The organism is Haloterrigena turkmenica DSM 5511, assembly GCF_000025325.1.
GTDB lineage: Archaea > Halobacteriota > Halobacteria > Halobacteriales > Natrialbaceae > Haloterrigena > Haloterrigena turkmenica.
On the sequence record NC_013743.1, the window covers coordinates 2,865,856 to 3,318,771 of the forward strand.

Here is a 452,916-nt window from a genome sequence, read left to right on the forward strand (position 1 = left end):
TCCCGCTGGCGCTCGAGGTAGTCGGGGAGTTCCGCGTAGGCGGTGTCGAACATGTCGACCGGATCGGCGTTCGCTTTGGTCTCGCGGGCCGCCTCGAGGGTCTCCTCGAGTTCCGTCTCGATCTCGTCCTCGATCGCCGAGACGGCGTCGTCGTCCAGAACGCCCCGATCTCGGAGGTACCGCTCGAACCGCAGGATCGGGTCCAACGGCTCCCACTCCTCTTCTTCCTCAGTGGTACGGTAGACGGAGGGATCGTCCGCGGTGGTGTGCATCTCCCGCCGGTAGGTCGTCGCCTCGATCAGCGTCGGGACACCCCGCAGGGCGCGCTCCCTGGCCTCCTTCGTGACCGCGTAGACGCCAAGCACGTCGTTGCCGTCGACCTGAATCGGTTCGATGCCCGCGGCGATGGCCTTCTGGGCGAGCGTCGCGGCCCGCGTCTGTTTCTCCAGCGGCGTCGAGATGGCGTACTGGTTGTTCTGGCAGACGAAAACCGTCTGCGCCTCGTAGACGCCCGCCAGGTTCATCGCCTCGTAGACCTCGCCTTCGCTGGTCGCGCCGTCGCCGAAGTAGGTCAGCGCGATCCGGTCGCTGTCCTGCAACGCCTGGGCCCAGCCGATTCCCGCGGCGTGGAGCGGCTGGGAGCCGACGGCGATCGCCGGCGGCATGATCGGGACGTCGTCGGGCGGTCCGCCGCCCTCCTCGAGGCCCATCGCGTACTCGAAGATCGCCTGGGGTGAGAGCCCGCGGGCCAGCGCCGATGGCTGCTCGCGAAAGGCCGGCACCGTCCAGTCGTCGTCGGTCAACGCGGCGGTGCTGCCGACCTGTGCGGCCTCCTGGCCCGTCGCCGGCGCGAAGGTCCCCAGTTCGCCCCGGCGCTGGAGGGCGATCGTCCGCTCGTCGAGGCGCCGGGAGAGCTTCATCGTCCGATACCACTCGCGTAACCGCTCGTCCGCGAGGTCCGGCTCCATCGATTCGTCGACGCGGCCGTCCTGATCGAGAATCTCGACGCGGTCGATCGAGAAGTCGGCGACCGTCGATCGTGGCATACCGACGGTACGAGAGACGGCCACTTAGTGCTCGAGTCGGCTATCGCACGCTCCGCGGTGCTCGAGTCGGCCATCGCGCCCCGCGTCGATCGCTGGACGCTTTCGACCATCTGAACCGACACCCTGCTGGTCGACCCTGACGCGGAACACCGTTCGCCGAAACCGACGCCGACGACCCGCTGACGGTGCTCGGTCGCCCCGGACCACGGCCGACGTCCCTCGATTTCCGACCAGCGCGCGGGTCGGACATCACTTGCGGAACAGCGTTCGTGGCGTCCGGAAGGTTGGACTTCCAACAGCTTTTTATTACCTATCGTAGCAATTGGATAATAGATGTTTCAGGCATTCGTGAAAGACAATGACTGATGAAAACTCTACAGAGCGAGCGACGCGGCGAACGGTACTCAGGAGCGTCGGTACCGGTCTCGCCGGTTCGGTCGCGCTCTCCGGAACCGGCGCGGCCTTCGACGGCGAGTCCGTCGGCGAGGCGCTTGAGGGCGTATTCGAGGCCGGCGGCGCCCTCGTCGACGACGCGCTCGATCCCGAGAGCGACGCCCTTCAGGAGGTCATGATCGTCTTCGAGGACACCGAGGCCGTCGTCCGCCTCGAGGAACTCGACGCCGAGTTCGCGATCGGCTTCGATACCCTCCCTGTCGGCTACGCCAAACTGCCGGGGTCGCTGGTCGAGACCGTCGCCGACTGGGAGCCGGTGCGGTACGTCTCTTCGAACTACGAACTGGAGTTCCACAACGACAACGCCCGCGAGGACACGAACGCGGACGCCGTGCAGGCCGGTGCGGGACTCGAGACGCCCTACACCGGCGAGAACGTCCACGTCGCGGTCATCGACTCCGGGATCGGCGGTAGCCACCCCGATCTGCAACCGAACCTCGAGGCGAACTATCAGTACGTGGGGATCCCAGGCATTCAGGACGAACCGCTCTGGTGGCAGGACGTCGACGACATCGATACCGACGCGAACGGCCACGGCACCCACTGTGCGGGAAGCATCGGCGGCACCGGTTCGGAGAGCGGCGGCGAGTACGCGGGAATGGCGCCCGACGTCGATCTGACGATGTACTCGACGAGCGCGGGCCCGGCGATCGCGTTCACCGTCGCCGCGTACGACGATCTGATCCGCCGACAGCGGGAGGGCGATCACGATATCCAGATCGTCTCAAACTCGTACGGCTCGGGACAGATCGGCCGCCCCTTCCTCCCCGAAGATCCCCTCAACGTCGCGACGTGGCACGCTCACGAGGAGGGGATCCTCTCGGTCTTCGCGGCGGGTAACGACGGTCCCGATACGGGAACGCTGAACCAGTACGCGAAGGCACCGCACGTTCTGGGGGTCGGGGCGACCGACGCCGAGGGAGCGGTCGCGGACTTCTCGTCGCGCGGTCGCCCGCAGGACGGCACATACGACACGGACAATTACGACCGCGCGGCGGCCTACGAGAACCTCGCCGCGTTTCACGACGGCGTCCCCGCGGACGAGATCGACGGTCCGCTGGGGATCTACCGCAACGGCGTCGCCGCCAAAGGTGACGCCGTAATGAGTACGCTCGAGCGGTTCGACCTGATAAACGTGCTCCAACCGGACGACGAACGCTACTACGGGCCCGCGTCCGGGACAAGCATGTCCTGTCCCGTCACCGCTGGCTGCGCGGCCTTAGTCTACGACGCCGCCATCGAGCGTAACGGCGACGCGCCCGCTCCGATGGACGTGCTCGCGACGCTCGAGGCGACCGCCGACGAGCGCCGACGCGAGTCGTACACCGCGGAAGCCGTCGGTGCGGGGTACGTGGACGTCCACGCAGCCGTCGAACGGGCCGAAGCAGGCGAATTCGCGGCGGTCGACGAGATCGACGTCGCCCCGAGTGCCGCCGAGCGGTGAGCTGTCGGCTCCGGTAGGCGAAGGGCAGCAACCGCTCGTCGATTCACGGAGCCGTCGCTCTCGAGTCGAGTCGCAGAAAAATCGAGGTTCGGATCGTCGAAACCGACCGGTCGTTACTTCGCGCGACCCTGTCCGCCGTTGTTGGACGGACGGACCTTCTCGGCGCCCTTACCGCGGTTGTTGAGGCCGCGATTGGCCTTACCTGCGTTGGTGAGACCACGGAACGCGCGGTTCGTGTGGTCGTCGTCGCAGATCCAGTTGAGGTCGTCGTCGTTCTCGATCGCCGGGTGGTTCGGATCCACGAGGATCGCTTCGAACCACTTCTGCGAGCCGTCTTCGCCGACCCAGTAGCTGTTGAGCACCCGCAGGTTGGGGTACTTCCGGGAGACGCGCTCCTCACCGATGCGCTGGATGTTCTTGCGCCGCCCGATGCGGTTGACACCCTGGCGCTTGGATCGGCGACCGGCCGTGAAGCGTTCCTTACGGGCGGTCCCCTTGCGGACCGACATGCGGACCACGATAATGCCCTGCTTGGCCTTGTAGCCGAGTTCGCGCGCCTTGTCCAGACGGGTCGGGCGCTCGATGCGCTCGATTGCGCCCTGTTTGCGCCATTCCTGCTTTCGCTGCCACTGCAGTTCCCCGAGCTTCCCGTCGTCGGGGTCCTTCCATGCGTCCTTGATGTGGGAGTAGAAGCTTTCTGCCATGTGTATCACCGCGGGCGTTTCCTGGTTCAATCCCGACCGGGGGCGGTCCCCGCGGATCACATCCCGACCTGTGGCGGCAATGCCGTACAGGTGCCCGCTGGCGCCCGCGACCCAGCGAGTCTACCTTCTCTTCCCAACTCTCGAGTATAAGGGCTTCGAACTGCGGGAACGGCGAGCCGAAAAACGAGGAATGTTCGTGGGTCGATCACCGCTCGAGCGGGACGTACTCGCCGACGCCGCCGGGGACGACGCCGTTGACCGTCGCGAACACGGCACCGAGGACCAGTCCGTAGACCAGGTGGCCGATCGCGAACAGGAGCGCGCTGACCAGTTCCCCCGCGACGCCCGGAACGGGGAGAAACGGCAGCGGCAACGCCGCGACGCCCGCCTGCTGCATCGCCAGTGGGAACAGGAAGCCGCCGGCGAAGAGGCCGAGGAGGGCCCCGAACACCAGTCCGACGACGAGGTAGTCGCTAAACGAGTCCACCAGGTCCTGGACCGCTCGCCGCGAGACGAGGGCGGCGAACGTCAGCCCGAACAGGGCGCTGAGGACCATGTGGACGGTCCAGCCGACGCCGACCGCCGTTCCGGAATCGGCGATCAGCGCGCCGAGCAGTTCGATCTGGCCCGCGCCGAGGTGGAGGACCAGCCCCATGGCGATGCCGCCGACCAGTCCGCCGGTGAAGCCGCCACCCCAGACGCCGACGCCGTCGAGGTCGTGAGTGTTATTCTCACCCATATATGACGGGTACGATCCCGAGTGTAATCAAACCGACCATTGATTCGGTTATACGAGGATTCAGAAAACGGACAGGTTGCCGTCCGTCACCGCAGTACCGGCCGAATTCGGCCGGAGCCGCGACAGCTCTCCGGGACCAATCGTCATCGGACAGCAGTACCCCGACGTGATCGACTCGCTGCCCACGGCGTGGTTCGACTTCGACCTCCGGTGTCTCGCCGACAACGACCTCGTCGCCGACAGCGCCGACCCGCTGGCCGGGATGCGCGTCGCGGCCGACCGTCGGCCGACCTCGCCCTGAATCCCGCCCAGTTGCCGGTCGATATCATCACCGGCCTCGTCGGCGGGCCGTACTTCCGCTATCTGATGCGCAAACAGGAGAACATGGGCGAGATCGAGGTCTCGACCTCGAGACTGGAGTCGATTCACTGGCCTCGAGTCGAGGGCCATATCGCAGTTCAACGCCCCGTCTCTCGAGGCGGACTAACAGGGAAGGATGCAGTCGGCTCGAGCGACGGGCAGTCGACCGAGTACCGAACTGACGGCGAGTAACAAACCGAAGCGAGAGACGACCTAGAGGCGTCGCTCGTCGGGATTGAATGGTGTATGAAGAGCGAGGCAGCGAACCGGGTCTCCCAGAGGCTCGCGCACTCCAGTACTCGCCGGGACGCAGGCGGGCTTAACGTCCGTGTTCGGGATGGGTACGGGTGGTTCCCCGCCGCTGTGGCCGCCTCAACGCCGACCCGCGGAATCGAACCGCGGTAACGCCTGCGCCGGTGTGTTCACTCCGATATCGGGAGTACGACGGTTTAACACTTCTGATCTTTCCGTCGAACGCTGACTCGGTTCGTTCCCGGCTCCTTTGGCGGTGCTCGGTTCCTGCTTGTCCGGCATCGTCCTCTTCAGCCGTCCTCTCGGCGGTCGCTGCTCGAGATCGCTCCGTCGGACGACGGGTCCCGCTTGAGATCGAACCGATAGCGGAGCCCCGACTGGACGGCCGAACCGAAAGACTGTATTAATTGAACAATTAATCAGCAGTGAGGACTACTCATGAACGGATTAGACGGGAAGACGGCCGTGGTAACGGGCGGTGGATCCGGAATCGGGCGCGCGTCGGCGAAACGCTTCGCCGACGAGGGGGCGAACGTCGTCGTCGCGGACATCGACGCGGAGACCGGTCGCGAAACGGTCGATCTGATCGAGGACGCCGGCAATAACGCGACGTTCGTCGACGTCGACGTCTCCGACCTCGAGTCGGTCGAGCGAATGGTCGACGTCGCGGTTGACACCTATGGAAGCCTCGATTTCGCACACAACAACGCGGGTATCCTCACGGGGTTCGCAGACGTCACCGACATCGACGCCGCAGACTGGGACAGACTCCTCGAGGTCAACCTGAAGGGGATCTGGGCGTGTCTGAGGGCCGAACTTCCCGTCATGACGGAAAACGGTGGCGGGGCGATCGTCAACACGGCCTCCGAGTCGGGACTCGTCGGGATGGGCGGCCTCGCCAGCTATGCCGCCAGTAAACACGGCGTTGTCGGCCTCACGAAGACGGTCGCGCTCGAGTACGCGACGCGGGGCGTGCGGGTCAACGCCATCGCACCGGGACCGACGAACACGAACATCCAGTCCGGGATGTCGGGAGACAGCGATCCCTCGACCATGGAGTTCGACACGTCGGCGATGATCGACGTCCCCATGGACCGCATCGCGGAACCGGAAGAGATGGCCGGCGCGGTCGCGTTCCTCTGTTCCGACGACGCCTCGTACATCACCGGCCACACCCTCCCCGTCGACGGCGGGCAGGCCGCGGACTGACTGCCGGCCCTCCCCGTCGGGGAACACTCAACACGCAACTATCCGAGGATTCGGCGGTATCGGTGCCGCGGTCGGATTACGCGTTCTTCCTCACGTCGCAGGGAAGCGACTCGAGACCGTAGAGACCGCTCAGCGGCCGAAGATCCGATAGATCGGCGTCCAATCGGTCGAAGCGCTCGAGCAGTTGCCCCAGGGCGACGTCGGCTTCCATCCGCGCGAGGTGCGCGCCGAGACAGAAGTGAACCCCCGTTCCGAACGCCATGTGACGGTTCGGGTGGCGCTCGGGCCGGAACTCTTCGGGCGCGTCGAAGACGTCCGGATCGCGGTTCGCGGCGCCCAGCCAGAGCGTGACGACGTCGCCGGTCTCGATCCGTCGCCCGTTTAGCTCGACGTCCTCCACGGCGATCCGCTTCAGCGATTGGATCGGCGACCGGTATCGGAGCACCTCCTCGATGGCTCGCTGCCGGTCGACCGCTCCCGTTCGAATCGCGTCCGTCACCCCCGCTTCCTCGACGGACCAGATCGCGTTGGTGAGGAGGTTCGTCGTCGTGATGTTGCCCGCGAGGAGGAGCAGTATACAGAAGCCGACCTGTTCGCCCCTGGTTAGTTCGTCCGCGTTCGCCGCGAGCGTGATCAGATCGTCCCCATTGCCGCCGTCGCGTTCCTCCAGCAGCGTCGCGAAGTAGCCGCCCATCTCTCGCTGGGCCCGTTCCTGTTCCCGTTGCACCCGCTGTAGCTCCGCCTCGCTGTCGTCGTCGGGTCGTGCGACGAGTGCGTCCGACCACGCCTTGAACTCGTCGCGGCGCTCGGCGGGGATCCCCAGTAGCTCGGCGATCACGATGACGGGAAGCGGAATCGCGAACTCGTCGACGAAGTCGAACGCGTCCTCGTCCTCGAGGTCGTCCAACAGTTCCTCCGTCACCGCTTCTACTCGCGGCTGATACTCCCGGATGGCGCCGGGCTGAAATCGTTCATCGACGAACCCGCGGAGTCGGGTCTGTTCCGGCGGGTCGGTCGAGATCATCGTCTGCAGCATCGGAAGGTCCTCGTCACCGTCGCTGTCGCCGTCGTTCGAGGACTTCTCGGGGTCGAACGCGCGGTTCGCTGTGAACGTATCGTGGTCTTTGAGCACGCGCTCGACGTCTTCGTACCGGAACACATCCCACGTCTCTCGCTGTTCGTCGTAGTGAACCGGACTCTCCTGTCGCATCTCGGCGTACCACTCGAACGGCGAGAGCTGTCCCTCGCGGCTTCGGATCGCTTTCGGTGACTGGCCCACGCCGACGACTGAATCGGGGGACTCCATGAATTAATTGACCGATTAATCAATTGTAGCTCTTTCGGTGGCGGGCTCCGGTCGCGGGCCGTAACTGACCCGTGAGAGAACGATCGGCCGTCGCGGAGGCCGGCGAAGCACGGCCCAAGGCGGGAATTCGAGTCGGCGTAGCGACGACAACGCGAACTGCGGTTCGAGCGGCTCTCCTAACTCTCGAGGGAGAGATCGTCGATGATCTCGTCGACGAGCGCCTCTACCCTGTCGACGGCGTCCTCTCGGTTCGTCGTCGTCTGTGTGTGGATTCCCTGTTTGAGGAGAAAGAGGAGGTGGTCAGCCGTGGGCTCGGGGTCGACCGAGCGGAACTGCTCGCGTTCGACTCCCGCGCGGATGATTCGGACGATCGCGTCCCGGAGTCCCGCCTCCACCGCCGTCGTTTTGTTACGGAAATCGTCGTCCCACGTCGCGTGCGCCCACAGTTCGACGAAAACCCGCGCGATCGCCGTCTCGATATCGGACGGCGGAGCGGACATCACCGCTTCGACCTGCATCGGTTTCGGGTGCAGGATTTGACCGACGAACCGCCGAAGTTCCGTCTCCGCGTCGGTGATCGGTTCCTCGGCCTGCTGGCCGAGGAATATATCCACGAAGACGTCGAGCATCGACAGTAACAATTCGTCTTTGCTATCGAAGTAATGGTAGATCAGCGACGGGTTCTGGCCCAGTTCGTCGCCGATATCCTTGATTGAGAGGTCCGCATATCCGTGTTTGACGAGCGCGCGAAACGCGGCCTCTCTGATTCGTTGTTCGGTTTCGGGCTGACCGTTCATACTCGTACGTAGGGAATCCCCTCATAAGCCGATATCTAGTCGACCGTTGCGACGCGCTTTCGAGCGGTACGAACCGAGTTGATCGACCGTCGAAGAGAGAACTTCGGCCGTCCCGGTCGCCGAACGTCGAAGGACCGACGGAGCGATCGACATCAGCGATCGTGAAATACCGAGTTTCGTATACCGATATATGGTTTGTCGTCCGCGAGAACGTCGTATTTGATTCGCGTCGGTTCGTACTATCCGACGTCCAGAACCTGCTCGTCGGCTTCCGAGCTGTCCGGTACGCGACTTTTGAAAACGAGAGGCAACCGCGAGGCGAGAGGCGTGTATCCCGATCCCGAACGACGTCGCGTCTCGAGACCGATCGCTCTCCGCGATCGAACGGGAGTCGAGAACCGGACTCGACAACGCAGGCGGAGTTCGCGCACGGACGCTGCGAGGAGTCGACTGGATTGTCAGGCGACGAACTCGGATATCGTCTCGAACGACTCGTCCTCGATCGAGTCGGCGAGGTCGTCGCTCTCGAGGTCGTCGGGGACGTGCTGGGGGTACTTCCGGCGGAAGTAGCCCACGATGTTCGTCAGATCCCGGCGAAGGAACTCGCCGGCGTTCTCGTGGTCGGTCGGCACGGCCTGGGGCCAGTCGAAGATCTTCACGCCCTCCTCGTTGACGAAGACGTTGTACTCGCTCATGTCCGCGTGGACGTACCCGTTCGCGTGCGCGTTGGCGATCTCGGAGACGAGCAGGTCGAGGACGCCCAGCACCTGATCGGCCTCGAGTCGCGTCCGGGAGAGTTCGACGCCGTCCATCTTCTCCATGACGATGGCGTGGCGGTTCTGATCGATCGGTTGGGGGACCGAGACGTCCGGGTAGAGCTCTTCTAGGATCTCGTGTTCCCGCTCGGCGGCCTTCCGGGCGGTGTACATCCACGAGACGTGGTCGTTCTCCGAGGTGTAGTCGCGTTCCTTGTGGACCTCCCGGAAGTTCGTGTAGCCCTCGCGGTGGTACTTCAGGGCCAGGGGCTTGTACGAGCGCACCTCGTAGACGTCACTCTCCTTCCCGACCCCCAGCGGCGAGCCGAACTCGCCGATGGTATCGCGTTCGACGAGCGCGCGCAGGGCGAGCGTGTCGTACCCCTCGAACTGGAGGGTGTACCCCTCGTACTGGATCGTCTTCTTCTCTATCAACCCGCGTTTCAGACAGCGCTCGAGGCGGTAGTCGACCTCCTCTTCGGTCAGACTGGTGAACTTCGGGAGCTTCTCCCGCTGGACCCACTCCGAGAAGCGCATCCCCTGTTCGACCCCCGAGAGGAGATAGAAGTCTTCGTCCTCGAGCTCCGGGAGTTCCCCGGCGACGTTCCGCACCATAGCCCGGGATAGCCGGTGAGTACGTAAAAACGTCGTGACGTGGGGCGACTATAGGGCGGCAGGCGCCAGCCGTGGTATCTACGACGGAACGCGCAGCCGTGACGACAGCGTACGTCCGCACATCGCACCCAATAAATCAAATATTGCGATATAGAATCCGATGTTCGGGCCTCGAGCGACTGCGGCGGCTCAGTCGAACCAGTCGATAGCTGGGCTAGTCGGGTCCACGTATCGATCGCCGTCCAACGATTTCGCCGCGAATCCGGGACCAGAGATTACCATGAGACCGGCCGTGAGTGGAGAATTCAGACGTAAGAGGGACAGACCCGAGTCCAACAATCGGATCAGATAGCGCGTTCAGCGCGCGATCCGATCGCGAATCCGAGCGACGGTTTCGACGAACGCGGTGCTCGCTCGATCTCGAGGCCGCTCCAGCCGGACGTCGACAACGTCGTCGACGCGGCCCGGCCGGTCGTCCATGACGACGACGCGGTCACCGAGTGCGATCGCCTCCTCGATGTCGTGGGTGACGAATAGCACGGTTTTGTCGGTCTCGCGCCAGATCTCGAGCAGTTCGCCGTGCAGCCGTTCGCGCGTGCCCGAATCGAGGCTCGCGAACGGTTCGTCCAGCAGTAACACCTCGGGATCGACGGCGAGGGCGCGAGCGATCCCGACCCGCTGTTTCATCCCGCCGGAGAGGTCGCGCGGATACGCGTCTCCGAACCCCGACAGTCCGACGAGTTCGAGCAGGTCGCGGACTCGCGCCTCGCAGTCCGGACAGTCGCAGGCGGGGCGATCGAGTCCGAACCGGACGTTCCCGCAGACAGTTCGCCACGGGAAGAGGGCGTCCTCCTGGAAGACCATCCCGCGGTCGACGCCGGGTTCCGTAACGGGATCGCCGTCGACGAGGACCCGGCCCGCCGTCGGCGACTCGAGGCCGGCGATGAGTCGGAGCAGCGTCGTCTTCCCGCAGCCCGACGGGCCGACCACGCAGCAGAACTCGCCGTCGGCCACCTCGAGCGAGACGTCGGCCAGCGCCTCGAGGTGAGCGCTGCGGGTGTCGTACCGTTTCGAGAGGCCGTCGACGACGATCTTCGCCGCGGCGGACTCCCGATTCGGATCGGTATCGGAGTCGATCACTGCCACGCGAGAACCCTCCGTTCGACCGCGCGAAACGCGACGTCCATGCCGACGTAAACGACGCTGATGAGGAACATGTACGCGATACTCGTGTCCAGCGCGAGGTTGTTCGAGGCGTTGATGATCTCGTAGCCGACGCCGGGCGCACCGAACAGTTCCGCGCCGACGACGATCATCCAGCATCGACCGATGCTCGTGCGAACGGCGGTGAGCACGCTCGGCGCGGCGGCCGGCAGGACGACGAGCCGGATCATCTGCCAGTCGGACTCGACGCCGAGCCCGGAAGCGACTTCGATGTACCCCCTCGAGACCCCCTCGACGCCGCTGTAGGCGCCATAAAGGGTGATCCAGAACGCCCCGACGAAGACGATAAACGCCGCGCCGGTGTGGTGGATACCGAACCAGAGGACGGCGAAGACCACCCACGCCAGCGGCGGAATCGGGCGGAGGAGCCGGACGACCGGCCGGAGGTAGTCGTCGACGCGAGTCGACCAGCCCATCGCCACGCCGACCGCGATGCCGGCGGCGTTCCCGACCACCAGACCGGGGACGTAGTGAAACAGGCTCTGGCCGAGTTTGTACAGTCCGACCGGGACTGCCGCGGTCCCCGCGACCGGGAGATCGACGGAGACCCGTCGGACGAAGAGGTCGACGAACGCGCTCGCCGACGCGACCGGGCCCGGGAGGAGATACGACGGCGTCGTCGCCCGCGCGGCGAGCCACCAGAGGGCGAGGAAGGCGGCGATCCCGACCGTCCCGCGGACGAATCGGATCGGATCGTCGCCGACGAGTCGCGCCGTCCGGTCGTCCGCCTCGAGGTCGATATCGACGCTCATTCGCTGACCGCGTCGTACGCGTCGAAGTGAAACAGTTCCTCGTTCGAAACCACGGCGTCGGTGTTGCCGACGTCGGCGGCATACCGTGCGATCCGTTCGGTCGGGTCGGCGATCCGGTACGGATCCGTGTAGAAGTTCGCCGCCTTCGACTCCATCGCCGCCGCGGCGCGTTCGTCGCTCATCCCGGAGCCGATGATCGCACTCGCGTGTTCCGCGGCCGTCTCCGGATGCTCGCGGATGAACTCGGTCGCCTCGAGGTGCGCCGAGACGAGTTCCCGCGCGAGGTCGGTCGCCTCGAGGACCCGTACCTGGGCGAACATGACGGTGACGGGATGGTCGGAAAAGACGTCGCCCGACCACGCGACCGACTGAAAGTCGCTGTCGCCGTCGCCGATCGCGGTCGCGTACGGTTCCTGAATCATCGTCGCGTCGAGGTCGCCCGACGCCATCGCCTGGGGAGTCCTCGCCGGCGGCACCGTCGACTTCGAGACGACCGATTCCCGCTCGCCGAGGTCGAGGTCTCGCTCGATCCAGTAGCGCAACACCACATCGGGAACGCTGCCGTCGGGTGCCGCACCGATCCGAGGTTTTCGGCCTTCTCGAGACTCGAATCGGGAGAACGCGTCGCGCCCGCGCTCGTTGTACAGGTCCGCGAACGCCGACGTTCCCATCACGTGGAATCCTTCAGAGGAGTTCGCGGTCAGAACGCCCGCGGCTTTCTCGCGGTCGACGAGGACCATCGCCGGCGTGACGCCGAAGAAGGCGACGTCGATCTCGTCGCCGGCGAAGGCTTTGACGACGTCCGGTCCCGACGCGAACCGTTCGGGCGTCACGTCCGCGGAGACGTCGTCGTAGAGTCCCTCCACGGTCATCACGTAGTGGTGCATGTTCGGATAGATCGGCACATACGCGACCGATAGCGCCTCGAGGTCACCGCTCCCGGCGAGCGAATTGAGGCAACCGGCCGTCGATAGGCCGAGCGATGCGACTGCCGTACCGCGTTTCAGGACGGTTCGACGGCGCTGATCCAGCATTGATAATAAAATTCTATGCTAAGATAATAGTAGTTACTAATATCTAGTGTAGTGTTGGTATGCCCGCTCTCCGGCTCGCCGGAAACGCGATACGGACCGCACCGACGGGGGGTGGGCCGGCGGTCGGCAGCGAGACGACGCAACCACTAACACGGTCGCCGGCGACCGGTGGCGTATGAACGACCTCGCCGATCGGGAGTGGCGGCTGATCCGAGACGAGCCCCGCGAGGGAGCCGTCCAGATGTCCCTCGAAGAAATCGCGGCGCAAACGGCTCTCGAGGACGACCTGCGGACGGTCCGGGTTTACTCGTGGGAGCCGAGCACGCTGTCGCTGGGGTACCGACAGGACGCCGACACGGTCGACTGGGCGTACTGCGAGCACGAGGGAATCGACGTCACCCGCCGCCAGACCGGCGGCGGCGGGATCTACCACGATCGGTACGCGGACATCTCCTATACGATCGTCGCGCCCGCCGAGGAGGTGCCCGGCGACCTGATGGACTGCTACGAACTGTTCTGCGAGCCGGTCCTCGAGGGGCTCCGCGAGATGGGCGTCGACGCCGACTTCGCCGCGGTCGAGCAGGCGTCGATCTACCAGCCCTCCTGCTACCTGCGGGATATCAACCCGGCTCACGACGTCGTTGCGCCGGCCAGCGCGGACGCGGAGGCGAAGAAGATCAGCGGCAACGCCCAGTACCGCCAGCGCGACGTCGTCATCCAGCACGGCTCGATCAGCTACGACCTCGAGCCCGAGCGCCACGTCGGCGTCTTCGAGACCGATCTTGAGCCCGAGACCTTCACGGATCGCGTGACGAGCGTCCGCGAGCAGGCGGGGATCGGCCGCGAGCAGGCCGTCGAGACGCTGGCAACGGCGCTGGGGGAGTGGTGTGACGCCGACGAATCGACGTGGCGCGAGACGGAACTCGAGGCGGCCCGCAACCTCGCTGATCGGAAGTTCGGCGCGGACGCGTGGGTCCGGAATCGAGAGGTGCTGGAAGCGGACGGCGAGTGACTGCGAGGAACGGATCAGTTGCGAAGCAGCGCGGATCGGTCGCCGCGTCGGCCGTGGCCCTCAGTTGGCGATGGCCTTCCAGCTCCAGCCGGCGAGGATGATCAGGACGAACGCCATGGCGAAGAACACGCCCCACTGCGTGGCTCCGGAGTCGGCGATGGGGGCGAAGATATCGACCAGCCCGGTTGCCTGCATCGCGCCGAGGACGAGCAGCCACAGGCCCAGGATCGAGACGACCGCGATCCCGATCCAGTTGCGGGTCATCCGCTTCGTCTCCGACTCGGCCTCCGCCTTCGAGGTCGTCGGCTTCTCCGTCGGCTCTCGATCCGGTTCGGACATAGTGGCGCCTACCACGGACGCGCGGGAAACGGTTCCACCTGCAGGATCCGGGGTTCGATCGGGGCCGCCGAAATCGACGTCCGGACCGTCTCGAGGTGAATCAAGCGATTACAGCGGGACGAATCATCCGAGAACGTCGTTCTCCCGTCGGCGCAGCGTGCCCCGGACGACCGGCGTCGCCGGAAAGACGCTGACATCGACGCGATCGATCTCCTCGACGGCCAGCGCTTCGTGGCCGACGAAGCGCGCGACCGTGTCGCGGGTGAGGTGACAGCCTCCCGCGACACGCTTCCAGACGGGATCGAGCAGTTTCTGCCCGGTCCCGCGCCAGCCGTCGGCGCCGACGTGCTCGAGAAAACGGAACTCGCCGCCCGGTTTCAGCACGCGGACGACCTCCTCGAGGGCCGCGTCGGGATCTTGGACGGTACAGAAGACGACGCCGGCGAGGACGACGTCGAAGCTGTCGTCGGGGTAGGGCAGCGACTCGGCGCGGGCGTCCCGGAGGTCGACCGCGAGTCCCGAATCGCGAGCGGCCTCGACCGCCCGCTTGCGCATGTGCGGATCGGGTTCGATGGCGTGGTACTCGAGGTCCCCGCTCGCGCCCTCGACGACGTACGGGAACATGTGGCCGGTGCCACAGCCCAGTTCGAGCGCGCGCCCCGAGAGGTCGCGCGCCAGATACGTGCGCTGGGCCTCGAATGCCTCGGGTTCCGGGAGGTGGTCGTAGCACGCGGCGAAGAACGGGTGGTCGACGTCGTGGTCGTGGCGATGCTCCGGCCGCGTCGCGGAGTCGGGGCTCGAGTCGGACATCTCACTCGAGGTGACGACGGACTGAGGTGTAATGGTTTCCCGTGGCAGGAGTGTTCGATCGCGTCTCAGCGAATCGTGTCCGGAATGCGCTCGATCACGTCGGTCGCGACGACGCCCGGCCCGTGGTTGGCGGTCGCCAGTTCGCCGGTCTTGCCGAGGATCCACGCGCCCAGTTCGGCCGCCTCGCGCCGATCCATCCCCTGTCCGAGCAGCGAGGCGACGATGCCGACCATCGTGTCGCCGGTCCCGGCGACGGTCATCGCCGACGTCCCCGTCTCGTTTTCGAGCCGCTCGCCGTCGGCGACGATCTCGTCGACGTCGCCGGTCAGGGTGATGACGGCGCCGGTCTCCTCCGAGAACGCCTCGAGCGAGCCGTACTCGTCGCGGATCGGCCCGACCTCCGCGCCGCTGGGCGTGAGCACGGCGTTCGAGAGGTCGGCATCGAGCGACGGCTCGAGGGCGAGGGCGTCGACGACCATCGGGACGTCGATAGTGTCGATCGCCTCGCAGACGGCCTGGGGATCGGCGTCGACGAGTCCAGGGCCGATCACAAGCGCGTCGGCCCACTCGCTCATCTCGCGGGTGCGCTCGACCGCGCTCTCCTCGAACTGTTCGCCCGCGTAGCGGTCGACCAGCAGGTTCGGATCCTGTCCCGCGACGATCTCGTAGATCGGATCGGCGACGAGCGCCCGGACGTGGTCGGAACCGGTCCGCAGCGCCGCGCGACCGACGAGCGCCGGCTGGTTGGGGTACTCGATCGCCCCGGCGACGATACCGATCCGGCCGTTATCGATCTCTTCTTCGGAGATGTTCGAGAGCGTTCGCTGGAGCCGTCCCATACCGCACCTCCAAAAGCGGGACGGGTAGCCGTTCGGCAGGCGAGTTCCGGTCGTATACGGACACGGCTGTCGGTTCGGAGTCAGCCGCGATTCGGTATCCGACACTACGACCTCGAGCGTTCTGCTACGACTGGCAACGGGAATTACCACGCCCTCCCCAGCCGATTCGTTCGTTCCTTCCAGTCACTCGCTCATCCCTCGCGCGGTATCGACGACGCACTCTCGCAGAGGCTCGAGCGCGTCTTCAGCGCGCGCCACCGCAGGCGGTCTCCTCACCGCCGTCGATCCCGTCGTGTGCCACACCAAGGCATAGTATATGGCCGTCGTAGCGAGTCGTATGTTCGACGACAGAACCGACGCCGGCGAACGGCTCGCGGCCGACCTCGAGTCCCGCGGCCTCGAGGCCGACGTCGTCCTCGGGATTCCCCGCGGCGCCTTGCCCGTCGCGCGACCGGTCGCGGACGCGCTCGAGGCCGACCTCGACGTGGTGGTCGCCCGGAAGTTGGGCGCACCGAACAACCCCGAACTGGCGATCGGCGCAGTGGCAAGCGACGGCAGCGTCTGGTACAACGACGACCTCCTCGAGCGACTCGGCGTCTCTGAGGACTACCGCGAAGAGATCCGCGGGGCGGAGGCCGAAAACGCCGCGGAGAAGGCCGACCGATACCGTCCGTCAGATCGATCTGGACTGCCCGATCTCGAGGGGAAACGCGTGGTCGTCGTCGACGACGGCGTCGCGACCGGCGCGACGGCGACGGCCTGTCTCCGGCAGGTCCGAGCGGCCGGCGCTGAGTACGTCGTGCTGGCGGTCCCGGTCGGGTCGCCCCGCGGCGTCGCCGACTTAGAGAGCGAGGCCGACGAGGTGATCGCCCTCGAGACGCCCGAGTCGTTCCGCGCGGTCGGCCAGTTCTACCGCGAGTTCGGCCAGGTGACCGACGAGGAAGCGATGGCGTACCTCGAACGCTGAGAAGCCGTCAGTCGATCGGGATCCGAGTGACGCTCCGGGAGGGCGAGCGGATCGGCACGGTCGCATTCGCGTCGATTCCCCGGAACTCGGTCTCCGCCGACTCGAGCGAGTCCGCGTCGCGGTCTCGCGCCTCGAGGTCCTCGAGCGTCCGTTTGATACCCAGATGGTGGCCTGCGCCGACGACGGCGACGACGTCGTGGCCCTCGCTGCGGAGCGCGTGGAGCCGCCGGCCCATCGATCGGTCGCGGCGGTCGATCATGATCTCGGTCAGTTCCGGGAGGAGCAGCCGCATCTGTTCGATCGCCGGCTGCACGTCCTCGCCGCTAGTGATGTCCTCGAACGACGTCGTCAACAGCTCGAGCTGTTTTGCCTGTTGGTCCGGCCCCATCCGCTGGGTGCGGGCGAACAGTTTCGGGAGCAGCTCCGGTCCGACCCGGTCGGCGAGCGCGGAGAGCGTCTCCGCGATCGGATCGTCGATCAGCGCGACGTCTATGTCCAGTTCGGCCGCGGTCTCGACGGCCGCCTCCATGTCGGTCTGACCGGGATCGAGCCCGTACAGTCGGACGACCGTCCGCTGGATCGCCTGCAGAACGGTGTAGGCGGCCGCCGTCGCCGGCGGCAACTCCCGAGCCAGTTCGAGGGGACTGCGGCCGCTTCGCTCCTCGAGGCGGTCGTACCGCCGGTCGTCGAGTTCGACGGCGACGACGTCGGGCTCGGTCTCGCGGATCGTCGACCGGACTCGACGCCGATGGGTCGGCGAGAAGTGGACGCTCGGAACGATCGTGATGGTTCCCTGGGCGGACATGCTCGTCGTGGTACGCTCGCCACGGCCTTGAAACGGTGACCCGACCGCGCCGGGCGGTCCGGACTGGGAGAGCAAACCGTCGCTCGGCGGGAACTGCTATGCGAACGACGCGCGGTGGATCCGCCGCTAGGGCCAGAGCCCGCGAACCTCGTGGGCCTCGGCGACCCGCGAGAGCGCCACGACGTAGGCCGCGTCGCGCCACGTGAGGTCCTTCGCCTCGACCTCGTCGCGGACGGCCGACCAGGCGTCGACCATCTCGGTCTCGAGTTCCTCGTGGACGCGCTCGAGGCTCCACGCGCGGCGGTTGATGTCCTGGAGCCACTCGAAGTACGAGACGGTGACGCCGCCCGCGTTGGCGAGGATGTCGGGGACGACGTGGGTCCCACACTCCTCGAGAATAGCGGCGGCGGCGAACGTGGTCGGGCCGTTGGCGCCCTCGACGACGATATCGGCCGCGATCGCGTCGGCGTTGTCGGCGGTGATGACGTTGCCGACGGCCGCCGGGATCAGCACGTCGACGTCGAGTTCCAGCAGTTCCTCGTTCGAGAGTCGGTCGACGTCGGCGTCGGGATCGAGGTCGGCCGCGTAGCTGGTGACCGCCTCGGGCTCCTCGTCGTGGGACGGGATGTCGGCGACATCGATGCCGTCGGGGTCGTAGACGGCGCCGTTGACGTCTGAGACGGCGACTACGGTCGCGCCCCAGTCTTCAAGCAGGCGCGCCGCGTTGGCGCCGACGCTGCCGAATCCCTGCACGGCGACGGTCGTCTCCTCGAGCGGATAGCCGTAGTAGTCGCAGGTCTCGCGGGTGACGATAGCGACGCTGCGGCCCGGGGCCTCCTCGCGGCCGTGGGAGCCGCCGACGACGGGGGGTTTGCCCGTGACGACGCCGGGAATGGTCTCGCCCTCCTGCATGCTGTAGGCGTCCATCAGCCAGGCCATCGTCTCCGGACCGGTCCCCATGTCGGGCGCCGGAATGTCCGTCGTCGGACCGATCACGTCGCGGATCTCCTGTGCGAATCGGCGGGTGAGCCGTTCGGTCTCTTCGTCGGATAGGGACTTGGGGTCGACCACGACGCCGCCCTTCGCGCCGCCGAAGGGGAGGTCCATCACGGCGCACTTCCAGGTCATCCACATCGAGAGGCCGACGCACTCGTCGCGCGTGACCTCAGGATGGTACCGGAGCCCGCCCTTGTACGGCCCGCGCACACTATCGTGCTGGGCGCGGTAGCCGGTGAAAACGTCGACGCTCCCGTCCTCGCGCTCGAGCGGAACGGCCACCTCGTGGACCGCCGCGGGGTGTTTGAGTCGCTCGAGGACGGCGTCGTCGATCTCGAGATGGGTCGCGGCGCGATCGAGTTGTCTGCGCGCGGTCTCGAGGGCGGTTTCGGGTTCGGTCGACTCGACCGGGCGGTGCTCCTCGGCGGGTACCGTCGACTGCTGATTCGAAGCCATGGAGTCGGAACGGGGGTTATTCGATCGGTGTGCCGCGATTACGCATGTCGCTACCGCAGTCGGGACAGGTCGTCCCCGTAGTCGCGTGAACGACGGTTCCGCAGTCGAAGCACTCGTAGGTCGATTCCTCGTCGGGGGTGTATGGAGCGTCTTTCATGGAGAGATCGGTCACAGCACTTAGGAATAATAAGGATATTAGGATAGGCATATTCGTAGGATAGCTAGCGTCGACGATCAATTGGGGTTCACTATTCAACCCCCAGTGCAGCGTTTGCCGGAAGTCCGAGCTCGTCGAACAGGAGGACGAAGAGTTTCCGCTGGACCGCCCGCACGTGGCGATAGAACGCGGCCGAGGAGATGCCGAGCGCGTCGGCCATTTCCTCGCCTGACTGCTCCCGGGGCGACTCGAAGTAGCCCCCGTAGTAGGCCAGTTGGACGACCTCGAGCTGTCGCTCGGTCAGTCGCTCGCGCAGTTCGCTTCGGAGGTCGCGCGCGGTCGTTCTGTCGACGGTCCGCTTGGCGCGGAGTTCGACGTCGTCGAGCGCGTTCGAGACGACGTCGACGCTGTTGCCCGCGTCGACGGTCGGCGGCACGTCGACGACGATGCGCGCACCGTCGGGGGACGCCTCCACGCTGCGGAGCACGACGCCGTGATCCGCGAGGCGCAGCGCCAGAAACGGCGGCGCCAGTTCGAGCAGGACCGTCCCGCCGCGACCGTCCGTGGCCTCGGCCTCGTCGTCGCCGGCGCCGACCGCTCGAGCGTTCTCGACGGCGACGAGATCGGCGGCCGCGTCCGCGACGGCCTCGCCCGACGCGCCCTCGACGGTCGCGAACACCGCGGCGCCGTCCTCGTGGAGGCGGACGCCGCCGTCGAACGAGAGGACGCAGTCGGCTCGCCGGGCCAACCGGGAGAAGACGAAGCTCTCGTCGCCGACGTCGAACTCGAGGCGGGTCCGGGAGTCCGTCAGCAGCGCCCGTTTGCGCTCGACGGCGGCGATGGCGGAGGCGATCGTCTCGCCCAGTTCCGCGAGGACGCTCCGCGTGACCTCGTCGAAGGCGTCGGGGCGGTCCGCGTAGACGGCCAGCACGCCGTAGGTGAACTCGTCGTAGGCCAGCGGCACGCCCGCGACGGACTGGTACTCCCGCGAGAGCGCCGCCGAGCGCCACGACTCCTCGCGGAGTCGGTCGGCGACGTTGGAGACGACCGTCACCTCGCCGTCGGCCGCCGCGCGGGCCGCGGGTTCGGTCGCCTCCGAAAGCGAGAGCGAGACGCCGTCGAGGTAGTCCCGGCCGCGGCCGGTCCCGTCGTGGGTGCTCGGCTCGAGTCGCTCGCCCGGCGCGTCGGTCGTCCCGATCCAGGCGAACGCGAACCGGTCGGCGGCGGTCAGTCGCTCGCAGACGGCGGTCTCGATCTCCTCGCGGGTCTCGGCCCGGACCAGCGCCGCGTCGATCTCGCGGATGATCTCGTTGATCCGATCGAGCCGCGTGAGCCGTCGGTTCTGACGCTTGAGTTCCCGGTCGCGCTCGCGGAGGGACCGCTCTCGTTCGACGCGGTCGAGGGCGGCCTCGGCCGTCGCCGCCAGCAGATCGGTCAGTTCGCGGTCGACGTCGTCGAACGCGTCGCGCTCCGACGAGCCCGCGAGGAAGACGCCGTGATCGCCCAGCGGGACGACCGCTGCGCCCCTGATATCGGTCGCCGGATCCGCCAGCGCCTCGGCGTCGCGGACGTCCGCGAAGAATCGGGACTCGCCGTCAACGAAGGCCCGTCCCGAGACGCTGTCCTCGCCGACCGAATGCCGCGAGAGCGGCCCGTGGAGGCGATCCATCCCGGGCGAGGCGGCGACCGGCTCGAGGACGTTTTCCTCGTCGTCGAAGAGGTAGACGCCACTGGCCTCGAGGCCGAGCACGTCGGCGGCGTCGGCCGCCACGAGGTCGGCGATCTCGCGGTCGCTCTCGGCGTAAAGCAGTTCGCGTGCGGTCCGGTGGAGCGCGGTCAGGGCCTCCTCGCGACGTTTGCGCGTCGTGACGTCGCGACAGCTGTAGAGGGTCGTCCCGCCCTGGATCGATACTTCGCGGGCATTGACCAGCAACGCGTGCTCGCGGCCGGCCCGGTCAGTGGCCGTACACTCGATGTTGGTGAGCACGCCCTCCCGCTCCAGCTCCTCGCGGTCGAAGAGGTCCGACCCCAGGAGCTCGTCGATCGTCCCCATCTCGTAGATCTCCTCGTCGGTGTAGCCGAAGATGAAGTGGACGTTCGGACAGACGTAGGTGAACGCGCCCTCGTCGTCCGTGATGAGGACGGTGTCGGTCATGTTGTTCAGCGTCACCCGGTGGAGCTCCTCCGACTCGCGCAGCTCCCGCTCGAGTCGGGCCCGTTCGGTGACGTCGTTCGCCCGCGCGAGCAGGGAGACGACGGTCCCCGACTCGTCGCGAACGGGTCGGACCGTCACCTCGAGCGTGTGCGGGTCGTCGATCGCACCGTCGCCGGACCCGGTTTCGGTGTCGACGCCGGCGTCCGCACCCGCACCGTTCGTCCGCGCCCGGCGGTCGAGTTCGAGGGTCACCTCGCGGTGGACGACCGTCCCGTTCGCCGCTCGGTCGACTGCGGTCCGGATCGTCGATCGGTCCTCCTCGAGGCGGTTCCACAGCGGGAGATCCGTGAACGACTCCCCGCGAACGTCGGTCCCGGCCGCCTCGAGCGTTCCGCGCGCCTCGAGCGCGCGCTCGTTAGCCCGACGCACTCGCCCGTCGATCTCCAGCACCCACGCGTACGTCTCGGGGTCGTCGAACACCGCGCCGAACTGGCGGGCACGCTCGCGGCGCTCGCGTTGACCCCGGCCCGCCTCGATCGCCCGTTCGACGGCCGTCTCGAGGGTCGAGGCGTCGCGATCGGCCGGGACGTACTCCGTGACGCCCGCGGCGATCGCGTCGCCGGCGAGGCTCTCGCCGCCATTGCCCTCGCGGGGCGCGAGGACGATCGGAACGTCCGGATCGCGGTCGCGGATCCGTTCGACGAGTTCGAGGCCGGTGGCGTCGGCCACCGACTGGGGCGTCAGGACGCAGTCGACCGACTCCGTCTCGAGCGCCTCGAGGGCCGCCGTCGCGCTCGAGACCCTCTCCTCGCTCCGTCGCGAGTCGAACGAGTCGAGGAGCGACGCCGGGTCCGCTCCGGACGGTTCGACGACGAGTACGGTTCCGCCGTCGTCGATTCCTGCGGTAACCATTCGCCGTATGTACGGTCTCGAGGTGATAGAACCCATCGCTTCGTCTCTGTTCGCGGGACGACGGTGCCGGCGAACCGATATCCGTACCCGTCTCGAGACCCTGGTATCGGCCATGCGCGTCGCCGTCACCGTCGACGATCGGGAACCCGCGGGCCTCGTCGAGGCGGTCCGCGACCATCCCGACGTGACGGAGGTCGTCGTCGACCGGCTGTCGACCGGCGACCTCGCGATCGATTCGGTCGGCATCGAACGCAAGACCCTGCGGGACTACGTCAACAGCGCGATGGGCCGATCGGGGTCGGATCTCACCGATCAGGTCGAGCGCATGGCCGCCGCCTACGACCACTCCTACGTCCTGCTCGAGGGCGACTTCGCCGACCTTGCAACCCTTCGAACGGCGGTCTCCCCCGAGTCGGTCCGGGGCTCGATGGCCTCGATCACAGCCCGCCACGAGGTGCCGGTCGTCCCCTGTACGGACCGCGCGCACCTCGTCGACTACGCGATCCGATTGGGGCGAAAGCACGTCGAGGAGCCCTCGAGTCGTCGGCTCCCGGTCGGCTCCGTTCCAAGCCGTCGCGAACCCACGACCAAGCGCATGTACGGCTGTATCGAGGGGATCGGGCCCGAACTCGCCGCGACGCTCTACGAGCGCTACCCCACCGTCGAGTCGCTGCTCGAGGCTTCGCTCGAAGAACTCACCGAGATCGAGGGGATCGGCGAGCGGCGGGCGCGGACGATCGACGCCGCGTTTCGCGAGGACGGACGCCCGGAGTAACGCGCAGCGAGCAGCGGGCAGGAGCGCAAATCGAACGTCGATCGCGTCGGAACCACTGGTGTGTGACGTTCTAACGCGTTGGGTGGACCGTTCAGCGTCAGGCCGGCTCCTTATCCCGGCCGACTGGCTACGGACTGACGCGATGGTGGGTTTTCGAGACCGCTTACTGCTACTGACTGGTGGCGCGACCGTGATCGCAATCGGTGCCGTACTGGCCAGCAGCGGCCTCGTCGACGTCGGAATCGGCGACCGGGTGAGTTCCGGCGTCGTCACAGGTGTCTCGCTACTGGCGCTCTCGCTGATCGTTGCGGGCTGGTACGAAGCACAGGAGCATCGGTCCGACTCGTGACGTCCGTGGGCGACTGGCGACGGTCGTAGCCGACTGACACCATCTGTAGCCGTCTGACTCGAGGGGCATCGAACGACGCGGATCGAATCCGGAGTCTAATCAGTTCGATCGACCGGCCACGCCGTTTCCATCGGGACCCACTTCTCTTCGGGATCGACGTGATCCGCGCGGACGGCGTTGAGAACGGCCCCGAGCAGGAGACAGAGCCCGCCCAGGTACACCCACGTCAGGACCAACAGAATGGCGCCGGCGATTCCGAACAGGGCGACGCTTTCGGACGTCGAAACGCAGAACCGGAAGCCGACGGCCAGGACGGTCCAGGAGACCGCCGCGAAGGCCGTCCCGGGGAGTACCTCGCCGACCGAGACGTTGGGCTGGGGAAAGAGGTAATACATCGGGAAGAAGACCGCGAGCAGCAGCCCGGCCAGCAACAGGGTGCTACCGGCCGCCGTCCAGCCGCCGTCGACGACCACCGAGAGGCTGACGCCGACGACGGTGACCAGCGCGACGCCGACCGCGATCGTCACCGTCACGAGGACGACGTAGAGGGCCGTCACGAGCGTCACCGTTGTCGTGGTCGCCACGTACGACTCGTCCGTCCGGGCGCCGTACACGTCCGTGAACGCGCTGTTTATCGCCTGAAACAGCCGGACGGCGCTCCAGAGCAGCACCGCCACGGCGAGCAGCGCCGCCCGCGTCCGAGCGCTGCCGCCGGTCATCCCCTCGAGGCCGCCGTCGGTCACCGCGCCCTCGATCCCGGCCGCCGCCTCGAGCGTCGACACCAGCGGCTCGAGTCCGTCGACGAGCGAGGCGCCGACCAGCGCCAGGATGACCAGCGGAACGAGCGTGTTGAACGCGTGGTAGGCCAGTCCCGCCGCCGTGACGCTGAGCTGGCGTTCGTGGGCGACCGCGACGACGTCGCGAACGAGCGCAAACCGGCTCGAGTCGGCCATGCGCTGACCTCAACGATCGGTCGGAAATGGATTTGGCCAGCAGACTCCGCTTTCCGACGGAAACGGACAGAGTGCCGGTCACCGTCTTCCGGTGTATGACGGAAGCGTTGCGAGGAAAAGTAACTCGAGCGCTACTCGTCGTGGCGAATCGACTGGACGTGGCCGACGACGCCGCTTTTCAGTTCGACCTCCGGCCCCTGGGGATCGTCGCCGTAGATCGTGCCGACCTCGCCGACGATCGGTTCCGTGTCCGTCGACTCGACGTCCTGATCGCCCTGCACGATCTCGACGGTGACGCCCTGTCGCAGTTCCTCGGCTGTCGGTCGTTCGTTGGACATGGGCGATGGTGGGTCAGTCGCGTCGAAAAGGGTAGTGCCTGCAGTCGTCTGATATCGTGTGCTTGAGTCCGACAATCGACGGACGACACCGGACCGAACATCTGGCGAGCGGTGGCGCGCGCTGTCGATCGGCCTGGGCGATAGCGACGGCCGATCGACGAAGGCGTGCGAGGGATGAGCGAACGAGGGAAACGAGTGAGCGAATCGGCTGGGGAGGGAGTGGCAATTCACTGTTGCCACGATACAGGATCCGAGCGTCTGTTCGGGTTCGTTCGCTGTACTACTTATCGGAATTCGAGCCTGCAGTCGTCCCTCGAGTCGAGACAAACGACGATCGAAGGAGACTGAAAATCGATCGATCGATCGAATTCAGACGACGTCGCCGCGAACCGTCACGCCGTCCTGTCGTTCGCGCCAGGCGTGAAGCTCCTGGGCCGCGGTTTCGGCGTCGGATTCGTCTAACCCGAGCATCTCGAGGGCCTGCGAGAGCGTCGGCAGCGCCAGCTCGCTCTCCCGGAGCTTGCGAAACGCCTCCCCGCTCGTGGTGCCGTCGGCCCAGAGACAGACCCCGCGGGGGTCGAGCAACTGGGTGTAATCCTCGCGCAGTTGCGCCCCGCGCAGCCGCTGGGTGACGTTGTCCTCGAACGGCGAGTTACAGACCTCGAGGTGGATCGGCTCGTCGTCACCCAGCAGGTGGGCCGCGAGGCACTTCTCGGGGGCGGCGTGGCCGTTGGCGTTGGCCCGCAGGTACTCCGGATGCTCGGCGGCCCAGTCGGCGCGGACGGACTTTCCGACCCCCTCGACGCCGTACTCGGCGGCGAGTTCGTCGGCGTCGACCTCGCTATCGCCACTGTCGTCGCGCATCAGGACGTCTTTCGTCACGTAGACATCCAGTCGCTCGACGGGATCGAGCCCGAGCGCGATATCGCCGAAGGCCCACACTTCCCGGACCGGGACCGGCATGCGCTCGCTCTCGACGGTGTCGACGAGGGCTTCGAGGCGGTCGACCGCGTCGTCGCGGTCAAATCCATTCATGACCCGTACGTGGGGACTCGAGTCGCAAAACGGTTTCTTCAGAGCCGGCTGGTGTGACTCCCGTCGGCCGCCGCGCCCTGTCACCGTCCCACGTGTCAAGAGAGCACCTTTTTTATCGGTTCCCGGCGAACGGAATCCCATGCGACACCGGATCTTCAACGAGGACGGCGACGAGGAACTCGTGTTCGTCATGGGCTGGGGCAACCGCTGGACTCACGAGAACGTCAGCTGGCTCATCGGGAAGCTGACCGAGGCCGGCTACCGGGTCCACGCCTTCGAACTCCCCACGAACATCGACGACTTCAAAGCCGACTGGCTCGAGCCGATCGCCGAGTACGTCCGCGATCTCGAGGAGTACCAGCTGCTGGGCCACAGCGCGGGCGCGCTGATCGCCCAGGCCCTAGACGGCGCGGAGAACCACGTCTACCTGAGTCCGTGGTGGGGCTACGGCGAGGCGTTCCCCGACGCGCTGCTCGAGGCCGTCTCGAAGCTGCCGACGACGCTGCCCTGCCTCCCGGTGTCCGGGCTCGACCGCGAGGCGATCGGCGAGGAGGCCACCGACCACCAGCTCGAGACGACGCCGAAGTGGATCTCGCCGGCGTTCGTCCGCGAGACGCGCCGCGCCCAGGAGGAACTGCTGACGATCGACCACGACGCGGTCGTCTTCTGCTCGCTGCGCGACCCGGTTATCAGCCTCCGACCGATCGGCGAGCGCGTCCCCGCCGAACACGTCGTACTTTACGACGGCGGTCATGAGCTGTTCTCCTCCGCGAGCCGCGACCGCTACGTCGAAACGTTGCTTTCCGCCCTCGAGGACGGCGCCGAAGCCGTCGAGGCGGACGACGAGTCCGAGGAGGAAGCGGATCCGGTGCCTGCCTGAAGACCACAGCTTGCCCGCCCTCCGACGGCGAACCGGTGACGGCTCGAGTCCGCTCAGTCCGGCAGCGAGAGCACGACGGTCGTTCCCCGCGACTCCTCGACCAGTTCGACGCTCCCGCCGGCCTGAACGACGATCGTCCGGACGATCCAGAGGCCCAGCCCCTTCGAGTGGATCATCGGCGACTCGATTCCGTTCTCGAGGACGGTTCGCTCGATTTCCGGCAGACCGGGGCCGTCGTCGGCGACGGCGATATCGACGCCCTCGTCCGTTCGCCGAACCGCAATGCGAACCGTGGGAGCCGCCCGCTCGCTGTGTTCGACGGCGTTGTCGAGCAGTTCCCGGAGCGCGCGCTCGATTTTGGGCGTCGTCCGAACGGAGCACGTCTCGGGACGGTCGATCTCGATCGTCGCCTCCGGATAGCGATCGCGGGCGGACGCGACGACGGCGTCGATCGCCGGAGTGAGATCCAGCCGGCGAACCGGCTCGTCTCCCTCGAGGACGGCGTCCCGGAGACACCGCGTCTTGGATCCGAGTTCGACCAGTCGATCCGTCTGGTGTTTGATCTCCTCGAGGTGCGGGTCGACCGCCGCCGGAACCGCGTCGTTCGCCTCGAGGAGTTCGGCGTTACCCCGGATGACGTTGCAGTTGTTCCGCAGATTGTGCCGCAGGAGTCGGTGCAGGACGCTCGTCTGCTGTAAGGCGTGCTCGAGTCGGGCGGTCGTCCGCTCGTGGCGTCGCTGGTTCGAGCGCACCAGCGCGTAGACCAGGCAGGTCGAGCCGCCGACGAAGACCCAGCCCTTGACGGTCTGCAGCCGGGCCGACGTCTGCGGATCGGTAACCAGTTCCAACACGACGTAGTCAGTAACGACGATCCACGCTACCCCGACGAATAGGTACGTGAACGCGATCCCAACGGCGCTCCGGAGTCGACCAGTCATCGGTTCCATTGTGTGTTCGGGCTGAAATCGCCGGCACTCGTCGGCTCCTCCAATGTGTTTGTGACTGTCTGACTAGCATTAAAGGCTTTTCCTGTCGCTGTCCGGGAGCGCGTCGACCAGCGCCCCGAGTTGCGCTCGCCCGTTCGTGAGCAGCGCGCGGGGGGAATCCGGTGCGAGCGGTCGCGAACGCGTCGGCGAGGGCGGCCGTCGCGTCCGCGAAGACGCCAGTGCCGTGCCCGAGGAGGATTCGTTCCGGGGCGATACCCGTAAACGCTCCCGTCGGCGGTGTGAGACGCGCCAGTAGGTAGACGGCGAGTCGTTCGTCGCCGGAGAGGTACGGCGGCGCCGTCCCCAGGAGGTCGGGCACGTACAGCGTTCCGTTCGATCGGCGATACGCGATCGCTTCGTGCCAGCCGGGAAACGGACTCGCCTCGCGGACGGCGAAGCCGGACGCGCCGACCTCGTCGGCGACGTACTCGAGGTCGATATCGACGTCGGCATCGGCCAGTCGGTCGGGAAGCCGCTCGAGCCACGAGGGGACGAAGACGCGCACGCCGTAGCGCTGGGCGAACGCCGCCGCGTCGCGGGCGTGGTAGTTCGAACAGACGACGATGCCGGCGACCTCGCCCCGGCGCTCGAGTTCGTCGTCGATCCCGGGTGCCTCGAGCGGATCGAACAGCCAGAGTCGGTCGTCCGCGCCGACCAGCGCGTGACTCGCCCGCTGGCCGGTCTCGTCGGGGTGAGCGAGCCAGCCGAATCCGCCGTCGAAATCGTCGACGAGCCGAGGGTCGGTCGGCGGCGACCGGTCGTAGGCCGTCATACGTGGCCCGTCTCGAGGGCGCCGGAAAGTCGTTGCCGTCGAAACGATAGCGCGCCGATCTCGCCGGCGGCTATCGCCGGTCTCGAGCGATCGCGTTCCGCTCCCGTAGACGAAACCGTGATGAGCGGCGACCGACAACGGCCCGCTAATGGACTGTAATCGGTGTGACGAGGAGGCGGTGATGCACGCCGCCTACTCCGGGGCACACCTCTGTGCGGATCACTTCCGCGAGTCGGTCGAGAAGCGAGTGCGCCGTCGGGTGCGCCGGGACGATCTGGTTCCGCGAGACGCGACGCCCGAGGCCCCCCAGACGTGGGTGATCGGCCTCTCCGGCGGCAAGGACAGCGTCGTCCTGACGCAGATCCTCCACGACACGTTCGCCGAGGACCCGCGTATCGAGCTCGTCGGCCTGACGATCCACGAGGGGATCGAAGGCTACCGCGACAAGTCCGTCGACGCCTGCGTCGAACTCGCCGACGACCTCGACATTCGCCACGAACTCGTCTCCTACGAGGAGGAGTTCGGTGTCCGGATGGACGACGTCGTCGAGGACGACCCCGAAAACATGGCCGCTTGCGCCTACTGCGGCGTCTTCCGGCGCGATCTGCTCGAGAAGTACGCCGAGAAACTCGAGGCCGACCTCCTGCTGACCGGCCATAATCTCGACGACGAGGCCCAGACGGCGCTGATGAACTTCCTCGAGGGCGACGTCGAGCAGATCGCGAAACACTTCGACGCCAGCCTCGGCGCTCTCTCCGAGCGCGAGGACCAGGCGGAGTTCGTCCCGCGCGCGAAGCCACTGCGGGACGTCCCCGAAAAGGAGGTCGCCCTCTACGCGCACATCAACGACCTCCCCGCCCACATCACGGAGTGTCCCCACGCCAGCGAGGCCTACCGCGGCGAAATTCAGCAGTTGCTCTACGGACTCGAGGAGAACCACCCCGGCACCCGCCACTCGATCCTCGCGGGCTACGAGGAGCTGGCCTCGATCGCCGCCGACGAGTTCAGCGGCGACGACGGCGCCGAGTTGCAGGAATGTACCCAGTGCGGCTCGACCACGACCCGCGAGATCTGTCGGAAGTGCTCCCTGCTCGAGTCGCTGGCCTGAGCCGACTCGAGACTGACCCGCTCGAGTCTCACAGAGGGGCGTCGCAGTAGTCACACGTCGTGCGGTCCGGATCGTTCGGCGCGCCGCAGTCCGGACAGTAGCGGACCGCCCTCTCGCCGTCGTCCGTTTCTTCGCCGATACTGGCGTCCTCGAGGGCCGAGCCACAGTTGGACAGTAGTCGGGCGTCCCGGCGCTCTCGCCGGCTCGCATCCGGTTTCGGTACACCTGTACGATGCCGATTGCGAGCAGCGGCACGAACACCGCCAAGCCGATCGGCCCCATCGCGACGACCGTCACGAAGAGGAGCTAGCCGACGACGAGGGCGACGACGACCCTCAGGGCGAGCCGGAGGGACATGGCATTCGTGTACTGAATCCAACCAATTCCTTCCGGGCGAAAGCGATCCGCCCGTCGCTGTCGCCGACGGCCGACGACGCTGCGCGGATCGGACGTCCACGTGACTGTAAACAGCGGTGGCTGATCACCGTCGTATACGCCGTAAACGGCCGATACAACGGCTGCTACCGTTCTCGGGAGTTGCCACTCGTCACTCAGAGACTCGAGACGAGCGCCGCGAAAAGCGTCGGACCGATCGATCGGTCCGCGATGATGGTGTGTCGTGGACTGCCACTGCGGACGGCGGATGGTGTGTCAATTGCCGTCACGGAAGCGTCGGTTTGTAGCGGTACCTGCGCGTATCGATTACCGGATCACGTCGACGCCGTGCTGTTTCTCGACCTCTTCGCGGCCGCCGTCGCTGTGTGCGTTTCCGGATCGCGTTCGTCGACCCGCCTCCTCGACGTTGTTGCTCGCGTCGAAGTCGGCTTCGTTGAATCCTTCGATACTCTGGCGGGACTTGTCGGCCTGTTTCTGGGTCGTCGGGCCGAGCACCTGCGCGCTCTGGACGCCGGTCATGATCGCCATGACCCGCACCTTGCCCTTGTAGTTGTCCTGAATCCGGGCGCCCCAGATGACGTTCGCCGAGGCCTCGAGGCGCTCGGTGATGTTGTCTGCGATGCCCTCGGCCTCTTTCAGCGTGAGGTCGGGACCGCCGGTGATGTGGACCAGCCCGCCGGAGGCGCCGCGGTAGTCGACGTCCAGCAGCGGGTGGTTCATCGCGTCCTTGACGACCTCGTCGGTCTTGTTCTTGTCCTGGGTCTCGCCGACCAGCATGACGGCGACGCCGCCCTGGTTCATGATCGTCGACATGTCGGCGTAGTCCAGGTTGATCAGCGAGGGCTGGGTGATCGTCTCCGAGATCCCCTTGACGGTCTCGGCGATGATCTGGTCCATCACCGAGAACGCCTTGCCGATCGGGAGGTTCGGAACGTAGTCGAGCAGCCGGTTGTTGTCCAGCACGATGATCGAGTCGGCCTGATCGCGCAGTTTCTCGAGGCCTTCCTCGGCCTTGACCGTCCGCGCGCGTTCGACGTTGAACGGCGTCGAGACCATGCCAACGACGATCGCACCCTGTTCCTTGGCGATCTTGGAGACGACGGGAGCGGCACCGGTACCGGTTCCGCCGCCCATCCCGGCGGTCACGAACACGAGGTCCGCGTCGCCGAGGACCTCCTTGATCGTGCTCTGGGCCATCTCGGTCGCGCGTTCGCCCATCGACGGGTCGCCGCCGGCGCCGAGCCCGTTGGTGAGGGACTTGCCGACCAGGATCTTCGTGTCGGCCTCGATCATCTTGAGGTGCTGCTTGTCCGTGTTGATCGCCACGGTGTCGGCACCGTCGACGCCGATGTTGTACAGCCGGTTGATGGTGTTGTTACCCGCGCCGCCGCAACCGACGATGACGATCCGGGGTTCGCCGAACTCGTCGTCGTCCATGTCTTCCATCTCCCGGGACTCCTGTTCGGCGTTCTCGAGTGCGTCTTGTACGATATCCTGCATCGTTACACCTTGGCCCAGTTGTGTTTGCCGGACTGTTCGCTCGGTCCGTCGCTCTGTTCGTTGATCATTTCACGGACGGCCGACCGGATCGCTTCGCTCCGGTTCGGGAACTCGCCCGAGTCGACCAGTTGTTCGACCTCCTCGATCTGCTGTTTCGGAATTCGCAGTGTCACACGCTCCATTGTTGTATTCCCCTTGGGGTAAGACGGCGCGCGCCCCTGTCAGACGCGGCGTGTCTTACACGGAGCCGCCCGACATCGGGCGTTTTTCGGCGTTTGCCGACCGTTGTAAGACGACCGTCTTACGCGAATAAGTGGAATACTGCCATTCACAATAAAGCTTTCGTCGGACACGACTATCTGTGTCTTACACAGGTCCTTATGACGGAGTGTCACGTTCGAGCACGTCCGCCGCTGGCGTCCGACGACCGCAGCCAGGACAGAACGCCCAGTCCGAACGGACCTCGTCACCGCACTCGCAGAACAGCCGTTGCGAGGCCTTCTCCCCGCAGTTCGGACAGAAGACGTGGTCGTCCGCGACCTCCTCCCCGCACTGTCCACACTGGACGGGCTCATCGTTGTCCTCCGACCGGGTATCGTTGGTCCGGTCGGGGGAAGTGTCCGTAGCCGGATCGTCCGACGAACGGTCGACACCGCGTGCGAGATCATACTCCGTACGGTCCGTCCGTCCGTTGCGGACGTCGTCCGCGAGCGAGACGGTAACGGAGACTTCGTTCGGACCACGGTGATCTCGCGTGCGGGCGCCCCGATCCAGTTCCCGAAGGCGTTCGTCGAGGCGTTCGTCGACTCGCTGGCGAATCAGATCGTCGATCGCGCCTGTGCCGGCCTCGTTCGCCGCGCTGCCACGTTCCGTCCGCTCCTCGGCTCCGAGATACGAGCGCAGCGCTTCCCGCATCGCTTCGCTCTTGGAGATCTCGAGCGCCTCGAGTTCGTCGACGAGGTCGTCGTCGGCGCGGAACGTGATCTTGCTCATTCGAAGTTACACGAGTATTGATACTCCAGCTATATCAATCATGTTGCTCGCGCTGTAAGACACGACGGTCTCGCCGCCGCGAATAATAACCCTTATGTGACCGACGGCGACTATGTTGAGGTACGCCCGCCCTTAGCTCAGACTGGTAGAGCAGTCGACTGTAGATCGACTTGCCCCCCGTTCAAATCGGGGAGGGCGGACTTTTCGAAATTCCAAGCGATGAGCGAAGCGAGTGAGATCGTCTCTCACCTGTTCATTGGGGAGGGCGGCTTTTACCGCGACCAACGCTGCGAGCGAAGCGAGCGAACGCAGATAGGTAGTGGCTGTCAGACACTGAGAGGAGAGTCTTCCCCGACAACTCCAAAAGTCGACTGAGAGGGAATTCGTCTACACTCCACCAGCCGTACGGAGAAATTGGCGGATCAATCGAAGGCTCGAACGTCGCCAGTCAGGTTGTCCTCGATATAGTCCCAGTTATAGTCGACGCCGAGTCCGGGGCCGTCGGGGACTTCGACGCGACCGTTCTCGTCGATGGCGTCGAGTTGGTCGGAGTAACCGCCCTCGTAGATGGGCGGTGTGGTGTTGTCGCAGTCGGGATGGACCAGTGCGAGTTCGTAGTAATTCGTATTCCGGGTGGCGGCGATACAATGGCGGTGGGCCGGCCCGGGCGCGTGGAACTCGACGTCCAGACCGAACGCCTCGGCCATGTGAACGACCTTCATCGCGCCGGTGATACCAGCGTCGTACTCGGGATCGGTCCGGGCGAAGTCGGTCGCGTCGTTGGCGATGAAGTCCGCGTGGGGTTCCAGCCCGCGGACGTGTTCGGTCTGGAGAACCGGCGTCTCGATCATCTCGCCGAGTTTCCGGTGGCCGTGTTGGGAGATGCCGCCGTCGCGGTAGGGGTCTTCGTACCAGAAGAAGTCGTGGTCGTCGCAGGCTCGGCCGACTTTGAGAGCGTCCGCGAAGGTCTCGTACTCGCAGGCCGGATCGAACATGAGATCCATCTCGTCGCCGACGCGCTCGCCGACGGCGTGGACAGTCTCGATTTCCCGCTGTATGTCGCGAGACGCGTCGCTACCGCCCCAGCCGTGGATCTTGAAACCTTGGTAGCCCATCTCGAGACACTCCTCAGCGAAGTCCGCAAACGCTTCCGGCGAGTCGAGGCCACCGTTCTCGTCGCCGTGGTAGGTGGAGGCGTAGGCCGGAACCTCGGTCCGGTAGGTTCCGAGCAGCTCGTGGACTGGCGCGTCGTAGTACTTGCCGGCGAAATCCCACAACGCGATATCGAGCGGCCCGATCCCCATTCGATCGTACTTGCGGAGCGCGCGCTTGATCTCGCTCCAGTGGCGCTCGCGCTTCAAGGGGTTCTTCCCGACGAGGTACTTCGCGTACGTCTCAATCTGGTCAGGCGAGGTCGACGTGACGAGAACGTACTCGCCGGTGACGTCGACATCGGTGTGAACCTTGAGAGCGAGTTGGGTCGCCTCGAGCGTGGATCCCGGTTCGTACACCAGGTTGAAGCCATTGCCATCCGTTCCCAGGTCCTCGAGAGGATACTCGAACTCCATCATCTCGATGCGTGTGATCTCCGGAGCCATGCTCCCACCAATCCGAGCAAAGTCGCTTAAGCGCTCCGTCTGCGCCCCATATTTACCGCTTGTTAGATAGTTTCAGAAAACGTGTGAGAACGGGTCTCACGACCCGGAGGCATCGCTCGGTCGGCAGGGAGGGCGGTGTCTGCCTCGTCCCGGCGAGCGAACCCCGAGCGAATGTGAGTTACTTGCTAGCAGTAGGCAGAACTATTATTGATATGTCGATTGAATGTTAGAACGGGCTGGAGTGGTAGGTGGCGGTGGTGGTTCGCTCCAGCCCGCGTTCCTATTGGGAACCGTTGCTCTTTAAACCTATGTTACTGGTTAACATATGCAACAAATACGGCCAATTAGTTCAGAATATCGACTAGACAACGATCTCGGCCTGCTCGGTCCCGCGGTGATCGTCGCCACCGTGCCAGCGGAGCAGCGGGTAATTCGCCGCCTCGACCAGTCGGTCCGCGACGATTGTGAAGCCCGACCGCCCCGCCCATGGGGCGCTAACCGACGGAACAGTACCAGCCGTCCCGCGCGGCACGAGCGGCCGTTCCCGCTCGCGAAGCCGGTCAATCAGTTCGAGAACGTCGCTTCCTGTTAGTCGGCTGCGATCTGCGCCCGTCGACAGTGATCTCCACTCTCGATCCCGTCGGACGGATGTCGACGCCGGTGGAAACGGGACACAGTGGCCGGCCGAAAGCGTCGTCCGACGACGGCCCGGCGTGGGTCGCAACCGACCTACAGTAGTTACGCCACGTCGTCGGCCGCCGGCAGCGTGAACGAAAACGTCGCTCCCTCGCCGGGCTCCGACTCGACCCAGATCTCGCCGCCGTGTCGCTCCACGATTCGCTGACAGAGCGCCAGCCCGATCCCCGTCCCCTCGTGTTCCTCGCGGGTGTGCAACCGCTCGAACACCTCGAAGATGCGGTCGGTGTCCTCCGGATCGATCCCGATCCCCTCGTCTGCGACCGAAATCACCCACTCGTCGTCGCTCTCCGCGGCGATCCCGTCCGCTCGCGGGTTCGGATCGGCCGGCCCGTCCGCGGCCGCGCGGGAGACCTCGCGTCGCTCGGCGGTGATCTCGATCTGCGGTGGTTCGTCGCCGCTGTACTCGATGGCGTTGTCCACGAGGTTCTGGAACACCTGCCGGAGCTGGTCGATATCGCCTTCGACGCGGGGGAGCGACTCGATCGATATCTCGGCGTTTTCGTCCTCGATCCGAAACTGTAGGTCCGCGAGGACCTCGTCGACGACCCGCTCGAGATCGACCGGCTCGAGGGGGTCGCCGCGGGTGGTGACCCGGGAGTACTCGAGGAGGCCCTCGATCATCTCGCGCATGCGCTCGGCCCCGTCGACCGCGAACTCGATGAACTCCGCGGCGTCCTCGTCCAGTTCGTCCGCGTACCGGGACTCGAGCAACTGGAGGTAGCTCGTGATCATCCGCAGGGGCTCCTGCAGGTCGTGGGAGACGGCGTAGGCGAACTGCTCTAAGCGCTCGTTCGAGGCCTCGAGCTTGCGCCGGTACTCCCGGCGGTCGGTGATGTCGGTCGCGATGCCGACGATCCGGACGATCTCGCCGTCGTTGCAGACCGGGACGGCCTGGGCGTGGACCCACCGGACGGCGCCATCCGGCCGGACGACGCGAAACTCCTCGTCGTAGGCGGTCTCGGGCAGGGCCGCGTAGGCCTCCCGAACCCGCGCTCGGTCGTCCGGGTGGATCGCCTCGAGGAACGCGTTCAGATCGTCGTAGAGCGACTCGCGACTCCGGCCCCAGACGTCCTCGTAGACCGGGTTGATGTACAGCATCTCCTCGCCGTCGGGCGTCGACATCCAGACGATCTCGTCGAGATTCTCCGCGAGGGTTCGGAACTTCGCTTCGCTCTCCCGGAGCTCCTGCTCGCGCTCCTTGCGCTCGGTAACGTCGCGGAAGTAGACTGAGACGCCGCTCTCGGAGGGGTAGATAGTCGCCTCGAGCCAGAACCCGAGCAGCTCGGAGTAGTGTTCTAAGCCGACCGATTCCTGCGTCTCCATCGCTTCGTCGAAGCGGTTTCGAATCTGCTCAACCTCGTCCGTCTCCGGATAGACGTCTCCGAGACGCCGGCCGAGCAGGTCGTCCTCGTCGACCCCGAGGAGCACCGCCGCCCGCTCGTTGACGTGCGTGAAACGGTACTCCTCGTCGACCGCGTAGAACGCGTCCGAGACCCGTCCGAACACCTCGCGCAGCTCGCTCTCGAGTTCGCGTTCGCGCTCCTTGAGGTCGGTGACGTCCTCCACGGCGGTGACGACGCGATCGATCGTGCCGTCGTCGTCGGCGATCGGGGCGGCGCTGACTGACAGCCAGTGTCGCTCCCCGTCCCCGTCTTCGCCCCCCTCCGGGCGTTCGATCCGCAGCACGCGATCGTAGATCGGTTCTCCCGTCGCGAACGCCCGGGACGACGGGTACTCCTCGGCCGACAGCCGTCGGCCGTCCTCGTCGTAGAGTAGCCTGTCCTCCCGGGAGAACGTCTCCGGCTTCTCGACACCGAGGAGTTCGATGGCGCGGTCGTTGATCCGCGTGATCTCCCCGTCGGCGTCGAGCACGAGGCCGCCCGCGGGAATGGTATCGAGGATCCGGTCGGTCAGATCTCGCTCGCGCTCGAGGCGGCGCTCGTGGCGGAGCCGGTCGAAGGTCGCCTCGAGGCTCGAGGCGACGACCCGGGCGAGCATCCGGTCGCCCTCGTCGAAGGCGTCGCGCTCGGCGGAACTGATGAAGGCGACGCCGTGGTCCCCGATCGGCAGAATCATCTCGCTGCCGATCGGCGTGTCCGGATCGTACGCGTCCGGAGCAGTACTCACGTCCGCGTGGAACGCCGGCTCGCCCGACTCGAAGACGCGCCAGGCGATCCCCTCGTTGGGTCCGAACGTCGGCAGGTCGCCCAGCAGGCGCTCGGTCGCCTCCGTCCAGCTCGCGGGTCTGAGCGCCGGCGCGTCGGCGTCGTAGAGGTAGATTCCGTTGAGCGTCATCCCGAGGATGTCCCGGAGGTGGTCCGTGGCCCGCTCGGCGACCGCCTCGCGCGAGGACTCCTCGAGCCACTCGCTGACGGCTTCGTTCAGTCGCCGCAGCTGGGTTGCCCGGCGATGGCGGTTGGTGACGTCGTAGTAGAGTTCGATCCGCCCGCCGGCGTACCGGCCAGACTCGATCGGTCGGCTCCGGTGCTCGAGCCAGCGTTCCTCCCCGTCGGAACCGGCCGTGACGTGACAGTCGAAGCGCTCGTCGTAGCTGTTGTCCTCGTAGGTCGCGAGGACGGTGTCGGCGAACGCGTCGCCGTCGGCGACGCGGTGACGGATCGTCTCCTCGATCAGTTCGCGCTTGTCGCGACCGATGACCGCGTCCCGGTCGAACCCGAAGTACTCGCCCGCGGTCTCGTCGGCCCAGGCGACGTCGAAGGAGTCGTCGAGGACGAAGACGCCCACGTCGGCCTCGTCAAGGACGGTGGTGATCGTCTCGTATGACTCGATCGCCGTCTCCGCGCGCTCCTGGCTGCGTCTTCGATCGGTGACGTCGCGGGCGACGCCGACCGTGCCGCGGAAGTCGCCGTCCTCGAGCAGCGGGTTCACCCGGAGCTCGGTCGGGACGCGGTCGCCGTCAGCCGTCTCGAGCGCGACCTCGAAGACGCTGGCGACGTCTCGATCGGCCGACAGCCCCTCGCGGATCCCGCGTTCGACCCGGGCGACGTCGTCCGCGTCGAGGATGCGGGAGACGTGGGCGCCGATCAACTCGTCGCGCGCGTAGCCCGTTCGGTCGACGATCACGTCGTTGACCGCGACGACGGTGCCGTCGGCGTCGAGCTGGTAGAGGCCGTCGTCGATCGTGTTCACTAACGTCCGGTAGCGCCGGAGCGCGGTGGTCTCGTCCGCGTCGTCCCAGAAGTCCCTGCCGCGTTCCCCCGCTCGGTCACTCATACACCCAGTAGAGAGGGCCGGTCGGAAAAGTTCCACGTACGCTCGAGGGGCGCTCGGAAGTTAGAAGAGGTATTCGATCGCTTCGGCTCGCACCTCCCTCAGTCGAGCGAGAGCCCCGAGTCGTCGTCGACTGGGGTGAACTCCGTACAGCCGCACTGGCAGCCGTCCCGTTGCCCGATCGGCCGAAACTCGCCGGCGGTTATCTCGAACGCCGCGTAGAGGGCACCACACTCCTCGCACATCGCGATGGTCCGTCGGTTCTCCTCAGACATGCGTCGCTCTCTCGAGAGCCACTGCAAGTATCCTCTGCGAGGACGGTCGTAACGACAGCACTGTTGTTACTGCTGTGACAACGTCTCGGGCACGATCGGCGACGAACACAGGCGATCGCTGGCCGGCCGTTTTTCACTCGGCCGGCGATAGCACGGCGTATGAGCGAGGACGGTCCCAGCCGCGACCGGGCACAGGACAGCGCCGAACAGCGGAAGTCCGAGCGGGCCGAGACGACCGAGTCGATCCTCGAGGAGGTCGGCCGCGACCTCGGCAAGATCGAGTACCCTGTCACGAGCGAGGAGCTCGCCTCGGAGTACGCCAACGAGGCGATCGATATGCCGAACGAGACGGAGTCGCTGGGTAGCGTCTTCGATCGGCTGGCCGGCGAGCAGTTCGACACCCCCGAGGAGGTCCGCGAGGCGGTCTACGGCGAGGTCACCGGTGAGGCCGGCAGTCCCAACGAGGCCAACCCCGAGCGCGACCTCTCGAGTCTCGACGAGGAGAAGCAGGGCTCGCTCGGCGAGAGCGGCAGCGACTCGCTGTGAGCCCTCACCGGCCGTGAGGGCGGATCGGCCTCCCGTCTCTCGATTGTGATAGCAGAACGGATTTACGTCCCGACCCCCTGTTCTCTCGTATGGATTACGAAGCGAGTCTCGACCGAGCGATGGACGACGTACCGGACATCGGCGGCGACGAGGAGCGACTGCAGATTCCCGACGCCGTCCCCCAGAAGGACGGCGCCTTCACGCGATTTACGAACCTCGGCGAAATCGCCGACGTGCTCTCGCGCGACGACGAACACCTCCACCGGTTCATCCAGCGCGAGCTCGGTACCAGCGGCAAACTCGAGGACGGCCGCGGTCGGTACAACGGTACCTTCTCCGAGCAGGACTTCAACGCGGCCATCGACGCCTACGTCGACGAGTACGTCCTCTGTTCGGAGTGTGGCCTGCCGGACACCCGCCTCGTCCGCGAGGACCGCACGCCCATGCTGCGCTGTGACGCCTGCGGTGCGTTCCGCCCCGTCACCAAGCGTTCGACGAGCAGCCAGCAGCAACAACAGCAGGACGCCGTCGAGGAGGGCAAGACCTACACCGTCGAGATCACCGGCACCGGCCGCAAGGGCGACGGTGTCGCCGAGAAGGGCGAGTACACGATCTTCGTCCCCGGCGCCGAGGAGGGCGACGTCGTCGACATCTACATCAAGAACATCTCCGGCAACCTCGCGTTCGCCCGCCTCGACTGAGGGGGAGTCGTCCGTTCGGTTACCGACCGGTATTTTCGCGACTGTTCCCCGCCAGCGGGGCCAGTTGCCGCTCCTCGTCGGGGAGCCGAATCACTTTCTCTCGGCCGATCCGATAGCGCTCGATCACGCCGTCGTCCTCGAGCGACGAGAGGAGTTCACTGATCGTCGACGGCGACCAGCCGTAGTCGTCGACGAAGCGCCGCTGTTTGAGTCGGCCGCCGTGTTCGGTCAGGACGGCTCGGACGTACTGGGCCGGCATGCAGCCGTGCTCGAGGATTTCGCTCTGACTCGTCGGGCCGGTGGCGGGATCGAGCAGGGCGGCTTTCGACCCCGGAGGCGATTCCGGACCCGGACCCAGACCGGACTCGAGTCGCGTGTCGGTGCCGAGATCGCGATCGGATCGGCCGTGCCGATCGGGCCCGCCGTGGTGATCGGATCGGTTCCAGTCCGTCGAATCATGTCGGTCGTGAGGGCTGTGGTGCGGATCGTCTCTGAGCGTCGAATCGCTGTCGGCGGTATCGGATCGGGAGCCGACGCGAACCAGCGATGTGACCGTTTCGAGACTCGCTCGGACGGTGCGCCGAACGCGGCGGACGAATCGGGCGGTGGAGGGGGAACGTCTGGACATCGGGGAAACCTCGATCACTATCCTGGCCGTAGGCGTTACAAATCTTTTCCACGATCGTCCGTTCTCCCGATCGCGAAATTAAAGTCAATTTGTGCTAGTTACACATTCGTGGGAGTATCGTTCGACCTCTTCGGAACGCTCGTGACCGCCGAGAGACCGTCCGACCCGGCCGCAGCCGTGGCCGAGGAACTCGCGGACCGCGACGTCGCGGTCCCCGACGACTGGAGCGAGGCCTACGCCGAGGCCCACGTCGACGCCCCCGAGGGCGCCGAGGTACCGCTGCCGGCTCACGTCTCGCGCGCGCTCGCGAGCCGCGACGTCAGCTACGAGCGCAACGCGGCCCGGCGAGCGGTCGTCGCGGCGTTCGACCCGACGGTCGAGACCAGACCGGGCGCCGTCGAAGCCGTCGCGGCCGCCCGAGAACGGGGACCCGTCGCGATCTGTTCGAACTGCAGCGTCCCCGAACTGGTCGGTCGCACCCTCGTCCGCTCGGCCTTCGAGCGCGACGACTTCGACGCGATCGTGACCAGCGTCGGCTGTGGCTGGCGCAAGCCCGCGCCCCAGATCTTCGAACTGACCGCCGATCGGCTCGGCGTCGATCCCGTCGACCTCGTCCACGTCGGCGACGATTCCCGGGCCGACGGCGGCGTCGAGGCCGTCGGCGGAACGGCGCTGTTACTCGAGGACTGTCCGCTCGAGTCGATCCCGGATCGTCTGTCGACCCTCGAGGAGTCGCGGGAATCCCGCGGAGAGTCACGGGAATCATGACCTCGCGGCGGGACGACGCGAGTGCGAACGGAACACAGGCTCGCACTTGCGATCGAGGCCCGGAGGGACGACCGTGCTACTGACGACGATCGCGCTGTTCGGGCTGGCCTTCAGCCTCGACCTGCTGGTCGGCGAGCCGCCGAACGCGCTCCACCCGGTGGCGTGGTTCGGCCGACTGGTCGGCGCGCTCGACCGAGAGTGGGCCGCCACCGAGCGCGGCCAGCGACTGGCCGGCGTCGGGATCGCGGTGCTCGCGCCGCTGTGTCCCACGGTCGCCGCGGGCGGCGCCGTTGCGCTGGCCGGCGCCCTGTCACCGCTCGCCGGGGCCGTCGTCGCCGGCGTCGTCCTCTTTCTGACGACCAGCCTGCGCTCGCTGCTCGAGTTGACCCGGGCGGTCGTCGACGCCACTGCGGCCGCTGCAACTGCGACGGCGACCGCCGGAACGGACGGTACAGATGCCCGTGCCGAGGCCGGAGCCGACGACGGCCTCGAGGCGGCCCGCGAGCGGGTTCGGGGGCTCGTCGGTCGCGACACGTCGACGCTCTCGGCGGCCGAGATCCGCAGCGCGGCGGTCGAGAGCGTCGGCGAGAATCTCGCGGACGGACTGGTCGCGACGCTCCTCCCCTTCGCCCTCCTCGCGCCGCTGTCGCTGCCGGCCGCCGCGGCCGCCGCGGCGTGGGTCAAGGGTGTCAACACGCTCGACTCGATGCTCGGCTACCCCGCGAAGCCACACGGCACCGCGAGCGCGCGACTCGACGACCTCGTGATGTGGCTCCCCGCGCGGCTGGCCGCGGTCACCATCGCCGTCGCCGGGGCCGATCCGCTCGCGCTCGGGCGTGCGAGGAAGTGGGCTCGAGACCCGCCGTCGCCAAACTCCGGGTGGCCGATGGCTACCCTCGCCTGCGTCCTCTCGGTCCGACTCCGGAAGATGGGCGTCTACGACCTGAATCCCGGGGCCGACCTGCCGACGGTCGCGGACGGCGAGCGAGCCGTCACCGTCGTCGGCCGGGCGGCCGTCGTCGCCCTCGTCGTCGCCGTGCTGCTCGCGGCGGGCGTGACGGCGGTCGCGCCGTCCGGAGGCGGACAACCGGTCCCGACGGATCCGACGGTCGGCGTCGGCGTCGCGCTCGGCGCGGAAGCAGGGGCCCTAACCAACGCGCTCGCCGCGTCGATGGCGACGCTGCCGGGACTCGAGGTGATACCCACGTGATCGGGGGCGGAATCGCTGCCGTCCGCGGTGCGCTGGGGTTCCTGACGCGGCTGCCGGTCGGCTACCGCGACGGCGACTGGGCGGCGTTTCGCTCGAGTCCGGCGACGTTCCCGGTCGTCGGTTACATCGCGGGCGCGCTGGCCGCCGTTCCCCTGCTCGCGACCGAGACACTCCCGGCGCCGACCATCGCGCTGGGCTACCTGCTGGCCGTCTACGCCGTGCTCGGGATCCACCACCTCGACGGGGTCGCGGATCTGGGCGACGCGCTCGTTGTCCACGGCGACCGCGAGCGCCGCCGGGAGGTCCTGAAGGACACGACGACCGGCGTCGGCGCGCTGCTTGCGGTTGCCCTCGTCGTCGCCGCGCTGGCGATGGGAGGGCTTGCCCTCGCAGGACTCTCTCCCCGCCGCGCGATCGGCGTCGCGGTCGCCGCCGAAGTCGGGACGAAGCTGGGCATGGCCGCGATGGCCTGTTTCGGGACGGCGAGCGACGAGGGGATGGGACGACAGTTCACGACGGCGTCCGGTCCTCGCTCGTTCGTCGCACCCGCCCTGATCGCCCTGCCGGCCGCCGCGCTGACGTGGCCGTACCCGGCCGCGGCGGTCGCCCTCGGCGGCGCCCTCGCGGGGATCGGGCTCCCCTGGTACTGGGCGACGCGCCACCTCGGGGGCATCAACGGCGACATCTTCGGCGCGGCCAACGAGATCGGTCGCGTCGCCGGCGTCCATCTGGGGGTGATCGCGTGGACGCTGTCGTGATGTGTGGCGGGAAGGGGACTCGGCTCGAGAGCCCCCGCGAGAAACCGCTGCACCCGATTGACGGGGTCGCGATGGTCGACCGCGTGCTCGACGGGCTCGAGGAGAGTCGCGTCGACGCCGTGTACGCCGCCGTCTCGCCGAACGCTCCCGAGACGCGAACCCACCTCGAGGCGATCGACGGCGTCACGACGATCGAGACGGCCGGCGACGGCTACGTGGCCGACCTGATGGCTCTACTCGAGCGATCCGATATCGAGCCGCCGATCCTCACCGTCGCGGCCGACGTTCCGCTGCTTGCGGGCGCTGCGGTCGATCGGGTACTCGCGGCCCACGGCGACGCCACCGACGGCGACGGAAGCGCCGCTCCGTCGCTTACCGTCGCCGTCCCCGTCGCGCTCAAGCGCCGGCTCGGCGTCAGCGTCGACGCGACGCTCGAGTCGGACGACCACCTCGCGCCGACCGGGGTCAACGTAGTCGGCGATTCCGACGAATCCATGTCCATGACCCACGTGAGCTACGATCCACGACTCGCGATCAACGTGAACCGACGCGAAGACGCCCGTATCGCTGCCGCACGACTGTCCGCGGCGTCCACGGAGGACCGCTGAGATGCGCGTGATCCTCCCCGCCGGGACGACCGAGACGGCACTGATCGACGGCATCAGCGCCGCCGGGGCCGCCCCGGAGCTGATGGAACACACCCCATCCGCGGACGTCGAAATCCTCGAGTACGGGAGGCCGACGACGACCCCCGTCACGCCGGTGAGCCCGAACGGCTGTCCGACGCCGGCCGCGGTGACCCGGGCCGTCCGAGAGGTCGTCGGCTTCGATACGACCGTGGTCGACGCCGGCCTCGCCCAGCCGACGGGCGCGCCGACGGTCGACCTCGGGATCGAACCCGGCGCCGACGTCCGCGCAGCCGAGGCCGTTCCCGGCGCGGACGCGATCTTCGACCGCGCCCGCTCGTTCGGTTCGAGCCTCCCCGACGACCTCCTGATCGGCGAGACCGTGCCGGGCGGCACGACGACCGCGCTGGGCGTGCTCACCGCGCTGGGCGAACCGACCGGCGTCTCGTCCTCGCTCCCGCAGAACCCGATCGAGCGCAAACGGCGGGTCGTCGACGAGGCCCTCGCTGCGAGCGACCTCGTGGCCGGCGACTGCGAGGACGATCCGCTCGCGGCCATCCGCGCCGTCGGCGACCCGGTTCAGGCGACGGTGGCCGGTATCGCGGCCGGCGCGCTCGAGTCGGGCACCGACGTGACGCTGGCCGGCGGCACCCAGATGGTGGCCGTCGCGACGGCCCTGCGCCACGCCGACGTCGACGAGCCGCTGTCGATCGCGACGACCTCGTTCGTCGAAGACGAGCAGGGCGACCGGCTCGGCGAGGCCTGCTACCGGCTGAACTGCGAACTGACCGTCACGGATCCCGGCTTCGACGCGCGCGATCACGTCGCTATGGACCGCTACTGCGCCGGCGAGGCCAAGGAGGGCGTCGCGATGGGCGGTGCGCTCTCGCTGGTCCCCGACGGCCGGATGGACGACGTGCTCGATCGACTCGAGGCGATCTGCGACCGGCTCGGTATCGACGCCGACGGGGGACCGGGCTCGGATCCGGAGGCGGAGACGAACCCGGAGACGGAGGGTGACAGTGGACCCTGACGCGGTACGCACCGGAGCGCGCGTGCCCCACGGCGGTGAGACCGACCGGAACGTCCTCGATTTCTCGGCGAATACCAACCCGTACGCGCCTGACGGCGTCGGGGAGGTCTACGCGGACGCCCTCGAGGACTCCCGTCGCTATCCGGACGATGAGTATCCCGAGTTCCGGGCCGCCGCGGGAGAGTTCGTCGACTGTGCTCCCGATCGGGTGATTCCGACGCCCGGCGGACTGGCCGCGATTCGGCTGGCGCTGGAGATAACCCTCGAGCCCGGCGACGAGGCGCTGGTCCCGTTCCCGAGTTTCGGCGAGTACGCGCGCGAAGTCCGCCTGCAGGGGGCCTCGCCGCGGTTCGTTCCGCACGACGAGATCCTGGCGGCAGACGATGACGCGCTCGAGGACTGCGCGCTGGCGATCGTCTGCACCCCGAACAATCCGACGGGCGACGCGGCCGATCCCGACGCGCTGGCCGACTTCGCGGCTCGCTGCGAGGCCGCCGGAACGACGCTGCTAGTCGACGAGGCCTTTCTGGGGTTTACCGACCTGCCGTCGGCCGCCCGCCTCGAGTCCGCGGACGTGATCGTCGCCCGCTCGCTGACCAAACTGTTCGGTTTGCCGGGGCTGCGGGCCGGGTTCGCGGTCGCGACGGGCGAACGGCGCGAGGCCCTCGAGACGGCCCGGCGCGCCTGGTCGCTGGGCACGCCGGCGGCTCGAGTGGGCGCGTACTGCCTTCGACAGGACGCGTTCGTGCGTGAGACGCGAGAGCGGGTCGCCAGCGAGCGCGAGCGAATGCGCGAGGCGCTCGCCTCGCGGTTCAACGTCCGGTCGTCGGACGCGCCCTACCTGCTGTGTGACGTCGGCGAGCGAGACGTCGACAGCGTGATCGCCGCGGCCCGCGCGGACGGCGTCGCGATCCGCGACGCGCGGACCTTCCGCGACCTCGACTCGCACGTCCGCGTCGCCGTCAAGGACCGCGAGGCGAACGATCGGCTGCTCGCGGCCCTCGGCGTCGCCGACGGACCGGGATCCGACAACTCGAGTGGCGAGCGCGAGACCACCGACGCCGAGGATGACCGCCGCCGGAGATGACCGCGACTGATCCCGCGTACGAGGCCGTGCGTCGAGACGGCGTCCTCCGGGTGGCTCGCCCGGGGACGGTGTGGCTCTCGACCGGATGGAACGGCGGCCGCCGAACCGCCGACTGCGCCTACAACGTCTCCGTCCCTGACGGCTGGGAACGGACTGATCTCGCAGCGTACGTCGACGAGCGCCTCGAGCGCGCGGGATTCGACGCCGACGGGCCGACCCTGCTGACCGGCGTCGAGCAGGTCGACGCTCGCGGCGCGCGATGGGGCTCCGTGACCGCCTACGCGACCGCCGGGGTCTCGAACCCGGCCGCGCTGCCGATGGATCCGGAGAGCGACTCGGACTCGAGTACCGTCGAGCCCGACTCGACGACCGGGGATGGCGACACGACACCGGGCCGGGGCACCGTCAATATCGTCGTCGGCACGACGCGGGCGCTCGCCCCCGGCGCGCTGGCGAACTTGATCGCCGTCGCCGCGGAGGCCAAAGCCGCGACGCTGCTCGCCGAGACCGGCGTTCCGGGCACCACGACGGACGCCGTCGTCGTCGGCCACGATCCGTCCGGCGAGCGGGCCGAATTCTCCGGCAGCGGCACCGACATCGGAGGGGCGACTCGAGCCTGCGTTCGCGAGGCCGTCCGTGCGTCGCTGCGGTCCCACTACGCGGACCGCGACGAGGACCCGCCCGAATCGGTCGCGGACGCAACCTACGGCGTCTCGACGGATGTCCGGGCCGAGGTGGTTCGGCCGTCGCTCGAGGACCGATAGCCGATTCTCGAGCGATACCGTCTCTCGCACTCCTTCGGACGTGGTCCGTCCCAGTGGACCGTTGCTCGAGACGATCCCCCCTTCTACTACAGACCGACGAACCGATAGACCGACGAACCGCTCGCTCTGGTGCGCGCCGGACCGTGGCGAACGACGCGTGAGCCACGCTCCGAAGCGCGCGAGACCGAAGGTCTCGCCTCCCATGCGGACGGGCCGTACGAGAGGGGTTCACCGCCTCGAATTCACGACGCGCAGCGGTCGAGAATCGCTTCGCGATTCTCGAGCCCATCAGAAGTGCATCGCCCTTCTGAGGACGCCGCGCACGGCTCGTGAGCAGACGCAGCGAGTGACGTCTGGAAGACGCAAAGCGTCTCCTCGAATACGGTGTATCCGATCTTTCGACTCTCAGCAGTCCCTCAGTGTAGCATGTCGAGGAGGAAGATGAGGAGAAATCCGACGAAGAACAACGTCGTCGACGTCGGCGTTTCCGGTACCTTCTGAGCTTTGACGAGGAGTTCCTCGGTCACCAGATAGAGGAGGGCGGCAGACCCGAACGCGAGCACGAGCGCGATCGGAGCGCCCGTAACGCCGTCGAACAGGAGGACGCCAGCGGTCACTCCGCTCAACAGTAGAATCCCGAACCCAGCGGGGACGGCCAGTTTCTTCGGCGTGCTCGTCTCCTCCGGGAGCGCGATGACGCCGGTCACGCCGAGAAAGAGGACCTCGATCGCGAGCGCCACTGCGATGAGAACTCCCGTGGCCGCCTCCGCCAAGAACGCCACGCCGATCAGAACGCCGTCGATCAGCATGTCGATACTCACGGTGATCAGCAGACCAGCGGCACCCGCCATCTTTCCGCCGATGCCCCGCTTTTCGACGTACTTGCTGAGTCGATGGATGCCGAGCATGGTGGCGACACCGATCGCGAATCCAACGACGACCACGGTCGGAGCCCGCGTATGGACGTCCGGGAGGAGTTCGGCGGCGACAGCGGCGAACACGACGCCGGCCGCGAAGTGCTGGACGTTACTCTCCATTTGCGGTCCCGGCGTACGGTAGACAGCCGCGAGTCCTCCGACGAGCGCGGCGACGACCGCCAACATCGTGTACGAAAGCGCCTGAACCAGGGTACCAGCCATCTGACTACCACTTGCGTCTCGATACAGTTGAATGCTATTTCCACGACACCTGGAGATACCGTATCCGATACCAGAAACGGAACTCAGCACCGTAGAGCGATTCTGATACGTCGTCGGTCTTCTCGTCGGCGGAATCGAAATCAGACGCCTACGTAATTCGAGGCGATAGCGTGGCGCTCGGTTCGCGTTGAGTGAGCGAGTCAGCTGAGACGTACCAGACGACCCTCGAGCCCGTTTCGAAACCACTGAGTCCGGCCCAATATACACCTTTTACCCGTCTCGAGTCCAACGAACGGCCAATGGTGGGGGACAATGAGGACGATCCGACAGCGATCCAGTCGATCGCGCTGTCAGCCGAAGACGTGGCCAACGCCTACGCGTACACGCAGGAGAACCCTGGTGCAGCCGTGCTCCGGGTGACACCGCCGTTCCACGGCCGGATGCGGGCGCGAATCCACGTCTACCGGCGCGACGACACCGAACTGACCGGAGCCGTCCACGTCCCGCCCGAGGACGTCATCGCGGACGACGTCGTCGCCGACTACCCCGACCTCGAGGCCCGACTCGAGGACGCGCCGTCGGACGAAACCGACGAAATCCGCAAGCGTCACGCCGACGCCGTCGAGGAGTGGCAGGCGCGGGTCCGCGAGGCGATCGTCGACGCGGTCGCGATCGACACCGACGCGGGACCGCACCGCGTCGACGTCAAGCGACTCGGCTAAGTCGGCGAACTGCGCCATTACGTCGTCTCGAGGGACGATTTCCGAATTTCGACGTTACACCGCCGCTGTCCTGTACTTTCACTTTCACTCCGGGTGGATCGGTTTAACGTACACTCCGTCTCATCGATACGTATGGTGCTGATCGTCGACCGAACCGATGACCGACCCGAGCCGATCAACAAACAGGAGGGTACCACGCTGGACGCCGATCCCCAGCGGCGTCGCATCGACGTCACCGATCTCCACGCCGCCGGCATCGAGGAGTTCGTCGAATCGAGTGTCGACACCGACGACGTCTCGCTCGAGCACCGCCTCGATCGAACGTACCTCGTCATCGAGGAGTAACGTCGGTAGCTGAATTCGCACACGCACACGCTCCGTCGGCGTCCCTGTCAGACGCCGACGGTTCCCCTGTCACGCGCTCCGCCGGAACGCCTGTCACGTTTCGGCGGAACCCGTCACACGCTACGAGAACTCGAGATTGGGATTGCGATCGGGATTGGGGCCGATAGACTAACGGGGCCGGATTCGGGACCCACGCGGCGAGGGTCTCGGGACGCGCGTCCGGCTCGCCGACGAACAGTTCCATATCCGGTCGGTTTTTCGCCGCATCAATACCGGCATCAATCGCGTCCGTCTCGGCCGCCTCGAGACGAACTGCCGCCGCGACCGGTCGGCCGGCTGATCGGTCCCCCGTACCGTTTTTGTCCGGATCGTGGGAGAAGGTCGCATGACTCGAGCGCGAGCGAGCGGACAGGAGCGATCGACGACGAGCGCGTCCCGGCGGTGCGTGCTCTCGAGGGCGGGCGCCGGACTCCTCGGCGCCGCCGGCGCGGGGACGAGTGCGACGGCCGGGACGGAGCCGAGCGTGCAATCGAGCCAGGAGGGAGCCGTCACCGACCAGCCGCTGTTCGACGCGCACACCCACCTGATCCCCGCGGAGACCCTCGACAGGGAGCCCCTGCACGCGGACGACCTGGTGTCGTGGATGGACGCGGTCGGGATCGACCGCGCGGTCGTGCTGGCGCTCGATTCGCCCGAGAGCTATCCGGTTCAGGCGCCGAGCTGGTGGATCCTCGAGCAGGTCGCCGCCTACCCCGACCGGCTCGTCCCCTTCTGTACGGTCGATCCGCGGACGCTGGTCTACGAGGAGGACTTCTCGGCCGTCACGAACCTGCTCGAGCGCTACGTCGAGCGGGGCGCGCGGGGCTTCGGCGAACTGAAGGCCGGGTTGCCGGTCGACGACGCCCGACACGAGCGGCTGTACGAACTGTGTGCCGACCACGGACTTCCGGTGGTCCTCCACCTCGACGACAAGGCGATGCTCGACGCGGTCGGCCTGCCGCGCTTCGAGGACGTGCTGGCGTCGTTCCCCGACGTCGATTTCGTCGGCCACGCCCACGGTTGGTGGGCCCACATCTCCGCGGACGTCGTGGAGTCGGACATGGGTCGGTATCCGGACCGGCCGGTCGAACCCGGCGGCCGAGTCCCGGAGCTCCTCGCCAGGTACGACAACGTTTACGGCGATATTTCGGGCCTCTCCGGCTGGACCGGGCTGACTCGGGATCCCGAATACGGGCAGGCGTTCCTCGAGACCCATCACGACCAGCTCCTCTTCGGGACGGACTACCTCTACCCGGGCCACGAGACCGCGCAGCTCGGACTGTTCGATCGGTTCGATCTCCCGGCCGAGGCGTGGGCGAACGTTCGCTACCGGAACCTCGAGGGACTGCTGGACGAGGGATGAACGCTCGAGCGCCCGGCGATCGTCCGGAAGTCGCTCACTTAGAACCGCTGGAGCCGAACTTCGTTACCGGTAATATCGTCGATGTGGTCCTCGTCGAGTCGGAACCGCTCCATGCCGTCGGCGACGTCCCGGTCGCGGTGGAGGCGTGACTTGATCGAGTCGCTCATCTCCGCCCCGGGTTCGACGTACGCGACCCCCGCACCGACCTCGTCGATGACGCCGATCTCCTTGCCGTTCGTGTTGACGACTCGTTTCCCTTCCTCGTCGACGGTGAGGTTAGCGCACATATCCATCCGTTTCCGAGGGATCGGGGTATACGTCGGCCCTCCATGTGCCTGTGTCCGGGCCTCGAGCGTCGTAGGGTGGTACCACCCCTCGAGTCAGTCCGTGAATCGCTCGTACGGTTCCGAACGGCGGACGACGGAATCGACACCACTACCCTTCCGGAACCGCGACGAGCGGTAATGAAACTCGCGCGGATCGCGACCGACGACGGACCGGTCGCCGGACGGTACGAAGACGGCGTTCTCCACGCCGACGACGGCGCTTACGACGTCGGCGTCGATCCCGATTTCCTGTCGCCCTGTGACCCCTCGGCGCTGTACCGCATCGACGGCGACCTCGCGGCCACCGACGACCAGTCGACCCGGGAACGCGTAGACGCATTCGACTTCGTCGCCGAGCCCCCGGCACCGCTGGTCGGCCACCGGACGCCCGTTCCGGCTCCCGACGTCGCCGACGAACTCGTCGCCGGCAAACTCGTGGCCGTCGGCGAACTCGCGGCCGTCATCGACGAGCGCTGTCGGAACGTCTCCGAAGACGAGGTTCCGGACGTCGTCCGCGGATACACGATCCGAAACGACCTCGTCGCGGTCGACTCGAACGGTCACACCGCCCGGGACGCGTTCGACGGCTCTGGCTCGCTTGGCCCGTGGATCGAAACCGCGGTCGACCCGATCGGCGTCGGCATGCGGTTCGACGTCTCCGGCGAGCGTCGCCGGGAGGCGACCGTCGAATCGCTGCCGTTCGCCCCCGCCGAGATCGTCTCGTCGCTCTCCCGCCGGGTCACCCTCCGTTCCGGCGACGTCGTCTCGCTCGGCAGCCCCGCGGCTCCCGGATCGGTCGAAGCCGGCGGCGCCGTCGAGACCACCTACGAGGGCGTCGGGACGCTCCGAAACGCGGTCGTCGACGCGGACGGCGAGCGCGGACGCGAGCGAGCGAACGAGGGGAAGCGACGCGGCGTCGGGCTCCACTGAGGCGTTGGCTCGACGGCGGGGCCGACCGCGTTCGATAACGGAGGTGTCGGAAGCGTCGAAAGGGACCGGCATCGAGTGACTGCCGCCGCGACCGCCGACCGTTTCGGTTGTCGGTCGTGTAACGACGGCGTCAGACCGGCATTCCCTTTTTTGCTCCCCGAGCCCGTCTCTCCGGTAGCGAAGCGACGGTTCGAACCGGCGGAGACTCGCCGCTCGTTCGAGCCCCTTCAGTACATCAGTATGGATTCGCCTGAAGACTCACTGACGCCGGACGGCGGCCGCCCGCGCTCGAGTCCTCCGAACCAGCGAGATCCGTTCGCCGAGGGGATCGACCGCCGACGGCTCATGCGGTCGTCGGCCGCCGCCGGTGCCGGTGCGACCGCCGCACTGGCCGGCTGTGTCGGCGGGAGCGACGGCGATGACCAGCGCGCCCCCACGGTCTACGCGTTCAACAACGGCGACCGAACGGTCACCGTCATCGACGCCGAGACCGACGAGGCGCTCGAGACCGCACACGTCGACACCACCGCGTCGTTCCCGGCCAACCAGTACGGGACCGGCGCGGATTCGACGTACGATACCCTCTGGCTCAATGTCAACGGCGGTGTGAAAGCCCTCGACGCCCACACGCTCGAGGCGGTCGCCCGCGTCGAGACCGGGTTCGAGCCGAGCTATCCGAATCTGACGCCGAACGAGGAGCACCTGCTGGTGGCCGCGGGCGGAACGACGACGCTCGATCCCGATCCCGACGACCCCGATGACCACGTGATCGTTCGGATCGACGCCGACCGCGACAGCGATACCTTCGGCGAGGTGACCGGCGAGATCCGGACCGGCCACACCGGCCCGTGTGACGTGACGCTCGAGCCGTCGGGCGAGTACGCGTACGTCCCCGAGATCGCCGACGAGACGCTCAGGGTCGTCGGCGTCGAGCCGTTCGAGACCGCGGCCGAGATCGACGTCGGCGATCCCGTCGGTGACGGGAACGTCCTGTCGTTCATGGCCACGGCCTCGTTCGCCGGCGACCTGCTGCTGGTCGAAAACGGCGAGGGGACGCTCGGCCCCGACCCGGCGGTGCCGCGAGAGGGATCCGAGAGCATTTGGGACATCTCGACGCCGGACGATCCCGCGGAACTCGAGCGGATCACGCGGGACGACGGCCTCCCGGCGGCGCCGATCACCAGCGAGATCGATCCGGACGGCGAGGCGGGCTATCTCTTTACACCCGAAGCGGACAGCGTGACCGTCCTCGCCCTCGAGGACGGGACGATCGACGGGGAGCTCGACGTCGGCGGGAGCGCAATCTCGGGCGCCTGGGGTCCGCGCCGAGAGAAGCTGTACGTTCCCGTTCAGACGGCCAACCACGTCGCCGTCATCGACCGCGCCGAGCGTGACGTCGTCGCGACGGTCGACACCGGCGAATCACCGACCGGAGCCGTCGGCGGCACGGTTCGGCCGGAGACGAGTACGAGCCGTCGACTGCGGGGCTCGCTCGCCGCGCTCGGCCTCGAGTTCGGCGAGCGGGAGGCGACGTACTGCCCGGACGATAACTGTTACTGCGGCTGACGTCCGACCGCCGAGGAGAAAGGCACTTCTGCCGGCGTCCCCTGCGCTCGGACGTGAGTGCCGACGTCACGCGACGCGTCGAGGTCTACCCCGACCGCGAGGTCGTCGTCGAGTTCGATCCGGAGCTTACCTTCGAGTGCGTCGAGGACTGCACCTGGTGTTGTCACCACGGCGTGCTCCTCTACGACAAGGATCTCCTCGAGTTGGCCCAGCGGGCCAACCTCGCCGAGACGACGACGGACTTCCGCGGCGAGAAGTTCGTCACTCGCGAGGAGAAGGGTCGGGACGACCACGTCGACGACGACGGCTGCGCCTGCGCCTTCCTCCGGGACGACGGCCTCTGTACCCTCCACTTGGAGGAGGACTGGAAACCAACTCGGTGTTCGGTCTTCCCGCTGGCCGTCTTCCTCGAGGACGGCGACCTCCACGTCGACATCCGCGACTCGGCCCACGAGCACTGCGAGGGGCTGAACGTCAGCGAGCGGAAGGTCATCGAGAACCTCGAGGCGTTCCTTCCGGAACTGCTGTGGGAACTCGAGAACCCGGATTCGGATCGAGAACTGTAGCCCGCCGGTCGCCGAGCACGACTGTCGAACAGAGCGTATGTCGACTGCGCGTACTGTCAGTATCGAGCCAGGTGTTACCACGGCTCTCCAATCCTTTAAATGTCTCCCGCACGTAGTAGGGTTGTGACAGAAGAATCCGGGCGCCGGAACCTCCGTATGCCCAACAACGATGAAGTATTCGCCGTCGTGACTGAACATCTCGGTGGCAACCACGTGCAACTGCGCTGTGCCGACGGCGAGGAGCGCCTCGGCCGCATCCCCGGTCGGATGAAGTACCGCACGTGGATCGAACAAGACGACATCGTCGTCGCCGAACCCTGGGACTGGCAGGACGAGAAGGCGACGATCGAATGGCGCTACACCAGCCAAGACGCAGATCAACTGCGTCGCGAAGGCCACATCGATTGAACCTCGGTAACTCGAACTGACCGCATTTCTCGCCGACTGACATCGTCCTCGAGCGACGGCGTTCGCGTCGAGTACCTGTTACGGATAATAGTGAACAACTCCTCCTCTCCATTTGATAGATTCGTGACCACTATATGAGATGCCATTGTCGCTGTTGAGTCGGTACTACTGACGGTGCGACTCACGCCGTGAACCTATGAGTGTGGCTCTCGGAGAAGCAGGTATGGTGGAACTGGATAACGTGGATAGAGGTATCCTGCATGAACTCCAGCTCGATGCGCGGAATCGGACGGCTCAAGAGATCGCCGATAAAGTCGATGTGTCTGCCAGTACTGTACGGAATCGAATCGCGGAACTCGAAGCAGACGGGATTATCGAAGGCTATCACCCGAAACTCGACTACGAGAGGGCGAGTCTCCCACTCCAGGTCCTATTCGTCTGTTCAGCACCGCCGACGGAACGGTCAGAGATAGTCGAACAAATACTCGACATCCGTGGGGTTGTGGACGTTCGGGAAACATTGACCGGCCGTCGTAACCTGTACGTCGAGGCCGTCGGGACCGGTACCGCTGATACCGTCCGTATTACCGACGCAATGCACAACCTCGGCCTCTCGATCGAGAGTTCAGAAATCCTGCGCCAACGCCGGGTGCAGCCGTTCAACCATTTCTTCTTTACCGATCCGTACAGTGGGAAGGATAACGATCAGGATGAGTGACCACTTATCGTGGTCGCCCAGGGGGTGTGAAATCCACAATTACACTGGCTGTAGTTGGGGGAGCCACACCGGACGCTGTGGCAACCGCAAATGACAGGGCGAGAATCACGGGATATCGCATAGATTATATATTTGTCAGGCAACACTTATCCCTGCCACTGCACTCTAGGTAGACATGGCAAATCGAGTCTCGGAAACAGACGTGTCGGAGTTCGACGCGGGCGGCGATCAGCAAGACAAGCTCTTTGACGTACTGTCCAATCAACGCCGCCGAGTTCTGCTCTACTCACTACAGGCCAGTCAAATGCCAGTTTCCGTTGGGGAATTGGCAACGAAACTCGCAACGTGGGAAGCCCAACAACCACTCTCTGACCGCTCAGGTGACGATCGAACTACTATCGAAATATCTCTTGTTCACAATCACCTTCCGAAGATGGCCGAAGCAGCACTCATCAAATACGACGATACGGAACGAAGCGTTGCACTTGCGAATCAGACTGACGAGTTGTGGGCACATCTTCAGACGATGAGGAGCAGCTAACGCTGGATGCGATCAACTATGAACTCCATCGCCAAGTGGGCAGTGTCTGTTCGGAGGAAGTTCCAGCGACTCGAGGACGAAGGGGAACCGATAGACGATCCAGTGACAACGCAGCAATACGTTTCACGGTCGTCGTTGTTTCACTGCCCAGACTGTGAAACGGTCTACATCGCTATTGACAAAGGCAGTTGTTCGACCTGCGAGACAACCGTCAATCGAGTTCCAGCGCTGGCCGAGGCAGAATAGCGCTGTCCTGAACGGTACATCCACTCCCTCTACTGAACGCGGATTTTGAACCCTAACTGGGGTAATAAACCGTATCACCGACTACTGAGAGGAACCCACTCTCAGCTCTACTGATATGGATCTCGAGTCGGCGCTGGCCGATTCCGTATCGGTCGCGCTACCGAACGCACGGAGCGACGGCTCAGCACGTAACTCACGAAAAATCACAGCAACAGTCAGCGTCGCCCGCTGGCGACGAAGCCGTCGCGATCAGTTGTTGCGGACGACGTTCGTCGCGCGGGGGCCCTTGGGGGCCTGTTCGATGTCGAATTCGATCTCCTCGCCTTCCTCCAGGTCCGGGCCGCCGACGTCTTCCATGTGGAAGAAAACGTCCTCGTCCGCGTCCTCAGTCGAGATGAAACCGTAGCCGCCTGTGTCGTTGAAGAAATCAACGTTACCGTTTGCCATTACAAACAAATGTAGGGCCGATCCCCGGATAAGGGTTCCGAGAGTCGTGATACCACGACCGCCGTGACACTCATGGCACGCCGCTCTCGATCAGTTGATCGTGACCTCGAGTTCCAGGATTCCGAGGTGGGGCGGCGCGCCGCCGCCGGTCTGGCGCAACTCGGTGGCGCTCGAGCCGATGTAGTCGTAGAACTCCGAGGGGTTCTGGGGGATCACCGGCGTGCCGTCGTCGCGTTTGAGGTAGGCGGGGGCGTCCGTGCCCTCGATCCGGGCGACGCGTTCGTCCCAGTCGCTGCCCGAGTAACAGAAGACGCCGAAGGAGAACCGCCCCGCGGCCAGCGCGTCGTGTTTCGTCTGAAAGTGCGTCGCCTCCTCGGTCTTGTACTCCTCGTCGCTGACCCAAGCCAGGGCCGACACGCCCTCGGTCCGGAGCAGGTAGAGGTCCCAGCCGAGTTGGGCGTCGAAGACGGCCCACGCGTTTCGCGGCCCGACCGTGTCCACCTCGAGGCTAAAGGCCGGCCGGCCTCGCGAGGGCTCGTGGACGAACGTCGCGTCGTAGCCGGGGACGCGGATCCCCCGGTCGTGGTAGACGATCCCGTCGACGGGGATCTCTACGTCCAGATTGGCGATGATCTCCCGGACCGAGAACGCCCCCTCGTTCTCGAGGTGGTCGACGAACGTGGGGAACCGAGAGACGTCGTCCCACGGCCGGTCGTCGGGGTCGGGGCTCGAGTCGGGGCCCGGCTGACTCATCGGCGACCTCCGGCGGCGGGCCGGCACCCGCCTGGTGTTCCGGGTCGGTCGTCGCTGCGGTGCCGAACGGCTGCGGCGGTCGGGCGTCGGCCCCGACGGCTCGTGTCGACGCTGTCGGACATACGCGTACGGTGGGCCTCGGCGCGGATTAGCGTTGTGTTAAGGGTGCCAAGCCCCCGTCCTCAAGGATCAAACGGAGCGTAGCGGAGTGAGCGAGTAGGGCGGGGATACGGCACCCGCACGAATTATAAGCATCCTGACCACCAAAATTTAACATACCTCATAGAAAAACCAGCAGACACGCGTATGGACTACGGCGCACGGTTCCGGCTCTTACCCACCACCAGACAGCGAGAGTTACTGGGCTGGCAACGTAACACCGTGCGCCAAGTCTACAACCATGCACTCTACCGACTCGACCAACTCCCCTAACAAGACGACTAAACTGTCCGGCAACGCGTCTGGCAAGTCCGCGACGAACTCCCCGACTGGAAGCAGAAATGGTCGGAGTGGAGCAAGGTGTATTCCACCGTGCTGCAAGCCGCTGTGGAACGGATCTATCACAGCATCACCGGCCTCGCCCAACTCCGCAACAACGGACACAAAATCGGGGGGTTGAACTGGAAGAAACCACGAGAATTTCAGAGTTTCACGTCCGCCAACGCGGCTTCGAACTCGACGAAAAGAGTGGTCGCGATGGCCGTGGACGACTGATTCTCAAGAAGGTGCGTGGTGAAACAATCGACATTCCGATCCGATTGCACCGCGATCTTCCAGACGACGCCGAGGTCAAGCACGTCTCCGTCAAACAGGAATCCACCGGTACGTGGTACGCCTCGTTCGATGTCGAACAAGAGGAACCCGAGAAACCGGACATTGAGGACATCGATCCTGCGGACACAGTAGGCATTGATCTTGGTGTCCTAAACTTCATCTATGACTCGGACGGGCGGTCAGTTGACCGCCTCAACCTGACCGATGACCGTGAACAACTCGAACGCGAGCAACGGTCATTGTCGCGCAAGGAGTACGAGTCGAACAACTGGGAGAAGCAACGCCAGCGCGTTGCAGAAGTCCATATGGACATGCGGAACAAGAAGCGCGACTTCAAACACAAGCTTGCGCGTTTCTACACCTCGGAGTACGACGCCGTCTTCGTTGAAGACCTCAACATCAAAGGGATGCTCGAGGCTGATGGGAACGCACGGAACAAGGCAGATGTTGGGTGGCGCGACTTCATCCGTGTTCTCAAGCACCACGGTCGGAAGCACGGGTGTCACGTGGTGGAGGTTGAACCAGCGGGAACGACGAAGGAGTGCAGTCGGTGTGGTGTAGAGACAGAGAAGCCGCTGTGGGTCAGGGAGCATTCGTGCCCGTCGTGTGGTTTGGAGTTGGATCGGGATTGGAACGCGGCGTTGAACATCTTTTCTCGCGGTCTGGAGGAGCTAGGAGTGGTTCACTCCGAAGAAATGCCTGTGGAGACTGCGACCGCTGTGGACACTGTTTCTGTGTCTGCAAGTCGCGTCGTTGAAGCAGGAAGCCCCTGCCTCAAGGAAGCCGCGTCAGCGGCTGAGTAGGCAGGGGTAGGTCACGCTTTCCGACCGTCCTCGAGGGACGCCGGCGACCGGCGATCGTCCGCTCGCGTCGCGGAGTAGTCCCGACCCAGCGAGGGCGCGAGCCGACCGCGCCGGAGCGACACGCCTTTTTGACAGCGCCGGGCAGTTTGGAGTATGGATCCAAAGCGGGAGCTTACTAGCGTCGACCTCGCCGCCCTCGTTGGGGAACTCGGTGCCTACGAGGGAGCGAAGGTCGACAAGGCCTACCTCTACGGCGACGATCTCGTCCGGCTCAAGATGCGGGACTTCGATCGGGGCCGCGTCGAACTCCTCCTCGAGGTCGGCGAGACCAAGCGGGCCCACACGGTCGCCCCCGAGCGGGTGCCCGACGCGCCCGGCCGACCGCCGCAGTTCGCGATGATGCTCCGCAATCGACTCTCCGGGGCCGATTTCGCCGGCGTCGAACAGTACGAGTTCGACCGCATCCTCGAGTTCGTCTTCGAGCGCGAGGACGGCACCACGCGGATCATCGTCGAACTGTTCGGTCAGGGGAACGTCGCCGTCACCGACGGCGAGTACGAGGTGATCGACTGCCTCGAGACCGTCCGCCTCAAGTCCCGAACCGTCGTGCCGGGCTCGCGCTACGAGTTCCCCGACAGTCGGACGAACCCGCTGACGGTCTCCCGGGAGGCGTTCGACCGCGAGATGGAAGACTCCGACACGGACGTCGTCCGGACGCTGGCGACCCAGCTCAACTTCGGCGGCCTCTACGCCGAGGAGATCTGTACCCGCGCCGGCGTCGAGAAGGCGATGGACATCGCCGAGGCCGACGAGGACGTCTACGATCGGATCTACGGCGCCATCGAACGACTCGCGCTGGACCTGCGCAACGGGAACTTCGATCCGCGGCTGTACGTCGCGGACGACGACGGCGACGAAGACGAGAGCGAATCGGGCGACGAAAACGGCGACGACTCGAGTTCCGACCGGGTCGTCGACGCGACGCCGTTCCCGCTCGAAGAGCACGTCGAACTGGCCTCGGAGCCGTACGACTCCTTCCTCGCGGCGCTGGACGACTACTTCTACCGGCTCGAACTCGCCGACGACGAGGAGGAAACCGATCCGACCACGCAACGACCCGACTTCGAGGAGGAGATCGCCAAGTACGAGCGGATCATCGAGCAACAGCGGGGCGCGATCGAGGGGTTCGAGCAGGAGGCCGACGCCCTCCGCGAGCAGGCCGAACTGCTGTACGCCGAGTACGGGCTGGTCGACGACATCCTCTCGACGGTTCAGGAGGCCCGCGCCCAGGATCGACCCTGGGACGAGATCGAGGAGCGCTTCGCCGAAGGAGCAGACCGCGGCATCGCGGCCGCCGAAGCCGTCGTCAACGTCGACGGCAGCGAGGGGACCGTCACCGTCGAACTCGACGGCGAGCGCATCGACCTCGTGGCCAAGCAGGGCGTCGAACAGAACGCCGACCGCCTCTACACCGAGGCCAAGCGCGTCGGGGAGAAAAAGGAGGGCGCGCTGGCGGCCATCGAGGACACCCGCGAGGACCTCGGGGAAGCCAAGGCCCGCCGAGACCGGTGGGAGGAAGCGGACGCCGCCGACGAGGGCGAGGACGATGAGGACGACGAGGGCGAGGAGCGCGACTGGCTGTCGGAACCCTCCGTTCCGATCCGCGAGAACGAGCCGTGGTTCGACCGCTTCCGCTGGTTCCACACCAGCGACGGCTACCTCGTGATCGGGGGGCGCAACGCCGACCAGAACGAGGAGTTAGTGAAAAAGTACCTCGAGCCCGGCGACAAGGTCCTCCACACGCAGGCCCACGGCGGCCCCGTCACCGTGCTCAAGGCGACTGACCCCAGCGAGGCCTCCTCGTCGGACATCGAGTTACCCGACTCGAGCATCGAGGAGGCCGCGCAGTTCGCGGTCTCCTACTCGTCGGTCTGGAAGGACGGCCGCTACGCCGGCGACGTCTACGCCGTCGACTCCGATCAGGTCACCAAGACCCCCGAGAGCGGCGAGTACCTCGAGAAGGGCGGGTTCGCGATCCGCGGCGACCGCACCTACTACCGGGACACGCCGGTCGACGTCGCGGTCGGCATCCAGTGTGCGCCCTACACGCGCGTGATCGGCGGTCCGCCGTCGGCCATCGAGGGGCAGGCGGTGACGACGATCGAAATCGAGCCGGGACGGTACGCACAGGCCGACGCGGCCAAACGGCTCTACCGCCGGTTCCGCGAGCGCTTCGAGGACGAGTCGTTCGTCCGGAAGATCGCCAGTCCGGACCGCATCCAACACTTCATGCCGCCGGGCGGGAGTCGAATCAGCGAGGAGTGACTGTTCGCTATTCGTTGCTCGCGTCCTCGACGCGATCCGCGTGTTTCTCGAGGTCGGCTGCGAGCGTCCGCGCCTGATCGGGCGTCAACTCGAGCTCTTCCATATGCGCGGGGAGGTGCTCTTCGGTCATGTTGTCGAGTTCGAACTGCAACCGGACGCAGTCTGGGTTCTCCGTGTCGGTGGTCGCGTTCGCGACGGCGAACGCCTCGTTCTCGAAGTCCTGACCCTTTGCGACGGCGTCGACGAGGTCGAGCGTCGTGTAGGCGTTGACTTTCATCAGTCGATCGGTCATGTCTCCGGAGAGCCGTCGAGCGTACTTAGGCGACTCGACAGTCGAATAGGCAGTGTCCGTCGTCTTCCAGTGAGCGACTCGAGAACACCATCTCCGGTGGCTCACGTTATCGCGGGTTGGCATCAGACGAAAAAACCGCGGAACAGAAGAACGGTTTCGAAATCGAGGATCCGGATCGCGCAGTTAGTCGTCCGAGGTGATCGGCGTGCCGTCGGCCCGCGCGGGAGCGGGACTCGAGTCGAGGTCGTCGTCCTCGGCGTAGGGGTACCAGGTGCGCTTCGTGTTGTGCATGTACGGGTCGTCGTAGCTGGTCTCCTCGGGCTCGACGAGTTCGGCGAGCTCCTCGTCGTCGCGGTCGGCGACGAACTCCCGGAAGCTCTGTGCCTCGCTCTCGCGGGCCTCGGCGAAGTTCTCGAGCAGGTTCGCGATCGCGCCGGGGACCTCGTCGGCGGGGACGCGCTCGGTGACCCACGAGGCGAACTGGGGCTCCTCGCCGAGACCGCCCCCGAGGCCGATGTCGAGCGCCTCGACGGGTTCGCCGTTCTTGCGCGTCTTCATCCCGCGCAGGGAGACGTCGGCGATCTGGGGCTGGGCGCACGACGCGGTACAGCCGGAGAGGTGGATGTGGAAGTCCTCGACGCCCTCCGGAAGCTCGACGTTCGCTTTGAGCCAGCGGGCGAAGCGAACCTGCCGGTTCTTCGTCTCGACGATCGAGAGCGAACAGAACTCGGTGCCGGTACAGGCGATCGAACCGCGCTGGAACGGGTGGGGATTGGGACTGTACTCCTCGAGGACGGGCTCGGCGCGCAGGTCGTCCACGTTTGCCTCGTCCACGTCGGTGAGGATGATGTTCTGACGCTGGGTGAGTCGTACCTCGCCCGAGCCGTGTTCCTCTGCCGCGTCGGCGATCGCGTAGCCGTCGTCGACGCCGATTCGACCGACGAGGACGTTCAGTCCGACGTAGTAGTCGCCGCCAACCTGCTCGTGAACGCCGACGTGGTCGTGTTTGCCGTCGGCCTCGCCCGCGTTGTACGAGTACGACTCGCGGAGGTCCTCGCCCGCGGTCTCGAGCTCGAAGTCGACGTACTCCTCCTGCAGCGTTTCGCGGACCTTGTCGGGGCCCCACTCGTCGACGAGGAACTTGATGCGCGCGTTGTAGCGGTCCTCGCGGTCGCCGTGGTCGCGGAACAGCGCGGAGAGCCCGCCGGCGACCTCGACGGCCTGCTCGGGCGTTGCGAAGACGTCGATGTTGCGCGCGAAGCGCGGCTCGTTGCGCGAGAGACCGCCGCCGACGCGAACGTTGTAGCCCGTCACGCTCTCCCCGTCGATCTCCTTCTCGGCGGGCTCGAACGCGAGGTCGTTGATGTCGCCCTGTCCGCAGCCCTCGTCACAGCCGGTCACCGAGACCTTCCACTTCCGCGGCAGGTTCGAGTGCGCCTCGTTCTCTTTGAACGTGTCGTGAAGCTCGGTTGCGAGCCAGTCGGCGTCGACGTGCTCGTGTTTGTCCTTGCCGGCGACCGGACAGCCGACGATGTTTCGCCAGGAGTCACCACAGGCCTGGACCGTCGAGAGACCGACGTCCTCGAGTTGCTCGAAGATCTCGGGCACGTCCTCGAGGCGGATCCAGTGGAGCTGGATCGCTTGACGAGTCGTTACGTCGAGCCAGCCGTTGCCGAACTCGGGATTTTCGACGGGACCGCGGGAGAACTCGTCCGCGATTTCGACGATGCGTCGAAACTGGCCCGGTTCGAGGACGCCCCCCGGTGGACCGATTCGCATCATGAAATACGATTCCTGGCCGGCTCGCTGGTGGTACAGGCCGTACCACTTGAACCGCTCGAACCAGGCGTCGTGTTCGTCGTCGGGGATGGACTCCCATCCCTCCTCGGCGAAGAATTCGATCTGGTCGCGAATATCGGTTCCGTAGAGTTCGTCCTTCCACTGCTCGACATCACTTGCCATTGAATCCGTTATATACCGGGAACGTATAAGCCCCTCCGTCTGTCGTCAGTTCTCACCGGCGCTTATCGATCCCGGACATCTTTGTCGCTAGCGTCCGCTCCCGTCTCAGCGTCGGGCTCTACGAGCGACTGGACGCTCTCGGGATCGTACGGTTCGAACTCGCCGTCGATGACACGACCGATGGATAACCGATCGATCGAGTCTCGGGTGCCGCATTCGAGACACTGTCCGACGGCATCCGCGGTCACGATCGATCCGTCGACGCCGACGTCGGTGAACCCTTCTAAGAGGACGTATGCGGGTTCACAGTCACAAAATACGCCTCGAGAGAGGGTCCAGACGTCACTGACGCTCACCTGGCGGCTATCGTTGACGCTGATCCACGCGCCGTCGTCGAGCGTTCGCAGTGCGATCGTCATACAATCGATCGGGTCGCAACGGGTCTTCATCCGTCGGCTAGGGCAATGCTTACCGATTCGACGACGCTGGGCTGGGCGAAAATCACACGACAGCGGCCGATCCGACGGCGATTGTGCGGTCCGAGATAGGAGCGATTCTTTCTGTTATGCGGGAGACGGGTAGCGAGACGAGGCGAACGGGTGGTTCCCGACGGTTAGGCTGCACCTGCCGGGTACAGGCCTACACGGTCGACGATGGACGCCACGCCCATGGCCGATATCGATACCGATACCGAGTCCGACCTCGAGTTAGGGAAAGCATCGATCGTCTACGAGACCGCGACCGGCGACCTCGAGCGGGCGACCGTCGACAACGACCGCATCGCCTACTTTCAGGACCACTGGCTGTTCGCGTACGGCACCGACGAGGACGGCAACAACGTCGTTCGCCGCGTCCCGAAAGAGCGCGTCCGCTACGTCGAACGCTCTGTCGAAGAGATCGAGGAGACCTTCGAGTCCGGCATCGAGAAGGCGAAAGGGAAACTCGAGGAGATTCGGGACTGACGGCGGACGATCGCGGGCGTGACGGCGACGCCTGGAACGGCCCGTTAGTGACGACAGTGCGCAAGAGACATGGGGGACGTTATCGTATGTGGTCACATGTCACCTACAAATGGTACCCGCGTCGACGACGTGATGTCGACGCCGCTCGAGACGATTTCGAAGAACGCGACGATTCAGGAGGCCGCGACGACGATGCGCGACGAGGAGATCACCGCGTTAGTTGTCACGACCGATCCCCCGTCGATCATCACCAGCACCGATCTCGTCAACGCCGCCGCCGAGGGCCGCGATCCGACCGAGCTGCGGGTCAAAGACGTGATGACGGAGTCCGTCGAGACCGTGCCGCCGGACCTCTACCTCGAGGAGGTCGCCGCGATGATGACCGGACTCGGCATCGGTCACCTGCCGGTCGTGAAAAAAGACGATTACCTCGGCATGGTCTCCTCGACCGACGTCACCGCACAACTCTCCTGAGATCGGCGTTCGGCTCCGCCGGTGTCAGCCGTCGATCTCGCTGCCGTCCGCCGCTTCGTTCCGGTCGATTCGTTCGATCGTCTGCCGTTGACTCTCGTCGTAGGACGCCCCGAGGGCGACCAGGAACCCGATGATCGCGGTCACGACGGCGATACTGCCGACGGCGACGATCGCGATCGGGACGATGTCTCCCGGGAGGACCTGCGCCGAGGTCAACAGCGCGACGGCCGTCACGGCCGCGACTAGCGCGAGCAGTCGACCGAACCGACCCGTGTTCAGTCCGCGATCGGATTCGTCGGTACCGCCGTCGAACAGTTCGTTGAGGACGCCCGCGTACTCGCCGTCGCCCACCGCGTTTCCGAGCGAGTGGATCGAGTGAGCGACCCACAGTCCGGCCGTGAAGTTGAGCAGCGCGACGAACGAGACGAGTCCGACCTGACCGGCGAGGAACAGCCCCGCCAGTACCGCGTTGGCGAACGCGAGTACCATGAGCGCGTGGACCGCGACCGAGCGCGTACCGAAGTCTTCGAGGAGCGTGACGTGTGCGAGCTTCATGGTACTTATTAGCACCCTATGGGGATACCGCTGCGCCCTAACAGTGAAACACTGATCGCACCGATAGACGGACGATCGCCATTGCCGTTTTCGCGGCCGCTACGCCCGCCGTAGGCGGTTCTCAGTCGTCAGTTCTCGATCGACCGTCGTCGGCACCCGAGTCGCGTCGGCCGTTCAGAAGCGGCTGGCGTTCCCCGTAGGTGAGCGCTCGCCAGAGCCACTCGAGCGGCCCGAACCGGAAGTACCGCAGCCAGAGGACCGACAGCGGAATCTGGATCGCCCAGATGGCCAGGACGACACCGAGGGCCTCGACTCGAGTCACCCGGCCGAACAGCCCGAGGCCGTGGCCGTAGAAGATCGACGTGGCGAGGACGGTCTGCAGGATGTAGTTGGTGAAGGCGGTCCGGCCGACGGCGGCCAGCGCCCGGGTCGCGAGTCCGGCGGGACGCCACCGGCAGAACAGCATCACGATCCCGATGTACGCGCCGGCGAGGGGGAGACTCCCCCAGTAGTTGAACTGCCGCCAGAACAGGGCCGCACCGGCCGCCCAGTCGTTGGCTTCGATGTACCAGACGCCAACGAGGATCGCGGGGAGTCCGCTCGCGGCCCCGACGAGGATCAGCCGGCGGTAGAACTGCGACGAGCGATCGTTCGTCAGAACGCCCCACTCGAACAGCGCCATTCCGAGCAGCATGGAGCCGGCGACCCGCCAGGCGCTGTAGCCGAAGAAGCCCGACGTCTGGCGCTGGAACGCGGTCGGAGCCCGGTGGTCGAACTGGGCGATCCAGCCGCTGCGGTAGGCCTCGATTTCGGACTGCAGAACCGATTCGGCCGGCCGCCACGAGTCCGCGATCGCGGCCGGATCCATGGTGAGCGCCGAGGCCACTTCGATGAACGACGGGATCGCCAGCAGGACGACGCCGAAGGTCGCTAGATCCCGCGGCGCGTGGTCCCGGAAGATGACGACGGCGATCGCACAGATCCCGTAGGCGACGAGGATGTCACCGTACCAGAGCAGGTAGGCGTGTGCGAGGCCGGCGACGACGAGCAACGCGGAGCGGCGGACGTGTAAGCCGACCGCGGATCGCCCGCGCCGCTCGGCGCTGCGGGTGAACAACACGACACCGCCACCGAACAGGAGCGTGAAGATCGTGAGGAACTTCTGCTGGGCGAAGACGTGGCCGGCGAGCCAGACCCAGTAGTTGGCCCCGGTCAGGTCGCCGTACGTCGTCGGATTCGTCAGCACCACCGACGGCATCGAGAACACCCGAACGTTGACCAGCAAGATCCCGAGGAGCGCGACTCCCCGCAGGACGTCGAGGCCGACGATACGATCCGACGGCGGCGTCGGCCCGGTCTCGGAGCTCATCGCTTACTCGTTCCGAGGCGTGGCGGATACAAAAGAGGTGGTACAGCGGTCCGAGACGACCTGCGCTACAGACGCCGTCCGAGGATCCGCGCCGGACTCGAGTCCCCGTTCGACGGAGCGACCCGGTCGGAGACGGCGTTTCGAGGATCGCAGCCCACTTACCCACACCCCGCGAAGCCACGCCCATGCAGATCAAAGACCGGGAGCAGGTCGAGGGCGGGCGCGAACGGGTGACGGTCGTCCCCGAGAGCGTCGACGACCTCTGGCATTTGCAGTACGTCCTCGAGCCCGGCGACCGCGTCGCGGGCGATACGACCCGACGGATCCAACGCAACGACGACCAGATGCGCGATACCGGCGGCGAGCGCGAACACATGTGGGTCGCCATCGCCGTCGAGGACGTCGAGTTCCACAAGTTCGCCAACCGACTGCGGGTCGGCGGCGAGATCGTCGCCTGCTCGCGCGAGGACCAACTCGGCTTTCACCACACGCTGAACGTCGAGGAACGCGACGAACTCTCGATCGAGAAGCGGTTCAAACCGGATCAGGAGGCCCGCCTCGAGGAGGCCGAAGAGGCCACCGAGAACCCGGACGTCGCCATCGCCACCGTCGAGGAGGGGCAGGCCCACGTCCACACGGTCGCCCAGTACGGCACCGAGGAGCGGGCGACGATCACCGGCACGACGGGGAAAGGCGAGTACGCCCGCGGGCGCTCGGAGCTGTTCGACGAGCTCGCGACGGTCCTGAAGCGACAGGACGCGGACGCGATCATCCTCGCCGGGCCGGGCTTTACGAAACAGGACGCCTACAAGCACATCGAGCAGAACGAATCCGAACTCACCGAGAAGATCACGATGGTCGACACGGCCAGCGTCGGTGACCGGGGCGTACACGAAGTGCTCAAACGCGGCGCCGTCGCCGACGTCCAGCAGGAGACCCGCATCGAGAGCGAGGCCGAGTACATCGACGAACTCACTCGCCGCATGGCCGAGGGGGCGAAGGCGGCGTACGGTCCCGAACAGGTGAAAAAGGCCGCCGAGTTTGGCGCGATCGAGCGCCTGCTCGTCCTCGACGACCGATTACAGAAAGAACGCGGTCCCGACGGCGAGTGGGCCATAAGCGTTGACGAGATCGTCCGTACGACCGAACAGAAAGGGGGCGACGTGACGGTCTTCTCGAGCGAGTTCCCGCCCGGTCAACAGCTATCGAATCTCGGCGGGATCGCGGCGTTGTTGCGGTATCGACTCGAGTAAGGCTCGGCGATACACGAGTTCGAAACCGTCCTCTCAGTCCTCGAGCAGCCACACCTCGCGCACCGAGCCGGCGAAACGATCGCGTCGGTTACGGGACGCCACCGGTGGCCAGCGCAGTCAACTCCAGCTTTCGGATCCGACACCAGTACCGCGCCGTGGTGGTGGTGGATTCTCGTCCGAAACGGTCGCTCGTGCCCGTGTTCTCCTCGGGTTTCTCACAATCGAGTTGCATGATTCGGATCATCGATCGGGTAGTCCGTCGACGTTCGAAGCAACGGGCCGCGCGCCAATAAATATAATCTGAATTATATTTCAGTTAGCGGCGTTACTGAAATCCGTTTCACACGGAACGAAGCCGCCGCCCGGCCGATGGTAGTGGTCCCACGGGTCGTCGGTCGTTGCGGAACGGATAGCCGGCGTCACGTTTCGACCGCGTCTATCGACTCGACCGTTCCCGGATCGGCAAGCGTCAGGCGAATCGTGCTGTCGTCTGCGGTAATGGTAACCTGAATTCGCCACGGATCTATCGACCGGCGCTCGACGCGTCCCCCATCGACAACGAACGGGAGGGTCCAAACGGGTGCGTCACGGAGCGAGCGCCCGCGTTCGAAGAAGAAACTGACGACCGCGGGCTGGTCGAGGACCGCGCCGCCGACTGGGACGTAGCTAAAGAAACTACACCGTCGACAGTCGAGGTGGACGGTGACGGGATGATCCGCTGCGTAGTGGTCCTCCCGTGGCACGTCGGCCAGGAATCGACTTCGCACGTCACCCGCACAGACGGGACAGACCCCGGCCCCGGCGAGACGCCAGACGAAGCGAGTCCGCCGGTCGAACGCCGTTGCGACCTCCTCGACCGACCGCTCGACGACGCCACCGGGGTCGAACGGGTACTCGAGCCAGACCCGCTCGCAGTCCGAACAGGAGACTCGAGCGACGTGGTCGCGGTAGACGAACGTGAGCGCGGTCCCACACTCGATGCAGTCCGTCTCGAGTTCGGCCGGGTCGATATCGAGACGTTCGTGGAAGACGCCGCTCTGAATCGCGTCGATCACTCGATGCCCAGCGTACAGCAATTCGTACGTGTCGTCGGCGTGGCGGACGAATCGACCCTCGAGTTTCGAGAGGTGATAGGTGAACTGACCGCTGTCGTCGACGTCGACGGCGTTGTACAGTTCCGCGAACCCGAGGGTATGATCGGATGCCCGCCAGAGCGCGAGCAGGATCTGTACCCTGATCTCGTGACCGAGGAGTTGGAACGCCTCCTCCGGACCGATCGCCGTCCGTTCGCGGGATGGTTCGGTCTCACCCATGGGTGCCGTACACCGGCAGCTACCAATAAGGCGGGGTCTCACCGGACGTCCTAGCGGTTCGATCTCGACTCGTACAGGACAACGGTCACTCCGTCGTTCAGTCGGCCGCGCCCGACTCACTCCAGTCCCGAACCGGGGCGCAGTTCGTCGCTCGCTTCGATCAGCTGGATCAGCACGGAGGCGAACAGCGAGCCCGAACTCCAGATCGCCGTCTCGCTGCCGTCGTCGTCGATGACGCTCAACAGGATGCCGTCGTCGTCGACGATGACGATCCGTCCCGATCGCTGGTCCCCCTCGCGATAGGCGGGCGGCGTCTCGATCTCGACGCCGTCGATGGCGTCGATCCGCTCCCAGATTTCGTCGTTCCGGCTGATCGCGAGCACGGAGACGCCGGCCGCGGCCCGTTCCTCGAGCGTTCGTTCGATCGAGTCCGTGAGCAGTTCCGGGAGCCGCGTCCCGATGACGATCTTGTCCGTCGCCTGCGAGAGGAGATCGACGACGCGGTCGTCGACGCGCTCGCGGCTTCGGACGGTCCAGATGTCCTCTTGGGTCTCCTCGGTCGTCGCCTCCTTTCTGACCGAGTCCACGTAGTCGAACGCCCGTTCCCGTTCGCGGTCGAACCGTTCCTCGAGGGTCTGCTGAGCCTCCTCGATGCTCACCGGCCGATAGCGGATTGGGTTCGACTGCTGGACCTCGAGCAGCCCCCGGTTCTCCAGGCTCTCCGCGACGCTGTAGACCTGCGAGCGAGGAACGTCGGTCACGTCGGCGACGTCGCGCGCCGCGCCGGATCCCAGCCGATGTAAGGCGATGAAGACCTTGGCCTCGTAGCTGGTGAGTCCAAGGCGTTCGAACGCGTCGACAGCCTCACTCTCGTCGGTTGTCACTCCTCATCCTCCGAATCGTCTCCGTCTCTCGCGTCGGTCGACATGGCCGTTTCGGTCTCGCGGCCGCCGTCGCTCGCTGTCGCCGTTCCGGCGGGCGATCCCGGCGCGTCGAAGGAGACGTCGGGACCGAAGTACCGCGTCCACAGCACCAGCAGCGACGGGAGGACGATCACGCTGGCGAGGAACGCGTAGGTGATCGTCAGCCCGGTGATGATCCCGAACTGGCGCAGCGCAGGGAGGATGGCGAAGGCGAGCGTCCCGAAGCCGCCGACGGTCGTCGCCGCGCTGCCCAGCAGCGCGCCGCCGGTGCCGGTGACGGTCGTCCGCAGCGCCGACCAGACGTTGCCCTGACGCTCGAGCTCGAGCGTGTAGCGGTCGCTGACGTGGATGCTGTAGGCGACGCCAAGCCCGATCGTGAGGCTCGTGATCATCCCCGTGAGCACGTTGAAGGGCATGCCGATGAGGTACATCGTCCCCAGGATCCAGCTGACGGTGAACGCGACCGGCAGCAGGGTCACGGCACCCAGCGCCGCGCTGTCGCCGGTCAGGTAGTAGGCGAGCGACAGGAAGACGAACACCGCCACGAGCGTGATCAGCAGGCTCTCGAGGACGGTGTTCAGCAAGTCCTGCTCGACGATGTGGCTGACGATCGGATCGCCGGTCGCGATGGCGGTCCAGCGACCGTCGCTGCCGTCTTCGATGTCGTCGGCGAACGTACGCATCTCGCTGGTCGTGTCGGCGGCGCTGGCGCCGCCCTTGATCCCGATGACCATCCGTGCAGCGTCGTACTCGTCGTCGTCGGTCCGGTGGAGGACCTGGCTCGCGGCCTCCTCGTTGACCTCGAACAGCTGGTCGTACAGCGCCGAGACGTTCTCGTCGGGGACGCCGTCGCCGTCGGTGTCGGCCGCGCGGAACGACTCGTTGAACGACTCGTTTTGCGCGGCGACGGACTCCATCGTCGACAGCGGATCCCGCACGTCGGCGTCGCCGTTCGCCAACGGGTAGACGACGTCGCTCTGCGCGGCGTCGTCACGCGTCTCGTTGAGCTCCGCGAGCAGTTCGGGGTCGGCGACGCCGCCGCCGTCGGCTTCGACAAGGATCTGGGCCTGGCTGTCCTCGCGCTGGAAGTGCTGATTGACGAACTCCAGATCGTCCTTGGCCTGGTACTCGCCGGGGCTCATTCCGCCCGGCAGGTTGTCGGTCCACGCCGGCGGGCTCTCCGCGAGGAAGTCCTCCTCCTGGAAGCTGGTGTCGACTTGCGTCGCGCCGTAGACCCCGCCCACCGAGAGCAGGACGACGAGGACGAGAACGACTAGCGGCGCCTTCCGAGCGGCCGTCGAGCCGACCGTCAGCACCTCGCTGAAGCGGCCGCCGCCGGTCCCGAACGCCCGCTTGCGCCGGTCGAAGCCGCGCGACTCGAGGAACTCGTCGAGTTCGACCTTCATCGCGGGGATCAGCGCGCCGAAGATGATCAGCGCGGCGACGATCCCGACGGAGCTGACGATCCCGAACTCCCGAATGGGGCCGATCGGACTGACGAGGTTCGAGAGGAAGCCGATGACGGTCGTCGCCGTTACCCAGAGGAGTGCGGCACCGACGCCGGCCAGCGCGACCTTCATCGAGCCGCGGACGGACCCGGTCCGTCCGTCTTCCTCGCGTTGCTCTCGGTGGCGCATGAAGACGTGGATCGCGTAGTCGATCGAGAGCCCGATCAACAGGACCGGCACCGCGACGAACATCTGGTTGAACGCGATATCGGCCCAGCCCATGAAGCCGAACGTCCAGACGAGCACCGCGATGATGCCGACGACGCCCAGCACGATGTCGATCAGGTCCCGGTAGGCGATCAACAGGGCGACGACGACGAACAGCAGGGCGAATGGACCGACGATGGCGAGACTGTCGCCCATCGACCGGTCGATCTCGTCGGTGATGATTCCGCCGCCGAAGACGATGTAGTCCTCTTCTTGGGCGTTCGCGAGGTCACGGATCTCGAGTTGGCTGTCGACGATCCGGTCGCTGATAGCGCCGCCGCCCATGCCGCCGCCCGCCGCGTCGCTTTCGGTCTTCTGCGTTACCGACGTCATCCGCGTCTCGGCTTCGGTGCTGCCCGGTTCGTAGGACGAGGGCATCAGCGCGAGCGCGAAGTTCTCCCCATCGCTTCCGTCGGAGAGCGTCTGCTGGACGGTCCGTTCGTACGCCTCATCGTCGAGGCTCTCGAGAGCCTCGATCTGGTCCGCGAGCGGAACCGTCCCCTCCTGAAGCTGGGTGTACTCGGCTTCGAAGATACCAGTCGTCGCGCCGAGGCGAACCTGCTCGAGGGTCGCGGTCAGGTTCTGGTATTCCTCGTTCGCCTCGTAGGTATCGGTCTCCTGTTCGATTTCCCAGCGGCCGGACTCGATCTCTCGAGCCTGTTGGACCAGCTCTTCGTACTCGGCGGTCTGGTCGTCGTCGAGTTCCGCCGTCTCGGCCGTCTGCTCGATCGTGGCGTTGATCTCGGCTTCGGTCTCGGCCGCGGCCTCCTGCTCGCCGGCGGCGGTCTGGTTCAGGTACTCGCGTTGCAGTTCCAGCGTGTCGTTGAGTCCGGTCTCGAGCACCGCCTCGCGTTCGGCGAGATCGCCGCTGATCGCGGTGAACGCGACGAGGTTCTCGACGCCGGTGACCGACTGATTCTCCGCCAGCGTCTCGTTGATCGAGTCGTCGTTTCGGATCTCCTGTTGGAACTCGAGCGAGGAGACCAGCGACTCCCGCGTGAGGACGTTGTCGCCGTCGCCGCGAACGATCACCTGGACGCTGGTGGTGTTTTCATCACCCTCGGTCGCGAAGTAGGGGTCGGTTCCCCCCTCGGAGTTGCCCTGGATGCGCTCGAGGGCCTTCGCCTCCTGGGACTCGCTCTCGAACTGATCGAGCGACGAGGATTGTTCGACCATCGGCATCCCGGCGCCGACGGCCGCCGTCAGGAGCAAGAGCACGACGATGACGATTCGAGAGCGATTCGTCACCACGTCCGCGATACGGTCCGGCGCGCTCATCCGTTCTTCCCCCCGAGATCATTCGACGAGCGTCTGGAAGACATTCTGTTGTTATGATCCTACAAACTCGGGGTATAAACGTATTCGGATACGCACATCTGCGTGTTGATAACACGCAATCAAGGTCCCACACAAACAGGAAACGAGGTTCGCCGGGTGTGCTGTACGACCTCTTCTGGACACTATTGAAAAACATTCGTCCAGATCAGGCAGTGTAGATCGGACTGCTCGGTGGCCGATACCTGTCGGGAACGGAGCCCGACTACTCGATAGTGATCGTCTTCAGGTCCTCGGCGAACCGGACGTCGCCGTCGTAGTGAGCGCCGATCGACTCGAGCATCTCGTCGTGGCGACCGTCCGTGTGCGGGTAGAGGTGGGTCAGATAGACGCGGCCGATCTCGGTGCCGGCCAGCGCCTCGCCGAGCGTCTTCGGAGTGGGGTGGTTCGAGACGTCGACGTCGTCGGGAAACGAGCAGTCGTGGGCCAGGATGGCCGACCCGTCGGCGAAGTTCGCCAGCCCCGCGAAGGCCTCGCTGTCGCCGCTGTAGGTGAACAGGTCGCCGAACCGGTAGGCGAGACAGGGCAACGAGTGGCGGGTCTCGTAGGCCGAGACGTCGAACCCCGCGACGGAGAACTCGCCGGCGACGACCTCGCGGACCCGCAGGTCGAGTTTGTCCTGCATGTACTCGTGGACGTCGAGGAGGTCGTCGAGCAGCGACTTCGTGCCCTGCGGCCCGACGACCTCGAGGTGGTCCTCGCCGGCGAGCCAGCGGGCCTTCATGAGTGGAAGCAGGTCGGCGACGTGGTCGAGGTGGTGGTGGGTCAGCAGGACCGTCGAGACGTTCTCGTAGCCGACGCCGGACTGCTGGAGCCGGTGGAGCACCCCCGACCCGCAGTCGACCAGCAGGGTTCGGCCGTCCTCCTGGACCAGAATACCGGTCTGGAACCGCTCGCCGGTCGGCATCGCGCTGCCGCTTCCGAGAAAGGTGACGCGCATACGACCCTCTCGCACGGCCTGTCCGATAAGACTAGCCTCTTTGGGCCGCTATCGCGGCCGAACGATGGCCCGGTGCGCCGTCGACTCGAGCGCCGTCGGCCATCGGTTATCGGCCGTCGAAGGCGTGTCGGAGGTGTTACTTCACCGGCACTCGTCGCCGTCGATATGCGCGCTGCTGTACTCGAGGCCTACGGCGAACCGCTGTCGATCGAGTCGGTCGAACCGCCCGAACTCGCGCCTCACGGCGTCATCGTCGACGTCGAGGCCTGCGGTATCTGCCGAAGCGACTGGCACGCCTGGCAGGGCCACGGCGAGTGGGCCGACGATCAGGTACCGCTCGGACAGATCCTCGGCCACGAACCCGCGGGCCGAGTCGCGCGGGTCGGCGACGACGTCGAGACGCTCGCGGTCGGCGACCGCGTCGCCGTCCCGTTCAACCTCGGCGAGGGGTCGTGCTATCAGTGTCGCAACGGCCACGGCAACGTCTGCGAGGACGGCTACGCGCTCGGCTTCGAATCGAGCGTTCCCGGCGCGTTCGCCGAGCAGGTTCACGTGCCCCACGCCGAGTTCAACGTCACGACGCTGCCCGACGGCGTCTCCCCGGAAGCGGTCGCCGCGCTCGGCTGTCGGTACGTCACGGCGTTTCACGCGCTCGCACACCGGGCCGATATCGACGCGGGCGACTGGGTCGCCGTTCACGGCTGTGGCGGCCTCGGTCTCGCGGCCGTCCAGATCGCGACCGCGCTGGGAGGACGGGTGATCGCGGTCGACGTCCGCGAGGAGCCCCTCGAGATGGCCGCCGATCTGGGCGCCGAGGAGACGATCGACGCCTCAGCGCTCGAGGACGGCGAGAACGTCCCGGACGCTATCGACGCGATCACCGACAGGGGAGCCCACGTCTCCGTCGACGCGCTCGGGCGCGCCGAAACCTGCCGCAACAGCGTCGACTGCCTCCGCATCCGCGGCACGCACGTCCAGATCGGGCTGACGACCAGCGCCGAGAAGGGAGAAGTCGCACTGCCCATCGACGAGATGACCCGCTGGGACGTCACCGTCGTCGGCTCCCGCGGGATGCCGCCCTCCCGGTACGACGAACTGCTCAGGATGATCGAGGGCGGCCGACTCGAGCCGGAGCAACTGGTCACGCGACGCGTCGGACTCGAGGACGTCTCGGATCGACTCGCGGCGATGAGCGACTACGAGACCAGTGGCGTCGAGGTCGTCACGGCGTTTTCGTCCTCGAGCGAGTGACCGACCGGCATCGGACTCCGGGTCGCGAATCGACGGTTCGACGGGCGGTCAGTCGAGATAGCCGAGTTCGGTCAGCGCATCCTGCAGCGTGACGATGCGAAGGTCGTGATCGAGTGCGGTCTCGATGGTAAATTCGATCCGCTCGGCGGGGAGCGTATCGTACTCACTGTGGCCGCCGACGATTCCGAGGACGTCCTCGGACGCGACGGTCGCCATGAACTCCTCGATCTCTTCGGGCGTCGATCGATCCGTTTCGATGTACCGACGGTGCAATCGCGTCGGCTCGAGATCGTCGATAGGATTGAGCCCACCGACGCCGGTCCGGTAGTTCGGGACGGCGTCGTAGTACTCCGGGACGAGGGATTCGGCGAGTCCGTCGGTACGCCCGTACGGGTAGACGAACCCGGTCACGTCGACCCCCCAGTCCTCGATTCGGCGCTTCGAATCGGCGAGGATCGTCCGCAGGAACGATTCGGTGTAGCGGACGTACGCGGAGTTGGTCGCATCGAGCGGTTGATCGATCGGCTCCTCGAGGCGGATGTACTGGCCTTCGTCGTCGGAGCCCTTACCGGCGACCGTCGCCTCGACCGTACGTTCGCCGTCGAACAGTACGAGCGGATCGCCCACGTGATCGCCGTGGCGATTCGCCTGAACGTAGATTCGGTCGTGGCCGACCTCCGCGTCGGACTCGAGGAGAATCCGTCCGACCGATCGATGTCTATTCGTGTGCGACATCACTTCCCACCCGGCGTCGTGCAGTTCTCCGACGTGGTTCGGATCCAAAAAGTCTTCTGACGACTGCACGAGATCGGGACAGGCGGCGATACACGCGGGGACGTCGTATCGCTCGTGAACGGGGTACGTCGTCGTGTAGTCTTCGATCGTCGCATCGTCGTATGCGAAGACAACCATCCCCGCGTCGTCGGTCCGTTCGAGAGCGTTTCGTTCGTCTCTCGGTTCCCGTTCAGGGCCGTCATCATCGTTGCTGGACCCTGACGGGCGGAAGCATCCCGCCATCCCCAGTATCGCCGCCGTTCCCGCGGCGAGAGCGCTTCGTCGATTCACAGAGTGAATGTCAGACCCGTATCATATAAATGATTGCTTTCTCACAATTAGAATGCGGAATATCTCCCTCATACGTGCATAATTGATAATGTTTGTTAGACGTGCAACTACTCTAATCGAGGTACTAAATCGGGCGCTCGAGGTCCCTTGAGCTCGAAACGAGAGACGCGGGCTGGTAACGTAACTCACGAAACGTCGTCTCTCCGATCGACCCGCCGCGATGAGCGACTACGAGACCCACGGCGTGGAAGTCGTGACGGAGCTGTAAGCGACGGAGTCCCGAACGCGATCCGATCGGCGCTATCGACTCCGTTCCGATCTGTCCGCTCTGGCCTGCTCGTTCGTGACTCGGTCCTCGCGAGTGAACAGGAACCGATCGTACTCCTCCGCGAACGAGCCTAGCAGCGGCTCGCCGGCGGTCGTGTTAATCCCGATGGCCCGCGACGTCGCGGCCGCCGCGTACTCGTCCGCGGCGATGTTCGGATCGTAGGCGGCGAACGTCACGTCGGTATCGCCCTCGTCGTACTCGTAGAGGAGCACGTAGTGGCCCTCGACGACGTTTTCACCGGTGATGGTCACCCCCGCTGATCCGTACTCGTCGATCGCGGCGCGGAGCTCGCGCGCCTGCGACCGGTAGTCGATCCGTTCCGGACGGAGGAGCGGCCACCGCTGCACCCACGAGTCGACGTCGGTGAACTGGCTTCGGTGAAACCGTTCGATATCGTTCCGCACGGGCGTCGCGGATCGGTCGGCCGGCACGTCGATCCGAGTTATCTCGCTGGTCGAATCCCGGTCGACCGGAACGGCGGTCGGTACTTCGGCGTACCACTGCGCGACCGCGGCCATGCCGTAGCAGTACCCCTTCGTCCCGAACAACCAGTCGGCGTTCGAGAGGAGCCGATCGACGATCGCGCCGATCCCCGACCGCAGCGCTCCGTCCGGCGAGAGCCCGCCCAAGTCGAGAAGCGACGGGCTCATGACCGACGTCAGGCGGTCCCGGAGATCGCTCCGGGAGACGAACTCGGTCGGCGACGGCGACTCGGGGGGCGTCGCGTAGTTATCGAACCCGAACCCGTCGACAGCCGGATCGAACGCGACCGCGTCGGCGTCCGAATCGGACTCGGAATCCGACGCGAACGGACCGAACTCTCGCGTTGCGATCGACAGCGCGCCCGCGCCGGTCGAAAGCGAGAGCGCACCGAGCAGTCGACGACGGGTCAGTCGAGGCATGGATATGGGTTGAGTACGGGATGTCCGCAGTGGCGACTACACGGCTCGAGCGGCGGGATCCGGCGGCTAATCGACGCGTCCAACTCCGCAGTTCCGTAAGGACGGTCGCACTTCCTCCGGTTCGGTCTGTCGCCGATCGACGATATATTCACAGGGCTTGCAACTGCCACGCCGTCGCCGGCTTCGCCCCGTTCGAACGCGTTCACTTTCACCCCGCTGTCCAAACCCTCTTACATACCGGCCCCGGAGACGACGGTAATGAGCGGGAACGACGGCCTCAAGTTGCCGGTCGACGACGACGCCCTCCCCTTCGATCCCGACGCCGTCGCGATCGAGGACCGCGACGTCTTCGACCTCCTCGAGCCGGCGGTCCAGGAGTGGTGGCTCGAGGAGTTCGGCGAGTACGTTCCCGAGAACGAGGGCTTCTTCACGCCGCCACAGCAGGGGGCGATCCCGAAGATTCACGAGGGGACGAATACGCTGGTCTGTGCGCCGACGGGGTCAGGCAAGACGTTAAGTTCTTTTTGTGCGATTATCGACGAACTCTACCGGCGTGATCGGGACGCCGACGACGGCCTCGAGAACTCCGTCTACTGTCTCTACGTCTCGCCGCTGAAATCCCTGGCCAACGACATCCACCGCAATCTCGAGGTGCCCCTCGAGGGGATCGAATCCGTCGTCGCGGAACGGGACGACGGGGCGGAGATGGGCGAGATCCGCCACGCGATCCGCCACGGCGACACCTCCTCGAGCGACCGCCAGAAGATGCTCGAGGAAACACCCCACATCCTCAACACGACCCCCGAGACGCTCGCGATACTGCTCAACTCGCCCAAATTCCGCGAGAAACTGCGGACCGTCGAGTACGTCATCGTCGACGAGATTCACTCGCTGGCCGCGGGCAAGCGCGGGACCCACCTGTCGGTGAGCCTCGAGCGACTCGAGGCGATGGTTGATCACGAGATCACCAGGATCGGCTGCTCGGCGACGATCGAGCCGCTCGAGGGGGTCGCGGAGTTTCTGGTCGGCCGAGACGAGCCCGGCGGCGACTCCCGTCCGTACGAGATCGTCGACGCCCGCTTCGCCCGCGAGTTCGACATCGAACTCGAGTGCCCGACCGACGACCTGATCCACACGCCCCGCGAGGTCGTCCAGGAGCGGTTCTACCGGATGCTCCACGAGCACATTCAGGAGCACACGAACACGCTCGTCTTCACCAACACCCGATCCGGCGCCGAACGGGTGTTGCACAACCTGCGCGAGGAGTTCGACGCTTACGACGAGGAGAACTCGGGCTGTCACCACGGCAGCCTCTCGAAGGACGTCCGCCACGATATCGAGGCGCGGCTGAAGGAGGGGAGCCTCGACGTGGTGACCTCCTCGACCTCACTGGAGCTGGGGATCGACATGCCCCACGTCGATCTCGTCGTACAGGTCGGCTCGCCCAAGTCCGTCGCCGCCCTGCTCCAGCGGGTCGGCCGCGCGGGCCACCGCGTCGGCCAGACGGTGACGGGACGGGTCATCGCTCTGGACCGAGACGAACTCCTCGAGTGCGCCGTGATGCTCAAGAAGGCCGATGACGGGTTCGTCGACTCCGTCTCGATCCCCGAGAACGCCCAGGACGTCGCCGCCCAGCACATCTACGGGATGGCCATTGCGGAGATCCGTCCCGAGAGCGAGGTGGTCGGCATTCTCCGGCGAGCCTACCCATACCGCAACTACAGCGACGTGGAGTGGGAATCGCTCGCGCGATACCTCACCGCGGACTACGCGGGGCTCGAGGACAAGAACGTCTACGCGAAGATCTGGCGCGACGAGAACGATCCGCCGAGCGGCGAGCACCACCACGAGGAGTACCCCGTCGGCCAGCCGCTGATCGGCAAGCGCGGCCGGCTGGCTCGTGTCATCTACATGACCAACATCGGGACGATCCCCGACTCCTTCACCTGCGACGTCAAGACCCGCGCCGGCGACGAGTGGGTCGGACAGTTAGACGAGAACTACCTCGACACGCTCGAGAAGGGGGACGTCTTCGTCCTCGGCGGCGACCACTTCGAGTACCGGTACCGACGAGGCTCGAAGGTTTACGTCGACCGCACGAGCGCGCGGCCGACCGTCCCCTCGTGGTACTCCGAGCGGCTGCCGCTCTCCTCCGACCTCGGGCGAGAGATCCTCGCGTTCCAGGGGGAACTCCTCGAGCGCTACGACGCGGGCGGTCCGCCACGGGTCCGCGCGTGGCTTCGGGAGTTCCCGCTGGACGACGACAGCGTGCGCGCGATCGCGCGCCTGTTCGAACACCAGCTCCGCTATGCGGGGAGCGAGAGCGTCAGCACGACCGACCGCCTCGCGATCGAGGTGGTCCGGGACCGCGACGAGTACGAGCGCCACTACTACGTCCACTCCGCCTACGGCCGGAAGGTAAACGACGGCTTCTCCCGGCTGCTGGCCTACCGGTGCGCCCAGGAGGCCACCGCCAACGTTCGCGTCGCCGTCGCCGACAACGGGTTCGTCCTCTCGATGCCGCTGAATCGGAAGGTCGACGTCGAAGGGATCCTCGAGGACCTCGAGGCCGACGACGTGCGCGAGGATCTCCGGAGCGCGCTCTCGGGCACCGACCTCCTCCAGCGATACTTCCGGATCAACGCGACCCGGTCGCTGATGATCTTGAAGCGCTACAAGGGCTACGAGAAGTCCGCCAGCGAACAGCAGGTCTCGAGCGAGATGCTGCTGGGCTTCGCCGAGGACCTCGAGGACTTTGCGGTCATCGAAGAGACCTACCGCGAAATCCTCGAAGACAAGCTCAACGTCGCGGAACTCGAGGAAATCGTCGGCGACATCGCGGCCTGCGAGATCGCGGTCGAGCGCACGCTGCTCGACTCGCCGACGCCGCGAGCGTTCGGGCTGGCGACGCTGTCGGCCAGCGACGTCGTTCTCGCCGAAGACGAAAGCGCCGCCCTGCAGGCGTTTCACGAGCACGTCCTCGAGGAGATCGGCGAGGAGGCGCTTCGCGGACTCTCCACGGACTAGACGCTCGAGCGCGTCAGTTGTTTCGCACTCTATCGGAATCGTCGACTCTCGTCACGTATCCGGAGCGATATGCTCGGTCGAACTGATCGTCTATCGGTCGTCTCCCTTTGATATGAGTGTCCATCAACACACACCCTATGACAACCATCAAATACTCATCTATAGCTTAATACAAACATGTAATAATAGTTCCACTTTGGACATATATAGTGAATCCCACAATAGAGAGCACGTAAGCTCCGATAATTCCAGATTAGGAGGTTTATCCAACGTCGTCTTCCCCAGAAGTGGTCGGAGGGAATAAGTGCCCTAAAACAGCCCAAATGCCACTCTAGCGCCGCTATGAGAATTGAGGGAAAATATGCCCAGAAATACCAGGAATGTGATCGTAGCGACCTATCATAATATCTTCGATAATTATATCTGGCGAGTAGATCGTCGATAGCCGGTACCGGTGTTCGATCGAATTCGTCTTTCGTGGGAAAATACATATGTTGTCCTCACGTCGCTTGTGGTATGGGTTCTCCCACCGTACTCGAGGAGTCGCTTGCGATCGACACGCACGCTCACCAGCCGACCAGCGAGTTCCTCCACGACGCGGGGGGACAGATGATGCGGGACGCAGCCGATCGGTTCGGCGCCGACCTCGAGCCGGACACGTACGAAAACATGATCGAGGAGTATCGAGAGGCCGGGGTCGGCCGGGCCGTGTTGCTCGGCTGGGACGCGGAAACGAACACGGGCAATCCGCCCGTGCCGAACGACTACGTCGCCGAGGTCCGCGACGAGTATTCCGACTTCTTCATCGGATTCGGCTCCGTCGATCCGCTCAAAGACGATTGCGTCGAGGAGGCGATCCGCTGCGTCGAGGATCTGGATCTCTCCGGGTTCAAGTTTCAGCAGATCGCCCAGGGGTTCGACCCGTCCGACCCCGAGCACGAGGAGCTGTGGGCGACCATCGAGGATCTCGGGGTTCCCGTCGTCTTTCACGGGGGGAACTCCACCCTCGGCGCGTGTTCTCCGGGCGGTCGCGGCCTGAAGATCAAGTACGGCAACCCGATGTTGATCGACGACGTGGCGGCCGACCACCCGGATCTCCAGATTCTCATCGCGCATCCCGCCTACCCGTGGGAGAAAGAACAGCTCGCGATCTGCCAGCAGAAGGGCAACGTCTACATGGATCTCTCGGGGTGGATGCCGAGATACATCGACGAGCAGGTGCTGCAGTACGCCGAGTCCCTCCTCGCGGACAAGGTCATGTTCGGGACCGACTACCCGATGCTCGAGCCGGGACCGTGGCTCGAGCAGTTCGCCGCCCTCGACTTCGACGAGGAAATCCAGCGGAAAATCCTCTGGGAGAACGCCGAGGAGTTCCTCGACCTGTAGTCCGTCGGCCGTCCGCGGGCCGTCAGTCCGCGCCGTCCGATCGCCTTGCCTCGGATTGCTACCTATCGACTAGTGTCTACCGAGCGAGTCGCTCGGGTCTCGTGGAACCGACTTCTCCGCTCCCGTTCGAATTACGGAAACAACCGTCGTCGCGAACGCGGCCAATTGGATTACAGCAGTACTTCTGTAATTCGACGGCCCTCACAGCAATATATTACACCGGTGCTGCTGTAAGTACAGATCAATCGAATCGTGGGACCAACAGTGGAATCCCGAAACTAGCACTCGAGACGCCGAATATGAGAAGTGTCTGACATCTAAGATCGGTGCACGCTGAATGCCGTTCGAAAGGTTCGAACGCGATAGCGGTGAGTCGGCGTCGAACCGGCGGGAGAGAGCGCGAGTTCGGCGGAGACGAGTCGGTGAGTTCAGTGACGGGAGATCGGACCGAGTTCGGTGACGAGACGATCGGGTGAGGGTGAGCGCTGCAACGAGCGAGCGACGACGGGGCCGCTACGAGTGGGCGAGGTTGATCTCCACTTCGTTGGTCGCACCGAGCAGGAGGGATGGAAGTTCCTCGGTCATCAGGTCGTCGCGGAGTCGGTTCGCGGGGCCGGCGACGCTGATCGCGCCGATGGCCGTCCCCGACTCGTTTCTGATCGGGGCGCCGACGGCGTGGACGCCGATGACCGATTCCTCGCGGTTGAACGCGTATCCTCTGTCGCGGATCGTCGCGAGCTGGTCGTAGAGCGTGTCGCGCTCGGTGATCGTCTGGTCGGTCTGTGCGGCGAGGCCGTAGTCCTCGAGGATCGACTCGATGCGGTCGTCGGGCAGGTGCGCGAGGATGGCTTTGCCGGCGGCGAACTGGTGGAGATACGTCCGCTGTCCGATCCGCGCGTGGGTCTTGACGGAGTGTCGTCCTTCGGCGCCGTAGATGTGGACGCCCATTCCGTGCTCTTCGATCACGCACCAGACCTTCTCGTTGGTTTCCGCGGCGAGTTCGTCGACTTTGGGTCTGGCGACGTCGTACAACCGGTGGCGGTTGCGCACGTGAATGCCGTAGTCGAGGAACCACGTACTGATGCGGTAGACGTCGCCCTCCCGGACGAGTAGCCCCCGCGACTCGAGCGTTTTCACGTGCCGGTGAACCGTACTCTTCGCGAGGCCGAGTTCGTCGGCGATGTCGGTGATCCCGGCACCGTCGTCGCGTTTGAGCACGTCGACGATGTCGAAGGCCGTCTCGACGGTTTCGACCGGCCTGTGTTGGGATTCGCTTGCCATGCGTTGGCAATCGTGACGAATCGGCAAAAAGCTGTTCCCACTATTCGAACGTCTCCCGGTTTCGTTCGTGGAGTTCGAACGTGGGTTCCCCGGTCTCCCGGTTCGACTCCGACGAAATCGTGTCGGGACGTTCGAACGACTACGAGGTCTGGGAGTACTCCTCGACCCACTCCTGGAGCGTGATCCCCATCGTCGCCTGCGTGATGGCGTTCGACGACGCGGAGTTCGCGCTCTTGACGAGTTCGGCCTCGAGCGTGCGCGTGGGGACCTCGCCGAGGAAGTGCGGGATCGCGCGTTGCACGGCGAGCGGACAGCCGACCTCGTGGGCGAGGGCGTACCCCGAGATGGAGTGGGGAATCTCCTCGCTGACGTATCGCGGATCGGGGTCAGCGAGCAGTTCGTCGTCCACAAAGTCGGGATACTCGTAGCACTTGCCGACGTCGTGGAGGAGACACGCGGCGACGATCACGTCGACGTCGGGATCGGCGCCGTGGAACTCCCGCTGTTCGCGGGCGGTCTCGAGCGCGATGCGCGCGACGCCGCGAACGTGTTCGACGTTCGTGATCTCGTGGATGTTCCAGGCGTAGGGGATGTCCTCGACGTCTCGCCAGCCGCCCCGCTCTAACCCGAGCGCCCACGCTTCGACGACCCGTTCGCGCAGGTCGTCGTCGTCGATCCGCTCGAGTTCAGGAAACGCGTCGCGGACCTGACTCTCGAAGTCGCGGTCGGTGTTAGACATGCGATCACTCCTCGGCCTTGACGAGGCGCTCGCGGCCGATGAACCGAGGCCGCTCGTCGATTGCGAGGAAGTTGTCCACGTCATCACGGGCTTCCTTCGCCTTCCCTTTCTCGGGGTCGTAGTCGCGCGAGCCCTCGCTTCCCAGCGCGTCGTACAGTTTCTCGAGGTCCTCGAAGTAGAGTTCGGCGACGCCGTCGAACTCGGCGTTCTCGGGATCGGTCGGAATCACCGTGTTGTACTTCACGACGCCCTCAATCTCGCGGGCGATCGGCGTGTGGTTGTTCTGCCAGTAGTCGACGAACTCCTCGTGGCTCATTCCCTCTTGTCGGACGAGAAACGCGGAGTGCTTGTAGAGTCCGTCGGTGTCGCTGGACTTCGTCCGGTTGCTCGTGGAGCTACGCTCCACGCTGTCGCCGTCAACCTCGTCCTTCTGGACGATTTCCTCGCCGATGAACCTGGGTCGCTCCTCGACCGCGAGGAAGTTGTCGACGTCCTCGCGAGCCTCCTTCGCTTTCCCCTTCTCGGGGTCGTAGTCGCGCGACCCCTCGCTGCCCAGTGCGTCGTGGAGCGCCTCGAGGTCCTCGAAGTACAGTTCCGCCAGGCCGTCGAACTCGGCGTGGTCCGGTTTCGTCGGCAACACCTGCTGATAGCGCACGACGCCCTCGATCTCGCGGGCGATCGGCGTGTGGTTGTTCTGCCAGTAGTCGGCGAACTCCTCGTGGGACATCCCGTCCTTACGGACCAGTAACGCGACGTGTTTGTACATCACGACTGTGTTTTCCGCACAGTACAATAAATGGTGAGGCCTGTGACCGCGCCGCACGCCGTCGCGTTCCGACACCCCCGACGTAGACCGTCCGAAGCGGCGGTGTCAGAGCGACTCGCCACGGACGAACAGCTGCCGTCCCGCCTCGCGGGTCTCCGCGTACCCGTCGTAGTACTCCATGAGCTGGAGCAACGCACCGGTCGGGTTCGACGGCGCCACGAACGCTTCGCCCCAGTGTTCGAATTCGGCGTAATCGGCGACCGGGACGTCGTGTGCGTCGAGGACGTCGACCGCTCGCTCCAAGTCGGCGACCTCGAGCGTGACGTGGTGGAGGCCGGGGCCGCGTCGCTCGAGGAACTCGGTCAGGAACGATTCCGAGCCGTCCTCGGGAGCGATGAGCTCGAGCCGGGAAGCGTCGCCGAGGACGTACGTCGCCCAGGTGAACGCACCGTACTCGCTCGCCTCCTCGTGGATCTTCTCGCAGCCGAGGACGAATAGCAGTTCTTCGGCGTCGTCGATCGATTCGACGGCGATCCCGACGTGATCGACGCGCATCGCTGGCATCTCGGGCATACGGTGGAAACGACGGCCGACGCACATAGTTGTTTGGTGCATGTGAACAGTCACCGCGACCAACGGAATCACATCGCACCGATAGAACAAAGTCGGCGGACGGCAACCGTATAGATGCATGATAACATTGGTCGAGTTTCTCGTCCGGGACGACGAGTACAGCCACGAGGAATTCGTCGAACGGTGGCAGGGTGACCACGCCGAGCTGGCTCGCGAACTCCCCGGTCTGAAACGGTACAGCACGTCCGTTCCGACGGACCCCGACGACGCGGAGTACGACGGCATCCTCGAGCTCGCGTTCGAGGACGGACGGGCCATGAACGAGGCGTTCGAGTCGGACGTCGGTCAGGAGGTCATGGACGACGCCGCGGAGTTCACCGTTCCCGGCGCGGGACCGCGAATGGTCGTCGAAGAGACCGTACACGTGGACGCCGACGAATGACGACGACCGCGTCCGCACTCGTCGAGACGCTCGAAGAACTCGGCGTCGAGTACGTCTTCGGCTATCCGGGCGGCCGAGTCATCGAACTGCTCGACCACCTCCCCGAATCTGACGTGGACCTCGTCAGACCGCGCGACGAGCGCGAGGCGAGCGTCATGGCGGAGACCTACGGCCGTCTCACGGGGCGGCCGGGCGTTCTCGCCGGGCAGGGGCCGTGGATCGGCAGCCTCGGGATGATCGGTCAGATGGAGGCGCGGCTGTCCTCGTCGCCGATGGTCGTGCTCACCGAGGCCTCCGAGCGCGGCGAGTACTCGACGCTGGCACCGTACCAGCAAGCCCGCGGGGATTACGGCGGGTTCAGCCTCCCCTCGATCCTCGACGGGGTATCCAAGGAGTGGTGGTTTCCACGCACGCCGGTCGAAACCCTGCGCTCGACGCAGCTAGCGTTCAAACACGCCGTCGCCGCCCGTCCCGGTCCGACCGCGATCATCCTGGACGGCGACGCGATCACCGACGACGTCCCCGACGATCCCACGCCGACCGCGTGGGACGCCGTTTCCCAGACCCGGACATGGGACGCCGCGCCGTCCGCGTCGGACGTCGCCGACGCCGTCGACGCGCTCGAGGGAGCGGAGCGGCCGGTGATCGTCGCGGGCAACGGCGTCCACGCCGCGCAGGCCTACGACGAACTCGCGGCGGTCGCCGAGGCGTACGACTGCGTCGTCGTCACCTCGTATCTCGGCAAATCGACCTATCCCGAGACCGACGACCGCGCCGCCGGCGTCATGGGGTCGTTCGGGCACGAAGGTGCGAATCAGGTCGTCAGCGAGGCCGATACGTTGCTCGTCGCCGGCTGTCGGCTGAACCCGATGGACACGAACTGGCAGGCGCCTGAGTTCATCCGGCCGGACGAACAGATGATCGTCCACGCGGACGTCGACGCGCGCAACGCGGGCTGGGTTTACCCCGCCGACGTCGGCCTCATCGGCGACGCGAAGGAGAGCCTCGCCGCGCTCGCCGACGCCGGCGACGCGTCGAACGACTGGGCGATGGAACGCGCGGCGGCGGCCGAAGAGTGGTTTACCGCGCCCGAGTGCGAGGACGACTCGACGCCGATCAAACCCCAGCGCGCCGTCAAGGAGATCGAAGCGGTCGTCGACGAGGAGACAATCGTCACCGCCGACTCCGGCAACAACCGGTTCTGGCTGTTGTACTACCTGCAGACCCCGGCCGTCCGCACCTACTTCGGGAGCGGCGGCGTCGGGGGGATGGGATGGGCGAATCCGGCCGCGGTGTCGGCGGCGCTGACGACGGACAAGGACGTCGTCGCGGTCGCCGGAGACGGCGGCTTCTCGATGACGATGAACAGCGTCGAGACCGCCGTCGAATACGGCGTCGCGCCCACGTTCGTCGTCCTCAACGATACCAGCCTCGGGATGGTCCGACAGATGCAGGGCGAGGACGGCGACATCGCCGGCGTCGAGTTTCACGATACGGACTTCGCGAAAGCCGCCGAAGCCTTCGGCGCCGTCGGGACGCGCGCGACCGACCCCGAGGCGTTCGCCGCGGCGCTCGAGGACGGCAAGGCGGCCGACGTTCCCCACGTCATCGACGTGCGAATCGACCGCGAGGAAGACATGGCCGACACGCTGGCCTCCTCGTTCTACGAGTCGGTCGGGGGGCTGCACGAGTGACGATGCCTGACGGCCGACCCGAACGATCACCAACCTATACGTGAACCATCGACATATTACGGACACATGAACGACACCGACGCTACCGTACTGGTAACCGGCGGAACCGGCTTCATCGGTTCCTACGTGGTACAGGACCTGCTCGAACACGGCCACGACGTCGTCGCGTACGACCTCTCGACGGACACGGAGATCCTCGAGAAACTCGGCGTCGCCGACGACGTGGACGTTCGACGCGGCGACGTCTCCGAGCCGACCGACGTGATCCGCGCGGTCAAGGAGACGGGAACGACCCACATCGTCCACCTCGCAGCGCTGCTGACGACGACGGCGCGCGAGAACCCCCGAAGCGCGGCCGACGTGAACGTCATGGGGACGAACAACGTCTTCGAGGCGGCGCGCACGCTCGACGATCAGATCGAGCGCGTCGCGTGGGCGTCCTCGGCGGCGGTCTACGCCCCGCCGCACAACTACGACGCGGAGTGGATCGACGAGGACGAACTCGTCTATCCGGACACGCTCTACGGCGCGACCAAGGAGTACAACGAACACCAGGCCCGGGTCTACCACGAGGACTACGGCCTCGACCACGTCGCGCTCCGGCCGACGGTCGCCTACGGCCCCTACCGCGAGACCGGCGGCTCGGCGTTTCTCGCAAACATCATCGAGAAACCCGCCCTCGGAGAGTCCTACAGCGTCGAGTACGGCGATCAGGCGATCGACTGGCAGCACGTCGAGGACATCGCCCAGGCGTTTCGGAAGGCGGCGTTTACGCCCGAAGACGAGCTGTCGCAGCGAGTCTACAACGTCCGCGGCGTGCTCGCGACGGTCCGCGAAGCCGCCGAGACCGTCGAGTCGATCCTGCCCGACGCCGACGTCGACGTCTCGGACGACGGCGAACTCCCCTGGACGCAGAACCTCGACATGACGAAGGCCCAAGAGGATCTCGGGTACGAGGTCCAGTACGACCTCGAGTCGGGCTTCCGGAAGTACGTCGACGTCTTGCGCGACGAAGCGGGTCTTGATCCGATCTGACCCGCCGTAGTCGGCGGTTTCGACTCAGTTCGAGCCGTCTCCACGCTCGCGGACTCGCTCGATTTCCTCCTCGTCGAGGAGGTCCATCAGGTTCTCGTCGCCGGCTCGGTAGCGCTCGAGTTCCGATTCGGTCAGCTTGCGCTCGATCTCGTCGTCTCCGAGGCGCGACTCGAGCATCTCGTCGATGTCTTCCGGATCGTAGCCGGGTATTGGCATGTACGGACATAGCACGCCGACGACCTTATAGGCGGGTGTCCCTCGCCGATCGCCGCCAGCGGTACGGTTTAGTGGATTCCCGTGATACGCCGCGACATGACGTTCTACGAGCGGGACTTCATGGAAGGAACGCGCGGCACGCAGGCCGTCGACTGGGAGCAGCGAATCGACACGCAGCGGCTTCGCGAGGAACGCAAGGAGAAAGCGCTCGAGCGCCTCCGGGAGACGGATCTCGGCGCGATGCTGCTCGTTTCGGACCCCAACATCCGGTACGTCACCGGACTGGCGATGACCGGCGGCAGCGGCGCGGACCACTACACGCTCCTGACCGAGAACGGCGACATCGTCCACTGGGACACCGCCGACCACGCGAGCAATCAGCGGTTCAACTGCCCCTGGCTGCACGACATCCGCTACGCCTGTCCGGGACTCGGGAACGTTCCGCGGGCCTCGGGCAGCCCGTCGGCTCGGCAGTTCCTGCGCTCGACGATGGCCGAGACGGTCCACGAGGCCATGGAGGAGTACGGCGTCGCCGACGAGAAACTCGGCGTCGACGTCGGCAACCGAGGACTGCTCGAGGCCCTCGAGGATCGCGGCCTCGAAACCGATCCGGGAACGGCGCAGTCGGTGATGGAGGACGCCCGAAAGGTCAAGACCGAAGACGAGATCGAGTGCCTGCGTCAGGTCGCGGCGATCTGCGAGGCCGGCTTCCAGCGGATCGCGGACACGGCGAAGCCGGGCAAGCGCGAGAACGAGGTCTGGGGAGAGGCGGTCGAGGAACTGTGGCGTCACGGCGCGTTCGTCGGCGGCGGCTACCTCACCTCCGGGCCGAACACGTGGCCGAAACACCAGGCGAACACGACCGACCGGGCGATCCGCCCCGGCGATCTCGTCTACGCCGACTTCTATAACATCGGCTACCTCGGCTACCGATCGTGTTATTACCGCACCTTCTCGATGGGCGAGCCGACCGACGAGCAGCGAGAGGCCTACGAAACGGCTCGAGACAACCTCTACGACGTCCTCGAGCGAATCGAACCCGGCGCGACGACCGACGAGATCGCCGAGGGGTTCCCGAACATGGAGGGCGAGCACGCCGACTACTACGACGCCGACGAGCACTGGCAGCTGACCACGAACCACTGGGCCCACGGGCTCGGACTCCAGCTGTACGAGGTGCCGCTGATCTGGCGCGGCCTCTCGCCCGACCATCCCATCGAGATCGAGGAGGGGATGGCGATGGCCGTCGAGACCCAGGAGCCGGCCGGCCGGCAGGGCGTTCGCGTCGAGGAGATGGTCGTCGTCCGCGAGAGCGGCGTCGAAATCCTGAGCCAGTGGCCGGTCGAGGAGATCACCGTCATCGATTACTAGTCGCACCGAAACGGGTGTTTTCGTCGAGGTTTCGTGAGCGTGGTGTGAGCTGTTTCGACGACGAACCGCTCGAGAACACCACGAAAGCCCCACCCACGGTGGTCTGTCCGGCCAGCCGATAGGAGTGGGACTGAAAGGGGCTGGTGCGGTCGATCCCACCCAGACGCGGTAAGGACCGAAGCGACGGTCGAATCCAAACCGGTACACAACCAGGAGCCGGCTCACCAACAATTAAGCCAATTCCGCGTGATATCGGGCATATGAAACTCGGGACGGGCCTGTTCACCGCCCAGCAGCGGCCGGACGACGACCGCGAGGCGAGCGACCTGTACGACGAGATACGCACGCTGACCCGCGAAATCGAGGCCGCGGGCCTCGACAGCGCCTGGGTATCGGAACACCACTTCGCCGACGACGGCTACCTCTCGGCGACGATGCCGACCCTGGGTGCGATGGCCGCCGAGACGGACGACCTCGAGATCGGGAGCTGCGTCGCGCTCGGACCGCTGTACGACCCGATCAGGCTCGCGGAGGACGCCGCCACCGTCGATCTGCTCGCCGACGGCCGACTGACGCTGGGGCTCGCGATCGGCTCGAACCCGCGGGAGTTCGACGTCTTCGGCGTCCCGCGGGACGAGCGGGCAGAGCGGCTCGTCGACCTCGTGCCGTTCCTCCGGAGCGCCTGGAGCGGGGGCGACCTCGAGTACGATTCCGCGTTCCACGACGTGCCGACGGACGTTTCGATCACGCCGAAACCAACCGACGAATCGGTCCCGATCATGCTCGGCGGCGGCGCGAAGCCGGCCGTCCGTCGGGCGGCTCGGATCGGCGACGCGTGGTGTGCCCCCTCAGCGCTCTCGGTCGAGGGCGTTCGCAAGCGCGTCGAGGACATCCGCCGCGTCCGGGAGGAGGGCCTCGAGGACGACTTCACGATCTACGTCCTCCAGCATGGCTGGGTCGGCGACTCCCGCGAAGACGCCTGGGAGACGATGCGGGACGGCTACTTCTACCTCCAGCGGCGGTACGCGGAGATCTTCTCCGGCGAGTCCGTCGACGAACTCGAGGCCGAGCGCAAGCGAGAACTGAAAGAGCAGGCCGTCTTCGGCACGCCGGAGCAAGTAGTCGACGAACTCGAGCGGTATCGCGAGGCGCTCGGCGACGACGTCCACTTCATCCTCCGGACGTACTACCCGGGCACCGGCACGGAAGAGATGATCGACTGCGTCCATCGGCTCGGAAGCGAGGTAGCGCCGGAACTCGAGTAGAGCGGACGGCCGGCCGGGTCGATAGCCGGACGTAACGAAACGGAACACGTAGGAAATGAGTCTCGATCAGCCAGTCTTGTAGACCCCGCGCGCGTCGGCGATGTGCGTCCCGACGGCGTCGGCGTCTTCGGGAGACTCCCCGCCGTTTTCGGCGTAGACGTCCACGTCGACGACGCCGACGTCGCTCCCGCAGCGCACGACGTCGGCTTCCGCGTAGAGGTCGCCGGTGCCGGCGTTGAGGTAGTCGATCCGCATGTCGATCGTCGGGACGGGTTGCTCGACCAGCGAGACCAGCGCCGCGCCGCCGACGGTGTCCGCGAGGGTGAACGTGACGCCGCCGTGGGCCATCAGCCGGTCCTCGTTCCACGAGAGGTCCTCGCTCATCTCGAGGCGGCCCTCGGCGTGCCCGTCCTCGCAGTCGGTGACGTCGATCCCGAGCAGGGAGGCGAACGGCATGCCCTCGAAGAAGGCTTCGATGTCCATGCAAGATACTGTCTCGCGGACCGTATTAAAAGTGGGAGTCGGCGCCGTCCGACGGGACGCGTCCGACGCCACTCGAGGGACCACGATCTGGTTCAGCGATGGTCGTAGACACGTTTGACCTTCCCGACCTCCGTTCGCTCGAGCGTCCCGGACTCGACCAACTCGAGTTCGTCGGGCGTGAACGACAGCGCGTTCTGTAGTCGCTCGAGGATCTCGCTCCGGAGTCGGTCGCGGTCGCCGTCGAACGCCTCCTGCAGTTCGATCGTGAGTTCGAGGGTGTCGAGGTTGTCCTCGCGCTCGAGGTCGATGCGGTAGTAGGGCGCGACCGCCTCGAACTCGAGGACGACGGCCTCGATCTCGCTGGGATAGAGGTTGACGCCGCGCACGATGATGAGATCATCGGCGCGGCCGGTGACGCCGTCCATTCGGACCATCGTGCGGCCGCACGCACACTCGTCGGTCGTGAGCGTGGTGAGGTCGCCGGTGCGGTAGCGGAGCACTGGTAACGCCTCCTTCGTAAGCGACGTGAGCACGAGTTCGCCCTCCTCGCCCTCCGGGAGGACCTCGCCGGTTCGGGGATCGACGACCTCGGGGTAGAAGTGATCCTCCCAGATGTGCATCCCGTCCTGGGCCTCGTGACACTCGACGGCGACGCCCGGACCGATCAGTTCGGAGAGCCCGTAGTTCTCGATACCGGTCGCGTCGAGGCGCTCTTCGATCTCCTCGCGCATCGGTTCCGTACAGGGTTCGGCGCCGTAGAGCACCGTCGAGAGCGGCAGTTCGCGCGGATCGACGTCCATCTCCTCGGCCGTCTCGGCGAAGTACAGCGCGTACGACGGCGTACAGCCGATCGCGTCGCTCTCGAGGTCGCGTGCGAGTTCGACCTGGCGCTGGGTGTTCCCGCCGCTCGCGGGGATCACCGTCGCCCCGAACGCTTCGGCGCCGCCGTGGAAGCCGAGCCCGCCGGTAAAGAGCCCGTAGCCGTAGGCGTTCTGAAACGTCTCGCCCGGATCGAGGCCCGCGGCGTCCATCGATCGCGCCATCACCTCGTCCCACAGCTCGAGGTCGTCCTCGGTGTAGGCGACGATCTTGGGTTTGCCCGTCGTACCCGAGGAGGCGTGGATCCGCCGGATGTCGGCGTCGTCGACGGCGAAGAGGCCGTCGGGATACTCGTCGCGGAAGTCCTCTTTCGTCGTGAACGGAAGCGTTCGGACGTCGTCGATCTGCTCGATGTCCGACGGCGCGACGCCGGCCTCGTCCAGGGCCTCCCGGTAAAAGGGGACGTTCTCGTAGGCGTACGCGACGGTTTCGCGGAGTCGTTCGGATTGCAGTTCCCGCAGCTCCTCCCGACGAGTGTGCTGGATAGTCTCTGACATGGGGTCTTGCAGTAGATCACGGTATCGAATACCAAAATTCTTCGCTCGCCAACGCTCTCGAGGACCGATTACTCGAACTTCTCGAACGGTTGCTCGCAACTGTTACAGTAGTGCATCGACCGGCAGAGCGACGGTCCTTTCGGGTGTTCGCGGACGGTATCCGTCGACTCGCAGTAGGGACACTCGGCGCCCTCCGCCGCTCCGCTGGTCGTCACGCTCGGATCGAGATCCCGTCTCATATGCTGAGTCCGAACTCCCTGAGGTCGTCTTTGCCCTGGTCGGTCACCATCTCGACGGTCCACTCCGGACTCCAGACGAGCCGCAACTCGACGTCCTCGACGCCGTCGACGGCGGCGACCGCGGCTTCGACCTCCTCCGTGAGCATGTCTCGAGCGGGACAGCCCGAGTACGTCAGCGTCATGTCGACGGTCGCGACCCCGTCGGCGACGTCGACGCCGTAGATCAGTCCGAGATCGACGATGCTGATCGGCATCTCGGGGTCTTCGATCCCGTAGAGGACGTCCCACACGTCGGCCGCGAGGCCGGTCGCGTCGTCGCCGGTCGCGGGGAGGTCGGCCGTCGACTCCCCTTCGCGGTAGTCGGTGTAGGCACAGGGCGTGGCGTCGGTGTCGTCCGGAATATTGCTACTCATCACTCTGGTTTGTCCATGATTCTGGTCGTCTCGGTGCGCCCGAGTTCGCGGTAGGTGTGGGTGAATTCATCGTAGAGGTCGAACCACGCGTCGGTGTGGGTTCCGTCGCGACCGCGCTCCTCGGGGAGCATGTCCCCGGTCACTTCGAACTCGAACTCGTCGGTATCGCCGCCCGTGCGCCCGTCCACCGGCAGCTCGAGGTCGAGCGACTCGAGGTACGGGACGACGATCGACAGCCACTCCTCGCCGAGTTCCTCGAGGGTCGCGTCGCGAAGCCCGAGGTCGACGATATCGTCTTCGACGTCGGGGTCGACGGGTTCGAAGAGCGTGAACGCGTACGGGAACAGCCGATCGAGCGCGTCCTGCAGGCGTTCGCGACCCTCGCCGTCGTCGGCGAGCCGCTCCAGCCAGTTCTGGGCGTGCTCGAGGTGGTACTCCTCCTCGCTTCGGATCTTGCCGACGCGGTCGGCGATCTTCGGGTGCGCGGAGTCGACGAGCGCCTCGAGCCGGAGGTCCTCGGCGACGTCGTAGAGGTACGATCGGAGGACGGCGTCGGCCCAGTCGCCCTCCTCGAAGGGGAGTTCGACCAGCGTGCTGTGCCGGAAGTCGCCGGGATCGCGCTCGTAGACGAGGTCTCGCTCCTCGAGGCCGACGTCGCCGAGGACGTCGTACCACAGGCGGGCGTGGCCGAGTTCGTCCTGGGCGTTGTTCGCCAGCGCGAGGTCCGACTCGAGGCTGGGCGCGCGGACCTGCCACTCGGTGTAGCGCTCGGCCAGCACGAACTCGTCGTCGGCCAGCCGCTTCAGGAGCGTCTCGAGGGCCGTCCGCTCGCGCTCGTCGAGTTCGTCGGGGTTCTCGAGGTTCGCCGCCATCAGTCGTCACCCCGCTGTCGTTCGGCGGTCGCCTGTTCGTCTTCGGACTCGACGACCTCGCTCGCGTCCGTGCCGGTCGTGTTGTACGCGGTCGCCCACCGGTAGCTCTTGTCGGTCGTCCCGCCGAACGCGACGTCTTCGGAGTCGATCTCGCCGATCTCCTCCCGCGGAACGACCCAGAGGCTGTTGGTCGGCTTGCGCCGACCGTGCTGGATGGCCGCGAACTGCCTGGCCATCTCGCGGTCCGACGCGTGGACGTTACCGCAGTGCGTGTGATACTGGCCGGTTTTCTCCTGGCGGAATACTTCCCAGATCATGGTCAGTCGGCCGCCTGCGGCGCGTGGCCGCCGGCGGCGGAAGCGTCTCCTTCGATCGTGTCACGGACCCACTGAACGGCCTCCTGTGCGGCCTTGCGGCCGTTGATCTGATCCAGACCGGGTTCGTAGTCGTTCTTCGCGATTGTGAAGAACTCGTCCCAGTCGAGGTCGTCCTCCTCGACCTCGTAGGTGCCGTCGTCCCGCTCGCGAATCCGGGGCTCGTCGGGGATCTCGAGGCCGTACTTTCGGGCCTTGGGGATGTACTGATCGAGGAACGCGTTGCGCAGTTGGTCGTTGGACTGCTGTTTGAGCCCCACCGAGGTCGCGAAGTCGTGGTGGGTGCTCTTGTCGTCGGTCGGACCGAAGAACTGGATGATGCGGGGCCACCACCCCTCGAAGGCCTCCTGAGTCATCCGCTGTTCCTTCTTCGACCCCGACATGAGTTCCGCGAGGATGTCCTCGCCGTGTTTGACGTGGAACCCCTCCTCGAAACACACCTTGTCCATCGCGTGGGCGTACGGCTCCCAGCTGGTCCGTCGGAGCGTCGCCTGACGACGCATCGCCGCGCCATCGACGAAGAAGGCGATCATCGGCGTCTCGACCCAGCTCTCCATCGGATAGTGGAAGCAGTTTAAGAACTTCCCGTCGCCGTTGGCGAGGTCGTCCAGCATCTCCTCGCGCGTCTTGACTCCCAGCGACTCGGCGGCGCGGTAGAGCAGCTGTCCGTGACCGATCTCGTCTTGCACCTTCGCGGAGAACGCCAGCTTGCGGTCGATGCTCGGCGCCTGGCGGATGAACGGGCGCTCGAGGTACGCGCCCATGATCTCGCTGTTCGCGTGGAACTCGATCATCCGCGTGGCCGCTTTCCGGTACTCCTCGGGGAGGTCGTCGGCGGGGCTGAACTCCCGCGGCCCCGCGCGTTCTTTCGCTGTTTCCAGGTCCATCGTTTCATCCGAATGAACGCTGGATAGACCCTTATGGGTTGACCGCCGTATAACGCGGTTTTAAATACTGGTGGGTGGTAACGGGGGACATATCTCGTTATGATCGACGAATGTCTCGCGGTCGAATTCCGCGTTCAGAACGACGATTGTCCGCTTTCGGAGGCGACGCGGGAAGTCGACGTCGAGATCGGTGCGCAGCCGCCACAGCACCGCAGCGACGGCTACGATCTCCTCAAGTTCAGTTCGCCCAAGAGCGACCGGCTCACTCGATTACTCGACGACGACGACCGGATCTCGTACCTGCACGTCTCGCGGACAGACGGGCGCTATCGGTACCGCTGCCTGTCGAAAGAGCCCTGTGTCGTCCACCGACTGATCGACGGCGGACTCATCGTCGAGACGCTGCGATACCGCGACGGCGCGGCGATGATCTTCGGCGCGGTCGTCGGCCGCGACGTCCTCAAGGGCGTCATGGAGGCCGCCGGCGAGACCGTCGGGGTCACGCTCGAGCGCGTCTATCCCCTGCAGGCCGAAGCGAAGGAATCCCCCGGCCACCGATGGGACCTCACGCCGGCCCAGGAGGAGTGCCTTCGGACGGCCCTCGAGATGGGGTACTTCACCATCCCCCGGAACGCCTCGTCGGAGGCGGTCGCCGACGAGCTCGGGATCAGTAAATCGGCGTTTCTCGAGCGGCTCCGACGTGGCGAGGCGGCGCTGTTTCGCCAGATCTTCAGCTGAGATTCCGCCGCTAGATACTTTTACCTCCGTATCGGTGTGATACCGTATGGCAGACATCGAAACGGTTCGTCGGCGCATCGAGAGCGACGCCTACTGCGAGACCCTCGGAATCGAACTCGTCCACCTCGAGCCGGGGACCGCGAGCACCCGCCTCGAAGTGAGCGAGGAGCTGACGAACTTCCACGGCACGCCCCACGGCGGGGCGATCTACTCGCTGGCCGACGCGGCCTTCGCCGCGGCGTCGAACTCCTACGGGGAGACCGCGGTCGCACTGGAGACGAACGTCTCGTACCTCGAAGCCGTCGAGGTCGGCGCCGTCCTCACCGCGACCGCGGCGGAGACCCACGGCGGCGGTCGGACGGCCGAGTACGAGGTCGTCGTCACGGACGAGGCCGACGATCGAATCGCGACGTTTCGAGGACGCGTCTACAAACCGTGACCGGCCGTCGATTCGAGGCCGACGAGACGAAATCGCTGTGAACGTATCGCTCCGCCGAAAGCGCGTCCGAGCGTCGATTACGCGGTGACGCCCAGATACCGATCGAGGATCTCGTCGTTCGCCTCGAGATCCTCGGCGGTCCCCTCGTAGACGATCTCGCCCTGGTTGATGACGTAGTTCCGGTCCGCGAGCTCGAGGCAGACGTGGACGTTCTGCTCGACGAGCAAGACGGTGATGCCCCGGTCGTTGAGTTCGCGAACGATGTCCATCACGTCCTGAACGATGTACGGCGCGAGCCCCTCGGTCGGCTCGTCGAGCAGGATGAGATCGGCGCCGCCGACGAGCGCGCGGGCGATCGCTAACATCTGCTGTTCGCCGCCAGACAGGGACGAGCCGGCGTTCTCCGTCCGCGCGTTCAGGTTCTCGAACATCTCGAGGGCTTCCTCGATCGACAGCGAATCGACGTCCGACGCGCCGCCGTGGTCGGCGATCTGCAGGTTCTCCCGAACGGTCAGTTCGGGGAAGATCTGGCGCTCCTCGGGGACGAGCGCGAGCCCGCGCGTGACCGTCTCCGTCGCGTCGAGCATCGAAATATCCTCGCCTCGATAGCGGACGGTGCCGCTCGTCGGATTGAGAATGCCCATGATCGTCCGCAGCGTCGTCGTCTTGCCGGCGCCGTTGCGGCCCACCAGCGAGACGATCTCGCCTTCGTCGATCGAGAGCGATAGCTCGCGAAGCACCTGCGTGTCCCCGTATCCCGAATCGACCGCGTCGACCGAGAGCAGCGGTTCGGCGCTCATTCCATCATCCCCCCGAGATAGGCGTCCTGGACGTCCCGATTCGCGGCGATTTCGTCGGGCGTCCCCTCCGCGAGGATCTGCCCGCGATTCAACACGGTGATGCGGTCAGAGAGTTCCATGACGAGTTCGATGTCGTGTTCGATGAGCAGCAACGTCTGGTCGACCAGCACGTCTTCGATCAGTTCGATCGTCTCCTGGGTCTCCTCGACGCTCATGCCGGCGGTCGGCTCGTCGAACAGCACCAGGTCGGGCTCGGTCGCGAGGACGACGCCGATCTCGAGGCGTCGCTTGTCGCCGTACGCGAGCGCGTTCGCCTCCTCGTCGGCGACGTCGCTCAGTCCGATGCGCTCGAGGATCCGGTCGGTCCGGTCGTTCATCCCCTTGTACCGGTCGGTCGGTTTGAACAGCGATTCGACGAACCCGTACCGATCGCGGTCGATCGACTGGGCCGCCAACCTGACGTTCTCGCGGACGCTGAGTCCGCCGAAGATATTCGAGATCTGGAACGAGCGGCCGATGCCGCGGCGGACGCGTTCCGCTGGCGAGAGCGTCGTGATGTCCTCGCCGTCGAAGTAGATCCGCCCGTCGGTGACTGGCAGTGCGCCGGTGACGAGGTTGAACAGCGTGGTCTTTCCCGCGCCGTTCGGGCCGATGATACTGCGGAACTCGCCGCGTTCGACCGTCAGATCGACGCGATCGGTCGCGGTGAACTGCCCGAATTTCTTGACCAACTCGTCCGTTCGGAGGATCGTCTCGTCCGTGACTCGCTCGTCCGTTTCGATCGGTTCCGTAGCCATCAGTCGTCACCTCTCATGTGCGAATCGTCCGGCGTCGGTTCCGCACCCGGACCGGAGTCCCTCGTCACGAGGGGTTTGAGCCGCGCCGGAAGCGAGACCAGTCCGCGCGGGAGGAAGATCACGAACAGGAGGAAAAGCGTCCCGAGCACCAGTCGCCACCGCGGCGTGAAGTCGGTGAGGATCTCCTCGAGGCCGAAGAACACGGTCGATCCGACGATCGGTCCGTAGAGCGTCCCCATCCCGCCGAGGATGACCATCACGATCACCTCGCCGGAGTGGAGCCAGTAGGCGAACGAGGGCGCCGCGTACCCCGAGTTGAGCGTGAAGAGCCCGCCGGCCAGACCGGCCAGCGCCCCGCTGACAACGAACGCGCGGCGTTTGTACCGCGTCGTCTCGTAGCCGAGGAACGTCGCTCGCTGTTCGTTCTCGCGGATCGACTTGAGGACCGACCCGAACGGCGAGTTGAGCATTCGTCGGGTGAGGAGGAACGACCCGATCAGGGCCGCCAGCGCGATGTAGTAGAACAGCGACTGCCCGGTCAGGGCGACCGGACCGAGGAAGAGTCCGATCTCGTCGAGCGCGATTCCCACCCCGGCGATCCCGTAGTACGTCGAGATGCCGAACAGCCCCTCGGAGCCGCCGGTGATCTCGAGTCGATACAGCATGTTGTAGAACAGTTCGGCGAAGCCGAGGGTGATCATCGCGAAGTAGACGCCGGAGACGCGGATCGAGAGGTAGCCGACGACCCACGCGATGGCTGCGGAAATGACGATCGCGAGGCCGATCGCGACGAACGCCGACTGACTCACGTGTAGTAACACGATCGCGACGGCGTACGCGCCGAGCCCGTAGAACAGCGCGTGACCGAGCGAGACCAGTCCGGTGTACCCCATCACGAAGTCCAGACTGAGCGCGAACAGCGCCCAGACGAGGATCTCGATCGCGAGCGTGACCGTATACGTCGAATAGAACGTCCCCGCCCCGAGCGGGAGCAGGGCGAGTAGCCCGACCGCCGCGAGTCCGACCCACTTGCGGGTCCGATCGTCGAGGACGCCGCCGGACCCGGTCAGCAGTTCGCCGCCCTCTTCTTCCATCTCGACGCCGAACAGTCCGCGGGGCCGGACGAGGAGAATACTGATCATCAGCAGGAAGATCACCATTCCCTCGAGGATCGGCGCGTACGTCCGCAGGAGCGTCTGAATGATGCCGACGAGGAGCCCGCCGGCGACGGCCCCTTTGAAGCTGCCCAGGCCGCCGAGGACGACGATGACGAACGCCGGAATGATGACCGACATCCCCATCTCGGGGCTGACCGTTTGGTAGCCGCCGAGGATGATCCCGGCGACCGCGGCGAGCGCCGCCCCCATTCCGAAAACCAGCGAGTAGTACCGGTCGATATCGATGCCGAGGTTCCGGACCATCTGCCGGTCCTGGGAACCCGCACGAATGATCAGACCGTACTTCGTGTACTCGAGCATCGCCCAGACGGAGAGCGCCATCGCGGCGCCGAAGACGATGACGAACACGTTGTACACGCTGGCGTTGAGTCCGATGACGTCGATCGTTCCCGAGAGGATCGCCGGGGTCGGGAGGTTGACGTTGCCGGGCTCCCAGATCAGGTAAATCAGGTCGTTGATGACCAGTACCAGCCCGAACGTCAACAGAATGTGGTACAGCGGGTTCCGTCCGTACAACGGTCGCACCGTGAACCGTTCGATCGCGACGCCGAGGATACCGACGAGCAGCGGTGCGACGAACAACGCGGCGAAAAACGCCGTTCCGCCGAACGGCGTGATCAGCGCCAGGGCGAAGTACGCTCCCAGCGCGAACAGCTCGCCGTGAGCGAAGTTGATGACGTGCATGACGCCGAAGATGACCGACAGGCCGGCGGCTAAGAGGACGTACACCACGCCGATCGTCAACCCGTCTACCAGTTGTTGTAAGATTCCACCAATCATTGGTTATCGAACGGCGTTTTCCATGAGCGTGTTACAGTTCACAGCCGGTTTCCTCGCAGTCGGGTGCGGCCTCTTCGCCGGAGAGTTGGGTCAGGAGTTCGACGTCGGCGAGCTCCCCGGAGTCCGGTTCGACGCACTCGCCCATCCAGACCGGATTCATCGCCTGCTGGTCGCACTTCCGGAACCGGTTGGGACCGAAGATCGTGTCGTGTTCCATGCCCGAGAGCGACTCCCTGACCGTCGTGGGATCGCGCGACCCCGCCTCGCGGATGCCGTTGGCGACCATGCGGATCGATTCGTAGCCGACGCGCGAGAAGTTGTCCGGCGGGGCGTCGTACTCGCTTTCGTAGGCCTGGACGAACTCCTGGTTGTCTCCGGTTTCGATCTCCGGAACGTATCGAACACCGCTGTAGGTGTTGTACACACCCTCTCCGCCGCCCGCCCGTACGGCTCGGAACGAACCGGTCGTCGTCACGATGGGGATCTCGTCCGGCAGGCCGCGCGAACTGGCCTGCGAGAGGAAAATCGCGAGGTCGGCACCGGTCATCCCCACGACGAGCGCGTCGGCCTCGTCACTGACGTCCGAAATCTGACTGATGAACGCCTCGAAGTTCGTCGAGCCCTGATCCGACCTGGTTACGTTGACCCGCTCGTAGGAGTCGCTAGTGGACTCCATTCGCGTCTCGACCTCGTTCAGTACCGACTCGCCGTACGCGTAGTCCGCGATGTGATAGACGATCTGATCGCCGAGTTCGTCGGCGGTCCACTGGGCCATCACCTCCGCGATCTGTGCGGTGCTCGTCTCGAACCGAAACACGTACTCGTTGCAGTTCTCGCCGGTGATCGAGATATCCGCCGCTCCCGGCGTGTAGACGACTTCGTTATCGGCGACGAAACTGTTGATCGCGAGCGCGGCCGAACTCGAGATACAGCCGCTGATGAACTGTGCGCCGTCGGATTGGACCGCCTGCTGGGCCTGCTGGGTCGCCGTCGCCGGGTCGAGTTGCGTATCGTACTCCTCGTGTTCGATCGTGAAGTCGTACTCATCGCTGTCGTTGATCTGCTGGATCGCCAGTTCGGTTCCCTGATAGTGTTCCTTCGCGAGAGCGCTAAACTCGCCTGTCCTCGGCTCGAGAACGCCGAACTGGACCGTGTCGAAGTTCTCGTCGTCTCCGCCACCCAACTCGTCCGGATCGCCGACGCAGCCGGCCAATCCGGATATCCCGATCGTACCGCCAGCGGTAATTGCCTTTAGTAAATCACGCCTCCGGCCACGCGGCCTGTTATCTCGAGCCATACCTTCAGTAGATTACATCATCCTATAAAAATCGACCCCGTTTTATGGCGGTTTTATACACGCCGTCCCCGATGTCCGGAGACTATCCTCGACGCCCGGCGGTTCCGTTCTCGGTCACAACCGGAGAACGGACGACTGAGGTGTCCGCTCGGACGACTCGATGCGCGGGAACGAACCGGAAGATTATGTGTATTGGTATCTATTCTCAAGATATGTTTCGGATACTGGTGGGACTCGATACCGACGAAAATCGCGCGCGAGCGCAGGCGTCGATGATCGAATCGCTCCCCGGTTCGACCGACGAGATCACGGCCGTTCTCGCGCACGTGTTCCAGGAGAACCCCGAGGGGCGATCGGTCCAGCAACTCGCCGGCGTCCGCCAGGTCGCTACGGCCTTCGACGAGAGCGGCGTCGACTACGAGTACTACGAGACGAGCGGTGACCCGGTGTCGGAGCTCATCGCGGCGGCCGACGAGATGGACGTCGACATGATCTGTCTCGCCGGCCGGAAACGGACGCCGACGGGGAAGGTGCTCTTCGGGAGCGTGACCCAGTCGGTCATCCTCGGAACCGACAGGCCCGTCGTCACCGTCAGCCCCGAGGAGTGACCCGCCGATCGTCGTCCGACCCGCAACGGCGAACGGGAATGGTGGCTCGAGGAGATCCCCCACTCTCCCGGCGCGGGATAACTACCGCAAATATACGGGGTGTGGTATTGTGGGTCTAGGGTGCCTCGGTTTCGGACGCGAACGTCATGTCGACCAACGCCTGCTCCGCCTGGAACCCCGAACGCTGTACCGGGACGACCGACTGCCCGCCGCGCTGCCCGCGGTTTATCGACGGGCACGGCGACCCCGTCCTCGTCGTTCCGTATTCGGCGTCTCGATTCAGCGACCTCGTCTCGATGTACGTCGACTACCCCGATCGCCACCGGTCGATGGGACTCCCGCCGGCGACCCGCGATCGGATCGAAGGCTGTCTCGAGGAACTGATCGAGCGCGGAGCCAACGTCATCGCCGCGTCGGAGGGACGAATTGTCGGTCACGCGGCGTACGCGCCGCGCTCGAGCCGGGAGCCGCAGTTCGTCGTGTTCGTCGATCCGAGTTATCACGACCGCGGCATCGGGAGCGAACTCTGTCGACACGTCGTCGCCCGCGCCGCCGACGCCGGCCACGAGGCGCTCGTACTCGACGTCGATGCGGCGAACGAACGCGCCGTCCACGTCTACCGCCGGATGGGGTTCGAGACGGTCGATCGGAACGGGAACGAGCTCCGAATGCGACTGTCGTTCGACGAGCCCATCGTCGAGACGGTCCGGTTGCCGCCCGCGGAGCGTCCGGTGCGTCCGTAGCGGCGCGGTTCGGTCTGGTGGCAATGTGCGGTGGGTTCGACGAGCGTCGCGACGGGGATCGAGCGACTGACCCGTTCGCCGCCCGAGGTGGGTCTCGGTCGACCCCGTCCTGTCAATTCTGTTGTCTCTCAGTGGCATGTGTACTCACCACATGATTTTTATCGGGGGACTCCGGATTGTTGAGTGAGGATGAGTTATAAGCAGATAGAGACAGCGCCTCGGTCGGAGATCCGGGCGCTGCAAAACGAACGGCTCCGCGAAACGGTTCGCCACGCCTACGAGAACGTCGACTACTACCGCCGGGAACTCGACGCCGCGGGCATCGCGCCGGAGGACGTACGGACGGTCGACGATATCCAGAAGCTTCCGTTCACGACGAAAGAGGACTTCCGCGACGAGTATCCCGACGGTCTCTTCGCCGTCGACGACGCCGATATCCGACGCATCCACGCCTCCTCGGGCACGACGGGCAAACCGAAGATCGTCTCCTATACCGAGGACGATCTGGACGTGTGGAGCGAAGTCGTCGCCCGGTGTCTCGCCGCCTCCGGCGTCGAACCGGGGGAGACGGTCCAGAACGGCTACGGCTACGGCCTGTTCACGGGAGGGCTCGGCCTCCACTACGGGATCGAAGAACTCGGCGCGACGGTCATCCCGATCGGCGGCGGGCAGACCCAGCGACAGGTGGAGCTGTTACAGGACTTAGAGAGCGACGTCCTCACCTGCACCCCGTCGTACTCGCTGTACCTCGCGGAGACGGCCGAGGAGATGGGCGTCGACGTCAGCGAGCTGCCGGTGTCGACGGTGGTCTTCGGGGCGGAACCCTGTACGGATCCGATGCGCGAGGAGATCGAAGAGCGCCTCGACGTCACGGGGATCGACATCTACGGACTGTCCGAGATCATCGGTCCCGGCGTCTCCAACGAGTGTCACGAAGCGCAGGAGGGGCTGCACATCTGGGAGGACCACTTCTATCCCGAAGTGGTCGACCCGGACACGGGAGAACCCCTGCCGGAGGGCGAGGAGGGCGAACTCGTGTTGACGACGCTCACGAAGGAGGCCCTGCCCGTGCTCCGCTACCGTACCGGCGACCTCACTACGCTCACGACCGAGAAGTGTGCGTGCGGCCGCACGATGGTCCGAATGGACAACGTCACCGGTCGCGCCGACGACCTCATCATCGTTCGCGGCGTCAACCTCTATCCCAGCGAGATCGAGGGCGTCGTCCTCGAGTTCGACGCAGTTGCGCCCTACTACCGCATCGACCTCGATCGCGAGGACAACCTCGACACCCTCGAGCTCACGATCGAACTGGCCGACGACTTCGACGGCGACGTCGCGGAGCTTCGAGACCGAATCCTCACCCGGTTATCGAACGTCCTCTCGTTTACGCCGGACGAACTGAACGTCGTCGAACCGGGTAGCATTGAGCGCACGAAGGTCGGCAAAGTGAAACGCGTCTACGACCACCGATAGCCCCTTCGGGACGTCGCGTCGAGTCGCACCGTCGATCGGACACAGGTGGAAGTCGACCGGCCCGCGTCGGACCCGACGCCGACAGCGTCGACCGACTGTAGTGATATCTCCGCGGCGTACAGGCGCTCCGGCAGCGGAGTCGTCGATTCGAGCAGCGTCGACCGCGGGCTCGCATCGATTCTCGGTCGCGTCTCCGGTTCCCGTCACTGAGGTAAATTATTTGTGTCATGAGAGGGATGGTCACGTATGGCATACAGCTACGAGCCGCATCACTTCGAAGACTTCGAACCTGGCCAGGAGTTCGAGAGCGTCGGCCGGACCGTCACGGAATCCGATTTCGTCATGCACTCGGCGCTGGCCGGTGACTGGACCGAACTGCACACGAACAAGGAGTACGCGGAGGACGGACCCTTCGACGGCCGGATCGCCCACGGGCCGATGACGTTCGTCCAGGCGACGGGCTTCGTCTACCGCACCGGGATCGTCGAGCGCACGGCGTACGCTTTCCTCGGTATGAACTACATGGATCTCCCGAACCCGGTCTACATCGGAGACACGCTCTCGCTCGAGATAGAGGTCAGCGAGAAGAAGGACATCGAACACGACGACGCCGGAATCGTCGTCCTCGACACCGAGATGACGAACCAGGACGACACCGTCGTGTTTCAGGGCGACATGAAGTTCCTCATCAAACGGAAGGAATAGCGCGCAGAACGCGGCGTCGCTGACGGAGGCCGTCGGTGCGGACCCGTTCGTCGGAGTCACATCCGTATCGATCCGGCCATCGGAACTGCCCGCTCACAGTCGGCGTCGCCTCGGTCCGATACTCGGCGGCGACCGGGCGATGCGAGAGCGATAGCTACCGACCGCAGCGCTCGAGGGCTGGTCCCGAACCGTCCGGCGCTCGCTTTCCAGTGATTCGTCGCCGACGTTCCGTCGTTACCGGCGTCCGATCGCGTCTCCGAAACCGCACGCGACCACCGTCTCGACTCCGACACGAGCACGGTCATTCGGCAGCAGTTGTATCATATATAGAATATAGCGATCTATCTAGTATTTAGTTCGGAATGAACTCGAGAGAACCGACCTTACTTCGCCGTACACACCGAGCAGCGATCCGCGATAAGAGACTTCGATCGCGTGCTCGTATACCGGTGGTAAACGGGGTAGAAGTGCCGGTATCGTAGTGGTCGCGCCTTCGAGACCATAACCGTATTGCAGTCGGCGATCCGTCTCTCTATCTCCGCCTATTTCGCCTTATACGCCGCGTAGTGCGCCTGAATACCCAAACTATCGATCCTAGCTCTTACGAGTGGAGATCTGCTATCGTTCCGTCGAGTTCAATTCGACCATTACCCGACACCAGATATGATATAATTACGATGGTTACTCTGTCTTACCATCTATAATACTATTCTTGTGGCCACGATGGACAGTAGTTCTCATACGTTCGCCGGTCGGCGGTCCGAAGCTGGGGTCCCAAACTAACTTTACAATGGAAACCAAATCGAGTGTATGGCACGATCGGAGGTACGAACGATTTCGGACGGCCAGCCCGCGTCGACGCTCGCAACCGAGGGCGGAGGTGGCTAGATGGTCGACCACGAGACCTGGGGCGACGAACAGGCGACGACCACCGTCACGGTCGATGGCCACGACCTCGAGGTCGCCTACCACGAGGACGGCCCGAGCGCGGGCGGTGCGGGCGACGAGCCGCCGGTCGTCTTCCTCCACGGAATCCCGACCTGGTCGTTCCTCTGGCGCGATATCGTTCCGGCGGTCGCCAAGGAGCGCCGGACGATCGCGCCGGATCTGGTCGGCTACGGGAACTCCGCGATGCAAGACGGCTTCGACCGCTCGATCCGCGCTCAGGAGGTGATGCTCGAGGGACTGCTCGAGGACCTCGATATCGACCGAGTCGTCCTCGTCGCCCACGATATCGGCGGCGGGGTCGCCCTGCGCTTTGCCGCGCACAACCCGGACGCCGTCGAGCAGCTCGTGCTCTCGAACGCCGTCTGTTACGACTCCTGGCCCGTCGAGTTCGTCTCGGAGCTCGGACTGCCGTCGACTGCCGACAGAGAGCGCGAGGAACTCGAGGCCCGCCTCGAGTCGGCGTTCGTCGACGGTGCCTACGGCGAGGCCGATCCCGAGTTCGTCGAGGGAATGAAGACGCCGTGGCTGACCGACGAGGGCCACCTGTCGCTGGTTCGCGACGCCGTCGCGACGAACACGAACCACACGACCGAGATCGACTACGGCGCGATCGAGGCCGAGACGCTGTTGCTGTGGGGCGAAGACGACGTCATGCAGCCCTACGACTACGCCGAGCGGTTGGCCGAAGATATCGACGACGCCGCGCTCGCACCGGTGTCGGACGCCTATCACTGGGTTCCCGAGGACCGGTCGGACGCCTACGGCGACCGCCTGCTCGACTTTCTGAAATGAATGGACACATAACGCTAGCGTATAAAACAGACCAACTATATGACTGACGACGACCAACCGAACTGGGATTTCAAGGACCGCGACATCGCGATCCTCTGTGAGCTCTCGAAGGACCCGCAGCTCTCCTCGCGGGAACTGACGAGCGTGCTCAAGGCCGAGTACGACATCGACGTCTCGCACGTCACCGTCAGCGAGTCGATCCGACGGATGCGCGACGAGGGCGTGTTCAGGGAGGCGATCATCCCCAACGAGGAGTACTACACCTTCGCGCTGTTCGAGTTCAAGTTCAACACCGAGCACTTCGAGGATGGCTGGCGCGACGCGATGGAGTACATTCAGGACAGCAAGCACACGCTGTTTTACTTCCTCTCCGACGGGGAATACCAGTGGAAGACCGTCATGATGTTCCGAAGCTCAGAGCAGATCTCGAAGTGGATCCACAACTGCTACAAGGAACACGGCGACGTCATCGCGAACATCCGGAACTCCTCGGTCCACAACGTGCTCAAGTTCCGGACCGATCCGCAGATCTACGAGGACTTGCGCAGCGATCAGACCGAGTAAAACGGTTCTGGTCCCGTCTTTCGTCGACTATACATCGATTAGCGGACGCCGAGCCGGTCGCACGCCAGTCGGTGACCACCGGAGGCCAACAGCCGCCGGCCGATCGGCGACCGCCGCGGATCAGCGACCGCCGCGGATCAGCGACCGCCCGCGCTATCGGCGCCGCCGCTCCGGAACAGTCGGTAAGTCGTCCGGCCGACGGCCGCCTCGCCGTCGGCGCCGGTGACCGAGACCTGCGTGACGCCGGAGGTCTTGCCCGCGCGAACGACCTCCGCCTCGGCCCGGAGGTCGCCCGTCGCCGGCCGGAGGTAGGAGACGTTGAGGTCGGTCGTCGTCAGCCCGGCCCCGCTCGGGTCGTCGAACGTCGAGCGAAGCGCGAACGCGCTGGCGGTGTCGATCAGCGTGGCGACGATGCCGCCGTGGATCGGGTCGTAGCCGTCCGAACCGACCGGGTTCTCGAACTCCTCGTCGTGGTCGATGGCGAGGACTGCACGACCCTCCTCGAGGGATTCGACGCGGACGTCGAGCCACGAGAGGTAGCCGTGGCTGTCGACGAACGACTGCCACTCGGGCCAGCCGGTGGCGTCGTCCGTATCGGGGACATCGGCAGTGACGGTCGTCTCCCCTGTCTCGGGCGCATCGGTGGCGTCGTCCGCGTCCGTCAGGTCCTCGGAGTCCTGCATCTCGTTACTCGCCCTCGAATTCGGGTTCGCGGTCCTCGGCGAAGGCCGTCGTGCCCTCGAGCACGTCGTCGGTGCTGGACAGCAGGCCGAAGCCCTGGCTCTCCATCGTGAGGGCGGCCTCCATGCTCGCGTCCTGGCCTTCGTTCATGACCTTCTTGGCGACCTCGAGGCCGATCGGCGGCCCGTTGCGGAGGTCGTCGACGAACTCCGCGACGGTGTCGTCGAAGTCGTCGCGCTCGACCGAGCGGTTGATCAGTCCCCACTCCTCGGCGCGGTCGGCGTCGATGTGGTTGCCGCGGAAGACCAGTTCCTTCGCGCGGGTCTCGCCGAGCACGCGGAGGAGCCGTTGGGTGCCGCCGCCGCCGGGGATCAGCCCGAGGGTGATTTCGGGGGCGCCGAACGCGGAGCGCTCGGTCGCGACGCGCAGATCGCAGGCGAGCGCGAGTTCGAGGCCGGCGCCGAGACAGAAGCCGTCGATCTTCGCGAGGACGGGACGGGGGAAATCGTTGACCGTCTCGAACGCGGGAGTGACGTCCATCAGGTCCGTCGGCTCGGCGTCGCTGAATTCGGAGATGTCGGCGCCGGCACTGAACGCGCGGTCGCCCGCGCCTTCGATGGTCGCACACCGAACCTCGTCGGCGTCGATCGACGAGAACAGGTCGTCGATCTCCGCGAGCAGGTCACCCGAGAGGGCGTTCATCCGCGAGGGGCGGTCGAGTTCCACCTGCAGGACGCCGTCCTCGAGTTCGTAATTCAGGTCGTGGTAGGGACCGAGTTCGTCGTCGCCGTAGTCGTAGAAGCCCGCGCCAGCGTCCTCGCCGGTCTTCCCCTCCGTGACCAGTTCCTCGAGGTACGGGTGGGGCTCGAACCGGTCCGAGCCGGTCTCCTCGTAGAGGGTCCCGAGTTTCTCGAGGACCGTATCGAGGCCGAGCTTGTCGGCGCGCCGGCAGATACCCTCGGGGAAGCCCAGCCCGAGCTGGACGCCGGTGTCGACCTCCTCGGGAGTGGCGACGTCCTCGCCGACGAGGAAGGCGGCGCGGTTGATCATCCGGGCCTCGACGCGGAGCCAGTCGAAGTCGTCCGCGTCTTCGGGCTCGTAGTCGGCGCCGTCGCCCTCCTCGTAGTCGTAGTAGCCCGTCCCGGTCTTCTGGCCGAGGTCTCCGGCCTCGACCTTCTCCTCCGTGATCGGCGGAATCGGGCTGCCACCCTCCTTGCGGACGTGGTAGCCGACGTCGATGCCGGTCAGGTCGGCGAGTTCGAACGGCCCCATCGGGTAGCCCCGCTCGTGGACCATCGTCGCGTCAGCCTGCCGAATCGTCGCCTCGCCGTTCGAGACCATGAACGCGGGCTCGCCGCCGAAGGGGCCGACGATGGTGTTGACGACGAAGCCGCGGACGTCCTTACGGACGTAGATCGGCGTCTTGCCGATCGACTCGACCCACTCGTAGCCCGCTTCGGCCGTCTCGTCGCTGGTGTCCTGCCCGTAGATGACCTCCACGAGGTCCATCTTCACCGGCGGGTTGAAGAAGTGCAGCCCGAGCACGCGTTCGGGCGTGTCGACGGCCTCCGCGATATCTGTGATCGGCAGACTCGAGGTGTTCGTCGCCAGCAGGGTGTCCTCGCTGGTATACGCCTCGAGGTCGGAGAAGATGTCGTGTTTCAGTTCGAGGTCCTCCGGCGCGGCCTCGATGACGAGGTCGGCGTCCGCGACGGCGGCTTCGAGATCCGTCGTCGTGTCGATCCGCTCGAGGACCGCCTCGGCCGACTCGTCGATCAGCTCCTTCTCCTCGAGTTTCTGCAGACTCCACTCGATGGACTCGTAGCCGTCCTCAACGAACTCGTCTTTGATGTCCCGCATCGTGACGTCGTAGCCGGCCATCGCGGTCACTTCGGTGATTCCGTGTCCCATGTTCCCCGCGCCCAGCACAGCGACGCGGTCGATGCTGTCGAGTGACATGGTCGTCCTGTCGCTCGGAATCGTCTTAATACCACCGACACTTGCTTAGCAATGTTAACTGCGTTGTCTACGGTTGTAAAGCGCGTTCGTCGATTCCGGTTTTCGGTGAACTTCGGTAACGTTGACTCGAGTTTTGTTCTGCGAAACGTGACTGCGCGGTACGGTGGTCGAGTGAGTCGGTACCGGTAGACGGCGCTCGGTTCTCGAGCCTCGAGTTCTGCGACACGCTTCGAAACTAAACCACGCGGACGGACTCCGTCGCACTCCGGACTGCCGAACTCACGTGCGGCGGCGCGCGCTGTCGTGTGCTCGAATGATAGTGAGAACACATCGACGATATCGTGCGAGGGATGAGCGGGTAAACGCAGTGCGCGAGCGAATCGGCTGGGGAGGGCGTGGCGATTCCCTGTTGCCAGCGTGTGCAGAACACTCGAATGCCGTCTGCTACGAACCGAATCCGGCGGTTCCTTCCACCTCGCTGTACTCTGGCAACGGGGGCTTCCACGTCCTCCCTAGCCGACTTCTGCTCGCGGGCCGTGCGCGGCGCGCAGCGCCGCGAACTCGAGGCGGTGAAACCGCCTCGTACGGCCCGCTCGCACGGTTCGCGGAACCTCCGGTTCCGCGCTAACGCTCACTCACGCTGTTCGTTCGCACATCCCTCGCGATATTCGAACCGCGACTCCGTCGCGGTTCAGCGCGCCAGCAGCGTTCACTGCTGCGGCTGACCAACTCTCCACTGTAATCCAGCGGGAAGCGATCGCCGATTACAGCGGTTCGTCGCCCTCGAGGATCCGCTTTGCGCGCGCGGCCAGTGCCGGGACGCGGTCTTCCATCTTCGGGTACAGCGGGTTGTCCGCGTTGCCCTCGAGATGCCGGCGGAAGAACATCTCGCCGAGGCCGGCCAGTTTATAGACCGCCAACGTCCGGTAGAACCGCTCGTGTTCGAACTCGAGGCCGGTGAGTTCCTCCCAGCGGTCGACGAGTTCGATGCGGGTCGGGTAGCCCTCGCGTTCCATAAACCGCGTGACCAGTTCCGGAATCTCGGGGGCGGGATCCTTCGGATCGCGCCAGTAGGAGAGCATCCAGCCCAGATCGGCCCGCGGGTCGCCCAGCGTCGCCATCTCCCAGTCGAAGACGGCGTTGAGTTCCGGCGGCGTGCCGGGGGCGAACATCACGTTATCGAGCTTGTAATCGCCGTGGACCAGCGAGTGCGGGTGGTCCTCGGGGACGTTTGACTCGAGCCAGTCGCCGACCTCGTAGAGGACGGGCACCTCGCGCTCGTCCTCGGTGACCTCGAACGCCCACGAGAGCTGTTTGCCCCAGCGGTCGACCTGCCGTTGGGTGTAGCCCGTGGGACGGCCGAACTCGCCGAGGCCGAGTTCCTCGTAGTCCAGCCGGTGGATCTTCGCCAGCGTGTCGACGAGTTCCTCGCCGGTCCGCCGGCGGTGGGCGGGGTCGGCGAACCGCTCCGGTTCGTCCTCCCGGAGGACGTCGCCCTCGAGGCGTTCCATCACGTAGAAGTCGCTGCCGATGACGGCGTGGTCGTCGCAGGCCACCTTCGTCTCGGGGACAGGGACGTCGGTGTCCGTCAGGGCCGACGTCACCCGATGCTCCCGGAGAACGTCGTGGGCGGTGTCGGCGGTCTCGCCCGGCGGCGGTCGCCGGATGACCAACTCCTCGCCGCCCCAAGTGACGAACAGCGTCTCGTTGGAGTGGCCCTCCTGGTGGCGCTCGATCTCGTAGCCGTCGACCTCGCCGAGGTGCTCCTCGAGGTAGGCGACTAGCGCGTCCTCGTCGACCAGCCGCTCGTAGTACTCGTCGCTCATGGCGTACTGAGGGGAGCCGATACGGTGAATTCCGTCGGATCGCGATGCGCGCTCGACATTTGTGGACAGTACTAACGCGACTCTCCTTTACGAAAATAGTTTCGCTGGAAATTCTTTCTTACAATGTTCATACGATACGAGTTATCAATCCACGTGGCTACGACGGTCAGAAGTGATTCAGTCGCCGTCGCGGTTCCCAAATTTATGGCCGATGCCGAGTCGGCCCGCGTTCACGTCCCATCGACGATCTCGAGCACCTCCGCGGGCGATTCGATCCGGTAGGAGACGGCCGGGCCGTCCTCGGCGCCGAAGGCGACACCGCGGATTCCCATCTCGTCAGCGCCCTTCACGTCGTGGTCGTACCGGTCGCCGATCATCAGCGATCGTTCGGGGGCGACGCCGGCCTTCGCGAGCGCCGTCTCGAAGATTTCGGGATCGGGCTTGGTCCGGCCGACCTCCTCCGACGTGGTGATCGAATCGAACCGTTCGCGGACGCCAAACTGCTCGAGCATCTCCTTTCCCGCCTCGTCGTCGACGTCGCTGATGACGCCGACGTGGATCTCGCGGTCGGCGAGTTTCGCGATGGTCTCCGGAGCGCCCGGGACTGGTTCGATCGACGAGTTGACGATTTCCTCGAAGTCGGGTTCCCATCGCTCTCGCGGGAGTTTCTCGCCGACGAGGGCCTCGACGCCCGCCGCGTACCCCTCGCGGGCCGAGCGAAACTCGGTGCCATCGCGCTCGCGGAAGTAGTCGCCGACGGCCGTCCGCCAGACGTCGACGGCTTCCTCGACGCTCATCTCGAGGCCGTGCTCCTCGACCAGCCCCTCGACGAACGCCGCGTGGGCGCCCTGGACGGACTCGAGATCGAGGATGACGCCGCCGATGTCCCAGAAGACGGCCTCCCAGTCGGCGGATTCGTCGTCGATCGTGCGCTCATCGGCGCTCATCGCTCCGCCCTCCAAAGGTTCGAGCGGTCGACGTCGTCGATACTCGCACAGCCCGAGAGCCCCACCGTCAGGTCGACGTCGGCCAGCAGGTTCTCGAGAACCGCGCGCACACCGTCCTCGCCGCCGATTCCGAGACCGAGCGCGTAGGGTCGGCCCAGCAGGACCGCATCGGCGCCGAGCGCGACCGCGCGGAAGACGTCGCTCCCGCGGCGGATCCCGCTGTCGAAGAGGACGGGGAACTCCTCGTCGGCCGCCGTGGTGTCGTCGACCGCGTCGACCACGTCAGGTAGCGCGTCGAGGGCCGGTATCGCGCCGTCGACCTGTCGGCCGCCGTGATTCGAGACGATCAGACCGTCCACACCGCGGTCGACCGCCTCGCGGGCGTCGTCGGGGTGGAGCACGCCCTTGAGAACGATCGGCAGGTCGGTCTGTTCGTCGAGCCAGTCGAGGTCCTCCCACGTCAGCGAGGCGTCGCCGAAACACTCCTTCCAGGAGCGGATCGCCGAGACGGGGTCGTCCTCGGGATCGGCCTCGAGCCGGGCTCGAAACGCGGGATCCGCGAAGTAGTTCTGTAGGCCCTGGGTCTCGAGGAAGGGGAGATAGCCGAGTTCGATGTCGCGCTCGCGCCAGCCCATCTTCGGCGTGTCGAGGGTGACGACGACGGCCTCGTAGCCCGCGTCTTCGGCGCGCTCGAGGAAGCTGGCGGCGACGTCCCGGTCGGCGCTCCAGTAGAGCTGGAACCAGCCCGGACTGTCGCCCAGCTCGTCCGCGACGTCCTCGAACGTGTACGAGGAGACCGAACTCAGGACCATCGGAATCCCGAACTCGCGGGCCGCGCGGGCGACGGCCAGTTCGGCCTCCTCGTGGAGGATCTCCTGGACGCCGATCGGCGCGAGCAGGACGGGCGCGGGGTACTCGGTTCCGAAGAGGTCGACCGAGAGGTCTCGGTCCGAGACGTCGCGCAGCATTCGAGGAACGATCTGCCACGTCTCGAAGGCGCGATCGTTCGCCCGGACCGTCGATTCGGAGCCGGCGCCGCCGACGACGTAGGCGAACGCCTCCTCGCTGAGCTCCTCGCGAGCGCGTTCGACGAGATCCTCGTAGGAAACGGGGAACTCGGGCGGTTCGTCCTCGAGCATCCCGCGGCTGTAGACCGCCTGCTGTCGGTTCGGTCCGTACCGCGGTACGTCGTCCGGCGTCTCGTCTATCGGTGCGTCGTTCGGGGCCTCGTTCGTCGGCGCGTCGTCCGGGACCTCGTCCGCTGGATCGTTCCGTGAGGTATCATCTGTCATATCTGTGAGGTTTGCGAGCCGTCGCCGTCGATCTCCGCATCCGACCCGCCGCCGTCGATCTCCGCATCCGACCCGCCGCTGTCTGTATATCCGTGACACCGATTGCCATTCACTTAACGGTACGGTATCTATACCCAACTTTATTAACAAACTCTGCGTATGCCCTGGTGGAGCTAACAATGGAAGAGAAACAGCGAGTTACGGGTGGTCGCGTATGAGTACCGATCAGTTCAGCGTCGACGGCGACGTCGCCATCGTCACGGGTTCCTCGAGCGGCATCGGGCGGGGTATCGCCGAGCGGTTCGCCGCGGACGGCGTCGACGTCGTCGTCTGTTCGCGCGAACAGGAGAACGTCGATCCCGTCGCCGAGGAGATCAACGAGAGCGAACGTCCCGGTGAGGCGCTGGCCGTCGAGTGCGACGTGACCGACCGCGACGCCGTCGAGGCGCTGGTCGAGGCGACCGTCGAGGAGTTCGGCGGGCTGGACGTGCTGGTCAACAACGCCGGCGCGTCGTTCATGGCCGACTTCGACGACATCTCGCCGAACGGCTGGGAGACGATCATCGACATCAACGTCAACGGCACCTACCACTGCACCCACGCCGCCGCGGAGCACTTAAAAGACGACGGCGGCTGCGTGATCAACCTGGCCAGCGTCGCCGGCCAGCGGGGGTCGCCGATGATGAGCCCCTACGGCGCCGCCAAGGCCGCGGTCATCAACCTCACGACGACGCTCTCCTACGAGTGGGCCGACGACGACGTCCGCGTCAACTGCATCGCCCCCGGCTTCGTCGCCACGCCGGGCGTCGAGAGCCAGATGGGCGTCTCCGCCGACAACATCGACCGCGAGGAGGTCGCCCGCCGCATCGGCACCGTCGAGGAGATCGCCGACCTCACGCAGTTCCTCGCCAGTCCGGCCTCGTCGTACATCATCGGCGAGACGATCACGGCCCAGGGCGTCCCGCAGATCAGCGAAGAGACCGACTTCTAGGACGTCGCTTCCGTTCGATTGACTTCGCCCCCTCGCGGCCGGCGGACGGAGACGCCGTCACGCCCTATTGGAAACGGCTGCACCGATCCAAACATTCACAACTCGATGGATGGCAACGGACGATATGTCCCCGTGGAGGCGTTTCGCGACCGCGAACGGAATCCGCTCCATCTCGGCCCTCGGCGGACTGTTCGTCCTCGTGGGAGCAGTTCAGGTGAGCGAGGACGTGTTGGCGGATAGCTCCGTCAGGGAAGCGCTCGCCGATTTCGTTCTCTTCGCCGGACCGGCCGTCGTCCTCCTCTACGGGGGGTATCGGATACGACGAAGCGATCTCCCGCCCGATCGGTATCCGCGTATCGCCGGCTGGTGTTTCGGTGGTCTGGTACTGCTGCTCGGCGTCACCGGCCTGCTCGCGCTCAATCCCGAGGCCACCCTCGGAGACCCGATACGGGAGATCGGTCTGCAGACGGCGGTCGGTAGTATCGCCGGTCTGGGAGTCGGTGTGATGGAAGCACGGGCTCTCACGCGCGCGGCAGAAGCCGAGCGGAGCGAGCAGGCGCTGCGCGAGGAACGGAACTTCATCGAGGAACTCGTCGAGACGGCGCCGATCGGGATCGCGACGCTCGACGGCGACGGCGCGTTCGATTTCCTCAACGATCAGATTCGGGACCTCTTCGGATACACGTCGGACGATATCGGCGGCTACGAGGAGCGCACGGACCTGTTCGATCCGATCCGGTTGGACGGGACGCCGCTCGCTCCGGAGGAGAGTCCGTCCTATCGAATCGTCGAGCACGGGGAGACCGTCCACGACGGCCCGATCGGGTTCGAACGACCCGACGGCGAGCGCGTGTGGCTACTGATCAGCGGCAAACCGTTGCAGGACGATGGGCGGCGAAAAGCCGTGCTCACCTGCACGGACGTCACCGAACGGGTGGAGTACGAACGCGACCTACAGGAATCGAACGAACGGCTGGAGCAGTTCGCCTACGCCGCCTCTCACGACCTGCAGGAACCGCTTCGGATGATCTCGAGTTACCTCCAACTGCTCGAGAACCGGTACGCCGACGAACTCGACGCCGAGGCCCGGGAGTTCATCGACTTCGCGGTGGACGGGGCCGATCGGATGCGCGGAATGATCGACGCCCTGCTCGACTACTCCCGGGTCGACAAGGAGACGGATACGTTCGAGACCGTCGAACTGGACAGCGTCCTGAGCGACGTCCGCGCGGACCTCCGGGCGAGAATCGAAGCGAGCGACGCCGAGATCGCGGTCGACTCGCTCCCGCGGGTCTACGGCGACGGAGAGCAGCTCCGACAGGTGTTCCGGAACCTGCTGGACAACGCCATCGAATACAGCGGCGAGGAGCCGCCGCGCGTACGCGTCTCGGCCGAACGGGACGAGGACGAGTGGGTGATCGCCGTCCGCGACGAGGGAATCGGAATCGATACGGAGGAACTCGACCGCGTTTTCGAGGTGTTCGAGCGCCTCCATCCCCCCGACGAGCACGACGGGACGGGCATCGGACTGGCGCTCTGCGAACGGATCGTCGAACGCCACAACGGAGAGATCTGGGCCGAGTCGGTACCGGGCGACGGTTCGACGTTTTACTTCACCGTTCCCGTCGAGGAGCGGCCGCCGAACTCCGTCGGTGAGCCGCTCACCGCGTAGCGACCGAAACCCCGTGGTTCGCTGGCGCGCTCAGTCGAGAGCGGATGACGGAACGACGACCGTCCGCCGGAGGCGATCCGTAAACGGAAGTGATCGTGCTGCCAATTCCCATACACCCAAAAGGACGGCGCTGGTCTGTGACCTACGATGACAGACCGAGACGTTCACCTGCCGGTCGCGGCCCAGCCGACCGTCGACTCGATCGTCGACTACACGCAACGCGCGGAGGAGGGCGGCTACGACTGCGCGTGGCTCCCCGAGACGTGGGGACGAGACGGCGCCACCGTCCTGACGGCGATGGCCGAACGCACCGCGGAGATCGATATCGGCTCGAGCATCCTCAACACCTACTCCCGGTCGCCGGCGCTGCTCGGCCAGACCGCGGCGACGCTCCAGGAGGTCTCCGACGGGCGGTTCCGACTCGGACTCGGCCCTAGCGGCCCCGTGGTCATCGAGAACTGGCACGGAATGGAGTACGGCAATCCGCTCCGGCGCACCCGCGAGACCGTCGAGATCGTCCGACAGGTCCTCTCGGGAGAGACCGTCGACTACGACGGCGACGACTTCCAGCTCTCGGGCTTCCGCCTGCGTTGCGAGGCTCCGGACCCCCAGCCGCCGGTCGAGGTCACTGGAATGGGACCGAAGGCCGTCGAACTCGCCGGCCGGTTCGCCGACGGCTGGCACGGGATCATGCTCACCCCCGAGGGGATGGCAGATCGCATCGAAGATATCGAACGGGGCGCCGATCTCGGCGACCGCGACCCCGACGAGGTGCAGGTCACCGCCGGCGTCACCTGCTGTGCCCTCGAGGATACCGAGCGCGCCCGCGAACTCGCCCGCCAGCACGTTGCCTTCTACGTCGGCGGGATGGGTACCTTCTATCGGGACGCCCTCGAGCGCCAGGGTTACGACGCGGCCGGGGAGATCCACGACGCCTGGCAAGCGGGCGACCGCGAGCGGGCCCTCGAACTGGTCGACGAGACCGTCCTCGAGGATCTCTGTGCCTTCGGCGATCCCGAGACCGCACGGGAGCGACTCGAGCGCTACGAGGCGGTCGACGGGATCGACGCCGTCGCGGTCAGCTTCCCGCGGGGCGCCGACGAGGACGAGATCCGGCGGACGATGGACGCGGTGGCGCCCGACGCCTGAGCGATCGCTCGTCCCCTTCGACAGCTACAAACCGCGGATCGACGGAGTTCGTGGTATGCCCGGCAAGGTGAGCCCGGACGACCTGCTCGCGCACGTCTTCGAGCGGACGGGAACCGACGACGAGACGGTCCTCCAGGGGCCGGCCAACGGGGAGGACGCCGCCGCCATCGCCCCGTTCGGCGGCGACGAGACGCTCGTGGTCAGCTCCGACCCGATCTCGCTGGCCGCGGAGGGCGTCGGCTCTCTCGCAGTACCGATCGCGTGCAACGACGTCGCCGCCTCCGGCGCCGATCCGCGGTGGCTGACCGTCGTCATCATGCTCCCCGACGAGGAGACCGACCTCGAGGCGATCACTAGCGACCTCGACGCCGCGGCCCGGGACGTCGGCGCGACGATCGTCGGCGGCCACTCGGAGTACGTCGACCAGCTCGAGCGGCCCCTCCTGTCGCTGACCGCGATGGGGACCGCCGAGTCGTTCGTCCCGACCGGCGGCGCCGAACCCGGCGACAGCGTCGTCATCACGAAGGCCGCGGGGCTCGAGGGAACGGCCATCCTCGCGGCCGACTTCGGCGACGACCTCGGGATCGACGACGCCGTCCGCGAGCGCGCCGCGGCGTTCGTCGACGAGATCAGCGTGGTTCCGGACGCCCGCGCGGTCCGCGAGTACGCCACCGCGATGCACGACCCGACGGAGGGCGGCGTCGCGGCAGGCCTGCTCGAGATCGCCCGCGCGTCGGGCGTTCGGCTCGACGTCGATCGCGAGGCGATCCCGATCCGCGAGGAGACGGCGCAGTTGTGCGCGGCCGCCGGCGTCGACCCCCTGCGGATCTTCGGCTCGGGCGCGCTGCTCGCGACGGTCCCGAGCGACGACGTCGCGGACTGTCTCGCGACGCTCGAGGCGGCCGGCCTCGAGGGGAGCGAGATCGGAACGGTCGACGAGGGCGACCCCGCGCTCGTACTCGACGGGGAGTCGATCACCGACCCGATCGAGGACGACCTCTACCCGCTCTGGGCGGACGCGGACGGTGAGGACTGACGTCCGGACCGCACTCGGGCGATCGCGTGTGAGGGCCCGAATTCGCTTGCATGCGGCTTATTGGCACGGCCGCGCTTCTTCGGGCATGGCGACAGTCGCGTACGAGGGACCGGACGGGACCGCCGAGGAGACGGTCGACGCCGGCAACATCACCGATTCGGGCAAGGTTCAGGGCCTTCGGATCAAACTCGAGGACGGCTATATCCACCTTCCCTACACCCGCGTGTACTGGGTTCGGATGAGCAAGGACGAGGGGAGGGCAGACTACTCGTCGGCGTAGGAACGGTCGCCGCTGCGATTCGCACTCGATTTTGCCGAGGTACTCGATCGGCGACTCGACGGCGGAACGGACGCCGTCCCGCGTTCCGCCGGGATCCGTCGAGCGCGGGTCGGCGACCCGTAATTCCTATCCCAGATGAAACTACGGTAGAAGGTTTTACCCGGGCCTTCCCCCTATACGTCCCTAATGGATTCGACGCCCGACGCCGACGCGGAGCTCCGCCGTCGGGTTCGGCAACAGGAAATCGTCGCGAAACTCGGACAGCAGGCCCTCGAGACCGACGACCTCGATCGGTTGCTCCACGAAGCCGTCGTCGCCGTCTCGGACGTCCTCGAGACCGAATACGTGGAACTGCTCGAGTTACTTCCCGAGGGTGACGAGTTCTTCCTACGCGACGGCGTCGGGTGGCACGAGGGCCTGGTGGGATCGACGACGGTGCCCGCGGATACGAACTCGCAGGCGGGAATCACGCTCCGCACCGAGGCGCCGATCGTCGTCGACGACGTTCAAAGCGAGGACCGACTCTCCGAGCCCGCGTTGCTCACCGACCACGGCATCACCAGCGGCATCAGCGTGATCGTCGGCTCGGTCGACGAGCCGTGGGGCGTGCTGGGCACGTACGCGACCGAGCCCCGAGAGTTCACCGACCGCGACGCTACCTTCCTCCGGAGCGTCGCCAACGTCCTCGGATCGGCCCTCGAGAACGAGCGGACCCGGCGGGAACTCGAGGAGATCTACGGCCGCATCTCGGACGCCTTCTTCGCGCTCGACGGGGACTGGAACTTCACGTACCTCAACGAGCGCGCCCACGAGCTGATCAACCCCGATGGAAAGACGCTCGTCGGCAAGCGCGTGTGGGACGAGTTCCCCGAGGCGATGGGCCAGCAGTTCAAGGCAGAATACGAGCGCGCGATGTACGACCAGGAGACCGTCTCGTTCGAGGAGTACTACCCGGATCCCCTCGGCCGCTGGTTCGAGGTCCGGGCGTACCCCTCGGAGACGGGGCTGTCGGTGTACTTCCGCGATATCACCGAGCGCAAGGAGCGCCAGCGGGAACTCGAGCTGTTTCGGACCCTCCTCGATCACTCCAACGACAGCGTGCTGGTCATCGACCCGGGGTCGGGACGGTTCCTCGACGCCAACGAGACGGCCTGTCGGCGCCTCGGCTACGACCGCGAGGAACTGCTCGACCTGACGGTCCCCGAGATGGATCACGTGTTCGACGACGTCGCGGACTGGCACACCCACGTCGAGGACGTGAAAGACGAGGGCTCCATGACGATCACCGGGGAACACGTGCGGAAAGACGGCACCACCTACCCCGCGGAGGTCAACGTCGCCCACGTCGAACTGGACCGGGAGTACATGATCGCGATCGCCCGCGACATCACCGAGCATCGGGAGCGCGAGCGCGCGCTTGAGGAGTCGAACGAACGCCTCGAGCAGTTCGCCTACGCGGCCAGCCACGACCTGCAGGAACCGCTGCGGATGGTCTCGAGTTACCTCCAGTTGCTCGAGCGCCGGTACGCCGACGAGTTCGACGAGGACGGCGAGGAGTTTCTCGACTACGCCGTCGACGGCGCCGAACGGATGCGCGAGATGATCGATGGCCTGCTCGCGTACTCCCGGGTCGAAACGCGGGGCGATCCGTTCGAACCGGTCGACCTCGACTGCCTGCTCGAGGACGTCCTCGATGACCTCTCGCTCCAGCTCGAAGAGACCGACGCCGAGGTCGAGACCGAGCCGCTGCCCCGCGTGCGGGGCGACGCCAGCCAGTTGCGGCAGGTCTTCCAGAACCTGCTGGCGAACGCGCTCGAGTACAGCGGGCCGGAGCCGCCGCGGGTGCACCTCGAGGCCGCGCAACGCGAGGGGGCGATGTGGGAGGTTTCGGTCGTCGACGAGGGGATCGGGATCGACCCCGAGGATCAGGACCGCGTCTTCGACGTCTTTCAGCGCCTGCACAGCCGCGAGGAGTACGACGGAACGGGCATCGGCCTCGCGCTCTGTGAACGCATCGTCGAGCGCCACGACGGCGAGATCTGGGTCGAGTCGGAGCCGGGCGAGGGCTCGACGTTCTCGGTGACGCTGCCCGCGGCCGACGAGTCGGCGGCGTAAGGCTACTCGAGCGACCCGGCCGCGAAACCGCTCAGTCGACGAGCAGCGTGTTCAGGGCGTCCGGAATTACGAGGACCTCGCTACCGGGCTCGAGGGCGTCCACGACGCCGTCCGCGGCGTGCATGAGACACTCCTCGACGACTTCGGGGGCTTCGCTGTTCGTCACGGAGAGGTCGTGATCGCGGAGGACCCGCGCGACGACGAACGCCCGCTGGGCGCCGGGCTCGTACCCCGTACGCATCTGCTCGTAGAGCGATTCCGGATCGCTCGCGCCACTCAGACGTCGGTAGAACCGCTGCTCGCCGGTTCCGTCTCCGACTCCCTCCGGGAGCGCGGCGGGGACGACGATCCGGCCCCCCTCGCGGAGCGGATTTCGGTCGCCGAGCGCGACGTAGGTCGCGGCGCGGGTCGCCTGGTAGAGGTTCGCGTCCTTCGGCGCGCCGACGCCGCAGACGACGGCGTCGTATGCGCGGTCGATCGGCACCGAGAGGGCGTCGCGGGCGATCGACGCGAGTTCGCGGACGACGCGCCGTCCCTCGCCGGCGCGGACGCCGAGGACGCCCGACGGCCCGTAGCTCAGGTTGATCGAGAAGTCCAGTCCCGCGAGGTCGCCCGCTCGATCGATCGTCTCGCGGAAAGGGTTCCCCTCGACGCGGCCCAGGCGGACGCCCTCGCGGGCGAGCATCTCGGGACCGTGCGTGTAGCGGATGATCGACTCGCTGCCGGCCCCGATGACGACGGTCTTCGCGCCGCCGCTGAAGCCCGCGTACTGGTGGGGTTCGACGACGCCGGTCGAGAGCACCGTGTCGGCCTCGACGACTGGTTCGCCGATCTCGACGGGGACGTCGCCGTCGGCGACGGTACCGACCTCAACCACTGACTCGGGATCGTGATTGATCGCCAGATCCGCGTGCGGACCCAGCATCGCCTCGATCTCCTCGTCGGTCATCGGTCGGTGCAGACCGAGTCCGATGACCACCGTCACCTGCCCTCGAGCCACGTCGCAGGCCTCGAGGCGCTCGAGCAAGACGTCCAGCAACACGTCGTCGGGCGCCTTGCGGGTGATGTCGGTGACGACGATCGCGACGTCGTCGTCGGGATCGACGCGGTCCGCGAGCGGTGCCCCGATCGAGTCCTCGAGCGCGCGTTCGGCGGCCGTACGGACGTCGACGGGGGTACTGCCGGCCGGTCGCGCAACCGTGACCTCGCAGTCGGGCAGGGAGACGTCGATCGTGCCGGTTCCGAGGGGGAGATCCATGCGTTCGGTTCGCACGCGAATCGTGAAAAGCGTCGCCGGTTCTCGGCAGGGACAGACGGCGGCGAGGCGGAAGTCGACTACGCCCGGAACGTCCCGACCGCGTCGATACCGAGCCGGCCGACCGCGATCGGCGCAAGGAACACCCACGCGACGAGCGCGGCGTAGAGCGCGACGAGCGCCGGCACGAAGGAGACGGCTGCCTCGGCGATCTGGATCGCGGCGACGCCGCCGCCGCCGACGGCGACGAGGGCGCCCGTCTCGAGACGAGTGCGCAGTTCGGGGAGACGATCGATCCACCCCGCAGAACAGAGACCGCCGATCGCCCCGCCGAGGCCGAGCAGCGAGTCCTCGGTGGCCCCCGCGACGACGACGGCGACGAGCGCGAGTCCGACCGCGATCGCGAAGCCGCGGCGGGGATCGCCTCCCGTGAGGCGATCCATGGCGGCGAGGAACGCGACGCCGAGGGCCGCACCGACGATCACGTCGCCGAGGTAGTGGACGCCGAGAACGACTCGAGAGAGCGAGACGAGCGCGACGAGCGCGCCGGCGGCCGCCAGCGCGCGGACGTCACGCGTTCGGTCGTGCGCGGCGACGAGCCCGCCGTAGACGACCGTTGCGGCGAAGGCGTGGCCGCTGGGGAAGCCATACCCCTCGCGTTCCTCCTCGAGGGCGACCAGCAGGGCGTCCTCCGGCGGCCGCGGCAGGCCCAACGAGGTCTTGATCGACAGCAGGAGGGCGAGCCCGGCGACCGCGTAACTGATCACGAGGGCGCTCCGGCGACGCTGCCCCGACCAGAACAGGACGGCGAGGACGACCATCAGCACCGTCGTTCCGCCGAGCTCCGTGACGGCCACGACGAGATCGGCGTACTCGACGGGAACCAGTTCGCGGACGATCGTGCTTTGCTCCTCGAGGCGCATGTCGAGTGCCGTTTCTCGTCCCCGAAAGTAAACGTTCGTTTCTCCCCGCTCTCCGACCCCGGCTGCAAGCACCTTTTTTACTCCGTCTCTCGTGCCATCTGTTGACACGGAATGCCCACGTTCGTCGAGTTCGAACTGCCGGCGGCCGAAACCGCGCTGGGCGAGACGTTCGACCGCGTCCGATCGTGTTACTGCTACCTCGAACGGGCGGTCGTCAGCGAGACGCCGGGCTTCTGGTTCGGCGGCACCGAGCGATTGGCGATCGAAGCGGCCCTCGAGGCGGATCCCACCGTCGACGCGTACTCGCGGATGCGGGCGGCCTCCGACGAGTGGTTGTACGAGATTCGGTTCGCGGACGAGGTCTACGAGCTCGGGACGCTACCGCTCGAGGAGGGCGGTACGATACTCGCCGCCTCGGCCGATCGCGGCGTCTGGTCGCTTCGACTGCGATTCCCCGATCACGAGAGCGCCACCCGGACCTACCGTCGATTCCTCGAGCGAGACGTCGACGTCGACGTCGCAAGCGTCCGAAAGGGGCCGAAAACTGGGCCCGAACGGCCCGGGTTGACCGTCGTGCAGTACGAGACGCTCGTGGCGGCCATCGAACGCGGCTACTACGAGGTCCCGCGGGAGGTGTCGGTACAGGAACTAGCCGACGAGTTCGGTATTTCGGACCAATCGGTCTCCGAACGCCTCCGGCGCGCGTCCTCGCAAATCCTGGCGACGGAACTGAACGTGGCCGACGCGAACGCCCGTCCCGACGATCGGTGACGGCGACGCCCCTCGCATCGCAAATTCGAGCGCCGACGGCGGATCGTTTCTCAAGGGGACTTGAACACCCTGACCATCCGCATGATAGCATCACGGACGCGTGCCACGAACGGTTCGTAGATGGCCACCGATCGCTGGCCCCCAACCGACGGAGACGGCTCGACCGTGATCGAATACGCGCCTGACGACGGGACGCCGATCAGCATCGCGATCGTCCGCACGATCGCCGCGATCGAGAACGTCGATCCGACCGCCCTCGAGTTCACGCTGTACGACTACGTGAATCCCGAAGCGCTCGATCTACTGGTCGAACACGAGGGGATCGGCGGAGCGGAGATCCGGTTCACCGTCGACGACTATGAAATCTACGTCTCCGAAACGGGAGAGATCGTCGTGAGAGCCGCCGCGTGACTGTAACACCGCGCCGTCAGCGGGTCGCCCACTCGAGCATCCGCTCGTAGACGGGGTCCGTCGCCAGCGCGTTCGAATCGCCGACCAGCACCAGCGCGCGCTTGGGCCGCGTGAGCGCGACGTTGATTCGCCGGTAGTCCTCGAATATCGGCCCCTCGAGCGTCCCGGTCGCAGTGAAGGAGACGATAATAACCTCCTGACTCGAGCCCTGGAAGCGGTCGACGGTGTCGACGGCGACCTCGTCGGGGACGTGTTTCGAGATCTCCGAGACCTGCGCGCGGAAGGGCGCGATGACGCCGATGTCGCTGCGCTCGAGCCCCGCGGCCTCGTAGGTCTCGATCAGGTCGGCGATTCGCGCGGCCTCCTGGCTGTCGGTGTACTGCCCGCCGTCGCCCTCGACGTCGACGAACGCGACTGGATCTCGGAGGTCGGCGGGGAGGGCCTCGCGGGCGACGCCCTCGAGGTCGTCCAGCGTCCGAGCGGCGACCTCTGGCTCGGCGGGCCGCAGTTGGCCGTCGTAGAACTCGTTCGAAGCGAAGGCCTGAATGCGCTGGTTCATCCGGTACTGGCGGTCGAGCATGACGCCGGCGTCGGGGTGGAGGTCGACGAGCCGCTCGAACAGCGACTCGGTGAGGTCGTTCTCCGCGCGCACGACGGGCGGTAGCTGCTCGTGGTCGCCGACGAGGACGAACCGCTCGGCCAGGTTCGTCGCCGCGTGCGTGCCGGGCTCGGTCAACTGGGCGGCCTCGTCGACCAGCGCCGCGTCGAACGACTGCTCTTTCATGATTCGAGAGCCGCAGGTCGCCGTCGTCGCGGCCACGACCTGCGCGTTCTCGAGTTCGGCCACGCGGTCCTCGGGGTCGCCAGCGCGCTCGAGGCGGTACGGCTCCATGTCCTCGCGGACGCCGCTTTCGGAGCCGACGCGGACGACTCGCTCGTCGTCGACTACGTCGTCGAGTTGCTCGAGGAGGGCCTGGAGGGCGTTGTCGACGGCGCGATTCGTAAAGGCCGAGAGCAGGACGCGCTCGCCGCGTTCGACCATCGCGCGGATGGCCCGGGCGATGGTGTAGGTCTTGCCGGTTCCCGGCGGGCCGTGGATCAGGGCGAAGTCCTCGGCGCCGACGGCCAGCCGGACGGCCTCGTCCTGCGCGTCGTTGTTGCCGATGAAGGTCTCGTCGATGGCTTCGAACTCGGGTTCTGCCCGGTCGAAGAGGACGTCCTTGCGCCGATCGCTCCCCTTCAGGAGGAAGTCGTGCATGGCGACGAGCAGCCGGTCGGTCGTCAGCTCGGAGGGGTAGACGTCGAGCCGGGTGACCTCGACGGGCTCGTCGGCCGTGAGGACGATCTCGTCGTCCAGTCGTTCGATGCGGGCGAGTTCCGAATCACCACGCACCGGGTCGCCGTCGCTGGCCAGCACCAGATCCCCCTCCCGGAGCTTCGAGTTCGCGCCGCTGGTTCGCCGGGCGCGCAGTTCCCAGCGTCCCTCGGTGAGTTTCCGTCGCTCGAGGAACTCGAGGTCGATCAGCGCGCGGTCGTCGTCGGCCCGTTCTTGGGCGCTCTGCTCCCAGAGCTTGGCGTACTCGCGGTGGACCTCGCGGCGTTCCTCCTCGATGGCGCGATAGAAGCGATCGAAGTAGTCGCGTTCCTCCTCGGGGAGCGCCGTGCCGATCTGACCCGCTTTCGACTCCTGGTCGAGCCGCCCCGAGACGACCATGCAGGTGTCCTGCTCGAAGCAGTACTCGCACTTGGCCGACCCCTCGTAGCCGGTCGGGACGTCGCCCTTGATCTCCATCGCCGCGAGTTCGTTGCGCAGGCGGACGACGAACTTCAGCAGTCCCTTCCCCATCGAGAACTCCTTGGCCGGCGTGAGGTCGCCGGTCTCCTCGTTGCGCTCCAGCGTGGAGTTCTTGGTGTAGAGCAGCGTGCCGGTGTCGACGTCTCCCCCGTGTTCCTCGAGCAAGAGCGCGTAACACGCGGCCTGCACCTTGTCCTTGAACCGGGGTTCCTTCTTCAGGTTCTTACCCGTCTTGAGTTCGACCGGCGCGCCCCGGCGGATCGCGTCGGCGCGGCCCCGAATCCCGAAGGTCTCGCTGATGAGCAGTTGCTCCGAACGCCAACTATCCTCTTCTGTGAGCCGTCCCTGCTCGAGCCAGCCCTCGATCGCCTTCGCGTTCTCGCGGACGTCCTCCGCCACGGCGTCGGGGGTCTCGCCGAGCAATCCGAGCTGGAGACCCCGCTCCTCGACGCGGGCCTCGATGGATTCCTCGAGGTCGCGGCCCCGCAACAGGTCGCCGAAGACCTCGTGGACGAGCGTCCCCTTCACGACGGGGTAATTCAGCGGCACCCCCGAGAGCTTGTTCAGATAGTACAGCCGGGGGCACTCGACCCAGTTGCGCAGCGACGTCACGTTCACGAGGAAGGAGGGCTCGACGACGACGTAGGAGTCGCCGGTCGTCTTATACTGCGTCTCGCCCCGAAACTCCGTCTCTTCGGCGTCCGTGACGAGCAGTTCCATCCCCGACTCGAGGTACTCGGCCGACTCGGTCCACTTCCCCCACAGCGTCACCCGCGTCGTCTCGTGTTCGCCGTCGAGGGCTGCCGTCGCCGCGCCGCCGTCTCGAGCCAGCGTCTCGTCGTCCGCGAGGCGCAACGGTACCTCGGCGAGTTCGCTCCCGCTGACCGACTTCGTCTCGACCTCGCCCGTGACGGTTCCGCGTACGTGCACGGCTATCCGTCACGGCCGAGCCGTCAAAAACGCTATCGGTCGCGACCGAGTTCCGCCGGGAAGCTATCTGTGCGCTGACCAATACATGCCCGATTACCGTCGTTCGCCAGTGTAACGACCGATTACCGACGAGTAGCATGTTCAGACGCTGGAACGGTCGTCGCCGTTTTTGCCGGCCCGATCGAATCGATGACCGACATGAGCAACTCGAACGACGACGACCGCGATCGAGACCGCCCGGACGGCGTCGAGGGGGGAGCCGACCGCGACGAGGGGATGCGATCACCGTCCGACGACGTCGACTCCGGGACCGGGGTCGGAGACCGGGACGATCCCGGGCGAGACCGCCGCGACGAGACGACCCGGATCGCAAGCGAGGAGCGCCGACGGAAGATCTCGGTCATCAGCGTGATCGTCGCCGTTATCGGCGCGTGGGTCGCCCTGTCGGTCGTGGTCCTCTACGACGTCTCGTCGGCCGCGTTCTGGAACAACGTCCTCGTCGGCGGCGTCGTCTTCGCCGCGGGGGTCTACAACTACTACCGGCTCGCCAACGACATCCCGCTCAGCGTCGGCGTCTCGGGACTGGTCGCGCTGCTCGGCATCTGGTTGATCGTCGCGCCCGCGCTGCTGGGAATGTCGGCCGGGCTGGGACTATCTGAGAGTCCGTTCTGGAGCACGCTCGCCTCCGGGCTGCTCATCGCGGCCCTGGCCGGCTACAACGCCTACGACGCTCGCGAAGCGCGGTCGGTCGCGACGGACTCCGCGCGGGCCTGAGTCCCGACGGTCCGATAGCAACAGGAGTACGAGAAAGGGTTCAACGCTAACTGCCGATTACCGCGTCGATCGGAACTCGGACTCGAGGTCGGCCTCGAGTCGCTGGAGCCGGTGTTCGGCGGCGTGGTGGCGCGTCGCGACGACGGCGAAGCCGATCATGACGGCGGCGAAGCCGATCGAGACGGCGGGGGAGATGCCGTTCACGTAGCTGTTCCCGAGCTGGCCGAGAGCCAGCGCGAGCGGGGCGAGCGAGAGCAGGGAACTCTTCGCCGGCGCGGCGAGAAACAGTTCGACGATCGAGAGTGATTGGCGGACGGACATGGGGAAAGCGTCGGTTACGCTTCCTGCCGGGGGAGGCGTCGTATCCCTTTTGGTTCGTACCGATCGCCGGGACGGGTCGAAAGCGACGACGGATCGACGACAGTGGTGGCTTTCGGCGCGACCGATACGTTCATTCTGTCCGCGGCACAACGAACGCGTATGCGGATTCGCGAGTGGCAGGACATACTCGAGGACGTCACGGAGCGAGACGTCGACCCGGAGGACTGGCGCGCGGTCGCCGGCGATCGCGCCGCCGGCGTCGGCGAAGACATGTACCTCGCGCATCCCGGTGCGGGGGTCTTCTTCCTGAAGACCTACGCGAAGAACCCGTTCGAGGTCAAGGGCGTCGGAACGCGAGTCGCCCGCAACCTCGACGACGAGATCGGCGCCTTCCTCCCCGAAGAGGACACCGGCGGTCGGTTCGCCGTCCAGTCGCCCCCCGAGGATGAGGACCAAGCCGAGACGGTCTCGAAGCGCCTCGAGACCGTCCTCGAGACCCACGCCGACGCGCCGACGCGACCGCAGGACCTGTTCGACGACGTCATGGAGGCCCTCGAAAGCCCCGCGTTCGGGCCGATGGAGTACGACCAGTACGACCGCCCCGACGAGCTCGAGGACCTCTCGGAGCGGTTCGAGGAGGCCGACGACCTGCTGAACGCGGAACTCGAGGACCTGATCGAGACCGACGAGGTCGATCGGGGCTTTATGTAGACCGAACTTTTTCCGCCTCGGGTTCGTTCGCTGCACTCACTCACCACTCGGCGCAAAAACGTCCTCAGAAATCTTCGATTCCTGATGGGCCCGCGAGAGCGCCGCTCTCGCGGACTTCGATGAAAAAGGCCGCCTCCGCGGGGCGTTGCCCCGCTCCGGCGGGTAATCGCTCACTTCGTTCGCGAACGCTCACGCAGCGCTCTCGTCGCTTGACGAGCAGTTCCTAACTCGATCCCCAAACGCGCCTGCGACTGCGTCCGGAGGCTCTATGGGAGCGGCTTCCGAGACCTCAGGTATGAGCGACGGAGACGCTGACGGAGCCGAGGCCGCCGTCCGTGACTACTACGACGCACTCCGGAGCGGCGAGCCCCTCGAGCCGTACTTCCTCGAGGACGAGTCGACCGTCAAATTCGGGATCAGCGAGGCCCTGTTCGGCTTCGAGTCGGTCCGCGAGGCGCTGCGGGAACAGACCGCGACGACCGCGGACTGGACCGTCGAGAGCGACCACCTCGTCGTCTCGGAGCGCGACGCATTCGCGACGTTCGCCGACGAGGTGACAATGACGTGGACGGACACCGAGACCGGCGCGAACCGGCGGTTCGAGACGCGCTGGAGCGGGACGCTCGTTCGGGACGAGCGCAGCGACCGGGACGAACGGGGCGACGACGGGACCGAAGCGAAGCCTCCGTGGCGATTCGCCACGATGCACGTCAGTACGGCCGACGAGCTATGAGCCGCGGCCGGGGCCCCGACCGCGACCCGAGGCGGCGATCCGCCGACCCGAGTTCGGTGACGGAGCCGTCGGCCCGGCTCAAGGCCGTGTTCGTCCTGCTCGTCGGCCTCTCCGGCGGAACGATGGCGCTCGGCGGCGGCGCGTCGCCGCTCACCGTTGGGCTACTGACGGTCGGCGGCGCCGTCGCCGGCGGCGCGTTACTCTGGTATCTGCTCTGGATCCTCGGCTAGTCGGGAGCCTCGAGGAGGAACGGGTGCCTCGAGAAAGAACGACTCGAAGGGATGGAAACCGGCGTCTCCGCGTCGGATCGGAGAACGGAATATCGATCGGTCAGCGATTACCAATCGACGCTGGCCCGGCCTGACGGTGCTCAGCGGTCGACGCGCTGGAGCCACATCGTCGGCGCGTCGAGTTCGTCCTGCGTCGGGAGGTTCTCGGGCCCTTCCCAGACGAGCGCCGCGGTCTCGAGGTCGCGGTTCTCGACGACCGTCTCGAAGAAGTGCTTCCCGCGCTCGTACTGCCGTTCCTTGAGTCCGAGGCCGAGCAGGCGACGGAACAGCTTCTGGAGCGGTCCTCGACCCTGCCGGCGAGCGTCGAGTTTCCGGCGGAGGTCCGCGTACTCGTCGTCGAAGGCGTGGTCCATCAGCAGTTCGGCGTACCCCTCGACGACGGTCATCGCGGCGTCGAGTTCCTGGAACGACGCGCGGTCCAGCGAGCCGTCCGAGAGCTTTGCGATGCCCTCCTCCATGCGCTCCTCTAAGTGGTCGGAGAGCCACGGCGCGGCGCCGAACTCCGCGGCGTGGGTCACCTCGTGGAAGGCGATCCAGCGGCGGAACCGGTTGGCGTCGACCTCGAGTTTCTCGGCGGCACCCAAGATGTTCGGCCGGACGAAGTACAGCGCGTGAGTCTCCTCGGGGTCGTTCGCCAGCAGCAGGGGATCGTACTGTCCGAGGACGTTCCGTCCGAGGAAGGCCAGCAGGACGGTCATCGTCCCCGTATTGATCGTTCGGGCGACGCCGGGGAAGGCGCCGGCCGGCACCTGCTCCTCGAGGGTGCCCATCACGCGCTCGAAGGTCGCGATGTTCGCGTCCATCCAGTGGTGACGGTTCTGAATCTCGATGGAATCGGGAACGTCGAAGTCGACGCCAGATACCGTGCGGATGGCCTCGCGGGCCTCCCGCACGTCGCGGGCGAACGCCTCCCGCTCGCCCGGCTCGAGCTCGAGGGAGCCGGGCTCGGTTACCGCCTTTGCGGCGTCTGCCGCAGACTGCCAGTCGATCATATCGTCACCGGACGCCCCGGCAACGGCCCGGGCGCTACGATAGAGATTCACACCGAGGAGTACGGGCAGGAAGCGCAAAAGCGTTCTGTCGGACGGCGTCCGACAGTGGGTCGGTCGCCCGACACGTCACGGTGTCAGCGATCGGTCGACTCAGTTGACGATGACGTCCGGCTCCTCTTCGGCCTCGAGGTCGTCCTCGTCGTCCCCGCTGAACTTCTTGGCGGCCGCAGCGATGGCCACGAGCGCGACGAGCGCGATGACGGCGCCGATAGCCTTGCTGCCGCCGGACTCCTCCGCTTCGGAGTCGTCGATGTCGGTTTCGGTCTCGTACTCCGGCGTCTCCTCGGACTCGCTCTCGCTGGAGCCGAACGGCAGCGCGCTGCCGATCGATCCGGGTCCGAACTGGGTGTCGCCGTCCAGATGCAACTCGACGAGGGTGAACTTCGTGTCTCCCATAGTGAGTGTTTCGTCGAGTAGCCACTTATAGTGTTTGCCGGATGTCGCACAGCGGATTCGAGTCAGTGGTCTCTTGAACTCGAGTCGTTCCGAATCGGTCCCGATAGGTGGCGTTTCGCGACGGACAATGGCGACCGCATCTCCGTCGACGGCGAGAATGCGGACACAGGACCGGTACGATTAAGTGTCCGTCACCTGCGGTCTTTCGTATGAGTGGACGACCGCTGGACGTCCTCGAGGCGTCGCTCGGCGAACGCGTCACGGTACGACTCAAGAGTGGCGGCGAGTACGTCGGCGATCTGGCCGGCTACGACCAGCACATGAACCTCGTGCTCGAGGACGTGACGATCCCCGAAGCCGGTGTCGACGAAGAGGCGCCGGTCGAAGACACAACGATTATACGCGGCGACAACGTCGTTTCGATCACTCCATGACTGGCGCAGGAACCCCAAGCCAAGGAAAGAAGAACAAGACGACCCACACCAAATGTCGTCGCTGCGGAGAGAAGTCCTACCACACCAGAAAGAAGGAGTGCTCGTCGTGTGGCTTCGGCAAGTCCGCCAAACGCCGCGACTACGAGTGGCAGTCGAAGACCGGCGACAACTGACGGATCTTCTCTTTCCTCCTTCCAACCGTCCGTTCCCTAGCGGTGCGACTCGAGCCGTCGACACGGAGTGACATCGATCGACACGGTACGAGTCGGACTCGAGACGTGAGCGAGTTGCTCGCAACACTGTTGTTTTCCTGACTAATATACATCTCTAATAATCTGGTTCCGACACCATACACCTCAGATCTATCGAATTTCGTGCCTAACGCACGTTTATATAGTTATCAAGCGTATACTATGACGACCACGCTGGAAACGGCAGTCGGTCGAGGCTGAGTCATGATCACTACCGCGGTAACCTACTTGAAGAACAGCGACGACGTCTGGAAGACGACGATCATCGGCGGGCTGCTCGTACTGGCGAGCGTCCTGGTGCTCCCCGCCGTTCTCGTCTGGGGCTACGTCGTCCGAGTGCTCGAGCGAACGAGTCGCGGCGACGACGAGGCGCCACGGTTCGACGACTGGCGGGCACTAACGGTCGACGGCGCGAAAGCCGTCGCGATCCTCCTGGCGTACGGCCTGCTTCCGTTCGTCGTCGGTGGGCTCCTGTTCGGGGGCGTCTGGCTGGCGGTCGGCGGCGACCCGGGAGCGATCGGGACCGTGGCGTTCGGCATCGCGAGCCTGCTGACGCTCGCGGCCATGCTCGCGGTCGCCTACACCGTCCCCGCCGCGCTGGCCCGCTTCGCGACGGAGGGCCGACTCGGCGCCGGCTTCGAGTTCGGCGCGCTGCGGCCGAGCCTCGCGACCGGGACGTACGCGGTCGGCTGGCTGCAGGCCGTCGGGATCGTCTTCGCGGGCGCGCTGCTCTCTGGGCTGCTCACCGAGATCCCGATTCTCGGGGCCGTCCTCGGAGCAGTCGTGTCGTTCTACGCGCTCGTGAGCGCCTACTACGTCATCGGGCGGACCTGGGAGCGGCTCCACCCCGTCTCGCTCGAGGAGACTCGAGAGCAGCCGTCAGCCGAACGCCCGGCGATCTGAGCCCAACTCGTTTTTTCGCCGTCGAACACAGTGCCCCGTCAAACGACGGTCAGCCGCGGCGAACGACAGTCGTCTACCGATGAACAGCCATTAGTCCGATCCCGCGAACACTCGCATATGGAGACGACCGACGCCTTCGCCGGACTCGAGTGTGTCGACTGCGGGGCTACCTACGACGCCGAGGCGGTCTCGCACCGCTGTCCCGACTGCGACGGCTTTCTCGATCCGAGCTACGAGTACGACGCGATCGACCTCGACCGCGAGACCCTCGCGGACCGACCGTTCGACTCGCAGTGGCGCTACGAGGAACTGCTCCCGTTCCCCCGCGAGTCGGCGGTGACAACCAACGAGGGGGCGACGCCGTTGGTCGACTGCCCCGACCTGGCCGACGAACTCGGCGTCGAACGCGTGGTGATCAAGGACGATAGTCGAAATCCGACGGGGTCGACGACCGACCGCGGGGCATCGGTCGCCGCGACGGCCGCTTCCCAACACGGGACGACCGACGTCGCGCTCGCGTCGACGGGCAACGGCGGACAGGCGGCCGCGGCCTACGCCGGCCGGGCCGACCTCGAGTCGCACGTCTACGTCCCCTCGCGCTCGAGTTTCACGAACAAGGCGATGATCAACGTCCACGGCGGCGACATGAACGTCGTCGGCGGCCGGTTCGACGACGCCGTCGGCGCCTACGAGGAGGGGATGGGCGAGCACGACGACTGGTACTCGCTGCAGCCCTTCGAGACGCCCTACCGCCACGAGGGGGCGAAGACGACCCTCTTCGAGATCCTCGAGTCCCTCGAGTGGGAGGTCCCCGACGCGATCTGTTACCCGACCGGCATCGGCGTCGGGCTGGTGGGGGCGTACAAGGGAGCGACGGAACTTCGCGAACTCGGACTCATCGACGAGCTTCCACCGCTGTACGCCGCCCAGGCCGCGGGCTGTGCGCCGATCGTCGACGCCGTCGAGAACGACCGCGACGAACACGAGCCGGTCGACCGTCCCGACACGATCTGCGGCGAGATCGAAATCGCCGATCCGCCGGCGGGGTCGCGAGTCCTCGAGGCCGTCCGCGAGACCGACGGCGGGGCGGTCGCGACCGAGGACCGGGACATCCTCGAGTCCGGCGTTCGCGTCGCAACTCACGAGGGTCTCGAACTGGCGCCGAGCCCGGCCGCGGCGGCCAGCGGCGCGTGGGAGTTAGCCGAGCGCGGCGAGTTCGACGGCGACGAGACGGTCGTCATCGTCAACACGACCGCCGGCAACAAGGAGGGCGACGTACTGCGCAGCCACCTGATGAGTCAGGGCGTTTAGTCGCCGATCGAACCGCACTGTGCCGAGGCCGTACTGACCGCCGTCCGACCTCGCGTTGATGCGCGTCTGATCGTCGAAACGGCCACGTCGGCATCAGTCGTCGTCGGCCCGCTCGGTGCCGGCGTCCTCGAGCGAGCCGGCGTTCGTCTCGTCGACGACGTCGATCGAGACACCGGCGTCCATCCCGCGGTTGCGGCTCGCATCGCCGAACCCGGCGCTGAGCACCCGCGTCAGGGCGTCCTCGACGTCCTCGTCGAGTTCCGTGATCCGGTCTGATTCGACCTCGACGACGAATCCCGTCGTGATGTTCGGCGACGTCGGCAAGAAGAGCACCTCGCGGCCGTCGTCGGTCACCTTTCCCGTCTTGAACGCGGTCATCCGAAGTCCGTTCCAGGTCTCGATTTTGACCGGTTTCTGCAGCGAGTCCTGTTCGCCGAAGGCGGTCTCGGCGGCCATTTTCGAGGCGTTGTAGACGACCCGCATCACGGGAACGCGGTTCGCGACGTTGTCGACGACCCGTTCGACGAGCCCGCCGACGGTCGTCCGCATGAGATAGCCGATGGAGAAGGTAAGGATCGTGAAGACGGTCAGCGCGACGACGACCCGGAGGAACTGCGCGAGTTGCTCGCGGGTCTGCTGGGCTTGCTCCCCGGTACCCGGGATAAACGGCTCGAGCGCCTCGGGCTGGAGAATGAGCCCTGGCGTCAGCCCGGCGACGAGGCCGTAGAGCCAGTAGATGACGTAGAGAGTGACCAGGATCGGGCCGAGGACGATCAGCCCGCTCGCGAAATCCCGCTTCCACGAAGCCATGTGGAGCACCTCTCACTAGTGGCTAATGAGCCCTTCCCTTTAGCGATCGAGGACCGCACGGAGCGCGAAGCGAACGTTCGCCGTCCGTTCGGTCATCCGCCGATAGAAGTACGATTTCCACCGGTCGCCGTAGGGGACGTACTGGTAGACGGGATACTCCGCGGCGAGGTCGTCCTGGGCGTCCTCGCGGACGCCCATCAACATCTGGAGCTCGAAGTCCGTGCCGTGGGTCTCGTGACAGTCGATCGCGTGCTCGATCATCTCGGGGTCGTGGCTACCGACCGCGATGCCGCCGCCGTAGTGTTCGAAGGCGTACTCGAGCAGCGCCTCGTACTCTCGGTCGATCCGGTCGGTGTCGCGGTAGGCGATATCGGCCGGTTCGTCGTAGGCGCCCTTGACGAACCGGACCTTGCCCGGCACGTCCGCGAGCCGTTCGACGTCCTCGCGGGTTCGTTTGAGGTTCGCTTGGACGCAGACGCCGACGCCACCCGCGTGTGCTCGAGCGAGATCCTCGTACGCCTCGAGCGTCGCGTCGGTCGTCGTGTGGTCTTCCATATCGATCCAGACGAAGACGCCGTGGTCGGCGGCCACCTCGACGACGTCCGCGAGCGTCTCTCGGAACACGTCCTCGCCCAGATCCAGCCCCAGTTGCGACGGCTTGACCGAGATGCAGGCCTCGAGATGCGAGTTCGCGATATCCCGAACCAGCGCGCGGTACTCCGCCGCGTCCGAGCGGACGGGCGGACGCGCCGTGTAGTGTTCGCCGAGCAGGTTGACGATCCCCGCGATGTTGCGGTCGTTCAGTCGCCGAACGTGCTCGAGGGCCCGCGCCGGCGACTCTCCGGCGACGAAACGGTTCGCGATCGGCGGAATCATGGCCGGACATTGAACCGCTAGTCATAAGGGATTTTGTACGTCTCTCAGGACGATCTGTCGGCCCCGATGGGATCGAAGCCCGCGTCGACGGACGCGCGGTCTCGCTGTCGGGATCGTCGGTGACGGAGAGACGGATCGACTCGCTCGAGTTGGTTCCCCGAACCACCGGGTCGATATTGAGTAACGACTTGCAACCGTTGGTGCACGAGTGAAATCCGACGGCTCGTCGGGTTTCGATCGTCGTATCGGCACCTTCGCAGGAGCGACGCGTGGAGACCGCACCGATCCGCGCGCCCCTATTTGTTATCGGTATCTGTGTATGGGAAGTATGGATACTGTGGACAAGTTATTAATATCTGTTTCACCTGTGGTGACGTATGACGGCAGGACCGCCGATCGACGAACTCCACTTCGATGACGCACCGAACGTCGACTCCGTCCCGGGGCCGAACACCCGAGAGCTGCTCGAGAAACAGCGCGAGATCGACAGCAGCGCGGTCGCGTACCCGAACGACATCCCGATCGCCTTCGAGGAGGGGAAGGGCGCGACGGTTCGGGACGCCGACGGCAACACCTACATCGACCTCTTCGCGGGGATCGGCGTGCTCAACGTCGGCCACTCGAACCCGTACGTGCTCGAGGCCGTCCACGAGCAGGCCGACAAGTTCGTCCACACGGTCGACTTCCCGACGGAGGCCCGACTCGAGTTAATCGAGAAACTCGACGAGATCGCGCCCGACGGCCTGCAGGGCAACAACCGAGTGGTCTTCGGCGGCCCGACGGGCAGTGACGCCATCGAGGCGTCGATCAAGCTCTCTAAATACAACACCGGCGGTGACGGCCTCATCGCGTTCCGCGGCGGCTACCACGGCGCGACCACCGGCGCGATGAGCGTCACGTCGAACAAGAAGTTCAAGGGCCACTACACGCCGCTGCTCTCGGACGTCGTCCACGCGCCGTACCCCTACCCCTTCCGGCAGGGGAAGACCCCCGAGGAGGCGGTCGATCACGCCTTAGAGGAGGTCCAGGCGATCGTCGAGGACCCCTACGGCGGGCTTGCCAATCCGGCCGGCATGATCGTCGAACCGATCCAGGGCGAGGGCGGCATCGTCACGCCGCCGGAGGGCTTCCTCCAGGGACTGCGCGACATCGCCGACGACAACGACATCACGCTCGTCTTCGACGAGATCCAGAGCGGCCTCGGTCGAACGGGCCAGTGGTGGGCCAGCGACTGGGAGGGCGTCACCCCCGACGTGATGACCTCCGCGAAGGCGCTGGGCGGCGTCGGCTTCCCCCTCTCGGCGACGATGTACAAGGAGGAACTCGACACGTGGGGCTCGGGCGACCACGCCGGTACCTACCGCGGCCACGTCGTCGGAATGCGCGCCGGTACCCGCGCCATCGAGTACATCCAAGATCACGACCTGCTCACCCACGCCCGCGACCTCGGCGAGTACATCCAGGGCCGACTACAGGAGGCCGCCGACGGAACCGAACGGCTCGCCGACATCCGCGGCAAGGGCCTGTTCATCGGCGCCGAGTTCGTCGACGCGGACGGGAAGCCCGACGGCGACCTCGTCGACGCGATCCAGCAGTACTGCTTCGAGCACGGCGTCCTCGTCTGGACGGCCGGGCGCCACGGCAACATCCTGCGGTTCCTCCCGCCGCTCGTGCTCACCCACGACCTCGCGGAGACCGCGCTGGACGTCGTCGTGGAGGCGATCGAGCACGCGACCGCGAAAGCGAAACAGACCGCCTGAAACCTCGAGCGAACAGAGCCATGGCAGACACCGACCCCATCGAGACCGACGGCGCACCGAGCAACGACAACCCCTACTCCCAGGGCGTGCTGGCCGGCGACACCTGCTACGTCTCCGGCTACGGGCCCGTCGACCCCGAAACGGGCGAGCCCGTCGAAGGCGACATCCAGGATCAGACCGACCGCGTCCTCGAGAACATCGCCGCCGTAGTCGACGAGGCCGGCGGTGACGGCCTCGAGGACGTCGTCAAGGTGACCGTCTACCTGACCGACCTCGAAGACTACGAGCGAGTTAACGAGGCCTACGGCGCGCGGGTCGGCGACGAGCCGCCGGCCCGCGTCTGCGTGGAGGTCTCGCGGCTCCCCGATGACGTCCGGGTCGAGATGGACGCGACGGCGTACATCGGCTGAGGCGATCGCGTCCGTCGCTCGTCGCTGCCGGCAGCGATCGGACGTCGAGACCGCTCGCGGAGAGAACGTCCGAGACCATCCGTCGAATCCGGTTTGTCTGCGCGAGCGTACACCGTCTGCGAGTAGTATATATACAATTATTGATCACGATTAAGTAGTTCGGCCGTCTAGATGCGGCAATAATGGCCTACGACGTGCGAACCAGACTGCGTGATCTCCGCCGAGAGTTTCACCGCCACCCCGAACCGGGGTGGCGCGAGTTCAAGACGACCGCTCGCGTCGTCTCCGAACTCGAGCGACTCGGCGTCGACGAGATCGCCGTCGGGCGGGAGGCGCTGGCGACCGACGACCGCATGGCCGTCCCCGACGACGACGAACTCGAGCCCTGGCTCGAGCGGGCCCGCGAGGCGGGCGTTCGCGAGGACATCCTCGAGCGAACCGCGGGGGGCCACACCGGCGTCGTCGCGGTTGTCGACGGCGGGGAGGGACCGACCGTGGGGCTGCGGGTCGATCTCGACGCGATCTCGATGGCGGAGTCGTCGGCCGACGACCACCGACCGGTCGCGGAGGGCTTTCGCTCGGAGCACGACGGCTACATGCACGCCTGCGGGCACGACGCCCACATCGCGATGGCTCTCGGGACGATCGAAGCCGTCCAGAACAGTGAGTTCTCGGGAACGCTGAAGGTGTTCTTCCAGCCCGCCGAGGAGATCTCTGGCGGGGGGAAGGCGATGGCCGAGGGCGGCTACGTCGACGACGTCGACTACCTGCTCGCCGTCCACATCGGCCTCGGTCATCCGACCGGCGAGATCGTCGCCGGCGTCGAGAAGCCGCTGGCGATGGCCCACCTGACGGCGACCTTCGAGGGCGCGAGCGCCCACGCGGGGAAGGCACCCAACGAGGGCGGCAACGCGATGCAGGCGGCCGCGACCGCGATCCAGAACGCGTACGGCATCCCCCGCCACAGCGACGGCATGACCCGAGTCAACGTCGGCCGTATCGAGGGCGGCACCGCGAGCAACGTCATCGCCGAGGAGGTCACGATCGAGGCCGAGGTGCGCGGCGAGACGACCGGCCTGATGGAGTACATGCGGACAGAACTCGAGCGAGTCTGCTACGCGGCGGCGGAGATGCACGACTGTGACGTGACGCCGCGGGTCATCAGCGAGTCGCCGCGGGCGGACAGCCACCCCGCGCTGCGGGATCTCGTCGGCGGCGTCGCCCGCGAGGTTGACGGCGTCGAGCGCATCGTGCCGACGGAGGAGTTCGGCGTCAGCGAGGACGTCACCTACCTCATGGACCGCGTCCAGGACGGCGGCGGCCTCGCGTCGTACGTCCTCGTCGGCACGGATCACCCGACCAACCACCACACGCCGACGTTCGACATCGACGAGGCGAGCCTCGGAATCGGCGTCTCAGTGCTGGCCGAGACCGCGATCGAACTCTCGAAGCGGCCGGTGTGAACGACGCCTCGAGCCGCGATCCTGTGAATTCAGCGTCACGTTCTTCACAGCAGAAACGTTAATTCACAGGACCACTGTGTGTCCTGTATGAGCCAGGACGACGTGCCGGAGTCACTTCGGACGGCGGCCGACTCGGATCGACCGCGCGGCATCCTCACGCCCTCCGATCGCGATTTCCTGCTGGGCCGGAAGACCGACTACACGGACCACTCGAAGAAACAGAAGCGAAATCGCATCCGGCGGCGGGTGCGCAACGCGATTCTCGATTTCAGCATCCTCTTCGAGTACATGGAGGAACGCGACCGCGAGACGGTGTTCGATCCCGACGACGAGGACCGCGACGCCTACACGCAGGGGATCACCGACATGCTCGCCTTTCTCCACCTCGGGACGATGGGGTATCACACCCCGTTCAAGGACATGCTCTCCGAGGGCGTCGGCAAGGCCGAACAGCGGCTCGCGGGCTCGAACTACCGGATGGTCAACGTCGAGTTCAACGTCGAACCGGTCGGCCAGATCGACGTCGACGAGGTCATCGAGAAACTCGATAACGAGGAGTTCGCACAGCTCACCGACGAAGAGCTCCGAGCGTTCGTCCGCCTGCTAACGATGTCCGACGGGTTCTCGCCGGAGGCGACCCGCGATGAGATCAAGGATCGGGTCAACGAGTTCTCCGAGCGCGTCAGCGAGAGCGCCGAGACGCGCGAGCGGAACCTCGAGGAACTGACGAACTAGCGGATACGATCACCGTTGACCGTCGGCCGATCGACGCCGCCCGTCTCCGAATCGGCTCCCGGCCGCTCGGCCGACTCGAGGACGGCCGGGTCGTCGGCCGGTACGCCCTCGCTGGCGGCGGTTGTCGTAACGACGTACCGGATCCTTCGACCGTCAATCGTTCTGTAGGTCGTGGATTCGAAACCACACCACCACTCTGGTAGCGGTTTGTGAAGCTCATTTTTGAGGCGTATCGCATAATGAATATACTCCAATCCCGACTGCAGTGGACGAACATCTAAAATTACGATAGAGAGTCCGATCTTCACGAGTGATCGTCCAATAAACACAATTTGTAGATCTATTTGGACAGTGAGAAACACTTATTGTGTACGCGGTCGATTGACCCGGTATGCCATCACGCAGCATGGCGGTTGGCAGGTGGAGGCACGCTCAATCAGCACGCTGTCGGTCGATCGCAGGGGTGACACGATGAGCGACGCCGAGAAGGGGGCGGTCGGTACGTTCCTCGAGGAGATCGATCCGATCGTCTTCGCATTCGGAGCGTTGTTGACCGTCGGTGTCATCGGGACGTTCTTCATCAACCAGAGCCTCGTCGAGAACACGATTTCGACGCTCAACACCGTGATGCTCGAGTACCTGAACTGGGCACTGCTGGCGATCGTGTTCGCGATCGTCGTCTTCCTGTTGTTCCTGATCGTCAGTCCGTGGGGGAAGCTTCGCTTCGGCGACGATCCGCCCGAGTACAGCTTCCTCTCGTTCTTCGCGATGTTGTACTCCGCAGGCTTCGCGGCGGGCGTCGTGTTCTGGGGACCGACCGAGGCGCTGTTCTACTACGATAATCCGTCGCCGCTGTTCGACGTCGGCAGTCAGACCGGTCCGGCGATGAGCGTGGCCATCCAGCAGACGCTCTTCCACTGGGCGCTGCCGCAGCTGGCCGTGTTCACGATCATGGGGATCGCGATCGGGTACTTCGCGTACAACTACGAGAACGTCCCCCTCCGCGTGTCCTCGGCGCTCACACCGGTCCTCGGGAAGGAGAACCTGGACGGGCCGGCCGCGAAGGTCATCGACATCCTCGCCGTCTTCGCGACGATCGGCGGCGTCGCGACGTCGCTCGGCTTCATCGGGAGCCAGTTCGTCAGCGGCCTCAACTACCAGTGGGGGATCGACCTGGGTAACGCCGGAATCATCCTCGTGGTGACGACGATGACGCTCCTGTTCACGCTCTCGATGGTGCTCGGGGTCGATAAGGGGATCCGGCGGCTCTCGAACTTCAACATGATCCTCTTCGTCACCTTGCTGCTCGCGACCTTCATTCTCGGTCCGTCGATCTTCCTCGTCATGCTCGGAACGCAGGCGATCGGTGGGATGATCACCGACTTCGTCGCGATGAGCCTCTTTACCGGTGCCGGCGTCGAAGGTGGCACCGAGTGGGCCAACACCTGGACCGTTTTCTACTGGGCGTGGGCGCTCTCGTGGTCTCCGTTCGCGGGACTGTTCATCGCGCGAATTTCCCGCGGTCGAAGCGTCCGCGAGGTCGCGTTCACCGGTATCGTCGCGACCTCAGCAGCGACGATTCCGTGGTTCATTTCGCTCGGCGGAACGGCCGTCTGGATGCAGCACAACGGGATCGCCGACTTCAGTGAGGTGATGGCGTTCGAACTCGGCGCCGAAACGACCGGCTTCATCATGTTCGACGCGTTCCCCCTCGGGACAGTGTTCATGATCGCGTTCATGTTCCTCGTCACGACGTTCTTCATCACGTCCGCCGACTCCTCGACGCTCGCCGTCTCGATGATGACGACCGGCGGGAAGGCACACCCCTCGAACATCAACCGGATCTTCTGGGGCGTGGTCCTCGGGATGACCGCCGCGATCCTCATGATCCTCGGCGGCGTCGACGCCCTGCAGTCGGCGGCGATCATCACCGGCGCGCCGTTCGCGTTCGTCTGCTTTATCGCCATGCTCGGGCTGATCAAACACTTCAGTTCGACCGAGGGTCGGCTGTTACTCCAGGAGGAAACCGTCCTCATCGGCTCGAGTCGGAAGCCGGAAACGGAATCGCCGTCCGGTCCCGGCGGTGCCGTCGAGACGGACGACGACTAGCCGCTTCGGCCCTCCGCCGCGCCGACCGATCCGCGGCGGCCGTCATGCTGTTCGATTTTTCGCGGGCGATTCGCTCGCGGTTCATGCCGCACTCCCCGCTAACCGATAACAAGATTTAATGTACGAGGTACACATAAACTGTGTATGGATAGGGACACGGCGGAACCCGACACGGACGCGCTTCCGGGTCCGAACGCCCAGCAGTGGGTCGACTTCCACCAGGAGTACTCCGCGCCCAGCGAGTACTCCCACGAGTTCGTCTGGGACGTGACGCGGGAAGCCGATGGGCCGTTCGTCACCGACGTCGACGGGAACGTCTTGCTCGATTTCACCTGTCACATCGGCGCGGCGCCGCTGGGGTACAACAACGAGAAGGTCCTCGAGAAAGTCCGCGAGTTCGACCTCGTCGAACCGATGAAGATCGCGGGCCAAGACATGTACTTCGGCTCCGGTCCGAACCCGGAGGAGGCCGAGTTCCCCGGCTCGAGTCACCTCATGGAGAAGCTGACCGAGGTCTCGAGTCAGTACGGGATGGACACGGTCTTCCTCTCGAACTCCGGCGCGGAGGCGATGGAGAACGCGATGAAGATCACGAACGACTATCGGGCGCCATCAAAATACGGCATCTCCTTCGCCGGCAGCTTCCACGGGCGCACGCTCGGCACCCTCTCGCTGACGAAATCCAAGGAGGTCTATACGCGTCACTACCCTGAGATCAGCGGGATCGAGACGGTCCCGTTCTGCGCCGATCGCGGCTGCGACGCCGACAGCTGTGACTGCGGCTTCTTCGCGGGCGGCGGCTCGCAGCTCCGCTCGATGCTCTCGCCGGAGGGCGGCCACGTCAACCCCGACGAGATCGCCTTCCTCACGCTCGAGCCCATTCAAGGCGTCGGCGGCTACCGGTTCCCCAGCGAGGCGTTCATGCAGGAAGTGGCCGACGTCACCGACGAGTACGACATCCCGCTGGTCGTCGACGAGATCCAGTCCGGGGTCGGCCGCACCGGCGAGATCTGGGCGTCCGACCACTACCCGATCGAACCCGACGTCATCGCCAGCGCGAAGGCGCTGCGCGTCGGTGCGACGATCTCGCGCTCCGAGGTCTTCCCCAGCGAGAAGAACCGGCTGGGATCGACCTTCGGCGGCGGCGACCTGCTGGGGTCGATGATGGGCGCGTTCACCCTCGAAGCCATCGACGAGTACGACCTGCTGGACAACGCCACCAGACGGGGCGAGCAGGCCACGGAACTCCTGCGCGACGACGCGCCCGACCACGTCGAGGACGTCCGCGGCAAGGGCCTGATGCTCGCCGTCGAGTTCGACACCCCCGAGCGTCGGTCCGACGTGGTCAAGGCTGCCCTCGAGCGCGGCCTGCTCACCCTCGGCTGCGGGAAGAAGACGATCCGACTGCTCCCGCCGCTGGACTCGACCGAACGCGAGATCGAACTGGGGATCGGGATCTTCCTGGAGGCCATCGAGGCCGTCGGCCCGAGCGCGAAAGTCGCCGACTGATCCGTTTGTTTTCGATTTTCGTTTTCGCGGCCGACTCGAGCGCGGTCGCCGATCGTCTCGAGGAGATTCATAAACGAATCCTGTGATGTCGGATGGTTGCCGGTTCCTGTGGGCCGCAGTTGATGCGATCCTTAGTCGGAATCGCTCGCTGCCGGCAGCGTGAACGTAAACGTCGAGCCTTCGCCCGGTTCGCTGGTAACCCGGATTTCCCCGCCGTGTCGCTCGATGATCCGCTCGCAGATCGCGAGTCCGATCCCGGTTCCGTTGTACCCCTCCCCCTCGTGATAGCTCTGGAAGACGTCGAAGATCTGGTCGCTGTACTCCGAATCGATGCCGATTCCGTCGTCGCTGACCGAGATCTCCCAGGCGTCGTCTCCGGACCGGCGCTCGGCCGAGACGCGGATGCGCGGCGGGCCGTCTCCGCTGTACTCGATGGCATTGTCCAGTAGATTCTGGAAGATCTGTCGTAACTGCCCGCTGTCGCCCTCGACGGTCGGGAGGGACTCGGTAGTCACCTCGCCGTTACTCTCTTCGAACCGAAGTTGGAGATCGTCGAGAACGTCCTCGAGGACCGCGTTCAGATCGACCGGCTCGAAGGGATCGCCTTCGGTCTCGACGCGAGAGTACTTGAGCAGCCCGTCGATCATCTCGCGCATGCGATCAGCGCCGTCGACCGCGAACTGGAGAAACTCTCTCCCCTCGGCGTCGAGCTCGTCACCGTACCGCCTCTCGACGAGTTGCAGGTAACTCGAGACCATCCGCAGGGGCTCCTGGAGGTCGTGGCTGGCGGCATAGGCGAACTGCTCCAAGCGATCGTTCGAGGTCTCCAGCCGTTCGACGAGCTCCTCCAGCCGCCGTTCGCGCTCCACTCGTTCGGTGACGTCCGTGAAGAGGACCCCCACTTGTGCGTCTGATTCGTCACCGACCGGAAACGCGTAGCACTCGAGGAACCGCCCCTGCGTCGTCAGTTCGCGCTCGAACCTGACCGGGTCGCCGGTCTCCACGACGGAATCGTAGGTCTCGAACCACTCCTCTTGCTCTTCCGGCACCAGTTCTCGGATCGTCTTTCCGACGACGTCGGCCAATCCCGTGTGCTCCTCGAACGCCGGGTTCGCCTCGATATAGCGGAAATCGATCGGCTCCGCTGGCGGCGTGTCGACCCGCTCGATGACGCAGTACCCCTCGGACATCGAGGTGAACAGGTCCCGATACCGCGCCTCTCGCTCCTTGAGTTGCTGCTCGCGGCGCTTTCGCTCCGTGATATCGGTGACGGCGCCGTGCATCCGAACCGGGTCGCCGCTCGCGTCGTACTCCACCTCGCCGCGAGAGACGACCCACATGACGTCGCCGTCGCCGTTTTCGATGCGGTATTCGGCGCTGAACACGCCCGTCTCCAGCGCTCGGTCGAGTCGGTCCCAAATTCCGTCCTCGTCGGTCTCGGGGACCGGTTCGAAGAACGCCTCGATCGGCGCGCCCGTCGTCACTATCTCCGGATCCATTCCGTACGCTTCCGCGAGAAACTCGTCGGCGGTGAAGACGTTTTCCCGTACGTCCCACAGCCAGAGTCCGATCGACGCGGCGTCGGTCGCGACGCTCAGTTGGGCTTCGCGCTCGCGGAGCTGATCTTCCTTGTTCGCGCGCTCGATCGCCGCCGCCAGGATATTCGCGGCGCTTTGCACGAAATTGGCTTCGTGCGTGGTGAACTCCTTGCGGTCGGTCGTATGCGTGCCGAGCACCCCCCACGGCTCCTCGACCGACCCGATGATGACGCTGACGCCGCTGACCACGTCGTGGTTCGTGAGCAACTCGGGGCCGGAGAAGCGCTCCTCCTCGCGGAGATCGTCGACGATGACCGGTTCCTCGCTGAGGAGCGTGTAGCCGGCCTGCGAATCGAGATCCGTTGACACCGTCGCCGTTCCGACGAGACCGTCTCGCCAGCCGACGCCCTGTCGCAGGAAGACTTCGTCGCCGCCCGGTAACCGCTCGAGCACCTTGCAGTACTCGTTGTCGAGCGTCTCGGCGACGGCGACCGAGACGTCGTGCATCAACTGATCGAGGTCGTCTGTCTCCAACGCTCGCTGTCCGAGTTCCGCGATGACCTCTTGCTGTCGGATTCGGGCCTGAACCCCGGGGTCGGTCGAGGAGGGCGATCCCATTCTACTCCTGTCTTTCGGCGCGGGCTACAAAGCCACTCGGTTACCGCAGATGAACGGTTCGTCGCGACTGATTACCGACCTCGTTTCCGCTTCCGTTTCTTCGATCTCTCGTGATGAGACACCTCCCATGCGGTGGCGCGCGCTGGCGACCAGCCGAGCACTTGCGGGTCGACGAAACCGTGCGAGGTCTTCACGAGTAGTGCGAGACCGGGGTCTCGCATACCATGCGAATGGGCCGTACGAGACGGTTTCACCGCCTCGAATTCGCGGCGCTGCGCGCCGCGCATGGCCCGTGAGCAGACGTAGCGAGTGACGGCTCGGAAGACGCGGAGCGTCTTCCGGTGGATGAGCGAATAGTGCGGGACCTTCGGTCCCGCATACCATGCGAACGTCGCTTCGCGCCGTGAGCAGACGAAGTGAGCGTTAGTGCGGGACCTCTGGTCCCGCGAACCATCAGAACGGGTGCTTCGCACCCGTGAGGAGAAATCGGCTGGGGAGGGCGTGGCGATTCCCGTTGCCACGATAACAGGACACAGCTCTTCGACGCCGTTCTCCTCGAGCACACCGATCAACGAACACAGAGACGAGCGGAGGTAGTCGACCGTTCGGCCGAGGTCGTCGAGCCCTCGCCGAATTGCTCAGTCGAACGATCGCTCGAGCACCGAAACGCCCTCGAGCGAGTTCAGCCCGTCCAGAACCCCCTCGAGATGCTCCGGGCCGCTGCCCTCGAGGCCGACGGTCACGGGCACTCGATTCGGCTCGTCGACCGACGTCCGACGGGCGCGCTCTAAGACGTCCAGTTCCGCGCCTTCGGATTCGATCGTTTCGACCACCTCGCTTACCCTCGTCGGCCACCCCGAGACGGCCAGTCTGGCTTCGACGTAGCGCTCGAGTTCGTGGAGTCCGGTCCGTGCGAGTTCCGCGTGCTCGGTAAGGTTCACGTTTCCGCCGGAGACGACGACGCCGACGTGCTCGCCCTCGAGATTCAGGTCCGTCTCGTCCGACAGCGCGGCCGCCAGCGGCGTCGCGCCGGCGCTCTCCGCGACCGTCTTCGCGCGCTCGGCCAGTAGCGCTACGGCGGCAGCGATCTCCCGGTCGCTCACGCTGACGACGTCGTCGACGACCTCGCGGGCGATCGCGAACGTGGTCTCGAGCATCCGGGTGTCGGCGATCCCCTCGGCGACGGTGTCGACGTCCGAGAGTTCGCGGATCTCGCCGGCCTCGAACGACGGCTTCGCGTGGGCCGCGCCCTCGGGCTGGACGCCGATCACGCGGACATCCTTCTCGGCAGCTTTCAGCACTGTCCCAATCCCCGAGATGAGCCCCCCGCCGCCGATCGCGACGAGGACGGTGTCGAGGTCGGGATACTGCTCTAGCAACTCCAGACCAATCGTTCCCTGGCCGGCGACGATCGCCTCGTCGTCGAAGGGGTGGACGAAGGTTGCGCCGGTCTCGTCGGCGCGCTCGAGGGCATACTCGTAGGAGCGCTCGTAGATGTCGCCCTCGACGACGACCTCGGCGCCGTAGCCGCGGGTGGCCTCGATCTTCGCGGCGGGCGTCACCTCGGGGACGACGATCGTCGTGTCGATACCGAGCAACTGGCCGGCGAGCGCCACGCCCTGGGCGTGGTTGCCCGCGCTCGAGGAGATGACGCCGGCCTCTCGCTCCGCCGCCGAGAGCTGGGCCATCTTGTTGTACGCGCCGCGGATCTTGAACGAGCCCGTCCGCTGGACGTTCTCGAGTTTGAGTCCGACCGAGGCCGCCCCGCTCAGGTCGGCGAACGTCCGCGAGGTGTCCAGCGGGGTCCGGTGGACGACGTCGTCGATGCGCTCGCGGGCGTCTTCAACGTCCTCGCGGGTGACCAGTTCCTCGTCAATCTCGTTCGCCTCGTTCATCCGTCGTCCTCCCCGATCGCTCCGTCCTCCCCGATCGCTCCGCTCTCCCCGATCGGCCCCCCTTCCCCGTGCGCCACTTCCGCTCCGTCCCCGACGTGTGGAACGGGATGCCGGCGCTCGAGTTCTCGGATGGAATTGACGAGGACGTCGACCCCGTGCTCGAGACTGCGCTCGTCGACGTCGAACGTCGTCGTGTGGTGACTCGTCGGGTGGTCAGTGCCGACGATCATGTACGTCGCCAGGCCGCCATCTCTCTGGACGCGGTCCATCAGGAAGGTCGCGTCCTCGCTCGCGCCGAAGTCGGCGGCCGGAATCACGTGATCGATCCCCCTGACCTCGCCCGCCACCTCGCTGACCAGCGACTGCAGTTCGGGGTCGCTGTCGGCTCGAGGCGACTCGCTGACGACGTCGAACTCGGCCCGACAGCCGTGCATCCGGGCCGCGTTCTTCACCGTTCGCTCGAGTCGGTCCCGCATATACTCCATCAGTTCGGTCGTCTCGCCGCGGGCCTCGGCCTCCATGGTGGCGCGCTCGGCGATGACGTTGCTCGCCGTCCCCGCCTCGGCCTTGCCGATGTTCACCCGGGTCATCCCGTCGCTGTGGCGGGGGATGCCGTAGGCGTTCTCGATCGCCGTCCCCATCGCCTGCATCGCGTTGTCGCCCTCGTTGGGCGCCTTCCCCGCGTGGGCGGAGGTGCCTTCGATCGTCAGATCGACGTGGCACATCGCCAGCGGCTTCTCGATCCCCGCGACCACTTCGCCCGTCGGGTGGTCGAGGCCGACGTGGACGGCGAGCAGGTAGTCCAGTCCGTCCGCGAACTCGCTCTTCGCCATCGGACACCCCCCGCCGCCGGTCTCCTCGGCGGGCTGGAAGAAGACCACGAATCGGCCCGAGAAGTCGCTCTCGGCGATCGCCTCGAGGACGGCCAGCCCCCAGGTCATGTGGGCGTCGTGGCCGCAGGCGTGCATCGTGCCCTCGATTTCGGAGCGGAAGCCTTCGTCGGCGGGATCGTGGTCCGCGTCGGTCGATTCCTCGATAAACAGCCCGTCGATGTCGACGCGCAGCCCGATCGACGGCCCCTCGCCGCGCTCGAGCACCGCGACGGCGCCGGTGTTGCCGCCGGTCATCCGTTCTAAGAGGGCCGGATCTGCGCCGCGCTCGCGGGCGTGTTCGATCCACGGCTCGAGGTCGTCGTCGGTGACGGCCATCCGATCGGCGGGGTCGTAGGCGTCCGGTCCGACGGCGAGTTCGTCGACGCCGATGGCCCGGATCTCCTCGACGAGGCGGGCCGTGGTGGAGAACTCGCGCCACGCGGGTTCGGGGTGGCGGTGCAGGCTCCGGCGGAGGCTGACGAGGCGGTCCCGTATCGGCTCGGTCATGCGAGACACTGACGCGCTCCAGCGACTTAATTATACACAATCAGTGTTGACGCCGACTACACAAAAAGGATAAGAGAATCGCTGACAATCATCACGTATAGTTGCGCTGCAGCGGCGACGCGCCGATGTGGCGCGCACACTCATCACTATGAGCACGAATCCAGACGTCGTCGTTCTGAGAGAGGGAACGGAAGGGCTGTCGATGGAATCGTACGCCGAGACCCTCCGCGAGCGGTTGCCCGAGCACACCGTCGCGCTCGCGCGGACGCCGAAGGAAGAGCGCGAGTTCGTCCCGCAGGCGCGGGTCGTGACCGGCATCACGATCGACGAGGCGCTGCTCGCCGAGGCCGACCGCCTCGAGCTGTTCGCCTGCACGTTCGCCGGCACCGACCACGTGCCGATGGACGCGCTGGCGGATCACGGCGTCGCCGTCACGAACGCGGGCGGGATCCACGCGCCCGGCATCGCCGAGCAGACGATCGCCAACATGCTCGTCTTCGCGCGGAACCTCCACGAGGGCTGGCGCCGCAAGCAGAACGGTGAGTGGCGTCACTTCCAGTCCCACGAATTCACCGACAGCACGGTCACGGTCGTCGGCCTCGGCTCAATCGGCCAGGCGGTCGTCCAACGCCTCGAGGGGTTCGAGGTCGAGACGATCGGGATCCGGTACACGCCCGAGAAGGACGGCCCGACCGACGAGGTGCTGGGCTTCGACGAGGACGATATCCACGAGGCCTTCTCCCGCAGCGACTACGTCGTCCTCGCCTGCCCGCTGAACGATCTGACCCGTAATCTCGTCGACGAGGACGCGCTGGCGACGCTGCCGCCCGAGGCCGTGCTCGTCAACGCGGCCCGCGGGGGCATCGTCGACACCGACGCGCTCGTCTCGGCGCTGCAGTACGAGGGGATCCGCGGGGCCGCCCTCGACGTGACCGACCCCGAACCGCTCCCGAACGACCACGAGCTCTGGGACCTCGAGAACTGCCTGATCACGCCCCACACCGGCGGCCACACGCCGAAACACTGGGATCGGCTGGCCGACATCGTCGCGACCAACCTCCGGGCGCTCGAGGCGGGCGAGGGAGACGACCTCGAGAACGCCGTCTATCAGCCCGACGGGAGCTAACAGCACGATGGCCACAGAAGAGACGCGTTCCACGACCGACCACAGCGACCAGACGTCGACTCCGGACGAGAGCCAACTCGGGCCGCCGGCGGATCCCCGCGAGGGAGATCCGGCAGCGGATCCGCGGGCCGATTACGACTACGTCGGCGGCGACGTCGACCGTCCCGCGCTCGTGGCGGCGCTGCGCGAGCGGATCGACGGCGAGGTGCGCTTCGACGAGTACAGCAGACAGCTGTACGCGACCGACGCGAGCGCCTACGAGATGACGCCCGTCGGCGTCGTCCTCCCGCGCTCGACCGACGACGTCGCGAGCGTCGTCGGCTACTGCGCCGAGAACGGTATCCCGGTGCTCCCGCGCGGCGGCGGAACGAGCCTCGCCGGACAGGCGGTCAACGAGGCCGTCGTCCTCGATTTCACGGCGCACATGGGCGACGTTCTCGAGATCGACCCCGACGGGCAGCGGGCGACCGTACAGGGCGGAGCCGTCCTCGCCGACCTGAACGGCGCCCTCGAGTCCCACGGACTGAAGTTCGCGCCGGATCCCGCGGCGGGCAACCGCAGCACCGTCGGCGGCGCCATCGGGAACAACTCGACGGGCGCCCACTCGCTGCAGTACGGGAAGACCGACGCCTACGTCGAGGCGTGCGAGGTCGTCCTCGCCGACGGCTCCGTCGAGCGCTTCGGCGAGGTGACGGTCGGCGAACTCCGCGAGCGGGCCGATCCGGACGGCGACCTGCTCGAGCGAATCCACGAGGCGCTGCGCCGCGTGATCGACGAAGAGGCCGCCGCGATCCGCGAGGTCTTCCCGCGACTGAAGCGCAACGTCTCGGGCTACAACCTCGATCGGCTGGTCGCGGAAGCCTACGGGACACCCGAGGCCTTCGACGAGAACGCCGCGGACTCGATCTCGATCGACGCCGACTCCGACCCAGACCCCGACGCGACCGTCAACCTCGCCCGCGTCTTCGCCGGCAGCGAGGGGACCCTCGGCGTTGTCACGGCGGCGACAGTCTCGCTCGAGTCCGTTCCCGAGACCACGTCGGTGGTGCTGTTGACCTACCGCGACCTGCTCGAGGCGATGGCCGACGTCGACACCATCGTCAGGAACCACGACCCGGCGGCCGTCGAGGCGATCGACGACGTCCTGATCGAACTCGCGGAAAATACTGAAGAGTTCGCCGCCGTCGCCGAGCGACTCCCCGCGGGCACCGAGACCGCGCTGCTCGTGGAGTTCTACGCCGAGGACGACGACCACGGCCGCGAGCAGGTCGCGGACCTGCTGGCCGATCGGCTGCCGGACGAGGAAGTTCCGGATCCGAGCGACTCCGAGACCGGCAGTTCGGCGCCGGTCCGTGCTTTCGACGCCCTCGAGGCCCACGACCCCGAGGGGATCGCCGAACTCTGGAAGCTCCGCAAGAGCGCGGCGCCCATTCTGCTCTCGCGGACGTCCGACGAGAAGCACATCTCGTTCATCGAGGACACCGCCGTCCCCACCGAGAATCTCGCGGACTACGTGGCGGACTTTCAGGAAGTCCTCGAGGAGTACGACACGTTCGCGAGCTTCTACGCCCACGCCGGCCCCGGCTGTATGCACATGCGGCCGCTGGTCAGCACCAAGAGCACGGCCGGCCTCGAGGCGTTCGAGTCGCTGGCCGACGACGTGACCGACCTCGTCGTCGAGTACGGCGGGAGCGTGTCGGGCGAGCACGGCGACGGTCGCGCCCGCACCCAGTGGAATCGCAAGCTCTACGGCGACGACGTCTGGGAGCTCTTCCGCGACCTGAAGACGGCGTTCGACCCCGACTGGCTCCTGAATCCGGGCAACGTCTGCGGCGACCACCGCATGATCGAACAGCTCCGGTTCGATCCCGACTACGAGTTCGAGGCCGGCTTTGAGCCCGCACTCGAGTGGGACAACGATAACGGCTTCCAGGGGATGGTCGAGCTCTGTCACGGCTGCGGCGGCTGTCGCAGCGAGCAGGAGACCACCGGCGGCGTGATGTGTCCGACCTACCGCGCCGCCGAAGAGGAGAGCCTGAGTACCCGCGGGCGGGCGAACATGCTCCGACAGGCGATGAGCGGCGACCTTGAGACCGATGCCATCGACGAGGAGTTCCTGGCGGAGATCATGGACCTCTGTGTCGGCTGCAAGGGCTGTGCGCGGGACTGCCCGAGCGAGGTCGACATGGCGAAGCTCAAGGCCGAAGTGGAGCACGCCGCCCATCAGAAGAACGGTGCCAGCTTGCGCGATCGGCTCTTCGCGAACGTCGATCGACTGAACGCCGTCGGGAGCGCGCTCGCGCCGCTATCGAACTGGGCGGCGTCGCTTCCCGGGTCGGGTGCTATCGCCGAGAAGACCCTCGGGATCGCCCGCGAGCGTGAGCTGCCGACGTTCGCGAGCGAGAGCCTCGAGGACTGGTTTAAATCGCGGGGCGGTGCGACGGTGCCCCGCGAGTCGGCCAGCCGACGGGTCGTGCTCGTCCCCGACACGTACACGAATTACAACCATCCCGACGCGGGGAAGGCCGCGGTTCGGGTGCTCGAGGCTGCGGGCGTTCACGTGACGATCCCCGACGCGATCACGTCGACGGGCCGGCCGGCCCACTCGAAGGGCTTCCTCGACCGCTCGCGAGAGCGCGCGCGGACGAACGTCGACGCCCTCGAGCCGTTCGTCGCGAACGGCTGGGAGGTCGTCCTCGTCGAGCCCTCCGACGCCGTGATGCTCCAGTCGGACTACCTGGACCTGCTCTCCGGGCCCGACGTCGAGCGGGTGGCGGCGAACACCTACGGCGTCATGGAGTACGTCGACCGGTTCGATCTGCTCGCGGAGGTCGGTGTCGACGAGTCGGCCGCCCGCGAGCGGCTGACCTACCACGGCCACTGCCACCAGAAGGCGACGAAGAAGGACGGCCACGCCGCGACGGTGCTCGAGGCCGCCGGCTACGAGGTCGACGCCCTCGACTCGGGCTGTTGCGGGATGGCCGGGAGCTTCGGCTATGAGGCCGAACACTACTCGCTCAGTCGGAAGATCGGGTCGATCCTCTTCGAACAAGTCGACGACAGCGACGGTGACGAAGTCGTCGCGCCCGGCGCCTCCTGTCGGACCCAACTCGAGGGCCACGAGGGCGACTATCCGGCCCACCCGGTCGAGAAACTCGCGGCCGTGGTCCGCTGACTCGAACCAGCGACGTCGCGACTCGAGGACAGTTCCGACTCGCTACGACTCCCGCTTTCGGTCGACGACGTCGAAGACCAGCGAGCCGATGCCGACGCCGCTCCCGACCGAGTAGTTGCCCGACTCGTCGTCCATCGGGAGGACGGCTCTCGTGATAGCGAGCCACAGCGATAGAAAGGTCAGGTATCGCAGCGGGTGTTCCCGGAACCGGCCGACGTACTCCCCCTCGAGGATTCGGTACGCCATGCCGAGGCTGAACCCTAAGACGAGGTGCTCGCGGTCGATTCCGCGGTCGGTTCGGCGGGCGACCTCGAGGGTGCCGACTGCGGTGGCGAGTTCGAACCCCTTCGCGAGGTATCCAGTGAGGCTATCCATGTCGAAATTTCAACGATCGTACTGATCATCCTTTCGCTCACGGTAATATGGTTGTGACCGGTACTGTTCTCGAATCACGGTTCGTCTGGCTCACAGAGATCCTCCCTATCGCTTCGGCGACGCATCCGATACTGGATGGCGCGTGCTGGGACGCGACGAACGGATAGTGAGTCGCGTTTCGAAGTCGCGCGAGGGATGAGCGAGCGATCGCAGAGAGTGAGCGAATCGGCTGGGGAGGGCGTGGCGCTCCCCGTTGCCACGATAGCAGGACGAATATTCTATTCCACTCTATCACGAGTCAGCTATTCAGTTATTGAACGAATCCATCCGAACGTGGTCGTGAAAATGAAGCGTGCTGCTACCCCTGGCGGCGAGGATTTACCACTCCCTCCCCAGCCGATTTCTCCTTACGGGTGCAAAGCACCCGTTCGGATGGTTCGCGGGACCAGAAGTCCCGCGCTAACGCTCACTTCGTCTGCTCACGGCGTTTCGCGCCGTTCGCATGGTATGCGGGACCGAAGGTCCCGCACTATTCGCTCATCCCTCGCACGGCTTCGGGACGCGGTTCGTCAACGACTCACCGCGTCCCAGCGCGCGCCACCGTAGATGGTGTTTCGGTCCGGAGTTAGTGGTAGCAGAGGCGACGCGAGCAGTCCGGTAGTGGTGTCGATTGACGAACGCGGCTGCGAGCGGATCGTGCGCGATACGAACGAAACGGAATCCGAAAAACCGACGCGAACGACTTACGGCCAGAGTCCGCGCGTCGCCTTCGCCTCGGCGATCCGTGAGAGCGCGACAACGTAGGCCGCGTCGCGCCACGTCAGGTCCTTCGCCTCGACCTCCTCGCGGACGTCGGCCCACGCCTCGAGCATGTGCTCCTCGAGTTCCTCGTTGACGCGTTCGAGGGACCACTGCCGGCGGTTGATGTCCTGGAGCCACTCGAAGTACGAGACGGTGACGCCGCCGGCGTTGGCGAGGATGTCCGGAATGACGTGGACGCCGCGCTCTGCGAGGATGGCGTCGGCGGCGAACGTGGTCGGGCCGTTGGCGCCCTCGACGACGATGTCCGCGTCGATCGCGTCGGCGTTGTCGGCGGTGATGACGTTGCCGACGGCCGCGGGGATCAGCACGTCGACGTCGAGCTCGAGGATCGCCTCGTTGGAGAGCGTTTCGGGGGCGTCCTGCTCGAGGACGGCTTCGGGCTCCTCCTCGTGGGTCGGGACCGCGTGGGTGTCGAGCCCGTCGGGATCGTAGATCGCGCCGTTGACGTCGCTCACGGCGACGACGGTCGCGCCCCAGTCCTCGAGCAGGCGCGCCGCGTTGGCGCCGACGCTGCCGAAGCCCTGGACGGCGATCGTGGTGTCCTCGAGGTCGCGGTCGTAGTAGTCGACGGCCTCGCGCGCGGCGATGGCGGTCGAGCGACCGGGCGCCTCCTCGCGGCCGTAGGAGCCGCCGACGACGGGCGGTTTGCCGGTGACGACGCCGGGGATGGTCTCGCCCTGTTGCATCGAGTAGGCGTCCATGAACCAGGCCATCGTCTGGGCGTCGGTACCCATGTCCGGCGCGGGGACGTCCTTCGTCGGTCCGACGACGTCACGCAGTTCCTCGGCGAACCGGCGGGTGAGTCGCTCGGTCTCGTCCGCGGTCAGTTGCTTCGGGTCGACGGCGACGCCGCCCTTCCCGCCGCCGAAGGGGAGGTCCATCACGGCGCACTTCCAGGTCATCCACATCGAGAGCCCGGTGCACTCCTCGGCGGTCACCTCGGGGTGAAAGCGCAGTCCGCCCTTGTACGGGCCGCGAACGTCGTCGTGCTGGGCGCGGTAGCCGGTGAAGACCTCGACGGAGCCGTCCTCGCGCTCGAGGGGTACCGAGACCTGCTGGACCTTGGTCGGGTGTTTTAATCGCTCTATCACGCCGGAATCGACGTCGACGTGGGTCGCCGCCCGCTCGAGTTGGCGACGCGCCGTGACGAGCGCCGATGCTGGGGCATCGTCCGATCCGGTGTCGGCTTCGGCTTCTTCTGGGGGTGTCGTAGTCATCTATCGGCTAGTGATATCGGTGACAGTAGTATGTCGACGGTACCATGGTCGGTGTGAGCCGGGTTAGGTCGTGAACAGTTCCCGCGGGAAGTCGGCCAGCGTCTCCGCACCGCAGCCGGTGACGCGGAACGTCTCGCTGATCTCCATGCCGACCTCCTCGGTCCAGATGCCCGGGATCATGTGGAACGTCATGTCCTCCTCGAGGACGGTCTCGTCGCCGGGCCGGATGCTGGCCGTGTGCTCGCCCCAGTCCGGCGGGTAGCCCAGCCCCATCGAGTAGCCGATGCGGTCCTCCTTCTCGAGGCCGTACTGGGCGATGGTGTCGCGCCAGGCCTTCTCGACGGACTCGCAGGTGACGCCCGGTTCGACGGCGTCGAGTGCGGCCTCGATCCCCTCGACGACGATATCGGCGGTCTCCTCGAGTTCGGCGGGCGGGTCGCCGACGAACGTGGTGCGGGCCAGCGGCGAGTGATAGCGGTGGCGACAGCCCGAGAGCTCGATGATGACCGGATCGCCGTCCTCGAACTCGCGGTCGGTCCAGGTCAGGTGAGGCGTGTCGGTGTGGTCGCCGGACGGCATCAGCGGAACGATCGAGGGGTAGTCGCCGCCGTACTCGTCGGTGCCCGCGATGAGGGCGTCGTAGATCGCCCTGGCGGCCTCGTACTCCGGGACGCCCTCCTCGATGGCATCGAGGCCGGCCTGCATCGCGTTCTCGGAGATACGCGCGGCCTCGCGCATGTACTCGAGTTCCTGTTCGGACTTCTTGATCCGCACCCAGCCGACCAGCAGCGTCGCGTCCTCGAACTCGGCCTCGGGGAGGTTCTTCTGGAGTCGGGTGTAGGACTTCGCGGTGAAGTACGAGGCGTCCATCTCGAGGCCGATGCGGCCGTCGGCGACGTCTAAGTCCTCGAGGACGCCCGCGACGTAGTCCATCGGGTGGAGGTCGTGGGGCGAGTGGACGTGGTCGTCGCTGTAGGACAGGATGCTCTCGTCGGAGAGGGACGTGGTCGCTCGAGCGCCGCCGCCGTCCATCTCGCGGCCGATCCAGACCGGTTCGTCGCGGTCGGGGGTGACGACGACCGCCTGGTGGACGTAGAACGACCAGCCGTCGTAGCCGGTGAGGTAGTTCATGTTGGCCGGATCCGAGACGACGATCGCGTCGAGGTCCTCCTCGCGCAACCGCTCTTTCGTCCGGGAGACTCGGCGTTCGTATTCGGCGTCGTCGAAAATATCTCGGGGCATGATAACAGACCCTGCGAAGAGGGTCAACGAGGAATGCTAAAAGTTTTTCGTGTATAGTAGATACGGATACTGTTTACACTTGGTGTGGGACGGGAGCGGGTTGGTGGAACGTGTACGCGTCACCGTCCGCGGCGCAGCGATCGCGCTCACGGGAGCCACGCCGGCGGACCCGTCGACGCGCCCGTTCGCCCCAAACCACCGGCGGTTAAGAGACCCGGGTTCGTTCCGGCGGATATGGCAATCCTCGAGACAATCGTGATCGCGTTCTGGGCGATGTTGCCCGCATACGTTCCCAACAACGCCGCGGTGTTGGCCGGCGGCGGGCGACCGATCGACGGCGGCCGAACGTGGGGCGACAAACGCATGCTGGGCGACGGCAAGACCTGGCGGGGCACCGCCGCCGGAATCGTCGCTGGCCTCGCGCTGGCGGGCCTCCTGACGGTGCTCGCGCCGGCCGTCGCCGACGCGACCGGGATCGACGTCCCCGAGTTCGAACCCCTCGCGGCGCTGGGTCTCGCCGCCGGGGCCATGCTCGGCGACATCCTCGCGTCGTTTCTCAAACGCCGCACCGGTCGCCAGCGCGGCGCGATGTTCCCTGGGCTCGATCAACTGGACTTCGTCGTCGTCTCGCTTCCCCTGACGGCGCTGCTGGCGCGGGAGTGGTTCTTCGAGGTCTTCACAGTGGGGGTCGTCGCCGTCGTCGTGATCCTCACGCCGATCCTGCACGTGACGACCAACATGATCGCGTACAAACTCGGGCTGAAGAACGAGCCCTGGTAGGTGGGCGTTTGGTTGTCTTCTCGAGTCACGGGCGTGTCTCGTACGGTATTCGTTGGTGTGGTTCCTCGAGGACGTCGTCACTCGGCTGGAGAGTGTCGGTGCAGGAGAATTCTTCCGTATGATGCGATCTGGTTCGACCGGACCGAGCGGTCCGAATCACGTTTTCACTCGGCCGTTACTGCTGCTTCGACCGCCTTGCCGTCGTCCTGTAGGCGTTCTTCGGCGGCCTCGCGGTCCTCGGGGTAGCCCACGTCGATGCGCCAGCCGTCCATCCGGATCGCGTCGATGGTCCGCCCCGACTGGATCAGCAGGTCGATCGCGTCCGGCAGTTCGTACTCGCCGCGGTCGCTGGGCTGGACGAGGTGACAGGCGTGGAAGATCGCCGGCGTGAACGTGTAAAAGCCCGTCATGACGAGGTTCGACGGCGGGTCGTCGGGCTTCTCGACGACCTCGACGATCTCGCCGTACTCGTTCGTGTCGAGCACGCCGTAGCGGGAGGCCTCCTCGTAGGGCACCTCCTCGACGAGGAACGCGGCGTCCGCGCGATCCTCCTGCTGGCGGTTGACGACGTCCCCGAGGTTCCCGCGGAAGACGTTGTCCCCGAGCATGAGGACGAAGTCCTCGTCGATGTGGGGTTCGGCCTGGAGGATCGCGTGAGCGAGGCCGAGCTGTTTGCGCTGGTGAGCGTAGGTGATCGGAACGCCCTCGTACTCGTCGCCGTAGCGCTCGATGATCTGTTCCTTCTGGTAGCCGACGACGACGACGATGTCGTTGACGCCGATCTCGAGGAGGTTATCGAAGACGTCCTCGATGAGGGGTTTGTCGTTTACCTCGACGAGGACCTTCGGTTTGTCGTCGGTGAGCGGCCGGAGGCGGGTGCCTTTTCCGGCTGCTAAAACGACTGCTTGCATATGCCATACGATTTCTGTGGGGGATTATATGTCTTGTGAGCGACTCGACGGTCGTTTCACCGGGAATCTCGGCGTTCCGCGGGAGGATCAGCCGGCGTTCGGTGTACTCGAGGCCGTTCTTGCGCTGGGTGCGTTTGCGGACCGCTAGTCGGTGTTTGGAGAGCTCGAGGATCGCGTTGATCGTCCTTGAGACGAGTTTCTTGGCATAGGTCTCGCTGATGCCTGACTCTCGCCGGTGGATCCAGTGTTTCAGATTGTACCGGTCGAAAGAGCGGGACAAATGCTTCGGGAAAGGGCAACAGTCGCGGCCGGTATTGACCGGGTTCGATTAGCCGCTTGAGAGGATTGGGAGGCCGAACGGGACGTTCTGGTCGACGACCGTTCGGAACTCCGTCGAAATCGCCAGTAGCACAGTGAAGTAGACGCCCGCGCCGAGGCTGACAAGCAACACGACGGTCGCGACGTTGTGATTAAGCAGTCTATAGGTCGACTCCGTCCAGAGCCCGGCGTACACCACGCCAGCCATGAGGACGGCAGCGAACCACTGTTTGGCGATCTCGCCCGTCGGGACCGCGAAGTCGATGATCGTGTCCACGTGGTAGTACGCCAGCACGAGGCTGGCCGCGACCGAGACCGTCGTTGCCACCGCCGCACCGAGCCAGCCGTACAGAGAGATCAACCCGACGTTGAGCGTGACGTTGATCGCGACGAACACGACGTTGACTCTGAATGCGAGATCGGGACGGTCGATCGCATTGAGGGTGTTCAACAGCTGGTTCTGATACCCCATGAGGAGGTTCGCGACGATCAGCACCGTTAGAATGGTCGACCCTTTCGGGAACTCTGGGCCGTAGATCCGGAGAATGCGCTCGCCGAGCAACGCTCCGCCGAACAACCCGGGAACCAGAAAGAGCCCGCCGAACGAAAGCGACTGTTCGACTATTCGTGCGACGACCTGTGAGTCCTCCTCCGCCGAGAGCGAACTTATTTCGGGAAACAGGGTTGAGCTGAGCGCGCCGCTAAAGAGGATGAGAAACTCCGCGATATTCCAGGCCGCCGCGTAGACGCCGATCAGCCCCGAGGACACGAACACCCCGAGGACGATAATATCGGTATAGCTGAACATCTTCGACTGGAGACTACCAAGCCAGGAGAACTTCGCGAAGTCGACGAGCCGTTCGAAATGTCGGCGCTTAGGTCGGGAAAGGTCCGGTAAGTTTCGAGCGATAAAGAAACCGCCGATGCCAATGACGAGACAGTATCCGACGATGTGTCCTGTAAACAGTCCAGCTGTGCCCGCACCGGTGGCGATGAGAGCGATTTGAAGCAGCGCTCGGCCTCCAGTCCGCACCGGAGATAACACGCCGCTTACGTGTACCAAATGTAGTCCGACGAGGAGCGAGTTTATCAGACTATTGAGGAGGACTACCAACAGGATCAACACGATATATCCTGTGGCGGGATACCCGATGTAGTCGGCGACCTGCGTTCGAAACAATACGAGTCCACAGGCGACAAGAACGAACAGACTGAAGATGATAGTCGTCCCCGCGAGTGCGTACTCGCCCCGGTCTTCTCCCTCCGAGACCCGTTTCGATATCGCTCCAGACAGACCGACTTTCCCTGCGATGGCGAGCCATGAAACGAGTCCGATGGCAACGCTGTAAACGCCGAGCGGACCCGGACCAAGCATTCTGGCGATGTAGATGGTCGCCAGAAATCCGAGCCCCGATGCGAAGAGTTTCGAAAGGAAATATATGATAGAGGTTTGGCCGAGACGCATATGTAATCACTGAGAGGGCGTTGATTCGACCTATTCGCGTATGGATTCTTCGATCCGTCGATTCGGGTTCGAGTTTTCGCACGTCCGTCGTGACGGATCCAACCGTATACTGAACCGGGACCGCTCTCGTGGTGCGTCGGTGGTCGCTATCGCACTCGCACCGTTAATCCGCGTACCCCAGCGCCTCCAATCGATCCGCTATCTCGTCGTCGTCCAAATCTCCTTCGGACTCGATGGGATCCGAACTACGGATCTCGCGACGTTCGTCCGCATCGATGACCAGCCACGGGACCTCGCGGAGCGTCGGCGTACTGAACCCTTCCATGTGGCCCCAAACACGGCTCGTGAACGGGAAGACCCGCTCACCGAGCATCTCCCCATGATCGGCGGTGACAACGGACTTTCCGGAGACCTCCTCGAGCAGTTCCTCGACGTGATCGAGCGCTATCTCGAGGCTTTCGGTATAGGCATCACGGATCTCCTGAAACGTTACGTCCCGCTGTTTGACTGCGCCCCAGATCTGGATTCCCTCCTCGTGTTTCCCGTATCCCTGAAGGTCCAGTCGACGCCGCAGTTCGTCCGCCGTTTCCCCGAGGTAAGGACGATGAGGCTGCATGAAATGAACGATAAGTCGCTTGTCGGGATACTGCTCGTGGGCTTCGATCGCCGCGCTGACGACATCGTCCGGCTGGACCGTTCCGATGTCTTCATCCCATCGATCGGCGTGTAGGTGATCGATGTGATAGAACGTGTCCTCATCGAGATCGGTCGAAAACGGGTTCGCCGTCACGTAAACGGTATCGTGAAATTCTCCGATCGCGAAGTTCTCCCGCATGAATTCCCAGCTTTTCTTCCCTTTCGACGGCGCCTTATAAAGCGTCCCGTCGACCGTGTTGAGACGCTCGAAATAGTCGTACCGACAGGCATCGAGAATGAACAGGTTGTCCCAATCCTCTGCCATCACATCGATCCCCTCCCCGTATTTTCGATCGGTGTATTTTCCGTATCCCTTATGGATTGGCCAGCTAGTCAACCTAACGGCCTCTCGGCCAATCAGAACTGGGTTTCGTATCGCCCGTTTTAAGTTCTCAAATGTGTAGTGATTCTTCATAATACTGGTGTGGAAGGGTGTCTGAATGGACATTGCCCCTACTCAAGGCACTTTCGTCATTCCAACACTGTCCGCTTTGCGGCCGACAGCCGATCGTAAGACGCTACTGACTCTGCATCTCTCGAAGCGTCTCTTCTAGCGTCGTAGTGTCGACGACGATGTCGGCCGACTCCGCACGACAATACATCGGTTCGTAGGACACGCCGAGTGTCGCCGCCAATAGCCGATAGGGCTGCTTGACCTTATCGCCGAACAGTTCTACGAGCGTACAGCCGTCGGCGAAGACAATATCAGTGAGGCCGGCTCCATGAGGTCCGACAACGATATCCGCATCTGCGAACAGCCGCGCGTTCCGCTCGAGCGACTGCTCCTCGAGCAGATAGCACGAGAAACCGAACCGTGATAGGACGTCCATGACCTCATCCTCGTTTACCACGCGTCGTTCGACGGCGTTGGCCCGCGAGACGTAGACGTTGTCGCCGCTCTTCGGCGTCGTTTCGGGCGCACTGTCGAGGACCGCTCGGCGGAGCCACCCGAAGTCCTCGGCGCGTCGCTCCGGGAACGAGGGAACGACGAGCCGCGAGACGTCGTAGGCCGGCGCCGTCGCGTACTCGATCCGCGACTCGGGCCACTCGAGCAACTCGAGCGTTTCATCGACAAACGGCGGCGCGTCTGGCGGCACCAACAGCGTTACGCGCTCGCCGGTTGCCTCCTCGAACGCCCGGATGTAGCGGATCTTTGGGACTGTCTCGACGATCCAGTGATAGTAGTTCGGATATCGGGGAACGAGCGGTGCGGCGATGTCCAGCGAGCCCGCGGCCCCGCGGGTGCTGCCCGGGCGCGGTCCCGACAACAGGTCACGGAGCGGGGCGTCGCCGTAGAACAGCTGTCTGGAGAGCATCGCCATCATCGCCTGCTGGGCCTGGTCCGGCGCGGCGGCGCTTTCCTCGACGATTTCGAGTTGTGGGGTCAGCACCAGTCCAGTCTCCGAGAGGATGCGCCCGTTTTCTATGAGCGCGACGAACGGAGGGGACTGCTCCTCGTCATCTCCCGGAACGGTGACCGTTTCGCTCGCGACCGACTCGAGGGTGTCCCGGGAGACGGTCCGAACGACGCCGTGTTCGACAAGCGGGTCGAAGACGGGTCGGCCAAGGCGTTTCCGGGTTAGCAGATCACCAGCCGCGACGATCGATTCCCGAACCCCGTCGGCCGCGAACTTCCGCCTGAGCTTTCGAGAGGCAAACTCCGTCGAGATCATGGTTCTGTGGGCGAGTACGCTATCGGTTCCGACGGCTCGGATCGCCGTCCGCACGGGGCGAAAACTCCGGTCATCGATACCCCAGCGCCTCGAGACGCTCGTCGACGGTGTCCTCGTCAACGCTCTCTCGCTCGACCGGCGGTTCCGGCCGCACCTCCCTGTGATCGTCACCCTCGACGACGAACCAGGGGACTTTGACCAGTTCCTCAGCGTGGACGCCGTACGGATGCCCGTACTTCCGGCGGCTCGGGATTGGCGACAGCCGCTCCCCAACGAGGTTGCCGTGGTCAGCCGTAATTACCGACTTGCCGTCGAGCGTCTCGAGGAGGTCGGCGACCTCCTCGAGTACGACGTCGAGATTCTCCAAATACGCCTCCCAGACCGTCTCTAGGTCCACGTCAGTGGTATCATCGCGAAGCTGGTGCCAGATGCCCGGTTCCGTCTCTACGCCGTGTTGCGGCTCTCCATCGTGGTCCATCGTCCACCCGCCGCCAACCATGTTCCGGCCGAGTTCCCCGATGAACGGCGCGTGTGGCTGCATGAAGTGGACGATGAGGCGCTTGTCAGGGTAGGTTTCGTGGGCGTCTGCCGCAGCTCGAGCGACGGTTTCCGGGGTCACGGTCTGTAACTCCGTGTCCCAATCGCCCAGACAGTCTACGACGGCATGGAAAGTGCCTTCATCGAGATCCAGACGCGGAATGTAGGGATTCGCGTTGACGTAGACGGTATCGTGGAACTCCACGGTGGCGAAATTCCGTTCGAGGAACTCCTCGCTACTGGACCCTAACGAGATCCGCGACTCCAAGCTACCGTCGATATCGATCCGGTCCGCGAACATATCGTATCGACAGGCGTCCAAAATCAACAGATTGTCCCAGTCTTCGGACATAATGCGAGTTCCTTTTCCGTGTCGGAGCCGAAAAGCGAGGTTATTGAGTTCGATAGGAACGTATCGTAACACACTCTTAGAGGTCCGGAGTAGCCCTCCGCTGGCGTAGAGTTCCTTCGCTTTGCGGAGATGGTGACGCATACGATGTGGAACTTCCCTCCGGGGAAATAACGTTTCGGTTCAGAGAGCGGCCATTAGTTGTTCAAACTTTGTAACCCAATGCCTCTAGTTGTTCATCGAGCTCTTCCCGAGACATCCGTGCATTATTCGGTTCCTCGACTGTCGGTTCGTGGGTTTCGTTGTCTTCCGCGGACGTAATTACCCACGGGACCTTCCGGATCTGAGGGTGAAGGCTTCCGAGTTTGTGGCCGAGGATTCCGTACTCGCCGAACGCTTCGCCGTGGTCGGAAGAGATTGCCACTCGGTTCGCGTTCAAATTATTCAGGAGGAGTCCAATGTCATCCAAGACGTATCGAAGATCGCTCATGTACGCCTCCCAAATGCTGTCGAGGTCCCCTGTTTCGTAGTAATAGTTCCACCAGTCGTACTCGTGATACTCCAAGTCACGATCCTCTTCGAGTGCTTTCGAAAACCAAGGCGTATGCGGTTGGTGATACTGGAGGATAAGACGATCAAAGTCACGTTCGCGCCCAACCGAGATCGCGCGGTCGGTCACGTATCTCGGTGGCGTGTTTCCTTCCGTATGTCCGAACGGCCCCTCTTCTCCGATGGTTTCGAATTTAAAAAGATACTCCGCCTTACCGAGTTCGCTTATATCTACGGACGGAAAGAGGCGAAGCGTCTTAAATGGCAACGGTCTATCGCTATCGGTCTCGTGGACCTTTGTGTCTAACACCTCTTGGATATGGCTCTGAGCCGATAGGAACGCAGTTTCCCGGATTTGATCGAGATGTTGTTCGTCGAACGTACGGGCGAGCCATTCGGCGGACGCACCCCCTACCGACCAGATACTGTCGACGGTATTGATAAAGTCGTACTCATCTTGGACGATGCGCATAGCGTCCACTCGACACGTATCGAGTAGGATCAGAACGTCCCACTTACGATCAAATACGTTCGTTCCGATCGTTCGGTGGCCGTTGACGGCGATTGCTGGAACTCTGTATAGATAGTCAAGTAAGACCGAATCAACCACTCGAGACGGATTTTTCAGTCCTTTCAGTATATTCTCCTGATTGAGATCCGGCATAGTGTTTAAGTGTTCGGTTGTGAGTCTCCCCTTCTCAATCTTAATGCTATCGGTCAGAACGACCCCGGGTATCATCGCAAAAGCATACTGACGTATGTTAGCTTGTCATGTGAATCGCAACTACCAAACTAGAGTTTAAAGTAGCCGAAATTTGACCCAGTACATGATGGAACGATACACGCTTGAGAATATCAAAAAAGTGCTTCAGAGACCGGAATACGTCCTCTGGGAACTCCAACGAATCGCGTTCGATCTGCGCCACAGCGGTGACTCAGTTGACGTGATGGAACAAGACTGGGACAATCTTATTCTCCTTGACGCCTGCCGTTACGACCGTTTTGAAGCGCAAAATACGATGTCTGGCGATCTCTCGGCCGTCGTCTCACATGGGGGCCGAAGCTGGGAGTTCATGAAAGGGAACTTCGTTGGCGAGCAGTACCATGACACCGTCTATGTGACCGCTAATCCCCACACTGAAAAGTTGGCCGACGACGTGTTCCACGCAGTTCATCCCCTCTATATCGATGAATGGAACGAAGAGCGCGAAACTGTGCTTCCGGGCGACGTCGTCGACGCGGTACTGGACGCATACGAGCGGTACCCGAACAAACGGATCATCGCGCACTTCATGCAGCCCCACCGTCCCTATCTTGGTCCGACTGCGGAAACGCTACAGGAGGAGTACAATATCCGCGGGTTCAACCGAAACATCGCCCACATCGGGGCACGGACGGACCAACCCTCGTACGCGACGCTCCTCGAGCGGGGCGAAATCCCGATCGACAAGACCCGCCAGGCCTATCGCGAGACGCTCGACATCGTACTTGACCACGTGACGTCGCTCACCGAGCAACTCACCGGCAAGACCGTCGTTTCGGCAGACCACGGCGAAATGCTCGGTGAGCGACTGACTCCGTTGACAAAGCCCAAGTTCGGCCATTCATTCAAATACATCCGCAATCGGACGCTGTACGTCGTCCCGTGGCTAGAGTTGGAGGCAGACGCTCGACGCGACATCACGAGCGACGAACCGATCGCCTTCGAGCGGGCCGAGTCCGCCACGGTCGAAGAACGTCTTCGGTCGCTGGGATACAAGTGAACCCGCATCCGAAACTCCCGGACTCCGTGTCATCAGACGGCTCGATACTATCGCAGCCATGGATGAGGAGTCGCGACCATCCACCCCGATTCGACTGTCGATGCTTGCGAGTGGCCAACAGGGGAGCTGACATCACTCCCGCTGGGGACTTCGAACGGGTCATTCGACACTGTCTCCGCTCTGTTCGCCTTCCCGAAGCGTGCGTTCAGGGAGACCCAGGGCATTCGGCGAATGTCGGGGGGCCAACGATAACCGTTCCGAACGACGCGAGGCGCCTGGCAAGCCATAGAGCGTCAGGTACTTGTAGTACACGCAGCATTATGAGGCAACTATGACCCTTCTACACCGGGCGTATCGACTGTTCCGCTCGGAGGGCGCTGGAGCGGTCGCGAGCGGGGCCCGAAAGAAGATCCTCGCTCGGTTCGATCCGATCTATCAGCGGACAAAGCCCGAGTACAAGCGGTATTCGGTCGGCGACGCGAGTGCCGAGTTCGACATGTCCCGCCGCCGGCTGGGTCGACACGACTTCGCCGACGACATCCGCTCCGAACGGTCGCTCATTGAACGCGTCCTCTCGGCCGTTGAGGCGGACGACGTGTTCTACGATGTCGGCGCGAACGTCGGTATCTACTCCTGTCTGGTCGGAAGCCGGCTAGGATCAGGGCACGTTGTCGCCTTCGAGCCGACGCCGGACGCCTACAACGTCCTCCGCCGGAACGTCGACCGAAACGACGCGCCGGTCGAGACGTTCAACGTCGCGCTGTCCGACACGAACGGAACGACCCGAATGGCCGTGAACGGACGGACAGGCCACCAGTTCGCCGACGGCCGCGACGGGACCCTCGAGATCGAGACGCGACGCGGCGACGACCTCGTCAGCGAACGTGACCTCCGGCCGCCGAATGTCTGCAAGATCGATATCGAAGGGGCGGAGTATCTCGCGCTCGAGGGGCTTCGCGAGACACTCAACGATCCGGCCTGTCGTCGCGTCTTCTGTGAGATACACACGGAGAAGATACGGGAGATCGGGGGCAGTGCCGACGAGGTGGAAACGCTCTTTCGGGAACTGGGCTTCGAACTCAAGTTCCGCGGCGACCGGCGCGCGAACTATTTCATCGAGGCGAGTCGGTCGGCCGAACACCGATGAGAAGAGACGAATGACGCGAATCGCCCTCGTCACCCCACGATACCCGCCGACCCACGCCGGCGGCGGAGAGATCAGCGCTCGGCTGCTCGCCGAGCAGCTCCACGCTCGAGACGCCGTCGACGAAGTGGTCGTCTACTCGTTCGACGGCGAGTCCACGGAGACGGTCGGGGGGGTTCCGGTCTTCCGGCTCGCGGACGTTCCGCAGTACCCCTACACCCTGCCGAACGAGATCGCCTACCGGAAGCTCAGGGCGGTCGGGCCAGACCCTGACGTGATCCACGCGTACAACATGCACCTCCATCCCGCCGTGGGACGGCTCTCCGCGACGCTCGACGTTCCCGCGGTGGCGACGCTGAACGCGTACCCGCTCGTCGACTGGGCAGAGGTGAACGTGAGCCCCTCGCTCAAGCGCCGACTGTACGAACGAACACTGCTGCGCCTCGAACGGCCTCGTCTACTGGAGCAGATGGCGAACATCGGCCTATTTCTGCCGCTTAGCAGCGCTGTCGAGCGGGTCTACCGGAGCCACGGGCTCGAGACTGCCGACTACGAAGTGATCCCAAATATGCTCGATCCGTCCTTCGAGGTCCCCGCCGATGGGACCGAGGAGACGGATCAGGTGGAGCTGCTGTATGTCGGCTATCTCCGGGACACGAAGGGGGTACGGTATCTCGTCGACGCGATGGATCGCCTCCCGGAGCAGATCGAACTGACGGTCGTCGGCGACGGGCCGGAGCGGGACGCGCTGGAAGCCCGCGCCGCGAAAGCTGCCGCATTCGACAGGATCGAGTTCACCGGCTCGGTCCCCTACGAGGAGGTTACTCGAGCGTACGCGGACGCGGACGTGTTCGTCCACCCCGGCGTCTGGCCGGAGCCGTTCGGTCGGACGATTCTCGAGGCGATGCAGGCCGGACTCCCGGTTGTTGCGACGGACATCGGCGGTCCCGCGGAAACCGTCCCCCAGTCGGAACTGCTGGCCGAACCCGGCGATCCGGCGAGCCTGAGCGAGAGCATCGAATACGCCGTCACGAACCGCGACCGGATCGGCCGTGAGAACCGACAGTTCGTCGAAGAGCAGTATCATCCGGATGTTGTCGTTCCGCGGTTTCACGACGTCTACGAGCGCGTCCGCCGGGACTGACGCCGAACGGACGCGCTCTCAGTCACCGACGGGAGACCCGTGAAGGATATGGCCGTTGGTCAACGAAACGAACGTAATGACCGATTTCGGAGCGGCCGATCGAGAGCTGGCGGTCGCCCACTGGGGCGAACACGCTAACGGTGGCGGCGATCGCCTCGCTTGGGAACTCGCACGGGTCTTCGAGGACGCACCGTTCTACGTCGGCTGGCGCGACGAATCCATCGAGCCGGCCGATATCGAGGCCGAACAGCTCATCCAAGATCGGCTGCTGAACCGCGCCCTCGAACAGGGTGGACTGGCACGCCAGCTCGCCCATCTCGTGGGGTGGCAGCTCGCGTCGCCGCTGCGGGAGTACGACATCCTCGTCACGAGCGGGAACGAGCCGCTGTTTTACGTCGCTCCAACCGAGCAGACGTGGGTCGCGTATATTCATCACACGAACCGCAGACAATCGGATCAGATCACCGAGATCGAATCTGCACGGTTCCCTCGGCTCCAATTGCTCGTTTACTACGCGATCCGTGTCCTGTTCGATCACAACACTCATCGACCCGATCTCTATGTCGTCAACTCCGAACTCGTCAAGCGTCGAGTCGAGCGGTACTGGGGCGTCCCGAGTGAGAAGATCCGCGTTGTGTATCCGCCCGTCGATACCCACAAATACAATCCGACCGACGAGGAGACGGAAGAGTACTACGTGACCCTATCGCGGCTGGATTGGCACAAAGATATCGACGGGATCGTCAGAGCATTCAACGAACTTGAGCAGCGACTACTCGTCGCCGGTGACGGGCCCGAGCGCGAGCGCCTCGAACGCATGGCCGGCGACAACGTCGAGTTTCTGGGGTTCGTCGACGAGGCCGAGAAACAGCGCCTACTATCGGGTGCGAAAGCGTTTGTATTCAACGGCCGTGACGAGGACTTCGGGATTGCTCCAGTCGAAGCGCTGGCGGCCGGTACGCCACTGCTCGGGGTCAAGGAGGGAATGACACAGTTTCAGGTCGTCGACGGGAAGAACGGCTATCGACACACTCGAACAGGAGAGACCGGACCGTCCCTTACCGAGACGATTCGCCGGTTCGAGAAAGAAGGGGTCGATTGGTCTGCGTCGGAGATTGCCACTTTCGCCGACCGCTTCTCCGTAGATGCGTTCCATGACAGTATGCGAGACGCAGTCGATACGGCGGTCTCGAACGCTGACATCACCCCCTCCTGGTACGAACAGTACGAATCGGACAACTGAGTCGTTTACAATTCGTAACGGTTACGTGCTACTTACGGTGTCGCTCTCAACGGTCAGTTCTGTTCGATCCATTTCGATTAACCCGTACAGGTAACCGAACCCGACCGCCGCGGTAAAAATAAAGATCGTCACGAGCTGCTTCGCTTTCGCACTCGAGGGCCGTCGCACGAGATCCGACAGCCGCTCCGGAACGAACTCGAGCATGAGATCCCGTAGATACTCGTTTTTATCACCCTTCGCCTCGGGCAGCAGCAGATCCATGATCCGTTTCGAGTATCCCTGCCAGAACGATCGGAATACCAGCCACTGGAAGTCCCCACGATAGTCGAACAGTTTGTGATGGACCACCGCATCCGTGTTGTAGATCACGCCCCGTCCGTACTTGTTCGCGATTCGAATGCAGACGGGCGCCTCGTGGGCCTGGATGTGGCGATCGCCGTGGCGGCCCGTGTTCTCGTCGTAGCCGCCGACGTTCAAGAACACCTCGCGGCGAAACGAGATGTTCGAGCCGTACGTGTTCCGCAGTTCTTCCATGTGCTCGCCCATGCCGCGCTCGTCACAGCCGACAAGCCAGTAGAACTCCGCCGGGAAGAAGTCGGGTTTCTCGGTCACCCAATCAGGAGCGACGTGGCCGCCGACGGCGAGGGCGTCGGTCTCCTCGTAGACGCGAGCCAGTTCCGCGACCCAGTCGTCCTCGGCCACGGCGTCGTCGTCGATGAACGCGACGACGTCGCCGGTGGCGATCTCGGCGCCTCGAGTCCGACTGTGCGAAATTCCCTGATTCTCGTCGTTACAGTGCAAGACGACGTCATCGAGGCCCCCGTAATCGTTTTGGACTTGTTCGAAGACCGGTTCGTTCCCGTCGACGAGGATGACAACCTCGAGCGGGTCGTAGGTTTGTGAGAGGACGCTGTCGACGCACTCGGAGAAGACGTCGTAGCGATCCATCGCGTAGGTACAGATAACGACGGAGACCTTCATCGAGACTCGATTGCGATGACCGCAGAATAAGCTTTTTCCTTCAAACACCTCGAACGGTCGTTCTCGAACGCGAATAGCAATCCGATAGCGATAGTCAACGAGACCGAAAACTGCCGGAGGTGTGGGTGTTAGGGCTCCCGGATATCAAACGTCGGTCGGTAGATGACAAGGCTTATTCTCCACTTGTGTCTGGTGGAACCTAATGAGTACGGACACCGAACACGTCGAGGAGGACTCCGAGACGTCATCCTCCCTCCTCGAGACGTGGTCTGACTGGTATCACATCCCCGTGCTCGGGGCTGTGATGCTGTTTATGTTCTGGGTGCGGACCCAGGCGTACGACCGATTCGTTACCGAAGACGGGAGTCCCGCCCTCGCGGGCGTCGACTCGTGGTATCACTGGCGAACAATCGAATGGACGGCGGAGAACTACCCGAACACGATGCCCTACGAGGTGTGGACCGGGTTTCCGGAAGGCAACTACGTCGGCCAGTTCGGTACCCTGTTCGACCAACTAATCGTCACGGTCGCGATGATCGTCGGGCTCGGCAATCCGTCGACTGAGACCGTCTACACCGTCGCACTACTGATGATCCCGGCGATGGCCGCGCTCGTGGCGATTCCGGTCTTCTACGCGGGTCGGCGCCTCGGCGGCACGCTCGGGGGCATCGTCTCCGTGCTCGTGCTCGCACTCGCGAAAGGGCAGTTCCTGACGCGGTCGACGGTCGGCCAGCTCGACCACCACGTCGGCGAGGTGCTGTTCATGGCGATCGCCGTCGTCGCGATGATGGTCGCGCTCACCGTCGCCGAGCGCGACCAGCCGATCTACGAACTGGTCGTCGACAGGGACTGGGACGCGCTGCGAACGTCGACCATCTACAGCGTCCTCGCCGGGGTCGCGCTCACGCTGTACATCTGGGTCTGGCCCTCGGCGGTCCTCCTGGTCGGTATCTTCGGCGTCTTCTTCGCCGTGCAACTCTGCTTCGACTACCTCCGCGGGATCTCGCCGGACCACGTCGCCTTCGTCGGCGCGGTGAGCCTCGGCGTGACCGCGATCCTGACGCTCCTCCTGATGGAACAGCCCGGAAGCACGAGTTCGACGAGCTTCGGACTGCTCCAGCCCCTCGCCGCCTTCCTCGTGGCCGTCGGCTGCGTCTTCATGGCCTGGGTCGCCCGCCAGTGGAACGATCGCGATATCGAGCGGCGGTACTACCCCGTTGCCATCGCCGGCCTCATCGCCGCGGCGCTGCTGGCGATGTGGCTTCTCCTGCCCAGCCTGTTCGACTCGATCGTCGGGAACGCGACGCGGCGCATGCTCCCGTTTGGCGGAACGGCCACCGACCTCACGATTTCCGAGGCCCAACCCCCGGAGAACTTCCTCGACAGCGTCTTTAGCGAGTTCGGAAGCGCGTTCTACACGATGCTCGCCGGCCTCGCTTTCATCGTCATTCGCCCGCTGTTCGGCCGCAAGATCCGCGCCGAGCACACGCTGGTCGTCGTCTGGACGCTGTTCCTGATCAGCATGGCGGCGACGCAGGTTCGCTTCTCGTACTACCTCGTGCTCGGCGTCGCGGTCGTCAACGCCGCGTTCGTCGCGGAGTTCGTTCGCCTCTTCGATCTGGACCTTCAGGCGAGCCTCGAGTCGATTCGCGGAATCGAGACCTATCAGGTGATCGTGCTTTTCCTCGTCGTGATCCTGCTGTTCGCGCCGCTACTCCCGCCGATCGCCGCCGACGATACGACCTCTTGGGAACAAGCCAATAGCACCGGCCCGTCCTACGACGCCACCATGGTCTGGGAGGGGTCGAACGAGTGGCTCGCCAACAACACGCCCGCGCCGGGCAACTGGGGCGAGCACGAAAACGCCGATCAGCTCGAGTACTTCGGATCGTACGACCGCCCCGCCGACGGGGATTACGACTATCCCGAAGGCTCCTACGGCGTGATGTCGTGGTGGGACTACGGCCACCTGATAACGACGCAGGGCGAGCGGATCCCCCACGCGAACCCGTTCCAGCAGAACGCGCCGTCCGCCTCGGCGTTCCTGACCGCCGAGTCCGAGGAACGCGGCGAACTGGTCCTCGATACCATCGCCGCCGGCGAGAACCCGGCCGACAAGTCCACCGAGGAACTCGAGTCGCTGTCCGAGGGCGCCACCCACGAGCAGATGCGGTACGTGATGGTCGACTACGAGATGGCGGCCGGGAAGTTCTCCGCGATCACCGCGTGGTCCGGGCCGAACTACGAACACTACGTGACGCCGTCGGGCCACGAGGACGGAGAGCCGGTGAACATCAATGACTACCAGAACGGGACCATCCCCTACTACGACACGATGCAGTCCCAGCTGTACTTCGACGACGCGGACGGGCTCGAGCACTACCGGACCGTCCACGAAAACGCCGACGCTGGGACGGCGACGATCGCCACCTACGCGAATGTGTTCGTCCCCGGCGCCATTCAGGGACAGGTCGCCCAGGAGCTGCAGGAACTGGGCTACCAGGAGGGTGACGTGATCTACTACCAGGACGGCGAGTTCGCGGCGCCCGGCGAGGGACGTCCGTCGGTAGCGATACAGCAGATGGGATTCCAGCGGATTCAGAGCATCCAACAGAACCCGACCCAGCAGCTACTGGGCGTCCGGAGCGCCGCCGCGGTGAAGACGTTCGAACGCGTCGAGGGCGCGACGCTCACTGGCACCGTCGACGACGCAGACGACGTGCTCGGAAACGAGACGACGGCCACCGTCGAGGTCGAACTCGAGACGAACGCCGGTCGGACGTTCAACTACACGCAGGAGACCGAAGTCGCCGAGGACGGCTCGTTCGAACTGACCGTTCCCTACGCGACCAACGACGAACTCGGCGTCGAGGACGGCTACACGGACAGCGCCGTCGAAGCGACCGGCGAGTACGACGTGACCGTCGGCGAACCGGGCGAAACCGGCTACGCGGCGGAGACGGCCGTCCCCGAGACCGCAGTGGTTCAGGGCGAGACCATCACCGTCGACGGGTTCGAGCAGACCGAACTCGAGGACCCCGACGAGTCGGAAGACGGCAACGAGACCGACGGCAACGAAACCGACGGCGGCTCGACGGACGGAAACGAAACCGACGGCGGGAACGAAACCGACGACGGCAACCAGACCGACGGCGGCAACGAAACCGGTTCGGACGGCGCCGAAGCCGAGGACAACTAACGGCCAACGGATCCCCGTCGTCGCAGTCGATTTTCGATCGGAATTCGCGTCGCGCAATCCGAGCCGCCGCGGCGACCTCCGAAAGTGAGAACGCTTTTCTCCCCGTCCGAAATAGCTCCGGTAATGCGGGAATTTCTCGCCGTGTACTGCAAGGGCTTCTCGATGGGCGCGGCCGACGTCGTCCCCGGCGTCTCGGGCGGGACGATCGCGCTCATCGTCGGCATCTACGACCGGCTGATCCGCGCGATCACGGCCATCGACCCCCGGGCCTTTCGCCCGGCGCTGCGCCCCCACGATCCCGAGGCTCGAGCGCGACTCCGAGCGGAACTCGAGCGAATGGAGATCCCCTTTTTGCTATCGCTGGGACTCGGCGTCGCGACGGCGATCGTGGTCCTCTCGAGTCTCATGCACGGGGCGGCGACGACGTATCCGGTGGCGACGTACGGCTTCTTCTTCGGGCTGATCGCCGCGTCGGCGGTCGTCCTCTACGGCGAGATCGACCGGTGGACGGCCGGCCGCGTGGCCATCTCGGTCGGCGCGATCGCGCTCGCGTTCGCGGTCTCGGGGACGACCGCGGGGAACGTGCCACACGGGCTTCCGATAGTCCTCCTCGCCGGAGCGATCGCGATCTGTGCGATGATCCTCCCCGGCGTTTCGGGCGCGTTCTTCCTCCTGATCCTCGGCCAGTACGAGTACATGACGGGGACGTTAAGCGGGTTCATCGACGCGCTCGTCGATCTGCTCGACGGCGGCGCGCTGGCGCCCGTCCTCGAGAGCGGAACGGTCGTCGTCGTCTTCGGCGTCGGCGCGGTCGTCGGCCTGTTCACGATGGCCCACGCGGTCGGCTACGCCCTCGAGCGCTACCGGGCCGCGACGCTGGCCGCGCTGGTGAGCCTGATGGTGGGCGCGTTGCGACTGCCCGTCGAGCGCGTCTCGAGCAACCTCGGCGAGACGTCGCTCGGAACGCCCGGCGTCGCCGTCGCGATGGCGCTCGCCGGCGCCGGCGCCGTGCTGCTGGTCGACTGGCACACCGACGACCTCGAGTACTGAGCGGCGATCTGGAACGCAGAACGGAGCGACGACTGATTTTCGATAGCGGAAGCCCGATAGCCGACCGCGAGGGCGAACGTTCGATAGCGAGGACTCGAGCGGATCGGTCAGGTCGAGACGTCGAGCGGAGAACCGGCCGTCAGGACGAGGGCGCGGTCCCGTCTCCGTCCGCGGCCTCGTCGTCGGTTTCGCCATCGGTCTCGTCGAGGCTCGGTCCGAGCGTCCGGAACGCGATCGTCGGGAACCGCACTGCGAGCGCGCTGGGGCGTCGGCCGCTCCCGGTCGCCGAGAGCGGGACGCGGTCGACGACGCCGCGGTCGGCGAGTTCGTAGAGGAACCGTTTGACGGTGCCCGCGGTCAGCGACGAACGGTCGGCGATCTCGGTCGCGAGGTCTCGAATCGGACGGTCGTCGGCGTCGATGGCGACGAGATCGAGCAGCACGCGCTGGCGGGTCTCGGACAGCGAGAGCACCCGATCGAGGTGGACGCAGTCGTCGGGAACGTCGGCTTTCGCCCGCTCGAGGTGCGCCGAAGCGATCCGGTCGCTCCCGTCCTGGCTCGCGAGGACGGCGGCGCCGAACAGGGCCGCGAGCGCGTCGTGGGCGTTCCCGTCGGCCCACGCCGCCAGCTCGCGGACGGACTCGTGATCGAGCGCGCCGGCCGCGAGCCCCGTCGACGCCCGATCGGAGACCACCTCGACGAGTTCGTGGTCGCGGTAGGCCGGGACGGTGACGGTCGGATGCTCGGCCGCCAGTTCGTCGGGGGCCTCCCGGCCGACCGCGACGGTCGAGACGCTGTCGGCGACGGGCTCGAGCAATTCGCGGGCCCGCTCGTAGGCGAGCGTCTCGGGCTCGTCGTGGTGGTCGACCGCGACGACGGCGTGGCGGTCCGGCCGCGCGAGTTGCTGCTGGAGCCGGTCGCGGAGGTCGTCGGTCCCGACGCCGCTCTCGGGGACGGAATCGCTCGAGAGCACCGAGAGGACGGTCCGATAGAGGGCGAAGGCGCTCTCGACGCGGCGGCCGTCGACGTAGACGAACCACGTCGAGGAGCCGGTCTGACCCGCCCGGGTCGTCGTGCCGATCGACCGGGTCGATTCGCCGAGTTGCTGGTTCAACGCGTCGAAGACGGCGGTGACGATCGCGGACGTGCCCGCGCCCGCCGGGCCGACGACGGCGATCGGCGGCGGCAACTCGCCGTCGAACACCGCCTCGAGCGCGTCGAGCAACTGTTCTAAGACGGGGCCGCGACCGACCGGGTCTGCGGGGTGGACCACCGGGCTGAGGTAGTCCCGGTCGACGAGGATCTCACGGTCCTGCCGCGCCGACCGTCGCCGGGCGATGCGCTCCCGCAGCTCCATCTACCCGGCCTCCCGGCGCCCGCTCACGGCCGAGTCGGTCCCGACCAGCGCCGCCTCGAGGACCTCGAGCGTGTGTTTGATCTCGTAGCCGGTGCCGTGTTCCATCTGCATCGAGCAGGTCGGACACTCGGTCAGTCCGGTCTGCGCGTCAGCCGCGTCCATATGTTCGAACATCTCCTCGCCGATCTTCATCGACGTCTCGTAGTTCTCCTCCTTCCAGCCGTAGGTGCCGGAGATCCCCGAACAGGAGTCGCCGACGTCATGGGCCTCGATGCCGTCGATCGCGTTCATCAGTTCGATCGTCTGTCCGTCGAGTCCCTGGTTACGTGAATGACACGGTGCGTGATAGGCGAAGTCCTCGCCGTCGACGCTGGTCCCCTCGAGTTCGCCCTCGAGGTCCTCGTGAACCCGGAGATACTCGACGGCGTCCCAGGTGTTCTCGGCTACCGACTCGGTGTTCTCGAAATCGAACAGTTCGGGGTACTCCTGACGCAGCGACATCGAACAGGAGCTACAGGAGGCGACGATATCGGCGCCGTCCTCCAGCGCCGCGGCGAGTTCGCGGACGTTGGTCTCGGCGGCCCGCCGTGCGTCCTCGAGCATGCCGTTGGCGAACATCGGCGTCCCCGAGCAGGACTGGTCGGGCACCATGATCTCGTAGCCGAAGTGCTCGTAGACGCGGACGAGCGCCTTCGCAACCTCGGGCGTGTTGTAGTTCGAGTAGCAGCCGTGGAAGTAGGCGATCCGCTTGTCCGGGTTTTCGACCTTCGCTCCGCCTCGCTTCGTCCACCACTCGCGGAACGTCTCGGTCGCGAACTCGGGGAACTCCCGCTCACTCGTGATCCCCAGCACCTTCTCGCCCAGCCACTTCGTGGCGGACAGCCCCATCACGAAGTTCGCCGTGCGGGGGAACGCCGCCGCCAGCGGCGCGAGTCGGCGGTAGTTCGCGAGGATGCGATTGCGGAGGTACTCTCGAGAGAATGTGTCCATCTGCTCCTCGACGTACTCCCCGCGGGCCGTGTTGTGCATCTGAGAGAGGGGCACCTCGGAGGGGCAAGCGCTGTCACAGCGCATGCAGTTCGAACACTTCATCACCGAGTCGTCGACGTCGTGGTCGTCCTGGCGCTTGAGCCGCCACTGCTCGGGGCCCTGGAACTTCGGGCCGGGGAACTCGTCGTCGACCTCGGCGACGGGGCAGTTGGTGTCGCAGGTCGAGCACTTGTAGCAGTTGTCCGCCCCAGGCCGAAGGTCCATGTCTTCGGCCTCGGGGAACACCTGGATGGGTTCGAACTCCTCGTCTTCGGCGCCCGGTACGTGATCGTCGGTCGGTTGCTCTGCGTCGCTCATGTGTGTCCTCGTAGTCGTCGTGTCTCGCTCGCTCTCGAGTCGGCCGGTCGTCGGTTCTCGCTCGAGTCGCCCATTGCTACTCAGCCTCCTCGCCGGCCCGCGTCCCGGCGACGTAGCCCGTCGCGAGCGAGACGCCGGCGCCGGACTTCTCGGCCGCGAAGTCGTAGCCGCCCAGCACAGCGCCTGCGGCCCGCAGGTTCGCGAACTCCGGTTCGTCGCGGGCGTCGAGCGGCCGAAGCTCGCGGTCGGACGCGAGGCCGAACCGCGCGTAGGGTTGGTCGCCGAAGACGTCGTCGACGAACCAGTCGTAGCGGTCCTCGGCGTGGGGGACGTGGCAGTCGAAGATCGGTTCGAACACCCGCTCGCGTTCGGAGCGAACCCCTTTGCCGACCAGCCCGCCCGTCGCGAGGACGTACTGGTCGGCGCGGTGGGGGATCTCGGTGCCGTTGCGGTCGACGACGACGCGGTCGATCCGGTCGTCGCCGCTGCCGCCGTCGGCCGCCACCGCGTCCGCCTCGGCGGTCTCGTAATCGATCACCGGCACGCCCGACGTGACGCGGACGCCCCGCTCCTCGAGCGCGTCGTACAGCAGGTCCTCGAGTCGCATTCCCGGTAAACTGGGCGGCCCCATCGGGACTTCAAAGACGTCGGCGCCGAGGGCGTCCGCGAGGTCGGTACGGACCTCGGCCGCGTGCTCGTCGCCGAGCACGGCGGGGAAGCCGACGCGGGACTCGTCCTCGAGATGCTCGCTGACCGTCGTCGCGAGCGCCTCGCGCGCGCCGGTCTCGCCGGCGCCCGTCGTCACGGGCTCGTCCTGATCCAACAGGTGCGCGTAGCGGGTCACCTTGGCGTCGTCTCGAACGATTCCGGGAAACGGAATCGTGGTGCCGCGGGCCGAAAACGGCGCGCCCGTGGCCTCGAGGTGGGCGGCGGCCAGCGGCGCCTCGAAGTCGGGCAGCGTCTCGAAGCCGACCAGCAGCGCGTCCCGGTCGTCGCTGGCCAGTCCGTCGGCCGTCGCGACGGGATAGCGCGCGGTCGGTTTGACGGTGCCGCCGTGGGTCGGGACCAGCGCGTTCGCGTCGGTGTGAGAGCCCGCGTAGGCGTCGCCCGCGACGTCGTCGAAGAAGGCCAGCGCCTCGCGGACCGCATCGCTGCCGACGCGCTCGTAGGGATGGCCCTCGGGGAGGTCCGCGAGCGCGTCGAAGGGATCGACGAGCGGCCCCTCCTCGGGCGCACCGGGCGCGTAGCCCAGAACGTCGATCAGCCCGCTCGCGTGCCGGAGCGTGCTCTGTTTGTACGTCACCAGCCGGACGCGGACGTCGCGGCCGGCGTCAGCGGCCGCGAGCGCTGCCGTCGCGCCCGCGAGACCGCCGCCAATGACGAGGACGTCGTCCTCGATGGCCATCTCAGGCACCTCCGTCGAACGCGTCGAACTCGAGCGCCGTCGGCTCGCTCGCGGGATCCCGATCCCGGTTCATCGTCGTCGCGTGTAAGGCGTAGTTGAGCATGGCCTGTGAGAGCTGTTCGCCCCAGAGGGCGTGGCGCTCGCCCTTCCAGCGTTCCTGAAAGAGTTCGTCCAGCGCCGCGCGAACCGTCTCCTCGTCGTACTCGGGGTGGAGTTCGTTAGCCATGTTCTGACAGCAGAAGCCGCCCTGACAGTTGCCCATCGAGGCCCGCGTCCGAATGCGGACCGCGTTCAGGTCCGATCCCGACTGGTCGATCGCGTCGCAGATCTCCGCGCGGGTCACGCCCTCGCACTGACAGATCACCGGGTTTGCCTCGTCGGTTTCGAGCACCTCGCTCGCTCGGCTCCCCAGGCGCTGTTTGCTCCGGCGCGCGACCGGCGATCGGAGGCCGAAATCGTCCATGCCGGCCTCGAGCGTTGCGATGTCTTCGCTGCCGGGCAGCGGTTCGTCGGCGGTCGCACACGAGGCCCGGACGCCTAACTTCTCGCAGACGTGATCCGAGATCTCCTCGGCCATCGCGCGGTACGTGGTGAACTTGCCGCCGACGATGCTCGAGATGCCCGAGACGCCGTCGCGGTCGGCGTGGTCGAGCAGGAAGAAGTCCCGCGTGATGTCGGTGGGGTCCTGCGTGCCGGTCCCCGGCGGCTCGTACAGCGGGCGCACGCCCCAAAAGGAGCGGATCGTCCGGGCCTCCTTGAGGATCGGGACGAGTTCCGAGAGGGTGTCGATCATCTGGTCGACCTCCCACTGGTCCTCGGGGAAGTCGTCCGGATCGGCGACCTCCTCGTCGGTCGTCCCGAGGATGGCCGTCGTCTCGTGGGGGACGACGATGTCGGCGTCGCCCTTCGGCCGGCAGCGGTTGATTACGGTGTCGACCTGCCGGACGTTCATGATGGTCATGACGCCCTTGGAGGGACGGACCTCGATTTCGAGGTCGGCCATCGCGCCGATCTCCCCCGCCCACGCGCCCGTCGCGTTGACGACGTACTCGGCGGTGATCTCCTCGGTCGTGCCGGCCGCCGCGTGTGTCCGCTTGCCCGGCCCCGACTCGTGGCGCACCTCGACGCCGTAGACGTCGTCGCCGTCGCGCAGGAGGTCGATCACCTCCGCGTGGGTCTCGACGCGCGCGCCGTGGGTCTCGGCGTCGATCGCGTTCGCGACGCAGAGCCGGAACGGATCGACGGCGCCGTCGGGAACCTCGATCGCCCGTTTGACGTCCTTCGCGAGATAGGGTTCGACCTCGCGGGCCTCCCGCCCCGAGAGAACGCGCGCGGGAATCCCGCAGTCGCGACAGCCCTCGAGTTTCTCCCGGAAGTAGTCGTCCGAGTCCTCGGGGCGCTGGACGAACAGGCCACCGGTCTCCTCGACGCAGTGGCCGGCGATCTCCCGGAGGATCTCGTTTTCTTCGATACACTCCGTCGCACTGGCGCGATCCGAGACGGCGTAGCGGCCGCCGCTGTGGAGCAGGCCGTGCATCCGGCCGGTCGTGCCGTCGGTCAAATTGCCCCGCTCGACGAGGGTCACCTCGAGGCCGCGCATCGCCAGATCCCGCGCGATGCCACAGCCCGTCGACCCGCCCCCGAGAACGAGGACCTCGGTGTCCGTTGCCATTCCTTCGTTCGTCCCTCTCTCTCCCGGACCTTTATTTTATCGACGGTTGCGGAACGTCCGTAACGAGTTGATTGGTTCGAGATCGCCGCTCGAACGGTGCGACGCCGGCTGACAGCCGGAACCGGTCGAGAACCCTGAAAATAGCCGAAATAACCGCTTACCATGAGTAATTGGGCCGATACTGTCAGATAAGATACGACATACGGATTAGGACTTCGACAAATTTTATAATGATAGTAGGTATTGTTTACCAGTATCGTGCGATCGTCGGTAAAGACATCGTACGGAGCAACGAGGGAGATTACCAGTGACAGAATCCACGTACGTCGGTGCGGTAGACCAGGGAACGACCGGGACGCGCTTTATCGTGTTCGATCACGGCGGCCAGGTCGTCGCGAACGCCTACGAAACGCACGAACAGATCTATCCCGAACCCGGCTGGGTCGAGCACGACCCGATGGAGATCTGGGAGAACACCAAGAGCGTCATCACGCAGGCGCTCGGGCAGGCGGGGATCAGCCCCGACCAGCTTGAGGCCATCGGCGTGACCAACCAGCGCGAGACGACGCTGCTGTGGGACGCCGACTCCGGCCGGCCGGTCCACAACGCCATCGTCTGGCAGGACCGGCGCACGACCGACCGCGTCGAGCAACTCGAGGCGGAGGAAAAGGTCGAGATGATCCGCGAGAAGACCGGCCTCGAGGCCGACGCCTACTTCTCGGCGACGAAAGCCGAGTGGCTGCTGGACAACGCCGATCCGATCAAGCTCGAGCGCTCCCGTCCCGAGGACATCCACGACCGCGCGGAGAAGGGCGAGGTGCTGTTCGGGACGATCGATAGCTGGCTGATCTACAACCTTACCGGCGAGCACATCACCGAGGTCACGAACGCCTCGCGGACGATGCTGTACAACATCCACGACCTCGAGTGGGACGACGACCTCCTCGCGGAGTTCGGCGTTCCCGAGGCGATGCTCCCCGAGGTTCGGCCGTCCAGCGACGACGACACCTACGGGACGACCGATCCGGACGGGTTCCTCGAGGCCGAAATCCCCGTCGCGGGGGCGCTCGGCGACCAGCAGGCCGCGCTGTTCGGCCAGACCTGTTTCGACGCCGGCGACGCGAAGAACACCTACGGCACCGGTTCCTTCTTCCTGATGAACACCGGCAGCGAGGCCGTCGCGAGCGATCACGGCCTCCTGACGACTATCGCGTTCCAGAAGTCGGGCGAGGACGTCCAGTACGCGCTGGAGGGCTCGATCTTCATCACCGGCGCGGCGATCGAGTGGCTCGAGGACCTCTCGCTGATCGACAATCCGGCGCAGACGGCCGAGCTCGCCCGCAGCGTCGACTCGACGGACGGCGTCTACGTCGTCCCCGCGTTCACCGGACTGGGCGCGCCCCACTGGGACCAGCGCGCTCGCGGTACCATCGTCGGCATGACTCGAGGCACCCGGCGAGAACACATCGTCCGGGCGACCCTGGAGTCGATCGCCTACCAGACCCGCGACGTCGCGGAGGCGATGGAGGCCGACTCGGGCATCGAGATGACCTCGCTGAAGGTCGACGGCGGCGCGGTCAAGAACAACTACCTCTGTCAGCTCCAGTCCGACATCATCGGCTCGGAGATCGTCCGTCCGGTCGTCGACGAGACGACGGCGCTCGGGTCCGCGTACGCCGCCGGACTGGCCGTGGGCTACTGGGACGACGTCGACAGCCTGCGGGACAACTGGCAGATCGATCGCGAGTTCGAACCCGAGATGGACGCCGATCGAGCCGACAAACGCTACGCGCGCTGGACGGAAGCGGTCGACCGGGCGCGCGACTGGGCACGGGACGACGAGGAGTAACTATGTTCGGGACGATACTTCAGATTCCGATCATCGGCATGGAGACCGAAGCGTTCGCCGTCCTGCTGATCGCCGCGCTCGCCGGCGGGGCGTTCGGCGCGGCCCTCGGTGCGCTTCCCTCCTTCGTCTTCACCGGCTTCGTCGTCTTCCTCGGGGAGGGTATCGCGGTCCTCGAGGGGGAACTCAGCGCCGCCGAGGCCATCGGTGCCGGTAACATCGCGACCGGCATCACCGGGACGATCGGCTTCGGCGCGGTCACCGGCCCCCACATCGCCTTCGCCGGCGGCGTCGCCGCGACGGCCTACGCCGGCCGGAAGTACCCCGAAATGGAGCCCGACGACTGGGACTACCACTTCGGGAAGAACATCCTCTACGCCTTCGGGACCAAACCCGACATCCTCGCGGTCGGGGCGCTCTTCGGCGTGCTCGGGATGCTCATCACCCAGGTGATGAGCGGGATCGGCTTCCCGACGGACAACATCGCGCTCTCGGTCGTGGCGACGGCGTTCCTCGCTCGACTCGCCTTCGGCTACCCGCTGGTCGGCAAGATCGGGGGCTCGAGCGTCCTCGACATGTCCCCGTTCGAGCGCGAGGAGAAGCGCGCGGTCACCGACGGCGGGGTCGAGACCGACCGGTTAGCCACTGAGCCGTGGCTGCCACATCAGTACGAGTGGGCCGGCGTCACCACCATCGGCGTCGTCGGCGGGATCCTCGGCGGCTTCATCTGGCTCCAGACCGGGAGCATCTTCCTTGGCTACGCCATCTCGGCGATGAGCCTGCTCTTTCTCAACCTCGGCGTCGAGAAGATTCCCGTCACCCACCACATCACGCTGCTCGGGTCGACGGGCGCGGTGATCGCGGCGGCGGCCGTCGGGAGCGATCCCGTCGTGTTGCTCGTCGCCGGCGCGTTCGGCGCGATCAGCGCCCTCCTCGGCGAGGTGTCCCAGCGCGTGTTCTACTCGCACTCCGGGACCCACGTCGACCCGCCGGCGATGGCCATCGCGGCGTTCATGTTCGTCCTCGGACTCCTGTATCTGGCCGGGCTGCTCCCCAACGCGGGCTATCTCGGCCTCTGACGGACCTCGAAATCCGACTGCGGTCCGTCTTTCCACTCTGCTGGTTGCTGGTTGGTTTCCGATACCATTGCTGCTCAGCGTGATGACTGCTGGTTTCTGAACGGCACGTATCGGACGGCTAATTCGGCGCTTTCATCGGATGGGCTAGTTTCACTGGATAGCTTTATCGTGGTACTTGTTGGCATATAACGCGGTGTTCAGCAATGGAAAAAGAGTGGATCATCGAGGGAGACTACGTCGAAGCCTGCAACTGCGACGTCGCGTGTCAGTGCGTGTGGATGGAACCGCCGGACGACGACGTCTGTACCGTCTCGCTGGCGTGGCACATCGAAGAGGGACGCTACGGCGATGTCGACTTGAGCGGGGTAGACGTCGGCATGCTCATTTCGACCGATGAGGGCGTCATGTTCGCCCCCGAGACGGAATGGGACGTCGTGTTACTCGTCGACGAAACGGCCGACGACGACCAGCGCGAGGCCATCGAAGACATCTACTCCGGCCGCGCCGGCGGTATCTGGGCCCCCGTCGCTGACACACACGTCCGATCGGTCGACGTCACGACCGTTCCGATCAGCTTCTCGCGGGACGGGTCGGACTTCTCCGTCGAGATCGGGGACGCCGTCGAAATGGACGCGAGCGGCGCGGTCGGGTTCAACGAGGAAGTCGGGACGGTCTCGCCCCACCCGCTGACGAAGAGCACGGAGGTACAGACCGGGAAGTCGACCACGGCGACGGTCTCCTACGATGACCGGTTCACGTGGGACGTCTCCGGAAACAACGCCTACCTCGGCGACTTCGAATTGGCGAACTCCTGAGGGCGAGAGGACAGCGATATAGTCGATCGATCATGGGGACACACGACTCGTTTCGAGACCGATTCACCCGTCGACGCGTTCCGATCGTCGTGCTCGTCACGTACGTAATCGCGTTGCTCGCGTGGGCGGCGGTCGTGGGTCGGTGGCTCCCGATGCCCGGTGGACAGATGGAGCTGCAGATGTCCGACCCGGGAGCACCGGAGGCGATGGCCGTCTCGAACGGGCTGACCGGTATCAGCCTCTACTTGCTCATGTGGGGAGTGATGATGATCGCCATGATGTATCCCTCGTCGGTCCCGCTCTTCCGGCTGTACGCCGAGACGCTCGAGGGGACCACGGCCGCGGGTAAAGCGACTCGAGTTGGGGCGTTTATCGGGACGTACGCGCTCGTTTGGACGCTGACGGGAATCGTCCCGCTCGTCGTCAACGCGGTGGTACCGATCGTCACCCTCGCGAACGCCCACGGCGGGCTCCTGGTGGGCGGGTCGTTGCTCCTCTTGTCCGGATACCAGCTCTCGCCGTACAAGTACCGCTGTCTGCGGTATTGCCGGTCGCCGCTCGGGTTCCTCATGAGTCATCACCGACCGGGAGTGCGCGGCGCCGTTCGGATGAGCTGGCAGTTCAGCGTCTTCTGCGTCGGATGCTGTTGGGCGCTGTTCGCGTTCATGGTGATCGTGGGCTCGATGAACATCGTCTGGATGGCGCTCATCGCGGTCGTGCTCTCGCTCGAGCGGACGGTCGCGTGGGGTGAGCAACTGGCACGTGCGGTCGGCGTTCTCGCCGGCATCGCCGGGAGTACCGTCATCGTGATCGCACTGGTCTAGAAATCAGAGCAGGGGGTGAAACGCGCGGTAAGTACAGGGTATTTACTGAGCAGATTGTCTATTCCAGCCCTCGTTTTACACCGTGAGTTGTGGACGATATGAGAAACTCATAAATTATGGCTCGCGAAACTGGAGCGCCCTCCCGAGAAGAGATCGAGGAACGGATTCAACAGGTTGGAAAATACTCTCGCGCAGTTCGTACAGGATTAGTGATTATTCTGATCGCGTTTCTGTTGGCCATTGGCGTTGTTCTGCCTGCGAATCTCGAGAGTCCCTCGCAGGCGATTGAGTCGATACTCATGCCGCTCACGTTCGTCGGATTAGGCACCATCCTGTACGGAATCGGGATGCATCTTCACCTGATGCACTTGAATCTCGTTCGTCAGTTACAGCCCGAACCGACGGACGATCAGGGATCAGTTCCCGAGTCAGACGACTAACGAGTGTACTCGGTTCGCACACGCACTTAGCGAACCGTCCCGATTCAGTCACTGACGGATCTCTCGGTCTCGAGCACGCCCGAACCGACCCCTTTAGGTCGCCCAGCCCTCGAGTGACGGCCATGAGAGCCGATCCACCGCTCGTCCTCGACATCGACGGGACGCTCACCCGCCCGGAGGGGTGGGGCATCGATCCGCGCGTCTTCGACCCCCTCCGCGATTGGGAGGCGCCCGTCGTGATCGCCACCGGGAAGGCCTTTCCCTACCCCGTCGCGCTCTGTCACTTCGTCGGCATCCCCGAACTCGTCGTCGCCGAGAACGGCGGCGTCGTCTACACCGGCGACGACGTCTTCTTCACCGCCGACCGCGAGGCCGCTCAGGCCGTCCTCGAGGCGTACCGCGCCGCCGGCTACGAGACGGGCTGGGGGCCGGAGAACACCGTTAACCGCTGGCGCGAGACCGAGATCGCCGTGAACCTCGACCAACCCATCGAGCCGCTGCGCGAGATCGCCGCCGACCACGGCCTCGAGGTGATCGACACCGGCTACGCCTACCACGTCAAGGACGCCGCGCCGAACAAGGGCGACGGCCTCGAGACGATCGCCGAACACGTCGATATCGACCTCGAGCGAACCGTCGCAGTGGGCGACTCGATCAACGACGTCTCGACGTTCGAGGCCGTCGGCCGGAGTTTCGCCGTCGCCAACGCCGACGAGACGGCGAAAGCGGCGGCCGACGAAGTGCTTGACGAGGTGCACGCGGACGGGACGCTGGCGGTTCTCGAGCGAGTTCGCGGGTCAGTCGACTAACTCGTCCCGGTGGTTCGACTCGGTGACCGAATCGGCTGTGGGTGATGTGGAATCCGTTAGCTCATTGAATACAGCAATAACGCAACTTCACGCTGGCAACGGTGAGTGCCACGCCCTCCCCAGCCGATTCGTTCGCTCCTCTCAGTCGCTCACTCATCCCTCGCACGGTTCTGACCGTGGCTCCTTGTACAGTCGCCACGGTCCAGCGCGCGCCACCGCAGAGAGATCCCTCGAGCGGAGCGCGTACACCGAACGACGGACTCGAGTGGGGCCGATCGGGCCCACTCAGAACGCTTTTCTTTCGGCCGACGAACGCTCACGTATGGTAGTCGACACCCTCGTCGCCGTCATCGGCGTGGTGGGGACCGTCGGGCTCTTCGCTTGGACCTACCGGGACGCCACGGATCACGAGGTCTCGAGACCCCTGCTGTGGGCCGCCTTCTCGGGGGGCGCCGTCGCGGTCGGCGCGGGGCTATACCTGTTCGCGTCCGTTCCGACCACCGGAACCATTATGACCGCCAACACGGGGCTGGTCCTGTACGGGTTCGAGCGGGAAGTGACGCTCGAGGACGACGAACCGGCCGAACCAGGCGAGTTACCCCACAAATAGCAGTCAGGCGTCGCTCGAGGTCCTGCAGAGTAGGGACTCGACATGCCCGAGTCCGATCCGTTCCGCGCCGGAGAGTCGAAGCGGCGACACCACACACCTTTTGGTCGGGCCCGACCAAGCGGGGGCAACATGAGTAACTCCGCCGAATCCGGCGTCGAGGGTGGGAGCGACACCGACGCCGAACACGACGAGAGCGAGGACGGCGGTGCGATGCAGGTCTCGAGCCCGGACTACCACAGCGAGAACCACACGGCCGCCCAGACGTGTGGCTGGACGGCCAACGCCGTCCGGGGCGAGGGGAAGTGTTACAAGTACATCTACTACGGGATCGAGTCCCATCGGTGCATCCAGATGACGCCGGTCGTCCGGTGTAACGAGCGCTGCGTCTTCTGCTGGCGCGACCACCAGGGACACACCTACGAGATGGACGACGTCGAGTGGGACGACCCCGAGGCGGTCGTCGACGCCTCGATCCGGCTCCAGAAGAAGCTGCTCTCGGGCTTCGGCGGCAACGACGAGGTGCCCCGCGAGGTCTTCGAGCAGGCGATGGAACCCCGACACGTCGCCATATCGCTGGACGGCGAACCGACGCTCTACCCCTATCTTCCCGAGCTCATCGAGGCCTTCCGCGACCGCGATATCACCACTTTCCTCGTCTCCAACGGGACCCGGCCCGAGGTGCTCCGGGAGTGCGATCCGACGCAACTGTACGTCAGCGTCGACGCCCCCGAGCGCCACACCTTCGACCAGGTGGTCGGCGCGACGGAAGACGACGCCTGGGAGCGCCTGCTCGAGACGATGGACGTCCTCGCCGAGAAGGACGAAACCCGAACGGTCCTCCGGACGACGCTCGTCAAGGGCGAGAACATGCACCACCCCGACTGGTACGCGGGCTTCTACCAGCAGGCCGATCCCGACTTCGTCGAGCTGAAGGCGTACATGCACGTCGGTCACTCGCAGGGCCGGCTCGACCGCTCGGCGATGCCCGACCACGAGGAGGTCATGGCGTTCGCCGACGAGGTCAAGGAGTACATGCCCGAGTTCACCGAGTCTCGAGGGGTGTCGGAGTCCCGCGTCGCGCTCCTCGCGAAGCAAAAGGACACCTGGGTCCCCAAACTCAAGAAGGGCAGCGAGTTCTGGGAGCGCGATCCGGTCGTCGGCGACTGAGCGCGCGGCCGATCGCTCGAGTCGCCGCCGCTGCTATCGCACTGACGGTCCCTCGAGTCGCCGCCGCTATTGTCGTGCTGACTATCGCACCAGTCATCGGACCTGCCACACCGCTCAGTCGCTGTGCAGCGGCTTCGCCCGCCGCACGTCCCGCTCGAGTCGCTCGGCGTACTCGAGCCGGAGTCGCCGCGCTTCGTCCGGATCGATCCGTCCCCGACCGGCGATCTCGTGAGTGATCGGCTCGTAGGCATCGACGTCGAATCCCATCCGGTCGAGATACGATCGAACGGCGTCTGACTCGAGCCCCTCCCGGATCGCGGCGTCGACGTACTCGAGGACGGCGTCGAACTCCGGGAGGACGATCGTCTCGTCCGTGACGCGACCCTTCTGGCTGTCGATGCGCACGTCGGTGTCCTCGAGATCGCCGACGATGTCGGCCAGGCGATTCGCCAGCCTGACGACCTGACTCGGGAGCGCGGTGTCCGGCGAGCGCCACTCGACGGTGGAAAACGACGAGCGAAGCTGGACCGGCGTCCAGACCGCGCTCTCGGGGTCGAAGTTCGACTCGAGGGTCTGCCGCGAGACGCCCGCGTCGGTCGCCACCGTCACGAACTCCTCGTGCCGGCGCTCGAGCCGTCGCGTCCACTCCTCGCGGTCCGAGACGTAGCGCCACAGCCAGCCCTGATGGGGGATGTCGTCATAGGCCAGCCAGCGGTAGCACTTCGACCGGGCGCCGGCCGCCATCGGGCGCCCGCGGTAGTACGGCGAGGAGTTGACCAGCGCCAGCGCGGGGTCGAGCGCGACGAGGGCGTTCAACTGATCGATCTCGCGTCCGGGTTGCTGTTCGACGTGGACGTGGGTCCCCGCGCAGTGGCGCACGTACGCGAAGTCCTCGCCGACGACGGTGTTCTGGATCCGCGTCCGGTCGCTGGAAAGTTCGCTGATCCGTTCGTCGCCCACCGGCGTCGCCAGCGGCACGAGTCGCTTTCCGAGGTCGTCGGCCCGCTCGAGGACGGCGCCGATCCGGTCGAACAGCTCCTCGCGCAGTTCGGCCGCCGTCTCGCAGGGAGTGGTCTTGATCTCGAGCACCGGTTCGACGAACTCCCGTTCGGCGCCCGGCGACGCCGCGACGAGTTCCCCCGGCTCGGTCAGCCGCCCCTCGTCGTCGATCACCCAGTACTCGACCTCGATGCTCCGGCGTCGCGGTTCAGCGTGGTCTACGGACACGGGTGGTTCGATGGAGCACCGGCGTGTCTCTGCTGCGACGTGATTCGGTTCCGCTGATCAAAGATTGATGGTAGCATATCACACGATGCTATCCATCGAACACCCTCAAGAGTATTTCGTCTATGGAGACATTAGCCGCAACAACCGCGTATACGGGTCGGAATCGTACCGAACCCGTCCAAAAACGCGCTCGAACGCCGGGGACGGCTAGATCTCGAAGCGCGAACTGCGGACGACGCCCCTGATCGTGATGCGGAGCTTTCGACTGATCGCCGCCAGCGTGACGGCGTAGACCGCCGCGCCCAGCACGACGATCGCGAGGAGCTGGTACCAGTGATCGACGGCGACGGCGCGTTCGACCGGGACGATCACGGCGAACATCGCGAGGCCGGCCGCGAACTGCTCGCCGAGCGTCCGCGGGAAGAGGACGACCGACGGGAGCTGCCGTTTGATGATGACCGCCGAGCAGACGTACCGGAGCGTCTCGGCGACGACCGTCGCGATCACGACGCCGATCGCGCCGTAGACGAGCGTCAGTGCGACGCCGAGGACGATGTTGATCCCCAGTGTCAGCGCCGAGACCCGCGTGTTGACGTCCGGCCGATCGATCCCGTCGATCACGCTCGTGAGCACGCCGGCCTGGGTCTTCGCGATCTGGTAGAGCGCGAGTCCGACGAGGAGCACGGCGGCCTCGGCGTACTCGGGGCCGAAAAAGGTCACGACGAGCTGTTCCGGCATCGCGACGGCGCCGAAGAACATCGGGATCGCGACGATGCTCGTAAACGCCAGCGTGTTCGAGACGTCCGCGCCCGGCTCCTCGCCCTTGCTGTGTCTGTGGCTCACGCGAGCCATCAGGCCGCTCGAGGCGGCCATCGTCACGAACGTCGCCGGCACCGTAAGCTTGAGCGCGACCTCGTAGTGGCCGGCGGCGGCGGGCGCCAGCAGGTAGCCCAGCAGGATGATGTCGAACCGATCGTAGGCCTGACTGAGCAGCGAGTTCGGAATGCTGAACCTGGCGTACGACCAGAGGTTTTCGACCGTCTCCCGCTCCGGAGCGACCGGCCTCGCCCGAACGAAGTACCAGAGGATCGGCACCGTCAGGAACGTCGCCGCGGCCAGTCCGTAGGCCATGCCGGCGGCACCGAGTCCGAGCGTGATCAGCCCCAACTGAAGCGGGAAGGTGAGCACCGACCGGAGCGTGTCGGTCCACATCGAGGCGCCGACGCGGCCCCGCGCCTGTACCATCAGGTCCAACGGCTCGAAGAGCGTCACGGCGAACAGCAGGACGATGAACAACACCGGCGCCTCGGGAAGCCCCGTGTAGTCGACCAGCTGCTTCGACGCGAGGAGCGCCGCCGCGCAGACGATCGCCATCCAGACGACCGTGAACAGCGCCTGACTGCCGACCAGTTCTCCCGGCGCCGTGTCCGCTTCCGAGAACCGCTTCTTGACCGCGGTTCCCCATCCGTTGACCGCCCGGTCGGCGATCTTCACCAGCGAGAAGAGGAGGTAGTAGCCGCCGAACCCGGTCGGGCCGAGCACGCGCGCGAAGACGATCGTCCCGAGAAAGCCGATCGCGGCCATCGTGAACTTCGCGGCCGTCGCCTTGAGCGTCTCGCCGCCGAGGCTGACGGAGGTCGCGTCACTCATGGCTCTCGTCTCGAGACCACCGTCACAGATACCCCAGCTCCTCGAGCTGGGATTCCAGACCGTCCATATCCGCCTCGGAGAGTCCCTCGCGGCGCTCGAGGCCGTCGACCAGTCGACCGAGTTCCGACTCGAGGGCCGCCGGGTCACAGTCGCCGATCAGCTCGGTCCCGGACAGCCCCTCGAAGTAGTAACAGTCGGCCGTCGCGACGCCGTGGCGTTCGCGGTCGACGGGGCCGATATCGTAGCCGTCCTCCTCGAGCGCGAGCGCGCGTCGCTTCGAGATGCCGTGGAACTCGAGCAGCGCGCTCGAGCGCGGCTCAGTGATGACGGTGTCGCTCGAGTGGGGCTCGGTGTCGGTGGGATCGCTCGAGCACAGCGGGCGGAACGACTCGCCGCGACGGTGGGCCGACTCGATACCGGCGAGGTCGAGCACCGTCGCGTAGACGTCCAGCAGGTTCACGAGGGCGTCCCGCGTTGGCCGCTCCGCGCTGCCTGCGTTGGGGGTTCGGTCGTCGGCGTTCGGTCCGGGCGCGGAGACGACGAGCGGGACTTTCGTCACGGGCGGATGGAGGCCGCCGCCGTGTTGCCACGCGCCGTACTCGCCGAGCGCTTCGCCGTGGTCGGCGAGGGTCACGACGTAGTCGAACTCCGCGGCGAGCTCCCCGTAGATGTCGCGGTAGATGTCCGACAGGTACCGTACGGCGTCGTCGTACGCGGTCCTGATCCGCTCCGGATCGGCCGAGGGCTCCCCGAGCGTGGCCTTCACGCTGTCGAAGTGGGGCGACTCCTCGTCCGGATAGGTCTTGTACTCGTCGGGCGGGTCGTACGGCAGGTGCGCCTCCATCAGATTCGCGAAGAGGAACTCGCTGTCCTGGGTCCACGAACGCTTCTGGACGTACTCCAGAAACTCCGACGCGCCGTCGTCGGGGTGGCGCCCCTTGAGGCCCATGTCTCGGAGCTTCATCAGGGCGCCCTGTTTCAGCGACTGGGTCGTATCGCAGTCGCCGTCGACGCAGCGCCAGAGCGCTCGGAGGTACCGTTCGGGGCCGTCGGCCCGGTGTTCGGCGATGAACTCGTCCCAGTCGAAGACGTCCTCGCCGAGGCCGCTGAGCCGCCAGCCGCCGTCGAACTCGTCGAACCCGTGGTGCCAGCCTAGCTGCTCCGAGATGTTGACGTTACAGCTGAACGCCCGCGTCCGGTAGCCGCGGTCCCGGAGGAGTTCGGGGAGGCGAGTCGTGTCCCGGTCGAAATCCTGGGATTTGATCGTCACGCCGGCCTCGCTCGCGTACCGGCCGGTGAACAGCGAGGCGTGGGCCGGGGCCGTCCAGTGGCTCGTGCTCCACGCGTTCGTGAACTGCACGCCCGGTAGCCAGTCGAAGTGCTCGTCGAAGGAATCCGCCCGCAGGGTGTCGAGCACGACGAGGGCGATGGATGGCTCGTCTCCCATGGTCGCGTGTCCGTTCATCCTACCAGCCCTCCGCCAAAGAACCTAGCCCCGGCAATGGAACCGGCTGCGGGAGCACTGGTCGCCGTCGCTCTCCGGTCGGCAACGCGGTCAGGCTCATGCTCACAGGACCGTCGTGACCCCTTCCTCGAGGGCCTCGACCTGTTCGTCCTTCTCCCGCTCGAGTTCGTCCATGTCGAACCGGACCGGCTCGCTCGTGACGTCGCCGTCGATCGGGACTCGATCGAAGAGGTTCGCCCGCGGCGTGTCGAAGTAGAACTGCGCCCGGTTGCCGTAGGTCAGGGCGGGCAGACAGGCGTGGATCCGGTCCGATCGCACCACGTCCGCGTTGGCGTAGAGGAAGAGGTAGTCGGTCACCATGTCGGAGACGAAGACGTTCTCCGCCTCGAACAGCGGCGTCTCGAGGCCGAGCAGTTCCCGCGCCCGCTCGCCGACCGGGAAGTGGTACGGTTCGTCGAAGGGCGCGTGATCGGGCCTGATGATCGTCGACGACGCGCCGTCGATATCGGGCTCCTCGCCCTTGTCGAACGTGTGGACGTCGAACTCCCGATTCGCCTCCGGCGGCTGGTGAGCGTCGCCCAGGAACAGCGAGCAGTCGATGCCGTCGTACAGGTACTCGACGAGGTCGCCGTACTCCTCGTAGGCGGTTCGATCCCGCGTAAGCAAGACCTCGATGTCGAGTGCGTCGAAGACGGCCTCGACGTCCTCGCGCTCGACCTCGTCGTACTCCTCGCCGCCCCCGCCGACGATAACGATCGGAATATCTCGCTCCCTGAGTCGAGTGAGCGTGTCGAAGTACTTCCGGAACGTCGGCCGGGAGAGCACACAGCCCGGCAGGACCGCCAGATCGGCGTCGATCAGTTCGCTGATGTTTACCGTGTTCTGCCGAATTCGGTGGGTCGGCGACTCGTAGTCCGCCCCGTGGCCCGCCATCCGTTCGAACTTTCGGGTCCCGCGCCACAGCGCCGCGGTGTCCGCCGCGTGGTTTGGATAGCCGCCCGTCTCGACGATCTCGGCGTCGGGAAACGCCCGCTCGAGCATCGCCTTCGCCCCGTAGTCGATGAATCCGTTCCCGATGTTCGTCGTCCACGTCCGCAAAAGCAGGATTCTCATTGCGCTCGTCTCCACCGGAACGGGCCATAATTATGGGGAGGCTACGGCCAGACAACAGTCCAATTCGGTACCGGATGGCGGATTGTAGATGCCGATCTCGAGTCGAGTTGCATCAAGTGGAACGATCCACGAGTGATTTCACGCGGTAATCCGTCGCTGGCGGTTCCGTACTGGGCCACGCGACGAGTGTCAGCTAGTCGTCTCGAGACAGGAACGAATACCAAGCCTTAATCGTGACCAGCAGAGAGTGGAGGACAGCGGGATGGGATAGCCAGGAGATTCCGGCGGGCTCATAACCCGCAGACCGGTAGTTCAAATCTACCTCCCGCTATACTTCTGCCGCGAGCAAATTCGCGAGCGGCAGGTATAGCACGGTGGTCGTTTGAACCAGAGCAGCGCTCGAGCGGAGTGAGGGCGACGGCGTAGTTCAAATCTACCTCCCGTTGCCAGTCGATATCCCTCCTTCCTTGCAGGCGGTCTCCATTCGGTTCCCGCGATCAGTTCAGGGAAAACACTGACCGGAGCTGCTACCCGGATTTCTGAACATTGTCACAATCGACGTACAAGACGGAGAACGAGTTCGGTCTAAGGTATCGTGGATCTCACTGTCGATCGTCGTCAGTCGGTGACGTTACATCCCAAATCTTCGAGCCGCAGGACAGCAGCATCAAGCTCGTCTTCCTTGACAAACACGTGATCGGTTGAGTACGTAGAGATGACGAACACCGAAACATCTACTTCGGCAAGGGCTGATGCAACCGCCGCCAGAAAGCCAACGAGTTCAAACGGGAGATCCATCTCGAATGTCAGTCGCTTCCACCCGGACTCAATCTCACTGGCATCGACCGTATTGACATCATCCTGCTCGACGACCACCGTGGTCTCCGTCTCGTCTTGGATGGTCGCAAATGCACCGGGATGATTGTGATCGGTCCGGCAGACTGCATATGTGTCGTCCGATACGCTGACTGTCCCGTTCTGGAGAAAATCGGTCGGGTCCATACGGACAGGGACTATACAATGGCGTAAAAAGTGTGTCATGAGCAATGCGAGTGCTGCATCCGAAACTGTAGGTAACAAATCGAGCGCTCAGATTCATGTTCTGGCCGGCTACTGTTACGTCTCGAGGCGACCACGAACTCCTGCTCCTGTTCAGAAATCCCGGACTCGGAGTCGTAACTCTCTGAAACCGGTGCCAGAGGTTGAATACGACCATTCCGTCTGCAAACGGGTGCAGCTGCTACGCAGACGTGGAAAGAAGCTAGGAAGCGGTACCATGAAAACGCGACGAGGAGCAGTTTGCTATCGTGACAGCAGGGGATCGCCACACCCTCCCCAGCCGATTTCTGCTCACGGGCGCTACGCACCCGTTCGCATGGTTCGCGGAACCGTCGGTTCCGCGCTAACGCTCCCTGTGGTCGCTCATCCCTCGCGCAGTATCAACGGCTGCCCTCGCTAGCGCTCGGTCAGCCGTCAGCGCGCGCCACCGTCGCTCATAGTAGTCGGTTCGAGGAGAGACAGACTCGGCCATACTGCGTACGTACTTCGTTGATCGCACGAATCGCGACAACGACCGCCGATAGGTTCGATGTAGCGATCAGTCGAGATAGCCGAGTTCGCGCAGGCGCTCGGTCGGCATGTCGATTCCCTCGTCGTCATCGGACGCGCTCGCGCCGGACGCCGCCGCGCGCTCCTCGACCCATCGGCGCACGTCGTAGACCGATTTCGGATACGTGTCCGCCGTGGAACTCGCGTACGCGCGCCAGGAGTGGCTCGCCGGCTTCTCGCCGGCGTCGGGCGGGTAGAACTCGGTTCGCATGCCGTGGTCGCTGACGACGAGGAGTTCGTCGTCCTCGCCGAGGGCGGCGACGATCTCTTGGACGTACTCGCCGACGCGTTCGTAGGCGCGGCCCAGTGCGGCCTCGTCGTCGGCGTAGGCGTGGCCCGCCGCGTCCAGCGTGTGAACGTGGACGCCGGCGATCGAGACCGGATGTGCGAGCATCTCGCGGGCCCAGCCGAACTGTTGGGCACAGAGCCCGAACAGCTCGCGTTCGAATTCGCTGCGTGGCATTCCCTCCGCGACGGCGTTCATCAGGTCCCAGGCCCGCTGGAGGGGCTTGCCGTCGTGGACGCCCGGCCAGTTGTGGACGACCGCGTCGTCGGCGTCGAACATCGACTCGCGGTCCGTCTCGCCGATGCGCTCGCGCGTGCCGGTTCGGGACCGCACGAGTTTGCCGAGCGTCCCCCGCGTCGACTCGTCGAGGTGGCCGGTGACCGTCGAGGCGAGATCGAGTGCGGGGTTTTGCCACTCGCTCGTGCCGCCACCGGTGATCCCGTGTTCGGCGGGCTCGAGCCCGGTCGCGACGGTCGCCCAGACCTCCGGCGTGTACGGGACGTCCTGGGTGTTCGCGAACGTCTCGATCTCGCCGCCCGACTCGAGACGAAACGCGTCGAGATCGAAGTGGTTGATCAGTCCGGCATCGAGCGCGTCGAGCGCCAGTACGACGACCGTCATGCGTAGCCCAGATCCTCCAGGTCTTCCTGCAGCGCCTCTTCCTTGACGACGTAGGCGGGATCGAACCGATCGAGTTCGCGCTCGAGATCGGGGTCGTCGACCGGTTCGCCGTCCTCGAGCCGATACACGCCGTCTTCGGTCGCGATGCGGTCGGCGGTCATCGCTGCCTTTCGGTCTCCGTAGGCCGCGAACGCGGTGTCGCGATCGAGCGTCCCCTGACGGTGTTCGGCGCCGGTCAGGATCGTCGGCACGTCGATCAGGGAGACGACCTCGCCGACGTCGGGGGCGTTTCGCGTCCCGAACGGGACGTTCAGCAGTTCGGGGCGCATCTCGCCGGGGTGGCCCCACAGTCCGTCCTCGCCGAGTAACTCGCCGTGGTCGCCACAGAAGACGACCCGCGTCTCGTCGGGGATCGCGTTCCAGAGGGCCTCGAGGGCCGCGTCGAGTTCGGCGATCTCCTGTCGGTAGAGGTCCCGTACGAGGGCTTCGTCCTCCTCGGAGCCCCGATCCGAGAGGACGCGGCGGGTGACCCGCTGGGCCGTCGCGCGGTCGATGTTCGCACCGTCGGGGTCGTACGGGTGGTGGGGCTCCATGAAGTGCAGCCAGCCGAACCACTCCTCGCGGTCGTCGACCTCGCGCAGAAATTGGTCTACGACAGCGTCCGCGGGTCTGAACGACTTCTCGGTCTCCTCGACGTAGCTCCGAAGCTGCTGGTAGCGGTTGTAGCCCCAGCTGGCGACCTTGTAGGGAAGCGAGCCGCGCTCGAGCAAGATCGCACCCTTGTCCTTCAGCGACTCGCCGCCGCCCTTCGGCGACGTGAACGAGTCGAACCCGGCCGCGTAGCCGTACTCCTGAGAGAGCAGGTGGTTCGTCGTGATCCCGACGCTGGGAGCGTCGAACTCGTGGGCGACGCTGGCCGCTTCCTCGAGGCCGTTGCCGGCCGGATACTCCCCGCCGATGATCGCCGGGAAGCTGCCGGGCGTTGCGGTGCTCGTGGCGAACGCGGCGTCGTGGGTGTCGTCCAGAAACGCCAGGGTCTCCGGCATGTACTGGACGTGATCGGTTCTGAGCGAATCGACCGTAACTAGCAGGGTAGTGTCCGTCATGTGCTTGGTTCGTAACCTCCGTTCGAAGCGCGACGCGACCTCGCGCTCATAGGTATCCCAGATCCTCCAGCCGGGCGCGACTCGCCGCGTCGACCTCCTCGGCGTGGTCCCGGCCGTCGCGCTCTTCGTCGGTGATCCAGTCGCCGAAGGCGGACTCGAAGAGCCCGTCCGGCACCGTCTCGTCGGGCAGTTCGACCTGTTTCGACGGCGGTCCGGAGACGTCGTAGACGGCCTCGTCGCCGAGCTGATCGCGGTAGTACTTCCGGTCGTCCTCGTAGACGACCCGCTGGCCGCGGTCCCAGTACGATTCGTCCCCGCCCTCCGGGATGCCGGAGCCGGAGCCGACGATCTCGGCGCGAGCACGCTCACGCTCGAGGGCGAACGGATCGAACGGCTCCTCGCCCGCGAGCGACCGGACCGCGTCGCCGAGGTCGGCGTGGGAGGCGAGCCCGTCGACGTCGACGGGACGGGTAGTATCGTCGACCGCGAGCTCGAGGGCGCTGTCGTCGGTGGCCACGATGTCGAACGGGACGTGTAACAGCCCTTCCGAGAGGCTGCTCATGTGGTTCATGAGGTAACCGTCGGACTCGTAGCCGAGGTTCTCGCCGTGGTCGGCCGTCACGATCAGAATCGACTCGCGGTCGTCCTCGCGGGCTAACGCGTCCAGGAGGTCGGTAACGACCCGGTCGAGGTAGTCGACCGTCGCGGCGTAGAGCCGGCGGACGCGCTCGATGTCCGATTCGTACGCACCGAGTCCGTCCACGACGTTGACGTCCGAGTCGCGAAACGAACTCGAGTGGAAGTCCGCGGAGACGCCGTGGATCGAGTCATCGAGCCCGCGGAAGGCGGTGTGGGGGCCGTGGGCGTCCATAACGTTAGCGAAGGCGACGACCGGCCCGTCGGGCTCGGCGACCTCGCGCTCGAGGGTGCGGGCGATCGCTCGCCCCCCGAAGTCGGTCGGCTTCTCGATCGGCAGCTTCCGGCTCACGTCGTCCAGTTTGAGCAGGACGCCGTTGGCCAGCGAGCGCAGCGGGTGGTCGTGCTCGAGGGCCTCGCGCACGAAATCGGCGTACGCTTCCACGCCCTCGGCCGACCGATCGGAGATGTGTTCTTGAACGTCCATCCCCTCCGGGAGTCTGCGGCTCGGCGAGATGGGAACCGTCCGATCGAAGAAGCGGTCGAACCCGAAGACGGGGCTGGCGTAGATGTTCGACGTGACGCAGACCGACTCGTACCCCTGCCCCTCGAGGGGCGCGATCCAGGTGTCCTCGGGGTCGATCGGGTCGAACCGCCGCTGGTGGGCGTGGACACCCGTTTCCGACGGGACGGTGCCCGTCAGCATCCCGGCGTGGCTCGGAACGCTCCAGCCGCCGAGCGCCCGCATCCCCTCGAAACGGACGGCCGCCCGCTCCCGGAGGCGGGTCGCGAATCGGTCGTAGACGTCCTTCCTGACGGTGTCGAGACAGAGGACGACGATATTCGGTCGACGATTTTCGGTCATGCGAACTCCTCGAGTGCGGCGCTGAAGCGTTCGCCCTGATTCGATTCGGTCAGATCGGCGACGAGGTCGCGCTGCTCGCTCGCGGTCGCCTCCCGTTCGGCCGGCGACCGCTCGAAGACGTCCTGCAGCCCCTCGAGCAGTCCCTCTTCGGTCGGTGGAACGACCTGTCGGGCGGGCAGGAGCTCCCGGACGCCGGTCGCCTCGGTGACCAGCGTCGGCGTGCCCGAGAGGATCCCCTCGAGTGCGGCGACGGGGAACGCGTCGCCCCGGGAAGACTGGACGTAGACGCTCGCGCGGCCGAACCAGTCGGCGAAGGTATCGAGGTCGACGAAGCCGGGCGCGAGGACGTGGGATCTGTCCGCGTACCCTTCCGCCTCGTGTCCCTCGCCGAGGACGACCAGTCGCACGTCGGCGTCGACGGCGCGGGCGAATCGTCCGACCGCTCGAGCCAGTCGATCGTAGCCGTTGGCCGGTTTGGCTTCGCCGGCCGAGAGGATCGTGAACGGGTCCTGTGGCGAATTCGGCGAGAGCGACGCGAGCCGTTCGTACTTCGCGTCGCTGATCGGCGGCCGGACGTAAGCGACCGGGTGATCGCCGAGGTACGGTCGCGCCCAGTCGTAGACGTCCCTGCCGACCGCGATCACGCCGTCCAGCAGCCGCCTCGAGAGCGGCTCGAGGCCCCGCCAGAGGTAGCGTGTCGGCCGCTCGGAGAGGGTGTAAAAGGTCTCGTCCGCGGCGAGGTAGACGAGCGTCGTTTCCGGGTGGCGCAGTTTGTACACGAGCCCGGTCTGGAGCGGCGCACTTCCCTCCGCGATGACGGTGTCGTACGCGGGGAGCGTCGCGGCGGTCCGAACCCGGTCGACGATCCGCTCGGTGTTGCCGTCCGATTCGGACGGACGAGCGCCGGTCTCGAAGTGGCGTCGATCGGCGCCGACGGCGTCGGCGAACACTCGGTGTGCGGGGTGGGCGTCGCTGTTCTGGTAGAGGAGACAGCGATCGCCGGGTTTCGATCCCCGAGACCGTGCGGAGTCGGCGTCCGTCCGTTCCCTCGAGTCACCCCGATCGCGAGCGGTCGCGCTCGCCGTCACTGATCGGCCACCCCCTCGGTACGCTCTTCGTCGCGTCGCTGTTTGGCGCGTTGGATGTCGGCTGCACGGTCTGATTCGGATTCACTGACCGGCTCCGACGCTAGCTCCGGTACCGGCACGTCGATCTCGGTCGCCGCCGTCTCTGCGACGACCTCGCGCAGCCCGGCCGCGAAGCGGTCGTACTCGTAGCGTCTGGCTTCCGCGCGGATCTCGGTCGAGTCGAAGTCGTCGGGGTCGAACTGGCGGACCGTCTCGCGGATCGACTCGACGGTCGGCTCGAAGAGCAGTCCCGTCCGGCCGCCCTGCACCTGATAGCACGTAAAGCCCTCGTTCACGCCGAGCAGGGGTTTGCCGGCCATCATGGCCTCGGCCCCGACGAGGCCGAAGTCCTCCTGCTTGGGGGCGTAGACGACCGCGGTGGCACGGGCGACCAGCGACTCGATGTCCTCGACGTAGCCCCGGACCTCGATGTTGTCGTAGTTTTCGGCGAACGCCTCGAGGGCCTCGCGTTGCTCGCCGTCGCCGGCGATCACGAGCCGTTCGTCGAGCCCCGCGAAGGCCTTCGCGATCGTGTCGATCCGCTTCTCGGGGGCGAGCCGGGACCAAGTGACGAAGTAGCCGTCGTCGCCCTCGTTGCGCCAATCGCCGGTCACCGGCGGGTAGACGACCGTCGCGTCGCGGTCGTAGAACCGCCGGATCCGGTCGCGGACGAGTTCGCTGTTCGCGACGAACCGATCGACGTAGTCGTTGGCCTCCTTGTCCAGCGCCCGCCAGCCCTTGGCGTAGGCCTTGATCCCGGTCTGGACGAACGGGGCGTCGAACCCGGAGAGTCGGTCCCGATAGAGGTCGTACAGCCACCGCGGCGGACTGTGCGGGTAGTGGACGATCCGCTGGCCCACCTCGGGGACGTAGTACTTCGAGAGCGGCGCGCTCTCGAGGATCACGTCGTACTCCGTCAACGCGGGGTGGGCGTCGGTCATGTCCAGCGCCACGTTGAGCGTCTCGAGGGGGTTCATCCCCTCATTTTTCCACTCGAGGAACGGGCGCCACGGCAGCGAGGTGTACTTCGCCTGCTGGAACGGGATCACCTCGACGTCGTCGGGGATCTCGGTTCCCTCGGCGACGTAGGTCGTGTAGATCGGCGCCTCGAGGACGCGCGCGGCCTCGATGGCGAACTCCTCGCCGCCGCCGATGCCGGGGAACCGGTCGTGGAGGATGGCGACGTCCGCGTCGGTGCTGGTGTCGGCGTCGGTCACTGTAACACCTCCCGGAGTTCGTCGTCGGTCGACCAGGTGCCGTCGTGGGTCTCCTCGTCGCCGTCGGCACGGGCGCGGATGAGGGAGACGCTGGCACGCAGCAGCGAAACTTGGGTATCGAACAGCGAGTACAGCGGCTGGAGGGGTCCGAGGGCGTCCCGCGAGCCGAGCGCCGTGAAGGCGAGGACGCCGGCGGGCGTGAGCAGCCCGGCGGGGCCGAGGACCGCCAGCGAGCCGAGGGTCGCCAGCGCGAGGCCGGCGCCGACGAGCCACGGCGAGACGATCATGAACCACCAGTTGAAGGGCAGGACGACGCGGCCGTAGTTGCCGTGGCGGCCGAGGGAATCGCGCTGGCGCCAGAGCAGGCGTAACAGCCCCATCGCACGGCGGTCCTTCTGCTCGCGGCGCTTCGAGAACTCGGAGTGGGCGGCCTCCTTGTAGTGGATGTCGGGATCGAAGACGACGCGGCCGCCGTTACGTCGAATCTTCAGGGCGAGTTCGGTGTCGTCGGCGATCGAGTCCTCGTCGATCGGGACGATGGCGTCGCGCTCGAACGCCGAGAACGGTCCGTGGAAGATCAGCGTCGAGTCGATGTGGGACTCGAGGATCTGGATCATCGTCTGGATGTCCCGGTAGCTCTGTTCGACCTCGCTGCCGCCGATGACGTCGGCGTTGCGGCCGGTCACCGCCTCGACGTCGGGATCAGCGAGGTTCGCGACCGCCTTCCGGACGGCGTCGGGCGCCAGTCGAGAGTCGCAGTCGGTCTTGACGACGACTTCGTTCTCCGCGGCGGCGTAGGCTTCGTTCAGCGCGGTCGCGAGCCCGCGCCGCTCGTCCTCGCGGATGAGCGTCAGTTCCGGCTCCGGACGGCCCGCGAAGAAGGTCTCGACCAGCTCGGCCGTCCCGTCATCGCTCGAGTCGACGACGACGACCTCGACCTTCGCTATCGGGTAGTCGAGTTCGACCAGTTCCTCGAGTTTCGATTCGACGATGGCGGCCTCGTTGTACGTCGGCAATACGATGCTCACCGACGGTTCACGGGACCGCGTGTTCGCCGGCGTGCCCGACGGCCGCCGGAGATAGTACGCTCCCAGGTAGATCAGGTACGGGAGGCCCGTTAGTGCGACCAGTCCGAACAGGGCCTCGACGAGACGCTTCATGCAAGTACGGCTAAACGCTCAACAGACCGCGGTAAAACCGGACGGCTTGCATTGTGCAAGGAACGTCGTCGCTCCATCGAGCCCATGAATTTCGACGGTATGAGTCAGTCGACGAAATCGAACCGATACCGCGAGCGGACGACGCGTACTCCGAGCGGACCGGTGGCTTTTTGCGCCGGGCACGGAATTGGGAGACACGCGATAAACGCTCGACGACGCCATCACAGTTTTGGTACGCATGCCACATTCGGTATGCTTTTAGGGAATCCACCCGTAGGCACGGGTATGTCAGTCTCAGCGGAGTCCGCCGTCGGGCACGACGAACTCGCCGTGCTCAAACTGCTCGCGCTCGAGGGAGGACTCGAGGGCGACGTGAAGATTTCCTGTTCTCACCTCGCGGATCGACTCGAGGCGTCGAACCAGACTGCCTCGCGCCGGCTCCAGCGCCTCGAGAGCGCGGGCCTGCTCGAGCGCGATACGGTCAGCGACGGCCAGTGGGTGGCGATCACCGACGACGGCGAACACGCGCTCCACGCCGAGTACGAGGATTACCGTCGCATCTTCGAGACGGACTCGGAGATCGAACTCGACGGCACCGTCACCAGCGGCATGGGCGAGGGCCGCCACTACATCTCCCTGCCGGGCTACCAGCGCCAGTTCGAGGAGCGACTCGGCTACGAGCCGTTCCCCGGCACGCTGAACGTCGACCTGCGCGACGATAGCGTCCGTCGGCGCGGCGCCATGTCGTCGCTCGAGCCCGTACCGATCGACGGCTGGGAGGACGACGACCGCACCTACGGCCCCGCGGTCTGCCACCCCGCGACGATCGAGACGGCCGACGGCCAACGGTACGAGACCGCACACATCATCGCGCCCGAGCGGACTCACCACGACGAGGACCAGCTCGAGGTCATCGCCCCGGACAAGCTCCGCGAGGAACTCGGCCTCGAGGACGACGATCACGTCGTCGTCTACGTGGGTGGTCGCGAATGACTGGCCACCACGCCGGGCCGCGATCGACCGCGGACGGCGAGCCGAACGCGAGCGCCGACGGCGGCACCGGCCGGGCCGCGACGGCCGACGCCGTCGACACCGCCCTCGAGTCGCTGCGGGCCGGCGAGCCCGTGTTGGTCCACGACGCGGCCGATCGCGAGGGCGAGACGGACCTGATCTACCACGCCGACGCGGTCACGCCCGAGGCCGTCGCTCGCCTGCGCAACGACGCAGGCGGGCTGGTCTGTGTCGCGCTCGGCCACGAGGTCGCCGAGGCGTTCGACCTGCCCTTCTACGGTGAGGAAGTCGACCACCCCGCGACGGGCGACCACGAACTCGGCTACGACGAACGCTCGTCGTTCTCGCTGACGGTCAATCACCGGGATACCTACACCGGGATCACGGACAACGACCGCTCGACGACGATCCGGGCGCTTGGCAAGGCCGCCGCCGCGCCCGCCGAGACCGATTTCGCCACCGAGTTCCGCGTTCCCGGCCACGTCCACCTGCTGAAGGCCGCGCCCGACCTGCTCGCCCAACGGGAGGGTCACACCGAACTCGGCGTCGCGCTGGCCGAGGCCGCCGACCTCCCGTCGGCCGTCGTCGTCTGCGAGATGCTCGACGACGAGACCGGCGAGGCGATGACGCCCGTCGACGCCCGCGCCTACGCCGACCGACACGGCTTCGCCTACCTCGAGGGCAGCGAGGTCCTCGAGCGACTGGAGTAGAAATCGACTTGGCAACCGCTCCACACCCCACTTTTTGGGAATGAGGTCGCTGACCTAATCGCTGACTCGAGGGCGTACTAACCGATCATCGTCCCGTCAAAAAGAGGTGGAAGACCAGGGGGCACGAGCTGCATTATTTCCTATCATTATGCTGCCAGCATGTAGAGAGGAGTTACACTGTTGTTCACGGGTATCAATATCAGCCGTTTCCCAATGGGGGATTCCATTGCCATCAGACCCAATCCAATACGCGATGTGATAGGCACTGCTTTCGGATTCTTCCTCGCAATCAATTGTCACCCACTCTGAATGAGACTCCATGCGCGTATGAACGCGGAAGTGTCCTGGATCAGCTGGCCAATCTTGTGTGATCCATCGGTGCTGATGCGGGCCGTTTTCTCGACTACCATCGATATGATACGAGTCAGAAAGCACTTCCTCGCCCTCGTAGTCAATCCGTAGATGAACCGTATGAGGCGTGCTACTCGCACTAACAATCTCAATACAGTTGAGAATTGAATCATCATTCGATAAAACTGCGGAGACGCATCCAGATGGAGAGAACGTCATCGAGGTAGTTGCGCCCGCAAGAAGTGTACGTCGTGAGACCATAAAAAATAACCACCATATTAATACATATATTTATGAATGTATCGAATGCCTATAGACGTGTGACCGATACTGAACAGCGAAGGGAGGCGTCTTACGAAGCAATGTCGCTTCGTTCGAACCAGCGCTGACTGGCGATGACGAGGATGGCGGTCATCGCGATCAGGATTCCGGCGTGGACGGGATCGATCGAACTCTCGAGCAACACGGCGTTGGGATCGAAGTACCGCATGGGGGCGACGGCGCCGACCGCCTCGTAGTCGGTGCCGGTCAGGAGGGACTCGAGCATGAACAGCCCGAACGTGATCCCGAGGGCGAGCCGCTGGGCGATACCGACGCGGTCGACGGCGACGGAGGCGACCAGCCCGATGGCCCCGCAGGCGAAGAGGTACGGCACCGAGAGGGCGTGCAGCGCCACCAGGTCCGCGGCCGAAATCGGCTCGCCGACCAGCGTCGCGGCGACGAAGACGACAATCGGAGTGACGACATTGACGACGATAATCGGGACGGCCAGCGAGGCGAACTTCTCCGCGACGGTCCGGGCTCGCGAGATCGGCATCGAGAGCAGGATGTCCATCCGCCCGCGCTCGACGTCGTCGGCGATCGTCCCGGCCCCCAGATAGGCCAAGTAGAGCCCCAGCAGGATCGTCCAGCCGAAAACGTAGAGTTCGAAGGCAAGAAACCCCTCGAGGGAGGCCATCGTCCGGATGTCGAACAGCTGGATGACCCCCTCGGGGTAGGCCTGCAGGAACTCCTCGTCGACGTCGTCGAACGAGCCGCTGAAGGAGGGGTAGATCCAGACGACGGTGACCGCCAGCAGCGACATGGCAAGCGAGAGGTAGAGGCTTCCCTTGAGCCGCTGCCGACCGTCATACCGAGCGATTTCGAGCATCTCAATCGTCCCCCGTCCGCTCGGACAACGCCGGTTGCGACGCGGATTCGGCGGCTTCTTCGCCGTCGCCGTAGAACCGCATAAAGACGTCCTCGAGGGGCGCCTCCTCGATCGACAGGTCGAGTAAGCGGTACTCACGCAAGTGGGCGAGCAAGGAGTTGACGTCGCCGGTGAAGGTGAACGCGCACTCGGTGACCGCCGTCGTCGCGTCGTCGGCATCGTCGGCGTCGCCGCCGCGAACGACGCTCGTCTCGAGGTCGTGGACGCCGTCGATCGCGAGCGCCTCGCGGGGGATCGAGGCCGCGGCGCGCAGTCGGACGACCTTCCCGCTGCGGTCGAGCAGCGATTCGACGGGTTCGACCGTCACGAGGCGTCCGTTCCGGATGATCCCGACGCGGTCACAGAGCCGCCGGACCTCGCTCAGCACGTGCGAGGAAAAGAACACCGTGACGCCGCGCTCGCGTTCCTCGCGGAGGAACTCGGCGAAGCGGTGTTGAATCAGCGGGTCGAGACCGCTCGTCGGCTCGTCCAAGATCACCAGCTCCGGGTCGTGCATGAACGTCGTCACGAGCCCGAGTTTGCGGACGTTGCCGTGGGAGTAGTCCCGAATCGGCCGGTTCAGCGGCGGTTCGAACAACTCGAGTAACGCCTCGCTGCGCTCGTCGCCTTTGATCGCGGCGTGGAACTCGAGGACCTCCCGACCCGTCGCAGTCTCGTCGAACGCGGGAGCGTCCGGCAGATAGCCCAGTCGCCGTTTGGCCTCGATCAGAGCGTCCTCGTCGGTGACGTCGCGGCCGAGCACGCGGGCCGTTCCCGCCGTCGGCGCGAGCAGGCCCAGCAGCGTCCGGATCGTCGTGGTCTTGCCGGCCCCGTTTGGCCCGAGGTAGCCGAAGATCTCGCCGCGCTCGACGGAAAACGTGACGTCGTCGTTAGCCAGCACCTCGCCGTAGTCCTTGGTGAGCCCCTCGAGTTCGATCGCGGCCATGGCGGACTATTAGCGCTGCGATTACATGTAACCCGTCGCCGACCGCGATCCGAGGCGCTTCGAGTGAGGCGCAACCGAAATCATTTCCGATGGGACGTGGGCCGGACATGTATGAGCGAGATATTCGCACGAGACCTGGGCGGAAAACGCGTCGTCAGAACGGACGGAAAGGTCTTCGGTCGGCTCCACACCGTGACCATGGACCCCGAGTCCGGCGCGCTGCTCGACCTCGTCGTCGACCCCGGCGACGGCTCCCCGAGGCCGGCGTCCGAGCGGTCCGACGACGACCGACTGTGGGTCCCCGTCGATCGCATCGAGACGGTAAAGGATCAGATCATCGTTCGATCGGACCGCTAAGTGCGGCCGGTACGGACGGGACGTTCTGGCAGTATCACCCTTTCTCGAGGCCGATCAGGGGATGCGACCGACCGTGACGAAAAACGGCACCGACTCCTCGCGGCGGTACTCGCGGGCTTCCATCTGCTCGATCACGTCCCGTCCCATCTCGCGCCACGCGCCCCGGAGGTCGTCGTACTCCGCCTCGGTGAGCGCCCCCGAGAGCATCGTCTCGCGGTCGTCGGCCAGCCCCGCCCCGGTCGCCTTCCGCCGGGCCGCGACCAGCGCCATCTCGCTGTAGGGCGGTTCGACCGTCCGGACGTGATCGTACCGGCGCGTCTCGCAGACCTCGAGGCCCGCGTCCTCGAACGCCGTCCGAGCGTCGGCACCGAGCGCGACGTCCGTCGCGACGCCGTCGAGGTAGGCGCTGCGGGCCCGCCGCTCGAGGCGGCCCTCGCGGTCGACGCTCGAGTCGATCTCGACGGTGGCGTTGTTCGGTTCGACGGCCGCGACGAGGTCCGTCGAGACGCGGGCGAACTCCGCGACGGCGGCCGCGGGATCGGGCAGGTTGATCAACAGCGCCTGACAGACCACGAGGTCGAAGCCGTCGTCCGAGAACGGGAGGCGCAGGGCGTCGCCGGCGACGGCGGGGACGGGGTCGTCGTGATCGGCCGCGATCTCGAGCAACTCGCGGTCGGCGTCGCAGCCGACGACGGTGGCGTCGTCGGGCGCCTCCTCGCGCAGAACGCGGCTCAGCTCGCCAGTCCCGCAGCCGACGTCCAGAATTCGCTGGCGGGACTCGAGGGCCAGCAGCTCGAGGGCCTCGCGGGAGTCGTCCCACATCCCCTCGCGGGTCCGGCGCAGGTAGTCCTCGGAGAACTCGCGCACGGGCCGTCGTAGGACGGTCTCGAGTAAAAACGGGTCGATTTTCGACTCGCTGGTGACCATCACGGTTTGATTGGCGGTACTGGTCGATAGAGTCGAGACCTATCGTTTTAAACGGCAGTCTCAGCTACGTCGGCGCGCCGAATGGCGAGGACCGATTTGCAGATCGCCTGTACTACACGTCTCCGCTCGTAGTTTACGGCTCGCTTCGCTCGCCGTTCATGAGAACGAGATTCCCGTTCGCCAATCCAAGACGCTTACGCGTCTCGAAGTTCGCGGCTACGCCGCTCACTTTCCCGCGATTCGCACTCGTTTCACTCGTTCGAATCGCTCAGCTCACGGCTCGCTTCGCTCGCCGCTCGCATTCTCGAGACACTTACGCGTCTCGCAGCTCTTTTACCTTCTCGATGTTCCACGCGAAGCCTTTCCCGTCTTCCGTCGGCGTCTCGAGCGCGAACGGCAGGTCCCGCAGATCGGGATGGTTCACGATCGCTTTCATCCCGTCCTCGCCGATGTAGCCCTCGCCGATGAGCGCGTGTTCGTCCTTGTGGGTGCCGACGTCGTGTTTCGAGTCGTTGAGATGGATGTACTCGAGGTACTCGAGGCCGACCTCGTCGTCGAACCGCCCGACGGTTTCGTCGACCGCTTCGGGCGTCGTGAGGTCGTTACCGGCGACGAGCGTGTGGGCGGTGTCGATGCAGATGCCGATGTCGGTCTCGGTGCGGTCGATGATCCCTGCGAGGTGGGAGAATTCGCCGCCCAGCTTGGTCCCGCTGCCGGCGTCGGACTCGATGAGGATCTGGACGTCCTCGGGGACCTCGAGTTCGTCGATGAGACTCGCCGCGTTGTCGAGGCCGCCTTCGACGCCCGCGCCCGTATGCGCGCCGAGGTGGACGTTGACGTAGGGGATTCCCAACTGCGCGGCGGCGTCGAGTTCCGCCTGCATGCTCTCCTTTGACTTGCGCCGGAGGTCGTCCTTCGGGGTACAGAGATTGACCAGATACGCCGAGTGGATCACCCACGGTCCCTCGAGTCGCTCGTCCGATTCCTCGCGGAAGCCGTCGGCGGCCTCGTCGCTGATCTCGGGCTGGGCCCAGACCTGCGGCGAGGTGGTGAAGATCTGCCCGCAGTTGCCGCCGAACGCGCGCTGGCGGTGGACCGCGTTGCGGAGATCGTCGTACGGCGGCGTTTCGTCGTCGGAGGAGACGCGCGAGCCGGAGATGGATACGTGTGCGCCGACCTTCATGGACGCCCGTCAGTACCGGTCGGTGATAGGTATACTGGTTTCCGGAACCGGTCGCGGGAGTTCGTGGCACGGACCGGAACCAGCGGAGGCGCCGGACGGTCCTCGGTCCGGTGACCGGTCACGGTCGATCGGCGTCACCGGCGTCCACTCGCGGAATCATCTGCCGGGTATCAGTTAGCGTAGGTCCATCGTTTCGAGGGGATATTTCCGAGACTACGGCCGACGAACTGACCCGATTCGGTGTATTCGATCCTCATGTAATGTCAATAATCAGTCATGATATCGGGTTTAAGATTTGAAAAAGACAGTCAACGTCCCCCAATAAAGACAAACAACAATTAAGGTTATCCGTCCCCCTCGATTTGCCTAGAGGTACCATGACACAAGTAATCTGGATCATCGCGGCAGTACTGGTGACGTTCACCGCCGGCTACGTGGGATACTCGCGGTATCTCACGCAGTTCGTCGAACTCGATAAAGAGGCGGAAACGCCGGCGCACAAGTACGAAGACGGGCAGGAGTACGTGCCGTCGAAGAAACCGGTCCTGTTGGGGCATCACTACTCGAGCATCGCGGGTGGGGCCCCGATCGTGGGACCGATCACGGCCGGTGCCGTGTGGGGATGGGTGCCGGCGCTGCTGTGGATCGCGATCGGGAATCCGCTGATGGGTGCGGTCCACGACTTCGTCTCGCTGTCGGGCAGTCTCCGCCACGAGGGGAAGTCGATCGGCTACATGATCGGCGAGTACGTCGGAGAGAGCGGGAAGAACATGCTACTGTGGTTCGCGTTCCTGACGATCATCCTCGTCGTGGCGGTGTTCGCGCTGGTCGTCGGAATCGTCTTCAACGCGTATCCGCAGGTCGTCACGGCGTCGCTGCTCTACATCGCGCTGGCGCTGGTCTTCGGCGTCTACCTGTACCAGTTCAACGGCCCGTTCATTCCCGGGACGGTACTGTTCGTCGCGGGGGTCTTCGCGGCCGTCTGGGTCGGGCTTCAGTACCCGCTGGCGCTGTTCGCCGGCGACTACCCGGCCGGGACGATCGTCCTGCTCGGCGGTGACGGGAGTTGGGTGCCCGGCGCCGGCGCACTCGGTGGGAACACCGCGGGGTGGATCCCGATCGTCATGCTCTACGCGGCGGTCGCGAGCGCACTGCCGGTGTGGGTGTTGCTCCAGCCGCGCGACTACCTGTCGTCGTTCCTGCTGTACAGCGGGGTCGGCGGCGCGATCGTCGCGATCATCGTTGGGACGATACTCGGCACGTCGTCCCAATCGCTCGTCATCGACAGCTCCATCGGCGCGTTCGAAGGGTTCTGGGGTGTCGACGCCGTCTTCCTGCCGCTGTTCCCGCTGCTGTTCATCACGATCGCGTGCGGGACGATCAGCGGCTTCCACTCGCTGGTCTCGTCGGGGACCACCGCGAAACAGCTCGACAAGGAGACCGACGCCCGACTGATCGGGTACGGTGGGATGCTCGGCGAAGGGCTCCTCGCGGCGGTCGCACTCTCGACGCTCGCGGTCGCCGGCTTCGCCGACCCCGCCGGTGGGATCGGCGCTGCGCTCCCCAACTTCGCGGAAGGGGGCGGCATCATCCTGACGAGCCTCGGTATCTCCGAGACCGTCGGCGCCGTCTTCATGGCGCTAGTCCTCTGTAGCTTCCTCCTCACGTCGACTGACACGGCCGTTCGTCTCGGTCGATACATGATGGAAGAGATCGTCGGAACCCCCGCGGGGAGGACCGATACGGGACTGAATCTCGACGCGCGCTCGATCGCACGCGGTCGGTACACGAATCCGATCGTGCAGTGCGTTCTCGCGTACGCGCTCGTCGTCTCCGGCCAGTGGGTGACGCTCTGGGCACTGTTCGGCGGTGCGAACCAGCTGCTCGCGGCGCTGGCGCTGCTCACCGCGACCGTCTGGCTGGCTAACTGGGACGACAACAAACAGCTCGTCTCCACCGGCGTCCCGATGGCGATCATGGTCACGATCACCGTGCTCGGCCTGTCGTGGCTGGTGTTCTACGAGAACCTGTACACGAACCTAATTCAGGGCGGGGCGGGATCGACCAGTGCGGTGATCTCGTCGGGCGTCCAGATGGTGCTCGGACTCGTCCTCATCGGACTGGCGCTCGCGCTCGTCAGGCTGGGGTACAAGAACATCCAGAGCGTCCGGAGCGGACCCGAGACGCCCGCAGCGGAACCCAGCGACGACTAGAACCTGCCGTTTCGTTTCCGTTTTTTCACCGACGCGAGAGCGATCGACTGGTCGGTACCGACGGGGCCGTCACCTACTTCCAGAACCGTTTCGCGAACTGCGAGAGGAATCCCTCGTCGGGCTCGCTGACCTCGTCCCATAGGGTGAACGCTTCGGCGACGTCGGCGGCCTCGCTGGCGACGTGGTCTTCGGCGTCGGGAACCACGACGACGAGGTTCACCTCGTAGTGGCCGTGATAGCCGAACTTCAGCAGCGTTCGGTCGCGGAAGCCATCGACGAACTCGCGGACGTCGTCGGGGAGCTCGTCGGCGACGAGGACGAACGTGAAGTCCGTCCCGAAGTGTTCCTCGTTGGGGACGACGCGCTCGTCGGCGAGGTCGTGGCCGAAATCAACGAGGCGTTCGAGGGCCGCGACCGTCGGCCGCGACTCGCGCCGGGCGAAGAGGTACTCCTCGGCCTCGTGGTCGGCGTAGGAAAGCGCCGGGTGGAAGAACTGCTTCTGACTGCGCACGCGCATCTCCCCGTAGAGGTCCCAGCGCTCGCCGCTGACCGAGCGGTCCTTCTCGAGGTCGTAGTTGTACATCAACCGATCGGAGACCCGGTCGAGGTACTCGTCGTCCCAGTCGGGCACCGCCTCGCGGATCTCTGCCGGAAGCTCCTCCGGTCGTACCTTCTCGCTCATCGCGGGTCCGTGGATCGCGGTTGCGTCCGGTTCGACGCCGGTTCGGTCTCGCGCCGATCCGTGGTCCGAATTCCCATACCACCGGTTACCGTCGGGGTATCAAATAATCGTCGGTGAGAGCGGCGTCGGCGACTCTCGAGTCGCCGGTGCTACCGATTCAGGCGGCAGCTTTTAGCCGGCGGAGACGTAGTCTCTTGCGAGAGATTCCCATGGGAGGCAAGAAAACCGAGGCCTGTGGCCGCTGTTCGATGTCGACGGTCGTCGACGTCGCCTCGTCCAACGACGGAGAGGGCGAGAGCGAGGACGAACCGAACCGTGACCCGTTCGGCGAGAGCGCCATTGAGGTCGACGATGAGACGCTCCGACGCGTCTCGCCGGGCGCCTGGGCGAGTCGCGTGACCGACCGCATCAACGACGTCGGTCGGCGACTCATCTACGGTCGGTAGAGCGGTCACCGGGGCCGATATCTGGAGCGAGAATCGAGCCTGGGCCGGGACCGGCACCGAAACCGAACTCAGCTCATCGTCACGAGATACGTCATCGCGAACAGCACGATCGCGGCCGTGGCGACGTTGATGAGCCCGAACTCGAGGACGCCCAGAAACGACAGCCCCCAGACGATCGTCCACGCGAACAGCGTCGACAGGACCGCGTTCATCGCGATCAGCACGCGGGGATCGCCCTGCGATCCCGCCGCGCCCGCCTCGAACCCCTCCCGTTCGGAGTCGCTATCGCTCATACAGGGAGAGATCGGTACCGTCACTTATACCTTCGCCGTCCCGAGCCATCGGGCCGTCGGGCCGTCTCCGGGTCGGGGCCGTCGGTGCCGAACCCGGGACCGGACGTCCGGATCACTGCCGATTCGGCGGTGCCGATCCCAACGATACAGGTCTATATTTCTCGACCGCGAACGCACCGTATGCGACTCCGTAACCGCCACGGCTCGCACGTCGATCCGGTGCCGTTCGTCGTCGTCGTGGGCCTCACCTTCATGATCTCGCTCTCGTTCGGACCGCTGTACGGACAGGCGCTGGGACTGTCGCTCGAGGTGGCGATCGCCGCCTCGACGGTCCTATTCGCCGTCGCCACCGTCGCCGCCTATCACCGGCAGGTGTGGACCGCGCGGCCGGAACTCGCGAGGGAAGTGCCGGCCGCGGTCCGCGCCGAGCGCCTGTTCTATCTGATCCCGATTCTGGCGGCCCTCGTCGTCGTCCTCGCCATTCCACTGATCCCCGAGTAGTCCCGGCCGCTCCTCGAGCGGCACCGACGCGAGTGCGGGTCGGTTCGCGCCGGCCTCGAGTCTCTGCTGGTTTTCGCCGTCCATGAGTGTGTGCCACATTCGCACAACATTATTGGCGTCGCCGACGAATAGTCGCGCATGGGGCTCGTCGATTCACTGAAGGACGCACTCGCATCGCCCGCACCGAACCGTCGTCCGACGGACGGCTCGTCGGGCGCCTACTGGTGTGACGACTGCGGCGTCCGAATCCGGGACGTCGAACTCGAGGGGGAGCCCACTTGCCCCGACTGCGGCGCGGAGATGCGCTTCGAGCGGGCGACCGGCGGCGACTGCGCGTGCTGACGGCCGTCCGGTGAGAAGCGAATCAGGGCTCGCGGACGACCGACTCCGCGCCCTGCTCGTCGGGGAAGGGGCCGTCGTGACCGGTCTCCCACTCCGCGTCGGTCACCAGCGCGTCGTCGAGCGTGGCCCGCAGGGCCGACTCGTCGTAATCGGTGCCGATGAACACGAGTTCGGTCCGCCGGTCGCCGTGTTCGTCGTGCCACTCGAGGTCGGGGCGGTTCGACCGATACATGTCGCGCTCGACCGCGGGCAGGCTCGCGATCCAGGGGCCCTGTGCGGTGGCCCTGATCGACGGTCCCGCCTGCGCGATCGCGACGCGCATCTCGTTGTCGGCGATCCAGGCGGTCCCCTTCGCGCGGACGATCGACTGCGGCAGGTCCCGGAGGAACGCCGCGAACCGTTCGGGGTGGAACGGCCGCCGCTGTCGGTAGACGAACGACGAAACGCCGTAGACTTCGTCGGGGTGGTTGTGGCCGCTGTGGTCGTGACCGCCGTCGCCGTGGTCGCGATCGGACGGTCCGTCTGTGTCGTCCAGCGCGCGCTTCCAGCCTGGGAGATCGTTCACCCGGTCGGGCTCGAAGCGGTCCGCGCCGAGCAGTCGGTCGGGATCGACCGCGGAGAACTCGGTGCGGATCGTCTCGGCGTCGGGCTGGAGCGCGCGGACGAGGTCCTCGGCCTCCGCGAGTTCCGCCTCGCTACACAGATCCGCCTTGTTGAGCAGCACGACGTTCGAGACCTCGACCTGTTCGACGAGCAGGTCCGACAGCGGCCGGTCGCCCTCGTCGCCGCGCCGTTCGGGCGTCCCCTCACCGGCGAACGCCTCGAGGAAGGCGGGCGTGTCGAGGACAGTCACGAGCGTGTCGACGTCGTAGCGGGCGGCGACGCGGGACTCGGTCGTGAACAGCCGCGCGACGGGCGCGGGCTCGGAGATACCCGACGACTCGACGACGAGGTGATCGAACGAGCGGTCGCGAGCCAGCCTGACCACGGCGGTCTCGAGGTCGTCCTGCAGCTCACAGCAGATACAGCCGTTCGAGAGCTCCGCGACGCCGTCGTCGAGTTCCAGTTCCGAGCCCTCGGCGACGAGTTCAGCGTCGACGTTGACCTCGCCCATGTCGTTGACCAGCACCGCGAGCGTTCGCTCGCCGGCGTTCGAGAGCAGGTGGTTGAGTAGCGTCGTCTTTCCGGCCCCCAGGCTCCCGGAGAGGATCGTTACGGGGATCCGGTCGTCGGAGTCCGTGTTCGTGTCCGTCATCGTCCCCATATCCGGACACTGGGATCGGAGCGCCTTGAAAGCGAGCCACGACAGTTTTCACCGTTGGATACGGAGGGACGCACATGGATCTGGCCGATCGGATCGAATCGTTCCGGCAGACGCTCGAGGAGTGGCTGCGAGGGCTCTATCACGGCATGATCTCGCACCCGGCCTACGAGAAGATCGAGAAGGAGGCCGAGGACGCCGAGGACGCGTTCATGCTGGCGTGTTTCCCGGACGCCTTCGGCATCCCGTCGCCGGTCTCGTACTACACCGCCGAGCTGCTGCCCTACCTCGAGGACGAGTTCGAATCGTGGGAGCGACGGCTCTGGGACCGCGGAACGTATCTCGAACGCAAGGGCCAGCAGTACCACTTCTAATGGAACCGTTCGTCTTCTTCGGCGGCAAGGGCGGCGTCGGCAAGACGACCGTCTCGTGCGCCTACGGGCTCAAGTGCGCCCGCGACGGCCACCGGACGCTCGTCGTCTCGACCGACCCGGCCCACTCCGTCACCGACGTGTTCGATCAGTCCTTCGACGACTCACCGCGGTCGGTCGAGGGGATCGACGGCCTCGACGCGATGCAAATCGATCCCGAGGACGAGGTCACGCGCCACTTGGACGAGATCCGCCAGAATCTCTCGGAACAGGTGTCGGCATCGATGGTCAACGAGATCAACCGGCAACTCGAGATGGCCCACGGGACGCCGGGCGCCTACGAGTCGGCGCTGTTCGACCGGTTCGTCGACGTGATGCGCGACGCGGACGACTACGACCGAGTCGTCTTCGACACCGCGCCCTCGGGGAGCACCCTGCGGCTGCTCGGCCTCCCCGACCTGCTCGAGGAGTGGATCGACCGGCTGATGTACAAGCGCCGGACGAGCATCGATCTCTTCGAGAAGGCCGCGGTCGGCAACAACGAACCGCGGCGCGTGATGGACGGTGATCCCGTCCTCCGACGGCTCGAGGAGCGCAAGGCGTTCTTCGAGTTCGCCGGGTCCGCGCTCCACGACGACGCCGCCTTCTTCCTCGTCCTGAATCCGGACGAGCTCTCGCTGAACGAGACCCGTCGATCGATCGACGACCTCAGGGAGAAGGGGTTCGCGGTCCGCGGGCTGGTCGCCAACAAACTCACGCCGTCGCCCGACCCCGACGAGAACGGTCGCGGCGCGCGCTACCTCCGCGAGCGCGTCGAGACGGAGGAAGCGCGACTCGAGACGATCCGCTCGGAGTTCGAGCCGCCGCTGGTCGCCGAGATCGGCTGGCGGAGCGCGGAGGTCAAGGGCGATCTGCTGGCCGACGTCGCGGCCGAACTCGACGTCGAGACGGCGGTCGAACCGCCGACGCACGTCTGACTAGCCGCGAGCGGGACCCCGAGCTGCCGTGTTCGGTCGCTGATCCTCGCGGTCCTCGACAGCGGGTAGTGTGAAGTGAAACGTAGCGCCCGCGTCGAGATCCGACTCGACCCAGATCTCGCCACCGTGGCGCTCGACGATGCGCTCACAGAGCGCTAGCCCGATCCCACCGGCCTCGCTCGAGACCTCCTCGCCGGCGTGGAGTTGCTCGAACACGCTGAAGATCCGTTCGTGGTACTCGGGCTCGATTCCGATCCCCTCGTCGGCGACCGAAAACCGCCACTCGTCGCCCGTTCGCTCGGCCCCGACGTGAATCCGCGGCGGTTCGTCGCCGCTGTACTCGAGCGCGTTCGCGAGGAGGTTTCGGAACACCTGCGCGAGCTGGTCCGCGTCCGCGAGGACCGTCGGCAGATCGTCGGCGGTGATCGTCGCGTCGGTCTCCTCGATGCGCAACTGGAGGTCGGTACGGACGTCCTCGAGCACCGCGTCGGCGTCGGTCGACTCGAGCGGGTCGCCGCGGGTCACGCGCGAGTACTCGAGCAGGCTGTCGATCATCGCGCGCATCCGGTCGGCGCCGTCGACCGCGAAGTCGATGTACTCCCGGGCGTCCTCGTCCAAGTCGTCGGCGTACCGCTGGTCCAGTAACATGAGGTAGCTCGAGACCATCCGTAGGGGCTCCTGGAGGTCGTGGCTGGCGGCGTACGCGAACTCCTCGAGGCGCTCGTTCGACGTCCGTAGCCGCTCGACGGTCTCCTCGAGTTCGCGTTCCCGCGTTTTGACCCGCGCGTCGTGAACGCCGACGGCGAATCCGCCGAGACTCCCGAGCGCCGTCGCGAGCGGGACGGCGAAGGCGGGATTGTCCACGCCGCTGGGCGAGATCAGCTCCATCATCACTACGACGGCGCTCATGACGCCGATTCCACCGGCCGTCCAGATCACGATCCGCGGCGCCGCGTCGGGATGGAGGTCCATCTCTCGCACTCGACGGCTACCGACCAGTAACGCGAGTCCCGGAGCGGCGACCATCACGAACCGCCCGACGACTTCGGAACCGTCCGCGTTCCCCAGCAGGAGAACGACCGCCAGTGAGAGCGCCAGTGCGACGTACAATCCGCCCAACGCCGCGATCGTCCGTCGCGGACCGCTCGCCGAAACGAATCGCACCCGTCGATCCATTATCCCCGTTCCGGGAACCGCTCACATCAAAGTAACGTCGTGGAGTGCAGGTTCTGAACGGCCGGTTTCGCCGGCGAGAAGAGCCCTCGAGCACGGAGCGACCGCGGTGAGACAAGAGATCGCATACCACTGCGAACCCAGACAGAAACCCGTTTAGGGCGGCCACGCCAGGGTCGGGTAATGAGTACGAGTTACCGGATCGGACTCGTCGGCAAACCTTCCGTCGGCAAGTCCTCCTTCTTCAATGCGGCCACGATGAACGACGTGCCCGAGGGCGCGTACCCGTTCACGACCATCGACCCCAGCGTGGGCGAGGCCTACGTCCGCGTCGACTGTGCGGCCCCCGAGTTCGACGAGGAGTGTACCCCCAACGTCGGCTACTGCGACCACGGGACCCGGTTCGTCCCGACGAAACTCGTCGACGTCGCCGGTCTCATTCCCGGCGCCCACGAGGGCGCGGGCCTCGGCAACCAGTTCCTCAGCGACCTGAACGAGACCGACGTGCTCGTCCACGTCGTCGACTTCTCGGGACAGACCGACCTCGAGGGCGAACCCACTGAGGACCACGACCCGCGGAAGGACATCGCCTTCTTGGAGGAGGAACTCGATCAGTGGTATCTTGACGTCTTGGAGAAGGGGATCAACCGGTACGAGTCCGGGTATACCACCGAGGAGGACGCCATCGAGGAAGAGCTCGCCGAGCAGATGAGCGCGTTCAAGACGAACGAGGACGAGATCAAGCGGCTCATCCGCCGGATCGACGTCGGCTTCGACCCCGCCGAGTGGGACGACGAGGACAAACTCGAACTCGCGCGCGAGATCCGCACGGAGACCAAGCCGATGGTCATCGCGGCGAACAAGATGGACACGCCCGAGGCACAGGAAAACTACGAGGAGATCACGAACGATCCCGAGTACGACCACCTGACGATCGTCCCCTGCAGCGCCCACGCCGAGAAGGCGCTGAAGTCGGCGGACAAGGCCGACGTCGTCGACTACCGCCCCGGCGACGCCGACTTCGAGATCACGGGCGATATTTCGGGCGACCAGGAACAGGGCCTAGAGCAGATCCGGGACTTCCTCTCCGAGTACGGCGCGACGGGCGTCCAGGCGGCCCTCGAGACCGCGCTGTTCGACGTGTTAGGCGTCGTACCGGTGTTCCCCGGCGGCGCGAACGGGCTGGGCAACGAACGGGGTGAGGTGTTGCCCGACTGCTACCTGATCCCGCCGAACTCGACGGCCGAGGACTTCGCGTACAGCCTCCACTCCGACATCGGCGACGGCTTCCTCCACGCCATCGACTGCCGGACGAACCGCCAGCTCGGCAAGGACTACGAAGTCGAGTCCCGCGACGTGATCGAGGTCATCACGACGAACTGAGCGCCCGGTCGGCGCCTCGAGACGGTGCGGTCCGCTTTTCGCCGCGATACGAACGGTACGTCGACGAGCCGTAACGAGAGCCGTCTCCGTTCGGTGGCCCGTCGCGAGCGGTCCGCGCCCGTCGCCAGCGGCCGGCAGCCCGGAGCCGCGACACGATATCTGTCTGTATATTCGTTTTTACGTCACTTTCGAGTTGCGAAGTATACAGGTTCGCCCGTCGCGCACCATATATTTTCACCTCTCGTCTGCTGATTGTAAAGAGTACCGTCGTATTTTGGGGAAAATATGATCCCAGGGTGTGAGTACTGCAAAATCGTGATTCATGGAGTTAGATGACGTCAACAAGGGGATCCTGTACGTACTCCAACACGACTCTCGGCAGATCACGACGCGCGAGATGGCGGATCGAATCGGCGTCTCGGCCAGTACGATTCGGAATCGGATCGAGCGACTGGAAGAGGAGGGCGTCATCCGGGGCTACTATCCGGAAATCGACTACGACAACGCGGGGCTCCAGTTACACGTGCTCTTCGTCTGTAGCGCGTCCGGCGTCGAACGGAGCGCGCTCGCCGAAACGGCCAGAAACGTGAGCGGCGTCGTGAGCGTGCAGGAGGTCCTCGACGGGACGGAGAACGTTCGGATCGAAGCCGTCGGGACGGATACCGACGACATCGCTCGCGTCGGCGACGAGTTGAGCGCGATTGGTCTCTCGATCGCCAACTCGAAGGTGTTCAAGAGTTCGCACAGACAGCCGTTCGATCACTTCGGCGAACAACTCGTCGACGAACCAGAATGACGGGAGGAACGCCTGTAGCTATCGAGACGCTCGAGTACGAGCCGGAGACGAATACGTACCGGATCGCGTACGACGCGGGGACGACGCCGCCGAGCCTCGCCGTCGCCTCGGCCCTCGACTCCCTCTCCGACGGCGGACGCGACGACGCGCCGCTGTACGACGCGATCGACCCCGATGCGCTCGATCGACTCCTGTCGCCCTCCGATCCCGCCGAGACCGCGGATCGGCGCTCGGTCGCGTTCTCCGCTCGCGGGTTTCGAATCACCGCGTCCAGCCGAGGCTACCTCGAGGTGCGGTCGGACCGCGACGGAGACGGCGCGGAGGGGCCGGAATGACCGTCGACCCGGGGGAGCGGCGTCGATCCGCGACGCTCCCGGTTCGAGTCGGGTGCCGACGCCGATGGAGCGGACGCCCCGACCGTCCGAGAGACGGCGCGTGGCGCAGCGGAATCTCGTAGCGGATCGAGACCGAGCGACACGGGTTCGTGAATCGTCGCGTTCCGTCGGACAATCGGTTCGATCGCCCGACGGGAGAACTCCGAGAGAGTTATCTCTATCATTCCATCCCCAGAAACCATACAATAAAGTTTAGGTCGGTCTGATTCACCTACTCGAGTGAGCAGTATGTCAGTTACAGACCGCCCTGTGCATCCGCCGAGCGCCTCCGCCAGCGAGACCGGCGAACCGGAAGCCGAAACGTCCGCAGCCCTCTCCCCCGACGAAACGTTCCACATCCTCCAGACCTTCCGACGACGGGAGTCGATCCGATACCTGCTGCGGGAAGACGGCCCCGTCAAGATGCGCGACGTCGCCGAACACGTCGCCGTGCGGGAACACGAGACGACCGTGGCCGAACTCACCTCCGCGCAGCGCCAGCGCGTCTACATCCCGCTTTACCAGTCGCATCTACCGAAGCTCGACACGGCCGGCGTCATCGAGTACGACAAGCCGCGCGGAATCGTGCGGCCGACCGATCGACTCGAGTCGTTTCGCCCGTATCTCGAGGCGGCAACGACCCCGACGGACGCGGAGTTCGGTCGAGCGGACCGCGAGGCAGCCTCGAACGGACGGCGCCAGTCCGTCGCGGCGCTCGGGGCGATCGTCGCCGTTCTGTTCTCGATCGCGGCGAGCGCGCTGGAGGCCTCCGGCGTGATCCTCGGAGCGGTACTCGCCGCGCTCGTCCTCGTCGCGGTGGCGGTATTCTGATCCGGTCGCGACGCGGCGATCCGCTTACCGCCGCCAGATCGTGCGCTGGGCCGCGTCGTTCAGCCGGCTCAGAGGCCGGCGATCCAGGGGACGCGGCAGCGACGTCTTTCGTCAGGTGAATGTCTACCAAACAATTACGGGCATCGATGTGAAACGACAGATCGCCCGTCTCACCCGCTCCGACGGAGCCACGGCTCGTCGGTATGGTCTCGCCGTGAAAACGGGAGCGGGTGGTGTGTCTTACTGCGACGCAGCTCCCGTAGGAGACAGTCGCAACTGGACGCTAATAATGGCATCGTCTCGAGACGAATCGATGGGTTCGAACGACGTCGATACGACGGTTCTTGACCCTCGAGTCGCGACGCACCAATGCGCTCGGATTCGGGCGACGGTCCCGTCACCGCGCTCGCGGGCGATCGCATCCGCGAGTCACCTGCGTCCGTAACTCAGTCGAACGCGTCCTCGAGGGCCTCGAGCAGCCGCGAGCACTCGCCCTTCCGTTTCCAGGCGGCGATCCGGTCACCGAAGGGCAGCGGGGCCGACAGCGAGACCGACGAGCGGATCGCGACCCGCGTCCCGTCGGCGGCGTCCTCGAGTTCGATCCACGTCTCCATGTGGGAAAACGGACCCTGGTCGCCCTCCTGCGTGTAGTATATCGCGCCGTCGCGGTCCTCGAACCGCAACGGGAACTGCATTCCGGGGCCGGTGGCGAGGACGACCACCGCGTCGTCCCGGTCGTCGACCGCCTCGACGGTGAAACTCCCCTCCGCGCGGACGATCGTCGGCGGATCGAGCCACTCCGAGAGCTCCGCGGGCGTCGCGTCGACGACTCGAGCGACCGTCACCTGACGCATACCGTCCACGTTCGACCCGACTGATATAAATGCCGGTGGCGGCGATCGCCACCGAGGCGACAAGTTCTCGTCGTCGGGGCCCAATCTCGAAACGAATGACCGCGCGGACCGCGCTCTCCTATCGACCCGCGAAGCCCGAACTCGCCGTCTTCGTCTCGGGGATCACCAGCATGGGGATCGAAATCCTCGCCCTCCGGATCGTCGCGCCGCAGTTCGGCAGCCACATCTACACCGTCGGCGGCATCATGACGGTCTGTCTCGCGGCGCTGAGCCTGGGCTACTGGCAGGGCGGCAAACGGGCGATCGATGCGACCAACCGGGAGATGACGTGGCTGTTGCTCGGGACGGCGGTGTACATGGCGGTCGTGATCTACGCCAGCGACATGCTGTTGAGCCAGACCGCCGCGCTGGCGTTACCGGCGCGATACGCCGCCCTTCCCTCGTCGATCATCCTGTTCGGTCCGCCGACCTACCTGCTCGGCTTCATCAGCCCCTACGCGGCCGAACTCTCCAGAAAGGAGAGCACCGGCGAGGCGTCGGGCCACGTCTACGCGCTGGGGACGATCGGCAGTATCCTCGGCTCGGCCGCGACGACGTTCGTCCTCATCCCCGCGCTGACCGTCAACACTATTGGCCTCGTCTTCGGCATCACCCTCGTCGCGACGGCGATCGCCATCGAGGCGCCGTCGCTGCCCCAGAAGCCGACGCTCGCGAGCGTCGGAATCGCGGTTCTGCTCGTCGTTGCAACCGGCGCCGGACCGGTCGCGCTCGACCACCGCGGCGACGTCGTCTACCAGACCCAGACCGCCTATCAGGAACTCGAGGTCGTCGACAACGGCGACGTCCGGACGCTGTACTTAGACGGCGCTCGCCACAGCGCGATGGATCTCGAGGAACCCGACCGCCACGTCTTCGAGTACACGAAGTACTTCCACCTGCCGATGCTCATGACTGACGACGTCGATGACGTCGATAACGTGCTGTTCATCGGCGGGGGCGGCTACACCGGGCCGAAGGACTTCGAGCGCCGGTACGACGTCGACGTAGACGTCGTCGAAATAGACCCGCAGGTGACCGAGACCGCCGAGGAGTACTTCCGTCTCGAGCACGGCGAGAACATGACGTCCCACACCATCGACGGCAAGCAGTACCTCCAGAACACCGACGAGACCTACGACGTGATCGTCCTCGACGCCTACAAGAAGGATCAGGTCCCCTTCCACCTGACCACCATCGAGTTCATGGAACTCGCCTCTGATCGGCTGGCCGACGACGGGATCTTCCACGCCAACGTCATCGCCGCGCCGAGCGGTTCCGCCGGCGAGTTCTACCGCGCCCAGTGGAAGACGATGGACGAAGCCTTCGGCGGCACGTACGCGTTCCGGACCTCGAACACGAACGAGATCCAGAACATCGAAATCGCGGCGACCAACGCCGAGACCGACTTCTCCGAGGCCGACCTCGCCGAGCGAAACGACGAGCGCGACCTCGGCATCAACCTCTCCGACGAGGTCGACCACTACATGGACGCGCCGGACACCTCGGACGCGCCCGTGCTCCGCGACGACCGCGGCGGGGTCGACAGCCTGCTCGATCCGATGCTCGGCCAGCGCTACGTCATCGAGGAGACCGAGGACGGCTCGAGTGCCGGCGGCGACGGCGGTGGCTCGGCCGCACCCGCGGTCGCGCTCGGCACGACCCCGCTCGTGGTCGCGGCCGCTCCGAAGAAACGAGCCAGAGTCGAACGTTAACCGTCCAGCTCTCACTCTGGCCGCTGATAGTCGGGATCGAACAGCTGCGCCGATCCGGGCTCCGGGTCGCCCTCGGTGAGGTTGTACCGCGAGAAGTCCTCGAGCCCCGCCTCTCGCAACAGTTCTTCGTCGTAGACGACGTTTCCGGTGAACGAGGCCGGATCCCGAGAGAGGATCTCGAGGACCGCATCGGCGACGATCTCCGGACTGCGCCAGTCGTCTTCGGTCCCCATCCCGAAGTGGCGGGTCGCACGCGTATCGATCGCCGTCACGGGCCAGAAGGCGTTACAGCCGACGTCGTCGGCCGCGAGTTCGCTCGCCATCGAGAGCGTGAGGAAGGTCATGCCGAGCTTCGACCACGCGTACGGTGCCAGATCCGGCGCGCGATCGATACTCACTGGCGGCGCGTTCGCCAGCAGCCACGAGTCGTCGGCCTCGCGGAGGTGGTCCGCGAACGCCCGCGAGACGAGGTACGTCCCGCGTACGTTGACGTCGGTCAGGAGGTCGAACCGCTTCGGCGGGAGCTCCGCGACGGCCGCGAGCTGGATCGCGCTCGCGTTATTGACGACGATCTCGACGGTCCCGAACTCGTCGATGGCCCGCTCCGCGGCCGCTTCGACGGCCGCCTCGTCGCGGACGTCCAACTGAATCGGCAGCGCCTCGACGCCGCGCTCCCGCGCTTCGCGGGCCGTCCGTTCGATCGTCCCCTCGAGGTCGCTGTCCGCGTAGTCCTCGTCCCCCTCGCTCGTTTTGCCGGTCGAGACGATGGTACAGCCCTGCTCGGCCAGCGCGAGCGCGATGGCCTTGCCGATGCCGCGGGTCGTGCCGGTGATGAACGCCGTCTTGCCGGAGAGATCGGGTCGATCGAGAGCCATGTGCTACCGTCTCCCGTTCACGTGATAAATCCCGGCGACGGCCCGAAATTCGGGCAGTGTCGACGGCTCTTCCCCTCACTCCTCGCGCTCACTGCCGGTGACGACGACCGGGCGATCGCTGGCCAGAATCACCGACTGCGTGAGGCTGCCGAACACGGCCTTTCCGACGGGCGATCGCTTCCGGCCGCCGAGGACGATGGCGTCGGCGTCGCGCTCGTCGGCCGCCCCGAGAACGTCGTCCGCTTCGATTTCGCCGCTGCGCTCGAGGACGGTGACGTCGACGCCGGCCTCCTCGAGACGCCCCCGCGCGCGCCGGACGGACGCGACCCGCGAGGCGGACTTGTAGCGTTCGATCTCCTCCGGAAGGTCCTCGGTCTCGTCCGTGAAGACGAACAGGATCGAGGCCTCGACGGACTCGGCGGCGTGGGGGAGCGACGCGACGTACTCGGCCTGCGCGATCGCTCGGCTCTCGTTCGTGTCGACGGGCATCAGAACGTGGTACATGGACGAGTGTTCAACTGACTGAATGATAAAACCGCCTTCACCTGTTACGGTTCCGGGAGTACCTCGAGGGCGGCGCGACCGCTCCGGGACGAATCGACCGCCAAAAACGATGGTCGCTTGCTGTCGTTTCGCGACCGGGGACGCGAATCGAACGGCGTCCTACTCCTCGTCCTCGTCTTCGTCGCCTTCGTCGGCGTCTTCCGCTTCCTCGCCTTCGACCTCGATCTCCGCCTCGACCTCGATCGTCAGTCCGTCCGTCTCGAACTCGCCTTCGAACTCGCGGCGGTCCTCGGCCTCGAGTTCGAGTTCCTCGCTGTCGACTTCGACCTCTACCTCGACATCGACGGTGACGTCGGAATCGTCCATATCTGCCCGTCAACCGAGAACGGTAAAATAGTACCGAGTGCTCTCGCCGGTCGAGGGGACGTGGGTATTGGACGCACGAGTATCGTTATGTACCCGGGAGCCAACAGCCAACGTATGGCAGGAGACGCCGTAGAGCGCGCCGTTCTCGAGCGCGAACCCGACGATCGGATCCGGGTGCTCGACGCCGACGGGACGGTCGTCGCGCCGGAACTGGAACCCGACCTCGCCGACGCGACGCTGCGGTCGATGTACCGGGATATGTACTTTTCGCGGCGGTTCGACGAGCGGATGATCAGCCTCCAGCGGCAGGGCCGACTGGGAACCTACGCCTCGCTGGCGGGCCAGGAGGGTTCCCAGATCGGGTCGACGTACGCGCTCGCGGACGACGACATGCTCTCCTTTCAGTATCGAGAACACGGGGCCATCGTCTCGCGGGACCTCCCGTGGGAGTACCTGCTGTACTGGATGGGCCACGAAGACGGCAACGCGGCCCTGGCCGAGATCGACGTCTTCCCGCTGAACATCTCGATCGGCGGCCACCTCCCTCACGCGGTCGGCTGGTCGTGGGCCGCGAAGCTCAACGACGACGAACGCGCGAGCGTCGTCCACTTCGGCGACGGAGCCACGTCGGAGGGCGATTTCCACGAGGCGATGAACTTCGCGGGCGTCTTCGACACGCCCACGATCTTCGTCTGTAACAACAACCAGTGGGCCATCTCGATCGCGCGGGAGAACCAGACCGCGAGCGCCACCATCGCCCAGAAGGCCGACGCCTACGGCTTCGAGGGCGTCCAGGTCGACGGGATGGATCCGCTGGCGAGTTACGTCGTCACGGGGGCCGCACGGGAGAAAGCAATCGCCGCTCGCTCCGGCGACGACGGCCGACCGCGACCGACGCTGATCGAGGCCGTCCAGTACCGCTACGGCGCGCACACGACCGCGGACGATCCCTCGGTCTATCGCGACGACGAAGAAGTCGAGCGCTGGCGCGAGCGAGACCCCATCGATCGGTTCGAGACCTACCTCCGGAACCGCGGCGTCCTCGACGACGAGCGGATCGAGACGATCGAGTCCGAAATCGAGGCTACCCTCGAGGAGCTGGTCGATCGGGCCGAGTCCGCCGAGGCCGACCCGCGCGGGATTTTCGAGCACGCGTACGACGAACCGACGCCGCGACTTGAGGCCCAGCGCGAGGACCTCGAGGCGCTGCGGGAACGACACGGCGACGATGAATTACTCGATTACGAGTAACGATCGCACCATAAAGCCGGAACTGGGACAGGACAACGGCTACCGGGGCGTCGTCCCTTTCGGCGAGTAATATGCAACTCGAGCAGCCGACGCAGGTCGAGGGATCGACACGGGAGTCGGGCTGGAGCGGGACGGTTCCCAGCGCGATCGACGCGCGGATCCTCGGGCTTGTCGTCGTGGTGGGCGGACTGGCCGCGTCAGTGAACATCCCCTACGGCGGCGTGCCGATGGCCCTCGCCGCGTTCGCCGTGCTGGTCGGCGGCGGCGTCGTCGCCCATGTGCTCGGCGAGCGGCAACTCCGCCGGATCACGGACGGCCTCGTCGAGCGGTGGGTCGACGACGGCGCCTATATCGAGGACGTCACCCGATCGTCCGACGGAATGCGGACCGAGTGGGAGATTCACACGCCCGACGGCGAGATCCGTATCGGCGGCCTCGCACTGGTCCCGATCAGCCGCTTCTCGGTCGAGTGGCAGGGCGTCGGCGACACCATGGACGCGAGCGAAGCGGAGGAGAACCTCGACGCCCTCGCGCGAGGGCTCTACGCCGAGTTCTTCGACATCGGCTCGGCGACGCAGCGCTCGTAGTTCGATTCGCGGTTCGCGACCTCGTTCTCGGCTCTCGCGTGCGACGACCCATACGATAAACTAACAGGACGACGAGGGCACCGTATGCGCCTCGATGGCATTCGTGTGCTCGACTGCTCGCGGCTGCTGCCCGGCCCCTACGCGACGCAGTTGCTGGCCGACTGCGGCGCCGAGGTGGTGAAGGTAGAGGACACCGACGCCGGCGACTACGCTCGAGCGATGGAGCCGCACACGGCAGACGGCGTCGGCGCGATTTTCGAGATGGTCAACCGCGGCAAGCGCAGCGTCGCGATCGACCTGAAAACCGACGGCGGACGGGCGGCGTTCTACCGGCTCGTCGAGGGCGCCGACGTCGTCCTCGAGGGATTCCGGCCGGGCGTGGTCGATCGGCTGGGAATCGACTACGAGACGCTCACGGAGCACAACGACGAGCTGATCTACTGCTCGCTCACCGGCTACGGTCAGGACGGCCCGTGGGCGGATCGGGCCGGCCACGACTTGAACTACGTCGCGCTGGCGGGCTTGCTCGATATGACGCGGGAATCGCCCGAGGAGAAACCGCAGGTGCCCGGCTACCCGATCGGCGACATGGCCGGCGGACTGTTCGCCGCGTTCGCTATCGTCGGAGCGGTGCTCTCGAGGGAACTCGGCAACGCCGGCGGCGAGTACGTCGACGTCGCGATGGCCGACGTTGTCGCCTCGTTCGCCCAGCCGATCGCCTATCAGGCCGCGACCGGCGACCCCGACGAGCCGCGACCCGGGGAGACACCGCTGACGGGCGCCTATCCGTGGTACGACTGCTACGAGACCGCCGACGGGAACTGGGTGACGCTCGCGGCCCTCGAGCCGGGGTTCTGGCGGGCGTTCTGCGAGGCCGTCGATCGGGACGACCTCGCCGACGAGCACGGCGCGGAGGATCCGGCCGTTCGCGCCGCGCTCGAGGTCGAACTCCGGGATCTCTTCCGTGAACGGACCCGTGACGAGTGGGAGGCGGCCCTCGAGGGCGTCGACGCGGCGTTCGCCGGCGTCTACTCGCCCGCCGAGATGATTGAACACCCCCAGTTTCGGGCGCGAGATCTCATCGAGCGTCCGAATGGCGCCCCGCCGCGGATCGGATTTCCGGCCCGGTTCGGCGACGAAACCGCAGAGACGACGGAGAGCGCGGAACTCGACGAACGCGTCCCGACGCAGGGCGAACACACCCGCCGGTATCTCGCCGAGGCGGGCTATAGCGACGCGGAGATCGACGCGCTCTACGACGCCGGCGCCGTCCGGTGAGCCGATAGCGACGGTCGGAAACGGGCCGGACGGCGGGACGAGGCCCGCGCTCGTTCGGCTACTGTACAGACGGACTATATAGCAACAAACCCCCATATTTCTCCCAATTGTGTTCTATAAGGCCAATTTAAAACACACTTCGGCACAATACTAGGACATAGATTTCATATGTCCGAAGTAATTATGTGGCGGATCGTGGTAGCGACGTGCAAGCGATGATCGACGTTCCACTCGAACGCGTATTGACTCAGCCCGGTCGAACGATCCAGCCCGAAGCGCCCATCACCGAAGCCGCGGAGCGACTCCGCGACCCGGACGTGTCGGCGCTTGTCGTCCTCGAGGACGAAACCGTCGTCGGAATCGTCACTGAATCGGATATCGTCGCCTTCGTCGCCGAGACGCTCGAACCGCACCCGGTCAGGACGGTCATGTCGTCGCCGGTCACCACGATTTCGCGACACGAATCGCTGGTGGCCGCCGCGGAAACGATGCGCACCGACGGCGTGAAACACCTCCCGGTCGTCAGCGACGGCGCCTACTGCGGGCTCGTCTCCGCGTCGACGCTCGCGCCGTACCTCTCGCGGCGTCGACTCGAGATCGACTGGGAGGACGACCCGGTTCGCATCGACGACGACGGGCAGGAAATCCCGGTCAGCGAGTAGCAGGCCGCTCCACCGACTCGTCTACCCGTCTACCGCTGCGCGACCGGCGCTCAGTCGAACAGTTCCTCGTGGCGACCGGCCAGGTTCGTGTACTCGCCCGACGAGAAGTCCTCGAAGATCGCCTCGGCGTCGACGCCGGTCTCCTCGAGCGGCGTGATTCTGGCAGGGACGCCGCGGGCGAACGACTCGGGCGGGATGTCGTATTCGTCGGGTACCACCGTCCCGGCGGCGACGACGCTGCCCGCGCCGACGGTCGACCCCGTGTTGACCGTCGCGTTGAATCCGATCAGCGTTCCCTCCTCGACGGTCGCCTCGTTGAGCACCGCGCCGTGGCCGATCATGACGCGATCCGCGAGGGTCGAGGCGTGAATCGTCGCGTTGTCGCCGATATGCGCCTGTTTACCGACGCGGACGGGACCGATGTCGCCCCTGAGGACGACCCCCGGCCAGACGCTCGCCTCGGCATCGATCCGAACGTCGCCGACCAACGTCGCTTCCCGACTCACCGCTGCCGCGTCGTCGACCGTCGGTTCCGTCCCCTCGAACGCGTAGGTTCGACTGTCCACCATGGTGAACGGACCACGAAGGCCCTCATAATTCTCAATGGCCCGTACCGTGACACTCAGTCTCGCGTGACGGTCGCCGGCACGCGGAGCTAGCGACTGGATTGCGATATGAGGTATTTCATACCAATAGATACCATTCAGTGGTTTGCAAGCCCGCCCCTTATCCTCGGTCGGCACCCACTACCGAGTGAACCAATGAGTCAATCGGAATCCCCCATTCGAGCGATGTTCGACGTCCAGCGAACCGCGGTCAAAGGAAGCCAGCAGCTGTTCAAACAGGGACTGTCCGCCCAGTCGAACGTCGACACGATGGCGTTGACCGGACTGAAAGGCCAGGAGTCGCTCCAGCGCCAGCAACTCGAGCTCGCGCAGGCGGCGACTCACAGTTACGTCAACGCGACGACCGCGCTGTTCCCCGGCGACGAGTCCACGGACGCTCACCGAACGGTCGACGAGACGTTCGCGCAGCTGAAAACGAACCATGCCGAGTTCTACGACGCCCTCGAGCGCGAACTCGAGCGGGACGTCGACTCCGCGGACGAACTCTCGGACGAGTTCGTCGACGCGCTCGAAGAGCAGACCGACCAGTTCCTCGAGCTGTCCCAGTCGGTCGAGGACCAGACGGTCCAGAACGTCGACGAGCTCTCGAGTCAGCTCGAGGAGCAACTCGAGCGGACCCGAGAACTGCAGGATCAGTTCGAGGAGCAACTCGAGCGCCAGACCGACGACGCCGCGGAGCTGCTCGACCGCCAGGCCGAACAGATCGAAGAGTTCCAGCAGCAACTCGAGGAGCAGGCCGAAGAAGCGACGCAGCAGATCACGGCAGAGACGAAGATCGAGACCGATCCGGAGCATACGCTCGAAGCCGTCGCCGGAATCGATGCGGACGTCCGGGAGCAACTCGCCGACGCCGGCATCGCGACGGTCGACGATCTCGTGCGCGCCGATGCCGAGACCGTCGCCGAGGCCGCCGACGTCTCGGAAAGCGACGCCGAAGAGTGGATCGACCAGGCCGAAGCCTGAGCACGGTTTTCCGCGCCGAGACCGTTCGTCCACTCATGCTCGTTCTCGGCGATGCCCACGCGTCCGAGCCGGACCGCCGCGAGACCCTTCTCGAACTGTATCGCACCGTCGAACCCGACCGCGTGTTACAGCTCGGCGACCTCGAGTACTACGACCTCCCGGCGCCGACGTGGTTCGTCGCGGGTAACAACGAGGACCTCGACGTCATCGAAGCGCTGCGCGCCGGGGAGGACCCGCCCGAGGCAAGCGATGTCCACCTGCTCGCGAGCACCGTCGCGTCCGTCGACGGGCTCCGCGTGGCCGGCCTCTCGGGGAACTACGCGCCGACGAAGTACGACTGTTCGCGCGACGAACTCGAGGGAGACCGTCGCCGACACTTCACCCGCGACGACGTCGAGCGAGCGGCCGAACTGGACGACGTCGACGTCCTGCTCACCCACGAGGCCCCGACCGGGCTCCTCTCCTACGGCTACGATCCCGGCTGCGAGCACGTCGACGCCCTGCTCGAGGCGCTCTCGCCGTCGCTCTGTCTTGTCGGCCACCACCACCGCCACCGCGAGGCCGAACTCGCCGGCGTCGACGTCGTGAGCCTCGCGCCCGCCTGGGAGCGATACTACACACTCGAGGGCGACGTCGACAGGGGTGGGCTCCGGCTCGAGGGCCACGAGCACGCGTTCGGCACCGATGCGTCCGACTGACCGCGGCGACGGCGGCGACGGAATCGTGGCGGACCGCCGCGGGTCGCGGTGATATGAACGGCTCCGAGAACTGACGGCTCGTACGCCGGACGCGAGTTACGGACCGAACCGAAACGGAGAGAGAAAACGGCAGAACAACGGGTTTGCGTCGAACGCCGGGTGGCCTCAGAACGTCTCGAGGTAGCGGTCGAGCTCCCACTCGGAGACGTCGACGAGGTACTCCTCGAACTCCTGGCGCTTGGCCTCGACGAATTTCGGCGCGACGTGCTCGCCCAGCGCGCTGTAGATGGCCTCGTCGTCCTCGAGGGCGTCGACGGCCTTACCGAGGTTCGACGGGAGGGTGTCGATGCCGTACTCGTCGCGCTTCTGCTCGTCGAACTCGTAGATGTTCTCCCGGACCGGGTCGGGACACTCGAGGTCCTGTTCGATGCCGTCGAGACCGGCGTGGATCATGACGGCGAAGGCGAGGTACGGGTTACAGGACGGATCCGGCGAGCGCAGTTCGATTCGCGAAGCTGCCGGTGTGCGGGCCGCGGGCTTGCGGACCAGCGCCGAGCGGTTGCGGTCCGACCAGGCGACGTAGACCGGCGCCTCGTAGCCCGGCACCAGGCGCTTGTAGCTGTTGACCGTCGGGTTCGCGACCGCCGTGATCGCCGGCGCGTGCTCGAGAATACCCGCGAGGAACGAGTGAGCCTCGTCGCTGAGGTTGAACTCGTCGTCCTCGTCGTGGAAGGCGTTCTCGCCGTCCTCGAACAGCGAGAAGTGCGTGTGCATCCCCGAGCCGTTGATCTTCGGGATCGGCTTGGGCATGAACGTCGCGTGCAGGTCGTGTTGGGCCGCGATGGCGCGGACGACGGTGCGGAAGGTGGCGACGTTGTCCGCGGTCGCGAGCGCGTCGTCGTACTCGAAGTTGATCTCGTGTTGCCCCTCGGCGACCTCGTGGTGGCTGGCCTCGATCTCGAAGCCCATGTCCTCGAGACCGTAGATGATGTCGCGGCGGACGTCGCTGGCGAGGTCTTTCGGCGCGAGGTCGAAGTAGCCGCCGGCGTCGTTGGTCTTGGTCGTCGCACGGCCCTCCTCGTCTTCCTCGAACAGGAAGAACTCCGGCTCGGGCGCGGCGTTGACATCGTAGCCGAGGTCCTCGGCGCGCTCGAGGGCGTTCTTGAGGACGCGGCGCGGGTCGCCCTCGAAGGGCTCGCCCGTCGAGGTGTTGTAGACGTCACAGATCATCCGGGCCGCGGCACTGTCCTCCTTCTGGCGCCACGGGAGGATGGCGAACGTGTCCGGGTCGGGGACCAGGCGCATGTCCGATTCCTGAATGCGGACGAAGCCTTCGATCGAGGAGCCGTCGAAGTAGATACCCTCGCTGAAGGCCTTCTCGGCCTGGCGAGCGGGAACGGAGACGTTCTTTACCGTTCCGAGAATGTCAGTGAACTGAAGACGGAGGAAATCGACGTCTTTCTCCTCGATCTCGTCTAATACCGCCTGTTCGGCCTCGGTGATGTTTCCGCTTGTCATATTTCTCGTCGTCCTACCCAAGTAACTCTGCTACTAAAACCCTACTGCTCTAAGCAAATCTTCTCTCCAGCGGTCGGAACTGACTGTTCGTAAAGTTCTAATGGGACTAGTGAGTGGGTGAGTGTGATGACGTACGAAAATCTCGATGCAAAACTAGTGAATGAACTTCTGGGTAACGGACGGGCGAGCCTCCGCAGTCTCGGCGAGGAACTCGACGTTTCGGTGACGACAGTTTCGAATCACCTCTCCGACCTCGAAGAGCAGGGTGTGATCGAAGGCTACACGCCGCAGGTGGATTACGACGCGCTCGGATACGATGTCACAGCGATCATTCAGCTCCAGGTCGAAGGGAACGCGCTCCCCGACGTCACCGACACGCTCCGGGATCACCCCCAGATTCCCTCGGTCTACGAGGTCACCGGCGACAACGACGTCGTCGCCGTCGGCAAGTTCACTGACACCGACGACATGAACGACGAGATCAAGGAGTTGCTGTCCGACCCGGACATCAAGGCCTCGAACACGAGCGTCGTTCTCAACGCGGTCGGCGAGAACGAGCAGTTCGAACTCGAGGTCGACGAGCGCTAATTCGAACGGGAGCCGACGTCTCGAGCTGTTTTCGATCGCTGCCCGTCAGTCGGTGCGGTACTATTGGCGTCCGACACCGATCGCGTTCAGTCGTCCCCCTCGGTCAGTGCCTCGGCGGCCGTTTCGCGATCCCCGGCCTGGGCCGCCCACAACATCGCGTACCGCCCGTCTGCTTCCAGTAACTCCTCGTGCTCCCCGCGTTCGACGATTTCGCCGTCCTCGACGACGAGGATCGTGTCCGCCTCCTTGATCGTCGAGAGGCGGTGGGCGATCGTCAGCGTCGTCCGCTCCGCGGTGAGTCGGTCGATCGACCGCTGAATCTGGAGCTCCGTCTTCGTGTCGACGGCGCTGGTCGCCTCGTCTAACACGACGAGCGCCGGATCCGCGAGGACGACCCGCGCGAGCGCGATCCGCTGTCGCTGGCCGCCCGAGAGCTTAACGCCCTCCTCGCCGACACGGGTCTCGTAGCCGTCCGGGAGGCCGGTGATGAATTCGTGGGCCTGCGCCGCCCGCGCGGCCTCGCGGATCGCCTCGTCGTCGGCCTCGAACTGGCCGTAACGGATGTTGTCCGCGATGGTCCCGTCGAAGAGCACCGTCTCCTGACTGACGTAGCCGATCGACGATCGGAGATCGGCCAGCGAGAGCTCGCGGACGTCGTGGCCGTCGATCCGGATCGATCCCGACTCCACGTCGTACAGCCGGAGGAGCAGTTTGACGAGCGTCGACTTGCCGGCGCCGGTCGGCCCGACGAACGCGACCGTCTCGCCGGGTTCGGCCGTAAAGGAGACGTCCCGGATCACGGACTCCTCGAAGGCCGTCTCCTCGCCGACGTGGGCCTCGCTGGCGTCGTAGCTGAAGGTGACGTCCTCGTACTCGACGCGACCCTCGATCTCGTCGAGGTCGACCGGATCCTCGGGATCGTCGACGCGGACGGGAATGTCCATCAGCCCGAAGACGCGCTCGCTCGAGGCCTTGGCGTTCTCGTACTGGTCGACGATGTTCGACACCTCGGCCAGCGGCGCGACGATCCGCTGGGTCATGAAGAGGAAGACGACGAAGTCGCCGACCGAGAGGGTGCCGGTCAGCGGGCCGGGCGCCGTGCCGGTGGCGAGCCAGAGGCCGCCGACGAGGAAGGTCCCGGCGAAGGCGAGCCCGGCGAGCAGTTCCATCCCGGGCCGGTAGAAGTACGAAAGCCGGAGGACGGCCATCGTGTCCTCGTAGAGCCGCCGCGACGCCTGCCGCACGCGATCGATCTCGTGGGACTCGCTGTTGGTCGCCTTCGTCAGCGTGACCGCCGAGAGGCTGTTCTCGAGGCGGGTGTTGAGCCAGCCGACGGCCGAGCGCTGGCGGGCGTACCGCGGTTCGACGACGCGCATGAACCAGATCGTGAAGGCGACCATCGCCGGGATCGCGACGAGGGTGACGAGCGCCAGCTGCCAGTTGAGATAGAAGAGGACGCCGGCGATCCCGCCGACCATCACCAGCAGCCGCGCGGAGTTCATCAGCGCGTTGTCGAGGAACATCTCGAGGTTCTGCGTGTCGTTGTTCAACACCGCCATGACCTCGCCGGTCTCCTTGTCGTCGAAGAAGGTCATGTCGAGGCGCTGCATCTTCTCGAAGGAGTCGACGCGCACGGCGTGCATCACGCCGTGCGCGAACAGATTGGCGGTGACGCCGTAGATCCAGGTAAAGAGGGCGACGACGAGAAACGAGACCGCGATGGCGGCGATGGAGAACCAGAACTGGGCCATCTGCGCGGTCGGCAGCCAGGCGTTGGGAACGATCGGCAACTCGAACGCGCCGTCGCCGGTGAAGATCGCGTCGATAGCAGTACCCAGCAACAGCGGCGGCACGAGACTCGCCATTCGGGCGACGAAGTTGGCGAGCATCCCCGCGGTGAACCAGCCCAATCGATCGGGCGCGTATTCCTGAAAGAGTCGCCACAGCGGTCGCTCGACGTGCTCGCGGTAGGCATCGAACGGCGTTTCGTCTTCGTTGGTACTCACTGGCGAGGGCGTTTCGGTTCGAAACGGAAAGCGGCCAGGATTTCGGCAACCGGTGGCATCGACCGCCGGGTCGGCGATAGTGGCGCTACGGCTACCGATAGTACAACAACACTAGTCCAACGGCGAGAAGCATAAGCCCCCACCACAGCGAGTCGCCGGGGAGCGCCTTCAGGACGAGCGTGACGATACCGGAGGTAAAGAGCGACCAGCCGAAGGTCGTTTGCGACGACATACGCCGCGTAGTAGCCCCAGCACAAAAGATCACCGGCTTGCCAAGAAACGCGGATTCGGGCCGCGAACCGCCTTCCGTTCGACTCGAGCGCAACGCTGCACACCGAAAGCGACCTCGAAGAATGCGGTGCTTAGATCACGCTCCGGACGACCTGATTAGCGTAGTACACCGCTGGATACGTAGCCGGAAACGCGATAACGAACTTGTTCAATCCCATGAAGACGGCGTTGAATCCGTGGAAGAGAATCCCCGCCGCGAACACGACCACCGTCCACTGCGGATCGACGAACAGGACGATCGGAAAAAGGCACTCGAACGCGATAACTAGCCAGGCGCCGACCACGTTGAGATGCGGATATCGCTGCAGGAGGTGGTATATCCGTTCGTCTCCCCAGACCTCGGTCGAAAACACTCCCGCTATTGCGGAGCCGGTCTGCCAGTCCGACGAAACGAGCTTACTCGCGCCGGCGATCAGATACGACAACACGGACTGGGCAGCAATAAACAGGATCGCCGCCGTTTGAACGAGACTCCCGTCGGGGAAGAGCGCTGCGAGGATCAAGCCCGGGACGAGCACGAGTTGCATCTGAAACGCACCGCTGAGTCCGGCCATCTGACGGTACACGATGCCGAGGTGTGTCGCGAAGAGGAGCAACAGTAGTACCCACGAGACACGTCCGAACAGCGCCGTCACGGAAATGGTAATCGCAAGGGCGAGCCTGGCGATCAGCAGTAGTCGGAACCGTGGGGGTCTCAGCAGTCGTTCTGCAAACGGAGCGAGCAGTCCACTGGTGCGTACGAACCGCTTCGAAACCTCCCAGTTGAGAAGGCCGTCGTCGGCGAATCGGTCCCGCGTGTACAGTTGCTCCAGTGAGGAGATGAGCACCTGAACGCCGACCAGAAACACCATGACACGGATCGCCGCGTGGAGCGTGAAGCCGTCGTCGATCATCGTTCCAACTCGTGGAAATGAGAGAGGAACAGCGGTTCGTACCGATCACTCGCACGGGAGTGTTGCAGTATCAAAAACTGCGTGCTCTCGCTCAACGGCGAGTGGTCTCGACGACTGACGTACCGAAGTAACGCGAGATAGAGTACGGACAACTCGAGGTGACCCAGATCGACCGAGCGGAGTTCGAGTTGTCCGCCGTCATCGACGGCGTCGGCGGCGTCTCTCGTATTCGCATACTGCTGGCTCGCGTTCGTACTCAAATTCTCCGCGATATCGAACAACGCTTTACTCCGATACAGATGGGGGTTCCAGACCCATCGAAATTTGCCGGGCGGTCGATTGATTCCGGATACCCTCCGCCAGTTCGTTACCTCGCCGTCGACGTATCGATCGCGGTATACGAGATAGTAATCGTACCGTCCGGGATGCGGTGAGAAGAAGTTCCACTTCGGGACGAGCGTGTGTAACGGCCCCATTCGTTCCGACAGGAACTCTGATCCGGGGGTCGTGGCGTTTACGACCGTCAGTCCCAACCACAGGAGGAGAACCGAGATGATCGAAGCTGTCAACCAATCCATACGGTAGCGTTATATTACAGATATATTAACACTACGGTATATTGATTCTATACCGGCTGAGGATGGAGTATAGCCGTCTCGAAACGGGTTTCGGGACGTTCAGTAGCGTCGATCAGTTCAGATAGCGAGGTCGCGCTCTCGGATCGTAGTGAGCGCGTATCTGTAGGAGAGCCAGCCTGCTCCCGACAGCAGTATCAGACTCGTTACGGGACCGGCGATCGCGACGACGCGCGGCGGGACGTCAACGACCGTCGCGATAGACGGTGCGCCGTGTAGACCGACGATCGCCGGCAATCCGAGGACGATTATTGCTGCGCTAAACACGAATACAGCTTCCAGGCGTGGAGTCTGCATGCCGGCGGTACTCGTTGGATCGATTCCGTCGAACTGCGGAAGGGCGACGCCGATACCGAGTGCGAGAACTGGAGCGATCGCACCGAGAAGCGCACCGAACACGACGAGTCCGGCGCGGGTGAGCAGTTCCAATTCCGTCATCGAACCTGCCACTGCAGTCGCGAGACCGACGAGGATACACCCGGGTATCGCTGCGGAAAGCGCATACCCCGTGAGGACGTGGCGTCCTCCGTGCGGCGTCGTCAACGTCCCGCGCAACGCCCGCCCCTCGCTCCCGAGCGGATTGAGGGTCACACCGACGCCGACGGTCGCCGCGCCGTAAATCGCGACGATTAGCGGAATACCGTCCGGAAACCGAGTTGCGACGCTCCCGCCAGCGCTCGCGGTAAGCACGATCAACAATCCACCGAACAGCAACGCTCGAGGCTCGCGGCGAAGTCGTCGCCACGTCACTCGAACGACGGCGGCTACCGGCCGCGACAGCACTCGCCGTAGCAGCCCGTCGACCGGCGACTGGCTTCGTTCCGTCGGATCCGATGGGAGTTGAGACGGCTCGTCCGCGAGCCACAGTCGCTCGCCGATTCGCGGCGAAATCGATGCACTCGCGATAAAGGCCACCGGCATCGCGATCAACGCGACCGTCGCACGGACCGGAGACGCAGCAGGCGTCGAGATAAGGGCGAGATCAGCGTACCAGCCGATCGGAACAGCACGCAAGAGTTCGACCGATTCCCGAAGGGACACGAATACCGCGAACATGCCAACGACGAGTGGCCCCCCGACGATCAGTTTGTGCTCGCGAAGGACCGCGACGCGAACGAACGCGAGTTGTAACGTCAGCGCGATCGGATACGCTACGGCAACGGCCGTAACGAACAACGCGCCGCCGGCAAAGACGATCATAACGGTCGTGAGCACTGCGCCCGAACCAGCGCCGAACGCGACCGCAGCGGCGAGTAAGATGAGTCCTGCGGTGCGCCAACTGAACGCGAGATACGTCAACAGTTCAGCGGTCGTGAGGGTCGTCGCCGGAACGGCGACGAGGTGGTCGTCCGTTTCGCCGTTCATCGCCCCGTTTCCCATCGCTTTCGGAAGCAAGACCAGATAGATGACGAGCAGGAATAGTACGCCTGCGGCGCCGCGTCCCAGTTCGAGCACGGTCGTTTCGTGGCCGCTGGCGAACCGCGTTCCGTAGACGTACGCGCCCGGCTCGGACCAAAACGCCTCGTACCCGGGGAACGGCAATCGTCCGACGACAGCGGGAACGATAATCAGCAGCGGAAGCACCTGAAACGCAGCGAGCATCGGTTTCGCTCTCAGCTTTCGGTACTGCCGAACGGAGCGCGTTTTGGCGATCAGCACGCTCGTAGCGACTTGGTCCCACATCGTTCTTGATTTCACGCGCTCGTCTCGACGGTAGTATCAGTCGTGATTTCGAGGAACGCGTTCTCGAGGGTCGATTCTTCGTTTGATTCGATACGTCGTTCGAGCGTGTCGGGCGTTCCGTTCGGACTGAGGAATCCGTAGATCGGTTCCCGATCGATCGAGAGCGATAACGAATCCACAGCAGCAGTGCTACCGTACTCTTTCCGCAGATGTGAAGTCCTGATAGCGTGCCGAGAGGTCACGGCAAATCGTTTCGAACCCATGTATATAGAGTTTTCTCGATATGAGTACGATAGATAATACCGATCGTCGATAAAATACGGCGTTCTGCCGTCCGTTCGACGGACGCCGGCGCTATCACGGCGTATCGGTGGTCGTTGCCTCGGTCACCTCAAGGGCGGTCGGTTCAGGCAGTGAGCGTATCGCGGGCATCCAGCAGTTCCTCGACCGATGCACCGGCATCGGCGTCACCGAGCGTCCGATCATCGAACTGGCTCAGAGCCGGATCGGCGGATCCCGTTCCGGCCGCTGCCGCCCCAATGAGAACGCCAGCGGCGAATGCGAGCGCCGCTGCCGATGCACCGGCGGGGCCGGCCAGGACGGCCGCAGTGTCGGTGTCTTCCGGGGCGGCGTGAGTCGCGTCGCGCTCGACCTGATCGGTCGGCGGCGGCGCGACGACGACGCAATAGTCCCACTCGAAGTCGAGTGCCTCGTCGTCACCGTCCTCGGCGATGTACTCGCGAACCTCGAACGCGGAGTGATCGAGCGAGCCGCCATCGTACGGCGCCATCGCTGCACCGAACCGATCCGAGCCAGCAGCGGTCGTGGCGACCGTCCGATCGTGGTATACGATATCTGCGATGACCGGAGCCGCAGTGCCGGTAGAGGTATCCGGATCAATTTCGGCCGCGAGACGGTTCCGAACGTCGAGCGCGAGTTCGGTATCGCCGCTGACGACTGCACGCTCGAACTCCGCGAGGAGGTCGGATCCGGTTTCGGCGCCCAGAGCGGTGATCGTCCCTTCGAGTGGAGTCCCCGCAACGGCGTCCGACTCGAGTTCGATCACGCGCGGCGTTCGCTGCCGTTGCCGGCGGTTCGCCTGGTTCCGATGGGTGGACTGTTCGGTCGCTGCGTCGAACTGAGACGTGTGGCGATCGGTTACTAATTCGAGCGCGGTCCGTGCTTCGTCGACCAGTCGTGCTGTGATGTCTGGCGTCTGTACTTTCATCTACGAAATCGTGTTATCACCAGTCATTAATAAATATATTGCTAAGAAGAACTGGATTGATTCCGCGGAAAATAAGATGATTGAATTGGTGGGTATCGGACGTACTGTCACCCGCGGTTCCGGCTGAAAGCCGGGCGAGCAGAAACCGACGGCGATTCAGCCGTGTAGTTCGTCGCGAGCACTCATCAGTTCCTGAACCGATGCGCTGGGTTCGAATTCGCCGGCAACCTGCCCCTCGAGCTGGTGGAGTGCGGGATCCGTAGAGCCCGACGGACCGAGTGCAACACCGACGACGACGCCGGCTGCGAACGCCCACGCAACCGACGCGTGAGCCGGGCCGAAGACGATTGCAGCGTCGTCAGCGTCGTCGGGAGCGGCAGCCGCCGCATCCTCTTCGACGCGTTCGGACGTCGGCGGGGCGACAATAATGCGGTACTCGCACTCGACGTCGGCACCGTCGGCGACGTGTTCGCGAACTTCGAACGCGGAGTGATCGAGCGAGCCGCCGTCGTACGGCGCCATCGCCGCACCGAACCGATTCGAGCCGACCGGGGCCGTAACGACCGTTCGGTCGTGATAGACGACGTCCGTGAGCGCCGGCGCGTCCGCGTCGACATCCGTTTCGATCGCCTCGGCGAGACGTGCCTGAACATCGCGTGCGAGAGCAGCGTCATCAGCTTCGACTGCGTGCTCGAAATCCGCGAGGAGGTCGGACCCGGTTTCGGCGCCCAGAACGGTGATCGTCCCTTCCAGGGGAGTCCCCGCAACGGCGTTCGGCTCAAGTTCGATCACGCGCGGCGCTCGCTGCCGTTGCTGGCGGTTCGCCTTCGCTCGCTCGATAGCAGCCTGCGTATCAGCGCCGGTTCGACCGGTATCTCGATTGATAACTGCCGTGAGTGCGGCTCGAGCGTCGTCAGCCAATCGTGTCGCAAGTTCTGGTGTTCGGTTTGACATCTGCGAAATGCTGTTTCTACTAACCATTAATAAATTATGGGTCTCGATCAAATCAAACACCCACGATGGAAAGACCAGATTTTCCGGCAGGTTATCTATCCGGCGTTATCATTGAAAGGAATGGAGTGAGTCGAGTTCTCTATACGCGGACCGCTCGGGATTGAGACGAGTAATATTGATCCGGGTTCCGTCCCCGTGGCGTCGGGAACGCTACCACGCCGTTCCCGCTCGGGTCTGCTTCTCGACCAAAAAAATCGAATGAGACCGTAACGGTCCCAGAATAGGGAAAACTGGCGTCTCTGACGGCGTTACGGGGCCGATCTCACATCATGCCGCCCATGCCGCCGCCCATGCCGCCCATGCCGCCGGCACCGCCGGGCGCGCCGCCCTCTTCGTCGCCGCCCTTATCGGTCGACAGGTCGCCGGCGGAGATGATGTCGTCGATTTTGAGGACCAGGTTCGCGGCCTCGGCAGCGGAGGTGACGGCCTGCTCCTTGGCGTGGGCCGGTTCGACGACGCCGGCCTCGAAGGTGTCCTCGACGTCGCCGGTGAAGACGTTCAGGCCAGCTTCGATGTCACCGTCGTCGTGGGCCGCACGCAGGTCGACGAGCGTGTCGATGGAGTCGAGGCCGGCGTTCTCGGCGAGCACGCGCGGGACGAGCTCGAGCGAGTCGGCGAAGGCCTCGACGGCCAGCTGTTCGCGGCCGGAGACGGAGTCGGCGTAGTCGCGCAGGCGCGAGGCGAGTTCGACCTCGATGGCGCCGCCGCCGGCGAGGACGCGGCCGTCGGAGACGGTCTGGGCGACGACGTCGAGCGCGTCGTTGACGCCGCGCTCGAGTTCGTCGACGACGTGGTCGGTCGAGCCGCGCAGCAGGAGCGTGACGCCGTGGGCGTCCTCGCCCTCGACGTAGAACAGCTCGTCCGCGTCGTCGCGGGTGACGTCACCGAAGCCGAGGTCGTCCTCGGTCGCACTCTCGAGGTCGGAGACGACGTTCGCGCCGACGACTTCCGAGAGGAACTCGAGGTCGGACTTCTTGGCGCGGCGGACGGCGAGGATGCCCTCCTTGGCGAGGTAGTGCTGGGCGAGGTCGTCGATGCCCTTCTGGCAGAAGACGACGTCGGCGCCGAGGTCGGCGATCGTATCGACCTTCTCGCGGAGCTGTTTCTCCTCGCGGTCGAGGAACTTCTGGAGCTGGTCGGGGTCGGTGACGGAGACCTCGGTGTCGACGTCGGTCTCTTCGACCTCGATAGCCTCGTTGAGCAGCAGGATGTCGGCATCGGTGGCCTCGGTGGGCATGTTGTCGTGAACGGGGTCCTTGTCCACGATTCCACCCTCGAGGAGGTCGGATTCGCCGGCGCTACGGCCGGTCTGGGTCTCGATGTTGAGGAACTCGAGGTCGACGACGTTGTTGCCCTCGTCGTCCTCGACGGTGACCTGCTTGACCGCGTCAATGATGAGCTGCGAGAGGTGCTCCTTGTTGACCTCGGTGCCCTTGCCGGTCATCGAGGTTTCGGCGACCGAGCGCAGGAGCTCCTCGTCTTCGGTGTCGACGTCCTGGGCGATGTCGTCGATCTCGTCACGGGCCTGCTCGGAGGCCATGTGGAAGCCCTTGATGATCGCCGTCGGGTGGATCTCCTGCTCGAGGAGGTCCTCGGCGTTCTTGAGGAGTTCGCCGGCGATCGCGACGGCCGTCGTGGTGCCGTCGCCAGCCTCGTCCTCCTGGGTCTCGGCGACCTCGATGATCATCTCGGCCGTCGGGTTGTCGATGTCCATCTCCTGGAGGATGGTGACGCCGTCGTTGGTGATGGTGACCGAGCCCATCGAGTCGACGAGCATCTTGTCCATCCCTTTCGGACCGAGTGTGGAACGGACGGCCTCGGCGACCGCACGGGCCGCGCTGATGTTGTAATCCTGCGCGTCCTTGTCCTTGACGCGCTGGGAATCCTCGCTCATTACGATCATCGGCTGACCCTGCTGCATTCGCTGGCTCATAGTCAGCCGAATCATTGATTGTGATTCTACATAAACGTTACGCTATTCAGCGCACATGATGATCGTCGGCGAGCGAATTGAACGGCGGAAAACCGCCGTAGTGCGCGCCGTTTTGCCGCCATCCGTGTGAGAAGTTAGCATCTCAGTAGGCGGCGTAACAGATGCGCATATCCGCCATATTTAAGTAATTTCGATTTGCGCGACGGGGTCGGCCACCTCGAGACGCGGAACAAAGTCGACGCGTCGATCGAAGGCGCTCGAGCGCCGACGGCGATGGGAACGCGACGGCGAAGACAACAATTATCCCGATGTCAATGGATCGTCCAGTATGCATCTCTCGAACGGACGGGTCCTCGTCACGGGCGGCGCCGGATTCATCGGATCGCATCTGACCGAACGACTGCTGGCCGACGGCGTCGACGTCACGATCGTCGACGATCTGTCGAACGGCGACGCCGACCGCGTTCCCGAGGGCGCGACGTTCATCGAGGCGGACCTCACCGAACCCGGCGTTCTCGATGGGCGCCTCGACGACATCGATCTCGTCTTCCATCTCGCGGCGTCGAAACACGTCGACACCGACCGTCCGCACGGACAGTTCGACGACAACACGCGGATGACCCGCAACATCCTCGAGGCGATGGCCGACGCCGGCGTCACGGAGATCGCCTACACCTCCACCTCGACGGTCTACGGTGAGGCCCCGCGGCCGACGCCCGAAGACTACGCCCCCCTCGAGCCGATCAGCGCCTACGGGGCGAGCAAGCTCGCGGACGAGGGACTGCTCTCTGCGCGGGCACACAGCCACGATCTGACCGTCTGGAACTTCCGCTTCGCGAACGTCGTCGGACCGCGCCTTCGCGGAGCCGTCATTCCGGATTTCATCGAAAAGTTACAGGACGATCCCGAGACGCTGACGATTCTGGGCGACGGACGCCAGGAGAAGTCCTACCTCGACGTCGAGGACTGCCTCGACGCGATGTTCCACGTCGTCGAACACGCCGACGACGCGATGAACACCTACAACCTCGGGACGCGAACGACGACCTCGGTCGACCGGATCGCCGCCATCGTCGCCGACGAGATGGACCTCGATCCCGACTTCGAGTACACCGGCGGCGAGCGCGGCTGGACCGGCGACGTGCCGAAGATGCGCCTCTCGATCGAGAAACTCTCGGCGCTGGGCTGGGAGCCGACGCGCTCGAGCGACGAGGCCGTCCGGCGGGCGACCCGGGAGATTCTCGCGGAACTGGACTGAACGCCGCGCCGCGTGGTTCGCGTCGGTACGTATTCAGGCACCACCATTAGGTGCCAGCTAGCTGCTAAGACGGCTATGACTACCCAGCGGTGTAGACACGTCACGAGTAGCAGCGGGGTCGACGAGGCCGGTGCGGTCTGTTGCTGGCGGCCCACGTGGGACGACGCCGATCGATGTCTCTGGCACACCGAGCGTGTCGTTCCGTCGGAGGAGTACGAGCGAAATCCGCCGGAGCCGGGCGAACGGCTCGACGGAGCGAATCTCGAGGGGACGATGGTGAGCGGGACGTCGTTCCTCGCGGGGCGGTCGCTCGTCGCCGCGGACTTCACCGACGCGGTCCTCGACGGCGCCGACCTCTCGGGGGCGGACCTCCGCCGCGCCAGATTTCAGGACGTCGACGCACACGGCGCGTCGTTTCGAAACGCGAACCTCCACGACGCCGTGTTCACCTTCGCCGACCTCCGGGGCGCGGACTTTCGAGGGGCGAGACTGTACCGCGCGGGGCTGACCGACGTTCGACTCAACCTCGAGACGGCGTTCGGCGAGCGGTCGGTGTACGAGGACGAACTGGAACGGGCGTCGGACGAGGATTTCCAGGAACTGTCCGAATCCGCACAGTGGCTCTACAGGGAACTGCAGCGCCTCTACGGGGAAAACGCGCTTTCAGAGCAGGCCCAATCCTACTACATTCGCGAGATGGATCTCCGGCGCCGCCTGGCCTGGCAGAGCAGAAACTACCTGCAGGCGATCACGCTCGCCGGGTCACGCTGGGTCATGCGCTACGGGACGAGTCCGTGGCGCGTCGTCGCGACCTCGCTGCTTCTGATCGTCGTCTGTGCGGGGCTGTTCCCGCTGACCGGCGGCATCCGTGAGATCGGAACTGACACGGCGATCACCTACGAGATCAACGATCCGACGGACACACCCGGTCCCGTCCTCGTTCGAACGTTTCTCAAGAGCCTCTACTTCAGCGTCATCACCTTCGCCACGCTCGGCTACGGCGACATCCAACCCGTCGGCGGATGGGCCCGTGCCGTCGCCAGCATCGAGACCCTGCTCGGATCGCTGCTGATGGCGCTGCTGGTCTTCGTCCTCACGCGGAGCGTCCACTACTGAACGCGCAGGGAGAACGAGCCGGAGAAAGCCAGAGGTTCGGACGGCTCAGCCGGTCTCGAGGGGCTCGACCAGTGACGGCTCGTCGACCGACGGATCGTTGACCGCCCGCGAGACCGGGTACGCGCGCATTTCGTCGGACGGATGGGGCGCGAGGAACTCGCCGGGGTCGTCGCCCGTCAGCCACTCCCGTTCGGATTCCGGCTCGAGGATCACCGCCATCCGGTGGTGGAGGTCCGCGACGAGATCATTGGGCTCGGTCGTCACGATGGTAAAGGTCTCGAGCGGGCCGTCTGAACCGTCGTCGGCCGCCTCGTCGAGTCCACCGCCGAACGCCTCGAGGCCGGCCTGGGTCGTCTCCTCGTCGGGCTCCCAACGCTCCCACAGTCCCGCCAGCGAGAACACGCGGTCGTCCTCGAAGGCGACTCTGTAGGGCCGTTTTCCCTCCTCGGTCTCGACCCACTCGTAGAAGCCGTCGGCCGGGACGATACAGCGACGGCGCTCGTAGGCATCGCGAAACGCCGGCTTCTCGTCGATCGTCTCCGCCCGCGCGTTGATGAGCCCGCCGCTGTCGTCCTCGGCCCACGACGGCACCAGCCCCCACTCGAGTCGCCGGAACGTCTTCGGGTCGTCGTTCGCGATCACCGGCAGGCGCTGGCCCGGCGCCATGTTGTACCGCGGTTCGAACCCGTCTGCGAACCGCGCGTCGAACCGCTCTTCGAGGACCTCCCGCTCGACCATCAGCGTGTAGCGACCGCACATACCTCGCCCGTCGATCCGTCGGGGTAAATCGTTGTTCGTCGCCGCTCGAGAATGTCGGTTCCACATACCGCACTGCAGACGAGTCCCGGGCCAGATTCGGGGCGCAGACGGCCGCTCGAGCCCCGACCGCACGACGAATACCGGTCCGTTCGCGGGGCGGTATGGGCCTCATACCATCGCCGAGACGGCCGGTAAGGTCCCCGTTACGATATCCGATCCCGGCGCAGGTCACGACGGGGTCATGATTACGGATCGATACGAAATGGTGGTGTGTCAAAGCGGTAACCTCGAACTCCGCGATCCCGACGACCCCGACTGCTGGATTACGACCGACTCGCCAGCGACAGTGACGCGGTAATCCGTCTCGCCTCCACGATACCGGTACCGCTCATCATTTTTCGTCGTCTAGTCGTCCTCCGACATCCCATTGAGTAGACGTCTGAAGACAGCACAGTATCGCAGTAACAGCGCGTTCCCCGTTTGGAGTACAGAACGACATCCGGAAACGCCAGAACAGGGATACCAACTGCCCACTCGCATAGCGTTGCGAGCGACGGCTTGTCAGTGACCTCGGCCTCGGTCCCGGGTGGGAGCAGCATCAACGCTAACTCGGCGTCCTCGATCCTGACTTCAGGGCGTATTGACTGACGCCCCTCCGACGTGACGACTGGTGGCCACGACGGAGATACCGTTTCGCGACGTTCTTCGCCGCGTTGTAGTCCGCGTGATTCCGATTTCCGCACGACTGGCACTCAAACTCGCTACCGGTCCGGTTCTCGTCTCCCGTGAAGCCGCATTCAGCGCACTGTTTGGACGTGTTCCGAGGTTGGATCGTCTCGATGAATAACCCCTCGATTTCGGCTTTGTACTTGACGTACTTTTTCAGCGTCCGAAACGCCCAGTCCGAATGCCAGTTAGCTTCGGGGAGTTGCATCCGAATTTCCTCGAGGTCCTCGAACACGATCCCGTCGCATCCGTGTTCCAGTGCTTCCTCAACGATCCCGTTTGCGACAGTATGGAGTACGTGACGGACATATCGTCGTTCGCGCCCGCGTCGAGCCTCGAGCGTCCGATGCGCTGATTGCGTTCCGGTCTCCTGTAATCCGGCCCTCGTTTTCTCGAATTCGCGACGCATGTGGTTGAGTTCGCCCGCATCGAAAAACCGTGCTGTACTGGTGACAGCAATCTGGTTCACGCCGAGGTCGACACCGAGAACCGTTCCGTTCTCGGTCGTTGATCCGGCGTTGTCCGCTTTCAGTTTGCGAAATCCGAGATGGAGGTACCACTCGTCATCGCGGTAGTGGAGCGTGCTCTCGGTGTACTCCCATCCCTCACCGTCGAGAAACGCGTACTGATACCCGTCGTCCTCCGCCGGAAGTGCCAAATCGGCGCGGACTCGAGCGTGATCGCCGAGCGTCGTAAGCGATACCTGTTCTTTGGCGGGGAACACGGTCATCGACCGCCTATCGTACGTAATCGATCGGGCCGTAAAACGCGGCTTGCTCGCTTTCTTTCCGTTCCGCAACTTTTCGGTACAGGATGTAACGACACTTGCGACTTCGTGACAGGCGAGAACTGCGTGTTGACTACCGAGTTCGGTTTCATCACGAATCCGATCGTATGCGAGGTCTTGCATATCGGACTTCGTCTCGTACCGCTTCCACGCCAGATCCGACGCGAGGTTGCAGGCGTCGCGCCACTCGTCGATTGTCGCGAACAGCAACCGCTCATCCTCTCGAGAGAGATCGGTCAACCGCGTGATAGCGGTCCGTCGGAAATATTCGTCCGATGGCACTACATATTATTTTATAGATCCTCAACTTAGAAATTGCGGTTAGACATGACCAAAATCTTCATTCAACATTCGGTGAGGGCCCCCTCGAGAAGTCTTATTCGACATTCTCGGATCAAGATTCATCCTACTTTAACCCAATATTTTGTAAATTATACGGAATTATAGGAAGCAATTCTCCTATTCAATGGATTAGATCCGTTAAAAACGCCAGGACTGGGATTTGAACCCAGAATCCCAAAGGGAACACGCTTTCCAGGCGTGCGCCTTACCGTTCGGCCATCCTGGCTCGTCTCCACCTAACCGCGTCCGTCTTTTAACTCTTACTTTTGTCGTCGCCGCTGTGTGCCTCGGTTTCACGCCGCGCACGCTGCGCCGCCCAGACGGCCACACGGTGCTCGAGACAGTAGGCCGTTCCCGCGGTGGCCGCGCCGACGAACACGGCGACGACGACCGCCTGACCGAACGTCACGAGCGGGTCGACGACCAGCGCGTAGCCCTGTACGAGCGCCAGGAACGCCATCCAACCGACGGCGCCCCAGAGGAGCGCCGAGACGATTCGGGGATGGGACCGGACGACCGGGGGCAGCGCCGGAGCCATTACTCGAGGGAGGCGACGGCTTCGATTTCGACGCCGACGCCCTTGGGGAGGGCGGCGACCTCGACCGCGCTACGGGCGGGCGGCTGGTCGTCGAAGTAGTCGGCGTAGGTCTCGTTCATCGCGTCGAAGTCGTCGATGTCGTCGAGGTAGACGGTGACCTTGAGGACGTCCTCGGACGACGCGCCCGCTTCGTCGAGGACGGCGTCGAGGTTGTAGAGGGCCTGTTCGGTCTGGGCCGCGATGGGTTCGTCGTCGAGCAGGTCGCCGTCGGCCGTCAGCGGAATCTGGCCGGCGGTAAAGAGCAGCGAGTCGTTGCTGGTCGCCTGGCTGTAGGCGCCGACCGCGGCGGGTGCGTCGTCGGTTTCGATGATCCGTTTCATAATCGATGACTCGAGCCGAGGCGGCTTAAAAGCGGCCGAAGTGCGTTCGAGCGCTCGGCGGCCGCAGTGACCGACACGAGCGCGGTACGAGTGTCGAGCGCGTCGAATCGCGGTCAGGAATCCGGCTCGAGAGCCTGGACGCTCACCGAGATGAAGTAGACGAACATGAACAGGAAGAAGCCGACGGTGAGCGGAACGAGCCGGTGATCGATAACGGCGAGGTCCAGGAGCGCCGAGAGCGAGATCCCGAGCACGTAGACTAGCATAACGAAGACGCCGATCGCGTAGTAGAACCGGAGATCGGATTCGAAGTATTCCTGAATTCCCATATCGCGTTATTGCCGACTGGTGGGAAAAGCATAGTGAACTGACCGGACGCAATGCGTACGTAGTTCGAGCGACTGACCGGTCCGACTCGACCGGTCAGGCGAGCACGTCGACCTCGTAGCCGGCCCCGCGCAGGTCGGAGAGGAACGCGTCGACGTGGTCTGGACCGCGCATCTCGAGTTCGATTTCGACTTCCGTATCGCTCATCTCGACGTCGCGGGAGGTCCGATCGTGGTGGATGGCGTAGATGTTCGCCTGGTGGGCGGTGAAGATATCGAGCAGATCCTCGAGCGCGCCCGGCCGGTCCTTCAGAACGGTTTGGATCTTCAGGTAGCGCCCGGTCTCGACGAGACCGCGGACGATGACGTTCGTCAGCGTGTTGAGGTCGATGTTACCGCCACAGAGCGCGGGGACGATGACTTCGCCCTCGTCGTAGTCGAACTTCTCGAAGAGGACGGCGGCGAGGGGCACCGCGCCCGCGCCCTCGACGAGCGTCTTCGAGCGCTCGAGGAGGTAAACCAGGGCGACGGCGATTTCGGGATCGGAGACGGTGACGACCTCGTCGACGTACTCCTGAATATAGGGAAACGTCTGCTCGCCGACGCTGCGGGTCGCGATGCCGTCGGCGATGGTGTCGACCTCGTCGATCGAAACCCGCTCGCCCTTCTCGAGCGAGGCGGCGGCACTCGAGGCGCCCGTGGCCTGGACGCCGATGACGCGCACGTCCGGGTTCTGCTCCTTGATCGCGGTCGCGATGCCGCTGATGAGGCCGCCGCCGCCGATGGGGACGACGACGGTCTCGACGTCGGGGCAGTCCTCGAGGATCTCAAGGCCGATCGTGCCCTGTCCGGCCATGACGTACTCGTCGTCGAAGGCGTGGACGTAGGTCCGCCCCTCCTCGCGTTCGATCTCGTGGGCGCGCTCGGCGGCCTCGTTGTAGTCTCGACCCGACAGGACGACCTCGGCGCCGTAGCTCTTGGTCGCCTTGACCTTCGAGATCGGCGCGTGTTCGGGCATGACGATCTTCGAGTCGACGCCCGACCGCGTGGCCGCGAGCGCGACCCCCTGGGCGTGGTTGCCGGCGCTGGCGGTGACGACGCCCGCGTCCTTCTGATCCTCGGAGAGCGTCGCGATCCGGTTGGTCGCCCCGCGGATCTTGAACGCGCCGGTCCGCTGGAAGTTCTCCAGTTTCAGGTGTACCTCGGCATCGGTCATCGAGGAATAGGTGTGCGAGCGCTCGAGCGGCGTGTGTCTGGACGTTTCCCGTACTCGTTCGCGAGCCTCGAGAATATCGTCGAGTTCGAGCATACGCCCGACTACGGGGCGGGTACTGTAAGACTGTCGGGGATGACTCGCCGGTCGGCCCGGCGCTTACGGCGACCCCAACAGGACAGTGTTGCCGATTCGGCAACACGACAGGGAATACAGGGAATGCACGGCGTGTGACGTGCGAGTGTAGAACGGGACGCAGAGCATATAAAGCTCATGGCTCCGAAGTAAAAGTGAAATCGCCAGACAGCGGCGGGGAAACGCCCGCGTCTGACGGTTGGCAGACGACCGTCATTCGTCTCTTCTTACCACGGTGGTGTTTGGCACGATAGCGGCGCGCACCGCGTCGCGAAACGGGCGGTCGTCCGGCCAGCCGTCGGCGGCGTGGGCACCGAGCCGACCCGGGTCGCCGACGTAGATCCAGACGCGCCGGTCGTCCGGCCCCGAAACCGCAACCCGAACGTACAGGTCGCGATCGACTCCTTCGTAGCGATCGAGCCGCTCGAGCGCGGGTTCGTCGACCGCGAGGAGCCGGCCCTCGACGCTGCCGCCCGGAACGAGCGTCGGATATCGGCCGTCGACGCGGTGGAGCCCCTCGAGCGTCGCCGGCCCGGCGAACTCGTACTCACCGGGGCCGTCCTCGAGCAGCGACGCGACCCGTTCGGGGTCGGTCAGCGTTCCGTAGACGAAGACCAGCACGCGTCGGCGTACGCGCTCGACGGTCTTGCCCGTACTGGTCGGACCGGCGCTACCGGGACCGGTATCGGTTCCGATGTCGTCGAAACAGACCTGCGACGCCGAAAAAACTGACTCGCTCGAGTGGCCGCGTTACCGTTCGTCGACCGGGACGAACTCCTGATCCGTCGGGCCGGTGTATCGCGAGAGCGGGCGGATGAGGCGGTTGTCCTCCTGGTACTCGAGGACGTGACCGACCCAGCCGCCGGCGCGGCTCATCGCGAAGATGGGCGTGTACATGTCGATCGGGATGCCGAGCTGGTAGTAGACCGAGCCCGAGTAGAAGTCGACGTTCGGGGCGATACCCCGTTCGGCGAGTCCCTTCTCCTCGGAGAGGTACTGCTCGATGGTGGTGGTGATCTCGTACCACTTGTCGTCGCCCTCCTCGGCGAGTTCCTTGCTGCGCTCTTGCAGGATCTTCGCGCGGGGGTCCTTGACGTTGTAGACGCGGTGGCCGAATCCGGGAATGCGACGGCCTTCGTCGGTCGCCTGCTCGACCCAGTCGAGGGGGTCGAGGTTGCTCTCGTCGATCTCGAAGAGGACCTCCATGACGTCCTGATTAGCGCCGCCGTGAAGCGGGCCGGAAAGGGCGCTGACACCGCCGGTCACGGCGCTGTAGATGTCGGCCATCGTCGAGCCGATCACCATCGACGTAAACGTCGAAGCGTTCAGGCCGTGGTCCGCGTGCAGGATCAGCGCCTGGTCGAAGGTTTCGGCGTGGACGTCACCGGGTTCCTCGCCGGTCAGCATATACAGGAAGTTCGCCGCCAGACCCAGCTCAGGGTGGGGATCGACCGGCTCCTCGCCCTGGCGGTAACGCTCGAAGGCCGCCAGCGCAGTCGGGATCTTGGCGGTGATGCGTCGCCCCTTTCGCATCGTCGCCTCGAGATCCTCGGGATCGGCGTCGCTCTCGGGCTCGTAGGCCGAGAACATCGAAACTGCGGTTCGGAGTGCGGCCATCGGCCGCTCGTCGGCCGCCGCGAGTCGCTCCATGGCGTCGAGAACGTCGTCGTGAACCCCGCGCTCCTCGGAGAGCGCCGCGGAGAACTCCTCGAGTTCGTCCGCGGTCGGGAGTTCGCCGTGCCAGAGGAGATAGAGGACTTCTTCGTAGCTCGCGCCGCGAGCGAGATCCTCGATCGAGTACCCTCGATAGATCAGTCGACCGGCGTCACCATCGATCGAGCTGAGCCCTGACTCTGCGACAAGGACTCCCTCCAGTCCTTTTTTGAGATCGTCAGCCATGGTCGGTATTTCGCACCCCATTGGAAAAGTATTGTCGTTTGTTCGCCGTCACAGCCAAACGCGTGTGATGTCTCCGTTTCGTTCCGAGCGTGTGAACAATCGAACCCGTTATAAGGGGAACTAATTCGACGTTCGGTCACCAGCTACTGTATGCAGCGGATTATTTTACATTATTTTTCGAGCAATGCGTCGAGCAGCTTCGTCTGGGCGGCGGCCAGATGCTCGGTGAGCGTCGACCGAGCGATTCCCAGTTCCTCGGCGACGTCCGTCGCGTTCGCGCCTTTCGGGTAGTCGAAGTACCCCATCTCGTGGGCCGTCTCGAGGATCTCGCGCTGGCGCGTCGTCAGCAGGTCGCGGTCGACCAGAACCGGATCCGACGTCTCGTCGTCGTGGTCCTGCGTGAGTTCCTCGACGAGGACGCTCTCGAACCGATCCCGGAGATCGTCGACGATGTCGGCGATCTCCGTCAGTTCGAGGGTGCGAAACGTCAACTGGAGCGCGCCGTCCTGTGCGCGGACCGAAGAGACGGGCGTCCCGGTTCCCTCGACGATTTCGCACGCGCAGTCGGCCTCGCTCTCGCGTTCGAATCGATAGATCTCCTCGCGTTCGTTCGCCTGGATCGGGGTCAGGTCGGTCGCGGTACCGGCGTCGATCGACTCCGCCCCGGCGTCGGCGGCGATACCGAACTCTTCGACGACCGTCCCGTCGGTCGACGCGCGCGACCGCGTCACGGAGGTGATCGGCTCGTCGGTAGACGCCGACACGTCCGCGATCGGGCAGTCCCCGGGATCCTCGACGACGACTGTGGCTCGAAACCCGGTCATGTGAACAGAGTACGCACTGTGCGTATTAACCCGACACCGGAATTCCCGCCGGCTGAAAACACCGAAAGCCCCTGCGCCGCTCGACCCACTGGACGAGCGGCACAGCCCCTTTCAGTCCCACCCGAAAGCCCCGACCCGCTGGCGCAGGCGCCAGCGGGTCGCCCCTTTCAGTCTCGCCCGCCCGCGGTGGCCGCTCGGCGGCCGAAACGGGGAAACAGACCGGTCGACCGTCAGAGTGATCTGGATCGGTCGGCCGAGACGGAGAGTCGATCCGCCGACCGGTTCGGACGGAACACGGAAATCGACTCGAGCGAAATCGACGGAAGCCGAAGCGAGCACGTCACGAGACGAGCGTTCGTCGTCGGTCGCACGCGGTCCGCTACTCGAGCGGCCGAGCCGGGCTGCCGCGGCTCAACACCACTCCTCGTACTGGTGGACCCGCGCCGGGTTCAGCGGCTTGGGTTCCCGATCGGTGCCGTCGTAGGCCTCGCGGTGCTCCTCGTAGGAGATACCGACCGAGCCTTCGGGATCGTACTCCCGCGGGAGGGTCGACTCCGCGCGGCGGCGGTTCCAGTCAGCGAGGTGCTCGAGCGTACCGGGGCGGTCGATCGCCGTCGCCTCGAGGCCGTTAGCCGCCGCCGTCCAGGCCGCTCGGCCGGTCTCGGTGCGGACGACGACCGTCGTTTCACCGCCCGCAGTGCCGACGTTACCGGCGCTGATGTCGGCCGCAGCGCCGACGAAGTCCGCACACTCCGCACAGCCCCGCAGGCCCGCGGCGTCGAACGCGTCGACGTCGGTCTCGAGCAGCGTCGTCCCGTCGGCGTCGGACGCGTAGAGGGTCCCGTCCGTGATGTCGATCTTGTCGACCCGTTCGGAATCGACGTCGAAGCTCTCGAGGCGCGAGACCAGCCGCCTGTGCTCGAAGCTGCGGGTGCACATCAGCGCGACCGTCAGCGCGATCGGGTCGGCCGGCTCGTGGTCGTAGCGGTCGAGCGCGGTCGCGCCCTGAATCACGCAGGGCGTGCCGACGAGCGCGAGGTCCGCCTCGGCGGGGTCGAGCCCGTCATCGGCCAGCAGGTCGTCGATCTGGCCGAGGCCCATCGTCTGGCTGTAGATGCTGCCGCCGGCCTCGAGGAGGTCCTCCCGAGAGGTCGCGAGGAACGGCTCTCCGCGCAGGGGGTCCTCCTCGCTCTCGCGGGCGACCACCGCGCCGTCGAGTTCGCTCGCTTCGATCAGTTCGGCCAGCAGAGCGGTGACGGCGCCGCCGTCCTGGCCGGCCGCCGCGGCGTCGCCGTTCGCTCGCGCGGCGTAGGTCGCGGGCTCTGCGAGGCCGCGTTCTTCGGCGGTCAGCTCGAGGTGGCGTTCGTAGCGGAGGCCGCTGCGGGGGCAGAAGTCCCAGCAGCGCGAGCAGCCGGTGCACATCTTGACCAGCGTGGGACGGTGCTCCTCCTCGTCGATGCCGATCGAGTCGGAGGGACAGGCCGCGACACAGGAGGCACACTGGATGCAGCGGTCGGCCTCGATGACGGTTTCGTCCAGATCGCGGAACCAGATCTTCCCCGGTGGTTCGGTCACGTCGTCGTTCAGCTCTCGAGGGTCGCCGCCGACGCCCTTCGGCTCGGACCGGGATCTCGGTTCGGGCACCGACGGACGGTTATCCGCGGACATTCAGCTCACCTCCGTGCCGACGGCGGGCGGGTCGGTCCTCGGTCGTTCCGTAACGATTTCGCGCAGTTCCGCGTCGGACTTCCGGTCGATCCAGTCGGCGAACGATTCGCCCGCCCCGCGGTCGCTCTCGTACGCGAGCATTGTCTCCCGAATCACGTCCGGCACGTCGTCGATCGGAATCTTCCCGACGAGCCAGTCGATGAATTCGTCGTCGCCGAGGTCCCCGCCGAGTCCGAGGTCGGCCGCGCGACCGGACTCGTGGTCGTCGCGGTAGACCTCGCCGCGCAGGCCGAAATCGCCGACCTGGGGCTGGGCGCAGGAGGCCGAGCAGCCGGACATGTGAACGCGGATCGCGTCGTGGTCGTCCGCGATACCGACTTCCTCGGCCCAGTCGTCCAGTTCGCGGGCCCACCTGATCGCGCGGTTCTTCGTCTCGATGATCCCGTAGTTGCAGAACTCCCGGCCCGTACAGGTGACGATTCCGCGCGTGAACGGCCCGGGATCGGGGCTGTAACGTTCGACGACCGGTTCGTCGAGAAACGCCTCGAGCGCGTCGTCCGCGAGGTGGGGGACAAGTACGTTCTGGTTGGGCGTCAGCCGAAGTTCGCCGTCGCCGAGGTCGTCGGCGAGTCGCGCCAGTTCCGCGAACTCGTCGCCGCCCATTCGACCCGTCGGGACGTTCAACCCCACGTAGGAGCGGCCGTCGTCCTGCTCGTGGACGCCGACGTGGTCGCCCCGGTAGTCGGTCGTCAGCGCCTCGTCAGGTGATTCGAACGCGAAGTCGGCGTAGGACTCGAGTTCCGCCCTGAAGCGCTCGGGGCCGAGTTCCTCGACGAGGAACCGCAGACGGTTGACGGCGGTGTCGAGGTAGCTGCCCCGGTCCATGAAGAGGTCGGCCATCGCAGCGACGAGGTCGTCGACTTGCTCTGGTTCGACGAAGAGGTCGATATCGCTAGCGACCCGCGGGCCGTCCGAGAGGCCCCCGCCGACCCGCGCGACGAAGCCGTCGCGGCCGTCCTTGACGGCCGGCGTCAGCCCCAGATCCTGAATCCCCGATCGGGCGCAGTCCTCGTGACAGCCCGTGATGCTGACCTTGAACTTCCGCGGCAGGTTGGCGTAGGGGTGGTCGCCGAGGAACCGCTCGCTGACGCGCTCGACGGTCGGCCGGACGTCGATCGTCTCGTCGGCGTCGATCCCCGCGGCGGGACAGCCGACGACGTTGCGAACCGAGTTGCCACAGGCCTGCATCGTCTCGAGGCCAACCTCGTCGTACCGGTCCCAGATCTCAGCGATATCCTCGATCCGAATCCAGTGCATCTGGATGTCCTGTCGCGTGGTCGCGTCGAGGTAGCCGTCGCCGAAGACGGGGTTCTGGTCGGGGCCGCCGTACGCCTCGGGCGCCCGGGCGAACTCGTCGGCCACCTCGCCGATGACGCGGGCCTGCTCGGCGGTGAGGATTCCGCCGGGCGCTCGCGTGCGGAGCATGAAGTAGCCCCGCTGTTTCTGGTGGTAGAGGCCGATCAGCTTCAACCGGTTGAGGACGTCCTCGCCGAGTTCCGCGACCATCGCGTCGAACCCGCCCGCGTCGGCGTAGGCGCGGACCTGCCGCTTGAGGTCGACGGGATCCCACTCGGGGGCCTCCGCGCGGACCCAGTCGGTCAGGCTCCCCTCGTAGAACGCGACGTTCTCGTAGCCGAGGTGCCGCAGGACGACGTAGGTGTGGCTCAACCGCCGCGCGGTGTTACAGTAGAGGACGATCCGATCATCCGGAGCGATCCCCCGGTCGGCGAGCAGCGACTCGAGTTCGTCCTCGGGCTTCAGTCGGCCGGTCTCGTCCTCGAGCAGGGCCTCCCAACCGAGTTGCACTGCGCCAGGGATGTGCGACTGATCGTACTCGGCGGCCGTTCGGGTGTCAACCACAACGGCGTCGCCCTCGACGGCCGCTTCGACGCCCTCGCGGTCGACGATCGGGGCGTCGTCGCGTCTGGCGGCCTCGTACGCCGTCAGGGTCGGCGTCGACTCCGTCCCCGGTGCAGCCGTCTCGAGGTCGGCCTCGATCTCCTCGAGCCACGCCTCGAGACCACCGTCGAGCAGGTAGAGGTCCCCCTCGTGACCGTAGACGGTCGCGGTGAGCAGGAACCGGGCCGCGTTGACGCCGCGTTCGTCATCGACGGCGACGACGGAATCGCCGCGCTCGATCCCTGCCTCGCTCATGCAATCGGCGAAGGCCGCCGCGCCGGGCAGTTTCCCCTCGGCGACACTGCTCGGATCACGGAACGCCTTGGTCGGGACGTTGACCGCGCCCGGAATCCGTCCCAGTTGCTCGTAATCGCGCTCCTCGCGGACGTCGACGACCGTCACCGACTCGCGGTGGGCCTCGAGCCACGACGAGGAGACGACGTGCGGTGCGTCGCTCACGGTCGCACACCTCCGGTATCCGCTCGTCGCTTCGGTCGTCCGTCCGACGCGGCTGGCGGGTGACGTCTTCGATCGCACCGCCTCGAGTCCGGGCCCCGTCCCGGCCCGGGTGGGGTCGGTAGTCGCGTACTCATTCTGTGGCCGCGAATTGGCTCGAGACCCTCTTTCAACTACGTCTCAGGGTAAACCGTACCGCGGCTCCGGAACCACGGCAGCGACGCGCCGCCACTCGTGACAGCTCTGTTACCCATCGTATGTCCGGTCTTTATTCGACCGCAGCGACGGGATCGATGGCAGGGGACTCGAGGCGGGCGGTCACTACTCGCCGCATCCGTCACTGGATACGGCAATAAAAACCGGATAAGGATCCGGTTCTCGGACCAGTACCGTGTCGTATGGACCCACGGGACACTGGACGGTGTCGTTCGGACTGCGACGAGTCTCTCGATGACCGGTCGATCTGAGGGAGGGCTCCCTTGAGTGTGAACGAGAGGGGCCGCAGAAAGGATCGAAGCGCCGACTCAGACCCGCTGGCCCAGTTTCTCGCGGCTGATGTGGACGCCGGTCGGCGTGATGATGATCTGATCGTCGCCCTTCCGGACGATGTCGCCGTCGACCTCTTGGGCGACCTGCCGGAGTTCGTCGACGATGTGTTCGACGGTGCTATCCGAGGTTCGCAGACGCGTGATGTCCGCGATGACGATGTCGCCGTCGTAGACGGCGTCTTTGATATCGATAGCGTCGGCCTGGTCGTTGACTTCGGCGATGTGTACCTGCATGGCCGCCTCGGCCGAACTCGCCGACGCGTCGTCGAGATCCAGTTCGACGTAGTCCTCGGCCGTCCGAGACTGACCGCCGCCGAGGATTTTGCTCATAAGTCCCATTGGCGTAACCCACCGCGGCCGCCAGTATAGTTCTTACGTCAGACACAGTCACGACTGCGAATGAATCGACCCCGAAGACGGGCGAACGAGTCTCGAGGGGCACCGACGGTTCCGTCGGCAAATCCGGCGACGCCGAGTTCCGTCGGAGCCGTTGAACGACGCAAGCGGGACGGACCGGTCTCGAAACCGCACAACGAGACCGGCGCGTGATTTTTGTCCGCGAGCGATGATCCACGAACCATGACCTTCAGTATCTGCGCTCACGAGGCCTACGAGACCCCGGACGGCGAGAGCCACCATCGATTCGGCGTCGCCGTGACGACCCGTCTTCCCGGCGTCGGTGCGCTCTGTCCGTTCGTCAGCGACCGCGGCGCCGTCGCGACCCAGAGCCTGATCAACGTCGAACTCGGCGAGCGCGGGCTCGCCTACCTCGAGGACGGGCTCGCGATCGATGATGCCCTCGAGGCACTGCTCAACGCCGACGAGGGCGCCCCGCAGCGACAGCTCCACGGCGTCGACCGCGAGGAGACGTTCGCCTTCACCGGCGCGGAGTGCGTCGAGCACTCCGGACACCTCGAGCACGACAATTTCACCGTCGCCGGCAACATGCTGACCGGCGAGGACGTCCTCGAGGCGGCCGCGGCCAACTACGCGGCCAACGCCGTTCACGAGACGACCGATCCCGCGACTGGGCCGGAAGCGGTTCGGGACGACGCCGAAACCGATCCGTTGGCGAAGCGGCTGATCGACGCCCTCGCGGCGGGCAACCTCGAGGGCGGCGACAAGCGCGAGGAGCTGTCGGTTCAGAGCGCGGCGGTCGTCGTCGAGACGACCGAACACCACGACTGGGAGCCGGCGTACGACGACCTGCGGATCGACGCGAGCGAGACCCCAATCGCCGATCTGCGAGAGACCTACGACCTCGCGATGGCCGGCTACGAATCCACATTAGAACGGTACAGCGACGCCTTCGCGGCGGACTCGCTCGAGTCCGTCGAAGACGAGGGACCCTGACGGCGACCCTTCTAATTTATATAGCGAGATCTAATTTATACGCCGAGAAACGAGAGCTCGGCGACCACTATCGAGAAAACTCGTTTCGTGCCCGACGCAGTAACGGATATTCCTAGCGCAGGTATCGGGATAGAACGAGAACTGGTTACGGACAAACCTCAAATGGGTTCCGACTGTATCGGGGATAGATGGCGCATTCGTTCCGGTCTGGGGCCGGCTCCGCGCTCGAGTTTTCGACGGGCGAGCTGACAGGAGCGCTAGGTGATTCGGTTACGGTATTGCCGCTGGTAGTCGCGCTGGCGGCGACGACGAGTGTCTCCCTGCCTCACGTACTGGTCGGCTTCGGCGTCTTCCAGATCGTCTGGGGACTCTACTACGGACTACCGCTGTCCGTCGAACCGATGAAGGCCTTGATCGGGCTGGCGATCGTCGGGACGCTCACCTATGTGGAACTCGCCGCCGCCGGCCTGGTAGCGGGGGGCATACTGCTCGCGGTGGGGAAACTGGGGCTCGTCGGCCGACTCCAGCGGGTCGTCGGCGAACCCGTGATCCGCGGCGTACAGTTCGCCGTCGCCTTGCTCCTCCTCGAGGCGGCCGTCGACCTCTCGACGGGGAACCTCCCGGTCGCGATCGGCGGGCTAGCCGTCGTCGGCCTGCTAGCGCTGGTCGGCTACCGGCAGGCCAGCGTGCTGGTCGTGCTCGGGCTCGGCGCCCTCACGGCCGTCACGACGACGGGAATCCCGACACCGCAGGTGCCCGCTCTCGCCGTCTTCCCGGCGGGCGGGCCGACCCTGTCTTCCGCCGCGCTCGAGGGGACCGTCGCACAGTTGGGGATGACGGTCGGGAACGCGGCGATCGCGACTGCCCTGCTCTGTGGCGATCTCTACGACCGGGATATCTCGCCAGACGCGCTCTCGACGAGTATGGGCGTGACCTGTCTGGCGGCGATTCCGCTCGGCGGCGTGCCGATGTGCCACGGCAGCGGCGGACTCGCGGGGAAGTACGCCTTCGGCGCTCGCACCGGCGGTGCGAACGTGCTGCTCGGGGTCGGCTACCTCGCGCTGGCGCTCGTGGCCACCGGGGCCCTGCTGGCCGCATTCCCGCTTGCGGTTCTCGGCGTCCTGCTCGTCGTCGTCTCCCTCGAGTTGGCTCGAGCGGCGTTCGAGCCGGTCTCGGGCCGCCGTTCGCTGGCGTTCGTGCTGGGCGTCGGCGCCATCGGCCTGTTCATCAACGTCGGCGTCGCGTTCGTCCTCGGCGCTGGCCTGTTCTGGGCGTTGGCTGGAGCGGAGTGATCGGCCGCTCGGAGTAGCGTCTTTCCGCACTATGTTCTGTTTTCGACGGTAGCGCAGCGGACTCTCCGCAAAATCGCAGCGAGAACGACGCTCGAGCGGTGTAGCGGCGGCTGTCGGCTACGTCCGTCACTCCCTCGATTCTAACGGGATAAATTTCATACCGCGATATCAAATCCGTCGAACTCGAGAGACGCGGGGCTTTTCTCCCCGGACTGCGAAGGTGTGCCGATGCCAGCGAGCTGGGCCGAACTCTTCGATCGGGGCGCGGATTACGACGTGGATCTCGAGGCCGTTCGAACGGCGGCCGACGAACTGTCGACCGAGACGGAGACGGAGGCCGGCGACGATGCCTGAGCGACCGAATCCGGCCCGCGTCGTCGCGGCCCCCAAAGTGCTCGCGGCCGACCTGCTCGTCGGCGGCGACGCCCGGGACGCCCTCGATCACGTCCGTCGTCACTCCTGGGTCGAACTGGTTGCGAGCGACCCGCTGCTCGAGGAGACCGAACGGCTCGTCGCGGCGCTGGCCGATTCCGACCTCGCGGCCGACCACCGGGAGCGACTCGAGACCGAGCGAGTGGCCGTCGACCAGCCGGCGGACGACCACCCGGCGCTCGCCTCGGCGTACCGCGGCGGGGCCGCACACCTGCTCTCGTACGACGAGGGGCTGGGGTCGGCGCGTGCGGGCCTCTCCCTGCAGCCTCGCGTCTCGGTCAGCGTCCGCCCCCCGGATGCGTTCGCGCAGCTGTTCGACCCCGAGAGCCTCTACGAGGCCGTCGAGGGCGGGGCGTATCCCGGTCCGGATCGGGATCCTCGAGCGTCGGAGTAGCACGCGGGGAGACGGTCGTGACACGGGCCCCTCGAGCCGAGACGCTTATCCGGCCACAGCCTCGAGTAGTGAGGGGTCAATGAACGATCTCCGCACCGGACTGAGTTACGGGGACGTGCTCCTCGTTCCGAATCGCTCGCCAGTCGACAGCCGCAGCGACGTGGATCTCTCGACGCGGCTCACGCCATCGGTCGAACTCGAGACGCCGCTGGTCTCGGCCGCGATGGACACCGTCACGGAGGCCGAACTGGCGATCGCGCTGTCGCGGGCCGGCGGGTTCGGCGTCCTCCACCGCTTTCTCACGCCGGCGGAACAGGCCGAACAGGTCGCGCGCGTGAAAAACGCCGACGAGCAGGTCGGCGCCGCCATCGGGATCGACGAGGACTTCGTCGGACGCGGCGGGGCGCTGGTCGAGGCCGGCGTCGACGCGCTCGTCGTCGACGTCGCCCACGGCCACATGGAACGAACCATCGACGCCGTCGCGCGGCTCCGCGAGGAGTTCCCCGAGACGGATCTCGTCGCCGGTAACGTCGCGACGCCCGCGGGCGTCGAGGATCTGGCGGCCGCCGGCGCCGACTGCGTGAAGGTCGGCATCGGCCCCGGCTCCCACTGCACCACGCGGAAGGTCGCCGGAGCGGGCGTTCCGCAGCTGACCGCCGTCGACGACTGCGCGGAGGCGGCCGAGGCTCTCGACGTGACGATCTGCGCCGACGGCGGCATCCGCACCTCCGGCGACGCGGTGAAGGCGCTGATGGCGGGCGCCGACACCGTGATGATGGGCAGCCTCTTCGCGGGCACCGAGGAGGCCCCCGGCGCGGTCGTCGAGGTCGACGGCACGCGATACAAGCGCTCGCGCGGCATGGCGACGACGACCGCCGCGGAGAAGCGCGACGACAAGGAAGAGGACGTCCGCGCCGACGAGGGTGTCGAGGCGCTGACCCCCTACAAGGGGCCGGTCGCCGACGTCGTCGCGGAGTTCTGTGCGGGTATCCAGTCCGGACTCTCTTACTGCGGCGGTCACACCATCCCCGAGGCCCGCGAGAAGGCGGAGTTCATCCGCGTCGCGGCCAGCGCGAAGGAACGCGAGGGCTACCACGCCGACCACGACTGGGAGGGTGTCGACGTCGACAGCACGGCGAAGGCCGGCGGCGGTTCGGGTTCCGAAGACGGGAGCGCGAACGCGACCGCGGAAGGCGACGACTGACGGCCGTCGATCGCAGTTCGTCCCTGCTTTCGAATTCGGACTCGAGCGAAAACCTCCGATCGCGACTCAGACGGGTTTTCTCGCTTCGATCCGAGCGGACGCGACTGGCAGGTCCGCGGTCCACTCGCCCTCGAGGGCGATCGAGCCGTCGACGAAGCCGGCGTCGTCGAGCAGCGGCTCGAGTTCGTCGATCGTCGCGGCCCCGCCGACGCAGGCGTCGACGGCGTCGGGATTCTCGCGGATCTCCCGCGGTAGCGGCTCGGTCGCGACGAGGTCCGAAATCGCGAGCGTGCCGCCGGGCCGAAGGACTCTGTACGCCTCCGCGAACACCTGGCCCTTGTCCGGCGAGAGGTTGACGACGCAGTTCGAGACGATCGTATCGACGGTCGCGTCGGCGACTGGAAGGTGTTCGATCTCGCCCAGTCGGAACTCGACGTTCTCGAACTCGCCCTCGGCCGCGTTCTCGCGAGCGCGCTCGAGCATCTCCGGCGTCATATCGACGCCGATAACCCGCCCCGAGGGGCCCACCTCGCGAGCCGCGAGGAAGCAGTCGAACCCGCCCCCGGAGCCGAGGTCGAGGACCGTCTCGCCGGCCTCGAGGTTCGAGATCGCAACGGGATTGCCACAGCCGAGCCCGAGGTTCGACTCCTCGGGGGCGGCCTCGAGGTCGGCCGGCTCGTAGCCGAGCGACAGCGCCCGAGACGGATCGTCCTCGAGGTCGAACTCGCCGTTCGAAGCGTCACAGCAGCCGCTGTCGGTTTCCGAGGTGTCACAGCACTCCGTTTCGGTGTCGTCGTCGGCCGCGGGGTCGTCACAGCAGTCGGCGTCGGTCGTCGAGGCGTCGCAACAGTCGCCGTCGGCGGACGCGACCTCGGCGTACCGCTCGCGGACGTGCGTTCGCTGATCGCGCGGCGTGTCGGTCGCGTCGTCGGTGGTGGTATCGTTTCCTGTCATGGTTGTCTCGGTTCGTATCGGTCGACAGTCAGTCGGTTTCCGGAACGTCGACGGCGGCTCCGATATCGAGCAACTCGAGCGCCGCCGTGTCGGCGATCCGGTAGTAGGTCCACTTCCCCTTCTTCCGGCCCTTGATCAGCCCCGCTTCCCGGAGCCGCCGGAGGTGGGTCGCGACCGTCGACTGGGGCGCCCCGAGGACGACCTGCAGTTCGCAAGCGCACAGTTCGCCGTCGCGGAGCGCCTCGAGGATCCGTACTCGGTGTTCGTTCGCGAGCGCGCCGAACACCGCCGCTTGCGTCGCGACCCTGTCTTCGGCCGGCCGCTGCTCCGTCAGGGCGTCAACGGTCTCCTCGACGTCGTCGCACACGGCCTCGAGGCTCCGGCAGGCTGCCTCGATCGCGTCATCGTCCGAATCCATATTGTGTTTTCTCGATCTGTTTTGGACGAGAGGATGCTCTCGAGAGCGATTTCTCGAGCACTCCCTCGTCTACTATATCCATCGTTCCGCGACGATATAAAGGTCTAGCACCGCATATCGAGAAATAATCGAATTCGAGGGTTCGGTAGATTGGAGTCAGGTCGTCGAGAGCAAATCGGAAAAAGTCGATCTATCGCCTCACTGGTCGCGTCCGGCGTACCACTCCGCGAACTCGGCCAGCGCGCGGCCGCGATGGGAGATCGCGTTTTTCTCCTCGGTGCTCATCTCGGCCATCGTCTGCCCGTTGTACTCGAAGATCGGATCGTAGCCGAACCCACCCTCGCCGCGCGGCGCGACGAGCGTTCCGGCGACCGAGCCCTCGAAGGTCTCGACTCTGACGGCTCGCGAACCGCTATCCGCTTCGCTCGCCGTCTCGTCCGAGGTGCGTGGCACTTCGCCGTCGGCGTACGCGAGCACCGTCTTGAACCGAGCGCGTCGGTTCTCCTCTTCGCTTGCGAGTCGCCAGAGCCGTTCGACGCCGACGGTGTCCTCCACGTAGGAGGAGTACGGGCCCGGGAATCCCTCGAGCGCGTCGACGAACAGTCCAGCGTCGTCGACGAGGACCGGTTCGTCGCTCCCCAGTTCCTCGAAGGCCTCGCGGGCGCCGTGGGCCGCGATCTCAGCGAGCGAGTCGCTCTGGACCTCGGTGTAGTCGTAGTCGATCTGTTCGACTGGCTCGAGGTCCGCGAGGTAGTCCCGCGCCTCGCGAACCTTCCCCTCGTTGCCGGTGACGAATCGAATGGCCATGTGCGAGCGACGTGGCGGCGACGGCAAAGCGTCGTCGGTTGCGTCGCGCCGACGTCGGTCGTCGTCTCCGCCTTTCGGAAGTGTCAGCGGTGACGTCGGCCGCTGATGGCTCGAGGCTCAGTACGTGCCGATCGGCGATCGACGGCTGGCGGCCGGCGATCAGTCGTCGGCGTCTGCGAGCCGCTCGAGCGGATCCCAGCCGTCGAGGACGGTCTCTCTGGTGTACTCGGTGGCCTCCTCGTCGGTCAACTGGTGGGCCCAGTCGACGCGCTCGTCGGGCGTAAAGCCAGGGCCCTCGTTCTCGTACTCGGCGTAGAAGGCGGTTTCCTCCTTGTCGGGGTCCCGCCAGTTGTGCCACCCTTCGGGCCGGACGTGCTCGCCGAGGTAGCAGTGTGCGAACACCGTCTGGGCGTAGGGACGCCAGGGTCGTCCCAGGTAGAAGGAATTCTCAGGCGCGTCGCCCGTGATCTCGCAGTTCCGGAAGAGGTAGCCGTAGTCGGTGTCCTCGGTCGTCGAGGCGGCGGTGACGTACCCCTTGTCGCCGGTACAGAAGATCTCGCAGTCCTCGAAGACGGCCGTCGACCAGCCGAAGATGAAGTCGACCCGGCCCTCGACGTAGCAGTCGCGGTAGTACTGGCGGCTGTCCTCGCCGTGGGTGTAGAGGGTGTCCTGGTGACCGAGGAACCGGCAGTTCTCGAAGACGGCGCGGTCGCCGTCGACTCGGACGGCCACGGCCTGTCCCACGGCGCCCGCCGTGTTCTGGAACGTGAGGTCCCGCGCCGTGAAGTCGTCGCCGAACAGGAAGCAACTCGAGGACTCGGTGGTCCCCATCTCCTCGCCGAAGCGGTTTGCCTCGCCGTTGTAGTCGTCGTAGGTCAGAATCGTCTCCTCGGGGTCCTCGCCGACGAGGGTCACATTGGTCTTGGAGGTCGGAACCACCAGTTTCTCCTCGTAGGTTCCGGACTCGAGGAAGATCGTCGTCTCCGCGTCTCGGAAGTCCGGAACCGCGTCGATCGCGGCCTGGACGGACTCGAAATCGCCGCTCTCGTCTCGCGCGACGACGAAGTCGAAGCTCTCGACCTGCATGCTGGCGCGAAGTTGCGGCGCCGCCCGGTATAACGGTTCGGTTCGGCAGCGCACGCTTGAAGCGCGGCTCTCGAGTCCGAGAGTGCAATTACGGCGAAAAACGGAGCGCTCCTACTCGTCCTGATCGTCGACGATGACCTCGACGGGCTCGTCCCGGCGGTCCTCGTCGGTTCCGGAGTCGCTCTGCTCTTGCTGCCAGAGGAGCGCGCCGGCGACGAGGACGACGATCCACGACCGCCAGTTGGCGAGGTTCAGCGTGTAGCCGACACCGAAGGGCTTCTCGACGAGCATCCCCTCGCCGGGCTGCCAGTACGAGGAGATCATCCGTCCGAGGCTGGGTCGATCGAAGTTGTACGGTACGCCGAGAATCTCTCCGGAAGTCGGTTTGTCTGCCATACGGAACGGTACGGTCTCACCCGATATGAGTATTGGGTCATCGTCTCCGTCAGCGGAATCGAACCCCGCGGACCCTCGAGAGCGCCGTCCCGAACCGCGGTTTCGCGGGGACGAGAGCCGCCGCCCTACCGCTCGAGCAACGCTCCGATCAGCGTCGACTCGGCTTTCTGGAGATGTTCCGCAGCGGTCGCGGTCGCGCAGTCGAGTTCGCGGGCGACGTCAGCCGCCGTCGCCTCGCGGGGAACGTCGTAGTAGCCAATTTCGAGGCCGGTTTCGACGGCCTCGCGCTGGCGCTCGGAGAGCCGCCCGATAGCGCTCTTCGGCGCGACGGTCTCCCCGCCGACCGCTTCGACGGTGACGCCGACGCCATCGGGGACGCCCTCGACCGCGTTCTGGATGTCGGCAGCCGTCCCGATGATCGAGAACGTGTTGGTCCCGTCGTCGTTGCAGACGATCGGCGGCACGGTGATCAGACTCCCCTGCGTGAAGTTCTCGAACAGCAGCCGCGCGGCGTCGGCGACCGCGCCCTCGAGGAAGCAGTGACACTCCCGATCTGTGAGCGGGAGGAGTTCGTACTCGTCGACGTTCCGACTGGCCTCGAGTTCAGCTTCGAACCGGCGGTAGTCGCCGCGAAGCCACAGCAGGAACGCCGTCGGCGGCGCCGCGACGTTCCAGTTGATGATGTGGGCTCGATCGAGCGACGGCGCCCCGCCCGCGAGCCGTCGGTACAGCGGTGGGGCGTAGTCGCCGGCGGGGTCCAAGGTGATTCGAACGCGTTTCATCGGTCGGTTGCTGTCGACTAGTCGACAGGAGGCGTGATAAATGCGGGCGACATATTCGGCCGAACGGTTTCAACTCGGCCGCCCGTAGGACCGCATATGCAGCGAAACGTCGGCGGATACGATCGCATCGTACGCGGCGTGCTCGGCATCTGGCTGGTCGTGATGGCCGCGGCTGCGTATCAGGACGACGAACGGGAACGCGCCGCGATAGCGGGCATCGCCGGACTCGGACTCCTCCAGAACGTCTGGATGGGTTTTTGCGGCGGGAATTACCTGCTCGGGGTCGATACGACCGGGGACTCCTGCTCCGCGGAGTAACGAGACCGCGAGTGTCGACTCGTCGAGCCGAGACGCATCGAGCCGAAAATCATCGAGTGACTCCCTCGAGGCGACCTATTCCGGAGCGTCGTCGGTAACGTACCGGCCGCGTCCCTCGACGTCCCGCAGGCGCTCGAGCACTCGCTCCTCGCCGACCTCGCGGTAGCCCTCCCGAAGCGCCTCGCGGAGCGGGTCGGGGTCATCGGCGGTACCGACGAGGCTCTGGTCGAAGACGTGGATGTCCATCGCGTAGTCCTCGACGTGGTCGGTGTGGTAGCCGAGGCCGAAGTCGATGAGGACGGTTCGCTCACGGACTTCGTCCGTTCGCTCGTCTCGGGAGGCGTCGCGTCCCGCACGCCCGACGCGGACGTTTCGCGTCGTCGGATCGCCATGGACGAACCCGGCCCAGTGCAGTCGTGCGAGGTGTCGACCGACGTCGCGAACGCACTCGGCGGTCAGCCCATCGCGGAGATCCGTCTCGCCGACGTACTCGAGTTCGAGGCGCGCCTCCCGCGGATCGACGTCCGAGAGCACCGGCGTCGGCACCCCCTCGCGGCGTGCGAGGCTGGTCAGGCGGGCCTCGAGGGTCGTCCGCTCGCGGCGCAGTCGCTCGTCGAGTTCGGGATGGCGGTAGCTCTTGACCTCGCGGTGTTTCGTGACACGGCCGGTTTCGGGCTCGAGGTCGACGAGCGCTTCGGCGCCGCGGACCTGCGTCTCGCTGCCGTCCGCCCCGCGGCCGGCCGCGAGCTCGGGCTCGTCGCGTCGCCACGTCACCGGCACCTGATCCGGCCGATAGTTCGGATCGACCTGCGAGTCCTCGATCTCGAGTGTGTCGCCGGCCTCGTACATCTTCGCGCCGAGCACGGCGATCATGCCGGCGTTGTCCCGGAGGAACCGGGGTTCGGGCGCGTGGAACTCGGCCCCGCGCTGGGCGCACATCTCCGCGAGCATCTCGCGTAAGCGCTCGTTCTGTCCGACGCCGCCGCCCAGCACGAGTTCGTCGCTGCCGGTCAGCGAGAGCGCGCGTTCGGCCACTTCGGTCAGCATGCCGAAGATGTTCTCCTGCAGCGAGAAACAGATGTCCTCGACCGGCGTCTCGTCGTCGTAAGCTTGCTTTGCGGCGCTCATGATCCCCGAAAAGGAGAAGTCCATGCCCTTGACGACGTACGGGAGGTCGACGTACTCGCCGTCCTCGGCGGCCGCCTCGACCTTCGGCCCGCCGGGGTGGGACCAGCCGACGTGGCGGGTGAACTTGTCGATAGCGTTGCCGACGCCGGTGTCCATCGTTTCCCCGAGCACGCGGTAGCGGCCGTTGCGATAGGCCAGGAGGTGGGCGTTGGCGCCGCTGGCGTTCAGACAGACTGGCGAGTCGAAGTCCGCCGTATGGCGCCCGATCTCGAGGTGGGCGACCATGTGGTTGACGCCGACGAGCGGGACCTCGAGCGCCTGCGAGAGCGCCCGGGCGGCCGTGCCGACGATCCGCAGACAGGGGCCGAGCCCCGGCCCTCGAGAGAACGCAATGGCATCAACAGGCGCAGCCTGTTGGCCCGACGAGCTTCGCTCGTCGACGTCGACCGGCGCCTCGCCGGCGGGCCCGTCGTGGGTCTCGCGGGCGTGCTCGAGTGCGGTCTCGACGACGCGGGGAATCGCGTCGTGCATGTGTTCGGCGGCCTCGCGGGGGTGTATGCCGCCGCTGTCGGGCTGGTAGGCGTCGCTCTCGATGAAGACGTCGTCGGTCGCGGAATCGTAGACTGCCGCGCTGGCCGCCCAGGCGGTGCCTTCGATTCCGAGGATTCGGATGTCAGAATTCACGGATTACTACTGCGACTGCTCGGTCGATTGGTTCGCGCGGAGAGAAGGCCGCTACTTGCTCACGGACGCAATGCGTCCGTTCGCATCTTCGAGGACTCTCGCTGCGCTCGACTCCTCGCTATTCCCACTCGGTGTACCCGCACTTGCCGCAGTGCTGGCGGTCACCGTGGTCGGCGAGGAAGGAGTCCCCGCAGCGGGGGCACTGTTCGCGCTCGGTGCTGCCGTCGTCGTCGTAGAGTTCGTGTCGTGGCATTTATGCTTCCTCCGCTTCGGCGTCCGCCTCAGCCTCGGCCTCTTCGGCGCCGATCTTGTTTCGCTCGAGCATGTGGTCTTGCTCGACGTCGCGGGCGTCGTCGGCCGTGTCGTAGACCTTGGCCTCGCCGACGGTCTTTCGCATCCCGAACTTCGTGTCGAGCTTGCGGACGACGACCTCGTCGGCGTCCTTGTTCAGTTTGGCCGCGAGACTGTCCCGAACCTGCAGGCGCTCCGGCGTCGCGTCCTCGTGGGACAGTTCGAAGGTCACGTCGGTTCGATGCAACATGGGATTCTCCGTTTCGGAGATGATGTCGACGTCCATGATATCACTCAGTTACCCTACTATCCCCGTGTCGCGACTAAAAGGATTTCGAAGCACCCCACCGTTGCCGGCCGACGAGCGGGGCCGCGATAGAACCGTTCGCGTCAACCACTGCGAGAGCCGTCAGACCGGGTTGAATCCGGACCGAAGTGATGAAAGAATTTACACGTTCGCCGTGTGACCGATCGATCGATGCCCTCCAGACGACGACTGCTCGCCGGCGTCGGAGTCGGTGCCGTTGGACTCTCCGGCGGCAGGCACCTCTTCGACGCACCAGTCTCGACCACGAGTGACGTCGAAACCGACTGGCCGATGGCACGCTACGATCCCAGCGGAACGGGATACAATCCGAACGCGACGGGACCGAAAGACGGCGTCGAGGTCGCGTGGCAGCGGGATACGGAGTCGAACATGTTCTGACTGTCGGCACCGATTCTCGTCGGGGAGACGCTGTACGCGGTCAGCCAGCGGTCGCTGGTCGCGTTCGAACGCGATACCGGCGAGATTCGATTCACACGGGACGGCCAGTACTGGTCGTCGCCGGCTCGAGCCGCGGCGAACGCCTACCGAAGCGACACGCTCGCCGTCAGCGGTCGACAGGGAATCTACGGGCTGAGCGCCGACGGGGGCTACGAGCTGCTCGGACGATCGGTCGGCACCGAACGCTGGCAGAGTCCCGATCGAGAACCCCAGCGGTGGTCCAGTTCGCCGCCAGGGGAGCAGTCGCCCGTCGCCGCGGACGAAACGGTGTACGCGATCGTGCCTGAGACCGATTGCGTCGTCGCACTCGACGCGAGCAGCGGTCGCGTCCGGTGGGAGCGAACGGTCGGCGACGAGCGATCGAGCGGATCGAATCGACCGGCGATCCGCGACGGGGTCGTTTACGTCTCGAGTTATCCCGGAGACGCCGATGACCTACCGCGAGTTCCACCCGCCGACGGCGACGGACGAGGGACTCGTCATCCCCTATCGGACGGGCGTCTCGCTGCTCGATTCGGACGACGGCAGCGTTCTGTGGGAATACACCCACGACGGGAACGCTACCGACGGCAGCGCCGCCGTCGCCGACGGAACGGTGTTCGTCACCGACGGGGAGGAGTCGCTGCACGCGATTGACCTCGAGCGCGGCGAGCGGGAGTGGACCGCCGAGTACGGTCCCGACACGGATCCGGCCGTCGCCGACGGCGTCGTCTACCTCGGGTATCAGATCCCCGAACTGGTCGCGATCGACGCCGAGACGGGCGAACAACGGTGGCGCTACGAGGAGGCGACGTACTTCACGCAGCCGATCGTCGGCGACGGCGTGCTGTACGTCCTCACCGACGACGGACTGCTCGCCCTCGAGGAGGCCGAGTAACCATGACTGACGGACACAATCACCCGTCGAATCCGCCCGAATTCCGCCGGGGGCAGCGAAACCCGCTCTCGGTCGCACTCTCTCGCCTTCGGTATGATCCCGTCCTCTTCGTCCCGTTTCTCCTCGTTGGGCTTCTCCTCGCGGTCGTCGACTGGCTCCACCGACGCGATCCGATTCCAACCCACGAGCGGACGGGACTGGGTACGGACGGAGTCAATATTCAGATCGAGTACGTCGGCTATCCGACGGGGATCGGCCAGACGCTGCGCCCGCTCGAGTCGCTGATCGGGCTCGAACCGCATTACCTCGGCTGGGGGCTCGCCTTGTACGTCCTGCCGCTGGTCGCAGTCACCGTCGCCGGCGCCGCCACGATGGCCCGCGTGATGGATCGCCCCGTTCGGTTTGCGGACGTCACCTCGCTGTTCGGATTCGTCGTCGCGCTGGACCTGCTCCAGCGGCTGCTCGGTTCTATCGCCGTCCTCCAGGAGATGGGGCTGTGGGGATTCGTCCCCCTCGCGATCTACTTCGCGCTGTTCGTGAGACTCTTTCTCGTTCCGGGACTGCTCGTCGCCGGGTGACCGCTGCGGCCGGCACTCCGGGAGAGCGGTCGGTTCGCGGACGGACGCGGCTGGTCCCTCTTCGCGCTGATCCTGGCGATCGGACTCGCGGCGTGGCTGCTCTCGCTCCTCCCGGTCGTGGGACCGGTGCTGAGCAGCGCCCTCGTCGCACCCGTTCACGCCGTCGCGATCGGTGTCGTTCTCAAGCGAGACGGCGTCCTCCGGCAGTCGACTGGTCGGCTCGATTAGTCCGAAACCGCGACCAGTCCGCGCGGCGCCTGCGTCTCGAGGCCCGCCGTCCAGTCGGTATCGATCCCGACCCAGGAGTCGCCGAAGTCCTCGCTGCGGAACAGCCCCCAATTATTCAGCGCGTAGACGACGCCGTCCGCGCCGGTCGTCTCGAAGACGGCGCGGACGACGCCCTCGCCCGTCGGGAGGCCGCGGTCCTCGAGTCGTGCCCACGGCTCGTCGCCGAGCCGACGGTAGACGTGGGTGTCGGCCCGCTCGGCCGTGTGGGCCGTCCGGGCGCCGCTGGCGCTCGAGACGATGACCGCGTCCGGATCGGCCGGGTCGACGGCCAGCCCCCAGCAGTAGGTGTGCTCGAGGCCGTCCTGCGGACGGCGCCAGGAGTCGCCGCCGTCGTCGCTCACCGCGTAGCCGTCGCCGGCGGCGGTGTAGACCCGGCCCTCGCGGTCGTCGTGGGTCGCGAGCGTGTGGTTGTCCCGCCGGGAGCCCTCGGGGCGCTCGCGCCACGTCTCGCCACCGTCGGGGCTCAGGACGAATGCGCCCGCTTCGATGCCGACGTAGAGTCGATCCGGATCGAAGGGGTCGACCTCGAGCCAGCGGACGTGGTGGGTGTGGGGTCGCGGCGGGAACGCCCACTCCCCGGCCGACGGGAGGTCGGTCAGTCCCTCGAGGTGCGTCCAGGTGTCGCCGCCGTCGGTCGAGCGGTAGACGCGACTCGGTTCGGTCCCGGCGTAGATCACGTCCGGATCGTGCGGGCTGATCGCCAGCGCCGTGACGGCCTCGCTGGCGAACTCCGTCTCGAGGCGTTCGAACTCTCGTTCTCCCGGCTCCGTCGCCTGTCCGCGGGTGCGATAGAGGCCGTCCTCGAAGGTGCCGACGAAGACCCGATCGGGGGCCGCCCGCGAGGCGGCGAGACACTCGATCCTGTGGCCCTCGAGTCGAGTGCTCGCGTGGCTCGTCCCGCCCGGTTCGGTGTCGTCACCCGCGTAACAGCGGAGCCGGTCTCGCATCGCCGCGTAAAGAGTTACCATATGACTCGAAGACGGCGGCTATCACCAAACAAGTCGGGGTGGGTGAGCACGGGATGGGCGAGCGGAATCGCCGGTCGAGGTGTCGGCGAAATCATTCCGAGGTGTCGATAGAATTGCCAATCGATTTATCACCGTCGTCTTCCCATCACGTACTGTTCCGACGATGTTCACCAGTGCTCGCCGCACGTCGACGTACGTCCGGGAGTACTCGGTTCCGATCGCCGGGCTCGGGTTGCTCGCGATCGTCGGCGCGTACGTCCTGACGTTCGGCGGCCCCGTCCCCCTGCTCGTCCTCGAGGCGGCGGTCCCGACGGTGATCGGGATCGGACACGTCTGGTACGGGCTCCGGACGCGGACCCGCGAGGAGACGACGCGGCGGGCGGATATCGTCACCGTCGGCTCGGTGGCCTGCGGCGCGATGGTCGCGCTCTTCTGTGCCTGGTGTATCTATCTGCTCTCGATCAGAATTGGCTTTTCCGGCGGGTTCACCCAGCCGGTGATCAGCGCGCTGAGCACCGGGATGGCCTTCGGCGGCCTGCTCGGCCACACCTACGTCGAGTTCACCCACTACTACCGCGAGAGCGAACGGCTCTCGCGGGCGGTCGACGCCTCGATGGACGGGATCGCCGTCGTCGTCGACGACGAACACGCCTACGTCAACGACGCCTACGCCTCCCTCTACGACGTTCACGACGCGGCGACGATCGAGGGGACCGAGTGGGCCGAGCGGTACACGAACGCCGCGCAGGCGACGATCGAACGCGAAGTGCGCCCGGCGCTCGCCGAGCGAAACTACTGGCGCGGGACGCTGCTCGGCCAGCGAGCCGACGGGACGACGTTTCCACAGGACGTGACGGTCAGCGCCCTCGAGCACGGCTACGTGGTCGTCGCCCGCGACATCACCGAGCAGCGCGACCGGGAGCAACGGATTCAGGTGCTCAACCGCGTCCTCCGGCACAACCTCCGGAACGCCGCGACCGTCATCAAGGGCCACGCTAGCCTCATCAGCGAGAAACAGCCCGCTCTCGAGCGCGAGCACGTCAGACCGATCCTCGCGGAGACCACCGACCTGATCGAGACGGCCGACAAGGCCCGCGGCGTCGAGCGGACGCTCGAACGCAACGGGGACGCCGATCTGATCGACGCCACGGCGGCGGTTCGCTCGGTCGTCGACCGCGCGCGGGCGGCCTACCCCGACGCGCGGATCGTCTCCAGAACCGACGAGTCGGGGGCGAGAGCGACCGTACCGACCGTCGACGGCAGCGTCGTCGACGCTCTGAACGAACTCGTCGACAACGCCGTCGAACACAACTCGACCGCCGACGAGGAGAGCGCGGACGACGACCCGACCGTCGAAGTCGCGGTCCGGACTGTCGACTACGACGGCGACTTCCGGCTCGAGTTTACCGTCGCCGATAACGGCGACGGGATTCCCGAAACGGAGCGCCGGGCGGTCCTCGACGGCGCGGAGACGCAACTCGAGCACGGCTCCGGACTGGGGTTGTGGCTCGTCAACTGGATCGTCCAGAACGCGGGCGGCGATCTGCGGTTCGCCGACCGCCCCGACGGCGGGACGGCCGTGACGCTGTCGTTTCCGTACGAATGCGCCGCCGGCTCGAGACCGATTCTGCTGGACGCCCTGTGATCCGCGCCGCGGCGACGTCTCGATCCACCGCGTAGCGCAGCGTCGGTCCCCCCGACAGTCACGACACCGGGAGTACCACCTGAATTAATATGACTCGAATTCCTACCGATCGGTCGAGTATGCCAATCCAACCCCCCGCCCCGTCGACCCCCGACCGGCCCATCCCCGCGGGCGAGGACCGCGTCCTCGCGACCACGTCTCAGCTGGCCGGTCGCGTCGAAGACGCCCTCGACTGTCGACTCAACGCGGCCGTCCTCGAGGACCTCCTGCTCGAACTCGACCGCGGCGATCTCGTCGAGTGGGTGACCGTCACCCGCGACGGCGAGTACCTCTGGGACCTGACTGACGCTCCCGAACGAATTGCCGACGTCGTGGCCGCAATCGTCGTCGAGCGTCTCGAGCAGTGGGTCGAGGCGCGGGCTGCCGAGTGAGGATCGATTTACGGCTCGAGCGGTGAGACGTGCTGTCTCGAGACGATGACTCTCGAGTATGGCAGCTACCTCCGATGTGTACTACAGACGTGGACTCGCCGTAATGGTGAAACCCCGCGCTGTCGAACCGTCATCTTCTCGCGTTCGGTTCTCGCGTCGTAGTGCTCGTACAGCACCTCGAGAGACGTCCATCCGCTTGCTGATCGTTTCCGGCGCCGTCTTCTCGTTCAGGAGGTTCGTGATCGCTCCCCGGCGGACCGCGCGGGGCGATCGTGTCGAGGAGCATTTCCAGGGACTCGAGTCGCTAGAAGCGCCGGCTGGAACTGGAGCGAGCCAGTTGGCGCGACGCCCGATTCGGGAACGGAACGCCCGTCGGGAGTAAGAGTACGATGCTCGAGCATAGCGACGGCCAGCCGGGGAATTTCAAGGTTTATCGCGAATATCACGAGAAGCTGCGACGTGCGGACGGCTGGTACTGTCTCGGCGTCTACCGGCCTCACGGCAGGCGGTTGCACGATCGTCAAGGACAAGGTGGTTCGCTCGAGCAATCTCCCGCTACTCCGCTGGCATGGAGGTGGAGACCATCGCGGAACCGAGCAGGCGAAAATCGCAATCAATTCGATTTTCTAACACCCCTTTTAGTTCGAATTGTTATTTGATAACGAATACCGTGGCATTCAAGGTCGAAGTTGTAGAACTGGGGATCGGGCTGGAGAGAACCACCAGCACCACCTACCTCTCCAGCCCATTCACTAGTCGTGTAGTGAGGTCTATAATGGTTCTGCATGAGAAGTTATGCCAGCGACCTACGGTTTCATTTCTCCTTTTGGTACAACTGAAACGGATGTTTCTACGTCGAAAGTAGCAGCTCGAGTCGAGAGCGTCTCGGCGGTCTCCCGGCGCTGCTCGCGGGTGAGATCGTCGCGCTTGAGGACAGTCTGAGCCGCGGAGACGAGCGAATCGATGTCTTCGCAGGCGACTCGTGGCGGCCTGTGAAGACTGTAGATCGATGTATGCGGCTTTTGAAATGCCGGATGGCGAAATCTGTCCGATCGGGAATCGGAAAGGATGCGCATCCTGTGGCGAGACAGAGTTGCATCCGCTACCGGAGTTCGCAGACGAACCCAAAAAAGTGAACTTCGACTGAACAGTATCGCTCGAGGAGTGTCCGCCGTCGATACGGATCTCTCGCTGCTCGAGCGCACGGCGAACGTCGGCATTGGTCGCTTGATGGGCCGGATGGGCGATAGGCATCCGACTATCGACGTCGTATAGCCGACTCGCCGGGACGAACTCAGACATCTGCCTCACCCCGTGCCGACCGGGCGACGTCTTCGCTAGCGGCGGAGCCGCGACTCAGGCGCGCATAGGTGTCGCATTTTCTGCGCGGTGGCTCGATCGCGGTTGTCACCGAAAACACGGCAGAACCGATCGGAAACGTGGGTGCCGCAGTGACGGCAGACCGAGTCGTCGACCGACGGCCACGGAGCGACCGTCACGCCGACCACCCCCGATTTCCTTCGATGAAACCGCAGGGCAGCGCGGAGGCGAATACCGCACTCTCAATCACTCGGTTTTCAGGAGTGGTTTATACGCTCGAACCGCACCTGCATAATTCGGAGTCAGCCGCTACAGCAGCGACTAACCGGATAACTCGAAACGTTACAAAATTTTGATGGGGTCACCGGGAGTCACGCGAGCGAAGCGAGTGTGACTACGGCGAGTCCACGACTGAACGAGCGAAGCGACGTGAAGAAGTGGACTCGCCGGGATTTGAACCCGGGGCCTCTTCCTTGCGAAGGAAGCGATCTGCCACTGATCTACGAGCCCTCGCCCCTTTCTAACCGGGGTTTCTATTTGTAGCTTGTGTTTCGGAGACGGAGCGACAGTCGTCCGCACGCTCGAGTCGCCCCACAATCACCGCTCGAGCACACTACGAACGTCCTGCACGCCCAGTACCGCCAACACGCCGGTGGCCAGCAGGAGCACGAGCGCCACGGTCCCCATCCCGGCCGCCGAGAACGTCAATGCGAAGTGCGCCGCGAAGGCCGCCCAGAGAAACCAGATCCCGGCCCACTGTCGGACGCGGACGAACGCGCTCGCGGTCACGACGCCGGCGTAGGCTAGCAGGGCCACGGTCCGGGAGAGCGAGGCGGTTCCCTCGAGGAGCAGTCGACCCGCAAAGATGAGGACGACGGCGGCGACGGCCGCCCACGCGAGGTTGAGCTCCCGTTCGGCGACGTCGATCGCCCGCTGGACCTGAGTCGGTGCCATACGTTCCGTACGAACAGGTCGGAAAAATACCTTGTCTCTCGACGACCGACTCGCGGCCGTCGCGTCTCAGAGCCGCGCGGACCCCGACCGCGATGGGGTGCCGACGTTGAGGACTCGAGCGCGGCCGGCTATCAGGCCGAGCAACAGGCCGGTGAAGTGTGCGAGCAGGGCGACGCCCGGCGAGGCGGTGGCCATCGTGACGGCGATCGCAAGGCCGAGAAACACCAGCGCCGACAGCCACGCGGGGACCTCGACGAACGAGGCCAGGCTGGCCGACAGGCGGTTCGAGGCGATCAGGTAGCCCAGCAGGGCGAAGACCGCGCCGCTGGCGCCGAGCACGCCGCCCGTTGCGGGAACCGGGGTCACCAACGCCGCGACGTTCGTGAGGAGGATCTGGGCGACGCCGGCGATCGCACCCGTCACCGCGAAAAACACGTGAAATCGGAGCCGCGTCGTCGCGCGTGCAACCGGCCAGCCGAAGACGATCAACGCGAGGCTGTTCGAGACCAGATGGCCGACGCCGCCGTGAGCGTAGACGCTCGTCACGACCGTCCACGGGTTGGTCGACAGCGGCGGCGCCAGCACGAACAGGCCGGCCATCAGCCCGACGCTAAGCAGCGCCGCCACCTGCTGGAGGAGGAAGACGACGACGAAGACGGCGAGCAGATCGACGATCGGACTGCTCGAGTCGTCGGTCGACGACTCGGCGCCGGTCCCCGACCGCATCCCGATCCCCGATCGTGACGAACGATCTGCCATGGGTGCTAGTGGAACGGCGCGCCTCAAAAGTGTCCGCGTCGACACTGACGGCTCTGGAGTGCCTACAGAGCGTGTCGATGGGAATTCGGAGACGGGAATCGGTACTGGTACCGATACGCGGCCGCTCTCGATGCTCGTGACGGCCGCGTCGCTATCGAACGATAATAAACGATGAAAATCGCAACCGCAACCGCGATCGCCTCAGTCTTCGAGGACGATCTCGATCGAGACGTCGTTCGGCACCTGGATGCGCATGAGCTGACGGAGTGCGCGTTCGTCGGCGTCCAGGTCGATCAGGCGCTTGTGGACGCGCATCTCCCAGTGCTCCCACGTCGCGGTGCCCTCGCCGTCAGGCGACTTCCGGGTCGGGACCTCGAGGGTCTTCGTCGGCAGCGGGATCGGACCGCTGAGGTTGACGCCGGTGTTGTTCGCAATCTCGCGGACGTCGTCGCAGATGTCGTCTAAGTCGTCTGGACTCGTGCCCGCGAGTCGAACGCGTGCCTGCTGCATTTATTTCTCGTGGACTTCGAGGACCTTCCCGGCCGCGATGGTCTGACCCATGTCGCGGATGGCGAAGCTCCCGAGTTCGGGAATCTCGCTGGACGGCTCGATGCTGAGGGGCTTCTGCGGTCGGATGGTGACCACAGCAGCGTCGCCCGACTGGATGAAGTCGGGGTTCTCCTCGGCGACCTCGCCGCTCGAGGGGTCCATCTTCTTGTCGATGGACTCGATCGTACAGGCGACCTGAGCCGTGTGGGCGTGGAAGACCGGCGTGTAACCGGCCGTGATCACGCTGGGGTGCTGCATGACGACGATCTGGGCCTGGAACGTCTCGGCGACGCTCGGCGGGTCGTCGGCGGGGCCACAGACGTCACCGCGGCGGATGTCGTCCTTGCCGATGCCGCGGACGTTGAATCCGACGTTGTCACCGGGTTCTGCCTTGGGCACCTCTTCGTGGTGCATCTCGATCGTCTTCACTTCGCCGCCCACGTCGCTGGGCTGGAAGGAGACGTTGTCGCCGGTGTTCAGGAGACCGGTCTCGATACGTCCGACGGGGACGGTACCGATACCCGAGATGGTGTACACGTCCTGAATCGGGAGTCGGAGCGGTGCGTCCGTCGGCGGCTCCGGTGCCGGCAGGTCGTTGAGTGCCTCGAGCAGGATTTCGCCGTCGTACCACGGCGTGTTGTCCGAGCGCTCGGCGATGTTGTCGCCCTCGAACGCCGAGATCGGGATGAACGAAGCGTCGTCGGTGTTGAACTGGACCTGCTTGAGCAGCTGGGTCACTTCCTCGACGACATCGTTGTACGTCGACTCCTCGTAGTCGACGATGTCCATCTTGTTGATGCCGACGATGAGTTCGTCGATACCGAGGGTACGAGCCAGGAAGACGTGCTCCTGGGTCTGGGGCGCGACACCGTCGTCGGCGGCGACGACGAGGACGGCGTTGTCCGCCTGGGATGCGCCCGTGATCATGTTCTTCACGAAGTCACGGTGGCCCGGACAGTCGACGATGGTAAAGTCGTACTCGTCCGTGGAGAACTCCTGGTGGGCGATGTCGATGGTGACACCGCGCTCTCGCTCTTCGGCGAGGTTGTCCATGACGTAGGCGAACTCGAAGCCGCCCTTGCCCTTCTCCTCGGCCTCTTCTCGGTGCTGTTCGATGACGTGCTCGGGTACGCTCCCCGTCTCGTAGAGGAGTCGTCCCACGAGCGTACTCTTCCCGTGGTCAACGTGGCCGATGATGGCCAGGTTCTGGTGTTGGTCGCTCATTGTTGTAGCTCACGCGCAGAGGCGCTTATATCGGTCTCTTTGGCTCGTTGCGGTTAAAACCATTTCGAAAGCGTATTCAACCGAACCCGACGCCCTCTTGCGGTTTGCTGAGCGTTCACACGGACCGAAAGGTCCGGTGCGGCGGTCGCCACACGACAGACGGCGGCGCGATCGACGCCGTTCGGACAGTCGATCCCGACTCGAATCGGCAGTTCGATCAGTCCATCCGGCCCTCCCTCCGCACCGTACCGTCGAGCGCCGCTCTGGACGAATTAGACACAAGGCCGGACGGAGGATGTCTGGTGACTACGGAGGACGTCCCACTCCATTGCCCTCGAGATCCACTCCAGCACGCGCGAAATCTCGAGGGTGCAACTCGAGCGGCCCACCGCTACGCGCAAAACCAGGGAGTGGAGAGCGAGGGGTGCAAAGAGCGGAGACGCCGGCGAAGAGCAGAGACATCGGGTAGACAGCTCTGAGTCATCGGTCGAAGAAAATCCGAACGGTCGAGGTCGGACGCGGCGTCGACTTAGAGGTGGTCCTTGCCGGGGTTCGAGGAGCCCCAGTCGCCGCGGCCGCCTTCGGTGCGGTCGACGCCCATGATCGACTCGGCCTGGTCGGGACCGCCGAGTTGCTCGCGGGCGTCGGGGACGCGGACGGTGACCTCGTCGATCTCGGGCCACTTGATGAGTTCGGCCTCGATGTTGCCCGTCGTGACGTCGCTGACCGAACAGCCCTTGCAGCCGCCGCCGAGTTCGATGATGACCTCGCCGGTCTCGGAGTTGACCTCGCGGACGGCGCTGGTCCCGCCGTGCATCTGGATGATCGGCATCTCCCGGCTGAGCCAGGTCTCGACGCGCTCTCGGAGCGACGGCTCGCCGTCGTCCTCGGCGTCGGATACCGCGTCGGAATCAGTCATTAGTCGGTCTAACACGCGAGCGCTGAATAAGGTTTTGACGCGTGTTAGCTACTATCAGGATCGTTCCTGACGGTTTCGGGGATGGCGCGCGCTCGGTCACCGATCGTCGCCGCGTCGACGGACCCACTCGAGGGCGGCCGCACTGCCGGCGAGTCCGATCCCAGTGCTGAGTCCTCCGAAGCCGGGAACCCGGTCGCTGAGGGAATCGTTCCCGTCGCCATCGGAGCCGTTGTCGTCGCCGCCCGTCTCGAATCCGTCACTCTCGAGTCCGGTCGGAAAGGTGTACAGCGCGCCGTCGATGTCCGTGGCAGGGAGCCGCGACGTGCTGCTCGCGACGACCGTCGCGCCGTCGTTGGCGACGCGTGCCGTCCAGAGCGCGGCGTCGTCGGTCGCCCGCCAGTGGGCGAGTCCCTCGGGAGCGGCGGGGTCGCTCACATCGTGTATTTTGATGCCGCCCTGGTACCACGCCGAGTAGAGGCGCCCGTCGCGTAACTCGAAGTTGTGGGCGGTCGTCCACTCGCCGCCCCTGCGGGACGCGTCGTCGCTTTCGGGCGGCTCGATCGACGCCAGCGGCTCCGGCGCCGACGGATCGGTGACGTCGTAGAGGTCGATCCCGCCCGGCCCGTCCGGCGCCGAGCCGCCGGTCGTCCAGGCCTCGCGACCGACCGCGAGGAGCTCGCCGGCGTCGTCGACCGTCGCGTAGTGGTCGTTGCCCGGCAGGCCGTAGACGGCCTCCCTCTCCCCGTAGCTTCGGTCCCTGCTGACGTCGGGGTCGCGCACGTGTGAGACATACTTTGGATCGCTCGGGTCGCTGACGTCGACCAGATAGGTGCCGGCGTCCCAGAACGGGAAGACGGCGAGGTCGCCGTGGACGGTGACGTCGTGGAGATAATGGACGTACCAGTAGACGTCCTCCCACTCGGGGTCGTGGTCGAGTAGCGACCAGCGGCCGACCGCCTCGGTGTCGTCGTCGCTCGTGTCGTAGATGACGAGCGCGGTATCGTCGGGGCCGTTGTTGACGACGTACAGCAGCTCGTCCGCGAAAAAGCAGTTGTGGATGTGAAAGCCGGTCTCGTAGCGGTCGACGACCGCGGGGTCCGCGGGGTCGCTGACGTCGTAGAGTTCGAACCCGTTGAACTCGCCGAACCCCTCGTCTGCGGGCCCGACGACCGCGAGTCGGTCGCCGTCGACTTTGACGTCGAAAATCCGCGTGAACTCCTGGCCGTCGGCCTCGAGCCGAGTTCGTTCGGCGAGCAGCTCCGGCGCGGTCGGGTCGCCGAGGTCGACGGTCGCGAACCCGTACGTCGTGGCGAGGTACGCCGTCTCGCCGTGGTCGTCGATGACCACTTCGGCGGGGTCGCTGTCGGGTAGCTCGAGCTGCCCGAGCGGTTCGAACGAGTCGGGGACCTCCTGGCTGGCGCGCGGCGTCGCTGTGGACGTCCCGACCGCCGCTCCCGAGACGGCCAGGACGGCGCCGGCGGCCCCACCCGCTCGGAGGAATGCTCTCCGCTGCATACGTCATCAACCGTCGCTCGCGTCAAAAGTACGTGGAAAGCGGACGCAAGGGTCGGTACCGTCGTCGACGCGTCGGCGGCGAGATCGTTTCGGAGTCCGACTCGAGCCGCCGTCGGTTCGGAGTCCGACCGTCAGAGCTGCTTGCGGTCGCCCGTGCCGCCGGTCAGCGCGCTGGCGAGGGCGCCCTCGAGGACGACGTCGTCGCCCAGATCGGTGACCGTGATCTCGGGGACGTTGGTCATCACCATCTCGGAGACGCGCTCGCGGATGGGGTCGACGACCAGTTCCTCGTTGTGGAGGGCGACGGCGCCGCCGAAGGAGACGACGATCGGGGCGAAGGAGTGGATCACGTTCGTCACACCGACCGCGTTCCAGTGGGCGAGTTGCTCGATGGTGTAGTCGGCCAGTTCGTCCTCGCCGGCCAGTTCGAAGACGTCCTTGGCCGTGAAATCGGGGCCCTCGAGGGGGAGATCGGTCGAGATGGTCGGATCGTCCTCGGCGAGCAGCCGGGCGAAGTCGGGGATCGCGTTGCCCGAACAGTAGGCCTCCCAGTGGCCCTCGCGGCCGCAGCCACAGGTCAGCCGACCCTGCGGATCGACGACGCAGTGGCCGACCTCGCCGGCGTTGCCGTCCCAGCCGCTCATGATCTCGCCGTCACAGCAGACGCCGGCGCCGACCCCCGAGGAGATCGTGATGTAAACCATGTCGTCGGGGTTGCGGTCGGCGTGGAACCGCTCGCCGATGACGCCCGCGTTGGTGTCGTTGTGGAGGTACACCTCGTCGCTGTCGATCAGTTTCGATATCGGTCCCGTTAGCGGGATGCGATCGATCGAGTCCGGCAGGTTCGCCGGATCGATGACCGCCCCTTCCGCGAGGTCGAACGGGCCGATTGAGCCGATCCCCGCCGCGACGATTTCCGTGGGTGCGATACCGGCGTCGCCACACGCTTCGCGAAGCGTCCGCAAAACGCCTTCCGTGACGTCGATCCCCGTCGGGCCACGCGGTGTGGATCGTCGGCTCACACCGATCGTCGTCCCGTCGTCCTCGGCGACGACGGCACGGACGTTCGTCGCACCGAGATCGACGCCCGCATAGTAGTCCATGCTATCCTAGGGACGACCGCGCCCGTACTTAACTACTCAGATTATACTCGCCAACGAGTATCGTTTCCAACGAATTACGGTCCGCCTCGCACCGGGGCCGCGATCGTCAGGGACAGTTGTATGCTATATGATGACGTACACCTAGGTATGGCCACGGAGGAGACAGCCAGCGATAGCGAGACCGAGTCCGCCCCCGATACGGCCGACAGCGAGTCCGAACCAGCTCCCGACCCGGCCGACACCGAACGGAGCGCGGTCCACGAGGTCGAACTCGCCCTCGAGTGGTTCCAGCGCGCCCAGGGCCAGTTGCTCGCGTTCCACCACGCGACGGGCCACGGAATGGACCACCTCCGGGAGGCCGAACGGCTCCTCAGGGAGGCCGGGCGCGACGACCTCGCCGACGACGTCCGCGACGAGCTGTTGCCCCACGGCGTCGTCGACGACGACCGCTGGTCCTACGACGTCGTCGAGAACTACCAGCGAACGCTGCTGGCCGAAGCGCGCAGACTCGAGGGACGGGTCCGGCGTGAACTGACCGACGGCCGGCGACACGTGACGGAGCGCCTGCAGGAACGAGCGTGGAAGGAACGGGCCGACGACACGTGACGGAGCGCCTGCAGGAACGAGCGGGCCGACGAGCGGTAGGCCCGTCCATCGCCCGCGTCAAACGCGCGTGATCGCAGTAATTCGATACCGGCAACCCAGAACCCGGCGGGCCAGTACCGATCGGTCCGGTACCCGCAGCTAGCCGTCGACGAGCGAGCCGACGGTGACGGCGACTACTTACCCGCCGTGGTCGTCGTTCCGGACGAAGGTGACGGGACACGGCGCCGACAGCATGACCTCCTGGGCCGTCGATCCGAACACCGCCTTCCCGGTCGGCGACCGACGACGGCCTCCGACGACGACGCGGTCGGCGTCGGTGCTGGTCGCGAGATCGACGATCGCCGGGCCGTGTTCGCCGACCGCACCTCTGATCTCGTAGTCGACCCCGTGCTCGTCGAGGATCTTCTGTAGGTCGCGAATCGTCGAGTGACGGCGAGCGACGTCAGCGGGGTCGATCTCCGTCTGGTCTTGATCGAACTCGAGTCGGGAGAGGACGTCGTCGTACTCGCTTTTCGTGAAGACGTGGGCAAGTACGACGGTCGCGTCGGCTGGTTTGGCGACTTCGACGACCGTCTCGGCCAGTTCCTCGGTTCGTTCGGCGTCTCCCGGTCCGACGGCGAGTAGCACTGTTTCTAGCGTCATACTGACCTCTCTCTCGGGGAGCACCGTAAATCCACTTCTGACGCGTCGACCGCGAGCCCCCGTTCCGGACGTTTTTTCCACGCCGTCGTCGACTGGGGCGACATGGACGGACCAGATCTCTCGGACCGGAGGTACTCGTGACGGGCAGCGCACGCGGCGTCGGTCGCGAACTCCTGCTTTCGACCGCCGACTGCGGCGCGAAGACGGCCGTCCACTACCACACGAGCGCCGACGCGGCTCGGGAGGTCGCTGACGACGCGCTCGAGCGCGGCGCCCCCGACGCGATGACCGTTCAGGGCGACGTCACCGACCCCGAGAGCGTCAAGGGGCTCTTCGCCGCCGTCGAGTCGGAGCTCGGGAGCGTCGACGTCCTCGTCAACAACGTCGGTGACTTCGCGCCCGCCCACTGGGCCGACATCGAGTTCGAGACCTGGAACCGCGTGCTCGAGACCAACCTCAACGGGACCTACCTCTGCTCGAAACGCGCGCTGCCGGCGATGTGCGAGGGCGACTACGGTCGGATCGTCAACGTCGGCTACGCCTCGAGCGAGAAGGGCCTCGTGAGCCCGAAGAACTTCCCGTACTTCGTCGCGAAGGCTGGCGTCTTGATGTTCACCCGGATGCTCGCGGCGGACACCCAGGACGACCCCGTCACCGTCAACGCGATCTCGCCGTACGTCGTCGAGAACTCCGACGAGTTCCCCGACGAGCTCCCGCAGAATCGGCCCGCGAGCTTCGAGGATCTGATCGCGCCGCTGTACTTCTTCCTCGACCCGGACAGCGAGTACGTCAGCGGGGAGAATCTCGAGGTCGACGGCGGCTGGCTTCCCGAAACCGTCTGAGTACCGCTTCGCGCTCGACCATCCGCGGCATCCGCGGTGCGGTGGCGCGCGCTGTCCGGGTCCGAGCACCTGCGAGGACCTCGACGAAACTGCGCGAGGGATGAGCGAGTAGTGCGGGACCGAAGGTCCCGCATATCATGCGAACGGGCGCTTCGCGCCCGTGAGCAGATGAAGCGAGCGAATCGGCTGGGGAGGATGAGGGTATCCCCGTTGCCACGAAGTGAACTGCGTCGCTGAATCGGCCAGCGATAGACGTGCGAACGGAACGACGCTTCGATCGAGTCGACGAGCGAGCGGAGTGATTTGCTATCGTGGCAACAGGGAATCGCCACGCCCTCCCCAGCCGATTCGCTCACTCGCGTCGCTCGTTCGCTCATCCCTCGCGCGAATTCGGTGGTCGACATCGCTATTGCTCGGCCGACCCACAGCGCGCGCCACCGCACGAACTCGAGTGTCCGTCCCGGGAATACGTCGAGTCGAGCACGGGAGCGGCCGAATCACAATCGTTTACCACTCCCCCCGACGTCTACCGCAACATGACGGGTCGAGTCCGGGCGATTCACGTCGCGCCCGCACAGGGGAAGCCGATGGAGCGCGTCGAGGAGGCCACCGCGGTCGCGGGACGGGGCCTCGAGGGCGACCGCTACTTCGACACCGAGGGCACGTTCGCCGACCGTGACGGCAGCGATATCACCTTCATCGAGCGGGAGGCCCTCGAGGCGGTCGAACGGGACTACGACATCGCCCTCGAACCAGGCATGCACCGCCGGAACGTCACCACCGAGGGCGTCGCGCTGAACCACCTCGATGGAGAGCGGTTCCGCGTCGGCGACGTCGTCTGCGAGGGGACAGAGCGCTGTGAACCGTGTTCCTATCTCGAGCGTCACCTCGAGGCGCAGGGCGTCCGCGAGGCGCTGGTCCATCGTGGCGGCCTCCGAGCCCGGATCCTCGAGGACGGCGCCCTCACGGCAGGGGACGGGATAGAACGAATCAACTAGTCCACTGTTATAAGGACCACAGATGTTCGGCTAATGATCGTTTTCCGAAAACAGAAGCTACATTTCCCCGGGATACGAGGCACAACTAATGAACGAACCGGGTATCCAGTCGCTGATGGATCAGGAGACCCTCGACCGGCGCGTTCGTGCGGGCGAGACGCCGGAGTGGGTCACCGACCACTGGGAAACGTTCCAGAACGGATTGCTCGGCGAACGAAACGGCTCGCCGTTCCCGTGCTTCTTCGGTGCGGAGTCGGTCCAGCAGGGCGAGCCGCTCTACACCGCGGTCCCCTCGATGAACGACGCCGACGCGCTGTTGACGCTGCGCGATCGAATCCTCGAGTACCTCGAAATCTACCGCGACCACTCCGAGCGCGCCTCGCTGGTCACGTTCTTCGAGCCCCCCGCGGAGCCCCTCTCGGAACGGGAGTACCACGACGCGCTCTGGCACGTCTTACAGACGCTGCACTGTCACGATCCCGAGCCCTGGCCCGAAGACATCCCCACGGATCCCAACGATCCCTACTGGGAGTTCTGTCTGGGTGGTGAGCCGATGTTCCCGACCTGTCGCGCGCCGTTCTACGACGACCGGAAGAGCCGCTACTGTCCGATCGGCCTCGAGATCACGTTCCAGCCGCGGTCGCTGTTCGAGGATCTGGGCGTCACGGCCGACACCGAGGCCGGTCAGCATGCCCGCGAGATCATCCAGGGACGACTCGAGGCGTACGACGGCGTCTGTCCCCACGCCGATCTGGGCGATTGGGGCGTCGACGGCGACCGGGAGTGGCCCCAGTACATGCTCTCGGCCGACGAGGACCAGGCGCCCGCGGAGTGTCCGATCACGATCACGCGAGAACACCCGAAACCGGCGGCTCGACTCCCATGACCGACGCCCGAGCCGACGCCGATGCTGACGATACCGCCGACGCCGACGACGGACCGACCAACCGAACCGCTCCGGCGCTCGAGAGCGACCGCCTCGAGAACGCCGCGCTGGTCACGATCGACCTCCAAACGGGCTTCGACGACCCGTCGTGGGGCAAGCGAAACAACCCCGACGCCGAAGCGAACGCGGCGCGCCTGCTCGAGCGCTGGCGCGAGACCGGCCGACCGGTGGTCCACGTCCGCCACGACTCGACGGAACCCGACTCCCCGCTCCGGAGCGACGAGCCCGGATTCGCGTTCAAACCGGAGACGGCGCCGCTGGCCGACGAACCGACGATGGTCAAGTCGGTCAACAGCGCGTTCATCGGCACCGATCTCGAGGACTGGCTCCGGGAGCGCGCCATCGAGACGCTCGTCGCCGTCGGACTCACGACGGATCACTGCGTCTCGACGACGACGCGGATGGCCGAGAATCTCGGGTTCGATCCGATCGTCGTCGCCGACGCGACCGCGACCTTCGAGCGGTCCCTCGGTGACGACCGCTTCGACGCCGAGACGGTCCATCGGACCGCGCTGGCCCACCTCGAGGGGGAGTTCGCGACGGTGGCGACGATCGAGGAACTGCTCGAGGGGTGACTCGTGCCGGCAGCCGACGGTCGTCGGCTGGCACAGTTTATGACCCTCCCCGTACTCGGCTGACACATGCGAGTGGCAGTCGCCGGCACGTTCGGCCCGCTCCACGACGGCCATCGAACCCTGTTCGAGCACGCTCTCCGATTCGGCGAAGACGACGTCGTCGTCGCCCTAACGAGCGACGATCTGGCGGTCGAGACGCGCCACGAACCCCGGCCGATCCCGTCGTTCGACGAGCGCGTAGCGGCGGTGACCGACGCCATCGCCGAGATCGACGCGTGGGACCGCGAGGTCGAATTCCGGGAACTGACGAGCGAGTACGACATCGCTGAAGACGACCCCTCGATCGACGCGCTGGTCGTCTCCCCGGAAACGGCGCCCGAGCTCGAGGCGATCAACGATCGACGCCGGGATCGAGACCTCGAGCCCATCTCGGGGATCGTCGCCCCCTACGTCCTCGCCGACGACGGCGAGCGAATCTCCTCGACGCGGATCGTGAAGGGGGAGATCGACGAGCACGGAAAGCTCATCGAGTGAGCGTCGGTTCGCAGATCAGGTCCCGATTCGGCTCGAACGGCTGTCAGACGAACGTGAGCGGCACCATGACGAGCGCACCGACGACGAGTCCGGCGGCCAGTTCCGGCTTGCCGCCCCGCGGGAGCTCCCGACCGATGTCGAGCGCCTCGGGGACGAACTCCGTGAGCACGAGGTAGATCATCGCGCCGGCCGCGAAGCCGAAGCCGTAGGGGAGGAACTCCCGGGCGTAGCGGACGAATCCGAACGCCAGCACCGCCCCAATCGGCTGGGGGAGACTCGAGAAGACGGCCCACCAGACGAGCTTCCAGTTCGCGACGCCCATCGCCGACAGCGGGATCGAGATCGCCGTCCCCTCGGGGACGTTGTGGATCGAGATCGCGATGGTCATGAAGATCGCCAGCAGCGGGACTGTGAACCCGAGGAACTGGGTGCCGCCTTCGAGGCCGAGATCGGCGAAGGAGACGCCGATCGCGACGCCTTCGGGAAAGCTGTGGACGGTCAGCACGCCGAGGATGAGCACGAGCTTCTTGAAATCTGCCTCCTCGTACTCACGGGGGTCGATATCGACGTCCAGCAACACGTCGTGGGCGACGATCACGAGCGCGACGCCGGCGGCCATCCCGATCGCGATCTCCAGTGGCGTCCCCTCGGCAAGCCCCTCTTCGACGAGCCCGAAGGTCGACGCCGAGAGCATGATCCCCGAGGCGAGCCCCCAGAGAACGACGTTCCGGCGGTCGCTGATTGAGTCGAACAGGAGGAAGGGGACGGCGCCGAGCCCGGTCGCCAGCGCCGTCACGAGGCCGGCGACGAACACCAGCACGAGGTTCTCGAACAGCGCCATCTACACCGAAAATCGGAGAGCGGCCGGAAAGAGCCAGCGGTCGATCGGCTTCGTGACGGCGAACCGGCGGTCGATCGGTACTCGGCCGGCGGTCGCCCGCCTTCGAGACGCCGCGCTCGAGTGTCACGATAACTATATTACGGAGAGCTGATAACACCTCCCCGATCACGAGATGGGATCGGCCAGCGAGCGGGTCGTTCCGGGAGGCCGGAGATGAGCGGCCCCCGTCGCATCGCGACGTGGCTCACCGACCACGCCGCGGTCGTCCTCGTCGCGGCGCTGCTGGTCACGGTCGTTCTCGGGGCCGGACTGCCCCACCTCGAGGGGGAGTCCTCGCTTGGGCAGTTCGAGAGCGACTCGCCGGAGCGCCAGGCCCAGCGGGCGGCCGCGGAGCGATTTTCGTCCGGACAAGCGGAGAATCAGACGACCGTCCAACTCGCCGTTCGCGGTGCGGAAGACGACGTCCTCTCGAGGCAATCGTTGCGTTCGACCCTCGAACTCCAGCGAGCGATCCGCGAGGACGAGCGGATCGAACCGACGCTCGCCGACGAGTCGCCGACGGTCGGCCTCGAGAACGTCGTGGCGACGTCGCTCGTCCACCGTGACGAGATCGCGGCCATGGAGGCCCGCGCCGAGGAACTGGAACGACGCGAGCGGCGGCTCAACGCGACCGCCGAGGAGCTACGGACGGCACTCGAGGACGTCCGCGACCGCCAGCGGGCGTACGACGAGTTGAACGACTCTCACGAGGCGGGGGAAGTCGGCGAAGGAGAGTACCGGAATCGGTCCGACGAACTGGACGCGGAGATCGAGTCGATCGTCGCGGAGGCCGCCGCCGATCTCGACGCGAACGAAACCGCGGCGTTCGAGCGCGCGGCCGGGACCGTCAGAGCGACCCAGCGCACGCTGCACGCGACCGACCGCGACGAGTTCGACAGCGACGCCGTCTACCGGCGCGCCCGGAACCGCCTCGAGGACGACCTATCGGCGGCCTACACGGACGGGACGGTCGGCGTCCTGAGCGACGAGTACGAGCGGCTCCGCGCCGACGCCGCTGACCTCCGCGCCGAGCGGCGGGCGCTCGAAGAGTCGGGCCAGCCGCCGCTGGACGAGCAGCTCGCGGCCCTCGAGGCGGCCAACGCGTCTACCTACGAGGCGACGCTCGAGCGGCTCCTCGAGGAGCGGGAGGGGCCGTTCAGCGACCTCGCCCTCGAGTTCCTGCCGGCCGATTACGAGCCGGGCGACGATGCGGGGCCGCCGGAGACGCGACTGATCGTCGTCACGCAGGACCGCGATCCCGACGCGTCCGGGAACGGACCGGACGCCGTCGACGAGCGACACGTCGAGAGCCAGCGGGCGATCGCGTCGCTGGCAGACGACCACGCCGCGGGAGCCGATCACGAGTACGCGATCTTCGGGTTCGGACTGTTCTCCGAGGAGATCGAGCGGTCGCTGACCGAGAGCCTGACCATCGTCGCCCCCATCGCGGTGGCGTTCGTCGTCCTGACGTTGGCGGTCGCGTACCGCGATCCCCTGGATATCGCCCTCGGCGTCCTCGGGATTCTGGCGGTACTGGTCTGGACGTTCGGCTTCGCGGGGTGGGCCGGAATCGCGATCAATCAGGTGCTGGTCGCCGTCCCCGTGTTGCTGATCGGGCTGTCGATCGACTACGCCGTCCACGTGATCATGCGCCACCGGGAGCACCGCGAACGGGCTTCGGCGGGTGACGACGCCGTCGCGAGTGCGTCCGAGACCGACGCATCCGACGTCCGCGGCTCGATGACTACAGCGCTGGCGGGCGTCGGGATCGCGCTCGCGTGGGCGACCGTGACGACCGCGGTCGGCTTCCTCTCGAATCTCGTGAGTCCGATCGCGCCGATCCGGGAGTTCGGACTGGTCAGCACCGTCGGCATCCTCGCCGCGTTCGCGATCTTTGGGGCCGTCGTCCCGGCGGCGAAGGTCGAGATCGACGCGCGGTTGGAGCGACGCGGTATCGACCGCCGCCGGAGAGCGTTCGGGACGGGAGCTCGCCTCGGTTCGATCCTGTCGCTCGGGGCTCGAGCGGCCCGCACCGCGCCGCTCGCGGTGGTGGCCTGCGCGCTCGTGCTCACTGTCGCGAGCGCCTACGGCGCGACGACCGTCGATACGACCCTCGAGCAGGACGACTTCCTCGTCGAAGAGCCCCCCGAGTGGACCGACGACCTCCCCGATCGGATCGCGCCCGGCGAGTACCGGGCCAATCGGGACCGGACGTACCTCGAGCGGCACTTCCAGGGCGGGTCGGCTCGGACGCAGGTCCTCGTCGAAGGCGACGTGACCCGTCCCGAGACCCTCCGGCGGCTCGCGGCGGCGCAAAACGAGACCGGCGAGATGGAGACGGTCGCGACCGACTCGAGCGACGGTTCGGCGGTCGAGAGCCCGCTGACGGTGATGGAGACGGTCGCCGCAGAGAACGAGTCGTTTAACGCTAGCTTCCAGGTGGCCGATCGAGACGGCGACGGGATTCCCGACCGGAACGTCGGCCGCCTATACGATCGACTCTTCGAGATCGCACCCGACGAAGCCGCGACCGTCATCGCTCGCCCGGAAGGGAGCGACGGCGCCGCCGGATCGCGATCGGCGATCGACGAGTCGTCGGCCGGCGGCGAGTACGACTCCGTTCGGCTGCTCGTCGACGTCCGCAGGGACGCTCCCGGCGAGCGCGTGACGCGGGAGACCCGCGCGCTCGCCGCCACGCTCGAGTCGGAGAGTGCCGGAGACGGGACCGGAACCGGAACCGCTACCACCCGGACCGTCGGGTCGACCGCGACCGTGACGGCGACCGCGACCGGCAACCCGGTCGTCACCCACGTCCTCGAGCGGGCGGTCCTGACCGCGATGCTCGAGAGCCTGGCGATCACGCTGGCGGTGGTCGCGGCGATCCTCGCCGTCGCGTACCGCCTGACGGGCGTCGGAGCCGCGTTCGGCGCGGTGACCGTGCTCCCGGTCTGTCTGACGGTCCCCTGGACGCTCGGAACCATGGCGGTACTGGGAATCCCGCTGAACGCGCTGACGGGGACGGTGGCCAGTCTGACCATCGGGATGGGCGTCGCCTACTGTCTCCACGTCGGGTCCCGGTACCGGATGGAACTCCGGCGCGGGGCCTCGACCGACGACGCGCTGGCGGCGACCGTTCGCGGAACCGGCGGCGCCCTGCTCGGCAGCGCGGCGACGACGATCGGCGGCGTCGCGACGCTGGCGCTCGCGATCGTTCCGATCCTCCGCCAGTTTGGGGCGATCACCGCCCTGCTGATCGCGTACGCGTTCGCGGCGAGCGTGTTCGTGCTTCCGTCGCTGCTCGTGCTCTGGACGCGTGCAGTCGGCCCGGAGTCCGCCTCGGGCGCTTCTGGTGACGAAACGTCGCTCGAGACCGGTTCCACGGGGGACGCGATCGAGACGTCGGCCGATACCGGGACAGCCGCTGACGCGCCCAGCGAGAGCGAAGCGACGGCCGACGCCGTGGCTGGCGACTCGAGCGACGACGCGCCCGTCAAAACGTCCTGACGCGAGAAATATAACGCGATGGAACTATTTTTTGTACGAACGTGCGTACGGGGAGCGTAATGACCGATCGCGAGTACGCGAGCGTCATCGTCGTCGCGCTGCTGATGGTCGCCAGCGGGGGCGTGACGTACGCCGGCGGCCAGCCGGCCGCGGTCGGCTCCGAGTATGACACCGCCGAGCCGGTAGTCGACGAGCTACTCACCCGGTTCGACGCCGGCGGCGAGGCCGACGCCGTGTACGTCGACGGCTCCGGCGACGCCGTCTTCTATTACGAGAATGACCACGCCGTCACCGCCGCGGTTCCGATCGAGGGCGAACTCGGCGCCGACGCCGGAACCGGGCTCGTCCGCGCGCTCTACGCCGGCGACCTCGAGCGGATAACGGTTCAGGATCGGGCAGCGACCGGGAATGCGACGATGGAGGCGACGCCCGAGTCGGTCACCAGTTCCGGCACCCTCGCGGTCGACGAACGGGACGTCGAGTCGTACTCGGTCGACGGGCAGCGGACGCAGACCGCCGAGACCTCGTCGAGAAGTCTGACCCTCGAGACCACCCTCGCGAACGAGACGCGGCTCTACGAGTCGGTCGAAACGGAGGGCACGCTCGAGACCACGGCGACGACCGTCTCCGCGTCGGGGTCGGTCCGAACGAGGGTTTCGGACGACCGCAACGGAACCGACGGCCCGATCGCGCTCGACGAGCGGCGGAATCTCACCGTCACCGAAACGAACGGAACCGTCCGTCTCGAGGCGTCGGAACGCCGAACGGTCGGGACGTGGGAACGCGACCGCTGGGAGACCGAGGCCGACGCGCGACGGAGCCTCGAGAACCGGTACGATCGGCTCGCGATCGGGCTGGGCGGCGAGGCCTCGCTCTCGCTCGAGTCCTACGCGTTCGACAACGCCAGCGATCGGGAGACGGTGGAAGTGGCGTACACCGTCGCCTTCACCGACGTCAAGGACGGGCTGGCCGACCGGGTGGTCCGAGAGTTCCAGACGACCGCGGATCTCGAGCTCGACGAACACGAATCGCGGGTGCTCTCCGATCGGCTCGCAGCCGCGTCGATCGAGGAGGTCTCCGTCGACGGCGTCCAGCGGGGCCTCGAAACCGATCTCGAGTGGACCGCCGAGCTCCGGGGCACCGACGGACTGGTGCTCGGCCTCGCCGAAATCGCCGGCTCGAACGATCGTCTGGCCGACGCGTGGGCCGACCGGTACGACGCGGTTCGGGCCGACCTCGAGGCCCAACGCGGGGCGGGTCTCGTCCGGCGGACCGAGTGGAACGCGTCGATCGATCACGACCGCGCCGCGGGCCAGACGACCGTCGATATCGCCGCCGAATCGAACGCCGAGAACTGGCGGCGCTACGTCGCGGAGCGCGAGGATCGCGGCCTCGGCCCGGTTCCTGAGACGACGGCGACGCTGACCGGAACGCAGAGCGAGGCCGGCCTCGAGACGCGGTACGAGTACGAGACGGATCGCGGCGGCGTCGGAACGGCGTCGTTCGAACAGCTCCTTCGGCTTGCGGACGACGATCTGGGGTCGACGATCGATGTCGCGGTCGCACCGCTCACTGACGCGTCCTTCGAGGTCGCACGCATCGATGCGACAGTCGACGACGGCACCGTCGAACTCGAGTCCGCGGCGGCGTTCGACGGCGCGCCGTCCCTCGAGGGAGCGTCGGGAGAAACGAGTGCGGCGATCCACGCCGTGACCGAGGGCGAACGGACGGAGATCTACGTGACGAGTCCGTCGGCCTTCGGCGGCGACGCGAGCACCGACGAGGTCCGCGCCCACGCCCGCGTCGGACCGGCGACCGACGTGTACGGCCCCGGCGAGTGGGACCGCGAGTTCCCGTCGGTCGACGCCGACGCCGCTCGGTCGTTTCTCGAGGTCGACGACGACTCCGAGAACCGCGACGGCGCTGGCTCGTCGGGGACGATGCTGCTCGGTGGAGTCGTCCTCGCGGCGCTCGTCGCGGGCGGGCTGTGCTGGATCTCGCGGCGACGCCGTCTCGATTCCGACCACGATCGAACGACGTGAGCCGTGATCCGGACCGGTCCTCGCGGCTCCGGGCGACCGACCTGCGCCGCGATCGATGCGCTCAGTCGCTCGTGTGGAACTGCTACAAACCTGTCCATTCTCCCGTCTCCCGTGGACAACTGAGACGCCGACGAGAGACCAACCGCTGTCGGAAATAACTGTAGCTCGATCCGTTAGGGAAATTTATAAATCACTGTTGGGACAAATACTATATTAATGTCAGGAAACAGTCCGCATCGAGCAACGAGACGAGTGCTGCCGATCGTGATGGCAGTCGTGATGATTACGTCGGTGTTCGCCGGCGGCGTGTTGGCGGCCGAATCGCCCGACGAGTCGGAGATCGCCGACGAGGCGTACGTGACCGGCGAGGGCGATGCCGTCCTCGTCTACGAGGAGAACGTCACAGAGAGCGGAACGGGCGAGTTCGGTGTCGACGTCTCCGAGGGGATCGTCTACGCGCTGCTAACCGACGACCTCGAGGAAGACGTCTCCGCGGCGTTCGACCTGTGGGCCGATCCCGGTAGCGTCAACAGTTCGACCGCGCTCACCGCGGATCGCCCCGACGAGGTCGACGACTTCTCGATGGACGTCTCGGGTGCCTACACCGACGAGGAAGCCTCGTTCGAAGCCGACACCCAGCTGACGGTCAACGCCAGCGAGGAACCGATGGCGATGTACTTCGACGAGGCGATGACGTCGGGATCGATCGAATCGAGCGTGGACCACCTCGCGACGAGCGGCGAGTACGCCTTCGGGACGAACCTCCCGCAGAATTCGCCGACGGAAGCGGTCGACCTCAGCGTCTCCGGAACGGACGGGAACTATTCCCTCGAGATCCGCCAGAAGCAGGCGCTCTCGGGGACGGAAGTCGATCAGTGGGAGAACAAGAAAGCCGCCAAAAAGACCCTCGAGGAGCGGTTCGGCATAGTCGCCGCCGATCTCGGCGGCGAAGCGACGGTGACGATCGACGAATACGCGCTCGAGGAGGAGCGCGATCAGCAGGTCCTCGATATCGCGTACTCGGTCGAATACCAGGACCTCGACGCGTTCGCGCCGATCGTCGCGGCCGAAATCGCCGACGATCCGGAGGTCGACCTCACGCAGGACGAGGCCGAAGCGTTCCTCGACGGCGTCTTCGGCGTCGAGATGAACACGATCGAACTGAGTCACAGCCAGAGCGACACGGCGGTCGAGGGCGAGTGGCACGCCGACGTCAGCAACCTGACCCCGCTCGCAGAGAGCGCGGTCGACCTCTTCGAGAGCGTCGACGACGAGGAGTTCCAGGAACTCGGCGTCACCGAGGATCTCCGAGCGCAGTTCGAGGCCCGGTCGGAAGCGGACCTCGTTCGGACCACCGAGTGGGAAGCCGAACTCACGTCGAACGACGGCGATGAGACGGTGACGCTGACGGCCTCGATGAGCGCCGACAGCGAGAACTGGGACGCGTACGTCGACGAACTCGAGGAACGCGAAATCGAGCGACAGGCCAATCTCACCTTCGAGGGGCACGGCGAAACGGTCGACGACGAGATCGAGTTCGAACTGGCGATCGACGTCAGCCAGGACGACCTGTTCGACACCGGACTCGCGGCGCTGACCCAGCAACTCGAGAACGACTCGGCGGTCGGTGAGGACGATCTCGAACTCTGGCAGGCCCTCGAGGACGCCGACCTCCAGGTATCGGGTCTCGACGTCGACGCGAGCGACGGTACGACGACGGTGACTGCGGGCGCGAAGTTCGATAACTTCTCCGCGTTCGAGGAGATCATCGAGGACGAGTTCCACGGCGTCTCCGTGAGCCACATTTACGCCGAAGCGGACGACGAGACCGAGACCCGGTACCTCTACGCCGACGGCCTCGTCGACGCCGATCCGTCCGAGGACGACGTCAGGGAGACCGCGCTCGTCGACAGCGAGACGGAGATTCACCTCGACGCGTCGCTCGAGGAACATCCCCGACTCGACGTGGCGGAGGCAGGCGAGTTCCTCGGGGTCGAAACCGAGGGCGAGAACGAAACTGACGGAAACGAGACCGGCGGAAACGAGACCGATAGCGACGACGGGGAGGACGGCGACAGCATGCCGGGATTCGGCGTCACGGTCGCGCTCGCCGCCTTGCTCTCGATCGCACTGCTCCGGAGACGGAACTGAACGGCCGGCTCACCGAGATAACGGCGTTTCGACGCATCGATGGGCGGTCGACGGACGACGATCCGTCGCCAATTGAAAATCGAGTTCGTCTTTTTCCGGCGAGAACGGACGGAGCCCTACAGGAACTGATCGAGTTTGAGGTGCTGTTTCGCGAAGCGGGCGAGCAGCGGCGCGTCGTCGATATCGAACAGCTTCGCGAGGGCGAGAATATTTCCGTTGTTCGCCGCCGCGAGCGTCTCCTCGTCGAGGCGGTGGAGATCGGCCATGAACTGATCGTAGCGCTCGTTCGGCGCGAGGTAGAGCAGTTGGGTCATCAGCAGTCGCTTGCGCTGGTTGGGCGCGACGTCGCGGTGCCAGAGGGTGTCGTACACCTCGAGGTTCTCGGCGGTCGGCTCGAGGCCGTGTTTGAGACAGCTGTCGACGGCGACGGCCGCGACGCGACCGGACTGCATGCACTTGTTGATCCCCTCGCCCCACAGCGGGTCGACCGTCGGGACGGTGTCGCCGATGGCCATGAACCGGTCGGTGTGCATCCGTTCCGGCAGCTGGAGGTGGGCCGAGCCTCGGTGTTGTTTCCCCTCGAGGCGCTCGGCGTTCGCGAAGCGGGGGTCCGTCTCGAGCCAGTGCTCGAGGTAGTCGTCGACCGTGTGGCCGTCCTTGGCGTACCGACTGTGGTGCTCGTTCTGGAGGTAACAGAGTCCGACCTTGGCGGTGTCCTCGCCGGTGTGGAAGACCCACGAGTAGCCGCCGGGGGCGATCTCGTGGTCCAGTCGGAGCATCATCGCGTCGTTCAGGTCGGCGAACCCGGGCCGGTCGATGTCGATCCCCTCGAATTCATACTCGATGCCGATCGCGTGGTTCTCGCGTTTCAGGTCGACGACGTCGAGTTTCTTCGCTAGCGGTGCGGACGGTCCCGTCGCGTCGATCACGATATCGCCGTAGACCTCCTCGTCGCCGTTGTACCGAACGCCGACGATCTCGCCGTTCTCCATGATCGGAGCAGTGACGCGGGCGTCAAACAGGTACTCCGCACCGCCGTCGCGACCGTCCTCGACGAGGAAGCGCTTGAAGTCGGCGAACTCAAGCACCGCGCCGGGCTGTTCCTGCACGTAGTGGTCGGTCGGCGACTCGAGGACGACGCTGTCGGTGTACTGCATGACGACGTCGTCCGGGATCCCGAAGGAGGCCATCATCGACGGGAACGTTCCCGCTGTCGACTTGTTGCTCTGGCGCGGGAACTCGTCTTCCGACTCGGTCTCGAGGACCACGACGTCGTAGCCCCTGGCAACGAGGTCGCGTGCGCACTGTCCCCCGGCGGGACCGGCACCAGCGATGACCACATCGTAGCGGTTGTTCATACCGCCGAAACTATTTCGAAGCCACATTAGTTTATTCAGTTACGGTGGAGTGTCCGTCCCCAGACAACGAGTTTCGAAGGAGGGGGAAGGGACGTCCCAGAGCCGATGCAGGCGCCTTCCGGACCTCTCGAACGGAGATGACGCGCTCCCCCCTTCGGTCGCCGGCCGTCAGCGAACGATCGTCACCGGAACGGACGATCGGCGGGCGATCCGTTCCGCGACGCTCCCGAGCAAGACCCGCGAGATGCCCGACCGGCCGTGACTGCCGACGACGATCCGGTCGACCGCGCGATCGGTCGCGTACTCGAGGACGGCGGCCGCGGGCTGACCGGTCAGGAGTGCCGTCTCGATCTCGCAGTCCCGCTCGGCCGCTGCCTCCAGGGCCGTCTCGAACAGCGCGGTCGCCCGCTCCCGGCGCTGTTTGCGGATCCCGTCGGCGCCGATGTGTGCGGCCTCGCCGTAGCCGCTCTCGTTCGGATCGATGACGTGGACGACGACGATATCGTCGTCGGCGTGGTTCTCGAGCGCGTACTCGAGGGCCGCCCGACCGGGATCCGACTCGTCGAGAGCGACCAGAATCGTCATGGACGACGGTTCGGCCCGCAGCCACTTGGAGGTGCCACACCGTTCACAGCCACTGCAGCGACGTTCCGAACCCAGTCGGTCGTTGACGCCCCGATGGCGCTACCGAAACGTCCGAATACGGGCGACAACTCGTCGTTACTCGAGTCTCGGCGTTCACAGTCGGTCGCGGAGCAACGGCTTGCAGCGACTCGCGAACCCGCGACCGCGACTCGGCTCGTGGTGGGACGGGGGTTGAGCGGAACGACCGGTCGGGGACGAGAGTCCGTTTCGACTCGTTCGGTGGTGCTTGCAAAGCCAACGGATGCAATGACGGGAGTGGTACGCGTATGCTTGTGAAGGTCAACCAATGAGTACGAAAACGCCACGGAAGGCCGACATCTTGCGTCCGATACAGAACACGTCGACGAAGTACTTCGCGCTGGCCGCCGTCGCGGGATTGGCGTTTACCCTGTTCCTGCTCGGCTGGTTCTACCAGCTCTACGAGGGAATGGTCGTCACCGGCCTCGCGGACTGGGGGTCGGGCGGCGGCGTCACGTGGGGCGTCTACATCGGTGCGTTCATCTGGTGGGTCGGGATCGCACACGGCGGCATCATCCTCTCAGCCGCCGTCCGGCTGCTCGGGATGGAACGGTACATGCCGGTCGCTCGCCTGGCGGAGCTGCTGACGATCGCGGGACTCTCGGCGGCCGGCTTCTACATCATCGTCCACATGGGTCGGCCCGACCGGATGGTCACGAGCGTGCTGGGCCACTACCACATCACGGTCCACAACTCGCCGCTGGTGTGGGACGTGACCGTCATCACCGCCTACCTCGTGTTGACGGCGACCTACCTCTCGCTGACGCTTCGCTACGACGTCAGCCGGCTTCGCGATCAGTTGCCGGATCGGTTCGGTCCGATCTATCGGTTCATGACGATCGGCTACACCGAGAAGGAAGACGAGATCATCGAGCGAATGGTCTGGTGGCTCGCGCTGGCGATCATCATCATGGCCCCGCTCTTGCTCCACGGCGGCGTCATCCCGTGGCTGTTCGCGGTGATCCCGACGATGCCGGGCTGGTTCGGCGCCGTTCAGGGCCCGCAGTTCCTCACTATCGCCCTCACCTCGGCGATCAGCGGCGTTATCCTGCTGTCCTACGCCTTCCGCTGGGCCTACGACTGGGATCACATCATCACCGATGACATCTTCCGCGGCCTGCTGCTGTGGCTCGGCTTCTTCTGTCTGCTCTTCCTCTGGCTGCAGCTCCAGCAGCTCGTCACCGGCCTGTTCACGGCACCCGTGGACGTCACCCACGCGGCCGAGGGGCGGATTCACCAACCGCTGTACGTCCTCGCGATGGGGCTCGTCTTCACGGCGCTCGCGTTCATCTTCGCACAGACGATTCGCCCGGCGCTGTTCACCAAGAAGCGATCCGTCGCCGCCGGCCTCATGGTCCTCACCGGGACGCTGATCGAGAAGATTCTGTTCGTCGTCGAGGGATTCCTGCACCCGACGCTCGACATCTACGGCGCGGTGCCCGGCGAGTACTCCCCGAGTCTCATCGAAATCTCGTCGCTGACCGGCACGGTCGGGATGGTGACGCTGTTTTTCCTCACGGTGGCCAAACTGTTCCCGGTCGTCGAACTCCACGCGATCGAACACCTCCAGGAGAAACAGACGCCCCAGGAGGAACCGGTGACGCAAGACGACTAACGGTTCAGCCGTTATCTCCCAGTTTCGTCTACAGCCGCCTCCGTGAGCGATACCGTCCTAGCGGCGACGGGTCGGAGTCACGCCTCAACGATCGTTTCGCCGTCAGGTTCCGATCGAACGGGAAGGCCGGACACTCGAGGCCCACGCGGCCGTCACTCGGAGTAGCCTTCCTGCAGGAACGCGCCCTCGGTCTCGTAGATCGAGAGGAGCTCCTCGAGGAACTCCTCGTAGGACTCGCCCTCTTCGCAGTGGCTGTCGAGTCGTTCTTTCATGTCGTCGCTGAGTTCGATGGTGTGAGTCATAGCTGGACGGAAGCGGACGCTTCGACCGTACCGTCGTCGGCCGCCGTCAAATAGCTCGGGGGCGCGCTTGCAGCGAGACCGATCGCGTGACGGGCGACCGGTGCGGGCGACGGAGACGCCGTGTCGGGCTGGCACGGGACGGCCCCGGAGTTAACCCGGTCGTCGTGAAAGCACCGGGTATGACAGCAACACTGACTGACGACGAGGTCGGCAAGACGGTCGTCGACGCCGAAGGCAAGGAGCTCGGTATCGTCGCGAAAGTCGAGAACGGGCGCGCCTCCGTCGACCCGAACCCGTCGATCGCAGAGCAGCTCCTCGCCTCGCTGGGCGTCGAGGGCGAGGACGACGAGGACTACGTCGTCACCGAGGACATGCTCGACTCCGTCGGCGAGGAGATCGTGCTGCGCGGGAACCTCTGAGGCGGCGACGGCCGCCCGGAACGCCGTCTGCGGCTACTGCTCGAACGACTGTTCGCGCCACGTCGTCCAGTCGTACAGCCGCTCGAGTTCGCCGCCCTGCTGGCGGATGGCGACGGCGGTGTCGAACAGGAAGGCGGCGACCAGCGTCGTCCCGACGATCCAGATCGCGTCGGTCAGCGCCTCGTATCCCGACAGGAAGCCGGTCACGAGATCGACGGAGACGACGGCGGCGAGACAGAGAATCGCCGGCAGCAGGTGGCGCGTCAGCGCCGCGAGCGTCGTTCCCTCGTGGACGCGGACCGTCTGGACGGCGTAGAGCACGGCCCACGCCGAGGTGACGATCCAGCCGACGGCGATCACCGGGCGCGTCCAGTCGCTCTCGAGGAGGAAGGTCCCCCACCACGCGGCGACGAAGATCCCGATGACGGCGTAGTCGGCCCACGCGGGGACCAGTCGCGATCGCCCCTCGCCGGGCCGTTCGGCGTGGTACATCGCGCGGATCGCCAGCGCGAGAAAGAGGATGAAAAACAGCACCGCGCCCTCGGCGAACAGGGAGAGCGAGTCGGCCTCGAGCGCCACCGTCCCGATGTCGGTGACGGCGTACACGATCGCGGCGCCGATCGCGGCGAAGAGGTACCACTGCGCTTCGCGGACGTCGGCGACGAGGACGTCACGGACGAAGACGTACGTGTAGTACAGCAAAACGAGCGCGGCGACGCCGACCGCGAGGGAGGCGAACAGCTGCCCGATCGCGACCGTCGCTTCCGGATCGCTGGCGTCGAACGCGAGTAGCGGTGCCGAGACGAGCATTATCGGGCGAGTGTTGCTCGGCGACCATGTAAAAGCCCGCCCTCAGTTACCGTAGGTCGGGAACACGACGCGAGGGCGCTCGATCAGCGTCGCGGCGGTCGCCGAACCGGGTTGCACGCGGACGTCGGGGGCGATATGTGGGTACGGAGAAGGAAAAGTGGTCGCTCGAGGCGACCACGGACGGTCGATCGAGTCGATGCTGGTGAACCGCTGGGGCGATCCCGCTCACGGACTCTCGTCGTAGAGGTCGCGAGTGGGTTCGCCGTCGACGTGGATCGCGGCGAGAACGCCCTTGCGGGTCGCGCGGGTCAGCGCGTGGTCGACGAGCTTGACGGGGCCGGGGACGGGGAACTCCATCTCGCCGGCGGTCGTCGTCCCGGGGGCGACGGGCGCGGTCTCGATGTTGCGGTCGGGGTCGGTCAGGAGGTCGCCGTCGCGGTAGTAGCGGCTCCAGACGTTCCCGATGGGGTGGACGGCGCTGGTGAGGTTGGGGCCGCCGTTGGCGAAGTACACCCGCGCGGTCTCGCCCGTGTTGGCCTGCATGGCGTGGTCCTCGGTGAGGCCGTAGGCCTGGCCGTTGAAGACGACATAGGTGGGCTGTTCGGCGAGCATGGCGTCGAAGTCGAAGGCGTGGTGGCCCTCCTCGCCGACCTCGCCGTCGGTGTAGAGCTCGTGCTGGCCGAGGTAGTACTCGCGGTCGACCTCCGGAAGCCCCTCCTCGGGTTCGACGAGGATCGCGCCGAACATACCCGAGCTGATGTGGTAGTCCATGTTCGGGATCGCGCAGTGGTAGATGAACACCCCGGGGTAGTCGGCGGTGAAGCTGATCTCGGCGGGATCGTCGCCGGGGCTGACCGTCGTCGCCTCGGCGCCCCCACCCGGCCCGTAGACAGCGTGGAAGTCCATGTTGTGCTGGGCCATGTTGAGCTCCTCGGGCACGTCGAAGGTGAGGTTCACGCGGTCGCCCTCGCGAACTCGGATCATCGGCCCGGGCACCTGGCCTTCGAAGGTCATGTACTCGAAGGTGACCCCCGGCTCGATCTCGGCGACCAGCCGCTCGGTGCGGACGGTCACGTCGTGGACGCGGGGCTCGCACCAGTCGACCGGCGGGGGCACGTCCGTCGGGTCCCGGGCGATCCGGTCGACGTCGACAGCCTTCGCCGCCGACAGACCCTCCTCGTCGCCCGCCGGCTCCGTCTCGTTCGCCGCGCTGTCCGCCTGGGGCCGGTCGCCGCCGAGGCAGCCGGCCACCGCGATGGTGCCGGCCGCGCCCAGCGCCGCCATGAACTGCCGTCGGTTTGCTGCTGTCGTTGTCATTGGCCTTCTCCTCATCTCTACCTACGAGTGGACATACGGTCAATACCCGCGACAATTCTCGAGCGATAGTAATCTCGGCGGCGCTTCCCCTGATACACAGGGTGTTTAAATATACCCGAACATTGTTCGATTCACACAGTACGGTCGGCCCATCGTCGCGGCTCGAAACCGATCGCCAGAACGAACACGACGCCGACCGACGGACGGGGTATGGACCCCATCGAGTTGCGCGAGACGATGCCGGCCCTCGAGTCCGGCGCGTATTTCAACTGGGGTGCGGGCGGTCCGAGCCCGCGCCGCGTCGTCGAGGCGGCCGAATCGGCTCTCGAGTCCCACGAGTTCGAGGCCCCGACGAGCGAGGGGCAGTATCCCGCGGCGTTCGACGCCTACGACGAGGCGCGAGACGCGATCGCGGACCTGCTGGGCGTGGCGCCCGCCGAGATCGCGCTCACGGAGAGCACGACCGACGGGATCAACCGCGTCGCAGGCGCGCTCGACTGGGACGACGACATCGTCGTTCGAACCGACCTCGAGCACTCCGCGGGAATCCTGCCGTGGCAGCGCCTCGAGCGCGAGCGGGGGGTCGATGTGCGGGTTCTCGAGACCGAACGCGGACGATTGGACCTCGAGGACGTGACGGCGGCGGCCGAGGACGCGACGCTGTTCTGCGTGAGTTCGCTCACCTGGACCCACGGTACCCGACTGCCGGTGTCCGAAATCGTCGATATCGCCCACGACGCCGGCGCGCTGGTCCTCGTCGACGCCGTGCAGGCGCCCGGCCAGCGACCGGTCGACGTCCGCGAGTGGGGCGCCGACTTCGTCGCCGCCGCGGGCCACAAGTGGCTCGTCGGCCCCTTCGGCTCCGGCTTCCTGTACGTTCGCGAGGGGCTCGAGCGCGAGCACGACCTCGTTCCCGCCGCGATCGGCTATCGCAGCGTCGTCGACCCGAACGCCGCCGAGTACGAGTACGCGCCGGGAGCCGGACGGTTCGAAGTCGGCACGGCGAGCCCCGCGCCGCACGCGGGACTGGCGGAATCGATCCGGGCGCTCGAGGAGGTCGGTCTCGACGCGATCGAATCGCGGATCGAACGGCTCACCGATCGGCTCAAGGACGGCCTCTCGGACGAGCGACTGCTGAGTCCGCGCGGCTTCGAGTCCGGCCTCGTCACTATCGACGTCGAGGATCCCGAATCGACCGTCGAACGGCTTTCCGACGCCGGAATCGTCGTCAGGTCGCTGCCCGACCCCGACGCGATCCGGGCGTCGGTCCACGCGTTCAACACCCCTGAGGACGTCGATAAGTTGCTCGAGGCGCTCGAGGCGGCGGAACCGTGACCTCGACCGACGCGTCGACCGCACCCAGCCGCCGAGAACAGCGGTGTGGATGTAAGGTCCTCCGTGACGTCGATGGCGTATGTTCGAACGGATCCTCGTGCCGACGGACGGGAGTGGCCCGGCAAACGCAGCCCTCGAGTACGCCGGCGAGATCGCCGCCGAGGAGCAGGTGACCGTCCACGTCCTGCATGTCGTCGATCCGGACGAGGAGGACGACGCCGACGAATTGCTCGCCGAGAGCCGCGAGTGGGCCGGCGGTACCGACGCGACCGTTATCGACGAAAAGCGAACCGGCGAGCCGCGGAAGGCGATCCTCGAGTACGCCGCGAACAACGGAATCGACGCGATCGTGATGGGGACTCGCGGGCGCCGCGGCGTCGGCCGACTCCTGCTGGGCAGCGTGACCGAATCGGTCGTCCGCGACGCCACGGTCCCCGTTCTCGTCGTTCGGGGCGCGTCCGAGGTCAAACGCCGCTATCCGTTCGAGACGATCTTGGTTCCGACCGACGGCAGCGTCCACGCCGAGGTGGCCCTCGAACGCGCGTTGGCGATCGCGAGACACGACGACGCGACCGTGCACGTCCTCTCGGTGGTCGACGTGACGCCGGCGGCGATCGACGACCGAAATGATCTCCGCCTCGAGCGACTCGAGAACTACGCCCGCGATGTCGTCGATGACGCGATCGCAGCGGCCGAGAAGTCGTCCGTCGACACGGTGAGTACAGTGCAATACGGGTCGATCGACAAGCAAATTCGGACGTACGCGGACGAGATCGATGCCGACCTAATCGTGATGGGAACGCACGGGCGCAGCGGCCTCGATCGACTGCTGTTAGGCAGCGCGACGGAACGGGTGCTGCGGACGGCGAAGACCCCCGTACTGACGGTCCGTGCGTCGACCGACGACCGGGCAGCAGACTGACCCGAGATACCGAGGCGAACACGTCCGTCTCATCGGTTACTCGCTCTCCGTCGATCCCGAACTGGTGGCGGCCTCGAGCATCGTCTCCCGCTCGTCGAAGTACGCCGGGGCGTCGCGGTCGGCCTCGAACTCGAGCAGGCGGGAGAGAGCGTCCTCGCCGTCGTCGACGTCCTCGGCCAACTCCTCGGCGAGGTCCGTGTACTCGCCGGCCAGCGTCTGGAAGACCTCCATTCGGGTCTGTTTGGCCTCGAGCAGCAGCTGTTTCTCCTTGACGTTGCTCTCGAGTTCCTCGAATGCGTCGAGGTCCAGTTCGTCGCCGGGGCCGTCCGGCGTCGACGGGGCGTCGGTCCCCGTCGTCGCCGTCGAGTGGTCCTCGAGTTGCCCGCGGAGTTCGGCCATGTCCTCGTCGATCTCGGCGAGCAGGTCGTCGGCCTCGGAGCGCATGGTCTCGACGCGGCCGGAGAGGAGTCCCGCTTGCGTGTGGCAGTAGTCGACGAAGTCGTCGACCGCCAGGCCGGGGTCGGTGTCGTCGCTCATGACTTTCCGTTGGGGAGTCCGACCGAAGTCACTTTGGACTGGGGACTCGGATCGTCACGAGGTCGCGGCGACGGAGCGTTCGATCGGGCTAGCTGCTAGCAAATCCCAGGCTATCGGGCTTTCAGACCCGTTAAGTCCTTCCGGCCACTGACTCCATCACAGTGAATCGAGCAGCGAGTCGCGCAATTACTCAGTCACCGATCACCACGAAATTATGAGCAAGGACTACATCGAGGTGCGGGGCGCGGAGGAACACAACCTCAAGGACCTCGACGTCACCATTCCGCGCGAGGAGTTCACCGTCGTCACCGGCCTGTCGGGGTCGGGCAAGTCCTCGCTGGCGTTCGAGACGATCTACGCCGAGGGCCAGCGGCGGTACATCGAGAGCCTCTCAGCGTACGCCCGGAACTTCCTCGGGCAGATGGACAAGCCGCAGGTCGAGACCGTCGAAGGGCTCTCCCCGGCGATCTCGATCGACCAGAAGAACGCCGCGAACAACCCCCGATCGACGGTGGGGACCGTCACGGAACTCCACGACTATCTCCGTCTCCTCTACGCCCGCGTCGGCACCCCCCACTGTCCCGAGTGCGGCCGCGAAGTCGGCGAACAGTCGGCCCAGAACATGGTCGAACGCATCCTCGAGCTCCCCGAGGGCACGAAGGTCAAGCTGGCGGCGCCGGTCGTCCGCGACCAGAAGGGGGCCTTCGAGGACCTCTTCGAGGAATTAGTGTCGGAGGGATACGCCCGCGTCGAGATCGACGGCGAGGAACACGACCTCACGCTGGACGATCCCGATCTGGACGAGAACTTCGATCACACCGTCGACGTCATCGTCGACCGCGTGAAGGTCTCCGCGGAGGACCGCCCGCGCATCATCGACAGCGTCGAAACCGCGCTCGACGAGGCCGAGGGCGTCCTGAAGGTCATCCTGCCGGACGCGCCCAAAGACGTCGCGAGCGACCTCGGCGAGGCGGCCCGTCGGACGGGCGCGCTGGGCGACGAGACCGAGGAGGACGACCGCTTCGTCGTCGAGTTCTCGAAGGACCTCGCCTGTACCCACTGCGGGATCGACGTCCCCGAGATCGAGACCCGCTCCTTTTCGTTCAACTCGCCCCACGGCGCCTGTCCCGAGTGCGAGGGGCTGGGCGAGACCAAGGAGGTCGACGAGGATCTGGTCGTCCAGGACGAGTCCAAGCCGCTCAAGCACGTCTTCGAGGCCTGGAGCTACAACCGGTCGTACTACCGGACCCGCCTCGACGCCGTCGCCGAGCACTTCGGCGTCTCGCTGTCGACGCCGTTCGAAGAGTTAGACGAGGACGTCCAGCGGGCGTTCCTCTACGGCACCGACGACGAGGTCGTGTTCAAGCGAAGCACGAAGAACGGTACCCGCCGGAAGCGAAAGCGCTTCGAGGGCGTCATTCCGAACCTCGAGCGCCGGTATATCGAGACCGACTCCGACTCGACCAGAGAGCACATCGAGGACTACATGTCCGCGACGGAGTGTCCGGCCTGTGACGGCACGCGGCTGAAGGCCGCGAGTCGGGCCGTGCTCGTCGACGGGACGGCGATCACTGAGATCAACGCGATGAGCATCGGCGACGCCCTCGAGCACTTCGAATCGATGGAGGCGAACTTCACCGAACGCGAGAAGGTGATCGCCGAGGAGATCTTAAAGGAGATCCGCGCGCGTCTGGGCTTCATGTGCGAGGTCGGCCTCGAGTACCTTACGCTCGATCGGGAGGCCGCGACGCTGTCGGGCGGCGAGAGCCAGCGCATCCGCCTCGCCACGCAGATCGGTTCCGGCCTCGTCGGCGTCCTCTACGTGTTAGACGAGCCCTCGATCGGGCTCCACCAGCGGGACAACGACCGCCTGCTGGACACCTTGGAGGAACTGCGGGACCTCGGAAACACCCTCATCGTCGTCGAACACGACGAGGAGACGATGCGCCGAGCGGACCAGGTCATCGACATGGGGCCCGGTCCGGGCAAGCGCGGCGGCGAGGTCGTCGCCAACGGCCCCGTCGAAGAGGTCAAGGCGACCGAGGGCTCCGTGACGGGCGAGTACCTCTCCGGCCGCCGGCAGATTCCGGTCCCCGACGAACGCCGCGACGCCGACGGGGCACTCACGATCCGCGGCGCCCGCCAGCACAACTTGGACGACGTCGACGTCGACATCCCGCTCGGCAACTTCACGGCGATCACGGGCGTCTCCGGCTCCGGCAAATCGACGCTCATGCACGAGGTGCTCTACAAGGGACTGGCCCGCGAGATGAACGACAACACGTCGGTCATTCCTGGCGACCACGACGCCCTCGAGGGCCTCGAGGACATCGAGACCGTGCGCCTGATCGACCAGTCGCCGATCGGCCGCACACCCCGCTCGAACCCGGCGACGTACACCAACGTCTTCGACTACATCCGCGAGCTGTTCGCTCAGACGAAGCTGGCGAAACAGCGCGGCTACGAGAAGGGACGGTTCTCCTTCAACGTCAAGGGCGGCCGCTGCGAGGAATGCGGCGGACAGGGCACCGTCAAGATCGAGATGAACTTCCTGAGCGACGTCTACGTCCCCTGTGAGGAGTGTGACGGCGCCCGTTACAACGACGCCACGCTCGACGTCACCTACAAGGGCAAGACCATCGCCGACGTCCTCGAGATGGAAGTCGAGGAGGCCTACGAGTTCTTCGAGTCCTCGAGCCAGATCCGACGGCGCCTGAAGCTGCTGAAGGACGTCGGCCTCGACTACATGAAGCTCGGCCAGCCCTCCACGACGCTGTCGGGCGGCGAGGCCCAGCGGATCAAGCTCGCCGAGGAGTTGGGGAAGAAGGACACGGGGGAGACGCTCTACCTGCTCGACGAGCCCACCACCGGGCTCCACAGCGAGGACGAGCGCAAGCTCATCGACGTCCTCCACCGGCTGACCGACAACGGCAACACCGTCGTCGTCATCGAGCACGAGCTCGACCTCGTGAAGAACGCCGACCACATCATCGATCTCGGCCCCGAGGGCGGCGAGAACGGCGGCGAGATCGTCGCGACCGGTACGCCCGAGCAGGTCGCGCAACTCGAAGATTCCCACACCGGACGCTACCTGCGTGATCTGCTGCCGAAAGTGGATCTCGAGGGGCCGCGCGGCGAGCGCGTCGAGCCCGTGACGGCGCCGATGGACGACGACTGATCGCGACTCGACGACCGGTTTCTTGGTTTTCCGCGTTTTCCCGTTTCGCTCTCGTCTCGCCCAGCTCCGACGACCGCGATCCGAACGGGTAATGGCGGCCGCAGCCGAATCGGCGTCCGATGAACGCTCGCAAGGCCGTCCTCCGCCGCGGGCTCGCGGGCGGTGGCGCCGTGACGCTCCTGCTGGCCGTCAGCTTCGTCGCCGCGCTGGGGATTCCGACGACGCCGTCGATGATCGCGATCGTCGCGTGGCTCGTCGCCGTCGGGTGCGGGATGCTCGCCGCCGGCCGCCGGGAGCGGGTCTCGCTCGGGTCGACGACCCTCGAGTGGCCCCGCGTCGCCGCCGCCGCGATCACCCTGCTGGCCGTCGGCTGGGCCGCGATCAGCCTCATCAGCCTCCTTCGGGGCGACGGTATCACCGGACTCGGACCGCTCGAGGGCGTGCTCACCGCTGGCCTCGTGAGCTACTTCGCGTGGTTCGCCCGCGAGTGCTGGGTCGGCGGCAGCGTGATCGGGACGGAAGCGTTCGTCGTCGAAGGAGGACGGTGACGCGGGATCGGTCGGGGTCGATTCCCGTCTGACGGTCCGCCGACCGCCGGCGAACGTTTCAGACGGACCGACACCGCCGCGATCGAGACAGTCGGATATCGACGTATCAGGACCTGTATAACCGTTCAACGGCCGGCCACGAACTTTTAGTCGCTGAGTTGTTAGGACTTCGCGTGACTCGAGCCGTTCGGCCGGCGACCCGCGACGACGCCTGGGCGATCCACGAGACGGCCCGCGAGAGCTGGCACGCCGCCTACGACGAGATCCTCGGGTCCGACCGGGTCGACGAGGTCGTCGACGACTGGTACGCGATCGGCGACCTCGAGTCGTCGATCGCCGGCGCGAGCGAGCGGACGGACGTGGCCTTTCTCGTCGCCGAACCGACCGACAGCGAGTCTCGAGTGCGATCGACGGGGGAGCGCAGCGGCGAGTTCGACCGCGAGTGTGCCGGGTTCGCCCACGCCGTCCCGTGGCCGGAGGACTCCGCGGTCGGCTACCTCGCGCGCCTGTACGTCAGCCCCGAGATCTGGGGCGAGGGGATCGGGACGCAGTTGTTGACGCGACTCGAGAGAGACCTCGAGCACGCGTTCGACCGCCTGCGACTGGCCGTCCTCGCGGCCAACGACGTCGGGATTGCGTTTTACGAGTCCGCGGGGTTCGAACGCGTCGCGACCCGTGAGAACGATCTGGCCGCGGGGCTCGAGGAGTACGTCTACGAGCGACCGATAGCGACCGAGATGCGATAGCCCGAGGCGGTCGCCGATTCGGGCGACGTTTCTGATCCCTCGGCGAGCGGTTCCGGACCTTCGCCGCGCCGAACGACAATCGAGAAACAGGGGAAATCGGACGACTACCGGCCGCTACAGCGTCTTGTCGGCTTCGTCGTCGTCCACGATTTCGATCCCGCGGTTGTTGACCGCCATCGGGTCGAGGCCGACCTCCTGGAGGAAGTTCTTGTACTCCCGTTCGCACTGCTCGGCGTCCTTCTGCTTGTCGCTGGCGCGGTCGCAGAGTTCGATCAGGTTCTCGGGGACGTCGTTCTGGTAGACGATCCAGTGGTTGATCAGGTCGCTGAGCCGGCGGATGGGGCTGGTGAAGTGGCCGTAGATCTCGAAGTTCAGCGCGTGGTGGCCGCCGAAGGGGTCGTTCATGTACTTCGCGCGGGGCATCACCTTCATCACCGCCCACTGGATCTTGTCGAGTTGCCGGCCGGGCGCCTCCTCGAGCGTCGCGTTGACCGCCTTTCGCGGGTCGTCCCACGTGTCGCCGGGGATCGAGACGCCGTCTAAGTCCTGAATTTCGCGGAGGGCTTCGGACCACTCGTCGGGGCTGGGCTGGGGGTGGACCCGGTACATCGCCTCGACACCGCGATTCCACATCAGCTCGTGCGTGACGGCCTTGTTGGCCTTCAGCATGCACTCCTCGATGATCGTGTGGGCCCGGTCGCGGCTCGGGTTCAGGACGAGCGAGCCGTCCTCCTTGCGCTGTTCGTGCATTCGATTCGCGACCTCGTAGACCAGTGTGTTCTCCTCGTGGAGGTCGGCATCGGGGTCCTCGAGTCGATTTTCGGCCTGCGAATAGGTCAGGCGCTCGTCGGACTGGATGACCGACTTATAGATCTCGATGTTCTCGTAGGAGAGGTTCTCCTTGTCGAGGTGCATCTCGACGGTGTGGGCGAGTCGGTCCTCGTTAGCGACCAGCGAACAGACCGTCTCGGCGAGCACCGGCGGCAGCATGTGGACTGTGTAGCCGGGCAGGTAGACCGTGTTGCCCCGTTCGACGGCCTCGTCCCACATCGCCGTGTCGGGATTAACGTAGTGGGTGACGTCGGCGATGTGGACCCAGAGGACGTACTCGTCGTCGCGCTCCTCGATCGAGAGCGCGTCGTCGAAGTCCTGGGCGTCGATCGGGTCCGTCGTCCAGGTCGTCAGATCTCGCAGATCCTTCCGTTCGTCGATCTCGTCGCTGATCTCGGCCGTCACGCCCTCTGTTCGGGCTTCGGCCTCCTCGAGGACCTCGGCGGGGAACTCGTCGCGGAGTTCGAACTTCTCGAAGAGTTCCTCGCGTTTGTTCTCGAGGTGGCGCGCGAGGTCCTCCGAGACTTCGACCGGGCCCTGGGCCTCGGCCGTCCCGGCCTCGGCCTGTGCGTCGTTACTCATATCGGGGCCTACGGACGTGAAGGTGAAAGTCGTGTCGGGATGGGCAGGCGACCGCTGGAGCGGTCGAAGCCCGAATTGGCGCCGCTCGAGGGACGCTGTGAACTCGACGCGGTTCGCCGTCAGGACTCCTCTTCGAGCGTCCCGTAGCGCTCCTCGACGGTCTCGAGGTAGTCGGCGAGAAAGGCGTCCCGATCCGTTTCGCCGGCCTCGCTCTCGACGAGTAAGGCCTCGAGTTCGTCCCGCGGATAGTGACAGAGCTCGTCGTGACAGGATTTACAGAGGTGTTCGAACTCCTTGTCCTCGCGATCCCAGCGGTCGCCGTGTTTGTCGTACTCGCGCGCCATCGACCGGGTGACCTGGTCGCCGCAGGCGAGACACGTGACCGTCTCAGTGCGCGTCCGGGAGGGCCACATAGCTAACCGGACACCGTGCTAGTACTTAGCAATTATCACACTCGTAATCGGCGGCGACTCTCAGGGCCTCCGATCGGTCGCCGAACGGGCCTTTTATCTCCCGTTCGGTCGTTGGACCGGGTATGCAGGTCAAGTCCCGACACCACCTCCGCAGCGATGCCGTCTCGGACGTCGAGACGGCCCTCGAGGAGCAACTCGGCGTCTCACCCGACGGGGATGCTTACGAGCGCGTCGAGTTCGAGGACACCGACTGGGAGGTCGTTCTCATCGACGGCGAGCCACGGGTTGCATACTTCGACGAAGAGCCGTTCCTGACCGTCAGAGGTGCCAACGCCTACGAACCCGAGAAGCGGCTGGTCACGGTCGATGCCGGCGCGATCTCGTTCGTCAGCGACGGCGCGGACGTGATGCGGCCGGGGATCACGGAGGCCACCGACGACATCTCGCCCGACGATCTGGTCGTCATCGCCGAGGAGTCCCACGGGAAGGTGCTGGCGGTCGGCCGCGCCCGCGTCGACGGCGACGATATGACCGGCAACGAGGGGAAGGTCATCGACTCGCTGCACCACGTCGGCGACGAACTCTACGAGTTCTCCGGCTAACGACGCTAGCATCCGCTCGCGAAGCGAGCGGTTCCCCGCCGGAGCGGGGCGAAGCCCCGTAACGACGGCCTTTTTTCATCAACGGTCGCAAGAGCGAAGCTCTTGCTACGCCCATCAGAAATCTTCGATTTCTGAGGACGTTTTTTGGCAGCGTGGGACCGGAGGTCCCACGTGACGTGCGAACGGGCCTTCGGCCCGTGAGCAGACGGGGTTCGAGCGAGCGAAGCGAGCGAGGATCCCGTTAAAAAGGTTGGTGGGGAACCGTTACGGTCCTTCCGCTGGAGTGGTGTGGTATGACACGACTCCCCGATTCGGACCGCGAGCGGATCGCCGCCCTCTTCGACCGCCACCTCGAGGTCGGGCTCCACCACGGCGCGCAACTGGCCGTCTACGTCGACGGCGAGCGGGTGCTCGACCTCGCGGGCGGCCGCGAAGGGCCCGACGGCGACCGGGAGACGCCCGAGACGCGACACGTGCTGTTCTCGTGTACGAAGCCCTACGCCGCCGTGACGCTGCACACGCTGGTCGACGAGGGGGAACTCGACTACGACGACCGCGTCGTCGACCACTGGCCGGAGTTCGCCGACGAGGGCACCGAGAAGGCCGAAATCACCGTTCGGCAGGTGCTCAGCCACACCGCGGGGCTCAACACGGGTGAGATCGACGACCGGCCCGACCTCTGGACCGACTGGGAGGCCGCGGTCGCGCAGATCGAAGCGATGGAGCCGAACTTCCCGCCGGGCGAGACGCCGGCCTACCACGCGCTCACGTTCGGCTGGCTGGTCGGCGAACTCGTCCGTCGGGTGTCCGGATCGTCGATCGAGGAGGCCGCAAAAGAGCGCGTGTTCGAGCCGCTGGGAATGGACGACACCGGGATCGGCCTCCGGGAGGGCGAGGACGACGACGTGGCGACGCTGGTCGGCTTCGAGGCGTTCGATCGCTGTCGGGACCCGGGCGAGGGGCTCGGGGACAACACCGAGGTCGCGGCGCCGTTCAACGCCGAAGAGATCCACCGCGCCGTGATTCCGGCGGCCAACGGGATCGGAACCGCCGGCGACATGGCGCGCTTCTACGCCTGCCTCGCCAACGGCGGCGAGCTCGAGGGCACCCGGTTCCTTTCGGCGGAGACCGTCGAGCGGATGACGGCCCTTGAGGCCGAGACCGACGCGGACGGTACGCTCGGGCGGGAGGGACGGTTCGCGCTCGGTTTCTGGAAGGGCGGGACGACGGTCGCCCCCTACGGAACGCTCTCGCCGGAACGAACGTTCGGCCACGCGGGGCTGGGGAGCAGCGTCGGCTGGGCCGACCCCGAGGAGAATATCGCCTTCTCGTACGTCACGAACGGGGTTCGGGACGGCTCCTACGAGCACGTCGCTCGCGTGAACGCGCTCGCGGACGCGGTTCGGCTCGCGATACTGTCGGAGTGAGCCCGGTGAGAGGGGCTAGTTGACCAGGTTGTAGAAGACGTCGCTGAACATGATCAGGATCAGCGCCGCGATGACGATGAGCACCAGAAAGGTGAAGAACACGATCGCGGCCTGCCGTCCGTCCAGCGTTTCCCCCTCGAGGAATTCGTTCAGTTCCATGACTGTGCGTACGATCGTCACGGTAAAAACAGTGTCGAGATGAACCGCTGCGGGTTACGTGTTCGGCTCCCAGTCCTGCACGGCGACGGTCTCGCCCGCGGGGATCCCCTCGCGGTCGTCGTCGACGACCACCCACCCGTCGGCCAGCGCGACGCTCGAGAGCACGCCGGAACCGCTCGCTCGAGTCGGCGTCGCCGCGAATCGCGGCTCGCCGGCCCCGAAGTCGTCGCCGTCGTCCGGGTCGCGATCCTCGAGTCGGACCCGCGCGAAGGTCCGCGTCCCGGGCTCGCTGGGGATCTTGCGCTCGAGGCGGGCGTGCGTGGTCGGATGCGGGTCGGGCTCAGTCCCCTCGAGCCAGCGCATTACGGGCCGGAGGAACTGGACGGCGTTGACGATACAGGCGACGGGATAGCCCGGCAACGCGAGGACGGGCGTCTCCTCGACGATTCCGAGACAGACGGGGTGGCCGGGCTTGAGCCCGACGCCGTGGACGACCACCTCGCCCAGTTCGTCGATCACCTCGGGTAAGAGGTCGCGTTCGCCGACGCTCGAGCCGCCGGTGGTGACGATGACGTCCTTCGTCAGGTCCCGCTGGATCGCCACGCGAAGCGACTCGAAGTCGTCGGTGACGACGTCACGATAGGTCGCGCGACCGCCCCAGCGCTCGACGAGTCGGGAGACGGTGAGCCCGTTGGTCTCGATCACTTCGCCCGGCCCCGGCTCGCCCTCGACGAGTTCCTCGCCGGTCGGGATCACGCCGACCGTCGGGGGCTCGGCGACCGCGACGCGGGCGTAGCCCGCCGACCGCAACAGACCCAGGTCCGACGGCCGCAGCCGGTGGCCCGCGTCGTAGAGGTGCTGGCCTTCCTCGACATCCTCGCCGACCGGCGCGACGTTCTCGCCTTCGGCGACCGCGTCCTCGATCTCGACCTCACCGGCCGACTCGAGTTCGGTCACCCGTTCGATCATGACGACGGCGTCGGCGCCCTCGGGGAGGGCACTGCCGGTGTGAACGCGGGCCGCCGTGTCGGGCCCGACGTCGGCGTCGGTGCCGACGCCCTCGGCGATCCGCAACACTTCGGGAGAGCGGTCGCTGGCGCCGAACGTGTCCGCCGCACGGACAGCGTAGCCGTCCATCGCGGCCCGCTCGTAGTGGGGCACGCTCCGGGCCGAGGTGACGGGGGCGGCCAGCACGCGGCTGTCCGCGCGCTCGACGTCGATCCGCTCGGTGCCCGTCAGCGGCGAGAGCGCGTCGCCGGCGTCGGCCGCGTCGCCGTCCCCACCGGTCCCGTCGCCGGTATCGCTTTTCCTCACGACGGCCTCCTTGAGTATCCGTCGCGCCTCGTCGACCGGCGTCCGTTCCTTGAACCCGGCCCGCTTGCGCTCGCTGTCGGCTCCGTCCATACCCTCACTCGGGTCGCCGGGCGCCTAAAACGTGGGGGACCGGTCCGGTCGGCGGTGCCAGCCGCCGTAGTCGAGTGGGGCCAGCGCGTGGCGCGTCCCGCGTCGCACGGGACAGGCAGCTGGCCGCCGAATCGACCGCTACCGCGGCCTTTTTCGTATCGGCGTTCGAACCTGTAGTCATGTCAGCGCTTCGCGCCGCACTGCAGGATCTCTCCGAAGACGTCTTCTTCGATCTGCTCGAGAGCGAGGACGCCTACCTGCTCGTCCTCGACGTTCCGGGCGTCTCCGCCGACTCCCTCGAGGCGGCGGTCGACGACGGCCGGCTCTCCATCGAGGCCCACCGCGAGAAGGACCCCGCGGACGACTACCAGTACCTCGAGGAGAACCGCTCGCTCTTTCTGGATATCGAGCTCCCCCTCCCCGCCGACGCGGTCGGCACGGAGACGGAAGCGGTCGTCGAACGCGGCGTCCTCGAGCTGACCCTCCCCAAAACGTCGGCGACGGGCGAGACGACGATCGACGTCGTCGAGGAAGACTCCTAACCTGAGGTGACACAGACTGGGCTCCCTCCGTGCGTACAAGCGGTTCGTCCTCGTCGCGTGGCAGTTCCTCCCGCTCTTGCTCGCGTACGCCCGTGACCGCCATCGATTCCTGCTGTTCGGGCGGCCGCGATCGGTCGACGCCGAGACCCACCGCCACCGCGCGGAGGTCCTCCTCGAGTCGCTGCTGACGCTCGGGCCGACGTTCATCAAACTCGGCCAGCTGCTCTCGACCCGTCCCGACGTGCTCCCGCCGGCGTACCTCGACGTCCTCGCGGCGCTGCAAGACGAGGTGCCTCCGGCCGACTGGGCCGATGCGAAACGGGTCCTCGAGGAAGAGATCGGTCCCGTCGACGAGCGATTCGTCGGGTTCGAGACCGAGGCGATCAGCGGCGCGAGCCTCGGGCAGGTGTATCACGCGCGGGTCGATCCCGAGGCCGTCGACGCCGTCGGGACGGCGGACCTGACGGCTGAACCTGGTGACACTCGAGCGGACGGCACCGGAGGACGCGACCCCGCCGGCCGCGAGGTCGCGGTGAAGATCCGACGGCCGGAGATCGAGGAACTGGTCAACGCCGACCTGCGGGTCATCAAGTGGTCGCTACCGATCCTGCTGTACTTCGTCGACGAGTCCCGAGCGTTCTCGCTGCGAAACCTCGCCGACGAGTTCGCGAAGACGATCCGCGAGGAGATGAACTACGAGCGCGAGGCCGAGATGCTCCGGGAGATCCGAGGCAACTTCGCCGACGACGATCGCTTCGTCATCCCCGACGTGATCGAGAGCCACTCCGGTCGGCGCGTGCTCACGATGGAGTACATCAAGGGAACGAAGATCAACGATCTCGAGGAACTCGAGCGAAAGGGGATCGACCGCACGCGACTCGCCGAGAACTTGGAACGGGCGTACCTGCAGATGATCATGGACGACGGCGTCTTCCACGCCGATCCGCACCCGGGGAACCTCGCGGTGACCGACGACGGTCGGATCGTCTTCTACGACTTCGGGATGTCGGGGCGGGTCGACTCGTTCGTCCAGGAGAAGATCATCGACTTCTACGTCGCCGTCGCCAACCAGGACATCGACGGCATCCTCGACGCCTTGATCGAGATCGGCACCTTGAGCCCCGACGCCGACCGGGGCGTGATGGCCGAGGTGATGGAGATCGCCATCCAGGACGCCCGCGGTGAAGACGTCGAACAGTACCGGGTCAATCAGATCGTCGGCCAGATCGAGGACTCGATCTACGTCTTCCCGTTCCGACTCCCGAAAAATCTCGCGCTCGTTTTGCGGGTCGCGACCGTCGTCGAGGGAGTCTGCGTCACGCTCGATTCCGACTTCGACTTCATCTCGGTCGCGACCGACTACCTCACCGAGGAGGGGTATCGCGAGGAGTCCATCCGACAGTACGCCCGGGAGACCGGCGAGAACATCCGCAGAACCGGTGAGTCGCTAACTCGACTCGCGCCGAAGGCCGAGCGCGCCCTCGACCGACTCGACCGGGACGACCTCTACGTCCGCATCGGTCTCGAGGACGAGGAGAACGTCTTCGACCAGTTCGCGAAGCGGCTGATCTACGGTATGTTGCTCACGATGTCGCTGTTCTCGACAGGGGTCCTCTACGCCCTCGAGGCGCCCCGGGCGTCGATCGTCGCGGCCGTCTTCTCGCTGGTCGTGACGGTCCTGCTCTACCGCTCGTTCCGCGAACGGAGGGGCATCGGCGCCAAACCGCAGTTCACGCGACAGAACATGCGCCAGCGCCGCGGCGAGGAGTAGGCAGGGTCAAACGTTCTTTTCGCTGGCGCTCGAGTGTCCGGTATGGACTACGAGCGAATCGCCGACCTGTCGGTGACGATCGACGAGGTGTCGACCGACCGCCTCGAGCGCGAGACCTCGAGCGAGTTCACGCGCGTCACGACCGAGTTCGCGCTGTCGGGACCGGGGCCGGACGGCGAGCCGGTCGTCGGCCGCGGTGAGGACGTTACCTACGAGACCGACGAGCACGACGCGCTGGCCGAATCGGGACTGCCCGATCTCGCCGGCGAGTACACGATCGACTCCTTTTCCGCCCACCTCGAGTCGGTCGATCTCTTCCCGGCGGGGCCGCCCGACCGCGAGGTCTTCCGCAACTACCGGCGCTGGGGGCTCGAGAGCGCGGCGCTGGACCTCGCCTTGCGGCAGGCCGACACCGACGTCGCGAGCGCGCTCGGCCGGTCGCTCGACCCCGTCCGGTTCGTCGCCAGCACGCGGCTGGGCGAGCCACCGACGACCGATCGCCTCGAGACCCTGCGCGAACGGGTCCCGGGCCTCGAGTTCAAACTCGATCCGATTCCGGCCTGGGACGACGACCTCGTAGCGGCGATCGACGATACCGTCGGAGCCGATGCGATCCGCATCCTAGACCTCAAGGGCCAGTACAAGGGGACCGACGTCGACGTGCCTGCCGATCCCGAACTGTACGAGCGAGTGCTCGAGGCCTTCCCCGACGCGGTGGTCGAGGATCCCGCCCTGACCGCTCGGACGCGGCCGCTGTTCGACGATTCCGACGTCCGCGGCCGGGTGTCGTGGGACGCCCCGATCCACAGCGTCGAGGACGTCGAGGACCTGCCGTGGGAGTCCGACTGGCTCAATATCAAGCCCTCGCGCTTTGGCTCGCTCGAGTCGCTGCTCGAGACGCTGGCCTACTGCGAGGCGAACGAGATTCGGCTGTACGGCGGCGGGCAGTTCGAACTCGGTGTCGGCCGGGGGCAGATCCAGACGCTCGCCGCGCTGTACTACCCCGACGGACCCAACGACGTCGCGCCGCGAGCGTACAACGATCCGACCGTCGGGGACGGGCTGCCTGCGAGCCCGCTCGAGCCGTCGACCGACCCCCGCGGGTTCCGCTGAGACGGGACGTGAGCGGCGACTCGAGACGGGTTCGGTTTCGCATCGTCGGGTTCGAATCGCGGGGCGGGCCGGCGTCGGCCTCGCGAGCCGCGTCCGCCGTGTCACCGACTGACTCGGTGCCAGCGGCCATTCCAAACGGTTTATGCACGTCGATTGATTACGCCGGGACATGGCGAAACAGCAGACCGAAGTTCGCGACCTCCAGGAAGGAAGCTACGTGATGATCGAGGACACGCCGTGTAAGATCAACGCCTACTCGACGGCGAAGCCGGGCAAACACGGCAGCGCCAAGGCGCGCGTCGAGGCCGAGGGCGTCTTCGACGGCAAGAAGCGATCGCTCTCCCAGCCGGTCGACGCGAAGATCTGGGTCCCGATCATCGAGCGCAAACAGGGCCAGATCGTCTCCGTCGACGGCGACGACATGCAGGTCATGGACCTCGAAACGTACGAGACGATCACGATGCGCGTCCCCGACGACGCCGACGTCTCCCCCGACGAGAACATCGAGTACCTCGAGATGGAAGACCAGCGAAAGATCGTCTGATGTTTCCCGGGGCGACCGACGACGGCGAGGGGAGCCACACGGCGGGCGAGACCGACCGTGACGGCGCGAACTTCGTGGTCGTCGGTGCGCCCCTGGACGTATCGACGACCTTTCAGCCGGGGACCCGATTCGGTCCCCGACGCATTCGAACTTTTGCCGAACCGTTCGACGACTACGACCACCGGAGGGACCAGTACTTCTCCGACCTCGGCGTCGAGGACCACGGCGACGTCCGCGCGTGGGACAATGCCAAAGAGTACCTCGAGTACCTCGAGGGGACGCTGCGCGGTGTCGTCTGGGACGACGCCGTCCCGCTGACGCTCGGCGGGGAACACACCGTCTCGCTGGCGGGCGTTCGCGCCGTCGAACCCGAGGTAGTCGTCGTGCTCGACGCCCACCTCGACCTCTACGAGGCCTACGACGGCAACGCGCTCTCTCACGCCTCCGTCACCCGACGGATCCTCGAGGTCGATTCCGTCGACGACGTGTTCGTCCTCGGCGCTCGGACCGGCAGCGAGGCGGAGTGGGAGCGGGCCCGAGAACCGGACGTGACGGTCGTCCCACCCGAAGACGTCGCCGACTGGCCGTTAGCGGATCGACTGGACGGTCGCGACGCCTACCTGAGCGTCGACATCGACGCCGCCGACCCAGCCTACGCGCCGGGGACCGGAACCAGAGAGCCGTTCGGCCTCGAGTCCCGCGAGCTGCGCGACGTCGTCCGCGCGGTCGCACCGCAGGCGAACGGCTTCGACGTCGTCGAGGTCAACGACCGCGACGAGGGACAGACCGCGGCGCTGGCCGGGAAACTCGTCCGTGAGTTCGTCTTCTCACACGCCGACGGCTGGTAGGACCGTCGAACCGCCGGTCCCATCGCGCTCGTGTGTGTGCCGACTCGTGATTTTCGAGCGAACGCTGGAAAGATTGGATACCTTGCAACTGCATCGCACATATTGATAGCCGGAATCGGTGGAGAGATCCGATGGTTATGGTGTCCCGCGTTCGTCTACCTGGGGAAGAGAGGGGAGACCGGATCGAAACACGAGCGCGGTGTCCAGAGGTGAGGGCATGAGCGACCTCCCTCCGCGGACGACCGTCAAACGGTGGCTAGTGACGACCAACCACAAGGATATCGGGATCCTCTATCTGGCGACGGCGCTGTTTTTCCTCCTGTTGGGGGGCGTACTTGCGCTCCTGTTCCGTGCACACATGTGGGTGCCCGGCGGGACGGGGCTACTCGAGAACGTCGAGTTCAACCAGGCGGTCACCAACCACGGCCTGATCATGGTGTTCCTGTTTCTCTCGCCCTTCGCGGCCGGCTTCGCGAACTACTTCGTCCCGCTCCAGATCGGCGCGAAGGATCTGGCGTTCCCGCGACTGAACGCCCTGAGTTACTGGTTCTATCTGTTCTCGGGAATCCTTTTCGCCGTCGCGTTCTTCCAGGAGCGGGCGTTCGCCGGCGGCTGGTACATGTACGCGCCGCTGAACGTGCCGATGTACCATCCCGCGATGCAGGCGACGACGGGCGGCAACGGAACGATTCTCGGGCTAATTCTGTTCGTCATGTCGATTACGCTCGGCTCGGTGAACTTCCTCACGACGATCCACCGCTCGCGGGCGGAGGGCCTCGGCCTGTGGAACATGCCCCTGTTCACCTGGTCGTGGCTGCTGACGATCTGGATGATGCTGTTCGCGTTCGCGGCGCTGCTGGCCGCACTCCTGTTGCTCGCGAGCGATCGACTCCTCCTGACCCAGTACTTCGCGACCGACGAGGGCTCGAGTCTGTTATGGGCGCACCTGTTCTGGTTCTTCGGGCATCCGGAGGTGTACATCGTCTTCTTCCCGGCGTTGGGAATCATGTTCGAGACGTTCCAGACCTTTACGGGACGGCGACTCGTCGGCCGCAAGTGGGTCATCATCGCGATGGTCCTCGTCGCGGTCCAGTCGTTCCTCGTCTGGGCCCATCACATGTTCCTGACGACGATCAACTTGGAGATCAAGACGCTGTTCATGGCGACGACGATCGGGATCTCGCTGCCCTTCGATCTGATGATCTTCTCGCTGATCTACACGATGGTCAAGGGACGCGTGCGGTTTACCACGCCGTTCCTCTTCTCGCTGGGAGCGCTCGTCCTGTTCATCCTCGGCGGCATCACGGGAGTGTTCCTCGGCGCCGTCGTGCTGGACTACGAGTTCCGGGGCACCTACTGGGTCGTCGCCCACTTCCACTACGTGATGGTCTCGGGGGTGACCGCCCTGATCGGCGGCCTCTACTACTGGTGGCCGAAGATCACCGGGAAGATGTACTCCGAGACGCTCGGAAAGCTCAACTTCGCGGTCTACTTCGTCGGCTTCAACCTGCTGTACTTCCCGATGTTCCTCGCCTGGGAGACGCCGCGACGCGTCTTCCACTACGGCGAGGCGGTTCACATCTATCATCAGGCGGCGACCGTCGGCGCGTTCGTCTTCGGCGCGTCGTTCCTGATCACGTTCTACACGCTCGTGAAGAGCCTACTCTCGGGACCCGACGCTCCGGATAACCCCTGGGAGTACTCTCGTACCGCCGAGTGGGCGACCCCCTCGCCGCCGCCGCTCGACAACTGGGACGGACGCCCGAGTTACGCCAGCGGCCGCCTCGAGTTCGTCGAGGACACGGCGGCGACGACCGACGGCGGCGTGACGACCGCGGTGGAGAGTCAAGCGGAACACGCCGACCACGCCAGCATCTGGCCGGTGGGAATCGGCTTCGGTACCTTCGTGTTCTTCCTCGGGCTGACCGGGCTGACGCCGTACACGGTCGAATTCGCACGGGGAACCGGCGAGGTCAGCCAGGAAATCGTCGGAACGAGCGCCGAGCAGACCATCGTCTACCCGATTCTGATCCTCCTCGGCGTCGGGATCCTCGGTTACACGCTCTTCGAGTACGGCCGCGAGGAGTTCAACGCGCCGGAGATGGCGATCGCCAGCCGCTGGCCGTTCGAAGGGATCGGCACCACGAAACTCGGCGTCTGGTTCTTCCTGGCCTCCGACGTCGTCGTCTTCGGCGCCGCCATCGGGAGCTACGTCTTCGCGCGGCTCCACGCCGGCTGGGGGACCTGGGGCACCGTCCCGCCGTCGGCGATGGTCGGCCTCTTCAACACGTACGTCCTCTTGACCTCGAGTTTCACGGTGATCCTGGCGCTCGTCTTCGCCGAGCGCGGGAACAAGCGAGGGCTGCTCGCCACGATGGGCGCGACGCTGGTGCTCGGGCTGACGTTCCTTGGGGTCAAGGGCTGGGAGTGGAGCCAGGAGTTCGCCCACGGCATCTACTGGTTCACCGACATCCACTACTCGACGTACTTCGTCACGACCGGGCTGCACGCGCTCCACGTGATCCTCGGGATGTTGATCGCCGCGTTCATGCTCTACCGGATCGTCACCGTCGACGCCTACCTGACCGATCACCGGCCGGTCGAGTTCTTCGGGCTCTACTGGCACTTCGTCGACATCGTCTGGGTGATCCTCTTCCCGCTGTTCTACCTGATGTAGAACCCGCCTCTTCGCTGGCGTCCCCGTTTCTACCGTGTTCGCTACTGGCCGGACGGGAGACCGGAATCAGCCGGATACAAGGCGACCGCTGCCGAACGGCCGATCATGAACCTCTCGACGGTCGTCGACCGACTCGACGAGGAGCTGCGAATCGCCGACTACGCCGACCTCGACGCCAGCGCGAACGGGCTGCAGGTCGGACCGGACGAGGCCGAGATCGAGCGCGTCGCGTTCGCCGTTGACGGCGTCCGCGAGACGTTCGATCGCGCGATCGAGGCCGACGCGGACCTGCTGGTCGTTCACCACGGGCTCTCGTGGGGCGGCTTCGACCGCGTGACGGGACGGACCTACGATCGGATCACCCCCCTGATCGAGAACGACCTCGCGCTGTACGTCGCCCACCTCCCGCTGGACGGCCACCAGGAACTGGGCAACGCCGCCGGCGTCGCCGACGTCCTCGAGCTCGAGGACCGCGCGCCGTTCGGCGAACTCGGCCCCGAGTACATCGGCCAGCGCGGGACGGCGGCGGATTCCTACGCGCCCGACGAGTTGCGCGAGCGCCTCGAGAGCGAACTCGAGACCGATGGACAGCCCGTCCAGCACCTCGCGTTCGGTCCCGACGAGATCGAGGACGTGGCGATCGTCACCGGCAGCGGCGTCGACTGGCTCGACGAGGCCGTCGAGTCGGGGGCGGATGCGCTCGTGACTGGCGAGGGGAAAGGGAAGGCCTACCACGAGGCGAAGGAGGCGGGAATCCACGTCTTCCTCGCGGGCCACTACGCGACGGAGACGTTCGGCGTCCGATCGCTGCAGGAGTTGGTCGAGGACTGGGGTCTCGAGACGACGTATCTCGAGGTACCGACCGGGCTGTGAGGGCGACGGGAATGGAACCGGTTTCGAGGCAGTCCGGTGTACTCCGCAGCGGGAACGCGGTTATCTCGGCGATCGAGGGGAAATATCCGCGGGTCGGTTCGAAGGACGGATACCGAACGAGTGCGTCGCCGTCGGTCATCGACGACGAGTCACCGTTCGATGGTGCAGCCACGGAGTGGCTCGAGTGACGTTCGACGGAAGAAAACGGCCTCCGAGATCCGGTCCGCGATCGTTGAGTTAGCCGCCGCCGGGAGTAGTATTATTACCGCCGGTGGTCACGTTGCCGCCGTTTCCGTCGGTGACGGCCGCGCCTCGGTACTCTTCCCACCAGCGATCCGTCTCGAGAATCTGATCTTCGGTTTCCTCTTCTGCGGGACCGAAATTGATCGTGGCCAACCGGGGATCGTCCTCGAACAGCGACCACTCCGGACTCACCTCGTACACCTGCGGCTGGTTCCGGTCTTCATCGTCCACGACGAATCCGAAGTTTTCGTCGTACTGCCCGACTTCGGCGTCGTTCGCGACGAACAACTGAACGTGTTCGCCGGTGTTGAGCCACCGGATCATGCGCGTGTTGTAGTCCGTGAACCAGCTATCGTCGATCCCCCCGTAATTGGGGTTCCACTCGATGACTCCCGAGACGAACGTGAACCGCGCCTCCGGGTGGAAGTTGTTCTGGAAGATCAACGCTTTCCACGGCCCTTCACCGATATCGCCGTCTCCATCCTGTGCGCTCGCGACGCCCGACGCCGCGGCACTCACGCCAACGGTCGTGATGGCGCTCTTCTTGAGGAATGATCGGCGCGATTCATCGCTAACGAGTCTGTCAGGCAGGCGTGTGTCGTTATCGGTCATGGTCTTCTCGCCCCGCTAGCGTTCTCAAACCGAACCGGAAGCCGAGAAAAGGGGGACGTTCGTTCACGGCCGTAATCGCCCGATGTCTCACTGTTTTCGATCTCGTCACCGCCGTTACGGTACGGGAAAGACGCCGTCGCTAGCAGATAACAGCGTGTTATCGCTCAGGTAATTTACAATTCGGAGAACGTTCGCGGTGTGTTCGCCTCGATCGTGGGTGGGCGGTCTGCGACTGGAATCGTCCACGGACCGGGGCGTCAACGGAGCCCACCGAGGCGCAGTCGCGGACATCTCGAGGCGTCGGAGCGACGCGAACCGCGGCGTTCAAACCGCTGGCTCGCGGATGCGAAGACATGAGTGACGAGCACGAGCACGGGAGCGACGACGGCGACAGCGAGGCGGACGGGGACAGCCACCACGAACCCGAGCGCGAGACGTTCTCGCACGATCCGGTCGGCCACGCCGAGGTCCGGGCGGGGATGACCGTCGGCGAACTCGCCGACCAGTACGGGAACGCCGGCGTCGGCGCGGCGGACCTCCACGAGGCCGTCGACGTGACCGAGTCGATGTTCGACGACGACGTGACGGTCTTCTTCGGCCTCGCGGGCGCGATGGTCCCCACGGGGATGCGACGGATCGTCGCCGACCTCATCCGCGAGGGCCACATCGACGTCCTCGTGACGACCGGCGCGAACCTCACCCACGACGCCATCGAGGCCATCGGTGGCAAACACCACCACGGCGAGGTCCACGCCGAGGGGAAGACCGAGCGCGAACACGACGAGACGCTGCGCGACGAGGGCGTCGACCGCATCTACAACGTCTATCTGCCTCAGGAGTTCTTCGCCGACTTCGAGAGCCACCTCCGCGAGGAGGTCTTCCCGGTGCTCGAGGCCGAATGCGAAGAGGAGGGAGCGGTCTCCATTCAGCGGCTCACCGAGGAGCTGGGACGGGCGAACCTCGAGGTCAACGACCGCGACGACGTCGACGAGGGCCCCGGGATCGCCGCCGCGGCCTACGAGAACGACGTGCCGATCTACTGCCCCGCGGTCCAGGACTCCGTGCTCGGCCTCCAGGCCTGGATGTACTCCCAGACGGGCGCGTTCACGCTGGACGCGCTGGCCGACATGACGCCGCTGACCGACATCGCCTTCCACGCCGATGAGGCCGGTGCGTTCGTCGTCGGCGGCGGCGTTCCGAAGAACTTCACCCTCCAGACGATGCTCGTCGCCCCCGACGCCTACGACTACGCCGTCCAGTTGACCATGGATCCCAAGCAGACCGGCGGTCTCTCCGGCGCCACCTTAGACGAGGCCCGCTCGTGGGGCAAACTCGAGAAGGACGCCGACAACGTCTCCGTCTACGCCGACGCGACGATCACGTTCCCGCTGGTAGTGGCCGCCGCGCTCGAGCGACTCGAGAACTAGTCGGACAGCGCTCGAGAACGTTCGGATACCGATCGTTTCACGTGCGGTGGCGCGCGCTGAACCGTAGTGAGCGACTAGCGAACTGCGGTTCGATACTGCGCGAGGGATGAGTGAGCGATCGAAGGGAGCGAACGAATCGGTTGGGGAGGGAGTGGCAATTCCCTGTTGCCACGATAGCAGAGCCACCATGTTTCTCTCAGTTGTCCCGGTTCTACCACTGCGTGATGGAAGCGAAGACGAAGAGCATCCAACTCATGCTGGCGACAAGGATTGCCACATCCTCCCCAACCGATTCGCTCAGTCGCTTCACTCCATCGCTCATCCCTCGCGCGATAGTAATCGGTAGCCCTCACTGTCGTTCGGTCGACCGACAGCGCGCGCCACCGCAGACCGAATACTCGAGCCAGCGTGAGACAACGAACCGCTATCCTGTCTGTTCGCCGAACGCCTAGCCGCGACGATCCGACGACGGTTCGAACTCGAACGTCTCGCCGTGCTCGAGGTACTCGACCCGATCCTCGAGTCCCGCTTTCCGGATCGCCTGCTTGAAGTTCGACAGCGGCGACCGGAACACCTCGTAGTCGTTGTAGTGGATCGGGATCGCCGTGTCGGCGTCGATCAGGTCGACCGCCTCGACGCCCTGGGCGGCGTCCATCGTCAGGAGCACGCCCAGAATTCGCGTCCCGCCCAGATGGAGCAGGGCGAGATCGATGTCGGGGTAGCGCTCGGGGATCTCCTCGAGCGCGTCGTAGACGAGCGTATCGCCCGAGACGTAGAGCCGCATGAGCGGCGGGTCGTCAGGTCTCGCGTCCCCGTCGGCGGGCCGGAACTCGAGCATGCTCCCCATCACCGGCGGCAGCCCCTTCGAGACGACCGGCGGGCCGTGTCGACCCGGCATCGCGGTGATCGTCAGTTCGGCCTCGCCCTTGCGGATCCGGAACACGTCCCACGTCTCGAGCGGATACGTCTCGAGAAAGCCCTTCTCGGCGAGTTCGACGGCCGCGTGCGGAGTCGTGACGATCGGGAGGTCGGAATCGAGTTTCGCCTCGGCGACGCGGTCGAAGTGATCGCCATGGTAGTGGGAGAGCAGGACGAAGTCGATCGGCGGGAGGTCCTCGATCTCGAGGGCGGGATCGGTCCGCCGGCGCGATTTGATCCCGTAGCCGAGATGGACGTGATCGCCGCTGTGGAGGAAGTTGGGATCCGTGAGGATCGTGAAGCCGGCATACTCGATGATGACGGTCGCGGTCCCGACGAAGAAGATCGACCCCTGCTCGAGGTCGTCGTCGGTCTCCGCGGTCGGCAACTCGAGGTCGGCGGCGTGATCCAGACTCATGGACGGCCCTCCACCGCGGCCACGTTTCAATCCCATTCGGAACGCGTGGGACTGACACGGCGCGTGATACGAGTCGCGGCGATCGATTCGGCGTCCCCGGCCGCATATTCACGGCCCAGCCTCAACCCGCTGGGCGACCTCCGACGCGTATGACCGAGCCACTCGAGTACGAAGTCGTCGTGATCGGCGGTGGTCCCGCCGGGCTGACGACGGCGATCTACACCACGCGACTTGGCCACCGCACGGCCGTCTTCGAGAAGGAAGGCGGCCGCCACGCGGCGGTATCCCACGTCCACAACCTGCTGGGCGTCTCCGAGAACGTCTCCGGCGAGCAGCTGGCGACCCACGCCGTCGACCAGCTCGAGCACTACGGCGGGGACTTCTTCCCAGGCGCGGTCGAGTCCGTCGCTCGGTTGGATTCCGGCGACGGCGGTGACGACGACACCGACTGCACGGACGCCGGCGGACCGCGCTTTCGGCTCGAGTCCACCCACGCCACCGTCGACGCCCGGCGGGTCGTCTTCGCGACGGGATTTCGGGATCGGAGCCCGGACGTCCCGGAACTCGAGCGCTTCACGGGCCGCGGGCTGCACTACTGTCTGCACTGTGACGCGTACACGCTGAGCGACGGGTCGGTGTTCGTGCTCGGTCACACGGAGAGTGCGGCCCACGTCGCGATGTCGATGCTCAACTTCACCGCCGACGTGGACCTCCTGCTCGACGACCGCGAACCCGAGTGGGACGATGAGACCGACGCGCAACTCCGGGCCCACCCGCTCGAGGTGATCGACACGGCCGTCGTCTCCGCCGACGCGGACGAGACGATCCCCGAGGACGAGCCGCCGTGGCTCGGCGGTCTCTCCTTCGCCGACGGGACCGAACGGGACTATCTGGGCGGCTTCGCGATGTACGGCTCCACGTACAACGCCGATCTGGCCGCGGATCTCGGCTGCGACCTGCGCGAGGACGGCGCCATCGCGGTCGACGAGAACCGAGAGGCCAGCGTCGACGGCGTCTACGCCGTCGGCGACGTCACCCATGGCCAGAACCAGACCACCATCGCCGTCGGCGATGGCGCCTATGCGGGGCTGGCGATCCACAAGGACCTCCGGCCGTTTCCGAAGTCCGTCGCGGAACTCGAGGCCCTCGAGGGCGAGGGCGAGGGCGGGAGTGACGGGGAGGGCTGGGGCGAGGGAACGCTCGAGGACGGGGTGCCGGGAGCCGCGGCGGATCTGCGCGCCCGGATGCGACGCGTTCGCGATCTCGAGACGCATCCCGGGCTTCGCGGGCCGTCGCCCGGTCGCGAGTGACCGGTGGGTTCGGAACTCGCCGTTCCCGTGATCGATATGCGATGATCTACTCCTGTTCGCGTGGATAGCGATGTCCGCGAGCGGAACTGGACCCGAACGAAGCGTTCTGTTCACGCTGGCAGCTGTGAGTGCCACACCCTCCCCAACCGATTCGCTCAGTCACTGCGTTCCATCGCTCATCCACTGGAAGACGCGCAGCGTCTTCCAAGCCTATGTTCGCTACGCTCACAGAGACCTCGCACGACGTTCTCGGTTGCCCTCACTGCCGTTCGGTCGACCTCGCTCACGGGTCACTTCGTTCCCCGTCTACTCACGGGCGCTCCGCGCCCGTTCGTATGGTTCGCGGGACCGTCGGTCCCGCGCGATTCGCGTTTCGAGGCGCTCCCTTCGGTTGCGCCTCGCCGACAGCGCGCGCCACCGCACGACGGTTCTCGAATCTCGAGCTCAGTACGTCCGATAGCTCGCCGACCCGACCGCGATCCGAACAAGTGTATTCTCGGCATAGGCCGCGGGCTCCGCGCCGTACTTCTCGTTGATCCGCCGGCGCGCCGCGGCCGTTTCGTCGGGGTCGTCGACGACCGTCGCGGTGCCGAGCAGCGACACCATCCAGCGCGTCTGGCCCGCCTCGTCTTTCTGAATCGAGAGCGAGACGCGAGGGTTCTCCCGGATATTCGCCAGCTTTCGACCCGTCGTGACGATCTCGACGACCTCCTCGTCGGCGACGTACCGGTACCACACCGGGGCGACGTGCGGTCGGCCCTCGACGCAGGTGCCCAGATGGGCCATCACTGGCTCGCTCTCGAGTAAGCGCTCGGCTTCGGGCGGAACGGTCGACACGGCCGTCTCGACCACGGGGTTCGGCAAAAGCGGACGCCATGAGGGTGCCAGCCGCGGCGACGACCAGCGAAGAACCCGCGAGTAGCGCTTCGAACCGCGGTCCGGCCGTTAGCTTGCTGATGCAGCCCGAGTAGTGAACTGAACGCCTGCTCGAGTCTGGGATAGAGTCACGATGGCATCACCACAACGACGACCGGACTCCTCGAGTCTCGCAGAGGTACTGGATCGCATCCTCGACAAGGGCGTCGTCATCGACGTCTGGGCGCGGATCTCGGTCGTCGGGATCGAGCTCCTGACGATCGAGGCCCGCGTCGTCGTGGCCTCCGTCGACACCTTCCTCCACTACGCGGAGGAGATCGCGAAAATCGAGCAGGCGACGGCCGAGGGCAATATGGAGGACCTCGAGGAACTCGAGGTCGAGACGCGGGCGGAGTCGTCGCCCGAGTCGGCGGCCTAGCACCGCTCCGTATTCGCCGGACTACCGTCTCGAGAGCGGCGGTTCAGCCGCCCCTCCACCGACGGATGCTCAGTAGCCGGCACGGAGTCGGCCGACGTCGAGTCGAGCGTAGTGCCAGAGCGTCCCCGTCAGTCCGCAGTCGGCGATCCGGCGACCCGAACTCTCGACTACCACCGCGGGACAGTAACCCGTCGGATACCGGCGGCCGAGTAGCCGGCTGAACGCCGTATCCTCGTTAGGTACCTCTGGGAACCCGCCGACGTCGTCGAACGCTCGTCGGTGGACGACGCAGTTGAACCCCGGCAGGATGGGCCGCTCGAGTCGCGAGAAGACGCAGTTGATCGTCGCCTCCATCAGCTTCGCCCGGAGCGGGCCGGTGATCCGACAGTAGGAGCTGCCGGCCGCCAACCCGTTCGCCTCGAGGTAGCCAAGCAGTTCGGTGAGGTAGTTCGCCCGCAGTTCCGTGTCGGCGTCGACGAACGCCAGCCACTCGCCGCGGGCGCGGGCCGCGCCGAGGTTGCGGGCCGCCGCGATGCTCTTTCCTCCCTCGTTGAGGACGGTCGCGCCGTACTCGCGGGCGATCGCCCGCGTCTCGTCGCTCGAGTCGCCGTCGACGACGATCACCTCGGTCGCGTACTCCGTGTCGAGTCCGGCGATGCTCGCGAGCGCGCCGCGGAGGTAGTCGGCCTCGTTTCGCGCCGGGATCACGAAGCTCACGTCCGGTCGGTCGTCGGGTCCCTCAGCCGTCTGTACTCGGGTCGTGTACCCCTCGTCCATCGAGATTCCTACTCGAGGGTCTCTCACGGACGGGCATAACGTCTCGGCGCTCGACTGCGCCGGTAACGTGAGAGGGACTCGAGACGGACTGGCGAGTGGGCATGACACTCACTACCAAACCCATTATCTATCATGAACTTTTATTACCCCGGAGCCGTTACGGGTGAGTACAGATGTCGGTCGTACACGTAGCAGCGTAAACTCGCCTCTCCTCCGACGAGATTCCGTATCGTTCGACGACCTCACTGACACCGACCGACATGAGCACACAACGCCTGCAGACCCGACCCGAGACAGAACCGCAGCCCAACCACATCGACGCGCGAACCCGACCGGCCTCGAGCGAGCGAGCCGACTCGCGGACGGCCGTCGAGCGCTCGCCGCAAACGTTCTCCCACCGGAACACGGCCCAGCTCCAGAACCTGATGGACGAGTTCAACACCGCCTTCGCGGCGACGGGCGATTCGGCGAGCGGTTCGTAGACGACTCGCTTTTCGCGGAATCCAAACCGTCTTTGGAGTACCTCCCGTACGCTCGAGTGGCCGATGACGATTCACTCGCTCCGAGCCGGACTCGGCACCCGGTCGTGACGAGCCCTATGAGTGCCGAGGCCTCGTAATTAACCTTAGATCTTTCGTGAGAAACGCCGATTCGGACAAAGCACGGTGCAAATTACCTGTTTCGTGCCCGTTTGAATTCGTGCGTCGGTGGCATCTCGTCGAGTTCTCCCTCATGAGTTCCCGACAGAGTACTCTCTGCCATCACCAGATTTTCGTCTGCGAGTACTTTATGGACGGTTATCTGGAAGCCCGGAAATGCGTCCGCGATTTCTCGAGCGTCTGCTTCGAAGTTCTCACGACCCTCGACCGTACCGCTCGTTGGAGACGTGAACGTAAACGATTCAGCAACAAGGTCCGAGAACCGAGAGAACTCTCGATTGTTTCAGATCTCTACGTACTCGTTCGCGAGTTGTTTTGTATCTACTGTGGTTTCTTCCATTGTCTCCCCCTCATTGCCGCAGTTGCTATGTGATAGCACAATACATATCTGTAGGAGTTCGTGCCAGTGCTGAATGACACGTACTTCATCTCAATGTAGCGTCAGGAAGTTTGTCGGAGAGAAAGCGTATCTTCACCAGCGGACTACTTATTTCGTGGCCAACATTGCTGGGTCAAGCAATTTTCCTTCGTCTTGATAGTCTTCATATAGGTCCTCGGCCCACGATATAATAGCAGGTTCTTCAGCAACTAACAATCCCCGAACGACCCGTTCATCGTCTCGTTCTTCACCTAACCAAATCGCCACAGAATCATCAAAGAGATGCATATTAAGCGGGATCTCCCCATCGTAGGTCCAGATGCTGTCCCGCTCTGCACGGGCCCGCAACAGCGGCAGTTGCTCTGACTCTGCAGAGAGGGTCTCGATCCAGTTCGCTTCGATCACAAGTTCGGTATCCAACTGCTGCTCGTTGACCTGCTCAGAGATAAGCGTCACATATCGAGGCAGCGTGACCTGAACAAGTGAGCGGACCTCGTCCGTAGCGCGAATCTTCTCCGCCACGTGATCGTATGGCCGGGACGGGGTCGGCGTTTTCGGCGTTATGATATCGGCGGTGCGGAAATGGCGGTAATCGAGCGAGTGAACAGGTGCTGGGAGCCACTCGATAGCGTCACCGAGATGTTGGACTCCCTCCACAGTCTGCAGATAGGCGCGAAACTCAGCGATCATGATTTCCCCCACCTCTGTGAGTTGATATTCACTCCCTTCGGAAGCGATCCACCCGCGTGATTCGCCGGTATCGAGGATCCGTGCGACGGTAGACCGTGAGGCGCCGGTTTGTTCTGCGAGGTCGCGGCTTGTCGTCGGTCCGGCAGTGAGCGCCTCGAACACGCGCACGCTGTTCGTTGAATCTGCGAAGAACTGAATCGCGTCCAGTGCCGATTTCGTGTTGGCCGTTAGCGCGTGACGATGACTGGCCATATCGTACGCTACGTCCGAGTAGTCGCAAATACCTTTGCGGGGGATGGGAAGATTGGCAGGGTCTCGGAATCGTCCCATCGAGTAGGACTATGAATCACGTACTGGTATGTGTCACCAAGGAACAGGAGGTGAGAATGAACGATCGAATACGAGGAATACTGAGACGAAGGACAGCCGAGAGACAAGTAATCAGGAGTATGCCAACGAAAAGTTGGACAAATAGATGATAAGAAAGACGGACAGAAACCGACGTACGGTGGCAAGAATCAGTGGTGACCATGACCAATGAACCGAATCCAGACAGCATCGTACGCCGAAAGCTGTTAAAAGCGGGCGCAGTCATAGCAGGCGCACTCGGGATGCTCCCGTCTGCAACTGCTAGCGGCCGTGAGAACGAGACCCAGACTAACGAAACAACCCAAAGCGAACCTGCTCAATCCCAGAAGGGATACGTGATTGCTGTCGATGGGATAACCGACAGGGACCGGTTTATGAACGAATATTTCCCTGTTGCTGCAGAGACAACTGTCGCGCATGACGGAGAGGCGCTCGTTATCTCGTTTGATCCGACTGTGCTTGACGGCGAGTGGGGGCATGATCTGACGGTCGCCTTGGAATTCCCATCTGTTCGAGCAGCGAAGGAGTGGTATGCGGATGACGCCTTACAAGAAGTCCGGGAGATTCGCCACGAGACCACCGCCTACTCCAATCTGATCGTCACCTCTCAATACTCTCCTGAAGACCGCGCGTAAGGAATTTCATCATCTTTTCCTCTAAGACATTCATCTTCTCAGCACAATATTCTTCACCTGTATTTCTTAAAGGAGACATCAGACCTATTATCCCCTGAGGACTCAACCGATCCCTCGCCGTTTTTCTCCACCACGTCTCTAGCGATCGACCATATCTATATTTCGCTGCCAACTATCCGAAACCGTTGATCGACCGCTGGATGCCGATCCGCCACGGGTGTGGTAATCTGCCACGAGCGTGTCGTCTACTGTTAATTTCGCGCGGTATGAGTGCCGAGGCCTTCGATTTACTCGTTACGCTTGTACCACCGCCGTTTCTCGATTGGTTCCGCCACTTGAGAACGGCCGGTCGCCAACGTCACTAACTGCCGATGTATCCGTAGTAAGAATGCGTCGGAAGCAGCTGGGATTAGCCCGATCGAGCCGGGACACCGAGAAACTCGAACGGCTCAGTCTCGACAAGTTCGTCGGCGACATCGCCGGCGAAGACGTTCGCCTGGTTCTCACCGAGCGATAGCGATCGAACTTCGGCATCGGCTTCGAAGTCGATCCCGTCGAGGTCCAGCCAGAAAACGTTCGGTGAGAGCGCCGACTCGAAGTAGTAGCGTCGGTCGCGGTGATCGGCGACCGTGCGCCAACGCGTCGAGGAGATATGCGGTGCGTCCGGCGTACTGATCCCGTACGGCACGGAGACGTTGCGGATCGCGCCGAAGACGCTCGCCGTTGCGGTTCGACGGTTCTGGGTCTGCGGGATCGCGTCCACGTAGAAACTCGCGCGGGCGAATCGGTCAGCTGGACGATTCGTCCCCGGTAACATGACTGTTCCGCCGATCTCCGACCAATACTCGTCGAGTGCGAGTTGTTGGTCGAACGACGGGGAATTCGTCATCACCTGATACTTACGACCGTGGTGGATCGTCAACTCGCCGTCGACGTACTCGAGGATGGCACTGTCACCCGTGACGTCCGAGATGGACAGGTGTAGGGTGGCCAACCGGCCTTCGTCCGGGATCTCGTCGGAAACGACCACGAATTCTTTGTTCCGGTGGTTCTCGACTGCCTCGGCCACCGTCGCGAAGTTGTCGAGGACATACTGCGCCCACAGCGAGATCGACAGTCCAGGTCTGTCGCCATTCCACTCAGGATAGTCGGATTCGGTGAGCCACAGGACGTTCGCGACCAGACCTGCCTCGTTCATCCCGTCGGTCGTCGCGATGTCGTACGCGGATGCGACGACACTGCCGTACTCGGCGGTCCACGATATCGAGGACGGACCGACTTCGCCCGTTCGCTCCATTCCGCGTGGGAAGGCCCAAATGTTCGTTCCGATCTCGCCGTGCCAGTCCATCGACCGGCCAGTGAGCACGATATTCTCGGGTCCGAGATACACTAATCGCGTACACATCTACGATCTCCCTCCGGTCTCTCGGCCGTTGTGTGCCATAGGCCAGAACATAATTCTTCCCTACTTCGATCAGGAACATAAGTTGCATTCGGTCAGAACTGATACGTTCTGGCTGGGAAGACGACAGTCTCTCGAGTTCGGAAACGAGCGCGACGGTCGGATGGGCGACGTGTCCGATGTGGCTCTCTTGGTCCGCAATCACACACGGAACTGACTCGGCCATCGGCAGCAGGTCTGCGTGCGCGGTGCTGGTACCGAGAGTTCGATAAATCGACCTGGTCGTGTCATCTCCAATATCAACCGTGCTGTCAGACAGTGAAATCAGTCGGCGTATGACGATTCACCTGGCCCAGAAACTTGTCCGAGAAGGCGCACGTAGCCGTCCTCGTTCTCGAGTGGTCCTGTCGGCTAACGTCTTCAGATCAACATCTGATTCACTTCAAGAATACATGTAAGTCGTTCCTGTTCGAGTGCCGAGGACACCGATTTACGCGTACCAGTTCGGGATCTGTATCGAAATATGCGACTACAACCGACACATCGTGCTGGATAGAGAGGCCTATATTGCACAGCGATTCATATTGGCTGAAATATTACCACGCTGAAGGGTAAAGATCCGACTGCTACTCCCTGTAGCAGCGCGTAGCAAAGCGCAACGCGAACCTCGTTACGTCCCCGCTTTCGCTTCACTGGGGCCGGTTCGGAATGTCCTTATCCTCGTATCCTGCCGCACGAAAGAAGCGCCGTTCGATGATTCTAGCGGTGATGTCGATGAGGTCTTCGTCCTCTTCGGAGACGTCCGCAAAGAGCCCGAGTGGGATTTGTGCCGCCGCCATGTCTTCGTGGCCGCCGGCAGACCCGACGTCGCCGAACACTTCCTCGAGGAGATTGCCGAGATCGACCCGCGAGTCCGTCGATCGGCCGCTGATGTGTATCTCGTTTCCGCTGATGCCGAAGACGACGACCGTCTCGACGCCTTCCAGGTCCAGAAGGTAATCGGCTGCCTGCGGGAGTACGTCTCGTTCGGAGCTCCGGCCGACGGTGGCGACGAGATATGCCGACTGGACAGTCCGGGTCCGAATGGCTTCCGCGATCGCGTCGACAGTAATCTCTGACAGGGGCGGATCGTTCATCTTCTTGAGGAGATTGAGGTCAACGAAGGGATGAAGATACAGCGCCGCCTCGTACTCCTTTTCCGTGACATTTCGGAGAAAGTCGAGGGTCTCGCGTCGAATAGCGAACAGCAACGCCGTGGCGAGTTCCGCGTCGAGTGGAAGGTCGAGCGCGCGGTGATACTCGACGATGATCGTCGTCGTGCTGCTGTACTCCCCGCGTACGTCGACGAATTCCGCCGGCGGTTCGTCGCCCGGATGGTGGTCGATTACGATATCGACCTCGGTATCGGGCTTGAGACCGTTGTTTCGTCCGGGGATTGAACAGTCCACGAGCGCGATACGGTCGTATCCTTCGACGGCATCGGCGGTGAACTCCCGAAGGTCGATGTCGAGCAAGTTCACGAACACTCGGTTCTGCGGATGAGTGACCTCGCCGCCGTAAAAGAACTCGATGTCCCAGACGCTGGCGTACTCGGCGACGCGTTTCAACGCCAGCGCGCTCGCTAAGCAGTCAGGGTCCGGGTTGTCGTGACAGACGACCGCGAGCGATTCCGTCTCTTCTAATAGTTCGACCAGCCGATCGGCGCGCGACCGTTCGATGGATTCGGACTCGGCCGGTTCGGAGTCTTCGAGTTCAGTGTCGAACGACTCCGACTGCGGTTCTGATCCGGAGGACGTTTGATTATTGTCAGCCATGGTCTGTTACGCCGAATCTGATCCGATGCAGGTCGATATCTTCGGTCAGCGACTCTCTTAGACCCTGAATCAGGAAAAAGACTCAGTCGTGGTCTAAGTTATGTCATATATTGGTAGGGCCCGGAAGAGGATAAGCTAGTTGCATGAACGGAGACCCGTCTCACTGAGACAAGAACGGTAATTTTGACGAGTTGCTTAGTCAACTCCGGTCAATCAAGATTAAGTAATGAACGTTACAGTACTTATCGTTCGATCGATCGCTCCGTAAACCTCTTCAACATCTGCTCCGACCCGACGATTCGCACGCTCGAAATGGCCGATTCGGCGGCGATCCTGCGCGCCCGAAACAGTTTCTGGAATGTATGCTCCCCATCGTGTTCGAAACTACTGACGGGGCCAGCAGGTATCTCTGCGGCCGACTTCTCTGGACAGGATACGTTGGTACATGCACATCGTTCCTGTTCGAGTGCCGAGGCCATCGATTTACGTGTATCTCTCCACCTCTTTCACGGTATCTAAGACATTCCGAGAAGTCACAGCGAGGAGGGGAGAGGAATCAATAAATCGAGGAATGTCACGGGTTCCTGTCACCTCGAGATTTAGGGGTTATCTCGAGAGCGCAACTGCTGCGGGTCATCGAGGTGGTATCCGCCACCACCTCCATCGTCATCGTCGTCTGGACCACTACATCCAGCAACCACAACCGTCGTGGCGGTCACAGACGTTGTGAGAAAGCGCCTCCGTTTCATGTTTGATGCTTGGTAACGTGGAACAATAAACATATGGGAGACGTATACCGAGAATTTTCCCTACCCCAAATGAGATCAGCTGCTACCTGTCACTCGACTCCAGAACCGAGATGGACCCGTTTCGAGGACGGAACGCCAGCGGAACCATCGTGGTGACGACGGTGAGCGGTGCGGATTCGGAACTCGTGGCGGACTGCCGCCCTCTATTCGGAGCGCACCACTCCGCATTCCTCCTCGTTCGAACCCCATCGATCGGACGCTCCTCGAAACGGTACTCGCCGTTCGATCGCCGGTCGGAGTCGGTCGACCTGATCGCCGGCGTCCGGTGCACGACAGCGGCCTTATCCGCCGTCGGGCGGCCCCAACTCGAGGACGTAGTACCTCTCGTCCTCGTCGCGGAGCGTGGCGACGACGCGGCGCTCCCGATCGAGGTCGGCTGCCGCTTCCTGGTGGACGAACAGGTACCTGATGCGATCGTTCGATTCGACCCGCGTCTCCTCGACTGGCTCGATCGACCGATCGGAGTAGAACACCAGCGAGTGAAACCCGCCGGCCCGCGTGGATTCGGGGACGACGAAGACCGTCGCGTCCGGGGGCGTCTGGTGGTCGATCAGCGTCCCCGCGGCCTCCTGTTGCTCGTCCAACGCCGAGCCGCCCATTTCGACCGGTGCGGCGGTCGTAGATACGAGAAGGAGCGCGAGGGCTACGAACGCGACGGTCCGGAGCCGCGAGACGTCGACGTCGCGCCATCGTCGCCGCAGCGTCGAGTCGAGCGGCCGCTCGGCGATAACCGCGATCGCAGCGGCGACGAGGACGAGCGCGAACGCGACGCCGCCGGGAACGTGGTCCTGCAGTCGGTACCGAACGAGCGAGGTCACGTCGAGTCGAAACGTAAAGACCAGCGCGAGGACGCAGCCCGTGACGACGCCGCCGACCGCGAGCGAGCGGTCGATCGATCGGGGCGACGCGACCAGCGAGACCATGCGACCGACCAGCAGCCCCGCCGGAACGTACAGCGGCAGGATGTACCAGGCCTGGTTCCCGGTGACCGAAAAGAAGGTGAAGACGCTCGCGGCCCACCACAGCAGGAACGTCGTATCGCGCAGCGGTTGCGAGCGCCCCTCCGTAACCCGAACGCGAACCGCGACGACGGCGACGACGCCGACCGCCGGGAGCAGGAAGTACAGCCACGGATCGAAGTACGAGGGAAGGTGACGGAAGTACGGATACGACATGAATCCGAACGTCGTCTCGTGGTACGGCGGGAACGAGCCGCTCGCCCGAGCGATCACGTGCTTGAAAACGAGTTCCTCGAGGAACAGGTCACCGTGGCGGAGCCAGGCGAGGATCGGCCACGGCAACGCCAGTACGAGCGTTACCGCCGCGCCGATCACCGCCTCTCGCGAGAGGAGTCGCCGACGCCCGAGCAGATCAAAGGGGACGAGCGCGAGGAGCGCCAGCGGGAACGTGCCGGCCGCCAGTCCCTTGACGAGGAGTGCGCCCGCCGCCGGGAACCCCGCGTACGCGAGGTATCGTCGATCGTCGGCGACGCCCTTCCAGACGAGGTAGACGAACAGGGTGCCGAAGAACACGAGCGCGGTGTCGGTTCCGCCGTTCCGACCGCCGTTCATCCCCGCGAACACGTACGGCGTCGTCAGCCAGACCAGCCCGGCCACGAACCCCGCCCTGCGGTCGAAGAGGTCCCGACCGAAAACGTAGGCGAGCACGCCGGTCGTGATTGCGAACGTCGCGGACGGAAAGCGGGCGCCGAACGCGGTGGCACCGAAGACGCGCATCGAGATCGCTTGCAGCCAGAACGCACCCGGAGGCTTCTGCAGGAAGAGCATCTCGGCGACGACGGCCCCGTCGGCGGCCCAATCGACGCGAGGGACGATCCACGATCCGCCGCGGCTCAGCCGCCGCGCGATCGACGCGTAGATCGCTTCGTCGAAGGACTGGAGCGTCGACCCGCCGAGGTCGACGTAGTAGACGTACACGCCGGCGGCGAGGAGGACGGCGATCGGGGTTCGGTCCCGATCGGTCGGGCAGAGGGTTCTGACCGAGTCGATCAGCATCGCTGCGGCGGTTCGAGGTCCGGTCCGCGCTCGAGACGGGATCCCCATTCGCCGATAACCGCGATCCGATCCGAAAGATCCTGTCCCTGCCTATTCTCGGTCGTATCCCACGCACCAACGAGTACCGGGACTCGAGAACCGCACGTCGATTGTGGCGTTCACGAGGCAGCTCGGATGGACGCCAGAGGCGATTCCCGTGTCCTCACGGGAGTCAGTTGCTACCGACCTCTAGAGGACTTCGCGACACGGCCAAGATGTGCCTGTCGTCGCGACCTATACATCAATATTTCAGTTTTCAAAACTAGAGGATATATTTATTAATAATTATTCTGATTGTATTGGCGAAGTTATGGATAGAGACAGCCATGAGGAAGATCGGAGAACGGTGCCTATCAGCAGACGGACCCTCCTCTCGAGCGTCCCTGGAGCCGCGATCGGCGCTGCGCTCCCGATCGGGACCGCAAGTGCACGAGATGACGGCGACGACGAGTCACTGGGTCGGCTCACGCCCCGGCCCGCGACGACGGGCGACGGTGACGTACGATCGCTGAACGGAACGTGGGAGTTCGCGCTCTCGACAACCATCGACGACCAAGGCGCCGAGTGGCGCGAGGCGGAGGTGCCAGGCCAGTGGGGATACAGCGAGTCCGCCATCCCAGAGGGACCAGCGGAGTGGTATCCCCCGGAGGGGCAACTGGGGTGGTATCGCCGAGAGTTCGAGGCCCCCAAGAGCGACCGTGAACGACTTCTCCTCCGGTTCGACGCGGTGTACAGCGAAGCGAGGGTGTACCTCAACGGAGCCGAGATCGGCCATCACGTCGGCGGCTACACCCCCTTCGAGATCGACGTCACCGACCACGTCGAGGCGGGGACGAACGTGCTCTCGGTCGGCGTCGCCCAGGCGTCGCCGGCGGACGATATGGCCTGGCAGAACGTCACCGGTGGGATCACGCGGGACGTGACGCTCGTCTCGGTTCCCGAGATTCACATCGCCGATTACGACGTTCGTACCCACCTACAGGGGTCGTCAGCGACAGTCGACGTCGAGACGAGAATCGAAAACGCGAGTGGAGCGGACGCCGATGCGACGCTGGAGGTGACGCTTTCGGACCCGAACGGTGAGACGGTCGCGACCACAGAACGCTCGCTTTCCTCGCGGGAAGGTGGCTCTTGTGACCCCTCGACGACCCTCGAGGTGGCCGACCCGAACACGTGGAATCCGGAGGAGCCACAGCTCTATACCCTCGAGATCGACCTCAACGCCGGGGATTCGACCGAGCGGGTGACCCAGCGCCTCGGGATTCGAGAGATCGAAGTCGTGGGGGACGAACTCCGGCTCAACGGCGAGGCAGTGACGCTGCGGGGTGTCAACTGGGAGGAGATTCACATCCCCGATCACGGTCACGCGGTCCCGCCGGAACTCACTCGTGAGGACGCTCGCCGACTAAAGGAGGCGAACGTCAACTACGTGCGGACGGCCCATCATCCGACCTCGGAGGCGTTTCTCGACGCCTGCGACGAGCTCGGGCTCGTCGTTGAAGTCGAAGCGCCCCACACGTTCGTCGGCCGCGGCCGGGGAGACCCCTATCCGGAGATAGTCGTTTCACAGACCGTAGAGATGGTCGAGCGTGACAAGAACCGGACGTCGGTCTGTCTCTGGTCGATCGCGAACGAGTCGGAGTGGTACGATGCCTTCGAGACCGCCGGCCGGCTAACCAAGGCAATCGATCCGACGCGGCCGACGATTTTCAACTACGACAACTACGATCCCGACGACCCCTGGCACGACGTCTACGACGTCCGTTCGCAACACTACCCCGCGTTTCGCGCGGACTCGACGATCGAAGAGTACCTCGGTCTCGACGATCCGATCCTGTTCGATGAGTACGCTCACACCTACTGTTACAACGGCCGGGAGTTGGTGACCGATCCCGGACTCCGCGACCAATGGGGGATTCCCTTCGAGCGGATCTGGGAGCGCTGTCGGGCCGGCGACTCGGTCGCCGGCGGCGCGATCTGGGCCGGCGGTGACCACCTGGAGCGGTGGAGAGGGTACCTCTGGGGGCTACTCGACCGCCACCGCCGGCCACGACCCGAATACTGGCACGTCAAGAAAATCTACTCGCCGGTTCGAGTCGTCGAGACGGAGTGGCTCGGCAACGGCAACGTTCTCCGATTGACTATCGAGAACCGTCACGAGTTCGTCGACCTCGCCGACCGCTCGATCGAGTTCGAGGGGGCCCGAAACTCCGGAAACCGCCCGATCGAGGCGGCGCCGGGCGAGCGCGTGACAGTGACGGTCCCGGTGGCCGAGGACCGGCTGGAACTCAGGGTCACCCATCCACACGGCCACACGATCGAGCAGGCCGTTTTCACCGTTGACTCGCCGGGGTGCGAAAGCTACCCGGTACCGACGGGGACGCCACTCGAAATCGACGAGGAATCGGTGCGGACGACCGAGGGTCCACCGATGTCGGTCGACCGGAATACCGGGCGCGTTGAGGTCCAACCAGAGGACGGGCAGGGAACGCCGGTCGTGGTCGGCGGACCGGAGTTGGTCCTGACACCGACCGAGGCGGAAGCGAGTCAGGAGGGCTCGGGGGCGATCGACCACCGTCCCGACGGGCGAACGGTTACCGACGTGAGGGTCGTCGAGGACGGTGCGGCCGTCGCCATCGACGTCGAGTACGCGGTCGCGACCGGAACGTTCGTCCTTCGACCCGTCGACGGCGGCGTCGAAGTCGAGTACGAGTTCGAGATCGAGGAGGCACTCGACGTCCGCGAGGTCGGCGTTGCACTCCCGCTCACACGCGACCTGACGACGCTGTCGTGGCGTCGAGAGGGCCAGTGGAGCACCTACCCCGACGACCACATCGGGCGGACTGAAGGGACGGCCGTGGCGTTCCCCGAGGGAACCCGGCCGGACCACGAGGAGATCCGCCTCGGTAGCGACCGGCCCTGGAAGGACGACGCGACGAGCCACGGCTCCAATGACTTTCGGGGAACGAAGCGAAACGTCTACACCGCGGCCCTGGTGAACGACCATGGTGCCGGCGTTCAGCTCCGCTCTGAGGGCGACCACCACGTCCGTGCCCAGGTTCGTTCGGAGTCGGTCGATCTGCTCGCGCTCGAGCGCTCGCTGTCGGGGACCAACCCCTTCGGGTGGATGAACCGCCAGCCGGTCCTGAATGAGGACCCCACGATCGAGGCGGATGAGATCGTCCGCGGAAACGCAGCGTTCGAGATCAGAGGGTCTCCATCGGTGTAATCCCGAGAATTTCTCCGGATGACGGTATTTCGAGTCGGAGCGGACCTGGCAGACTATCGCTCGAGACTGTCTTCCGGGGCGAACTATTCGAAGAGTAACTATTTCGTCATCCGCTTCCATGAGTATCGTAGGGCCAGCAGTGGCTCGAGAAACCATGAATATCGACGAATTCGTCACCAATAACGAGCCCAAAGAGGGTGGAGAGACGTTTCAACTCGAGAATAGCAAACTGCTCGACGTCGACCTCGACGGAGCGGTGATCGCGAAAGCGGGGTCGATGATCGCCTACAGCGGCGACATCTCGTTCAAAGGGAAGTCCTCGGCCGAGGGCGGACTCAAGGGGTTCCTGAAAGAGAAGGCGACGAGCGAAGGAACGTCGGTGATGGAAGCGACCGGTAACGGGCACCTCTACCTCGCCGACGACGAGAAGAAGATCCAGATCCTCGAACTCGATGCGGGCGAGGAGATCTCGGTCAACGGGAACGACGTCCTCGCGTTCGAGTCGAGCGTGAACTACGAGATCCGGACTATCAAGAGCATCGCGGGATTCTCGGCGGGTGGCTTGACCAACGTCTCCCTCGTGGGACCGGGGAGCGTCGCGATCACGACCCACGGCGAACCGCTGGTGTTGCGCCCGCCGGTCCGGACCGATCCCGGCGCGACCGTCGCCTGGAGCGGCACCACGCCGGGCAGCCACGTCGACAGGTCGCTCTCTAACATGATCGGACAGTCTTCGGAGGAGACGTACCAACTCGATTTCACCGGGACGGAGGGATTCGTCGTCGTCCAACCCTACGAGGAGCGTCAACTCCAGGAGTAGCGACCGGTGTGGCCGTGGGGTTCTCGGCACGCCGCCAATGCGACACGTGTGGAAAAAAGCCGGGACACGGATTCGCATGGAGTGCTTGTCGAGGCTGGTGTCTTCCGTTCGACGACAGGCGGCCGATACGAAGATCCGTCCATGAGCGAAATCCGTCGTTCTGTGGGAGTATTTGTGCTGTGGACTGAGGGACGGTATACTCGAGTTCGGCTGCTACCGTCGAGCTAGCGCTCCCCACTCCGCAAGGTTCATTATCCATATAGGTAACCTATCTGTAATGTATCTCTATACGCCGGACGAAATCGATAGAGAGCGCGCCCATCACCAGGCGGTTATTCAGGGAGCGGGCGATTTGGACGTCAAACGGATCGGGAACCTGGGCGAGCTCGCGTTCGAACAGTTCTGTCGGGAGTATCTTCCCGTCGAGATGTGGGAGTGGGAGAACGAGGAAGCGGTCCGGCGTTGCAACCCGGAAAGTTTCTCCGGTCACGACTTCGAGGTCTTCGGCTACGAGATCGACGTAAAAACCTCGAGGGACGTCTCTGCCTTCCGTCCTGCAAATCTCTTGGAAAACGATCCAGACGACGATATCATCGTCATGGTCTGGCATCGAGACAACGAGGACGCACTCATCCTCCTTGGCTGGGAACGCACTGAAACGCTCGAATCGAAGGTCAAAACCCAGGAGGCGTATTCCGGCGAAGAACCCGAGAAACTCGCGCACTTGGCGGCCCGTCCGATGAACGAGTTGCACGATATCGGACCGAACACGGCTCACCTCAACCAGAAACCGGAGAACCCGTTCTCTTCCGGCGATCGCGTGGCGAAGAACGGAGACGGTGATGGCTCGGTCGCAGTCGTCGTTGAGGTGTTGCCACCGGAGAAAAACACCACCGCTTACGGGCAAGAGATGGACGGCGAAGCAGTGAACGTAGCGTTTCCGAATATGCTCGACGATGGCCCCGGAAACTGGCGAGAGATCCATCCCGCGAAACTAGCTTCCTACTGTGACGATCAGAATATCAAACTCTACACCTACAAACACACGAATCTCGAGTACCCCGAAAATCCCTTCACTCCGGGCGACTACGTCATCAAACCCGATTACGAAGATCCGGATTTAGCAGTGGTTCTCGAGGTCACAGGGGATAGCGACGAGGACCGAGAGATTTCCATTGCCTTCTGCAAGCACCTCGAGGAGGAATGGGGCGAGCAGCCGTACGTACTACCAGCTGATCTCCGTTCACGTTGTGACGAGGCCGGTATCAAATCGTACTCCTACGATTACGACGAACTCAGCTTTGAGCATCAATTCTAAGCGACCGACGCCCCGCCAGAAATGCGGGGGATTGCGCTGTGCAACTCCTCTAAACCTGCTCTCGAATGGTCTGTGCCCATCGAAGTATCTCGATAGAACTCGTCGAGCCCACGATACGGGGTCGAGAGCTGACATGAGTTTCCTAACTCGAGGAGATTTGGAACTTAGACAGGCCTTTTTGTAGATACTGTTAGGGCCCTGGTGCGTCGTTCCTGCTCAAGTACCGAGGCCAGACAGCTATAAGCGGGACCGCCCGCAATGGCACATCCACAGTTATCGACCTCTCAGCGGGCGATGTATCGAGCGACCAGGACGATCGGAACGACCGGGATCACCAACCCCGTTACGATGAGGACGACAGCGACGATCGCCTTCTGGAACTGGCTCGAGTCGTCCCAGACCGATCGCGACAGTCCGTCGATCGCTTCCGCGGTCTGCTGTACGAGTCCGGACATACAGAGTACGTAACGCCGTAGACGGTCGTAAAGGTACTTCGCACGGAACGGAGAGTCAGCCGAATTGAAACGATACCGTACGCGAGGATGCGACGGCGAACCCGCAGGCTCGTCGTCCGTCGACCGACGTGAACGCCTCGAGATAGATACCGGGTTCAGAGCGGTCCCAACCCGGTGGTCCGGATCGGATCATCGACTGCCAGTGAACCGACGCCAGCCGAAGACGCCCCCCTCCGCACAGAGCCACAGGACCCCGAGGGCGATGCCGACGACGTGCAGTATCTGCGGGAGGTGCATCCACGTCGGGAAGACGTACTGGGCCATGGCCTCCCACTCGCGAATCGTCGCCGTGATGGCGCCGGGTTCGTCCTCGACCGCGGTCAGTTCGCTCCCCGGCGGGACATCCGACTGTTCGCCGGCGCCGATGCGATCGGCTTCGTACGCCAGCGGAATGACCGTCCCGTCGGGATCGCCGAACTGCCAGACGATCTCGCCGTCGGAATCGACCTCGAGCACGCGGTTGTTTCGGGAGTCGGTGATGAGCGTGTTGCCGTTGGGCAGTCGGTCGGCGTCTCGAGGCCACTGGAGGGGATCGGTCGCGGGACCGGTGTAGCGCCAGATGCGTTCCTCGGACTCGACGTCGAGTTCGACCACGCGGCCGTTCTCGCTGTCGGCGACGACCATCGTCCCCTGATCTTCGATGCGGTGGGGGTTGTGCTGTTTGTCCAGTACGTCGTGGTTTCCGGGCTCGCCGATGACGTCGACCACCTCGTCGGTCTCCGGATCGACCTCGATGATCACGTCGAAGTTGCGGATGCTCAGCTGGAAGTTGCCGTTCTCGAGGCGGTCGATGTCGTTCATGTGGGTCCAGTCGTCGTGTTCCCCTTCTTTTTCGGGGCCGCCGTACTCCTCGTAGAACGGCGTGCCGGGCGTCAGGTGGTCTTCGGCGTGCCACTCCCAGGTGATCTCGCCGTCGCGGTCGACGGTGAACGCGCGATCGTTCCCCATATCGACGATCGCTGTCTCGCCGTTCTCGAGTCGCTCGACGTCGTGGACCTCGTGCCAGGCGATGAACTCGTCGTACCAGTCGTACTCCCAGACGACCTCGCCCGACTCTTTGTCGATCTCGACGACTCGATTGTGGACGCAGTGGCCGTCTTTCTCCTCGTACTCGAGGTATTCCTCGTCGCAGTCTTCGGCGAGCCGCTTGACGGCGACGGCTGCCAGCACCGTCTCCTCGTCGAGCTGTTCGACCCCGAACACTCTCGATTCCGGTACCGACCACTCCCAGGCGACCTCACCGTCGGGCGTCAGTTCGACGATCCGCCCGGTCTCGTCGTACGAATGGACGCCGACGAGCGTGTTCCCGGGATACCGCCCGTCGTCGTTGACGACTCTGTGTTCTCGTTCGATAACGACCGCCTGGACCCCGAGCGATGCGATCAGAAGGGCGATAACTACAGCGGCGACGGTGACGCGGGTTCGCTGGTTCATACGATTCGATCCACGGAGGGAGTCGTACGGAACTGTACAGTGAAGAGACCCTTAGCGCTAATCGGCGTCTCCGTTGGAAGTCAGGATTTCTATAACGTCGGAGCGGCGAGGGCGTTCGAATACGATTGTCCACCGGCGACGATCCTCGACCAGTGACTCGCGACGATCGATCTACACGCCTGCAACGTGATCCAACCGGTCTCGACGACCCGCTCGACGTGTACGGTCCGGATACCCGACGCCGGCCTTCTATCCGTCCGGTCGAAGGGCGTGACTGACCGTGGAGGAAGACGAGTGCCGACCGTTCGTCCCCACGTCCGGTCCGTCGAACGATATCGGTCCGGACGTCACGCGATCCTTCCTGACGTAGAAATGGCACGAACCGGCCTCCAGCACCCCATATGCTCGCGTTACAGTCAGTAGTAGGCTGTTAGTAAATGGCGTGTCCACCGACCGGTCGGTATGCAACTCGTTCAGGTCTTCGTCCCCAGCGAGGATCACGATACGGTGCGGGAGACGCTCTCCGAGATGGAGGTGGAGTTCGTTTTCAGCGACGTGGACGAGCACCGGGACGGGAGCCTGGCGAACATCCCGGTCCCGGCGGGCGCCGTGGACACGGTCCTCGAGCGCCTGTACGACGCCGGACTCGACGAGGACACGTACACCGTCGTCACCGAAGTCGATCGGGCGACCGTCCCGAACGCCGACGAGTTGACGGACCGGTACGTCGAGGGGCCGAAGGGCGAGCGCGGCGCCTCGCACGTCGAGATTCGAGAGCGTGCGGAGGACCTGACGCCCGATACGGCGACGTACCTCGCGTTCGCGATCGCGAGCGCGGTCGTCGCCGTCGGCGGGCTCTTGCTGGATTCGGCCATCGTCATCGTCGGTGCGATGGTGATCGCGCCGTTCGCGGGGTCGACGCTCTCCGCGAGCGCCGGCGCCGTCATCAGCGACCGCGAGATGGTCGTCGACAGCGCCACGTCGCAGGTGACTGGGCTCGTCGTCGCGTACGTCGGCGCGGTCGTGATGAGCGTGTTCCTCCAACAGACCGGGTTCGTGCCGTCGACGCTGGACGTCGGTCTCGTCGGGCAGGTGAGCGGGTTCGCCACGCCGAACCTCCTGACGCTCGTCATCGCCATCGCGGCCGGGTTCGCCGGGGCGCTCGCGCTCGCGACCGACCTCCCCGTTTCCCTCGCCGGCGTCGCCGTCGCCGCGGCGATCGTCCCCGCCGCCGCCGCGGCCGGCATCGGGACGGCCTGGGGTGAGCCGCTCATTATCGCGGGCGGGATCGTGTTGCTCCTGATGAACATCGTGTTCATCAACCTCACTGCGTACCTCACGCTCATCGCGCTCGGCTACCGCTCGTCGGTGATCCACAACGTCCGCGAGAACGCCGAGGTCTCGCTGCGGACGGGCGCCTACGCCGTCATCGTCCTGTTGTTCCTCGTCGTCGTCGCGCTGACGGCCTTCGGAACGTACCAGCACCTCGTCTTCGAACAGCAGGCGAACGACGAGGTCCAGACCGTGCTCGACGACCCCGAGTACGCGACGCTGGAACTCGCCGGCGTCGAGACTGAGTACAACGACGGGAGCGTGTTCAGCGACGAGGTCTCGGTGACGGTGACCGTGGGGCGCTCGAGCGGCCTCGAGCACGAGGGACTGGCCGAGGAGCTACGGACCGAGATCGATGCCCAGACGAGTCGGTCCGTCAGCGTCGACGTTCGGTTCGTGGACTACCAGCGTGCGGCGGCGATCGGCGACGACGGGCAGAGCGCGTGGTGGCCCCTCGACGAGTGGCCACCGCTCTCGGCGGGTTCCTCAGCCCCGCAGTCGGCGCCACAGGCTGTGACATTTCCGTCGCACCTTGTTGAGGAACGAGCCGATCCGGCGTGATCCGGTGAGGAGCCGCAGCGCCCGGACCGACCGGCCGATGCGGAGCAGTCGAAACGGTCGGAACCACGGAACGACGGTGAGGACGAGAAACCAGTTCGACCGGACGAACTCCCGCGGGCCGCTGTCAGACCAGCGATAGAGGAGCGCGAGGTCGAGGAGGAAGACGACGAGGAGCCACTGGAGGACGCCGCGAACCGTCGCCGCGAGCGACTCGGAGACGACGAGCAGGTCGAAGCTGATCGCGACGTCGACGACGAACAGCACGATCCACAGGAGCGCCGCGACCTCGACGAACGGCGGCCACCAGCGTTCGGCGTCCATCTACCGGCACGTAGGACACCGCGAGTCAAAACGGTACGTCCGCTCGAGCACGGTCATCGGCGCCCTCGCGTTCAGTGAAATATCGGCGGCGCCCTCGCGTTCAGTGAAATATCGGCGGCGAGAGACCGGTTCGCGAGGTGTGCTCGAGTGGAAGGGACTAGCGGTTATCCGTGCGCAGAAACTGCGCGACGCCGGGTGCTCCGTCGACGATCCAGAGCAAGAATACCAGCAGGTACGGTATCGAGTAGATGGCGAGAAAGACGAGGTGCTCTCCGGTCAGCATCTCGCCCGAGAGTTCGCCGAGGATCGCAGTGACGCGTCCGATCAGCGTCACCTCGGAGTCGTACGGCGGCAGCGTAACGACCGGCCAGAGGAGCCTGTCGCCCGGCGACACTCCGAGCTTCGGAACCGCCAGAATCGCGTCGCCGAGGAGATGCGACCAGTAGCCGACGGTGAACGCGATGCCGATATCGCGGCGTCCGGACGCCATCGCCCCGAGGACGAGGAGGCCGACCGGGACGGCGACGAATATGGAGTGTGCGACCGAATACCCCTGCGGAAAGAGGTGGAGCCCCCACGAGAGCGTCTTGTCAACGAGATCCGGAAGCTGCGTGCCGAACAGGAGCGCCAGGACGACGAGCGGACCGTTCGGCGACTCGCGCGTCACGAGTCGGTGACCGAGTGAGTACAGGAGGTAGCCGAAGGCGGCGTGACCCCACGGCATCACGACGGCCTCACCACCACAATCGAATTGAACTCGCTTTCCACACGATGGAAATAGGCACAGGCGATTAAAGTTCTTTACCGACAGAAGGCACCCGGAGGCAGAACACGTTCGGTATGTCGCGCCACGGACGCCGAATGGCGGACGTGCCTCGAGGGCAAATAAACCCCTTCCCGGACGCATGGGCTGAAAAAATTATACGCGCGATCGTCGTCCGTCGTACCATGCGCGAAGCCATCGTGACCCTCAGCGACGCGGCGCTCGAGGCGATGGGCTTCGAGGGGCTCGTCGCGCTCCTCCGAGAGGCGGGGATCCGCGACGTGGAGATGCTCGAGGACCACGGGACCACCTGCGTTCCGCAGATCGACGTCGCGGACCGGCTCGATCCGGAGGGCCTCGAGGACCTCGAATGCGTCAGCGACTGGGAACTGCTCGCCGAGACGGAGACCGGCTATCGGTACCTGCTGGAACTCTCCGCCGCGGAACTGCCCGCGGACGCGACCGAAGACTACGACGCGCTGCTCGGCAACTGCGAGACCTCGGTGACGGATCGCGGTGTCCTGATCTCGCTGGTCGGCTCGCAGGCGGCCATTCGGGAGATGCTCCGGAACTACGAGGCCGCCGGCGCCGTCCCCGACCTCTGTAAGCTCGCTGAGTACGACGGCGAGGCGAACCCGCTGGAATCGCTGACGGGCCGCCAGCGAGAGGTCATCGAGACGGCCTACGAGATGGGGTTCTACGAGGTCCCCCGACGGGCGTCGACGGCGGAGATTGCCGGCGAACTCGGGCTCGAGGACGCGACGGTCTCCGAACACCTCCAGCGGGCCGAGCGGAACCTGCTCACGACGCAACTCCCGACGTAGCGACCGGAACGAACGGTTCGAATCGCTGCGTCGGTTCGCGTTCGCGCTCGAAGTCCAATGGCGACATCACGGCAGATCGACGACTGCGCCGGCCTCGAGCGATCGACGTCCGAGACTGACATAAACCCGCCTAGCAGGCCCGCAAGAATCGGGATGTGATCGCGGCGCGATAGCCGTTCGTGTATGGCAGAACCGACCGCACTCGATGGCGAACGGCGCACCGAATCGACGATCGAAAACGCAACCCGTCCGACGGCCAGTCGGAGCCTGCGCTGGGGCGCGTACCTGCTCGCGCTGTCGGGAGTCGGGCTCATCGCGAACGGAGCGGCGATGCTGTACCGGGTCGTCTTCGAACCCGGTTTCGAGTCGGGTGTCGAGACGCTGGGCGGCGTCACGCGGAGCGAACTCGCGACCACCCACCACGAGGTGGTCCATTACATCGACCACCTCCACGTCAACGTCGCCGGACTCATGGTGGCCGTCGGTATCGCCGTAATCGCGCTCGCCTGGTTCGGGGTTCGGCGCGGCCAGCGGTGGGCGTGGGCGACCGCAGTCGCGCTGCCCGCGGTCTTCCTCGTCCACAGTCTTCCGATCCACCAGACCGCCGGGTTCACGTTCGACGCGCTGGCCCATCTCGGCCCCGGAATCCTGTGGCTACCCGCGTTGCTCGTCGGCACAGTGCTGGCCGACCGCGGGCTGCGATCGATCGACGAACCGGCGGACCGCGACGAGGCCCCCACCGGCTGACCGACGGTCGTCGCGTCTCGAGCGACGACGCTCCGACGGCGATGCGGCTCGAATCCGGCGTCCGAACCGGTAGGTAGCCGGGTGTCGGCCCGGCCGCCGTTATCGGCCCCGTAGCACGGTCTGGACCCTGCTCGAGATCCGTTCCAGCAGCGACGGCTCGGCGTCGGTCGACTCGCTCGCCTCGGCCGTCGTCGGTGGTCCTTCGCGAGCTCTCGGTTCGGGTTCGGGCTCGGACGCCGGCTCGACGGACCGCGACCGATCGTCGGTCGCTGCGGTCTCGCAGTAGGGACAGTCGTCGTTCTCGTCGGCGTAGTACGGTAACCGGCACTCGTCGCACGTCGCTCGCGATCGCGACGCCGATCGGGCGTTCGAGCGGGGCGATTCGTCTCCGGACGCTGATCCGCAGTACGGACAGGCACCGTTGTCGACGTAATACGGGAGCCCACACTCCTCGCACGTCGTCCGCTCCCCGGGCGCAGTAGTATCAGTACTCATGGCCCACTCGAATGTTGCTCGAGAAGCACAATATAGCCACAGTTCACCGCGACTGAACAGACGCGTTTCGGTGAACGTCGACCGGTTCGCCGAGGCCGACGCGTTTGCCGAGGCGTTCCCGACGGAGAACCGCCAGACGATCGAGCGGCGACTCGATAGCGAGGCGTAGACCGATCCGATCGCTCCGGACGCAGTCGGCGACCGCCGTATCGTCCGATCGAGCGCCGATCACACGCGCAGTAAGTTTCGAACCGCGTGATGTGAAACCCCCATAAAAAGCCTCCGAGCACACGGATCCATCGCCTGTCGACAGCTGCCGAACTACAACCGGGATGATAGATAATCGACGACCGTCTGGGACACGTTGAGTGCCCGAACCGCTCAGAACGATCGTAGAGACGACGTATACGTCGAGCTGATCCGTCGAAACGCGCCTCCCTGTTCGATTCTCGAGTCGTCGAGAGAGGGTTCGTCGATCGACGAACCTCCGTTCGAAAAAATATGAGTTATCTGTTCGGAGTACAGCGGTCGAAACGGGTACCTACCGAAATCAACCATGTCTGGCAAATATGACCTCGTTATCGTCGGGGGTGGGATCAGCGGTGCATCGCTCCTGTACACCACCGCGAAGTTCTCCGACGTCGACTCCATCGCACTGATCGAGAAGGAACGGGAAATCGCGGCGATCAACACGAACCACACGAACAACTCCCAGACGCTCCACTTCGGCGATATCGAGACCAACTACACCCTCGAGAAGGCCGAAGAAGTCAAAGAGGGGGCGGAGCTCCTCGCGGGCTATCTCGAGAACCACGACGACGACCGCGAGATGCACGACAAGCGCAGCAAGATGGTGCTGGGCGTCGGCAAAGAGGAAGTCGCCGAACTCGAGCAGCGCTACGAGGGCGAGGGATTCGGCGATCTCTTCCCGAAACTCCAGATGATCGAGCGCGAGGAGATCGCCGACTACGAGCCGAAGGTCGTGGAGGGTCGGGACCCCTCGAAGGAGATGCGCGCGTTACAGACGCCGGACGGCTACGTCGTCGACTACGGTGCGGTGACACAGTCGCTGGTCCGACAGGTCGAGGATGAATCCAACGTCGACGTCTTCACCGGGACGAAAGTCGAGGACATCACGCCGACGCTCGACGGCTACACGATCGAGACGACCGACGGCCGGTTCGACTGTGAGGCCACCGTCGTCGCGGCCGGCTCGCACAGCCTCCAGATCGCCAAGGAGCTCGGCTACGGCGAGGGCAAGGTATTGCTCCCCATCGCGGGGAGTTTCTTCCTCGCGGACGATCTGCTCAACGGGAAGGTCTATACACTCCAAATGAAGAAGCTCCCGTTCGCCGCGGTCCACGGCGACGCGGACGTCCACGACGACTCCATCACGCGGTTCGGTCCGACCGCGAAGCTCGTCCCGACCCTCGAGCGCGGTCGCATCTCGACCGTGAAAGACTTCCTCGACGTGTTCGGACTGAACGCGGCGGCGTTCCTCAGTTACGCGAACATCCTTTCCGACCGAATCCTCCTGCCGTACGTCCTCCGGAACCTCGTCTACGACGTCCCCGAGGTCGGCCCGCGACAGTTCCTCCCGCACGTCCAGAAGGTCGTCCCGAGCGTCGAACTCGAGGACATCGAGCGCGCGAAGGGGTACGGCGGCGTTCGGCCGCAGATCGTCGACACGACCAAGAAATCCCTCGACATGGGAGAGGCGAAGATCGTCGGCGACGACATCATCTTCAACATCACGCCGTCGCCGGGCGCCTCGACCTGTCTGAAAAACGCCGTGCAGGACACCCAGCAGGTCCTCGAGTTCCTCGACGACGACTACGAGTTCGACGAGGAGGCGTTCCGCGCGGAGACGATCGACAACTTCCCGCGCGCGAACTGACGAACGCATCGATCGCTGTCGCTCGGACCTCTTTTCGATCCCGTTCGCGGTTTCGTGCTCGAAGCGTGATGCAGGTCGACCCTCCGCGTCGCCGGCTCATACCGACCACGAAACGTCGTCCTACACTCGTCACACCGAGCCCGCCCGACCGATCCGGCCGATACGTCTGAGCCGAGTGACCGCCCGTCGAGAATCAATCCCACCAGTACGACGGCGTCAGCACGACCAGCACCGTGAGGATCTCGAGGCGGCCGATCCACATCAGGAACACCATGTAGAGTTTGGCCGCGTCGGTAAACGGTAGGAAGCTGTTCATCGGCCCGACGATGCCGAAGCCCGGGCCGACGTTCCCGAGCGTGGCAATGGTCGCACTCATCGCCTCGAGCGCGGTCAGGTCCGCTTCGATCCGATGGGTATCGAAGTAGATAAGCAGCGTCGAGACGGCAAAGAGGACGAGAAACAGCAGCGTGAAGGCGAGCAGCCCGTAGATCGTCTCCTCGTCGAGGACCTCGTCGGAGACGCGGATCGGGATCACCGCGTTGGGGTGGACGTCGGTGAGTAGCTCGCGGCGGACGACCCGTTGGATGACGTACCAGCGGACGATCTTGATCGAGCCCGCGGCGGAGCCGACGGAGCCGCCGAGAAACATCGCGAACAGGAGGACGGTCTGGGTCGGCTCGCTCCACGTGTTGAAGTCCATGCTGGCGTAGCCGGTCGTCGTGATGAACGCCAGCGACTGGAACAGCGCGTGCCGGGCCGATGCCTCGAGGTTACCGGGGATGGTGCCGACGAACTCGGGGGTCTCCGCCAATCCGAGGCCGGTCACCAGAAAAGCGGTTAGAATCGCCCCGACGAACCCGACCGTCCCGACGTACGAGCGGAACTCGGCGTTCTCGAACAGGCGGTCCGATCGCCCGTTGAACGCGTGCCAGAAGAGCGCGAAGTTGGTGCCGGCGATCAGCATGAACGGCATCACCGCCCACTGGATGAACGGACTGAACGCCTCGACGCTGCGCGCTTCGGGCGAGAACCCGCCCGTCGGCATCGTCGTGAGCGCGTGGGCGACGGCGTTGTAGAGGTCCATGTTCGGTGCGAGACCGACCAGATGGAGCGCGTAGTAGAGGCCGAACGCGAGTAGCGTGAACCCGATGTAGATCCGCCACAGCGCACGCGCGGTCTCCCGGATACCCGGCGTGAGCCGTTCGAAACTGAATCCCGGAGCCTCCTCCTCCATCAGCTGTGCGCCGCCGACGGACAGCTTCGGGAGGATCGCGACCATCAGGACGATGATTCCCATCCCACCGAGCCACTGGGTGAGCTGGCGCCACATGAGGATCGATCGAGAGTGTCGCTCGACGGAGATCTCACCGAGGACGGTCGATCCCGTCGTCGTGAACCCGGACATCGACTCGAAGAGCGCGTTCACGGGCGAGGCGATCGTCCCCTGACCGGCGACGAGGTAGGGGAGCATACCGACCAGCGGCACGGCGAGCCACGTCAGGGAGACGAACAGGAACCCCTCGCGGCGACCGAGCTCCGGCTCCGGATGGAGCTCTTCGAGACCGATGCCGACGGCGAGCGCGACGACGATCGTAACGACGAACGGGAGGACGGATTCCCCGTAGATGACCGCGATCGCCAGCGGGAGAAACAGCGGGACGGTCGTATACTTTAGAACGGTTCCGACGAGACTCAGCGAGATTCGATAGTCGACGTGGAGATCCATCGTTGTCGAGTGTGATACTGCGAACTGCCATGAATCGACGGCCCGCGAGTCGAAGCAGGGACCTGACGGCCGTCGAAAGACGCTGCCGGCTGTCGAGACGCGTTCGCGATTCGCTTTCGATTCGCTCACAGTGGACCGGATCGGCGCCGAATTACGCCTCGCACGGGGAGTCCCGGAACTGATCGAGACACGCGTAGCTGGCACCGCAATCCTCACAGACCCATTCGTCGGACACCGTGTGATCGCCGATCTCTCGAGGCCACTCCGAGCTCATAGTCGACGCTGCCACGGGCGGAACCGTAAGCGTACCGCCATCGTCGCTCGAGTGTCGGTCACTCGAGCGAAAAACCAGCGTCCGCCAGCGAGTCGGCGTTCGTCCAGTACTCCGCGATGGTTTCTTCGGCCCACGACCGGACCGCCTCGTCGTCGGTGTCGATCGACGCCCGCAGAACGCCCTGCTCGTCGCGTAGGAGCAGGTAGACGACGTCGTCGAGGAGCATCACCGCGAGCGGAACCGACCCGTCGCGGACCCGGATCGCAGTCCCGTCGGTCGCCAGCAGCGCCTCGAGTCGGTCCCGGAGCGCCGCGTCGTCGACGAGGGCCTCGATCGCGCTTCGGGAGAAGACGCCCCGAAACGTCTGCTCACTCGTTTCCGCCCGGTCCTGGACGAGCGATAGCGTCTGTTCGTTGAAGGCGTGGGAGACCGTCCGAACGTCGTCGGCGCCCTCGAGCAACTCGAGCAGCCGCGACAGCGGCGCGTTCGGTCGGGTCTGGCTGGGCGTGGTGATCGTCGCGTCGGCCAGCCGCCGGAGGTCGAAGGTCAGTTCCGTACGCGGCAGGTAGTCGACGACCTCGCGGAGTCGCCGTTCGGTCTCGATGATTCGCTGGAGGTCGGTGATCCCCGACGCGACGAGCCGCCCTGTCGCCGTCGCAACGTACTCGCTGCCCTCGCGGCGGATCCACGACCGCTCCCGAAAATCGCCGAGAATGCGCCCCAGCGTCGCCTGCGAGGCCCCGGTCGCCGCGGCCAGTTCGTTGCGGGTGTGGCCCTCCTCGGCGAGAGACTCGAGCACCTCGACGCGGTTGGCCGAGAGCGCGAGGAACTCGATCTCCTCGAGTGCCGATTCCATACGCTTCGTTCGACCCCGTACGGGAAAGCCGTTTCGCACCGTGAAATCATTTCATACCCTGATCGAGTGCATCGAGGATGCACGGCTTTCCCCCGTCGTCAGTCCGCTCTCACCGGCGCAGCCTTTCTTGTCGTGAAATATTTTCTGAACGAAACTATATGACCTGGCCACCTACGTAGATGTATAATGATCCTCGAAGAATTTCTGCCGGCCGACGATCCGTCGGCGACTTCGCTGTCCGATCGTACGGGTGCGGTGGTGATCGACCAGTGATCGACCGTCGAACGCTCGCGTTCTTCGTCCTCTCGAGCGTCTTCTTCGGGGGAACGTTCGTCGCGGCGAAGGCCGGCCTCGAGTACTTCCCGCCGCTGCTGTTCGTCGCGATCCGGTTCGACGTGGCCGCGCTGGTCATGCTGGGATACGTCGCGCTCACCGTCTCGGGCGACGACCTCAGACCCGAAACGCGGGGCGACGTCGTCGGAATCCTCGCGACCGGCGGCCTCGTGATCGGACTGGCCAACGCCCTCCTATTCGTCGGCCAGCAGTACGCGACCAGCGCCGTCGGCGCGATCGTCTTCAGCCTCAACCCGATCCTGACGCCGGTGTTCGCGGCCGTCCTCCTCTCCGACGAACGGCTCTCGCGTCGCGGTGCGGTCGGGATGGGGCTCGGCCTGCTCGGCGTCGCGCTCGTGGTCAGCCCCGATCCCGCGGCCCTGCTGGGCGGCGACGCGTTCGGTCGGGCGATCCTCTTCGCCGGCGCGATCTGTGCCGCACTGGGCGCGGTCCTCATTCGCCGGGCCGGCTCGACGGCCACGCTCTCGAGTACGGTCCGGATCGCGTGGGGGCTCCCGATCGCGGCGGCCCTCTGTCACGGCTTCGCCTACTCGACCGGCGAGTCGATGGCGTCGATCTCGTGGACGACCGACGCGCTCCTCGCGCTGGGCTACGTCAGCATCGTCGCCGGCGTCCTCGCGTACATCGCCTACTTCGGACTGCTCGAGGCGACCGAGGCGACGACGGCGAACCTGATCTTCTACGTCGTACCCGTCGTCTCGACGCTGGGCGGCTGGGCGATCTTAGACGAGGCCGTCGCGACGTCGGCGGTCGTCGGCTTCCTGACGATCTTCGCCGGCTTCGCCGTCATCGGCAGCGACTCCGTCGATATCGACCTCCGCTCGCGGCTGCCCGGCCTGACGATCAATGGGCCGGTCCACGAGGAAGGCTCGTCCGTCACCGAGGAACCGTGCGGCTACCGCTCGGACTGAGCCGGCCGTACACAGCCGTCTTCTCGACCGAGACTGTTCGTTGAAACGTGGCGATGCCGAGATGAACCGAGCCGCTCGAGCGGCGCCGTCCTCGAGACTCGAACGACTGATCTGCATGAGAACGCCGGCAGGTCGCTCAACCCCGCGGTTCTCGTAGCGTGGATACTCGCCGCCCCTGCGACCGCTCCCGGTTTCGCGTTCGGAGGCGTCGGCACCCTATCCATGTCACTTGCATCCTACGAACTCCACGAACGGCTCGACCGACTCTCGTCTGCAAGCGCCGACCGCGACATTCTCGTCAGTCTCGCCGTCCCGCCCGAGGAGACGATCGGCGAGGCCCGCCAACCCGTCGAGACCGACTACGCGGAGGCGAGCCAACTCGACGAGCAGTCGTTTCCGAAGCCGCTCACCGACGCGCTCGAGACCGTCCGGAGCGAACTGACCGAGTACGACGAGATCCCCGACAGCGGGCTGGCGATCTACGCCGGCGTTCCCGACGGCGACCTCGTGACGGTCGTCTTCGACGATCTACCGGTCCCCATCGACGACTCGATCTACCGCCACGCCAACGAGTTCGACCTCGAGCCACTCGAGGACGTCACCGAGCCCGAGTCGACCCACGGCCTGCTGGTCGTCGAACGCGGCGGCGCCGCGCTGGGCGTGCTCGACGACGAGGGCGTCGAGCCCCTCGAGAGCTTCGAGAGCGAGGTTCCCGGGAAGTCGAGCGCCGGCGGCCAGTCCGCCGAGCGGTTCGAACGCGACCGCGAGCGCCAGAAGCGGGAGTTCTTCGACGAGGTCGCCGACCGTGCCGAACGGACGTTCCTCGGCGACGACGCCGTCGACAGCGTCCTGCTGGGCGGGACGACGGGCACCGTCGAGACGTTCCGAGATGAGGCCGACCTCGACCACCGCCTCGAGGACCGTCTCGCCGGCGAGTTCGCCGTCGAGTACGCGACTCAGCAGGGCCTCGAACAACTCGCGGAGAAGGGTCAGGAAGCCCTCGAGGAACGCGACCGGGACGACGTTCGCGAGACACTCGGCGAGTTCCTCGATCGGGTCGGCGACGACGACCCCGTCGCCTACGGCCGCGAAGCGGTCGACGACGCCCTCGAGTTCGACGCGGTCGAGACGCTGCTGCTCTCGACGGGGCTGGAGGGCGAGGACCTGCAGGAACTCGGCGAACGGACTGAACAGCAGGGCGGCGAGACCGTCGTCGTTCCCGACGACTTCCCCGATGGCAACCGGTTCGCCGAAGCGTTCGACGGCGTCGGCGCGCTGTTGCGGTTCCCGATCGACTGACGATCCGCACCGAAAACGTGGCCGTAAATAAGTACATTACAGACACAGTCAGATAAAACATCATATCATATTCGGCGACGTAACTTTTAGATATCGACGAACTATCCCTCCGGGAGACCAAATTCTTAAATGTGGCAGTCGCGATTGAGTTGATAATGGATGGGCCAAATTCCTTTGGGAAAATACTTTTAGTGGAGGACAATCCCGGGGACGTTCGACTGACGAAGGAGTTGTTGAAGGAGGCCGGGTTCGATCCGACCGTTCACGTCGTCTCCGACGGGCCCGATGCGCTGGACTTCCTCCACCAGCGCGGCGAGTACGCCGACGCTCCGCGACCGGACGCGATCCTCCTCGATCTGCATCTCCCGCGGATGAACGGAGAGGAGATCCTCGAGGAGATGGACGACGACAGCAGGGACGTTCCCATCATCGTCCTTTCGGGCACGCAGCAGGAACAGGTGTTCGAAGACGACGATATCGCGGCCGTCGTAGACGCTCGCGTGGAGAAGCCGCTCGATCCGGACGAGTTCGACGCGATCGTGCAGTCGCTGTCAGAACAGCCCGCCGAATGACCGAGCACCGTCTCTCTTCTCGCTAAAACCCGCGGCGGTTGCAGGCACGACGCGCTTTACTCGCGAGCCGAGACCGTCCAGTATGTGTGCGACATTCAGCGACGACGACGTCGGAAAACCCGTCGAGCGAGCGGACGGGAAGGTGATCGGGACCGTCGACGCAATCGAGGGGGACCGAGCCCGAGTCGAGCCGGCTCCCGACGCGCTCGACTCGATCATGGCCAGGTTCGGTTGGGGCGACAGCATCGATCCCTTCGTCCTCGAGGCCGACGCCGTCGACGCGGTCTCCGATACCCGAATCCATCTCGCGGAGGAGTTTGCGACCGAGGAGACGGAGACGACGGCCGCGGACGAACGATCCGAAGACCGCCGAGATAACCCGCAGAATCGACCGGATCAGTGAGGGTGAGCGCGAGCGCGTTCCGGACGGACCGCGGGCCCTGACGATTGCAGGCACCACTGGCTTCCCGCGAGTAGTGGTAGCCTCGCGCATGTGTGCAACGTTTTCGAACGATGACGTCGGCAAGTCCGTCGTGAACGACAACGGCGAGGAGGTCGGCGTCGTCACGTCGGTCGAAGGGGACGTCGCCCACGTCAGACCCGAAACGGAGGCAGTCGATTCGGTCAAATCCTCGATCGGCTGGGAGGGCGTCGCCAACGCCGCGCATCCGCTCGACACCGATTCCGTCCGCGAGATAACGGACCACGCCGTCCGTCTCGAGGGCGAGTTGCCGTCGGTCGAGGAGCGGGAACTCGAGGCGGCCGTCGATTCGAACACCGGCGACGAGGCGGACGGGGAGCGAACCGAACCCACCGGCGGCTCGGCCGGCACCGAGGAAACCGAGATCGCGGAGGACCTCCGCGACGAGACCGACGAGGAGACTCTCGAGGAGACGGACGCGATCGACGAGAGCGGGACGGATACGGACGAAGGGAGAGAGTCCGATGTGAACGGCGACCGCGGAGCGACCGCACCCGACGACCCCGAAACGGGACGCGACCGGACGAGCGATCGCGGCCTCGAGGCCGATCCGACGGAACTGGCCAGACGGGAGCGCGAGGGCGGCACCCGCCCCGGAGCGTCGGTCGAGCCGACCGACGATTTCGAGTCCACCGACGCTGCCGTCGATCCCAACGCGGAGACGGAGGCGACCGATGCGGCCGTCGATCGTGACGACGACTTCGAGACGACCGACGCCGCCGTCGACCGAACCGACGAACCGCGGCGGGACGATCTCGAGACGGAGCAGCTGAGCGATCGGACCGAGGACGGGGACGCCGACGGCGACGACGACCGGCGCGAAAACTGACGCGGGCGCCGACCGATAGCGTCGGTTCGGCGCGACCGGAACGGACACGAGCGACCGAACGTTTTTCCGAGATCGGGCGGCCAACGCGGCTATGAGTGAGCGTTGTCTGCACTGCGGGAAGCCCCTCGGCGGTCGGACGGCACTGTGCTACGGCTGCGAGTCCGACGGAATCGAGCCGGCGGACGTCGTCAACGTCGACGCCGAGATCACCGAGCGGGTCGAGGAGTACGTCATCGTCTCGGCGACGAACTGCGCCGAGTGCGACGCGCTCCACGGGACTGTCACCGTTGACGGACACTCGTATACCGCCGCCGACTTCGGCCTCGAGTCGCTCGAGGACTGGCGCGAGGAACTGGACGAACGCGAGGCGTGGCTCCGAGCGCACGCCGACGCGGTCGAACGGGCGCTCGTGCTCCTCGAGGCCGAGTGGCCGGAGTCGGTGCAGGCGATTCGGGACCACGTGCTGTCCTGACCGGCTCGCCGTGGCTCGCCGGCCCGGACACTATGGATCGCCGCCCGCTAGGAGGCCTATGTTCGGTCGAGACAGCGAGCGCGGAACCGACGGTATCGACGTCGCCGGCGCGGGCAACGATCGGTCGATCGTGTTCGTCCACGGCGCGATGTTCACGCGGAAGATGTGGCTCCCCCAACAGCGGGCGCTGTCGTCGGAGTATCGCGTCGTCACGTTCGACCTGCCCGGTCACGGCACCGATGGCGACGAGCAGTTCCGGATGGAGCCCGCGATCGATCGCCTCGAGCGCACCATCGAGGAGCACGCCGGCGGAACGGCGGTGGTGGTCGGGCTCTCACTGGGTGGCTACGTCGCGACGGAGTACGCCGCTCGCCGCCCCGAGACCGTCGACGGGCTCGTGTTGTCGGGCTCGAGCGTGAACCCGGTCGGCGGGATGGAGACGCTCACGCGGGCGACCGGGGCCATCCATCGGCTCGCCACGAAGCCCGACATCGGCTGTCGAGCCGTCGAGAAACTCGGCTACCGCTGGGTTCGCAACCGCGATCTCCCCGCGGACATCGAACGGGAGATCATCGACTCGGGCATCTACCCGCGGGAGTTCGGCAACGCGGGCCCGTTCATCGCGGGCGAGGACTTCCGGGGGAAGCTGTCGACCTATCCCGGCCCGACGCTCGTGCTCAACGGCGAGAACGATAAGCTCATGCGCCGCGGCGAGCGCAAACACGCAGCGGCGGCCCAGGACGGTCGCGTCGAAGTGCTCGCCGGCGTCGGCCACATCTGTAACCTCCACCGGCCGGAGACGTACACGTCGCGGGTTCGGAACTTCGTGCGACAGCGCGTCGCCCCGCGGCGCTGAGGCGGCGGTGCCGGTCGGCACCGAAAAGGAAGACGGTGACGGGACGGAGTCGATCGGAAACGGGTCGGAGAGACGAAGCGGGGCCGATCAGGAGCGACGTTCGCCGACCATATCGCGGACGCGGCCGGGGATGCCGAGGATGGAGATCCCGAAGCCGAACAGCACCATCAGCACGTAGACCCCGAGCGTCGAGGTCCAGACGACGAGCATCGCGAGGATCGCCCAACCACCCTCGAGGAAGTAAAACGCCCCGACGGACATCGCCGTCCCGTAGAGTAAGACGAGATACGGCCCCCAGTCGGTGGCGTGGCCTCGTCGCTGCTTTCGGCGGACGTAGCGCTTGAGCTCGCTCTCGAGGGACTCCTTTCTGACGGTGCGGCGTTCGACGTTGTCCTCGAACGAGTCGACTCGATCGCGCAGGCGTTCGATCTCCTCGCGAAGCGCTTCGGGATCCTCCGATCGATCCCGCGTGCGGGCGCTTCGACGGCGGCTCGATCCCGCCTCCGTCGATTCCGTAGCCGTCCCTGCGCGATCGTCCGTCGCCCCCTCGTCGGCACCCGTGGCGTCGTCGGTCATCGCTTCTGTCGAAAACTGTCGATGTCCGGGACTTTGTAGCTGCCGATCCACTTCACGGTCGGCGAGGACCGCGTTGAGGACGGCGCCGAAGACGAGGATAATCGACCCGAGGTACAGCCAGGCGAGCACGAGAAAGACGGCCCCGAGCGCGCCGTAGACGACGTAATCGCCGGCGACCGTGGCGTAGAGGGAGAACGTCCGGCTCAGGGCGTACCAGCCGACGGCGGCGACGAGCGTCCCCGGAAGCGCCTCCCGGAGGTCGACGTCGGCGTCGGGGAAGACGACGTACAGCGGCAGGAAGGTCACGGTCAGTCCGAGCAAGACGAAGATCGGGCCGATGATCGTCGCCCCCAGGAAGGGCACGTACCGGATCAGCAGTTCGAGGGCGGCGACGAGCGCGAGCCCGGCCGTGATCACGAGGAAGACGACCATCGCGTCCCAGGCGGTGTCGAGCAGCGACTTCGAGCCGGCGGTGCCGTACACCTGTGAGAAGGCCCGATCGAGGCCGCGGAGCACGCGACTCGAGCCCCACAGCAGGCCGAGCGCGCCGGCGACGGTCGCGCTCTGCCGGCCGGTGTCGTCCAGCACCGTCTCGGCGAGCAGTTCCCGGGCCGACTCCGTGAGGACGTCGGTGGCCGCGGCCGTCAGCCGTTCGGCCAGCGCCTCGCCGCCGATCGAAGCCGCGAGCCCCAAGGCGAGCAACATCAGCGGCACGAGCGAGATGAATCCGTAGAAGGCGACGCCGGCCGCGAGCAGCGTCAACTGCTCGCTGCGAGCGAGGCGGAGAGCGTCACCCGCGAGTTCGAAGTCGAAGCCGTGGTCGGTCACGGATCGTAATTGGCTACGGCCAGCGGCATATGCGGTCGTGTGGCACAGGCTTGCACGAGACTTCTCGCCGGCGAGTGGTGCGCCGACGGAGCGAATCGCCCGTCGCGGAACCGGAACGGTGGCATACTAACGACAGCGGGCGGTCCCCCTATCAGTATTCGACGGATAGACGCGCGAGCGCATTCGTATCGGTCCCGTATTGTCGGGTTTCTCTCATCGATTGATCTATAGGACGCCGTTGCTCCGCCGTACGGGCTGCATATGCAGGCCCGATAGGCGTCGTCTTCGAAACGCAGCCGGAACGAGTCAGTGTTCGTGACTATTACCGTTCGAGACGCCAGCGACTCCGAAGGCAGTCGTCCGTCGCGACAACCCGCTTTCTGAGAAGTATTCTATACAGAAATAGAGTCAGAATCGAATTACCCGTTCAGACAGACTACTTTCCAATACAGAATTGCTTACGAACGTGAGCCAGAGCATTACAATAATTGACTATCTGTTCTCCCTGTCTGTAGCGAACGGCGACTACTCTACGCACGACTAATGTCTGACAAACCAGAATCACGACACGGTACGGGGAATCGACCGCAGAACGCCGCTGACGGAGCCTCTCGACGGACGTTTCTGAAGGGATCGGCAGTGTCGGCGGGGATGCTGGCCACGGCCGGGTGCTTCGGGGAACAGTCCGCCACCGGCGGGAACGGGGAGACGACCGAGATGGTCCCCGGTGACGGTGAGCCCGCACCGGGCGGACAGGTCCGACAGTTCACCGTCCACGCGATCGAGGCCGACGTCGTCTACAACGCGTTCGGCCTCCACCAGCCCAAGGCCGCGCTCTATGTCCTCGAGGAGAACCTCGTGGAGGCGCTGGCCGCATCGGGGGCACCCCCGACGACGCCTTCGCGGACCTGCCGGACGACGCACGCGATAAGAAACGCAAGAAGAAGGACGACCGCCGAGACGATCTCAATAAGAAGGAGAAGAAGAAGGCGGAGAAGAAACTCGAGACGGCAGACAAAGAGATCGAGGAGGCGAAGAAGCGCAAGGAGAAGGCGAAGAACGACACGGAGCGCAAGAAGGCGCGGAAGGCACTTCATCGCGCGCGCAAGAAGAAAGCGAAGGCCAAGCGGAAGTTAGGCGACGTCGACACGACGGTTCTCCAGCCGCTGACGATCCGCGCGAACGCGGGCGATGTGATCGAGATCGAGTTCGTCAATCACCTCGATCGCCACGCCTCGATGCACCAGACGGCACTGCCCTACCAGGTCACCGAGTCCGACGGCGCGAACGTCGGCTACAACCCGGACACGACCGCGGCACCCGGGGAGACGGTCGGCTACGAGTGGTACGCGACCCACGAGGGAACGCACTTCTTCCATGACCTCGCCAATCCGGCGTTCGACAGCGCCGACGAGCCGCCGGAGGAGGCCAACCTCGTCTCCCGCGGGCTGTTCGGTTCGATGGTCGTCGAACCGCCGGAGGCGACGTGGACGCATCCCGAAACGGGTGAGGAACACCGCAGCGGCGTCCGCGCGGACGTCCACATGCCCGGCGAGGACGAGCCGTCGCACCGCGAGTTCATCCTCCACTACCACACGCCGGAGGGAGTGTATCCGGCCAGCGGCCGGGAACTGACCTGGCCCGGCTCCGACGAACCCCAGACGGTCCACGCGATCAACTACCGGGCCGATCCGACCGGCATCAGGCTTGGCGAGGAGGGCCTCGAGTTCGTCAACGATCCCGATCCGGATCTCAACGAAATCGAGGAGTACTTCTACAACTCCTGGCTGTTCGGCGATCCCGGTGGCGGCGACAACGTTTACCGGACGTATCAGGGCGATCCGGTGAAGATGGTCGCCGTTGGCGCCTCCCACGAGGAACGCCACTCCCACCACCTCCACGGCCACCGCTGGAAGGAGGTCCAGGAGCGCGAGAACGTCGACACCCTCGACGTGCAGAACCTCGGATTCGGCGGGACTCACGAGACGAAACTGGTCACCGCCCACGATGGCGTCGGCTTCTTCGACGTCCGGCCGATCGGCTTCGGGCCCGGTGAAGTGCCCGACCGGCTCGAGGGCGGGCTGAACCTCGTCGACGACGAGTTAGACCTCAACGGCAATGACGACGACCTCGACGGGATCGCCGACCCGCTCACGACCGTCCGGCCGGAGATGAGCTGGGAGGAAGCCTTCGACGTCGGCGCCGGCGGCGCACACGGAAGCGCCGGCGATTTCCTGTTCCACTGCCACCTGTTCCCCCACTACGCCGAAGGGATGTGGGGCAGCATGCGCGTCTACGACAAGGTCCAAGAGGATCTCGAACTCCTCGACGACAACGAGCCGCCGCTGGATCTCGACGACGAGACGCCCGGGTTCCCGGACTTCATCCCCGGCGAGCAAGGCGAGGAACCGCCGAAACCGCCCTACGACTTCATCCGCGACCCGACGCCCGAAGAGGCCGCGGCGCTCGGGGACATCATTCCCGGCGCACCATACACCGATCCTTGCGACCCCGAGATCGCCCCCGAAGAGTTCGGCGGCCCGACCGCCGGGGAGGAAGCGCCCGTGCGCGAGTACGACATCGTCGCGCTCCCAGCCGAACTCGTCTACAACGACGCCGGCGATCACGACCCCGAGGGACAGGTGTACGTCCTCGAGGAGGACGTCGCGGACGTGCTGACGGGGAAGATGAACCCCGAGCCGCTGGTGATCCGCGCGAACGTCGGCGAGTGCGTCGAAATCACGCTGACGAACCTGATGCCCGACGGGCGCTCGAACCACATCCACTTCGTCTCCTACGACGTGCTCGGCTCGGACTCGCTCGCCAACGGCTACAACTACGCTCAAGGGGCCGAGCCCGGCGGTCAGATGAGCTACCGCTGGTACGCCGACGAGGAAGGGACGATCTTCTTCCACGACCACATTCAGGGGGTCGACGAGATTATGCACGGCCACTTCGCCACGCTGATCGTCGAACCCGAGGACTCCGAGTGGCTCGATCCCCACACCGGCGACCCGATCGAGGCCGGCACGCAGGCGATCGTCACGCAGCAGGACGGCGAGGACTTCCGCGAGTTCGCGCTGCTGTACCACGACTTCGCGCCGCTGCGCAACCGGCGGGGCGAGTTCGTCAACGAACTCGAGGAGCACAATCAGAACGCGGGCGTGATGGCGATCAACTACCGGAACGCGCCCTACTACCGCCGCGGACCCGACCCCGACCCGGCGTACGTCCACAGCTCCTACGTCCACGGCGATCCGCCCACGCCGGTACTCGAGGCCTACGACAGCGACCCGGTGCGGATCCGCCTGGTCCACGCCGCCTACGAGGAGCAGCACAACTTCTTCATCGACGGCGTGCAGCCGAATCCCGCCGGCGTGAGACCAGAGGATACGGTCTCGCAGGCCGTCCACGTCGCCGAAGCGTTCACGTTCATGCTCGAGGCGGACGCCGACGAGCTGCCAAACCCGGACGGCCTCCCGGTCTACGATCACCTCTACGGCTCGGGGGTCGTCGACGACCTCTGGGACGGCATGTGGGGTGTCCACCGCGTCTTCGACGCGGCGGTCGACCACCTGCAGCCGCTGCCCGACCGCGGCACGCCCGACGGCGAAATCACCGAGGAGCAACTGCGCGAGATGGGTCACCCAGCGCCGTTCCTCGACTGGGAGGAGCTGGGCCGCAAAGCGTGGCTCACCTACCCCGAGGACGTCCAGCGGAAGTACGACCTCGGCAAGCACGCCCTCGACGAGCAGTGGCAGCGCGACCTGGTCGAGGCGTTCGAGAAAACCAAGCACGAGGGACTCCTCTCGAAGCTCCTTCGCGGCGACCTCCGGCTCGAGGATATCCTCGCGGCGCTCGGGTTCACGCGCAAGGAACTGAAACACGAGACGGATATCGATCCGAAGAAGCTGAAAAAGCGCCTCGAGCAGTTCGACGGCGTGGGACGGGTCGACAAGCCGCCGTTCCCGGCGGACAAGCCTGCCCGTCAGAACCCCAACGTCGGGGAGATTCCGCCCGTGGCACCAGATCCGGGCGATCCGTGCCCCGACGATGCGATCGTCCGGGAGTACGACGTGACCGTCTTCCAGACGGACATCGAGTTCAACGAGTACGGCGACCACGACCCACACGGGATCGTGTTCGCGCTCGACGAACACGTCGACGAGATCCGGGCCGGCGAGCGGCCACCGACGCCGTTGACGCTCCGCGCGAACGAGGGCGACTGCGTCCAGATCAACCTCACCAACGAGTTGCCGGTCGACTTCACCCCCGAGCACGCCCACCCGGAGATGCGGACCCGCGAGCAGGACCTGAACATCGAGTGGGAGGAGTCTAACCGGACCTCGCTCAGTCCCCAACGGCTCGAGATGGACATCCAGGGCTCGGGGGGCGTGACCGTCGGCTTCAACTTCGACCAGACGATCCCGCCGGGGGAGACGATCACGTATCGGTGGTTCGCCGACGAGCTAATCGGCACGTCCATCCTGTGGGACTTCGCCGATATCCGCGGCCACCGCCATCACGGTGCCTTCGGCCACCTGCACGTCGAGCCCGAGGGCTCGATCTGGCTCGATCCCGCCACGGCCGAGCCGCTGGCCGACCACGGTGATCGGTTCGCGCCGTCGATGACGACCGAGAGCATCATCGTGCCCGACGACGGCCCGGCGTTCCGCGAGTTCCCGCTGTCGTTCAGCGACGGGCGGTACATCATCAACCGCAACGATCCAGACGACTGCGTCGTGCCGCCGGGACCAGACGACGAGGCAGACGCGCCGTGTAACCAGATCCCGGACGATCCGGAGGATCAGGGATACATGGCGATCAACAACCGCGCGGAGCCGTTCATCCGCCGGTTCCAGACCGGGCCTGACGCACAGCACCTCGTCTTCGACTCCGACACCCACGGCGATCCGGCGACGCCCGTGGCGAACGCGTTCGTGGACGATCCGGTCCGCTTCCGCGTCAGCCACACCGCCGACAAGGCCCGCGGCCTCGACTTCCACCTCGCCGCCCACCAGTGGCTCCGCAACCAGGACATCCCCGAGTCCGAGATCATCAGCGTCAGCGATCAGTTCATGCCCGGCAAGGCGCGCGACGTCGATCCGCTTGGCGGTGCCGGCGGGCTGGTCGACAGCGTCGGTGACCACATCTACATGGAAACGAAGATGCGCCGGCGCCTCGAGGCCGGCGCCTGGGGCATCTTCCGCGTCGGCGAGGACGACGGCGACTTCGCCGAACCCGTCCAACCGCTGCCGGACCGCGTGAAGAAGAAGCGCCTCGACCCGCGGGACCGACAGGGCTGGACCGTCGCCTCCGGCGACTGCAACGGCAACGGCGAGACGGACGTCCTGATCGGCGTCCCCGACAGTCGCGTCGGCGGCATCGACGCTGGGGCCGCGTACCTGTTCTACGGCCCGGTCGACGAGACGGCGATCACCGATCTGGCCGACGCCGACGTCCAGTTCGTCGGCAAGCCGGGCAAGCGCGTCGGGACCGACGTCCACATCGGCGATAAGTCGATCTACCTCGACACGAAGGGGAAGAAGGCCCGGTACGTCTTCGACGGGACGAAGACGCTCCGGGGTTCGATCAGCGTCGACGACGCCGACCGAAAGAACTGATCGGTCGCGCGACCGTCGACACGCCCGTCCGAAGTTATTTTTCGCTGTTACGTCGATATCTCTGCATGGAACAACGACGGTGTCCCGACTGTGGCGTGACGATGGAACCTGTTCCCGTTCGCGACGGTGAGAGCATGGGGCTCTCGATTGCGACCGGCGAGCGAGAGGGGCTACTGGGCAAACTCGGGTTCAAGAACAGGGCGAAACTGCAGGGCGTCTGCTGCCCCGAGTGTCAGCTCGTTCGGTTGTACGCCGAGGAGGAGTGACGCCCTCGAGTCGACGGGTCTGGGACTCGAGTCAGAACTACTCGAGGCTGCCTTCGGTCGCCGCTCGGATCTCGCCGACGCTCGCGTCGGTCTTGAACGTCGTCCCGCCGTAGTGTGCCGGCGAGGCCGCGTGGCCTGCATCCCGAAGATCGGCCAGGAAGTCGTCCATCGCGTTCGCGGGCAGCCCCCAGTTCTTGCAGAGCTTGTGCTGGTCGTAGTGCGTGGGTTCGTCGAGCTCCGCCTCGAGGGTTTCGCAGAGCTCTCGCGACTTCTCGGCGGTGCCGAACGAGTCGGGAACCGCCGCGCGGACGTCAGCGACGAACTCGGTGTCCTGAACCGGACCGAGCCAGACCGGGCCGGCGGTGAGCAGGCGCTCGCCGCCACAGTGGGGACAGCGCTCGAGCGGGTCGGCGACCTGTCCGTGTTCGGTCTCGCGGTAGAGGCAGTCCTCGCAGTGGTAGACGTGCCCGAGGTGCTCGAGGGCGGCGTCGGCCGCGCTCGCCTTCCGGTCGAGTTCGAGGTAGGTCCGGACGTAGTGGCTGGTCGCGTGGGTCAGGATCGGCTCGACGCCGACGTCGAAGCGGGCCCCGCTGCGGGCGAGCGCGGAGATGAGAATTCGGACGCCCATCTCGGGATGATAGTCGGTGTTCTGGGGCACCGCGCTGTAGGAACGGACGCCGCTATTGAAGTGAGCGCCACACAGCGGCGCGGTGTCGGTCGCCGTCACGCAGAGGAGGTCTCGACAGCGGGCGAAGGCCGCGTCGGCGAAGGGCATCGGCGTCCCGTAGGGATCAAGGTCGATCACGTCGAACAGCTCGTCGTGCATAAGCGCGTTGACGTTGCGGTGCTCGACGCGCGCCTCGTCCGCGAGGTCGTTTCGCTCGAGGTTCTCCCGCGCGAGATCGACGGCGTCTTCCTCGAGATCGCAGCAGGTGACGTCCCAGCCGTCGGCGGCCGCGCGGATCCCGCGGACCCCGCTGGCGGTCATCGCGTCCAGGTAGCTCTCGGCGCGCTCCTCGCGCTCGCGAAAGGTCCGCAGCGTCGCGATCGTCAGGTCCCGGTTCAGCTCCTGTCTGGGGTTGTAGAACACCGACTCCTCGACGCCCTCGGTCTGTTCGCCGGGGACCTCGAGATCGATCCCGCCCTCGGTGACGCGCATACCCCCTGTCGACGGGCGACCGCGAAAAACGCCGTGGTCTGTACCGGGGCCGCCGATCCCTGAAACGAAACTCGAGACGAATATCCACTCTCGGCAGTAATCGCTGCTTACCGGGCGTCACCGCTGTTTTGCGGGTTTTCTCGAGACGCTCATTCGAGATACGCCCGTCCACCAACCCCCGATATAACCGCGTAATCGTCGCTGAAAGCGGCGCTTTCGTTACCGACTCAGTGGAAAACGTTTTGTACCCGACGATGCTGTCGTTGCAATAACGATGTCTTGGGATAGCGTACCACAAAGTGATGTGCGATCGCGCACCGACGCGACCACGAGGAGTCGAACGGAGCGGATCCGTCCGTGATCGACCCGTCGGCCGACGATCGGCTCCGGATCGCCCTGCTGAACGCGGCGCACAAACGCGAGAGCACGCGACGGAACTTCGAGCGGGAACTCGACGCGGAGCTCGTCGAGTTTCACTGTCCCTCCGGCGAACTCCCCGACACGTTCGACTTCGACGCCTGCGTCGTCACCGGCTCGAGCGCCTCCGTCTACTGGGATCGGCCGTGGATCGGCGCGTTAAAGGAGTGGGTCGGCGAGGCCGTCGCGGCCGGACTGCCGTTTCTGGGCGTCTGTTACGGCCACCAACTGCTCGCGGACGTCCTCGGCGGCCGCGTCGAGGACATGGGCGAGTACGAGATCGGCTACCGGGCCGTCGAACACGACGGAGCGAACCGGCTGCTGACCGGCGTCGGCGAGGAGTTCACCGTCTTCACCACCCACTCCGACCGCGTGGCCGCGGCGCCGCCGGACGCGACGGTGTTCGCCAGAAACGAGTACGGCATCCACGGCTTCCGGCGAGACCGCGTCTTCGGCGTCCAGTTCCACCCCGAGTACGACATGACGACGGCCGAGCGCGTGACCGCCGGGAAAGACGGCGACCTCGAGCCCGAGCGGATTCAGTCCGTCCTCGAGGGTATCGACGCCGAGCGCTACGAGACCGCCTGCGAGGCCAAACGGCTGTTCGACAACTTCGTCGGGTTCGTCCGCGAACAGCGGTCCGTCGAGTGCGGCGCCGACGTCGCCGGTACGGATGCCGCCGCGACCGTCGGCGAGGCGTTCGTCGACGCCGACGCTACTGGCGCTACGGCCGAATCGCCTCTGGAATCGTCGGTCGACTCGAGCCGGTCGTCCTGAGCCCTCGCCTCGAGCCAAGGCACGGCCGCGGTCCGAGTCACCGTGCGGGCCGTTCGAAGCGGTCGAAAGCGGCTCGAGCCGGCGTCAGCGCGGCTCACTCGTCGCGGTCGGTGGCCGCCGGCAGCGTCACCGAGAACGTCGACCCCTCGCCGGGTTCGGAGTCGACCCAGATCTCCCCGCCGTGGCGCTCGACGATGCGCTCACAGAGCGCGAGTCCGAGTCCGGTCCCGTCGTACTCCTCGCGGCCGTGGAGCCGCTGGAAGAGGTCAAAGACGCGGTCGGCGTCGGCCGGGTCGATACCGATGCCGTCGTCGGCGACCGAGATCGTCCACTCCGAGTCGATCTGCTCCGGATTGGCCCGCTCCGCGGCGGCTCGCTCCGCGATAACGCGGACCCGCGGCGGCTCGTCACCGCTGTACTCGAGCGCGTTGGACACCAGGTTCTGGAAGAGCTGGCGCAACTGATGGACGTCGCCCTCGACGCGGGGCATCTCCCCGACGTCGACCGTCGCGTCGGTCTCGGCGATCTGCACTTCGAGATCCGTCAGCACGTCCTCGAACACCGCCTCGAGATCGACGGGTTCGAACGGATCGCCCTGCGTCTCGACCCGCGAGTACGCGAGCAGGGCGTCGATCATCTCGCGCATCCGCTCGGCGCCGTCGACCGCGTAGGCGATGAACTCCTCGCCGTCCTCGTCGAGGTCGTCGCCGTACCGGCGCTCGACGAGTGAGAGATAGCTCGTAATCATCCGCAGGGGCTCCTGTAAGTCGTGACTGGCGGCGTAGGCGAACTGCTCGAGCCGTTCGTTCGACGCCTCGAACTCGCGGTTGGCCGTCTCGAGTTGTTCGACCGTTTCGTCAAGTTCCGCCTTGATTCGTCGCAGTTCCCTGTTGCGGCGTCGAATCTCGAACGCGCGGGTTTTGGCCAGTGCGTCGTGGATCCCGACGCCGAAGCCGGCGACGCTGCCGAACGCCGTGAGGACCAGCGCCGCTCGGAACGGTTCGCTGACGCTCTCGGCTGGCTCGAGCTGATAGAGCACGAGGATGCCGAGCAGCAGTCCGGCCCCGCCGATCGCCCAGCGGCCGATCGTGGGGTAGTACTCGGGACGGATGTCGGTCCGCGGCAACCGATAGCCGGCGTAGAGCAACACCAGCCCGGGGACGCCGATGAAGCTGGCGACGAGCGCGACGTTCGACGTCGAGCCGCCGTCGGTCAGTCGCTGGGCCGCCCACGCGACCGCGAAGGTGACGTACAGCGCGCCGAGGAGTGTGATCGTCACTCGACCACCGAGTGCGGACGGAACTCTAGTCCGACTGCCCATTGGTGCTACTGGGGTCGGACGCTATTTTTGGCTTGCGACGAGGCCCTCGGCGCGACAACCAAACCGATTTTACAGTTCGGCGCACAGTTGCGGTCGTGCCGAAGGCCAACCCAGTCGAGCGATGGCAGGCGGATCTCGAGGAGGCCGGCGAACTCACGCCCGAGATCGTCGATCGGATCTCGAGGGTCCACGGCGACCGCGGGGTCCGCGCGATCGAGGCGGTCGGCGAGAACCGGGTGAAGGCCTACCGCGATTTCACGATCGTCGTCGGCTACGACGACGAGTACATCGTCGAGGACGGCGGCTGTACCTGCAAGGACAGCGAGTACAACCTCGACGACGACGATCCGACCGAGCAGTGCTGGCACGCCTTGGCCGTCGCCATCGCCCGCCGAGTTGGCCACGTCGACTACCACGACATGTGGTACTCGGAGGTTCGCGAACTGCTCTGAAACTCGTGCCAAGTTAGTCTTCTCTCAGAGCACCCTGTCAGACGCCCACTATCGCCTCGGGTTTACTACCGTGCGGTGGCGCGCGCTGAACTGCGTCGAACGAAGAGTGAGACGCAGTTCGAAGCCGTGCGAGGTCTTCGCGAACCTGTGAGTGAAGGTCTGGAAGTCGCGAAGCGCCTTCCTCTGGATGAGCGAGCGTAGCGAGCGAATCGGTTGGGGAGGAAGTGGCAATCCCCGTTGCCACGGTAGTAGAACAATTCTCGAGTCATCCTCCGTTCGCCTCGAGTCTCGTTCGATAGGTTTTCGTTCGCCTCGAGACGTACCGCCGAAAATCGCTGCTAGTCGGACTCGTTACAGGCGGCGATGATGACCTCGGGATCGTCGATCAACCGGTTTTCCATGTAGTTGCCCTTCCCCTTCCCGGCCCACTTGCGCTCCTGGTCGATGATCGAGAGGAACTCGAGCTCCGAGAGGATGTCCCGAATCCGGCGCAGCTTCAGGTGTTCGGAACCGTCGCGGTCGCAGAGGCGCTTGTAGAGATCGTAGACCTCGTTGGTCGTCACGGGCGCGTCGTCGCCCTCCTTCTGCTGGGTCAGCAGCGCCATCGCCTCGAGGACGAGTTTCGCGTGGCTGGGGCTCTTGGAGATGAGTTCGGCCAGCCGGCTGGTCTCCTCGCGCTCGTGGGCCTGATCGACGCAGGACTCCGTGACGGTCTCGAGGGCGTTCTCCTCGGCGATCTCGCCGGCGAACCGGAGGATGTCGATCGCCTTCCGCGCGTCGCCGTGTTCGCGGGCCGCGAGCGCGGCTACACGTGGGATGACGCCGTCCTCGAGGACGCCCTCGTGGAACGCGTCCGACCGGGAGCGGAGGATCTCGCGAATCTGGGTCGCATCGTAGGGTGAGAAAACGTACTCGCGTTCACAGAGGCTGGACTTGATCCGCTCGTCCAGCGAGTCCTTGTAGCGGACCTTGTTCGAGATGCCGATGACGCCGACCGTGCTCTCGGTGAGTTTGCCGGATTCGACGGCTCTCGAGAGTTGCATCAGGATGTCGTCGTCCTCGATCTTGTCGACCTCGTCTAAGATGATCAGGGCGACGTCGTAGCGGGTGTCGACGATGTGCCACAGGCGACGGTAGTACTCGGCCGTGCTCAGCCCCGAGTGGGGGATCGAGACGTCGGTCTCGGCGTGGTCGTTGAGCTGATGGCCGGCCGACTGGACGGCCTGGGTCTCCGTCGATTCCTGCAGGCAGTCGACGTACGCGACGCCGATCGAGACGTCGTTGTCCTCCGCGCGTTCGATCGCCTGATTCGTGATGAATTTCGAACAGAGGGATTTCCCGGTTCCCGTCTTTCCGTAGACGAGCACGTTGTTCGGCGTGTTCCCCCGCGTGGCCGGTTTGATCGCGTTCGCGAGGTTCGTTAGTTCGTCCTCGCGGCCGATGATCCGATCGCCGTCCGGGAGGTGCGAGACCTGCAGGAGCTCCTTGTTCCGGAAGATCTCGTTCTCGCTGCCGAAGTAATCCATCGAATCCGACATTCAGGTACTAGGGACAGTACGCCGTAGCACCTTAAACGCTCGGAACCGAAGTGCCGCTGTATAGACGAGATTTCCTCGAGAGAGATCCCGAACGGTGATAATCACACCCCGGAGTGCCGCTGTATAGTCGGTGACGCATCGCTCGGTTCCGCTGTATCGATTTCGGAACGACCCGTGGCGACCGGCGGGAGAGCGACTGCGGAGGCGACCCCGGAGTGCCGCTGTATAACTGCGGCCACACCCCGCGGTTCCGCTGTATAGCGACGCCGAATTACCGCGATATCCGTCGGGGGACCCCGGAGTGCCGCTGTATGCCGGTGGGTCACACGCGACGGCCGGCGCCCGCTCGACCGCAACAGAGAGGGAGCCACGCGGCCGTCACCGGGGGTATCGGAACCGAACCGATGAACGGGGCGGATACCGTAGTTCCGCTGTATCGGATAAAAAGAGTTTCTATCGGAACTGCACCGTTCGGTTTCCACACCGCGGTGCCGCTGTATGCGGAGACACACACCCCGCGGTGCCGCTGTAACGGTGTGACGGTGGGTGTCGACTCGAAGCGAGGGTGAGGCGGGGTGGATGGGGTAGAGTCGGGCAGGGTCGGGTGGGGGCACTCATGGAGCCACGGCGGTGTGGAAACCAGTCAATAGCGCTCGGCGAACGTACCGAGACGGACGGTGACAGCAACCGCGGTCAGCTCGATAGCGTCAGCTCCAGGAGAATCATCGACGGAGCTGCTGGTTGAAGCGCCGTGACGAACTCGGCGATTGAAGCAGTAACCGAAACACCGAGAGAATCGGCGATTCCGACCGTCGATCCAGAACGAAGGGTGGAGTTCGCCTCGAGCGGCGAGTCCTCGTCCAATACCGATTGGACGGCAAATCGTCCAATACACTCAATGGACGCTAACACAGAACTAGTATTTAGTAGTGGTGATTAGTCATGGATTCAAACAGGCGACTGAAAGCGGTCCAGCAGTCGTTCACAGCCGATTCCGGCGTTTTCTCGAGCGACGCGGGATCTCTCGGACCTATACAGCGGCAACGAGGGGTGTGTCTCTCGAGTCTACCCACTACTCTCGCGTAGATAATGTCGAAATAGCGAACACATCCTCGAGACGCTTTCGAAGATCGAGCACTGAACGACAGTCGAACGTCCGCGAACGTCGACCGAACAACGACGAACGGCAATCGAACAGTCAGACGGCAAGCAGAATCGAACAGCCGAACAACGAGCAGCCAACCGAGCGATGATTGTCCGAGAGAACTCGAGCAGTCGAGTCGCGATTACTCTTCGGTGCAAACCGCGACAGGATCACTCGTCGGCGCAGATCTCGACGAAGTTCCGCAGGATCTGCAGCCCCGTCTCCCCGCTCTTTTCGGGGTGGAACTGCGTGCCGAAGACGGTCCCCTCCTCGTTGGCGACGATCGAGGGGAACTCGCGCTCGTAGTCGGTCATCGCGACCGCCGCGTTCTCGTCGTCAGGGACGGCGTAATAGGAGTGAACGAAGTAGGCGTACTGGCCGTCGACACCCTGTACGAGCGGGTGGTCGCGCTGAACGTCCAGTTCGTTCCAGCCCATGTGGGGCACCTTCTGGCCCTCCGCAAAGCGGACGTTGGTGCCCGGGATCAGATCCAGTCCCTGGACGGCCGACTCGCCGTCGTTCTCGCCCTCCTCGCTGGTCGTCAGCAGCATCTGCATGCCGAGGCAGATCCCGAACAGCGGGGTGCCGCTCTCGGCGACCTCGAGGAGGTCCTCGCGGAGCGGATCGGCGTTCTCGACGCCCTCGCGGAACGCGCCGACGCCGGGGAGGACGACGCCGTCCGCGTCGGCGAAGGCGTCCGGATCGTCGGTGATCTCGACATCGGCGCCCGCGCGCTCGAGACCGCGAGTGACGCTCCGGAGGTTCCCCAGACCGTAGTCGACGACGACGACCGAGGCGAGGGACTGCTCGCTGGAAGTCGAAAGCGTGCTCATACCGGTACTCGGTGCGGCGCGTTGAAGTCAATTACTGTTCGCGCAGTCTCGAGCACGAGTGCGTAGTCTCGAGCGCTGGCGTGCTGCTCTGATCGGTCGGAAACACAACGCTCAGAACCCGTCGAGTCGCGTCTGTCCGCTGTCGCCGTCGCCGACATCCGCCAGCTCCGCCGCCCGCTCGAGCGCGTTCTCGAAGGTCTCCTCCTGGCTGCGGTCGTACAGCGTCGCCGCCGGGTGGACACAGAGGAGGACTCGCTGTGGCATCCCGTTGATTCGGACCTCCTCGAGCGAGCCGGCCTCCTTGGTCACGGCCACCGAGCGCTCGAGCAGGTGCTCGCTGGGGACTTTCCCCAGCGTGACGATCACGTCCGGATCGAGGCGTTCGATCTCCGTCTCGAGGTAGCTCCGACAGTTCGCGAGTTCGTCTTTCGTGGGGTCGCGGTTCTCCGGCGGCCGACAGCGTACGCAGTTGGTGATGCGGACGTCCGTCCGATCCAGCCCGACCGTTCGCAGGCCGTCGTCGAGGACGGTGCCGCTGCGTCCGACGAAGGGTTCGCCCTGTTCGTCCTCGTTGGCCCCGGGTCCCTCGCCGACGAACAGCAGGTCGGCGTCCTCGGGCCCGACGCCGTTGACGATCCGACTCCGGGAGTCCACGAGTTTCGGACAGCGCGTACACTCGGTCACGCAGAGGCCGTCCATCGCTTCCGACTCGTCCATACGGTCCGAGACAGGCGGTCGCCTCCTACGTCTTTCGGGATACACCTCGTACTCGAAGCTATCGGCTCGTTCACTCGCGTGGGGTCCGTCATCGCAGAATTCGTGACCGCAAACGTGGTGAAAGCCCCTTTCAGTCCCACCCAGCGGTGAATCGTCTGGACTGCTATCGCGTATCCAATTCCAGTCGGGTTACGTCGGATCCTCTTCGTCAGTCTCGAGCGATCCGACGAACGAATCGCCCGCTCGAGCGGCCGCCCTCGCGACTCGGATCGGCTCCGGACGACCGCCGTCGGGCGTGAACGCGCGCACGACCGCGGCCGCCTCGTCGCGATCGCAGCCGCAGTGGCGCACGTAGACGGTCTCGCCGTTGACCGACAGTTCGCGACGGTCCGGAAGCGAGCGGTAGGTCTCGAGGCGCTCCTCGAGTTCCCGTCCGGAGAAGGCGTCTCGGAGGCCGGCCTCGAGGCCGTCGCTCGCCTCGAAGGTGACGGCGATCACCGGCCGATCGGCAGCCTCCTGGACGCGAGACGGGTCGAGAAAATTGTACCACGCGGGTGCGACGGCGCCGAGCAGGACGTACCGGACGTCGGGGCGACCCAACTCGGCGACCAGTTCCACAGCGGCCTCGGTCGCGTCGGTGCCGCCGACGGTACACCGACGATAGGCCAGTCCGTCGAGGACGCGGTCGGCACGGACGACGGCACCAGCGAGCGTGCTTCGGTCCGCGTCGCGACGAAACGACTCGGCGATGCCCAGCGCCCGCACCCCGGGCTTCATCAGGTCTCGTCTTTGATTTCTTTGAGCCGATCGAGCAGTTCGTCGCTGGACGCACCGTTTTCGAACTCGATCGTTCCTTCGTGGCTGTTCTCGTCGGATTTCACCGCGTCGTCGTCGTCAAAATCAGCGTCGACTTCCTGTTGCTCGGATTCGTCGTAGCTCCCGAATCCCATACAGTGATCTCTTCGGGCTTACGATTGAAAAATTTCGTGGTTACCTGTTTATCTGCGGTTATGTTATCGCTAGAACACGCTGCGGTCGTTGGCCGACACCCGACGGCCCGCGAGCGACCTGCGACAGCAGACAACAGCGAGCGACCGCGACGCAACCGTTTTTGAGGCCGGCCCTCGAGCCATCCCGTATGGAGGTCCATCACGTCACCGAGGACGCGGAGACGTTCACCTGCAACGCATTCCTCACGGTCGGTGAGGACGGAACGGCGACGCTGGTCGACGCCGGCGCGTGGGACGGCGTCGTCGACGAGATCCGGAGCCACGTCGACGACGTCGAGAGCGTCGTCATGACCCACCAACACGGCGATCACGTCGAGCGACTCGAGGCCGTCGTCGACGCCTTCGATCCCGACGTCTACGCCTACGACGACCACCCGACCCGCACCGACGCGATCGAGGACGGCGACACCGTTACCATCGGCGACGAGGCGTTCGACGTGGTCTACACGCCCGGACACGCGGATGACCACGTCTCCTTCGTCTCCGAGTCGTCGCTGTTCTCGGGCGACGTGGTCGTCCACGACGACGGCGCCTTCGACTACGGCAGCTTCGGCCGCACCGACATGGCCGGCCAGTCCCGCGAACGGCTCATCGAGAGCATCGAAGACCTCCTCGAGCGGATGCCCGAAGACGTCGAACATATGTACGCCGGCCACGGCGGCGTCTTCCACGGGGACGTCCGGGACGTCGTGGCGACGGCGCTCGAGCGAGCGGAGAAGCGCGAACCGAAGTATCCCGACGAGTGAGCGTACCGGAGACGCCCGTTTCGCGCACCCGTGATTTCGACGGCGCGGTTGCACTCGAAGCGTAGTCGCCATTCAAAGGGGCGCACAGTCGCCACTCGAGGAGCGCGTGTTGAGAGAACGAAAACGGAGAGTCCGCGTTATGCTGCGCGGGGTTCCTTCGCCTTGGGGCGGAGGTTCTTGTAGCCGCACTTGCGACAGCGGTCAGCTCCCGGGGAGTTGCGGGCGTTACAGCGCATGCAGATCATCTTCTCGAGCGTCCGTTTCTCGGCGGCGTCGAAACTTGGCATACCGGCCCGTTAGCCAGTGGTGCATATAATCGCTGTGATTGTATGGCTTCGTCAGCTACCCACCGCTGAAGCGGTGGGCTTGTCAGTGGACTCCCGTTCTGCCGACACGTAGGTGTCGGACGCCACATCGCTGGCGTTCACGGTCATTGTCCCTGACTTCAGGGCGTACTGACAGAACGCCCCTCCAGTGGGGGACTTCTGCCCCCGCTGGAGCTTGAGCGCGAGCTTCCGTGCTACGTTCTTCGCTGCATTGTAATCCGAATTCGCCGTATAGGAGCAGTCAAGACACTCGAAGTGTTGGCCATCGCGGTTCTCCTCAAGCGTACAGCCACACTTCGAGCATTGCTGGCTCGTGTACTGCGGGTTCACCGTCTTCACGACGATACCATACTCTTCGGCCTTGTACGCAACCTGCGTCTGGACGGCGTTGAACGCCCACTGCTGGAACTTCTTGCTGTCGCTGATGTGCTCTCGAATCCGTTCCAAGTTCTCGAATGCGATGTGCGTGCAGTCGTGGCGGCAGGCTTCTTGAACGATTTCTTTGGATACGCGATGGAGGGAGTCACGGCTCCACCGTCCGAACCGATCACCGATACGCTGGTAGGTCAGATGGGCACTACGCGTACCCATTTGCTGGAGGCTAGCACGCCGTTTCTCGAACTCACGACGCTGGTGGTTAAGGTAGTCCGCATTACCGACGAACTTGCCCGTTGAAGTAACGGCGATGTGGTCGTCGACGTTACAGTCCACGCCGAGGACTTTCGAATCCTCGGCTTTCTCAGGACTCTCAACGTCGAATTCCTGCTTCATCACCGCATTAAGGTAGAACTCGTCGGCTTCGCTATCGTAGTGGACGGTGCTCGTACTGAACGAGTAATCCTCGTTGAGCAGGTACTCGCCGTGAGGGGTGCCTTCAGGGTTCTCCGGGAGGTCGTACTCGCATTCGACACGGCCGTTGGGCGTGGCGAGACTGACATGGTCGCGGTGGTACGTGGCGGCACGCTTGTCGTAGACGAGACTGAACGTCGTGTACTCGGGTTGGCTGACGTTTTCCGCGTCTGCAAGCCTGTCTACCGCGTTGTCGATGTCTTTGATGGCGCGTTTGATGGCCTTCTGGACGAGGTTGGCGTGGAGATAGTCGGTTTCCTCGCGGAGGTCTTCGTAGAGGGCGTCTTCGGCTTTTGACTTGCTCGTGATGCAGTCCTCGTCTGGGTAGCGCCACGCCCACTCGCTGGTGCGGTTTGCGCAGTAGTGGAAGCGGTCGTTAGTGGCGTGGAGGTCGCTCTTGCGGTCGTCGGGCACCTCGAGTCGGACTCGGACAGTGCGTGTGACCTTCCACGCCATATACGTCACATTGTGACGATTTTCTTTATTAATAGTTTTGACTATGTTCGGGAGTCAGTCGTGGCTAGAAGCGTGGTTGTACTCACAAGTGACGCGCTTCCTCCCACGGCTAAAGCCGTGGGATTCCGCGCTGCTACCGCTGTGACGGCACTTCGGCGTCCGCGCCTATCACGGGCGAAGCCATCTGCCGGCCACAGCGAATCCCTCCGGAGACCGTCGGGCCACGTAGCGCGCCGCCGATCACTCCTCGTCGGCCAGATACTCCTCCTGGACCGCGACGACCTCGCTCGAGTCGGCGCACTCGCTGTACCGACGGAGGGGTTCCTCGTTGAGCGTCAGAAACGTCTCCCCCCAGCGAAACGGCTCGAGGAGTTCCTCGGCCCGCTCTCGGTCGCCGAAGATACAACAGGCGGCAGCCAGCGCCTCGACGGTCGTCAGTCGGAACGGCCGGCCGTAGTTGACCGGATTCGCGGCGACGAGGAAGGGCAGCGCCCGATGGACGCCGCGCATTTTGAACGACGCCGCCTCGGCGGACTCCCACGAGCAGTCCAGCGCGACCAGCGTCCCCAGCCCCTCCTCGGCGTCGGCCGGCGACAGCGCCCGCTCGGCGTGGGGGTTGAGGACGACGCCGTAGGGCACCTGCCCCATCGACCGGTAGAGGGTCGCCTCGTCGAACTTCTCGAGGCGCTTCGCGGTGCACTTCTTCGGGTCGTCGTCGCCCTCGTAGTAGACGTGACACTCCACGCCGGGAGGTTGGACGCAGCGGGAGAAAAACACCGCGGAACGCGGGCCACGAACCGCGGAGCGAGTCGGTCCTCGAGCCAGCGGTGTCCGGCCGCAGGTTCGAGACGAGCGTCACGACGGTCCGTCGCGCCGGAGCGCGTCGAGCGTCTTCGAGCCGATCCCGCCGCGCGAGAACACGGTGACGATGTCGTCGGCTCTGATCGTCGTATCGCCGTGTGGCGTCAGGACGGTGTCGCCCCGCTCGATCGCGATCACGAGGCTCTCCTCGGGGAGGATCTCCTGTCGAACCGCGTGCTCGAGGGTCAGATCGGCGATGGGCGCCTCGGCGTCGACGGTGACCTCGGCAACTTCGGCGTCGCCCGACAGGCTGACGAAGTCCGTGATCCGCTCGCGATTCGTCCCCTCGTCGGGACCGAACGGTGCGTACGGCTGCCACATTTCGTTCTGAACGAGGACTTCGTCTTCGATCTCGAGGCCCAGGTCCGAGAGCGACCGCGCGATGCGTCGCAGGTCGTCCGTGTCCGCGCCGACCGCGAGCACGTGCAGGTTTCGTCGCCCGGTCATCAGTTCGCGGACGTTGACGACGCCGGCGACGATCCGCGCCTGTTGGGCGATCGTTTCCCGCTCGGAAACCGGTGCGTTGCACATGAACAGGTTCGCCAGGCGACCGTCGGCTCGCTCGAAATCGACGGTGGCGTGATAGCCGGTGATAATGCCGTTGGCCTCGAGCTTCGAGATTCGATTCCGAATCGTGCCCGGAGAGACGTTCACCTCGTCGGCGATCGTCGGCGCCGAGACGTTCCGGGAGTCCGACATCAACTCGTGGATGATCCGCCGGTCGATTTCGTCGAGACGGTAATCCATGTCCTGCGTTCCGCGCCGCCGTTCATACAGTGTTCCGATTCGGTACGCGGTTGTGGCGCCGACTTCGATTCCGGCGGGGCATACGTAACCGCACAATTCCGGCACCGACCTTGATCGATCAGTAACGATCGATCGCGAGACGATGTACGGCTTCGGGGAGTACGTCAACCGAGTGGTCGGCGTCCCGACGCTCGCGTTCGGTCCGGTGACGGTGACGGCCGTCCTCGGGTGATGGTGACGGCCGTCCTCGATGACGTCGAGCGTTCGGTACTCCTCGCGGAGACGGCTCGGAAGCGGAGCATGCGCGAACGGCTGCTGGGTACCGAGGAAGGGGACTGACTAGAGTCCGAGCGGGAACGTCGAGTTCTTTTGACGGTGGCGCCGAACGGTTCGGTATGGACACGGAGCCGAATCCGGTCGACGATCCGGACGCCGCGTCGCTCGTCCGCCGCTACTACGACGCCCTCGACGACCACGACTACGCCGCTCTCGAGGACCTCATCGCGCCCGATTTCGTCCAACGCCGGCCGGACCGGACGTTCGAGGACCGGGCGGCGTTCGTCCGCTTCATGCGCGACGCTCGGCCCAACCCCGACACCAGCCACGACCTCGAGGCCGTCGTCGCCGACGCCGAGGGCGGCGACGACCGCGTCGCGGTCCACGGCCGCGTCCTCGACGCCGACGGGGAGCGGGCGCTGTTCGAGTTCGCTGATTTCTTCGAGTTCGCGGACGATCGGATCGAGCGACTCGAGACGTACTCGCGGTAACGCGGGAGGGCCTCGGACCGTCACGTCTCGTGAGTCGGTAGCCGCCGAATCGGCCGCGCTAGCAGAAGTACACCCAGTACGAGTGGCCGTTCGCACATGTTACCTTCGTGTGGTCGCCGAACGCCTTTCGAGAGCGGCTGGGTTTCAGTTCGACCCCGTCGCGGGGGACCGAAATGGTCGTTCGCTTCGTACACTCCGGACATTCAACTTCTCGGATCGCTGTGACCTGCATTACTCTTCACCGTGTTATCGTATGCCACGTGAGTATATAACGAATTCTCAGAGAAATTGGACGGTACGATCGGTGATCGGCGTGATCGAGCGGTCGGCGATCCGAGAGGCCTCGAGGCGCTCGAGTCGAATCGGCGACGAGCGGAACCCTCGGGTTCGAGGACGACGGACCGACGGCGCTCGAGTCGCCGCTCGGAGCGGTACTCAGGCCGAACAGTTGTTCGGCCCCAACTCGAGTTCCGTGCGATCCTCGGGCGGTCGCTCCTCGCGGCCGCGGTTCAGGTCGATGATCGCCTCGTAGTTCGCCGGCTTCTCGCCGACGTCGGCCATGCGCTCGACGAATGCCTCCTCCTCAAGGTCGAGCAGATCAATTCCGGTACGCGCCTCGCGGACGGTCGTCGCGACCGGTTCGCCCGGCCGGCTGTGTTCGAACTCACCACTGGCGGTGACGGTGACGTGGCCCGGCAGGATGACGACGTCCTCGGGTTCGGCCAGGAGCGTCCGGTGGAGCGTCTCGTAGAGCATCTCGGCACCTTCCGCCCCCTCGTGGCTCGCGGTTTCACCGTCGTCTCGCGGCATCGCCGCGTGACTGTCCGCGGAACTTCGTTCCGCGCTACTCGCTGCTTCCGAGGCGCTACCCGCCTCGCTCTCACTAAACTCGAGTTCGGTCCGCCCGACCGAGTCGACGTGGAGCGTGTCGGCGGTCAGCAACGCCGCGCCGTCGACGAGCAGAGTGATCATCTCGCTGGTGTGGCCTGGCGCGGAGAGCGCCTTGATTTCGAGGTCGCCGACGTCGAGGACCTCGTTTCGCTCGAGCGGCGTGAACTCGTAGTCGACGCCGCGGTCGGCCGCTCGCGCGCCGAGATAATAGGGGACCGCGAGACTGTCGGCTAACTCCCGACCGCCGGAGACGTGGTCGGCGTGGACGTGGGTGTCGACGACGCCGGCGATCGTCAGGTCGGCCTCTTCCGCGGCGACCTCGTACTCGTCGATATCGTCCGTCGGGTCGACGACGATCGCCTCGCCCGTCGCCGGACAGCCGACGACGTAGCCCAGACAGCCCTTCGCCCGCCGCTGGAGTTGGACGATCGTCGGGGCGTCCGTCGCGGCTCCGGAACCGTCACCGCCGACGTCGATCTCGACGTGCTCGTAGACGCCGCTCCAGCCCGTCATCCCGCCGTCGACCGTCGCCACGTCGTACGCGTCGGTGGCCGACTCGAGTCGGGCCGCCAGGTTGCCAGACGAGATTCCCTTCGCGCAGATCGTGATCACGCGATCGACGTCGCCGACGGCGTCTTCGAACGCCTCGAGGCGGTCGTCCAGTTCCTCCTCTGGGCCGAAAGGGAAGTGCACCGCGCCCGGAACGTGCCAGGACTCGTAGCTGTCCTCGGGCCGGGTGTCGACGAGGGCGAACGCGTCGTCCCCGTCGACGAGTTCGGCGAGTCGGTCGGCCGAGAGCGTGGTGACCATACGCGTCCTACGAGAGCCCGCGACGTAAGTCTCGCCGCGCAGGTGCCGCCGCGGAATCTGCGGCCGCTCACCGCGCGGCCGACCCGACGGCGTCGAACTCGCCCAACTGTCGTTCCGGAAGAGAGGTCCATTTAACTGACACACCGACGAACGATCGGTATGTCCCTCTCAGAGGCCGTCGGCGCGGCCGTCAACGCAGTTCGTCGCCGACCGGGCGATCTCCTCCCCTGGTACGTTCTCGGTGCCGCAGTCCCCGCGATCGCTCGCGTCGTCCCGTTTCTCGCGATGGCGATCGCCTACGTCTACCTCGCGACGACCGACCGACTCGCGACGATCGTCGCGGAGCTACGGAACCTGAACACCGAGCCGCCGGATCCGAACGCCGACCCCGAGGCGTTCGAAGCGTGGGCCAGCCAGTTCGACACGCTCGTCGACCAGCTGTTCACGCCGACGCTGATTCTGCTGGCCGTCGTGACGTTCGGCGTGGCGCTCATCGTGTGGATCGTCCTGTACGCGGCCGTTGCCGCCGGACAGCTGACGGCCTGCTCCGCGCGGCTTCGCGGGAACCGAGGGGTGGCGGCCGGGTTCGCGGGTTCGCGCCGCTACTGGCTGCGGTTCCTCGGACTCTATCTCCTCGAGTTGCTGGCGTGGCTCGCCGTCCTGCTGACGATCGGGCTGGGCGTGGGGATCGTCGCCGGCATCGTCGTGCTGTCGACCGGCTCGGGCGGGCCCGCGTTCCTCGTCGGCGCCGTCGCCGGGCTCGTGGTCCTCGCCGCGCTGCTTTCGGTCCGCGCGGTATTCGCGTTCGCGTCGGTCGCCGTCGTCGTCGACGACACGACCGTGGCCGACGCGGTGACGAACGCCGTCGGATTCATCCGATCGCAGCCCCTCGAGGCGGGCGTCTACTACGCCGTCGCGCTCGGGACGACGATCGCGCTCGCGGTGTTCTCGGCGGTTATCACGTTCGTCGACGTCGCCACCCTGCTGTCGCTGGTGACGCCGCTGGTCGTGTTCCCGGCGCTCGACCTCCTGAAGACGGCCGTCTACAACGACTACCGACGGCGCCTCGAGCCGCCGACCGCGCCGGTGCGGTCCCTCGGCGGACAGCTGCGAGACGGCGTTCGGTACGGCTGGTCCGAGATGGTCGCGTTCGTCCGCGAGACCCCCGGAACACACGCCCTCGTGGTTGCGCTCGCCCTCGGCGGCTTCTGGGCCGGCTGGGCGGCCGCGGCGCCGGTCGAGGGCACCGTCGAGACGTCGATCTCGGCTCGTCTGATCGATCACAACCCGCTCGCGGCGACCCTCGAGTTCTTCGCCAACAACTGGCTGGTCGCGCTCACGACGGCGTTATCCGGCGTCGTGCTGGTGATACCCGCGGTCGCCTCGCTGCTGTTCAACGGGCTCGCGATGGGCGTCTTCGCGCGAACCGAGGTCGAGCCGATGGAACTGCTCGCGTTCGTCGTCCCCCACGGGATCTTCGAGATTCCGGCGATCTTCATCGCCTCGGCGCTGGGGATCCGGCTCGGGCTGACCGGCTGGCGAACCCTTCGCAGGGACGCGAGCCGAACGGACCTCGCCGACGCACTCGAGTGGGCGTTCTGGGTGCTGGTCGGCGTCGGCGTCCTGCTGGCGGTCGCGGCGGTCATCGAGGGTTTCGTGAGCCCGTACTACTACGACCTGCTGCTCTAACGCCCGCTGGCCGCCCCCTACGTCCCCTGCGATCTAGCACGTCTCGAGCCTCGGGCGCTTCAGTAACGGAGCGTCTCGATCAGGCGTAGGCCTCGAACTCCTCGCCGAACAGGAGGAAGTAGGCGGTGCCGATCAGTCCGACGACGGTCGCGATCGAGAAGGCGAGCGTCGGCGAACCGGCGAACAGTTCCCGGCCGGAGAGCGGGTTCGAGAACCCGCCCCAGAGCAGGCCGCCCAGCGCGGCGCTGGGGATGACGATCAGGTTCCGCAGGAGGTAGTAGGTGCCCGTGACGCGTCCGCCGGCACCCTGTTCGGCCGGACCGACGATCAGCGCCTTGTGGGCGGGAAGGCCCGCGAAGCGCAGCCCGGAGAAGGCGAAGAGCACGGCGAGGGTGAGGGCGCCCGCGCTCTCCGTCGGCGCGTTGATCAGCAGGATCGGGAAGATCGCGTAGACGAAAAAGCCCAGCGCGACGACCGGCTTCAGCCCGATCCGCTCGGCGGCTTTCGCGACCGGGATCATCGTCAGCAGGGCCACGAGCATCTCGATCCCGAGCAGGACGCCGAAGTACGACTGAGGTGAGAGCTCGAGGATGCCTGCCGCGGGCAGTGAGAGGGTGAGCCCGACCTCGAGAAACCGGGTGACGACGATGACGAAGAAGACGTAGACCATCCCGTTGGCGAAGCGGACGAGGGTGTCGCCGACCAGCAGCGGTCGGAGTTCGTCGGGCATCGCCCGCAGATCGGCGGCGACCTGCGAAAGGCCCTCGAACTCCGTTCCGATGCTGTCCTCCTCGGCCTCGTAGAGGACGTGCTGGACGATCGTGCCGACGACGCCGAAGATGACGGCGACGAGCAAGATCAGCTGGAAGGCGACCCGCACGTCGGCGTCGCTCGAGCCGAACGGGTAGAACAGCGCGGCGGCGAGCAGCGGACCGACCAGAAAGGCGGTGCGACGGAACGTCTCGGTGCTCGCGAAGCCGGCGGCCAGTTGGGACGGCGGGACCGCCTGCTTGACGATGGCGAACGTCGCGCCCAGCCCGAACGACTTCCAGGCCTGGGAGAAGAACAGGCCGACGAAGATCGCGACGACCGCGAGCGACGTGGCGCCGACGGAAACGTCGGCGAACAGGGGGACGGCCAGCCAGATTCCGAAGCCGATCGTCGAACACAGGCCGAAGGCGGTCAGCGCGTACCGCGAGCCGATGCGATCGGAGATCGCCCCGCCCGGATAGGGGTAGACGGCGCTGATGACGTTTCCGACCGTCCCGAACAGGCCGACGACGAACGCCGACGCCCCCAGCGCGTACATGTATTCGGCCATGTAGCGGCTGGTCATCTGGAAGCCGAGGCTGAACGCGAACATCGCCGCCGAGAGGACCAGCACGTCGCGCTCGAGCGCGAAGAACTGCCGGTAGGCGTCCAGCGGATCGGCCTTCTCGGTCTCGGGAGCGTCCCGCTCGAGACTCATAGTTTGGCGTGAGCGTCCGAGCAACTTCGTTGTTTTCCACCGCTGACGGGCCGTTGTTTTCTGCGGTCGACGGGGCGCCACGTCGAAGCGATACCGTCGGAACTGCCCGCTCGCTGGCGAACACCGAACCAATAAAGGCGAACGGGTCCGTCCACAGGGACATGACGACGACGCTCGGAACGGCGAGTGCGGCCCCCGGCGAGATGGACACGGGCCGTCTCGAGGTCGGCGAAACCCGGGACGGGAGCTCGTTCGGGTTACCGGTCGCCGTGATCAACGGCGCCCGTGCGGGAAAGACGCTCTATCTGCAGGCGGCGAGCGACGGCGACGAACTCAACGGCGTCGGCGTTCTCCAGCGCGTCGTCCCGCAGCTCGATCCCGCCGAAATCACCGGGACGATCCTGATCGTCGGGATCGTCAACTATCACGCGTTCCAGGTCGCCGAACACCGGAATCCGATCGACGACACGAAGATGAACCGCGCCTACCCCGGCAACGAGGCCGGCACCTCGAGCGAGCGGATCGCGGCCGCGACGTTCGAGGTCGCGACGCAGGCCGATCTGATCCTCGACCTCCATCAGGGCTCGACCAGCCGGATGATCGACGAGGTCCGGGTGCGCTGTGGGAAGCGCCACCGCCTTCATGACGACTGTCTCAAACTCGCGAAGGTCTTCGGTTGTGGCTACATCCTCGACCAGAAGGGGCCCGACGGCCAGCTGGCCCGCGCCGCGCCCGACGAGGGGATCCCGACCGTCGATCCCGAACTCGGCGGGGCCGTCGGCTGGGACGAGGAGAGCATCCGCAAGGGCGTCGAGGGCGTGTTCAACGTCCTGAACTACTACGGCTTTCTCGAGGGAGAGACGACAGTCGAGACCCAGACCCGGGCCAACGGGTTCGAACAGTACGGCGCGCCCGGCGGCGGCTTGATCTCCTTCGAGCGGGACCTGGGCGAACGCGTCCGCCGCGGCGATCTGCTGTTCGAACTGACGACGCCCTTCGGCGAACGGAAGGCCGAGGTGACCGCCGATAGCGACGGGATCCTCTGGCGGACTCGGCGGCTGCCCCAGGTCGCAAGCGGCGAGTACGTCTGCTCGGTCGCCACCGATATCGACGACTACTGACATGGCGTCCGATCTCATCTGTCCGAACTGCGAGACCGTCTACGAGGCCGGCCCGACCGAACCGTGGCGCTGTGCCTGCGGCCACGCCCTCGAGTTCACCGAACGGCCGCACCCGCAGGGCGATCCCCTGCCGCTGCAGCGCCTCGATACGACCGAGGGCCTCTGGACGTTCTTCGAGTTCCTGCCCATCGAGAAGCACGTGACCTTCCACGAGGGGTTTACCCCTCTCGTTGACGCGCCCGACTGGGACGCCCAGTTCAAACTCGAGTACGTGTTCCCGACGGGCTCCTTTAAGGATCGAGGCGCGACGACGACGCTCTCGCGGGCGGTCGAACTCGGCGTCGAGCGGGTCATCGAGGACTCCTCGGGCAACGCCGGCGCCGCGATCGCGACCTACGCGGCCCGCGCCGGCCTCGAGGCGGACATCTACGTGCCGGCGGACGTCAAACAGTCGAAACTGATGGCCATCCAGCGGGCCGACGCCCGGCCGGTCAGAGTCGAGGGGAGCCGACAGGACGTCACGGACGCCTGCATCGACGCCGTCGAGGGCGAGGCACGAAGCGCCTCGGACGAACAGAGCGGGGACACCCCGCGACAAACAGGAGCGGGCTGGTACGCCAGCCACGCCTGGAACCCGGCGTTCTACGCGGGGACGATGACTATCGCCTTCGAGATCGCCGCCCAGCAGGGGTGGACCGTTCCCGACGCCGTGGTGCTTCCGATCGGTCACGGGACGCTGTTCCTGGGCGCCTACCGCGGCTTTTCCCTGCTCAACGAGGCCGGAATCGTCGACGGGATGCCCCGGTTGCTGGGCGCCCAAGCGACGGGCTACGCGCCGATCGTCGACGAACTCGGCGGACGGCGGACCGAGGAGGACGAAGATACCGACGGCGCCGACATCGCCGACGGAATCAGGATCGCCGAACCGGCCCGGAAGGACGAGATCCTCCGGGCCATCGAGGAGACCGGCGGCGACGCCATCGCCCTCGGCGCGGACCCGATCGAAACCGCGCTCGACCGCCTCCACCGCGGCGGCTTCTACGTCGAACCGACCTGCGCGGTCGCCCCCGCGGCGCTCGAGCAGTACCGCGACGACGATGTCCTCGACGCCGACGCCGACGTCGTCGTCCCGCTGACCGGCAGCGGACTGAAAACGCTTTGAGGGTCCAGTCCCGAAACCCGAACAGATGGTCAGCCGACCGCCGACGTTCTGTCCCGACTGCGGTACCCGTCTCGAGCCGGCCACCGTCGACGGCCGCGAGCGCGAGCGCTGTCCGGCCTGCGGAGACGTGGTCTGGCACAATCCGGTCCCCTGTGCGAGCGTCGCGATCGTCGATCGCTCGCGGGCGGACGCGAGGGTGCTCTGCGTCGAACGCGGGGTCCCGCCGGGCGTCGGCGAGTGGACCCTCCCCGGCGGCCACATCGAGATCGGCGAGGAGCCCGCGGCGGCCGCCGCGCGCGAACTCGAGGAGGAGACCGGCGTCAGCGTCGACCCCGGCGCGCTCGAGATCCTGAGCGCGTCCGCGATGGCGCCTCGGGATGGCAAACACGTGATGACGGTCCACTACGTCACCGACCGGGCCGACGCCGACGGGGAGCCGCTCGCGGGCAGCGACGCGAGCGCGGCCCGGTTCTGGTCGCCGAGCGAGTTCGACGCCTCCGGCGAGACGTTTCGGCCGGTCCACGAGGAGCGGTTCCGGGAGGCCGCGGCGTACTTCGACTAGTCGCCCTCGTGCGGGCGAACCCGACATTCCTTTACTTCGGCCCTGAATACGGGCGGGTATGTTCCTTGCCTTACGCGCGGAGGTCGAGGACGCCCTCGAGCGGGCGCTCTCCGAACTCGACTTCCCGACCGACGACCTCGGGATCGAAGAACCGCCGGAAGACGTCGACAGCGTCCTCGCCTCGAGCGTGGCCTTCCGACTCGCCGGCGAGGCCGGCGCGCCGCCGCCGCAGGTCGCGGGCCAGCTCGCCGACGAACTCGACGCCGACGAGCTGACCTACGTCTCTGAGGTACAGACACAGGGCCCCTATCTCAACTTCCTGCCGAGCGACGCCTACCTCGCCGAGACCCTCGAGACGGCGACCGCGGAAACCTACGGCGCTCTCGAGGACCGCGACACCTCGGTCGTCGTCGAGCATACGAGCGCGAACCCGACGGGTCCAGTCCACGTCGGCCGCGCCCGCAATCCGATCATCGGCGACGCCGTCGCGAACCTGCTCGACTACGCCGGCTACGACGTCGATCGCCACTACTACGTCAACGACGCCGGCCGGCAGATGGCCGTCTTCACGTGGTCCTACGAGACCTTCGACGAGGCGGAGTTAGAGAGCGAGCCGGAACGCGACCGGAAAGAGTACGACCTCGTGCGCTACTACCGGAAAGGCAACGCCTTCCTCGAGAACGGGCCCGAAGACGAAGTCGAGGAGGCCGAGGCCGAGATCGAGTCGATCATGCAGGGCCTCGAGGCGGGCGACGACGAGGCCTACGAGCGAGTCAGCGAAGTCGTCGATCAGGTGCTCGGTGGAATGACGGAGTGTCTCGAGCGACTCCCCGCGGAGTTCGACGAGTTCGTCAAGGAAACCCGGTTCATGCGCAACGGCGACACCGACGACCTCGTCGCTCGGCTGAAGGAACTCGACGAGGCCGTCTACGAGGAGGATGCCTGGCAGCTCGAGCTCGAAGACCACGGGATCGACAAGAATCTCGTCTTCCTGCGCTCGGACGGCACCTCGCTGTACGCCACGCGGGACCTGGCCCACCACGAGTGGAAGTTCGACGAGTACGACCGCGCGGTGACGGTGCTCGGCGAGGACCACAAGCTGCAGGCCAGACAGCTGCGGACGACCCTCGAGCTGCTCGGCAACGACACCGACGGGCTCCGACAGGTGCTCTACTCCTACGTCAACCTCCCCGAGGGGAAGATGTCGACGCGCCGCGGCACGGGCGTCGACTTAGACGACCTGCTCGACGAGGCGATCGACCGCGCCCGCGAGGAGGTCGAGGACCGCCTGGACGACCGCATCCGCGACGACGACCTGAACGAGGACGATATCGAGCGCATCGCCCACCAGGTCGGCATCGGCGCCGTCCGGTACGACATCGTCTCTAAACAGCCGACGAAGGCGATCACCTTCGAGTGGGACCAGGCGCTGGACTTCGAGGCCCAGTCAGCGCCGTACGTCCAGTACGTCCACGCGCGCTGCTGTGGGATCCTGGAAGAGGCCGGCCTCGACCCCGAAACCGCCCTCGCGGCCCAGGACGTCGAACTCGAGGCCCTCGAGGCCGACCTCCTCGAGACCGACGCCGAACACGACCTCCTCGAGACGATCGCGCGGTTCCCGGCGGTCGTCGACGAGGCAGCCGATGACTTAGAGCCCCACCAGATCGCGACCTACACGCGCGAGTTCGCCGACCGGTTCAACGCCTTCTACCGGGAGTGTCCGGTGCTCTCCGACGACGTCGACCCGGACGTCAGGGAGGCCCGACTCGCGCTCGTTGCCGCGTCGAAACACACGGTCGCCAACGCGCTGTCGATCCTCGGCGTCGAAGCGCCGCGCTCGATGTGACGGCGGTCGGATCGCTCGCGACTATCAACAGGCGCCGCTGACGGCGGTCGACGGCGTCAAAAAGACCGGTTGCGTCGAATCGTCGATCGGTCGCTGGAACGGCTCACTCGGCCGTCGTCTTCACGTTCTCGAGGAACGCGTTCGCCGAGAGGTCGCCGTTCCGGTAGTCGGCGAGCCAGTCGGTCTTCACGGAGAACGAAATCACCTTCTTGGCGTCGTGGTCGACGACCCAGTCGACGGCGTCGATCGCGTCCGCGAACGCCTCGACATCGACGATCGCGTTCTCGTGTGCGTCGGCCAGCGTCTCGAGTTCCGCGTACAGTTTCTGGAGGTCGGTTACTTCGCTCGTCGCGACGACCTCGACCGTCCTGTTCGCTCGCTCGACGGACGTGATCGACACCGCATCGCTCTCGAGGGAGAGCTTCGAACCGTCGAACCCGGGGATGTCGGCGTCGCTGGTCTCGCCGGTTCCGTCGGACTCCTCGGAGTCACTCTCGTTGCCGTTCTCGGACTCCTCGTTCTCCGTCTCTTCGTTCTCGGAGTTCTCGTTCTCGGAGTCGTCGTCGGTGATCGACTCGGTCTTGTCGTCGTCGTCCGGATCGTCGTCGTCGTTACCGCCGCTGCCAGTACAGCCCGCGAGTGCGGTTGTGAGCGCTGCGCCACTGCCAAGGAGGATCTTTCGTCGCTCCATAGGCGACCGATCGCTATGGGATTTGATTAGTAATTAGTTCGTTACCGTCACTGCAAAGAGTACGTCGGAAATGTTACCGAAAAATTAGTGTTCACTCTCGAAACCGGTTGTTGGCGCCCGAGCGGCTCGCTATCGACGAGACGCTCGATAGTATGTACTGTATGAACGACAATATTGACTGATTATCACGATCTCGTGAACGACATCGGAGCTGACGCGAATTGGCGGACGTAAGTGCGAATCAAGCGGTTCAGGCACCGCCTACCGGCCCAGAGCGGGCGAGACGAGCGCCGTCGCTCGCCGACTCGAGCACTGAGAATCGCCGATCAGGTGTCGGATTCGGCTTCCGTGATCGCACTCGAGACGTCGTCGTGGGCGGCCTCCCGCTCGGTGGACTCCTCATCGGTAGGATCGTCGGACGAGTCGGCGGAGTCGGCCGCGGCGGACTCGGATTCGGCGTCTACCGCCGTGTCGGCGACCTCGATGCCGGCCAGATCGGCCGCGAGTTGGCGGTAGGCGCCGGCGGCGGGGCCGTCGGGTTCGTAGACGACCAGCGGCGTCCCGGCGTAGACGCTCTCGCGGGCCGCGGGATCGTCCGGGATCGTCGCCAGCAGCGGCGTCTCGAGGCGCGCGGCGATCTCCTCGTAGGAGACGTCGCTGTCGGGCCGGGTTCGCGTGACGACGAGTCCCGAGACCTCGCCGCCGGCGCGTTCGGTCAACTCAAGTGTTTTCTTCGAGTCGTGGACCGCCGCGGGTTCGGGCGTGGAGACGAGGACGACGGCGTCGGCCAGCCCGAGCGGGAGCACGGTTTCGTGGCTGACGCCGGCGCCGACGTCGAGAAACACGTAGTCGAACCGCTCGCGGAGGTCCTCGACGACCTCGCGCAGGCCCTCGGGGGAGGTGTCGGCGTACTCGTCGAGGCTGGTTCCGCTCGGGACCGCGACGATGTTATCGGTGATTCGGTAGGTGGCGTCGTCGACCGACGCGTCGCCGGACAGCACATCGTGCAGCGTCGTCGAATCGGGGGTGAGGCTGACGAACCCGGCGAGGTTCGCCATCCCGAGGTCGGCGTCGACGATGGCGACGCGCTCGCCGGCCTGGGCCAGCGCCGTGCCGAGGTTCACCGTCGTCGTCGTCTTCCCGACGCCGCCCTTCCCGCTCGCGATAGCATAGACCGTCTCGTGAGACATACTGGATACTGTCCGGACAGTGGAACGGGAGGACCTTAAAACGTGACCTCGGCACGCGACTCGACACTGACTCGCAAACACCGAGCGGTCGACCGCGGACGCGACGGGGAGTCGCCCGTGAACCTCCCGTCGACATCGCCGTCTCAAAGAATACTTACCCACAGGACCGTTTCCTAGGGACAATGAGCCAGGAGGGCGAACAGGAGCAATCCGACCGGAAGAAATACGAGTTCCGGAAGGTCATCGAGGATCTCAAGGATTTCGACGGGTCCGGGACACAGCTTGTAACGATCTACGTTCCCGACGATAGACAGGTCAGTGACGTCGTTCAACACGTTACACAGGAACACAGCGAAGCGGCCAACATCAAGTCCAAACAGACGCGGACGGCCGTCCAGGACGCGCTGACGAGCATCAAGGACCGACTTCGGTACTACGACACCTATCCGCCGGAGAACGGACTCGTGCTATTCTCGGGTGCCGTCGACAGCAGCGGTGGTCGGACCGAGATGGTCACCCGAGTGCTCGAGAGCCCGCCCCAGCCAGTCGAATCCTTCCGCTATCACTGCGACTCGGACTTTCTGACCGAACCCCTCGAGGAGATGCTGGCGGACAAGGGCCTCTACGGCCTGATCGTCCTCGACCGACGCGAGGCCAACGTCGGTTGGCTGAAGGGCAAACGCATCGAGCCCGTCAAGTCCGCCTCCTCGCTGGTTCCCGGCAAACAGCGCAAAGGTGGCCAGTCCGCCCAGCGATTCGCCCGCCTGCGCCTCGAGGCCATCGACAACTTCTATCAGGAGGTCGCGGGGATGGCGAACGATCTGTTCGTCCCCCGGCGCCACGAACTCGACGGGATCCTCGTCGGCGGTCCCTCGCCGACCAAAGACGAGTTCTTAGACGGCGACTACCTTCACCACGAGATTCAGGATAACGTCATCGGCAAGTTCGACGTCGCCTACACCGACGAATCCGGCCTGAAGGACCTCGTCGACAACGCCGAAGAGGCGCTGGCCGACGCCGAGGTGATGAAGGACAAGAAGGAGATGGAGGAGTTCTTCGAGGAACTCAACGCGGGCGATCTGGCCACCTACGGCTTCGAACAGACCCGCCGGAACCTCATGATGGGCGCGGTCGACCGACTGCTCATCAGCGAGGATCTTCGCAAGGACGTCGTCACCTACGACTGTCCGGAGTGTGGCAACACCGACCGCGAGGTCATCGACCGCCGCAAGTCCACGCCCGACCACACCTGCAGCGACTGCGGGACCGAGGTCGAGGCGACCGACGAGGACCGCGAGGACGCGATCGACCACCTCATCGAGATCGCCGAACAGCGGGGGACCGAGACCAAGTTCATCTCGACGGACTTCGAGAAGGGCGAACAGCTCTACAACGCCTTCGGCGGCTTCGCCGGGCTCCTGCGGTACTCCACGGGCGTCTAAGCTCCGTACGCTCCGTTCGCCCGTCCGATCGTCGGCGCTCTCCTCTCTCGGCTTCGGACAGAACGTTCACCGTCGGCCACCGCTCGAGCGAACGCGTTCCCCGTACGGGGCCGTTACCAGTAAGTTGTAATCTCTCCAGTATCGGGAGAAGGGGTGCATTCGCCGATTAGCGGATGTAACGAACCCTATCCTTTTCGATCGATCGCTGACGTCGCTCAAATATGTGGCAGACATCGACGCGCCGAGGGGTACTCGAGGGTGTCGCGGTCGGGGGACTCGTTCCCGTCGCCGCTACAGGGACCGCCGCGGCGCGGACGGCGAGTCAGGACGGATCGATCGACGTAACGATTCAGGGGACGAACAGTCCGGTCGAGACTGGGGCCGTTCTCGAGGTGACCGCGACGGTCGAAAACGGCGGCAGCGGGTCCGTATCGACCGACGCCGTGCTCGTCGTCGGCCACGATCCGACGGTCGTCGACACGCAACCGATACAGGTGGGAGCCGGCGCCACGGAGACCGTCGAACTCACGTTCGAGACGGCGATCGTCAACAACGATCAGGAGTTTCCCGTCTGGGTCGTCGTCGACGACGCGACCGATCAAACGAACGTCCTCGTCTACGCGGACGCGCCGCCGGTCACGATCGATATCGTTCGCACGAACGATCCCCTCGCGACCGGTGAGGTCCTCGAGGTGGTCGCACAGCTCGAGACCGAGGGCGACGTGTCGGCAACGGAAACAGTTGAGTTGGTCGTCGGCCACAATCCGACGACCGTCGATTCGGCGACCGTCTCGGTGCCGTCCACCGGCGGCCGATGGGTGACCCTGGAGTTCGAGACGGCGCTCGTCGACAACACCCAGGAGTTCCCGGTCCGAGTGGTCGGCTCGTCCGATTCGGCCGAACGGACCGTCCGCGTGATCGGGAGGAACGACGACCCCGTCGAGACGGACGTGACCTTCACCTCGTGTACGCGGGCGGAGGTCTCGGGCACGTTCGGCGACGGCGACAGCGTGGCGGCGAGCACCGGCTTCTACGACGATGCCGGAGGCGAACCGCTCTACGGGAACACGATCATCGAGGACTGGATCGAGATCGGCAGCCACGTCGACGCACCGTTCTCGGGGACGATCGTCTTCGAGATCGGCGACGAACGCGACGTCTCCGCCACGCCCGACGGCGCTCGCGTGGAGATCCCGGATTACGGCGAGCTCGGGACGGTGCTGACCGGGATCACGCTGCCGCCGGACTACCCGACCGCGACGATCTCCCGCTCGAACCCGCAGGCGCAATCCTGTCTCGAGGAGATCGAGAGCGGAGCCGGGGGCGGTGAAGGGACGCTCTCGGTCTCGATTACCGGGACGAACACGCCCGTTAACGCCGGCGACTACCTCGAGGTGACGGCGGTCGTCGAGAACACCGGCGGCGGATCGGCCTCCGGCACTGTCGCGCTCGTCGTCGGTCACGATCCCCAACAGGTCGACTCGACGACCGTCTCCCTCGAGTCGGGCGCGAGCGAGACCGTGTCGCTGGGCTATACGACCTATCCAGCGGCGCAGACGACCGAGTTCCCGGTTCGGATCGAGAGCGCGGACGACTCTGCCGTCCGGTCGGTCACCGTCTACGGCACCGAGAGCTAGGATCGCGAGTCGCGAGGGCGGTCACGCCTGCCGAAGAGCGCTCATCGAAGCCTGAAAACGGCGACGGCATCGACTCGAGGCGCCGAGGTAGCGATGCGACCGCCCCAAGCGGAACGGACCAACGCGCTCGGAAACGGGAAGCCGAACTCGCGGGCGGGTGAGATTAGAGCGTTCCGCGGAGGCGGACCGCGTCGTCGGTGATCTCCGCGATGCTTCCCTCGTCGAGCGGGTGGGCCTCCTCGCTTCTGGATCCCCAGCCGAGTTTCGCCGCGATCGTGTCCGTCAAACTCGGATTCGGTTCGACGTAGCCGCGACCGTCGTGGACGTCGACCAGTCGGCCGATTTCGGTCCCGTCGGTGTTCAGGACCCGTTTCCCCTCGTCCGCCTCAGTGAGTATCCTCTCGCTCATGCTCGTTCGACACTGGTTCGCGCGTCGCGTGCGATCCGGCGGTCGGACCGGCTAGCCGACGCCAAGCAGACGCGAGCAATAAATCGCCGAAATCGTTCCGCGGGTCACCGGTCCGTTATCGGACTCGCGTGCGCTATCGCTCGAGTAGGCACCGGTTACGCCGCGATATCAGCGTTCGGCGCCCCTCGAAGCGGTGCACAACAGAAGGGTTATGCCGGTAGTCGCGTATTACCAGTCGATCAATGGACGAATCCCCTCCCTTCGCCGCGTCGTTCGACGACCCCCGGATCACGCCCCAGTTCTGCCGCCGGGTGCCCGGGTCGTCCGGCGACTGTATTCTTCTCGGCGTCGTCCACGACCACCCCGCAAGCATCGCGCGCGTCGAGCGTATCCTCGAGTCGGTCGACCCCGAGACGGTCGCCCTCGAGTTGCCGTCGGCGGCCCTTCCGCTGTACCGCGCCTACGCCCGCGACGGCTCCGCGTCGTCCCCGCCCCGCTTCGGCGGCGAGATGAGCGCCGCGATCCACGCGGCACCCGAGGCCGACGTCGTCGGCATCGACGCGCCGAACTGGTCGTTCGTCCGGCGACTCGTGACGCGGCTGATCGCCGACCGCGTCTCGCCGTCGACGGCCCGCCGCGTCCTCTCGGGACTGGGCGGGGCGACACGGGAAGCGTTGACCTGCCGCGTCGCGGCGACGCTGACCCACGCGACGTCGATGACCATCGCCTGCGACGATCCGATCGAGTACGACTGCGACCACGACGACACGCCGGAGCGCCAGGCCGCCCACGAGCGCTCCCACGTCGCCAGCGTCCAGGCGCTGCTGGGCAGCGTTGCGACCGAGGGCAGCGCGCTCACCTACCGCGACGACACCCGCGAGCGCTGTATGATCGATCGGCTCGAGGCCAAGCGAACCGAGACCGAGGGCGACATCGTCGCCGTCGTCGGCGTCGATCACCTCGAGACGCTGGCGGACGCGCTGTCGCCGTAGAACCGCCGAGTCGCTTTTCGCGGCCGTAGCCGTCGCATCGGCAGCGGGAACGCCGAACGAGACGAGTTTCGAGCCGTGTCGTCACTGCGTAGGCGACGGAGCCGACGACCGACGAAAAGTGGCGAGAAGCGGCGAGGAGCAGGTTATCGCCGCGCGGGCGGTTCGATCAGGATTTCGCCGTCGCTCGAGACCGTCACGTAGTGGTCGCGAACGGTGAAGTCGAGCGAGCCGCCGCTTCGCTGGCGGCCGTCGTGGCGCGGGCGGAAGAGCCTGTCCAGGGCTTCGGGATCGATGGCGTCGTACAGCGAGACGTAGCCGTCGGTGACGTCCGTTCCCATGCAGTCGGCTAACGCGTGGCTCACGGTCGTACTGAGCCTGGCCGAACTGTCCGGGTCGTGCGTTGCGCGGTAGACCGATGGAGAGCGAGACTGCGAAGCGGGGGAGTGAGTAGGGTTTCCGTGCATGACTGTTCGTCGTCTCCTCCCACTCTGTGTTTGAAGACCAAAAGCGTAATTGTTCATTACTCGGCTACTTTGCCAGGCATATCGGATATTAGTCGGGCAATGTGATAGTCAGAATTTCGCGAATGGCGGATCGAACGGCGCAAGGTCGGCTCGAGGAACGGTTCCGAACTGACTGCCTCGAGACGGCTTCCGATCGTCGAAGCGGCAACCCGAATCGAGCCCGACGGGACGGACTCACCGGCGGAGCGTCGAGATACAGTTCCAGCAGTACGTAAAGGTCTGATCGGCTTCGTTCCGAACGCCGCAGTGGGGACAGCGGATCGTCTCGCCATCGAACTCGAGGTCGTAGTCGCCCTCGGGGTCCTCGGGGTCGCCGAGGTCGTCGACCGCGCGCGGATACCGGTCCGGCCCCGGCGGAGTTCGGGAGCTCGCGCGGTCGGGATCGGCGAACGAGGGAGAACCCGTACTGTCGCCGTCGTCTCCCCGGACATAGACGTAGTACAGTACCAAGTGGAGGAGGGCGAACAACACCACGTAGCCGATGAGCCAGCCCCAGAGCTCCATCAGTATGCGATAGGTTCTCAAGGCACTTGGATATTCCCCGCCTCAGGGATCGCTGAGAGTCAGAATGGAGCGACTAACAGGCTCGACGACCGGTCAGCTGAGGTCGCGTTGGAACTCGTCGAAGACCTCGAGGTCGTCGGGGAGGTCGTACTCGATGCGGCGCTGCTCCTGGCGGTTGACGCCGGCCTCGTCGGTCGGGGTGGCGGCGTCCTCCCAGCCGGGCTTGATCTTGACGCTCTTGGCGGGCGTGCCGATGGCGATGTGGTGGGCAGGAACGTCGTGCTGGACGATGCCGCGCGCGCCGACGATAGCGTTCTCGCCGACCTTACAGCCCGCGCGAACCATCGCGTCGTAGGTGAGGCGGACGTCGTCCTCGACGATCGTGTGGTAGTTGCGGACCTCGGTCTGATCGACGACGTCGTGGTCGTGGCTGTAGATGTGGACGCCGTCGGAGACCGAGACGCGGTCGCCGATGGTCAGTTTCCCGCGGTCGTCTAAGTGGACATCGTCGTGGACGACGGTGTTGTCTCCGATCGTGATGTTGTGGCCGTAGGTGAACGTGATCCCCTTGAAGAAACGACAGCCGTCGCCGCACTCCTCGAAGAGGTGGTCGGCGAGCATTCGGCGAAACCGCAGCGCGAACTCGACGTTGTCCGCGATCGGCAGACTGTCGAACTGTCGCCACAGCCACTGGAGGTGCTTCGAGCGGCGGAACCGCTCCTCGTCCTTCTCGGCGTAGTACTCGCTCTCGAGGGTCGTGTTACAGGGGTCGTAGCTCTGTAACCGAACGCGCTCGGCCGTCGAGACCGGCTCACCGTCCTGCCAGCGCTCGTAAGCCTCGCGGTCGCCCGAGAGATCGATCAGGACATCCTCGACGACCGAGCAGGTGTCCTCGTCGCTCGAGAGCCGCCGGTCGACTTCGTCGATGAACTCGCGCATCCCCGCCTCCGCCTCCCCTGGGAGCGAGACGTACCGCTTTGTCATAGTCCGAGGTATTGCCCGCCGTGTTCATAGGGGATTCGATTGGGCAATCGTCTTGCCGGGTTGATGGAACGACGGGCCGACCGGTCGTTCGACCGTGACAGTCACTGTAACCGGGGAAAACCCTCAATTCCGTGTCAATCGTACTCCCGATACGCGCGCCCCCGTTCGTCGGCGCACGGGTATCCAATGAGTGAACAACGGCAACGAGAACCGAAGGGTATCGATCCGGAGTACGACCACCTCCGGGAGGACGGCGTCGACGAGGAGCGCCTCGAGTCGCTGCTCTCGGAGTACGCGCTCCGCCGGGACGAACACGAGAACGCGCCTGGATTCGTGATCCGTCCAGACGACGTCCAGGAGGTGCTGGCGCTGTTGCGCGACGAAGCCGGCTTCGACCACCTCTCGTGTCTCACGCCCCAGGAGTACGAGGACCGCTACGAGTCGATCCTCCACCTCACGAAGTACGAGAACCGTACCCACGAGGTGACGCTGGTGGTCCAGCTCCCAAAGCACGAGCCCGTCTGTCAGACCGCCGAGCCGGTGTTTCGGACCGCCGACTGGCACGAGCGGGAGGCCTTCGACCTCGTCGGCATCGAGTACGAGGGCCACCCCGACCCGCGGCGCATCCTCCTGCCCGAGTCGTGGCAGGGCCACCCGCTCGCGCTGGACTACGACCAAGAGAAGCCCCAGGTGGTCAGCTACACCGAACACGCCAATCCGATCCAGCCGGACCACCGCGAGGCCGAGACCGACACGATGTTCCTCAACATCGGTCCCCACCACCCGGCGACCCACGGCGTTCTCCACCTCGAGACGGTGTTAGACGGCGAGACGGTCGTCGACGTCGACCCCGACATCGGTTACCTCCACCGCTGCGAGGAGCAGATGTGCCAGAACGGGACCTATCGCCACCAGATCATCCCCTACGCGGACCGCTGGGACTACACCGCGAACCTCCCCAACGAGTGGGCGGTCGCCCGCGCCATCGAGGACATCGCCGACATCGAGGTCCCCGAGTACGCCCAGGTCCTGCGGACCATGTCCGTCGAGTTCGGGCGAATGCTCGGTCACTTCCTCGCGGTCTCGACGTTCGCGCTCGACGTCTACGGCGACTTCACCGCCATCTTCCAGTACGGGATGCGCGACCGCGAAGTCGTCCAGGACATCCTCGAGGACCTCACCGGCCAGCGGATGATGTTCTACTTCTTCCGGCTGGGTGGGGTCGCCTGGGACCTCCCCGAACCCCGCGAGGAGTGGATCGAGAAGTGTCGGGACTTCCTCGACGAACTCCCCGCCAAGGTCGACGAGTACAACCGGCTGCTGACCGGCAACGAGATCTTTCAGGTTCGGACGATGAACACCGGGGTTCTCGAGCCCGAGGTCGCCAAATCCTACGGCTGTACGGGTCCCGTCGCCCGCGGCTCTGGCATCGACTACGACGTCCGCCGGGACGATCCCTACGGCTACTACGAGAACCTCGAGTGGGACGTCGTCACCGAGCCGGGCTGTGACAACCACGCGCGGGTCCTCGTGCGCCTTCGGGAGGTCGAGGAGTCCGCGAAGATCATCGAGCAGTGTCTCGATCTCATCGAGAACTGGCCCGAAGACGAACGGATCGTCCAGAGCAACGTCCCCCGAACCCTCAAGCCGGACCCGGGCACCGAGACCTACCGCGCCGTCGAGATCGCCAAGGGCGAACTCGGGGTCTACATCCGCGCGGACGGCTCGAACTCGCCCGCCCGGTTCAAGATCCGCAGCCCGTGTTTCCACAACCTCTCCGCGCTGCCGGAGATGGCCGAAGGCGAGTACGTCGCCGACCTGATCGCCTCGCTGGGGAGTCTGGATATCGTCCTCGGGAGCGTCGACCGCTGAGATCGACAGCTCCCGACCACCTCACTCGTTTCTCGGCCGTTCGTCGTCGCTCAGACGTCGGTCGAGAGAGCGAGTGCGGCGGTGATCTCGCCCGAATCGGACGCCGCTCCCGATCGAGCCGGCGAAACGCGTCGACGATATCCGTTCGGCGGATCGGGCGTCGCAGCGCGAAGAAATACGTGGCGTTCCCGGCGACGGAATCGAGAACAGTTAACTGCGGTCGTCACCCGAGCACGGGACACATGTCGATCGATGGCTGGCGGCCGACTGCCGGCGCCGTGACGGATCGCCGGAGGGACCTCGAGCGCGACTGGCGGCGCGTCCTCGCCGGCGCGGCGATCGTCGCACCGATGAGCGCGTTCGAACCGCAGAGCCCCCGGTGACGCGATGAACGGCCGTCGGCTGCTACCGGGACTGCTGGCCCTCTGTTTCGGCGCGGTGCTCGCCCGAGCGCTCGCCGTCTCGCTCGGATTCAATCGGCTCCTGCTCGCGATCGCGCTCGGGTTCGTCGCGACGAACACCGTCGGTATTCCCGACCGCCTCGAGCCCGGGATCGCGACGCACAACCTGTGGCTGGCTGGGGGGATCGTGCTCATGGGCGCGTCGATCTCGCTCGAGACCGTCCTCGAGGTCGGCGGACTCGTCCTGCTGATCGTGATCGTCGTGACAGCGACGACGCTGCTCGCCGTCGAATTCCTCGCGCGCAACGTGTTCGGGCTGGCCGATCGGATGGGGTCGCTGCTCGCGGCCGGCGCCAGCATCTGCGGCGTCTCGGCGGTCGTCGCGGTCGCGGGTGCCGTCAGCGCCCGCGAGGAACAGATCGCCTACGCGGCCGCGACGGTCCTGCTGTTCGACGCGATCACCATCGCCGTCTACCCGATCGTCGGCGACCTGTTGAACCTCTCCGGGATGGTGTTCGGCACGTGGGCCGGCGTCAGTATGTTCTCGACGGGCCCCGTGGTCGCCGTCGGTTTCGCTCACTCCGACGTCGCCGGTCAGTGGGCGACGATGACGAAGTTAGCGCGAAACGCCCTGATCGGCGTCGTCGTCCTCGCCTACGCGAGTTACTACGCCCACACGGGTGGCGGTGGTCGCCCCTCCGTCCGGACGCTCTGGAACGAGTTCCCGACGTTCGTGCTGGGCTTTCTCGCGCTCGCCGTCGTCTCGAGCGCGGGCGTCCTCTCTTCGGCCCAGGTGACCTCGATCGAGAACGCTTACGACTGGCTGTTCGTGCTCGCGTTCGTCGGCCTCGGGACCGAGATCCGACTCGCCGATCTCCGGGCCACCGGGCCGATGCCCGCCGTCGTCGTGCTACTGGCGTTGCTCCTCAGCAGCGGGCTCTCGCTCGCGGCGCTACTGGTGCTGTTTTGACCGGCGCGTCGAAGTAGCTGCATTTTCACATCACGCGTGTGCGAAGGAACCAGCGGCTGGGCGACCACCCGAATCAGCCGGCTGGCTCCCCCGGCCGCGAGCAAAGTGCGATCGAATCGGGGCTCGCGCACGGAATCTATTTGCCGTCGGCGCGTCACTGCGAACGTATGTCCGACGGCGCTTTCGAGGGATACGGCGGACGACACGTCCCCGACCTCCTGCAGGACCCACTCGAGCAGCTCGCGACCGCCTACGACGAGGTCGCCGATACCGACGACTTCCAATCGGAACTGCGCGGGCTCCTCGAGGAGTTCGCCGGGCGACCGACGCCGCTGTACCACGCCAGCAATTTGAGCGACCGGTACGGCGCCGAGATCTACCTCAAGCGAGAGGACCTGCTCCACGGCGGCGCACACAAGATCAACAACGCGCTCGGCCAGGCCCTGCTGGCCAAGCGGGCTGGCCGCGAGCGGCTCATCGCCGAGACCGGCGCCGGCCAGCACGGCACCGCGACCGCGATGGTCGGCGCCCTGCTGGACCTCGAGACGGAGATCTACATGGGGAAGAAAGACGTCGAGCGCCAGGAGATGAACGCCTTCCGGATGCGGCTGATGGGCGCCGAGGTCAACGAGGTGACCCGCGGCGGCGAAGGGTTGGCCGACGCCGTCGACGCGGCCCTCGAGGACTTCGCGGAGAACGTCGAGAACACTCACTACCTCGTGGGCAGCGTCGTCGGTCCCGACCCGTTCCCGCGGATGGTCCGGGACTTCCAGAGCGTCATCGGTCGCGAGGCTCGCGAGCAGTTTCAGAACCGGACGGGCGAGTTGCCCGACGCCGCAGTCGCCTGCGTCGGAGGTGGCTCGAACGCCATCGGGCTCTTCCACGCCTTCCGCGAGGACGACGTCGACTTCTACGGCGCCGAGGGCGGCGGCGAGGGGAGCGACTCGAACCGCCACGCCGCGCCGCTGGCACAGGGGAAAGACGACGTCATCCACGGGATGAAGACGCGCGTGCTCGACGACGACGTCGAGGTCCACTCGGTCTCCGCGGGACTCGACTACCCGGGTGTCGGCCCCGAACACGCCATGTTCCGCGCCATCGGGCGGTGTGAGTACACCGGGATCACCGACGAGGAAGCCCTCGCCGCGTTCCGCGAACTGAGCGAGACCGAGGGGATCATCCCGGCTCTCGAGTCCAGCCACGCGATCGCGCGGGCGATCCAGTTGGCCGAGGACGGCGACCACGAGACGATCCTCGTCAACCTCTCCGGCCGGGGCGACAAGGACATGGAGACCGCGGCCTCGAAATTCGAGCTATAGGCGCCCGACAGCGCTCAACCTGGCGCTTACAGCACCTCCCTGACGCGATCCGTCAGCGTCGCGGCCGTCTCGGGATCGAGTCGGTCCCGCGTCAGCGACACCGAGACGCCGTCCTCGGCCGTTCGCGGGAGCAGGTGCACGTGGGCGTGCTCGACGGATCCGACCAGCGGCCCGCTGGTGTGAAAGACGCTGAAGCCCTCGGGGTCGAGCGTCTCCTCGATCGCGTTGGCGACCCTCTGGACTGTCTCGAAGACGGCCGACGACACCGCCTCGTCGGTCGTCAGCAACTCTTCCGTGTGCTCTCTCGGGACGACGGGCGCGTGGCCCGTGACGGCGGGGTTCTCGTCGAGAAACGCGACGGTTCGATCGGTCTCGGCGAGCACGTGGGCCGACCGCTCGCCGGCGGCGATCCGGCAGAACTCGCAGTCGTCGGTCATAGTCGAACACTCGAGCGAGCGAACATATAGGTATCCCAACCGAAACGATCGACCGATCGTCGCGACCGACGGCGACGGCCTATAACAGGCCGTACTCCGCCTGGAGCGTCCGGTACTGCTCGAGGTATCGCTCGGCGACCGCCGACCGATCGTAGTCGGCGAACCGGTCGTCGAACGTCCGGTGTTCGAGGTCGCCGGCTGCGAGAATAGCGTCGGCGAGCTCGTCCTCGCTGGTCGTCCGGAACCCCCGATCCCAGCCCTCGACGAGTTCGTGGGCGCTCGAGTCGACGTGGTACTCGACGATGCCGACGCAGCCGGCGGCCAGCGCCCACAGCATCTCCGTGGGGAACACGCAGTGTTCGGCCGTCTGCGCGAAGACGTGTGCCCCGCGGTAGGCCGCGATCCGCTCCTCGAGCGAGCAGTCGCCGACGAAGGAGAGCCGGTCCTCGATTCGGAGGTCCCTCGCGAGTCGCTCGTAGGCCTCGCGCTCGGGCCCGTCGCCGATCACGGTCGCCGTCCAGTCGCGACCGCGGAGTTCCGCCAGCCCGAGCAGGAGACTCTCTAAGTTCGCCCCCTCGTCGAGCCGCCGGGCGTAGACCACGTCGACGCGGTCGTCGGGCGTCACCTCCTGAACGCGCTCGAGGTCGATCGAGTTGGGAACCGTCTCGACGCGGTCGCCGTCGGCACCGCGTTCGCGGACCCACGTGGCGACGAGCTCCGAGGGCGCGACGATCCGATCGCCTCGCTTCGCCGCTCGTCTGGTCCACCGGTCGTCGGCGACGCCACCGTCGCCGTACCACTCGGCGACCAGCGGCGCCCGCGCGAGCCGCGCCCCCCAGCCGGCCGCCAGCAGCGCGGTCGACGGGTGCGCGTTCGCGTGGACGATATCCGGCCCGGCCGCCGCGAGGTCGAACGGGAGCCGCAGGCAAAACGAGCGCCGTGCGTCGGGGTCGTCCGTGACGGCCCGGTAGGTGACGTCGTCGCGCTCGAGCGTCGGCGAGTCGTCGTCCCAGAACCGGGCACAGAACAGGTGGATGTCGTGGCCCGCGTCGCGGAGGAGCTCGAGGGTCGACTGGAGGCGCCGGTTCGTCTCGGTATCGCGGTGGTGTACCGTTTCGAGCGAGACGAACGCGATTCGCATACTCGGTCGCCACGTACCCCCAGGCTATAAAATCACTTTTTTCGTTGCGTTCGACGGCCCATCGCGCTCGTCGCGCCGGCGATTTCGGCACGTATCGACGTGACTCGAGCGGGTCTGCTATCTGGTCGACGTGAACGGACGCGAGAAATTAGTCGTCGGGTCGCGGTTCGTGATCGCTCCGATCAGTTGTCGCTGCCGTTTTCGACTTCGTTCTCGGCGTCCTGTCGATTCGTAGGAACAGTGTCGACCAGACGACGCTGGCCGGCTCGGCGAGCACGAATCGGTTCGGACGCTAGCAGCGGTCTGGGACCGGTTCGAACCCCTCATTCGTCGTCAACGACCGGGAGCATATCGCTAAAGAAGCCGGTGATTCGGTCGACGATCGAATTCCCGTCGTCACCGTCGCGTTCTGACGGGGCCGTCGTGTCTCCCGTACTGTCGTTGGCTTCGTCTCCCTCGGATTCACCGGCCGCGTCGGATTCGTTATCAGTACCTTCAGATTCGCCGGTTTCGGAGTCCTCGCCCGACTCGTTACTGTCCGTGTTGTTGGTCTCGTCACTGTCCGTCTCGCTAGTTTCATCGTCCGAATCGTTCCCCTCATCTGTACCGTCCTCACCGGAACCGTCTCCGTCCGAATCGTTTTCATCTCCGTCGCCTCGATCCGGTGAGTCGTCGGCTGCATCGCCCTCGTCGTCGGTTTCGTTGGCCGCAGTCGTGTCGTTCTCGGCCGCGGCCCCGTCGTCCTCGAGGTCGTCGATATCGACCGACTCCTCGCTGTCGGTGGTCTCCGACTCGCCCGTCGAAAACCCGACGCCGATCGCGGCGATCGTCAGCCCGAACGCAACGAGCACGACGACTACCATCGCGAGGACCGCGCCGGTCGAGACGCGCTCGCCGGCGTCGGGTTCGCCCCCAGTATCTTGCATCGTATCGCAGGCTTTCGGCTCGAGGCAGTTTGTTACGCGTTGCGATCAGGCGACGAGTCGTCGAGTTGAACGGCGATCTGCGCGGGCGTGCGCGTCGCAGACACCGGAATCGTTCGTTTCGTCCGCGGGACTCGATCGCCCGCCGCTGTAAGATCACCCTAGCCGCGCTACGATGCCGAACCGATTTCGGACAACACGGTTCGGCGCGCGATCCCTCTCGACTGCGACCGGCGGTGAACGGTCGGGACCCGTCGATCCCCGGTAACGACGTCGCCTCAACCCAAACCACTACCCACTCGAGGCGTCATCCCCGTGTATGGGCAGCTACGAGATCGAACGCTACCTCAATATTCGAAGCGCCTACGGAACCTCCTTCGGTCCCGACGGCGAGCGCCTCTCCTTCCTGATGAACACGACCGGGACCCCGCAGGTCTGGACGCTCGAGGAGCCGCGCGCGTGGCCCGAACAGCGGACCTTCTACGACGAGCGGGTGACCTTCGCCTCGTGGTCGCCGGAGCGGCCGGAACTGATCTTCGGGATGGACGAGGGGGGCAACGAGCGCGCCCAGTTATTCACACTCGACGCCGAGACGGGCGAGATCGAGAACGTAACGGCGATGCCCGAGGCCAAGCACCGATGGGGCGGCTGGAGCCACGACGGCGAGCGGTTCGCCTTCGCCTCCAACCGCCGCGACGAGTCCGTTTTCGACATCTACGTACAGGATCGGGACGAAACGGGCGACGACGCCGACCTCGTCTACGAGGGCGACGGTTGGCTCTCGCTGTCGGGGTGGAGTCCCGACGACTCCCGGCTGCTGGTCTCGCAGGCGTACTCCAACTTCGACCAGGACCTCTACGTGCTCGACCTCGAGGACGACGAGCCCGGCCTCGAGCACCTCACTCCCCACGAAGGCGACGTCCGCTATCAGAGCGCCAGCTGGGCCCCGGACGGCGAGGGAATCTATCTCGTCACGGACGAGGGCGACGCCGACACGCTCTATCTCGCGTATCTCGACCTCGAGACGAAAGCGCTCGAAACCGTCGCCGACGGCGACGGATGGAACGTCGGCGGCATCGCGCTGGACGACGAGACCGGCCGGTTCGTTTACTCCCGGAACGTGGAGGGCTACACAGATCTCACCGTGGGTAAATTCGACGAGAGCGATCCCACCGAGTTCGAGACGTTTCCCGAACCCGATCTGCCGGGCGGGATCTCCGGCGGCGTGAGCTTCGATCCCGACGCCGAGCGCTTCGCGCTGTCGACGACCGGCGACACGGTCAACACGAACGTTTTCGTGGTCGACGTCGAGAGCGGCGAGACCGAGCAGTGGACGCACGCACCGACGGCGGGCATCCCCTCTGAATCGTTCGACGAGTCCGACCTCGTCCACGTCGAAAGCTTCGACGGGCTGGAAGTGCCGGGCTTTCTCACGCTCCCTGACGACTACGAGGAAGGGGATGCAAACGACGGCGACGGCGTCCCCGTCATCGTCGACATCCACGGCGGCCCCGAGAGCCAGCGCCGCCCCTCCTTTTCCTCCGTCAAGCAATATTTCCTCGACCGAGGGTACGCCTACTTCGAGCCGAACGTCCGCGGCTCCGCGGGCTACGGCGCCAACTACGCCGCGCTGGACGACGTCGAGAAGCGGATGGATTCGGTCGCCGACATCGCGACCTGCGTCGAGTGGCTGCAGGACCACCCCGCCGTCGACCCCGATCGGATCGCCGCCAAGGGCGGCTCCTACGGCGGCTTCATGGTGCTGGCCGCGCTGACCGAGTACCCCGACCTCTGGGCGGCCGGCGTCGACGTCGTCGGTATCGCCAACTTCGTCACCTTCCTCGAAAATACGGGCGACTGGCGCCGCGAACTCCGCGAGGCCGAGTACGGCTCGCTGGCGGAGGACCGCGAGTTCTTAGAGGAGATCTCGCCGACGAACAACATCGAGAACATCGAGGCGCCGCTGTTCGTCCTCCACGGCGCGAACGACCCGCGCGTCCCCGTCGGCGAGGCCGAACAGATCGCCGAGAAGGCCGAGCAACAGGGCGTCCCCGTCCGAAAGCTGATCTTCGAGGACGAAGGCCACGGCTTCTCGAAACTCGAGAACCGCATCGAGGCCTACTCTGCGATCGCAGACTTCCTCGACGAGCACGTCTGATCGACTCGAGACGGATTCGGGCCGCCGGTTTTGTTAGTCCGTGTCGGACGTTAATCGTTCCCCATTACCTTAGCAAGACTTACAGTTCAGTGGTCTGGAGATACATGTATGCCCGCTATCAAAACGACCGCCCTGACCAAACGGTACGGCGGGGACGTCCTCGCGGTCGACGGCCTCGACCTGACCGTCGAAGAAGGCGAAGTCTTCGGCTTTCTCGGACCCAACGGCGCCGGGAAGTCGACGACGATCAACATGCTGCTCGACTTCGTGCGCCCCTCCGAGGGGACCGCGACGGTGCTCGGCCTCGACGCGCAGGCCGACACCGACGAGATCCGCCACCGGATCGGCGTCCTCCCCGAGGGTGCGAGCGTCTACGACCGACTCACCGCGCGCGAACACCTCCAGTGGGTCATCGACACTAAGGGAACCGACGACGACCCGGACGCCCTCCTCGAACGGGTCGGACTCACCAGCGAGGACGGCGATCGAGCCGCCGGCGGCTATTCGAAGGGGATGACCCAGCGACTGGGCTTCGGCATGGCGCTGGTCGGCGACCCCGACCTCCTCATCCTCGACGAACCCTCTTCGGGACTCGACCCCACGGGAATGCAGGAGATGCGCGAGATCATCCAGCAGGAGGCCGAACGGGGGACTACGGTCTTCTTCTCGAGTCACATCCTCGGCGAGGTCGAGGCCGTCTGTGATCGAATCGGGATCATGAACGAGGGGAACCTCGTCGCGACCGGCACGCTCGACGACCTGCAGGGCGACCTCGACCTCGGCGCGCCGATCTCGCTCGAGGTCGCCGCCGTTCCCGATTCGCTCGCCCTCGACTCGCTCGAGGGCGTCCGCTCGGTCAGCGTCGAGGGGACGACGATCACGGCGACCTGCGCCGACCCCTCGGCCAAGGTCGACGTCGTCGAGCGCGTCGCGCAGGCGACGACCGTCGAGGACATCATCTCCGAGGACACCTCCCTCGAGCAGCTTTTCAACAGCTACACGAACGGCGAACGCGCGACCGAAGACGAAGCGGTTCCCGCGCCGGAGGTGTCGGCATGAGCACGTTAGCCGTCGCGAAGAAGGACTTCCTCGACGTTCGGCGAGCCAAGATCGTCTGGTTCGTCTCGAGCCTCTACGTGCTCATCGCGGTGTTGATGTTCTACTTCGGTCAGAACAACGCCGACGATCCCGAGTTCTACTACGCGTTGACCGGACTGACCGGCAACGGAGCGATGATCCTCACCCTCGTCGCGCTCGTGACCGCCTACCTGGCCATCGCCGGCGAACGCGAGTCCGGGAGCATCAAGTACATGCTCTCGATCCCGAACAGTCGCCGCGACGTCGTCCTCGGGAAGTTTCTCACCCGCTCGGCCGTCGTCGTGGGATCGATCCTCGTCGGATTCGGGATCGGCGCCGTTCTCGGGGTCCTCTGGTATCCGTCGATCGACGTCGAAATGTTCCTCGGAGCGCTCGCGTTGACGATCCTGTTCACCCTGACGTACGTCTCGGTCGCGGTCGGTATCTCCGCCGCGACGGCCTCGCGATCGCGGGCGATGGGCGGGACGATCGGCTTTTTCTTCGTGACGACCGTCCTCGCCCTGTTCAGAATGGTGAGCTTCGCGCTCGACTGGATCCTCAACGATATCTTCAGCCTCGAGCTCTCCCGGAACGCCCTCACCTTCATCGAAGCGGTCATGAGTCCGCTGATGGCGTTTTTCGGCGCGATGGATCTCGTCTTTCCGTCCCAAGCCAGCCGAACGGCGCCGGACAGTCCGTGGTACCTCGAGGGCGAAGTGATGATCGTCATCCTGCTCGCCTGGCTGGTCGTCCCGCTCGTGCTCGGCATCTGGCGGTTCGAGCGCGCCGATCTGGGCTGATCGCCGAATCCAACGTCCGACTGTCGCCCCTCGAGTGCCGCCCGTCGGCAGTTGAACTATCGCGTCAGTCGATGACGCCCGTTTTCGTCGCGACCTCGATCGCGGCCCGCTCGTTCATCCCGTCGCCTAAGATCGTGTAGCGGTCGCGGATCTCGTGGCAGGTCGTCAGGGCCTCGAGAACCGTCTCGTCGTTGATTCCGAGTTCGGCGGCGGTCGTCGGCGCGTCGATGCTCGAGAGGGCGTCCCGAATGTCCCGCCAGATGCCGTCCTCGCCGCCGTGTAAGTAGGCGGTCATGATCGAGCCGACACCGACCTGATGGCCGTGCAGCGCCGCATCGGGCGCTAGCCGATCCAACTGGTGCGAGAAGAGGTGTTCGGCGCCGCTGGCGGGCCGCGAGGAGTCGGCGATGCTCATCGCCACGCCCGAGGACATCAGCGCCTTGCTGACGACCCAGGCCGACTCCTCGAGTCCCGGGCGGATGAGGTCGGCGTTGTCGACTAAGATCTCGGCAGTCATCTCCGAGAGCGCGGCGGCGTACTCGGAGTATTCGACGTCCTTGAGCCGTTTGGCGAGTCGCCAGTCCATCACCGCGGTGTAGTTGGAGATGATGTCGGCACAGCCCGCGGTCGTCAGTTCCCACGGGGCCTGCGAGAGCACTTCGGTGTCGGCGACGACCGCCAGCGGCGGCTTGGCCGCGACGCTGTGGCGGGTGTTGCCGTCCGGGACGGAGCCTCGATTACTGATGACGCCGTCGTGACTGGCCGCCGTCGGCACCGACAGAAAGCCCATCTCGAGGTGGTGGCTGGCCATCTTGGCGATGTCGATGGCCTTGCCGCCGCCGATGCCGATCAGGTAGGAGGCCTCGGCGGCTTCGGCGGTCTCGATCACGTTCTCGACGGCCTCGAAGGACGCCGTCTCGACGGTGACGACGGCGGGATCGATCCCGGCCGCCTCGAAATCGGCGGCGATCGGGTCCGCGGCGACGTCCTTCGGCGTCGGACTGGTCACGAACAGCGGCCGCCCCTGCAGGTGCAGATCGTCGACGACATCGACGACTCGGTCGATGACGCCGTGCCCGACCACGACGTTGCGCGGCAGGCGAATCCACGTCGACTTCTCGAACATACTCACCCAGACTCACCCGTGGGCCATGTGTTTTTCCTGTCGTATCCGTCGGGGCCCGACCCCGATCCACGCCGTCCGTTGGCCGTCAGACGGTGTCCAGAATCCCCAGCACGCGTTCCTCGGCGTCCCGATCGGGGCCGTGCTCGCTCCCGTCGCGGTCGCTCTCGAGGTGGGCGTCGACCGCCCGTTCCATCGCCTCGGCGGGCGGCGTCGCCTCCCAGCCCAGATCGGCGAGTTTCGCCGTCGAGAGGACGTGTGGGTAGTCCCGATAGAGCACGTAGTCGTCGAGTTCGATGTCGCCGGCGGCGAGTTCGCGCGGGCCGGCGGTGACGATTTCGATGTCGGTCGCGAGCCGGTCGGCGATCAGTTCGACCATCTCCGCGAGCGTCACGAGCCGTCGATCGCCGACGTTGTAGGCCTCGCCGGGCTCGCCGCGCTCGGCGACGATCCGGAGCGCGCTGGCGACGTCCTCGACGTACGCGCGGTGCCAGACGTTGGTGCCGTCGCCGGGGACGACGACGCGGTCGAAGCGGTTCACGCGGTCGATCCACCAGTCGAGGCGCTCCGTGTAGTCGTGGGGACCGTAGACGACCGGCGGACGGACGCTCATCGCGTTCACCCCCTGCTCGGCGGCCGCGAAGACGGCCCGGTCGCCCTCGGCCTTCCGATTGCCGTAGCTCTCGCTCGAGTCGTCGGTCGCCTGATCGGGCGTACAGGGCTCGAGGGGCGTCTCGTCCTCTCGCTTGGGAATGTCCTCGCGGCCGTAGGCCGAGCCGCTGGAGACGTAGACGTAGGCCTCGCAGTCCTCGAAGATCCGCGTCGCCTCGCGGACGTCCCGGGGCTGGTAGGCCACGCAGTCGAAAACCGCGTCGGGGTCGATGGTCGTCGCGGCCGCCTCGAGGGCCGCTTCGTTCGCCCGGTCGCCCTCGACGCGGTCGACCCGGTCGTCGTCCACGAAGGGGTTCTCGTGGCTCCCTCGATTGAGGATCGTCACGTCGTAGTCGTGCTCGAGTAGCTCTTCGACGAGGTGGCGGCCGATAAAGCGCGTGCCGCCGATAACGAGTGCGTCGTCCATATCCGATCCTCGACGGTCGCGTGGAAAACGGTGGCGAACCGGACGGCGATCCGACCCGCCCGACGTCGGCGAGTCCGGCCGACCGCCGCGTCGGAAGTAACTATTCGACGCAGCCGAAAGTCACTCTCGGCACGAACTGGTTCTTTTTCCCCGTTCGTCGTAGCCGACGTTACCCATGACATCACAACAGCGGCCGGAGCGCTCTCCCGAGTATCCCCTCGAGTGCGATCACTGCCACTATCCGATCCCCAGCGAACCCGAGGAAACCGACGACGGGCAGTTCTGTTCGACGGCCTGTCTCGAGGCCAGCGAGGACGACGAGGACGAGATGCCCGATCCGAGCGCGTACAAGCGCATCGTCACGGGCGTCGAACCCCTCGATTCGCTGATTCCCAACGGCGTCCCCGCCGACTCGTTCGTCTGTCTCTCTGGCACGGCGGGGACCCGTCGGAGCGAACTGCTGACCGAACTCGTCTGGCGCGCCATCGAGCGCGGCGAGCCGGCCGTTCTCGTGACCGCGACCACGCCGCCGGCGGCGGTCCTCGAGCGCTTCTTCGAGAACGGCTGGAACGTCCTGCCGGCCCTCGAGGACGACCGCCTCCGGCTCGTCGACTGCTTCACCCACCGGCTCGCCGACCGCGACGCGTTCCGCGACCACCGGGGCGAGTGGATCGAGTTCGTCGGCGAGGCCGCCGCCGACTCGATCGTCCCGATCGAGGAGCCGACCGACGTCGAACCGATCCTGCGCGAATGCAACGCGGCGCTCGACGACCTCGAGATGACCGAGACCGGACTGGTCGCGATCGATTCGCTGAGCGAACTCGGCCGCGGCCTCGAGACGGACCACGTCCACGAGTTCGTCACGGAGACGCGGGCGACGGTCTGCAAGGCGCGGTACGTCCCGATCTTCGGCGGCTGGACGGCCGGCGACGAGGGCGTCGCGATGGACGAATCGATCTTCGACGGCGTCGTCGACCTTCGGCTGGCCGATCACCTCGAGCCCGACACGCGACTCCGGCAGCTGGGCGTCCGGAAGCTGACCGGCGCCCGCTACCTCCCCCAGTGGATCACCTACGAGTACGAACCGGTCCGAGGACTGGTCGCGTCCGTCGTGGAGTCCGCCGGACAGGCGACGCCCGGTGGGCCGCCGTCACGAGAGATGCAGGGCGTTCGGGAGCGGCGCTGACACGTTCGGGCACGGACACGCTAGCGCGCGCTTTCCTTTTATCCGCCCGGGCGGCCCACCACACGGTGTCGACAGCACTGCGGTGCCGGCCCCGTCCACAATCCGCCGACACCGCACGGCCAGGCATCGAGACGAGTGATCACCGAGCGACCACAGCGTCACCACAGTCACAGCCATGAACGATCGATACGACCGCGACCGACGAGACCGAGGCACCGACCGCTCGAGCGACGCCGAGCGAGACGATCGGTATCGCGAGTCCGAGGGGCGACAGCACCACGACGACCGCGGCTGGGTACACGGACTCTACAGCCGCGGCGGCAGCGAGGAAACGGGTGCGAACGGCCCGTCTCGAGGCGATTCCGAGGAGGCTTCTCGAGGCCGATCTGAGGAGTGGCACAGTTCGGAGGAAGACGTCCGCGGGACCGCCGGCGAACCGGACTACGGCCGACGCTCCGCCGGCGGTGACCGCCAGCAGGGTCGCCGCGAGGAGGCCGGTCGCGGTGAGCGAACGCAGCGCGAACAGCAGGGCCGTGAGATGAGCGGCCAGCAGGGCCAGCGCGGACAGCCCCAGCGGAATCGGGGCGGCCGAGACCAGCAAAGCGGGTTCGAGACCGACGCGATCCGAGAGTCGAACCTTCAGTACGGCGGCGAGGCGCGCCACGAGCGCCAGCAGTCTCAGCCACAGGGCGGGCAGCGTCCCCAGCAGATGGGCGACCAACAGCGTCGGAGCGGTCAGCAGGGCCAGCCCCAACAGCGCGGCCAGCAGGGCCGCCAGCGAATGGGCGAACAGCAGCACGGGCAGCGTGGCCAGCAGAACCAACGGATGGGCGGTCGACAGCGCGGCCAACAGGGACAACGCAGCCGGGAGGACCGTCAGGGAATGGGCGAGCGACAGCGCGGGCAACAGTCGCCACAGCGCGGGTCTCAGGAGTACGAACAGCGCGGTCAGCAGGGACAGGCCCGCGAGCGAACCGGGCAGTACGAGCACCACGGCGGCTCCGAACAGTCCCGCCGCGAGCGACAGCGCCAGCCCGGGAGCCAGTTCGAACCCGACGTGAGCGACGACGCGGACCTCGAGTACGGCGGCGAAGCGCGTCGGCGACAGAGCGGCGCCCAGTCGCAGCCCCCCGGTGGCCGGCGGGAACAGCGCGGCCAACAGCGCCAGCAACAGACCGGCGGTCAGCAGCGTCGGCAACAGACTGGCGGTCAGCGAGGTCACCAAGGGACGGGCGAGCAGCGCGGTCACCAAGGAATGAGCGGCCAGCAGAATCGCCAACAGACGGGCGGCCAACGCGGACGGCAGACGGGCGGTCAACAGCGCGGACGACAAGACCGCCAGCAGACGGGGCGGCAACAGGGCCAGCGCGGACAGCCCCAGCGGACTCGAGGCGGCCAATCCCAGCAGGGCCAGCAGAGCGGCTTCGAGACCGACGCGATTCGGGAGTCGAACCTCCAGTACGGCGGCGAAGCGCGCCACGAGCGCCAGCAGTCACAACCACAGGGCGGCCAGCAGCCCCAGCAGATGGGCGGCCAGCAGCCTCGACAGACGGGTGACCTGCAGCGTCGCCCCGACCAGCAGGGCGGGCGCGAACGCGGAATCAACGAACGAATGCCCCGCGGCGAGGCGGAGATGCAGGACCAACAGAACCAGCGGGATCGCCGCGAGCGCGGCTATCGAGGCCAGCAGCAGGACCAGCGACGCCAGCGCGGCCAGCAAGGACGGGGGCAACAGTCCGATCGCGGTCAGAGCCAGTACAACCAACAGAGCCAGGGCCAGCGCGGCCAGCAACACCAAGACCGACAGGGCCAGCCCCGCACTGGTCGCGAACAGCAGGGTGGCGGCCAACGGACCGGCGACCGGAGCGATATCGGCTCCCCCGAGCAGTACCAGCCCGAGAATCGGTCCGGCGGCGGCCTCGAGCACCAGCCCCAGAGCCGGCGCTCCGAGCGGGGCGACTGGACCGACGAACCGGAGTTCGACCGGGAGTACCGGAGCCCGAACGATCAGGAGTCCCGGCGCGCGGACGACCGCGGCGAGCAGGGCCACAACCGCGACTGGAACCGCGACCGCTAACGGCCGCGTCCGTCTCCGCCCGTCTCGAGTCGATCCGATCTACCCGCGTTTCGAACCGACCTCGTTTTTGTCGCGTCGCACCCGACGTTCGACCATGAGCGAGAGCGGTACCTACGTGCTCGTCGTCGACGTCCCGCGAGCGACGACCCTCGAGGTCGGCGCGCTGGGCGAGCGCGAGTTCCCAGCCGGCGCTTACGCCTACGTCGGCAGCGCGTTCGGTCCCGGCGGCTTCGGCCGGATCGACCGCCACCGGGAACTCGCCCGCGGCGAGCGCGACACGCGACACTGGCACATCGATTACCTGCTGGGCCACCCCGGGACGACTCTCGAGAGCGCGATCGCGTTCCCCGACGACGACCGGGAGTGCGAACTCGCGGCGTCGCTGCCGGGCGAGCAGGTCGACGGCTTCGGGGCCTCGGACTGCGACTGTTCGGGGCACCTGCTGACCCCTCCGAGCGCCGACGCTGCGGTCGTTCGCGAGGCAGCTCTCGCCGAAGGCGGTCGCCCCTACTTCGAGTAGTCCGCTGTCGCTCGCGGCGACCGAGACCGCGACTGCGAACCGCCACCGCGAGTTATGTGAATTCGTGTTGAACGGTACCTATGACCGAATCCGAGGCCGACGATGCGGTCGATCCGGAACTGCGCGACGACGCGATGAAACGGTTTCCGGTCCCCGACCTCGAGGACCTTCCCGAGGACCTCAGGGAACGCATCGCGGAAGAGACCGAGCGGGCCGGGTTCACGCCCAACGTTTTCGCGGCGATGGCGTACAAGCCCTCGCAGTTCCGCGCGTTCTTCGACTACCACGACGCGCTCGTCGAGGACACGGCCCTCGAGCGCGAGGAGATCGAGATGATCGTCGTCGCCGTCTCTGGCGTCAACCACTGCTACTACTGCAACGTCGCTCACGGCGCGCTCGTACGGATCTACGCCGAGGACCCGCTCCTCGCGGACCAACTGGTCGCGAACTACCGGACCGCCGATATCAACGACGCACACCGCACGATGCTCGACGTCGCCGTGAAACTCACCGAGCGGCCGACTGAGGTCGAGCCGGACGACCTCGAGGCGCTTCTCGAGGCCGGCTTCAGCGAGGAAGCGCTCTGGGACATCGCGTCCGTGACGGCGTTTTACAACCTGAGCAATCGGCTCGCGATGTTCGCCGATATGCGTCCCAACGAGGAGTTCCACACGCTCGGACGAGAGTGACTGGTGGCTCGAGAACGGGGAGCTCAACCGAAAGAATGGAACGAACGGTCGGGTAGCCGATCAGTCGTCGCTCGTCGCGAAGCTGGTTGATTCGGCCTCGGCGGCCACGTCGGGTGCACCGGGGAGTTCCTCGCGGACGTCGTCGCTGCCCTGCTCGGTGATCGCCTCGTAGTAGGCCTCGGGCATCACCTTCACGAAGGCCTCGAGCGCGCGCTCCCAGTTCTCGAGCAGGAGTTCGCCCCGCTCGGAGCCGGTGTAGGCGACGTGGTTCTCGACGAGTCGTCGGAGCATCTGCTCGTCTTTCTCCTCGAGGGCGTCGTGCAGCGAGACCATGCCGGTGTTGGCCTTTGCCTCGAACTCGCCGTCAGGGTCGTAGACGTAGGCGACGCCCCCGCTCATCCCTGCGGCGAAGTTCTTGCCCGTCTCGCCGAGCACGGCGACGACGCCGCCGGTCATGTACTCGCAGCCGTGGTCGCCGACGCCCTCGACGACGGCCTTGGCGCCGGAGTTGCGGACGGCGAAGCGCTCGCCGGCGACGCCGTTGACGTACAGCTGGCCGTCGGTCGCGCCGTAGAGCGCGACGTTGCCGATCGAGATGTTCTCCGTCGGGTCGTAACCGGCGGTCTCGGGCGTGCGGATCGTGATCTTGCCGCCCGAGAGGCCCTTGCCGACGTAGTCGTTGGCGCTGCCGTCCAGGTGCATCGAGACGCCGCTGGCGAGGAACGCACCGAAGCTCTGTCCGGCGGTGCCCTCGAGGTCGACCGCGATGGTGTCCTCGGGGAGCCCGGGTTCGCCGTAGCGGCTGGTGATGCGGTTGGAAAGCATCGCGCCGACGGTGCGGTCGACGTTCGTGACCTCGGCGTCGATCGAGACCGGTTCCTGCTCTTCGATCGCGTCGGCCGCGGCCTCGATGAGATCGCGGTCGAGCTGGTCCTCGAGTTCGTGGTCCTGCTCGCGGATCTTACGGCGGACGTCGCTGCCGGGGTCCGCCAGGACCTCCGAGAGGTCGACGTTGCGGGCCTTCGGGTGGTCGACGTCGTCGCGCTGCGCTAAGACGTCGACCTGACCGATCATCTCGTCGAGGGTCTCGAAGCCGAGTTCGGCCATGAGCTCGCGCAGCTCCTGCGCGATGAACGTCATGTAGTTGATGACGTGCTCGGGCTCGCCGGGGAACCGCTTGCGCAGGTCCTCGCGCTGGGTAGCGACGCCGACCGGGCAGGTGTTCTTGTGACACTGCCGGGCCATGACGCAGCCGCCGGTGACCAGCGAGGCGGTCCCGAAGACGTACTCCTCGGCGCCCAGCAGCGCGGCGACGGCGACGTCGCGTCCGGTCTTCATTCCGCCGTCGGCGGAGACCCGGATGCGGTCGCGCAGGCCGGTCGCACAGAGCATCTGGTTAGCCTCCGCGAGGCCGAGTTCCCACGGGAGGCCGGCGCTCTTGATCGAGGTGCGCGGCGAGGCGCCCGTCCCGCCGTCGTGACCCGAAATGTGGACCACGTCGGCGTTGGCCTTCGCGACGCCGGCGGCGACCGTGCCGATGCCGGCCTCGGAGACCAGTTTGACGTTGATGTCCGCCTCCTCGTTGGCCGCCTTGAGGTCGAAGATCAGCTGCTTCAGGTCCTCGATGGAGTAGATATCGTGCAGCGGCGGCGGCGAGATGAGGCCGACGCCCGGCGTGGACTTGCGGACGTGGGCGATCATCTCGTTGACCTTCGAGCCGGGGAGGTGGCCGCCCTCGCCGGGCTTGGAGCCCTGGGCCATCTTGATCTGGAGTTCATCGGCGTTCGAGAGATACGTCGACGTGACGCCGAAGCGGCCACTGGCGACCTGCTTGACGTTACACTCGCGTTCGGTGTTGAACCGCTCCGGGGGCTCGCCGCCCTCGCCGGAGTTGGACTTGCCGCCCAGCCGGTTCATCGCGATCGAGTTGTTCTCGTGGGCCTCTGGCGAGAGGCTCCCGAGGCTCATCGCGGCCGTCGAGAACCGCTCGACGATGTCCTTGATCGGCTCGACGTCCTCGACCGGGATCGACTCGCGATCGGAGTCGAACTCGAGCAGCCCGCGCAGGGTCTGGAGGTTCTGTTGCTGATCGTTGATCTTTTCGGCGAACTCCTGGTAGCGCTCGTAGTCGTTCGAGCGGACGGACTGCTGGAGCGCGCCGACGGTGTCGGGGTTCCACTGGTGGTGGATGCCGCCCGAGCGGTGTTCGAACTCGCCCTGTCGCTGGAGGTTCGGATCGTCCTCGTCGACGAAGGCGGTCTCGTGGCGCTCGCGGAGGTCGTCCTCGATCTCGGGGAGGCCGATCCCTTCGGTGCGGTTCTCGGTGCCCTCGAAGTACTCCTCGACGAGGTCGCTATCGAGTCCGACGGCCTCGAAGATCTGGGCGCCCTGGTAGCTCTCGACCGTCGAGATCCCCATCTTGGCCATGATCTTCAGCAGGCCGTCCTCGACGGCGCCGACGTAGGCGTCGATGGCGACCTCGGTGTCCGCGCCGTCCTCGCCCGCGGTGATGTCCGCGATGGTCTGGTAGGCCAGGTACGGGTTGACGGCGCCGGCGCCGTAGCCGACCAGCGTCGCGAACTGGTGAACGGTGCGCGGGTCGGCCGATTCGACGACGAGGCCGACGTGGTTGCGTAGCCCGTTGCGCACGAGGTGGTGGTGGACTCCGCCCGTCGCCAGCAGGCTCGGGATCGCGATCCGATCCTCGTCGACGTTCCGGTCTGAGAGAACGATGACGTCGTGGCCGTCTTCCTCGATCGCCTCGACGACGTCCTCGCGGACGCGTTCGATCGCCTCGCGGAGACCGTCGCCCGGCTCCTCGCTTTCGGGCTCGTAGGTGATGTCGATCGTCGCGGCCGTAATGTCGTTGGCCTCGCAGTCGCGGATCGACTCAAGTTCGGCGTCGGTCAGGATCGGCGAGTCGAGTACGAGCTGGCGGGCGTGCTCGGGGGACTCGTCGAGTAAGTTGCGCTGGTAGCCGAGCCGCGACTCCATCGAGGTGACCAGTTCCTCGCGGATGTAGTCGAGCGGCGGGTTGGTGACCTGCGCGAACAGCTGCTTGAAGTAGGAGAACAGCGGTCGGTTGAACTCGGTCAGGACCGACAGCGGCGTGTCGTCGCCCATCGAGCCGACGGGATCCTTCCCTTTCTGCATCATCGGCTCGATCAGGTTCTCGAGCTCGTCGTGGGTGTAGCCGAAGGCGGCCTGATAGTCGCGAAGGTCGTCGACTTCCTGCCGGGGCGCGCTGTCGTCGGTCGTCCGAATGTCGTCGAGGTGGACCTGTTCCTGTTCGACCCACTCGCCGTAGCGCTCGTCGGTGAGGTCGTCGAAGACTTCCTCGTCGGGAATGACCCGTCCCTCTCCGGGGTCGGCGAGGAAGAGCTGTCCGGGCTGGAGGCGACCCCGCTCCTCGATGTTTTCGGGGTCGGTATCGAGGGCGCCGGCCTCGCTGGCCATGATCAGGCGGTTGTCGGACGTGACGTCGTACCGGCAGGGGCGCAGGCCGTTGCGGTCGAGGACGGCGCCGACGCGTTCGCCGTCGGTCGCCGCGACCAGCGCGGGACCGTCCCACGGCTCGACGAGCGAGGCGTGGAAGTCGTACCAGTCTTTCCGATCCTCGTCCATCGCGTCGTCGCCGCGCCACGCCTCGGGGACGAGCATCCGCAGGGCGTGTGCGAGATCGCGGCCGTCCTGCATCAGCAGTTCGAGGGCGTTGTCGACGCTCGCGGTGTCGGACTGATCCGGGTCGTCGATGATCGGCTTGACCGCCTCGAGATCGGAGAGTACGTCGCTCTCGATGTCGGTCTCGCGGGCCCGCATCCAGTTGATGTTGCCCTGAATGGTGTTGAACTCGCCGTTGTGGATGATGTTCCGGTAGGGGTGAGCGAGGTGCCAGGCGCCGAGCGTGTTCGTCGAGAACCGCTCGTGGACCATCACGAACGTCGACTCCATGCGCTCGTCGGTCAGGTCGGGATAGTAAGAGGGGACCTGGACGCCTTTCAGCAGCCCCTTGTAGACGATCGTCTTCGCGTCGAGCGAGACGACGTAGAAGCGCTCCTTGTTCTCGATATCCGCGTCCTCGACGGCGTTCTCGAGGGCTCGTCGACCGACGTAGAGGCGTCGATCGAACGTCTCCTGATCGATGTCGTCCTCGGGAGCGACGACGACCTGCCGGACGTCCGGTTCGGAGTCGACGGCGGTCTTCCCGAGATCCGCGTTATCGGTCGGGACGTCCCGCCACTCGAGAACCTCCAGATCGTAGGTCGAAAGCGACTCCTCGACGAGCGAGACGAGCGCCGAGCGTGCCGCGTCGTCCTGTGGGAGAAAGAGCGAGCCGACGGCATAGAGCTCGGGGAGATCGGTCTCGAGAACGTCCTCGAAGAAGGCGTCAGGTCGCTGCAGCATGATACCCGCCCCGTCGCCGGTGTTCTTCTCCGCGCCGGTGGTTCCGCGATGCTCGAGATTTCGGAGTAGTTCCAATCCGTCGGCGACGACATCGTGTCCCCCATCCCCATCGAGGTCCATGACGACGCCGACGCCGCAGTTCGACCGTTCGTCCGCGGGGTCTACGAGCCCCCGCGAACGCTCGGCGGATGACGCTATCTGTGACTGTGACATACACCCTCATTACGAGAACTGGTATAAGAGACTGTCCCATTATGGCTAAGTGTATTATAAACACATATAATCGGATATAAGGCCTATAGGCATTCTATACAAGTATCATAATTGATCAGCGTAATCCGTCGCTAGGGACGTGTACCGGCCGTTCACCGCCGAAGCTGGTAAGCGAAACCCGTCTCTGAAAGTGGGTACTGTCTTTGAAAACCGACGTTCTCGAGCGGGAAGGAATCGCTGCCCGGGCAGGGCAGCAGTGTCAGAGGCACGTAGTGCTCACCCACCAGAGTGAACACCACATCCGTTCGTACTCTCTCTTCCCGTAAGGAAGATTCGGTTAAAGAGTTAGGCTCTGGTGGTTACACCGAATTCACTATTCGTGGACAGTCTCGCCACCGACTCCACGTGAGCCGACTGCGGACGAGAAACGAGTTACGCCTCGAGTCGACGTGAGTACGCTGCCCGAGTAGAACGGAAATACCCGACTGAAGTCGACGGCGAACCGACGGCGATCAGTACGACTTCGCGAAGTAGGCGATCTCGTCGGCGGGATCGCCGCAGACGCCGCACTCGTCGTGCTCGGGTTCGGGCACCTCGCCGCTCGACTGTCCGCCCACGTCCTCGAGCGGTTGCATGACGATCTCGGCGGCGATCTTCTCCTTGATGGCCTCCTCACAGGCCTCGTCGCCGCACCACGGCGTTTTCACGTAGCCGCCGTGTTTACCGATCGTGCCGAGGATGTCTTCGGGGCTGTGGGCCTCGCGGATGTTCTCTTCTAAGTTCTCCTCGGCCGTCTCGTAGAGCTTGTCGTAGATCTCGTCGAGGTGTTCGTCGACGCTCTCGACGATTTCGTCGCGGTCCTCGACGGACTCCTCGTTGTCCGGCCGGTGGACCATCGTGACCTCCTCGTCTTCGACCTCGTAGGGGCCGATCTCCAGTCGCAGCGGCACGCCGTTGAGCTCGTGCTCGTTGAACTTGAAGCCGGGATTGCGCTCGTCGCGGTCGTCGAGTTCGACGCGGAAGCCGGCGTCCTCGAGTTCGTCGGCGATGTTCTCGGAGTACTCGAGAACGTCCTCCTTGGTGTCTTCCTGCCAGATGGGGACGATGACGACCTGCGTGGGAGCGATCGTCGGCGGGAGAACAAGCCCCTGATCGTCGGAGTGGGTCATGATGAGCGCGCCGAGCGCTCGCCAGGAGAGCCCCCACGAGGTGGTGTAGGCGGTCCGTTCCTCCTCATCCTCGTCGACGAAGGTGATGTCGAACGCCTCCGCGAAGCTCTGGCCGAGGTTGTGGCTGGTCGCGCCCTGCACGGACTTGCCGTCGGGCATCAGCGCCTCGACGGTCGTCGTCGTGTCCGCGCCGGGGAACTTGTCGTGCTCGGGCTTCTTTCCGCGAAGCACCGGAATCGCGAGCACGTCCTCGTAGAGTTCTTCGTACTGTCCGAGTCGGGTCCAGACCTCGTCCCACGCGCCCTCGTCGCTCGCGTGTGCGGTGTGGCCCTCCTGCCACATGAACTCCTTCGTCCGGAAGAACGGCTTCGTCTCGGTGGCCTCCCACCGGACGACGGAACACCACTGGTTAATCCGCAGCGGCAGGTCGCGGTGGCTGCGCGTCCAGTCGGCCATGAAGGGCGCGATGATCGATTCGCTGGTCGGCCGGACCGCCAGCCGCTCCTCGAGTTCCTCGTGGCCGCCCTGAGTGACCCAGGCGACCTCGGGGTCGAACCCCTCGACGATGTCCTTCTCGCGCTCGAGGAAGCTCTCCGGGATGAACATCGGGAAGTAGACGTTGTCGACGCCGGTCTCCTTGAACCAGCCGTCGAGCGCGTCCTGAATACCCTCCCACAGCGCGTAGCCGCGGGGCTTCGTGACGATGAAGCCGCCCATCGGGGCGTAGTCCGCGAGGTTGGCCTTCTGGACGACTTCGGCGTACCACTCGCCGGGTTTGTGCGATTTCGACTCGGTGATTCCGAGTTCCTGGCTCTCGTCGCTCATTGGTATGTCATCCAGTCAGCGCGGTCTTAAACCATGCGAAGGCCGGACGCTCGGTGGCGAGCATCTACGTCGTGCCCGCCGTCGCACCCCGACGGACGGCGTTCACCGCTGCGCCCAGCAGTATCACGATGCTCCCGAAGTACAACCAGGTGACGAACAGCAGGACGGCGCCGATCACGCCGTAGGCCGCGTACTTGCCGGCGTTGGCCGCGTAGATCCGAAATCCGATCTGCAGCAGGACCCAGCCGATCGCGGCGACGATCGTTCCCGGGAGCACCGACCGCACGGAGACGTCCATCGGCGGCAGCACGTAGTATATCGGTAGGAACGCGATCGCCAGGACGACGATCAACACGAGCGACCCGAGCACGTTGGCGAACGGAATCTGTAGGTTCAGTATCGAGAGCGCAGCGCCGACGGCGACGACGAGCGCGACGGAGAGGGCGATTCCGACGATGACGACGATACCGTCCCAGACCTGTCCCAGGAGCGAGACGTCGACCTCGTCCGCGTAGATCTCGTCGAACGCCTGATCGAGGCCGCGAAAGAGTTTCAGCGCGCTCCACACTACCCCGAAGAATCCGACCACGGACGCGGCCGCCCGACCGGACGGGTTGGTGAGCGCCTGTGACACCATCTGCTGCCCCGAGGACGAGAGTTGCTGGCTGAGCATGCTGGCCACGCGATCGGCCAGCGCCTGTCCCCCGACGAACGACGCGATCGTCACGGCGAGCAGCAGCAACGGTATCGTCGAGACGAACGCGTAGTAGGCGATCCCTGCCGCCAGAAACGTGAGGTTCCGGTCTCTCGCGAGCGCGACGACGGAGCCGACGGTCGACATAGCCGTTGTACGACGGCTACCCAGTTGAACCCGCTCGTGGCAGTCGCAACCGTCTTGGTTCGTTTCCCTCTCGATGACGGTGAACGCTCTCTCGGTTTCATCCGGTTCTGACAGCGTTATGTGTTCGACACCGGTACACGCATTCGATAATGAAAGCGATCGAAGTCACCGAGTACGGCGACAGCGACGCGCTCGAGGTCGTCGACGCGGACCTGCCGGAACCGAACGCGGGCGAGGTCCGCATCGAGGTCGAGGCCGCGGGGATCAACTTCGCGGACATCATGCAGCGCCGCGGAGTCTATCCGGACGGTCCCGACGCGCCCTACGCCCCCGGCATGGAGGCCGCGGGCACGGTCGATGCGGTCGGCGAGGGCGTCGAGGACGTCTCCGAGGGCGACCGCGTCGTCGCGATGCTGGACACCGGCGGCTACGCGGAGTACGTCACCGCAAACGCCGCGATGCTCTTCCCGATTCCGGAGGGGACGAGCTTCGACGAGGCCGCCGGCTTCCCCGTCCAGTTCCTCACCGCCCACTCCTGTCTGTTCGAGTGGGGCGGGCTGGCTGAGGGCGAATCAGTGCTAATCCAGGCCGCCGCGGGCGGCGTCGGCACGGCCGCCGTCCAACTGGCCTCGAACGCCGGCGCTGAGGTGTTCGGCACCGCCAGCACGCAGGAGAAACTCGACCTCGTGGCCGACCTCGGCTGCGATCACCCGATCAACTACACCGAGACGGACTTCCGCGAGGTCGTGGACAACGAAACGGACGGTGAAGGCGTCGACCTCGTCCTCGAGAGCGTCGGCGACGACGTCTTCGAGCGCAGCCTCGACGCGATGGCCCACTTCGGTCGGATGGTCACCTTCGGCGTCGCCAGCGGCGTCCCCGCCGAGGTCGAGAACCGACGGCTGCTCTTCGAGAACAAGACCGTCAAGGGATATCACCTCGGGCAGGCCTTCGCCCACGACCCGGATCGCGTGCTGCAGGCCGTACCGGATCTCACCGAGGGACTGACGAGCGGCGATCTCGAGGTGATCCTCGGCGAGTCGTTCGCGCTCGAGGACGCCGCCGAAGCCCATCAGTACATCGAGGACCGCAAGAGTTCCGGGAAAGTCGTACTGAAGCCGTAAGCGTCGACCGGATCGAAATAGAGAGCTGACTACTCGGAGTCGTCCGAGTCCCCTCCGTCGTCGGTTTCGTCGTCCGTGTCGCCCCCATCGTCAGTATCGGACGTCTCGTCGGTAGTTTCGTCGTCCGTCTCCTCGTCGTCTGTTGTTCCGTCATCCGTCTCTTCGTCAGCGGTGTCGCCGTCCGAGGTCCCGTCATCGCCGTCTCCATCATCGGTGTCGTCGTCATCTCCGTCGTCAGAGCCGTCGCCGTCTCCATCGTCAGAGTCGTCGCTCGTCCCGCCGTCGTCTCCGTCGTCACTCTCCGCGTCGCCTCCCGGATCGCTCTCGCTCTCATCTCCGCCCTCCTCGTCGTCCGTCTCTCCGCCATCGCCCTCGTCCCCGTCGTCCTCGCTGCTATCGCCGTCTCCTCCCTCGTCATCGTCTCTTTCGTCGTCAGAGTCGCCCTCGTCCGTGCCGTCCGCAGCGTCTTCCTCATCCGCCCCGTCGTCCTCGTCTCCACCGCTATCACTCTCGTCGGTATCGCCGTCTCCCCCGTCGTCTTCGGAATCGGCTTCGTCGCTTCCGTCCTCGTTCTCGTCGGCACCGTCGTCCGGGTCTTCCTCGACCGTGTCGCCGCCGGTATCGTCGGGCAGACCCGAATTGCTCTCTCGGAAAATCCCGTCCTCGGTGCTCTCTTCGCTGTCGTTGTGGGTCTCACCGAGACAGCCCGCGAGCGCACCCACGGTTCCGACAACCGCTGCGACGAACGTCCGCCGAGGGGTCGTATCGGTCATGCTCTCGAGGCGACCGTCCACGAGCGGATAGAAGAGTAATTAGGCGGTACTCAAGTCGGGGTCCGTACCGTCTGTAGTGGTTACAACCCACCTACAGAGAATTACAGGTTTTCGAGAGAGACCGGTTCGTTATCATCTCGAGGGTGAACCCGGTCGGAGCGACGATCGACCGGCCACGGCCGTCGAGTCACGGATTTCGGCTATCGGAATCCTCGAGGTCGACGTCCCACTCGAGGTCGTGAGCGACGAAGTCGGCTTCGTCGAGCGGTTTCCCGCCCTCGAAGCGGAACTCGCCGGCGACCGTCCGCCCCTCGAGGACGCCCGGCAGCCAGAGGTGGTCGTCGTCCCACATCCGGTCGTAGGGCACTTCGTCGACGGGGATCCACTCCGGTCGGGCCTCCTCGCTGGCGGTCGGCTCGCCGGCGAACGACCGCGTTCGATAGACGTGACAGAACGTGTATTCCTCGCCGTCGAGGACGAACTCGAGTTCGCCCGCCTTCTCGAGGGCCGCAGGGTCGACCTCGAGTCCGACCTCCTCGCGGGTCTCGCGGACCGCACACTCGCGGGGCGTCTCGTCGGCCTCGAGTTTGCCGCCGGGACCGTTGTACCAGCCCGCGCCGAGTCCTCGTCGCTTCTCGATCAGGAGCACCTCGTCGGTCTCGGTCGTTTCGCCGTCGCCCGCCGCACCGTCAACCTCGCGGCTCCGCAGCGGAAAACACAGCGTCGTCTCGGTCATACGCCATCGTTCGGCCCGCTCGAGATAAAGCGCCCGCACTCGTGCGAACCGGTCGGCCGTCCGACGCACCACCCGCTGAAGGACCGTACAGTGATGTTCTATTCTAACCGTTGTCATTTTCCCGGGAATCCTCGCCGCCTTCGACAGCCGTTAGGGAGTCTCCACCCGAACATCGGTATGGAATATCTGGTGTGGGTTCTCGTCGCTCTCCTGGCGTACTCCGCGGTCGCGCCGCTGACGAGTTACGTCACGGAGGACGTCCCGCCGGCGCCGGGGCTGTTTCTCGCGACGCTCGTCTTCCTCGCGATCGCGACCGTTGTGATGGTCGCCACGGGCACCGCCGACCCGTCCCTCGCGACGTCGGCCGGCGCGGGCTACGTCTACGCCGGCGGCGTCTTCCTGACGGTCGGCATCCTGGCGTACACGGCCGCGCTCGAGGTCGGCCCGGTGAGCGTCGTCGTTCCGATCTACGGACTCTTCATCGTCGGCAGTTCGGTCATCGGCATCCTGTTCCTCGACGAGACGCTGACGCTGACTCGAGCGGCCGGCATCGGCTTCGCAGTCCTCGCGATCGTCTGTAGTGCGGGTGGTGAACAGTGAAGCGGGACTACCTCGTCCTGTCCCTGCTGGCGTTCGCGACGTACAGTCTGGTCGCGCCCCTGCTGAAGATCGCGATGGAGTCGATTCCGAGCACGACCGCGGTCTTCCTGTCGAACGGGCTCATGACCGTGCTGCTCGGCGCGCTGATGGCCTACCGGGGGACGTCGCCGTGGCAGTACCTCTCACATCCGAAGGCGCCCTACATCGCGGTCTGGGGAACGTTCCTCGCCGTCGGTCTGCTGGCCTACTACCGGGCGCTGGCGCTCGGCCCCGTCAGCGTCGTCGTCCCGGTTTACGGGCTATTCATCGCGATCAGTTCAGTCATCGGAATCGTCGTCCTCGAGGAGTCCCTGACGCTCAGGAAGGGGCTGGGAATCGGCTTCGCCGTGCTCGCGGTCGTCCTCATGTCGCTGTAACCGCGTCGCGGGTCGGCGCCGACCGACGAGTCGGTCGCCACTGAATCCGAGGGTCCTATCGGAGTCGATCGCTGTCCGCAGTCAGTCGTCGCCCAGGGTCTCGAGGTCATCGGGCCCGCAGCCGAGCGATCTGTGCGGGCAGTACTGACAGTGATCGCCCGGCGTCGTCTCGACGAACGAGGGATCGTCGACCGCCGCGAGGCGCTCGCGGACGGTCGGCCACGGGGGCAGTTCGTCCGCGTCGAGCAGGTCGACGCGCGGCCCGACGGCCTCGCTGACGTAGACGTAGCCGACCGCCGCCACCGGCTCGTCGAACCGCCGCTCGCAGGCGCGGGCGTACAGCGCCAGTTGCGTGGCGTCGGCGGGCGCGATCCGTTCGGCCGTCGCCTTGTAGTCGAGCACCGCCAGCTCGCCGTCGGGCGTCCGCCGAATCGAGTCGATATAGCCCACGACGTCGCCGGTCACGTCGGCGACGTCCTCGAGCGAGAAGGGTAGCTCCGCGGCCACCGGCTCCCAGTCGGCGACCGGCGCGTCGTAGTCGGCCGCGGCGGCCTCGAAGAACCGATCGATACAGCCCAGAACGCCCTCGCGGTACTCGAGCAGGTCCCGTGCGGTGAGCTGGCGGACGGCGGCCTCGCGCCACGCCTCGCGGGTACGGTACTCGCGGTAGAACGCCTCCTCCGCGACGTCGTGGAAGACGGTGCCGACGAGCCGGGAGCCGGACTCGAGCGGTGAGTCCGTTGCCGTCGCTGCGTCCGTCTCCGGTCGCGCCGTCGTTCCGCCGACGCCCGCCGTCGGATCGTCGAACGCACGTACGACGTGATCGAGGTAGTGCTTTCGCGGACAGGTGTCGTGGGTCTCGAGGGCGGTGTAGCTGTGGCGGAGCGCGACCGGCAGCGTCGTCGCGTTCGAGAGGGTCTCGACGGGGAACCGGACGGTATCGGTCGTCAACGCGGAGAGCCGGCGGCCGGTCGGAACCCGTCGCGTCGAATCCGCCTCGCCGATCTCGGCGGCCGCGTCGCCCTCGTCGCCTCGATCGGTTCCAAACCGTCCAAACGCCTCGAGCGCGTGACTCGCCGCGTCGGCGGCCGGCAACAGCGTCTCCCCGCGCAGCAGCCGTCCCAGTCGGTGGACCGTCCGAATCGCGTCCCGCGTCTCGAGCGGTTCGACGTACCGGTCGTCGTAGCCGGCGTAGTAGGTGATCGTCCCCGGATCGACGCTGGCCGCGGCCGCGAGTTCGTCGGTGCGGTCGACGACGGTCTCGGGGTAGGTCTCCCGCACCCGCTCGAAGCTCGCGCGGAGCGACGACCACAGCTCCATCCGCTCGCCGGCGACCGACCACTCGATGTCGCCGGAGAGGCAGGCGTCAGCGGTCGCACAGCCGAGTTCGTCCTCGTCGCCGTCGTAATCGTACACGCTCCCGAAGACGAACAGGTGGTTCTCGGCCCGCGTGAGCGCGACGTGGAGCACCCGCCACTCTTCGCCGACGGTCTCGGTCGCGAGGTCGGCCAGCAGCGGCGACTCGATCTCGTCGTCGAGCGTCGCCGCGAGCAGCCGATACCGGGCTCGTTGGGCGTAATCGCGCTCGACGCACCACTCCTCGTCGGAGAGGTACGGGACGAGGACGGTGTCGAACTCCAGCCCCTTCGCCTGGTGGACGGTCATCACGTCGATCGAGTCCGCCGACTGGGTCCCCCGCGTTCGCTCGCTGCCTCCGCCCTGAAGCGTCCGCTCGAGCGCGTCGACGAACGACGGCGTCAGCGTCCCGATCACCGAGTCGCCGGTGTAGGCGTCGACGAACCGCTCGACGCGCTCGAGTTCCTCGCGCTCCTCGCTGGTGAGGAACCACTCGAGGCGGGTCACCTCGCGGAACCGCTGGACGAACCCCGACAGCGGGTAGACGTCTCGCACGTCCTCGAGTTTCGCGAGGTGGTCGCGCGCCCGCCGGACGCGATCGGGGTCCTCGAGCGCCGTGGACTCGACTTCCGCGTCCGGACCGACCGCCATCACGGCGTCGTACAGCGAGCCGTCCGCGCGCTGCAGCGTCGCGAGGTCGGCCTCGGAGAGCCGGTACCGGTAGAGCAGCACGCGCCGGAGGTGGGCGTCGGCGTCGGGATCGACGAGGACCCGGAGGTACGAGACGAGCGTCCGGATCCCGGGGTCGATCTCGCCGCGCGGCGAGCCGGAGATCTCGTAGGGGATCCGTCGCTCCCGGAGCTCGTCGGCGACGGCCTGCGCGTGGCGATTCGTGCGGACGATGACCGCGATGTCCTCGAGCGATCGCCGGGGGACGTTTTCGGCTTCGCCGTTTAGCAGCCTCGAGACGGTCGTCGCGACCTGATCCGCCGGCGACGGGCCGACCGCGTCGCTTTCGATCTTGACGACGCGATCCGGCCGGTCTTCGTCCGTTTCGAACCCTGTCTCGCGACCTGCCGTCGCGTCGCTATCCGTCCGGTACTCACCAGGGGTCCGCCCGACCTCGCGGAGCCGTTTCGAGGACTGGGAGCCGTAGTCGCAGTGGTTGGTGAGATCGAGGATCTCCTGGCGCGACCGGAAGTTGAGCTCGAGTTCGATCCCCCGGTGGTCGTCGTAGGCGTCGGCGAGCCGGTCGAGCCCCTCCCGGTCGGTCCCTCGCCAGCCGTAGATCGCTTGATCCTTGTCGCCGATCGCGAGCAGGTCGGGTCGGTCCGGCCCGTCCGTGAGTTCGGTGATGAGCGCGAACTGGGTCTCGTCGGTGTCCTGGAACTCGTCGCAGTAGACCTGCGTCCACTCGCCGGTGATCTCGTCGGCGATCGTCTCACGGGTCGCCGACCCGTTCGACCCGTCCGCGGAACGGTGTTCCGCGCCATCCTCGAGCAGTCCGGTCGCCGTCCGGACCAGTTCGTCGAAGTCGAGCGCGCCCTCCTCCGCGAGGGCGTCGTGGTAGTCGGCGTAGACGTCGGTGTAGTGGCGGGCCAGCCGCAGGAACTCGACGTAGTGTTTCAGCCGGCCGAACGGGCTCTGCTCGATGCGCTCGGTCGCGGTCCGCCAGATCTCGTTTCCGAAGAGCGCTCGCGGCAACTGTTTGGTCATCCGATCCTCGAGCGAGAGCGCCTCGATCGCGTTCGTCACCGTGTCCTGCATGACCCGGAGATAGCGATCGATATCGCGAACGACGGCGTCCTCGCGGAACGGTTCCGGTGCCTCCGCGATCTTCTCGCGGCAGTACTCGAGGAGTTTCCCGTACTCGACCAGCGACGAGCGGGACTCCTCGAGGTGATCGTCGGCGTTGAAGTAGCGAAGCGCCTCGTTGTCGAACGAGAGGTCCTGGCCGGCGGTCCGCTCGAGCCAGAGGACGAACTCGTTGCAGAGCTCGAGGGTGCGGACCTCGGGGAGCCGCTCTCGGAGCTCGTCGGGCGTGACGTCCTCCTGGCTCATCGACTGGATGAAGTCGTCGACGGCGGCGGTGAGGTCGTCGGGCGAGCCGTCGCCCCGCGTCGCGGTCGCGAAGCCGTAGTCGTTGGTCGCGAGCAGTCGGCCGACGATCCGGCGCCGCTTGCGCTCGGTGACGACGTCGAACTCCGGCGAGTAGCCCAGGTAGTAGGCGTAGTCTCGGACTAGCCGGTAACAGAAGGAGTGGTAGGTGTAGACGTCGATCGCCGCCGCGGCCGCGGGATCGAGGCGTTCCGCGACCGCCTCGCGGATGCTCCCGGCGGCCTCGTTGGCGAAGGTCAACACCAGCACGTCGTCGGGGTCGACCTCGCCGCGTTCGATCGCCCGCTCGATCCGCATGAGCATCGTCGTCGTCTTCCCGGTGCCGGCACCGGCGTCGACGGAGGTACAGTCCGCTCGGCTCTCGATGACGGCCCGCTGGTTGCCCTTCGGCTCGAGGGCGCTCAGAGCATCGGCGACGCTCGAGCCCGCGGTCTCCTCGGCGTCCGAACGCGGTCCGCGTGCGTCCTCGTCCTCAGCCATCGAACCGCACCTCCGCGGCGATGTAGTCCCCACAGCAGACCGTGTAGTCGCAGTCGGGACAGGCCTCGCTCGAGATTTCGTCCCAGCGGCCGGTGTCGGTCGGGTCGAACGCGCCGGCGACGAGGTCGCCCACGACGCGCGCGAGACGATCGTCGACCGTCCGATTTCGGTGTTCGTGGGTCATACCGTAGGTGTGGTGATCGATGTAGCGGTCGGTCAGATCCATCGTCTCGAGGCTCGTTTCGACGGTCTCGCGGACCCAGTTGACCGCAGTACGCGAGCGGTCCGCCAGCGGGATCTGGACGTATCGGCAGGTCCGGTCCTCGAGGCCGAGCCGATCACAGCGGTTCCGGAGGCCGTCGAGGACGACGGCGGTCTCGAAGAGCGCGCCGACGAACGACGGCTCGAAGGCGTCCGCGTCGGGGTCGAAGTGGTCCGTGAACTGGCCGGCGATGTCACCCTCCCACTCGGAGCGGTAGCGCAGGAGCCCCAGCGGCGCCAGCGTCGGAACGAAGCGAACGCCGACGACCGACGAGCCGTCCGCGTAGACGTAGTCGACGGTCGCGTCGACCGCGACGCTGCCGGGGATCGCTCCCGTATCGGCGGCTCCATCACTGTCCCCATCCCGTTCGGGCAGCGATATCGTACTCGAGAGCGGCAGGTTCGGGCCGATCAACTCGCCGCCCGCCGTGTCGGCCGCGAGCGCCTCGATGCCGGCGGCGTGCTCGGCGCCGACCGCCTCGACGTAGGCCTCGAGGGTCGCCTCGAGGACCCGCCGTTCGTGTCGGCGCTGGGCCAGCGAGTGAAACTGCTCGTCGTGATCGTCCCAGAGCGCTGCGAGTCGGTCCCGCGCAGTGTCGAGCAGGGCCTCGCGGTCGGTCTCGCCGCGGCGCAACGCGTCACAGATCGCGGTCCGCAGGAGGTCCACGCGGTCGTCGATCGACGACTCGTCGCCGTCGCCCTCGAGACCGTACGCGTGGGCGAACTCGTACCGACGGGGGCAGTGGAGAGCAGTCACGACGGCGTCGGTCGAGAGCGCGTCGGGAGCGTTGCCGCTGTCGCCGTCGGCGCCGTGGCCGTCAGTCATCGCGAACCACCTCGCCCGCGGCGAACTCGAACTGCGAGCGGACCGCCTCGGCGAGTTCGTCGTCGACGTCGCCCTCGGCGAGGACGACCGCGATCTCCTCGAAGAGTTCCTCGGTCGCGCCGAGGTCGGCCTCGCCGCCGGTGCTCGCTTCCCGGAGGATGCGCTCGAGTTCGCCCCGCGGCTGGGCCAGCAGCGCCTCGAGGGCGTTGGACTCGCCGTGGATCGCCGCGTCCGTGTCGGCGTCGACGGCCCGGAGTTCGAGCTCGGGCGTCGCCTCGAGTTCCTGCAGGTAGCGCGACTCGTCGTAGGTCCGCCGCAGGCCGCCGGCACCGCGTTCGTACGAACAGCAGTAGAGGCGGCTCCGCGCGGCGCGGGAGCCGAGCGCGAGGCGCCGTCGGGAGCGCTGGGCGTGATAGGTCTCGAACGGATCGCCGACGCCGTCGGCGTCGACGGTGGCGAACGTCGCCGTCACGTCCTCGACGTCGGGATCCGTGACGGCCGGGTAGCAGTCCATCTCGCGGAGCCACGCCGTCGGGAACAGTTGCGTGAGGAACTGCTCGCCGGGGTAGGTGTCGTCGATCAGATCCAGCAGGAAGACGGCCTCCCGCGAGTCGTACTTGAGGTCGTCGACGGCACAGACCGTCACGCCGCCCGTCGGCGGCTGGGTCTCGACCGCGTGGACGTACGGCGCGTCGTACTGGATCGTTCGCCGGAGCATCCGTCGCAGTCCCCGCCAGTCCGGGCCGACGAGGTCGGTCTCCTCGACGAACCGGGCGATCTCGAGGACGCGACGAACCCCCGCGTACCCCTCGCGGGCGTCGATCCAGTCCTCATCGCGGGCGATCCGGCCCTTCAGGTCCGTTCGGCGGAGCCACCGCTCGAGCGACTGCGAGACGCTCGCGCCGGCGCAGTCGGCCAGCAGCTCCGGCGAGAAGTCGTCGACGCGGGCTCGGAGCCGCTCTACGGCGACCGTCTCCGGATCGTCCGCGTCGCGGTCCGGAGGCCCGCGGTCGCCGGCGAGCGCGGCGTCGATCCGGTCGTTGCTATCGCGCTCGCGCGCACACTGCAGCGTCACGAACGCGTAGAGTTCGTTGACGGCCGGATCCTCGGCGAGCGACGGTGTGCCGATCGTCGCCGTCGGGATCCCGGCCTCGCGGAGTTGCGTCCTGGTTTCGGGAACCCGCTCGATCCGGGGGACGGCGACGGCGACATCGTCGTAGCTCCAGCCGTTCCGATCCCGGAGCGCCTGGATCTCGGTGGCGACGGACCGGACCTGTTCCCTGGCGGTCCGTGTGCGGATCCGGCGGGCGTCGTCGTGTTCAGTGTGGCCGTTCGACCGCGGCGTCTCGCCCATCGCCAGTACCCGCGTCACGGCGCGGTGCGGCGGCGTCCCGGTCCCGGGTTCGGGCTCGCGTCGGTTCTCGTCAGACTCGAGGACCTCGATTTCCAGCCCGTCGCCGACGTGGTCCTCGATCGAGCCGGACTCGACGCGGGTACGTTCGACGCTGGCGTGGCGCTCGCCGAGACAGACGAGGTCCGCGTCGACGGTCAGCGCCGCGAGGTAGCGCCGGTCGAGCCGTCGGTACTCCTCGAACTCGATGGCGAGGACGGCGTCGATCGACTCGCCGATCCGCGTCCGTAGATCGTCCGTGTTCGCCTCGAGCGCGTCGACGGTTCGGGGGATCACGTCCGCCCGTTCGACGTAGTCCCGGTCCTCGAGTTCGGCGTGGAACCGGTCGTTCATCGCGTACAGGAAGGCCAGCGCGTCGTGGGGATCCTCGCTCTCGACGTCCGCGAGGCGCAGCCGCTGGCGCGTCGCCTCGAGCAGCAGTTGCCCGACGTCGCGGGCGAAGCTCTCGTGGTCGGCGGCGCGCTCGAGGTAGGCCGGCACCTCGCGGCTGGCGCCGTCGATCACCAGCGAGATGAGTTCGATGCGCTCCTCGTACTCGAGTCGGTCGAGCGTCGGGTCCAGCGCCTCGAGGACCTTCGAGGCGTGTTCGGGCAGCGACTCGACGCGAGGGGACTGGGGCGTGCCGTCCGTCGCCCCGACGGCGGCCAGCGCGGCGGTGAGGCGCTCGAGGCCGGCGGGATGGCGTTTCAACACCAGCACGTTCCGCGGGCCGTACTCGGCCGCGAGGGCGGCGTACTCGCCGGCGATCCAGTCGAAAAGCTCGTCGCTGGGGGCCGGTTCGGCGCGGAGTTTGCAGGTCCCCTGAAGGGATGCCGGTGACGGAGCCATCGATCGGTCTGTCACCCAGTATAGCCGAGTTCGTACTTAAACCTGCGCCGCGGACTGAACGTGGTTTTCGCGGCTCGGCGTGTCGGTAGGCTGATCGATCGGCAGTCTCGCGTGTCCCGATCGACCCGTCGACCATCGGCGAGCGACTCGACTTCGACAATTCTTATAGTGTATAAAGAATACAGATGTGTATGGACGATATTTTCGTCGGACGGGTCATGTCCTCGTCGCTTCACACGGTGACGCGGGACACGCTCGTCGAGGAAACCGCACAACTGATGCTCGAGAACGAGATCGGCTCGGTCGTCGTCACCGACGACGACAACCGACTCGAGGGGATCCTGACGACGACGGACTTCGTCCGCATCGTCGCCGAACGGAAACCGAAAGACCAGACGCCGGTCTCAAAGTACATGACCGAGGATATCGTGACGGTCTCGGCCCAGGACAGCATCCGCGACGCCGCGGACGTCATGGTCGAACACGGCTTCCACCACCTCCCCGTCGTCGACGACGAGGTGGGCGTGATCGGGATGGTCACGACGTCCGATCTGACGTCGTACCTCTCGCGCGAGGAGACGCCGAGCCCCAAGTAGTTCTTTTCGCCGCCGGTCGGCGTTCAGTCGCGGTGTCCGCTCTCGGGCCATCGGGCTCGTTTACCTGATTGGCGGGAGAATCGCTCTCGGGGCCGTCAGAGCGGCGTTAGCCATCCGTCTCGCCGTCGCCGTCCGGCATCCAGCGGATCGTCTCGTCGAGGCGATCCCGGAGCCGTCGGGCCTCCGCCGGCGTCAGTTCGACGTCCGCGTGGCCCGTCCCGTGATCGCCGGCCATCGCGTCGATGCTCACGACGACCCGGTCCCCGTCCTCGGACTCCGGACGGACGGAGACGTCGGCCCGATCCGGATAGTCCCGCGGCGGTCCGATCTCGAGGTCGGTCTCGCCACGGGTAACACCGATGTGGACGCGCTCGGTGAGCTCGAGATCGATCGCGTCCGTCGGATCCTCCTCGATCGGCTCCGGTTCCCGCTCGTCGGCTCCGTCATGAGTGGTGTTCTCACCCATAAGTAGCCGTTCGATCGCATCCGCCTTGGGTGTACGCCCGGACCCCATCGCTCGAGAACCGAGTACAGAGGATACGGTACGTCGAACTGCGGTGTGTCAGTGTGTTCTGTACTCGCGTCCGCTCGGAACGGGCGACGGCCGTCGTCGCGTCACCTCTCACTCGACCTCGATTCGGTGGCCGTCGTCGCCGTCCTCGGCGATCGGCATGTGGACCTCGAGGACGCCGTTGTGGTAGGTCGCCGTGATCTCGTCGGCGACGATTTCCTTCGGGACGGGGACGTGGCGGCCGACCCGGCGCGACCGGACGGATCGAGCGGTGTCGGTGCCCGACTCGACGTCGGTCCGGGCGTCGATCGTCAGGCGACCGTCCGTGTAGCTGAGGCCGATGTCCGTCTTCTCGAAGCCCGGCAGGTCCATCACGAAGACGTAGGCGTCGCCCTCGTCCTCGAGGGTCGCCGCGTCGCCCATCGCGGCGCCGGTCTCCCCTCCGAAGCCGCCGAAGACGGGCCACTGCGAGCCGGATACGGGGCGTCCGGACTCGAGGGAAGCGTCATCGGGTTCGAGAGTCCGGCGGTCGGTTTCGGGGGCGTGTCGGTCCGTTTCAGAGGCGTGTCGATCCGAATCAGGCCCGGTGTGACCGGACTCGAGGGTCCCGCCGAAGCCGGGCGACGCGAACTCGTGCATCCAGGTCGTGCGGAGTTGGTCGAAGGCGCGGTCCATCTCGCGAAACATGCGGTTCATCTCGTCGAAGGATGTCATCGATAATCGACGTCCTATAGGACACGATTAATAATAAGGATTGCTGGACGCGTGATAGCACGCGTCTACAGCGCGGTATCGCGCGAATCGGGACCGACGCACTGCTGGCGGTCCTCGAGTTCGGCGCAGGCCTCGCGGAAGAGGCCGTCGAGGATCTCGGGCGTCGTGGGGTGGTAGGCCCGGTCGGGGACCTCGCGAACGTCCAGTCCCATCTCGACGACGACCTGCATCGTCTTCGCCATCACGTCGGCGTGCAGATGGACGCCCTGATAGCCGAGGACGGCCCCGTTGTCGGCGTCGATCACCAGCGTCGCCCGCCCCTCCGGGTGGTCTTTCGTCGCGAAGACACCGTCGGACGACGCTTCGCGGGTGACGACGAACGTGTCCATTCCCGATTCGGCCGCCGTCGCGGGCGTGTGGCCCACCCTGGCAACGGGGTAGACGCCCAGCCCCGAGAAAATCACGTGGTGGGGGACGTTCGCGTAGGGCTCGAGGTCCTCGCCGCGCGCGTGGTGGACGATGTTCTCGGCGGCCGCGAAGCCCTGCTCCTTGGCGACGTGGAGAATCGGCTCGCGACCGTTCGCGTCGCCGACCACGAAGACGCGCTCGTCGTCGGTCGCCTGCATCGTCGAGCCGACCCAGCCGTCGCCGGGATCGAGCCGCGTATTTTCGAGGTCCAGTCCCTCGAGGGTCGGGTTACGACCGGTGAAGCAGTAGAGTTCGTCGGCCTCGACGGCCAGTTCCTCGCCGCCGTCTCCGCGCCCGCCGTCGCCTGCCCGCTCGGCGAACAGGCGAACGCCGCCGTTGGCGGTCGGCTCGAGGCGCCGCTCGTCCGTCGTCGTCAACACCTCGATCCCGAACTGTTCGCGGTAGATCTCGAGGAGGGTGTCGCCGTAGGCGTCCGGAAACGCGTCGAGGGGACGTTCGTCGTGCTCGATCACGGTGAGGTCGACGTCGCCGACCTCGCTCAGATAGGGTCCGAGCTCGAGGCTGATGTAGCCGTTGCCCAGCACGATCCCGGAGTCCGGAAAGGCGGTCGCGTCGAGGACGTCCGCGCTCGTCCGCACCGGCACGTCATCGATGCCGGGCAGATCGGGAATGTTGGGACTGGACCCGGTCGCGACCACGACGTAGTCGGGTTCGATCCGTCTGTCGCTGACCGCGAGGACGCGGTCGTCGACGAACCGCGCCGTCTCGCGAAGCAACTCGACGCCCTCGCGCTCGGCCAGTTCGTGGACGTGCTCGCGGCGGTGTTCGGCGAATCCCGAGACGTGGTCGTCCTTTCGGGTAACGACCGCCTCGGGATCGACGTCGGGGACGCCCTCGAGTCGGTCGTCGTGGCGCGCCTGGTAGCGGTGCTGACCGGCCGAGAGGACGTCCTTACTCGGCATGCAGCCGCGCAGAATGCAGAGGCCGCCGCCGGGGTCGCCGTCGTCGATCAGCGTCAGTTCGAGGTCGGAGAGTTCCCCGCGGCGCTCTACGAGTTCGTCGGCGACGGCGACCCCCGCGCTGCCGTACGCGCCGACGATCGCGACGTGTACCATATCCGGGGTACAGCGGCGCGACAAAAAGGCGTTCCTCAGGTGGTGGGTGAGCGAAAGCGGTCGATACACTGAAAACGCGGTGCGGGGCGGACGGCGGAACGCTAGCTGCGGACGCGAGCGCCGACGCCGATCAGCGCAGCGATCAGGGCCGCGCCGGCGCCGAAGCCGGGCATGCTATCGCCGTCGTCGCCGTGCTCGACATCGTCCGCGCTCTGGATCGCCACGTCTCGCTCCGAGAAGTGGTCGATCGCGACGAGCACGTCGGCGGCCGCCTCAGCGTCGCTCGAGGAGGTCACCATGTAGCGAGGATCTTCGCCAATCCCGCCTTCCAGTTCGCTGTACGAGGAGACCTCCGCGGCGGCCTCGCCGTCGACGGTCACCGCGAGATCCTCGGCGCTGCCGACGGCCTCGAGGGCGGCCTCGGAGACGGAGACGATCACGATCTTCCCCTCGCTCTCGGCGCGTTCGACGGACATCTCGAGGCGCTCTTCGGCCTCGGCGCCGGTCTCGACGGCGGTGTCGTGGCCGTAGGTCGCGACGTCGACGACGCGCTCGCCGTCGACCGCGTCGGCGTAGACCTCGGCGGTCGCCGTCCCCTCAGCGATCAGCCGTTCCTGCTCTTCGGCGTTCTCGTCGCGCTCGCCGCTCTCGTACGAGCGGAAGACCAGCGTCGACTCGCTGCCGAGGTCGGCGGTCACGTCGCCGTTGTCGTTGACCGCGACCTCGCCGTCGCCGGCGACGACGAGCGCGCCGGTTCGGTTTTCCGTTTCGACGAGGACGCGGTCGCCCTCGTCGCTGGCCGTCGCGTTGCTCTCCTCGGAGAGATTCAACTCGACGTACTGGGCGTCCTCGCCCGCGTTGACGGTGAGAATGCCGCGTTCGGTGTCGTGGGCGGACAGCGACGCCGAGCCGTCGGTCGCGACGTCGGCGCGCGTCTCGCTCTGCGCGTCGAGGGAGAGTCCCAGACCGGAGAGATCGACCACGGCCGAGAGCCGGGCGTCGGCCCCGGCCTCGGTCCGGCTCTGGTGGTCGCTCTGGCTGGCGACGGTCACGTTCTCGAAGACCGTCTCGTCGTCGACGCGGTAGTCGACGATCGCGTTACTCGAGGTCTCGAACGCGACGTGGGTACCGGCGTACGCCTCGCCGTCGGCCGTCGCGTCCTTGGCGGTCATCGCGTGCGATTCGGAGGGCTGTGCTGCGCCCGCAGCGCCGCCGACGACGGCGACCGACAGGGTCGCCATCGTCACGAGGGCTGCGAGTGCAACGGCTGCGATTCGGGACATTGCACTCCGCCGGGAGACACTGGGGTGTAAAGGGCCTTCTGACAAAGTCGTCCAACTGTGGGAGCAAACACCCTCCTTGTCCGGAAATGTTGCTAAAAAGTAACCTGTGTGGAACTACATTCGGGAAGAGAAACGAACCCGAACGAATCGATTCGCTGCACTCATCGACTCGGCTCACACCGACGCCTTCGAGTCAGTCCTGCAACCGGGCGAACAGGCCGGCGACGGCGATCGCGATGACGGCGACGCCGACACCGAAGCCGGGCATCCCGTCGCCGCCGTCCTCGCCGGTGTCGTTTCCACTGCTGACCTCGGTCTCGCCGTCGCCGTCGCTGGTCTCGCCGTCCGCGTCGCCGCCGTCCTCCGCATCGGTCTCGCTTCCGTCATTCGTCTCGTCGCCGCTATCGGTTCCGTCGTCTGTGCCGTCCGTCTCGTCGCTATCGTCCAGGTCGCTGTCGGCACCGTCGATCGTCGCCGTTCGCTCGGAGAAGTGGTTGACGGCGATGTAGACCGTCGCCTCGGCCGACGCCTCCGACTGCTGGGCGATCATATATCGGGTCTCGTCGCTCCCGATCGCGCCCACGAGTTCGCTCTTCGAGGAGACCTCCGTGGCGGCCTCGCCGTCGATTCGGACCTCGAGATCCTCGAGGCTGCCGACGGCCTCCTCGGAGACGGTGGTCAGCACGACCGTCCCCTCGTGGGTAGCGCGGTCGATGGTCACGTTGACCCGATCGCGCGCCTGGGTTTCGACTTCGGCGCTGGTCCCCTGGCCGTACGTGACGGCCTCGCCGACCGCCTCGCCGCTCCGGTCCTCGACGTGGACCTCGACGGCCGACTGGCCGTCGGCGATCAGCGATTCCTCGTACTCGTCGGTCTCGTCGCGCTCGCCCTCCTCGTACGACCGGAACGCCAGCATCGCGTTCTCGGCGAGTTCGGCCGTGACGTTGCCGTCGTCGGTGACCGTCACCTCGCCGTCGCCGACGACGAGGAAGGTTCCCTCGTGGCCGTCGGTCTCGACGCGGACGCGGTCGCCCTCGTCGCTGGCCGTCGCGTCGGCCGCGAGCTCGGCCCGAACGTACTGGCTCTCCGAACCGCTCTCGACCACGAGCGTGCCGCGTTCGGTGTCGTGGGCCGACAGCGTCGCGCCGCTCTCGGCCTGCACCTGGGCGCTCGTCTCGGACTGGGCGGCCAGCGAGAGGCCGGCGCCCTCGAGGGTCGTCAGCGTCTCGAGGTCGACCTCGGTTCCGAGATCGGCACCGGCCTCGGCGTCGCCGGTCGACTGGACGGCCACCGAGGAGAACGTCTCGTCGCCGCCGACCCGGTAGTCGGTGATCGCGTCGCCCTCGAGGTCGAACGCAACGTGCGTGCCGGCGTACGCCTCGCCGCCGGCCGTCGCCGCGCTCGCCGTCTCAGTTTCGCCGTCGGTGGTCGTACTCGATTCCGTGTCGGTCGACGCGCCCGCGCCGGCTCCGAACGCCGCGCCGACGGCGCTCGTCGCCAGGAGCAGCGCCACGATCACTGCGAGTCCACGGTTCATGACAGTCGCAGCTTCCGACTGGGATATAACATAGCTTCTGACAAACCCGTCAAAATGAACGCCACGAAGATGGTGGGGCCCTCGAGCGGAGCGCCACGAGGTCGTCTTCGCTCTACCGGGAGAGGTCGGTCCCGCCCGATTTGACGACCGCGTCGACCTCCTCTTTGGAGACGAGCGCGACGTCGCCCGGAATCGTCCGCTTGATCGCCGCCGTCGCCGCGGCGTACTCGAGGGCGGTCGGGACGTCGTCGCCGTGGAGGCGGCGGGCGATGAACGCGCCGGTGAAGGCGTCGCCGGTGCCGATCGACGAGACGGTGTCGGTCTCGTAGGCCGCCTGTTCGTGGACGACGCTGTCGTGCCAGCCGATCGCTCCCTCGGCGCCGCGGGTGACGACGACGGTCGTGAAGTCGTACTGCGAACCCAGCCGGTGGGCCAGTTGGCGCGGATCGCCCTCGATGCCGAGGACGGTCCGAGCGTCTCTGGCGGCGATGACGAGCACGTCGATTCCCGGGAACAGTTGGGTCAGGGTCTCGCGGGCCTCGTCGGGCGACCAGAGCTTGTTCCGGTAGTTGAAATCGAAGGTGGTCGTCGTCCCGCCCTGTCGGGCCGCCTTGAGCATGTTCGCCGTCGTCTCTCGGAGCGTCGAGGAGAGCGCGGGCGTGATCCCGGTCGTGAAGAAGACGCGCGCGTTCTGGATCCGATCGATGTCGAACTCGCGGGCTTTCGCCGTCGAGACGGCGGTGTTCTCCCGGTCGTAGATCACGTTCGTCCCGCGGGGCTTGCCCGCCCGCTCGAGGTAGTACGTGCCCTGACGCCCGCGGTGGCTCCAGACGACGTCGGTGTCGATCCCGTGCTGCCGGAGTTCGCCGACGACGCGCTTCCCCAGCGGCGTCTCCGGTACCTTCGAAATCCACGACGCCGTCGCGCCCAGCCGACTCGCCGCGATCGCGACGTTGCTCTCCGCCCCCGCCGCCCGGACCTCGAACTCGTCGACGTCCTCGAGGCGCTCGTTCTGCGGCGGCGACAGGCGGAGCATCGTCTCCCCGAACGTGACGATGTCGCTCACTGATCGGCCCCCCGGACCGAGTCGCCGGTGCTGTCTGCGTCGGTCATACCCGGAGCAACGGACGGCGGCGATATAAGTTATGGCGATGAGTTAATCGCTGCGTAAGAGCCGTTGACCACGGTTTCAGCCCTCGAGTCAGGAATCGATGGTCGAGTCGACCGTCACCAGCGCCGGCCGAGCGGCATCGGCCGTATGATCGGTCTCGCCCTCGGTACCGTTCGGCGCGTCGCGCTCGAGTTCGAGTCGGAGATCGGCGCCGAAGGCCTCGAGTAACTCGCGACTCGTCGCCACGTGGTCGGTGACAGCAGGGATCCGGACGCGACCGCCAGCGAGCGCGAGGAAGACGAGCAACTGATCGGCCATGTGGCGGTCGACGGGCGCCGGTCCGCTCCCGGCCTCGATATCGCGTTTCAGGAAGCGGTTCGCGGCGTCGGCGGCGTCCTCTCCGACGCGCTCGGCCGGTTTTCCGCGCTCGCCCAGCGCGGTAAAGCCCGCGATTCCCGTCCCGTGATCGACGCGGAGCACGATCGCCGAGCCAGGCGATGGGCTCTCGACCGTCCGTTCGCAGCGGTCGACGACCTCGAGGTCGGCCTCCGCGAGCGCCAGCCGCTCGAGGGCGCCCTCGGCCTGCCGGTACGCGACGTCCCGATCGGCCAGCGACGCGGACTCGGTCGAGTAGAGTCGGACGCCCTCGAGCGGACCCCGCTCAGCGAGTTCGATCGGCTCGAGCGTCGAGGGCGCGAGATGCAGCGTGGCCCGCCCGCCGCCGTCGGGGTAGAACCCCCGACGATCGACCTCGACGGCGGCGGTGAGCCCGACCCGCCGGAGCAGCGGCAGCTTCACGCGTCGCACGTAGTCCAGCGGCGGCGACCACGCCACGTCGGTGCCGCCGGTGACCGTCACCGACAGCTGCGACTCGAGCACCGAGGCGAGCGGCAGGAGCGCGTCGAATAGCAGCGTCGCGCTCCCCGCGGTGCCGATATCGACCTCGTAGGTGCCGCCCGCGAGCCGGCCGCGTCCGGCGCCGCTCCAGCCGCTGGCGTCAGCAGTGGACTCGAGGCCGGGCTCGAATTCGACCGTCTCGGCGCCCAGTTCCGCGCCCGAAACGTCGGCGTCGCAGACGGCGGCCATCGTCTCGAGGACGGCCAGATGCTGGTGGCGCAGTCCCGGCGTGGATCGATTCCCGCGGACGTTCTCGATGCGGACGGGTTCGTTCTCGAGGACCGACAGCGTGAGCGCGGTCCGGACGAACTGGCCGCCCGCGGTCGCGCCGTCGAGATCGATCGTCATGGACGGCCGTTCGGCGTCGATCCCCGTACCGTTGCCGATCGCGCGACGGGCGACGGGCGTCGCGGGATTCACCGTCCCGCGCGAGGGGCAGTGCGGCGCCCTAGAGGGTGGCCGGCACCGGATCCGTCTTCGCTTCAGTTCTCGAGAGCGAGCAGATCGACGAAATCTCAGCCGCACCGGCCGGAAACCGTGCTACGGCGTCGACGGCAGCCGTCGCAGGCCGTCCCGTTACGACGGCCGAACGACGAGGGGTGCGTATGACCGAACTCGGAGACCGGCTCGTCATCCTCGTGATCGCGGTGACCGGAGTGCTGGTGTTCGCCCTCGGCTGGGCGGGCGGGCTGGTCGAAGCGGAAGCGTCGTCGGAGCTACTCTTGTTCGGCGGACTGGCCCTGCTGGCCGGCCTCATCGTGATCGGGATCTGGAAGGGGTTCGACCGGATCAACAGTCGGCCGGACTGAGACCATCCGAGCCCGCGTTTCGATTGAGGGAACCAGTCCGAACGCAGCCCGCTCAGCCCTGGTGGCCCGGGTAATCCCGCTCGAATCGATCCTCTATCTCGCGCTCGTCGAACCGAACGATCACCGGTCGCCCGTGCGGACAGGCGTACGGATTCTCACAGTCGTCTAAGGCCTCGAGGAGGTCGACCACTGACCCCTCGGTCAGCGACGTGTTCCCCGTGATCGACGGGTAGCAGGCCAGATCCCCGAGGAACTCGTCGGCCAGCGCGTCGACCGTCTCCGCGCCCGCCTCGCGGTCGCCCTCGACGAACGACGCGAGGACGTCCCGCAGCCGCTCGGGCGCGATGGTCTCCTCGAGTACCGCAGGTACCGTCGTCACGGCCACCGTCCGGTCGTCGGTCCGGTCGGCGTAGAAGCCCAGCCGCGAGAGCGCCTCGCGGTAGCCCTCGAAAGCCTCTGCCTCAGCGGCGGTCAACTCGAGTTCCACGGGCTCCGCCAGCGCCTGCGCGGCGGGATCATCGGCGAACGCCTGCTGCAGGCGCTCGTAGTTGACCCGCTCGTCGGCGGCGTGCTGGTCGATCAGGACGAGGCCGTCGTCGGTCTCGCAGACGAGGTAGGTGTCGTCAAGCTGTCCCAGCACGCGCAGGGCGGGCAGCGAGTCGAAGTCGGTCTCGTCTCCGGTCGCGGGCTCGCCGGAGAGCGTCCGCTGTTCGGTGGCCGCGGCGAACTTGCGCTCCGGCTGGCGGTCGCTCCGATCGGAATCGTCGTCTCTGTGATCGACGCTCGAGTCTCCTCGAGACGCCGTCGACTCGGTCGTCGGAGCGTCGCTCGAGGCGCGTCGCGTCGACTCGCTCGAGGCGGTTCCCGACGGCGTTTCAGACGTACCACTCGAGTCGCTGCCGGACGGACCGCTCGAAGCGGTTCCCGACGGGCCGCTCGAGGCGCCGCCGGCCGGTGGTGATCCGGCCGAACCCGTCGTCGAACCGCTGTCGGCGGATTCGGCGTCGACTGTCGACGGCGACCGCGACGAGGCCGCTGCGGTATCGTCGGCCGTCGGTTCGGATGGCGACTCGGATCCCGATTCCGACTCACCGTCGCCCTCGAGCGCGGCCGGGAGGTCCTCGGTCGTCGGCTCCCCGTCGCTCGTCCCGCGAGGGGCGTCGCCGGGAGCGACGCTGGCCTCGCCGGGTGCCGACCGGCCGCGGGGCGCCCGCGAGCGCAGCAGGCCGTGCTCCAGCAGCGCCGACTCGACGGCGGCGTCGACCTGCCGGCGGACGGAATCATCGTCGTCGAACCGCACCTCCCGCTTCCGGGGGTGGACGTTGACGTCGACGGCCTCGCCGGGCACCTCGAGAAAGAGCGTCACGAACGGGTAGCGATCGCCGCCCAGCTGGGCGCCGTAGGCGCCCATGATCCCCTCGCGGACGGCGTCGGCGGTGACCGACCGACCGTTGACGTAGGTCGCGAGGTACTCCGGACTCGAGCGGTTGGTTTCGGGGTGAGAGACCAGCCCGGAGACCGACTCGAGCGGCCCCGGCGGGAGGTCGTCGCCGTCGGCCTCGACGGCGATCATCGCCGAGGCGACCTCGCGGCCGTAGACCGCCATGACGGCCGCTTGGAGGTCTCCCTGTCCCGTCGTCGCGAACACCTCGCGACCGTCGTGAGTCAGCGAGACCGCGACGTCGGGGTTCGCCAGCGCGTAGCGCGTGACGACGCGGTTGACGTGGGCGAACTCCGTCGCCGTCGTCTTGAGGAACTTCCGGCGGGCCGGCGTGTTGTAGAACAGATCCTCGATCTCGACGATCGTCCCCTCGGGACAGCCCGTCGGCTCGACGCCCGTCACCTCGCCGCCCTCGTAGGTCAGCTTCGTTCCCGCACCGCCGGACTCGTCCCCGTCGCGTGGGCGCGATTCGATCGTCACTCGCGAGACGGAGCCGATGGTGTGTAAGGCCTCGCCGCGGAAGCCCAGCGTGGCGACGCCCGATTCGAGGTCCTCTAGCCCCTCGATCTTGCTCGTCGTGTGCTCGCGGACGGCCGCGCGGACGTCGGCCTCGCCCATGCCGCGGCCGTCGTCGGCGACCCGGATCAGTTCGGTGCCGCCCGCTTCGACGGTGACGTCGACGCTGTCGGCGTTCGCGTCGAGGCTGTTCTCGACGAGTTCCTTCACCGCGCTGGCGGGGCGTTCGACGACCTCGCCGGCGGCGATGCGGGCGACGGTGTCCTCATCTAGCTGGCGGATCTCGGTCTCCTGTGGTGGCTCGTCGGTCATAGCTCGATCTCCGCGTGCGAACGGCCGGCCGACTCGAGGAGCGGTATGGAACTGCGGAGCCCTGCTCGAGTGCGTCCGACGCCGTTCGCTCGGTTCATGGCGGTCGCTCTCGCTCGAGCGAGGTTAATCTGTGGGTTAGTGACTGTCCGGTTCGCCGGATCGTCTCGCTCGACGATATCGGCTCCGCGGGGTGCTACTCGCTCGCTTCGAGAAGCCCGTCGACGGCGGTCCCGATCGTCTCACGGCCCTCCTTGGGGACCTCGACCAGCGGCGGGCGCACGGCGTCCGAGGGGATCACGCCGCGGTACTCGAGCGCCGTCTTCGCCGCCGGCGCGAACCCGTGAGCGGCGCAGGCGCCGAACAGTTCGCTGACGGCGTCCTGGAGTCGGTCGCCGCGCTCGTCGGCAGATGCCTCGTACAGTTCGGTCAACTGCTCGGGCACGGCGTTCGAGAGCGCGTTCACGCCGCCGTCGGCGCCCATGCGCAACGCGGGGACGAGCAGGGCGTCGTACCCCTGCAGCATCAGGAAGTCGTCGGGCGTTCGGCGCATGACCGATAGGAAGTACTCGAGGTCGCCGCTCGAGTCCTTCAGGCCGACGATATTCTCGTGGGCGGCGACGGCCGCGACGGTCTCCGGTTCCAGTCGCTGGCCGGTACAGGCCGGGATGTTGTACAGCAGGAGCGGCAGCGGGGACCGGTCGGCGATCCGTTCGAGGAACCGCTGGTTGCCGTCGGGCGCGTTCGCCGTGTGGAAGTACGGCGGCGTGACGACCGCCGCGTCGGCGCCGATCGCGGCCGCGTCCTCGGCGTAGTCGACCGCCTCGGCGACGCTCGTGGCCGCGGCGCCCGCGAGGACCGGCACCTCGCCGTCGACCGCGTCGACCGTAATCTCGTGGACGCGGTCCCGTTCCTCCGGTGCGAGGCTGGCGAACTCGCCCGTGGTGCCGCAGGGGAAGACGGCGTCGATGTCGTTCTCGAGGAGGTGCTCGAGGAGGTCGCGGAGCACGGGTTCGTCGATATCGCTCGAGTCGGGATCGAAGGGGGTGACGAGCGGAGTGGTGATTCCACGGAGTGCCTGCTGAAGTTCCATACGTGGATGTTTCTCGGTGGGTGCAAAAACGTACTCGCTCTCTCGATTTCGATTAGGGAGCACTCGAGTCGGCCGTGATCGCTCGCTTGAGTACAGTTTCGGCGGGTTTTCGATCGTCGCCGACCGTTACGGACATCGTGCAGATCCTGCTCGCGTGGCAACGGGAATTGCCACCTCCTCCCCGACCGATTGCTGCTCACGGGCGCTGCGGGACGGCTCTGCCGTCCCGACAATCGCGGCGCGTTGCGCCGCGCTCTGCCCGTTCGCTCGGTCCGCGGAACCGTTGGTTCCGCGCTACTCGAGCCCCAGATCCTGCGACATCGAGTTCCCGGCCCGCGGGACCCCCTTCGCGGTCACGGTCTCGCCGTTCATGAACGAGGCCGCGGGACTGGCGAGGAACTGCACGACGTCGGCGATCTCCTCGGGGTGACCGATGCGGCGCTCGGCTTTCTCTCGAGGCGGCATGTCCTCGCTGTCGATGCCCAACGTCTCGGCGACGCCCGGCGTTTGAACGAGTCCCGGCGCGACGCAGTTGACGCGGATGTCGTGTTCGGCCCACTCGACGGCCAGCGTCTCGGTCAGCCGGATGATCGCCGCCTTCGAGGCGCCGTAGTGGCTCTCGCCGGGCGCGGCGTGCTGGCCGTTGACCGACGAGAGGTTGATGATGACGCCACCGTCGCCTTCGCGCATGACCTCGCCGGCCAGTTGCGTGCAGTGGACGGTACTATTGAGGTTGAGGTCGATGATCGTCTGCCAGCCGTTCTCGGAAATCTCCTCGAGGGGGCGACGAACTCCCCGCCGGCGTTGTTCACGAGGATGTCGACGTCGCCGAACTCGTCGACGGTTTCGTCGACCAGATTCTGCACCCGCTCGCGCTCGCGGACGTTGCACTCGACGGCCAGCGCCTCGCCGTCAGCCTCGCTCTCGTTGATCTCCTCCGCGACCGGTCCCACGCGGTCCATCGACCGCGAGCAGATCGCGACGTTCGCGCCGCCGGCCGCGAGCGTCTTCGCGATCGATTCCCCGATACCCTGACTCGCGCCGGTGACGATCGCGGTCTTCCCCGCGACGCCGAACTCCGGTTCGTGCATCGTGTTAACTCGCATCCCACCGAGACATAGCAGTACCGATCTCTCGCTTTCAAGGGTCCAGCCTCGACCATCCGTCGCCCGATCTGCGTCGCTCGTCTCCGTCGACCGAGGAACGACTCTCGAGGCTCGAGCGCCCCTCAGTGCGACTTAGTGGCACACGCCGGCGGCGGTCTTTTCGGCGCCGCTCGCATCGAATCTGTATGGACGCGCGACGGAGCTACGCCGTCGCCCGGGAGGTCGTCGCGGTCATCGACGAGCACAACGTGACGTTCATGGCGGGCAGCATCGCCCACGCCGCCTTTCTCTCCCTATTGCCCCTCCTACTCCTGCTGTTTCTCGTCGCTGGCGCGGTCGGCAACGAGTACCTGACCGAACAGCTCGTCGCGATGGCTCGCGACCACCTGAGTCCCGCCGGCCAGGGGCTGGTCTACGAGGCGCTGACTCACGCCTCCGAGCGCGGCGGCGCGTCGCTGATCGGACTCGTCTCGCTGCTGTGGGGGATGTTGCGGAT

At 65.7% G+C, this 452,916-nt stretch carries 415 protein-coding genes, 4 tRNA genes, 1 rRNA gene and 9 pseudogenes (1 of these 429 only partly in view); 201 read left to right on the forward strand and 228 right to left on the reverse strand.

The annotated features are described in order from the left end of the window. Positions 1–8: 8 nt before the first annotated feature. Positions 9–1,046 (reverse strand): annotated as a pseudogene (pdhA, locus tag HTUR_RS28010) (pyruvate dehydrogenase (acetyl-transferring) E1 component subunit alpha); the annotation flags it as partial. A 358-nt stretch (positions 1,047–1,404) separates the two neighbouring features. Between pdhA (HTUR_RS28010) and HTUR_RS13795 the strand changes: the two are divergent. Continuing rightward, complete coding sequence (locus tag HTUR_RS13795; RefSeq protein WP_012943936.1) at positions 1,405–2,943, forward strand: S8 family peptidase; 1,539 nt, start codon at positions 1,405–1,407, stop codon at positions 2,941–2,943. 113 nt (positions 2,944–3,056) lie between these two features. On the opposite strand, the gene HTUR_RS13800 is transcribed toward HTUR_RS13795, so the two are convergent. Continuing rightward, positions 3,057–3,647: a 50S ribosomal protein L15e gene (locus HTUR_RS13800; RefSeq protein ID WP_012943937.1), complete on the reverse strand. Its 591-nt coding sequence runs from the start codon at positions 3,645–3,647 to the stop codon at positions 3,057–3,059. A gap of 205 nt (positions 3,648–3,852) precedes the next feature. Continuing rightward, complete coding sequence (locus HTUR_RS13805; RefSeq protein ID WP_012943938.1) at positions 3,853–4,386, reverse strand: hypothetical protein; 534 nt, start codon at positions 4,384–4,386, stop codon at positions 3,853–3,855. 76 nt (positions 4,387–4,462) lie between these two features. Between HTUR_RS13805 and HTUR_RS28015 the strand changes: the two genes are divergently transcribed. Both HTUR_RS28015 and HTUR_RS26735 read left to right on the forward strand, forming a co-directional pair. Next, positions 4,463–4,687, forward strand: a complete 225-nt coding sequence (locus tag HTUR_RS28015; RefSeq protein WP_049941743.1) for a hypothetical protein — start codon at positions 4,463–4,465, stop codon at positions 4,685–4,687. Further along, a pseudogene (locus HTUR_RS26735) lies at positions 4,672–4,782 on the forward strand (iron ABC transporter permease); the annotation flags it as partial. The gene HTUR_RS28015 and the pseudogene HTUR_RS26735, both read left to right, overlap by 16 nt. A gap of 217 nt (positions 4,783–4,999) precedes the next feature. On the opposite strand, the gene rrf reads toward HTUR_RS26735, so the two are convergent. Continuing rightward, a 5S ribosomal RNA gene (gene rrf, locus HTUR_RS13820) occupies positions 5,000–5,121 on the reverse strand. Positions 5,122–5,436: 315 nt separating this feature from the next. Between rrf and HTUR_RS13825 the strand changes: the two genes are divergently transcribed. Beyond that, positions 5,437–6,207 carry an SDR family NAD(P)-dependent oxidoreductase gene (locus HTUR_RS13825; protein WP_012943939.1) on the forward strand — a complete coding sequence of 257 codons (771 nt, stop codon included), beginning with the start codon at positions 5,437–5,439 and terminating at the stop codon, positions 6,205–6,207. A 76-nt stretch (positions 6,208–6,283) separates the two neighbouring features. Here the strand turns inward: HTUR_RS13825 and HTUR_RS13830 are convergent, their stop codons facing one another. From HTUR_RS13830 to HTUR_RS13855, 6 genes are all read right to left on the reverse strand, one after another. Next, positions 6,284–7,513 (reverse strand): cytochrome P450, encoded by a 1,230-nt coding sequence (locus HTUR_RS13830; protein ID WP_012943940.1) that lies wholly within the window; start codon positions 7,511–7,513, stop codon positions 6,284–6,286. A gap of 176 nt (positions 7,514–7,689) precedes the next feature. Next, positions 7,690–8,310: a TetR/AcrR family transcriptional regulator gene (locus HTUR_RS13835; RefSeq protein ID WP_012943941.1), complete on the reverse strand. Its 621-nt coding sequence runs from the start codon at positions 8,308–8,310 to the stop codon at positions 7,690–7,692. Between the two features lie 458 nt (positions 8,311–8,768). Further along, positions 8,769–9,680, reverse strand: coding sequence for an RIO1 family regulatory kinase/ATPase domain-containing protein (locus tag HTUR_RS13840; protein ID WP_012943942.1), 912 nt, complete (start codon positions 9,678–9,680; stop codon positions 8,769–8,771). Positions 9,681–10,037: 357 nt separating this feature from the next. Further along, a complete protein-coding gene (locus tag HTUR_RS13845; RefSeq protein ID WP_012943943.1) occupies positions 10,038–10,820 on the reverse strand; it encodes an ABC transporter ATP-binding protein in 783 nt (260 codons plus the stop codon). Further along, positions 10,817–11,656 carry an ABC transporter permease gene (locus HTUR_RS13850; protein WP_012943944.1) on the reverse strand — a complete coding sequence of 280 codons (840 nt, stop codon included), beginning with the start codon at positions 11,654–11,656 and terminating at the stop codon, positions 10,817–10,819. Before HTUR_RS13850 ends, HTUR_RS13845 begins: the two co-directional genes overlap by 4 nt. Continuing rightward, a complete protein-coding gene (locus HTUR_RS13855) occupies positions 11,653–12,690 on the reverse strand; it encodes an ABC transporter substrate-binding protein (RefSeq protein ID WP_012943945.1) in 1,038 nt (345 codons plus the stop codon). The genes HTUR_RS13850 and HTUR_RS13855 overlap by 4 nt, the downstream gene beginning before the upstream one ends. A 175-nt stretch (positions 12,691–12,865) precedes the next feature. Between HTUR_RS13855 and HTUR_RS13860 the strand changes: the two genes are divergently transcribed. Then, positions 12,866–13,702, forward strand: a complete 837-nt coding sequence (locus HTUR_RS13860) for a lipoate--protein ligase family protein (protein WP_012943946.1) — start codon at positions 12,866–12,868, stop codon at positions 13,700–13,702. A 60-nt stretch (positions 13,703–13,762) separates the two neighbouring features. On the opposite strand, the gene HTUR_RS13865 is transcribed toward HTUR_RS13860, so the two are convergent. From HTUR_RS13865 to HTUR_RS13875, 3 genes are all read right to left on the reverse strand, one after another. Then, the gene (locus tag HTUR_RS13865; RefSeq protein WP_012943947.1) at positions 13,763–14,041 is read right to left on the reverse strand and encodes a hypothetical protein; all 279 of its coding nucleotides are present in this window, start codon (positions 14,039–14,041) and stop codon (positions 13,763–13,765) included. A gap of 123 nt (positions 14,042–14,164) precedes the next feature. Further along, the gene (locus tag HTUR_RS13870; RefSeq protein ID WP_012943948.1) at positions 14,165–14,851 is read right to left on the reverse strand and encodes a class I SAM-dependent methyltransferase; all 687 of its coding nucleotides are present in this window, start codon (positions 14,849–14,851) and stop codon (positions 14,165–14,167) included. Positions 14,852–14,916: 65 nt separating this feature from the next. Beyond that, positions 14,917–15,690: an NAD(P)H-hydrate dehydratase gene (locus HTUR_RS13875; RefSeq protein ID WP_012943949.1), complete on the reverse strand. Its 774-nt coding sequence runs from the start codon at positions 15,688–15,690 to the stop codon at positions 14,917–14,919. 337 nt (positions 15,691–16,027) lie between these two features. On the opposite strand from HTUR_RS13875, the gene HTUR_RS13880 reads away from it, so the two are divergent. Beyond that, positions 16,028–16,657: a phosphoribosyltransferase gene (locus HTUR_RS13880; protein ID WP_012943950.1), complete on the forward strand. Its 630-nt coding sequence runs from the start codon at positions 16,028–16,030 to the stop codon at positions 16,655–16,657. Positions 16,658–16,664: 7 nt separating this feature from the next. Here the strand turns inward: HTUR_RS13880 and HTUR_RS13885 are convergent, their stop codons facing one another. From HTUR_RS13885 to HTUR_RS13895, 4 genes are all read right to left on the reverse strand, one after another. Continuing rightward, positions 16,665–17,462 (reverse strand): TraB domain-containing protein, encoded by a 798-nt coding sequence (locus HTUR_RS13885; RefSeq protein ID WP_012943951.1) that lies wholly within the window; start codon positions 17,460–17,462, stop codon positions 16,665–16,667. Positions 17,463–17,588: 126 nt separating this feature from the next. After that, positions 17,589–18,914 (reverse strand): glutamate dehydrogenase GdhB, encoded by a 1,326-nt coding sequence (gene gdhB, locus HTUR_RS13890; protein ID WP_012943952.1) that lies wholly within the window; start codon positions 18,912–18,914, stop codon positions 17,589–17,591. A gap of 16 nt (positions 18,915–18,930) precedes the next feature. Beyond that, positions 18,931–19,071 (reverse strand): rubrerythrin-like domain-containing protein, encoded by a 141-nt coding sequence (locus HTUR_RS26740; protein ID WP_148225338.1) that lies wholly within the window; start codon positions 19,069–19,071, stop codon positions 18,931–18,933. A gap of 91 nt (positions 19,072–19,162) precedes the next feature. After that, positions 19,163–22,138: a bacterio-opsin activator domain-containing protein gene (locus HTUR_RS13895; protein ID WP_012943954.1), complete on the reverse strand. Its 2,976-nt coding sequence runs from the start codon at positions 22,136–22,138 to the stop codon at positions 19,163–19,165. A 112-nt stretch (positions 22,139–22,250) separates the two neighbouring features. On the opposite strand from HTUR_RS13895, the gene HTUR_RS13900 reads away from it, so the two are divergent. Then, positions 22,251–22,913, forward strand: coding sequence for an ERCC4 domain-containing protein (locus HTUR_RS13900; protein ID WP_012943955.1), 663 nt, complete (start codon positions 22,251–22,253; stop codon positions 22,911–22,913). A gap of 190 nt (positions 22,914–23,103) precedes the next feature. Further along, complete coding sequence (locus tag HTUR_RS27445) at positions 23,104–23,262, forward strand: hypothetical protein (protein WP_187291457.1); 159 nt, start codon at positions 23,104–23,106, stop codon at positions 23,260–23,262. A 95-nt stretch (positions 23,263–23,357) separates the two neighbouring features. Here HTUR_RS27445 and HTUR_RS13910 read toward each other — a convergent pair whose 3' ends face one another. From HTUR_RS13910 to HTUR_RS13920, 3 genes are all read right to left on the reverse strand, one after another. After that, positions 23,358–24,215 carry a YihY/virulence factor BrkB family protein gene (locus tag HTUR_RS13910; RefSeq protein ID WP_012943956.1) on the reverse strand — a complete coding sequence of 286 codons (858 nt, stop codon included), beginning with the start codon at positions 24,213–24,215 and terminating at the stop codon, positions 23,358–23,360. Positions 24,216–24,346: 131 nt separating this feature from the next. Continuing rightward, positions 24,347–24,553: a DUF2196 domain-containing protein gene (locus tag HTUR_RS13915; RefSeq protein WP_012943957.1), complete on the reverse strand. Its 207-nt coding sequence runs from the start codon at positions 24,551–24,553 to the stop codon at positions 24,347–24,349. Between the two features lie 369 nt (positions 24,554–24,922). Continuing rightward, a complete protein-coding gene (locus HTUR_RS13920) occupies positions 24,923–25,588 on the reverse strand; it encodes a DUF7095 family protein (RefSeq protein ID WP_012943958.1) in 666 nt (221 codons plus the stop codon). A 139-nt stretch (positions 25,589–25,727) separates the two neighbouring features. Between HTUR_RS13920 and HTUR_RS13925 the strand changes: the two genes are divergently transcribed. Continuing rightward, a complete protein-coding gene (locus tag HTUR_RS13925; protein ID WP_012943959.1) occupies positions 25,728–26,468 on the forward strand; it encodes an alpha/beta fold hydrolase in 741 nt (246 codons plus the stop codon). Between the two features lie 53 nt (positions 26,469–26,521). On the opposite strand, the gene HTUR_RS13930 is transcribed toward HTUR_RS13925, so the two are convergent. Next, complete coding sequence (locus tag HTUR_RS13930) at positions 26,522–27,406, reverse strand: sensor histidine kinase (protein WP_226377450.1); 885 nt, start codon at positions 27,404–27,406, stop codon at positions 26,522–26,524. Then, entirely contained in the window at positions 27,327–28,226 is a 900-nt protein-coding gene (locus HTUR_RS13935) for a hypothetical protein (protein ID WP_012943961.1), read from the reverse strand. The genes HTUR_RS13930 and HTUR_RS13935 overlap by 80 nt, the downstream gene beginning before the upstream one ends. Before the next feature lie 148 nt (positions 28,227–28,374). Here HTUR_RS13935 and ncsA point away from each other — a divergent pair, with 148 nt between their 5' ends. Then, positions 28,375–29,334, forward strand: a complete 960-nt coding sequence (gene ncsA / locus HTUR_RS13940) for a tRNA 2-thiolation protein NcsA (RefSeq protein WP_012943962.1) — start codon at positions 28,375–28,377, stop codon at positions 29,332–29,334. Between the two features lie 702 nt (positions 29,335–30,036). Here ncsA and ftsZ read toward each other — a convergent pair. The 3 genes from ftsZ to HTUR_RS13955 form a co-directional block, all read right to left on the reverse strand. Then, complete coding sequence (gene ftsZ / locus HTUR_RS13945) at positions 30,037–31,230, reverse strand: cell division protein FtsZ (protein WP_012943963.1); 1,194 nt, start codon at positions 31,228–31,230, stop codon at positions 30,037–30,039. Positions 31,231–31,232: 2 nt separating this feature from the next. Continuing rightward, complete coding sequence (locus HTUR_RS13950; RefSeq protein ID WP_008894261.1) at positions 31,233–31,412, reverse strand: ribbon-helix-helix domain-containing protein; 180 nt, start codon at positions 31,410–31,412, stop codon at positions 31,233–31,235. A gap of 196 nt (positions 31,413–31,608) precedes the next feature. Further along, a complete protein-coding gene (locus HTUR_RS13955; protein ID WP_012943964.1) occupies positions 31,609–32,223 on the reverse strand; it encodes a double zinc ribbon domain-containing protein in 615 nt (204 codons plus the stop codon). A 126-nt stretch (positions 32,224–32,349) separates the two neighbouring features. On the opposite strand from HTUR_RS13955, the gene HTUR_RS13960 reads away from it, so the two are divergent. Then, positions 32,350–32,423 (forward strand) — tRNA-Tyr (locus HTUR_RS13960). A 222-nt stretch (positions 32,424–32,645) separates the two neighbouring features. Here the strand turns inward: HTUR_RS13960 and HTUR_RS13965 are convergent. From HTUR_RS13965 to HTUR_RS27450, 3 genes are all read right to left on the reverse strand, one after another. Next, positions 32,646–33,821: an enolase C-terminal domain-like protein gene (locus HTUR_RS13965; RefSeq protein ID WP_012943965.1), complete on the reverse strand. Its 1,176-nt coding sequence runs from the start codon at positions 33,819–33,821 to the stop codon at positions 32,646–32,648. 738 nt (positions 33,822–34,559) lie between these two features. Continuing rightward, positions 34,560–37,754, reverse strand: a complete 3,195-nt coding sequence (locus HTUR_RS13970) for a PAS domain S-box protein (RefSeq protein WP_012943966.1) — start codon at positions 37,752–37,754, stop codon at positions 34,560–34,562. Between the two features lie 98 nt (positions 37,755–37,852). Next, the gene (locus HTUR_RS27450) at positions 37,853–38,026 is read right to left on the reverse strand and encodes a hypothetical protein (RefSeq protein WP_012943967.1); all 174 of its coding nucleotides are present in this window, start codon (positions 38,024–38,026) and stop codon (positions 37,853–37,855) included. A gap of 159 nt (positions 38,027–38,185) precedes the next feature. Between HTUR_RS27450 and HTUR_RS13975 the strand changes: the two genes are divergently transcribed. Both HTUR_RS13975 and HTUR_RS13980 read left to right on the forward strand, forming a co-directional pair. Further along, complete coding sequence (locus HTUR_RS13975) at positions 38,186–38,572, forward strand: DUF5789 family protein (RefSeq protein WP_012943968.1); 387 nt, start codon at positions 38,186–38,188, stop codon at positions 38,570–38,572. An 89-nt stretch (positions 38,573–38,661) separates the two neighbouring features. Next, positions 38,662–39,273, forward strand: a complete 612-nt coding sequence (locus HTUR_RS13980; RefSeq protein WP_012943969.1) for a translation initiation factor IF-2 subunit beta — start codon at positions 38,662–38,664, stop codon at positions 39,271–39,273. A gap of 19 nt (positions 39,274–39,292) precedes the next feature. On the opposite strand, the gene HTUR_RS13985 is transcribed toward HTUR_RS13980, so the two are convergent. Beyond that, positions 39,293–39,901 (reverse strand): helix-turn-helix transcriptional regulator, encoded by a 609-nt coding sequence (locus HTUR_RS13985; RefSeq protein ID WP_012943970.1) that lies wholly within the window; start codon positions 39,899–39,901, stop codon positions 39,293–39,295. A gap of 108 nt (positions 39,902–40,009) precedes the next feature. Between HTUR_RS13985 and HTUR_RS13990 the strand changes: the two genes are divergently transcribed. The 7 genes from HTUR_RS13990 to HTUR_RS14020 all read left to right on the forward strand — a co-directional run bounded on the left by HTUR_RS13990 (position 40,010) and on the right by HTUR_RS14020 (position 46,147). After that, positions 40,010–40,669 carry an HAD family hydrolase gene (locus HTUR_RS13990; protein ID WP_012943971.1) on the forward strand — a complete coding sequence of 220 codons (660 nt, stop codon included), beginning with the start codon at positions 40,010–40,012 and terminating at the stop codon, positions 40,667–40,669. 73 nt (positions 40,670–40,742) lie between these two features. Continuing rightward, positions 40,743–41,879, forward strand: a complete 1,137-nt coding sequence (locus HTUR_RS13995; protein ID WP_012943972.1) for a CobD/CbiB family cobalamin biosynthesis protein — start codon at positions 40,743–40,745, stop codon at positions 41,877–41,879. After that, positions 41,876–42,637 carry an adenosylcobinamide-GDP ribazoletransferase gene (cobS, locus tag HTUR_RS14000; RefSeq protein WP_012943973.1) on the forward strand — a complete coding sequence of 254 codons (762 nt, stop codon included), beginning with the start codon at positions 41,876–41,878 and terminating at the stop codon, positions 42,635–42,637. Before HTUR_RS13995 ends, cobS begins: the two co-directional genes overlap by 4 nt. Then, a complete protein-coding gene (locus tag HTUR_RS14005) occupies positions 42,637–43,245 on the forward strand; it encodes a GTP--adenosylcobinamide-phosphate guanylyl transferase (RefSeq protein WP_012943974.1) in 609 nt (202 codons plus the stop codon). The genes cobS and HTUR_RS14005 overlap by 1 nt, the downstream gene beginning before the upstream one ends. 1 nt (position 43,246) lies before the next feature. Next, positions 43,247–44,296 (forward strand): nicotinate mononucleotide-dependent phosphoribosyltransferase CobT, encoded by a 1,050-nt coding sequence (gene cobT, locus HTUR_RS14010; RefSeq protein WP_012943975.1) that lies wholly within the window; start codon positions 43,247–43,249, stop codon positions 44,294–44,296. Further along, complete coding sequence (locus HTUR_RS14015; RefSeq protein WP_012943976.1) at positions 44,286–45,383, forward strand: pyridoxal phosphate-dependent aminotransferase; 1,098 nt, start codon at positions 44,286–44,288, stop codon at positions 45,381–45,383. The genes cobT and HTUR_RS14015 overlap by 11 nt, the downstream gene beginning before the upstream one ends. Beyond that, entirely contained in the window at positions 45,380–46,147 is a 768-nt protein-coding gene (locus HTUR_RS14020; protein ID WP_012943977.1) for an adenosylcobinamide amidohydrolase, read from the forward strand. The genes HTUR_RS14015 and HTUR_RS14020 overlap by 4 nt, the downstream gene beginning before the upstream one ends. A 416-nt stretch (positions 46,148–46,563) precedes the next feature. Here HTUR_RS14020 and HTUR_RS14025 read toward each other — a convergent pair whose 3' ends face one another. Continuing rightward, positions 46,564–47,286, reverse strand: a complete 723-nt coding sequence (locus HTUR_RS14025) for a ZIP family metal transporter (protein ID WP_012943978.1) — start codon at positions 47,284–47,286, stop codon at positions 46,564–46,566. Positions 47,287–47,585: 299 nt separating this feature from the next. On the opposite strand from HTUR_RS14025, the gene HTUR_RS14030 reads away from it, so the two are divergent. The 3 genes from HTUR_RS14030 to HTUR_RS14040 all read left to right on the forward strand — a co-directional run bounded on the left by HTUR_RS14030 (position 47,586) and on the right by HTUR_RS14040 (position 49,755). Then, positions 47,586–48,008, forward strand: coding sequence for a hypothetical protein (locus HTUR_RS14030; protein ID WP_012943979.1), 423 nt, complete (start codon positions 47,586–47,588; stop codon positions 48,006–48,008). A 132-nt stretch (positions 48,009–48,140) separates the two neighbouring features. Then, on the forward strand, positions 48,141–48,353 hold the full coding sequence (locus tag HTUR_RS14035; RefSeq protein ID WP_012943980.1) for a hypothetical protein: 213 nt from the start codon (positions 48,141–48,143) through the stop codon (positions 48,351–48,353). Positions 48,354–48,738: 385 nt separating this feature from the next. Continuing rightward, on the forward strand, positions 48,739–49,755 hold the full coding sequence (locus HTUR_RS14040) for an amidohydrolase family protein (RefSeq protein WP_012943981.1): 1,017 nt from the start codon (positions 48,739–48,741) through the stop codon (positions 49,753–49,755). 38 nt (positions 49,756–49,793) lie between these two features. Here HTUR_RS14040 and HTUR_RS14045 read toward each other — a convergent pair whose 3' ends face one another. Next, positions 49,794–50,042 carry a hypothetical protein gene (locus HTUR_RS14045; RefSeq protein WP_049941904.1) on the reverse strand — a complete coding sequence of 83 codons (249 nt, stop codon included), beginning with the start codon at positions 50,040–50,042 and terminating at the stop codon, positions 49,794–49,796. 177 nt (positions 50,043–50,219) lie between these two features. Here HTUR_RS14045 and HTUR_RS14050 point away from each other — a divergent pair, with 177 nt between their 5' ends. The 6 genes from HTUR_RS14050 to HTUR_RS14075 all read left to right on the forward strand — a co-directional run bounded on the left by HTUR_RS14050 (position 50,220) and on the right by HTUR_RS14075 (position 54,810). Beyond that, a complete protein-coding gene (locus HTUR_RS14050; protein WP_012943983.1) occupies positions 50,220–51,011 on the forward strand; it encodes a fumarylacetoacetate hydrolase family protein in 792 nt (263 codons plus the stop codon). Positions 51,012–51,251: 240 nt separating this feature from the next. Beyond that, complete coding sequence (locus tag HTUR_RS14055) at positions 51,252–52,577, forward strand: YncE family protein (RefSeq protein ID WP_049941905.1); 1,326 nt, start codon at positions 51,252–51,254, stop codon at positions 52,575–52,577. A gap of 53 nt (positions 52,578–52,630) precedes the next feature. After that, positions 52,631–53,143 carry a hypothetical protein gene (locus HTUR_RS14060; protein WP_012943985.1) on the forward strand — a complete coding sequence of 171 codons (513 nt, stop codon included), beginning with the start codon at positions 52,631–52,633 and terminating at the stop codon, positions 53,141–53,143. A gap of 99 nt (positions 53,144–53,242) precedes the next feature. After that, complete coding sequence (locus HTUR_RS14065; RefSeq protein WP_081443466.1) at positions 53,243–53,551, forward strand: translation initiation factor eIF-1A; 309 nt, start codon at positions 53,243–53,245, stop codon at positions 53,549–53,551. Positions 53,552–53,774: 223 nt separating this feature from the next. Further along, complete coding sequence (locus HTUR_RS14070; protein ID WP_012943986.1) at positions 53,775–54,269, forward strand: Lrp/AsnC family transcriptional regulator; 495 nt, start codon at positions 53,775–53,777, stop codon at positions 54,267–54,269. A gap of 175 nt (positions 54,270–54,444) precedes the next feature. Continuing rightward, positions 54,445–54,810 (forward strand): DUF7344 domain-containing protein, encoded by a 366-nt coding sequence (locus tag HTUR_RS14075; RefSeq protein ID WP_148225339.1) that lies wholly within the window; start codon positions 54,445–54,447, stop codon positions 54,808–54,810. A gap of 495 nt (positions 54,811–55,305) precedes the next feature. Here the strand turns inward: HTUR_RS14075 and HTUR_RS14080 are convergent, their stop codons facing one another. Both HTUR_RS14080 and HTUR_RS14085 read right to left on the reverse strand, forming a co-directional pair. Beyond that, positions 55,306–55,503 carry a cold-shock protein gene (locus HTUR_RS14080; RefSeq protein ID WP_012943987.1) on the reverse strand — a complete coding sequence of 66 codons (198 nt, stop codon included), beginning with the start codon at positions 55,501–55,503 and terminating at the stop codon, positions 55,306–55,308. A 90-nt stretch (positions 55,504–55,593) separates the two neighbouring features. Further along, entirely contained in the window at positions 55,594–56,256 is a 663-nt protein-coding gene (locus HTUR_RS14085) for a hypothetical protein (protein WP_012943988.1), read from the reverse strand. Between the two features lie 306 nt (positions 56,257–56,562). Here HTUR_RS14085 and HTUR_RS28650 point away from each other — a divergent pair, with 306 nt between their 5' ends. From HTUR_RS28650 to rqcH, 3 genes are all read left to right on the forward strand, one after another. Then, positions 56,563–56,688, forward strand: a complete 126-nt coding sequence (locus HTUR_RS28650) for a helix-turn-helix domain-containing protein (RefSeq protein WP_394298173.1) — start codon at positions 56,563–56,565, stop codon at positions 56,686–56,688. A gap of 293 nt (positions 56,689–56,981) precedes the next feature. Further along, complete coding sequence (locus tag HTUR_RS14090) at positions 56,982–57,833, forward strand: RNA-guided endonuclease InsQ/TnpB family protein (protein WP_394298174.1); 852 nt, start codon at positions 56,982–56,984, stop codon at positions 57,831–57,833. Positions 57,834–57,986: 153 nt separating this feature from the next. Further along, complete coding sequence (gene rqcH, locus HTUR_RS14095) at positions 57,987–60,158, forward strand: ribosome rescue protein RqcH (RefSeq protein ID WP_012943989.1); 2,172 nt, start codon at positions 57,987–57,989, stop codon at positions 60,156–60,158. A 7-nt stretch (positions 60,159–60,165) separates the two neighbouring features. Here rqcH and HTUR_RS14100 read toward each other — a convergent pair whose 3' ends face one another. The 3 genes from HTUR_RS14100 to HTUR_RS14110 form a co-directional block, all read right to left on the reverse strand. Then, positions 60,166–60,450: a DUF6360 family protein gene (locus tag HTUR_RS14100; protein WP_012943990.1), complete on the reverse strand. Its 285-nt coding sequence runs from the start codon at positions 60,448–60,450 to the stop codon at positions 60,166–60,168. A 183-nt stretch (positions 60,451–60,633) separates the two neighbouring features. Continuing rightward, positions 60,634–62,412 carry a nitrite/sulfite reductase gene (locus HTUR_RS14105; protein WP_012943991.1) on the reverse strand — a complete coding sequence of 593 codons (1,779 nt, stop codon included), beginning with the start codon at positions 62,410–62,412 and terminating at the stop codon, positions 60,634–60,636. Positions 62,413–62,474: 62 nt separating this feature from the next. Further along, on the reverse strand, positions 62,475–62,831 hold the full coding sequence (locus HTUR_RS14110; protein WP_012943992.1) for a hypothetical protein: 357 nt from the start codon (positions 62,829–62,831) through the stop codon (positions 62,475–62,477). Positions 62,832–63,080: 249 nt separating this feature from the next. Here HTUR_RS14110 and HTUR_RS14115 point away from each other — a divergent pair, with 249 nt between their 5' ends. Together HTUR_RS14115 and HTUR_RS14120 are read left to right on the forward strand one after the other, a co-directional pair. After that, entirely contained in the window at positions 63,081–63,374 is a 294-nt protein-coding gene (locus tag HTUR_RS14115; RefSeq protein WP_049941908.1) for a hypothetical protein, read from the forward strand. Positions 63,375–63,506: 132 nt separating this feature from the next. Beyond that, complete coding sequence (locus tag HTUR_RS14120) at positions 63,507–63,848, forward strand: CBS domain-containing protein (RefSeq protein ID WP_049941751.1); 342 nt, start codon at positions 63,507–63,509, stop codon at positions 63,846–63,848. Positions 63,849–63,872: 24 nt separating this feature from the next. Here HTUR_RS14120 and HTUR_RS14125 read toward each other — a convergent pair whose 3' ends face one another. Together HTUR_RS14125 and HTUR_RS14130 are read right to left on the reverse strand one after the other, a co-directional pair. Further along, positions 63,873–64,403 carry a hypothetical protein gene (locus HTUR_RS14125; RefSeq protein WP_012943995.1) on the reverse strand — a complete coding sequence of 177 codons (531 nt, stop codon included), beginning with the start codon at positions 64,401–64,403 and terminating at the stop codon, positions 63,873–63,875. A gap of 121 nt (positions 64,404–64,524) precedes the next feature. Next, positions 64,525–65,772: a DUF418 domain-containing protein gene (locus HTUR_RS14130; protein WP_012943996.1), complete on the reverse strand. Its 1,248-nt coding sequence runs from the start codon at positions 65,770–65,772 to the stop codon at positions 64,525–64,527. A 185-nt stretch (positions 65,773–65,957) separates the two neighbouring features. Here HTUR_RS14130 and HTUR_RS14135 point away from each other — a divergent pair, with 185 nt between their 5' ends. Continuing rightward, positions 65,958–67,025 carry an mRNA surveillance protein pelota gene (locus tag HTUR_RS14135; RefSeq protein ID WP_012943997.1) on the forward strand — a complete coding sequence of 356 codons (1,068 nt, stop codon included), beginning with the start codon at positions 65,958–65,960 and terminating at the stop codon, positions 67,023–67,025. A gap of 419 nt (positions 67,026–67,444) precedes the next feature. On the opposite strand, the gene HTUR_RS27455 is transcribed toward HTUR_RS14135, so the two are convergent. The 4 genes from HTUR_RS27455 to HTUR_RS14155 all read right to left on the reverse strand — a co-directional run bounded on the left by HTUR_RS27455 (position 67,445) and on the right by HTUR_RS14155 (position 73,251). Further along, positions 67,445–68,338, reverse strand: a complete 894-nt coding sequence (locus HTUR_RS27455; protein WP_012943999.1) for a DUF7351 domain-containing protein — start codon at positions 68,336–68,338, stop codon at positions 67,445–67,447. Between the two features lie 116 nt (positions 68,339–68,454). Beyond that, on the reverse strand, positions 68,455–69,222 hold the full coding sequence (locus tag HTUR_RS14145) for a TrmB family transcriptional regulator (RefSeq protein WP_012944000.1): 768 nt from the start codon (positions 69,220–69,222) through the stop codon (positions 68,455–68,457). Further along, positions 69,219–72,254 carry an efflux RND transporter permease subunit gene (locus tag HTUR_RS14150; protein ID WP_012944001.1) on the reverse strand — a complete coding sequence of 1,012 codons (3,036 nt, stop codon included), beginning with the start codon at positions 72,252–72,254 and terminating at the stop codon, positions 69,219–69,221. Before HTUR_RS14150 ends, HTUR_RS14145 begins: the two co-directional genes overlap by 4 nt. Before the next feature lie 262 nt (positions 72,255–72,516). After that, the gene (locus HTUR_RS14155) at positions 72,517–73,251 is read right to left on the reverse strand and encodes an MBL fold metallo-hydrolase (protein ID WP_012944002.1); all 735 of its coding nucleotides are present in this window, start codon (positions 73,249–73,251) and stop codon (positions 72,517–72,519) included. A gap of 165 nt (positions 73,252–73,416) precedes the next feature. Between HTUR_RS14155 and HTUR_RS14160 the strand changes: the two genes are divergently transcribed. Continuing rightward, positions 73,417–74,502, forward strand: a complete 1,086-nt coding sequence (locus HTUR_RS14160) for a zinc-dependent alcohol dehydrogenase family protein (RefSeq protein WP_012944003.1) — start codon at positions 73,417–73,419, stop codon at positions 74,500–74,502. 48 nt (positions 74,503–74,550) lie between these two features. Here the strand turns inward: HTUR_RS14160 and HTUR_RS14165 are convergent, their stop codons facing one another. Both HTUR_RS14165 and HTUR_RS14170 read right to left on the reverse strand, forming a co-directional pair. Continuing rightward, positions 74,551–75,567: a polysaccharide deacetylase family protein gene (locus HTUR_RS14165; protein ID WP_012944004.1), complete on the reverse strand. Its 1,017-nt coding sequence runs from the start codon at positions 75,565–75,567 to the stop codon at positions 74,551–74,553. Between the two features lie 300 nt (positions 75,568–75,867). Next, positions 75,868–76,797 carry a hypothetical protein gene (locus HTUR_RS14170; RefSeq protein ID WP_012944005.1) on the reverse strand — a complete coding sequence of 310 codons (930 nt, stop codon included), beginning with the start codon at positions 76,795–76,797 and terminating at the stop codon, positions 75,868–75,870. Between the two features lie 258 nt (positions 76,798–77,055). Between HTUR_RS14170 and HTUR_RS14175 the strand changes: the two genes are divergently transcribed. Both HTUR_RS14175 and HTUR_RS14180 read left to right on the forward strand, forming a co-directional pair. Further along, positions 77,056–79,824: an ATP-dependent helicase gene (locus HTUR_RS14175; RefSeq protein ID WP_012944006.1), complete on the forward strand. Its 2,769-nt coding sequence runs from the start codon at positions 77,056–77,058 to the stop codon at positions 79,822–79,824. A gap of 516 nt (positions 79,825–80,340) precedes the next feature. Continuing rightward, positions 80,341–81,210: an amidohydrolase family protein gene (locus HTUR_RS14180; RefSeq protein ID WP_012944007.1), complete on the forward strand. Its 870-nt coding sequence runs from the start codon at positions 80,341–80,343 to the stop codon at positions 81,208–81,210. A gap of 513 nt (positions 81,211–81,723) precedes the next feature. Here the strand turns inward: HTUR_RS14180 and HTUR_RS14185 are convergent. The 4 genes from HTUR_RS14185 to HTUR_RS14200 all read right to left on the reverse strand — a co-directional run bounded on the left by HTUR_RS14185 (position 81,724) and on the right by HTUR_RS14200 (position 84,569). After that, a complete protein-coding gene (locus HTUR_RS14185) occupies positions 81,724–82,491 on the reverse strand; it encodes an IclR family transcriptional regulator (RefSeq protein ID WP_012944008.1) in 768 nt (255 codons plus the stop codon). Between the two features lie 139 nt (positions 82,492–82,630). Further along, entirely contained in the window at positions 82,631–83,230 is a 600-nt protein-coding gene (locus tag HTUR_RS14190; protein WP_012944009.1) for an HD domain-containing protein, read from the reverse strand. Between the two features lie 4 nt (positions 83,231–83,234). Next, on the reverse strand, positions 83,235–83,996 hold the full coding sequence (locus tag HTUR_RS14195) for an EthD domain-containing protein (protein ID WP_012944010.1): 762 nt from the start codon (positions 83,994–83,996) through the stop codon (positions 83,235–83,237). 105 nt (positions 83,997–84,101) lie between these two features. Further along, complete coding sequence (locus tag HTUR_RS14200; RefSeq protein WP_012944011.1) at positions 84,102–84,569, reverse strand: VOC family protein; 468 nt, start codon at positions 84,567–84,569, stop codon at positions 84,102–84,104. A 118-nt stretch (positions 84,570–84,687) separates the two neighbouring features. Between HTUR_RS14200 and HTUR_RS14205 the strand changes: the two genes are divergently transcribed. The 3 genes from HTUR_RS14205 to HTUR_RS14215 all read left to right on the forward strand — a co-directional run bounded on the left by HTUR_RS14205 (position 84,688) and on the right by HTUR_RS14215 (position 87,740). After that, the gene (locus tag HTUR_RS14205) at positions 84,688–85,011 is read left to right on the forward strand and encodes an EthD family reductase (RefSeq protein WP_012944012.1); all 324 of its coding nucleotides are present in this window, start codon (positions 84,688–84,690) and stop codon (positions 85,009–85,011) included. Further along, positions 85,008–86,705: a thiamine pyrophosphate-binding protein gene (locus tag HTUR_RS14210; protein ID WP_012944013.1), complete on the forward strand. Its 1,698-nt coding sequence runs from the start codon at positions 85,008–85,010 to the stop codon at positions 86,703–86,705. The genes HTUR_RS14205 and HTUR_RS14210 overlap by 4 nt, the downstream gene beginning before the upstream one ends. 66 nt (positions 86,706–86,771) lie before the next feature. Beyond that, positions 86,772–87,740 carry an NAD-dependent epimerase/dehydratase family protein gene (locus tag HTUR_RS14215; RefSeq protein ID WP_012944014.1) on the forward strand — a complete coding sequence of 323 codons (969 nt, stop codon included), beginning with the start codon at positions 86,772–86,774 and terminating at the stop codon, positions 87,738–87,740. A 24-nt stretch (positions 87,741–87,764) separates the two neighbouring features. Here the strand turns inward: HTUR_RS14215 and HTUR_RS14220 are convergent, their stop codons facing one another. Further along, complete coding sequence (locus HTUR_RS14220; protein WP_012944015.1) at positions 87,765–87,956, reverse strand: hypothetical protein; 192 nt, start codon at positions 87,954–87,956, stop codon at positions 87,765–87,767. 96 nt (positions 87,957–88,052) lie between these two features. On the opposite strand from HTUR_RS14220, the gene HTUR_RS14225 reads away from it, so the two are divergent. Together HTUR_RS14225 and HTUR_RS14230 are read left to right on the forward strand one after the other, a co-directional pair. Then, positions 88,053–89,327, forward strand: coding sequence for a M24 family metallopeptidase (locus tag HTUR_RS14225; protein WP_012944016.1), 1,275 nt, complete (start codon positions 88,053–88,055; stop codon positions 89,325–89,327). Between the two features lie 260 nt (positions 89,328–89,587). Next, positions 89,588–90,592, forward strand: coding sequence for an LLM class flavin-dependent oxidoreductase (locus HTUR_RS14230; RefSeq protein ID WP_012944017.1), 1,005 nt, complete (start codon positions 89,588–89,590; stop codon positions 90,590–90,592). A 66-nt stretch (positions 90,593–90,658) separates the two neighbouring features. On the opposite strand, the gene HTUR_RS14235 is transcribed toward HTUR_RS14230, so the two are convergent. The 7 genes from HTUR_RS14235 to paaA form a co-directional block, all read right to left on the reverse strand. Continuing rightward, entirely contained in the window at positions 90,659–91,075 is a 417-nt protein-coding gene (locus HTUR_RS14235; protein WP_012944018.1) for a PaaI family thioesterase, read from the reverse strand. 92 nt (positions 91,076–91,167) lie between these two features. Next, positions 91,168–92,451, reverse strand: a complete 1,284-nt coding sequence (paaK, locus tag HTUR_RS14240) for a phenylacetate--CoA ligase PaaK (RefSeq protein ID WP_012944019.1) — start codon at positions 92,449–92,451, stop codon at positions 91,168–91,170. 68 nt (positions 92,452–92,519) lie between these two features. Beyond that, positions 92,520–92,690 carry a 1,2-phenylacetyl-CoA epoxidase subunit PaaE gene (gene paaE / locus HTUR_RS27460; protein ID WP_012944020.1) on the reverse strand — a complete coding sequence of 57 codons (171 nt, stop codon included), beginning with the start codon at positions 92,688–92,690 and terminating at the stop codon, positions 92,520–92,522. Continuing rightward, positions 92,687–93,103, reverse strand: a complete 417-nt coding sequence (gene paaD, locus HTUR_RS14245) for a 1,2-phenylacetyl-CoA epoxidase subunit PaaD (protein ID WP_012944021.1) — start codon at positions 93,101–93,103, stop codon at positions 92,687–92,689. The genes paaE and paaD overlap by 4 nt, the downstream gene beginning before the upstream one ends. Next, positions 93,103–93,975 (reverse strand): 1,2-phenylacetyl-CoA epoxidase subunit PaaC, encoded by an 873-nt coding sequence (gene paaC / locus HTUR_RS14250; RefSeq protein WP_012944022.1) that lies wholly within the window; start codon positions 93,973–93,975, stop codon positions 93,103–93,105. Before paaC ends, paaD begins: the two co-directional genes overlap by 1 nt. After that, positions 93,975–94,292, reverse strand: a complete 318-nt coding sequence (gene paaB, locus HTUR_RS14255; RefSeq protein WP_012944023.1) for a 1,2-phenylacetyl-CoA epoxidase subunit PaaB — start codon at positions 94,290–94,292, stop codon at positions 93,975–93,977. Before paaB ends, paaC begins: the two co-directional genes overlap by 1 nt. Before the next feature lie 2 nt (positions 94,293–94,294). After that, the gene (gene paaA / locus HTUR_RS14260) at positions 94,295–95,236 is read right to left on the reverse strand and encodes a 1,2-phenylacetyl-CoA epoxidase subunit PaaA (RefSeq protein WP_012944024.1); all 942 of its coding nucleotides are present in this window, start codon (positions 95,234–95,236) and stop codon (positions 94,295–94,297) included. 99 nt (positions 95,237–95,335) lie between these two features. Here paaA and HTUR_RS14265 point away from each other — a divergent pair, with 99 nt between their 5' ends. Together HTUR_RS14265 and paaI are read left to right on the forward strand one after the other, a co-directional pair. Continuing rightward, positions 95,336–95,974, forward strand: coding sequence for a helix-turn-helix domain-containing protein (locus tag HTUR_RS14265; RefSeq protein ID WP_012944025.1), 639 nt, complete (start codon positions 95,336–95,338; stop codon positions 95,972–95,974). 46 nt (positions 95,975–96,020) lie between these two features. After that, the gene (gene paaI / locus HTUR_RS14270) at positions 96,021–96,413 is read left to right on the forward strand and encodes a hydroxyphenylacetyl-CoA thioesterase PaaI (RefSeq protein WP_012944026.1); all 393 of its coding nucleotides are present in this window, start codon (positions 96,021–96,023) and stop codon (positions 96,411–96,413) included. Between the two features lie 77 nt (positions 96,414–96,490). Here paaI and HTUR_RS14275 read toward each other — a convergent pair whose 3' ends face one another. From HTUR_RS14275 to HTUR_RS14290, 4 genes are read right to left on the reverse strand one after another with little or no spacing between them, the layout of a single operon-like run. After that, the gene (locus HTUR_RS14275) at positions 96,491–97,213 is read right to left on the reverse strand and encodes an ABC transporter ATP-binding protein (RefSeq protein WP_012944027.1); all 723 of its coding nucleotides are present in this window, start codon (positions 97,211–97,213) and stop codon (positions 96,491–96,493) included. Next, entirely contained in the window at positions 97,210–98,010 is an 801-nt protein-coding gene (locus HTUR_RS14280) for an ABC transporter ATP-binding protein (protein ID WP_012944028.1), read from the reverse strand. The genes HTUR_RS14275 and HTUR_RS14280 overlap by 4 nt, the downstream gene beginning before the upstream one ends. Next, positions 98,010–99,968 carry an ABC transporter permease gene (locus HTUR_RS14285; RefSeq protein ID WP_012944029.1) on the reverse strand — a complete coding sequence of 653 codons (1,959 nt, stop codon included), beginning with the start codon at positions 99,966–99,968 and terminating at the stop codon, positions 98,010–98,012. Before HTUR_RS14285 ends, HTUR_RS14280 begins: the two co-directional genes overlap by 1 nt. 31 nt (positions 99,969–99,999) lie before the next feature. After that, positions 100,000–101,265, reverse strand: coding sequence for an ABC transporter substrate-binding protein (locus HTUR_RS14290; protein ID WP_012944030.1), 1,266 nt, complete (start codon positions 101,263–101,265; stop codon positions 100,000–100,002). Between the two features lie 212 nt (positions 101,266–101,477). Here HTUR_RS14290 and HTUR_RS14295 point away from each other — a divergent pair, with 212 nt between their 5' ends. From HTUR_RS14295 to HTUR_RS14320, 6 genes are all read left to right on the forward strand, one after another. Beyond that, positions 101,478–101,873 (forward strand): universal stress protein, encoded by a 396-nt coding sequence (locus tag HTUR_RS14295; RefSeq protein ID WP_012944031.1) that lies wholly within the window; start codon positions 101,478–101,480, stop codon positions 101,871–101,873. 146 nt (positions 101,874–102,019) lie between these two features. Beyond that, positions 102,020–102,616 carry a GNAT family N-acetyltransferase gene (locus tag HTUR_RS14300; protein ID WP_012944032.1) on the forward strand — a complete coding sequence of 199 codons (597 nt, stop codon included), beginning with the start codon at positions 102,020–102,022 and terminating at the stop codon, positions 102,614–102,616. 189 nt (positions 102,617–102,805) lie between these two features. Beyond that, positions 102,806–104,092, forward strand: coding sequence for a phenylacetate--CoA ligase PaaK (gene paaK, locus HTUR_RS14305; RefSeq protein ID WP_012944033.1), 1,287 nt, complete (start codon positions 102,806–102,808; stop codon positions 104,090–104,092). A 246-nt stretch (positions 104,093–104,338) separates the two neighbouring features. Beyond that, positions 104,339–104,797 (forward strand): MaoC family dehydratase, encoded by a 459-nt coding sequence (locus tag HTUR_RS14310; RefSeq protein WP_012944034.1) that lies wholly within the window; start codon positions 104,339–104,341, stop codon positions 104,795–104,797. Between the two features lie 888 nt (positions 104,798–105,685). After that, on the forward strand, positions 105,686–106,537 hold the full coding sequence (locus HTUR_RS14315; RefSeq protein WP_012944035.1) for an alpha/beta fold hydrolase: 852 nt from the start codon (positions 105,686–105,688) through the stop codon (positions 106,535–106,537). A 39-nt stretch (positions 106,538–106,576) separates the two neighbouring features. Continuing rightward, positions 106,577–107,101, forward strand: a complete 525-nt coding sequence (locus HTUR_RS14320; RefSeq protein WP_012944036.1) for an Lrp/AsnC family transcriptional regulator — start codon at positions 106,577–106,579, stop codon at positions 107,099–107,101. 137 nt (positions 107,102–107,238) lie between these two features. Here the strand turns inward: HTUR_RS14320 and HTUR_RS14325 are convergent, their stop codons facing one another. The 5 genes from HTUR_RS14325 to HTUR_RS14345 form a co-directional block, all read right to left on the reverse strand. After that, positions 107,239–107,784, reverse strand: coding sequence for a PaaI family thioesterase (locus HTUR_RS14325; RefSeq protein WP_012944037.1), 546 nt, complete (start codon positions 107,782–107,784; stop codon positions 107,239–107,241). Between the two features lie 4 nt (positions 107,785–107,788). Beyond that, positions 107,789–109,741, reverse strand: coding sequence for a 3-hydroxyacyl-CoA dehydrogenase/enoyl-CoA hydratase family protein (locus tag HTUR_RS14330; protein WP_012944038.1), 1,953 nt, complete (start codon positions 109,739–109,741; stop codon positions 107,789–107,791). A gap of 764 nt (positions 109,742–110,505) precedes the next feature. Then, positions 110,506–111,567 (reverse strand): phosphotransferase family protein, encoded by a 1,062-nt coding sequence (locus HTUR_RS14335; protein WP_012944039.1) that lies wholly within the window; start codon positions 111,565–111,567, stop codon positions 110,506–110,508. A gap of 230 nt (positions 111,568–111,797) precedes the next feature. After that, a complete protein-coding gene (locus HTUR_RS14340; RefSeq protein WP_012944040.1) occupies positions 111,798–112,514 on the reverse strand; it encodes an HAD family hydrolase in 717 nt (238 codons plus the stop codon). After that, positions 112,511–113,806, reverse strand: a complete 1,296-nt coding sequence (locus tag HTUR_RS14345) for a lactate 2-monooxygenase (protein WP_012944041.1) — start codon at positions 113,804–113,806, stop codon at positions 112,511–112,513. Before HTUR_RS14345 ends, HTUR_RS14340 begins: the two co-directional genes overlap by 4 nt. Before the next feature lie 214 nt (positions 113,807–114,020). Here HTUR_RS14345 and HTUR_RS14350 point away from each other — a divergent pair, with 214 nt between their 5' ends. The 6 genes from HTUR_RS14350 to HTUR_RS14375 all read left to right on the forward strand — a co-directional run bounded on the left by HTUR_RS14350 (position 114,021) and on the right by HTUR_RS14375 (position 121,049). Continuing rightward, positions 114,021–114,797: an SDR family NAD(P)-dependent oxidoreductase gene (locus HTUR_RS14350; RefSeq protein ID WP_012944042.1), complete on the forward strand. Its 777-nt coding sequence runs from the start codon at positions 114,021–114,023 to the stop codon at positions 114,795–114,797. A gap of 124 nt (positions 114,798–114,921) precedes the next feature. After that, positions 114,922–116,469, forward strand: a complete 1,548-nt coding sequence (locus HTUR_RS14355; protein WP_081443501.1) for a sensor histidine kinase — start codon at positions 114,922–114,924, stop codon at positions 116,467–116,469. A gap of 147 nt (positions 116,470–116,616) precedes the next feature. Beyond that, entirely contained in the window at positions 116,617–117,618 is a 1,002-nt protein-coding gene (locus tag HTUR_RS14360) for a TIGR04024 family LLM class F420-dependent oxidoreductase (protein ID WP_012944044.1), read from the forward strand. Positions 117,619–117,673: 55 nt separating this feature from the next. Beyond that, positions 117,674–118,654, forward strand: coding sequence for an AIR synthase family protein (locus HTUR_RS14365; RefSeq protein ID WP_012944045.1), 981 nt, complete (start codon positions 117,674–117,676; stop codon positions 118,652–118,654). Between the two features lie 85 nt (positions 118,655–118,739). Continuing rightward, positions 118,740–118,934 (forward strand): hypothetical protein, encoded by a 195-nt coding sequence (locus HTUR_RS14370; RefSeq protein WP_012944046.1) that lies wholly within the window; start codon positions 118,740–118,742, stop codon positions 118,932–118,934. Positions 118,935–119,120: 186 nt separating this feature from the next. Continuing rightward, positions 119,121–121,049: an ATP-binding protein gene (locus HTUR_RS14375; RefSeq protein ID WP_012944047.1), complete on the forward strand. Its 1,929-nt coding sequence runs from the start codon at positions 119,121–119,123 to the stop codon at positions 121,047–121,049. A 31-nt stretch (positions 121,050–121,080) separates the two neighbouring features. Here the strand turns inward: HTUR_RS14375 and HTUR_RS14380 are convergent, their stop codons facing one another. Next, the gene (locus HTUR_RS14380) at positions 121,081–122,307 is read right to left on the reverse strand and encodes a lactate racemase domain-containing protein (protein WP_012944048.1); all 1,227 of its coding nucleotides are present in this window, start codon (positions 122,305–122,307) and stop codon (positions 121,081–121,083) included. A gap of 77 nt (positions 122,308–122,384) precedes the next feature. Continuing rightward, positions 122,385–123,227, reverse strand: coding sequence for a phosphatase PAP2 family protein (locus tag HTUR_RS14385; RefSeq protein ID WP_012944049.1), 843 nt, complete (start codon positions 123,225–123,227; stop codon positions 122,385–122,387). Positions 123,228–123,338: 111 nt separating this feature from the next. Here HTUR_RS14385 and HTUR_RS14390 point away from each other — a divergent pair, with 111 nt between their 5' ends. Further along, positions 123,339–123,998, forward strand: a complete 660-nt coding sequence (locus HTUR_RS14390) for a helix-turn-helix domain-containing protein (protein WP_012944050.1) — start codon at positions 123,339–123,341, stop codon at positions 123,996–123,998. Between the two features lie 120 nt (positions 123,999–124,118). After that, entirely contained in the window at positions 124,119–124,409 is a 291-nt protein-coding gene (locus HTUR_RS14395; protein WP_012944051.1) for a HalOD1 output domain-containing protein, read from the forward strand. A 16-nt stretch (positions 124,410–124,425) separates the two neighbouring features. On the opposite strand, the gene HTUR_RS14400 is transcribed toward HTUR_RS14395, so the two are convergent. After that, a complete protein-coding gene (locus HTUR_RS14400) occupies positions 124,426–127,134 on the reverse strand; it encodes an AAA domain-containing protein (protein WP_012944052.1) in 2,709 nt (902 codons plus the stop codon). 198 nt (positions 127,135–127,332) lie between these two features. Here HTUR_RS14400 and HTUR_RS14405 point away from each other — a divergent pair, with 198 nt between their 5' ends. Continuing rightward, entirely contained in the window at positions 127,333–127,908 is a 576-nt protein-coding gene (locus HTUR_RS14405; RefSeq protein WP_049941911.1) for an SPW repeat domain-containing protein, read from the forward strand. A 57-nt stretch (positions 127,909–127,965) separates the two neighbouring features. On the opposite strand, the gene HTUR_RS14410 is transcribed toward HTUR_RS14405, so the two are convergent. After that, entirely contained in the window at positions 127,966–128,229 is a 264-nt protein-coding gene (locus HTUR_RS14410; protein WP_012944054.1) for a hypothetical protein, read from the reverse strand. Between the two features lie 159 nt (positions 128,230–128,388). Between HTUR_RS14410 and HTUR_RS14415 the strand changes: the two genes are divergently transcribed. The 3 genes from HTUR_RS14415 to HTUR_RS14425 all read left to right on the forward strand — a co-directional run bounded on the left by HTUR_RS14415 (position 128,389) and on the right by HTUR_RS14425 (position 129,903). Next, a complete protein-coding gene (locus tag HTUR_RS14415; RefSeq protein WP_012944055.1) occupies positions 128,389–128,940 on the forward strand; it encodes a hypothetical protein in 552 nt (183 codons plus the stop codon). Between the two features lie 295 nt (positions 128,941–129,235). After that, positions 129,236–129,673, forward strand: a complete 438-nt coding sequence (locus tag HTUR_RS14420) for a nuclear transport factor 2 family protein (RefSeq protein ID WP_012944056.1) — start codon at positions 129,236–129,238, stop codon at positions 129,671–129,673. Continuing rightward, positions 129,670–129,903, forward strand: coding sequence for a hypothetical protein (locus tag HTUR_RS14425; RefSeq protein WP_012944057.1), 234 nt, complete (start codon positions 129,670–129,672; stop codon positions 129,901–129,903). The genes HTUR_RS14420 and HTUR_RS14425 overlap by 4 nt, the downstream gene beginning before the upstream one ends. A 140-nt stretch (positions 129,904–130,043) precedes the next feature. On the opposite strand, the gene HTUR_RS14430 is transcribed toward HTUR_RS14425, so the two are convergent. Together HTUR_RS14430 and HTUR_RS14435 are read right to left on the reverse strand one after the other, a co-directional pair. Further along, positions 130,044–131,006 (reverse strand): zinc-dependent metalloprotease, encoded by a 963-nt coding sequence (locus HTUR_RS14430; protein WP_012944058.1) that lies wholly within the window; start codon positions 131,004–131,006, stop codon positions 130,044–130,046. A gap of 99 nt (positions 131,007–131,105) precedes the next feature. Then, entirely contained in the window at positions 131,106–131,411 is a 306-nt protein-coding gene (locus HTUR_RS14435) for a hypothetical protein (RefSeq protein ID WP_012944059.1), read from the reverse strand. Positions 131,412–131,620: 209 nt separating this feature from the next. Between HTUR_RS14435 and HTUR_RS14440 the strand changes: the two genes are divergently transcribed. The 4 genes from HTUR_RS14440 (at position 131,621) to HTUR_RS14450 (ending at position 134,310) form a co-directional block, all read left to right on the forward strand. Next, positions 131,621–131,845, forward strand: a complete 225-nt coding sequence (locus HTUR_RS14440) for an LSM domain-containing protein (protein WP_008894159.1) — start codon at positions 131,621–131,623, stop codon at positions 131,843–131,845. Then, positions 131,842–132,018 (forward strand): 50S ribosomal protein L37e, encoded by a 177-nt coding sequence (locus tag HTUR_RS25570; RefSeq protein ID WP_008894158.1) that lies wholly within the window; start codon positions 131,842–131,844, stop codon positions 132,016–132,018. The genes HTUR_RS14440 and HTUR_RS25570 overlap by 4 nt, the downstream gene beginning before the upstream one ends. Before the next feature lie 282 nt (positions 132,019–132,300). Next, the gene (locus HTUR_RS14445; RefSeq protein ID WP_012944060.1) at positions 132,301–132,999 is read left to right on the forward strand and encodes a DUF4013 domain-containing protein; all 699 of its coding nucleotides are present in this window, start codon (positions 132,301–132,303) and stop codon (positions 132,997–132,999) included. Positions 133,000–133,116: 117 nt separating this feature from the next. After that, positions 133,117–134,310 (forward strand): threonine synthase, encoded by a 1,194-nt coding sequence (locus HTUR_RS14450; RefSeq protein WP_012944061.1) that lies wholly within the window; start codon positions 133,117–133,119, stop codon positions 134,308–134,310. A 93-nt stretch (positions 134,311–134,403) separates the two neighbouring features. On the opposite strand, the gene HTUR_RS14455 is transcribed toward HTUR_RS14450, so the two are convergent. Together HTUR_RS14455 and HTUR_RS14460 are read right to left on the reverse strand one after the other, a co-directional pair. Then, the gene (locus HTUR_RS14455; protein ID WP_012944062.1) at positions 134,404–135,120 is read right to left on the reverse strand and encodes a DUF502 domain-containing protein; all 717 of its coding nucleotides are present in this window, start codon (positions 135,118–135,120) and stop codon (positions 134,404–134,406) included. Positions 135,121–135,159: 39 nt separating this feature from the next. Beyond that, positions 135,160–135,996 carry a proline dehydrogenase family protein gene (locus HTUR_RS14460; protein WP_012944063.1) on the reverse strand — a complete coding sequence of 279 codons (837 nt, stop codon included), beginning with the start codon at positions 135,994–135,996 and terminating at the stop codon, positions 135,160–135,162. Positions 135,997–136,373: 377 nt separating this feature from the next. Between HTUR_RS14460 and HTUR_RS14465 the strand changes: the two genes are divergently transcribed. The 6 genes from HTUR_RS14465 (at position 136,374) to HTUR_RS14495 (ending at position 143,982) form a co-directional block, all read left to right on the forward strand. Continuing rightward, the gene (locus tag HTUR_RS14465; protein ID WP_012944064.1) at positions 136,374–137,756 is read left to right on the forward strand and encodes an aspartate aminotransferase family protein; all 1,383 of its coding nucleotides are present in this window, start codon (positions 136,374–136,376) and stop codon (positions 137,754–137,756) included. Between the two features lie 20 nt (positions 137,757–137,776). Beyond that, a complete protein-coding gene (locus HTUR_RS14470) occupies positions 137,777–138,166 on the forward strand; it encodes a Rid family detoxifying hydrolase (protein ID WP_012944065.1) in 390 nt (129 codons plus the stop codon). 182 nt (positions 138,167–138,348) lie between these two features. Next, positions 138,349–139,629: an amidohydrolase gene (locus tag HTUR_RS14475; protein WP_012944066.1), complete on the forward strand. Its 1,281-nt coding sequence runs from the start codon at positions 138,349–138,351 to the stop codon at positions 139,627–139,629. Between the two features lie 87 nt (positions 139,630–139,716). Next, positions 139,717–140,364 (forward strand): hypothetical protein, encoded by a 648-nt coding sequence (locus HTUR_RS14480; RefSeq protein ID WP_012944067.1) that lies wholly within the window; start codon positions 139,717–139,719, stop codon positions 140,362–140,364. A gap of 471 nt (positions 140,365–140,835) precedes the next feature. Further along, positions 140,836–142,473, forward strand: coding sequence for a BCCT family transporter (locus tag HTUR_RS14490; protein ID WP_012944068.1), 1,638 nt, complete (start codon positions 140,836–140,838; stop codon positions 142,471–142,473). A gap of 144 nt (positions 142,474–142,617) precedes the next feature. Next, the gene (locus HTUR_RS14495) at positions 142,618–143,982 is read left to right on the forward strand and encodes an aminotransferase class III-fold pyridoxal phosphate-dependent enzyme (RefSeq protein ID WP_012944069.1); all 1,365 of its coding nucleotides are present in this window, start codon (positions 142,618–142,620) and stop codon (positions 143,980–143,982) included. 131 nt (positions 143,983–144,113) lie between these two features. Here the strand turns inward: HTUR_RS14495 and HTUR_RS14500 are convergent, their stop codons facing one another. The 3 genes from HTUR_RS14500 to HTUR_RS14510 form a co-directional block, all read right to left on the reverse strand. Next, positions 144,114–146,138, reverse strand: a complete 2,025-nt coding sequence (locus tag HTUR_RS14500) for an ATP-binding protein (protein ID WP_012944070.1) — start codon at positions 146,136–146,138, stop codon at positions 144,114–144,116. 638 nt (positions 146,139–146,776) lie between these two features. After that, complete coding sequence (gene ilvA / locus HTUR_RS14505; RefSeq protein WP_012944071.1) at positions 146,777–148,033, reverse strand: threonine ammonia-lyase; 1,257 nt, start codon at positions 148,031–148,033, stop codon at positions 146,777–146,779. Then, positions 148,030–149,412 carry an amidohydrolase gene (locus HTUR_RS14510; protein ID WP_012944072.1) on the reverse strand — a complete coding sequence of 461 codons (1,383 nt, stop codon included), beginning with the start codon at positions 149,410–149,412 and terminating at the stop codon, positions 148,030–148,032. The genes ilvA (HTUR_RS14505) and HTUR_RS14510 overlap by 4 nt, the downstream gene beginning before the upstream one ends. Positions 149,413–149,560: 148 nt before the next feature. Here HTUR_RS14510 and HTUR_RS14515 point away from each other — a divergent pair, with 148 nt between their 5' ends. Both HTUR_RS14515 and HTUR_RS14520 read left to right on the forward strand, forming a co-directional pair. After that, complete coding sequence (locus HTUR_RS14515; RefSeq protein WP_012944073.1) at positions 149,561–150,538, forward strand: NAD(P)-dependent oxidoreductase; 978 nt, start codon at positions 149,561–149,563, stop codon at positions 150,536–150,538. A gap of 7 nt (positions 150,539–150,545) precedes the next feature. Then, positions 150,546–153,713 (forward strand): FAD-binding and (Fe-S)-binding domain-containing protein, encoded by a 3,168-nt coding sequence (locus tag HTUR_RS14520; protein WP_012944074.1) that lies wholly within the window; start codon positions 150,546–150,548, stop codon positions 153,711–153,713. Between the two features lie 42 nt (positions 153,714–153,755). Here HTUR_RS14520 and HTUR_RS14525 read toward each other — a convergent pair whose 3' ends face one another. The 3 genes from HTUR_RS14525 to HTUR_RS14535 all read right to left on the reverse strand — a co-directional run bounded on the left by HTUR_RS14525 (position 153,756) and on the right by HTUR_RS14535 (position 157,369). Continuing rightward, a complete protein-coding gene (locus tag HTUR_RS14525) occupies positions 153,756–154,088 on the reverse strand; it encodes a hypothetical protein (RefSeq protein ID WP_012944075.1) in 333 nt (110 codons plus the stop codon). Between the two features lie 743 nt (positions 154,089–154,831). After that, positions 154,832–156,127 (reverse strand): glutamate dehydrogenase GdhB, encoded by a 1,296-nt coding sequence (gdhB, locus tag HTUR_RS14530; protein ID WP_012944076.1) that lies wholly within the window; start codon positions 156,125–156,127, stop codon positions 154,832–154,834. A 63-nt stretch (positions 156,128–156,190) separates the two neighbouring features. After that, positions 156,191–157,369: a M24 family metallopeptidase gene (locus HTUR_RS14535; RefSeq protein WP_012944077.1), complete on the reverse strand. Its 1,179-nt coding sequence runs from the start codon at positions 157,367–157,369 to the stop codon at positions 156,191–156,193. Positions 157,370–157,603: 234 nt separating this feature from the next. Here HTUR_RS14535 and HTUR_RS14540 point away from each other — a divergent pair, with 234 nt between their 5' ends. Continuing rightward, positions 157,604–158,149, forward strand: coding sequence for a CDP-2,3-bis-(O-geranylgeranyl)-sn-glycerol synthase (locus HTUR_RS14540; RefSeq protein WP_012944078.1), 546 nt, complete (start codon positions 157,604–157,606; stop codon positions 158,147–158,149). A 164-nt stretch (positions 158,150–158,313) separates the two neighbouring features. Here HTUR_RS14540 and aglF read toward each other — a convergent pair whose 3' ends face one another. The 7 genes and pseudogenes from aglF to HTUR_RS14570 form a co-directional block, all read right to left on the reverse strand. Further along, on the reverse strand, positions 158,314–159,060 hold the full coding sequence (gene aglF, locus HTUR_RS14545) for a UTP--glucose-1-phosphate uridylyltransferase AglF (protein WP_012944079.1): 747 nt from the start codon (positions 159,058–159,060) through the stop codon (positions 158,314–158,316). Next, positions 158,942–159,316 (reverse strand): annotated as a pseudogene (locus tag HTUR_RS28020) (hypothetical protein); the annotation flags it as partial. The pseudogene HTUR_RS28020 and the gene aglF, both read right to left, overlap by 119 nt. Positions 159,317–159,388: 72 nt before the next feature. After that, on the reverse strand, positions 159,389–160,843 hold the full coding sequence (locus tag HTUR_RS14550; RefSeq protein WP_012944080.1) for an oligosaccharide flippase family protein: 1,455 nt from the start codon (positions 160,841–160,843) through the stop codon (positions 159,389–159,391). Positions 160,844–161,006: 163 nt separating this feature from the next. Beyond that, on the reverse strand, positions 161,007–161,804 hold the full coding sequence (locus tag HTUR_RS14555; protein WP_049941755.1) for a hypothetical protein: 798 nt from the start codon (positions 161,802–161,804) through the stop codon (positions 161,007–161,009). Positions 161,805–162,057: 253 nt separating this feature from the next. Next, positions 162,058–163,266: a glycosyltransferase family 61 protein gene (locus HTUR_RS14560; RefSeq protein ID WP_226377451.1), complete on the reverse strand. Its 1,209-nt coding sequence runs from the start codon at positions 163,264–163,266 to the stop codon at positions 162,058–162,060. A 16-nt stretch (positions 163,267–163,282) separates the two neighbouring features. Then, positions 163,283–164,101 (reverse strand): hypothetical protein, encoded by an 819-nt coding sequence (locus HTUR_RS14565; protein WP_226377452.1) that lies wholly within the window; start codon positions 164,099–164,101, stop codon positions 163,283–163,285. Between the two features lie 202 nt (positions 164,102–164,303). After that, entirely contained in the window at positions 164,304–165,386 is a 1,083-nt protein-coding gene (locus HTUR_RS14570) for a hypothetical protein (RefSeq protein ID WP_012944084.1), read from the reverse strand. 91 nt (positions 165,387–165,477) lie between these two features. Here HTUR_RS14570 and HTUR_RS14575 point away from each other — a divergent pair, with 91 nt between their 5' ends. The 4 genes from HTUR_RS14575 to HTUR_RS14590 all read left to right on the forward strand — a co-directional run bounded on the left by HTUR_RS14575 (position 165,478) and on the right by HTUR_RS14590 (position 169,941). Then, entirely contained in the window at positions 165,478–166,410 is a 933-nt protein-coding gene (locus tag HTUR_RS14575) for a hypothetical protein (protein WP_226377453.1), read from the forward strand. 331 nt (positions 166,411–166,741) lie between these two features. After that, the gene (locus tag HTUR_RS14580; protein WP_012944086.1) at positions 166,742–167,557 is read left to right on the forward strand and encodes an FkbM family methyltransferase; all 816 of its coding nucleotides are present in this window, start codon (positions 166,742–166,744) and stop codon (positions 167,555–167,557) included. A gap of 10 nt (positions 167,558–167,567) precedes the next feature. Further along, complete coding sequence (locus HTUR_RS14585; RefSeq protein WP_012944087.1) at positions 167,568–168,698, forward strand: glycosyltransferase family 4 protein; 1,131 nt, start codon at positions 167,568–167,570, stop codon at positions 168,696–168,698. A 76-nt stretch (positions 168,699–168,774) separates the two neighbouring features. Further along, positions 168,775–169,941, forward strand: a complete 1,167-nt coding sequence (locus HTUR_RS14590; RefSeq protein WP_012944088.1) for a glycosyltransferase — start codon at positions 168,775–168,777, stop codon at positions 169,939–169,941. A 21-nt stretch (positions 169,942–169,962) separates the two neighbouring features. Here the strand turns inward: HTUR_RS14590 and aglG are convergent, their stop codons facing one another. Further along, complete coding sequence (gene aglG, locus HTUR_RS14595) at positions 169,963–170,922, reverse strand: glucosyl-dolichyl phosphate glucuronosyltransferase (protein WP_012944089.1); 960 nt, start codon at positions 170,920–170,922, stop codon at positions 169,963–169,965. 202 nt (positions 170,923–171,124) lie between these two features. Between aglG and HTUR_RS14600 the strand changes: the two genes are divergently transcribed. Further along, positions 171,125–174,121, forward strand: a complete 2,997-nt coding sequence (locus HTUR_RS14600) for an oligosaccharyl transferase, archaeosortase A system-associated (RefSeq protein ID WP_012944090.1) — start codon at positions 171,125–171,127, stop codon at positions 174,119–174,121. Between the two features lie 123 nt (positions 174,122–174,244). Beyond that, the gene (locus HTUR_RS14605; RefSeq protein ID WP_012944091.1) at positions 174,245–175,171 is read left to right on the forward strand and encodes a DUF368 domain-containing protein; all 927 of its coding nucleotides are present in this window, start codon (positions 174,245–174,247) and stop codon (positions 175,169–175,171) included. Positions 175,172–175,310: 139 nt separating this feature from the next. Here the strand turns inward: HTUR_RS14605 and HTUR_RS14610 are convergent, their stop codons facing one another. From HTUR_RS14610 to glpA, 4 genes are all read right to left on the reverse strand, one after another. After that, positions 175,311–176,528, reverse strand: coding sequence for a Cdc6/Cdc18 family protein (locus tag HTUR_RS14610; RefSeq protein WP_012944092.1), 1,218 nt, complete (start codon positions 176,526–176,528; stop codon positions 175,311–175,313). Further along, on the reverse strand, positions 176,529–177,875 hold the full coding sequence (locus HTUR_RS14615) for an anaerobic glycerol-3-phosphate dehydrogenase subunit C (protein WP_012944093.1): 1,347 nt from the start codon (positions 177,873–177,875) through the stop codon (positions 176,529–176,531). Positions 177,876–177,951: 76 nt separating this feature from the next. Next, positions 177,952–179,280 (reverse strand): glycerol-3-phosphate dehydrogenase subunit GlpB, encoded by a 1,329-nt coding sequence (gene glpB, locus HTUR_RS14620; RefSeq protein WP_012944094.1) that lies wholly within the window; start codon positions 179,278–179,280, stop codon positions 177,952–177,954. A gap of 1 nt (position 179,281) precedes the next feature. After that, positions 179,282–180,952: an anaerobic glycerol-3-phosphate dehydrogenase subunit GlpA gene (glpA, locus tag HTUR_RS14625; protein WP_012944095.1), complete on the reverse strand. Its 1,671-nt coding sequence runs from the start codon at positions 180,950–180,952 to the stop codon at positions 179,282–179,284. Between the two features lie 307 nt (positions 180,953–181,259). Here glpA and glpK point away from each other — a divergent pair, with 307 nt between their 5' ends. The 7 genes from glpK (at position 181,260) to twy1 (ending at position 188,542) form a co-directional block, all read left to right on the forward strand. Next, positions 181,260–182,801 (forward strand): glycerol kinase GlpK, encoded by a 1,542-nt coding sequence (glpK, locus tag HTUR_RS14630; protein ID WP_012944096.1) that lies wholly within the window; start codon positions 181,260–181,262, stop codon positions 182,799–182,801. A 2-nt stretch (positions 182,802–182,803) separates the two neighbouring features. Next, positions 182,804–183,877, forward strand: coding sequence for a hypothetical protein (locus HTUR_RS14635; RefSeq protein WP_012944097.1), 1,074 nt, complete (start codon positions 182,804–182,806; stop codon positions 183,875–183,877). A 203-nt stretch (positions 183,878–184,080) separates the two neighbouring features. After that, entirely contained in the window at positions 184,081–184,692 is a 612-nt protein-coding gene (locus tag HTUR_RS14640) for a DUF1326 domain-containing protein (RefSeq protein WP_012944098.1), read from the forward strand. Positions 184,693–184,724: 32 nt separating this feature from the next. Continuing rightward, positions 184,725–185,516 (forward strand): DUF2182 domain-containing protein, encoded by a 792-nt coding sequence (locus tag HTUR_RS14645; RefSeq protein WP_012944099.1) that lies wholly within the window; start codon positions 184,725–184,727, stop codon positions 185,514–185,516. Positions 185,517–186,078: 562 nt separating this feature from the next. Further along, complete coding sequence (locus tag HTUR_RS14655) at positions 186,079–186,765, forward strand: HAD-IIB family hydrolase (RefSeq protein WP_012944101.1); 687 nt, start codon at positions 186,079–186,081, stop codon at positions 186,763–186,765. A 322-nt stretch (positions 186,766–187,087) separates the two neighbouring features. Then, positions 187,088–187,375, forward strand: a complete 288-nt coding sequence (locus HTUR_RS14660; RefSeq protein WP_012944102.1) for a hypothetical protein — start codon at positions 187,088–187,090, stop codon at positions 187,373–187,375. Positions 187,376–187,504: 129 nt separating this feature from the next. Next, positions 187,505–188,542 (forward strand): 4-demethylwyosine synthase TYW1, encoded by a 1,038-nt coding sequence (gene twy1, locus HTUR_RS14665; protein WP_012944103.1) that lies wholly within the window; start codon positions 187,505–187,507, stop codon positions 188,540–188,542. A 114-nt stretch (positions 188,543–188,656) separates the two neighbouring features. Here twy1 and HTUR_RS14670 read toward each other — a convergent pair whose 3' ends face one another. The 4 genes from HTUR_RS14670 to HTUR_RS14685 form a co-directional block, all read right to left on the reverse strand. Next, on the reverse strand, positions 188,657–189,769 hold the full coding sequence (locus HTUR_RS14670; RefSeq protein WP_012944104.1) for a glutamate-cysteine ligase family protein: 1,113 nt from the start codon (positions 189,767–189,769) through the stop codon (positions 188,657–188,659). A gap of 207 nt (positions 189,770–189,976) precedes the next feature. Next, complete coding sequence (locus tag HTUR_RS14675) at positions 189,977–191,419, reverse strand: lipopolysaccharide biosynthesis protein (RefSeq protein ID WP_012944105.1); 1,443 nt, start codon at positions 191,417–191,419, stop codon at positions 189,977–189,979. Between the two features lie 22 nt (positions 191,420–191,441). Further along, positions 191,442–192,884: a sulfatase-like hydrolase/transferase gene (locus HTUR_RS14680; RefSeq protein ID WP_012944106.1), complete on the reverse strand. Its 1,443-nt coding sequence runs from the start codon at positions 192,882–192,884 to the stop codon at positions 191,442–191,444. A 102-nt stretch (positions 192,885–192,986) separates the two neighbouring features. Next, positions 192,987–193,997, reverse strand: a complete 1,011-nt coding sequence (locus HTUR_RS14685; RefSeq protein WP_012944107.1) for a polysaccharide pyruvyl transferase family protein — start codon at positions 193,995–193,997, stop codon at positions 192,987–192,989. Between the two features lie 256 nt (positions 193,998–194,253). Here HTUR_RS14685 and HTUR_RS14690 point away from each other — a divergent pair. Further along, positions 194,254–194,328 (forward strand) — tRNA-Met (locus HTUR_RS14690). Between the two features lie 287 nt (positions 194,329–194,615). On the opposite strand, the gene HTUR_RS14695 is transcribed toward HTUR_RS14690, so the two are convergent. The 7 genes from HTUR_RS14695 to HTUR_RS14725 form a co-directional block, all read right to left on the reverse strand. Next, a complete protein-coding gene (locus HTUR_RS14695) occupies positions 194,616–194,999 on the reverse strand; it encodes an ACT domain-containing protein (RefSeq protein ID WP_012944108.1) in 384 nt (127 codons plus the stop codon). Between the two features lie 595 nt (positions 195,000–195,594). Then, positions 195,595–196,512 (reverse strand): alkaline phosphatase family protein, encoded by a 918-nt coding sequence (locus HTUR_RS14700; RefSeq protein WP_012944109.1) that lies wholly within the window; start codon positions 196,510–196,512, stop codon positions 195,595–195,597. Continuing rightward, positions 196,509–197,618, reverse strand: coding sequence for a sulfatase-like hydrolase/transferase (locus HTUR_RS14705; RefSeq protein WP_012944110.1), 1,110 nt, complete (start codon positions 197,616–197,618; stop codon positions 196,509–196,511). Before HTUR_RS14705 ends, HTUR_RS14700 begins: the two co-directional genes overlap by 4 nt. Positions 197,619–197,664: 46 nt before the next feature. Then, a complete protein-coding gene (locus HTUR_RS14710; protein ID WP_012944111.1) occupies positions 197,665–199,119 on the reverse strand; it encodes a sulfatase-like hydrolase/transferase in 1,455 nt (484 codons plus the stop codon). Next, the gene (locus HTUR_RS14715) at positions 199,116–200,207 is read right to left on the reverse strand and encodes a glycosyltransferase family 4 protein (RefSeq protein ID WP_012944112.1); all 1,092 of its coding nucleotides are present in this window, start codon (positions 200,205–200,207) and stop codon (positions 199,116–199,118) included. Before HTUR_RS14715 ends, HTUR_RS14710 begins: the two co-directional genes overlap by 4 nt. Beyond that, positions 200,204–201,463 (reverse strand): glycosyltransferase, encoded by a 1,260-nt coding sequence (locus tag HTUR_RS14720; protein ID WP_012944113.1) that lies wholly within the window; start codon positions 201,461–201,463, stop codon positions 200,204–200,206. Before HTUR_RS14720 ends, HTUR_RS14715 begins: the two co-directional genes overlap by 4 nt. Next, positions 201,460–202,623 carry a glycosyltransferase gene (locus HTUR_RS14725; protein ID WP_012944114.1) on the reverse strand — a complete coding sequence of 388 codons (1,164 nt, stop codon included), beginning with the start codon at positions 202,621–202,623 and terminating at the stop codon, positions 201,460–201,462. Before HTUR_RS14725 ends, HTUR_RS14720 begins: the two co-directional genes overlap by 4 nt. Positions 202,624–202,908: 285 nt before the next feature. Between HTUR_RS14725 and HTUR_RS14730 the strand changes: the two genes are divergently transcribed. Together HTUR_RS14730 and ribB are read left to right on the forward strand one after the other, a co-directional pair. Further along, the gene (locus HTUR_RS14730; RefSeq protein ID WP_012944115.1) at positions 202,909–203,616 is read left to right on the forward strand and encodes a DUF120 domain-containing protein; all 708 of its coding nucleotides are present in this window, start codon (positions 202,909–202,911) and stop codon (positions 203,614–203,616) included. Further along, complete coding sequence (gene ribB / locus HTUR_RS14735) at positions 203,613–204,344, forward strand: 3,4-dihydroxy-2-butanone-4-phosphate synthase (protein ID WP_012944116.1); 732 nt, start codon at positions 203,613–203,615, stop codon at positions 204,342–204,344. The genes HTUR_RS14730 and ribB overlap by 4 nt, the downstream gene beginning before the upstream one ends. Before the next feature lie 703 nt (positions 204,345–205,047). On the opposite strand, the gene HTUR_RS14745 is transcribed toward ribB, so the two are convergent. Both HTUR_RS14745 and HTUR_RS14750 read right to left on the reverse strand, forming a co-directional pair. Further along, positions 205,048–205,845, reverse strand: a complete 798-nt coding sequence (locus HTUR_RS14745) for an ABC transporter permease subunit (protein ID WP_012944117.1) — start codon at positions 205,843–205,845, stop codon at positions 205,048–205,050. Between the two features lies 1 nt (position 205,846). Next, positions 205,847–206,830, reverse strand: a complete 984-nt coding sequence (locus tag HTUR_RS14750) for an ABC transporter ATP-binding protein (RefSeq protein WP_012944118.1) — start codon at positions 206,828–206,830, stop codon at positions 205,847–205,849. A 111-nt stretch (positions 206,831–206,941) separates the two neighbouring features. Here HTUR_RS14750 and HTUR_RS14755 point away from each other — a divergent pair, with 111 nt between their 5' ends. After that, positions 206,942–207,187: a PRC-barrel domain-containing protein gene (locus HTUR_RS14755; protein ID WP_012944119.1), complete on the forward strand. Its 246-nt coding sequence runs from the start codon at positions 206,942–206,944 to the stop codon at positions 207,185–207,187. A gap of 54 nt (positions 207,188–207,241) precedes the next feature. Here the strand turns inward: HTUR_RS14755 and HTUR_RS14760 are convergent, their stop codons facing one another. Both HTUR_RS14760 and HTUR_RS14765 read right to left on the reverse strand, forming a co-directional pair. Then, positions 207,242–208,054 (reverse strand): class I SAM-dependent methyltransferase, encoded by an 813-nt coding sequence (locus tag HTUR_RS14760; RefSeq protein WP_049941913.1) that lies wholly within the window; start codon positions 208,052–208,054, stop codon positions 207,242–207,244. Positions 208,055–208,427: 373 nt separating this feature from the next. Next, positions 208,428–209,297 (reverse strand): deoxyribonuclease IV, encoded by an 870-nt coding sequence (locus HTUR_RS14765; RefSeq protein ID WP_012944121.1) that lies wholly within the window; start codon positions 209,295–209,297, stop codon positions 208,428–208,430. A gap of 377 nt (positions 209,298–209,674) precedes the next feature. Between HTUR_RS14765 and HTUR_RS14770 the strand changes: the two genes are divergently transcribed. After that, positions 209,675–211,510 (forward strand): carbon starvation CstA family protein, encoded by a 1,836-nt coding sequence (locus HTUR_RS14770; RefSeq protein WP_012944122.1) that lies wholly within the window; start codon positions 209,675–209,677, stop codon positions 211,508–211,510. A 73-nt stretch (positions 211,511–211,583) separates the two neighbouring features. On the opposite strand, the gene HTUR_RS14775 is transcribed toward HTUR_RS14770, so the two are convergent. Continuing rightward, complete coding sequence (locus HTUR_RS14775) at positions 211,584–212,192, reverse strand: hypothetical protein (protein ID WP_012944123.1); 609 nt, start codon at positions 212,190–212,192, stop codon at positions 211,584–211,586. Between the two features lie 209 nt (positions 212,193–212,401). On the opposite strand from HTUR_RS14775, the gene HTUR_RS14780 reads away from it, so the two are divergent. Continuing rightward, the gene (locus tag HTUR_RS14780; RefSeq protein WP_012944124.1) at positions 212,402–212,638 is read left to right on the forward strand and encodes a hypothetical protein; all 237 of its coding nucleotides are present in this window, start codon (positions 212,402–212,404) and stop codon (positions 212,636–212,638) included. Positions 212,639–212,706: 68 nt separating this feature from the next. Here the strand turns inward: HTUR_RS14780 and HTUR_RS14785 are convergent, their stop codons facing one another. After that, entirely contained in the window at positions 212,707–212,931 is a 225-nt protein-coding gene (locus tag HTUR_RS14785) for a hypothetical protein (RefSeq protein ID WP_012944125.1), read from the reverse strand. Positions 212,932–213,111: 180 nt separating this feature from the next. Between HTUR_RS14785 and HTUR_RS14790 the strand changes: the two genes are divergently transcribed. Next, positions 213,112–213,432: a hypothetical protein gene (locus HTUR_RS14790; protein WP_012944126.1), complete on the forward strand. Its 321-nt coding sequence runs from the start codon at positions 213,112–213,114 to the stop codon at positions 213,430–213,432. A 138-nt stretch (positions 213,433–213,570) separates the two neighbouring features. Then, a complete protein-coding gene (locus HTUR_RS14795) occupies positions 213,571–213,774 on the forward strand; it encodes a hypothetical protein (protein WP_012944127.1) in 204 nt (67 codons plus the stop codon). A 22-nt stretch (positions 213,775–213,796) separates the two neighbouring features. Here HTUR_RS14795 and HTUR_RS14800 read toward each other — a convergent pair whose 3' ends face one another. Then, positions 213,797–215,029 carry a CobW family GTP-binding protein gene (locus HTUR_RS14800; RefSeq protein WP_012944128.1) on the reverse strand — a complete coding sequence of 411 codons (1,233 nt, stop codon included), beginning with the start codon at positions 215,027–215,029 and terminating at the stop codon, positions 213,797–213,799. An 83-nt stretch (positions 215,030–215,112) separates the two neighbouring features. Between HTUR_RS14800 and HTUR_RS14805 the strand changes: the two genes are divergently transcribed. Together HTUR_RS14805 and HTUR_RS14810 are read left to right on the forward strand one after the other, a co-directional pair. Beyond that, positions 215,113–215,409: a hypothetical protein gene (locus HTUR_RS14805; protein ID WP_012944129.1), complete on the forward strand. Its 297-nt coding sequence runs from the start codon at positions 215,113–215,115 to the stop codon at positions 215,407–215,409. Further along, positions 215,409–216,383, forward strand: coding sequence for an ArsA family ATPase (locus HTUR_RS14810; RefSeq protein WP_012944130.1), 975 nt, complete (start codon positions 215,409–215,411; stop codon positions 216,381–216,383). The genes HTUR_RS14805 and HTUR_RS14810 overlap by 1 nt, the downstream gene beginning before the upstream one ends. On the opposite strand, the gene HTUR_RS14815 is transcribed toward HTUR_RS14810, so the two are convergent. After that, positions 216,384–217,559 (reverse strand): ATP-binding protein, encoded by a 1,176-nt coding sequence (locus HTUR_RS14815; protein WP_012944131.1) that lies wholly within the window; start codon positions 217,557–217,559, stop codon positions 216,384–216,386. It abuts the gene before it with no gap. Between the two features lie 180 nt (positions 217,560–217,739). Between HTUR_RS14815 and HTUR_RS14820 the strand changes: the two genes are divergently transcribed. The 4 genes from HTUR_RS14820 to HTUR_RS14835 all read left to right on the forward strand — a co-directional run bounded on the left by HTUR_RS14820 (position 217,740) and on the right by HTUR_RS14835 (position 220,940). Beyond that, positions 217,740–218,939 carry a redox-regulated ATPase YchF gene (locus HTUR_RS14820; protein WP_012944132.1) on the forward strand — a complete coding sequence of 400 codons (1,200 nt, stop codon included), beginning with the start codon at positions 217,740–217,742 and terminating at the stop codon, positions 218,937–218,939. 322 nt (positions 218,940–219,261) lie between these two features. Further along, a complete protein-coding gene (locus tag HTUR_RS14825) occupies positions 219,262–219,735 on the forward strand; it encodes an Lrp/AsnC family transcriptional regulator (protein WP_012944133.1) in 474 nt (157 codons plus the stop codon). Next, positions 219,732–220,070: a HalOD1 output domain-containing protein gene (locus tag HTUR_RS14830; RefSeq protein ID WP_012944134.1), complete on the forward strand. Its 339-nt coding sequence runs from the start codon at positions 219,732–219,734 to the stop codon at positions 220,068–220,070. Before HTUR_RS14825 ends, HTUR_RS14830 begins: the two co-directional genes overlap by 4 nt. Positions 220,071–220,358: 288 nt before the next feature. After that, positions 220,359–220,940: a DUF7344 domain-containing protein gene (locus tag HTUR_RS14835; RefSeq protein WP_012944135.1), complete on the forward strand. Its 582-nt coding sequence runs from the start codon at positions 220,359–220,361 to the stop codon at positions 220,938–220,940. Between the two features lie 446 nt (positions 220,941–221,386). Here HTUR_RS14835 and HTUR_RS14840 read toward each other — a convergent pair whose 3' ends face one another. Continuing rightward, a complete protein-coding gene (locus HTUR_RS14840; protein ID WP_012944136.1) occupies positions 221,387–221,794 on the reverse strand; it encodes a polyketide cyclase in 408 nt (135 codons plus the stop codon). A gap of 95 nt (positions 221,795–221,889) precedes the next feature. On the opposite strand from HTUR_RS14840, the gene HTUR_RS14845 reads away from it, so the two are divergent. Continuing rightward, positions 221,890–223,545 carry a spermidine synthase gene (locus HTUR_RS14845; protein WP_012944137.1) on the forward strand — a complete coding sequence of 552 codons (1,656 nt, stop codon included), beginning with the start codon at positions 221,890–221,892 and terminating at the stop codon, positions 223,543–223,545. 11 nt (positions 223,546–223,556) lie between these two features. Here the strand turns inward: HTUR_RS14845 and HTUR_RS14850 are convergent, their stop codons facing one another. From HTUR_RS14850 to HTUR_RS14860, 3 genes are all read right to left on the reverse strand, one after another. Beyond that, a complete protein-coding gene (locus HTUR_RS14850; RefSeq protein WP_012944138.1) occupies positions 223,557–224,420 on the reverse strand; it encodes an SDR family oxidoreductase in 864 nt (287 codons plus the stop codon). 75 nt (positions 224,421–224,495) lie between these two features. Next, complete coding sequence (locus HTUR_RS14855) at positions 224,496–224,924, reverse strand: universal stress protein (protein ID WP_012944139.1); 429 nt, start codon at positions 224,922–224,924, stop codon at positions 224,496–224,498. A gap of 159 nt (positions 224,925–225,083) precedes the next feature. After that, the gene (locus tag HTUR_RS14860) at positions 225,084–225,290 is read right to left on the reverse strand and encodes a hypothetical protein (protein WP_012944140.1); all 207 of its coding nucleotides are present in this window, start codon (positions 225,288–225,290) and stop codon (positions 225,084–225,086) included. Between the two features lie 114 nt (positions 225,291–225,404). Here HTUR_RS14860 and pdhA (HTUR_RS14865) point away from each other — a divergent pair, with 114 nt between their 5' ends. The 4 genes from pdhA (HTUR_RS14865) (at position 225,405) to HTUR_RS14880 (ending at position 229,068) form a co-directional block, all read left to right on the forward strand. Continuing rightward, positions 225,405–226,541 (forward strand): pyruvate dehydrogenase (acetyl-transferring) E1 component subunit alpha, encoded by a 1,137-nt coding sequence (gene pdhA / locus HTUR_RS14865; RefSeq protein ID WP_049941757.1) that lies wholly within the window; start codon positions 225,405–225,407, stop codon positions 226,539–226,541. A gap of 71 nt (positions 226,542–226,612) precedes the next feature. Beyond that, a complete protein-coding gene (locus HTUR_RS14870; protein WP_012944142.1) occupies positions 226,613–227,128 on the forward strand; it encodes a hypothetical protein in 516 nt (171 codons plus the stop codon). Between the two features lie 84 nt (positions 227,129–227,212). Then, positions 227,213–228,406: a CaiB/BaiF CoA transferase family protein gene (locus HTUR_RS14875; protein ID WP_012944143.1), complete on the forward strand. Its 1,194-nt coding sequence runs from the start codon at positions 227,213–227,215 to the stop codon at positions 228,404–228,406. Positions 228,407–228,621: 215 nt separating this feature from the next. After that, the gene (locus HTUR_RS14880) at positions 228,622–229,068 is read left to right on the forward strand and encodes a CBS domain-containing protein (protein ID WP_012944144.1); all 447 of its coding nucleotides are present in this window, start codon (positions 228,622–228,624) and stop codon (positions 229,066–229,068) included. Positions 229,069–229,118: 50 nt separating this feature from the next. Here the strand turns inward: HTUR_RS14880 and HTUR_RS14885 are convergent, their stop codons facing one another. Then, a complete protein-coding gene (locus HTUR_RS14885; protein ID WP_012944145.1) occupies positions 229,119–229,637 on the reverse strand; it encodes a gamma carbonic anhydrase family protein in 519 nt (172 codons plus the stop codon). Between the two features lie 222 nt (positions 229,638–229,859). On the opposite strand from HTUR_RS14885, the gene HTUR_RS14890 reads away from it, so the two are divergent. Together HTUR_RS14890 and HTUR_RS14895 are read left to right on the forward strand one after the other, a co-directional pair. Further along, positions 229,860–230,657 carry a helix-hairpin-helix domain-containing protein gene (locus HTUR_RS14890; protein ID WP_012944146.1) on the forward strand — a complete coding sequence of 266 codons (798 nt, stop codon included), beginning with the start codon at positions 229,860–229,862 and terminating at the stop codon, positions 230,655–230,657. Between the two features lie 35 nt (positions 230,658–230,692). Beyond that, complete coding sequence (locus tag HTUR_RS14895; protein WP_012944147.1) at positions 230,693–231,355, forward strand: metallophosphoesterase family protein; 663 nt, start codon at positions 230,693–230,695, stop codon at positions 231,353–231,355. Positions 231,356–231,520: 165 nt separating this feature from the next. Here the strand turns inward: HTUR_RS14895 and glnA are convergent, their stop codons facing one another. Continuing rightward, entirely contained in the window at positions 231,521–232,873 is a 1,353-nt protein-coding gene (gene glnA / locus HTUR_RS14900) for a type I glutamate--ammonia ligase (RefSeq protein WP_012944148.1), read from the reverse strand. A gap of 126 nt (positions 232,874–232,999) precedes the next feature. Here glnA and lrp point away from each other — a divergent pair, with 126 nt between their 5' ends. After that, positions 233,000–233,461, forward strand: coding sequence for an HTH-type transcriptional regulator Lrp (gene lrp / locus HTUR_RS14905; RefSeq protein ID WP_012944149.1), 462 nt, complete (start codon positions 233,000–233,002; stop codon positions 233,459–233,461). Between the two features lie 86 nt (positions 233,462–233,547). On the opposite strand, the gene HTUR_RS14910 is transcribed toward lrp, so the two are convergent. The 3 genes from HTUR_RS14910 to HTUR_RS14915 all read right to left on the reverse strand — a co-directional run bounded on the left by HTUR_RS14910 (position 233,548) and on the right by HTUR_RS14915 (position 236,651). Beyond that, positions 233,548–235,467: an ABC transporter ATP-binding protein gene (locus HTUR_RS14910; protein ID WP_012944150.1), complete on the reverse strand. Its 1,920-nt coding sequence runs from the start codon at positions 235,465–235,467 to the stop codon at positions 233,548–233,550. A 91-nt stretch (positions 235,468–235,558) separates the two neighbouring features. Continuing rightward, on the reverse strand, positions 235,559–235,699 hold the full coding sequence (locus tag HTUR_RS27465; protein ID WP_008894056.1) for a hypothetical protein: 141 nt from the start codon (positions 235,697–235,699) through the stop codon (positions 235,559–235,561). Positions 235,700–235,829: 130 nt separating this feature from the next. After that, positions 235,830–236,651 (reverse strand): hypothetical protein, encoded by an 822-nt coding sequence (locus HTUR_RS14915; RefSeq protein ID WP_012944151.1) that lies wholly within the window; start codon positions 236,649–236,651, stop codon positions 235,830–235,832. Between the two features lie 158 nt (positions 236,652–236,809). Between HTUR_RS14915 and HTUR_RS26760 the strand changes: the two genes are divergently transcribed. Continuing rightward, complete coding sequence (locus HTUR_RS26760; protein WP_148225343.1) at positions 236,810–237,085, forward strand: hypothetical protein; 276 nt, start codon at positions 236,810–236,812, stop codon at positions 237,083–237,085. A 261-nt stretch (positions 237,086–237,346) separates the two neighbouring features. Here HTUR_RS26760 and HTUR_RS14925 read toward each other — a convergent pair whose 3' ends face one another. The 5 genes from HTUR_RS14925 to thsB all read right to left on the reverse strand — a co-directional run bounded on the left by HTUR_RS14925 (position 237,347) and on the right by thsB (position 243,144). Then, positions 237,347–238,888, reverse strand: a complete 1,542-nt coding sequence (locus HTUR_RS14925; RefSeq protein WP_148225344.1) for a hypothetical protein — start codon at positions 238,886–238,888, stop codon at positions 237,347–237,349. Between the two features lie 92 nt (positions 238,889–238,980). Continuing rightward, positions 238,981–239,148: a hypothetical protein gene (locus HTUR_RS27470; protein ID WP_187291458.1), complete on the reverse strand. Its 168-nt coding sequence runs from the start codon at positions 239,146–239,148 to the stop codon at positions 238,981–238,983. A gap of 227 nt (positions 239,149–239,375) precedes the next feature. Beyond that, complete coding sequence (locus HTUR_RS14930) at positions 239,376–240,197, reverse strand: hypothetical protein (protein ID WP_012944154.1); 822 nt, start codon at positions 240,195–240,197, stop codon at positions 239,376–239,378. Between the two features lie 156 nt (positions 240,198–240,353). Further along, entirely contained in the window at positions 240,354–241,151 is a 798-nt protein-coding gene (locus HTUR_RS25590) for a hypothetical protein (protein ID WP_012944155.1), read from the reverse strand. Positions 241,152–241,473: 322 nt separating this feature from the next. Further along, a complete protein-coding gene (thsB, locus tag HTUR_RS14945) occupies positions 241,474–243,144 on the reverse strand; it encodes a thermosome subunit beta (RefSeq protein WP_049941760.1) in 1,671 nt (556 codons plus the stop codon). A 328-nt stretch (positions 243,145–243,472) separates the two neighbouring features. Here thsB and HTUR_RS14950 point away from each other — a divergent pair, with 328 nt between their 5' ends. Both HTUR_RS14950 and HTUR_RS14955 read left to right on the forward strand, forming a co-directional pair. Further along, positions 243,473–244,402 (forward strand): NAD-dependent epimerase/dehydratase family protein, encoded by a 930-nt coding sequence (locus HTUR_RS14950; protein WP_012944157.1) that lies wholly within the window; start codon positions 243,473–243,475, stop codon positions 244,400–244,402. Between the two features lie 75 nt (positions 244,403–244,477). Continuing rightward, positions 244,478–245,518, forward strand: coding sequence for a pentapeptide repeat-containing protein (locus tag HTUR_RS14955; protein WP_012944158.1), 1,041 nt, complete (start codon positions 244,478–244,480; stop codon positions 245,516–245,518). 45 nt (positions 245,519–245,563) lie between these two features. Here the strand turns inward: HTUR_RS14955 and HTUR_RS14960 are convergent, their stop codons facing one another. From HTUR_RS14960 to HTUR_RS15020, 13 genes are all read right to left on the reverse strand, one after another. Then, on the reverse strand, positions 245,564–246,277 hold the full coding sequence (locus tag HTUR_RS14960) for an SOS response-associated peptidase (protein WP_012944159.1): 714 nt from the start codon (positions 246,275–246,277) through the stop codon (positions 245,564–245,566). Between the two features lie 604 nt (positions 246,278–246,881). Continuing rightward, complete coding sequence (locus tag HTUR_RS14965; RefSeq protein ID WP_012944161.1) at positions 246,882–248,072, reverse strand: RNA-guided endonuclease InsQ/TnpB family protein; 1,191 nt, start codon at positions 248,070–248,072, stop codon at positions 246,882–246,884. Between the two features lie 205 nt (positions 248,073–248,277). Further along, positions 248,278–248,358, reverse strand: a tRNA-Ser gene (locus HTUR_RS14970). Between the two features lie 27 nt (positions 248,359–248,385). Next, on the reverse strand, positions 248,386–248,670 hold the full coding sequence (locus HTUR_RS14975; protein WP_012944162.1) for a hypothetical protein: 285 nt from the start codon (positions 248,668–248,670) through the stop codon (positions 248,386–248,388). Further along, entirely contained in the window at positions 248,670–249,050 is a 381-nt protein-coding gene (locus HTUR_RS14980) for a Rid family detoxifying hydrolase (protein WP_012944163.1), read from the reverse strand. The genes HTUR_RS14975 and HTUR_RS14980 overlap by 1 nt, the downstream gene beginning before the upstream one ends. Before the next feature lie 113 nt (positions 249,051–249,163). Further along, positions 249,164–249,379, reverse strand: coding sequence for a hypothetical protein (locus HTUR_RS14985; protein WP_012944164.1), 216 nt, complete (start codon positions 249,377–249,379; stop codon positions 249,164–249,166). A gap of 94 nt (positions 249,380–249,473) precedes the next feature. Continuing rightward, positions 249,474–250,685 carry a threonine ammonia-lyase gene (gene ilvA, locus HTUR_RS14990; protein ID WP_012944165.1) on the reverse strand — a complete coding sequence of 404 codons (1,212 nt, stop codon included), beginning with the start codon at positions 250,683–250,685 and terminating at the stop codon, positions 249,474–249,476. A 252-nt stretch (positions 250,686–250,937) separates the two neighbouring features. Next, complete coding sequence (locus tag HTUR_RS14995; RefSeq protein ID WP_012944166.1) at positions 250,938–251,345, reverse strand: gamma-glutamylcyclotransferase family protein; 408 nt, start codon at positions 251,343–251,345, stop codon at positions 250,938–250,940. Between the two features lie 129 nt (positions 251,346–251,474). Next, positions 251,475–252,623, reverse strand: a complete 1,149-nt coding sequence (gene citZ, locus HTUR_RS15000; protein ID WP_012944167.1) for a citrate synthase — start codon at positions 252,621–252,623, stop codon at positions 251,475–251,477. A 170-nt stretch (positions 252,624–252,793) separates the two neighbouring features. Beyond that, a complete protein-coding gene (locus HTUR_RS15005) occupies positions 252,794–253,447 on the reverse strand; it encodes a helix-turn-helix domain-containing protein (RefSeq protein WP_012944168.1) in 654 nt (217 codons plus the stop codon). Positions 253,448–253,858: 411 nt separating this feature from the next. After that, the gene (locus HTUR_RS15010) at positions 253,859–255,115 is read right to left on the reverse strand and encodes a Coenzyme F420 hydrogenase/dehydrogenase, beta subunit C-terminal domain (protein ID WP_012944169.1); all 1,257 of its coding nucleotides are present in this window, start codon (positions 255,113–255,115) and stop codon (positions 253,859–253,861) included. Beyond that, the gene (locus tag HTUR_RS15015; protein ID WP_012944170.1) at positions 255,116–257,533 is read right to left on the reverse strand and encodes a rhodanese-like domain-containing protein; all 2,418 of its coding nucleotides are present in this window, start codon (positions 257,531–257,533) and stop codon (positions 255,116–255,118) included. A 521-nt stretch (positions 257,534–258,054) separates the two neighbouring features. Next, on the reverse strand, positions 258,055–258,417 hold the full coding sequence (locus HTUR_RS15020) for a cell division protein SepF (protein ID WP_008894042.1): 363 nt from the start codon (positions 258,415–258,417) through the stop codon (positions 258,055–258,057). 240 nt (positions 258,418–258,657) lie between these two features. On the opposite strand from HTUR_RS15020, the gene HTUR_RS15025 reads away from it, so the two are divergent. The 5 genes from HTUR_RS15025 to HTUR_RS15040 all read left to right on the forward strand — a co-directional run bounded on the left by HTUR_RS15025 (position 258,658) and on the right by HTUR_RS15040 (position 262,753). Further along, positions 258,658–259,431, forward strand: a complete 774-nt coding sequence (locus HTUR_RS15025; protein ID WP_012944171.1) for a DUF1028 domain-containing protein — start codon at positions 258,658–258,660, stop codon at positions 259,429–259,431. Positions 259,432–259,619: 188 nt separating this feature from the next. Next, positions 259,620–260,723, forward strand: coding sequence for a putative sulfate/molybdate transporter (locus HTUR_RS15030; protein WP_012944172.1), 1,104 nt, complete (start codon positions 259,620–259,622; stop codon positions 260,721–260,723). A 228-nt stretch (positions 260,724–260,951) separates the two neighbouring features. Further along, complete coding sequence (locus HTUR_RS28470) at positions 260,952–261,077, forward strand: hypothetical protein (protein WP_012944173.1); 126 nt, start codon at positions 260,952–260,954, stop codon at positions 261,075–261,077. Next, the gene (locus HTUR_RS15035; protein WP_012944174.1) at positions 261,070–261,549 is read left to right on the forward strand and encodes a DUF7384 family protein; all 480 of its coding nucleotides are present in this window, start codon (positions 261,070–261,072) and stop codon (positions 261,547–261,549) included. Before HTUR_RS28470 ends, HTUR_RS15035 begins: the two co-directional genes overlap by 8 nt. 79 nt (positions 261,550–261,628) lie before the next feature. After that, the gene (locus tag HTUR_RS15040; RefSeq protein ID WP_012944175.1) at positions 261,629–262,753 is read left to right on the forward strand and encodes a guanosine monophosphate reductase; all 1,125 of its coding nucleotides are present in this window, start codon (positions 261,629–261,631) and stop codon (positions 262,751–262,753) included. A 66-nt stretch (positions 262,754–262,819) separates the two neighbouring features. Here the strand turns inward: HTUR_RS15040 and arsM are convergent, their stop codons facing one another. From arsM to HTUR_RS15070, 6 genes are all read right to left on the reverse strand, one after another. Further along, positions 262,820–263,707, reverse strand: coding sequence for an arsenite methyltransferase (gene arsM / locus HTUR_RS15045; RefSeq protein ID WP_012944176.1), 888 nt, complete (start codon positions 263,705–263,707; stop codon positions 262,820–262,822). A gap of 28 nt (positions 263,708–263,735) precedes the next feature. Further along, on the reverse strand, positions 263,736–264,125 hold the full coding sequence (locus HTUR_RS15050; RefSeq protein WP_012944177.1) for an ArsR/SmtB family transcription factor: 390 nt from the start codon (positions 264,123–264,125) through the stop codon (positions 263,736–263,738). 198 nt (positions 264,126–264,323) lie between these two features. Further along, positions 264,324–264,932 carry an RdgB/HAM1 family non-canonical purine NTP pyrophosphatase gene (gene rdgB, locus HTUR_RS15055; RefSeq protein ID WP_012944178.1) on the reverse strand — a complete coding sequence of 203 codons (609 nt, stop codon included), beginning with the start codon at positions 264,930–264,932 and terminating at the stop codon, positions 264,324–264,326. A 159-nt stretch (positions 264,933–265,091) separates the two neighbouring features. After that, the gene (locus HTUR_RS15060) at positions 265,092–266,018 is read right to left on the reverse strand and encodes a pectinesterase family protein (RefSeq protein WP_049941761.1); all 927 of its coding nucleotides are present in this window, start codon (positions 266,016–266,018) and stop codon (positions 265,092–265,094) included. A gap of 111 nt (positions 266,019–266,129) precedes the next feature. Beyond that, positions 266,130–266,414: a DUF5808 domain-containing protein gene (locus HTUR_RS15065; protein ID WP_012944180.1), complete on the reverse strand. Its 285-nt coding sequence runs from the start codon at positions 266,412–266,414 to the stop codon at positions 266,130–266,132. A gap of 125 nt (positions 266,415–266,539) precedes the next feature. Further along, complete coding sequence (locus HTUR_RS15070; protein ID WP_012944181.1) at positions 266,540–267,196, reverse strand: helix-turn-helix domain-containing protein; 657 nt, start codon at positions 267,194–267,196, stop codon at positions 266,540–266,542. 96 nt (positions 267,197–267,292) lie between these two features. Between HTUR_RS15070 and HTUR_RS15075 the strand changes: the two genes are divergently transcribed. Continuing rightward, positions 267,293–267,514 (forward strand): YgaP family membrane protein, encoded by a 222-nt coding sequence (locus HTUR_RS15075; protein ID WP_012944182.1) that lies wholly within the window; start codon positions 267,293–267,295, stop codon positions 267,512–267,514. Positions 267,515–267,589: 75 nt separating this feature from the next. On the opposite strand, the gene HTUR_RS15080 is transcribed toward HTUR_RS15075, so the two are convergent. The 3 genes from HTUR_RS15080 to HTUR_RS15090 form a co-directional block, all read right to left on the reverse strand. Then, complete coding sequence (locus HTUR_RS15080; protein WP_012944183.1) at positions 267,590–269,326, reverse strand: bifunctional N(6)-L-threonylcarbamoyladenine synthase/serine/threonine protein kinase; 1,737 nt, start codon at positions 269,324–269,326, stop codon at positions 267,590–267,592. 118 nt (positions 269,327–269,444) lie between these two features. Next, on the reverse strand, positions 269,445–269,579 hold the full coding sequence (locus HTUR_RS15085; RefSeq protein ID WP_012944184.1) for a 30S ribosomal protein S27ae: 135 nt from the start codon (positions 269,577–269,579) through the stop codon (positions 269,445–269,447). Next, entirely contained in the window at positions 269,580–269,903 is a 324-nt protein-coding gene (locus HTUR_RS15090; protein ID WP_008894027.1) for a 30S ribosomal protein S24e, read from the reverse strand. Positions 269,904–270,095: 192 nt separating this feature from the next. Here HTUR_RS15090 and HTUR_RS15095 point away from each other — a divergent pair. Both HTUR_RS15095 and HTUR_RS15100 read left to right on the forward strand, forming a co-directional pair. Then, positions 270,096–271,260 (forward strand): annotated as a pseudogene (locus HTUR_RS15095) (PQQ-binding-like beta-propeller repeat protein). 2 nt (positions 271,261–271,262) lie between these two features. Next, positions 271,263–271,838: a hypothetical protein gene (locus tag HTUR_RS15100; protein ID WP_012944185.1), complete on the forward strand. Its 576-nt coding sequence runs from the start codon at positions 271,263–271,265 to the stop codon at positions 271,836–271,838. A 224-nt stretch (positions 271,839–272,062) separates the two neighbouring features. Here HTUR_RS15100 and HTUR_RS15105 read toward each other — a convergent pair whose 3' ends face one another. Next, entirely contained in the window at positions 272,063–273,094 is a 1,032-nt protein-coding gene (locus tag HTUR_RS15105; RefSeq protein ID WP_012944186.1) for a hypothetical protein, read from the reverse strand. A gap of 163 nt (positions 273,095–273,257) precedes the next feature. Here HTUR_RS15105 and HTUR_RS15110 point away from each other — a divergent pair, with 163 nt between their 5' ends. From HTUR_RS15110 to HTUR_RS28025, 3 genes and pseudogenes are all read left to right on the forward strand, one after another. Then, positions 273,258–274,739, forward strand: coding sequence for a sensor histidine kinase (locus tag HTUR_RS15110; RefSeq protein ID WP_012944187.1), 1,482 nt, complete (start codon positions 273,258–273,260; stop codon positions 274,737–274,739). Between the two features lie 119 nt (positions 274,740–274,858). After that, a complete protein-coding gene (locus HTUR_RS15115) occupies positions 274,859–275,170 on the forward strand; it encodes a hypothetical protein (protein WP_012944188.1) in 312 nt (103 codons plus the stop codon). A gap of 308 nt (positions 275,171–275,478) precedes the next feature. Then, a pseudogene (locus HTUR_RS28025) lies at positions 275,479–275,800 on the forward strand (hypothetical protein); the annotation flags it as partial. A 664-nt stretch (positions 275,801–276,464) separates the two neighbouring features. Here HTUR_RS28025 and HTUR_RS28030 read toward each other — a convergent pair. From HTUR_RS28030 to HTUR_RS15155, 9 genes and pseudogenes are all read right to left on the reverse strand, one after another. Next, a pseudogene (locus HTUR_RS28030) lies at positions 276,465–276,678 on the reverse strand (DUF7563 family protein). Between the two features lie 250 nt (positions 276,679–276,928). Continuing rightward, positions 276,929–277,000: transfer RNA gene (locus HTUR_RS15120), tRNA-Ala, on the reverse strand. 87 nt (positions 277,001–277,087) lie between these two features. After that, complete coding sequence (locus HTUR_RS15125) at positions 277,088–277,444, reverse strand: hypothetical protein (protein WP_012944190.1); 357 nt, start codon at positions 277,442–277,444, stop codon at positions 277,088–277,090. Positions 277,445–277,510: 66 nt separating this feature from the next. After that, a complete protein-coding gene (locus HTUR_RS15130; protein ID WP_187291459.1) occupies positions 277,511–278,203 on the reverse strand; it encodes a rhomboid family intramembrane serine protease in 693 nt (230 codons plus the stop codon). A gap of 201 nt (positions 278,204–278,404) precedes the next feature. Next, on the reverse strand, positions 278,405–278,713 hold the full coding sequence (gene rpsJ, locus HTUR_RS15135; protein ID WP_004215311.1) for a 30S ribosomal protein S10: 309 nt from the start codon (positions 278,711–278,713) through the stop codon (positions 278,405–278,407). Continuing rightward, the gene (gene tuf, locus HTUR_RS15140) at positions 278,714–279,976 is read right to left on the reverse strand and encodes a translation elongation factor EF-1 subunit alpha (RefSeq protein WP_012944192.1); all 1,263 of its coding nucleotides are present in this window, start codon (positions 279,974–279,976) and stop codon (positions 278,714–278,716) included. Positions 279,977–280,505: 529 nt separating this feature from the next. After that, positions 280,506–280,895 (reverse strand): NifU family protein, encoded by a 390-nt coding sequence (locus tag HTUR_RS15145; RefSeq protein WP_012944193.1) that lies wholly within the window; start codon positions 280,893–280,895, stop codon positions 280,506–280,508. A 96-nt stretch (positions 280,896–280,991) separates the two neighbouring features. After that, a complete protein-coding gene (locus tag HTUR_RS15150) occupies positions 280,992–282,410 on the reverse strand; it encodes an LVIVD repeat-containing protein (protein ID WP_012944194.1) in 1,419 nt (472 codons plus the stop codon). Positions 282,411–282,541: 131 nt separating this feature from the next. Next, positions 282,542–283,513 (reverse strand): ROK family protein, encoded by a 972-nt coding sequence (locus tag HTUR_RS15155; RefSeq protein ID WP_012944195.1) that lies wholly within the window; start codon positions 283,511–283,513, stop codon positions 282,542–282,544. A 147-nt stretch (positions 283,514–283,660) separates the two neighbouring features. Here HTUR_RS15155 and HTUR_RS15160 point away from each other — a divergent pair, with 147 nt between their 5' ends. Continuing rightward, entirely contained in the window at positions 283,661–284,119 is a 459-nt protein-coding gene (locus HTUR_RS15160; RefSeq protein ID WP_012944196.1) for a hypothetical protein, read from the forward strand. Positions 284,120–284,296: 177 nt separating this feature from the next. Here HTUR_RS15160 and HTUR_RS15165 read toward each other — a convergent pair whose 3' ends face one another. Then, positions 284,297–284,761 carry a universal stress protein gene (locus HTUR_RS15165; RefSeq protein WP_012944197.1) on the reverse strand — a complete coding sequence of 155 codons (465 nt, stop codon included), beginning with the start codon at positions 284,759–284,761 and terminating at the stop codon, positions 284,297–284,299. A 102-nt stretch (positions 284,762–284,863) separates the two neighbouring features. Here HTUR_RS15165 and HTUR_RS15170 point away from each other — a divergent pair. The 5 genes and pseudogenes from HTUR_RS15170 (at position 284,864) to HTUR_RS15190 (ending at position 288,656) form a co-directional block, all read left to right on the forward strand. Continuing rightward, positions 284,864–285,603, forward strand: a pseudogene (locus tag HTUR_RS15170) (SDR family NAD(P)-dependent oxidoreductase). A gap of 536 nt (positions 285,604–286,139) precedes the next feature. Continuing rightward, the gene (locus HTUR_RS15175) at positions 286,140–286,601 is read left to right on the forward strand and encodes an MOSC domain-containing protein (RefSeq protein ID WP_012944199.1); all 462 of its coding nucleotides are present in this window, start codon (positions 286,140–286,142) and stop codon (positions 286,599–286,601) included. Positions 286,602–286,689: 88 nt separating this feature from the next. After that, on the forward strand, positions 286,690–287,487 hold the full coding sequence (locus HTUR_RS15180; RefSeq protein WP_012944200.1) for a YqcI/YcgG family protein: 798 nt from the start codon (positions 286,690–286,692) through the stop codon (positions 287,485–287,487). Next, the gene (locus HTUR_RS15185) at positions 287,484–288,122 is read left to right on the forward strand and encodes a cysteine hydrolase family protein (protein WP_012944201.1); all 639 of its coding nucleotides are present in this window, start codon (positions 287,484–287,486) and stop codon (positions 288,120–288,122) included. The genes HTUR_RS15180 and HTUR_RS15185 overlap by 4 nt, the downstream gene beginning before the upstream one ends. Before the next feature lie 66 nt (positions 288,123–288,188). After that, the gene (locus tag HTUR_RS15190; protein ID WP_012944202.1) at positions 288,189–288,656 is read left to right on the forward strand and encodes a phosphopantetheine adenylyltransferase; all 468 of its coding nucleotides are present in this window, start codon (positions 288,189–288,191) and stop codon (positions 288,654–288,656) included. Positions 288,657–288,699: 43 nt separating this feature from the next. Here the strand turns inward: HTUR_RS15190 and HTUR_RS15195 are convergent, their stop codons facing one another. Beyond that, entirely contained in the window at positions 288,700–289,497 is a 798-nt protein-coding gene (locus HTUR_RS15195) for a ZIP family metal transporter (protein ID WP_012944203.1), read from the reverse strand. Positions 289,498–289,710: 213 nt separating this feature from the next. On the opposite strand from HTUR_RS15195, the gene HTUR_RS15200 reads away from it, so the two are divergent. The 3 genes from HTUR_RS15200 to HTUR_RS15210 all read left to right on the forward strand — a co-directional run bounded on the left by HTUR_RS15200 (position 289,711) and on the right by HTUR_RS15210 (position 297,233). Beyond that, positions 289,711–293,040, forward strand: coding sequence for an MMPL family transporter (locus tag HTUR_RS15200; protein WP_012944204.1), 3,330 nt, complete (start codon positions 289,711–289,713; stop codon positions 293,038–293,040). Between the two features lie 59 nt (positions 293,041–293,099). After that, entirely contained in the window at positions 293,100–295,082 is a 1,983-nt protein-coding gene (locus HTUR_RS15205) for a hypothetical protein (RefSeq protein WP_012944205.1), read from the forward strand. A gap of 267 nt (positions 295,083–295,349) precedes the next feature. Beyond that, entirely contained in the window at positions 295,350–297,233 is a 1,884-nt protein-coding gene (locus tag HTUR_RS15210; protein ID WP_012944206.1) for a PGF-CTERM sorting domain-containing protein, read from the forward strand. Positions 297,234–297,349: 116 nt separating this feature from the next. On the opposite strand, the gene HTUR_RS15215 is transcribed toward HTUR_RS15210, so the two are convergent. Together HTUR_RS15215 and HTUR_RS15220 are read right to left on the reverse strand one after the other, a co-directional pair. Next, the gene (locus HTUR_RS15215) at positions 297,350–298,591 is read right to left on the reverse strand and encodes a digeranylgeranylglycerophospholipid reductase (RefSeq protein ID WP_012944207.1); all 1,242 of its coding nucleotides are present in this window, start codon (positions 298,589–298,591) and stop codon (positions 297,350–297,352) included. A 168-nt stretch (positions 298,592–298,759) separates the two neighbouring features. Beyond that, positions 298,760–299,176, reverse strand: a complete 417-nt coding sequence (locus HTUR_RS15220) for a universal stress protein (RefSeq protein WP_012944208.1) — start codon at positions 299,174–299,176, stop codon at positions 298,760–298,762. Positions 299,177–299,522: 346 nt separating this feature from the next. On the opposite strand from HTUR_RS15220, the gene nrfD reads away from it, so the two are divergent. Beyond that, a complete protein-coding gene (gene nrfD / locus HTUR_RS15225; protein WP_012944209.1) occupies positions 299,523–300,869 on the forward strand; it encodes an NrfD/PsrC family molybdoenzyme membrane anchor subunit in 1,347 nt (448 codons plus the stop codon). A 152-nt stretch (positions 300,870–301,021) separates the two neighbouring features. Here nrfD and HTUR_RS27475 read toward each other — a convergent pair whose 3' ends face one another. Then, entirely contained in the window at positions 301,022–301,171 is a 150-nt protein-coding gene (locus HTUR_RS27475; protein WP_008893999.1) for a DUF7557 family protein, read from the reverse strand. 179 nt (positions 301,172–301,350) lie between these two features. On the opposite strand from HTUR_RS27475, the gene HTUR_RS15230 reads away from it, so the two are divergent. Next, on the forward strand, positions 301,351–301,590 hold the full coding sequence (locus HTUR_RS15230) for a hypothetical protein (RefSeq protein WP_012944210.1): 240 nt from the start codon (positions 301,351–301,353) through the stop codon (positions 301,588–301,590). Positions 301,591–301,623: 33 nt separating this feature from the next. On the opposite strand, the gene HTUR_RS15235 is transcribed toward HTUR_RS15230, so the two are convergent. Both HTUR_RS15235 and nirK read right to left on the reverse strand, forming a co-directional pair. Then, a complete protein-coding gene (locus tag HTUR_RS15235; protein ID WP_012944211.1) occupies positions 301,624–302,400 on the reverse strand; it encodes a hypothetical protein in 777 nt (258 codons plus the stop codon). 225 nt (positions 302,401–302,625) lie between these two features. Next, positions 302,626–303,684: a copper-containing nitrite reductase gene (gene nirK, locus HTUR_RS15240; protein ID WP_012944212.1), complete on the reverse strand. Its 1,059-nt coding sequence runs from the start codon at positions 303,682–303,684 to the stop codon at positions 302,626–302,628. A 243-nt stretch (positions 303,685–303,927) separates the two neighbouring features. On the opposite strand from nirK, the gene HTUR_RS15245 reads away from it, so the two are divergent. Continuing rightward, positions 303,928–305,052: an aminotransferase class V-fold PLP-dependent enzyme gene (locus HTUR_RS15245; RefSeq protein WP_012944213.1), complete on the forward strand. Its 1,125-nt coding sequence runs from the start codon at positions 303,928–303,930 to the stop codon at positions 305,050–305,052. Positions 305,053–305,131: 79 nt separating this feature from the next. Continuing rightward, complete coding sequence (locus HTUR_RS15250) at positions 305,132–305,974, forward strand: universal stress protein (RefSeq protein ID WP_012944214.1); 843 nt, start codon at positions 305,132–305,134, stop codon at positions 305,972–305,974. A 36-nt stretch (positions 305,975–306,010) separates the two neighbouring features. Here HTUR_RS15250 and HTUR_RS15255 read toward each other — a convergent pair whose 3' ends face one another. Further along, positions 306,011–306,511: a hypothetical protein gene (locus HTUR_RS15255; RefSeq protein WP_012944215.1), complete on the reverse strand. Its 501-nt coding sequence runs from the start codon at positions 306,509–306,511 to the stop codon at positions 306,011–306,013. A 214-nt stretch (positions 306,512–306,725) separates the two neighbouring features. On the opposite strand from HTUR_RS15255, the gene uvrA reads away from it, so the two are divergent. The 3 genes from uvrA (at position 306,726) to HTUR_RS15270 (ending at position 310,983) form a co-directional block, all read left to right on the forward strand. Then, positions 306,726–309,689 carry an excinuclease ABC subunit UvrA gene (gene uvrA / locus HTUR_RS15260; RefSeq protein ID WP_012944216.1) on the forward strand — a complete coding sequence of 988 codons (2,964 nt, stop codon included), beginning with the start codon at positions 306,726–306,728 and terminating at the stop codon, positions 309,687–309,689. A gap of 119 nt (positions 309,690–309,808) precedes the next feature. Further along, positions 309,809–310,237 carry a hypothetical protein gene (locus tag HTUR_RS15265; RefSeq protein ID WP_012944217.1) on the forward strand — a complete coding sequence of 143 codons (429 nt, stop codon included), beginning with the start codon at positions 309,809–309,811 and terminating at the stop codon, positions 310,235–310,237. 173 nt (positions 310,238–310,410) lie between these two features. Then, the gene (locus HTUR_RS15270) at positions 310,411–310,983 is read left to right on the forward strand and encodes a GNAT family N-acetyltransferase (RefSeq protein ID WP_012944218.1); all 573 of its coding nucleotides are present in this window, start codon (positions 310,411–310,413) and stop codon (positions 310,981–310,983) included. A gap of 114 nt (positions 310,984–311,097) precedes the next feature. Here the strand turns inward: HTUR_RS15270 and HTUR_RS15275 are convergent, their stop codons facing one another. Further along, a complete protein-coding gene (locus HTUR_RS15275) occupies positions 311,098–312,396 on the reverse strand; it encodes an RNB domain-containing ribonuclease (RefSeq protein WP_012944219.1) in 1,299 nt (432 codons plus the stop codon). A 119-nt stretch (positions 312,397–312,515) separates the two neighbouring features. Continuing rightward, positions 312,516–312,809, reverse strand: coding sequence for a DUF7562 family protein (locus HTUR_RS15280; protein WP_012944220.1), 294 nt, complete (start codon positions 312,807–312,809; stop codon positions 312,516–312,518). A 122-nt stretch (positions 312,810–312,931) separates the two neighbouring features. On the opposite strand from HTUR_RS15280, the gene HTUR_RS15285 reads away from it, so the two are divergent. Both HTUR_RS15285 and HTUR_RS15290 read left to right on the forward strand, forming a co-directional pair. Beyond that, complete coding sequence (locus HTUR_RS15285; protein WP_012944221.1) at positions 312,932–313,411, forward strand: RNA-binding protein; 480 nt, start codon at positions 312,932–312,934, stop codon at positions 313,409–313,411. 293 nt (positions 313,412–313,704) lie between these two features. Beyond that, the gene (locus tag HTUR_RS15290; RefSeq protein ID WP_012944222.1) at positions 313,705–314,838 is read left to right on the forward strand and encodes an EstA family serine hydrolase; all 1,134 of its coding nucleotides are present in this window, start codon (positions 313,705–313,707) and stop codon (positions 314,836–314,838) included. A 15-nt stretch (positions 314,839–314,853) separates the two neighbouring features. Here the strand turns inward: HTUR_RS15290 and HTUR_RS27480 are convergent, their stop codons facing one another. Together HTUR_RS27480 and HTUR_RS15295 are read right to left on the reverse strand one after the other, a co-directional pair. Then, positions 314,854–314,997, reverse strand: coding sequence for a hypothetical protein (locus tag HTUR_RS27480; protein ID WP_012944223.1), 144 nt, complete (start codon positions 314,995–314,997; stop codon positions 314,854–314,856). 54 nt (positions 314,998–315,051) lie between these two features. Next, positions 315,052–316,401: a molybdopterin molybdotransferase MoeA gene (locus tag HTUR_RS15295; protein WP_012944224.1), complete on the reverse strand. Its 1,350-nt coding sequence runs from the start codon at positions 316,399–316,401 to the stop codon at positions 315,052–315,054. Between the two features lie 179 nt (positions 316,402–316,580). Here HTUR_RS15295 and HTUR_RS15300 point away from each other — a divergent pair, with 179 nt between their 5' ends. The 7 genes from HTUR_RS15300 to HTUR_RS15330 all read left to right on the forward strand — a co-directional run bounded on the left by HTUR_RS15300 (position 316,581) and on the right by HTUR_RS15330 (position 324,769). After that, complete coding sequence (locus HTUR_RS15300) at positions 316,581–316,943, forward strand: Hsp20/alpha crystallin family protein (protein ID WP_012944225.1); 363 nt, start codon at positions 316,581–316,583, stop codon at positions 316,941–316,943. 76 nt (positions 316,944–317,019) lie between these two features. Continuing rightward, the gene (locus tag HTUR_RS15305; protein WP_012944226.1) at positions 317,020–318,714 is read left to right on the forward strand and encodes an ABC1 kinase family protein; all 1,695 of its coding nucleotides are present in this window, start codon (positions 317,020–317,022) and stop codon (positions 318,712–318,714) included. Positions 318,715–318,756: 42 nt separating this feature from the next. Continuing rightward, the gene (locus HTUR_RS15310) at positions 318,757–319,827 is read left to right on the forward strand and encodes a hypothetical protein (RefSeq protein ID WP_012944227.1); all 1,071 of its coding nucleotides are present in this window, start codon (positions 318,757–318,759) and stop codon (positions 319,825–319,827) included. Between the two features lie 169 nt (positions 319,828–319,996). Beyond that, positions 319,997–320,371: a translation initiation factor IF-5A gene (locus HTUR_RS15315; protein ID WP_012944228.1), complete on the forward strand. Its 375-nt coding sequence runs from the start codon at positions 319,997–319,999 to the stop codon at positions 320,369–320,371. Beyond that, on the forward strand, positions 320,371–321,219 hold the full coding sequence (speB, locus tag HTUR_RS15320; protein WP_012944229.1) for an agmatinase: 849 nt from the start codon (positions 320,371–320,373) through the stop codon (positions 321,217–321,219). Before HTUR_RS15315 ends, speB begins: the two co-directional genes overlap by 1 nt. Before the next feature lie 217 nt (positions 321,220–321,436). After that, entirely contained in the window at positions 321,437–323,896 is a 2,460-nt protein-coding gene (locus tag HTUR_RS15325) for a cbb3-type cytochrome c oxidase subunit I (protein WP_012944230.1), read from the forward strand. Positions 323,897–324,001: 105 nt separating this feature from the next. Next, on the forward strand, positions 324,002–324,769 hold the full coding sequence (locus HTUR_RS15330) for a Nif3-like dinuclear metal center hexameric protein (RefSeq protein ID WP_012944231.1): 768 nt from the start codon (positions 324,002–324,004) through the stop codon (positions 324,767–324,769). A 237-nt stretch (positions 324,770–325,006) separates the two neighbouring features. Here HTUR_RS15330 and HTUR_RS15335 read toward each other — a convergent pair whose 3' ends face one another. Next, a complete protein-coding gene (locus HTUR_RS15335) occupies positions 325,007–325,624 on the reverse strand; it encodes a twin-arginine translocation signal domain-containing protein (RefSeq protein ID WP_012944233.1) in 618 nt (205 codons plus the stop codon). A gap of 353 nt (positions 325,625–325,977) precedes the next feature. On the opposite strand from HTUR_RS15335, the gene HTUR_RS15340 reads away from it, so the two are divergent. Beyond that, positions 325,978–327,051 carry a deoxyhypusine synthase gene (locus tag HTUR_RS15340; RefSeq protein ID WP_012944234.1) on the forward strand — a complete coding sequence of 358 codons (1,074 nt, stop codon included), beginning with the start codon at positions 325,978–325,980 and terminating at the stop codon, positions 327,049–327,051. A 448-nt stretch (positions 327,052–327,499) separates the two neighbouring features. On the opposite strand, the gene HTUR_RS15345 is transcribed toward HTUR_RS15340, so the two are convergent. Then, the gene (locus tag HTUR_RS15345; RefSeq protein WP_012944236.1) at positions 327,500–328,387 is read right to left on the reverse strand and encodes an MBL fold metallo-hydrolase; all 888 of its coding nucleotides are present in this window, start codon (positions 328,385–328,387) and stop codon (positions 327,500–327,502) included. A gap of 149 nt (positions 328,388–328,536) precedes the next feature. Between HTUR_RS15345 and HTUR_RS15350 the strand changes: the two genes are divergently transcribed. Then, positions 328,537–329,697: an NAD(P)/FAD-dependent oxidoreductase gene (locus HTUR_RS15350; RefSeq protein WP_012944237.1), complete on the forward strand. Its 1,161-nt coding sequence runs from the start codon at positions 328,537–328,539 to the stop codon at positions 329,695–329,697. Between the two features lie 444 nt (positions 329,698–330,141). Here HTUR_RS15350 and HTUR_RS15355 read toward each other — a convergent pair whose 3' ends face one another. Beyond that, positions 330,142–330,534 (reverse strand): pyridoxamine 5'-phosphate oxidase family protein, encoded by a 393-nt coding sequence (locus tag HTUR_RS15355; protein WP_049941915.1) that lies wholly within the window; start codon positions 330,532–330,534, stop codon positions 330,142–330,144. Positions 330,535–330,706: 172 nt separating this feature from the next. On the opposite strand from HTUR_RS15355, the gene gvpA reads away from it, so the two are divergent. Continuing rightward, positions 330,707–330,991 (forward strand): gas vesicle protein GvpA, encoded by a 285-nt coding sequence (gene gvpA / locus HTUR_RS15360; protein WP_012944239.1) that lies wholly within the window; start codon positions 330,707–330,709, stop codon positions 330,989–330,991. 69 nt (positions 330,992–331,060) lie between these two features. Here gvpA and HTUR_RS15365 read toward each other — a convergent pair whose 3' ends face one another. Next, complete coding sequence (locus tag HTUR_RS15365) at positions 331,061–331,768, reverse strand: glycosyltransferase (protein WP_012944240.1); 708 nt, start codon at positions 331,766–331,768, stop codon at positions 331,061–331,063. Between the two features lie 260 nt (positions 331,769–332,028). Between HTUR_RS15365 and HTUR_RS15370 the strand changes: the two genes are divergently transcribed. Next, positions 332,029–332,250: a hypothetical protein gene (locus HTUR_RS15370; RefSeq protein ID WP_012944241.1), complete on the forward strand. Its 222-nt coding sequence runs from the start codon at positions 332,029–332,031 to the stop codon at positions 332,248–332,250. 190 nt (positions 332,251–332,440) lie between these two features. On the opposite strand, the pseudogene HTUR_RS28655 reads toward HTUR_RS15370, so the two are convergent. Together HTUR_RS28655 and HTUR_RS15375 are read right to left on the reverse strand one after the other, a co-directional pair. After that, positions 332,441–332,698, reverse strand: a pseudogene (locus tag HTUR_RS28655) (ester cyclase); the annotation flags it as partial. 216 nt (positions 332,699–332,914) lie between these two features. Then, complete coding sequence (locus tag HTUR_RS15375; RefSeq protein WP_148225345.1) at positions 332,915–333,748, reverse strand: helix-turn-helix transcriptional regulator; 834 nt, start codon at positions 333,746–333,748, stop codon at positions 332,915–332,917. A 278-nt stretch (positions 333,749–334,026) separates the two neighbouring features. Here HTUR_RS15375 and HTUR_RS25620 point away from each other — a divergent pair, with 278 nt between their 5' ends. Then, positions 334,027–334,500 carry a DUF1330 domain-containing protein gene (locus tag HTUR_RS25620; protein ID WP_012944243.1) on the forward strand — a complete coding sequence of 158 codons (474 nt, stop codon included), beginning with the start codon at positions 334,027–334,029 and terminating at the stop codon, positions 334,498–334,500. Positions 334,501–334,909: 409 nt separating this feature from the next. Here HTUR_RS25620 and HTUR_RS15385 read toward each other — a convergent pair whose 3' ends face one another. From HTUR_RS15385 to HTUR_RS15395, 3 genes are all read right to left on the reverse strand, one after another. After that, the gene (locus tag HTUR_RS15385) at positions 334,910–335,905 is read right to left on the reverse strand and encodes a linear amide C-N hydrolase (protein WP_012944244.1); all 996 of its coding nucleotides are present in this window, start codon (positions 335,903–335,905) and stop codon (positions 334,910–334,912) included. Positions 335,906–336,591: 686 nt separating this feature from the next. Next, positions 336,592–337,716: a DHH family phosphoesterase gene (locus HTUR_RS15390; protein ID WP_012944245.1), complete on the reverse strand. Its 1,125-nt coding sequence runs from the start codon at positions 337,714–337,716 to the stop codon at positions 336,592–336,594. Between the two features lie 1,090 nt (positions 337,717–338,806). Next, positions 338,807–340,588 carry an ArnT family glycosyltransferase gene (locus tag HTUR_RS15395; RefSeq protein ID WP_081443474.1) on the reverse strand — a complete coding sequence of 594 codons (1,782 nt, stop codon included), beginning with the start codon at positions 340,586–340,588 and terminating at the stop codon, positions 338,807–338,809. A gap of 337 nt (positions 340,589–340,925) precedes the next feature. On the opposite strand from HTUR_RS15395, the gene HTUR_RS15400 reads away from it, so the two are divergent. The 3 genes from HTUR_RS15400 (at position 340,926) to HTUR_RS15410 (ending at position 345,946) form a co-directional block, all read left to right on the forward strand. After that, positions 340,926–343,808, forward strand: a complete 2,883-nt coding sequence (locus HTUR_RS15400) for a glycoside hydrolase family 2 protein (protein WP_049941763.1) — start codon at positions 340,926–340,928, stop codon at positions 343,806–343,808. A gap of 154 nt (positions 343,809–343,962) precedes the next feature. Beyond that, on the forward strand, positions 343,963–344,628 hold the full coding sequence (locus HTUR_RS15405) for an AIM24 family protein (RefSeq protein WP_012944248.1): 666 nt from the start codon (positions 343,963–343,965) through the stop codon (positions 344,626–344,628). A 277-nt stretch (positions 344,629–344,905) separates the two neighbouring features. Then, positions 344,906–345,946, forward strand: coding sequence for a hypothetical protein (locus HTUR_RS15410; RefSeq protein ID WP_012944249.1), 1,041 nt, complete (start codon positions 344,906–344,908; stop codon positions 345,944–345,946). A gap of 284 nt (positions 345,947–346,230) precedes the next feature. Here the strand turns inward: HTUR_RS15410 and HTUR_RS27485 are convergent, their stop codons facing one another. Continuing rightward, positions 346,231–346,401 (reverse strand): hypothetical protein, encoded by a 171-nt coding sequence (locus HTUR_RS27485; RefSeq protein WP_012944250.1) that lies wholly within the window; start codon positions 346,399–346,401, stop codon positions 346,231–346,233. A gap of 189 nt (positions 346,402–346,590) precedes the next feature. Next, a complete protein-coding gene (locus tag HTUR_RS15415) occupies positions 346,591–347,895 on the reverse strand; it encodes an aryl-sulfate sulfotransferase (protein ID WP_012944251.1) in 1,305 nt (434 codons plus the stop codon). 462 nt (positions 347,896–348,357) lie between these two features. On the opposite strand from HTUR_RS15415, the gene HTUR_RS15420 reads away from it, so the two are divergent. Continuing rightward, positions 348,358–349,788, forward strand: coding sequence for a DUF389 domain-containing protein (locus HTUR_RS15420; protein WP_012944252.1), 1,431 nt, complete (start codon positions 348,358–348,360; stop codon positions 349,786–349,788). On the opposite strand, the gene HTUR_RS15425 is transcribed toward HTUR_RS15420, so the two are convergent. Both HTUR_RS15425 and HTUR_RS15430 read right to left on the reverse strand, forming a co-directional pair. Further along, complete coding sequence (locus HTUR_RS15425; protein WP_012944253.1) at positions 349,714–350,109, reverse strand: hypothetical protein; 396 nt, start codon at positions 350,107–350,109, stop codon at positions 349,714–349,716. The genes HTUR_RS15420 and HTUR_RS15425 overlap by 75 nt on opposite strands. Before the next feature lie 157 nt (positions 350,110–350,266). Continuing rightward, positions 350,267–350,833 (reverse strand): metal-dependent hydrolase, encoded by a 567-nt coding sequence (locus HTUR_RS15430; protein WP_012944254.1) that lies wholly within the window; start codon positions 350,831–350,833, stop codon positions 350,267–350,269. 224 nt (positions 350,834–351,057) lie between these two features. On the opposite strand from HTUR_RS15430, the gene HTUR_RS15435 reads away from it, so the two are divergent. Together HTUR_RS15435 and HTUR_RS15440 are read left to right on the forward strand one after the other, a co-directional pair. Beyond that, positions 351,058–351,696: a helix-turn-helix domain-containing protein gene (locus tag HTUR_RS15435; RefSeq protein ID WP_012944255.1), complete on the forward strand. Its 639-nt coding sequence runs from the start codon at positions 351,058–351,060 to the stop codon at positions 351,694–351,696. Positions 351,697–351,879: 183 nt separating this feature from the next. After that, positions 351,880–352,443, forward strand: a complete 564-nt coding sequence (locus HTUR_RS15440) for a hypothetical protein (protein WP_012944256.1) — start codon at positions 351,880–351,882, stop codon at positions 352,441–352,443. 99 nt (positions 352,444–352,542) lie between these two features. On the opposite strand, the gene HTUR_RS27490 is transcribed toward HTUR_RS15440, so the two are convergent. Continuing rightward, positions 352,543–352,938 carry a hypothetical protein gene (locus HTUR_RS27490; RefSeq protein WP_012944257.1) on the reverse strand — a complete coding sequence of 132 codons (396 nt, stop codon included), beginning with the start codon at positions 352,936–352,938 and terminating at the stop codon, positions 352,543–352,545. A gap of 556 nt (positions 352,939–353,494) precedes the next feature. Here HTUR_RS27490 and HTUR_RS15455 point away from each other — a divergent pair. Beyond that, positions 353,495–354,835 (forward strand): FAD-dependent oxidoreductase, encoded by a 1,341-nt coding sequence (locus tag HTUR_RS15455; protein ID WP_012944258.1) that lies wholly within the window; start codon positions 353,495–353,497, stop codon positions 354,833–354,835. 193 nt (positions 354,836–355,028) lie between these two features. Here HTUR_RS15455 and HTUR_RS15460 read toward each other — a convergent pair whose 3' ends face one another. Then, on the reverse strand, positions 355,029–356,561 hold the full coding sequence (locus tag HTUR_RS15460) for a TrkH family potassium uptake protein (RefSeq protein ID WP_012944259.1): 1,533 nt from the start codon (positions 356,559–356,561) through the stop codon (positions 355,029–355,031). A gap of 332 nt (positions 356,562–356,893) precedes the next feature. After that, positions 356,894–357,691 carry a helix-turn-helix transcriptional regulator gene (locus tag HTUR_RS15465; RefSeq protein WP_012944261.1) on the reverse strand — a complete coding sequence of 266 codons (798 nt, stop codon included), beginning with the start codon at positions 357,689–357,691 and terminating at the stop codon, positions 356,894–356,896. A gap of 269 nt (positions 357,692–357,960) precedes the next feature. Here HTUR_RS15465 and HTUR_RS15470 point away from each other — a divergent pair, with 269 nt between their 5' ends. The 7 genes from HTUR_RS15470 to HTUR_RS15500 all read left to right on the forward strand — a co-directional run bounded on the left by HTUR_RS15470 (position 357,961) and on the right by HTUR_RS15500 (position 363,465). Next, a complete protein-coding gene (locus tag HTUR_RS15470; protein ID WP_012944262.1) occupies positions 357,961–358,956 on the forward strand; it encodes a DMT family transporter in 996 nt (331 codons plus the stop codon). A gap of 222 nt (positions 358,957–359,178) precedes the next feature. Then, on the forward strand, positions 359,179–360,255 hold the full coding sequence (locus HTUR_RS15475; protein WP_012944263.1) for a Vms1/Ankzf1 family peptidyl-tRNA hydrolase: 1,077 nt from the start codon (positions 359,179–359,181) through the stop codon (positions 360,253–360,255). A 155-nt stretch (positions 360,256–360,410) separates the two neighbouring features. After that, positions 360,411–360,827, forward strand: coding sequence for a response regulator (locus HTUR_RS15480; protein WP_012944264.1), 417 nt, complete (start codon positions 360,411–360,413; stop codon positions 360,825–360,827). 82 nt (positions 360,828–360,909) lie between these two features. Next, complete coding sequence (locus HTUR_RS15485) at positions 360,910–361,230, forward strand: hypothetical protein (RefSeq protein ID WP_012944265.1); 321 nt, start codon at positions 360,910–360,912, stop codon at positions 361,228–361,230. 130 nt (positions 361,231–361,360) lie between these two features. Continuing rightward, positions 361,361–362,137 (forward strand): hypothetical protein, encoded by a 777-nt coding sequence (locus tag HTUR_RS15490; protein WP_226377455.1) that lies wholly within the window; start codon positions 361,361–361,363, stop codon positions 362,135–362,137. A gap of 91 nt (positions 362,138–362,228) precedes the next feature. Then, positions 362,229–362,609 (forward strand): hypothetical protein, encoded by a 381-nt coding sequence (locus HTUR_RS15495; RefSeq protein WP_012944267.1) that lies wholly within the window; start codon positions 362,229–362,231, stop codon positions 362,607–362,609. Positions 362,610–362,667: 58 nt separating this feature from the next. Beyond that, positions 362,668–363,465 carry an alpha/beta fold hydrolase gene (locus HTUR_RS15500; protein WP_012944268.1) on the forward strand — a complete coding sequence of 266 codons (798 nt, stop codon included), beginning with the start codon at positions 362,668–362,670 and terminating at the stop codon, positions 363,463–363,465. 87 nt (positions 363,466–363,552) lie between these two features. Here HTUR_RS15500 and HTUR_RS15505 read toward each other — a convergent pair whose 3' ends face one another. Beyond that, positions 363,553–364,869, reverse strand: coding sequence for a YihY/virulence factor BrkB family protein (locus HTUR_RS15505; RefSeq protein WP_012944269.1), 1,317 nt, complete (start codon positions 364,867–364,869; stop codon positions 363,553–363,555). 543 nt (positions 364,870–365,412) lie between these two features. Here HTUR_RS15505 and HTUR_RS25625 point away from each other — a divergent pair. From HTUR_RS25625 to HTUR_RS15520, 3 genes are all read left to right on the forward strand, one after another. Continuing rightward, positions 365,413–366,006, forward strand: a complete 594-nt coding sequence (locus HTUR_RS25625) for a twin-arginine translocation signal domain-containing protein (RefSeq protein WP_012944270.1) — start codon at positions 365,413–365,415, stop codon at positions 366,004–366,006. Between the two features lie 35 nt (positions 366,007–366,041). After that, on the forward strand, positions 366,042–370,493 hold the full coding sequence (locus HTUR_RS27805) for a multicopper oxidase domain-containing protein (protein ID WP_264183112.1): 4,452 nt from the start codon (positions 366,042–366,044) through the stop codon (positions 370,491–370,493). 65 nt (positions 370,494–370,558) lie between these two features. Further along, on the forward strand, positions 370,559–370,759 hold the full coding sequence (locus HTUR_RS15520) for a hypothetical protein (protein ID WP_012944272.1): 201 nt from the start codon (positions 370,559–370,561) through the stop codon (positions 370,757–370,759). A 37-nt stretch (positions 370,760–370,796) separates the two neighbouring features. On the opposite strand, the gene HTUR_RS15525 is transcribed toward HTUR_RS15520, so the two are convergent. After that, entirely contained in the window at positions 370,797–371,918 is a 1,122-nt protein-coding gene (locus HTUR_RS15525; protein ID WP_012944273.1) for a tRNA (guanine(26)-N(2))-dimethyltransferase, read from the reverse strand. 357 nt (positions 371,919–372,275) lie between these two features. Here HTUR_RS15525 and HTUR_RS15530 point away from each other — a divergent pair, with 357 nt between their 5' ends. Beyond that, entirely contained in the window at positions 372,276–373,112 is an 837-nt protein-coding gene (locus HTUR_RS15530; RefSeq protein WP_012944274.1) for a type 1 glutamine amidotransferase, read from the forward strand. Positions 373,113–373,206: 94 nt separating this feature from the next. Here HTUR_RS15530 and HTUR_RS15535 read toward each other — a convergent pair whose 3' ends face one another. Next, positions 373,207–374,433 (reverse strand): sensor histidine kinase, encoded by a 1,227-nt coding sequence (locus HTUR_RS15535; RefSeq protein WP_012944275.1) that lies wholly within the window; start codon positions 374,431–374,433, stop codon positions 373,207–373,209. Positions 374,434–374,528: 95 nt separating this feature from the next. On the opposite strand from HTUR_RS15535, the gene HTUR_RS15540 reads away from it, so the two are divergent. Then, complete coding sequence (locus HTUR_RS15540) at positions 374,529–374,885, forward strand: hypothetical protein (RefSeq protein WP_012944276.1); 357 nt, start codon at positions 374,529–374,531, stop codon at positions 374,883–374,885. 338 nt (positions 374,886–375,223) lie between these two features. Here HTUR_RS15540 and HTUR_RS15545 read toward each other — a convergent pair whose 3' ends face one another. The 5 genes from HTUR_RS15545 to HTUR_RS15565 form a co-directional block, all read right to left on the reverse strand. Beyond that, the gene (locus HTUR_RS15545) at positions 375,224–376,423 is read right to left on the reverse strand and encodes a Cdc6/Cdc18 family protein (RefSeq protein ID WP_049941767.1); all 1,200 of its coding nucleotides are present in this window, start codon (positions 376,421–376,423) and stop codon (positions 375,224–375,226) included. Between the two features lie 1,314 nt (positions 376,424–377,737). After that, positions 377,738–378,400 carry an imidazole glycerol phosphate synthase subunit HisH gene (gene hisH, locus HTUR_RS15550; protein ID WP_012944278.1) on the reverse strand — a complete coding sequence of 221 codons (663 nt, stop codon included), beginning with the start codon at positions 378,398–378,400 and terminating at the stop codon, positions 377,738–377,740. A gap of 111 nt (positions 378,401–378,511) precedes the next feature. After that, positions 378,512–379,117 (reverse strand): uracil-DNA glycosylase, encoded by a 606-nt coding sequence (locus HTUR_RS15555; protein WP_012944279.1) that lies wholly within the window; start codon positions 379,115–379,117, stop codon positions 378,512–378,514. Between the two features lie 189 nt (positions 379,118–379,306). Continuing rightward, positions 379,307–379,894 (reverse strand): endonuclease dU, encoded by a 588-nt coding sequence (locus HTUR_RS15560; RefSeq protein WP_012944280.1) that lies wholly within the window; start codon positions 379,892–379,894, stop codon positions 379,307–379,309. After that, positions 379,894–380,067, reverse strand: a complete 174-nt coding sequence (locus HTUR_RS15565; RefSeq protein ID WP_012944281.1) for a DUF5786 family protein — start codon at positions 380,065–380,067, stop codon at positions 379,894–379,896. Before HTUR_RS15565 ends, HTUR_RS15560 begins: the two co-directional genes overlap by 1 nt. 188 nt (positions 380,068–380,255) lie before the next feature. Here HTUR_RS15565 and HTUR_RS15570 point away from each other — a divergent pair, with 188 nt between their 5' ends. Continuing rightward, positions 380,256–380,873, forward strand: a complete 618-nt coding sequence (locus tag HTUR_RS15570) for an MBL fold metallo-hydrolase (protein WP_012944282.1) — start codon at positions 380,256–380,258, stop codon at positions 380,871–380,873. 137 nt (positions 380,874–381,010) lie between these two features. Here the strand turns inward: HTUR_RS15570 and HTUR_RS25630 are convergent, their stop codons facing one another. The 4 genes from HTUR_RS25630 to HTUR_RS15585 all read right to left on the reverse strand — a co-directional run bounded on the left by HTUR_RS25630 (position 381,011) and on the right by HTUR_RS15585 (position 384,112). Beyond that, a complete protein-coding gene (locus HTUR_RS25630; RefSeq protein WP_008893935.1) occupies positions 381,011–381,160 on the reverse strand; it encodes a 50S ribosomal protein L40e in 150 nt (49 codons plus the stop codon). A 51-nt stretch (positions 381,161–381,211) separates the two neighbouring features. Beyond that, complete coding sequence (locus HTUR_RS15575; RefSeq protein WP_012944283.1) at positions 381,212–382,504, reverse strand: RNA-guided endonuclease InsQ/TnpB family protein; 1,293 nt, start codon at positions 382,502–382,504, stop codon at positions 381,212–381,214. A 240-nt stretch (positions 382,505–382,744) separates the two neighbouring features. Beyond that, positions 382,745–383,248: a DUF367 family protein gene (locus HTUR_RS15580; protein WP_012944284.1), complete on the reverse strand. Its 504-nt coding sequence runs from the start codon at positions 383,246–383,248 to the stop codon at positions 382,745–382,747. 111 nt (positions 383,249–383,359) lie between these two features. Further along, positions 383,360–384,112, reverse strand: a complete 753-nt coding sequence (locus HTUR_RS15585; RefSeq protein WP_012944285.1) for an Lrp/AsnC family transcriptional regulator — start codon at positions 384,110–384,112, stop codon at positions 383,360–383,362. A 395-nt stretch (positions 384,113–384,507) separates the two neighbouring features. Here HTUR_RS15585 and HTUR_RS15590 point away from each other — a divergent pair, with 395 nt between their 5' ends. Next, positions 384,508–384,879 carry a nuclear transport factor 2 family protein gene (locus tag HTUR_RS15590; protein ID WP_012944287.1) on the forward strand — a complete coding sequence of 124 codons (372 nt, stop codon included), beginning with the start codon at positions 384,508–384,510 and terminating at the stop codon, positions 384,877–384,879. Between the two features lie 58 nt (positions 384,880–384,937). Here the strand turns inward: HTUR_RS15590 and HTUR_RS28805 are convergent, their stop codons facing one another. Both HTUR_RS28805 and HTUR_RS15595 read right to left on the reverse strand, forming a co-directional pair. Continuing rightward, positions 384,938–385,111, reverse strand: coding sequence for a hypothetical protein (locus tag HTUR_RS28805; RefSeq protein WP_012944288.1), 174 nt, complete (start codon positions 385,109–385,111; stop codon positions 384,938–384,940). A gap of 203 nt (positions 385,112–385,314) precedes the next feature. Then, positions 385,315–386,580, reverse strand: a complete 1,266-nt coding sequence (locus tag HTUR_RS15595; protein ID WP_012944289.1) for an MBL fold metallo-hydrolase — start codon at positions 386,578–386,580, stop codon at positions 385,315–385,317. 159 nt (positions 386,581–386,739) lie between these two features. On the opposite strand from HTUR_RS15595, the gene HTUR_RS15600 reads away from it, so the two are divergent. Then, positions 386,740–388,269 (forward strand): stage II sporulation protein M, encoded by a 1,530-nt coding sequence (locus tag HTUR_RS15600; protein ID WP_012944290.1) that lies wholly within the window; start codon positions 386,740–386,742, stop codon positions 388,267–388,269. Between the two features lie 79 nt (positions 388,270–388,348). Here the strand turns inward: HTUR_RS15600 and HTUR_RS15605 are convergent, their stop codons facing one another. After that, positions 388,349–389,737 (reverse strand): MFS transporter, encoded by a 1,389-nt coding sequence (locus HTUR_RS15605; protein ID WP_012944291.1) that lies wholly within the window; start codon positions 389,735–389,737, stop codon positions 388,349–388,351. A 161-nt stretch (positions 389,738–389,898) separates the two neighbouring features. Here HTUR_RS15605 and HTUR_RS15610 point away from each other — a divergent pair, with 161 nt between their 5' ends. From HTUR_RS15610 to argS, 4 genes are read left to right on the forward strand one after another with little or no spacing between them, the layout of a single operon-like run. Further along, entirely contained in the window at positions 389,899–390,858 is a 960-nt protein-coding gene (locus tag HTUR_RS15610; protein WP_012944292.1) for a succinylglutamate desuccinylase/aspartoacylase family protein, read from the forward strand. A 1-nt stretch (position 390,859) separates the two neighbouring features. Further along, the gene (locus HTUR_RS15615) at positions 390,860–392,020 is read left to right on the forward strand and encodes a pyridoxal-phosphate dependent enzyme (RefSeq protein WP_012944293.1); all 1,161 of its coding nucleotides are present in this window, start codon (positions 390,860–390,862) and stop codon (positions 392,018–392,020) included. A gap of 25 nt (positions 392,021–392,045) precedes the next feature. After that, positions 392,046–392,582, forward strand: a complete 537-nt coding sequence (locus tag HTUR_RS15620) for an NUDIX hydrolase (RefSeq protein WP_012944294.1) — start codon at positions 392,046–392,048, stop codon at positions 392,580–392,582. Positions 392,583–392,640: 58 nt separating this feature from the next. Continuing rightward, positions 392,641–394,428 (forward strand): arginine--tRNA ligase, encoded by a 1,788-nt coding sequence (argS, locus tag HTUR_RS15625; protein ID WP_012944295.1) that lies wholly within the window; start codon positions 392,641–392,643, stop codon positions 394,426–394,428. Positions 394,429–394,531: 103 nt separating this feature from the next. Here the strand turns inward: argS and HTUR_RS15630 are convergent, their stop codons facing one another. After that, positions 394,532–395,119 (reverse strand): hypothetical protein, encoded by a 588-nt coding sequence (locus tag HTUR_RS15630; protein ID WP_012944296.1) that lies wholly within the window; start codon positions 395,117–395,119, stop codon positions 394,532–394,534. A 326-nt stretch (positions 395,120–395,445) separates the two neighbouring features. Continuing rightward, the gene (gene minD / locus HTUR_RS15635) at positions 395,446–396,309 is read right to left on the reverse strand and encodes a cell division ATPase MinD (RefSeq protein WP_012944297.1); all 864 of its coding nucleotides are present in this window, start codon (positions 396,307–396,309) and stop codon (positions 395,446–395,448) included. A 182-nt stretch (positions 396,310–396,491) separates the two neighbouring features. Here minD and prf1 point away from each other — a divergent pair, with 182 nt between their 5' ends. Then, positions 396,492–397,751, forward strand: a complete 1,260-nt coding sequence (prf1, locus tag HTUR_RS15640) for a peptide chain release factor aRF-1 (RefSeq protein WP_012944298.1) — start codon at positions 396,492–396,494, stop codon at positions 397,749–397,751. Positions 397,752–397,972: 221 nt separating this feature from the next. Continuing rightward, on the forward strand, positions 397,973–399,388 hold the full coding sequence (locus HTUR_RS15645; RefSeq protein WP_012944299.1) for a CARDB domain-containing protein: 1,416 nt from the start codon (positions 397,973–397,975) through the stop codon (positions 399,386–399,388). A 163-nt stretch (positions 399,389–399,551) separates the two neighbouring features. On the opposite strand, the gene HTUR_RS15650 is transcribed toward HTUR_RS15645, so the two are convergent. Then, entirely contained in the window at positions 399,552–399,797 is a 246-nt protein-coding gene (locus tag HTUR_RS15650) for a hypothetical protein (RefSeq protein WP_012944300.1), read from the reverse strand. A 242-nt stretch (positions 399,798–400,039) separates the two neighbouring features. Here HTUR_RS15650 and HTUR_RS15655 point away from each other — a divergent pair, with 242 nt between their 5' ends. Then, a complete protein-coding gene (locus HTUR_RS15655) occupies positions 400,040–400,789 on the forward strand; it encodes a hypothetical protein (protein WP_012944301.1) in 750 nt (249 codons plus the stop codon). A gap of 143 nt (positions 400,790–400,932) precedes the next feature. On the opposite strand, the gene HTUR_RS15660 is transcribed toward HTUR_RS15655, so the two are convergent. From HTUR_RS15660 to HTUR_RS15670, 3 genes are all read right to left on the reverse strand, one after another. Next, on the reverse strand, positions 400,933–401,253 hold the full coding sequence (locus HTUR_RS15660; protein ID WP_012944302.1) for a HalOD1 output domain-containing protein: 321 nt from the start codon (positions 401,251–401,253) through the stop codon (positions 400,933–400,935). Between the two features lie 234 nt (positions 401,254–401,487). Then, a complete protein-coding gene (locus HTUR_RS15665; protein WP_012944303.1) occupies positions 401,488–401,817 on the reverse strand; it encodes a DUF7577 domain-containing protein in 330 nt (109 codons plus the stop codon). Positions 401,818–401,910: 93 nt separating this feature from the next. After that, positions 401,911–402,801: an acyltransferase gene (locus tag HTUR_RS15670; RefSeq protein WP_012944304.1), complete on the reverse strand. Its 891-nt coding sequence runs from the start codon at positions 402,799–402,801 to the stop codon at positions 401,911–401,913. A 186-nt stretch (positions 402,802–402,987) separates the two neighbouring features. Here HTUR_RS15670 and HTUR_RS15675 point away from each other — a divergent pair, with 186 nt between their 5' ends. The 4 genes from HTUR_RS15675 (at position 402,988) to trpB (ending at position 407,363) form a co-directional block, all read left to right on the forward strand. After that, entirely contained in the window at positions 402,988–404,673 is a 1,686-nt protein-coding gene (locus HTUR_RS15675; RefSeq protein ID WP_012944305.1) for an NADH-quinone oxidoreductase subunit D, read from the forward strand. Positions 404,674–404,915: 242 nt separating this feature from the next. Then, the gene (locus HTUR_RS27495; protein WP_012944306.1) at positions 404,916–405,056 is read left to right on the forward strand and encodes a hypothetical protein; all 141 of its coding nucleotides are present in this window, start codon (positions 404,916–404,918) and stop codon (positions 405,054–405,056) included. Positions 405,057–405,060: 4 nt separating this feature from the next. Next, positions 405,061–406,044, forward strand: coding sequence for a YeiH family protein (locus tag HTUR_RS15680; protein ID WP_012944307.1), 984 nt, complete (start codon positions 405,061–405,063; stop codon positions 406,042–406,044). 167 nt (positions 406,045–406,211) lie between these two features. Further along, complete coding sequence (gene trpB, locus HTUR_RS15685; RefSeq protein ID WP_012944308.1) at positions 406,212–407,363, forward strand: tryptophan synthase subunit beta; 1,152 nt, start codon at positions 406,212–406,214, stop codon at positions 407,361–407,363. A 26-nt stretch (positions 407,364–407,389) separates the two neighbouring features. Here the strand turns inward: trpB and HTUR_RS15690 are convergent, their stop codons facing one another. The 3 genes from HTUR_RS15690 to HTUR_RS15700 form a co-directional block, all read right to left on the reverse strand. Next, positions 407,390–407,800 (reverse strand): HIT family protein, encoded by a 411-nt coding sequence (locus tag HTUR_RS15690; protein ID WP_012944309.1) that lies wholly within the window; start codon positions 407,798–407,800, stop codon positions 407,390–407,392. 79 nt (positions 407,801–407,879) lie between these two features. Beyond that, entirely contained in the window at positions 407,880–408,941 is a 1,062-nt protein-coding gene (locus tag HTUR_RS15695) for a glycosyltransferase (RefSeq protein WP_012944310.1), read from the reverse strand. 323 nt (positions 408,942–409,264) lie between these two features. Further along, positions 409,265–409,867 (reverse strand): hypothetical protein, encoded by a 603-nt coding sequence (locus tag HTUR_RS15700; protein ID WP_012944311.1) that lies wholly within the window; start codon positions 409,865–409,867, stop codon positions 409,265–409,267. A gap of 316 nt (positions 409,868–410,183) precedes the next feature. On the opposite strand from HTUR_RS15700, the gene HTUR_RS15705 reads away from it, so the two are divergent. The 3 genes from HTUR_RS15705 (at position 410,184) to HTUR_RS15715 (ending at position 413,899) form a co-directional block, all read left to right on the forward strand. Beyond that, positions 410,184–412,022: a S9 family peptidase gene (locus HTUR_RS15705; protein ID WP_012944312.1), complete on the forward strand. Its 1,839-nt coding sequence runs from the start codon at positions 410,184–410,186 to the stop codon at positions 412,020–412,022. Between the two features lie 108 nt (positions 412,023–412,130). After that, the gene (locus tag HTUR_RS15710; protein WP_012944313.1) at positions 412,131–413,081 is read left to right on the forward strand and encodes an ABC transporter ATP-binding protein; all 951 of its coding nucleotides are present in this window, start codon (positions 412,131–412,133) and stop codon (positions 413,079–413,081) included. Beyond that, positions 413,078–413,899 (forward strand): ABC transporter permease subunit, encoded by an 822-nt coding sequence (locus tag HTUR_RS15715; RefSeq protein ID WP_012944314.1) that lies wholly within the window; start codon positions 413,078–413,080, stop codon positions 413,897–413,899. The genes HTUR_RS15710 and HTUR_RS15715 overlap by 4 nt, the downstream gene beginning before the upstream one ends. A 64-nt stretch (positions 413,900–413,963) precedes the next feature. Here the strand turns inward: HTUR_RS15715 and HTUR_RS15720 are convergent, their stop codons facing one another. Next, entirely contained in the window at positions 413,964–415,025 is a 1,062-nt protein-coding gene (locus HTUR_RS15720) for an NAD(P)-dependent glycerol-1-phosphate dehydrogenase (protein ID WP_012944315.1), read from the reverse strand. Positions 415,026–415,110: 85 nt separating this feature from the next. Next, positions 415,111–416,100: an NAD-dependent epimerase/dehydratase family protein gene (locus tag HTUR_RS15725; protein ID WP_012944316.1), complete on the reverse strand. Its 990-nt coding sequence runs from the start codon at positions 416,098–416,100 to the stop codon at positions 415,111–415,113. Positions 416,101–416,275: 175 nt separating this feature from the next. Between HTUR_RS15725 and HTUR_RS15730 the strand changes: the two genes are divergently transcribed. The 4 genes from HTUR_RS15730 (at position 416,276) to HTUR_RS15750 (ending at position 420,572) form a co-directional block, all read left to right on the forward strand. Then, on the forward strand, positions 416,276–417,286 hold the full coding sequence (locus tag HTUR_RS15730; RefSeq protein ID WP_012944317.1) for an RAD55 family ATPase: 1,011 nt from the start codon (positions 416,276–416,278) through the stop codon (positions 417,284–417,286). A 175-nt stretch (positions 417,287–417,461) separates the two neighbouring features. Beyond that, complete coding sequence (locus tag HTUR_RS26785; protein ID WP_148225347.1) at positions 417,462–419,363, forward strand: hypothetical protein; 1,902 nt, start codon at positions 417,462–417,464, stop codon at positions 419,361–419,363. 94 nt (positions 419,364–419,457) lie between these two features. Then, a complete protein-coding gene (locus HTUR_RS15745) occupies positions 419,458–419,883 on the forward strand; it encodes a GIY-YIG nuclease family protein (protein WP_012944320.1) in 426 nt (141 codons plus the stop codon). Positions 419,884–419,963: 80 nt separating this feature from the next. Next, entirely contained in the window at positions 419,964–420,572 is a 609-nt protein-coding gene (locus HTUR_RS15750; RefSeq protein WP_012944321.1) for a peroxidase-related enzyme, read from the forward strand. Between the two features lie 60 nt (positions 420,573–420,632). Here HTUR_RS15750 and gltB read toward each other — a convergent pair whose 3' ends face one another. The 3 genes from gltB to HTUR_RS15765 all read right to left on the reverse strand — a co-directional run bounded on the left by gltB (position 420,633) and on the right by HTUR_RS15765 (position 428,024). Continuing rightward, complete coding sequence (gene gltB / locus HTUR_RS15755; RefSeq protein ID WP_012944322.1) at positions 420,633–425,189, reverse strand: glutamate synthase large subunit; 4,557 nt, start codon at positions 425,187–425,189, stop codon at positions 420,633–420,635. A gap of 512 nt (positions 425,190–425,701) precedes the next feature. Then, positions 425,702–427,183, reverse strand: coding sequence for a proline--tRNA ligase (gene proS / locus HTUR_RS15760; protein ID WP_012944323.1), 1,482 nt, complete (start codon positions 427,181–427,183; stop codon positions 425,702–425,704). Between the two features lie 64 nt (positions 427,184–427,247). Continuing rightward, the gene (locus tag HTUR_RS15765) at positions 427,248–428,024 is read right to left on the reverse strand and encodes a YihY/virulence factor BrkB family protein (protein WP_012944324.1); all 777 of its coding nucleotides are present in this window, start codon (positions 428,022–428,024) and stop codon (positions 427,248–427,250) included. Positions 428,025–428,173: 149 nt separating this feature from the next. On the opposite strand from HTUR_RS15765, the gene HTUR_RS15770 reads away from it, so the two are divergent. Further along, the gene (locus HTUR_RS15770; protein ID WP_012944325.1) at positions 428,174–429,148 is read left to right on the forward strand and encodes a quinone oxidoreductase family protein; all 975 of its coding nucleotides are present in this window, start codon (positions 428,174–428,176) and stop codon (positions 429,146–429,148) included. Between the two features lie 29 nt (positions 429,149–429,177). Here the strand turns inward: HTUR_RS15770 and HTUR_RS15775 are convergent, their stop codons facing one another. Both HTUR_RS15775 and HTUR_RS15780 read right to left on the reverse strand, forming a co-directional pair. Continuing rightward, positions 429,178–429,921: a hypothetical protein gene (locus HTUR_RS15775; RefSeq protein ID WP_012944326.1), complete on the reverse strand. Its 744-nt coding sequence runs from the start codon at positions 429,919–429,921 to the stop codon at positions 429,178–429,180. Between the two features lie 187 nt (positions 429,922–430,108). Beyond that, positions 430,109–430,657: an 8-oxo-dGTP diphosphatase gene (locus tag HTUR_RS15780; protein WP_012944327.1), complete on the reverse strand. Its 549-nt coding sequence runs from the start codon at positions 430,655–430,657 to the stop codon at positions 430,109–430,111. A 177-nt stretch (positions 430,658–430,834) separates the two neighbouring features. On the opposite strand from HTUR_RS15780, the gene HTUR_RS15785 reads away from it, so the two are divergent. Together HTUR_RS15785 and HTUR_RS15790 are read left to right on the forward strand one after the other, a co-directional pair. Next, a complete protein-coding gene (locus HTUR_RS15785) occupies positions 430,835–431,257 on the forward strand; it encodes an EamA family transporter (protein ID WP_012944328.1) in 423 nt (140 codons plus the stop codon). Beyond that, on the forward strand, positions 431,254–431,673 hold the full coding sequence (locus tag HTUR_RS15790) for an EamA family transporter (protein ID WP_012944329.1): 420 nt from the start codon (positions 431,254–431,256) through the stop codon (positions 431,671–431,673). The genes HTUR_RS15785 and HTUR_RS15790 overlap by 4 nt, the downstream gene beginning before the upstream one ends. A gap of 81 nt (positions 431,674–431,754) precedes the next feature. On the opposite strand, the gene HTUR_RS15795 is transcribed toward HTUR_RS15790, so the two are convergent. From HTUR_RS15795 to HTUR_RS15805, 3 genes are read right to left on the reverse strand one after another with little or no spacing between them, the layout of a single operon-like run. Continuing rightward, positions 431,755–435,627, reverse strand: coding sequence for an ATP-dependent DNA helicase (locus tag HTUR_RS15795; protein WP_012944330.1), 3,873 nt, complete (start codon positions 435,625–435,627; stop codon positions 431,755–431,757). Further along, a complete protein-coding gene (locus HTUR_RS15800) occupies positions 435,620–436,714 on the reverse strand; it encodes a hypothetical protein (protein ID WP_012944331.1) in 1,095 nt (364 codons plus the stop codon). Before HTUR_RS15800 ends, HTUR_RS15795 begins: the two co-directional genes overlap by 8 nt. Further along, positions 436,707–438,953: a hypothetical protein gene (locus HTUR_RS15805; RefSeq protein ID WP_012944332.1), complete on the reverse strand. Its 2,247-nt coding sequence runs from the start codon at positions 438,951–438,953 to the stop codon at positions 436,707–436,709. The genes HTUR_RS15800 and HTUR_RS15805 overlap by 8 nt, the downstream gene beginning before the upstream one ends. A 191-nt stretch (positions 438,954–439,144) precedes the next feature. On the opposite strand from HTUR_RS15805, the gene HTUR_RS15810 reads away from it, so the two are divergent. Then, positions 439,145–439,549 (forward strand): CBS domain-containing protein, encoded by a 405-nt coding sequence (locus tag HTUR_RS15810; RefSeq protein ID WP_049941769.1) that lies wholly within the window; start codon positions 439,145–439,147, stop codon positions 439,547–439,549. A gap of 106 nt (positions 439,550–439,655) precedes the next feature. Here HTUR_RS15810 and HTUR_RS15815 read toward each other — a convergent pair whose 3' ends face one another. From HTUR_RS15815 to rtcA, 7 genes are all read right to left on the reverse strand, one after another. Then, complete coding sequence (locus tag HTUR_RS15815) at positions 439,656–440,015, reverse strand: hypothetical protein (protein ID WP_012944334.1); 360 nt, start codon at positions 440,013–440,015, stop codon at positions 439,656–439,658. A 156-nt stretch (positions 440,016–440,171) separates the two neighbouring features. Next, a complete protein-coding gene (locus HTUR_RS15820) occupies positions 440,172–440,774 on the reverse strand; it encodes an Hsp20/alpha crystallin family protein (RefSeq protein ID WP_012944335.1) in 603 nt (200 codons plus the stop codon). 65 nt (positions 440,775–440,839) lie between these two features. Next, positions 440,840–442,318: a dihydrolipoyl dehydrogenase family protein gene (locus HTUR_RS15825; RefSeq protein ID WP_012944336.1), complete on the reverse strand. Its 1,479-nt coding sequence runs from the start codon at positions 442,316–442,318 to the stop codon at positions 440,840–440,842. Between the two features lie 101 nt (positions 442,319–442,419). Further along, the gene (locus tag HTUR_RS15830; RefSeq protein WP_012944337.1) at positions 442,420–443,601 is read right to left on the reverse strand and encodes a hypothetical protein; all 1,182 of its coding nucleotides are present in this window, start codon (positions 443,599–443,601) and stop codon (positions 442,420–442,422) included. 193 nt (positions 443,602–443,794) lie between these two features. Next, a complete protein-coding gene (locus HTUR_RS15835; RefSeq protein WP_012944338.1) occupies positions 443,795–445,138 on the reverse strand; it encodes a PGF-CTERM sorting domain-containing protein in 1,344 nt (447 codons plus the stop codon). Positions 445,139–445,250: 112 nt separating this feature from the next. Continuing rightward, positions 445,251–446,204 (reverse strand): bifunctional 2-dehydro-3-deoxygluconokinase/2-dehydro-3-deoxygalactonokinase, encoded by a 954-nt coding sequence (gene kdgK1 / locus HTUR_RS15840; protein WP_012944339.1) that lies wholly within the window; start codon positions 446,202–446,204, stop codon positions 445,251–445,253. Between the two features lie 135 nt (positions 446,205–446,339). Continuing rightward, positions 446,340–447,494 carry an RNA 3'-terminal phosphate cyclase gene (gene rtcA, locus HTUR_RS15845; protein WP_012944340.1) on the reverse strand — a complete coding sequence of 385 codons (1,155 nt, stop codon included), beginning with the start codon at positions 447,492–447,494 and terminating at the stop codon, positions 446,340–446,342. 257 nt (positions 447,495–447,751) lie between these two features. Between rtcA and HTUR_RS15850 the strand changes: the two genes are divergently transcribed. Further along, positions 447,752–447,955: a hypothetical protein gene (locus HTUR_RS15850; protein WP_012944341.1), complete on the forward strand. Its 204-nt coding sequence runs from the start codon at positions 447,752–447,754 to the stop codon at positions 447,953–447,955. 52 nt (positions 447,956–448,007) lie between these two features. Here the strand turns inward: HTUR_RS15850 and mutL are convergent, their stop codons facing one another. The 3 genes and pseudogenes from mutL to HTUR_RS15865 all read right to left on the reverse strand — a co-directional run bounded on the left by mutL (position 448,008) and on the right by HTUR_RS15865 (position 452,420). After that, entirely contained in the window at positions 448,008–450,224 is a 2,217-nt protein-coding gene (gene mutL / locus HTUR_RS15855; RefSeq protein ID WP_012944342.1) for a DNA mismatch repair endonuclease MutL, read from the reverse strand. 193 nt (positions 450,225–450,417) lie between these two features. Continuing rightward, positions 450,418–451,314 (reverse strand): dihydrodipicolinate synthase family protein, encoded by an 897-nt coding sequence (locus HTUR_RS15860; protein ID WP_012944343.1) that lies wholly within the window; start codon positions 451,312–451,314, stop codon positions 450,418–450,420. A 294-nt stretch (positions 451,315–451,608) separates the two neighbouring features. Beyond that, a pseudogene (locus HTUR_RS15865) lies at positions 451,609–452,420 on the reverse strand (SDR family NAD(P)-dependent oxidoreductase). A 185-nt stretch (positions 452,421–452,605) separates the two neighbouring features. Between HTUR_RS15865 and HTUR_RS15870 the strand changes: the two are divergent. Then, positions 452,606–452,916, forward strand: the beginning of a protein-coding gene (locus HTUR_RS15870) for a YihY/virulence factor BrkB family protein (protein ID WP_012944344.1). The gene runs 526 nt beyond the window's last position; only the first 311 of its 837 coding nucleotides appear in the window; its start codon is at positions 452,606–452,608; its stop codon lies off the right edge, out of view.

Excerpts from the sequence above, each read along its gene's own strand:
- HTUR_RS15495 (WP_012944267.1), top strand. The coding sequence starts at position 362,229 with ATGAGTGAGCGTTGTCTGCACTGCGGGAAGCCCCTCGGCGGTCGGACG.
- HTUR_RS13865 (WP_012943947.1), bottom strand. The coding sequence starts at position 14,041 with ATGTCCGAACCGGATCGAGAGCCGACGGAGAAGCCGACGACCTCGAAG.
- HTUR_RS15435 (WP_012944255.1), top strand. The coding sequence starts at position 351,058 with ATGCGCGAAGCCATCGTGACCCTCAGCGACGCGGCGCTCGAGGCGATG.
- HTUR_RS15520 (WP_012944272.1), top strand. The coding sequence starts at position 370,559 with ATGGAACAACGACGGTGTCCCGACTGTGGCGTGACGATGGAACCTGTT.
- HTUR_RS27485 (WP_012944250.1), bottom strand. The coding sequence starts at position 346,401 with ATGTCCGGACTCGTACAGCAGACCGCGGAAGCGATCGACGGACTGTCG.
- HTUR_RS14055 (WP_049941905.1), top strand. The coding sequence starts at position 51,252 with ATGGATTCGCCTGAAGACTCACTGACGCCGGACGGCGGCCGCCCGCGC.
- HTUR_RS14755 (WP_012944119.1), top strand. The coding sequence starts at position 206,942 with ATGAGCGAGATATTCGCACGAGACCTGGGCGGAAAACGCGTCGTCAGA.
- HTUR_RS14155 (WP_012944002.1), bottom strand. The coding sequence starts at position 73,251 with ATGCGCGTCACCTTTCTCGGAAGCGGCAGCGCGATGCCGACCGGCGAG.
- HTUR_RS14445 (WP_012944060.1), top strand. The coding sequence starts at position 132,301 with ATGATCACTACCGCGGTAACCTACTTGAAGAACAGCGACGACGTCTGG.
- HTUR_RS14565 (WP_226377452.1), bottom strand. The coding sequence starts at position 164,101 with ATGTCCGAAGACTGGGACAATCTGTTGATTTTGGACGCCTGTCGATAC.
- HTUR_RS14950 (WP_012944157.1), top strand. The coding sequence starts at position 243,473 with ATGCATCTCTCGAACGGACGGGTCCTCGTCACGGGCGGCGCCGGATTC.
- HTUR_RS14820 (WP_012944132.1), top strand. The coding sequence starts at position 217,740 with ATGAGTACGAGTTACCGGATCGGACTCGTCGGCAAACCTTCCGTCGGC.
- HTUR_RS14150 (WP_012944001.1), bottom strand. The coding sequence starts at position 72,254 with ATGAGCGCGCCGGACCGTATCGCGGACGTGGTGACGAATCGCTCTCGA.
- cobT (WP_012943975.1), top strand. The coding sequence starts at position 43,247 with ATGCGCGTGATCCTCCCCGCCGGGACGACCGAGACGGCACTGATCGAC.
- HTUR_RS15480 (WP_012944264.1), top strand. The coding sequence starts at position 360,411 with ATGGATGGGCCAAATTCCTTTGGGAAAATACTTTTAGTGGAGGACAAT.
- HTUR_RS15680 (WP_012944307.1), top strand. The coding sequence starts at position 405,061 with ATGAACGGCCGTCGGCTGCTACCGGGACTGCTGGCCCTCTGTTTCGGC.
- HTUR_RS14415 (WP_012944055.1), top strand. The coding sequence starts at position 128,389 with ATGCGGATTCGCGAGTGGCAGGACATACTCGAGGACGTCACGGAGCGA.
- HTUR_RS14280 (WP_012944028.1), bottom strand. The coding sequence starts at position 98,010 with ATGGCTACGGAACCGATCGAAACGGACGAGCGAGTCACGGACGAGACG.
- HTUR_RS15210 (WP_012944206.1), top strand. The coding sequence starts at position 295,350 with ATGGCAGTCGTGATGATTACGTCGGTGTTCGCCGGCGGCGTGTTGGCG.
- paaB (WP_012944023.1), bottom strand. The coding sequence starts at position 94,292 with ATGATCTGGGAAGTATTCCGCCAGGAGAAAACCGGCCAGTATCACACG.
- HTUR_RS13920 (WP_012943958.1), bottom strand. The coding sequence starts at position 25,588 with ATGAATGGATTTGACCGCGACGACGCGGTCGACCGCCTCGAAGCCCTC.
- HTUR_RS14975 (WP_012944162.1), bottom strand. The coding sequence starts at position 248,670 with ATGGCTCCGGCGCTGCCCCCGGTCGTCCGGTCCCATCCCCGAATCGTC.
- HTUR_RS13800 (WP_012943937.1), bottom strand. The coding sequence starts at position 3,647 with ATGGCAGAAAGCTTCTACTCCCACATCAAGGACGCATGGAAGGACCCC.
- HTUR_RS14580 (WP_012944086.1), top strand. The coding sequence starts at position 166,742 with ATGACCCTTCTACACCGGGCGTATCGACTGTTCCGCTCGGAGGGCGCT.
- HTUR_RS14540 (WP_012944078.1), top strand. The coding sequence starts at position 157,604 with ATGGCAATCCTCGAGACAATCGTGATCGCGTTCTGGGCGATGTTGCCC.
- HTUR_RS15820 (WP_012944335.1), bottom strand. The coding sequence starts at position 440,774 with ATGACATCCTTCGACGAGATGAACCGCATGTTTCGCGAGATGGACCGC.
- HTUR_RS14710 (WP_012944111.1), bottom strand. The coding sequence starts at position 199,119 with ATGACCGAAAATCGTCGACCGAATATCGTCGTCCTCTGTCTCGACACC.
- HTUR_RS14795 (WP_012944127.1), top strand. The coding sequence starts at position 213,571 with ATGGGGCTCGTCGATTCACTGAAGGACGCACTCGCATCGCCCGCACCG.
- HTUR_RS15780 (WP_012944327.1), bottom strand. The coding sequence starts at position 430,657 with ATGACCGAGACGACGCTGTGTTTTCCGCTGCGGAGCCGCGAGGTTGAC.
- HTUR_RS15545 (WP_049941767.1), bottom strand. The coding sequence starts at position 376,423 with ATGTCGGATTCGATGGATTACTTCGGCAGCGAGAACGAGATCTTCCGG.
- HTUR_RS14120 (WP_049941751.1), top strand. The coding sequence starts at position 63,507 with ATGTCGACGCCGCTCGAGACGATTTCGAAGAACGCGACGATTCAGGAG.
- HTUR_RS14105 (WP_012943991.1), bottom strand. The coding sequence starts at position 62,412 with ATGGCAAGTGATGTCGAGCAGTGGAAGGACGAACTCTACGGAACCGAT.
- HTUR_RS14170 (WP_012944005.1), bottom strand. The coding sequence starts at position 76,797 with ATGCCTCGACTGACCCGTCGTCGACTGCTCGGTGCGCTCTCGCTTTCG.
- HTUR_RS15420 (WP_012944252.1), top strand. The coding sequence starts at position 348,358 with ATGCAACTCGTTCAGGTCTTCGTCCCCAGCGAGGATCACGATACGGTG.
- HTUR_RS14395 (WP_012944051.1), top strand. The coding sequence starts at position 124,119 with ATGGCCACCGATCGCTGGCCCCCAACCGACGGAGACGGCTCGACCGTG.
- ribB (WP_012944116.1), top strand. The coding sequence starts at position 203,613 with ATGACTGGCCACCACGCCGGGCCGCGATCGACCGCGGACGGCGAGCCG.
- HTUR_RS28470 (WP_012944173.1), top strand. The coding sequence starts at position 260,952 with ATGCCAGCGAGCTGGGCCGAACTCTTCGATCGGGGCGCGGATTACGAC.
- HTUR_RS15335 (WP_012944233.1), bottom strand. The coding sequence starts at position 325,624 with ATGACCGATAACGACACACGCCTGCCTGACAGACTCGTTAGCGATGAA.
- HTUR_RS14235 (WP_012944018.1), bottom strand. The coding sequence starts at position 91,075 with ATGGACATCGAAGCCTTCTTCGAGGGCATGCCGTTCGCCTCCCTGCTC.
- HTUR_RS14680 (WP_012944106.1), bottom strand. The coding sequence starts at position 192,884 with ATGAACGGACACGCGACCATGGGAGACGAGCCATCCATCGCCCTCGTC.
- HTUR_RS15155 (WP_012944195.1), bottom strand. The coding sequence starts at position 283,513 with ATGGACTACTATGCGGGCGTCGATCTCGGTGCGACGAACGTCCGTGCC.
- tuf (WP_012944192.1), bottom strand. The coding sequence starts at position 279,976 with ATGAGCGACCAACACCAGAACCTGGCCATCATCGGCCACGTTGACCAC.
- HTUR_RS14420 (WP_012944056.1), top strand. The coding sequence starts at position 129,236 with ATGAGCGACGGAGACGCTGACGGAGCCGAGGCCGCCGTCCGTGACTAC.
- HTUR_RS15695 (WP_012944310.1), bottom strand. The coding sequence starts at position 408,941 with ATGCGAATCGCGTTCGTCTCGCTCGAAACGGTACACCACCGCGATACC.
- HTUR_RS15130 (WP_187291459.1), bottom strand. The coding sequence starts at position 278,203 with ATGGCAGATCGTTCGTCACGATCGGGGATCGGGATGCGGTCGGGGACC.
- HTUR_RS15285 (WP_012944221.1), top strand. The coding sequence starts at position 312,932 with ATGCAGGTCAAGTCCCGACACCACCTCCGCAGCGATGCCGTCTCGGAC.
- HTUR_RS15205 (WP_012944205.1), top strand. The coding sequence starts at position 293,100 with ATGACCGATCGCGAGTACGCGAGCGTCATCGTCGTCGCGCTGCTGATG.
- HTUR_RS15615 (WP_012944293.1), top strand. The coding sequence starts at position 390,860 with ATGGCGTCCGATCTCATCTGTCCGAACTGCGAGACCGTCTACGAGGCC.
- HTUR_RS15175 (WP_012944199.1), top strand. The coding sequence starts at position 286,140 with ATGACGGGTCGAGTCCGGGCGATTCACGTCGCGCCCGCACAGGGGAAG.
- HTUR_RS14790 (WP_012944126.1), top strand. The coding sequence starts at position 213,112 with ATGCGACTCCGTAACCGCCACGGCTCGCACGTCGATCCGGTGCCGTTC.
- HTUR_RS14785 (WP_012944125.1), bottom strand. The coding sequence starts at position 212,931 with ATGAGCGATAGCGACTCCGAACGGGAGGGGTTCGAGGCGGGCGCGGCG.
- HTUR_RS15010 (WP_012944169.1), bottom strand. The coding sequence starts at position 255,115 with ATGTCCGCGGATAACCGTCCGTCGGTGCCCGAACCGAGATCCCGGTCC.
- HTUR_RS14365 (WP_012944045.1), top strand. The coding sequence starts at position 117,674 with ATGCCCGGCAAGGTGAGCCCGGACGACCTGCTCGCGCACGTCTTCGAG.
- HTUR_RS15100 (WP_012944185.1), top strand. The coding sequence starts at position 271,263 with ATGACTGACGGACACAATCACCCGTCGAATCCGCCCGAATTCCGCCGG.
- HTUR_RS28805 (WP_012944288.1), bottom strand. The coding sequence starts at position 385,111 with ATGCAGGTCACAGCGATCCGAGAAGTTGAATGTCCGGAGTGTACGAAG.
- HTUR_RS15440 (WP_012944256.1), top strand. The coding sequence starts at position 351,880 with ATGGCAGAACCGACCGCACTCGATGGCGAACGGCGCACCGAATCGACG.
- HTUR_RS15115 (WP_012944188.1), top strand. The coding sequence starts at position 274,859 with ATGCCAATCCAACCCCCCGCCCCGTCGACCCCCGACCGGCCCATCCCC.
- HTUR_RS15725 (WP_012944316.1), bottom strand. The coding sequence starts at position 416,100 with ATGGACGACGCACTCGTTATCGGCGGCACGCGCTTTATCGGCCGCCAC.
- HTUR_RS14860 (WP_012944140.1), bottom strand. The coding sequence starts at position 225,290 with ATGGACGATTCCGACGTCACCGTCGATGTCGAGGTAGAGGTCGAAGTC.
- HTUR_RS14045 (WP_049941904.1), bottom strand. The coding sequence starts at position 50,042 with ATGTGCGCTAACCTCACCGTCGACGAGGAAGGGAAACGAGTCGTCAAC.
- HTUR_RS14525 (WP_012944075.1), bottom strand. The coding sequence starts at position 154,088 with ATGGATAGCCTCACTGGATACCTCGCGAAGGGGTTCGAACTCGCCACC.
- HTUR_RS14110 (WP_012943992.1), bottom strand. The coding sequence starts at position 62,831 with ATGACGATCGCACTGCGAACGCTCGACGACGGCGCGTGGATCAGCGTC.
- HTUR_RS14810 (WP_012944130.1), top strand. The coding sequence starts at position 215,409 with ATGGAACCGTTCGTCTTCTTCGGCGGCAAGGGCGGCGTCGGCAAGACG.
- HTUR_RS15065 (WP_012944180.1), bottom strand. The coding sequence starts at position 266,414 with ATGGCAGACAAACCGACTTCCGGAGAGATTCTCGGCGTACCGTACAAC.
- HTUR_RS15785 (WP_012944328.1), top strand. The coding sequence starts at position 430,835 with ATGGAATATCTGGTGTGGGTTCTCGTCGCTCTCCTGGCGTACTCCGCG.
- HTUR_RS14435 (WP_012944059.1), bottom strand. The coding sequence starts at position 131,411 with ATGGGAGACACGAAGTTCACCCTCGTCGAGTTGCATCTGGACGGCGAC.
- HTUR_RS14230 (WP_012944017.1), top strand. The coding sequence starts at position 89,588 with ATGAAACTCGGGACGGGCCTGTTCACCGCCCAGCAGCGGCCGGACGAC.
- HTUR_RS15165 (WP_012944197.1), bottom strand. The coding sequence starts at position 284,761 with ATGACGCTAGAAACAGTGCTACTCGCCGTCGGACCGGGAGACGCCGAA.
- HTUR_RS15030 (WP_012944172.1), top strand. The coding sequence starts at position 259,620 with ATGGCGCATTCGTTCCGGTCTGGGGCCGGCTCCGCGCTCGAGTTTTCG.
- HTUR_RS14285 (WP_012944029.1), bottom strand. The coding sequence starts at position 99,968 with ATGATTGGTGGAATCTTACAACAACTGGTAGACGGGTTGACGATCGGC.
- HTUR_RS14960 (WP_012944159.1), bottom strand. The coding sequence starts at position 246,277 with ATGTGCGGTCGCTACACGCTGATGGTCGAGCGGGAGGTCCTCGAAGAG.
- HTUR_RS14335 (WP_012944039.1), bottom strand. The coding sequence starts at position 111,567 with ATGAGCGACGAGTACTACGAGCGGCTGGTCGACGAGGACGCGCTAGTC.
- HTUR_RS15690 (WP_012944309.1), bottom strand. The coding sequence starts at position 407,800 with ATGACCGACGACTGCGAGTTCTGCCGGATCGCCGCCGGCGAGCGGTCG.
- HTUR_RS15350 (WP_012944237.1), top strand. The coding sequence starts at position 328,537 with ATGACCGAGCCACTCGAGTACGAAGTCGTCGTGATCGGCGGTGGTCCC.
- HTUR_RS15670 (WP_012944304.1), bottom strand. The coding sequence starts at position 402,801 with ATGACAAAGCGGTACGTCTCGCTCCCAGGGGAGGCGGAGGCGGGGATG.
- HTUR_RS14705 (WP_012944110.1), bottom strand. The coding sequence starts at position 197,618 with ATGACGGACACTACCCTGCTAGTTACGGTCGATTCGCTCAGAACCGAT.
- HTUR_RS15750 (WP_012944321.1), top strand. The coding sequence starts at position 419,964 with ATGACCGAATCCGAGGCCGACGATGCGGTCGATCCGGAACTGCGCGAC.
- HTUR_RS15190 (WP_012944202.1), top strand. The coding sequence starts at position 288,189 with ATGCGAGTGGCAGTCGCCGGCACGTTCGGCCCGCTCCACGACGGCCAT.
- HTUR_RS14610 (WP_012944092.1), bottom strand. The coding sequence starts at position 176,528 with ATGGAGCTGCGGGAGCGCATCGCCCGGCGACGGTCGGCGCGGCAGGAC.
- HTUR_RS14220 (WP_012944015.1), bottom strand. The coding sequence starts at position 87,956 with ATGCCAATACCCGGCTACGATCCGGAAGACATCGACGAGATGCTCGAG.
- HTUR_RS13900 (WP_012943955.1), top strand. The coding sequence starts at position 22,251 with ATGCGCGTCGCCGTCACCGTCGACGATCGGGAACCCGCGGGCCTCGTC.
- HTUR_RS14135 (WP_012943997.1), top strand. The coding sequence starts at position 65,958 with ATGCAGATCAAAGACCGGGAGCAGGTCGAGGGCGGGCGCGAACGGGTG.
- paaD (WP_012944021.1), bottom strand. The coding sequence starts at position 93,103 with ATGAGTAGCAATATTCCGGACGACACCGACGCCACGCCCTGTGCCTAC.
- HTUR_RS15555 (WP_012944279.1), bottom strand. The coding sequence starts at position 379,117 with ATGGACGAGTCGGAAGCGATGGACGGCCTCTGCGTGACCGAGTGTACG.
- HTUR_RS14635 (WP_012944097.1), top strand. The coding sequence starts at position 182,804 with ATGTTCGGGACGATACTTCAGATTCCGATCATCGGCATGGAGACCGAA.
- HTUR_RS14780 (WP_012944124.1), top strand. The coding sequence starts at position 212,402 with ATGGGAGGCAAGAAAACCGAGGCCTGTGGCCGCTGTTCGATGTCGACG.
- nirK (WP_012944212.1), bottom strand. The coding sequence starts at position 303,684 with ATGGCGGCGCTGGGCGCGGCCGGCACCATCGCGGTGGCCGGCTGCCTC.
- rpsJ (WP_004215311.1), bottom strand. The coding sequence starts at position 278,713 with ATGCAGCAGGCACGCGTTCGACTCGCGGGCACGAGTCCAGACGACTTA.
- HTUR_RS15410 (WP_012944249.1), top strand. The coding sequence starts at position 344,906 with ATGTATCTCTATACGCCGGACGAAATCGATAGAGAGCGCGCCCATCAC.
- HTUR_RS14885 (WP_012944145.1), bottom strand. The coding sequence starts at position 229,637 with ATGGTGGACAGTCGAACCTACGCGTTCGAGGGGACGGAACCGACGGTC.
- gvpA (WP_012944239.1), top strand. The coding sequence starts at position 330,707 with ATGGCATCACCACAACGACGACCGGACTCCTCGAGTCTCGCAGAGGTA.
- HTUR_RS14640 (WP_012944098.1), top strand. The coding sequence starts at position 184,081 with ATGGAAAAAGAGTGGATCATCGAGGGAGACTACGTCGAAGCCTGCAAC.
- HTUR_RS14890 (WP_012944146.1), top strand. The coding sequence starts at position 229,860 with ATGTTCGACGTCCAGCGAACCGCGGTCAAAGGAAGCCAGCAGCTGTTC.
- HTUR_RS25625 (WP_012944270.1), top strand. The coding sequence starts at position 365,413 with ATGTCTGACAAACCAGAATCACGACACGGTACGGGGAATCGACCGCAG.
- HTUR_RS26785 (WP_148225347.1), top strand. The coding sequence starts at position 417,462 with ATGAACGATCGATACGACCGCGACCGACGAGACCGAGGCACCGACCGC.
- HTUR_RS14460 (WP_012944063.1), bottom strand. The coding sequence starts at position 135,996 with ATGATTCCGCCGATCGCGAACCGTTTCGTCGCCGGAGAGTCGCCGGCG.
- HTUR_RS15705 (WP_012944312.1), top strand. The coding sequence starts at position 410,184 with ATGGGCAGCTACGAGATCGAACGCTACCTCAATATTCGAAGCGCCTAC.
- paaE (WP_012944020.1), bottom strand. The coding sequence starts at position 92,690 with ATGAGACGGGATCTCGATCCGAGCGTGACGACCAGCGGAGCGGCGGAG.
- HTUR_RS15560 (WP_012944280.1), bottom strand. The coding sequence starts at position 379,894 with ATGAAGCCCGGGGTGCGGGCGCTGGGCATCGCCGAGTCGTTTCGTCGC.
- HTUR_RS14440 (WP_008894159.1), top strand. The coding sequence starts at position 131,621 with ATGAGTGGACGACCGCTGGACGTCCTCGAGGCGTCGCTCGGCGAACGC.
- HTUR_RS14930 (WP_012944154.1), bottom strand. The coding sequence starts at position 240,197 with ATGAAAGTACAGACGCCAGACATCACAGCACGACTGGTCGACGAAGCA.
- HTUR_RS27465 (WP_008894056.1), bottom strand. The coding sequence starts at position 235,699 with ATGTCGTCGCAAACGACCTTCGGCTGGTCGCTCTTTACCTCCGGTATC.
- minD (WP_012944297.1), bottom strand. The coding sequence starts at position 396,309 with ATGTCTCACGAGACGGTCTATGCTATCGCGAGCGGGAAGGGCGGCGTC.
- HTUR_RS15195 (WP_012944203.1), bottom strand. The coding sequence starts at position 289,497 with ATGGCGCTGTTCGAGAACCTCGTGCTGGTGTTCGTCGCCGGCCTCGTG.
- HTUR_RS15815 (WP_012944334.1), bottom strand. The coding sequence starts at position 440,015 with ATGGGTGAGAACACCACTCATGACGGAGCCGACGAGCGGGAACCGGAG.
- HTUR_RS14745 (WP_012944117.1), bottom strand. The coding sequence starts at position 205,845 with ATGCTCGAAATCGCTCGGTATGACGGTCGGCAGCGGCTCAAGGGAAGC.
- HTUR_RS15605 (WP_012944291.1), bottom strand. The coding sequence starts at position 389,737 with ATGAGTCTCGAGCGGGACGCTCCCGAGACCGAGAAGGCCGATCCGCTG.
- HTUR_RS14265 (WP_012944025.1), top strand. The coding sequence starts at position 95,336 with ATGATCGACGAATGTCTCGCGGTCGAATTCCGCGTTCAGAACGACGAT.
- HTUR_RS15090 (WP_008894027.1), bottom strand. The coding sequence starts at position 269,903 with ATGGACGTCGACATCATCTCCGAAACGGAGAATCCCATGTTGCATCGA.
- HTUR_RS14490 (WP_012944068.1), top strand. The coding sequence starts at position 140,836 with ATGAGCGACGCCGAGAAGGGGGCGGTCGGTACGTTCCTCGAGGAGATC.
- HTUR_RS14325 (WP_012944037.1), bottom strand. The coding sequence starts at position 107,784 with ATGCAGGACTCCGAGGACCTGACGGACGCGGACGACGCCACCGATGCG.
- HTUR_RS13840 (WP_012943942.1), bottom strand. The coding sequence starts at position 9,680 with ATGGTGCGGAACGTCGCCGGGGAACTCCCGGAGCTCGAGGACGAAGAC.
- HTUR_RS14200 (WP_012944011.1), bottom strand. The coding sequence starts at position 84,569 with ATGCCCGAGATGCCAGCGATGCGCGTCGATCACGTCGGGATCGCCGTC.
- thsB (WP_049941760.1), bottom strand. The coding sequence starts at position 243,144 with ATGAGCCAGCGAATGCAGCAGGGTCAGCCGATGATCGTAATGAGCGAG.
- HTUR_RS15385 (WP_012944244.1), bottom strand. The coding sequence starts at position 335,905 with ATGTGTACGCGATTAGTGTATCTCGGACCCGAGAATATCGTGCTCACT.
- HTUR_RS14895 (WP_012944147.1), top strand. The coding sequence starts at position 230,693 with ATGCTCGTTCTCGGCGATGCCCACGCGTCCGAGCCGGACCGCCGCGAG.
- HTUR_RS15025 (WP_012944171.1), top strand. The coding sequence starts at position 258,658 with ATGACCTTCAGTATCTGCGCTCACGAGGCCTACGAGACCCCGGACGGC.
- HTUR_RS13830 (WP_012943940.1), bottom strand. The coding sequence starts at position 7,513 with ATGGAGTCCCCCGATTCAGTCGTCGGCGTGGGCCAGTCACCGAAAGCG.
- rtcA (WP_012944340.1), bottom strand. The coding sequence starts at position 447,494 with ATGACGATCGATCTCGACGGCGCGACCGCGGGCGGCCAGTTCGTCCGG.
- HTUR_RS13805 (WP_012943938.1), bottom strand. The coding sequence starts at position 4,386 with ATGGGTGAGAATAACACTCACGACCTCGACGGCGTCGGCGTCTGGGGT.
- HTUR_RS14500 (WP_012944070.1), bottom strand. The coding sequence starts at position 146,138 with ATGGGATCGCCCTCCTCGACCGACCCCGGGGTTCAGGCCCGAATCCGA.
- HTUR_RS14875 (WP_012944143.1), top strand. The coding sequence starts at position 227,213 with ATGCGCCTCGATGGCATTCGTGTGCTCGACTGCTCGCGGCTGCTGCCC.
- HTUR_RS14535 (WP_012944077.1), bottom strand. The coding sequence starts at position 157,369 with ATGCCCCGAGATATTTTCGACGACGCCGAATACGAACGCCGAGTCTCC.
- mutL (WP_012944342.1), bottom strand. The coding sequence starts at position 450,224 with ATGACCGACGAGCCACCACAGGAGACCGAGATCCGCCAGCTAGATGAG.
- ftsZ (WP_012943963.1), bottom strand. The coding sequence starts at position 31,230 with ATGCAGGATATCGTACAAGACGCACTCGAGAACGCCGAACAGGAGTCC.
- paaC (WP_012944022.1), bottom strand. The coding sequence starts at position 93,975 with ATGGCGGCGAACCTCGAGAACCCCGACGAACTCGACGAGCGCGAGCGG.
- HTUR_RS14510 (WP_012944072.1), bottom strand. The coding sequence starts at position 149,412 with ATGACCGAGCCGATACGGGACCGCCTCGTCAGCCTCCGCCGGAGCCTG.
- HTUR_RS27450 (WP_012943967.1), bottom strand. The coding sequence starts at position 38,026 with ATGTCTGAGGAGAACCGACGGACCATCGCGATGTGCGAGGAGTGTGGT.
- HTUR_RS15070 (WP_012944181.1), bottom strand. The coding sequence starts at position 267,196 with ATGAAACGCGTTCGAATCACCTTGGACCCCGCCGGCGACTACGCCCCA.
- HTUR_RS15745 (WP_012944320.1), top strand. The coding sequence starts at position 419,458 with ATGAGCGAGAGCGGTACCTACGTGCTCGTCGTCGACGTCCCGCGAGCG.
- HTUR_RS13980 (WP_012943969.1), top strand. The coding sequence starts at position 38,662 with ATGGATTACGAAGCGAGTCTCGACCGAGCGATGGACGACGTACCGGAC.
- paaA (WP_012944024.1), bottom strand. The coding sequence starts at position 95,236 with ATGGACCTGGAAACAGCGAAAGAACGCGCGGGGCCGCGGGAGTTCAGC.
- HTUR_RS13925 (WP_012943959.1), top strand. The coding sequence starts at position 25,728 with ATGCGACACCGGATCTTCAACGAGGACGGCGACGAGGAACTCGTGTTC.
- ilvA (WP_012944071.1), bottom strand. The coding sequence starts at position 148,033 with ATGAACGAGGCGAACGAGATTGACGAGGAACTGGTCACCCGCGAGGAC.
- HTUR_RS14870 (WP_012944142.1), top strand. The coding sequence starts at position 226,613 with ATGCAACTCGAGCAGCCGACGCAGGTCGAGGGATCGACACGGGAGTCG.
- HTUR_RS14450 (WP_012944061.1), top strand. The coding sequence starts at position 133,117 with ATGGAGACGACCGACGCCTTCGCCGGACTCGAGTGTGTCGACTGCGGG.
- HTUR_RS15245 (WP_012944213.1), top strand. The coding sequence starts at position 303,928 with ATGGACCCCATCGAGTTGCGCGAGACGATGCCGGCCCTCGAGTCCGGC.
- HTUR_RS14480 (WP_012944067.1), top strand. The coding sequence starts at position 139,717 with ATGAGCCAGGACGACGTGCCGGAGTCACTTCGGACGGCGGCCGACTCG.
- HTUR_RS15715 (WP_012944314.1), top strand. The coding sequence starts at position 413,078 with ATGAGCACGTTAGCCGTCGCGAAGAAGGACTTCCTCGACGTTCGGCGA.
- HTUR_RS15805 (WP_012944332.1), bottom strand. The coding sequence starts at position 438,953 with ATGGCTCCGTCACCGGCATCCCTTCAGGGGACCTGCAAACTCCGCGCC.
- glpA (WP_012944095.1), bottom strand. The coding sequence starts at position 180,952 with ATGGCAACGGACACCGAGGTCCTCGTTCTCGGGGGCGGGTCGACGGGC.
- HTUR_RS14380 (WP_012944048.1), bottom strand. The coding sequence starts at position 122,307 with ATGGATCTCCCCCTCGGAACCGGCACGATCGACGTCTCCCTGCCCGAC.
- proS (WP_012944323.1), bottom strand. The coding sequence starts at position 427,183 with ATGAGCGACGAGAGCCAGGAACTCGGAATCACCGAGTCGAAATCGCAC.
- HTUR_RS15585 (WP_012944285.1), bottom strand. The coding sequence starts at position 384,112 with ATGGATTACCGTCTCGACGAAATCGACCGGCGGATCATCCACGAGTTG.
- HTUR_RS14375 (WP_012944047.1), top strand. The coding sequence starts at position 119,121 with ATGGATTCGACGCCCGACGCCGACGCGGAGCTCCGCCGTCGGGTTCGG.
- HTUR_RS15455 (WP_012944258.1), top strand. The coding sequence starts at position 353,495 with ATGTCTGGCAAATATGACCTCGTTATCGTCGGGGGTGGGATCAGCGGT.
- HTUR_RS13850 (WP_012943944.1), bottom strand. The coding sequence starts at position 11,656 with ATGAGCGTCGATATCGACCTCGAGGCGGACGACCGGACGGCGCGACTC.
- HTUR_RS13975 (WP_012943968.1), top strand. The coding sequence starts at position 38,186 with ATGAGCGAGGACGGTCCCAGCCGCGACCGGGCACAGGACAGCGCCGAA.
- HTUR_RS14215 (WP_012944014.1), top strand. The coding sequence starts at position 86,772 with ATGAACGACACCGACGCTACCGTACTGGTAACCGGCGGAACCGGCTTC.
- lrp (WP_012944149.1), top strand. The coding sequence starts at position 233,000 with ATGACGTACGAAAATCTCGATGCAAAACTAGTGAATGAACTTCTGGGT.
- HTUR_RS13795 (WP_012943936.1), top strand. The coding sequence starts at position 1,405 with ATGACTGATGAAAACTCTACAGAGCGAGCGACGCGGCGAACGGTACTC.
- uvrA (WP_012944216.1), top strand. The coding sequence starts at position 306,726 with ATGAGCAAGGACTACATCGAGGTGCGGGGCGCGGAGGAACACAACCTC.
- HTUR_RS13970 (WP_012943966.1), bottom strand. The coding sequence starts at position 37,754 with ATGAGTGACCGAGCGGGGGAACGCGGCAGGGACTTCTGGGACGACGCG.
- HTUR_RS15825 (WP_012944336.1), bottom strand. The coding sequence starts at position 442,318 with ATGGTACACGTCGCGATCGTCGGCGCGTACGGCAGCGCGGGGGTCGCC.
- HTUR_RS14855 (WP_012944139.1), bottom strand. The coding sequence starts at position 224,924 with ATGTACCACGTTCTGATGCCCGTCGACACGAACGAGAGCCGAGCGATC.
- HTUR_RS15365 (WP_012944240.1), bottom strand. The coding sequence starts at position 331,768 with ATGGACGAGGGGTACACGACCCGAGTACAGACGGCTGAGGGACCCGAC.
- HTUR_RS15800 (WP_012944331.1), bottom strand. The coding sequence starts at position 436,714 with ATGACTGACGGCCACGGCGCCGACGGCGACAGCGGCAACGCTCCCGAC.
- HTUR_RS14050 (WP_012943983.1), top strand. The coding sequence starts at position 50,220 with ATGAAACTCGCGCGGATCGCGACCGACGACGGACCGGTCGCCGGACGG.
- HTUR_RS15160 (WP_012944196.1), top strand. The coding sequence starts at position 283,661 with ATGGCCACGGAGGAGACAGCCAGCGATAGCGAGACCGAGTCCGCCCCC.
- HTUR_RS15145 (WP_012944193.1), bottom strand. The coding sequence starts at position 280,895 with ATGACTGATTCCGACGCGGTATCCGACGCCGAGGACGACGGCGAGCCG.
- HTUR_RS14425 (WP_012944057.1), top strand. The coding sequence starts at position 129,670 with ATGAGCCGCGGCCGGGGCCCCGACCGCGACCCGAGGCGGCGATCCGCC.
- HTUR_RS15710 (WP_012944313.1), top strand. The coding sequence starts at position 412,131 with ATGCCCGCTATCAAAACGACCGCCCTGACCAAACGGTACGGCGGGGAC.
- HTUR_RS14225 (WP_012944016.1), top strand. The coding sequence starts at position 88,053 with ATGACGTTCTACGAGCGGGACTTCATGGAAGGAACGCGCGGCACGCAG.
- HTUR_RS15565 (WP_012944281.1), bottom strand. The coding sequence starts at position 380,067 with ATGGGATTCGGGAGCTACGACGAATCCGAGCAACAGGAAGTCGACGCT.
- gdhB (WP_012943952.1), bottom strand. The coding sequence starts at position 18,914 with ATGGCTTCGAATCAGCAGTCGACGGTACCCGCCGAGGAGCACCGCCCG.
- HTUR_RS14030 (WP_012943979.1), top strand. The coding sequence starts at position 47,586 with ATGGTGGGGGACAATGAGGACGATCCGACAGCGATCCAGTCGATCGCG.
- HTUR_RS14085 (WP_012943988.1), bottom strand. The coding sequence starts at position 56,256 with ATGAGTCAGCCGGGCCCCGACTCGAGCCCCGACCCCGACGACCGGCCG.
- gdhB (WP_012944076.1), bottom strand. The coding sequence starts at position 156,127 with ATGACTACGACACCCCCAGAAGAAGCCGAAGCCGACACCGGATCGGAC.
- HTUR_RS15375 (WP_148225345.1), bottom strand. The coding sequence starts at position 333,748 with ATGGCCAGTCATCGTCACGCGCTAACGGCCAACACGAAATCGGCACTG.
- HTUR_RS14405 (WP_049941911.1), top strand. The coding sequence starts at position 127,333 with ATGAGCAACTCGAACGACGACGACCGCGATCGAGACCGCCCGGACGGC.
- HTUR_RS14390 (WP_012944050.1), top strand. The coding sequence starts at position 123,339 with ATGCCCACGTTCGTCGAGTTCGAACTGCCGGCGGCCGAAACCGCGCTG.
- HTUR_RS15300 (WP_012944225.1), top strand. The coding sequence starts at position 316,581 with ATGTCAGCGCTTCGCGCCGCACTGCAGGATCTCTCCGAAGACGTCTTC.
- HTUR_RS14355 (WP_081443501.1), top strand. The coding sequence starts at position 114,922 with ATGTCCCCGTGGAGGCGTTTCGCGACCGCGAACGGAATCCGCTCCATC.
- HTUR_RS15475 (WP_012944263.1), top strand. The coding sequence starts at position 359,179 with ATGTCACTTGCATCCTACGAACTCCACGAACGGCTCGACCGACTCTCG.
- aglG (WP_012944089.1), bottom strand. The coding sequence starts at position 170,922 with ATGAAGGTCTCCGTCGTTATCTGTACCTACGCGATGGATCGCTACGAC.
- HTUR_RS14815 (WP_012944131.1), bottom strand. The coding sequence starts at position 217,559 with ATGGATCGACGGGTGCGATTCGTTTCGGCGAGCGGTCCGCGACGGACG.
- HTUR_RS14590 (WP_012944088.1), top strand. The coding sequence starts at position 168,775 with ATGACCGATTTCGGAGCGGCCGATCGAGAGCTGGCGGTCGCCCACTGG.
- HTUR_RS15200 (WP_012944204.1), top strand. The coding sequence starts at position 289,711 with ATGAGCGGCCCCCGTCGCATCGCGACGTGGCTCACCGACCACGCCGCG.
- HTUR_RS14160 (WP_012944003.1), top strand. The coding sequence starts at position 73,417 with ATGCGCGCTGCTGTACTCGAGGCCTACGGCGAACCGCTGTCGATCGAG.
- HTUR_RS13950 (WP_008894261.1), bottom strand. The coding sequence starts at position 31,412 with ATGGAGCGTGTGACACTGCGAATTCCGAAACAGCAGATCGAGGAGGTC.
- HTUR_RS15770 (WP_012944325.1), top strand. The coding sequence starts at position 428,174 with ATGAAAGCGATCGAAGTCACCGAGTACGGCGACAGCGACGCGCTCGAG.
- HTUR_RS15590 (WP_012944287.1), top strand. The coding sequence starts at position 384,508 with ATGGACACGGAGCCGAATCCGGTCGACGATCCGGACGCCGCGTCGCTC.
- HTUR_RS27495 (WP_012944306.1), top strand. The coding sequence starts at position 404,916 with ATGTCGATCGATGGCTGGCGGCCGACTGCCGGCGCCGTGACGGATCGC.
- HTUR_RS15700 (WP_012944311.1), bottom strand. The coding sequence starts at position 409,867 with ATGCAAGATACTGGGGGCGAACCCGACGCCGGCGAGCGCGTCTCGACC.
- HTUR_RS14980 (WP_012944163.1), bottom strand. The coding sequence starts at position 249,050 with ATGAAACGGATCATCGAAACCGACGACGCACCCGCCGCGGTCGGCGCC.
- HTUR_RS15255 (WP_012944215.1), bottom strand. The coding sequence starts at position 306,511 with ATGAGCGACGACACCGACCCCGGCCTGGCGGTCGACGACTTCGTCGAC.
- twy1 (WP_012944103.1), top strand. The coding sequence starts at position 187,505 with ATGAGTAACTCCGCCGAATCCGGCGTCGAGGGTGGGAGCGACACCGAC.
- HTUR_RS15765 (WP_012944324.1), bottom strand. The coding sequence starts at position 428,024 with ATGTCGACCGTCGGCTCCGTCGTCGCGCTCGCGAGAGACCGGAACCTC.
- HTUR_RS14850 (WP_012944138.1), bottom strand. The coding sequence starts at position 224,420 with ATGGCTCTCGATCGACCCGATCTCTCCGGCAAGACGGCGTTCATCACC.
- HTUR_RS14695 (WP_012944108.1), bottom strand. The coding sequence starts at position 194,999 with ATGGACCCGACCGATTTTCTCCAGAACGGGACAGTCAGCGTATCGGAC.
- HTUR_RS14275 (WP_012944027.1), bottom strand. The coding sequence starts at position 97,213 with ATGAGCGCCGAACCGCTGCTCTCGGTCGACGCGGTCGATTCGGGATAC.
- HTUR_RS27480 (WP_012944223.1), bottom strand. The coding sequence starts at position 314,997 with ATGGAACTGAACGAATTCCTCGAGGGGGAAACGCTGGACGGACGGCAG.
- HTUR_RS14350 (WP_012944042.1), top strand. The coding sequence starts at position 114,021 with ATGAGTACCGATCAGTTCAGCGTCGACGGCGACGTCGCCATCGTCACG.
- HTUR_RS14570 (WP_012944084.1), bottom strand. The coding sequence starts at position 165,386 with ATGATACCCGGGGTCGTTCTGACCGATAGCATTAAGATTGAGAAGGGG.
- HTUR_RS14475 (WP_012944066.1), top strand. The coding sequence starts at position 138,349 with ATGGCCTACGACGTGCGAACCAGACTGCGTGATCTCCGCCGAGAGTTT.
- HTUR_RS15110 (WP_012944187.1), top strand. The coding sequence starts at position 273,258 with ATGTTCACCAGTGCTCGCCGCACGTCGACGTACGTCCGGGAGTACTCG.
- HTUR_RS13930 (WP_226377450.1), bottom strand. The coding sequence starts at position 27,406 with ATGACTGGTCGACTCCGGAGCGCCGTTGGGATCGCGTTCACGTACCTA.
- HTUR_RS15595 (WP_012944289.1), bottom strand. The coding sequence starts at position 386,580 with ATGGTCACCACGCTCTCGGCCGACCGACTCGCCGAACTCGTCGACGGG.
- HTUR_RS14070 (WP_012943986.1), top strand. The coding sequence starts at position 53,775 with ATGGTGGAACTGGATAACGTGGATAGAGGTATCCTGCATGAACTCCAG.
- HTUR_RS15265 (WP_012944217.1), top strand. The coding sequence starts at position 309,809 with ATGAACGCTCGCAAGGCCGTCCTCCGCCGCGGGCTCGCGGGCGGTGGC.
- HTUR_RS25590 (WP_012944155.1), bottom strand. The coding sequence starts at position 241,151 with ATGTCAAACCGAACACCAGAACTTGCGACACGATTGGCTGACGACGCT.
- HTUR_RS15665 (WP_012944303.1), bottom strand. The coding sequence starts at position 401,817 with ATGGAGCTCTGGGGCTGGCTCATCGGCTACGTGGTGTTGTTCGCCCTC.
- HTUR_RS15345 (WP_012944236.1), bottom strand. The coding sequence starts at position 328,387 with ATGAGTCTGGATCACGCCGCCGACCTCGAGTTGCCGACCGCGGAGACC.
- HTUR_RS14075 (WP_148225339.1), top strand. The coding sequence starts at position 54,445 with ATGGCAAATCGAGTCTCGGAAACAGACGTGTCGGAGTTCGACGCGGGC.
- HTUR_RS15645 (WP_012944299.1), top strand. The coding sequence starts at position 397,973 with ATGTGGCAGACATCGACGCGCCGAGGGGTACTCGAGGGTGTCGCGGTC.
- HTUR_RS14655 (WP_012944101.1), top strand. The coding sequence starts at position 186,079 with ATGAGAGCCGATCCACCGCTCGTCCTCGACATCGACGGGACGCTCACC.
- paaK (WP_012944033.1), top strand. The coding sequence starts at position 102,806 with ATGAGTTATAAGCAGATAGAGACAGCGCCTCGGTCGGAGATCCGGGCG.
- HTUR_RS15340 (WP_012944234.1), top strand. The coding sequence starts at position 325,978 with ATGAGTGACGAGCACGAGCACGGGAGCGACGACGGCGACAGCGAGGCG.
- HTUR_RS14770 (WP_012944122.1), top strand. The coding sequence starts at position 209,675 with ATGACACAAGTAATCTGGATCATCGCGGCAGTACTGGTGACGTTCACC.
- HTUR_RS15570 (WP_012944282.1), top strand. The coding sequence starts at position 380,256 with ATGGAGGTCCATCACGTCACCGAGGACGCGGAGACGTTCACCTGCAAC.
- HTUR_RS15250 (WP_012944214.1), top strand. The coding sequence starts at position 305,132 with ATGTTCGAACGGATCCTCGTGCCGACGGACGGGAGTGGCCCGGCAAAC.
- HTUR_RS14190 (WP_012944009.1), bottom strand. The coding sequence starts at position 83,230 with ATGTCTAACACCGACCGCGACTTCGAGAGTCAGGTCCGCGACGCGTTT.
- HTUR_RS14370 (WP_012944046.1), top strand. The coding sequence starts at position 118,740 with ATGGCGACAGTCGCGTACGAGGGACCGGACGGGACCGCCGAGGAGACG.
- HTUR_RS27490 (WP_012944257.1), bottom strand. The coding sequence starts at position 352,938 with ATGAGTACTGATACTACTGCGCCCGGGGAGCGGACGACGTGCGAGGAG.
- HTUR_RS14725 (WP_012944114.1), bottom strand. The coding sequence starts at position 202,623 with ATGAAGCGTCTCGTCGAGGCCCTGTTCGGACTGGTCGCACTAACGGGC.
- HTUR_RS15430 (WP_012944254.1), bottom strand. The coding sequence starts at position 350,833 with ATGCCGTGGGGTCACGCCGCCTTCGGCTACCTCCTGTACTCACTCGGT.
- HTUR_RS15040 (WP_012944175.1), top strand. The coding sequence starts at position 261,629 with ATGAACGATCTCCGCACCGGACTGAGTTACGGGGACGTGCTCCTCGTT.
- paaK (WP_012944019.1), bottom strand. The coding sequence starts at position 92,451 with ATGTCAGAGACTATCCAGCACACTCGTCGGGAGGAGCTGCGGGAACTG.
- HTUR_RS13985 (WP_012943970.1), bottom strand. The coding sequence starts at position 39,901 with ATGTCCAGACGTTCCCCCTCCACCGCCCGATTCGTCCGCCGCGTTCGG.
- HTUR_RS13965 (WP_012943965.1), bottom strand. The coding sequence starts at position 33,821 with ATGGCTCCGGAGATCACACGCATCGAGATGATGGAGTTCGAGTATCCT.
- HTUR_RS13955 (WP_012943964.1), bottom strand. The coding sequence starts at position 32,223 with ATGAGCAAGATCACGTTCCGCGCCGACGACGACCTCGTCGACGAACTC.
- HTUR_RS14345 (WP_012944041.1), bottom strand. The coding sequence starts at position 113,806 with ATGACAGATGATACCTCACGGAACGATCCAGCGGACGAGGTCCCGGAC.
- HTUR_RS14005 (WP_012943974.1), top strand. The coding sequence starts at position 42,637 with ATGTGTGGCGGGAAGGGGACTCGGCTCGAGAGCCCCCGCGAGAAACCG.
- HTUR_RS15235 (WP_012944211.1), bottom strand. The coding sequence starts at position 302,400 with ATGCTCGTCTCGGCACCGCTACTCGCGTTCGACGCCAGCGATCCGGAA.
- HTUR_RS15660 (WP_012944302.1), bottom strand. The coding sequence starts at position 401,253 with ATGCACGGAAACCCTACTCACTCCCCCGCTTCGCAGTCTCGCTCTCCA.
- HTUR_RS15500 (WP_012944268.1), top strand. The coding sequence starts at position 362,668 with ATGTTCGGTCGAGACAGCGAGCGCGGAACCGACGGTATCGACGTCGCC.
- HTUR_RS14125 (WP_012943995.1), bottom strand. The coding sequence starts at position 64,403 with ATGAAGCTCGCACACGTCACGCTCCTCGAAGACTTCGGTACGCGCTCG.
- HTUR_RS15280 (WP_012944220.1), bottom strand. The coding sequence starts at position 312,809 with ATGTGGCCCTCCCGGACGCGCACTGAGACGGTCACGTGTCTCGCCTGC.
- HTUR_RS15620 (WP_012944294.1), top strand. The coding sequence starts at position 392,046 with ATGGTCAGCCGACCGCCGACGTTCTGTCCCGACTGCGGTACCCGTCTC.
- HTUR_RS14065 (WP_081443466.1), top strand. The coding sequence starts at position 53,243 with ATGTCTCCCGCACGTAGTAGGGTTGTGACAGAAGAATCCGGGCGCCGG.
- nrfD (WP_012944209.1), top strand. The coding sequence starts at position 299,523 with ATGAGTACGAAAACGCCACGGAAGGCCGACATCTTGCGTCCGATACAG.
- HTUR_RS15390 (WP_012944245.1), bottom strand. The coding sequence starts at position 337,716 with ATGGCTGACAATAATCAAACGTCCTCCGGATCAGAACCGCAGTCGGAG.
- HTUR_RS14700 (WP_012944109.1), bottom strand. The coding sequence starts at position 196,512 with ATGACGGTCGTCGTACTGGCGCTCGACGCGCTCGATGCCGGACTGATC.
- HTUR_RS14340 (WP_012944040.1), bottom strand. The coding sequence starts at position 112,514 with ATGAGCGCCGATGAGCGCACGATCGACGACGAATCCGCCGACTGGGAG.
- HTUR_RS15075 (WP_012944182.1), top strand. The coding sequence starts at position 267,293 with ATGCAGCGAAACGTCGGCGGATACGATCGCATCGTACGCGGCGTGCTC.
- HTUR_RS15310 (WP_012944227.1), top strand. The coding sequence starts at position 318,757 with ATGGACTACGAGCGAATCGCCGACCTGTCGGTGACGATCGACGAGGTG.
- HTUR_RS14040 (WP_012943981.1), top strand. The coding sequence starts at position 48,739 with ATGACTCGAGCGCGAGCGAGCGGACAGGAGCGATCGACGACGAGCGCG.
- HTUR_RS15630 (WP_012944296.1), bottom strand. The coding sequence starts at position 395,119 with ATGGAGCGACGAAAGATCCTCCTTGGCAGTGGCGCAGCGCTCACAACC.
- HTUR_RS15050 (WP_012944177.1), bottom strand. The coding sequence starts at position 264,125 with ATGGATTCGGACGATGACGCGATCGAGGCAGCCTGCCGGAGCCTCGAG.
- HTUR_RS14210 (WP_012944013.1), top strand. The coding sequence starts at position 85,008 with ATGACGACGACCGCGTCCGCACTCGTCGAGACGCTCGAAGAACTCGGC.
- HTUR_RS15085 (WP_012944184.1), bottom strand. The coding sequence starts at position 269,579 with ATGCCACGACACGAACTCTACGACGACGACGGCAGCACCGAGCGCGAA.
- HTUR_RS15860 (WP_012944343.1), bottom strand. The coding sequence starts at position 451,314 with ATGGAACTTCAGCAGGCACTCCGTGGAATCACCACTCCGCTCGTCACC.
- HTUR_RS15720 (WP_012944315.1), bottom strand. The coding sequence starts at position 415,025 with ATGTTCGAGAAGTCGACGTGGATTCGCCTGCCGCGCAACGTCGTGGTC.
- HTUR_RS15675 (WP_012944305.1), top strand. The coding sequence starts at position 402,988 with ATGAGTGAACAACGGCAACGAGAACCGAAGGGTATCGATCCGGAGTAC.
- HTUR_RS14775 (WP_012944123.1), bottom strand. The coding sequence starts at position 212,192 with ATGAGCGAGAAGGTACGACCGGAGGAGCTTCCGGCAGAGATCCGCGAG.
- HTUR_RS14100 (WP_012943990.1), bottom strand. The coding sequence starts at position 60,450 with ATGACCGATCGACTGATGAAAGTCAACGCCTACACGACGCTCGACCTC.
- HTUR_RS14800 (WP_012944128.1), bottom strand. The coding sequence starts at position 215,029 with ATGACGGACACGAACACGGACTCCGACGACCGGATCCCCGTAACGATC.
- HTUR_RS15150 (WP_012944194.1), bottom strand. The coding sequence starts at position 282,410 with ATGCAGCGGAGAGCATTCCTCCGAGCGGGTGGGGCCGCCGGCGCCGTC.
- HTUR_RS14605 (WP_012944091.1), top strand. The coding sequence starts at position 174,245 with ATGCGGGAATTTCTCGCCGTGTACTGCAAGGGCTTCTCGATGGGCGCG.
- HTUR_RS25630 (WP_008893935.1), bottom strand. The coding sequence starts at position 381,160 with ATGCCAAGTTTCGACGCCGCCGAGAAACGGACGCTCGAGAAGATGATC.
- speB (WP_012944229.1), top strand. The coding sequence starts at position 320,371 with ATGTTTCCCGGGGCGACCGACGACGGCGAGGGGAGCCACACGGCGGGC.
- HTUR_RS14955 (WP_012944158.1), top strand. The coding sequence starts at position 244,478 with ATGACTACCCAGCGGTGTAGACACGTCACGAGTAGCAGCGGGGTCGAC.
- HTUR_RS14550 (WP_012944080.1), bottom strand. The coding sequence starts at position 160,843 with ATGCGTCTCGGCCAAACCTCTATCATATATTTCCTTTCGAAACTCTTC.
- HTUR_RS15005 (WP_012944168.1), bottom strand. The coding sequence starts at position 253,447 with ATGACCGGGTTTCGAGCCACAGTCGTCGTCGAGGATCCCGGGGACTGC.
- HTUR_RS15185 (WP_012944201.1), top strand. The coding sequence starts at position 287,484 with ATGACCGACGCCCGAGCCGACGCCGATGCTGACGATACCGCCGACGCC.
- HTUR_RS15325 (WP_012944230.1), top strand. The coding sequence starts at position 321,437 with ATGAGCGACCTCCCTCCGCGGACGACCGTCAAACGGTGGCTAGTGACG.
- HTUR_RS14025 (WP_012943978.1), bottom strand. The coding sequence starts at position 47,286 with ATGGCTGGTACCCTGGTTCAGGCGCTTTCGTACACGATGTTGGCGGTC.
- HTUR_RS14180 (WP_012944007.1), top strand. The coding sequence starts at position 80,341 with ATGGGTTCTCCCACCGTACTCGAGGAGTCGCTTGCGATCGACACGCAC.
- HTUR_RS14600 (WP_012944090.1), top strand. The coding sequence starts at position 171,125 with ATGAGTACGGACACCGAACACGTCGAGGAGGACTCCGAGACGTCATCC.
- HTUR_RS14880 (WP_012944144.1), top strand. The coding sequence starts at position 228,622 with ATGATCGACGTTCCACTCGAACGCGTATTGACTCAGCCCGGTCGAACG.
- HTUR_RS13870 (WP_012943948.1), bottom strand. The coding sequence starts at position 14,851 with ATGTCCGACTCGAGCCCCGACTCCGCGACGCGGCCGGAGCATCGCCAC.
- HTUR_RS14840 (WP_012944136.1), bottom strand. The coding sequence starts at position 221,794 with ATGCGTCAGGTGACGGTCGCTCGAGTCGTCGACGCGACGCCCGCGGAG.
- HTUR_RS14455 (WP_012944062.1), bottom strand. The coding sequence starts at position 135,120 with ATGGCTTCGTGGAAGCGGGATTTCGCGAGCGGGCTGATCGTCCTCGGC.
- HTUR_RS14730 (WP_012944115.1), top strand. The coding sequence starts at position 202,909 with ATGTCAGTCTCAGCGGAGTCCGCCGTCGGGCACGACGAACTCGCCGTG.
- HTUR_RS15105 (WP_012944186.1), bottom strand. The coding sequence starts at position 273,094 with ATGGTAACTCTTTACGCGGCGATGCGAGACCGGCTCCGCTGTTACGCG.
- HTUR_RS15835 (WP_012944338.1), bottom strand. The coding sequence starts at position 445,138 with ATGAACCGTGGACTCGCAGTGATCGTGGCGCTGCTCCTGGCGACGAGC.
- HTUR_RS13880 (WP_012943950.1), top strand. The coding sequence starts at position 16,028 with ATGTTCGACGACAGAACCGACGCCGGCGAACGGCTCGCGGCCGACCTC.
- aglF (WP_012944079.1), bottom strand. The coding sequence starts at position 159,060 with ATGCAAGCAGTCGTTTTAGCAGCCGGAAAAGGCACCCGCCTCCGGCCG.
- HTUR_RS14185 (WP_012944008.1), bottom strand. The coding sequence starts at position 82,491 with ATGGCAAGCGAATCCCAACACAGGCCGGTCGAAACCGTCGAGACGGCC.
- HTUR_RS14080 (WP_012943987.1), bottom strand. The coding sequence starts at position 55,503 with ATGGCAAACGGTAACGTTGATTTCTTCAACGACACAGGCGGCTACGGT.
- HTUR_RS14750 (WP_012944118.1), bottom strand. The coding sequence starts at position 206,830 with ATGGCCGCGATCGAACTCGAGGGGCTCACCAAGGACTACGGCGAGGTG.
- HTUR_RS14555 (WP_049941755.1), bottom strand. The coding sequence starts at position 161,804 with ATGGCAGAGGATTGGGACAACCTGTTCATTCTCGATGCCTGTCGGTAC.
- HTUR_RS14585 (WP_012944087.1), top strand. The coding sequence starts at position 167,568 with ATGACGCGAATCGCCCTCGTCACCCCACGATACCCGCCGACCCACGCC.
- HTUR_RS14300 (WP_012944032.1), top strand. The coding sequence starts at position 102,020 with ATGTCGACCAACGCCTGCTCCGCCTGGAACCCCGAACGCTGTACCGGG.
- HTUR_RS13835 (WP_012943941.1), bottom strand. The coding sequence starts at position 8,310 with ATGAACGGTCAGCCCGAAACCGAACAACGAATCAGAGAGGCCGCGTTT.
- HTUR_RS14310 (WP_012944034.1), top strand. The coding sequence starts at position 104,339 with ATGGCATACAGCTACGAGCCGCATCACTTCGAAGACTTCGAACCTGGC.
- HTUR_RS14675 (WP_012944105.1), bottom strand. The coding sequence starts at position 191,419 with ATGAGTGACGCGACCTCCGTCAGCCTCGGCGGCGAGACGCTCAAGGCG.
- HTUR_RS15275 (WP_012944219.1), bottom strand. The coding sequence starts at position 312,396 with ATGAGTAACGACGCACAGGCCGAGGCCGGGACGGCCGAGGCCCAGGGC.
- HTUR_RS14845 (WP_012944137.1), top strand. The coding sequence starts at position 221,890 with ATGACCGCGCGGACCGCGCTCTCCTATCGACCCGCGAAGCCCGAACTC.
- HTUR_RS14360 (WP_012944044.1), top strand. The coding sequence starts at position 116,617 with ATGACAGACCGAGACGTTCACCTGCCGGTCGCGGCCCAGCCGACCGTC.
- HTUR_RS14825 (WP_012944133.1), top strand. The coding sequence starts at position 219,262 with ATGGAGTTAGATGACGTCAACAAGGGGATCCTGTACGTACTCCAACAC.
- HTUR_RS15020 (WP_008894042.1), bottom strand. The coding sequence starts at position 258,417 with ATGGGACTTATGAGCAAAATCCTCGGCGGCGGTCAGTCTCGGACGGCC.
- HTUR_RS15290 (WP_012944222.1), top strand. The coding sequence starts at position 313,705 with ATGACACGACTCCCCGATTCGGACCGCGAGCGGATCGCCGCCCTCTTC.
- HTUR_RS14645 (WP_012944099.1), top strand. The coding sequence starts at position 184,725 with ATGGGGACACACGACTCGTTTCGAGACCGATTCACCCGTCGACGCGTT.
- HTUR_RS15775 (WP_012944326.1), bottom strand. The coding sequence starts at position 429,921 with ATGACCGATACGACCCCTCGGCGGACGTTCGTCGCAGCGGTTGTCGGA.
- HTUR_RS13860 (WP_012943946.1), top strand. The coding sequence starts at position 12,866 with ATGAACGACCTCGCCGATCGGGAGTGGCGGCTGATCCGAGACGAGCCC.
- HTUR_RS15650 (WP_012944300.1), bottom strand. The coding sequence starts at position 399,797 with ATGAGCGAGAGGATACTCACTGAGGCGGACGAGGGGAAACGGGTCCTG.
- HTUR_RS14115 (WP_049941908.1), top strand. The coding sequence starts at position 63,081 with ATGGCCGATATCGATACCGATACCGAGTCCGACCTCGAGTTAGGGAAA.
- hisH (WP_012944278.1), bottom strand. The coding sequence starts at position 378,400 with ATGAGCACGCTTTCGACTTCCAGCGAGCAGTCCCTCGCCTCGGTCGTC.
- HTUR_RS15610 (WP_012944292.1), top strand. The coding sequence starts at position 389,899 with ATGACGACGACGCTCGGAACGGCGAGTGCGGCCCCCGGCGAGATGGAC.
- trpB (WP_012944308.1), top strand. The coding sequence starts at position 406,212 with ATGTCCGACGGCGCTTTCGAGGGATACGGCGGACGACACGTCCCCGAC.
- HTUR_RS14925 (WP_148225344.1), bottom strand. The coding sequence starts at position 238,888 with ATGCTCGCTGCGTTTCAGGTGCTTCCGCTGCTGATTATCGTTCCCGCT.
- HTUR_RS15850 (WP_012944341.1), top strand. The coding sequence starts at position 447,752 with ATGACCGAACTCGGAGACCGGCTCGTCATCCTCGTGATCGCGGTGACC.
- HTUR_RS15395 (WP_081443474.1), bottom strand. The coding sequence starts at position 340,588 with ATGGGGATCCCGTCTCGAGCGCGGACCGGACCTCGAACCGCCGCAGCG.
- HTUR_RS25620 (WP_012944243.1), top strand. The coding sequence starts at position 334,027 with ATGACCAATGAACCGAATCCAGACAGCATCGTACGCCGAAAGCTGTTA.
- HTUR_RS14385 (WP_012944049.1), bottom strand. The coding sequence starts at position 123,227 with ATGCGCCTCGAGGAGCAAAGCACGATCGTCCGCGAACTGGTTCCCGTC.
- rqcH (WP_012943989.1), top strand. The coding sequence starts at position 57,987 with ATGGATCCAAAGCGGGAGCTTACTAGCGTCGACCTCGCCGCCCTCGTT.
- HTUR_RS14685 (WP_012944107.1), bottom strand. The coding sequence starts at position 193,997 with ATGAGAATCCTGCTTTTGCGGACGTGGACGACGAACATCGGGAACGGA.
- HTUR_RS14020 (WP_012943977.1), top strand. The coding sequence starts at position 45,380 with ATGACCGCGACTGATCCCGCGTACGAGGCCGTGCGTCGAGACGGCGTC.
- argS (WP_012944295.1), top strand. The coding sequence starts at position 392,641 with ATGTTCCTTGCCTTACGCGCGGAGGTCGAGGACGCCCTCGAGCGGGCG.
- HTUR_RS13910 (WP_012943956.1), bottom strand. The coding sequence starts at position 24,215 with ATGGCCGACTCGAGCCGGTTTGCGCTCGTTCGCGACGTCGTCGCGGTC.
- HTUR_RS15830 (WP_012944337.1), bottom strand. The coding sequence starts at position 443,601 with ATGTCCCGAATCGCAGCCGTTGCACTCGCAGCCCTCGTGACGATGGCG.
- HTUR_RS27475 (WP_008893999.1), bottom strand. The coding sequence starts at position 301,171 with ATGACTCACACCATCGAACTCAGCGACGACATGAAAGAACGACTCGAC.
- HTUR_RS26740 (WP_148225338.1), bottom strand. The coding sequence starts at position 19,071 with ATGAAAGACGCTCCATACACCCCCGACGAGGAATCGACCTACGAGTGC.
- HTUR_RS14575 (WP_226377453.1), top strand. The coding sequence starts at position 165,478 with ATGGAACGATACACGCTTGAGAATATCAAAAAAGTGCTTCAGAGACCG.
- HTUR_RS14290 (WP_012944030.1), bottom strand. The coding sequence starts at position 101,265 with ATGGCTCGAGATAACAGGCCGCGTGGCCGGAGGCGTGATTTACTAAAG.
- HTUR_RS27455 (WP_012943999.1), bottom strand. The coding sequence starts at position 68,338 with ATGGGTGAGACCGAACCATCCCGCGAACGGACGGCGATCGGTCCGGAG.
- HTUR_RS15035 (WP_012944174.1), top strand. The coding sequence starts at position 261,070 with ATGCCTGAGCGACCGAATCCGGCCCGCGTCGTCGCGGCCCCCAAAGTG.
- HTUR_RS15180 (WP_012944200.1), top strand. The coding sequence starts at position 286,690 with ATGAACGAACCGGGTATCCAGTCGCTGATGGATCAGGAGACCCTCGAC.
- HTUR_RS14985 (WP_012944164.1), bottom strand. The coding sequence starts at position 249,379 with ATGGGAATTCAGGAATACTTCGAATCCGATCTCCGGTTCTACTACGCG.
- HTUR_RS14470 (WP_012944065.1), top strand. The coding sequence starts at position 137,777 with ATGGCAGACACCGACCCCATCGAGACCGACGGCGCACCGAGCAACGAC.
- HTUR_RS14330 (WP_012944038.1), bottom strand. The coding sequence starts at position 109,741 with ATGTCACTCGACAGCATCGACCGCGTCGCTGTGCTGGGCGCGGGGAAC.
- HTUR_RS13885 (WP_012943951.1), bottom strand. The coding sequence starts at position 17,462 with ATGTCCGCCCAGGGAACCATCACGATCGTTCCGAGCGTCCACTTCTCG.
- HTUR_RS15415 (WP_012944251.1), bottom strand. The coding sequence starts at position 347,895 with ATGAACCAGCGAACCCGCGTCACCGTCGCCGCTGTAGTTATCGCCCTT.
- HTUR_RS15125 (WP_012944190.1), bottom strand. The coding sequence starts at position 277,444 with ATGGCACCGACTCAGGTCCAGCGGGCGATCGACGTCGCCGAACGGGAG.
- HTUR_RS14035 (WP_012943980.1), top strand. The coding sequence starts at position 48,141 with ATGGTGCTGATCGTCGACCGAACCGATGACCGACCCGAGCCGATCAAC.
- pdhA (WP_049941757.1), top strand. The coding sequence starts at position 225,405 with ATGGCAGGAGACGCCGTAGAGCGCGCCGTTCTCGAGCGCGAACCCGAC.
- glpB (WP_012944094.1), bottom strand. The coding sequence starts at position 179,280 with ATGGCCATCGAGGACGACGTCCTCGTCATTGGCGGCGGTCTCGCGGGC.
- HTUR_RS13855 (WP_012943945.1), bottom strand. The coding sequence starts at position 12,690 with ATGCTGGATCAGCGCCGTCGAACCGTCCTGAAACGCGGTACGGCAGTC.
- HTUR_RS15215 (WP_012944207.1), bottom strand. The coding sequence starts at position 298,591 with ATGAACAACCGCTACGATGTGGTCATCGCTGGTGCCGGTCCCGCCGGG.
- paaI (WP_012944026.1), top strand. The coding sequence starts at position 96,021 with ATGGCAGACATCGAAACGGTTCGTCGGCGCATCGAGAGCGACGCCTAC.
- prf1 (WP_012944298.1), top strand. The coding sequence starts at position 396,492 with ATGAGCCAGGAGGGCGAACAGGAGCAATCCGACCGGAAGAAATACGAG.
- HTUR_RS15425 (WP_012944253.1), bottom strand. The coding sequence starts at position 350,109 with ATGGACGCCGAACGCTGGTGGCCGCCGTTCGTCGAGGTCGCGGCGCTC.
- arsM (WP_012944176.1), bottom strand. The coding sequence starts at position 263,707 with ATGACAGGAAACGATACCACCACCGACGACGCGACCGACACGCCGCGC.
- HTUR_RS13895 (WP_012943954.1), bottom strand. The coding sequence starts at position 22,138 with ATGGTTACCGCAGGAATCGACGACGGCGGAACCGTACTCGTCGTCGAA.
- HTUR_RS14830 (WP_012944134.1), top strand. The coding sequence starts at position 219,732 with ATGACGGGAGGAACGCCTGTAGCTATCGAGACGCTCGAGTACGAGCCG.
- citZ (WP_012944167.1), bottom strand. The coding sequence starts at position 252,623 with ATGGCTGACGATCTCAAAAAAGGACTGGAGGGAGTCCTTGTCGCAGAG.
- HTUR_RS15655 (WP_012944301.1), top strand. The coding sequence starts at position 400,040 with ATGGACGAATCCCCTCCCTTCGCCGCGTCGTTCGACGACCCCCGGATC.
- HTUR_RS14465 (WP_012944064.1), top strand. The coding sequence starts at position 136,374 with ATGACGGCAGGACCGCCGATCGACGAACTCCACTTCGATGACGCACCG.
- HTUR_RS14410 (WP_012944054.1), bottom strand. The coding sequence starts at position 128,229 with ATGTCCGTCCGCCAATCACTCTCGATCGTCGAACTGTTTCTCGCCGCG.
- HTUR_RS14205 (WP_012944012.1), top strand. The coding sequence starts at position 84,688 with ATGATAACATTGGTCGAGTTTCTCGTCCGGGACGACGAGTACAGCCAC.
- HTUR_RS14195 (WP_012944010.1), bottom strand. The coding sequence starts at position 83,996 with ATGTACAAACACGTCGCGTTACTGGTCCGTAAGGACGGGATGTCCCAC.
- HTUR_RS14515 (WP_012944073.1), top strand. The coding sequence starts at position 149,561 with ATGAGCACGAATCCAGACGTCGTCGTTCTGAGAGAGGGAACGGAAGGG.
- HTUR_RS15405 (WP_012944248.1), top strand. The coding sequence starts at position 343,963 with ATGAATATCGACGAATTCGTCACCAATAACGAGCCCAAAGAGGGTGGA.
- HTUR_RS15465 (WP_012944261.1), bottom strand. The coding sequence starts at position 357,691 with ATGGAATCGGCACTCGAGGAGATCGAGTTCCTCGCGCTCTCGGCCAAC.
- HTUR_RS14295 (WP_012944031.1), top strand. The coding sequence starts at position 101,478 with ATGTTTCGGATACTGGTGGGACTCGATACCGACGAAAATCGCGCGCGA.
- HTUR_RS14805 (WP_012944129.1), top strand. The coding sequence starts at position 215,113 with ATGGATCTGGCCGATCGGATCGAATCGTTCCGGCAGACGCTCGAGGAG.
- rdgB (WP_012944178.1), bottom strand. The coding sequence starts at position 264,932 with ATGGCCATTCGATTCGTCACCGGCAACGAGGGGAAGGTTCGCGAGGCG.
- HTUR_RS14130 (WP_012943996.1), bottom strand. The coding sequence starts at position 65,772 with ATGAGCTCCGAGACCGGGCCGACGCCGCCGTCGGATCGTATCGTCGGC.
- HTUR_RS15600 (WP_012944290.1), top strand. The coding sequence starts at position 386,740 with ATGTCCCTCTCAGAGGCCGTCGGCGCGGCCGTCAACGCAGTTCGTCGC.
- HTUR_RS15730 (WP_012944317.1), top strand. The coding sequence starts at position 416,276 with ATGACATCACAACAGCGGCCGGAGCGCTCTCCCGAGTATCCCCTCGAG.
- glnA (WP_012944148.1), bottom strand. The coding sequence starts at position 232,873 with ATGACAAGCGGAAACATCACCGAGGCCGAACAGGCGGTATTAGACGAG.
- HTUR_RS15330 (WP_012944231.1), top strand. The coding sequence starts at position 324,002 with ATGAACCTCTCGACGGTCGTCGACCGACTCGACGAGGAGCTGCGAATC.
- HTUR_RS15460 (WP_012944259.1), bottom strand. The coding sequence starts at position 356,561 with ATGGATCTCCACGTCGACTATCGAATCTCGCTGAGTCTCGTCGGAACC.
- HTUR_RS13825 (WP_012943939.1), top strand. The coding sequence starts at position 5,437 with ATGAACGGATTAGACGGGAAGACGGCCGTGGTAACGGGCGGTGGATCC.
- ncsA (WP_012943962.1), top strand. The coding sequence starts at position 28,375 with ATGGACTGTAATCGGTGTGACGAGGAGGCGGTGATGCACGCCGCCTAC.
- HTUR_RS13875 (WP_012943949.1), bottom strand. The coding sequence starts at position 15,690 with ATGGGACGGCTCCAGCGAACGCTCTCGAACATCTCCGAAGAAGAGATC.
- HTUR_RS14315 (WP_012944035.1), top strand. The coding sequence starts at position 105,686 with ATGGTCGACCACGAGACCTGGGGCGACGAACAGGCGACGACCACCGTC.
- HTUR_RS13935 (WP_012943961.1), bottom strand. The coding sequence starts at position 28,226 with ATGACGGCCTACGACCGGTCGCCGCCGACCGACCCTCGGCTCGTCGAC.
- HTUR_RS15230 (WP_012944210.1), top strand. The coding sequence starts at position 301,351 with ATGACAGCAACACTGACTGACGACGAGGTCGGCAAGACGGTCGTCGAC.
- HTUR_RS14615 (WP_012944093.1), bottom strand. The coding sequence starts at position 177,875 with ATGAGCGACGCAGAGCAACCGACCGACGATCACGTACCGGGCGCCGAA.
- ilvA (WP_012944165.1), bottom strand. The coding sequence starts at position 250,685 with ATGCTCGAACTCGACGATATTCTCGAGGCTCGCGAACGAGTACGGGAA.
- HTUR_RS14915 (WP_012944151.1), bottom strand. The coding sequence starts at position 236,651 with ATGATCGACGACGGCTTCACGCTCCACGCGGCGATCCGTGTCATGGTG.
- HTUR_RS14835 (WP_012944135.1), top strand. The coding sequence starts at position 220,359 with ATGTCAGTTACAGACCGCCCTGTGCATCCGCCGAGCGCCTCCGCCAGC.
- HTUR_RS15535 (WP_012944275.1), bottom strand. The coding sequence starts at position 374,433 with ATGGGCAGTCGGACTAGAGTTCCGTCCGCACTCGGTGGTCGAGTGACG.
- HTUR_RS25570 (WP_008894158.1), top strand. The coding sequence starts at position 131,842 with ATGACTGGCGCAGGAACCCCAAGCCAAGGAAAGAAGAACAAGACGACC.
- HTUR_RS28650 (WP_394298173.1), top strand. The coding sequence starts at position 56,563 with ATGGACTACGGCGCACGGTTCCGGCTCTTACCCACCACCAGACAGCGA.
- HTUR_RS14495 (WP_012944069.1), top strand. The coding sequence starts at position 142,618 with ATGGATAGGGACACGGCGGAACCCGACACGGACGCGCTTCCGGGTCCG.
- HTUR_RS15810 (WP_049941769.1), top strand. The coding sequence starts at position 439,145 with ATGGACGATATTTTCGTCGGACGGGTCATGTCCTCGTCGCTTCACACG.
- HTUR_RS15525 (WP_012944273.1), bottom strand. The coding sequence starts at position 371,918 with ATGCGCGTCACCGAGGGCGGGATCGATCTCGAGGTCCCCGGCGAACAG.
- gltB (WP_012944322.1), bottom strand. The coding sequence starts at position 425,189 with ATGTCACAGTCACAGATAGCGTCATCCGCCGAGCGTTCGCGGGGGCTC.
- HTUR_RS14520 (WP_012944074.1), top strand. The coding sequence starts at position 150,546 with ATGGCCACAGAAGAGACGCGTTCCACGACCGACCACAGCGACCAGACG.
- HTUR_RS15220 (WP_012944208.1), bottom strand. The coding sequence starts at position 299,176 with ATGACGATTCTGGTCGCTCTCGACGAGTCGGATCCCGGTCGGGCGGCC.
- HTUR_RS15485 (WP_012944265.1), top strand. The coding sequence starts at position 360,910 with ATGTGTGCGACATTCAGCGACGACGACGTCGGAAAACCCGTCGAGCGA.
- HTUR_RS15370 (WP_012944241.1), top strand. The coding sequence starts at position 332,029 with ATGAGCACACAACGCCTGCAGACCCGACCCGAGACAGAACCGCAGCCC.
- HTUR_RS15060 (WP_049941761.1), bottom strand. The coding sequence starts at position 266,018 with ATGCAGGTCGAGAGCTTCGACTTCGTCGTCGCGCGAGACGAGAGCGGC.
- HTUR_RS15295 (WP_012944224.1), bottom strand. The coding sequence starts at position 316,401 with ATGGACGGAGCCGACAGCGAGCGCAAGCGGGCCGGGTTCAAGGAACGG.
- HTUR_RS13915 (WP_012943957.1), bottom strand. The coding sequence starts at position 24,553 with ATGTCCAACGAACGACCGACAGCCGAGGAACTGCGACAGGGCGTCACC.
- HTUR_RS14175 (WP_012944006.1), top strand. The coding sequence starts at position 77,056 with ATGAGCGGGAACGACGGCCTCAAGTTGCCGGTCGACGACGACGCCCTC.
- HTUR_RS15315 (WP_012944228.1), top strand. The coding sequence starts at position 319,997 with ATGGCGAAACAGCAGACCGAAGTTCGCGACCTCCAGGAAGGAAGCTAC.
- HTUR_RS15795 (WP_012944330.1), bottom strand. The coding sequence starts at position 435,627 with ATGGCTGAGGACGAGGACGCACGCGGACCGCGTTCGGACGCCGAGGAG.
- HTUR_RS14660 (WP_012944102.1), top strand. The coding sequence starts at position 187,088 with ATGGTAGTCGACACCCTCGTCGCCGTCATCGGCGTGGTGGGGACCGTC.
- HTUR_RS15575 (WP_012944283.1), bottom strand. The coding sequence starts at position 382,504 with ATGGCGTGGAAGGTCACACGCACTGTCCGAGTCCGACTCGAGGTGCCC.
- HTUR_RS14320 (WP_012944036.1), top strand. The coding sequence starts at position 106,577 with ATGACTGACGACGACCAACCGAACTGGGATTTCAAGGACCGCGACATC.
- HTUR_RS14765 (WP_012944121.1), bottom strand. The coding sequence starts at position 209,297 with ATGAAGGTCGGCGCACACGTATCCATCTCCGGCTCGCGCGTCTCCTCC.